Genomic DNA, 373920 nt, shown 5'->3' with positions numbered 1-373920 from the left:
AAATAGGCGTCGATGATCAGGCCGGTCTTCTCCCGGATTTTCCCGATCAGTCCATCTTGTTGCTTGAGCTGGTCGCAGAAGTCGGACGTCCGACGATCCTGCCAGACGATGGCATTGTAGATCGGGGTGCCCGTGGCCCGGTCCCAAAGCAGGGTCGTCTCCCGCTGGTTGGTGATGCCGATGCCGGCAATATCGGCCCAGCTGAGCCCGAGCTCCGAAATCGCCTCGGCGGCCACGCTCGACTGGCTCGACCATATCTTGTTGCCGTCGTGCTCGACCCACCCCGGCTGCGGGTAGATCTGCTGGAACTCCTTCTGGGCCGAAGACCGAATGTCTCCTGCTTTGTCAAACACAATCGCCCGCGAACTGGTGGTCCCCTGGTCTAATGCTAGAATATATTTATTATCCATTTTATCTACTCATATTGTTGTATAGTTGTATATACATCTTATGAAAATCCTCAGTCCTATTCAAGGAATAAAAAACAGTAATGTAACACGCGGAAAATTTACACCGTGGAGAAATGCATAGTGCCTTACTTAATCTCTTCAGACGCAGTTACCAACTCTGATCTTCAAGTCCCAGGGGCACTCCTTGATTATCATGATATTGATCGTAAGGCTTGGTTGTGGTAGCAAAATTTATTCGATCACTTCTATACAAATCTTTTGAATACTGGAAGAAATTATCTCTCTTGGTTTTAATCAGCCGTTTCATAAGCAGAAGCGGATCGCCCACATTGGCATTTAGCAATTTAGCCTCTGATTCATTAGCACTGACTGCTGATATTTTTTGCTTAGCTTCGCCCAGACGCACGTTCGTATATTTATATAACAATTTATAAATAGAATTTGCCTCAAGGTCCATATCATATATAGGCTCAAACAAACTATGATCGAAGTATGACCTTTCAATAATTAAAGGCTCGTCATCTCCATATCTAACCCGGACAATTTGAACAACCTTATCTTCTTCCCCAATTCCCATATAATTCGCAAGACTAGAAGGAGGGACAATAATCTCTTTTTTTATCACTTTGGCTGCAGGCTTAATACCATTCTTTTTCATCAGCTCTGTAAAGCCCATAAGCCTATTTGATTCCTGCTCAATCTTTGGTTCCGTGACAAAAGTGCCTCTGCCCTGTTCTCGTACAAGATAACCTTGTTGTATTAATAGTTTTACAGCTTCTCGTATAGTCCCCCGGCTTACATCAAATTTCTCTACCAGTTCTGTATCACTATAAAACCTATCAAACTCTTCAAATTTACCGCTTCTAATCTGCTCTAAGAGTTTTTCATAGATCTGATAATACTTTGGGATAGGCTCTGCTAATTCATCCATTTGAATTAAGCTCTAAGAATTAATAATTATTAAAAATGTCAGCGATAAGGTATCGAACTATTTTAAACAGCGTATGAACATCTCAACAGTCTTAGATATTTATTTTAAACAAATTACAACTATATAATTAACAATATATTTTAAACTTATGGAAATCAGCATATAAGCTTTCCAGGAAATGAGCAAGTTATAAAGCTTTAAAGTCGGTTCTCAGGCCTACTATATAATTTACTGATCTTTAAATCCACAAAGATTGCTGAACACCTGTCAAGAATTGCGGGATACCGATTTTCTCCCTCCCATCTGTGTTATAGCTTACCAGTATTCCATCATCAGTAATCAGTGCTATTCGATCCCGGAAAAGCATTTCAGCCAACGATAACCACTGGGAATTAAATCCAATGCCTCAAAACAAGGAGTCATAGCTGCGTACCATTCCCACCACCTCACTATTTGAGGAAAACAGTTAAAAATCCTGTAAATTTCTAACTCTTAAAGCTTAGAACTTTTTGGTGTTGCAGGTTTTGCATCCGCCATAACTTTGTCGAGAATATAATACACAGGACAGAATCCGGTAAACAGGCTGGAAATCTGTAACACTGCTACTACTCCCGCCAGATACAACCACTGTATACTTACTGTTACAGCAAGTACTATACTTAAAAGGTAGATAGCTCCTACAATTCCATCGTGGATATTGACTTTACTTTGCGATCTTTTCGGTTCCATAATGATAGTCTTTTTTTGTTTTAAAGTTTTTAATTACTGAGCAGAACGATTACTGTTAAAAATATCTCGGTGAAGTTTCCACTCTCCGTTTTCACGTTTCCAAATCACGATATATTTTGCGTTATCGAGAACTTCTCCGTTTTCTCCATACAATTTAGCGGTACTCACTTCGTTTGCCGTATCACCGAACTGCTCCACTTCTCCGGTTGTCAGCTCAATCTCTTTTATTCCACTATCCATAGTACCCTGCCAGAACTCTTTAATAGCTTCCTTACCTTTCACTTCATTGGCATTGGGTGGAAGTATGGACCCTTCTCTGCTATAGAGATCAGCCATTCCTGCGGCATCTTGCTTCTTATAGATACTCATGAATTGTTCATTTTGCTTATTGATGATGTCTCTTATGTTTTGATCAGCCATAGCTTCCTCTTTTATTAAAATTGCACGATTCAGTTTTTAACAAGATGCTGAATTTTTTTCTTTACTTTTCTATGTGTCTTTCAACATCCTGACAGTGAGGCAATAGCTAACCCAATAGATATGGATTGCTCTCTCTCTTTGAGATAAATTAATAATAAAGAAACTTATCTCGAATTTTTATTTGCTTAAGATATTATTTTTTAACCCTTTATCGGTTGATAGAGTCCTGCGTAGAACTCCGTCAGCTATCAGCTACTTATTATAACGATTGCTGCTTATAACTGAATGCTAAAACCTGCAGGACAGATAATGCCCAAATTTATGGGGACGCTAATCTCTCAACATATGTTTAACATTTAAATCAACAAATGAGAGATATAATGACTCCAATGTCTCTTTGCGCGAGCGATCGGTGTTAATTCGGATCAGGTGATCAGTATCTATTTCATCAGGCGGACTGTAGGCACCGCTGAGTTTTTTAAAATCCTCGAAGCGTGCATCCGAGACAACCTCTTCTTGATCATCGCGCTCTTTCAGCCGCTTAGTGATCGTCTCGTCCGAAGCATCTGCCTCAATAAAAATATAGTTGCACCCAATATCCGTCAGTCTCTCTGCAAGTTTTACTCTGTCTCCTCTATTGCTGAATGTCGCATCTAAAATCACACTTTTCGCCAGCTCTAAATTATTTTCCGCTTCTTCCTGAAGTTTACCATACGTTTTCTTTGACATTTCATATGAATAAAGCTCGTCACGCTGTGATTCCGGCGTCCGCTCGTGCAGCGATAAACCAGCTATTGTTTTACGAATAATATCCGACGAATATCGCTCAACATTCAATGTGTCAGCAAAATGCTTAGAAAGAGTACTTTTGCCAGTCCCCACACGTCCCATAAATAACAGAGCTGTAGGATGGGATCCCAATAGAGCATATCTCAGAGAGAGATCAAAATAGTGCTTGGCCAATTCAGCCGCTTTCTGCCGCTCTTCTTTTGATATCTCTTCTTCCGTACTCTGCAGGCTTTTAACCTTACCCTTTACATAGGCGCGGTAACATTTATAAAAATCGATAATGCGGGGCAGGTCGGGATCATCCAGCTTATTGGCCATCTGATCAATAAAATAGCGCTCTTCCTGCCAGCGATCGGCAAAGTCCAAATCCATCGCCAAATACGCAAGATCAACGGCCAGATCCCCATATCGAAAACGCTCGTTGAACTCTATACAATCGTAGATACGGACTTTTTGGGGCGTTATGTGGATATGATCCAAGTGCAGATCCCCATGTCCATCTATAATCCTTTTTTCCTCAATCCGTTTTTCAAACAACTGGCGATGCTCTTCGAAATACTTATTGGTAAACTTGCGGATCGCTTTAAAAGCACTGGCATCAATTGTCTGACCAATAAACTCCTCGGTTTGGCTGAAGTTTTCATCCGTATTAACGCGGATGTTTTCAATCTCTCCCCATTTCAAGACTTCTTCATCGGGATCCTGATCATTATAAAAATCGGCCAGCTTGTCGGCCACACGATCTAGATGTTCCTTCTTCAACTTGTTCTCTTCAATATAGTGATGCAGAAAATATTCTTCCGGCAGCTTGCGCATCTTAACGGCATACTCAACTGTTTCTCCTGAATCATCTTCAGGCTCCAGTACCAGCTGATCTCCCTGCCGAACAATCGGCACCGCACCAATGTAAATACCTTCACAGAGCCGGCGATTCAGAGTAACTTCCCGTTCGCATAATTTGTGACGCTTTTCGAGTGTGCTGTAATCCAGAAAACCGAAATCAACCGGTTTTTTAAGCTTATAGACAAACGGCGGAGCAATAAATACGTGCGAAATATGCGTCTGTATATGCTCAATATTATCTGTTTGATGGGGATAGGATTCCGGGTGCTCCAGAAATGCCAGCACCTCATTCAAATCAGTATTTAGCATCTGTTGACTCATAATAGCATGGGTTATTTAAAATACTGTCACAAAGTTGACACGCAACCTCTTTCTATTAAACATGTATTTCTAAAAGATAATTTATCCTGCTTTTTCAGAATTTAATACAAACAGCTCAAAAATATTTTTTCTGGCCTTTACTCTTCTTGATTTATTAATCAAAATATTTCGTAGATTATACTTTATTGCAATAACAGGGAGACATTTAAACAATAAGTGGAGAGTAACAATGAAATTTTTTATCACAATTCTTACGGTTGGACTTCTGTCCACCATATTCAGCATAGACGCCGAAGCACAGATCTTAAATCGATTAAAGAAAAATGCCCAAGACGCCGCAGAGCGTAAAGCAGAAGAAAAGATAAGCGAACGAGTTGAAAGAGCGGCCGAGCAGATGGTCGAACGCTCGTGGAATTCCATTTTTGGTCAGCTGCCGGAAGACAGCACCTCAGGCTTTGCCCTTCCCTTCTCTATGAGCAGTGATGTCACTACCGAAGAGGAGTATTTTTTTAATACGATAACAACCATGGAAATACAGACCATTAACAAAAACGGTGAATCCGAGCCACCGCTTGTCATGAAAATGCATTTTAATGATGATGCCATGTATACCGGAACAAAATTCGAGGGCGAAGAAATGGACAATGAGCAGGGTGATCTGTTTCTTATCTATGATTTTCACAACTCCGCCATGCTGATGCTCATGGAAAACGAAGAGGACAAATTTTCTTTTGCCTATAAATGGGATCAGGCATATGCCGACTCAGTAGAAACTTCAGAGGATGTTGATTGGGACGAGGTTGATGAATGGCAGAATTACAAAAAAATTGGCACAAAAAACATTCTCGGCTATGAATGCGACGGATACCGATCCGAAACAGAAAATGAAAATGTTGAAATATGGCTCAGCCGCGATGTGGATTACGGGATGAATAATTTATTCCAGGCTAATGCTAACGCCAAGCAATTACAAGGCAAAATTCCGGAAGATTATCCGCAGGGTATGCTCATGGAGATGAAAGCCGAAAATATGGAAAATGAGGAGACCGTTGTCATGAAGACCATCGACATTAAAAAAGGTGCCAACGTAACATATAACATGGGTGATTATCCTACTATGAGCCTGGGATTAAAAGCTGAAGAAAAGCAGTAAAACGAAGTATTTTTATTGATATAATTCTCCAGCATTCCTATTCTGACAAAATGTTAAAACGAACTCTCTGATACCACGATACAACCAATTTTTATGGATTTAAAACTCAAAGGAAAAGTCGTTGAAATTCTCGAAGAGCAGTCGGGCACCGGCAAAAACGGTCCCTGGCGTAAACAGGATTTCATCCTCGAAACAAAGGAAAAATACCCAAAAAAAGTGTGCATAACCCAGTGGGGCGACAAGATTGATAAATTTGATATCAATGAAGGCGAAGAGCTAACAGTTTTCTTTAATATCCAAAGCCGTGAATACAAAGGAAACTGGTACACAGATGTGAAAGCCTGGAAAGTTGAAAGAGGAGATATTGATTCAGGCGAAGATCCTGAAGAACGAACATTTGATATGTCGGATATGGACCATGACGTACCGTTTTAATCTCAATCAAGATTAGATCACTTCCATAATCATATAAACAGCAAACGCGCCGCCCGAAACCATGAGCAGCAGTATGGTGTAAGCCTCAAATGCGCTGCTGCCATTCTTTTTCATGGAATCCACAAACTTTTTGACAGGACCTTTCCACAGCCATACCAAGAATAAACAGGCAAGTACAATTCCTATAATTAATAGTATCATCCGGTAACTAGCGCTCTTTCCTATCTGTATTCTGAATAAGGTAAATATAGCAAGGAGATAGCCTATTTTACAGCTTAATCACCAAATTACTTTCCCGATAAATACCTGAGAACGAAATCAAAACCTACACCAGTTTTTATCAAGACATTCAGACTTGGGCGCTGGTAAAGAACAACCCCATCTGGTCGCGTTCCTCTGGTGCGCGACCAATACGATTCGGCACAGAGCATTCAGGTAACAGGCTATAGTCCGAGCGGATGCACGAACTATTATAATAGATGTTTTTTATTCCAAAGCTCCTGTTTCAGAATGTTGTCAGCTCTTACTCATTATATTTCCAGTCGGTTGAACAGTGGAGGCAAGCTCTCTCAAAGCCTGAAGATAAATCATCAGGCTAAGAAGCAAAAAACCGAAGCTCACTTTAAGTGAGCTTTTTAATACTGTTCTTAGCCCACGAATTCATCCGTGGGTAGAAGTCAGATCCGGGCTGACTTGGACGGTCCATGAAACTCTCCTTCCAATTGATAATTGCATTCCCAAGCGGGGGCTTGGGAATAAGTTAAAATAAGGATTATTCAATCTCCCTGAATCCCTCTACTCCAAGAGGGATTTATAAAAGGCTCTCTATTGGATTAAGAGCTATCTTTAAACTCAAGAGTTCTCCTTGGAGAAGGAGGACAGGCCCTGTGGAATGCCACTAAAGTGGCCTCCCGATATCGGGAGATCCCACGAGGGCAGGAGGATTGACAGAAATTCAATTATTGACCTAATCTCCCTCATTCCGAAGCAGGTATAGTATCTTCGCTATCTTTGCACTTTTCCGCTATTCTATTAAATTGCTGATAATAATTTGATTGGGGTACAATTTCAGTCTGTTAAAACGGGCTGTTCTTTAAACTAATATTAAGTTAGAATTAGGAGAGCTTATGAAATGGTATATCAAAGTATTAAAGCAATACGCAGATTTTAATGGCCGGGCTCGTCGAAAAGAGTACTGGATGTTCTTTTTGATTAATTTTCTTATCAGTTTTGCGATAGGATTTGTTTCAGGTTTTATAGCCGGGATAAATCCAGAGTCAACAATGGCATCTGCCACAATGGTTCTGCCTATAGCGTACACGCTGGCTGTTTTCATTCCAAGTATTGCAGTGGGGGTTCGCAGATTACATGATACCAACCGAAGCGGATGGTGGCTGCTTATAAGTCTTGTTCCAATTATTGGCTTTATAGTCTTGATCGTCTTTTTTGTGCAAGACAGCCAACCGGGATCCAATCAGTATGGCGAAAATCCTAAAGGAGTAGAATCACCAGCCGTGGCCTAGTTTCTACTTCTGCTGGAAGCACATAATTATTTTAAAATAAAACCGAGCCTGCTCATAGCAGCAGCTCGGTTTTTATTTTCAGGTAAAGAATTTCTCCCTCGTTTCAAATCCAGCTTCTTAGCCCACGGATTCATCCGTGGATAGAAGTCAGATCCGGGCTGGCTTGGACGGCCCATGAAACTCTCCTTCCAATTGGTAATTGCATTCCCAAGCAGGAGCTTGGGAATGAGTTAAAGGTGAAGCTTATATTTAATTAATAGTTAACAGCTATTTACTGATTTTATATCTTAGAATATTCAACCAAAGTTGAACTCGACATCATCCCGACCGATGACTGCTGTAGAACTCGATCATATTGTCCTAGCTGCCAAAACACTGTCGCAGGGTAACCAGTATATACAGAACAAACTGGGTGTTTATCCCACTGCCGGTGGACAACATCCCGGGCAGGGTACTCACAACAGTCTCCTGCGACTCGATAAAAAACGCTATCTCGAAATTATAGCCATCGATCCTGATGCCGATCGTCCGAAACATTCCTGCTGGTTCAACCTGGACGATCCGAAATTACAGGAACAGATAAGCACACAGCCGAAAATCGTTTCCTGGGTTGCTCGTACTACCGATCTCAATCAGTCACTTTCAGAAGCAACGTACAACCCCGGTCATCCGCGCCCTGCCAGCAGAGGTTCGCTGCAATGGAGGTTTACATTTTCTGATGATGGTGGCTTAATCAAGGATGGATTGCTACCCCATCTTATTGAATGGGAAACGGAGAGTCACCCATCCCGGCAACTGCCCCAACAGCAGGTATCCATTGATAACATTCAGGCGTTTCATCCGGATCCGGAGCTGATACAACAACATCTTAAATCGCTGAATCTGCATGAGACAATGTCGATAGAAAAAAGCAGCGAAAAATATCTCCAAATTACTTTAGATTGTCCAGCCGGAGAAATAACCTTAAACTAACTGGAACGGCGAATTAACAACAGCAAATGGATTCAAAATATGATGTAATCGTAATGGGAGTGGGAGCCATGGGCAGTGCAGCACTTTACGCACTGGCCAGCCGGGGTTACAAAGTATGCGGAGTTGAACAGTTTGGTATCGCCCACGCCAACGGAAGTTCTCACGGCGAAACCCGCCTGATACGAAAAGCCTATTTCGAACACCCAAATTATATATCGTTGCTTCACAAAGCCTATGACGAGTGGGAACAACTCAATGAAAAAAGCGGGCAACAGTTGTTCGTAAAAAATGGATTGTTGCTATCCGGGAAACCAAATTCGACACTTATCAAGGGGCTCCATGCCTGCTACTCCCAACACGATCTGCCCCACGAAAAACTGGGTCTTTTAGAAGCAGAAAACCGCTGGCCTCATATTAATCTTCCCCGAGAACATGAGATATTTTATGATCCTATTGCCGGTTACCTCCATGTAGAAAAAGCTATACAACAGCTTTGCCGCCTGTCTACTGATGCCGGTGCTACAATATTCGCACACGAAAAAGTCGTCAACTGGCAGGTAAAAGATGGCAGTTCTGTTACCGTGACCACAGATAAACGCACTCTAACTGCAGACCGGTTGATTATCACCTGTGGCGCCTGGGCAGCTGACCTGCTGCAATCCCTCAACATCAAACTGGATATCTGGCGCAAGATACTCTACTGGTATGATGCTCCGGATCTCACGCCCTTTCGAACCGGCACATTTCCGAGCTTTTTTATTGAAAACGCAGAAGGCGGATTTTATGGATTTCCGGCCATCAACTCCGCGGGTGCTAAGATTGGTGAACACTACCATAAAGAATTTATATCCCATCCGGATGAGCTGAATCGGAAAGTACAGGAGGATGAAGACGCGCTCGTTTCGAATTTTGTCTCCCAAACATTTTCCGGCCTCAACACAACTCCCAACAAATCAGTGGTCTGTATGTACACTATGTCGGAGGATGAAAATTTTATTATTGATCACCATCCCCAGCATAGCCAAGTGGTAATTGCCACAGGATTTTCGGGACACGGGTTTAAATTCGCGCCGGTAGTCGGACATATACTGGCAGATTTATCCTTAGAAGGTACTACCGACTACCCGATAGATTTTTTGCGTCTTAATAGATTTGAATCCGGATAAGGGAATGCAGCTATTTCTTAAGCTCATCAGCAATCTCCAGCAGTTCGGGATATTTAAACCAATCTTCAGTTTCAGAATCGCTGCCGGGTCCTATTTTCCCTTCTACCTGTTCTAATAATTTTTTGGGATCATATACCTGCCCCGATTTCATTACCAGCTGAATATTTCTTGTATTGGTAATATCCTCCAGCGGATTTCCCTTAACAACATAAAGATCAGCCAGCTTTCCTGTCTTGATAGATCCCAACAGGCTCCCCTTTCCCAGCGCATTTGCACTGTTCAGTGTACCAGCTTTAATGGCTGCTTCTTCCGGTAATCCGGCCATAACCATCGTATGCATCTCGCGATGCGCACTAAATCCAGCCAAAAAATAACCATGACTCGGGGCATCAGTGCCAAGCGTAATCAAGTCTCCACCTCCGGCTTCATAAAAGGCTTTCGTCGATCGTTTCATCGCATCATAAAGTCCATCCATCAGCTCGCTGGCCTCCTGTTCTTCGCGGGGAGGAAGTTGCTCACGTACATAATCGGTAAAGAGTGAGCGCTCATCCTTCCAATAGTCAAAACCATCTTTGAGCGTGGTAAAAAAGACGGGGGCAATAATGGTGCCGTCAAAATAAACATTGTGATCCAGGAAGTACTGCACCGTCTTCTTAAAATCGGTCGAAGCGGTATCCACTTTATTCCAGACAGGATAGGCGGATTTCGTGGAATCCAAAACAAAACCTCCCAAGATATGTTCTACGCGATCGATACCGTGATCAATAGCCGTAATCGAATTAGTTGTGTTGCGATATCCCGATCCCAGGTGCCCTGCAACAGTAAGTCCATGCTGGTGAGCACGATCTATCAGATACTTTATCGTTTCGGGATCTCCCCCTTTGGTTTTAAATCCATCCACGCCAAATTCAGCCCAGTAATCTACTTGTTCAAAAATTTCTTCTTTGGAATAATCTTCCCAATCGGGACGCGCCGTGCCAAAATAGGGTCCGGAGGCCCAAAAACGCGGCCCTTGCCATTCACCTGAATTGATCAGTCTTTTGGCGGCCATTTCCATATAAGGATAGTACACGCCGTTGCTGAACGTGGAAGTTACGCCATTTGCCAGATAAACCAGCGCGTTGTATTTAAACTCGTCAATTTCTTCAAGCTCTTCCGAGCCAAACGCATCAATACGGTAGTGGGCATGCACATCCACAATGCCGGGCAAAACGTATTCATCATCATCCAGTTCAATAACTTCATAGTTACCCCTTTCCGATGGTGCTTCTCCGACTGCATAAAATCGTCCGCCGTGCACCAGGATACCCTCATTTTGCACCATTTTCCCTGAATGGACATCAAAATAGGATCCTCCTTTTATATACGTTGGATTAGATTGGGCCTGTCCATCTTGTGTAAAACCGGATATCCCAAATATCAGGCAAAGCAAAAATATAGTATAATATCTCATATCATCTTTTCCTTTTAGACATTAAAAAGACTATCATCCTATCCGTCAGCAAATAGAGTCTATTGAACAAATTTTGCAACAGATGCTGAAACAAGTTCAGCATGACATGGCAGAGTTTAAAAATTCCTTTTGCCAGATAAAGTTCTGCTTCTAATAAAATAAAAACCCGGCCAACAACGAACCGGGTTTTCATAACTTTACGACAAATTATTGTCAGAAATTTTCGAAATTGATCTCTGACTGGGGCCGTGCCATCTGCTTAAAGATAGTACCAGTGAGTTTGTCATTCTGATCGATTTCATCCAGTCGATCATACCGCCTCATGTCGATCCACCGATGACCGAATTCAGCCCAAAGCGAATAACGCCGCTGGAGCAATATCTCATCAATCAGCGACTGCTCATCAAGTGTGCCGCCGTAATCGGCTAAATTCCAGGTGTTTCGCACGTAGTTAATAGCCTCGGCAGCATCCTCATAGCCTTCGAGCTGTGTTTGCGCTTCGGCATAAATCAGAATCAGCTCTTCGTTACGGATCATCGAAATGGGCGACTCTACACCTTCGTATCTGTTATCCTGATAATGAGCTTCCTCCGGCACATTGGCATTATTAATGGGAGAATCCCGCAAGAAAAATTTACGATCGATGCGGAGATCGCCGGCCAGTGTATCCTCAATCATTGAAGGATGTACCACTACGATTTCATCAGTACCTGAATTACGTGGTACGAAAAGCGGATTAAAGGTATCAGGCGGATCACCGTACGATAAATAAGCCCCTTTATTCATTACATCTTCGCCCTCAGCCAGCTCAAAGAACGGTTCGGCATTATTGAGAGCATCCAGTGCTCCCTGCCAGTCTTCGGCATAAATGGCAGCGCGTGCCGCAATAGCGCGATTAAGCTGTGCCATAGCCTCAGGATTTTCAAAGTCAGCAAATCCATCCGACAGATCAAAAAAGAAGTCATCGCCTGCATTTTGTAAATCCTGGTATCCATCATCAAGAATACCTCGGATATGAGCCAACGCATCTTCAAAATTTTCGAAGGGACCCAAGTTCTGAGGATCAGCCACATCTACGCGAATACCGTTTTCATATTGGGTCAAAAGTGGGATTAAAAACTGAAACCCCTGAATGGTTTTTGCATATCCTTTGACACCACTTTTTTCCTGATCGTTCAGCTGATCAGTGTTTTCAAGCGATTCGAGTATCAGGTTGACCTGCAAAATTGCAGAATAAGGTGTAGCATAGGCTGCTCCTGAACCAAAAAACGAGGGATCATTTTCAGCATCACCGTCAATACCCAGCCATTCGGTTAAAAATCGCCCATCGATACTGTCGAATCTCCAAACTTCACGACCAAAAGATCCCAGCAATGGAATAAGTCCACCGGCATATTGACGATTACGCAGTTCCAGACCCGTGATGAGATTTTGCATTTCGGGCTTGGTAGCATTATCCAATACCTGCTGTACAGATGGATTATTGGGATCAGTAACATTATCCGATCCTACCAATGATCCATCACAGTTTATCCCAAAAAACACCAGAATTAAACTGACACTTGCTATGTAAATTAATCGTTTCATAAAAATCGTATTTACAGATTAAAAATCGAGTTTGAGATGGAACATGAATTTTCGGGCGCTGGGATAGGCCGCAACCTCAATACCGGTACCAATTGCCGACGATCCAAATTCTGATACTTCAGGATCGTAACTGGGATAGTCCGAGAATAAAAGCACATTATTTCCGGAAGCTCCCAACTTAATATCGCGAACTGCTTCGCCTGCAAATCTTTCCAGAAAGCTAGAAGGCACGGTATAATAGAGACTTATTTCTCGTAGTTTCAAGTATCCCGCGTCTGCTACAAAGCGCCCTGCTCCTTCTCCGGGACGATCAAGCCCGTCGGGAACACCATCACCATTGCTGTCGTCATTCCAGTCGGGAGTCGTGCCGGCATTATCTGCCAAAAAGCGCCGCAGGTTAATAACCTTTTGCCCATGGCTGTAATGCCAGAAGAAGTTGAACTCCCAGTTATTCAAAAAGCTGAGTGTATTTGCCCATGAGAGCTGATAGTCTGGCTGGGAATCACCATACTCAGTAAACCGGCCCTCTTCACTATTAAAGGGCGTACCTACAATGGTAGTGGGTGAAAACCCTTCGGCAATGTAGAAGGTGCCCAGAGCCGCCCCGAAACCACCGGTTGTAAAAGCTGGTACTTTCAGATCTGTAATTTCGGCTCTGTTTTTCCACCAGTTAACCGTAGAATTCCAGCTGAATTTATCCAGCTGTACAGGTACCGTACGCAGCGAGAGTTCTACTCCTTCATTTTTCAGATCCGCTGCATTAGTCGCCATAACCTGCAATCCGGACGAGCCCGGGAGATCCTGATCCAGAATTAAATCACTTACATTTTTCTGATAGTAGGTCGCCTCCAGCGAAGCACGCCCGCCACGGAGTCCTAAGTCGGCTCCCACTTCAAGCTCCTGTGCAGTCTCCGGCTCAAGATTGGGATCAATCGTACGGGTAGAGCGGAATGTCCCCAGGTTACCGGAAATCAACCCACTGTTAAGGGCTTCGAATGTAACACCGAAGTTAGGCAATCCGCCCGTTTCGCCGTAGGCCCCGCGTAACTTAAACTGCTCCAGAATATCGGCCTGCCAAAAGTCAAAATTGGTCAGGTTGATCGCCAACGAAGCTTTTGGGAAAAAGTAGAAATTATCCTGATCAGCGTTCAGAGTCGACTTATCGAATCGCGCACCAACGGTACCAATCACCCTGTCAGCCCAGTTTACTTCCTGCTGGGCCACATATCCCACATCAGTAATATCTACAAAATTTTGATTGAAGATTTCCTGCAGGCTGGCATTTTCAACGTTCGTCTGTCCGGGCACCAGACCGCGTCCACGAACTTGTTGCAGCTGCCGCTCATTGTGATAGGTAGTGTAACCAGCCTGTGTAGTTAGGTTCCAGGGAGCATTTTCACTCCCTACTGTAGTATTGTAAACCAAAAACCCTTGCAGATTAATATTGAGCACCTTTTCTGCCGAGTGGATCACATCTCCGGGATTTGCCTGCGCCCGCTGAAATTGCAAAAAGGGCGGCATATAAGCTATGGTGGTCGAATTCATAAAATCCACGCCGCCGTCTAAATTTAAATCAAGCCTGTGGGCTCCGGATTCATATAATTTGAAGTTAGCTTCAAGAGACTGCAGAAACCTATTTACATCCTGCTCATTTTCACCGTACTCAATAAGCTCCAGCGGATTCATCTGGAAAAAAGGATTATCGGGATAATTTCCATTTTCATCCGGGAGCAACTGTGCAAATGGCGGTGTAAAAGCTACAGCCTGTACAACCGATCCGACGCCACCATTACCGGTCCATCCCCGGTTGCTCTCGGTGGTGATATAATTGGTGCTCGAAGACAGATCGATATTTTCGTTGAGCTGATGATCCAAATTGGCCCGCAGCGAATACCGATCGAATCCGGTGTTTTCAATTATTCCGTTTTCATCCTTAAAAGCTCCCGACACATAAAATTGTGTTTTGGCATCTCCGCCCGATACGCTGATTTGGGTATTCACCTGAGCACCTTTATTTCCGAATATTATATCTTCATAGTTCCGCAGCGTTCCGTTGGAAACGGCATCATTATACATCTGTTTAGCAGCTTGTGCAGTAGAAGAACCGGCTCCGTAAACCTGATCAATTTTCTCTTCGCTCCACGAAGCTGCTCCGATCTCATTGAGTATAGATGAATACCCCACATCCTGGCTGAAACTAACCTGGGTATCACCGCCGCTTCCCCGTTTGGTTTCAATAATGACAACACCTGCATTTGCCCGGGCTCCATAGATAGCGGCTGCCGACGGACCCTTAAGGATTTCGATTGATTCTATTTCATCGGGATTGAGATCCGCAAGCCTGTTTGCCCCGTCATCCTGATTTGGATCAGCCTGCGCACTTACGGCCGAAACACCGGTCACCAATTCATCATTATTTATATATACCCCGTCGACAATAATAAGTGGCTGCGAACTGCCCGCTCCGAGTGTACTGATTCCGCGCAGCTTAATGTCTACGCCACCGCCCGGCGCACCTCCTGCAGATGTCATATTCGTACCCACAACCTTACCCTGAAGGGCTCCATCTACTGTAGCGGGAGTTGTATTTCCAGCCAACTCATCGGCACTTATTTTAGTAACGGAGTTAGCAAGATTTTCACGCTTGACAGAGGAAGCAAGACCGGATACAACAACCTCATCAAGCTGCAGGGCAGACGATCTCATTACAATCTCAATTGTTGTCTCCCCTTCGGTAATCTCTACTGTTTGCTCATAGGTTTCGTAGCCAACAAATGTGGCACGCACCAGATATTCTCCTTCCGGAATATTTGTAATCTCAAATACACCGTCTGCATCAGATGCTGCTCCTATATTCAACTCGGGTAAAAACACGTTTACTCCCGGCATAGGATCTCCGGACGATTCATCAATGACTGTCCCGCGCAAATCCCCTTCCAGGATCTTCTCTTCATCCTTTTTAGGAATAATTACATACGACCGGTCGCCCTGCCGCTCATAGGATAGATTGAAGGGACTTAAAATTTTGCCCAGCTGTAACGCCAAATTCCCTTCAGTTTCTTTAACTGTTGAGGTCTTTACCTGTTTGCCTTCAATCAAGCTTACATCATACAGAAACACTACATTTCTGGCTTCTTCGATATCATCTAAAATTTGCTCGAGTGATATCGATTTTGATGCCTGGTAATCTCGCGCATCTATTAGCGACAGTATCTCATTGCCCTCGGATTGCGCGAAACTACTCTGTACAACCATCCCTGTGATAAGAAATACCAACAGAGTGTGTATGTATCTTTTTTTAATCATCTCGTCCCCGTTTGTTTGTGTTTTGTTTATAAAAGGAGCCTTCGGAAACAGCTTTCTTAAAAATTATTCGGTCTGCTGACTCAATTACTGAAATCTGCAGCGTTCGGCTTAAGGCGGATAAAAGCACTTCCAAGTCGTTATTTTCCACCGCACCCGAAACTCGTTCTGAAAGTAATTCCTGGTCCTCAATCTCAACTTCTTTACCGTAGATCTTCTCTATGCGATCAGCCACAGCCGTCAGAGATGTCTTTTCAAAAACAAATACTCCTTTGGTCCAGGAGGTGTAGGTTTGTGTATTTACATTCCGAACCCTGATATCTGACGACAATGTGCGACTAAATTCAGCCAATTCGTTTGGTTTTAAAATTTTCCTGTCACTGATACCCCCAGTGATGTTACCTCGTCTTATTGCTACTTCTCCTTTTTCAAGAATAACTTTTGTACGCTTATCCCACGTGTTTACCATAAAGCGAGTGCCCAGCACGTTTATATCACCGTCATCAGTTTCAACCTGGAAAACAGGTCCTGTATCAGCCGTGCGAGAGACAACATCAAAATATGCTTCACCCTCCAGCCGAATCTTTACAGTATCATCATAAACCCACCCGTCATGGTAAGTGACAGATGAATTTGCATTGAGTCTAATAGTGGTTCCGCTGTCAAGAGTGATGATCTTTCTTTCACCATAATCAGTAGCTGTTGTTAGCAGATTTGGCGGCGGATTTCTATTTTCATCAGGCGTTGAAACTTCAATAAAATCGGTAAACTCGATGGCCAGGAATGTTGTAATTATTAAAGCAAATGAAGCTGCGGCTGTCAGAACCCATCCATAAGAAGAATAAGTAGAAGCGTTTTTAGGTGAACGATGCCGTTTATCCGCAGATGATTCAATACGTTTATTTAACTTATCCCAGCTATTGTATTTTCGTTTTTCCGGTACCTTATACGCCTGCCGCTCAAGTTCCAGCACGATGTTGTTAGCAATGAGAACATCGTCGATACAATCCTCATGTTTTGAAATCCACTTTTGCCAGTAATCTCTTTCTTCGGCAGAAGCAGTGCCCATACACCAATTTCGAAATGAAGGATCACAAATAAGTTTTAGTATTCTTCGATCTGATTTTTTGGCCATACATATATTTCTGATAGTCTTCGCTAATAAAGAGGAGCAAACACTTTCCGTGTAATCAATGAAAAACAAAAAAATAACGCCCTTAATGAGATTTAAACGGCATATCTTTCAAAGAAGAGATCGGCGTATGATTTTTTTGTGCGTAAATGATGGGCTTTAAACAATTAGGAGAGCCAAAATAGAGAGCGCGATTTTAAATCCTTCTTTTTTAAAGGATTTGCGCAAGCGATCAATAGCACGGTACATATAGTTGCGAACAGTTTGATACTCGATGTTTAAAACTGTTCCTATTTCCGAATAGCTCATCCCTTCATAGTACTTTAAGAAAAGAACTTCTCGCTCACGCTGTGATAAATCATCAAATGCTTGCTGTAAGCTTTGGTGATTTTGCTGCTGTTTTTCCTCATCAATAATGGCTCTCTCAATGCTCATTACCTTTTTCATATTCACATTAAATTGGACAGAACCTTTTCGGGAGCTATGTCGTTTTTTAATCTGCTTCATTAACCTACGTCTGAAGCTGATCCACAAATATCCTCTGACATTTTGAACGTCAGACAAATCCGACCGTCCCTCCCAAAGCTGATAAAATAATTCCTGCAGGCAGTCCTCTACTATCTCCTCTTCTGTACTAACGGATAATCCGTAGTTAAAAAGAGAGTCGTAGTATCGAAGAAAAAGTGCGCGGAATGAATCTTTCTGTCCTTTTTTTATGTTCGCCCACAATTCCTCGTCAGATTGCGATATAGAGTGGGAACTGTCCACTTACAGTAACTTTTATTTGGAAACCGTATCTAGTATAACATACAGAACAGAAGAATCAATCCTTTTTTACAAGCCTAAACAACAAATTATCACAAAACCCGACGTGCTTCTAAAAATCTATTTCGCCAATAACTGTTGCCCAGCTTACTAATCATCACCCCATTTGATGTTGAAGCATGAAGAAACTCTCCCTGATTAACAGCTATACCTACATGAAGATCCTGGCGACCGGTTTTAAAAAATACAAGATCTCCTGAGCGCACAGCCTTTCGACGAATACCATCACCAACGTTAAGCTGACTTCGCGTGTTTGTCGGCAGATCAACGGCAAAGTATTCATCGAAAATAATATTAACGAAACGGGAACAATCCACTCCTTCTTTTGAGGTACCGCCCAAAACATACGGCGTGCCCTCCCAATCACGATAGGCCTGCATGAGTGATGCTTTTACAGCATCCAGAGAAGAAATGGCCATTGCCGGCGGCTTTGAATCAGATTCAGATGGTTCAGAATCTGAGGTGCCTGCACCGGCCGTATCAGTACTTGATACTGCAGCCGGACTGGAGTTCGGGGGATGAGTCGAACGTGGCACAACGCCGCAGGCTGTGGACAGCCATCCCATAAATAAAAGTAATAATAAGGTTTTTAGTCGCACCATCAGATTCTTTGAATTCAGACTTCAACTCTCCGCTAAATGATCTATATTTAAGAGTTTAAAGACAACTGTAAATTAAGCTTCATAATTTGCTATGCAACTTTTGGTAAATGTTGATCATGTGGCCACCCTGCGCAACGCACGGGGCGAAGGATATCCCGACCCAACGGAAGCCGCAAAAGTGTGTGAAGAGGCCGGAGCGGCAGGAATTGTTTTTCACCTGCGAAAAGATCGCCGCCATATTAAAACAGAAGATGTTTATAAGCTTAAGGAACATGTCTCGGGAACGCTGGATTTTGAGATGGCGGCGACCGAGGAAATGATCAGAATATCACTGGATGTGGATCCACATCTGGTCACGCTTGTGCCTGAAAGCCGGGAAGAGCTAACAACAGAAGGCGGACTTAATATGGCCACAGTTTTTGATGATTTTCAACAGCGGGTATTTCCAAAATTTCGACAAACCGACATCGAAATAAGCCTCTTCATCGATCCCAATAAAGAAGATATTGAACTGGCAAACGAACTCGGTACTGATGCGATTGAGCTCCATACCGGTACCTACGCCAACGCTCCTACAGAAAAGAAAAGGCTTCATGAGCTAGAGCGGTTGAAAGAAGCGGCTCAGCTTGCGCATAACCTGGGTATCAAGGTAAATGCGGGGCACGGACTAAACCTGGACAACTTGGGTCCGCTGGTTGAGAACGTTCCCCATCTGAACGATATCAGCATCGGTCATGCTCTGGTATCATCGTCTCTTTTTTACGGACTCGAAAGTACTGTAAAAAAGTTTTTAGCAATAATGCACGACAAACAGCTGCAAGACTATAGTTAAATCATGGAAAACACTGAAGGACATCGATCCGGTTACGTAGCCATTTTGGGCAAGCCCAACGCGGGAAAATCCACGTTGATGAACCGCCTGCTGGGCAATAAGATTTCGATTACCACACACAAACCGCAGACTACGCGTCATCAGATTCTGGGGATCCACTCCGAGGAAGATATGCAGATTATCTTTCTTGATACACCAGGCATTATCAATCCCAGTTACGAACTGCAAAAGGCAATGATGAAGACCGTAGACCGGGCCCGAAGGGATGCGGACATCCTCTTACTTATTGTTGATGTTACGGATCACCAAATCCCGCAGCGGATCTACAAGATGTTTAAAGAGATGAAAAACAAAGAGATTTTTTTGGTGATCAATAAGATTGACAAAGTCTCGGATCAAGAGGCTGAAGTAATCGCCAAACAGATACAAGAGAAGTTTGAGTTTGATGACACACTGTTCGTTTCCGCGTTGAATGGAACCGGACTGCAAAATTTGATGGATACAATAAAAGCTAATATCAAACCGGGTCCGCCCTTCTATCCGAAGGATATGATTAGCGAGCATCCTATCCGTTTCTTTGTGGCCGAAATGATCCGAGAGCAGCTTTTCCTGCTCTATCATCAGGAGATTCCTTATTCTGCGACCATCGATATTGTGCAGTATGATGAGCGGGACGATCTCGACTATATCAGCGCTGATATTATTGTCAATCGAGAGTCACAAAAAGGTATCCTCATCGGCAAGGGGGGCAAGGCCATCAAAAAGCTGGGCAAGAGCGCGCGCGAAGTCATTGAAGATTTCGTTGATAAGAAAGTATATCTGGATCTGCATGTGAAAGTCCGCGAAAAATGGCGCGAAGATCCGAGTCGGGTTCGGCATTATGGGTATTAAACGAATTATAGTAGTAAAGCATATAAGTTGTTACACCAAAGTAACACGGAGGATCACACAGAGAGTTTTTAGATATCCACTGAAATCCCTTCTACCCACGGATGAATCCGTGGGCTAAGAGTATTTTGTAAAAGCTCACTTAAAGTGAGTTTTGGTTTTTTACTTCTTAGCCTGATGATTCATCTTCAGGCGTGGTGGGTTATTTAGAAAATGATCAGCCGAACAATGTTCCTTCCTATATCTTATCTAAAAACTTCTTGAGGTCTCTCGCGAAGGATCCAATGAATTCTTATTCTAAAGCTTTTACAACAGTGAGGGACTGGAATATACTCTTGATATCTCTGTAAAAAGAATGGGTAATTCTTATCTTTCCTAAAGATAAGATCTTCTGCATTACCATGATTATAAACATGATAAATTATACCTGGCTCAAACGGTTCCCTATTATTTCCCACTAGTTGTAAAGCTCTTGACCAAATTATTTCACCTAATTTTTTGAAATAAATCCCACATGAAAACTTTTCACTCATTCCTTCGGCCCATTGGACTATTATTTTTAATGGGATTAATATCTTTTCCTGCCATCGCCCAGGATTCCGGCGTTCTTGCTACTGAAGCTGATACCCTACGCGGATCGATCACTCCGCAACGCGCCTGGTGGGATGTCGTCTACTACGATCTGCATGTAACAGTTGAGCCTGAAGATTCAACCATCAGCGGATATAATAATATCACATACAAAGTAACCGACGAACCGCGCCGAATGCAGATCGACCTGCAAGACCCACTGCAAATTGATCAAATCCAACAAAATGGAGAAGAATTATCCTATGAGCGCGCAAAAAACAGCTATGCCTATTTCGTGGATGTGCCAAGAGATCTCGATGAAGGTTCTATACATACAATTTCTGTTTATTATCAAGGCAAGCCGAAAGTCGCCCAAAATGCTCCTTGGGACGGCGGTTTTGTCTGGGCACAGGATTCCCTGGGCAACAACTGGATTGCAACCGCAAATCAGGGTCTCGGCGCCAGCGTCTGGTGGCCAAATAAGGACCATCAGACAGCCGAACCAGACAGCATGTCTATCATCATTACTGTGCCAAGTGAAATTAAAAATATATCTAACGGTCGCCTGCGTGATACGACACACCATGAAAATAGCATGACCACGTGGAGCTGGTTCGTTTCCAATCCCATAAACAACTATAATGTAGCTGTGAATGCCGGCAACTATGTTAACTTTTCGGATACATATGAAGGTAAAAACGGTACGCTTAACCTAAGCTATTGGGTACTGGAGCATAATCTGGAGAAAGCAAAAAAACAGTTCCAGCAGGTTAAACCGATGATGGAGTGTTTTGAGGATTGGTTCGGACCCTATCCTTTTTATGAAGACAGCTTCAAACTTGTGGAAACGCCGCACCTGGGGATGGAACATCAGAGTGCCGTGGCCTATGGAAATGAGTATCAGAACGGGTATTTGGGACGTGACCTCTCGGGCACTGGCTGGGGACTCAAATGGGATTTTATCATTATTCATGAGGCGGGCCATGAGTGGTGGGGCAACAGCATCACCACAAAAGATGTGGCCGATATGTGGGTACATGAAGGATTTACCAGCTATTCGGAGTCGATTTATACCGAATGCCGCTTTGGAAAAGAAGCTGGCGCCGAATATACCCGCGGAATTCGTGACGGAATTGAAAACAAAGAGCCAATCACCGGTGAATATGGCCTAAATAATGAAGGCTCCGGAGATATGTACAGCAAAGCTCACAATATGCTGCATATGATCCGCCAGATTGTAAATAATGATTCAACATGGAAAAATATTTTACGTGGATTGCAAAAAGAGTTTCGCCACCAAACAGTCAGTGCCGATGAGGTAGAGCGATACATCATCGAAAAATCGGGCAAAGACCTGGATGATATATTCGATCAATATCTGCATTATGCGGACCTCCCTGTGCTCAAATATGCTATTAAAGATGATGTTCTTTATTACCGCTGGGAAGCTGATATCCCGCAATTTAATATGCCGCTGGAAGTGACACTTGACGATGATGGTTACTCATTTATCTATCCAACTTCTGAACGATGGAAAAGATCGGATCTTCAGTTACAAAAAACAGAAGATTTTTCTGTCAATCCTGATTATTATATAAGGAAAGATTCGTTGGCAGCACCCACCTACTCTAAACCAAAATAAAATGGCAAGCGATATATTTCAGCATTTTGAAAACCAGTTAAATGACACCGAAGTAAATGTATCAAAGATATTGCTGAAGGCGATCGAAACGACCGGGGAGATGGTCATAGTAACAGATGCACCGGAAGTAATCGGAGAGGAGAAAATATTATTTGTAAACAAAGCTTTTGAAGAAGTTACGCAGTATTCTAGGGAAGAAGTATATGGGAAAGCACCGTCTTTTTTGCAGGGTCCGAAAACAGATCCAGAGGTTATTAAAGACCTGGTGCAAAAACTTAGCAATTGCAAACGCTTTACGGGTGAAACTTTTAACTATAAAAAAGACGGGTCGGCATATCGACTGCGATGGTCAATCGATCCCATCTATAATGATGAAGGGATAATAACGCATTTTGTTTCGGTTCAGCGGGATGTTACCGAAGAATGGAAGCGGCAGCAAAAACTGCAGGAAACTATTAAGGATCGGGAAATCCTCATTAAAGAAACCCACCACCGTATTAAAAATAACCTGGCGACGATTACCGGACTACTTGAATTACAAATTATGAAGAGCGAACAGGAAGAAGTAAAGGAAGTACTTTCTGAAAGCATGAACCGTGTGCAGTCGATAGCTTCTATTCACGAGAAGCTATACCAAACAGAAGGGCTTGCCAGCATTACGCTGGATTCCTATGTCAAAGATCTCGTTGAGCAGGTCAGCGGATCAATAGAAAATATTGACGGTTCAACGAATGTTAAATTTGAGTTACAATTAAACCCTGTTTCTCTGCCCATGCGACAGGCTGTTCCTCTGGGATTAATTTTGAATGAATTGATCACGAATGCTCACAAACATGCCTTTGATAAGGATGGCGGGACAATTTCTATTATCTGTAAAGAAGAAGGCGAAAAAATCCATTTGATTGTCAAAGATGACGGAAAGGGATTACCCGAGGATCTTGAAATTAAAAACACAAATTCACTGGGATTAAAACTAATTGATACACTGAACCAGCAGTTAGACGGCGAATACGACTTGATCTCTGAAGATGGAACCAAATTTGAGATGTATTTTATAAAACAAGAAGATGATCATACGTCTTAAATTTAAAACGTATGAAAAACAGATCTGTAATTAGAAAATTCGCATTTAGTGGTTGAAGATACTTGGTCTATTTCTTCTAAAAACCTTTTAGTCATCCTGAACTCCGATCCGCGATGACTGAGAGGTTTTTTCCCAACCGCTAAACGCGTTAGAAAAAAATTATTTAACACTTGTTTGGGTTGAGACAATACCTTAAGTTAGTGCTGAAATTAAAACACAAGTTATCTATGAATCGAATCACTGAAAATATCTGCTGCCTCTGTTGCATGTGCATGCTATGTATGCTACGCCTGCAACCGGAGGACTGAATTCGTTTCCACTTGTGAAGCAGTTTAAGGCCCTTCGGCGAATCCCGAAGGGCTTTTTTGTTAATTGTTCTTTTTGAATTACTGAACACTCTTATCAAGAAAGGCTGAGGGATCAGGCCCGAAGAAGCCTTGGCAACCGCCCCGCACATATTATGTCGGGGGTTAGGTGCTACTTCCTGCTCCGGTATACCGGGGAAAGATGAGAGATGAGGTCATTTATTTACCCGCAACGGGTTTATTTCAAAGCCTCTTCTAAGATCTTCTCCTTTATACCGGCCGAAGATCTTGGAAGAGGCTTTTTTATTTGCTGAGAAATTTTAATTACTGATGCCATCGCTTTCAGTGATGGCATCAGTCAGGTATGTATAAGTTCATGAAATCAACGTTTAACAACTGGTACGATGAAAAGATGCGCGCTACAGAAGAGCTCAACGCCGAAACTGATCGCGCCGAGCAAACGCTCGAGCAAGTTTCGACGATTGCTGTTGTCGGTCTTTCGCGCAGTTTTCACAAAGACAGCCAGTTTGTAGCGCGGTATCTCCAAAACGCCGGCTACACAATTGTTCCGGTTAATCCCAATGCGGATGAAATATTGGGTAAAAAATCATATCCGGACCTTAAAAGCATCCCCCACCCCATTGATGTGGTGGATGTATTCTTGCCACCCGACCATCTGCATAAAGCGGTGGATCAGGCTCTGGAATTGGAACCACAACCACGCGCTATCTGGCTACAGCTGGGAACGGGTGAACAACCTGAGCAAGCAGAAAAGATTAACGGATCGGGCATTGAGCTTTACGAAAACCGGTGTATTAAAGTCGATCACCAGTTTTTAATACGACCAAAAGAAGAGTCAGACGAAAATTAACAACAGTAACTTTACATCTATAACACTATGAGTACTAACGGACAAGAACGCAACTTTAAATTTGAAACACTACAGCTTCATGCAGGACAAGAGCCCGATCCTACAACCGGATCGCGAGCTGTCCCCATTTATCAAACGACATCATACGAATTTGATGATACCGAACATGCAGCCACGCTTTTTGCGCTAAAGGAGTTCGGCAATATCTATACGCGGATCATGAATCCTACGAATGATGTGTTTGAAAAGCGCATCGCCGCACTCGAAGGCGGAGCCGCTGCCGTAGCCACCGCTTCGGGACAATCGGCTCAGTTTATGACCATTGCCACCATCGCTCAGGCCGGTGACAACATCGTCTCAACCAGCTTTTTGTATGGAGGCACATACAATCAGTTTAAAGTAACCCTGCCCCGACTGGGTATCGATGTAAACTTTGTTGAAGACGACAAAGTTGAAAGCTACGAAGCTGCCATTGACGATAATACGAAAGCAATTTATGTGGAATCGATAGGAAATCCCCGCGGCAATGTGCCTGATTTTGACGGACTTTCTGATCTTGCCGAAAAGTACGGGATTCCCCTCATCGTTGATAACACGTTTGGTGCTGCGGGTGCTATTGCCCGACCTATTGAACATGGCGCGAACATCGTCGTAGAATCGGCCACAAAATGGATCGGCGGACACGGCACCAGCATCGGCGGAGTGATTGTGGATGCCGGCAACTTTAACTGGGGCAATGGCAACTTTCCCGTATTTACCGAACCATCTCCGGCTTATCACGGCCTTAACTTTTGGGAGACATTCGGTCCCGACGGTCCTTTCGGAAATATCGCTTTCGCAATCAGGGCGCGGGTAGAGGCCCTTCGCGACTTCGGTTCGGCACCGTCTCCATTTAACAGCTTTCTGTTTTTACAGGGATTGGAAACGCTGTCACTGCGTACTGAACGACACTGCGAAAATGCGCTTGCGCTGGCAGAGTGGCTGCAGGAACAAGATGCTGTCGAGTGGGTAAACTATACCGGATTACCCGACCATCCTTACCACGAGCGAGCTAAAAAATATTTAAATCCCGGCAAGTTTGGTGCAGTACTCACATTCGGCGTCAAAGGCGGTTTCGATTCAGCACGAACATTTATTGAGAACGTAGAGCTTGCCAGTCATCTGGCCAATGTAGGCGATGCCAAGACGCTGGTCATTCACCCGTCTTCGACAACACACCAACAGCTTAGCGACGAAGAACAGGCGTCCAGCGGGGTTGAACCTGATTTAATTCGCGTTTCTGTAGGCATCGAACATATCGATGATATCAAAGAAGACTTCGAAATAGCGTTCAGTAAGATTAAAACAACAGCATAAAATGAATATAGTGGAGTGTCCGCTCGTACTATATGAACTATTAAATAATGAGTATTCAACAAACACAAAGTTTTGATGAGCCCTTTGTCACAGAAGGCGGTTCGGCTATTCCCGAACCTGTGATCGCCTATCAAACCTGGGGAGAACTTAATGCCGAACGGGATAATGTAGTGCTTGTGTGTCATGCTCTGACGGGCAACACCGAAGCGGATGAATGGTTCGGCGGCCTTTTTGGAGCTGGCAAGGCCCTGGATCCCAACAAGCATTTTATTATCTGTCCCAATGTACTGGGCAGCTTTTATGGCACAACAGGGCCAACTTCTGTAAATCCCCAAACCGGAGACCTATATCGCATCGATTTTCCCGAGGTTACCATCAGAGATATCGTTCGCCTGCAGCAAAAGCTTTTTGATGAGCTACAGATCAGCGGTATTGAACTGGTAATCGGCGGATCAATGGGCGGCATGCAGGCGCTCGAGTGGTGCATTATGGATGAGCGACCGAAATCCGCAGCACTCATTGGCATGGGCAAAAAGCACCGTCCATGGGCTATTGGCATCAGTCACACCCAAAGACAGGCCATTATTAACGATCCGAACTGGAATGGCGGGTACTATTCGGAAGAGAATCCTCCTGAAAAAGGATTGGCGCTGGCCCGCATGATTGCAATGAACAGCTATCGCCATCCCAGTGATTTCGATAAGAAATTTGGTCGCCGCCTGCAGGATGGCACGGATCAGTTCGAGGTAGAATCGTACCTCAGCTACCAGGGACAAAAACTTGTCGGCCGGTTCGATGCGGTATCATATATCCGGCTTACGCAGGCCATGGATTCTCATGACGTAGCCCGCGAACGCTCCAATTTTAAAAGTGTCCTTCAGCAGCTGTCTATACCCGCCGTTGCTATTGGTATCGACAGCGATCTGCTTTATCCGCGGGAAGAGTGTCAAGAGCTGGCCCGGCTATTACCCCGTGGACAATACAAAGAAATCGAGTCGCGGCACGGGCACGATGCGTTTCTTATCGAATTCGATCAGCTTAACGCAATTATCAAATCATTTAAATCAGAACTAACTCAACGTACAGTACAACCCTAATATGCTTTCACCCCAAAAACATATCATCAAATTTGGCGGATCTTCGCTAAAAACAGCTTCACTCATAAATCAATCTGCCGATATTGTCATTGAACGGATGCAGGAAGCCCATCCCTACGTTGTTGTTTCTGCTGTTGGCGGTGTTACGGATACCCTTATTCAGCTTGCTGACCAATATGCAGATGATCTGGAGACGGCACTTCAAAAAGTGGAAGAATTAGAAGGACTCCATCAACAGTTGTTCGATGATTTAATTTCTTCCGATCATCCACAGCGGGGAAATCTGCAAGACCTTTTCGGAGAGTTGAGAGCCACAGTCCAGGACCATTCGCTTCGAGAACGACAGCCAAGGGTTTGGAGAGATCGAATACTTTCCGTGGGGGAACGAGCCTCAGCTATAATTTTTGCGGCGGTACTTTCAAACAAAAACTTGCCTGCCGAACCTATTGAAGCTCATCATTTTATCAAAACTGATGCAACTTATGGACAGGCACAAGTAGACCAAAACCTGACTCTCAAACTAGTACGGAAATTCTTAGGTACTGTTGATACCGTACCTGTTATTACCGGCTTTATAGGTTCTGATTCTGCTGATCAAATTACCACGCTGGGACGCTCCGGCTCTGATTACTCCGCCAGTCTTATTGCCGGTGCCCTTGATGCTAACCATCTAGAAATATGGACCGATGTCAATGGCGTACTCACCGCCGATCCCAAGTGGGTGCCCACGGCCGAACCTATCGAACAGTTGAGCTTTGCCGACATCGCAGAACTCTCTGCTCATGGCGCCAAAGTCATCCATCCACAAACCATACAGCCTATTCGAGATAAAGAAACTTCAGTACTTGTGAAGAACAGTCATAACCCAAGCCATCCGGGTACTCTGATAACTTCGGAATACAATTCAAATGGTACATTGAAGACGATAACCCTGTCTGGTCCTTTTATAAAGCTTCAAATCGAGGAGAGCTATGCATTTGAACTTCTTTCAAAACTGAATGAATGGCAGGAAGAAAGTCATGTATCTGAAGCTGTAGGTTACAAACGACAGTCCGGATATGAACCTGCCCGTTTCCTGCTCCGTAAATCGTTCTTTGAACAAGTCTCTGATCGCCTGGCCAATTGGGCTGTGGATAAAAACATTGTGCTTGATCTCGAGGATGACCTGTATAAAGTGAAGAAGTTCAGCAATCACTTTGGTGATAATGACAGATTAAGCAAGCGAATTTGGAATCTTCTTAGCTCGAATCAACTGCAACCGATAAGTACAGAACGCAACAGCGATGAGCGCTTTATTTCATTTTTATTTAAAGAGGATGATGCCCAGCGGGCAGCGCGTCTGATGAATGACTACCTGCAGGATAGTCAAACGGTGATAGACCTTTTTGTTGCTGGTACAGGTGCAGTAGGCAAAACACTTCTGGAAAAGTTGAAAAATGTAGAACCTGAAGGTATTCGTTTCCGACTGCTGGGGGTATGCAACAGTCGTAATGCACTGTGGGACAATAAAGGCCTCAGCTTTAACTCCGGGCTTGACTGGTCACAATCCGAAGACACCGATTGGGACAAACTCACCACAAAATTAACTCAGCCGTTTCGACATAATCTCATCTTTGTCGACGCAACCGGCAGCGAAGAAGTAGCCCGGCTCTATCCCGAACTATTTTCCAGCGGCATTCATATCGTCACGCCAAGTAAATTGGCAAACACCTTTGAACAGTCATTTTTTGATGAAATTCGGTCATTAATCAAAGAGCATAATACTTCATTCCGCTACGAAACCACCGTAGGAGCAGGTCTTCCCGTCATTTCTACGCTTAACGACCTGCAAGCGGGAGGCGATAAAATTCGTGAAATTTCGGGGGTAGTTTCAGGCACGATGACCTATTTATTTAACCAGCTGGAACAAGGCGTACCGTTTAGTAAAGCTATTGTTGATGCACGCGAGAAGGGATACGCCGAGCCCGATCCGCGTGATGACCTTTCCGGTGAAGATGTAGCCCGTAAATTCCTGACGCTGGCCCGCACCCTGGGGCTTAACATTGAGCGTGATGAACTAGAGGTAGAATCACTGATTCCCGAAGAGTTAGCAGAAGCAGACCAGGATACTTTTCTGAAGGAATTGCCACAATTTGACAGTGAATGGGAACAACATATCCAAGAGGCTCTACAGAAAAACAAAACTCTACGTTATACGGGACAGCTTAAGAATGGAAAAATCAAAATTGGCACTCAGTCTGTCCCTAAAGATTCACCTCTGGGGCAACTAAAGGGAACAGATAATCTAATTCAGATTTTTTCAGAACTGTATAATCAAACTCCATTGATTATACAGGGAGCTGGGGCAGGCAAAAAAGTAACTGCCGCCGGTGTGTTAACCGACATTCTTAAAACAGCCAAGTCGCTATCCTAACTGATACTTGAGCTTCCCTACTTACATGAACGTATAATTTTAACCTGATCATCCTGCGTATTATTAGCTTATAAACTTAAATCATACATATCATGGATTCCGACCAAGGGTTGTACCAATCCAAACACGAACATGATGCATGCGGAATAGGATTTATCGTAAACATCAAGGGCAAACAGTCTCATAAGATTGTTGAGGATGCCCTAACTGTACTACACAACCTGGACCATCGGGGTGCCACAGGTGCAGAGGCCAACACTGGCGACGGAGCCGGCATCCTGATGCAGATCCCCCACAAGTTTTTGGATCATTCATGCCAGGGATTGGGAATTAATCTGCCACGGCCGGGACAATATGCAGTAGGAATGTTTTTCCTGCCACCGGATCGTGAAAACCGGCTACCCTGCGAAGAAGTCGTTGAAGATATCGTTGAGGAAGAAGGACAAGAGGTACTCGGATGGCGAAAAGTCCCAACCAATAATTATTATCTCGGCCAATCTGCTATCGACGCAGAGCCGGCCGTCCGGCAACTGTTTATCGGAAGAAGTTCAGATCTCCAAACGGATCTCGATTTTGAAAGAAAGCTCTACCTGATACGCCGCCGAGCTTCCAAAGCCATAGCTAACAGTGAGCTGACGGGTAAAGATTACTATTATATCCCCAGCCTTTCGTCGCGGACCATCATTTACAAAGGTATGCTCACTTCCACGCAGCTTAAGGATTTTTATCCCGACCTTTCGGATCCCCGGATGGAGTCAGCCCTGGCCCTGGTACACTCGCGATTCAGTACGAACACCTTTCCAAGCTGGGAGCTCGCTCATCCCTACCGCTACCTGATTCACAACGGAGAAATTAATACTCTGCGCGGTAATCAGAATGCCATGCATGCCCGCGAAGCACAGTTAGGTTCTCACCTTTTTGGAGATGACCTGGAAGAGATAACGCCGATTATCCAGGAATACGGAAGCGATTCTGCCAAATTCGACAACTGTCTTGAATTCCTGCTGCTAAGTGGACGGTCACTGCCTCACGCTATGATGATGATGATTCCGGAGCCCTGGGAAAAGCATGAAAACATGGACGATGAGATGAAAGCTTTTTACGAATATCACAGCTGCCTCATGGAACCGTGGGACGGACCGGCATCTATTGCTTTTACCGATGGAAAAATTGTCGGAGCTACACTTGATCGTAACGGGCTTCGTCCCTCGCGCTATTATGTGACCAATGATGACAACGTTGTGCTCTCGTCTGAGGTTGGAGTTTTGGATATCCCACCAGAAGATATCGTGTATAAGGATCGACTGCAGCCAGGTCGTATGCTGTTGATTGATACTGAAGAGGGACGCATCAAAAGTGATGAAGAGATTAAGCATGAGATTGCCCGCGAACATCCCTATCGCGAGTGGCTGGATGAGAATCTCATCGATTTTAAAAATTTGGCTCATGACTTCGAAGATGAACTTGATCTCGATCACGAGGATATCATACACCGCCAAAAAGCTTTTGGGTATACGTATGAGGATCTGAATGTGAACGTCGGCCCCATGGCGGAAGACATGCTGCAACCGGTGGGTGCAATGGGAAATGATGCCCCTATTGCCGTACTCTCCAATGAACCTCAACTGCTCTACAACTACTTCAAACAGCTTTTTGCACAGGTGACAAATCCACCGATCGATCCCATTCGCGAAGAGCTTATTACCTCCACTGAAGTCACGCTGGGTTCCGAGGGGAATATTCTGGACCCCGGGCCGGAATCGTGCCGACAGATCAGATTGGAAGATCCCATTCTGAAAAATGATGAGCTGGAAAAGCTCAAAAACATCGACGAGCCCGGCTTCAAAAGCAAAACACTGCCTATTCTTTTTGATGTGGATAAAGGAGGCGATGGTCTCGAACAGGCGTTGGATAATCTGTTTGAAGCTGCTGATCAAGCCATTGCCAAAGGTGCCAACATACTGATTCTCTCCGATCGCAATTTCAACAAGCAAAAAGCCCCTATACCCGCATTACTCGCGGTTGCAGGTCTGCACCATCACCTGATTCGATCCGGCACGCGCACGCAAGTCGGCCTGGTGCTTGAATCCGGGGAACCGCGCGAAACCCACCATTTTTGTACACTTATAGGATATGGTGTGGAAGCTATTAACCCGTATATGGCATATGAAAGCCTGCATGATCTTATCGAACAAGGTCACCTTGATCTCTCCTTTCAACGGGCTCAACATGGGTATAACAAAGCCGTAGTTAAAGGCATCGTAAAAGTAATGTCCAAAATGGGGATCTCCACGATTAAGTCGTACCGCGGCGCCCAGATTTTCGAAGCGCTCGGAATCGATAAAGAAGTGATTGATAAATACTTCACCTGGACCGACTCTCGCATCGGCGGTATTGGGCTTGATACCATTGCCAAGGAGGCAAAACTGCGTCATCAGCGTGCCTATCCCAATTATGAAACAAATGGACAGGTGTTGGATGAAGGCGGGCAATACAAATGGCGAAACGGCAGCGAGTATCACGCTTATAATCCCAAGACGGTACATACGCTGCAGCTCGCCACAAAAAATGGTGACTACGAGCTCTACAAGGAATACACCAAACTGATTGACGAGCAGGATGATCCTCCGCCGAACCTCCGGTCTCTCTTGGATTTCAATGTTGATGAGTCGGAATCGATTCCTATTGAGGAAGTGGAATCGGTGGAAGAAATATGCAAACGTTTTAAAACGGGAGCAATGTCATATGGTTCAATCAGTGAAGAAACACACGAAACGCTGGCTATTGCAATGAACCGCATCGGCGGCAAGAGTAATACCGGCGAAGGTGGTGAAGATCCCTCTCGATATACACCGGAACCCAACGGCGATTCGAAACGCAGTGCGGTCAAACAGGTAGCGTCGGGACGTTTCGGGGTAACCAGTGAATATCTCACAGAGAGTGAGGAGATCCAAATTAAAATGGCACAGGGAGCCAAACCCGGCGAAGGTGGCGAGCTTCCCGGCCGGAAAGTTTATCCCTGGATAGCCGAGGTTCGCCTGTCCACACCGGGTGTAGGATTAATATCACCGCCGCCGCACCACGACATCTATTCCATAGAAGATCTGGCCCAGCTGATTCACGATCTCAAAAATGCCAATAAAGATGCAGCTATCAATGTTAAACTGGTATCGGCTGTTGGAGTGGGTACAATTGCTGCCGGCGTCTCCAAAGGACGAGCTGATGTCATCCTGATCAGCGGTCACGACGGCGGAACAGGAGCCTCTCCACAAACAAGTATCAAACATGCCGGCCTGCCGTGGGAGCTCGGCGTATCCGAAACGCATCAAACGTTGGTGATGAACAATTTGCGAAGCCGCGTGGCTCTTGAAACGGACGGCCAGATTAAAACAGGACGCGATATTGCCGTTGCCGCTTTGCTCGGCGGCGAAGAGTTCGGCTTCGGCACCAGTGCCCTGATTACGCTCGGTTGTATCATGATGCGTGTATGCCACCTCAATACGTGTCCTGTAGGAATCGCTACACAAGACCCCGAGCTGCGCGAAAAGTTTACCGGTGATCCACAGTATGTGGTGAATTTCATGAAGTTTGTGGCTCAGGACCTGCGGGAGCACATGGCAAAACTTGGCTTCCGAAATATTGATGAAATGGTCGGTCGCGTTGACAAGCTCAAACAAAAAGAAACCGATCACTGGAAGGGTAAATATCTGGATCTGTCGCCGATTCTGCATCGGCCTGATGCTGCTGACAGGGTCGGGACCCACAAAATAATAAGCCAAAATCATGGGCTTGACAATGCCCTTGACATCCAAACACTAATGGATATTTGTGCCCCGGCACTTTCGGAGGGGAAAAGTGTTAAGGCAACTCTCCCAATCAAAAATACCAACCGGGTGGTTGGAACTATTGTCGGGAGCGAAATTACTCGACGTCACGGTTCCGATGGGTTGCCGGAAGATACAATCCATCTGAAATTCAAGGGATCAGCAGGACAAAGTTTTGGTGCTTTTATCCCCAAGGGAATGACCCTGGAACTTGAAGGAGATGCCAATGATTACTTTGGCAAAGGACTCTCGGGCGGCAAGCTGATTCTTTATCCCCCGGAAGATGCACGATTTGACCCGGCTAAAAACATTATAGTCGGTAACGTCTCTTTTTATGGAGCTACTAATGGAGAAGCTTACATTCGTGGCAAAGCCGGTGAACGGTTTTGTGTTCGTAACAGCGGGCTTCATACCGTGGTGGAATCAGTCGGCGATCATGCCTGCGAATATATGACTGGTGGTCGCGTAGTAGTACTCGGAGATACAGGTCGTAATTTTGCAGCAGGTATGTCAGGCGGTATTGCCTATGTCCTCGATTTGGACCAACAGTTTCACAAGCGCTGCAATACTGAGATGGTAGAACTTACCAAACTCCGTGATAATGATGAGATTGAAGAAGTACAGGAGATGATTCGTAATCACGCGGAATATACCGACAGCCACCGCAGCTGGAAAGTACTGGCCAAGTGGCAGGAAATGATTCCTAGTTTCGTAAAGGTTCTTCCCAAAGATTATAAACAGATGCAGCGATCTATCAAGCAGGCTAAAGAAAACGGCCTTGAAGAAAAAGAAGCTGAAATGGAAGCATTCCTCCAAAACAAACAGTAGCGCAATACCAGTTCGCAAAACTTTAACATCAGAATTAATCAGCTGAAATATTATGGGTAAACCAACCGGATTCATGGAATTCGAGCGTATAGAGACACCAAGCAGAGATCCTAAGGAAAGGATCAAAGACTGGGAAGAATACCATGAACATCATTCCGAAGAAAAACTAAAGGAACAGGGTGCACGATGTATGGACTGCGGTATCCCTTTTTGCCAGACAGGTGAAGAAAAAAATGGAAAAACGATGGGATGCCCGATTCACAATCTTATTCCTGAGTGGAACCATCTGGTGTACAAGGGAAAATGGAAAGAAGCTCTGCACCGGCTTCACAAAACCAATAACTTCCCGGAGTTTACGGGCCGCGCCTGCCCTGCTCCCTGTGAAAGCTCTTGTGTGCTCGGGATTATCGATCCGCCGGTAGCCATCAAGAGTATTGAACAGGCAATTATCGACAAAGGCTTTGAGGAGGGATGGGTTACACCAAATCCCCCGGAAAATCGAACCGACAAAAAAGTGGCTATTGTCGGATCTGGTCCTGCAGGACTTGCCGCCGCTGATCAACTCAATAAAGCAGGGCATAATGTGACAGTTTACGAGCGCCATGATAAAATTGGCGGCTTGTTGATGTATGGCATTCCGAATCAAAAAATGGATAAATCGGTCGTCAAACGTCGCGTGGATTTAATGGCTGATGAGGGCATCAACTTTATTACCAATACTGAAATCGGAGAGGATATTCATGCCTCTAAACTAAGCAACGATTATGACGCTGTTATTCTTGCCTGTGGTGCTACCAATCCACGCAATCTGGAAATCGAGGGGCGGGATCTCGACGGTATTCATTTTGCGATGGAGTTTCTGCACGCCAATGTAGAAAGTCTGTTGGATTCCAATCACAAAGACGGAGAATATATATCTGCAAAAGATAAAGAAGTCATTGTTATCGGCGGCGGCGATACAGGCACCGATTGCGTTAGTACTTCTATGCGGCATAACTGTAAAAGTCTGACACAGTTTGAGATTTTACCCAAACCTCCCGAAAGTCGCTCGCAGGATAATCCATGGCCCGAATGGCCCAATGTTTATAAAGTAGATTACGGACAGGAAGAAGCCCAGGCTCACTTTGGAGACGATCCGCGTGAATTCCAGGTGATGACTAAGAAATTCGTAGGTGATGGCAACGGTAATGTAAAAGAGCTGCATACCGTAGAAATAGAATGGATAACCAATGAAGAGGGTCAAAAAGAACCCAAAGAAATTTCCGGTACAGAAAAAGCCTGGAAGGCCGACCTGGTTTTGTTAGCAATGGGATTCTTAGGTCCTGAAAGCCCGGTACTGGATCAACTGAAAATAGAACGCGATGAACGCTCTAATGCCAAAACAGAACACGGCGACTATCATACAAATGTGGATGGCGTTTTTGCTGCCGGAGACATGCGTCGCGGACAAAGCCTGATTGTATGGGCTATCAATGAAGGCCGCGGTGCGGCCCGAGAATGTGATCGCTATTTAATGGGTGCTACGGAGTTGCCATAGCATCCTTAGTAGATTTTGACATTAGATCTGACTTATTGCCTGATTGTTAGATATTACAAAACCGCTAACCGGAAGCTAGTCAAGCACTTATGAACGGAGCCAAACCAATAAAATGCTTCAGCTGGTATGCTGATCAAGCTTACTTCCTGACCAGAGAAATTACGCATGGCCAATTTTAAAATTACCGCTTTTAGAAATTTATAATGCCTGTTTTATAAAGGCTTCTTATATATCTATAAGAGTTTTTAACCTAGGTTAGATTGCTCTCACTTATATGTTTTTTAGTCAGTGAATCATTATGATAATGACGGAAACCAAAATGTCCTTAATCAGAAAGCTAAATTAATTTAAAAAAGAAAACTAAGAGAGAGGACTGAGAGAGAAAAACAAGAGAAAAGAACGAGAGAGATAAGAAAACACACACTGCTTGTCGAGAGCTCAAGCAAAACAATTAATGGGGAGAGCCAAAACATCTACAGGTGCTGTTTACTGCACAAAAGAGTGGCCATTGGGTAGTCACTCGAAAAATAAAGGCCGGTCGCCTAGACCGGCCTTTATTATTTTTACGGATTTTTATAATTAGCATGCTGATACTACTTCCCATCCATTTCTCGTTCAGTTGCTCTGCGGCTGAACAACTAAAAGACGCTCCGCATCTGTTACACGAATCGAAACAACGCATTTCTCAGACTTATCCCCCGCTGGCGTGTAAATAAACAGTTTAAACGCAGAGCGCTTCTCTCCGGTCCCGACGCAGAGCCCAACTACGCTAAAGCTACGAAGGGCAGGCATCGGGACGAGATAATAATGTTATTTCACCTCGGGAGCAGAGCTCCCTCGCAACTACACACACAGGAATGGGTAAGAATCCTGTCATCGGATATTGTCCCCGAACAAAAATTCTGAAGGTGGTTCTTCTCCCTTCAGATACTTCACGAAATAATCCCATCGACGATTCATAAAGTAGCGCGAATTTCCGAATCCATGCCCTGCATTCGGGAATACCACCATATCAAAATCTTTGTCCGCTTTGATCAAAGCATCAACAACCAGCAGCGTATTTGTAGGCGGCACATTGCTGTCCATCATACCGTGAGCAATAAGCAACTTGCCTTCCAAATTTTCAGCTAACAATTGATTAGCCTGCTTGTCGTAATTATCGCCTTGTTCATATAGGCCTAGCTCGTCTTCATCTACATTTTCCTTCTTTTTAAGAAGTCCATGCCATTTTTCACCCCAGTCATCTTCATAATTACGATTATCATGATTTCCGGCACCAGACACTGCTACTTTGTAAAAATCAGGATATTCCAAAATTGCACGTGTTGAGGCAAATCCACCACCGGAATGTCCCCAAATACCTACTCGATCGAGATCCATCCACGAATGGCGTTCTCCCAACTCCTTAATCATAGCTATTTGATCGGGGATTCCATTGTCGCCCATGTCACCGTAATAGGCATCATGAAATGACTTAGACCGTCCCGGCGTACCCATGGCATCTACTTCAACAACAATAAATCCGAGCTCGGCAAGCGCTTGCTTATCAGAACGCGAAGGTCTGAATGAACGAGAGCCCACACTGCCCGACTGCGGACCGGGATACAGATAGTTCAATACGGGATAGGATTTAGTAGAATCGAAATTTGTTGGTTTATACATCAGTCCATACAGATCGGTTTCACCATCACGTGCCTTTACGCTGAACTGCTCAGGAGCCACCCAACCTTCTTCTTTTAATTGGCTGATGTCCGCCTTTTCCAATTCCATAACAACTTCACCATTGAGATCCCGAATTACCGAAACCGACGGGGTATCGGGTGTGGAATATGTATCCGTAAAATATTCTTTTGAATCTGACCATGTTATCTGGTGATGCTGCTGCTCCGGAGTCAGATTTGTCAGTCCGGACCCGTCCATGTTTATCTTATAAAGATAGTGGTAATAGGGATTTCCCTCTTCGCGATTTGATCCGGTAAAATAAAGTGTGCGATTTTCCTCATCTACAAACTGCAGATCCAGTACGCGCCAGTCCCCTTCTGTAATCTGATGTTTCAGCTCTCCGCTTTCCAGATCATATAAATAAAGATGCCCCCAGTTGTCACGCTCCGAAAACCAGATTACATCATTTGATTCTTCAAGCACACGCCAGCTCTCTTCGCTGTAACCCGATTCAAAATAAGTATCAACCTCTTCGCGCAGCACATCGCGTACTTCACCAGAATTCGGATCGGCTATACGTAACTGTGCCACCTGGTGGTTACGGGATGAAGAGACAAAAGCCAGCTGCGATCCGTCGTCGCTCCACTCGGCATCCAGAAATGTACCGTCCCAGTCAGCTATATGATCAGAAATCGTTGAGCGGTGGAAATCGGGCTCCATATCCAAACGGACTACTTCCGGATTTTCTTCATCAGCGTGAATTACCACGCGTTCAATTTTAAAGACTGTGCTGTCTCCCGGCAGCGGATATTTCCATTTTTCTAAATCAGAATGCCCCACTTTGGTATTGTATAGATACATCTCTCCGACTCCGCGGCTGTCGTGCTGAAAGGTGGCGATTTTCTCGGAGTTTGGCCCCCACAGTAATACCGGCCGATCGCTTTTAATCCATCCCGCGTTATTTGTTGCATAACCATAATGTTCTTCACCGTCAGTAGTGAGCTGCGTGTGCTCGTCGGTTTCGGTGTTGCGCATCCACAGGTTATGATCTTTAATATAAACCGCTTTTTTACCATCCGGCGATAATATCTCCTGGGGTTCCTTGATCGGAGGTAATTTTTCAGTTTCATAGTTTGTTAAATCTGTCTGATAGCGAATCCCCCTCACTTGATAGGTAAGTGTATCTCCATCATCAGAAAGTTTAATAGAGCTCAGAGACAGATTATTTGGATCCTGCTCTCGCTCTGTCAACTCATTTAGACTTTCCGCCAATTGCTGGTGATCAAAAGCTTCACGTTTTTTCCCCGTAACAGGATCGGCAAGAATATATTCTCTGCCATCCGCAGTACGAGTATTATAGATTAAAACACCGTCGCCTGTCCACGTTTCTCCGGATACCTCCCCCAGCACCTTATCACTGGTATTTTGCCAGAGAAACTGCTCGGCGCGTTTGTAATCCTCGAGCGTAACGGATTCTGAAGTTGTTCCTTCTGATTCATCGGCAGTTATCTCCGAATTATCCATCGCCGCCTGCTGTGAAGAGCAGCCTGCCAGCATAAACATTGTTAGTAGTAAAACTGATAAAAATAAGTTAGTAGTCCTTTTCATAATTCCAGCCATTAATTTTTAAATAACTCATAATGATACAAATCCTGCCGTTCAATTGGCAAAAGTTACTGCTTGCAAGAATAGCTTAAAAAATATAAGGAGGCAACGGTAGTATTGAGTAGTGAGATTTTTTGGCAACTTTCTCACTAATCTCGTTCCGTACCTCCGGTGCGGAACGTATCAACTTTATAAGTTTGGAGGGAGCTCTGCTCCCGCCCAGGGTTTATATAAATCTATCATAGTTCGAGCGTCCGTTCGGACTATGGATTTCATTTTCTTTACTTTTGGTCCCGATAGATCGCACATCAGAGGAATGCAACCAAGTTGGTGGGTATTTATCTAATTTGCCAGTCTGCCCTTGGATTTTGTTGTCGGAGCAGCGCTCCGACTTACTCACGATCTATCTGTTTCGATATTCTACATGGAAAACAGATATACAATGAGTTTCAGAAAGTTATTCTCCAAACTAATATTTGAGCAACTGCATAAGCGCTTCTACCACATCTTACCACATTCCCCACAACCTACCACTTCTTTTCCCATATCCTTTGCAAATAAAGAAAAACCGTTCAAAAACCCGCCTCTGTGTGCAGAAGTAGACATTTACATCGCTTTATTAAATAGATCAAAACTTTATTACAAGATTATCATAATCTTTTCTTGACATATTCCTCCCTTTCGGGGTACATTGTGGGGTGAAGTGGGAGAATGTGGGAGTTCATGTCCACTTGGTCGAATTCGATATAATGCTGTAATTCTGGGGACTTTATATGCCTAGCTTTAAGGGTCAATATAAACATAGTGTTGATAAAAAAGGACGCGTTAGCTTCCCGGCTAAACTGCGTAAGTCCCTGAATCCCCAGGCGCAAGAACGTTTCACTATCTTGCGAGGTCTTGAACCCTGCCTTTATCTCTACCCAGAAGATGAGTGGCAGAAAGTAGAGAATAAGCTTTCCCAGATCAACAGCTTTACAAAAGAAGGTCGCACGGTCAAGCGCAATTTCCTGCGTTTTGCCGAAGACCTGACACTGGATAACCAGAATCGCATTCCTCTCCCTTCACAACTGGCAGAATGGGCCGGCATAGACGGTAAAGCCATTTTTATTGGCAGCGGCGAACGAATTGAGATATGGGCGCCGCAGAAACTCGATGAAGTTGATGCCGACCTTGATTTCGAATCGTATCAAGAACTCTTTGAGCGCGTGATGGGTGGCGATGACCATAATAATGAACAACAATGATACATATCATGAGCATCAGCCGGTATTGCTGGAAGAATCCGTAGACTATTTAGTTACGGATCCAAGCGGTATCTACGTCGATGCTACGCTTGGCGGTGGAGGACACAGCCAGGCATTGTTATCCCACTTAAATGACGACGCTCAACTTATTGGAATCGATCAAGACGACGAAGCGCTTGCTGCCGCGAGTTCTCGCATTGGCAGCGATAAGCGTTTTTCTACGATCAAAGGCAATTTCGGTTACCTCTCCAGGCTATTACCCCCAGAACTCCATGGGGAGGTAGCCGGAATCCTTCTTGATCTCGGACTCTCCACACATCAAATAAAAGAGGCAGAACGCGGATTTACCTACCAAAAAGAAGGTCCGCTGGACATGCGAATGAGCAATCTTCGCGGTATCACAGCATATCAGGTTGTTAACGAATATTCGTATGAAGACCTGCGCGATGTAATCTATCATTACGGTGAAGAACGATTGAGCCGTGAAATTGCCCGCGAAATTATTAATCGTCGCCCCTTAGAAACAACTACGGAATTGCGTGAAGCTGTAGAAGCTGTTGTTCACGGGCAACACCAAATCAAAAGCGTAGCCCGGGTTTTTCAGGGGATACGAATCGAGGTAAATCGCGAGCTGGATATGCTGCGTAACGTTCTGGATCAGTCTCTGGAGCTGATACCTGTCGGCGGACGTATTGTTGCTATTAGCTATCATTCGCTGGAAGATCGCATTGTAAAAAAATTCTTTAAAGCCGGGAACCACCAAGGAGAAATTGAAAAAGATTTTTATGGAAACCCCCTGACTCCTATTGAAGAAATTTCTGGCGGCATCATACGACCTTCGGAAGAAGAAGTAGAAAAAAATCCCGCGGCACGAAGTGCAAAAATGCGCGTTGCGGAAAAGATAAAACAGCCGGAGGTGTAGTATGCTGATAAAATCTCCGATGAAAAAAGATAAAGTCAAAAAGAACAAGCGCACCCCCTCTAATGGGAAACAGCAGAAAACACGCCGAGAAACAAGTTTCCGCTCTAACGGGGGGAATTATGGCAAACGTATAAAATCCAAAGAAAGTAAGAACGGCAAGTTTTCACTTCCGAAGGTAAAGCCGTGGAAAATTATCGTTGGTACTATTGCTATGGGACTACTCGGCATATTATATCTGAATCACGTATTTGCTACTCAAGAGCTTCTTCAAGAAGTAAATCAGCTTGAACGGGAATATAACCAGGTAAAACGGATGCACGATGATTACCGGTTAAGATATGACCGTATGACAGGTCCTTCTGAGATCTATGAAAAAGCCAAAAACAGAGGGTTTATCAACGGCGGGCCCGCCGAAAAGGTGATTGAGGTGCAAAAATAATGCAAAAAAACAGGTCTTCTATACTAAATCGGATGTTTGTGGTTTTTGGGCTGGTACTTCTGGTGCCATGTGCCATTGGTATGCAGCTATTCCGCATCAATTTTGTAGAAGGCGATGAACTGCGCGAACTCTGGAATGAGCAAGCTATTGATTATATCTCAATACCTGCACAACGCGGCAATATTTACGATGAGAACCGGAGTTTACTCGCTACCAATTCGGTAGCTTACAAAGTGGCTGTGGATCCCAAACTAAACGGTATCACCCGTTCACAAATTCGGCAACTTTGCGATTCCCTGGCTAAATATACTCCACAATCGGCTGGGCAGTTTCTGCAAAAAATTGACTCTGCTCCTGCTAGCTCGCGTTATGTCGTACTAAGCAAGAATATCGATGCCGAAGCATACGAAGCCCTCCGGCAACTCGATAACCGCGCCGTTATTCTCGAAGAAGAGTATAAACGACGCTATAATTTTGGTTCTCTTGCGGCTCATTCTATTGGATTTGTAAATCACAATATGGATGGAGTGACAGGACTTGAAAAAGAATATGATGACGCACTAAGCGGTAAAGACGGAGTGCAGCAAGTACGTCGGGATCGAAATGGAAACATTTCTGCTTATATAGGAGCACCTCGTAAACAGCCGCAGCAGGGATATTCGCTTTATACTACCATTGATTCTCACATCCAGGCAATTCTGGAAGAAGAACTTAAAGCCGGGATTGACAGAACGAGTTCGTCCTACGGTTCGGCTATTGTCATGAATCCCAAAACAGGAGCCATCAAAGCGATGGCTAACTATCCCACATTCAATCCCAACAACCCTTCCTCTCTCAACAATACGAATCGCAGGAATTTTGCGATCTCGGATATGATCGAACCCGGCTCTACTTTTAAACTCGTTACAGCCATCGCTGCTGTAGAACAGCAGAAAGTACAATTCGATGAGACCTTTGAAACTCCTGAAGATGGAGAAGTGCTTATTCACGGCCAGTGGATGCGCGATCACGAACCGCTGGGAACCCTTACATTTCCCGAAGTAATCTCCAAATCATCAAACGTAGCTACGGCCCAAATAGCTATGCGACTCTCCCGGGATTCATATTACCAGTATGCGCGCAACCTGGGATTCGGCACATCCACAAATATTGACCTGCCCAATGAAGAATCAGGACGGCTGCCGAAACCTTTTGAATGGAGCCAGGTTACATTACCGTGGATGTCTATCGGTTATGAAGTGCAGGTAACCCCCATTCAGTTGGCCCAGGCGTACGCAGCTTTTGCAAACGGCGGAACAATGAAGCGGCCCTACCTGGTAGAAAAAATGACAGACGGCAGTGACAATATTGTATGGCAACACCGTGATGTGACGGTACGACAAATTGCAAAGAAATCTACGATTGAAAAGCTCTATCCTGTATTTAAGGATGTTGTTTCCGATTCAGGTACCGCCGATTATGCCCAGGTCAAAGGACTTACTATCGGTGGTAAAACCGGCACCGCTCAAAAATATATCGGCGGCCGTTATCGCAATGAATATCGATCTTCTTTTGTGGGATATTTCCCATCCGAAGATCCGAAATATGTATGCCTGATAGTGCTTGATGACCCCGACATCTATCCCCCTTACGGTGGTATTACAGCCGGACCAATTTTCCGGGAGACGGCTAATCGGATCGCAGGACTTGATAACGAAATTGAAAAACAGATCCTGCAACAGGATTTAGACAGTAACACCTGGGCTTATGCCCCCGACCTAAAAGGATTGTCTAAAGATGAGGCAAAAGCAATTTTAGGAAACCAAAAACTGGCATATGACTTAAAAGGAAACGGTGACCAAGTTATTGCACAAACTCCACAGGCGGGATCTGTTCTATCTCCCGAGGATAAAATTATTCTTGAACTATCATCTTCAACTGCTGCTGTTGATACAGCAGAGTTAGCGGAGGAATATTCCATAATTCCCGATGTGGGCGGAATGAGCATGCGTAAGGCAACACAGCTCATCAATAGTCGCGGCTATAAAGCTGAAACCATTGGTTCTGGAACGGTTTACACACAGTTTCCCCGTCCCGGTGATAAGATGAAACAGGGCCGTACTGTTACTATCCGCGGAAAAGCCAAAGCACTGGAATCTTTAACAGCTAAAGGAGCAACAGAGTGACATTTGATCACCTCATATCGCTTTGTGACCCAATCAACGTCTCCGGTCCGGAGCCGAATGAGATTGGTACGCTCACGCAGGATTCCCGCCAAGTGCAGGATAATTCAGTATTTATTGCTATACGGGGTTTTCAGACAGATGGTCACGATTTTATTGAGGATGCTGTTGCCAATGGCGCATCAATTATCATTAGTGAAGATTCATATCCCATCAAAAATGTTTGCACCATTCGGGTTGATGATACCAGATCGCTGATTGGTCCGCTGGCACAAGCTTTTGAAGGTAATCCGGCTAAGAATTTAACAGTGATCGGAATTACCGGAACCAACGGTAAAACGACCGTTGCCACGCTGGTATATCAGACTTTGCAACAATTGGGAGCTAATCCGTCACAGCTTGGTACTACAGGCAAGCGGATCGGCAGCCAACAGGTACAAAGTTCTTTGACAACCTCCGACCCTATTGAGCTGGCCGCAGATATGGCCGAAATGGTCGATGCCGAATCCACACACGTAGTCATGGAGGTTTCATCACATGCACTCGACCAAAAACGAGTTAACGGGATTGATTTCGATGTAGCAGCATTTACCAATATTAGTCACGATCATCTGGATTATCACAAAACGCTGGAGGATTACGCAGCATCCAAGAAACGGCTTTTTGACGATCTCAACGCTGATGCAACCGCAATCATCAATGGCGATGATGACAAAGCCGCCTTTATGACCATGGACTGTCTGGCCCGTGTGGTAAACTTCAGCTTTAAGGAAGCGCTGCAAGTTGATTGCCAGGTGCTATCGAATACGATGGAAGGTTTGGTCGTCCGCATCGATCAAACGATGATCAAAAGTTCTCTGATCGGCACCTTCAACGCCTATAATCTTACTGAGGCATTTTTGATCTGTCGCGCACTGGGATATGAAGATAATGAGATAAAAGAGGCACTAGAGGCCGCGCCGGGTCCTGCGGGACGTCTTGAACGTGTTAGTATTGCCGGAGAAGATGACCATCCGCTTGTGCTGGTGGATTATGCACATACTCCCGATGCATTGGAAAATGTAGCTTCTACCCTGGCCGAAATCAAAAAAGAAAATCAACAACTACACATCATTTTTGGATGTGGCGGTAACCGGGATAAAACAAAGCGACCTAAAATGGGTCGGATTGCCGAGCAGTACGCCGACAAAGTGACCGTTACCTCCGATAACCCGCGGGATGAAGATCCCGATGCAATAATCGATGAAGTTATGAATGGCTTTGAGAATCCGAATGTCATTGATCGCATTACGGATCGCAAGCAAGCAATTGAAAACGCAATTAAAGACGGCGATGCCGATACAATGATCTTAATTGCCGGAAAAGGGCACGAAACCTATCAGGAAATTATGGGTGAGCGTCACGATTTTGATGACCGTCAGATAGCGAGAACTGCGCTACAGCACAGAAATGCCAATCCTAAAAACATGGAGGGCTGATGCTGTACGAACTCTTACACTGGCTTGAAGTTACTTATGAACCGCCTGGTTTTGGTGCATTTGAGTTTATTACCACTCGAGCAGCTATTGCGGCTGCCATGGCGTTGTTTATCAGCTTATTGATTGGTCGCCGCATCATCGAATGGCTCGAGAGAATGCAGCTTCGTGAAGTTATCCGTGAAGATATCGGTCTCGATACGCACCTGGGAAAAGCTCATACTCCCACCATGGGCGGTATCATTATTCTGCTGGCAATCCTCATTCCTGCCATCCTCTGGATGCCCATGGACAGTATCTATACATGGATGATCATTCTGGTAACGCTCATCCTGGGCGTTGTGGGATTTGTAGATGATTACATCAAAGTGGTAAAGAAGGATAAGACCGGATTAAGCGGCAGGTTAAAAGTTGCCGGACAGATTACAGTTGGGTTACTGCTCGGGCTTACGCTCTATTTCTGGCCTGAATTTCAGGAATTCAACACGCTTTCAACTGTTCCATTTTTGAAAAATGTAAACATCGATTACGCTTTTCTCGGTGAAGCTCTTGGCTGGGTGATATACATACCCATGGTGATTTTTGTGATAACAGCTGTAAGTAATGCCACTAATCTCACGGATGGGCTGGATGGGCTGGCTGCCGGTACATCAGCTATTGCAGGTTTAATACTCGGAATTTTTGCCTATGTGTCGGGACGAACTGACTTCTCGGAATTTCTCGATATCCTTTATCTGCCCGGTGCCGGTGAACTCACCATTTTCTGTACGTCCCTTGTTGGGGCCTGCATGGGATTCCTCTGGTATAACACGTATCCCGCATCAGTATTTATGGGAGATACAGGCTCACTTGCCCTGGGAGGATCATTCGGGGCCCTGGCACTCATGCTTCACAAAGAGCTACTGCTGCCAATAATCTGCGGCATCTTCTTTGTAGAAACTGTTTCTGTAATTATTCAAACAACCTATTTCAAATACACCAGGCGAAAGTATGGTGAAGGCAAACGCGTTTTTCTGATGACCCCGATACACCATCACTTTGAGAAAAAAGGTCTGCCGGAATCAAAGATTGTCGTACGATTCTGGATTATTGCTGTACTCCTCGGAATTCTAAGCCTATTAACCCTCAAGTTGCGATGAGAGAAGTAAAGAATCGACATATCGTTGTTGCCGGAGCCGCACGCAGCGGACTGGCCGTCGCTTCTCTGCTGAAGCGGAAGGGAGCTCGTGTATTTGTCACCGATCACAGCAAGATCGACAAATCGGTGAAAACGAAATTGAAAGAGCTTGATATACCCTTTGAAGAGAACGGTCACACGCAAAAAGCACGCGGCGGCGATTTTCTGGCTTTGAGTCCGGGAGTGCCAACAGAGGCTCCCCTGGTGCAGGAATATTTGGAAACCGGCAAAGAGGTATTTTCCGAAATAGAGATCGCCAGCTGGTTCAACAAAAGTGCCATAGTAGCCGTGACCGGCAGCAATGGCAAAACCACAGTAACAAACTGGCTCGATCATACATGGAAGCTGGCCGATCGCCAACATATTACCGGAGGCAATATCGGCTATGCATTTTCTGACAAAGTGGAGGAAACCAGCGAAGATGGAGAAGCACTACTAGAAGTGAGCAGTTTTCAGCTGGATCATATCGACACGTTTCACCCGCATATTGGACTACTACTAAATATTACAGCCGATCATCTGGATCGATATGAAAATGATTTTACAAAGTATGCGGCATCAAAATTTCGTATTACAGAGAACCAGACCTCCCGGGATTGGTTCATCTACAATTATGACGATCCGACCATTACCGGGCATGTGGAAACCCTTAAAAAAAAAGCGGATACACCGCAACTGCTGGCTTTTTCAAACCAGCAGGAACCGGAAAGTGCAGGAGCATTCGTCCGCAATCAGAACATCATTTTGAAGTTTAACCAAGAAGAAGAGGTATTAATGCCTGTGAGTGATGTAAATTTATCTGGAAAGCACAATTTGAATAACGGCTTGGCTACAGCACTGGCTGCACGAGCTTCTGAAATTAAAAACGACATCATTCGCGAAAGTCTGCGCACTTTTGAAGGCGTAGAGCATCGCCTGGAACAGGTTCGTACCGTTCAGGGCGTCAAATATGTAAATGACAGTAAAGCAACCAATATCAATGCCGTTTGGTACGCCCTTGACAGTTTTAACGTACCGATAACATTAATTCTGGGTGGGCGTGACAAAGGCAACGATTATACAGAGCTGGCTGACCAAATCTGCCAAAAAGTACATACCGTTATCGCCATTGGTGAAGCACGACCTATGATTGAGGAACAGCTGAAATCAATAGTACCAATGTTTAAAACAGCTGAAACTATGAATGAGGCCGTTCGGGAAGCAAAAAATGTAGCTAAACGCGGAGAAGTTGTGCTATTGAGTCCGGCCTGTGCTTCGTTCGACATGTATGATAATTATGAACACCGTGGAAATGAATTTAAAAAAGCAGTAAACAGACTTTAGTCTAAATAGCAAACAACAAATTACAAATAAATTCAAACCCAGCTATTTGAAATTTGAGTTTTGAATCTTTGAAATTTATCACGAAGTGATCTATACAACGCCAAATAAAAATATTTCTTCCATCATGGGCACCAGCCCTGATGATATTGATACGCCTAAACAGGGCAGTGATCGTGTGCTGTTGGTATCGGTCATTATACTGATGGTATTTGGAGTACTGGCTGTGTACTCGTCCATTGCCTATTTCGCTGAAAGCAGTCATACGACAGCCGGAAAACTGGTGATGGATCATGTAATGAAGTTGGGAATCGCCTTTTTAGCCATGCTTATTTTCTCCAAAATTAACTACCATCACCTGGCTCGATTCAGTCGGCTGGCAGTAGTTGGAAGCTGGCTGCTGCTCATTGCAGTCATGATATACGGCACAGAAGTGTTTGGTGCCAAACGCTCACTCAACATTGTTGGATTTTCATTTCAGCCGGCCTCCTTCGCATCACTGGCGCTGCTCATTCATATATCGGTCCTGCTCGATCAAAAACAAGAATATATAAAAGATTTCAAACGAGCTTTTCTGCCCATCATGTTCTGGGTAATTATCACCTGCGGACTAATTGGACTCGAAGATTTCAGCAGTGCTGCAGTATTACTGGTCCTCTCACTACTCGTCATGTTTATAGGACGCATTAGTACAATGCAGCTGGGTGCGCTTGTACTTATTGGGCTGATGGGAGCGACGGTTTTAATCTCTCAATCGCCCGAACGGCAAAGCCGCATTGAACAGTATGTAAATCAGGTTGTGGATATCAACAGTCAGGAATTCAATATCGGGGAAGGATACCAGGCACAACAGGCTCATATTGCCATTGCCCAGGGTGAAGTTTTAGGTGTGGGAATTGGCCAGAGTACACAGCGAGATTTTCTTCCCGCTCCCTACAACGATTTTATTTTCGCCATCATCGCCGAAGAATATGGATTAGTGGGTTCTGTGTCGCTGATATTACTTTTCACGGTAATTTTATTCCGCGGTATCGGAAAAATCGCTAAGAACGCTCCCGATACGCTCGGCATGCTTATAGCAGTGGCCTGCACCCTGACAATTGTACTATATGGATTTATCAATGCCGGTGTAGCCAGCGGGCTACTGCCCGTGACGGGACTGCCTATGCCCTTTGTAAGCTACGGTGGTACCAGCATCCTCTTCGCAGGGCTGATGATCGGTATCTTAATGAATATTTCGAAACAAAATCCCAACAAGCGCCCCGTGTTTTATGCATAGCGCTGCAAAGAACATATCATCGCAGGACACACAAACCTCTACTGCTATGGGCCGGAAAATAAAAGTGCTCATAGCAGCCGGAGGTACAGGTGGGCACGTATATCCTGCTATCGCTATTGCTGACGCACTGCGTAAGGCATCAGAGTATGTAGATATTCTGTTTGTAGGCACAAAAACCCACATGGAGTGGGAGGCTGTATCCAAAGCGGGCTATGATATTACCAGCATTTGGATCAGCGGCTTTCACCGGCGATTCACGCTTAAAAACCTGCTGTTTCCGGTTAAACTCGGCACAAGTTTGATACAGAGTTTTATGATCATCAACAAGTATAAACCAGATATTGCAATTTCTTGTGGTGGATATGTGGCGGGACCTGTAGGATGGATTGCAGCTAAAAAAGGCATTCCACTTGTCATCCAGGAGCAGAACAGCTATCCGGGTGTGACGAACCGAATTTTGGGACGTGACGCCGCGCTCATTTTCACCGCCTTTAAAGATGCCGAACAGTATTTCCCAAGCGATAAAACAAAAGTAGCCGGTAATCCAACGCGGAAATCGCTGACTGAAGTGGATGCCAACGAAGCTTATGAATCATTCGATTTTAATAGCAACAAACGGACACTCTTGGTTTTGGGCGGCAGCGGTGGTGCCAAAAAGATTAATGAAGCGATGTTGCAGAACATTAACAAGTTACACAACGAGCTGAACCTGCAAGTTATCTGGCAGTGTGGAAAACGCTATTACGATCAGCTGCGAAGTAAATTGAAACCTAATGATTTTGAAAATCTGCGACTCAAAGATTTTATCCATGATATGCCAAAAGCATACGCCGTGGCTGATTTGGTTATCAGTCGCGCCGGGGCCCTCTCCTGTGCGGAGCTGGCACTGACCGGTAAGCCAAGTATCCTGGTACCGTCGCCTAATGTAGCCGGTGATCACCAGACAAAAAATGCAAAATCGATGGTTGATAATGGTGCATCAAAAATGATCGAGGATAAGGATTTGAATCAAAGTTTAACTGAGGCTGTCAAATACGTAATCACTGACAAACAACAATTAACTAAAATGGGTAACGCGGCCAAACAGCTTGCACGGCCCGATGCCGCCGAAGAAATAGCAAATAAAGTTTTAGAACTAGCAAATACTACGTAATGAGTCATCTCGACCGTAAGGGTGAGATCTTTAGAAACAAAGATTTCTCGCTCCGCTCGAAATGACACGATGATGATTAATATTCATGAGTAAGCAAATACAAACACAACCCATATTCGGACGCACCCGCCACATCCACATGGTGGGAATTGGCGGGATTGGTATGAGCGGGATGGCTGAAATCCTGCTGCAAAAAAATTATACCATAACCGGATCTGACGCAAATATGGGTGACACGATCGAGCGCCTGCAGGAGCTTGGCGCCGATATCAAAATCGGACACGACGAGAAAAATATCGAAGGTGCCGATGTAGTGGTTTACACCAGCGCCGTAGAGGCGGAAGAGAATATTGAGACCAGGGCCGCGCTGGAGAAAGGTATACCAGTAATTAAACGCGCCGAAATGCTGGCGGAATTGATGCGTATGAAATACGGAGTAGGCGTTGCCGGAACACACGGCAAAACGACAACCACAACCATGATCGGCCATGTTATACAGGATGCCCAGTTCGATCCCACCATCATCGTCGGCGGTAAAGTACACAGTTTTTCTGAAACCAATGCTGTTGTGGGCAAGGGTGATATCATTGTTGTCGAAGCCGACGAATTTGACCGGACATTCCTGCGACTTACTCCATCGCTGGGCGTTATCACCAATATCGAAGCTGAACACCTTGATATCTACGATAATCTGGAGGATGTAAAAGATGCCTTCATAGAATTTGCAAACAAAGTACCGTTTTACGGGGCTGTTGTTCTGTGTCTTGATGATCCAAATGTGCGGAGTATTATTCCCTCGATCGAGCGGCGTACGATTACGTACGGTTTTACTCCACAGGCCAAAATAAGGGCAACCGATATTGAGATTGATCATTTTACCAGCACCTTTACAGTTATTAATGGTGATGAAACACTCGGTGAGATCGAATTAAATGCTCCGGGTGAGCATAATGTAAAAAATGCCTTGGCAGCTGTGGCAGTAGGACTAGAACTGGATGTAGATTTTAAGCAGATTAAGTCGGGACTGGAGCGCTTTGAAGGAGTTTTTCGACGATTCCAGCTCAAAGCTGAAAAGGACAATGTGTTGGTTATCGACGATTATGCCCATCATCCCACGGAAGTACAGGCTACGCTGGATGCGGCTCGCAAAGGATGGAAAGATCGCCGCATTGTGGCTGTGTTTCAGCCGCATTTGTATTCGCGGACCCAAGAGCTTTATAAAGAGTTTGGGCTCTCATTCTTTGATGCCGAAGTTTGCGTAATCACGGATGTATATCCTTCTCGTGAAGAACCAATTGAAGGTGTAACCGGCAAACTTATCGCTGATGTGGCCAAAGAGTACGGTCATCAGAAAGTGCACTATGTAGAAAATAAAGCAGAACTGCCGGCTCGGCTGAAGGAGATTGTAGAACCCGGTGATGTGGTCATAACAATGGGCGCCGGTGACATTTATAAATACGGCGAACAGTTTGTGGAAGCACTGGAATCAGGAATTTCAAAACTGAAATGATACAAACCAAGTATAAAAAAGTAAGTGTCATGCTGAACTTGGTTCAGCATCTGTAATCACTGATTTAGTTAATAGCAGAAGATCCTGAAACAAGTTCAGGATGACATATTTAAATAGAGATTATTAGAAATGAGTACAACTAACAAAAATACAGGACCTGAAGGCACTGATACTGCTTCTTCACAAAGCAGTAGTGCGCTGCCGTGGATTGCCGGCGTTATTTTCGTGTTGGGATTGGCCGTGATGGCAGGGCTTTACTGGAGCTCAACCATGACTGTCAATCAGGTACAATTTTCAGGCAATCATTATGTATCAACATCAGAACTTCGGGAGGTTGACATTCCGACAGGAATGTCTCCCGACAGCATGAATTTTAGCGCAATCATGAACCAGTTTGAGCAAATTCCATATGTAAAACAGGCCGATATTAGTGTAGATCCAAGCGGAAAGTTAATGGTTGATGTTACTGAGCGACAACCTATTGCACTGCTATCGGATGGCGGGGAAAAAATATATATAGATCAAGAAGGCATACGCCTGCCTATGAAGCTGGGCAAAGCGGCCGACGTTCCCATTTTATACGGATTCAGTGCTAACCCAATGACGGATACCCTGAAAAGCGATGCATTTAAAACAGTCTCTGATTTTTTAACAATGGCACTTAATAAAAAGGTAAGCAATGCGACCATTAGCGAAGTAGCATGGACGAACGATCAAGGTGTAGTCGCTCTGACGAACCAAAATGGCGTAAAGCTGGTTTTCGGCAAAGGTGATTTTGCCACACGGTTGCGTAACTGGGAAGCTTTTTACAGTGAAATCGTCAAACAGAAAGGCATTGACGCGATGCGCTCTATCGATTTGCGATTTGAAGGGCAAATTGTAACCCGGGAAAAATGAAATGAATAGCAGGATTTAATTAAAACAACAGTACGTGGATAAAAGTATGGAAGAACAAGAAGATAGAATTGTCGTTGGGCTGGATATTGGTACAACAAAAGTATGTGCAATTGTTGCCTCTATTGATCCACAGGATCGCATTCACATCCTGGGAGTGGGCAAAGCACCGAGTGATGGTTTAAATCGCGGTGTCGTTGTTAACATTGATAAAACGGTCAATGCCATCCAAACGGCTGTTGAACAAGCGCAGCTGGCTTCCGGCATTGAAGTGAACTCGGTAAATGTAGGTATTGCCGGAGATCATATCCGAAGCATGCGCAGCAAGGGCGTGATCACCATCAACAATCGCGATAATGAAATTACGGTTGATGATGTAGAGCGGTTGCTGGAAGACTGCCAGCGGATTATGCTGCCAACCGATCAACAGATTATCCACGTTATCCCGCAGGAATTTGTCGTTGACGGACAAGATGGAATCAGCGACCCGGTAGGCATGAGCGGAATGCGTATGGAGGCTGAAGTACACATAATAACAGGGCTTGTTTCGGCAGCCAAAAACATCTATCGATGTGTAGAACGCGCTGGGTACCAGGTAGCTGACATCATCCTTGAGCCTCTCGCCTCTTCATATTCAGTGCTCGACGAAGAAGAAAAAGAAGCTGGCGTTGTGCTGGTGGATATTGGAGGCGGTACAACAGATGTCGCCATTTTCCAGGATAATACAATACGCCACACGGCAGTCATTGCCATCGCCGGTAAAAAAGTTACGGATGACATCCGCGTTGGTCTGAGCGTACTTGATGATCAGGCCGAAAAACTTAAGCATGAACACGGCGAAGCCTATGTGGACCTGATTGAGGAAGATGAAGCTATCACCGTACCCGGTATTGCGGGGCGGCCTCCCAAAGAGATTACTAAAAGTATTTTAGGCAAAATCATCCAGGCGCGGATGGAAGAGATTCTGGAAATCGTGGCCATTGAAGTAAAGCGCAGCGGATATGCTGACAACCTCAGTGCCGGCGTGGTGCTAAGCGGCGGTGGTTCACTAATCGACAATGTGTGTCCGCTTGCCAATGAAATACTCGGCATGGATGCCAAAATCGGCAAACCGATCGGGCTCAGCGGTGGGCTCATTGAGGAAGTAAATAACCCGATTTATGCCACCGGAGTAGGACTGGTTATGCACGCAATTAAAACCGGATCGGGGCCGGCAAACCAGGCCATTGTGCCATCATCCACCAAAGGGTCGAGCGTGGAAAAAGTGATGAACCGAATTGCCGAGCGTATGAAAAGCTGGTTCAAGGAACTATAGACAGAAGAGTTTTTAGAAAAGAATTTACATAGCAATCAAGTAGCAATAACAGTACACAGCAATCAAAAAAGGAGTAACATTATGTCTAACATTAACTCTCGTTTTAGTTTTGACATCGACGGTCAAGACAATGCGAAAATAAAAGTCATTGGTGTTGGTGGCGGCGGAGGTAACGCCGTTAACAACATGATAAATAAGGGACTGACCAGTGTGGAGTATATCGCTCTGAACACTGATGCCCAGGCCCTGAAAAATAATGAAGCTGATATCACCATCCAGGTGGGAGCCAATCTCACCAACGGATTGGGCGCCGGTGCTCGTCCCGAAATCGGACGTGAAGCGGTTGAAGAAAATCGGCACGAAATCGAAGAAGCCATCGAAGGTGCCGATATGGTCTTTGTGACAGCCGGCATGGGCGGTGGCACGGGTACGGGAGGAGCTCCTGTCGTATCAGGTATAGCCAAACGCAAAGGCATTTTGACGGTTGGCATTGTAACAACACCCTTCGACTGTGAAGGCCCTAAGAGAATGAAGTATGCACTTGAAGGTATCACTGAACTTAAGAAAAACAGTGATACGGTGATTGTTATCCCCAATGAGCGATTGATGGATATTGCCGATGAGGATACGACCCTGCTCGAGGCGTTCGATCAGGCCAATCAAGTGCTCTACAACGCCACCCGTGGTATTTCGGATCTCATCCTGATGCCCGGGCTGATCAACCTCGACTTTGCCGACATCCGAACCACGATGCTCGACGGTGGCGCAGCTATCATGGGTGCGGCCAATGCCACAGGGGAAGATCGCGCCGAGATTGCTGCCCGCGAAGCGATTAATTCTCCATTGCTTGACGGAGTGAGTATCCACGGTGCCCGAAACGTGCTGGTTAATATTTCATCAGGTGCCAATCTGGGAATGAAGGAAACCAATACGGCAACCAGCATCATTCAGCAGGAAGCCGGAGAAGATGCCGAAATTATTCTCGGTACGGTGCTGGATGAAAGCTTTAATGATGAGCTGCGGGTTACCGTTATTGCTACCGGATTTGATCTGGCTGACAGCAAAGATGAGGCGCGGGTGGCTCCGAATTCGAAGAAGAATAAGAGTAAGAAACCTGATAAGCAGAAATCGCCTTCTGACGACCTGGAGATGCCTAAGGCCAACGATGTTACGGGACACAGCCGGTATTCTTCAACAAATGAGCCATTCTACAAAGGTGAGAAAAACCTAAAGCAGATGGATCAGCCGGCATTCCACCGCAGAAGCCTTAAGAACGTCAGTTCTTTAAATAAGAATGAAGAAGAGGAAGAGCAGGATATACAGGATGAACAAAAGAAAAGTGATGAACTGCTGAATAACCGGCGTGAACGAATCGACAAAACCGATTCTGATCAACCGGCGTTTCTGCGAAAAATTATGGATTAACCAGTAGAGAAATCCTCCAATGATTGCTATGTACTATGATGGCTGTGACTAATTAACGTTAGAGCCATTCTTCCCGAAACCTTTCGGGATTTGATTGCTACCACTAAAGGAGTCCTCTGACCGGGGACTCCTTTTTTTTATTTGGTTTTAGAGAATTTGTAGCAGCTAAGTTATACCCAGAGCTACACAAAGAAGGCACAGAGAGACACAAAGAAATCTCTGTGATACGTCGTGATTCTCTACACAAATACGTGTAACAATATTTTTTTAAGAGATCTTTGTAAAACTCGTGTCACCCTGAATTTATTTCAGGGTCTGTTGCAGGAAATACCATTAGTAGCATCTAAACCTTTCATTGCAACAGATGCTGAAACAAGTTCAGCATGACATAGTAGATTTCCGCCGGCTGCCGCGCCGGGACAAAAAACAACTCATTCATCTCGTCCCGATGGTTCGCATCTCTAAGCGGAGCAGCTGAAAAGGTATAGCTTTTGCCCTCATCCTCCCGAAAGAAACCAAACAACTCGTCCAGATGCTCTATATTTCATATTGTACTGCTTGGTGCAAAAAGGAATATCGAACACCGAACAAGGAAGTAGGAATGTCGAATGTAAGAAACTTCAACATTCTACAGTTCCTTATTCATTATTCCCTAATCTCGTCGCGATGCTCAGCGTCGGGACAGCAAATAAACGCTCCGCGTTTGTTTTAGTAACCAAATCGGATGTGAGAGCGTCCGCAGGCCTTCAGCCGCGGAGCATGTGAAGGAAGATATATTTTAATACGAACCAATGACCTGATGTAATCGTATGTAACAACCGCTTTGTGAAAAGAAACAAATTTTGTACCGTTGATAATTAGTATGTTCAAATCAAATAAAGCTGTTATGAAAAGATTTATACGACCCACCATCCTATCGGTAGTTTTCTTGCTGTTTACAACCTCCTATTTGATTGCTCAAAAGCAAAAACTGGAACCTGAAGACTATGGACAATGGCAGCGAATCACTACGGCAGAACTATCACCCGATGGGGATTGGTTTGCCTATAATATCGGATTGGAAGATGGCGACGGCTGGCTGACTATTAAAGAAGTGGGGACTGATACTACCGGTGCGCACAAGTTCATGTATGGAATGCGTCCTAAATTTTCACCGGACAACCAGTGGGCGGCTTTCTTGATTGGCGTTTCGGAAGACAAAAAGGAACAGCTTGAAGAACAGAATAAACAAGTGCGGAATAAACTCGGACTTATGAATCTGTCAACTACAGAAGTTGATACTTTTGCAAACGTACAGAGCTATGAGTTTGCCGACAATGGCAATTTTTTGACTATGAGAAAATATAAGCCAGAAAAAAATAATGGTGAAAGTGCCGATCTGGTTCTGCGCGACTTATCTGCAGGTAGCAACATGCTGATCGGAAACGTAACGGAATATGGCTTTAATGACGACGGCACAAAACTGGCCGTTCTTCTTGATGCTGAAGAAGAACTCGGCAATGGCGCGCATCTATATGATCTGGAATCAGGAAGAATTACTGTATTGGATAGTGATACAACAACCTACAAAGAATTAGCATGGAATGAGGATGGTTCCGGACTTGCTTTTCTGAAAGCAAAAGAAGACGATAGTTTTAAAGATCCGACGCATCAGATTTATGCATATCCGGACCTGGATGCATCAACACAAGAACAGATTTTTGATCACCAGAAAGTTTCAGCATTTCCGGACAGCTTTCGTGTTGTGGATTATCGTTCGTTAAGCTGGTCAGAAGATAACAACACGGTATTGTTCGGTATCAAGGAATGGGAGGCAGCTCCCCCAAAAGATGCTGAAAAAGATACAGCTCAAAATGATTTGAATGAGGATCTCGATCCCTCAAATGTAGAAGTATGGCACTGGCAGGATGCCGAAATCCAGCCGCGACAAAAACTGATGGCCAAAAGTGCGCAACAGGAAAATCATCTGTCTGCATGGCACCTGAATGAAGATAAGTTTGTACAGGTTGGTTCAGAAAAATTTGATGAAGTACATCTGACTGGTGATAAAAAACACGCCATCGGGTACGATACAACTCCGTATGAACCCGCCTTCGAAGAAGAATGGCAGGATGTATATTTGATTGATATATCCAGTGGAGAATCCCAAAAAATATTAAATAAGCACGAATTTGTACGTACCTCTCCCGCTGGGGACTACCTGTTTTATTTTAAGGATCAAAACTGGTGGAGCTATGACATTGATAACGATCAGCATAAAAATGTAACGGAAAATATTGACACGCGATTTGAAAATTTCACGAACGTCAACGGACGCGAAAACCGGCGTCCCTTCGGTACTGGCGAATGGGCCGAAGACGACTCCTGGGTACTGGTTTACGATCAATATGATGCCTATAAAGTATGGGCGGATGGCAGTAATTATGAGAAATTAACCGAAGGTGGTGATGATCAGATCCGCTATCGACAAGTGCGGTTGGATTACGAGGATGGCATGCCTGTCGATGCTCCAATCTACTTCTTGATGTATGGCGATAAAACAAAGGACCGTGGCTTTGCAAGACTAGAAGGTGATAACCAGCCGGAAACACTGATCTATGACTCCAAAAGATTTAGCCGTCTTGCCAAGGCCGATTCTTCACAACATTTTGCGTATGAGGTCGAAACGGCTACTGATTCACCGGACTTTTTCCATGTTGACTACTCATTTGAGGATCCCGTAGCCCTTACAAATACCAATCCCCAGCAAGAAAATTACTACTGGGCCGATGATGAGCTCATCACTTTTACCAATGCAGATGGAGAAGAACTAGAAGGACGTTTGCTCTATCCGGTAAATTACGATCCCGATAAGCAATACCCGATGATCACCTATATTTATGAAGAGCGCTCGCAGACCATGCATAACTATAGCATGCCCTCCCGCAAAAGTGCTTACAATATTCGCCGGTTTTCATCAGAGGGATACTTCGTATTTCAGCCGGATATCACCTATGAACTCCGCGAACCTGGTATCTCAGCCGTTGAGAGTGTTGTCCCGGCGGTAGAAAAAGTTATTGAGACAGGTATGATAAACGAAAATCAAATAGGATTAACCGGTCATTCCTGGGGTGCTTACCAGACTTCATTTGTTGTTACTCAAACTGATCTGTTCAATTCTGCGGTGGCCGGAGCTCCACTTACGAATATGATCAGCATGTATAATTCTATCTACTGGAATACCGGCACTACTGATGCCCAGATATTTGAAACCAGCCAGGGACGTTTTCCTGATCCATGGTGGGAAGACTTGGATAACTTTGTAGAAAATTCTCCCATATTCAACATGGAAAATATGAATACACCACTGCTGGTTGAGTTTGGGACTGATGACGGGGCTGTTGATTTTAATCAGGGCGTTGAGATCTACAATACGATGCGGCGGATGCAGAATCCGTTTGTGATGCTCGTCTATGAGGGCGAAAATCACGGTCTTGCCCGTGAAGAAAATCAAATCGATTATGCTACCCGGGCCTTTGAATGGCACGAGCATTATCTGCTTGGGAAAGAAGCTCCCGAGTGGATCAAAGAAGGACTGCCTTTTATTGAACGTCCAGCCATGCAAGAAGAGAATGGTAATAACAATCGATAATATTCTAATTTAAGGTGAGCAATCCCCAACCCGATTAGGAGTATAAGTCACCATTTATATAAATACCGGAATACGGGAGCAGAGCTCCCTCTAAACTAAAAATTCAACCGATAATTTGGTCAAATATCTATTGAAACTGTGAAGAACTGCCAAATCGCCCACCACCTGATCGCGTTTCCTCTGGTGCGCGAATAGTAAGTCGGAGCGCTGCTCCGACAATGAGTTTAAAACGACACATGTTCGACTGAAAGTCCGTTCCCATACTATATAACTATAGTAGCATACATCCCAACTTGGTTGGAACTATAAAGACCTGAAAATATAGTTCATAGTATTGTACGTTCCGCACCGGAGGTACGGAACGAGATTCAAGTGGTGAAGAGATATGGGCACGGAATCTCAATACTCATTACTCATGACTAAACTGCGGCTTCAACATCTCCTGAGGTATACTTACTTCGATACAGGGATTTTCTTTGTCAACAATTCTATACTCTCCCTGAAGCTGTTTGACCAATGTACGTATGAGCTTGTAGCCCAATGTTTTATTAACCACGCTCTCGAAATCCGGAGGTAACGGGTGGCCATTGTCGCGTACTTCCAGAAGCAGCTGGTCTTTATTTTCTTCCATACTTACAAATACCACTCCCTTCTCCAGACCTTTAAAACCATGCATAAATGCGTTTACCATTAACTCATTCAGAATCATAGCGATAGGAACTGCCCGGTCTATATGCACAATTATTTCCGGCACGTTCATCGAAACCTCGATATTCTGTTCGTTATCTTCGAATAATTTTTGAAGACGATTCGACAGCTTAATTGCGAAATTTTTAAGGTTAACTTCCTCCAGAGAATCTGACTGCACCATGGTTTCATGGATCAGGGCCATTGATCGGATACGAGCATGGGAGTCTTTCAATATCTCTTCATTTGACTTGCCATCATTGCCTTTAAGTTGTAGCTCTAACAGTGCCAGCACCATCGTCAGGTTATTTTTTATCCTGTCATGAATAGTATTCAATAAATCATTACGCTCCACTAAAGCTTCTTCTAGCTTATTTTGACTCTTGCTCAGCTGTTCAGTTTTACGATTAACCTGTTCCCGCAAACTTTTATTCCAACTACCTACCAGATATATACTTCCGATTCCCAACATCAAAACCAGTCCAACTGATATCCATGAAATAATTTGCAGAGATTCACCAGACTGCAGCAGCCTTTGACTCATGCCTGTGTCTAAGCTACCAAGTTGTTGATAGAGCCCTTCTGTCCCCAGAATTGTTGCTCCAATTATAAACAGCAATAACACAACCACTACGCTGCCAATGGCACTGTAAATCCACGTTAAAGTGACTTTAGGTTGGGGGTAATCAGGAAATATCTGTTCTCGATAAGATCTGACTACCGGTGTAAACAGATATAAAAGTGGAGCCACAATAAACATCGATTGCAAAAACATGCCGGTCCACCATCCCTTCCAAATTGTAATAGTTTGGAAAGGATTCAGCTCAAAAAAATCGCTCCACACGAATGAGCCCAGCGAACTGGCGATAGCAGCAAAAAAGGAGATGATCGTAAAGAAGACGAAGCTTTTTAAATCCCTCAAGCCCGGATCAAAAGGTACGCAGTAGTATGCCAAAGCGTAGATACCCAGCCCCAAGACAAAAGCTATCCCAAATAATAATCCCCAGTAATAGGTTACGGAAGCCGAAATTGTTATTACAAAACTGGATAAAAAAAGTGGAATAAAGCCCCATTCAAATCCCAACCAAAACAGCAATAACGTGCCAAGTATTACCGGCGGATAGAATAAGAAAAATTGGTTAATGGTTGATTCTCCTCTTTCAAGAAGCAAAAATTCCGAGGGGGAAATAAGAATCACTGATCCGATTGAAACCGTAATAATAAAGATCCACAATCCTAATAAGGAGATAACGCGATTAGAGGCAGGTTCATACTCGGCTAAAAGGTAATCCAGTGGTAACGGAATCCAACGATTGGCTGTTGTACTATTTATTAAATTGTCTACCATCTATCCTCCTATCAAGCCACCATATTATTGTTTACCCGCTATTTTTTGATAATCTGTGAAATTAAAACTACGGCTGCAAACCATTTTCTTTGAATATTCACCAGCACCTTTTTAATATCAATCGTCAATTCAAATCAACTTAGCGCTCCGTATGGATAAAATGATCATAAAATCGCAGCATACGGCAATCTCCCGAAATATTTTGCGGTATACGCTGCTCACTATTGGGGTTGTTTTATTTATTTTTACAGATTTTATTACCTCGGGTAGTTCTGCACTACTGCTCAAGGTTATCGGACTCTTCTTGTTTGTACCCGCTGTAATCAACCCATTTTCGCTGTTTGGTGGCAACGACACACTCATTTTAACCGATGACTTTATCAAGCTGACCGATGAAATGACTATTACGCGCTCAGCCTGCTGGAACACACTGAACGAAATTGTTCTTACCCGATTTGCCTTGCAGGTTCATTATAAAAGCGGTAGTGGCGAAAATTTCAAAATTCCGTACATTAACAAAAATGATTTCGAAAAATTACGATCTGAAATCATTCAGAAAAGTAAAGAGTACGACTTTGAAGTCCGGGAACAACCATGGTGGAAATCGTAAGCCTCTTTTAAAATACCTCGACCAGCAATTTTAGGGCCATAACTATTGCCAGAATAGAAAAAGCGTACTGCAGATAGCGCCGGTTGATTTTGAGATTAATAAAAGCTCCCAAAAATCCTCCCAGTAAGCCTCCAACTGCAAGCGGCAATGCTGCTCCAAAGTCTACATAACCCCAATGATAAGTGGTCAATGTCTCAATATCGCTTCCTGCAAATCCTAACTGTAACCATCCCGATAGAGAGATTAGAACGATCGCTAACGAGGAAATACTAACAGCTTTAACAAACTCTTTTTTGTAGAGCAGATTGAGTAATGGGACCATGACCCCGCCCCCACCAATTCCCGCCAGAGCCGCCACAAAACCACCCAACCCACCAGTAACCGTCGATTCAGTCCATCCCAGCGGTTTATTTCGTACAGTAATATTTGTTTCTCTTTGGGATCCTCTTCGATAAAACATAAATGCCACATAGATCAGCAATAAACTGAAAAATATCACAAACTCTTGCTGACTGTAATAAGGAGAGGTAATCACCAGCTTTCCCAGATATACACCCCCCGCACCCAGTAAGCCAATTTTAATTCCCTCCGACCAATAGATATTCTGCTGCTGATATTGACGTATCGAGCTGGAAAGTGCAGCAATAAAGGTGCAAAATAACGAGCTGGCTATCGTCAGCACAACAGGATTGGAAATGTCGGCATCGCTAAAAACCAGGAAAAGAATGGGCGTAAACAAGATGCCGCCGCCCAAGCCAAAGAGTCCGGCTACGGTTCCGGCTACAATCCCCAGAAAAAATAATACTAGCAGCATCATAGGGCGATCTCTCCCTGCAGAAAGGTGCAAGCTCTGCCTCCGAGCTCCACGCGATCCCCCTGGAGATGGCAATATACCGTTCCTCCGCGGGCAGAAACTTGTCGACCTATTAACTTATCTTTGTCCAACCGGCGGCTCCAGTAAGGCGTAAGCATCGTATGAGCTGAGCCGGTCACCGGGTCTTCGTCTACTCCTACTGCGGGACCAAAAAAACGGGATACAAAATCATAATCATTGCTTCCATCGGCAGGTGCAGTAACAATAACTCCTCGTACGTCTGCCTTTTTAAGGGTTCGGATATCCGGGTTAAGATTTCGAACCTGGTCTTCCGATTCAACTACGTACAAATAATCTGTATCACGATATAATTCCTTTAGCGGCACACCAACAGCATCATCCAGAAATCTTGGGGGCAGCGTCTCATTCAGCTCGGCGATCGGAAAATCCATCAGAAGCTTATCATCTTCTTTTTGAACGTTCAGCATCCCGCTGTTAGAATCGAAGTGAATCTCGGACTCATCATAACCCAGATGCTCGAAAAGCACATGTGCCGAAGCCAGTGTGGCATGTCCGCACAAGTCAACTTCGGTAGCGGGCGTAAACCAGCGCAGGCGATAGCTGTCATCTTGTTCGACAAAAAATGCCGTTTCGGAGAGACTGTTTTCCATGGCAATTTGCTGCATAAGCTCATCGTCCAGCCACTCATCGAGTGGACATACAGCAGCCGGGTTACCTTCAAAAACGTTATCTGCAAAAGCGTCGACCTGGTAAATCGGTAGTTTCATACTAACTTTATTCTAAATTCAATAACAATTCATTGACTTCCTTTCCATACAAGCAGAAAAAATCCATGACAAAGATCCTTAACACTATCTGAATCTTAATAGGAACTTCTATTAAAAAGTAATCGGTAACAAAAATATAAAAATTAATCTATCCTCATGAGCTCCTTTTCCTAATGATGCCCTCCGCTCAAGATCTATCTCAAAGTAATATAAAAATATTTCTCATAGAGCCTGACGAGTCTGTCAATCTTTGCTCCAAACACCCATGGTTTTCTTTGTACCTTTTGAATGAGCAAAAGGTGCAGTAAAACTCATTCCGAAAACTGTCGGAACTTCGGCGTACGGGCTCGACCGGCCCGGATTTTTTTTTATAGGTCTTTTAGCTTAATCACGCCAGTGGCGGACAGGCTCCAAGAGACCTGTAAAACTATCCCATCAGATTCAACTTTACAGTTTTTAACCATCCGGCATAATGAATGGTGTGCGGAACCCGGAGGGTGAAAAGAATAATTTTGTACCGGTTATTAACTATGAAATTATCTCTGTAGTTAATGGACCATCAAAATTATTCCACCCGATGGGTGGAGCGCTACAGCATTCCCAGCCGGTGAGTTTTTGGGTACCTTTTTTGCTCATTCAAAAAAGGTACAGAACAACGAGATTTACTATGCCAAACGTTTAAAAGTTTTTTTGTTCAGCTAAACGTACGCCATTTTACACCCTCCGTCCGTTCCAAAAACTCATTTAACCGTTACTTATACTTTACCCCGAATAGCCCCAAACCCAGATTAAATTATCAATACCATGACTGAACAGAATAATTACTGTCATTAGAACTGGGAAGGTTTTATGTCTAAAACCATCAATTATATAAACGGATAATCTTTTTCAGTACTCTTTTCAAATTCATCATTTCCGCGGGAATAAGCTTATATTATAAAGCATTTTTACTCCTGAAGACTTAAACACCTGAAGTAAATTCAGGATGAAATTATATTTTAAATAGTATGCATTTATTTCCGGAACACCTGAGCGATAAAATTGGATACGAGACAATTCGTGCGGCTACCTTGAAAAAGGCCCGATCGGATATGGCGCGGGAACAGCTTAAAACAATGATGCCTTTCTCCGACCGTAACGTTATCGATCGGCGCCTGCAACAAACAAAAGAGATGATGGATCTGTTGCTTAATGATGCCGCTTTTCCGCTACGTAATCTCCACGATGTGCGCGATCACCTCGATAAGGCGCGACCGGAGAAAAGTATCTTGCCACTGCATGCTTTTGTTGAAATCCTGGAGCTCATTATTACAGCCCGGGTTGTAAAATCGTATCTCGATCAGCGAAAGGAGCAATATCCCGCGCTCAAGGAGATCAGTATCGGACTTATTCCTCTTGAAGAGCTCGAAGAAACGCTGCAGAGTGTTCTTACGGAAAATGGAGAACTTCGCAGCGATGCAAGTCCCAAGCTGCAATCAATCCGCAATCGGATCAATAAACGGCGCAATGATCTTCGTACGACCATCAACCGGGTGATGGGGCGACTCTCTAAACAGGGCATGACCTCTGACGAAGGCCCGACTATTCGCAGCGGACGCATGGTCATTCCGGTACAGGCCGAATACAAGCGGAAGATTAAGGGATTTGTGCATGATGTTTCCTCGTCGGGACAAACTGTCTATCTGGAGCCAGTAGAGGCGCTTGAGATCAATAACGAAATTCGACAGCTCGAATCCGAAGAGCAGCAAGAAATTGAACGTATTTTGCGCGAGCTGACATCAGAGATCCGGACAAATCATAGCTCCATTCGTCAAAATCTCGAAACCCTTACCTCGCTTGATGTCATTGCCTCCAAAGCACAACTCAGTATCGATTTGGATGGATTTGTGCCTGTAATCTCTGAAAAGCCTCACCTCTATCTGAAAGAGGCATATAATCCATTGCTGTTGCTTAAAAACCTGGACCTTCCAGAGAATAAGCAGGAAGAAGTAGTTCCGCTGGATATGGAACTTACTGAAAATGAGCGCTGCCTGGTGATTACTGGTCCCAATGCCGGCGGGAAATCGGTAGCGCTAAAAACACTGGGATTGTGCAGCATGATGATTCAAACCGGATTTGCCATCCCTGCCCGAGATAGTTCAGAAATTCCGATCTTCAGTAGCATTTTTGTGGATATGGGCGACGATCAATCCATCGAAAATGATTTGAGTACCTTTTCTTCGCGGCTGGAATGGATGAAACATACGTTGTCTAACGCGGACGAAAAAAGTCTCGTACTTATTGATGAGGCCGCAGCCGGGACCGATCCCGAAGAAGGCGGGGCGCTATTCCAATCGCTTATTGAAATACTGATGGAGCGTAAGGCCAAAACGCTTGTCACCACGCACCACGGATCGCTCAAGATTTTTGCCCATGAGCATGAATATGCGGTTAATGGCTCTATGGAATTCGATCAGGATACGCTTTCACCAACCTACCGATTTAAGAAGGGCGTTCCCGGCAGCAGCTATGCTTTTGAAATTGCCGAACGCATGAAGCTGCAGGATTTCTTACTTGATAAAGCCCGATATCTGCTGGGAGAAGCCAAAAGTGATATGGAGACACTGATATCGGAGCTGGAAACCAAGACGCAAGAGGCGGAAGAGCTGAAGAGTAAGTACGATCGACTGCAATCGAAAATGCAGCAGGAGCGTGATCGATACGAAGAAAAGCGATCGGCCATTGAAAAAGAAAAGGACCAAATTCGGGAAAAAGCACTCAAAGAGGCGAAGTCGATTATGGATTCGGCCAACCAGAAAATTGAAGAGGCGGTGGAACGAATTGTTGAAAAAGGTCAAAAGGATGACGAGACGATTAAGGAAGCCCGCAAAGAGGTTGAAACACATCGTAAACAGGTAGAATCGGAGCTTCAGGAGTTAGAAGAAGAACAGGAAGAACGCTACAAAGATGCATCGGAAAAACCGGAAGTTGGTGATCGGGTGCGACTACAGGATGCCAACACAACCGGTGAACTTAAAGAGATCCAGGGGAATAAAGCTGTAGTGTCGGCCAACGGGCTTCGCCTGAAGACAAAGTATAAAAACCTGGTAAAGGTTGAGGATGCATCTCCAAAAAAGAAGAAACAGCAGGTAAAAGTGAATTTTGAGGGCGGCAGCCGATATAAGATGGTTAAACCGCAGATCAACATACGGGGGATGCGGGGGAATGAGGCGATGAAAGAGGTACAGCATTATATTGATGATGCCGTTGCTGCGGGACGAGAAAAGGTGCAGATTGTGCATGGGAAAGGTGAAGGAATTCTAAAGAAATTGGTGCACGAATACCTTGACAAACGAAAAGAAGTGGAGAGTTATGAGATGGCACCTATTGAACAGGGCGGTGCGGGCTGTACGATCGTGAAGTTTAAGTGATTTTAGTAGTGAGTATTGAGTAATGAGTAGTGAGATAAACCCAATCATGTAATTCCTGATGATCCTGCCCATCCAAAGCTCTGATTTATAAAATGATGCATTCCGCACCGGAGGTACGGAACGAGGAGCTGGCGCCGGAGGGTTAGCTGAACGCGTTTCACGGGTGTTAAAGGTATGTAAGTCGGAGCGCTACTCCGACAATGACATGAACGAATACCTTCAGAATAAAATTCAAACCGGCCCTTTTTGGCTAACTTATCTATCCCAGAAATTTTAGTTATATCACAAATGAACGAAACAAACAGTCCGAGAGACGCTTGAACAATAGTTAAAAGGACGCTTTCCTCTCTTAGAAGGCGGGAAGCAGAACCTCCCTCAAAACTCATCAAATGGCATCCTTAAATCTCAATACTCACGTCTGACTACTCAATACTCAATCCAGGTCTCCAAGTCGAATGTTCAATCCTATACCGCCGAAAGGCTGCTCGGTATTTACATTAGCAAAACTGTAAATCCCCAGCGACACAAATCTGATGGGTGTCCATAACAGCTGTCCCTCTAATGGAAAGCCCAAGGTTCTTTCGGCCTCTTCTGGCTGAATACCACCAAAAAGTCGAGAATATTTTTTTCCACCAATAACCGAAGCGCCAACACCAGCCGACATATAAAAGGAGCGAAAAGTCATACTCCTTCCATAAAGGAATGCTATATCCCAGGTTTCAGCCCCATAAGTCGGATCAGTGCTCGTAGTCCGTAACGAAAACAGATGTCGGTTATAATCAAATGAAATGCCTCCCTGAACTCCTAATCCAAGTGTACTCGCAGAAACACCGGAATGAATCCAATAATTCAGATTAGTATCAGACGTTTCGGCTTGTTGGCTATAACTTTCTGAGTAGCTTAAAAATAATAGAGCAAAGGCTATCAGAATAATAAAATGAGATTTAAATCGGTGCACTTTCATAACTTAAAATCTGGTATTAACAATGTTTGCGAAATCTGAACCGAAGGTATAGGAAAGAGAAATAGAACCGTAGAATGAAAAGTCGGTTGCCAATTCTCTTTGGTCTAAAAGCACATCTTCAAGTGATGTATCGCCAATAGGCAGCGAGAGCTGATCCTGAATCATCTCAAATCGACTGAAAAAAATTAGCGAAAGTCCTTCAGTTAACCGGACAGAAACTCTACCAAAAATCTCTGCACGTCTATGTGTAAAATCATGGAAATAATGAGAACCCTCTAGTCCCCCTCTTATGCCGCCCCAGGGCCGTTCAAGCAGTACTTGTGCAGAAAGCTCCTGATTTAGTAAGTTTTCGCTATGCTTTTCAAAAATTGTTTCCTCGTAATAATCGGCATATGCATAACCTAATTGATAGGTAAAAGTGAAAGATTTTCGAGTTGCTTCCTGATAAGGAAAGATATTGTATTCAATACCCGGTGAAAGTCGAAATCGATGCCGTAAATTGCGATCGTTCCTTGTCAGATAATTACTGAAAAGTCCGGCTGACCAGTGATCACTCAAGCTTTTAATCGCATAACTGTTAATACCATGTCTGTGACGCCTGCTGGTAACCGGCTCATCCTCTCCTTCTCGATCGATTTCATCAAATTCAAAATTAAAATAAGGTCGTACTTGAATTTTCCATTCCTCGGTCACATGATTGGCATACAACCCCCATCGCGAGTCAAAGTTCTGCTGATTTGATTCCAGATCCAGCTGCAGGCCGCCGGCATAAATTTCGAAAACCCAATAGTTCCAGGGATCATCTATTTCCTGAACTGTAGCTTCATCCTCTTCCTCATAATTCAGACTAAATAAAGAAGTGGTTGATGTTTGCATTGCATAAGGAGCAAGCCCCATCTCTAAGACACGATTCAAGCTCTCTCGCCTTTCATCGGAAGAAGCGTTGCGATCTGTAGTATGAGTAAAGGTATATTCTGTATCACTGAAACTGCGTAGACCAATAAAAGTGAGCTCATACATTCGTCCGCCACTTCCTGTACTTTCATCCGTTACAAAAACATGTACATCAGCCTGGTTTGGATCGCGTACATAATTTACGAACGTGATTTCACGGCGTATATGGTCATAATCACAAGAACTGCAATCTATATAAATATCTGGACGTCCATTTTGGAGGGTATCAGAACCATTAGTTCCAGATTCCTGAGCATGAGATGCAGAGAAAACGAAAAAAAGAAATAAAGTTATCAGTGATAGGAGCTTTACTTTCGTTCTGCCATTGATAAATGGAAAGATTTGGAAGCGGAGGTACCGGAAATCATTCTTAAAAAATCTATACATCTTCTTTATTCATTATATTTGTGAAGCCATCTATATCTTCAGTTTAGCAGAGGGGCACCAATTATAATGAATAGGCTAAAATTTGTCAGTGAAATAAAAAAGTTAAAACAACTCTCCTCTCTTATTCACATGATTTTACAATCCGATATCTTCCGATTAGGCAGGTTTTAAATTCACTGTAACTTGTTGATCCGACTAAAGCTATCCTCCGTAAAACTCTTTGATATTTTCCAGAATGGAATCCCAGCTACCCCCGGCCTGGATGTCGGTTTTTATGCCGGCGTCCTCCAGCTTTTCTGTTACCGCCTGATCGCCTGATATCACCTGAACATTTTTATAGTTAAAGTTGGGAAATGCGGCTGTCATACGATTAACTGACCGTCTCGAATGAAAAACAAGAATATCAGGATCATGAGCTGCCAGATCTTTTCGATACTTTTGTAGATTTTTCTCTTTTGGTCCCTCCAGGGTAAAAAGCACAAGCTCCTCAACGGGGATATCTAATTCACGCAGTAAGGCTGGTAAATCTTCTGGCGTTTTATCCCCGCAAGGATAAAGTGTTTCTCCAATTCGCCGGATACGCAAAATGAACTCCAACAAGTCAATTGCTTCTCCATCGGAATGTGGATGAACTGCTGGTATCCCTTCCTCTTCGAGATAATCAGCTGTGTGCTGATCAACCGCCAGATTCAGCCGATCCCGAGCCTCATCCAGTTTATTATACTCTTTAACTTTCTGGACATAAAATTGAGCATTACGTTTACTTCCAAGTACGATATTTTCAAACTCGTCTAGCAGGTTAAGGGTATCTTGTATCTCCTGATCATCCTCAACGGCTACGTACCGCTCAAGGGGATAGTGTAACACAGTTATATCCTGTTGTTCTAACTCTGCTCGAATAACTTCAGTGTCTTCATTAGCTGCTGTAAGTACAACTGATCGAATCATCTTCTGTTTTCAAATTATTAATTCTCTGTTTCTGCCCTAAAAATCCTCTTTTGGTAAAGTCATTCTAAAAAACATACCCAATACCAACATAAATACGACTCACATCTTCCGAAAAGCCGATTTCACCACGCAAAATAAAATCGGGATTAAACAGCGACATCGCCCCGCCAAATCCCCACGTCTGTTTATAGCCGTCAAATAAATCATCATTGTCGGATTCGCTAAAAACACGTCCGGTATCGGTAAATAGATGTCCGCCCAATTTAAATCGATAGAAGTCGGGTACTTCTATAAGCCAAGACCGTAATTCCAGGCTGTATGCCAGCGAGCTTTGGCCTTTGAATCGATTGAGGGGATAGCCACGCAATGTTTTATTATCGCCCAGTGTTGACATCTCCCAGTATGGTACATCACCGGTGGCGTGGCGACCCTCCAGGCGATTTGCGATTGTCACAAAATCAAAAAGATAAAAATACTGACGCAGCTCCAGTCGCATTGTGGCCAAACCATATTGGCTGATCAAATCCGGGGCCGCTCGCAGCTCCAGCTCTGCCCTGTTTCCACGATGCGGATCAAACTCACTATCTCTGTTTTCCCATATCATACCAGCATTTATATTATTTATCCAGCCGCCTTCGCTGCCGTTGGGGGTCTGCCGGGCAAATGAGGATTCCTGCTGCCGGGTATACGGTATATGATATTCTGTTGCCGCTCCTATCTGAAGATCGAGCTGTCGATTATTATCGGAATAAACAGGTTTTCGAACCCTGTAATCCAAACCAAAACTTATCGTCTCAAAGTAGTAATACTCTTCATCCCATAAATCATCCGAAAAAGTCGTTTCATTACCGACGCCAAAGAAAGTATCCATGGTATAGCGGTGGAAGTAAATATCTGCAATAGAACGCAAGTCGCGATCAAACGTTTGCTTTTTCTCATAGCGGAAATCGACTTCAATAAATCCCTTAGTAGTAGCAATAGCAGAAGATTCGAGATAGTTATTAAACGGCTGTTGATTGCCAGTATAATCGTATCGGCTGTATATGATACCGCCCAGAAACCCTTCATTTGAACTGTATCCCACCGCAGGCACCAGCGCTGTTGATACAGAATCGGAACCCATTTGTGGGTCCATCATCTGGGCTCGTGCCGAAAAGGACGTCAGCACAACAAAAACCAGTAACAAAAAGAGATAACGAATCAAATCAGCGGGGTTTTATGAATCAAGATGATTTTCTTTTTCCAAAATTTCGAGCGTTTCTACGGCGTGTCGCAAATGCGGAATCACAATACTGCCGCCTACTACCAAAGCTACGTTTAAAGCATCAACAATTTCTTCTTTTGTAGAGCCGCTCTTGGCACATTGTTCCAGATGATAATCGATACAATCGTTACACCGCAATACCGTGGAAGCGACCAGCCCCAGTAACTCTTTGGTCTGCACCGGAAGAGCACCCTCTTTATAAGTATTATTATCAAGATTGAAAAAACGCTTGATACCCAGGTGATCCAGGTCAAAAATTTTTTCATTGGCTTCTTCACGTTCTTTACGAAACTGTTCCAGACGATTACTTTCTATTTTGCTCATCCTTTTACTACCTTCTGATTGAAAAAGAGCCTAAAGATACTACATATTCTCAGGAACTTTAATCAAAATTCAAAGTCAGACGGTTAATTTTTTAGAAATACGTGAGCCGCAACAGATCCCCCAAACATAAATTAGTTGTACTCGGCGACAGTGTCAGCCAGGGATTTCAAAATGGAGGTATCTATCGCACCGATCTCAATTTCCCAAGCTTCTTGAGTCGATGCTGGAAACCCCCACCCGATTTTGAACAGCCCCTGTTTACCGCACAGGCCGGGATTCCTCTTAATCTTGAAGTACTGGCGCGCGGACTTTCAGATGAGTTCGGAGATACCATAGAATGGAATGAGTATCTGCCCGCCCTCAGCCACATATATTCCACATTACGACGTGTAAAACGATATTGGGAAGGCAAAACAAAACCGCTGAAACAATCCAGAAAATTACCCTATCATAATCAGTCGGTTTGGGGATTTGCCATGAATGATGCATGGATGATCACCGAAGAAAACAGTCGGGAGCATATTGAGACACAGCCCGAAACCTACTCCATCTTCGATATGCTGCCGGATCACGCTATGTATGTAACAGCCCGCCTGGTTTTGAATCCCTCATTCAGCAAAAAATTCAAAAATAATACCCAACTTGATAATGTAAAGTACCTGCAAAATCACGGCGGTATTGAAAACCTGATTGTCTCGATGGGACATAATAACGTTATTGGTGCCGTATCTGACTTAAAATACGTGCTTTCTGAAGAAGAAGATCTTCAAAAGTTTCCTTCAGAGCGCGACTACACCGTTTATCGTCCCGAACATTTTGAGCAGGAATACCGCAGACTTGCCGAAAAGGTCTCAAAAATTGGCGCCGAGCGGGTTATCACTCAGACCATTCCCTATGTCACCATTCCACCTGTTTCCCGTGGAGTAAATGCTGATAAATCCCGAAAAGGTCACAGAGGATATTTCGATTACTATACCCATTTTTGGATCTGGGATGCAGATTTTAATCCCGACCGTCATCCACATCTGACTAAAGAACAGGCGATTTCGCTGGACCAGCATGTGGATGAGTACAACCAAATTATCCGTGATGTGGCTGATGAATTCGGATGGATTACCGTACCACTAAATCGATATGTGAGCGGTATTGCACGCCGCCGGCTGGGCAACAAAAAACGCATTCCTTATCCCGAAGATTTTCGACAAGCTATGCTGCGAAATCCCGATACGAAACATTTGGTTTCTGACCCCGATAATCCCAAATTGAGCACCGATTACCTGCGGATAGATCATGATAGCGGAAAAATATACAAAGGTGGTATTTTCAGTCTCGACGGTATTCATCCGACTACCATTGGCTATGGCTTGATTGCCCACCTTTACAAACAAACGATGGAAGCACATGGCATTTCATTCGATAAACCTCTGGATTGGGACTATATTATAAAAAATGATTCCCTGGTAACCGATCCTCCTTTCATACTCGTGGAACTGCGAAACTTCCTGCGCTTTTTATCACTTGGCCGCCAGGAAAAACTGTCGGTCTTTGGCAACGGGCTTCTGAATCAACTGATGGATATCTTTTCGGCTCGGGACAAGGATTAAATTTCAAAACTCCCTCCTATTTACCTTGGCAAAAACCCTATACAAAATGCTAATCAAGGTTAATTTTATTTAGAATTAGTCTATATAGTTATTATTTTCTCCTCCTTAATTAGATTTAATTTAAATAAAAATAAAAGGAAAGATGTTCCGCACAATCAATCTAACTAAATATTTATTTGTTTCCCTCCTGGGATTGTCCCTGTTATTTACAGGTTGTGATGTTACCGATAGCGACGATGATGGTGATGATACAATCGATCAGCCCGAAACTTACGAATTTACTCGTGACGGTGAATCGACAGTTGCCTATCCGGGGCAAACGGATCGCCTGAATATGGTAGAAGAAATGAAAGCTTATATTGCCACATCACACGAAGGTGAGATTCTCTCAGAAGAAGTTTTGAACGACATGTTTGAAAACACCGATGGCAACGGCGGCGGACATTTCTCCTTTGAATCTGAAAAGCAGCTCAAAAATAAAACCTTTCCTGTAGATCTCGATAATAACCTCTTTGAGAACATTTTTGCTGATGCTGCAGCCGCCAGTGAAAACGGAGAAGCAGACAATGGAAAAGCTGGATTATTACCACGTGGAGATGGTCAAATTTTAGTGGATGAAAAAGGACGTGAATTTACCCAGCTTGTTGAAAAAGGACTAATGGGAGCAGTCTTTTATCACCAGATTTTCAACGTATATCTGACCGATGATAAAATTGGTCCTGATGTTGAAAATACTGAAACCGCAGAAGGAGCAAATTACACTCCAAAGGAACATCACTTTGATGAAGCTTTCGGCTACTTCAATGCACCGGTAGATTTTGAATCTGACTGGCCGGAATCACGCACCGATGAGCTTCGCTTCTGGAGCAAGTATTCGAACGGCTCTGATGAACAGCTCGGCTTCAACGATATTATTATGGATGCTTTTATTGCCGGACGAACGGCCATTGTTAACGACAACCAAAGCGAGCTCGATCAACAAGTTGATGTGCTTTATGAGCAGCTTGAACTGCTCTCGGCAGCTACCGCTGTGCATTACATCAATAGTACTATAAGCCATCTCGATAGTGGAGATACCGGCGAAGCTTTTCATGCACTCTCAGAAGCGTGGGCTTTCGTCAATGCACTTAAATACAGCCCCGAAAGAAAAATCACAAACAACCAGATCGACGAAATTCTCAATTCCGATTTCGGTGATAACGGTAATTTCTGGAATGTTACTTCAACCGGTTTGAATAATGCCAAATCTACACTTGTAGAAACTTATCCGGAGCTCGAATCGGTTCAGAATCAATTATAAGAACTGAAATTTTCACTCAGAACCTTGTCGGTTTTAAAACCGACAGGGTTCATTTTTTTAAGCTCTCTTAACAAAAATGATGCGCTGTAAGATCTCAACCTACTGTTTAATACTGATTTTATTGTTGATTGCAGCCTGCGGAAGCAGCACATCTTCAGAAGATGATGTCGACTTCGACCGCCCGGCAATGCTCGAAATTTATGGCAACAACATTATTCTACCTGCATTCGAAGAAATGCAATCTGCCGTTAATCAACTAGATACAGCAGCCGAAAACTTTGAAGAGGAACGTACATCCGAACAGCTTGAAAATCTGCAATCAGCTCTTAAAGATGCCAGACTTGCATGGCAAGACGTGAGTCCGTTTCAGTTCGGTCCTTCCGAATCTGTGTTGCTTCGTACTTCGCTGAATACCTATCCCGTGGACAATCAAAAGATTGATGAAAGAATTTCATCCGGTGACTACAGCTTCGGCACGATCGACAGTCGTGATGCTGCCGGCCTGCCCGCTCTTGGTTATCTGCTGCACGGAGTCGGTGAAACAAATGATGAGATCGTCAGCATGTATACCACCGATGATGAAGCCGAAAACCGCATGACGTATCTTCTTGATAATATCTCATTCATTAAAGAAAAAGTAGATACAGTGACCAATGAATGGCAGGAATCCGGCGGTGATTATACTGGCACTTTTTTAAGTGAAGAGAATGCCGGCACTGACGTGGGCAGCTCGCTCGGCATGCTGATTAACAGTTATGTTATGCATTACGAACGTTTTCTGCGCGATGGTAAAATTGGTATTCCGGCCGGAGTCAGAAGTGCCGGCACTCCACGTCCTGTTGCCGTAGAAGCCTATTACGGCGGATATTCACTGGAACTGGCGATTGCAAATCTTGAGCAGGTAGAGCGCATTTTTACCGGTGCCAGTGGCAGAGGATTGGATGACAACCTCCAAGCACTCGATGCGGAAGATCTCTCACAAGAAATTCAATCGCAGATCGATGAAGCGCAATCAGCACTCGAAGATATCAGCGATCCACTTTCGCAGCAGATTGAGGAAAATAACGAACCGGTACTGACAGCCTTTGAAGAAATGCAAGAGGTTGTAACTCTGGTTAAAGCCGATATGACATCGATACTGGGTATCACTATTACTTATCAAGACAACGACGGTGACTAAGCGACCATGATTCCGGAGAACGTAAAAAAGCATATCACTTCACCGGTATCCATTGCGCCACTGGCGGTATTCCGCTTTCTCTTTGGATTCATCCTGCTCATCAGCATTATTCGCTTTGCCGCCAACGGCTGGATATATGAACTTTATGTAGAACCCGAGTACTTCTTTACCTTTTACGGATTCGACTGGGTGGCACCGCTGGGCGAAACGGGTATGTACCTGCTCTTTTTGGGGATGGGAATCGCTGCCCTTTCGGTCATGCTGGGCTATTATTACCGGATCGGCATTATCGCTTTTTTCCTGACTTTTACCTACGTCGAGCTCATCGACAAAACCAACTATCTCAATCACTACTATTTTGTCAGCATCATCAGTTTTCTTCTGATCTGGGTGCCGGCTAATCGCAGCTTTTCACTTGACGTACTTCGAAAGCCGTCCCTCCGCAAAGAATACGTGCCGGCCTGGACAATTAACATCTTTAAGCTGCAACTGGGGCTCGTTTACTTCTTTGCCGGAGCAGCCAAGCTCAACCCTGACTGGCTATTCAACGCCATGCCACTCCGGATCTGGTTGCCAGCAAACGCTGATCTGCCAATCATTGGTCCTCTGCTGGAATACACGACCAGCGCTTATATTTTCAGCTGGGCAGGCGCTTTTTACGATCTAACGATTGCCTTTTTCCTACTCTGGAAACGGACGCGGGTTTTGGCATATCTGGCCGTGATCGTTTTTCATATGTTCACCTGGTTCCTGTTCCAGATCGGCATGTTTCCATTCATTATGATCTTAAGCACACTCATTTTCTTCTCGGCTGATTTCCACAAGAAGATTATTTCGCTCATTTCTGGTTTAAAAAACTACCTGCCAGTTTCATTTTCTGGATCTACTCCCGCAAAAAAAGAGGTCTTCCAGCTTAGCAAAAGCAGTAATACGATTATTACCGGAATCCTCATTATTCATTTTTTGCTCCAGCTCTTGTTGCCGCTTCGGTTTGCGCTCTACCCTGGCAACCTGTTTTGGACAGAGCAGGGATACCGTTTTTCGTGGCGGGTTATGCTGATGGAAAAAGCCGGGCATACAACTTTACATATTACCGATCGTGATAGTAATCGGCAGTGGCAAGTACAAAATTATAACTACCTGACACCAAATCAGGAAAAAATGATGTCCACCCAACCCGACATGATTCTTCAGTTTGCACACTATTTAGAGGAAGAATATCGCAGTCAAGGTATAGATGATGTAAAAATTACGGCTGAGATTTATGTCACACTGAATGGCCGGCGTAGTCAACTGATGGTAAACCCCAATGTAGACCTCACCGAACAACAGCGGGGATTTGCCCATAAAAGCTGGATTCTCCCTTTTAACGAAAATCAACAAAACTGGTTCAGCAAGCTAAAACAATGAACTGTCGTACATTCTCTGTTATTGTTGCAGTATCACTATTCTTCTATGCTAATACAGCCTTTGCCCAGAACTACGTGTTATCAGGTACAGTAACAGATGAAAATGATACTCCTGTTGAAAATGTGAGTATTTATCTGGCACATGATGAATTGAATATCAACGCCGGTTCAGCCCCGTTCCAGTATGAGGCGAAAAAGATGACCGATGAGAATGGAAATTATAGGTTTGAGAACTTATCAGAGGGCCAGTACCAGGTCATTGTCTATCATCCCGGCAAGCGAACACAAACCCATAAAATTACAATAACAGATAGCAATATTACAAAGGATTTTGAGCTTGTGATATTCGAAGATATGATGGAGGAAGTTGTGGTTGGCGGCCAAACGAAACGCAGCACCAGTGGAATAACAAGGTTGAAATCCGTCGAGGGAGTCACCATTAACGAGAGCAAGAAAAACGAAGTTCTTGTTATAGATGATATGACTCTGAATAAGGCAACTAATAATAGTCGGCAGGTCTATTCAAAAGTACCGGGACTTAATATCTGGCAGAGCGATGACGCCGGAATTCAAACCAGCGTGGGCGGGCGCGGTTTGAGTCCCAAGCGCAATTCCAATTTCAACACACGACAGAATGGCTACGATATCGCCGCCGATGCTCTGGGATATCCTGAAAGCTATTACACGCCGCCCGTGCAGGCACTCGAACGCATCGAAATTATCCGCGGGGCTGCTTCACTGCAGTATGGTACTCAATTTGGCGGTATGCTCAATTTTGATTTCAAAGATGGCCCTGAAGACACTCCTTTCCAGTTTACCACCGATCAGTCGTACGGCTCTTATGGATTATTCAACTCCTTCAACAGTGTGGGTGGTACAAAAGATGATATAAGCTATTATGGGTTCTATCAATACAAAACAAGCGAAGGCTGGCGACCAAATTCCGAGTTGGATCAACATACTGCGTACTTGTCATTTGATCTGGATGTTACTCCCAACCTCACGATTACGCCGGAATACACCTATATGTATTACCTTGCACAACAGCCTGGCGGACTTACTGATGCACAATTTCAAAACGATCCAAGCCAGTCGAATCGCAGTCGGAACTGGTTTAAAGTAAACTGGAATCTTTTTGCATTAGATGTGGATTACAATGTCAACAGTATGACCAAGATCAACAGTCGCCTTTTCGGGTTGCACGCTGGTCGTGATGCCCTGGGCAATCTGCAGCGTATCGACCGACTGGACCAGGGGGGCGAACGCAACCTGCTCAAAGATGATTTCCAAAACTGGGGCAACGAAACGCGACTCATTCACCGCTATCCGATATTTGACGGGATATCGGTTTTCCTGGCCGGCACACGCTTCTATAATGGTTACACACACCGCCGGCAGGGTAACGGCAGTGACGGCAGCGATCCGGATTTCCGATATCTAAATCCGGAAAATTTAACAGGGTCTGATTTTGATCTGCCCAGTAGTAATCGCTCAGTATTCATAGAAAACATTTTTAATATTACTCCTGACTTCAGCATTACACCCGGAGTTCGTTTCGAATATATCAGGACAGAGGCTGATGGCTATTACAGAAATATCGTCAAAGATCTGGCCGGCAATATTTTAGTGGATGAACGCATCGAGGAAGAACGCAGCCGCGAGCGATCATTTGTGTTTTTCGGGATCGGATCAAGCTACCGCCCCAGCGAGCAGCTCGAAATTTATGGAAACTTTTCACAGAATTATCGTGCCATGAATTTCAACGATATACGCATAGATATGGGCAGCCTTGAAGTCGATCCCGATATCAAAGATGAACGAGGCTATAACGCAGATCTTGGTATTCGCGGCCGAATCGATAACCAGTTTAGCTATGATGTGACTGCTTTTCATCTTTCATATAAAGATCGCATCGGCACCGTTCTGCGAACAGAACCCAATCCCAAATTTAACAACCTTGTTGATCGCACCTTCAGATATCGAACCAATATTGCCGACGCCAATATCTACGGCATTGAATCGTTCGCCGAGACTGATCTTTTAAAACTTTTCGGTCATTCGAGCGATATAAGACTTTCACTATTTACAAATCTGGCAATTCTTAACGCAACCTATACTAACTCCGATGAGCCGGGTATCGAAGGCAACGAGGTAGAACTTGTACCGCCTCTTAACTTCAAGACAGGATTCACCTTTTCAAAAGCAGGTTTTGAGGCTTCTTATCAATTCAGTTACGTACATGAACATTTTTCTGACGCTTCAAACGCGCGAAGAACGCCAACAGCTATCGAAGGTCTCATCCCCTCATACAAGGTAATGGATCTGTCTGCAAAATATAGCTTTGACCGATTTAGCTTTGAAGGCGGCGTCAATAATCTGATGAATGAAAAATATTTTACGCGTCGGGCTACTGGTTATCCCGGTCCGGGAATTATTCCTGCCAAAGTTCGCAACTTCTATTTTTCTGTGGGTGTAGAATTGTAACGTACGGCACGAGCGGACGCTCGCGCCATGAGCGTTAACAACTGAGGTTTACCTTTTATACACCTGCAGGTTAATTCAGGGAGATGGATTCGACTCCATTCCGCTACCGCTTCATTCCGCTCACCACGACTCACGGTAGATCGAGATGAATCTTGATCTACATAGACATGAAATAAAAAAGCCCTGCCGTAAGATGACAGGGCTCTGGAATGCAGATTAAATAAGTATAGTCTTAAATAAGACCCACTTCACGCAGTAAGTTCAATGTCCCCTCGAGCTGCTGTAACTGTTCGTAATCATAATCCGGACTCAGCTCCAGTGCATCTTCGGCATTTAGCATGTACTCCGGCAAATCAGCTTCACGGATCACAGGATACTCATTTACCGACTCTGCAGCATATTCCTGTGCCTGCTTTGACAACAGAAAACTCAAAAAACGTTGTGCCAGCTCAGGATTATCCGCTGTTTGCAATTGAGAAGCACCAGTTACCAAAGCCAGATTTCCAATATCACCTTTATTAAAGTGATATGTTCCAATACTTGCATCGGGATCGGGTCCCTTTTCGCCATAGTGCTCGTGATCTTCGAAATAGCCCTCTTTGCCACCGTACTTGGTTTGTATTACGTAGTAATGATTCGTGAGTCCTATATCAATTTCACCGGCAGTAATAGCCTGTACCATAGGCGTATTCGAGCTATAAGCTTTAGGATTTAATTCTTGCATACCGTTTAACCAATTTTTGGCAGTATCATTGCCCTCTGTAAGTCGCAGTGCTGTGATAAAATCGTAGAAACTAGAATAAGTAGGAGTCCAGCCAACTCTTCCTTCGAACTCACTCATCTCCGGTAACTCCAACACTGAACCCGGCAAATCCGAAGGATCTACAGTATTCGGATTATATGCCAAAACGCGGAAACGAACCGTTACCGGAACCCACTCTCCGGAAGCTACATTGTAAGCAGCCGGCTTAGAAGTCAGTGAGTCAGGTAACGGCACCAACATATCCTGCTGTGATGCATTTGCCAATGCCCCGGTTGTATTGGCCCAAAAAAGATCTGCTGGACTCTGATCGCCTTCTTCACTCATTACTGCAAGCAATTCAGCATCATTTCCATAGCGTACTTCAATATTAATACCGGTCTCAGCTCTGAAATCTTTCACCAGCTGATCCACCAACGCCTGACTACGTCCCGAATACACAATCAATTCATCATCAGTAGTTTCGCCGCATCCCACAAGCATTAATACTGATAATGCAACAAGAAGTGCTTTCGAAAAATTATTTATCATGCTCATATTTCTATCTTCACTTATCATTTATATATAGTGTCTATCATTAGCCCGTTCACCACGGCTAAAGTAACACGAATTGTTATTTAGATTAGTTCTAATTAAGACGCGAAAAGTATATAATTTATTCGTCAATGACTAAAAAAAATTTGGACGTTGCCGTGCTTGGGGCGGGTATCACCGGGCTATCAACGGCGTATGCTTTATCACGAAACAATATTAATATTACCGTTTATGAGAAGGAGGTGCAGGTTGGCGGAGCCATTAAAACATTAAACTACGATGGCTGGCTTGTCGAAGAAGGTCCCAATACCATCATGGTTAGGTCGGAAGAAATTTGGGAGCTTTTAGATGATCTGGATTTGGAGAACAGCATAATGGAAGCCGGTGGCGCGGCAAAAAAAAGATTTATCGTCAAAGATAGTCATCCAGTTCCGCTTCCGTTGTCACCATGGCAATTTATAACAACAGATTTGATCTCGACCGGTGCAAAGTTCCGGCTGCTTAAAGAGCCGTTTGCGAATATCACAACTGAGGATGACGAATCCATTGCCTCATTTATAATCCGAAGATTGGGGAGCGAGCCGCTGGATTATGCTATCAATCCTTTCGTATCGGGAGTTTACGCGGGTGATCCCCAAAAGCTATCGATCAAACATACTTTTAAGCCACTTTGGGAGATGGAACAAAATCACGGAAGTCTGCTCAAGGGAATGATAAAACGAAATCGAAAAAAGCCGGTACCGAAGAGAGCGTTAATTTCTTTTGAGAACGGGAATCAAACGCTGCCCAAAAAAATGGCAGAATCAATTTCCGGCGATGTAAAAACTGGTACAACAATTTCATCTGCCAAGTTCCAGGACGATCACTGGCTGGTTAAAGGACGAACCGATGAAAAACAATTTTCAAATGAACACGATATAATAGTCTCTGCCCTGCCGGCTCACAAGCTGGCTTCCATTTTCGACTTACCTCTTTTTGAGGAGCTTACTAAGTTGCCGTATGCACCGCTAAGCGTTATTGCTCTCGGTTTTTCCGCTGATCGGATTGAACATCCGCTCGACGGTTTTGGCATGTTAATTCCCGAAGTTGAAAACTATCGAACGCTGGGCGTTCTTTTCTCTTCTACGCTATTTCCCAATCGGACTCCCAGTAATCACGAACTTCTAACCTGTTTTATCGGCGGGGCTCGAAATCCAGAGCTGGCAAAAAAATCCAAAGAAAAAATACAGGAGATTGCTTTGGATGAGATAGGCGAACTGCTCGGCATTAGCGGCCAACCGGTTATTTCGCATCATCGCTACTGGAAAAACACTATTCCGCAGTACGAAGTTGGGTATGATCGTTATTTAGAAGTGATGAACAAGATTGAAAGCAATTATTCCAATCTCTTTATCGACGGAAATTTTCGTGGCGGCGTTTCAGTGCCCGACTGTATTTCATCGGGATTAAAAACTGCTGAAAAGGTGCAAAAAGTTATTAAATCTGCTGATTGATATCAGACAAGGTTGCATCAATTCCACAATATTTTTTGTACCTTCAAAGACCTGAAACAAAAGTATTTAGCAGCAACGAAATCTCAAAAAAATAAACGGAATTATGGCTAATGCAATTTTTGAAATCCGGGAACCGGAAAATGAACCGGTATATTCCTATGCCCCCGGGACACCTGAACGAGAAAAGCTGAAAAAAGAGTTAGAACGACAAAAAGAGCAACAGATAGAAATTCCTGCAATCATCGGTGGAAAGGAGGTAACAACCGATCGCACGGCCGATGTTGTTATTCCTCACAATCACAGCCACAAACTGGGAGAAACTTATCTGTGCGGAGAAAAAGAAGTTGAGATGGCTATTGAATCGGCTCTCGAAGCACGTAAAGAGTGGGCCAAAATGCCATGGGAAGACCGTGTAGCTATATTTAAAAAAGCAGCAGATCTGCTGTCGGGTTCCTGGCGATATAAAATAAATGCAGCTACTATGCTGGGCCAATCGAAAACCGCCTATCAATCCGAAATTGATGCTGTGGCGGAACTTGCGGATTTCTTCCGATTCAATGCTTACTATCTGACACAAATATATCAAGATCAGCCCGATTCACCGAAGGGTATGTGGAATCGCTCGGAATATCGTCCGTTGGAAGGCTTTATATTCGCGGTGACACCGTTCAACTTCACTTCCATTGCCGGAAATCTGCCGACAGCGCCCGCACTCTGTGGAAATGTAGCCCTTTGGAAACCGGCTACTTCTTCTATTTACTCCAGCTATTTTGTGATGAAGCTGCTACAAGAGGCCGGACTGCCAGATGGTGTCATTAATTTCCTCCCGGGAAACGGGGCTGATGTTGGAGACCCAGTCATAGAAAGCGAACATCTTTCGGGACTGCATTTTACTGGATCTACCGGCACATTCCAACATCTGTGGAAGAGCATGTCTGACAATTTAGAGAAATACAACACCTATCCGCGCATTGTGGGTGAAACCGGTGGTAAAGATTTTATTTTTGCCCATGAAGAAGCAGATGTGGATGCGTTGGTCGTAGCCGCTCTGCGTGCCGCTTATGAATATCAGGGACAAAAATGCTCGGCTGCTTCACGCATGTACATTCCCGAATCACTCTGGGATGAATTCCGGGATAAGTTTACTGCGGAAGTCAACAAAATAAAGATTGGTGAAGCTGAAGATTTCACCAATTTTATGACTGCTGTCATCGATCAGAAAGCATTTGACAGCATTACAGAGTATATTGATTTTGTGAAAGATGCGGATGACGCGGAAATCCTTCTTGGTGGAGACTACGACGATTCCGAGGGATATTTCATCGAACCGACACTTGTTCAGGCTTACGATCCCCATTTCAAGACTATGGAAGAGGAGATCTTCGGACCTGTACTGACTGTGTTTGTCTATGAAAATGACAAATTTGAAGAAACCCTTGAAATCTGTGACAATACCTCTCCCTATGCATTGACGGGAGCGATCTTTTCTCAAAATCGCTATGCCCTGGAAAAAATGGATGAGGCCTTGAAACAGGCAGCCGGTAATTTCTATATTAATGACAAGCCCACGGCAGCCGTAGTGAATCAACAACCGTTTGGCGGAGCCCGGAAATCAGGTACAAACGATAAAGCGGGGAGCGCTGCGAATCTGATGCGCTGGATTTCTATCCGTTCTATCAAAGAAACCCAAGAACCGCCTAAAGATTGGACTTATCCTTTTATGATGGAGGAAGAGCGAGCTGTGGAAACAGAGCAAACGACTTGACCCAGGCTATAATTCAGGCTCCTGACCTTACCAGTCAGGAGCCTTTTTCATTAATAGCCACGCGTTGAGCCAAAAAGTTACCTGGCAGAAGGTATTGATACATTACTTCTACCTTACTTCAAAAATCCATAAGCAGATAATCAGCTATCAATCCCGATCTCTTGCCGCAGGTTTTGCACCGATTGATTGAGACTATCAATCCGGGCATCGATATCTTGTCTTAGATTCTCCCAATTTTCCTCAGAACCAGTTCGCAACTGATCAAGATCACTTTGCAGCTGATCTTTTTCTTCACGTACATTATCCAGTCTTGTTTGCATTTCACTTTGTGCTTCCCCGCCTTCAGTACTAATCTCGTTTTCTAACTCTTGGATTTCTTCCTCGAGATTATTCAGCTCTTCTTCTACATTACTGACAAATTCGTCTTTGCCCTCCTGAAATTCATCCTCAACAGATTCAACTGCTTCCTGAGCCTCTTCTTGCGTCTGATCTGCTCTGTCTTCTGTATTTTCAGAGCAGGCGCTAAGTCCGAATAGAATCGAGATTACTGCAATAAATATTACTCTTTTCATAGCATTATTGTTTTGTTATCGTGAGTGACAACTATCAATTAGGTGATACCGAGCTATATTGATTTTGTTCCATTCTATAATTGGTATGATATTCAATTATGCTTTTTAGATATTTCACCACATTCTTTTAAATCTTACTTCATTTATGACAATCAGCATATTAGGATGCGGGTGGCTGGGACTGCCTCTTGCAGAACATCTCCGCGATAACGGCTATCATGTAAAAGGATCAACTACCTCACCAGAAAAGTTGGAACTTCTCAGTGGAAAGAATATTACTCCCTTTCTGTTGAAGTTTGCCCCCTACCTGGAATGTGAAAATTGCCGTGATTTCTGGAATGCCGATCTGTTAGTATTGAATATACCTCCGGGAAGAAACAGAGACGACGTTGAACAGTTCCATGAAAAACAAATACAAGCAGTCATTAACGAGCTGAAGGATTCACCTGTCAAATTTGTCGTTTTTATCAGCTCTACCTCTGTTTATCCAGAAAATTGCGGCATTGTTTCAGAAGAAGAAACTATTAAAGGCGAAGCCAGCCGAGCCTCTGGAAATGCTCTTTTACAAGCCGAGGATATGCTTTTAAAGCAAAATAATTTTAAAACTACTGTAATCCGTTTTGGCGGGTTATACGGATATGATCGCCATCCCGCTAAATATTTGGCGGGCAAGAAAAATCTTAACAATGGTAATGCACCGGTAAATCTCATTCACCAGAAAGATTGTATTGGTATTATTCACAAGATAATTGAAAAAGAAATAACCGGTGAAATTTTTAATGCAGTCTCGGATGGGCATCCGCCCAAAAAAATGTACTATCCCGCTGCCGCAAAGGAGTTGGATATGGACCCCCCTACGTTTACAGAAGATCAAAATGAAAAGTATAAAATAGTCTCTAATCGTAAAGTAAAGCAGATGCTGAACTATAAATTTATGTATCCTAATCCGATGGATTTCAGCGGATAACTAATAGAAACTCAATAATGAAATAAGATGTTATTATGGCGTGAATAAATCATAAGAGAGTTCGATTCGAGGGATTATAATGAAATCAACAGAGAGATTTTATTCTTTTCACATCATTTTATTGCTCCTGTTTAGTTTTGCCTTGTTTGCATGTAGTCACGAAGAGAATGCGAACAATCCAGAATTACCTTCTGACGAAGCTATTTCAGATTCCATTCATACTCAGCTACAAAGTGCGGCTCAGATTCCGGCGGATCAGATCAAAGTTTCTACTGAAGATGGTATTGTCAGACTTGACGGAACCATTGACAATCTTCTTGCCAAAGAACGCGCTACTGAAATTTCTCAAAGTATTCCCGGCGTTATCTCTGTGATAAACAATCTGAAAGTTACTGCTGAGCGTCCTGATGATGCTATACAGAAAGACGTAACACAGGCATTAAATACCGATCCTGCTACAGAAGACTGGCAAATAGCTACCGAGGTTCAAAATGGCAAGGTAACTCTTACAGGCAATTTGGAAACATGGCAAGAGAAAAATCTTGCTGAAACTATTGCCAGCGGTGTTAAAGGAGTCACAAATATCGAAAACAACATTCAGACATCAATCAGCTCTAGCCGTGCCGACACTACCATTGAGTCGGAAATATCGGATGCATTGACGTATGATTCACGCATTCGCAATAACATGATTGAGGTCGATGTAGAAAAAGATACTGCTAGTCTATCGGGTTTTGTTGGCAGTGCAAAAGAAAAAGAGCTGGCCATGGAAAAAGCGTATGTGGAGGGAATACAGGCCGTAGAAGCAGACCGTCTTGAAGTACGTCCGGCATCCAGCAATAACCAACTTTTACCTCAAATTGCTTCTCCTCCACCTGCTGTAGACATCAAAGAAGCTCTTCAAAATACCCTCCGTTATGATCCGCGTGTTCCAGCAGAGAATATCGAAATAACAATTGAAGATGGTAAAGCTATTCTTACCGGAACCGTTGAAAATCTAAATTCTAAAATAGCTGCGGGTGAAGATGCAGAAAATACCACCGGTATAGATGAAGTTGTAAATAACATTTCGGTTGAACGTAAAGTTATTGTTACTCCCGGGGTTCCCACTACTGATGAGGGAATCAAAACACGAATTGAAAACGGTATTTTACGAGATCCTTATGTTGAAAAAAGTGACATCTCTATAGATGTGAATAACGGAATCGCTGAACTGAATGGCAGTGTTCGTTCAGAGTTCCATAAACAGCAGATCGAACAGATAGCTACCGATGTAAAAGGGGTCATAGCCGTCAATAGCAATTTGGATATTGAGTCGGGAGGGAGCTGATGACATCTTCTTTCCAATCAGTAGAATATTTCAAAATCCTCATTGTGAAAGTAAACTCCCATTGTTATCCTTAGTCTTTGTTGGAGTTCTAACAAGAAACAAAGTTACCATGGATCAGGACAGATACGAATACGAAGCCGACGATATAACTGTAAGTTTTGACAACAAACGATGCATTCATTCCGAAGAATGTGTTAAAAACCTTTATTCGGTTTTTAACCCTGATGAGAAACCATGGATACAGCCTGAAAATGCCTCAGCTGAAGAGATAAAAGAGGCTGTTCACCACTGTCCCACCGGAGCGCTGCAATATCACGATGCGGATGAAGAAGAAAAACCATCCCGCGTTAATACAATTACAGTTGGTCCCGACGGGCCGTTATACCTGCGGGGTAATATTGAGATTCAAAATGCTGATGGAGAGACACTTCTGGAGGATACGCGAGTCGCTCTTTGTCGGTGCGGCGAATCACAAAACAAGCCGATCTGCGATAATACACATGAAGATATTGCCTTTAAGGCTCCGGCTAGCTTTGATGCATCAAAATTGCGGCCGACTACCAACGGAGAAGCGGACCATAACAAGCTGATCCTTCGATTAATGGACAATGGTCCTATCCTTGTAGAAGGTGAATATGAGGTCTGCTCTATTGCTAACCAGCGCGTAAGCAGCAAAAAGAATGTAGCCTTTTGCCGTTGCGGAAAATCTGCTTCAAAACCCTTTTGTGACGGAACCCATAAGGATGTTGGTTTTGAGGGCTGAGGAAGTATTTTACCGCACAGTTGCGCAGAGGCATAGGTATCCGCAGAACGAATAATTATCTCTGCGCAACTCCGTGAAATCCTGTGATTGCTCTGCGGTTAGCAACCACGACCCCAATCACCACGGACAATTCATTTTTTCTTCATTTACAACAAATAATATAGGGCGACTTTATCATCAAAACAGAACTAGCATCATGTCTTCAAAAACCGTAGCCGAAAAAATGCACATCAAACCGGGTATGAGTATCGGCTTTTTCAATCAGCCTGATAACCTTGATGAGTTGTTAGGCGAACTTCCCGAAGGTGTTGAGGTCGCCGAAGAGCTAGAGAATACAGAGCTGGATCTGATTTTAGCTTTTATTGAAGACCGGCAAATGCTCGAGGCTTATCTCCATTCCCTTAAAAAAGCAATTCATGAAGATGGGGCCCTTTGGATCGCCTATCATAAAGGATCTTCTTCGATTGATACGGATGTTAACCGTGACACCATTGCCGAATACGGAACTTCAATGGATCTGAAAGGTGTTGCTATGGTTTCAATTAATGAAAACTGGTCCGGATTCAGATTCAAAAAAATATAATATATAACTATGCAAAAGTTTTTTTTGATAGCCGGTGCTATTGCCATGGCGCTGGCAGTAGCTTTAGGTGCTTTTGGTGCTCATGGTTTAAAAAGTCGGCTTACAAAAGAAATGATCGATATTTTTGAAACGGGGGTACAGTACCATTTTTATCATGCAGTAGGTCTGCTAATAGTGGGGCTGCTTGCCCACTATTTGCCTGATTCTGCATTGCTCGAGTGGTCGGGATGGCTAATGATATTTGGCATATTCATTTTTTCGGGTAGCCTGTACCTGCTTTCAACAAGCGGCATTCGCTGGTTAGGTGCTATTACGCCAATCGGTGGAATTTGCTTTATTGCCTCCTGGATAGTTTTAGCTCTTGCCATCTGGAAAGGATTATAATTGCTCTTCTTTTCCCGAAGTTGGGTTTAATTTCCTTTAATCTACATTTAAGAAAACAAACTTGCAGTTCCGATTCATTATTATAACTTAACACTAATCAAAAAGATGGTTATAACGATCACAGACGAATTTGCAACACAAATAAGCGCACGATTTCTTAAAAAATATCGTTTGATGAATATCAGTTTAATAGAATTCATAAAATGGCATGCCCATAACTGCAAAAACGTATTGGCAATTTTTGCTTGTCATATTCTTATGGCTGATTCATTCAACGACACTGGCACAGAATGAAATTGCAAAAGAACGAAGTTCCCTAAGGGGTATTGAGGCCATGGGATTTACCGTTAATGTAGAAACTAATGATCCGTTAACGGGAACCGAGGAACTGCAAGTAACCTCATTAATTGAAATGGGAAAAAATCAGCTCCTCAATAATAATATCCGGCTAATTCCGGATGATAACATACAACGCTCGGATGAAATACCCTTTTTGCACTTACATATAAACAGCATGGATGCCGGGCAGGGAATTATCCCATTTTCGCTGTCTTTATATTTTTATCAACCGGTAAAGTTAACCCTCAACAGGGATGTACAAACCTCTGCCGTAACCTGGGAAAGCGGTTCGGTAGGCGTAGTTTCTCACGACCAGTTGAATCTGATTAATAATGCAGCAAAGAATCTTATTGAAGAATTTATTGTTGATTACAATCGCATAAACAGAACTAATTAACTCCATTATTTACCAACGCTATAACTAATTATTTTTCCATGAATATAGAAGATTTTAGAGAATTCTGTCTTTCCTTTAAAGGAGTATCCGAAGACTTTCCTTTCGACGACAAAACTTTGGCCTTTAAGGTGATGGATAAAATTTTTGCACTCACTGATGTAGAAGAATTTGACGGTATAAACCTCAAATGTGATCCCGTCAAAGCAGCTATGCTTCGCGATCTGTATAAAGAGGTTAAACCGGGTTATCACATGGATAAAAAGCACTGGAACACCGTCGATCCCAAGGGTAAGTTAGACGATGAGCTGATCAAAGAATGGATCAAGGATTCTTATAATCTGGTGGTTGAGGGGTTATCGCGGAAAAAACAAAAGAAGCTTGAAAAAATGAAAGACTAAACGCTTTTACGGGAAAACAGCTTTTTTATTCGATGCAGACTCTTTTTTTCAAAATTCCAAACAAACTCAAACTGCCCCAGTACAAAACCATACATGAGGAAAAGAAGCTGATAAGCAGGAAACACGATTATTACCCAGGCAATCAGCTCAATCCAGAAAGGAGTAGCCTGGGTAATACCCAACCAGCCAAAAGCCAGCTTACGCACATAAAGAGCACTAATGCCGGTAATTGAAAAAATGAAGAGGATAAGCGCCAAGCTGCCGAGGCTTTCAACTCCCCATCGTTTTTTCATTTTCTCAATCAATTCACCCACAATGCTCCTCATTTAACCCTTTCAAGTGCTTTTTCTACTGATTGGCTAGCTGCCTCAATTGTCCGATCCAGATGCTCTTCTGTCAACGAATTAGCCAGGAAGAATGATTCAAAAGGAGAAGGCGGCAGATAAATACCGTTCTCTAACATTTCGTGAAAAAATGCCCTGAACAATTCCTGATTCGTAGTATTGGCAGTTGCAAAATCTATGACCTCCGCATCTGTAAAAAAGACACTCATCATCGATCCAACGTGGTTGAGCTGTGCAGGCACATCATGTTCAGCAAAAACCTCCTTCAATCCAGAAAAGAGATAGGTTGTTTTTTCTTCCAGCTCATCATAATGCATCGGATTTTCATGCAGCTCAGAGAGAAGTGTATACCCGGCAGCCATAGCAAGTGGATTGCCCGAGAGTGTACCTGCCTGGTAAACAGGCCCTACGGGAGATACAACATCCATCACTTCCTGCTTACCGCCAAAAGCGCCTACCGGAAGCCCCGCACCAATAATTTTGCCGTAAGTCACTAAGTCAGCGGAAATACCATAACGTTCCTGTGCCCCGCCTTTGGCTACACGAAAGCCAGTCATCACTTCATCAAAAACAAGAACCACATCATGTGCATCACATAGTTCGCGCAGGCCGCTTAAAAATCCTTTTTGAGGCGGGATGCAACCCATATTACCAGCTACAGGCTCTAAAATAATTGCTGCGATCTCATCCTCATATTCCTTGAGCAGCTGTTTGACAGAGTTCAAATCGTTGAATTTAGCCGTCAAAGTATCTCTGGCTGTTCCCTCGGTCACACCCGGACTACTTGGCTGACCCAGGGTAAGCGCGCCGCTGCCGGCGTTAATTAAGAACGAATCACCATGACCATGGTAGTTGCCTTCAAATTTAATCACTTTGTCTCGTCCGGTATAACCTCGTGCCACACGAATAGCACTCATACATGCCTCGGTACCGGAATTTACCATACGGATTTTATCCACATTTGGCACCATTGTCTTAACAAGCTCGGCCATTTTTACTTCAATCTCGGTGGGAGCGCCAAAAGAGGTTGATTTGGCCGCCGTTTCCTGAACCGCCTTTATCACCGGCTCATAGGAGTGCCCTAAAATCATCGGTCCCCAGGAACCCACGTAGTCGATGTATTCTTTCCCGTCGACGTCGGTAAGGATCGATCCCTTTGCCTTTTCAAAAAAGACGGGTGTACCCCCGACTGAACTAAAAGCCCGGGCCGGAGAATTTACTCCGCCGGGAATAAATTGCTGTGCTCGTTCAAATAATTTTTTACTCGTTTCTAGCATAATCAGATAAAATTTCTCTGTACGGACGCGGCATGCCACGTCCCGACGTTTAATTATTTTACCGTTCGTTAATAATTTTCGATGCCGCTTTGGCAAAATATGTGGCTATTAAATCGGCACCGGCTCGCTTGAACCCGAGCAGTGCTTCCATCATAGCTTCTTCTTCATCCAGCCAGCCCTTTTCAGCTGCGGCTTTTAACATAGCGTATTCTCCGGATACATTGTAAACAGAAACGGGCACCGATACATTTTCTTGTACAGCGCGAACAACATCCAGATAGGGAAGACCAGGTTTGACCATCACAATATCAGCTCCCTCCTGTTCGTCGAGCTTAGCTTCTTTGATAGCTTCTTTAACATTGGCCGGATCCATCTGATACGTCTTCTTATCTCCAAAACCGGGCGCAGAATCCAAAGCATCACGAAACGGGCCATAATAACTGGAGGCATATTTAGCGCTGTACGCCATAATTCCGGTATGTTCAAAACCTTCTGCATCCAGCGCTTCTCTCATCGCACCGATGCGGCCATCCATCATATCAGACGGTGCAACCATATCGACACCTGCTTCGGCATGGCTTACCGCCATCTTCGCAAGTACATCTACCGATTCGTCATTCAAAACTTCGCCCTCCTGAACAATTCCGTCATGACCGTAACTCGAATATGGATCCATTGCAATATCGGTCATTACCAACATATCGGGAAATTCCTCTTTTATTGCACGTACTGCTCGCTGCATCAATCCATCGGGATTAACCGCTTCGCTGCCTCTGTTGTCTTTTTTCTCGTCGGGCACCTTGGCAAATAGCAATACGGATTGAATCCCAACTTCTCTAAGCTCTTGAATTTCATCCATCAACAGATCCAGCGTATAGCGATAATAATCCGGCATCGAAGGGATTTCGACTTTCTCGCTATCTCCTTCCATCACAAAAACCGGAGCAATAAAGTCTGCCGGTTTAAGATCATGTTCAGCAATCATCTTTCGGATGGCAGAGCTCACTCGAAGACGACGTCCGCGTATGTATGGAAATTGTCCGTGTGACATTCTAAAACAAATTTTAACTTAACATGTCATGCTGAACTTGTTTCAGCATCCATTGCAACAGATCCTGAAAAGAGTTCAGGATGACACGAGCTTTTCTATTATTTTTAAGCCACTGATTCCCACAGATCAAAACTGATTTATCTGTGCTAATCTGTGGCCAACTCTTTACCGTATTCAATCCAATCTATGGGATTTTTAAGTCGATCAATAAGATACGCTTCTTCGCTACCTTCTTCGACTTCAAAATCGTAATCCCAGCGCACGCGCGGAGGCAGACTCATCAAAATCGATTCCGTTCTGCCTCCGGTTTTCAGCCCGAATAAAGTACCACGATCATGGATCAAATTAAACTCAACATATCGTCCGCGACGTATCTCCTGGAAGTATCGCTGGCGATCAGTATACGATTCATCTTTTCGCCGTTCGACAATCGGCAGATAACTTTCCAGGAAAGCATCGCCTACTTCTGTGGTAAATTCGTACCAATCTTTGGCTGAACGCTCGTCGTTGGGACGCAGGTAATCAAAAAACAATCCACCGATACCACGTCCTTCCGAGCGGTGATCGTTGTAAAAATATTCGTCGCATTCTTTTTTAAACTCAGGATATAAATCTTTGCCATGTTTATCACAAGCGGCTTTAAGCACTTTGTGAAAATGGACGGCATCTTCATCCCACAAATAATAAGGAGTTAAATCGGCACCGCCGCCAAACCAACAATCACGCACCTCGTTCATTTCAGCATCATCATAGAGCTCGAAATACCGGAAGTTCGCATGTACCGTCGGAATCATTGGGCTTTGGGGATGGATGACAAGCGAAATGCCGCCTGCCCAGAACCAGCCCTGCTCTACTTCGAAACGCTCACGTATCAGTTCGGGTAGCTCTCCATGTACGGTCGAAATATTGACGCCTCCCTTCTCAAAGAGATCGCCTTTTTCGATTACGCGCGTATGTCCACCGCCACCTCCTTCGCGTTCCCAGTCATCGTGTCGGAATTTTTCCTTACCATCGATCTCCTCCAGTCGACCACAGATCTCATCCTGTAGATTTCGAATATAGGCCTCGAAACGATTTTTGATCGAAGGCTGGTTAGAGTCCCTCTTTGAAGGGGGGGCAGAGAGATGATCTTCTATCCATCCTTTAATAGCACTTTCAACATTTCTTAAATCCTTCATTATTTCCTCATCCGTAAAACGTAGAACTGTAAATCCTTTCTCTTCCAGTTCTTTTTGACGTTCTAAATCTTTATACCATTGCCGCTCGTTTTCATGGGAATAACCGTCAACTTCAATAATCAACCGAAGCTCTTTACACATGAAATCAGCAATGTAATTCAGAACGGGACGCTGACGTAAAAATGTATAGCCTTTCATTTTTCCAGCTCGTAATAATTCAGACCAAAGGCGTATTTCTGCAGGAGTTGAGTCTTTCCGCAGTTTTCGAGCCAGTTCTTTGAGCTTCTTATTGTAACCTAAATGATCAAATTTCTTTCCCATTTTCTTATGTCTTTTCCAGCCAAGAGCACTTGTATTTTGGGGATTCCGGTTTTTGTCCTCCTTTGAAGGAGGAAAATGAATTCCGGCGACAGCCGGAAGAAAAAGGAGGATGGCCCGGCGTAGAATCGTTAATTCCATTACTATGACTTATCACAATTTTATGTTTGGTGCTCTTGCATTCAGTCATTGCCAATAATATGTTTATTGCTTTGGCCATCCCTCTTAATCCCCCTTCGAAGGGGGACAAGATCAGCGTTCTGTTTTGTATTCTTTAACGGTATCCACAAAAGTGCGGGCGTTATCGACGGGGATATCGGGCAGGATACCATGTCCCAAGTTGGCGATATATTTCTGTGGACCAAAGCGGGCAATCATTCGCTTGGTCTGTCGCCTGATTTCATCCCGCGGCATCATTAGTTTCGAAGGATCAAAATTACCCTGTAGCACAATTTCTCCACGGGTTGCTTCGCGTCCATATTCGGGGGTAATTGTCCAGTCTAACCCCAGCGCTGAAGCATTACCTTTGAAACTGAGCCGCTCCAGGGCATACCAGCTACCTTTGGCAAAAAGAATTACCGGTACTTCGTCAATTGCATCACAAATCTCCATGAGATATGGCATTGCCCATTCATTAAAATCATCGGGACTAAGCAATCCAGCCCATGAATCAAAAAGTTGTACTACTTGCGCACCGGCCTCAATCTGCGCTTTCAGATAATCGATCGTCGCCTTGGTCAATTCTTTCATCACGTGCTTGGCTGCATCCGGATGCTGATACATAAATGCCTTTGCCATGGCAAAATTCTTCGATCCTTCGCCCTGAACCATATAACAGAAAAGCGTCCACGGCGCCCCGGCAAAACCGATCAGCGGCACGCGTCCGTTTAGCTCTTTGCGCGTAAGTGTTATCGCCTCCATCACATGATTGAGCTTCTCCGGCACGTCCTCAGCCAGTATCGAAAAAGCATCGTCTACACTTCGGATGGGATTCTCCATTACCGGTCCTTTGCCTTTCACCAGATCCACATCGATACCTAAGGCTTGGGGAATCGTCAGGATATCCGAGAAGATGATGGCCGCATCGGGCTCGAGCTCGTCGATGGGCTGAAGAGTTATTTCGCAGGCCAGCTCCGGCGTTTCAACTCGTTCAAAAAATGTGTACTTCTTACGGAGCTCCATATATTGCGGCAGATAACGTCCGGCCTGGCGCATCATCCATATCGGCGGACGTTCAACTTCTTCGCCGCGGAGCGTACGGAGTAATAAATCGTTTTTTAACTCTGGAAAATTGTTATTCATAATAATGGAACACAGATTTCTCGGATTAGCTGATCTCCACAGATAATTCAGTGTAAATCTGCCAAACCTGTATTACCCGTGTTCTATTCCTTTTTGATTAAAAATATAGTTGGAGGTGGTACGGAGGAGTACTTTCGTATCAGGCTGCCTGGCAATTTCCACCGACTGATCGGTACGCTCTTTCAGCGCTTCGGCAGTTGTAGGACCAATAGCAAAAAGCGGTGGCAAATCGCCTTCAAATCCTTCGCCTCTTGCGAACCCTTCAACAGCGCTGGGACTGTAAAATAAGATACCACTGACAGGCTTATTTGGCATATGAACCGGATTTATGATCGTCTCATATACCTCCAGTTCGATAACTTCAATGCCGTCTTCCTCCAGTCGATCAGTCATCTCATCACGGCTCAAGTTCCCATGGAAATAGATCACTGAATTAATTTTGCCCTCTTCAATAATCAGCTCAGCAAGGTGCTTACCATCTTGGGTCCGCGGGATCTTTGCATCCAATCCCAGATTCTGAAGAGCATCACGGGTTTTCGATCCCACCGCAAAAAGCTGCGTTTCCGGACGCACCTGTAAACCGCTCTTCATTAATTCTTCCAGCGCTTTTACGCCGTTGGTGCTTGTAAACACCCAGTCAGATTTAGGATGCTCATTTATCACTTTAAGCACGGTATCCCAGTATTCGGGAAAGTTAAATTGAAGCGCCGGTTTGATTATTGGTTCCAAGCCCAATATTCTGGCGTATTCAAATTGTTGTGCAGACAAAGGTCGCGTTACTAAAATATTTCGTTTGTCTTGCCTCATGGGTCGCTGATTAATCTGATTTCGCTGATTTCGCTGATTTGATATCAACAAAACCTGCTTAATCTGCGTTACGATTTCATCTCTTCAATTACTTTAATAGCTCCTTCTTTCAAAAGAGCTTGTGCTGCAGTGTGACCTAGGTCACCGGCTTTACCTACAGGAACTGTATCTTTGTAGTCATATTGTTCTCGTCCGTCAAGTGTGAGTGCTACTGCTTTAAAATGCACTTGATCATCATCAATAAACGCATATGCACCTACAGGTGCTGAACAGCCAGCTTCCATGTCGTGCAAAAAATCCCGCTCAATAGTTGTGCAAATTGCCGTTTCATCATGATTCAACTGCGAAACAATCTCTTCAATCTCATCATCTCCTGCACGAATCATCACGGCCATGGCGCCCTGTGCTGCCGCCGAAACCATCCAGTCGAGATACATACTTATATGATGTCCGAGATCTATGCGTTCCAATCCCGCTGCGGCAAAGATAGCACCATCCCAATCGTTGGCGTCCACTTTCTCGAGTCGCGTGTTCACGTTTCCGCGGATATTCACAATCTCATGATTTGGATAACGATGCAACCACTGTGCACGCCGCCTGTTACTGCTGGTTGCAATAGTGGCTTTATAGTCAGGATCATCCAAAAAATCGGTGCCGTCAGGCGCAACCAGCGAATCACGGGCGTCGGCTCGCTTCATAATTGCACCTACTTTTAGCGGAAGCGGGTTCTTTGTTGGTAAATCTTTAAACGAATGAACTGCAATATCGATTTCATCATTGAGCTGGGCATTATCCAGTGCCTTTGTAAACACGCCTTTACCACCCATTTCAGAAAGGGGCGTTGACAAATCAAGATCACCTTCTGATTTAACAAAAATAAGCTCGGTTTCGTGGCCGAGCTTTTGAAGTTCCTTGGCAACCTGCCTTGCCTGCCATGTGGCCAGCTGACTGTCGCGGGTACCGATGCGAATTATGTTGTTATTCATCTCCTATATTCGTTTCAAGCTTAAACATATCGTGTACAACCTGGGTTACTTCCTCAGATTCGTGATGATCACGCAGATGTTCTATGGAATAGGCTGCAATTTTATTGACAATGCGACGGGTCAGATTTTCAACTTTATCTTTATCCGTATCGGATATTTTATTTTTGAAAAACTCAAATTCATCTTCGCGAATCGCATCAAATTTGTTAGTTAGTGCCTTAATGGTAGGTACCACTTTTTGCTTGCTGAGCCAGTTCTTATAATCGGTCAGCTCATCATCAATAATTTTCTTGACCAACGGGATATTTTCTTCACGCTTGCGATAAGCCTCGTCGGTAACATCTGTCAAAAAGTCCATATTAGCCAGATCCACAAATTTCATTTCACCGATTTCCGGATCAATATTGCGCGGTACCGACAGATCAACCATTACTTTAAATTTGGGATCGATCAGCGAGGGCTTCATATCGTCGAGCGTAACAACTGGCTCTTCGGCTCCTGTAGCAACAATAACAAGATCGGCTTCGGCAATCTCTTCGGGTAGCCGATCCATATCAGCTACTTTCAAGTCAAATTTGTCAGCCACAAACTCGGCTCGTTCCCGGGTTCGGTTTATGAGCGTCAACTTTCGAGCGCCCATATTGATTAGATTTTTGCAGGTTACTTTACCGATCTTACCAGTCCCAACCAGCAAGATATTTTTGTCTTTGAGTTTATTAAATGCTTCAACCGCAAACTTTACAGCTGCGTAAGCTGTCGTAGCTGCACCTTCTCCGAGTGATGTTTCGTTGCGGGATCGCTTGTGTGCCCGAAAAACATGCTGCATCAGGCGATGGAGTTCTCCATCCACAGCATCCATCTCGCTTGCCATCTCATAAGCTTCCTTCACTTGCTTTATAACCTGTACATCTCCAAGAATTTGAGAATCGAGGCCCACCGTCACCTGAAAAAGGTGCTCTACTGCCTGCTGGCCCTCTTTTTCAAATCCATAATTATGAAATTCTTCGAGTGTAGCATCGGAATAAGTTACCAGCAGCCGTATAAGTTCCTGAGGAGTGGCGTTCTGAGCAAAAATTTCGGTTCTGTTACATGTCGAAACTATAAACAAGCTGTCTATACCTTCGCGCTTGGCCCCTTCGATAAGATCTTTCTTCTGGGAATCATTTAAACTAAACCGTTCGCGGACATCAATGGTCGCCTCCCAGTGGTTAACGCCAACAGCGCCGAAATCAGTTATTTGAAGTTGATCTGACATCTATCAGGCAGATACTTTTTTAGATTTCGTCTTTGTTTCTTTATCTATATCGATTTCATGACCCAGCTTATCCAGAGCCTGATCGGCCAAGGCTTCAATATATTTAGGATGATCGTTTATGCCCGGCATCACTTTCAGGTTTTCAAACTCATATCCTTCTTCCTCGAGATCTTCGACCAGTTCTATACCCAGCTCAAATAACGTTTCCACGTGATCGGTCACAAAAGCGATCGGAATCATCAGAAAATTCTTGATGCCGTATTCAATATGCCGCTCGACAAGCTCGGCCGTATTAGGCTGCGTCCATTTTTGAGGCCCCACTTTTGACTGATATCCCAGCCAATACTCATGGTCGTAGCCCCGCATCTCCATAATCGCTTCCATCGTCTGATTGATCTCTGTCGTATATGGATCGCCACTTTCCACTTCGAGCATGGGCGTTCCGTGAGCGCTGAAAATAAAATGCGTTTTGTTACGCGTTTCCTCATCCATCTCGGCCAGTGCCTCGTCGATGCGATCATTCAGTGCTGTGAGATACTTCTCATCAAGATGATAATTCTTTACATGAAACTCTTTCCACGGCGTGTTATCACCAAACCTATCCTCACGTTTGGTTTCCCAGTCGCGAAAACTGCTTCCGGTAGTCGTCCATGAAAACTGTGGATACAACGGCACCATCACCGCATGCGTTATCTCATCTTCAATCATATCATCCATCGTGGTTTCTGCAAATGGCAGCCAATAACGCATGCAGGTATAAACTTTAACAAACTGATCGTCCGGCATAATGTTCTTGAGATGCTTCTCAAGGCCCCGACGCTGCTTTTCTGTCAAACTATTGATGGGCGAACAGCAAGTTGACACGATACTGTTTTTACGGTTCAGGCAGTGCTTGTTACCCATACATCCTTTGGGACAACCGTTAATCTCCTCGTAATCTTCCTGCACGTTGGGAGCACGAAACTTGGAAATAATTTTCGCAAACAGATCCTGAATCTTGCCGCCCCCCATCTTGATGATATCATGATCGCGAAAAAGATTATACAAAAATGGACGCACCGCATAATCGGCGGTAGGTCCGCCCATGTTCATCAGAACAATACCAATTCTCTTTTTCTCTTCTGGCATAAATCTTCTTGTTATTAGTCTAAAGACTATTGCTTTATCATCATGGTGAAGAAAATCATTCTTTGTGAAGAAAATTTGAAGAAAAGCAGCTGAACTCTATTTAGAATGATTCTAATTGAGGAGTTTTTTGTCTGCTAAATTCAGAACATTTATGCGGCAGGCAAAGTAAACCAAAAACGGGTCCCTTTGCCAACCTCACTCTTGACATTAATCTCGGCATCATGGGCATTGAGAATACTTTTCACGACCGCCAGTCCGAGCCCGGTACCTCCTTTGTCACGAGAGCGTGCTTTATCCGTACGATAAAATCGATCGAACAAGCGGTTTAGATGCTCATCCGAAATGCCGATGCCATCATCTGTAACTTCAATTCTTACCTCATCCTCGTTACATGCATAATGGAGTGTTACACTGCCTTCACTCGTATATTTCAACGCATTAGAAACCAGGTTATCTATCACCTGCTCAATTTTTGCGGGATCACCGATCACTTTGCAAGAATGATTATCTATGTTAAGATCGAGCCCCTTTTTCTTAGCTCTCTCGACATGCCAGTCAAGCATATGATTAGCGATATCAGCCAGATCAAATTCCTGCATTTCTACGAAGTGTTCATCAGAATCGTAACGCTGCAGTGTTTTCAGATCTTTAAATAGACGTGAAATACGATCGGTCTGTTTTTTTGCCGTTTGGATATACTTACTCTTTTTCTCTGCAGGCAGCTCATCCAACTCCAGCATATCCAGGGCACCGGAAATTGTATGCAGCGGATTACGTATCTCGTGAGTAATATCTGCAAAAAACTGCCGCTGCTTTTCGGCAAATTGCTTGATCTGCTCAGTATCGGCCCGCAGCTTTGAAGCCATCTGATTAAGAGATGTAGCCAAGGCACCGAACTCATCACTCCGCTTGATATCTATTTCACGGTCCACATCGCCATCGGCGATATCCTGTGCGGCGTCTTTAATCTGGGTTATCGGCTTGGTAAGATAGCGTGCCATCCAAATGCTTACAAGCACCACCAATCCGATGGAAATAAACATGCCGTAATAGATAATCCAGCGAATAGTTTTGATAGGCTCATAAATCTGCTCTTTGGTCTTGCTGGCCCGCAGATAACGTAAGGTGCCGTCAATATTGGTGAGAGAGATATAACTTGTTAATAGTTCAGAGTCCTCATTACGCGGTAACAGCGGTAGATTCTCCCGGCTGTTTAAGCTTTCCAGAATACCTTCCGGTAGCTGCTGACTAAAAGCAAAAGCAGAATCACCGTTGGCATAAGCGTTTATCAGCTGACCGGTAGAATCATACAGAGCTAGTTGATAGCCGGATGTGCGTGCAGCATCCGCCAGATACTTTTCGAACTCCCCGTTTGCGGGCAGGTTAGAAACTGTCACTGCCAGCCACCGGGTCTCCTGTTCCATTTCTGCACGGCCCTCTTCGAGCAGGTAATCGCGAATAAATAAAATCGAATAGCTGCTGATGGAGGTAATCCCAAAGATCAAGAGCAGGATAAATGTCCAAGCTAATTTAGATCGTATCTTCATGTTACGAATAATGAATATTGATCAAGGATTACAGAATTTCGAATTTCTTCATTTAACATTCCTTGATCATTATTTTGCGGTTCGTTTTTCACTACACCTTTACAATTTCGCGGTTAAGTCCGTAGCCGATGCCGCGATAGGTTTTAATAATGTTGCCGGAGTCCCCCATTTTCAATCGCAGATTTTTAACGTGGACATCAACTGTGCGATCAAATACAAAATGATCTTCTTCGGTTATATGCTCTAAAATTTCCTGTCTTGTATATACCCGCTTGGGATTTTTATAGAAGAGTTCAATCAATGTGTATTCAGTTGAAGTGAGATCGATTTTTTCATCCTCCACATACAGCTCTTTGGCATCGGTATCTAAATAGGTATCCCCATATTGCAGCCAATTGGCTTTCTGGGGATTTTGGCGCCGCAACAAAGATTCAACATGTGCTTTCACCAGGTTCAGACTTGCAGGTTTTGGAATATAATCGTCCGCGCCAAGCTCCAGTCCTTCAATTTCATCCTGCTCCTCATCTTTGGCTGTCAGGAAGATAACGGGAATATCGTGCAGTACCGGATGATTGCGAATCCGCCGACAAATTTCTTTTCCATCTACGTTAGGAACCATAATATCAAGAATTGCCAGGTGAATTTCGCCAGCATATTCATCGATCAGTTCCAGCGCGCGATTACCCTCATGAGCCACTAGCACTTCATAATCATTCATTTCAAGAAAATTAGCCAACATTTCGGCCGGCTCTTCTTCGTCTTCAACTAACAGTATGCTATGTTTGTGTTTCACAACTTTTGCTTTTACTTAACAATATACACGCATAGGTTTACTTATCTGATACTCAGAATAAAATAGCAAACTTTCGGTAGTATCTGAACACAGATCAAAACTACAACAGAACATCTCTTGTCATGCTGACGTTCTTTCACCATCTTTAACCAAATTTAAAACCACAGAAAAGCGGACTTTCATGTCGTTCAATAATAAAATTGCGTGGATTACCGGTGCCTCATCGGGGATTGGCAAAGCGATCGCTCACGCATTGCATGATGAGGGAGCTAAGCTCATTTTATCATCCCGCAGGAAAGAAACATTACAGGAAGTTAAACAAAACTGCTCTGGTGATACTTCTAACATCCATGTTTTGCCTCTTGATTTATCAAAACCAGATTCACTGAAAGAAAAAGCGAGCCAGGCTCTCGATATCTATGGAAAAGTTGATTTCCTTTTTAATAATGGCGGCGTTAGTCAACGCTCGCTGGCCGTTGATACCAGTATGGAGGTAACCCGCCGGGTGATGGAAATCAATTTTTTCGGATCTGTAATATTAACAAAGGCAGTGCTCCCTTCAATGATTGAACATCAAACAGGGCATATCATCGTCACCAGCAGTGTGATGGGAAAATTTGGCACTCATCTGCGATCGAGCTATGCTGCCTCCAAGCATGCACTGCACGGGTATTTCGACTCACTACGCCATGAAGTATATGATGATAATATCAATATTTCGCTGGTTTGCCCGGGATTTATTAAGACCAATGTAACGAAAAATGCACTCGAAGGGGACGGCAGCAAACACAACAAAATGGGCAAGGGGCAATCAGAAGGGATGAGCGCCGAAGAATTTGCCAAAAAACTGTTACCGAAAATTTCCAAACAAAAAGAGGAAATCTACATCGGCGGAAAAGAAATTTGGGCCGTTTATCTCAAACGTCTCTTTCCGCGACTGTTAAACAGAGTATTGCGAAAGGCTGAAGTTACCTGACAAACATCAATATAAAGGCCCTTCTGAACCAGAAGGGCCTTTTTTTAATAATATATTTAAGAGATTAGCTGTTACCGGGTAACCATCTGATCTACAAAGAAGATAGTTCCGTTTGATGGAGAATCGTCGCTGTCTTCAACTTTAACACCCATTGATGCCTCTACTTCTTCTTTCGGCAATTCACCCTGGTACAGATGACTTTGAGCTACCTGCTGAGCCATTTTTTGATCGTTTTTGGCTTCTTCAACATCTACTTCACTAGACTGAAGGGCATCGTTGGTGGGCGCCAATACCGTAAAGGGGCCCTGCTCTTGCAGCACTTCAGCAAAACCAGATACTTGCAGAATTTCAGCAAAGTCAGAAGTTTTCTCGTTGGACTGTACCTTATCAACTACCGTATCTCCCTGTGGTGGAGCTTCTGTTTGCTGGGCAATCGTCGTGTTAGAATGCACAGCTACGGCAAATAATAATAAAAAGACACCGGTAGCTATTCTTTTTAAGATAGTTTTCATAATAAGAAGAGTTTTAACTTATTGAATTGTTGATTAAGAAGATCATGCAACAGTTCAAAACATTAGCACTTGTTCTTTATTGCACGTTATTCTTTATGCCGTTACTTAATATTTGTTTCAACAAAAAAAGCATTAAACCTTTTACGATGCACGTCTGCTCATCAGTTTAGCTTCTGCTATAAGAGAGGATTTTTTGTTTCTTTTTGACCAAAGTTGAGATAGGCTAAACTCCCTTTAGCTTAATAAAGCACATAATAATGAATCCCTATCCCAGTCGCTTGCGTTTATTAAGATAGGCCAGTAAGGCTAGATCAAACTCGCGCTGAGTATCAAGCTGTTCAAAATTAATCTGGAACTCGCTACACGCCATCTTAAAACGGTGGGTAAGCTCTTCAATTTTCTTCTTATAATCCTCGCGGATTTGTGCAGGCATTACCTCCATCTGTGAACCAGTTTCCATATCCTGCATTACGAGCCGGCGATCGGGGAAGTCCAATTCTCGCTCACTCTTTTCCTCAAGTACATTAAAAAGTAAAACCTCGTGTTTACGGTGACGCAGATGTTTTAGAGATGAAATCAACTGGTCGTGCTCATCGACATTTTCAAACAGATCGGTAAGAATAATCACCAGGCTTCGATGATTAAGACGCTCGGCCACTTCATGAATTACTTTAGCTGTGGCCGTCTTTCGCTGCTCTTGATCAATTGACTCTTCTTGCTCAAGAAGCTGCTCAAATTCCGAAAACAGCAAACGAAGATGAGAATAGGATGATTTTGCGGGAATAAACTTATTGATCTCCTCACTAAATGTTATCAACCCACAGGCGTCACGCTGGCGGTGCATCAAATACATCAGTGAAGATCCAAAATGAATAGCATAACGCAGCTTGGTCCACGGACTAAAATATTTATAAAACATCGAACTGCTGGTATCCAACAACACATAACAGCGGAGATTAGTCTCTTCCTCATATTTCTTTACGTACAGACGCTCTGTCTTGGCATATGCTTTCCAATCAATATGCTTTATCTCATCGCCGGGATTATAAGGACGGTGTTCTGCAAATTCCACGCTAAACCCGTGGTGCGGGCTCTTATGCAATCCTGAAATAAACCCCTCTACAATTTTTCGGGCCCGAAGTTCAAGCGGAGCCAGCTGCGAAAGCAGTTCGTGATCTAGTAACATATTCCTTCACTCTTTAACCATTACTAGAACTTTTGAATCATCAAAAGTTCAATTGTATTAAACCTAAACATTTCAGCTCATTTATCTTAGAAAGATTACAAAATCAATTGTTAGAATATCTGCTCACAAGTTTATTCTTTCCAACAAATGATTATCTTAGGAACCCAAATAATTACGCATTGTAAAGCACAAGCCAATAATTTATGGCGCAAATATATACCTCAGCAGATCAAATAGATTTTTCTATTGAAGACATTCCTTCAATGCCGATACCTACGGATGTACTGATGGTACGGCCTCTGCACTACTCTGTAGACTATGTAATCAACCCGCATATGGCCGACCAAGTAGGCAAAGTAGACAAAATTGAGGCCAACAATGAATGGGATCTGGTTCGATCACTATTTGATCAAATTGGCATAAATGTTCATGTAATTGAGGATCAAGAAGGCTTGCCGGATATGGTTTTCTGTGCCAATCAAAGCCTTCCTTATATTGATGAAGATGGTAAACGCCATGTATTCATGAGCATTATGCATGCTGATCAAAGAAAAGAGGAGGTCCCCTATATTGAACAATGGTATCGCCAGCATGGCTACGAGTTACACTACCTTGATGAGGATGAGGTCAGTAATTTTGAAGGATGCGGCGATGCTATTTGGCATACGGGCAAACGGTTGCTCTGGGGCGGTTACGGCTATCGGTCCTCTCAAAAAGCCTATGAAATTATTTCCGATACATATGATGTGCCGGTTATTGCCCTGGAACTTATCGATGAATCATTTTACCACCTCGACACCTGCTTCTGTGTTTTGGATGAGAATACAGCTCTTATCTATCCTGAAGCTTTTACTAATAAAGGACTCGAAACCATCAATCAGCTCTTTGATACTGTTATTCAGGCATCTAAATATGAAGCGGAAGAACTTTTTGCCTGCAATGCCTCTTGCCCCGACGGACGTAATGTCATTATTCAGCAAGGCTGCACTGATGTAAACAAAAACCTGCGCGATAACGGATTTTCTGTTCACGAAGTAAGTACTTACCAATTCATCAAAAGCGGTGGCAGTGTGTTTTGTATGAAGATGCTTCTTTGGTAGTAATGAGTCATGAGTAGTGACATTCTGTGGCCAGTTTCCAAGCGTCTTTTCTAATATCCTAATAGATAGTTCGAGCGTCCGATCGGACTATCAGCAGGAAGGAAACTTTAGTTGGGAGGGAGTTGAACTCCCGACCCGTAGTATGCAGGAACGGGCCAGTTTCAGTTTCTATGAGTTTTTTCAAAAGCCGTTGTCGGAGTACTCCAACTTACTACTGTCGCACACCAGAGGTATACGACTAGTTTAATGGTAATTCGTGCCAATCCTTATTCACTATTCAAATCCCCACAACTCCATATCTCTTTCGTACCTCCATCACTCAAACCTCGTACCGTATCTCCAACCATAAAACCTCGTTCCATACTTCCACCATTAAACCTCGTTCCGTACCTCTGGTGCGGAATGTAAAGGAAGGAAAGGATTTAAGCCATTCTGAAGTTGTAGAAATGGGGCCAATCCGTCCATGAGTTATATTGTCGGAGCAGCGCTCAAATTTACCAGATTTATTCGGAAACACTCCTTCTTAAAAAATGTTCAATGAAAAAGTTTACTTCTAATTTTGACGCCATGAAGTTTCAAGGAGAATCACAAGGATCTGAATTTCGCTGCGCTTACTGCGGAGAAATAAATCACGCTTTTGTTGATCCCTCGCAAGGAAAAACCCAAACCTATATAGAAGACTGCCAAGTCTGCTGCCGACCAAATAAACTCTCGGTCTCCTACGATCAATGGAACGATGAATTTATTATTCAAAGCCGTCAATCGCAGTAAATCAGCAAGATAAAATTCCTTTGAAAATAGAAATTCTGATTTGTATCTTTGAACAGTTTTGCGCTGGAATTACTCCGGTACTAAAATAACACTAATGACAGACGATTTAATCACTAACACTTGATCCCCAAGGGAACCCCCTTAACATGTGACGGCAGATATAACTGCCCGAAAAAAAATAGGCACACATCCGATTATCATCGGGTGACAGATCCGTCATTCCCTTTTCCGAAATCCGACACGGCACTCGTGATCGGATTTTTTTTATATCTGATTTTCAACCTCTCAAAACTACACGACCAATATGTCACTCTATCAACGCGATAAAGCTATCATTGCTCTATCTGACGGCACCGTCGAACACGGTTTCGCCATCGGGAAAAAAGGTACTACAGGTGGCGAACTGTGCTTTAATACAAGCATGGTTGGCTATCAGGAAATTTTTACCGACCCCAGCTACTATGGACAGCTGATGATGATGACCTACCCCCATATCGGTAATTACGGCACCATGAATCGTGATGACGAAGCACGCAAAGTAATGATTGCGGGACTTATCGTCCGATCATTTTCGTGGGAACACAGCAACCCACAGGCCGATGGTAACCTGCAAGAATATCTGGAACGCAATGAGATTGTCGGCATCTCTGGCATTGACACACGTAAACTGGTGCGCCATATCCGAAGTAAAGGTGTAATGAATGCTGTCATCTCCTCTACGGAACTTGATGAAGATAAACTGGTGGAAAAGGCCCAAAACTGGGATGATATGGAAGGCCTGGAACTGGCCACCGAAGTCACCCGCCGCGAACCACAGACTGTTCACAGCGATGGGCCTTTTAAAATTGCCGCTTTCGACTACGGCATTAAACAAAGCATTATTGATAATTTTGTGGATCGCGGATGTACGCTCCGTGTTTTTCCGGCCAAAGGGGATTATAAAGAAGAACTTAAACAATGGAATCCCGACGGATTCTTTTTCAGCAACGGCCCCGGCGATCCCAAAGCCACCAGCGAATACGCCCTGGATATAGTCAATTATGCAAAAGAAACCGGCAAGCCCATTTTTGGTATCTGCCTGGGACACCAGCTGATGGCACTATCAGAAGGAATCAATACGAAAAAAATGTTTGTCGGCCACCGTGGAGCGAATCAGCCGGTTAAGAACCTGGAAACAGGACTCGTCGAAATCACCACACAAAATCACGGCTTCGCCGTCGATGAGGATGATCTCGACGAGTCGAAAGTGGAAGTCACACACGTAAATCTGAATGACAAAACGATTGAAGGAATGCGCTTCAAAAACTTTCCGGGCATGTCGGTACAATACCACCCCGAAGCATCACCAGGCCCGCACGATTCGCGCTATCTCTTCGATCAGTTCCTCGAAATGGTCAAGGAACAAAAAACGGAAATGGCTTAAAAGCTAATTTTAGTCGGACGTAGCATGTTACGTCCAGACACGAAAAAAATTTTAATCAGAAATTAGAAGCTCACTAACTAATGCCACGACGCGACGACATCAACAAAATTCTTATCATCGGCTCCGGACCAATTGTAATCGGCCAAGCTGCTGAGTTCGACTACTCTGGCTCACAAGCCTGCCGTTCACTTATGGATGACGGCTACGAAGTTGTTCTCATCAATTCGAATCCGGCCACCATTATGACCGATCCTATGATGGCCGACGAAGTTTATCTAAAGCCGCTGACAATTGATTCGATCAAAGAAATCGTAGAAAAAGAAAAGCCTGATGCGGTACTGCCTACAATGGGCGGACAAACGGGTCTTAATCTAACTCGTGATTTACAGCACGAGAATTATTGGACTGAGCGGGATATCAAGATAATTGGCGTGGATATCGATGCCGTGGATATTACCGAAGATCGCCAGCAGTTTCGCGATCTGATGGACGAAATCGATATCCCACAGTGTCGCAGCCGCGCAGCCGAATCGGTACTGGAAGCTAAAGAAATTGCTGAAGATTTAGGAGGCCTCCCGATTGTGATTCGTCCCTCATTTACGATGGGCGGAGCCGGCGGCGGTATTGTCTGGACAGAAGAAGAGTTTGAACGCAAAGTACTGCGGGGGCTGGAAATGAGTCCGGTACACCGTGTACTTATTGAAGAATCTATTTTTGGATGGAAAGAGTACGAACTCGAGCTGCTCCGCGATCCCAATGACAACGTCGTGATCATCTGTACCGTCGAAAACATCGATCCGATGGGCATACATACCGGCGACTCAGTTACTGTGGCACCATCACAAACGCTGACAGATAAACAGTTCCAGATGTTGCGCGATGCCGCCATCAAAATGATGCGTTCGATCGGAACATTTGCCGGCGGATGCAATGTGCAGTTTGCCGTAGAACCGGGGAGCGACCGCTTTGTGGCAATCGAAATTAACCCGCGTGTGAGCCGATCCTCGGCTCTTGCATCCAAAGCAACGGGGTATCCGATTGCGAAAATTGCAACTAAATTGGCGGTAGGCTACAGCCTGGACGAACTGCCGAATCCAATTACCGGCAACACTTCAGCCTGCTTTGAACCTTCCATCGATTATGTAATCGTTAAAGCACCGCGATTCAACTTTGAGAAATTCCCCAACGTGAATGAAGAACTTACTACACAGATGAAAGCGGTGGGAGAAGTAATGTCGATCGGACGGAACTTCCCCGAGGCTCTGAACAAGGCCTTTCAATCACTCGAGATTGGCAGAGCCGGGCTCGGTTCCGACGGCTACAATGAGATCAACCGCAAAGATGTACGCGAACGGCTTAAAAAGCCATACTGGGATCGCATGCTGAATATTCGTAATGCATTCAAGCTGGGTGCATCGGTCGAAGAAGTTGCCGATATCACGAAAGTTGACCCGTGGTTCCTGCAGCAGATCCGGTACATGGTATCGCTCGAAAATCGCACCGAGGGCCAATCGCTGGATTCCATGACCAAAGACGACCTGTTTGAACTCAAGCAAGCTGGCTTTGGAGATGAACAGATTGCCTATATGCTCAGCCAGAGCAACGGCGAAGTCACTGAAAACGAAGTGCGAGAAAAACGGAAAGAGTTTGACCTGAAGCCATCATTCAAAGTTGTGGATACCTGTGCTGCAGAATTCCCGGCCGAAACACCTTATTTCTACTCGGCCTATGAGGGAGAAAACGAAAGCGAAGTATCCGACAAAAAGAAAGTAATGATCCTGGGAAGCGGCCCCAACCGCATTGGACAGGGTATTGAATTTGACTACTCTTGTGTCCATGCTGTGAAAGCCGTCCAGGAGATGGGCTACGAAGCCATCATGGTCAACTGTAATCCCGAAACCGTTTCTACTGATTTCGATGTTGCCGATAAACTCTATTTTGAACCAGTGTTCTGGGAGCGCGTACTTGATATTTATGAGCATGAGCAGCCCGAGGGTGTCATCCTGCAAGTAGGTGGACAAACGGCCCTGAAGCTCGGTAAACGCTTTGTTGAAGAAGGCATCAATATATTCGGTACTGATTTTGAAATGATCAATTTCGCCGAAGATCGTGGCTCATTTTCAGAATTTCTTAAAAAGCTCGACATCCCTTTCCCTTCTTATGGTACGGCCGAAGATGTAGAAGGTGCCGTTGCAATTGCGGATCGCATTGGCTATCCCGTACTGATACGTCCAAGTTATGTTCTCGGCGGACAGGGTATGCGGATTGCCGTAAAACAGGAAGAGCTCGAGTTTTACACCGAGCGTGTACTCGCTACGCATCCCGAGAACGCCTTCCTGATCGATAAATTTCTTGAGGATGCCGTGGAAGTAGATGTAGATGCAGTCTATGACGGCGAACAGATGCATATTGCCGGAATCATGCAACATATCGAGCCTGCCGGCGTTCATTCAGGTGACTCTACAGCTGTGATTCCGACCTATTCGCTTAGTGATACAGCCATTGAGAAAATTCGTGAATATCACGAAAAAATTGCCGCGAACATGAATATCCAAGGATTTTTAAATGTGCAGTATGCTGTCAAAGGCGATGACGTTTATGTGCTGGAGGCGAATCCGCGATCAACACGAACGATTCCGTTCCTGGCCAAAGCGACCGGACGTCCGGAAGCACGTATTGCGGTAAAAGTGATGCTGGGTGCAAAGCTCAAAGATTTTGATGAAAAAGATCTGACTTCCACACTGGATAAATGGGCGATTAAAGAGCCGGTTTTCCCCTTTGACAAGTTTCCGGAAGTCAAAAAAGAGCTGGGACCTGAGATGAAATCCACCGGAGAAACAATTTACTTTATGGAGGATTTCAATGACGAGCACTTTAAAAAGCCGTACGAATTCAAGAACCTCTATCTCAGCAAATAGGATCGCAGATTAAACAGATTTATCAGATTTCGTTCGTTGATTTGTAAGTATTCCCCCTGGATTGGGTCTTACTTACGGAACGAAATCTGAAAATAATCTGTGATCATGGCTGAAAAATTTAAGTATAGTAAACTGACCGGTTCTGTAATTGGAGCAGCAATGCAAGTGCATTCAGAACTGGCAATGGATTTCCGGAAGTAACTTATCAACGAAGTCTTGCACTGTAGCTTCAAAGCAAGTCAATTAGTTATCAACGTGAAGAATCGATGCCTCTTTTTTATAAAGGGCAAAATGTCGGTTCCCGAAGAGCTGATTTTATAATTGACGGAAAAATTCTTGTAGAATTAAAAGCAGTATCAGAAGTTAATGAAACTCATTATAACCAAGTTTTGAATTATTTAACTGCTTTTGAGCTGGAAATTGGACTGCTCATAAACTTTGGTGAAAACAGCTTAAAGTTTAAACGATTTATTAACAGTAATTTGTAACATCGATTTAATCTGCGAAATCAGATTAATCAAATATATCAGCGCTAAATGATTAAAGAAGCAAAGAATAAACTCAATAACGTTTTTGGATTTAAGGATTTTCGTCCTCTACAGGAAGATGTTATTTCGCACGTCCTGGATAAGAAGGACACTCTGGTCATTATGCCCACCGGCGGCGGAAAGTCACTCTGCTACCAAATTCCTGCCCTGTTATTTGACGGGTTGACGATCGTTGTTTCGCCACTTATTTCGCTGATGAAAGATCAGGTCGAACAGCTGCAGCAATACGACATCCCAGCAATCTACCTTAACAGCTCACTTTCTCCGCAGGAGTATGAGGAGAATGTTCAAAAGCTAAAAAACAAAGAAGTTAAGCTTCTGTATCTGGCCCCAGAAACACTTCTGATGGATAGAACGCTTGAACTGCTCAAAGACCAAAATGTTGAGCTGTTTACAATTGACGAGGCACACTGCATCTCGGAGTGGGGGCACGATTTTCGTCCCGAATATCGCCAGCTTACCGAAGTTCGTAAAAAGTTTGACAACGCCACAAGCCTGGCACTGACGGCTACAGCAACACCTCGAGTTCGGGAAGACATCAAAGATGTACTCAACTTTAAAGATTCTGATACCTTTCTGGCCAGCTTTGACCGCAAAAATCTATTTCTGAAGGTAGCTGAAAAGAATGATCCCCTGGAACAGACACTCGACTTTTTATACACGCGAAAAAAACAATCCGGTATTATCTACTGTTTTTCCAGAAAACAGGTAGAAGAGCTTTATGTTGAGCTGAAAAAAGAGGGGCATTCTGTAAAACCATATCACGCGGGATTATCTAAGAATATCCGCAGCCGTAACCAGGAAGCTTTTATCCGGGATGATATCCAGATCATTGTGGCAACGATTGCTTTCGGAATGGGGATCGATAAGCCAAATGTACGCTTTGTGATGCACTATGATTTGCCAAAAAATATCGAATCCTATTATCAGCAGATTGGCCGTGCCGGCCGCGACGGTCTCCGCGCCGATTGCCTGGTACTTTATGACCGTTCTGACAAGCAAAAAATCCAGTACTTCATAAATCAAAAAGAAGGTCGGGAAAAAGAGGTTGCCGAAAAGCATCTCAAGGAGATGCTGAAATTTATGGAGACCGATCAATGTCGACGTAAACCGCTGCTGGGATATTTCGGCGAAACCTATGAGAAGGATAACTGCGGCATGTGTGATAACTGCCTCTCGGTTGATGCCGAAGTTGAAGATCTTACGGTACAATCTCAGAAGATCCTTTCTTGTATCGCCCGTACCGACGAAGAATTTGATGCCTACTACATTGCCGACATCCTGCGTGGATCCACCAAGGAAAAAGTGCTGGCAAATGGTCATGACGAGCTTTCAACCTATAATATTGGCAACGAATGGGCCAAAGAGCAGTGGATACTTCTGGCTCGTATGCTCGTAAAGCAAGACTATCTTGAGCGTGAAGAACAGCATGGGGCACTTAAGCTTACCGATCAGGCAAAGGCTGTGCTTGACGGCAAAGAAAATGTGTTTGGCGTGCTTGATCGGAGCGATACGGTAATCGGTGATGATGCCATAGACCGAACCACATCTGAGGTTGAAAATAACTACGATAAGGATCTTTTCGAGCAGCTGCGTAATAAACGCAAAGAACTGGCCGATCAGCAGTCTGTGCCACCCTACGCTATATTTCCTGATACCACGCTGATGGAGATGGCATATTATTTCCCACAATCAAAAGAAAGCCTCACTCCTATTTACGGCGTGGGATCCGTAAAACTGAAAAAATATGCTACTGACTTTCTCGGAATTATTAACAGATATTGCCGCGACCACGATATCGAGGAAAAAGAGAAGTCGATCCAGGAAAAGAAAGAGAAATTAGAAGAATCCGGTGAAAAGTATGAACGGATCGGCAAAGCCTATAATGAAGGCAAATCGATTGATCACCTGGCCGAGCAGTTCGGTGTAAAAAATGTGACCATCATCAAGCACCTGAAAACGTATTTAAAAGAGGGTAACAACCTACGTCCCGAAGGTATCGTTGAGGTATCTTCGCTTTCTACACGGCAGCGTGATAAAGTGCTTAAAGTCATGGATGATGTTCCAACACACATGCTGCGCAAGGTGTATACCGAGCTTGATAAATCTGTGAGCTACAGCGAATTGCGCATCATGCAATTATATTATATGGCACAGCAAAACGGATCTTAGTTTTTAGAGAGTTTTACTTTAGACCGGTCCGACCGCAAATACAGTGGTTGGACCGGAATACTTTTAACCTAAGTCTGATGAGCAATCATCAGGCTTTTGTGTTTACAGGAATCTCACATATGAGACGATCTTTTCTTATCATTACAAAAAACAGGATTTAATACGACACTATCTTATGAGCTCAAAAAATGTAGTTGTAGCGTTTGGCGGAATCTCTCCCGAGCACGAGGTTTCGGTCCTCTCCGCAATGCAGGTAATTGCCTCTCTCAAAGAAACAAGTTATAATCTCATTCCACTGTACATATCAAAATCAGGACGGTGGCTGACAGGAGATCCACTGCTCGATATCGAAAACTTTCAAGACCTTGATGAGCTCAAAAATAAAGCTACACACTGCACTTTTTCTCATGATGATATGGGCAAACCCATCCTGATGGAAACAGAAAAAAAAGGATGGTTCGGCTCTGCGGACAGCCATTCCATTCACGCAGTAATTCCCGCTTTCCACGGCTCGGAAGGCGAAGATGGTTCATTTCAGGGTACGTGCGAGATGTACAACATTCCCTATGCCGGCAGCGGTGTTTTTGCCTCAAGTCTGGGGATGGATAAGGTAAAAGCCAAAGAAATATGCCGTGCTCATGATATTCCCGTAGTCGATGGTTTTGATTTTTATGAAAGTGAGTGGGAAGAAAATCAACAAACAGTGCTGGATTTTGCTGACACCCTAAGCTACCCCGTCATTATTAAACCAGTGCGATTGGGCAGCAGCATTGGCGTCGCCCGCGCTGAAAACCAAAACGAGCTCATAGAAGCTATAGAAACAGCATTCCGCTACGATGATAACCTGATGATTGAAAAGGCAGTTACTCCGCTGGTTGAAATTAACTGCTCGGTTTTGGGAACGCCACAAAATCGAAAAACCAGCGTATGCGAACGGCCGCTGGGACAAGAAGAAACGCTCTCGTTTGAAGATAAGTATCAGTCCGATGACGGCAGCCAAAAAGGCATGGCCTCGGCTGACCGCGTGATCCCGGCCGATATTGAAGATGAAATGACAAAAGAAATCCAGTCGCTGTCTTCTAAAATTTTCAAACTATTCCGGGCCAGCGGCGTCGCACGACTCGACTTTTTAGTTAATGGCGATACCGATCAGATCTATTTTAACGAGATTAACACCATTCCCGGCTCATTTTCTTTTTACCTTTGGGAGGAAAGTGGAATGAATATGCGAGAATTAATGCTAGAATTAGTTGATATCGCTGCTGATCAGCATCAGAAAAAAGTAGGGCGCATTCGTTCATATGATACGAATTTACTGGATGAAAAGGCTGTACAGGGAATCAAAGGACTTAAAGGCAAAAAACAGTCAGAGGATTAATTATACATCAGTTAGCCGCTAATATGAAATCATTTATCTCTTCTTACACATTATGTACAGCTTTTGTATTTGTTTTTTTATGGGTGGGATGCTCCCAGCCCGAAACGGTGGTGGTTGATAAAGACCCGAAACCTACCGCGCCTGCAGACACGGCCGACGACGCTTCGGTCGAGGAGGCAAGTTTTCGAAAGATGGTGATAGGTGAGTACAACCCAATTACTTCACTCGATCCTTTATTTGCCGACAATGCCGCGGAAATGCGTGCTGTACAATTGCTTTATGAAGGACTTGTGAGATTGGATGACAACGGATCGCCTGTACCTGGTATGGCTCAAAACTGGCAAGTCAGTGATGATTCGCTAAAATATACGTTTCAGCTTCGGACGGATATTTTTTATCACGATAGTAACGCCTTCAGCACGGGAACGGGACGACGTATGGTAGCTGAGGATATCAAATTTATTTTTGAACGAATGGCCCGGGCAGGAGTGCCGCCTACGGCAGCGCAAATGTTTATGGATATCCGGGGCTTTGATCCTTTTTTCAGCGAGCAACGCAATATTTACCATCCATCTGATCGCAAATTAACGGGCATTACAGGCATTCAAACACCCAATGACAGTACGGTTGTTTTTGAACTGGTGAATCAAGATTCTCAATTCCTTAAAAAACTGGCAACGCCTCTGGCCGTCATATATCCGCAAGAAGCGGTTGATCAGCCTAACGAGTCATTCACACCTGTCGGGACCGGTCCTTTCGAGTTATCATCACAGCGAAGTGACTCAACGTTTATTTTCTCTAAGTTTGAAAATTATTATGCAGCTTCTGATACGGATCTGAACCGGGTAGATATCATCTCAATTACATCGGAGTCTGCTCTTTTTAAAGCAATGGCAGCCGGTGACATCTATTTGATACCACAGCTTGGTCCCCAGCTGATGGAAGAGCTTATCAACGATAATGGTGAACTATCTTCTACCTATGCTGAACGTTACACTCTCCAAAAACCCGGCGGACAAACAGAATATGTATTGCAATACAATCCTAACGCCAATCTAACAACCGGTAATACCAGCACGCTTTCCCAGTTAGCTGCTGACTCAAATTACTTTAATCAATTTTATAATGATCTGGTAACAGCACAACCGATAAATGATACAACCATTACTTCAGCACCAGAACTACCCGATCAAATTTTGACGGTATTTTCGGATGATCCATTTGTAAAAACGTATCTTGGCAATCTTTCTGAAACGCTACGCGAGCGGCATGATGTTCAACTACAGATGATGGATATACGAGCCCCTTTCCGCGACACCGGTTTACTTTTCACCCAAAAATTTCCGCTCATCCCCAACAGCCAATTGAACAACTATCAAGAACTTTTCCGATTTTCGGTCCAGCATCTGGCACTCCAGCGATCTGAAATTGAAAATCTTGAATTTAATGCATTTCCGTGGTGGTTCAATTTACGCGGGGTAACACTGCCGGCTGAAGAAAATCTAAATTAATAGACTATGAAATTTGCTGTCATAGCAAATCCTCAAAAATATTCTGTCAAAGAACCGTTCATTGATCTGCTTAACTGGTCTGACGATCAAGATGTGCAGGTATTTTTCAGTGCTGAACTGAAAGAGCTGTACGATGGCGAAGAGCATGCGTCGGCTGTGGTTATGGATGATGAAGAATCAGCTATTGACGAAGCAGATATCGTAATAGCTCTCGGCGGTGACGGTACCATGCTCTACACCGCCCGGTTGGTCAAGAGTATCCCCAAACCGATTCTGGGCGTAAACACGGGGCGACTGGGATTTATGGCAAACACACAGAAAGAGAATCTATACCAGGCGCTGGAATACCTGCTCGAGGAAAATTATCGTATTGAAAAACGCTACTTGCTGGAAGCAGAAGATAACCATGGGAATATCTATCATGCTTTAAATGAGTTCCTGTTTTCAAAGAGAGATTCCACTTCGATGGTGAATGTAGGTGCAGAATATAACGGGATGTTTATCAATAATTATTGGGCTGATGGACTGATCGTCGCCTCTCCCACAGGTTCTACAGCCTATAATCTCTCCTCCAGTGGTCCCATCGTGATGCCCAATACCAATGTCATGGTGGTAACGCCGATTAATCCTCATACACTCACAACGCGTCCACTGGTACTGCCTTCTGATAAGAACCTAAAAATTACTGTTGAAAAACAGGAGCACGATGTACTGTTCTCATACGATGGTCAGATAAAAGAGATCGCCTCATATCCCTTTCATGTCAATATCAAACGATCAAACTTTACAATTGGACTGATAGAACTACCCAACCAAAACTATTTTGATACACTTCGTAACAAGCTGATGTGGGGCATGGATTCGCGGAATAGAGGCTAGAAGTTGGAGGTTGGAGGCTAGCGGTTGGAGTCTGGAAGTTGGGGCTTAGAAATTGAAGATAATAAATTGCTGGAAATTCTATATCCGAACATTTATATAGGTAGTATCTATTAACCCTTAATTAAATCAGGAGAGTATTATGATTAAGTCTTATGAAGATCTTGAGGTGTACGAACGAGCCTATCAATTAGCCATGAATATATTCTGGAAGAGCAGAGAATTTCCTCAAGAAGAAAAATATTCGCTCACTTCACAAGTGATTAGATCGTCACGATCTGTGAGTTCGAATATTACAGAGGGTTGGGCTAAACGAGAGTATGAAAATTACTTTAAGCAACACTTGATACATGCGTTGGGCTCAAATGCAGAAACCAAAAATTGGATAAACTTTGCTAAAGATTGCCAGTATTTATCCGAGGATGAGTTCAAGGATCTGATACGAATTGGATACTGTTGGTAAGATGCTATACAAACTACACCAAGACTGGACCTCCTATTAAACTTTTAGTCAAGACTCAGACTATCAAAGTTCCAACTTCCGACCTCCAACATCTATCTTCAACTTTTCAACCCGTAACACGTCCTGATATTCAGGAGAGAAAACATTATCTTAAACCTAAAATTTTTAACTTCTAAAATTATTAGTCTCATGAAAGTAACAGTTGTCGGTGCCGGTGGAAATGTCGGCTCAACCGTATCTATGGCTCTGGCGCAACGCGACTTTGCCAAAGAAGTAGTAATGGTTGATATCGTGCAAGAGAAAAACGGTGAAAAAATTTATCCCTCCAAAGGTCGGGCTCTCGACCAGTGGGAATCGTCGCCTATTCATCAATTTGATACAAAGCTTACCGGGACAGTTGATTATGAAGATACCGCCGGATCGGATGTATGCGTTATTACCGCCGGCGTACCTCGTAAGCCGGGAATGAGTCGCGATGATCTGCTCGAAACCAATGCCAATATTGTTCAAGAAGTTGTTACCAACCTGGTCGAGCAATCACCCAACACTATTCTAATAATTGTTTCTAACCCGCTGGATGTAATGGCTCAGGTGGCACTCGAGACAAGTGGATTTGAGTCTCACCGTGTTATGGGTATGGCCGGAATTCTGGATACGGCTCGCTACCGCTCGTTTCTTGCCGAAGAAATCGGTGTCTCTCCAAAAGATATTCAGGCACTGCTGCTCGGCGGCCATGGAGATACTATGGTTCCCCTGCCGCGCTTTACCACGGTTTGCGGAATGCCGGTTACCCAGTTTATTGATGATGACAAGCTCGAAGAAATTGTTGACCGCACCAAAGGCGGCGGCGGCGAACTTGTCAATCTGATGGGTACCTCTGCGTGGTACGCACCCGGTGCAGCAGCTGCACAGATGGTTGAAGCTATCATGCTCGATCAAAACCGTGTTTTCCCATGTGCTGCATATCTCGACGGCGAATATGGACAGGAAGATCTTTTCCTCGGAGTTCCCGTTAAACTGGGTAAAGGCGGAATTAAAGAAATAATCGAGGTTGACTTAAACGACGAAGAACGAGATCTTTTAAATGAATCGGCTGATCACGTTCACTCTGTTCTCCAAGAGTTCCGTCAGCTGATGGAAAAATAAATCGCAAATAAATGAAGACTTAGGCTTCTTCACTACTTGCATTTTAAAAAGGGCTCCGCAGACCATACCGGAGCCCTTTTTCTTTTTAAGGATGGAATGATTCTTCTTAAGGATGGAATGATTCTTCCTCGGAACTATTCTAGCGCGGGAATTTATTCCCGTGCCGGCGGCGAAATTATTATGTATAGTGTAAAGCCCATTCTTTGCCAAGAGTCATTCATCGGAAAACATGACAGACTTTCAAAAAAGCAGCAATTGGTAGCGATGATTTAAAATTCCATCCACAGCTTTGAAAGTTTCAGTCATTATAAAATTTAAATCTGTTCAGCTCTTCTTCTAGTTTCCAATGCTGATGATGTCTTTTCTGATTGATTATATAGCTTCTAGTTTTATCCAAATCATCAGGACTGACTGAAATAGCCCCGTATCCCACCTGCCAACCAAATTTGACTTTAAGATAATTACCTTCATTTATATATCTGGAGGAAGCGCCTTTTATTTGTTTAAGAAGGTCAGACAACTTCTGATTAGGAAGCAGCCGTAAAAGACAATGAGCATGATCTTCAACACCATTGATCACATCCACCACATATTCATTTTTCAGAGCATTCTCCTTGATGAATTTGAACACTTGAATACGAAATCTCTTATCTAATAATGGTTGACGATCCTTAGTTGTCCAAATACAATGAATCCATATTGATGAATAACTTTTCATGTCGAGTAAAATTACTGAATAATTCTGTCTTTATTGTTAAGACTATTGAGAAACAAATTCCTTACAGTATTCATCACCCTAACTTTCTCAATATTGCTAGCGCGGGAATTTATTCCCGCGCCAGAGAAATAAAAATTATTGAGACACAAGAAACCAAAAGTCAACATCTCTTGGACAAAAAGATTATAGCCCGAGCGTATTAATACTAACACGCGGCCGCGTTATGATGAACAAAGTATTCATCAGCACACTAAAGCTTCGAAGAACAGGTGTTCGCGCTATCGAAAAAAATCCAAATTGAAACAAATTAAGAAACTAATATCCCCATCCTACGTAGTAACTTCATTATATAATTGCTGTAAGTACTCTGTTTACTATTGCAGCTATAGTCTTAAAATAAATACCTTTAAGAACAAATATATTCATCATGAAAATATTCCAACATCTGGCAACCGTTTTATTTCTATCAATCTTCATATCCAGCTGCAGTTCAACGGGGGCGTTTTATTCCGCTAACCTTACCGAAGTTCAGCTTTCAGAAAACAATTACGAGATCGTCGCTACGAATGTAGCCGGTGAAGCCACATCCGGATACCTTCTTGGTTTAAGCTCTGGAATAGGTACACAGCAAATGCAGACATTCGCCATCGCGCGGGTTTCCGGAAGTGGAATGATATATGGTGAAGCTATTGAGGACTTGTGGCGCAACTTCAGGGGAGAATATGGTGAAGTAGAAGGGCGTAATTTAGCACTTGTAAACGTGCGCTTTGATACTGACGCACTTAACTTAATCCTTTATACACAACCCAAAGTATCTGTAAGAGCAGATGTAGTGGAATTTAATGACTAGTTAATGAGTGATTTCTAACTCTTTTCACTAATAATTTTTGTTCAGCTTCCCATTATCAGTTGCACAGCTAAATCAAACGCAGAGTGTTTTCCCCTCGTCCCGACGCAGAGCATTCGGGACGAGATCATTAATCTTAAATCTTATCTCGCATCAGTCGCTCCGCGTCCTTTTTTATACCAAAGAAATAACTAGCGCGGGAATTTATTCCCGTGCCGGCAAGAATTAAAAACACAAAGCGCGGGATTTAAATCCCGCGCTAGCTATGTTATATCACTCCTGTCGCAGCCTTATATAATTCAAAAGGCCGCACAGCTTGTCCGCCTTCTGCTTTCACCATAAGAAGAAACGGACTTAAAAAAATTACAACAGGCTGTCCGACCTACGGGTTACGGGGCACTTATGAGGATAATATCTTCGGCTACCAATCCTTTTTCATTCTCCACCAGATCAAATTCAAATATCAGATCGCGGCTGGGGAGATAACTGGTATCAAAATTATCTTCGAACTGCGAAATATGAGCAAATACAGTATTGTATGGAGACTCCTCGAAACGGGAATCCGTAACCCATAGATTTTCATTCATATCAACGAGAAAGCGCAAGAAACCATATCCGTCGTTATGAGAAAAATCGTAGCAAACACCGCGTACCCGAGATCCCGGCTTACCCCAGGCATAGGGAGATTCTATCGGCAACAATCCCGGAATTAAGTATCCCGAAATATACATATCGGCTTCTTTCTTGAGATTACCCGACATATTATCGAAGCCGATAACCTCAACACGAGCACCCTTTCGCTGAACGGCATCCACCACACTTACATAGCTACCGTTGCTCGTCAGCAGCACCACTTTATCAAGATGATCAGCCTGCGTAACTATATCCACCGCCATATCCATATCCACGGTCGATTTTGTAATAGTTTCGCCTGTCTCTTCATCCCGATAATACTGCAGCGGCTTTTTAATTACTTTATACTCAAAGTCGCGCAACACCTCGCTGAACCGTCTTGTCTTATTCTTGTAAGACTCATCTTCCTTGGCTCGCTGCTCATCGTAAGCCAAATACACATTCATCCGGGAAGGAGTTGCACTATCACGGCAGGCAAATTTTCGAAGAATATCATATCGTAGACCAAAACCGCCATTCATTGTTACATTTACTGCATCAACATAAATACCTACTTTACCTTCCATAATATTATCTCCAAATAGTTTCTTAATTCTTTCTCTAATAATTTTAGAAAAGCGCAGGCTCTCTCTCCTAAATCGAATCGGAAATCAATATTGTCTATTTACTACTGAAATAATTTGGGATAGATAACATGATTATCCCTGCGCTACTAATTATTAACATCAGGAAGCGACCCGTCCATTCCGAATCGAACCACTCTATTACCCAGGGCAAAAAGTGATATGCTCCGGCTGCCAATATCATCATCATAAAAGCCCGCAGCAGTTGGTAGTTGATGGGATAAATCTGCACGCTTTTGTAATAGAGAAGCATCGCCATTGTACTATAGCTGATAAGCGTGGCTGTCGCCGAACCCATCATGCCCATATATGGAATTAATATGAGATTGGCTACTACAGTAATTCCAGCTCCAATAAGGGTTATAACAGGCAATATTTTCGTCTCCTCTTCGATGAATATACCTGCAGAAAAATTCATATACCATCCCTGAAACCAGTAGGCCCCAAGCAGAATTGGGACGATGTTAAGACCCATCCAAAAATTCTCTCCCACGAGATAGGCATCCAGGAAAGGAATTCGTATTTGCACGATCTGCTGGACAAACAACGCGACTACGAGAAAGCAGATTGCGGCTACAGCATTAAAGTAGATAAATACGTCGCGATAAAGTGATTTCGCCTCAGGATCATCAGAATGACGTAAGAAGAAGGGCTGCCAAGACATCCGAAACATCTGTACCAGCAATAGCATAAAAACTGAAACTTTGTAGCAAGCACTGTAAATCCCCACAATATCGTCGGGCACCATGTTACCGCCGTAAAGCTGATCGACCGTGGACTGCGACAGGTAATTTCCAAGGAAAAAGCGATCGAGTGTTTCGTTGATCGCATAGCCCAATCCTGCCGGGACAAACGGCAGTCCGAAATAGAGCGCTTTTCGCAGAATCGGCGTGTCCCACGATCCCGATAACATGCGTGCCGTCGCCGCCCAGATGACAAAAGCCGTAAGCCCCGATGCAATCAAGCTGGCAAAAAAGACGGCTTCGATTCCCCAACTGAGCTCCAGAATCAGGTAGAACTGTAGTCCCACATTAACGAGAATATTTCCTGTTTTAAGAGATGCAAAAAGCCAGTGCCGGCGTACAAGGCGCAGCTCTGCAAAAGGAACCAACACCATAGTATCAAACCATAGGATGCCCAGCATCATCCAGTACAAATTTTGGCTGCCTGTAGCCTCCAAATTCATGGTGGGCATCAGAAGTGGTGCCGAAAATATTAGAATGACAACCAGTGCCGTAGCAAGCGCACCCAATCCCAACTGAATTGTCTTGAATACATTTTTGGCATTTTCGCGCTCTTTGGCATAACGCAGATAGGCCGACTCCATGCCAAAGGTGAAAATCACATTCAAAAAAACGAGTGCCGCATACACCAGACTGACAATTCCATACTGTGACGTACTGAAGACATCGGTATGCAGGGGCACAAGCAGATAACCGATGAACCGCGCCAGTACATTGCTGATGCCGTAAACAAGAGTGTCAGAAAGGAGTTCTCGTAGTTTCTTCAAAAAGAGGGTGTTTACCTGCTAATTATTCAGTTGACAATCAGGAACAAGCTTGAAGCTCGTAATTTATTACGCATTACGTATTAATTTTTCAAGTGCATATACCCCCAATACATAGCTTTGCTTGCCGAATCCGGTTATAATTCCATCGGCTACAGCCCCGGTAAGCGTTTTCTCGCGAAATTCTTCGCGCGCATGGATGTTGGACAAATGAACTTCTACAATCGGAATATCAACTAATTCCAAAGCATCACGAATGGCAACTGAAGTGTGAGAATAACCGCCAAAATTGACTAAAACGCCATCAACGTCACTATCGCTGTCTGCCAACGACTGAATCGACTCCACCAGTTCTCCTTCCAGGTTACTCTGAAAAAACACCATCTCATGATCGGGAAATGAATCGATAAGCAACTGTTCGATATCTTTGAGTGTCTCGGTTCCGTACTGTTCGGGATCACGTTTGCCCAACATGTTAAGGTTAGGCCCATTCAAAACAGACAGTTTCATATCTCCACCTCTGATGCGATCTGTTCTGCCAGCTCTTCCATACGCTCGTCGCTCACTGCCACATTATGTCCCAGTGCCATGACCTGGTTTGTTTTGTAGAGTGGAATAAGATGCAAATGAGCATGCGGTACTTCTAATCCCTGTACAATCACTCCTGTTCGCAGCGGATCAAGCGCCTCATCAATGGCATGAGCAATCGTCCTGGAAAGATCCATTGTGCTCTGATATAATTCATCAGGCAAATCAAAGAAGTAGTCAATCTCTTTTTTTGGAACAACAAGCGTGTGCCCTTCTGCAATCGGATTGATATCCAAAAATGCAATGTGATCATCGGTTTCCACTACTTTGTGACACGGAATTTCGCCCTCAATGATTTTTGTAAATATAGTAGCCATGATTTACAGGTTACAGGTTACAGGTTACAGGTTACAGGTTACAGGTTACAGGTATCTTGTTTATAGCAAACACAATTGTCAAATTTCCCAAAAATAATTCCTAATTCGTAATTCCAAATTCATCATTCTAAATTTCTATAGTACTTCATCGTTTCTTGATCCAGCTGAATTTTCCCTTCTTCAATACCCCAATCCAGATACCCCAATACTTCAGAAAGAACCAGGAAAATAGCTCCGTTTGCAATTGCATCCTCAAACATCCGGTAAGATAACTCCATCAACCTCATTGGTTGTTGTTGCAGCAGCCCTTGAATTTTTTGGTATCGTTTTTTGTGTTCTGACAAATGATGTTTAGCGACTTCTCCGACCCGCTCGATTGTTTTACCGTGCCCCGGCAGCACTACTCCATTCTGCATAGATATCCACTTCAGTGATTCCCGATATTGCAGTAAACTTTTATTACGCTTTTTAGTATCGGGATCAAAATTGATAAGAGCATTTGTACTTATATGTTCCAGGAGCAGATCTCCGCCAAATATGATATCCTGATTGGTTGTGTAGGAAAGGTGTCCGGGTGCATGTCCAGGTGTGTGATATACCTCCGCCGACAGCTTACCGCTACTTAGCGTTGTGCCCTCCTCAACCCATTTCGGTTCAATCGGCAGCTGAAACTGCTGAAGCCAATCAAGCTGGTCGATCATCTGTTGGATAAAATCATCTGGAATACGATGTTTACGAAAAAAATCATCAAATAGCTCCCCGTCATCATTTCCCGCTAAGTTTGCCCGCTCTTTTGGATGCGCATAAACTTGAGCATTCGAACGCTCCGCCAGCTTAGCTGCTTGTCCAAAATGATCGGGGTGTCCGTGGGTAAGCCAAATTTCGTCCAGATCTCGCACAGCCCGTTTATGTTTTTCAAATTCCTTAAGAACTTTTTCAAAAGCATTTTCAGCATAATGTCCGGTATCAACAAGCACCGTTTTATCATCTGTAATGAGATAGCAAAATACGTCTCCTACGGCAAAAGGAGTAGAAATTTGAATAGGATGAACATTTGCACGCTCTAAGATTTCTTTTGACAATGAGTCGGAATTAAGAATTATATTTATGCAAAAAGGGAAACTTAGCCATAAAACAACAGACAAAAAACGGCTTTCAACGGTTGGTTTGATCAGCTAAGAAAATTACAAAAATTCATTTGAAATTACCCCCGTTAAACCTGTATATTTGGACTCTCTTTTAAGCAGGAGAGTCGGTAGCTCAGATGGTAGAGCAACGGCCTTTTAAGCCGTGGGTCGAGGGTTCGATCCCCTCCCGACTCACTCAAGAATCATGAATCTCTCTCTCAAGCCTCTGGTGGTTGATAGCCTCAGAGGCTTTTTTCATATATTCAGCAATGGAAAGATGGAATACAATCACTTTATCTTTCGTTGAATGTGATGAATATTTATCCCAACTTTAGTTGATCTTACTTAATACCACCTTATGCCTGAGAATAAGAAGCAACAATCAGATAAAAAGAAATCTCAAAAAAATAATAAAGGACTTCAAGGTCCGGGCGGCAAACACCAATATACATTCTATTGGATAGTTATCGCAGCTCTGCTTGGATTTTGGCTGTTTAGTTCGCAAGAAGGCGGACTCTTCGGGGGAACTCCTACTATTGATTACAGTGAGTTTCGCAATCAGGTAAAATCCGACAATGTGGAACAAGTTACTGTACGCGGTGATCAAATAAACGGAGAACTGAAGCAAAAAACCGCGTTGAAAGCTGCCGACAACGACACTACCCGCTACGAATCATTTACCACCTATGTGCCCTCTTTCGGTGATGACGAACTCAATACCCTGCTGGAGGAACATGAAGTTCAGGTTAGAACCCTTCCTGAAAGTAATTTCGACTGGTGGACAGTACTGCTCTGGGGCTTGCCGCTTATTTTTCTGATTTTCATCGGCATACAATTCTTCCGACAAATGCGTATGCAGGGACAAAACATGTTCAAAATTGGCGAAAGCAAAGCCAAGCTGCAGGATGCTGAAAAGGTAGATACCACCTTTGATGATGTGGCGGGATTAGAAGGTGCCAAGACTGAATTACAGGAAATTATCAGCTTTCTTAAGAATCCTGATCAATTTGATTCTCTGGGTGGAGAAATTCCCAAGGGCTTGCTTATGGTGGGACCTCCCGGTACTGGCAAAACTCTGCTGGCGCGCGCTGTAGCTGGAGAAGCAGGGGTTCCCTACTTTACGATTACAGGTTCTGATTTTATGGAGATGTTCGTAGGCGTCGGTGCCAAACGGGTTCGCGATATGTTTAACAAGGCCAAGGACAAAGCTCCGGCGATTATCTTTATAGATGAAATTGATTCTATCGGCCGTAAACGTGGAGCCGGCCTCGGTGGCGGACACGACGAACGAGAACAAACGCTCAACCAGTTGCTTGCTGAGCTAGATGGTTTCGAACCGAATGAAGGCGTTGTGGTTATGGGGGCTACCAACCGTCCCGATATCCTGGACAAAGCACTATTACGCCCTGGTCGTTTTGATCGCCAGATAACCGTAAACTTGCCTACCCAGGAGCACCGCGAACAGATTCTGGAAATTCACGCAAAGAATAAAAAACTCTCCGACGAAGTCGATCTGGAGGAAATTGCAAAATCAACACCCGGCTTTAGCGGCGCTGATCTGCAAAACCTGCTGAATGAGGCAGCCTTAATCGCAGCACGATATAAGCGTAAAGCCATAGAACAACAAGATATCGATCAGGCTCGTGATAAAGTAATGATGGGCCTTAAGCGCGAGGGGATCAACCTCTCTGATCACGAGAAAAAGTTATTGGCTTATCACGAAGCCGGACATGCTATCGTAGCTGCTGTACTTCCAAATGCTGATCCCATTCACAAGGTAACGGTTATTCCTCGCGGTAAAGCAATGGGCGTTACTATGCAGCTTCCGGAAAAAGAAAAACTGCTTTATGAGAAAAAATATATGCTCGACCGTATGGCTGTAATGATGGGCGGACGAGCTGCTGAAAATCTCATCTTTGATACGGCTACCAGCGGTGCCGAAAATGATTTAAAACAGATTACTAAACTTGCCCGCAAGATGGTGCTTGACTGGGGTATGAGTGAAAAATTTAACAATATTGCTTTTGGAGGCCAGCGTGAACAGGTTTTCCTTGGTGAACAGATGGGCAGTCAGCGTGATTACAGCGACAGCACGGCCCGCGAGGTTGATGAAGAGGTCCAGCGTATTCTCAAAGAAGCATATGATCGAGCTCTAACAGCTATAAAAGAACACAGGGATATCCTTGATAAGCTTGCCGATGAGCTGATTGAAAACGAAGAAGTGTCCGGTAAAGTAGTCATGAAATGGCTGAACGGTGAAGATGAAGAGGATGAATCAGAGGAGGTTGATAAATCAGAAGAAGCAAAAGATACAGATCAACAGGATAGCAGAGCTAAAACCGACGGGAAATCAAACGAACAACCAAAAGAACAAGCAGGTAGACCTGAGACAGAAGAAGAATAGTAATTAATCCGAATTAGATATTCGAGGAATGACTGAATACAAAATCATCTTCGAAAGCGGAGTCACTACTACTATTGAAGCCGAATCTGTCAATTCTAATGAAGTGCTCGACAAAGTGGAAATCAAGGGGGCCGATGGCGAAGAGATTGAAGACATCTATCTTAACTTCAATCATATTTCAGCCATTATTCCACAGGACTAACAACCTGTACCTATTAAGAAGAGCCAGAACTCTTTAAAACCTGTGTACTTCATCTTTCGATCGGTTTTAAAGGTATAGTTTTGTAATCTGATAGGAGCATAGGGATATCAATCAAGACCTGAATTGTAAAAATGAAGATGATAAAAGAATTCAGAGAGTTTGCTGTAAAGGGCAATGTGGTGGATATGGCGGTGGGGATAATTATAGGCGCTGCTTTTACAGGCGTTGTTCAATCTCTGGTTAAAGATGTGCTTATGCCGCCGCTGGGGTTACTAATGGGAGGCGTCGATTTCTCCGAATTTTTCTTTGTGCTTAAGGAAGGAACTACATCCGCACCATACCCTACGCTGAAAGCCGCACAAGAAGCAGGTGCTGTTACGCTAAATTACGGGGTGTTTTTCAATACGCTGATCAGTTTCCTGATTGTATCATTTGCCGTTTTCGTCCTCATCCGATACGTCAATAAGTTAAAACGTCCGCAAGAAAAACCCGAGCCTGTTACACCGACGATCAAAAAGTGCAACTATTGTTTCTCGGATATTCCTGTTGAAGCCACTCGCTGCCCGCACTGCACTTCTGAGCTGAAAAGCTAGTAACAGCACGCGCAGATACTCGTGTTATGCATGTGCGGATTTTTAACCACAGAGTAACGCAGAGGACTCGCAGAGGTTCGCTGAGCCCTTTAGAGTTGTGAGGAGGTTGTACCTGCGAACCTATATCCTCGGGAGTACAACTCCCTCGGAACTTTTCCTGCCTGCTTTTTTACCTGGATCACACCCGCCCGAAGTTAAAATCAGACGAAAAACATGACCATCAGCGTATAAAGAACCGCGCTCAGTCCTGCCGCAGTTAACGCCAGTGGAATCTGCGTTCGGACGTGATCCATCAAATCACTGCCCGTCGCTAGTGATGACAGAATAGTGGTATCCGAAATGGGTGAACATTGATCACCAAAGACAGCACCTCCAACAACAGCTCCAAAGCAGAGTGTAATAAAAAACTCATCAGGCATAACCGTCCATGCCAACGGCATTGCCACCGGAAACACTACTGCATAGGTTCCCCAGGATGTCCCTGCCGCAAAAGCAATAAGCATACATAATCCCATTAAGATAGCCGGTAAAAAAACAGGTGTAATAGCCTGACCAACCATCTCAACCACATATTCGGCGGTTCCGACCGAGTCGGCCACTTCTTTAAGCGTCACCGCCAGTGCCAGTACGATAGCGCCAATGGTCACTCCCTTGCAGCCATCCACAAAACCATCCATTACCGTTTTAAGATCCATACCTTTTGCCAAAGCGATAAACATACCCGCCAGTACAGCCAGCACAAAAGCTTCAGCAATTAGCAGTGTGGGATCTTCTCTTTGACCCATAAAATAAAAGGTAACAATATAGGGGACGATTGCTACGCCCAGCAGAGTACCTATGGGACCAAAGAAGTCCACAAGACCCGAACTGTAGTTTTTGGGTATATCCATCTCGGTAAGCTCATCCGAAGACATAGGCTCTGATCCATCACGATCCAATTTCCCAGTTTCACGAGAACGGACCATGGCTTCTCGCATCTTTTTGCTTGGAATCCAGGGCAACAGCTCCCAGGCAAATAGCAGAGTCATCAGAATTGCAATAATTCCATAAAAATTAAATGGAATAGCCTGTATAAAAAAGGTTATAACATCCTGATTACTCTGGAAAATAGGAATTGACCCCGCTACCAAGCCCGCAATGTAGATAGGCCAAACATTGAACGGAATCACCGTGGCTGCAGGTGCCGCCGTCGAGTCTACCATATATGAGCTTTCTTCGTGAGAAACCCCTTGCTCATCCGAAATAGGTCGTACTGTAGCCCCAGTTAATACTGTACTAATTGTCCCACCCTGATGGAAAACCAATCCCATGAGCCAAGTGAAGAATTTCGCACTTTTAGGCCCGCGGACCATCTTGGCACTGGCCCAATCGGCAAAACGCTGTGCGCCGCCTGTGCGTGTCCATATGCCGATAAGCCCCCCAAGCGACCACAGATATACGAGCAAAATAAGGGCAAAATCTTCGGTCCCTATAGAGGGAATCAAGTAGGCGTCCACGAGATTTATATTCCCCGATATCACCCCACCGAGCGCGATTCCAACGAAGAGTGAACTAACAACCTCTCTGGTCCAAAATGCCAGTACAATAGCTATAACCGGTGGTAATACCGACCAGAAACCGTAATGGTCACCCTGCTCCGGAAATTGTCCGGCAAAGATGACTCCCAGGATTATTACGATCAGAGCTATCCCAAGATTAATTTTATTGCCTTTGGAAATTTTGTCTAACGTATCTGTGGCCATTGATATCCTATTTAATTAGAAATGCTGCACTGATATTACGAAAACGAAAGGGCAGATTAAACTTTCGAAAAGCAGGATGGAACCGGCACGTCGAGCATCGTTTTGAGTCCGCTGCCTGCTTTTTTAACCGATGCCACTGCATTCACGGTGATGGCGCTGGTGGCAATGTCGCCATTAATTCCGCCTTCAATTTCAGAGCTGAACGTTGGTGTCCCTTCAATTACGACTTTATCATAAGATTTTTCTTCGCCCACTGCCGCCCGAAAGTGCAATGTTATTTTTTCTTCGCCATCAATGAATCCTCTTCCGATCTGCTCAACACCACTGGGATTATCCTCTTCAATTTCCGCGTAGCCAGAACTGATATGCTTTTTAGCACGCACTGGCTGCAGCGTTTCCTCAACGTTATCCAATTTCCAGTTCATGGCACTTGCTATCATATAAACAGATTCAGGCAGTCCAACATGACGAAGTGATCCATTTTGCTCTTTTTGTTTGAACTGCTCATCGGTAAGCCCGGCCCCGATTTTTTGCTGAAAAGGAATACGCCGCGATGAAGCATCCTGAACGCGCGATATCGTGACTTTTTCTACTTGTTGACAGACTGAGCTTAACACCGAAGGCAGATAATCCATCAGGAAACCGGGATTCACGCCTGTACCAAGACAGCTGACATCATTTTGTTTGCAAGCTTCGTCGATTCGCCGCGCAACGTCGGGCTGTGTTTCCCACGGATATGAAAGCTCTTCGCAAGTGGATACAATATCTAATCCAGCCTCGGCCAGCTCGATCAGCTGATCCTCTATTTTTTCCAGGCTCGAAAGCGTCGTAACTACGGCAACATCGGGATCCTGCTCACTTAGCACTTCGTCTAATGTTTTTTTAACGGGAATATCCAGCGCGTCCGATCCGCAAAGTTTGCCCAGATCCTTGCCAACTTTTTGAGGATCCAGATCGACCGCTCCTACAATTTTAATCCCTTCTCGCTCACGTGCATAATTTACAACTTTCTGGCCCAGCGGACCGACGCCAATATGTACTACTTTAATCATTTATAAATGTTATTTGAGTTATAAGTGTATTTAGAATGTTTATCAAAGAGTTCAATTGTTAAAATCTGAACCACAGGTTGCGCAGAGAATAACGCAGAGGGTATACAAACATCCTCTGAGATCTGAGGTAACTCTGCGATTCCCTCCGGTTCCTCTGCGGTTAATAATATTGTATTGTAGAAAAATGAGGTCTAATTAGTAAAGGTTTATGTTATTAACGCCTTTAGCGGTTAAAATTCAATAATGTGGGATTCGGGGATGACAGCAGCGATGTTTATTAAGAGTTTAAACACTAAAGCGTTCTTTTAATTTAACTAATGCTCTTTATCATTCACTACTGTCCGCATGAAGCAATACTCTTCCCGATCGTTCAGAGGATAAGTTGCCGCTATCCAGTGCTATATTTCCATTCACCAGCACATATTCTATGCCCTCCGAAAGCTGATGCGGCTGCTGAAATGTAGCCTTGTCATTCAGCTCTTGCGGATCAAAAATCGCGATATCCGCCTTTGCTCCTTTACGAATCTGCCCCCGGTCCGGAAGATCAAAAACCTGTGCCGGAAGGGTGGTCATGCTCCGTATCGCATCTGTAAGCCCGACCACCTCATCCTCCAATACATACTTTCGAATTTTCCGCGGGAATGTACCGTAATTCCGCGGATGCGGCACGCCTTCTCCCATCTGGACAAGGCCGCCGTCGGAGCTGGTCATCGTCCACGGCTGGCGCATAAATCGGTGCACATCATCTTCGTTCATGTTAAAGGAAACGATGCCCGGACCGCTTTCTTTGATCAAATCTATGGCGGTATCTAATGCATTCTCGTCTCTGTTGTCTGCTACATCTTCAAGTGTCTTTCCTTCAATCGAAGAATCCGGACCATAATAGCGAAACTGTATGCGATCGGGACCACCTCTGCGCTCCAGGTTCTCCTCCATGGCCGACCTAATTCTTTCAAGTCGTTCTGAATCCTCCAGCCGAACTCTCAGCGAATCATATCCGCCCTCCTCAGCCCATCGTGGCACCAATGCAGAAATCAATCCCGTTGCCGAAGCTTTGTAGGGATACTGATCGGCATAAACTTCGATGCCCTTTGATCGTGCCTTTTCTATATTGTCCACAATTGTTTCCGACTTTCCCCAGACCGGCGGACCAAGCGCTTTAATATGTGTAACTACGCCCGGTAGATTGGCCTCCGCCGCGACTTCAATTACTTCATTGACAGATGCTTCGAGTCCTATAGTATAATTCGATTCATCCCGAATATGACTGGTGTAAGCACCTCCGAACTCCGCCGCCACTTTAGCGAGCTCAATCAGCTCACCTGTGGATGCATAACTGCCCGGCGAATAAAAAGGTCCGCTCGACATTCCAAAAGCACCGCTTTCCATTCCCGTTCGAACCAGCTGTTTCATCTCTTCCAGTTCTTCAGAAGTCGGAGCTCGATCTTCCATACCCATTACTTCTTTCCGAATTGATCCATGTGCAGTTAGCTGGGCAACATTAATTCCGAGCCCATCCTCCAGCAGCTCTTCGCGCTGCTCTTCAACATCAACAGCTCCTCCTCCATCAGGATTAACAAACACTGTTGTAACACCCTGTCGCAACTTCGGCTCTGCACTGCTTAGCTCCGGATCCGTCAGTCCCGAAGCGGTATGGGTGTGTACATCAATAAAGCCGGGCGTCACATACCTACCTTCGGCATCAATTGTTCTGCGTGCTTTGGCATCCTTAAGATCACCGATTTTCACTATCTCATCATCATTGATAGCAATATCCGCAGAAAACCAGGGGTTGCCGGTACCATCCAGAATTTTGCCGTTGATGATTACGGTGTCATATTCAGCCGGACCGATAGACAAGGTAGCACAACTGGCAAAAAGCAGGCTAACCAATCCAATTATAAATAGTTTTAAACCGTTGCTGTCTGTAAGTTTCATTCTGATATAATCAATTTGAATGCCAATTTTCTGAATTGCTGTATAACCTTCGGTGAATGATCACTGTTCTTTTTCAAAATAGATATTGTTAGCTCTTCCCGATGAGATCGAAAAACCCTCTATATTGCCGTCTACAGATTCTTTAAACTCTATCTCCCAGCCGCCTGAGCGAAAAGTATGCCTGTCCACATACTTAAAAGTGCCTGAGGGGGACATCTCCCGATCCAGAAACAGCTGATTGTCTTTAAGTTGCAACCTATAATTCAGATCTAAATCCTTACTATGATACGTTCCTACATACTTGTTTAAATATTTTTCGAAGAGATCTGCCATGAAATAATCAGCCAGCTTTCTGTTCAGCTCCGAAGGGTTAATATCACCAAGATTGCACAATAGCGCCGAACCGTATTGTTGATCAGGGAATCGCCAGTAGTGAGCTTTAAAACCCATAAAAGTGCCGCTGTGCCCTACCGTTTTCTGTCCCTTGTATTCATCATGTTGCAGGGCAAAAGCATAATCAAGCGTATCTCCGTTGCTTAGGATCCCGCGGCGGTGCATCAGCTCATTAAATCCATCCGCATTGGAAAGACGATTTCTGGTAAGCTGCTGATCCCATTTTAACAGATCCTCGACCGTGGTATACAATCCACCGGGACCAACGCCTTCAAAATTCTGCAAATAGCTTAATTCAAATTCGCCGTTATCTTTCGGCTGATAACTGAGAGCTTTGTTATCAAATGCATGGTTGCGGTCGTCATGAAAGTGCGTATTCTCCATTCCCAAAGGTTCAAAAAGATGCTCACTGGTATATTCTCGCAGGGTTTGTCCTGAAACACGATTCACCAGCTCGGCCAACAGAGTGTAGCCGCTGTTGCTGTACATATATTCACTGCCCGGCTCAAAATTCAGATGGGACTGACTGGCTATAATTTCCACCATTCTCTCAAATGGAACAACGTTCTCCAGATCTAATCCATATAGGGATAGAAGAGAGTATAAGTCCGGAATTCCGCTGGTATGATGGATAAGCTGCCGGACTGTCGGATCGGGATTATCCGGATATGACGGCATCTCCGGAATATAATCTTTTACTGGACGATCCAGGTCAACCTCTCCTTTCAGGCTCAACAAGACGACTGCAGCAGATGCAAACTGTTTGGATACCGAACCAGCGTAAAAGACAGTCTGTGGCGTTATCGGATCGTTGTTATCCAGTATTGCTTCTCCATATCCTTTGCTAAACAGAAGCTCTCCCTCATGATACATCCCAACAGCACATCCCGGGGTCCCGGGCTGATTCCATTCACTAAAAATTTTATCAATTTGATCCTCATCAACATCCGTATTCAGCTGGGCTGCCGAAACCAATGGCAAAAGCAAGAGAGTGAAACAGAATAATTTTGTAATACTGATCCTTCGGATTGGAATATACATAATAATTGAAATTATGTTGTCGCTATAGAGGTCAAAAGCCTTAATAACTGCTAGTTACACTTATTTGGATCTTGTAAAACACGATATGTCACCCTGAATTTATTTCAGGGTCTGGAGCAAAAGTTGTATTAAAAGCTTTTAAAGAACGATTGCTTATAGATGCTGAAACAAGTTCAGCATGACATGGGTAGTTTTGGAAAAACCACTTATTAGACATCCTCCGCATAGCTTCAGTTTTCCTTCTTATTCGGTTGCCACCTGAGATGAATCTGACACCTCATCCATAAAAAAGTCGGCGATAACATGGTGTGCATCGCGATATGATACCCCGCTTTTATTAGCAACCATCGCTACAATGACCTGTTGTTCGGGATATACAACAAACTGCGTTGTTCCACCGACCGAGCCGCCACTGTGTCCGTAGTGCCGGCGTCCCTCGTCATCAACGCCAATTCCCCAGCCGATGCCGTAATTGGTTTTATCTCCCGATTCTAATTCAAGAGAAGTTGTCAATATCTCCACTGTCTCAGGGGCAAGAAAATCATCCCAAAAAATTGCTTCGCCGAACTTTAATAAATCCTCAGCTGTACCGATAAATCCGCCGCCGGCCCATTTATAGCTGTTATCCACGGCAGGAGCATTGAGTATTTCATCATTTTCTCCTTCTACATAATAGCTGGTGCGGTTGTATACGAGACTGTCGGTATATTCGGCCTCGGTCTGATTCATCCCCAGCGGTTCAAAAACTTCATCCTTCATATAAGCAAGAAAGGTAGTATCCGCTGCGCCTTCTACCACTCCGCTGATCAGATTCCAGCCATAACTGCTATAGCTGTAATCGGTTCCAGGCTCAAACAAAAGCGTATCGTCATCAAAAATTTCGATGCCTTCTTTTACCGTATCAAAGCGTTTATTCATCAGAAATTCATCACCGCGGTAATGACGAATACCGGCTGTATGACCAGCTACTTGTTCAACGGTGACAGGTGATCGCTTTTCGGGGAAATAAGAGACATATTCCTGGACCTCCGCCTCCAGGTCAAGCTTCCCCTCCTCATACAGCTTTCCAATAGCCGCCGACGTAAGCGTTTTGGATACACTGCCAATTCTCATCTTAACATCGGGATTCATTGGCACCTGATGCTCGACATCGGCATATCCGAATCCTTCTGAAAATACGGTTTCACCTTCTTTCCAAACCGCAATCTGCAGTCCGGGAATATTTTCACCGGTCATTAGCGTATCAACAACATGACGACTTTTTTCAATGGCCTCTTGATTCACCGACTGATTTTCGCAAGCAGCAAAAAATCCCAAAAATATGAAAAGAAGAACCGGTACCTTTTTTCTAAATGGTAACATGATATCTGTTTATTTTATGATTAATTACCAACGAGCTATCTATCCTATAGCAGGACGAAATTACTAGTTTTTTGTGTTTTTGTGCTTGGTGGTCTACGTCATGAGGCAAAAGATAGTATGACTTGTTAATATGTATTAAATTTGTCATCCCGAGGATACCGACAACCGTCGGGTGACGAGGGATCTCAATCGTTGATACAAGCTTTCCACCCTACAAGTCAGAGTTTCTGATACATTTGAGATCCCTCATCCGCCAGCTGGCGAATTCGGGATGACAACGGGGTAGATACTTCAACTTCTTAAAACCTATTAGATACTTATTTATTAATCAGCGCACCAGGAGTCTGTCGACTTAGCTTAATCTACTGCACCTATGAGTCGGGATTAAATAGTCCCGCTATACCCTTCAAAAACCTCAAAATTTGAATCAAGTCGACTTCTTCTGGTTGTAATTCTCTAAATCCAGCAGACCTCTTGGAAAACTAAGGAAGAAGTAATAAATATTTCTCCGTTAGTAAAAATCGGTTAGCAGATTTTTTGCATTATTTTTCCTCACCGGGATGATAGCTCCGGATAACCTGCTCTTCGATCTCTTCATCAGTAAGTGCTACCTTCTTCATTTCATCATTTGTAAACAGTTCCAGCTGATCGTTAAAGTGGGGAGAATCTTCTTTCGTGCTTTGTCCATACGCTAAAATCGAGTAGGCTTTTGGCACCTCACCAAATTCCACGGCCAAGACCCAGCCATCACCGCCTCTTACTTCGCGCTTTTGCTTGTCCTCTTCATGCTCGATAAACCAGAGCACGCGAAAACATCCCAGCAAACCGGTACAGCCGCCAACCGCCAGATCTTTGTCCCCGATACGCGCACGGTGAACATCGCCCCAGGCCAAGTTCCAACCACCATACCGCTCATGAGTTTTGTCTACAGCCCATTCAAATGCTTTTACTGCACGATCCGGATCAGCCAGTCCACGGGGTGTTTCTGTGGGATGGTCGGGCGTCCAGACTTCACTAAACAGTCGCTCGGGCGTTGCAGAAAAACCAGCCGATTCGGGTGAAGAGTCCACACTGGTCGAATCAGCAGTATCCTGGTATCTCCACCACCAGGTTTTAAAAAGAACTCCGCCCCGGCTGTCTTTGGCAACGGTGTTATCCCACTCGTCGATATGCTCAATCGCATCCGTAACTTCTTCGCTTAAAGTATCGGATGCACTATTGACCGCCTCCACCAGATCATCTTTTACACGATCGGCAAGCAGCATGTTCATGCTGTGCTTGATCTCGGTGATATCCTCAAGAGAAAACTTTTTGTCATTATTGATCAGAAGATCAGAGTGTTGACTTCGCAGGCGAAAGCGCGGCTCGGGATAATGTTCCGGAAACTCATCCTCGTCAAAAACCTCATTCAAATTGGTAAAGTGGAACGGATCATTTTCATTATGCAGATATCCGCCTTCGGGATTTAAAAGCTGAGGCAGATCATTCCAGGGGATTAACTCGCTCCACATTTGATCACTGCTCTCCACCGGCACAGCGGTTGTATCCGCGCCCCATTCGTGCGGTAAATCAGGCGTGGAGGCATTCCATACATAAAAAATATTTCCATCGGCATCGGCGTATGTCAGATTAGAAGCCGTTCGTCCCCGGATATGCATGGCCTCTTTCCACTCTTCCAGATTTTGAGCTTTCATCATCTCCAGAAACTGTTCTCCCATGCGAAACTCACCATCTCCGGCTGATTTGATGATGTATACCTTTCCATTCCCACGATGGATTACCGGCCCGTAAGGAGTACTTAAAAATTCACGCGTTTCCAGTCCGAAACTCTCACCGTTTTTAAACTCAACAGTGATCTCTTCCTTTTTAATAGGTACCGATCCGCCATCCACCAAAAAGTGATCCGGCCGTTCCGGATCGGCTTCGAAAGCATAGATCTCATCCAGATCAGGATAGTTATTGGTTGTAGCCCAGCCCAGTCGTTCATTAAATCCACCAATAATGCCGAGCGGACCTCCCATTCGAAAATCCCCATAAAAACTAAACTTGCCGGGGACTGTAACCTGGGCTTCGTAATAGCCGGCATCCCATGACAGATGCGGATTGCGGACCAAAATTGCGTTACCGGACTTGGTGCGTTCCGGTGCCAGTGCCCAGGCATTCGATCCTACATCAGGATGCGGTTCTTCTGCCCGGTCGGCAAGGCGCGCCCACACTGTAGATTGAGCACTCAGATTAGCTTCCGATGATTGCCGTGAAGCAACATCTTTTTTCTCCTCCCGCTCTTGTTTGCGTTCCAGGGCATCCAAAAACTGCCGGATTGAATAACTGCTGGGTCCGCCAATTCCCCGCGCATGCACATCGTATTCCGTGAAAAACGGCTCGACCCAATCATCAAACTCATCCGGATGCTTTTCAATATAACGATTTACACCCGCGGCAAATCCTTTGGTAATCTCGCGTGTGTCTTTCCGCAGATCGTGCCATGTTTCTACCGCCCGGGCATAATCTCGTCTGCTTGCCGCGTCCGAATCGATAGCATATTCAAAATCATCAATCTTTTCCTCATTATAACGGGTCCATTCACCACGTGCCCGAATCAAACTTTCAATAACCTCTTCGCCATAATCCTCCATCTGCACATAGCCCATAGCATATCCCGCTGCGCGTATATTCTCGGCCTGAATATGAGGTACCCCATAATCTGTCCGTTTTACTAATACCTGTTCTGCAAGGTTTGCATATAAAGAATCATCAGAAATCTGGCTTTCATTCTTTGTATCCTGCACAACGTGCGATCCAGTAGCGCAGGAAAACAGTGCATAGGCTATACTCAATATCGTCAAACGGAGAAAAGTGTTCATAAGTTTTTATAGATCTATACTGTTATTCTGAATATTAAGGACTTGAGAACTAGCGCGTTTTTCTGATCATACTTCCTGTTCGTATGCTTCGATAACTTTCATCAGCAGCTGACCTACTTCGCTGTACGAAACACGGTCATCCTCGGTAAAAGTATCAACCCGATGCACAAGTACTAAATCCATTTCTGGCACCACAGCAATAACATGTCCCCTGTAACCCCGAGCTGTATATAACCCGTCGGGCACATCAACATCCACATCAGGAAAATGCTGACCATCAACAGCCACCCACCATAAGTAACCATAGCCTCCATCCTCTTCGGCATCAGAATAGGAAGTGGTACTCTCTTCAACCCATGATTCAGGAATAACTTGCTCACCATCCCATTCACCGTTTCGGGCATAAAGCAGACCGAACCGAGCCATGTCCATAGCATTCATCTCAAATGGATAGGCCGGGTGAATGGAAGCCTCTCCTTCGTAATATTCGCCATCCGTCTCCGGATTATAACTTTGCATGCCGATAGGTTGAGCTATTGACCGGTCGAACTCTTCAAATATTTTCGTACCCGTTTCCTGCTCAAAAATGGTCAGAAGGGCGTTGAAATCCCAGTTATTATAGTACCAGTTTGTACCTGGTTCGTGGCTATGCCGGTCGGGCCGTGCTGCAGCCATTGCATCCGTTTCATAGAGAGCCGGGTGATAAATCCCCGAACGAGCCTGAAGCAACATCTGTACCGTAGCCTGTTTCTCTTTTTCAGACAGCGGCGGATCATTATCACCAATTCCAAGATCAGCGAGGGTAGCCGTTATATCGATATTTCCTTTATCTACATGAACCCCATATAGAGCACTTAAAAAGCTTTTACGGATGGAATGGCATTTATATTTTTTCTCTACATTTCCCCATTTGCGCAGGATTTTCCCATCATGGACTATAACCACTGCCGCGGTATTTAAATCCTCGGTAAAAGCCCGAGCCTCATCCAGCTTTTCTTCTGACCATCCAGCCGCTTCTAAATCAGTTATCTCTTCCCACTCTTCATCCGGAAAATATTGTTCCTCAGATTCATTTGTGGACGAACAGGCGGAGAGGAATCCAACAAGAAGGAGCAAGCTCAAACTTTGAGCAAGCCATGTTGGGATTGAAGATGATATATTTTTATTACTTCGAGAAATCATAGTAACTCGTTGTTAAGTTCTAATTGATAACTGCTTTAGCTTCTAAACTGCACGAATTCTATTTTGGATTATAATCCGGATTTCCAAATGGATAGTAATCTTCCGGATCGATTTTTTCATAATCGAGAGCATTCAGGCGAACCGTGCCGAACCAGTCACCGGGAGCATCCACAATTTGAATTGTTTTGGCATATCCCGTTTCGTCAAAGCCGCGGCGAAAATGAACTCTTGTCTTGAGCACGAAAACATCGTAATCATCCGGATCAACGGGACCAAACGTTGTCTGTTCGGGCGTGCGAATCTGCTGGTAAGCTGGTGTCAGCACCAGCATGTTATTATCACCAAACTCTACGGCCGCCACACGATCATACCCCCATTGCGATCCTCTCCAGGCCAATTCTCCCGTAATCCGAACCGGATCACCGGCCTGTTCGCCTGTGTATCCTCCTACTTCCATATCAAAAGCATCGCCGACTTGCATATCTTTTTCCCAAATCTCATCAATTGCCGGCTCATCGGTCAGTGCTGCATAAAGAATATTGCTAATATTCTGATCAATTAGTTCTTTCAAGGTCCATGTGGCATCACCGGGACGATCCCAGTAATCCGCCAGTACTATGGGTGTTTCTCCTTGGGCAATTGCCTGACGAGCTGTGTTGACTGCTTCCTCCGGCTTCGCATATTCACCATGTGCCCAGTCGTCGCGGACTCTCCAGATAAATTCTGCCATATCGTCCGCAATTTCGTCCGCCAGCTCCTGATCGTTATCGGTCATCACCTGAACATTGGTCCCCACATCCGGCACATCAGACCAGGGGAAACCGAGAAAAACATTCACATATGTTCCAGGCTCACGGTTTTCCCAACGCCGGGCCCGTTCCATAATATCCATAACGGGCGATTGTCCTGTCCACTGTAAAACGGTGGCTGTAAGGATGGGTGGATTCCGCACGGCTGTTGCCGGCTGATAATCGCCACGCATCACATTGCGCAGGTACCGGGCAGCTCGCTCTCCCTGATAGTAGGTATCGTAATGGGGATAGCGTTTAGTAACAAAAGAACCATCAGCCCACTCCAGAAAAGCCTCGTCTTCATTCCCGTGCAGATCGAATGTTCCGACAATAGGGACGTCGTCACCAACTTTTTCCCGAAATCGTTTCGCTATTTCAGCTTCGGGACGCTCAATATTATTGACGGCCATAGCACCATGAAGTGATAGATAAATTCCATCAACCTCACCGGCTTCCTCCAAATCCTCCAGCATCAGATCAACAAAATGATCAAAGGCTTCTTCTTTATTTGCATTGCGAGAGCTTCCGCCAAAAACACCGCGGGGCGACGATAGGCCTATCATTTCAACATCCCCATATTCTTCGGCCTGCGTTGCAAATCCCCGGATAAAGCTACTCATCTCAAGCACATCATCGCCTTGCCGAGGTTCGCCCCGGTAGGTCCAGTCTTCTATTCCCGGATTGTCACCGGGACAAAATGTGCAGGTTTCGTGCGAGAAATTCGCTACTGCCACACGATAAGTTTTATCTTCGGATTCACATCCCAGCAGAAACAGAGAGGAAATAAACGTCACAATTAATATTAATGATGCGATCTTCATATTAGCGGTAGGCAGCATTTTAATCATATCAGAAGTACCTCGGATATTTAAGAGCATTAATATTACTGGTATTACATAACCAACTACTTAGTTGTATTCCTTATACTAACAGCCAAAAAATCAAAACCCTTTATTAGAAGAGAAAAAGCTAAACCCAATAAAGTCTGTCAAACACCATCCGATGCTTAATATTTAATATACTTTTAAAACCAAAAAAAAGATTAGTCAACACCATCTCAACATTAGCTTAAATAGGCAAAAACATTTTCGTCTATTCAAGTAGACTTTTGTAAAAGTTTTCAAATCATAGTTATATATGCTGTCTTTACCCCTTTGCCACTTCTGATTATCCTCTCTATATTCTCGAATCATTAGGGATCAGCAATTTTTACAATGAATCAACCGGATTATAGCGCTTCTGATTACTTTCGTAGTTTTCTGGCTACTATAGTATTCTTCCTGATTTTTCTCATAGCCACACCAATAATTCTTTTTTTGCTGCTTATCACATTTGGTAAAGCTTCCAACTTTATCGTCGAACGTATTGCTCCGTTGATGGTTTACCCGGTAATGTGGGTAAGTGGTCTCTCTTTTGATGTAAAAAAACACTCCGAAGAAATTACCAGCCCCGCCATTTTTATCATTAACCACAGCTCTACGCTTGATGTGCTTACACTGTTGGCACTTGGATTGCCAAAAATTCGCTTCGTAGCCAAATGGGAATTCCAATATAATCCTATTTTCCTGATTTTAGGACGTCTGACCGGACAGATTTTTATCAAGCGCGAAAAATCGGACGAGGCGATCGCCAAGCTTCAAAAGACGTATAAACGGATACAGAGGAATAATTTGTCAATTATGATGGCGCCGGAAGGATCCCGAAAACATCCGGGCGTCATCGGCCCTTTCAAAAAGGGACCGTTTCGTATGGCGATGGATCTGGAATATCCGATTGTGCCTATCTATTTTGAAGGAAATCGGGAGCTCAGCAAAGGCGGAGCTTTTCTCACGAAATCCGGCAACCTCACGGCTCATATTCACGAACCTATCGATGTTTCTGATTGGAAACTTGAAAATTTGGAAGAACATATCCGGGAAGTTCGCCAGCGTTATATCAAATGGGCCGGAGTAAAACATGATGATGTAAAAGCCATTGCTTAAGATCATATTCATCGTACAATTTCCTCATATGTTAGGTGCTCGTGCCGGTGCTCCGCGTCGGCACATCGACTGTAAGTGCTCTATGGCTGTCTTGAAGAGGCTATCACTGTAACAAAAGAACGAGAACTATAATCCTGAAGGGTCGGTAGCTTTTTTGTTTGGAATAAACCAACAAAATCTTGCTAAAGAGGTCCGATGCTTCGGACCGTGGCAATCTCCACACAGGGAGATTGCCGCATTTCGCTCACTTCATTCGCTCCATTCGCAATGACACTGGGTGTTGTAAAGCCTTCGTTAGAAAAGTTAATTTGAAGCCAGGTGCATTTAATATTGAAGTTTTTAGGAATAATTGCTTATAGAGCTGAAAGAGATCCTGAATCAGTTCAGGACTAAAGGTTCAGCACATGAACTTATTTAGAATTAACTCCTTATGGGTATTTTGAACATTGAAATAAAAGCACACTGTGATAATCCCGAGCGCATCCGCTCTCTCCTGAAAGAGCACAACGCGGATTATATGGGACTCGATCATCAAATCGATACCTATTTTAATGTGCCGAACGGACGATTAAAGTTACGCGAGGGAAATATCGAGCAGAAACTTATCTATTACTGTCGCTCCGATTCTAAAGCACCCAAACCTTCAAATATCAACCTGGTAACAACTGAACAACCCGAAGAACTGCATGCACTGCTCAAAAATGCGCTCGGCACGAAAGTCGTTGTCAATAAAAAACGTGAAATCTATTTCATCGATAATGTGAAATTTCACATCGACGAGGTTAAAGAGCTGGGGGATTTCGTCGAAATCGAAGCGATTGACCGCGATGGCTCTATTGGTGAAAAAAAACTGCGCAAGCAGTGTAATGAATATCTCGAGCTGTTTGATATTGCTGATGAACAGCTAATCGCCGAATCTTACTCGGATATGCTGATGAATAAGTAAATCTAAAATGCAACATTCTAATCTCGTTCCGCACCAGAGGTACGGAACGAAATTTAAACTAGTGAGGAGATAATAAATTTCTAACGCCGGAATCCTCCGTGTCTTTAATCAAAATCTGTTATAATCCAGTGTAAACTGCCGCAAATTATATGCTTTATGGATCGCAATAAACTTATTCATCAACTAGCCGAGGACCCTGAGGTTTGGGATTTTATTGTGATTGGCGGCGGTGCCACCGGCCTCGGCACAGCTGTGGAAGCGGCCTCCCGGGGATATCGCACCCTTCTGCTCGAACAGCATGATTTTGCCAAAGGTACTTCAAGCCGAAGTACCAAGCTTGTCCACGGCGGTGTACGCTACCTTCGCCAAGGAAATATAGCACTGGTTGTAGAGGCGCTTCGTGAACGCGGACTTCTTCGACAAAATGCGCCTCACCTGGTAAAAAATCAGTCATTTATTGTGCCCAACTACGACTGGTGGGAAGGTCCTTTCTATGGCATCGGACTCAAAATATATGATAAACTGGCCGGTGACCTGGGATTGGGCAGCTCCCAGCATCTCTCCAAAAAAGAAACACTCCAATATATTCCCACGCTGGAGCCGAATGATCTCAACGGCGGCGTCATCTATCACGATGCACAATTTGACGATGCCCGCCTGGCAATCAACCTGATGCAAACGATATTCGATCACGATGGTGTGGCCCTCAACTATATGAAGGTGACTGACCTGCTCAAAGCCAATGGATTAATTTCCGGCGTCAAAGTTGAAGACCAGTTGGGTGATAAAACAATGGAGCTGCAGGCACGTGCTGTCATCAACGCTACGGGCATGTTCACCGATCAAATCCGACAGATGGATAATCCCGATGTGGAATCTATCATGCAGGCCAGCCAGGGTGTGCATCTGGTACTGGACAAATCATTCCAGCCGGGTGAAAGTGCCATCATGGTGCCAAGAACCGATGATGGACGCGTTTTGTTTGCGGTTCCCTGGCACGACCACATAATAGTGGGCACTACCGATACGCCGCTCGATGCTCCATCCCTGGAACCCCGCGCAACCGATAAAGAAATTGATTTTTTGCTCTCTCATGCCGCCCGTTATCTCACCAATGATCCCGAACCTGATGATGTACTCAGCGTTTTTGCAGGCATTCGTCCGCTCGTTTCTCGAGACGGGAGCGGCAATACAGCTTCCATCTCACGCGATCATACACTCTTGATCGATCCCTCTGGTTTGGTCACAATTACCGGCGGCAAGTGGACCACCTATCGAAAGATGGCGGAAGATACTATTAATGAGGCCACTGTCGTAGCCGGACTCGATGAGCGTGAATCGGTGACTAAAAACCTTCGCCTGCACGGCTGGCTGAAAAACACAGAAGCTGCAGAGCCTTTTGAGTTGTATGGATCGGATGCACCCTCGCTCATAAAACTAACACAAGATCATGATGGTTGGAATCAGCCTCTGCATTCCGACTTGCCGTATAAACCGGCCGAAGTGGTTTGGGCAGCTCGTAACGAAATGGCCCAAACCGTGGAAGATGTACTGGCACGACGCACCCGTGCCCTGTTATTGGACGCCCGGGCTAGTATTGAGATGGCCGAACCTGTGGCTGATCTGTTAGCTGATGAGTTAGGTCGCGATGAAGATTGGAAGCGACAGCAAATTGATAATTATACGGAACTAGCGAAAGGATATCTGTAATCGTAGTGTGGTAAGTTAAGTGACGTTGAGAATAAGCCACAGATCTTCATTATTTCCATCCGCTAAATTACATTCAAAGAGGGAAAGAAAAAACTTTTCCAGCCTTCCATTCAAACTCTTCGTTATTCTGTGCTTTTTGGGATGACAATTAGCTATCTACGGCTAAAAAAGCAACACATAAGGAATGAACGCAAACATCCTACATAAAAGTTTGAATTTCATATTCAGCGTTGCATTAAATCCATGTTTTCATATTTTCTGGAGTCCTTAATAATTCCAGTACTAATCCATGTCTCAAACTGATACCGAAGCAAAACAAAAACAGGCTGAAGAGAGTGACGAGCGACAGCCCGACGTGCTCTACCGCCGCCGCCCCAATTCCATCAGCAAATACAACAAAGATGGACAGCAAGTAGTATTTTTATCCGAAAACGATATTGAGCTGCAACTCACCATCCACACCCCGGAAATCGTTCAGCTTAAATATATCGTTGAAGGCGATCGTCCCACTGATTTCTCCTATGCTGTGGATCCCGATTTTGATCCTGATCCGGCCGATTATCAACTGGAAGAAAAAGATGCGCACTATCAGATTACGACCGAATCTCTGAAGTGCCTCATCGCTAAAAAGCATATGAAAGTCACATTTCTGGATCGTGAGGATAATATTCTCTGCAAGGACAGCGAAGGGTTTTCACGTCGCGACACGCTGATGAAAGGGATTACCGAAGTTAAGATTACTCAGAAAGCGCCGGACGAAGTGCGTTACTTCGGATTGGGCGACAAAGCATGCGACGAAGGATTACGGGGACAGAAATTTGAAAACTGGAATACCGACTCCTATACCTACGAACGCGGCGATGATCCGCTGTATCGCAGCATCCCATTTTTCTCAGCCTTGACCGGTGATGGTCACGCCTACGGTATCTTCATGAACAACACCTATCGCTCTTTTTTTGATTTCGACTCCAAAGGCGACAACACCTGTCGTTTTTCGGCCGCCGGCGGATGTATGAACTACTATTTTATTTATGGGCCGGAGCTTTTGAAGGTCAGCGAGCGCTATACGCAGCTCACCGGGACTCCTGATCTGCCACCGTTATGGGGACTTGGCTATCATCAATGCCGGTGGAGTTATTTCCCGGAATCACGCGTCAGAGAGCTGGCGCAAGAATTCCGCGACCGCCAAATTCCCTGTGATGCAATTTACCTTGATATTGACTATATGGATGATTATCGGGTATTTACCTGGGATAATGCGCGATTTCCCCGCCCACAGAAAATGATTGAGGAGCTTAGTGAAGAAGGCTTCAAAACGATTGTCATGATTGACCCTGGCGTTAAAGTGGATGAGAAATATGATGTTTACCGGCAGGGTATGGAACGTGATTATTTTTGCAAGCGTCCCGACGGTGAAACGATGATTGCGCCGGTATGGCCCTCCAAAGCTGTTTTCCCCGATTATACTCACCCCGATGTACGCGACTGGTGGGCCGACCTGCATGAAGATCTGATCAAAAGCGACGGAGTAGCCGGATTCTGGAACGACATGAACGAACCGGCTGTCTTTGAAATTACCAAAAAGACTTTTCCCGAAACCATCCGCCACTATTTCGATGGTCAGCCGGCCAGTCATAAAAAGATCCATAACATTTATGGGATGCAGATGGCCCGCGCCTCATACAATGGCATTAAAAAACACAACAAAGGCAAGCGTCCCTTTTTACTTACACGCGCCAACTTTTCGGGTGGACAACGATACGCGGCACTATGGACGGGTGACAATATCGCTACCTGGGATCATCTGAAGCTGGCTAATGAACAGTGCCAGCGCCTCAGTATCTCGGGTTATTCATTCGTAGGCAGTGATCTCGGTGGATTTGTCGACGATCCGAGCGCCGAACTCTTCACGAGATGGCTGCAACTCGGCGTTTTTCATCCGCTGTTTCGCAACCACTCAATGGGCTATAACGTAGATGGCGCGGCGGCCGTAAAAGAGGACGAGGTTGAGTTGCAAAAACAACTGAGTGACAGCGAACAGGAACCGTGGACATTCGGCAAAAAGTTCACCGAGATCAATCGATCTGTTATTGAGCTGCGATATCGCTTGCTGCATTACCTGTACACGGCATTTCGGCAGTATTCTGCTGAAGGCACACCGATTCTTCGCCCCCTGTCATTTGTAGATCAACATGATGAAAAAGCCGTTGAACACATCGACGAATTTATGTTTGGCGATCAGATCCTGGTTTCGCCGGTGCTCAACCGAAGCAAGCGCGAAGTTGACACTTATTTTCCAGAGGGGCGCTGGTATGATTTCCGTGATAACCGACTGTTTGAAGGAAAATCCACCCAAACCGTTGATGCCCCACTCTCTGAAATTCCGTTTTTCATAAAAGAAGGAACCGTACTTCCCCTGCACGAAGTGGTGCAACATATCGGAGAACGAAATCCGGACCAGCTGGAGTTAAAGGTATATTACGGCCAGAGAGAGACAACAAGTAATTTCTATGAAGATGAGGGAGAGGGATTTTCTTATGTCGATGACAACTATCGGATGACAAGCTTCTGTCTAAAACCGGATCAACAGGGAAAAACTGTACAGCTAACTGCCGAACGGGAAGGCAGTTACACTCCCGCATATAACGATGTGAAAATTTCTCTTATCGGATTTCCGGGGAAACCATTACATATCCGCTCAGATGAAAAATCGGTCGAATTCTCTCAGGAAGAAAACAAATTCGCCAGCACATATTCCTTTGTTGTCGATCGGGATTTTAAAAAGATTGTCATTGAATAAATGTGCCTCAGAAAAAAGGCCTGATTAGCGACTATTACTTTTTTAAAATAAAAATTTTTATACCTATAAGTCTCTGTTTTTTCTATATTTATTGATCAACGAACTAAATATAGTTGATTAACATGTTAAACAAGAGTGAGGAGAGCTATGAAAAAAGTAATAAGTGGTTTTCTATTTGCCTGTCTTATAATGATCGCAACGGCCGGTCTGGCCCAGGATCAAGAGCAAGAAGAAATGCTCAAAGCTAAGAAGATGGAGGGACATACCTGGCATCAAGTAGTGATGGTGAAATTTAAGCCGGGAACCATTGATTCTGCAAAAAGCATCATTAACAATCATTTTGCAAAAGCCGGAATGGAGTCTGGCATGGATGGTCCTCAAATGATTCATTTCAAAACCGGTGAATGGGACATGATGTTTGTCTGGACGATGGATGATATCACCGACATGGAGTGGGAAATTCATCCCGACGACGAAAAATGGTGGGCACAGATGGTCAAGCAGGAAGGCGGCGCGGACAAAGCCGGCCAAATTTGGCAAAGCTATATGGATATGATCGACAATTCTACGGTGTATCTGGCAACATCACAACAGCAGATGACCGATAAGTCGATGGGTAATAATAACTGAGAAGAAAAGCCTTCACCTACAGTATAGAAGAAAGTAATGTAATGCCACGAATGGCAGTCTTTAATAATAAGAGGAGAGATAACTATGAAAAAATCAGCATTTCTAACAGTGCTATTTCTATTAATGGCATCTGTCGGATTCAGTCAAATGACAGATGTTAAAGAAACAATCACTGCTAAAGAAAAAGAGATATATGAAGCCATTCAAAATGGCGATATGGAGACGTTTAAAGCAAATACATCAGATGATCTATTGAGTATATACAACAGGGGTTATGCCAACAAAGATCAAGAGATCGAAACGCTGAGCAATTTGACTATTGACACTTATGAGTTTTCTGACATCAAAGTAATTCAGCCTGCTGATGGTGTTGCCATTATTGCTTACACTCTTAATGCATCTGGAAAATTTAATGATCAAATGTTTTCCGGAACATATTATTCAACCTCAACATGGGTTGATTCTGATGGTGAGTGGAAAGCTATTATGCACACTGAAACTGAGGCCCAGCCGATGGATGAAACTGTAACTATGGATGATGAGCATTAAAATTAAGCAATTTATAGTCCCCTCCGCCGGAGGGGACTTGTATATCGCCAATTTCATAATCTGTTAGAATTGCCACAGATCTGCGCAGATAATATTTTTTACTAAAAAGCAGTGTCATCTCGTCCCGAAAGCTTTCGGGAGAGGGATCTCCCTGCCGAGGCTCGCGTAGAACTCTAAAGGATATACTCCCATACACCTGCGGGCTGTTTCCGGGAGATGGATTCGACTCCATTACGCTAACGCTCCATTCCGCTCACCATGAAATCGGCGTTGATTACAAGCAATGTCACCCTGAATGGATTACGACGGCTGTCGGGAGTAACTGAAGGGCCTCCATTACCTGCTTTAAATGGATAAACTCTCATACGCTTACATACAATTTAGAGAGACTAGTTTGCGGCCGCCCCAGCCGGATCCCTCTGGGATCAGCATTATTAGGACAAAAGGAGTGTTAAAAAATATCAATTTCCCTGCATTTCTCCGGCTATATTTTTAATAAAGGAACGAAATTCTTACCTATGTTCTAGGATTTCGAAATCATTCCACTAATAAACGCCAGACAATCGTCCGTTTATGAAAAAGCTCAACACCCTCTTTGTTACAATCAGTTTCATTCTCTCTTTCACTTTCACGCTGGCTTTCGCCCCATCCCAAAAAGCCGAAGCTCAACAAACATCCTTTTCTACTGTGCAAGCAGATACATCTTTTTATAATGATCTGCAGTTTCGCACAGTTGGTCCAACCCGCGGCGGACGGGTCACAGCTGTAGAAGGACATCGTGACCATCCCTACACCTTTTACATGGGAGCCGCAGGCGGCGGGGGCGTATGGCGAACAACCAATTACGGTCAGGACTGGGAAAACCTCACCGACGGCAAGGGATTTAAAAGCACCTCGATCGGGGCAATTGAAATTCCGGAATCGGACACCAGCGTAATTTATGTGGGTACCGGCAGTGATGGAATCCGCGCCAATGTGACAACCGGACGAGGAATGTATAAATCGACCGATGCCGGAAAAACCTGGGAGAACCTGGGACTCGAAGAGGGCGGACAGATCGGAGCGATAAAAGCGCATCCCGATGATCCGGACTTGGTATATGTGGCCGCACTCGGACATCCTTTCGGGAAAAATGATCAGCGGGGCGTTTTTCGATCCAGAGACGGCGGTGAAACCTGGGAGAACGTGTTATTTGTATCCGACTCTACCGGTGCCATCGACCTGGAGCTAAATCCCGAGAATCCGGATGAAATTTATGCGACAATGTGGCGCGCCGAACGAAAACCGTGGACGATCATCAGCGGCGCCGATAAAGAAAACGGACTCTATAAATCAACTGACGGTGGCGACAACTGGACAAAACTTGAAAACGGCCTGCCGGACGGGTTAACCGGTAAGATGGATCTGGCGGTCACTCCTGCCGATCCCGATCGAATTTATCTACTGGTTGAAGCACCTGGTGATCAGCTGGGATTATATCGATCTGACGACCGCGGGGAGAGCTGGCAACAAACCAGCGACAAGAAAAGCATTATGAGCCGACCTTTTTACTTCACTAATATTACGGCTCACACTAAAGATCCCGATATTGTTTATGTAGGAAATGTACGCTACTGGGTATCCACCGACGGGGGGAAAAATTTTGAGCGACGGCCGGTTACTCATGCCGATGTTCATGACCTCTGGATCAATCCCGATAATCCCGAGATACAGGTGCAAGGTAACGACGGCGGCGCTACGGTCACTCTGGACGGGGGCAAAACATGGTCTACGCAGTACAATCAGCCTACGGCCGAACTCTATCAGGTAAATCTTGACGATCAATTTCCCTATTGGCTGTACGCGGGACAGCAGGATAATTCCACTATTTCAGTGCCGAGCCTGCCTCCCGCCGAAAGTGCAGAAAATGCCCAGGGACTCTGGCATATGGCAGGCGGATGCGAAACAGGTCCTGCCGTACCACAATACAATAACCCCTCTACTGTGTTTGCCAACTGTAAAGGACGTTTTGGCCAATACAGCAAAATCACCGGACAGGAACGAAATTATTACGTAGGGGCCGAATATATGTATGGGCGAAATCCCAAAAAGCTGAAATACAGATTCCAGCGGGTGGTACCTATCGAAGTTTCTCCGCATGACTCCAGCGTAGTTTATAACGCATCACAGTACGTCCACCGCACTACGAACGGCGGTCAGACCTGGGAACGGATAAGTCCCGATCTTACTGCCTTCAAAGATGAATTTCAAGTAGCTTCAGGTGGACCTATTACCCGCGATATTACCGGCGAAGAACATTACAGTACGCTTTATGACGTAGAGGTATCACCGCATAGTGCTGATGTCATCTGGACCGGCGCCAATGATGGTCCGGTGCATGTAACCCGAGACGGCGGCGAAAACTGGATGGACGTCACTCCCGAAGACGTTCCACCAAATGGACGTGTTGACGGCATTGCGCCTTCGCCCCACAATTCTGGCACTGCCTATATTGCTGTGCAGCGACGATTGCTGAATGATTTTCATCCCTATATTTACCACACTACTGATTACGGAGAGAGCTGGACTCTCCTCACTGACGGAAAAAATGGTATTCCCGATGATTTTCCCGTCCGAAGTATCAATGAAGATCCCAATCGTGAAGGATTACTTTATGCCGGCACTGATTTCGGATTGTTCTTTTCGCTGGATGACGGCCAACACTGGAAACAGCTTGAACAAGGGCTTCCGGTATCCCCTATAACAGATATCAAGATCAAGAATAAAGACCTGGTTATGTCTACGATGGGACGCGGTTTCTGGATTTTGGATAACCTGTCTCCGATCTATCAGCTTGATGAAGAACTGGCGGAGAAAGAACATCATCTCTTTACTCCGCGCGACACGTACAGGATGCGATATCGCGGCGGCGGGATTGATGGGAATGCTCCTGACTATCCGCAATCCGGAGCGATGATCGATTTTTATCTTGAAGAACTGCCCGATGACCAGCTCACTCTGGATATTTTAGATGACGACGGAAACATTGTTCGGCGTTTTGTAGGAAAAGCAGGCGGTGAATCCAATAACACCGAGCAGTCGGCCACAGAACATAGCGACATGATCCAATCCGAAGTGAATGCCTTCGGCAAGCCTGACTCCATCACTGTTCAGGAAGGGCATAATCGCTTTACCTGGAACTTGCGTTATCCTGCAAAGACAATCCCGGCTGATGACGGAGAAAATTACCATGGCACCTTTGCCGGTCCCATGGCTGTGCCCGGCGATTATAAAATACGTCTCTCGGTAGGTGAACAGAGTGAAACGCAGGATCTTACAATCAAGATCGATCCGCGCGTAGAAAAGATTGGGGTAACCAACGAGGATTTGCAGGCACAGCACGATCTGAATCTCAAAATTCGTGACGCCATAGGAGAGTCAAATAAAATAGCCGCCCAAATAGATACCGTGCGAAACCGGCTGTCAGCGGATGGAGAAGAAGATGCATCAAGTAGTTCTCCTGAAATGGATAAACTCGATGAGCTTTATGATCGCTTGGTAACCTCCGAGGAAGGAAGCTATCAGCCACCAATGCTCATTGATCAGCTTGGATATCTCTATCGCATGGCAATTTCTGCTGATCAACGTCCCGGTGATGATGCTTATACCCGTTTTGAAACGCTTAATGAGCAGCTGACGAATATTAAATCTGACTGGGATCAGCTTAAAAAATCAATCGACCTACCGGCAGATGTAGTTGACTAAATTTTGTCTTCGCCGGTCGGCTGAAATTGTCGTCCGGCGATAATTAAGCCATGACACTTTCTACCGGGGACCTATAAATTGCCCTCCAGTCGCTCTGCGGCTGAAGTCATAAGAACGCTCTGCGTTCTATCCTGAATTTCGTTAATTATTGAACGTCTCACTTGTAGTTTCTGCCTTCAAAGAAGTGCAAAACCGTTACGCGGAGCGTAACAAGTGAGTCCCGGCGCGGAGCCCTCCTACGCTAAAGCTTTTGGAGGACAGGCACCGGGACAAGATGATTGGTTGGTTTATTATAGGACTCCCAAGCAGAGCCTGTCGGCGCGGAGCCCTCCTACGCTAAAGCTCTTGGAGGACAGGCATTGGGACGAGATGTGATGATTTAGGATTTTGAGATAATTTCACAATATCCGCCTTCGCGAAGTAATCTATTAAATAGAAAAATACCTCGTTCAGTCGCTCTGCGGCTGAACTATGAGGGACGCTCCGCGTCCATTGTACCTTCTAACTAAGCTTATACCAAACGCAGAGCCTTTTACCCTTTCCATACACAGAGCGCCGAGACGAGATAATCGCTGCTCTATATCGAGCCTTACTGCACAATCAAATCAGATCAACAGGAATCATCCCATCCATTCTGGCATAATTTCTGGCTGACGAATAACGCCAGTGTTCAGGTTCATCGACATATCCCCTTTTCACCGGATTATTGTGGATGTACATAATCTTTTGTCTCATCATCTTATCACCTATAACTTGCTTTGGATGGAAACCATCTTTCCAAAGTTGATAATCCCGATCTGATTTAGAATTAAGTTTTCGAAATCTCTTCAACCAACGGGTATGGTGATTATGCTTTAACAAATCAATAATTCGTCGGGCAGAGAATGATTTAAACTGAGCTATTTTGACTTCAAGATCTTTACCACTCAGTATAGCATGAAAATGATTTTCCATTATGACATAGGCATTTAGACTTACATCCCGCTCATTCCGTAGGAATACCAGATTTTCAAGAATAATAGCTGCAGCCTTAGAATTACTGAAAATAGGCAGTCCAAATACTATTCCAGTGGTAACGAAATAAGGGTAACTGTGATCGTATATTTTATAGGAGCGGCTCATATAAAAGAAATAGCTTTTTAATAATAAGACTCTTTTACTCGCTATTCCTTACAATAAAATTATTTTAAATCTTCCTTCATCTGCTGAAGTCAAAAGAACGCTCTGCGTTCTATCCTGAATTTCGTTAATTATTAGCGTCTTACTTGTAGTTTCTGCCTTCAAGGAAGTGCAAAACCGTTACGCGGAGCGTAACAAGTGAGTCCCGGCGCGGAGCCCTCCTACGCTAAAGCTTTTGGAGGACAGGCACCGGGACAAGATGATTGGTTGGTTTATTATAGGACTCCCAAGCAGAGCCTGTCGGCGCGGAGCCCTCCTACGCTAAAGCTCTTGGAGGACAGGCATTGGGACGAGATGTGATGATTTAGGATTTTGAGATAATTTCACAATATCCGCCTTCGCGAAGTAATCTATTAAATAGAAAAATACCTCGTTCAGTCGCTCTGCGGCTGAACTATTGTGGACGCTCCGGCGTCCCATTTTACCTTTGTAAATCTATTACATGAAACCAAACGCAGAGCATTGGAAGTGCAGGTATAGCCTTAGGATCGTGTTTATCAATAATAGGTCCTATATATGTGTCGATAAAACCCACATAAATAAACATATATTCTCTACGTGTCGATGGCATCATCATATTTCGGCGGATGTCCTGACAACAGATCGTATAGCTTTACATTTAAATAAAGATTCTCCCGTCCCACTTTTTTGCTTTTCAGGATACCGATCTTTTCGAGCTCATTCAGGTAATCCGCCGCTGTTTGACGCTTGGCGATCCCCTGCTCTACCAGAAATTTGATCTTACAGTAAGGCTGAGCAAAAAGTAGCTCGACCAGTTCTTTGGAATATACCCGGTCCGGCAATTCACACCGTGCCTTTTCCAATGTCTCCTCCAAAAGTAGCCGTATGCCATCTATTTTCTGCATTGTATCTGTTGCTGTCTCCCGAATAGCGGTCAGAATAAACAAAATCCACGGCTCCCAGGCCCCATCTTCAGTTACCTCACGGAGCAGCCGGTAATACTCTCCTTTTTTCTGAATGATATAACTGCTGTGATACAAAATGGGCAGATTCAACAAATCCTGCTGTACCAGATACAAGATGTTGATAATGCGTCCGGTACGTCCATTCCCGTCATCAAACGGGTGAATAGCCTCAAACTGGTAATGAATTACCGCCAGCTTTATGAGGGGATCGATATTCTCATCCTCCTCATGAATATAGTTCTCCAGGTTGGCCAGCAGTGAATGGATACGTTCTTCTCCTTCCGGCGGACGATAAATAATCCTGCCCGTCGAGGCATTACCGATAGCAGTGCCCGCCGTAGTTCGAACACCCATCTCATTCTGTTTAATCAGCTGTACGATCTCTACAAACAGGTTAGTGGTAAGCGGACGATCCCGCAGAGCATTAAATCCCCGCCATAAAGCTTCGCGGTATCGCAGTACCTCTTTTGTCTGCGGATCATACTTTTGATCAGCAGCAGAAAATGCCTCAAACAAGCGGTCATTGGTCGTAACCACATTTTCAATTTCAGAGCTGGCCCGCGCCTCCTGCAGGATCAGCGAATTAATAAGAATCGACTGATTGGGAATACTCTCGGCCTTCCCCTTTAGCTCCGCCAACACGCGGTTGGCACCAATCGCCGCTTTAAGGACAGCGGGTGATTCCAATTCCACATCAGGTGGTAGTGTCGGAAGATCGTTATAAGGTCGCCTGGGATTATTATGAGACATGTCGAAATTATAAGCATTTAGATTAAATATGTCGAAATATACATAATTTATCGACATATTTAACAGATATCTTTATGACATCGACATAACAAAACACTCCTTCCGGCTTCCTTCGGACGCTCTGCGTCAGTATAAACAATAGTACTGATAATCCTCATGCTTACTAATGCAGTGATACGTGCGCCACATCTCTGCAGTCAATGCTGATAGCCAGGAACGTGATGACAGAGTAATTTGCCCTTTAAAAGCAAACAAAGATCTCATCTGCTGGTCGAGATGTCAGGATGGGTTGCTGGTTAGCAGAAAAAGCCATGTATCGTATGTCATTTCAAATGATCCGATATATCGGGAGAAATGAACTTGTCGTTGCAAATAACTCAATACCAGCACAGAACTCCGTTTATAATCCTGTGTTTCTAATTTTATCCCGGCTAGGAAAATAAACATTACCCGATCATTATATTGGATCATCCTGTAATAATTACAGATTAGTTACTGATTACTTACACAGTATGAGAAAAACTTGTTCTGTATAGGGTAATCATGGTATATTGTAAACAGTTGATCAAAGAAAGCTCTGCGACCGCAGGGCTTTTTTCTTTTCAGCCTTCCTCAATCCTCGATAAATTTCCATTCCCTTAAAATCTCATCTGTCATTACGGACACAATGAGAATTCTTTGTTTCTCTAAATAACAGGATTGGTGTAGATATTAACCTGGCGACCCACTTGCTATTCTTACCATACCTATTTATAAAGAAAGACTTGGTAAAGCCTTCAAAGAATATTCAGCATATCAATTAAAAAGGATTGGGATGGGAAAAATAGCACGCTCTGTACATCAGTTATCAAAAATCATAATAGTAACTTTTGCTGCCGGACTGCTTTTCATGGCATGCAATCAATCCCCAGAAAACTCGGCCAACCTGGTGCTGATCAACGGAAAGATTATCACCATGGACTCGACACAAAGCACAGCATCTGCGATAGCTGTAAAGGATAATACAATTCTCGAAGTAGGATCCGATGAGCAAGTCAGGCAATATATCGGCAACCAAACTGACGTACTGGATCTTGAAGGCTCACTTGTCCTGCCCGGCTTCATTGATAATCACACTCATTTCGAGCGGGCTGGAGAACTGCTCCTGGGAATTAATCTGCTTGCCGTATCCGATGAGGAAGGGTTAATCCGAGAAGTAAAAGCAGCACGGGATCGTTTGCCCGAAAGTGCCTGGATCGTCGGCGGACAGTGGGGTGCTTATGAGCAGTGGGAGCAAGATTCAGAAGGCACCGATCAGAACCGGGAATCACAGAAAAAGCCTTTTCGACCCGTTCGCTCCATGATCGATTCTGTCACAACAGATAATCCTGTTCTGCTATCAAAATGGGATGGTTCAGAATACCTGGCAAATGAATGGGCTCTGGAAGCAGCCGGGGCCGACTGCAGCTGGCAGGGAGTCGATTGCGACGCGGATGGGTACATGACTGGCCGCCTCACAGCAGACGCTGCCGACAGGATAAAAGAAGTCATCCCCGAAAAAACCAGAGAGCAACATCTGGCGGAGGCAAGAGCAGGATTGGAGCGCCTGCGGGAACATGGCGTAACCACCATTCATGACATTACCGGAACCGAACAACTGCGTGTTTTCCAGGAACTTAAAGACCGCGGCGAACTCACCACCCGAGTATACGCCCGTCCCACGCTGGATAAATGGGAAGCGTTGGCCGAAGTGGGTATTGAACATGGTTTTGGGGATGAATGGATCAAAATCGGTGGACTCAAAGGCTTTGTGGATGGCATCATGGGGAACTCTTCGGCTCGTTTTTACGAGCCCTATCTAACATCCGGTGAATTGGGTCGGTGGCGTGATATGATGTATCCACCTGGTAATATGAAAGAGCTATTGGTAGAAGCGGATAAAGCCGGGCATTGGCCGCAGGTCCACGCTATTGGCGATCATGCTATCGACTCGCTGCTCACGCTGTATGAGCATGTGCTTGAAACTAATGAAGAAAAAGAGCGTCGATTTCGGATCATCCACAGTCAGGTGTTAAGTGGTCCGGAAGCAGCTGATCGTATGGCCGAAATGGATATTATTGCCGAAGTCCAACCTTACCACGCTATTGATGATATGCGCTGGATGGAGGAGCGTATCGGAGATCGATCACGCTGGGCGTATGCTTTTAAGACGCTCCAGGATGCCGGAGTGATGCTCTCCTTCGGCAGCGACTGGCCCGGGACCAATGCCTCGTGGTATACCTCTGATCCACTGATGGGAATGTATGCAGCAGTTACGCGTCAAACGCGCGACGGCAAACCGGAAGAGGGTTGGTATCCTGAGGAACGGGTAAGTATGGAAACGGCACTGCGGGCCTATACAGTGAACAATGCCTATGCAGCCGGTGAAGAAGAAGTGAAAGGATCTCTTTCACCCGGCAAACTTGCGGATATTGTGGTATTGTCAAAAGATATAACTTCTGTCGACCCGTCTGAACTGCCGGATACGGAAGTAATATATACGATTGTTGATGGAGAGATTGTGTATGAAAAGGAGGCTGAATCCTGATTGATACCATTTAATAGAACACTGATGAAACGGATTTGAGGGTTACCGCTGAACTGCACTAATAGTCCTCCATAGAGGGGGCGGATATCAATTGGCTTTAGCCAAATGGGGTTGGTTTGACAATTGATTATTGTGCAAATACAATCCGTGAACCCGTACAGTATCTAACCATCTCCACCTAATCAAAAGAGCTACTTTTCAAAACGGGCATTCAGTACCCAGTCACTCTGCACCTTTGCAACTTAGTTATACAATTAACTAATCCCTAAATACCCATCTCCAAAATTGCGAAATCACCAACAACAAATGTATATTTTTGATGCTATAGTAATATCATAATTATCATAGCTGATATGTTAAACGTAACCCTCCGCTTTTATGGAGATCTCGGCGACCTGATTTCCCCCAATAAATCACAGCGGACAGTTTCACGTCGCCTGCCCGGACCAACATCTGTCAAGGATCTGATCGAAGGATGCGGTGTGCCTCATACGGAGGTAGATCTAATCTTGATCGACGGGGAATCCGTCAACTTTTCCGAACTTATACAAGATGGTGAACATATCAGTGTATACCCATTTTTTAGCTCGATCGAGCTTCCTGATGCCGAACGGCTGCAGAAACCAAAATTGCCTAACACCCGATTTTTGGCGGATGTCAACCTGGGCAAGCTAGCGCGGTATCTCCGTATGGCAGGATTTGATACCGCCTATCGGAATGATGCCGATGATGAGGAGCTGATCAAGCAGATGCTGGAGGATAATCGCGCACTTCTGACCCGCGACCGTGATCTGCTGATGTACAAAGTGGTCCAGTATGGCTATCTGCCGCGATCCGATGATGCGGCCGAGCAGCTGGAGGAAGTGCTTCGCCGATTTGATCTTTTTGATGAAGTTAAACCCTACACCCGCTGCCCCAACTGTAACGGCATGCTGCAAAACGTCTCAAAAGAAGAGGTGCTAGATCAGCTTGAGCCGCTGACGAAGCGCCACTTCGATGATTTTGCCCAGTGCTCCGACTGCGGACAGGTGTATTGGGCAGGTTCGCACCGGCGTCGTCTGGATCCGAGAATTAATAAGATTCTGAATGGTGAAAGAGAACGCGGATGACGCTGTTGGGGCAAATCATCGCGGATTTAGTCCTCTCCCGCGGGAGATGCAATAAACACTTCAATAAATTTTGTCGAATTTGGACCCTTTGGTTGACCCACCTTTGCTCCCTTTGCGGACCCACCCACTCCTACACCAAGGTTTCGGAGCGCAGGCTTGTTCCCTCCCTAAAGAGTTAGGGAGGGAAACTTTTAACGACTTCGTTCCCGATCAAGAAGTCTTTCTCCTGCCACGGAGGAGCCCGTTCCGAATGCTATCGGAAAGAAAACAAAAGAGGATCCGAAGCTTAGTCTCCGGACCCTCAATCTCCTTAACTCAATCACCTAATCAAGCCTTATCATATCAGGCAACCTTTACTCTCCAATTCTGTCGGGCCGCCCATTCCGGAAAGCGGGTCGGCTTTATGGCGTACTTACGTGCATTATCTTCAATGTCTACGCTGTAGCCCACCTCATTGAACCACTCGAACATCACAGCCGATTCCTCACTGGATTTCCGGATCTCCTCGATAGGAATATGCTGGTATTTAATGGTACGTCCAGTCACTTCACTTAATATATCCGCGGCCTCGGGTCCGCTCAACTCATCACCGGCAACATCTATGGCCTGGCCATTCAGTTCTTCATGCCGCTCGAATGCCATGGCTCCGTACTTGCCGATATCCTCCACTGCTATCATCTGGAGTTTGGTCTCGGGTCGGATGCCAATAGCAAATACATTCTGATCAATACCCGATTTATACCAGGGGCCTGCAATGTTATCCATAAAGAAAACCGGGCGAATTATAGTGTAGGAAGGGAAGCCGAGACTTCTGATGGTTTCTTCGATTCTCCATTTGTTCTCGAAGTGAGGGATACCGGTATTGTGCTGTGCCGAAGCCACCGACTGATAGACGATATGATGCACTCCCGCATCTTTGGCTAACCGGGCAAATCTTTTTCCCTGCTCCTCTTCGCGTTCAACACCAGCCTCCCAGGTATTTTGTACTGCCAGGGCGCCCCAAGCGCCATCCAGTGCTTCGACCAAGGAATCTTTATCATCGAAATCACCATACACGACCTCTGCTCCCTTTACTTTCAGCCTCTCGGCCGATTCACCATCCGGTTTTCTTGTCATTGCCCGCACGGAATAACCTCTGGAGAGGAGCTCGTCCGTAATAGCTCCTCCCTGTTTACCTGTAGCACCGGTCACTAAAATCAGATCATCTTTTTTCATTGTAGTATCCTGTTTAATTATTTGGAGTTCCCTTAACACCTGCTACAGGTGATTCAGCATTCCGATACTCAAACCTCTCCACTGAAACGACCACACTTTCATCCTCCGGATTGTATACCGTACAGACTTTGGTGGGATAATATCCACTTCGATCCACAGCTGGAGGAGTTTTGATATCATGACATTTATTGGGTTTAGACATCATATAATCCACCGCGATCATCTCTTCCCAAAACGTAACACGGCCATCATTGAATCCATATATCCACGAACGGGTAAAAGGTTCTCCACTAAATTCCGGGCCCGTAGGATCAACAAGATGATTACCCATTGCCGGTGCGGCTGCCCCGACATCTTTATAATCTGCATGAATATAGTTCGACGGTACCGGTTTTATGGCTGTTTCGTACTGATCACAGCGCATCTTCTCCGGTCCGCAAGGTCCGGGCATAAGTGAAAACACTTTTTCAATACTTTCCATATAAAAATGGATGTCAAAATGCGGCACATTCCACACTCCCTCCGGCAGATGGCCGTGGGGATTATAATTTAACAAGACCCATTTAAAAGGGATATCACTTCGGCGACTAATGTCGGATGGCAGGGGTATCACCCGTTCATGCCACATCAGGCATTCGGTTTCCTTATCGATCACTTCATCGCTATTTAAATCCGCACAGCGGTTGCCGTCGGATATTGCGGTCGGTAAATTCTCCAGTGAACCTTTCGAAAATAACACTCCAATAGACTGTGGAACGCCATCCGGATCAACTTCAGCATAGGATTCAACCTTTCCGTTGCCTATTTCGGCTATTCCACCATACATTCTGTCACTTGTGGTTTCAGATGAATTGTTACTGCTTGCAAATGCAAACCAAATCAGAAACGCTGCAGACAGAAAATTGACAATATATAATTTTACCATTTTGTTCCTCCATAATATTAAAATGGCAATTTAACATGTAGACAAGAAACGAGCTCAATGTTGTGATCTGCATCTCTTGACACACCAAATTAAATTAGCTCTAACATGCGACATTTAGCAATCATAAAAACTATTAGAGCGATAATTTTTTTCGGACCCACTCCTGTCCTCTCCCTAATGATTTAGGGAGAGGAACTTTCTTTTAACAGATGATATCTGTGATCAATGAGTCGCTCTGACCAAAACTTTAGCGTAGCTTGGGTGAGTATTAATTCCCGGACCACCCTTGCCCTTGTGGAATCTCCCGATGCTCGGGAGACCACAGCGTGGCCTTCCACAGGGCTTGTCCTTTTTTCGGACCCACCCACTCCTACACCAAGGTTTCGGAGGCAGGCTTGTTCCCTCCCTAAGAAGCTGGGGAGGGAAACTTTTTAATGGAATACATTTGTAATCAACGAGTCTCTTCCTCTAATCCTTTAGGGGAAGAACAAGCTTGTGCTACGAAGTTTTAACGTAGTAGTGAAGGGGTCCGACAACGGACCCACCTCTCTTGTTCTCCCTCCCTGCAAGTATGGAGGAGAGAAACTCCTGGAATAAATTTCGATAGCCGGTCAACGTGTTACGCAATAAAATCAAAAAGAGGGTGTCAGCAATACGCTGTTGATAAACAATCGCTCCGGTCCGCGCCAGTAGAGGCGAAAAACCGGCTGATCCGCAAAAAGTATCACATCACCGCGTCCTTGCGGCTCGTGGATCAGATACGCATTGCCCGCAAAATTTTCCTCGTTCTCGTCAAAGACGAATCCACTGATTCGCGGATCCTCATCGAATACTCCCACATTGGCTCCCTTCTCGGAGGGTGTAAAGATATAATCGCTGTCTATATGGACCGGGATCTGTGCCTCGTAACCCAGCGACAAGAAATGATTACGGTCGAGATTGATCCTGAATGTTGATCCCGGCGTATGCCCTACACTGACAGAATCCGAACTCTCACCCAGCAAATGGGAGCTCGTAAGATCAACCTCATTATCGGCGGCAAACAGCGCGCCGTCTTTTATCCCGATAAAAGTACCACCGTCGACAATCCAGCGCTTTAGCTTTTTAGTGCCGCTGCTGCCGAGCACCCTTTTGTATCCCGAGGCAGAACCCGGAGGCATGACTACCACATCATACTCGTGCAAGTCGATATGATTGAAATCTTTTGTCCGCAGAGCTGTAAAAGGCAGACCATAACGCTTCTCCAGATTATACCACAAAGCCCCATAACTGCGGCCATTTGTAGGCTCATCCATCAGTACCAGAATCTCGGGCTTCTCCAGGTTAACAACATTCCGGGAACCAAGAAAGATACCTTCGTCCGTCCACGCAGCATCCACCGCCTCAATATTTGTACCGGTTTCCTCGGCCAGTTCCCTGATGCGGTCGTGCAAGTTATCGGGATTGCGCTCTACCCTTACCACTACGATCCCGCGGTCATACTCTTTATCTCCTTTGACAAATGATTCAGTAGCTACGGCCACACGAAACCCCTCAGCCACTAAACGGCTCAAAAGTCCCGCGGCATCATTGGTTGCATATGGGAAGATGTAAGCGTAATTGGCTTTCTCCAACTGGGTGATTTCACCTCCGTTTTCCGGGTTTGAAACAACTCGTGAGGTGTCACTATCAATTGCTGATGTTAATCCGTAAGTGTCGATCCCATACGTCAGCGGCAGCGACCAAGAGGTAACATCATAGAAACCCAGACTTTTTTTCGGAGCGTTTTCACCGACCGATTTATTGTATTCATGGGCCGCACGTGCCTCCTCCAGGAACTCCGGCTGGATGTCGACATTTCTTTCCAGCAGCACTTTGGCCAGTCGCTTTTGGGGCTGGGACATCGGCACGATATAGCTCCCCTCCGGGAGTTCAACCTCTCCGCTCTCCCCGGTTAGATAATCGGTACCTTCAGCCGAAACGGGCTGATCGGTCCGGCACACTTCAATGTGATGATCTAATAACAGGCTCACCAGATCTTCGACATCATTGGGTTGATCTCCGGGCAGAAGAGCAACCTGTTTGAGTTGTTCATCTTCTACTTCTTGCATCCCTTCGGCAAAGAAATCATAGTAATCCAGAAGAAGACTTTCGCTATTGTCGGCCGTCGTCTTGGCCGTGGCAATACTTGCTACCACGTGGTGGGCAATGGCATTGCGGAGCGTGGCAATCGTCCCGTCAGCTTTGCGATACCGGAAACCTTTATCACCGCCGCCGTTGGTCTCATACGTCATACCGATAGCACCATTGAAGGCAGGATAAGAATCCCAGTATCCGGGGTAATGCAGATCAAAAACTTCACGGGCATAGTACGTCCACCCGAAACGATCGAAGGCCGCGGCATTATTCTTTCCATACTCTTTAGCCCATTGGCTTGTGGATTCCGGATAATTGGGATTCACCGGGATCGCGTACGGAGCAAAAAAGTACTCTTCGGGTTCTCCATGATAATCCACCCAGAGTTGCGGACTCCAGTGCAGCATATTCTCCGAAACAATTTGCGACTCTTTCTGAGTGAGGGCAAAAGCATCTCTGTTGCTGTCGATATGATAGTGCGTGTCGCTGGTAGACATCAACCAGTCGGCCTGGTGCTCGGCGGCGTTTGGATCGGCCGTACCGTTTTCACCTACTTTCATGCCCTTCATCCACACCACGTGACGCTGATGACTGTCGGGATTGTGGACCGGATTGATCACAATAATAGAGTTGTCAAGGGTCGACATCGTTTCCGGGTCGGTAGCTGCCGCAAAATGATATGCGACCTGTAGCCCCGCTTCGAAGGAAGCCGACTCTTCACCGTCATTGGCATAGTTCATCCACGATATCGCCGGAGTTTCCGCTACAACTTTTTCGGCTTCCGCACGTGATGTATTCCGCGGATCTTTTAAGCGAGACACCGCCTGCCGATGCTGTTCCAGATTCTGCATATTCTCGGAAGAGCTGATGATCACCAGGTACATTGGGCGATCTTCCTGCGACTGCCCGATATGTTCGACCTTCACCCGTTCGGGTGCCGCTTTTTCCAGCTCGTGGATATAATCCACCATCCGATGGTGTTCCGTAAGATCGGAACCGAGCTCATAACCTAAAAAGGAAGACGGAGTCGGTATTTCGCTTTTGTATTCCGCATCCGGAAGAAATGGTTCGTGCTGGGCCATGCTTCCAAATGGGAGAGTAATCAGCAGTAATAGTGAAAAAAGAGCAATGAACCTGATTTTAGAACTCATAAGTATCCCTGTCTATTTGTATGATCCCGAGATTTATTCACTCCGAAACTATTGAATGAGCAGACCATTTGCGAATTGGTGAATGACTATTCTTTTAAGGCTACATATATACACAAAAGCCATCTCTGGCAGAAAGTATGTAATCCCACACCGACGGAGCGAAGTCGAACAGATCTCCATTGCCTGTTCGTGCAGGATTTATCTATGTCAACAGATTAAATTTTAAAAATAGAATCCAACTTCATTGACAATATTTGGGGAAATGAGTTACTTGGGATAGTGCTTATTGGCCGATTACCCAAAAACTAAATGACACTATGAAAAAATATCGGATTGAGATAAAATGGGCGCTCATCTTTGTCGTTATGACGTTAGCATGGTTGCTGCTAGAAAGAGTCGCAGGGCTTCACGGTGAGCATATCGATAAGCATGCCATCTTTACAAATTTCATCGCCATTCCGGCCATAGCGATTTATGTTTTGGCACTCCTGGATAAACGGAAAAACTATTTCGATGGGATTATGTCTTACAAGCAGGGCTTTATAACTGGTCTGATCATCACGGTGATCATTACTGTTCTCAGTCCGCTGACTCAATGGAGCATTTCGACGATAATCACGCCCGACTATTTCCAGAACATTATCACCTACTCCGTAGAAAGCGGTCAAATGTCCCAGGCTGAGGCGGAAAGCTATTTTAACCGAAATAGTTATATTGTTCAGGCCCTGATCGGCACGCCCATCATGGGGATATTAACAACGGCAATCGTTGCCTTTTTCACACGAAAGAAACCAGTTAAGGCTACGGCGGCCTGAGAATTACAAACACAAGCTATTTTGAACGAACCATGTTTAAAAAATTAGATACTACTATTCTCCGCGTCCGGGATATAATCAGATCAAAAGAGTGGTACGAAGATAAGTTAGAACTAAATTCTCTTTACTTTGACGAAGATGAAAAACTAGTTGTCCTGGATACAGGGCAAAATTCCTCTTTAACCATTTGGCAAATTAAACGTGGTGAGAAGTTTATTCCGGCAACATCATCCGGTTGTTACCCGATCTTTTCAGTAGACCAGGCCGGGGAAACAAGAAAGCGACTCCTCGAAAAAGGAGTCAAAACCGGTGATCTGCTTGAAGGGAACGGCGTGATCTATTTTCACCTGTTTGATCCTGATGATAATCTGCTTGAGGCATGCCAGGTCCACGAATAGATTATTTAGCCTAAACAGTACACTGCTTTCTGGTAGGAGAACAGTGTCTCACATCTCGATCTCGTTTCGCATGAAGCGTAGCGAAGTGAGAAACCTTTCTTTTTCGTTATTCGCTGGTCAAAGGTTCTATACGCGCACAGGCGGATGGCAGAAGCAGCTTTATCATCCACTATTTCCTATCCGATGAAACAGCTATTACCCGCCGATTATTAATTATCACATACCCGTTAATTACATATTAGTTACTGATTACCTGCAAGGTCCAATAAAAACTTGTTCTGTGTAGGGTAATCATGGTATATTATAAACAGTTGATCGAAATAAAGCTCTGCAAGCGCAGGGCTTTTTCTGTTTTGTCCCTTCATTATACTGTTTCAGCTTCTCCCGCTGGGCAAGTTCATCCCATCAATTCTGATCTGTGTAGATCTGTTGCCTCACAATTACAAGTGTCCTGAATGCCTTAGTGGTAGAAACCGACCCACCTCTCTTGTTCTCTCCTCCCTACACGTATGGAGGAGAGAGACTCTTTTGAACAAGTTTTCATTTGGCCAACACTTCCGCTCATTTTTCGGGCCATCAACTTCGCCTGAAACAAGCTTGTGCTACGAAGTTTTAACGTAGTAGTGAAGGGGCCAGGTCACACCCGACCCGGACTTTTGAACACTTGGTCGTGGTTCCAGGCAATATAATCGACCCTCGGCTCATATACCGCCCGCACCGGCTGACGAATTTCATCGCCATGAAAGCGTCCCAGCCAGAGATCAAAGCCGTCGGTACCGATCACTTTTTCTGATACCAAGAATCGCTGATCTTCATTAAGGGTAAAAGCCCCGAGATCAAACAGCTTGTGGTGCATCGTGCACAGGGCAATGCCGTTTGTGATATCATCAGGACCACCGGCACTGTGCCATTTGATATGGGCAGCTTCGATGCAGATGGTTTTGGCACCGATGCGGACGTCAAAATCACAGACCGCGCACCGGTGCTCATACGCCTGTAGCACTGTTGATCGGAAATTCGGATCACGCGGCTTTCTCGTCACCGCCTGATCCTCCAGGTTCAGTCCCGCTTCGTGAATAATATCTTCGTGGATCGTATCGGGGAAATGCGCATCCAGCAGCTCCGAGCAGATCTCACTGACCAGAGAAGGATTTTCTTTTAGGAGATTATATACTTCCGCCGTAAAACCGGCACGGATGTCCTTATTTCTGAGTTCGGTTTTTCGCACTCCTCCACTGCTGTTTAACGTCAGCTCATCAGCACGTTCCACTTCCCACATCCCGTCGTTCCGTAGTCTCCAGAATGGATAATGCGTGTTGCCGGCATTGCGCGGAGTTCCAAACTCTTCTAGCAGCCGTTCCAGCTTCTGTTCAACCATCTTGTAAGGAAGGAGTCGCTGATCTTGGTTCTGCAGATATCCCAGGGCCAGCATCACCAGCAACGGCTTATGGGGAGCCCGGCGGTCACCATTTTTCCAAATGGTGAGAGAACGGAATTTATTTAGGATTTCTTGCTCGGTCATGGCGGCACTCTAAAATAACCTCTGTAGTAGATCAATTTCCTTTTCCTCCATAGAAAATGGGACCGCAGTGAGATTAAGCTGGATATGTCTGTTTCCTCGTGTTATCTCGGCAGTATGTACATGACGATCACGCTCTATCAATGATTCCCAGGTCTCCTTTTTACAGGGATACATAAGTGAGCAACGAATTTCTCTGTCTTCTGGAAGAGAAGCATAAGCCAATATTTGGAGCAAATCATTACGATGACGTTCCCTGATAGTATCGCCGATATTATACCAGCTTTCGGTATTCAGATCCTCCCAGTGATCTTTGTATTTCGCGTCTACAATATGGATCGTATCCTCTTTCTCAACCACGAGATCTGGAACCAATGAACTTTGCGAACCTAGGAATGGAGGATCCCACGAGATGGGTACTACTGTTTCTCGGTTACGTCCGCTTTTTAACGTGCCACCGGTTTGCTGTACTATTTGTTCGACTATGGATTCGACATATGATTCAAATAGCTCTTCCATACTCATCATCCATGGCAAGCCGCTTAAATCTCCTAGCCCAGCCAATCCTTTGTTTTCAGTGGTCCACGCTACAGCTTCCAATCCATGCTGGATAACCTCCCCCTGCATCGGCGATGATTGCAAATAATCAATCTGAATATTAGGACGCTTAGGCTGACAGTCGGCTACTTTTTGTATAAGCTGATTACAATAATCAATAAGCTGTAGTACATAAACACCAGAATCTCGCTGAGTTTCCAAACTTTGCCGCTGCTTTTTAAGTGCAAAATGCACGATGGATTTGATTTCTCTATTTTCTTGCAGATCAGGATAACGACAGCGGAAATTTAGAAACTGCCCTTTTGGAATTTGCTTCTGGGCGTAATCAACCCAGTTTACACACCCTTTCGGTTTCGATCGATACACTTCATCCATTTCGAAGCGACGATTCAACTGTTGAATCATTTTATCGAGGCGACCTAGAATTACACTAGATAAAACCCATGGTGGTACGCGCCGCTCCGAGATCTTTAGTTGAGGTAGATTCAAAATATTCGGCAAAATCTTCCATCCTGTGGTTGACAAGATTGGTCCAATCCCCTGCCATCCAAAACGGGGCTTGACGATTAAACTATACTCATACTTATGAGTTACAGGAGATAGCAGCGGTATAGCACCAATTCGGGTATGGGCTTTTACCTTTAATTTAAGTTCGTCACCCGAATAGAAAATTTCTGGCTGAATGTTGAACTTATTAAAAACGTCTCTATTCAGATTTAAAAACTGACGTCCCAGTTTTGCCGTAATTTTATCTTCATTGCGGGCATTTACATGCTGGGATAAAAAGTCTGTGCTTAAATACTCAGTACGGTTATCCTGAAGTTCTAATACATCTGAATGATTGGCCTGTAATCCCTTTGCCCACTCACCAGCTGTTTGCTTATTAGCCATGACAAACGATTTCTAAAGTTGTTCAATCTCCTGAATATATGCGTGGACAGCATCTGCAAAATTAGCCACATATCCCTGAGCCAAATATTCTTTCAGGAGCGGGATCAAATTCGTCTGCATCTGATTGGCGGCATCAACTCCTTCGTGTGCAATGAAATAAGAGTGACCGGGCATCAAGTCAAAAGAATCCTCCGAAGCATAATTAATAAAAATTGACAGTAATTTCTGATATGCTTCCATCGTAATATCACTGCCCTTTTCCTCTACAACTTCGATTTGTGGCCACATATTCAGGAAAGCAAACCGTCGTCGGATAGCAACATCCAAAATAGCAATACTTCGATCTGCAGTATTCATTGTTCCCAAAATATGCAGGTTGTCAGGGAAGGTTAACTCCTGGCCAATATCACCTCCAAAATTATAAGGCAATTGAATGGTGCGATCCTCATATGGCTCTAATCCATAAATAGCCTCACCCAGAACTTTTGCCAAATCAGCACGATTAATCTCATCAATTACCAATAGGACATCACCATCTGTATTGTAGGCTTTTTCCACTGCCTCCAATAGATGTCCCTTGGTGACATTAAAGTTTAATCCCAAATCTGTACCTGTTGATGCAGGAAATAACCCTCCCATAAAATTTTCATAGGTAATGTTAGGATGAAACTGAATAGTCATTCCCTGACTTCCATAATCTTCTTCCAACAACTTATTCGCCAGTCGGGTTTTGCCCGTACCCGGCGGTCCTTGAAGCACAACGTATTTCCGCTGCTTTAATAGATTGCCAACCTTTTGTTGAGTTACGGTCGGCATCAAATAAGAAAAGTAGCTACTTTTAATCTTATCATACTCGTCTGAAGCAGCGCTTAAAGGTGTATGGCCGCGTTCCTCAAAATTAAAATCTAAAAAAGCTTTTAAAGCTTGATCTGCCACTTCATCCTTGGCGATGCAAAATCCATAAATCTCCTTTCCATAGCGATCGAAAACGTTTTTATATTCGGGATAGGCATTGATCACGTTTTGAGGCACGGTGATATCAGTACGGACCGCATCCTTTTTAGCCCAGGCGATAGGCTCGTTTCCTGAATACTGCTCATTTAACCAGCGAACAATGGCATTCATTTTTCTTGAATGTCCCGGTTTACCGATAATATTCTCGTCCGGGCTTAATCCCTGCGTACCCACTCCCATTGCAATCATAGCTGGCCCCTCTTCAACAGGAAAAATTACAAAGCTCATCCCACTATATCCTCCACTGGTAGGATTAGACTCATGAATTATAGCTGAAAAAGGAACCTTCGCCGCTGGAGTACGATATTGAATATCTTTTTGGGCTCTTACTGGATAGCGTCCTCCAGTTGAGCCGAATAGCTCTTCAAAAGCTTTTTCTGATTCCTCCGACCAACGCTCTGAGTTATAGGATTTTGTACACAGCTCAAGTAATGAATTCATACTTATAAATTTGTTTCCCCGAAAATGACTCTAAAAGGTGAGTTATTTAGGTAAAGAAAACAAATCCTGTTTTTTAACGTGCCTCAGCGATATCCAATCAACCGACACATTTTTGTTACACTACCCGACATAGTCTTGTCAGTTACCACATAGTCGTGTCGCCCACCTTAACCTTACTACGTCCCTCACCAGTACATCAGTGATGTACGACTGTTGTACATAGTCGATGTCCGACACTTGCATGGTTGAAGCACTGCGGAAAAACGAGCTCTGTATTTTTCTGAAATCCCATACCCATAAAGATTCATATAAGCACAATATTACTATTATAGTAATGGCAGGATCACTAATATAATAATGACAGTGTCACTGACTAGTAATGATAGTATCACTGGCATTATAATGGGAGCATTACTGTCATAGTAGGGGGAGTATCATTGACATTATAAGGAGAACTTTCTATCTCTGGTAATAAGTAAGGCGGCCTATAGGATTGCAAATCAAAACACCCAGGCATAGCCAATCTTAAAGTATCCGGTTCTGTTCCGGATATCCAGTGGTCGCTCATTTATTCTCTGGTAGTCGCTGGAATATCCCAAAAACAGCTTCGACTGCGGATTGATTTTATAGGAAAAAAGCAGCTGGTAAAAAAACTCTTGCGTCACCGGATCCACAGCATCCGGACTATTGTATTCACCTGGATTTCGATCAACGTATCGATATTGAAGAATAGAGCGGAAAAAAGCGTTCTTGTTGAAATGATAAATCATCCGCGTCCCCAGAAGATAGGTTGAAAACGTTGTAGTTCCTCTATAGGAAAGCCGCTGGTAATTGGGATCAATTTCAAGATTAAAATTTCTGCTGATATCCAGGGTTAATCCCGGGTGAACGATAAGCTCATTAGCTTTTCGAACATTGGTAAAATCTACCGCCTTCCCGTAAGCTGTATAAACTCTGAACTTTGAAAGAAAACCGGAAGGCTGGATCCGAAAGAAGAATATGCCTTTATCCAATCCCGAAAAGATGCGGTTGCTGAATCGCTGCTTTTCAATCGTATATTCTGTAAACACTTCACTTTGCAGAGGTCCCCTGTAATTAGCAGTAAGAGAGATTGATCGATCGGTTAGCGTTCCCGACTGGTCTGTAGTAATCTCAAAAGCCGGTCCGAATTGAATAGCACTAAACCAACCAGTGGAGTTACCGCGAAATATCCGCCGACCGGCAGCGCTGACTGCCTGGAAATTGGCGCGGGGAAAGAATCCATTATCATTTCTGAAACCCGATGACAACGATCTGTACTCTGCCTGACCTGCCCAGTTCTCACTGCTGTGATCATAGTTTACCTGCAGTGCACTGCCACCAAAATTACCCGCCGGCTGATTAAACTCACTAGCTGTTTCTTCAGTGTAATCCGTGCTCGAATGCAGGTATTGAAATTGCAGCGTATTTGATTCCCAAAACTGAAAATAGCCGTCAATTCCGCCCACATAGTTTTGATAGCTGGTATTCACGGATTGTCTTGCTTCTCCAATTATACCGACAGTAGCATTATTTGTCAGCTGATTGCGATATCTGACAATTTCACTGTAACTGCGATTAGTCAAGATTTTGTTTTGCGACTGCTGATTGGCCGGGAACAATATGCGGGTGCTTTGGTCCTGCGTTGCAAAAGCACCAAAGCTGTGAGAGTCCATTTTCCCCGTTATTTTTAGTCCGCCGCGCGGCTCTATGATAGAACGGGTAAATACAGCATCAAGAGGAGTATCAAAAATCTCTGCACTCTCCAGGAAAAAAGGACGCTTTTCGGGGATAGATAGCTCGAACCGCTGATTTTCACGCAGCTGGAGCGCATCGGCTTCAATTTGAGAAAAATCGGGATTTATCGTGGCGCTCAGATTCAGGTTCGGCTTGATGCCCCACTGTAGGTTTCCTCCGGGATTCAAAGTGATTGCCCCCTCCTCACGTCCATCGCTGTTTTCGGGTGTGAAAGTATCAGTACGCTTAGCCGTAAGCACAGGATTTAACGTAAGATTAAGTCCGCTTGAAAGATCTTCGAACCCATTAATTTGATTGAATTGCGCCATCACCGACCGCTGATCTAAATTAATGGGATGAGAACGGATCTCGTACTGAACGCTTCGGGGATAATTCCGAAACGCGCTGATTCTCCAGTTTTGCAGAGATTCAGCCGGTATATTGATGGAAGAGAAGGGTATGCGAATTTCCACTTCATACCCATCTGCCGTAATAGTTCCAGCAGATTGCCAAATTGCATCCCAGGAATAGTTGGTAGAATTTCGCTGGTTGGAATAGATGGCATCGGCCTGAACGCCCATGGGATTTACGCGAAACTGCATACCCCACTGTTCATTATTAAAGGGATCTATCGTTATCCCGACATGATCGTCTCGCATCAGCTTTTCCCGGCTGTCCCTGTCCATAAAGTGCGCCCGAATAGCATCGGGATCAGGATCCGAAGCTCGAAAAGCGACATACAGATTCTCACTGTCATAAGTTACCAAACAGGTTGTGGCAACCGGCGGATCCGCATTTGCTTCCGGAAAGCGTTCATGATTTAACGGTATAACGGTGGCGTTTTCCCAGGCGGATTCAGTGGTCGAGCCATCAATAATAACATCTGCCCCGGCTTTAACGACTTCAGCATTGGTTGTTTGGGTTTCTCTGGTTTGTCCATACGATATGGTTGCAAAAAACATCCATACGAATATAAAAAGCTTGACCTTTACCGGGAATCCTGCAGCGGTATCGAATAGCATAATGAACATATTTATTTATAACGAAATGTTTCGTAATTAAAATACGAAAGTAATCGTAATTAGAAACCCCGACAGTTTTGGATATTCCGCATTGTTGTTATATTTAAAAACGAAAATGTTCGTAATAAGTATTACCTATGAATACAGACCAGCTTCCCACTGAGGCCGAATTATCAATTTTGAAAATTTTATGGGATCAGGGACCTTCGACGGTTCATGAAGTCCAGGAAGCTCTGCCCAGAGATTCCGGATACACGACGGTTTTAAAATTTTTGCAGATCATGCATGAAAAGGGAATCGTTGACCGGGAAAAAGATGGGAGAGCACACCGGTACTGGTCTCTCCTCGATAAAGAGGAAACTCAGCAAAAAATGTTGGGAGATTTTACCAATCGTCTATTCGACGGTTCAATGCAGCAGCTCATGCAAAGAGCCGTTTCTTCTGATAAACTGGATCGCGACGATCTGGACGAACTGGAAAAGTTATTGCAAGAGTTAAAATCGCAGCAGGGAGAGGATGACAATAATTGATCTTATCTTTGATATACCGTTCAAACAGGTTGGATGGACTTTTGTACATTTTACCTGGATCAGCACGCTTTTTTTGGGAGGAGTAGCATTTGTACTTAAGATCGTTGAAGATTATAGTCCCAAACTAAAATATAATATCGGTTTGGGAGCTTTATTTTCACTGCCATGCATTCTCGGACCCCTTTTGGCAGAACACAACAGCTTCTTACCTCCTATTGGATTGGCGGATTGGGATCCATCAACAGAAGGCCAAGCAGCCTCTGAACCATTGCTTGAGGGATTACCTCAGGTTTCGGGAATAGAGTTGGCACCTGGCATATTCAAACTTTTGGGGATCATCTGGATACTTACAGCAGCAGTCATGCTGGGATATTTTTTGTACACCCTGATCATGGTGCAATTGAAATGCCGGGAAAAATCTGATTTTGATGATCAACTAATTCGCGACAATCTGAAAAAATTGGCCCTTGACCTGGGAATTTCAGAACGTTTGAAAATCCGTAGTTCTAGTTATGATAATGGACCTGCTGTAGCTGGATTTATTCGTCCCTATATTTTACTGCCTTCATCGCTATCCAATGATTATAACGCCAAGGAACAAAAAGCATTACTGCTGCATGAATTAATTCATATCAAAAGAAACGACTATCTTGTGACTTTACTGCAGCGTATCATGCAAAGTATCTTCTTTTTTCAACCGTTGGTTTTATGGTTAAATCACAAATTAGATCTGGAAAGAGAGTATATCTGCGACGATGAGGTCATCAGTATCACTGACGATAAATATTCGTATGGAAATTCGTTAGTGAAACTTCAACTCCAAACACAGTCTGTACTAGCAAATTCTCTTAACATATCTGGTCATAATACAATCGATCGTATTAAAAGACTCAGGAATGACAGCAATGATCAAAGAAGCGGTGTTCAAGGATACATCCGCAACTTTGTTTCTTTTTTAATTATTGCTATTACACTGTTTTGTGCTTTCTGGAATTCATACCACTTACATTATAATCACACAGACCAGCTTCGATCATCCGAAAAAAATTCCCAGTGGATTACATCAAATAAAAGCTTGTTTTCTCAAGGGGCTCATACAGAAATTTACACAACCAAACTGGATCACTGACAGTCACCGTTCAATATCTTTCCCGCTTTCATCACCGCCTCTTTTTCAGCAAGGCCGGCATTTGGATCTACCAAAATCAGATTTGGTCGTTGTTCTTCTAAGAAATCCTCTGCCCCAATATCATCAATAATTACAAAATTGCGACAGTCATTTTCTTCCAGCCATTGCTTTATTTCATCACCGCGACATAAGTTGTCACCCTGTTCATGATGACAGAGTATGGGAGTGGTTCCAATCAGCATATCCGGATTAATATTATTATCCTTCAATATCTGACGCAGTTCCTGCAAGTCGCGCTTAATACGCCAGGTAGAACTGATGACAATCCGCGCCTCAAAATACCTGCAAAGCAACTTGATATTTCGACAGGCAATGGGACACCAGTTTTCATTTATTACTTTTCCGGTCGTGCGCCTCTGCCGCCACATCTGATTATAGGTGTTCATAACACCATCAATATCAAGGAAGATGATGTTCGGTGATGACTTCATATCCCGGAGGGAATTGATAAGTTTCAAGTAGCTTACAAGAAGTTAGATGCTGGTTAACCAACAGGAGAGATTTTTATTATGATAAATCACCTGTTTTCTACAAGGCACAAAGAACACTCAATTGTAAGAGCCAGAGGTAAACCACAGTTTAAATCTGCGCCGTCAGCGAAATCTGCGGGATATAAACAAAAGTTCTTTAGTGAACCCTCTTTTTACAATACTTTAGTAGTATGTATTCTATTCCAAATTGAGGATCTTGGCTGCGCGTTTGGGACCGATGCCTTTTATGGATTTTAGCTCCTCTTCGGAAAGCTGCAGTAGCGCTTCCTTGCTTTTTATCCCCCGCTCGATCAGGTTCTCAGCCACGCGGCTGGTAACACCGTCTATTTCTGTCAATCGATCGATAGTCTGTGCGGTCGACTCTTCCTTTTCTTTATTTCGGGAAGAACGGGTTTGCTCTTCGGAATCTGCCCAGCCGGGTGAATCATTGCCACTTTTTTTGTAGAGTAAATATCCTCCGATCGGTATAGCTGCTAGGAGTAAGGCTTTCCAAAACAACCGCATAATGCTGTTTGGTTAGTTAAAAGTTTGCCTGTATCCCTAATTACTGCAATATCTCCCTTCCCTGCAAGCAGTGCCATAATAAAAATGATTAAATAGCACGCTGATAATACAGATTGGACGGATGACCGCTGGTTATGTTCCGGTTTTGAATATTTGAATAACTGTCCTAAGAATTTCTACTCATTATCAAAACACCAATAACCAAAAACTAAACTCCGGACTCTCCTCTCAGTAATCCAACAAAACCACCGATAGTAGCCGCAGCGCCAATGATGATCATCCACATAACATGATCTGAACCCGACCCGCCCAAAAACCGGCTGATGCCCAACTGCAGAGCATCGGGACCTTCATATCCAAAATAGAGCAGCATAATTCCCACGATCATGATAATCGCTGATAACGTTTTTCGGCTGATATTAATATCTGGATCCAAGGTTGGAGGTTGCAGATTTGAGGTTAGAAGTTGGAGATTGGGTTTTTGAAAATTGAAGTTTTACGAAAAATAATTTCAGTTGCCGATTTGCGAGGCCGTTGTCAGACCTCTCTCATTAATGATCACAACCACAAACTTAATGAAATAAATAGGTATTAGCGCCCGGACTCAATTAGCCCGGGCGCTAACAATCTATATTTTATCCTCCCTCCAGGGCTACATCTCCGCCTGAAATTTCTGCTTCCTTCTCTTCTTGTTCTTGGGACATCTCTTCCAGGGATTTACCCATCGTTTCATCAACAAAGTTTTTCACAACGAAATAGGCCACGAAACCAAATCCGGCGTATATTCCGTAAGAAAGACCCAGTCCGATGTTGGTCAGTAATATGGGGAAGGTCAGTGTAATCGCAAAATTGGATAACCAGTGTAGCAGGCCGCAGACAGACAGAGCGGCGCCCCGGAACTTATTGGGAAACATTTCTCCAAGCATAACCCACATAATTGGTCCCCAGGTTGTGGCAAAAAATGCGATATATAAGTTAGCAGCAATCAGCGCCCAAACACCTTGTGTCTCATTAAGCTGCAGTTCACCGGCCGCAGACAGATCGCCTGTGGTAAAAATAAATGCCATGGCCCCAAGCGTCACTGCCTGTCCCAGTGCACCGACCTTCAGCAACGGTTTTCGTCCCACCTTATCGATCAGGTAAATTGCCAGAAATGTAAATGCGATATTGACTGATCCGTTGATTACATTCGTGAATAAGGCATCCGCTTCGGTAAAGCCCGCTGCCTGCCAGAGTACCGACCCGTAGTAAAATACCACATTGATTCCGGTAAACTGCTGAAGTACTGCAAGAGAGATACCAACCCAAACAATAGGATGCACACGGCCGGTTTGTTCCATGATAATATCCGTCAGCTTCGGCTTGCGCTTTCGGAACACAGTTATCTTGATCTCCTCAATCATCTCCGAGGCCTTCTCCGGATTAGTCAGATCTGCAAGGATTGCCTTGGCCTTATCATACATCCCCGCCGCCACCAGGTATCGAGGCGATTCAGGAATAAACAACAGTGAAAACAGAAAAATTGAGGCCGGTAAAATTTCTACCCAAAACATCCACTGATAAGCACCAAAACCGGCCCACAGCGTTTCGGTTGATCCACCAGCCAGATCGGCTATTATATAGTTACTCAAGAAAGCGCCAAGTAGTCCAATCACTATCATCAACTGTTGTAGAGAAGTCAATCGACCTCTGATCTTCGGAGGGGCAATCTCACTAATATATGCCGGAGCCAGAACACTGGCACCACCCACAGCTAATCCGCCAAGAATTCGGAAGAAGACAAATGATGCAGAACTTCCTGCTGCTCCCGACCCCCACGCACTAATTATAAATGCGATTGCCGTGGTAATCAGCATAGGTTTTCGTCCAAATTTATCAGCCAGCGATCCGGCAAAGAAGGCACCCGCAGCACAACCCAAAAGCATCGATGCTACATTGAAACCGGTTCCAACAGCGTCAGAATTGAAAGCCATCTGAAGAGCGTCTACCGTCCCGTTTATTACGCCACTGTCAAAACCAAATAAAAACCCACCAATAGCCGCAATGGCCGAAAGAAGTATTACTCGTGATGTATTCCCTAATTCATCCGTGTTTTGAGCCATATTTGAGAATTTTTTGCATGATTATTCAAAAAACTATTTATCTATTATCGTAAATATTTAATTAAAGTCAAACAGTGGCATTCTGCCTGTCCCCGATCTATCGGGGAGGGAGCACAGCGACTCAAAGAATCTCCCCGTCTAGGATCTGAAGGATTGCCTTCCACACAATTGCGAACTATTTCCGGAAGATAGATTCGACTCCACTCCCCTATGCTCCGTTTCGCTCACTATGACATCGACGTTGTTTTTATTTTTTGTAAGGATCTGCTGCCCGGATGGTCTTACTAACCTATGAAGAATAAACAATACTTTGTTTACATGATGACGAATAAACATCATAGTGTTTTGTACACTGGAATGACTGCATATATTGCCGACCGCGGTTGGCAGCATAAAATGAGGCTGCTTGACGGTTTTACAAAAAAGTATAACGCTACAAAGATGGTTTACTTTGAAGCGTTTGAAGATGTTAACAAAGCTATTGCGAGGGAGAAGCAGATCAAGGGATGGACGCGTCAAAAGAAGGAGTCATTGATAAATAAGGTAAATCCTGAATGGAGGGATATTTACGAAGAAGCAATCCGTTAGAGGAAATACTAAATAAAAAGCAGTGTCATTCTGCCTGTCCCGATCTATCGGGGAGGGAGCACAGCGACTCAAAGAATCTCCCCGTCTAGGATCTGAAGGATTGTCTTTCACACAATTACGAGCTATTTCCGGAAGATAGATTCGACTCCACTCCGCTATGCTCCGTTTCGCTCACTATGACATTGTGTTTTTAGCCTTTAGCCGCAGAGAGAGTGACAAGGTTCGCTGTATCATATCTTAATATCAAAACCACTGCTCAATAAACAATCCCAAACTGCCCCGGGTAAATTTCTGAGCCGTATACCAGTCTTTATCGTAAGCCAATCCCAGCTGAAGTCCCTTAGTGAAGCGAGTACCAATCCGAAGCTGAATAAAACTGCGCCCATGGTCGGAAAATCGATCCCAGGTAGTAAGGACATTTGCCTGTCCATATAGTGATAGTTGCTGACTAACCGGCTCAATAAATGTTGCCTGAGCAAATAACTCTCCGCCCGCAAAACCATTTTCGTGGTAATATACGGCGGGATTGGTAATCAGCGTAAACGGACCCGCAGCATGATAGGTCTGCAACATAGCCTTCGGCATCAACCCTTTGGGATTGTTGTAGTAGAGTCCGGGCCCAATGCCCAAACTTTGTGAGACATTCCAAAATATCGCCCCCTGTACGCCGAGCTCATCAAAAGACTGATCTTCTGATTCATGATATCGCTGAAAAAAAGCCAGGTTGGTAAAGGTAAAGTCACCTTCATTATCCAGCGGCTGAACCAAAAATGTTTGAAAATCAGTTTTATTCGGTCCACCCATTAGAGATGACTGAATCTGCTGGGCACAGAGTACCTGCGCTCCGATGAATATCCATACTGTTGCTAAAACTATTCTGCGGATCATATTGTAGTTGTGTGTAACTCAAGATTATAAGGCGAGACGAAATTAGAAATATCTGTCGAAAATGCAATAGATACAAAAGTAAAGAACCTATACCTGGTATTATTAGAAATAAGGATTCAAACCCTTACCTTTCAAACTAGCAGAAATCAAATCGAATTTACGCCACCATTACGGCTAACCTCCACTTCCTTTTTTACTATGAGAAACGACGACGTAATACAAAGTATCCGTTATATGCTGGATCTTAATGATCGTGATATCGCACATATTTTAAAGCTAAGAGGATATAAACCTTCACGCGGAGAAGTGGCAGCTATTTTTGCCAGCCAAAATAAACCGGAGGAAGAAAAAGGAGAAGATTGCGGTGAAAAACTGATGGCTCATTTTCTGGATGGTCTTATCTATTACAAACGCGGAAAAAGCAAAGATCACCCACCCCGGCCGATTAAAACGCCTGTCACTAATAATATGATATTGAAAAAGCTGCGGGTCGCATTTAAGTTGCACGAAGAGGATATGCACGACATTATGGATCTCGGCGGATTTTCGATCTCCAAGCATGAAATGAGCGCTCTTTTTCGCCGCGAAGGACATGATAACTACCGCGAGTGCGGAGATCAGATATTGCGATATTTCCTAAAAGGTTTAACAAAAAGACTAAGGCATTAATACTGGTTTTTCTGTCGAAAGGATTACTCCCAGCGAAGTGCTAAATTCCCATCCGAAGATTTCTCTACACGATGGCCAAACTGATTACATTCCCGATCAAGAATCTTACGAAGCCATTCCACATCTTCTTCGGATGCCCGCTGTAACTGAAAGCGATCTACCCGCACTGGTACCATCTCCAGCGACTGCAACGTCCCATTTTCATTCAGCTTCGGAAAATACATCAGCCGAAGATCGGTCCGATACTGTTCGTGTCCGCCGATACCCTCGTAATCATTGATCAAATCCCCGCACCCATAAAGAATCAGTTTGTCGTCGTATACTTCTATCCCTTTCGGATGATGTGACGAGTGTCCGAATATTACATCCACAACCCCCTGATCAATTAGTCGCCGTGCAAACTCCTGCTGTTGTGAGGGGATATCATAGCCCCAATTGCCGCCCCAGTGCAGTGAAAGAACCACAAGGTCGCCCTCTCCACGATAATGGTCAATATTCGAAGCTACTTGTTCTGCTGTCTGGGGATTTATATTTGGCAGCACATTCACACCGGGCTGGTCATCATCGGCACTCCATGTCATGGGTACGCCCGCAGAGGGAGAACCATAAGCAAAAACGAGCAGTCGTCCTTTTTCTGATTCCATTACGGCAGGTTTAGCGGCTGATTCTGCATCGATCCCCGCGCCGGTGGTTCGGATCCCCGCTTGCTGCAAGGTATTCAATGTTTCTTCGAGTCCGTCAAACCCCCAATCCAGGATATGATTGTTGCCAAGCACGCATATATCTATATCGGCCTCTGTCAACAGCTGTATATTTTTCGGATGCATGCGGTAATGGATCCCTTTGTTTTTCCAGTAACTATCGTGGGTGGTAACAGCGGTTTCTAAATTTATTATCCGTACATCCGGATCTATATCATTGAGTATGTCTAGAGCATCTCCCCAGATGTAGCGGTAAGAAACTTTATCAGGTATATCGCCGCTTGTTTGCTCGGCCAGCTGCACGTAACGTTTTGCACTTTTTGTATACCGCTCATAAAGCCGTGGATCTACTGAATGCGGCAACACCTGGTCGATACCGCGTCCTGTCATCACATCGCCTGCCAAGAAAAGCGTAAACGCATTGTTTGTTTTCCTGTGGGATGTACCGGCTGAGAACCCCACCGACTGTAGGTAACTCAATGGAATCATAGTTGTTAATCCCAGCATACGATATAAAAAAGCTCTCCGGTCCACGATACTCCCCTCACTGATGTAGTGATGTGCAGAATTTCTCTTTTATCTGGATCATAAAAACATCCCGTGATGGGTTATCATTCGCATACCTTATTTTGATGGATTGCTTTCAGGATCTGTAGCTAAGCCTTGATCAACGAAACCTCCCTGCGAAGTATGCTCTGCGTCCGCATACTTCCCTAAGAAAATCAAACGCAGAGCGTTTACTGCTGTCCCGACGCGGAGCCCAACTACGCTAAAGCTACGAAGGATACGAAGGGCAAGCATCGGAACAAGATATCTACTACTGTTCGAGGGTACAACCCTCTCACAACCAATAATAAAAATATCTTCCTTCAGCTGCTCTGCGGCTGAAAAATAGTGGACGCTCTGCGTCCGCTTTGCAAAAATTTATTTTTTGCAAACGTTATAATTTCATTACCAAACCCTTATCTTGACCGACTAACAATTTTTAGCAATTCAATTCTGTAATACGTGAGTGATCAAAAAGTAATTTTTTCGATGGAGGGTGTCAGCAAAGTATATAAGCCCAATAACAAGGTACTGGATGACATCTACCTCTCCTTTTTCTATGGCGCAAAAATTGGCGTGCTGGGCAGTAACGGATCCGGTAAAAGTACGCTGCTGGAAATCATTGCCGGCAAGGACGATAATTACATGGGCAATATCTCCCGAAACAAAGGAATCACTTTTGGGATGCTGCCTCAGGAACCCAAACTGGATTCCGATAAAACGGTCAGAGAAATCGTACAGGAGGGCGTGCAGGATAAGATTGATCTGCTCAATGAATATGAGGAGGTAAATGCTGCTTTTGGTGAGCCCGATGCTGATTTCGAAAAGCTGATCGAAAAGCAGGAAAAACTGCAGGAAAAGATCGAACAACTCGGAGCGTGGGATCTCGACAGCAAGCTCGAACAGGCGATGGATGCCCTGCGCACGCCACCCGGCGACACGTCTGTGGAAGTACTATCCGGCGGTGAGGCGCGTCGCGTTGCACTGTGTCGACTGCTGCTCAAAAAACCGGATGTACTGCTGCTTGATGAGCCAACAAATCACCTGGATGCCGAATCAGTGGCCTGGCTAGAACAGCACCTGGATCGCTACGAAGGAACGGTCATCGCTGTCACTCACGATCGCTACTTTTTGGACAATGTAGCCGGATGGATCCTGGAGCTTGACCGCGGAGAAGGCATTCCGTTTGAAGGAAACTACAGCTCGTGGCTGGATCAGAAGAAAAAGCGGCTGGCAAAAGAAGAGAAAGAGGAATCCAAGCGACAAAAAACGCTGCAGAAAGAGCTGGAATGGATCCAGCAGAATCCCAAAGGCAGACGATCCAAGAGCAAGGCACGTATGAAGAATTGCTCTCGGAGGAACGCAGGAAACAGCGTGAGGATATGGAGATTTTCATACCGGCTGGTCCACGACTGGGTGACAAAGTCATCGAAGCAAATAATGTCTCAAAAGGTTACGGTGACCGACTGCTTATCGAGGAGATGAATTTCAGCCTGCCGCCCGGCGGGATAGTAGGTGTCATAGGTCCGAATGGTGCCGGTAAGACAACGCTTTTCAAGATGATTACCGGGGAAGAAAAGCCCGACAGCGGAGATATCGAACTCGGTGATACCGTGGAGCTTGGATATGTTGATCAGAAGCGACCACTGGATCCCGAAAAAAGCATTTGGGAAGAAATATCTGATGGCAAAGACACTATTCAACTGGGCAACCGCGAGATCAATTCGCGCGCGTATACGGCACGATTTAATTTCAGCGGTAGTGATCAACAGAAACGCTGCAGCGAGATTTCGGGTGGAGAGCGCAACCGCGTGCACCTGGCCAAAATGCTGAAGCAGGAGGCCAATGTGTTGCTGCTCGATGAGCCGACGAATGATCTGGACGTCCATACCCTTCGTGCGCTTGAAGAGGCATTACTGGATTTTGCAGGGTGTGCGGTGATCATCTCACACGACCGCTGGTTCCTGGATCGTATTGCTACGCATATGCTGGCGTTTGAAGGAAACAGCCAGGTTTATTGGTTTGAGGGTAATTATTCGGAGTACGAGGAAAACCGCGAAAAACGACTGGGCTCAAAATATCACCCCGAGCGCGTGCAGTATAAAAAACTGATGCGGGATTAGATTATAACCCTAAACCCATTTATCGTCCGGCGCAAACCTGTGACTTGTGCTTTTTGACCTACTCCTGCCCTCTCTTTAAAGATTTAGGAAGAGGAACTTAAAAAGCTTCAGTTTTCGATTCACCTAGTCTCTCTTCATCTGCATAGTAGGGTAAAAGCAAGCAATTGGTATAAGTTATAAACTTGCCCTAGTTCAGGGGATAAAGGTTCGGGAGTACAACTCCCTCACAACCAGAGGAAGTCCTCGTGAAATCCTCCGATATCGGAGGGCCACCTTGTGGCATTCCAAAGGGCCTGTCCTCTCTCTAAAGATTTAGGGAAAGGAACTTCTATTAACAGATTAAATCCCGATCAACGAGTTTTTCTCCATACGAAGTAGGGAGAAAACAAAAGAGGGTCCGTCAACAGCGCGGGAATTAATTTTCGCGCGAGTTATTTCCGGAAAAATCATAAATGATAAAGACTCTGGAATATTAGCAATCTCTAGTTATACCCACCCCGCCGCTTCGCGGCACCCCTCCCGAGAGGGGACTTTTTTGTTACTTGGAATTTTTGGCCAAATAGAAAACCGTAAAAACTGTAACGTATCTTATGCCAGAACATTTTCGTGCCCCGAATCAGCAACAAAGACACAAGCCGATTGCGTACGTTCAACAAAAGATCGCAGTTCATCGAGATTCGGATCTTCAGGTAATCCCAGCAGATCCAGATCGGCCTGTGGAGCGTTCTGCATCGCTTCTTTAAACGTACCGATCTCCACATGTGGATTCGCCTCCGGAATACGAGCTGCATCCAGCAAGTTCTCAAGATAGCGGTAGGCTTCTTCTACCTGAGATTCCTCCACCACAGTTATGACTCGCATTTGAGCATTCCAGTTTAACTTCAACTTATAAGCGGTAAGCAGTGCCAAATCAACGTTTCCAAGCTCCATACTCAGATCCCAATCAGGACTTCGTTCCCTTATCCATACATTCACGGATGAACTTCTACCCAGCTGTGCAATGGGATCTTCAACATACAGTTGAATGCCCATATTATTCAGTCTTGCCTGCTGGATAATAGAGTGTATCTCTTCATCGTAATTCTTATGATTCGGCAGTCGCAGAAAAAGAATATTGGGACGGAAAAATGTCCCTTGCAATGTCTGAAGTGAGGTTACGATCGCTTCTTCAAAATTGTCAGAATCAATAACACTCCATCGTGTATATACATTTTCCCGGCTGAAAGACATAGCAAAATCCATTAACGAATCCCTGAGTTCACTGCTACTGTTTCTGCCTGATATCCCCACTAGTTTTATTGATCCTTTGGGATAAACCAGATTTCTGATGAGACTAAAGCTACCGCGTAACTCGCGGGCGCTTCGGACCGGAACCAATAAGTTTGCTTTCCATGCGCGTTCATTATCTTCGGGCAGAAGAGACACCCGCTTGGCGGCCCATTCAGCCAGCGATACAAAAAGGCCGCTTCGCATATCTCCATAGGGTACCCTTAACTGTCTGTTGGAAAGATACAGGTAGGTTATAATCACAAATGCCAAGGCTATCAGCCCGAATGTAGCATTGATGATAAACATCGTAAACAGACAACCCACTGTACCAAGAAGCGGCACAAATTTCGGAATACTAAATGTAGGGCGGAAACTTATCATATCCATCGTTTGCTCGATGAAAACGACGAGATTAATCATCATATAAGTAATGAGAAAAAACATCGTGATTAGCGGGGCGATCGTATTCAGGTCGCGAAGCAGCAATGTGACAAAAACAATAGCACCCGTAAAAAGTATGGCATTTCGCGGCTCCCCTTGTGAGGAAATTTTTGAAAACATCTCACCGCCGGGAAATATCCGGTGATCACCCAAAGCCTGTAAAATACGTGGCGCTCCCACAATAGACGCCAATCCCGATGAAAAAGTAGCGCCCAAAAGTCCGCCCAACACGGCCGGAGGCCATAAAGCATAATCGATCATTACGTTGTAATTGCTTACCAGCTCACTGACAGGGGCCACCTTTGCAAACCAATATCCCGATGCCATATAAATAACATAACTAATCACAATAGCAGAAATGGTCCCGACCGGTATACTTCTCTTGGGATTTTTTAACTCACCGGACATATTGGCGCCGGCCATAATACCGGTAGCGGCAGGAAACAGGACGGCAAAAACCACCCAGAAACTTGTCCCTTCAAAATTGTCGTCCGGGGCCCCCGGAAATTCTCCCCACCACTGAATATCGTATTCCAGCGCACTGGTAAAAGCTGTAGCTCCGACCGAAATCAGTGCCCCGGCAATAATAGCCAGAATAATATATTGTACCCTGAAAGCCAGCTTGGCACTCAAGAATGCAATCCCGAAGAGCATCCCAAAAACTACAAGATCAACCAATATTGCGTAATGATCGGGAAAGATATAAAGCCATCCTTCTCTAAACCCGAAAACATACATGGTAATCGCAAAAGTCTGGGCCAGGTATAAAGGTACTCCCACACTTCCACCTACTTCAAGCCCCAGCGACTGTGAGATAATGGAATACGCCCCTCCCGCTCTTATGCGAATGTTGGTGGTAATACAGGACATCGAAAGAGCGGTAAAAGTGACGATCACGAAGGCCAGCGTGATGATCAGCCACCCACCCAACAGTCCGGCATTGCCGATCACCCAACCCTCTCTCAGGAAAAGAATGACTCCCAATATAGTTAAAAGGGTAGGTACAAATACGCCTCCAAATGTGCCGTATTTTTGTTGAACGGTAGATTCTCTTTCATCAACCTGTTCCTGTAATGTAGCCTCTTCTGTTCCTTTGGGGCTCATTGGCAGTACATTTATTAAGCTCTATATCAATGTATAAAGCCTGCAGCCGAAATCACAAAAGAATATAGTTATAGCTGGAGATGTACTATAGCATCTATAGCTGATTTACTGCTCTGCCAACCAAACTTTGACGTCCGTGTAAAAGAGCGTTGTAGTTGCCTCAAATCCCGATCGCGTGCCGATCAACAACCAAAGTTGACCCTCACTATCAGTGGTAACCTCTCGCGGCCCGCTGTCAATCTGCTTGATCTCATATTCACGTCCCTCTTCGCAGTCTCGGGAGTTGGCGATATCCCCGATCTCAGTTGCGCGATACCAGTTCATACCATCGCCGTTATAATTTTCGGCCCAGTTCAGCCTGTAATAATCGTTTCTGCGGCTTTCATCCACGCGAGCTGGCTCGGTTTTGTCTGCATCCACATGAACAGTCACCGATTCACCAGGAGCTCCCCCTACGCCTGCACAGCCCGACGGAACATCAGTGGCAAATGAAACCTCAAAGAATAGCTGGTAACTCTGATCCGGTTCCAGATCACTGATCTGATGTATCAGATACATATTCAGATCATCGCTCAAGTTCTTTCCCGACAATAAAAACCCGACTTGATTGGTATCAAGAGGCTCAGGAAGTGGACGGAAACCACTTTTCAACTCAAAATCGTCCTCGCGTCCCACCCCATAGTTGCTGAACAGAGCTGACCAGTCGTTTGGCTGCTCATTAAAATTAAAGCGGTAGGTAATAGGATCTTCACCTGTCCCAAAAATAGAACTGCAACCTGCTAAAAGTAAGCCGGATAAGATTACAATACCTAAAGTGCAGTGTTTAAACAGATTTCGTGTTAACATCCTGCTAAGAAAACCTTCTTCTTAGTGTTATCGGTGAATATGTGTCTCTGGAAGTAACAACCGTTTATTTCTGCATCTAAATACACCTTTCAGCATTACAGTAACTATTCTGATTTACTGGTAATCGTCTTTGCTTTTGTTGTGCTGTTCTTTAGTAGAGTTGAATGGCTCTATTTCTAAATCTTGAATTTAAAATTTTTCAGGATTTTATATCTGCGGGTTGTCTACCCTTTACCAACCGGGCGATATGTGAAAACCGAAATAGCCTCCCTTTTCTGGACGCTGAAACGGTACGGCATAGTAGAGTTCAGTAACCAGATAACCAAGGATATTTACACGAATACTGGCCCCGGCACTGAATACCGGAACGCGCTCAGCAGATTCCGTATCCCACCTCAATTCCGGGGACTCATTTCCGGTCCAGGCAACACCGCCGTCAAAAAAGGTTGTCAACGTCGTGGGAATAATACGGGTACCAAAGAGGGCAAAATCTTCAGGGCCAAGTACAGGGAACCGTAACTCCAGGTTAGAAATAGCCATCCTGCTCCCGACAAGGCGATTTAACTCCTGGCAATTACCTTCATCCGATTGTGTACATTCTTCAGGACTAAAAGAAGCTACATTATATCCACGGATAAGGCTTTCGTATCCCAGAAAATTGGGACTAAGCCGGTCGTCCTCTGAATCCGCAAGATACCGGCCGCTGTGAAGAGCGCGAAAAGCGAGTGTTACCGGACGGAAAAAGAAGTATCGGCGATAATCCGCCAGTGCCGATAAATAATCAAGTGATCCTGTGGTGGGCGAAACCTCCAGGCGCATACGCTGACCGGCTATGGGACCGGTTAGAGCGGGCACGGACGAATCCTGCACGTAAGCCAGAGAGGCGTGGTACATGTTAAGCGGCGATGGAGTAGATAAACTCTCTGTTTCCCGGTCAAAGGGCCTGCCGCGCTGAGTATAAAACGTCTGCTGCAACTCCAGATCATACCAGATATGGGTAAAGCCAACAGTTGTCTCAAATCGTTGTGTCGTTGAAAAGGGATATATCCCCAGAGCTGAAATACGATCCTGAAAAGTACGCTGATAGACCCGGTTCAGCGTTGGAGCTACCACTTCTGTATCTTCAACGGTGGTGGTATCCTCTGAATAGAAAGCCGTACTCGTTCTAAAAGGTATATGAGAGACCGATCCGCCCCATACAAACCGGTTATCTCTGTTCAGATAGGCCACCTGTCCCCCCAAATCTTTATAGCTTCCCTGAATTCTAAGGGTAGTCATCAACTGATGCTGGTTCAACATATCGCTGAATTGCAGATCAATGCCGCCGCCGGCTCCCACGCCGAGTTGATTTGAGACGCCAATACCGCCCCCACCCCCGATGTAATCAAGAACCAGGCGGGGGCGATAATCCGACTGTGACCAGTCTGTGTCTGCAGGTATATTATCGGGATTTGAGAGCATAGCAGAGACCAACTGCCGCCCACGACGTTCATAGGGTGGAAGTTGCCCGGACTCAGTCAGCAGTTGGTCTTGTGCGACTCGCTCCCCGACAGTTTGATCAGCCGAAAGTCGTCGGAATAGATATCCCGACTCTTTAAAAGTGGTCAATATCATAGTTCCGGTGCTATCGGCTACGCTCATAGCAGGAGAATACTGACTTATGCCGCTTACGCCGGTACTCACATCTGTAACCTGGTACCGATCCAGCGTCTCAAGATCGTAACGGTAGACATTATTTACGCCCTCACGGTCAGATATAAAGAACAAGGAGCTCCCGTCAGCACTAAATTGCGGATTAATATGCTTGGCATCCTCAAACGGCGGAAGAACTATATTTTTGCCGCTTTCCATATCCCGAAGCGTAATAACCATCTCACCGAAAACCAAGTTATCGAGATTTGTACCCGGTCCCCGGTCGGATATAAACGCAAGTATATCTCCGTCTGGTGACCATTCCGGCTGTAGATCGGAATAGCGTTCATCTGTAATCTGTTGCAGCGAATCCCTCTCCAGATCATACAACCATAAATCGCTGACACCGTCGCTGGATCCCGAAAAGGCAATCTTCTCCCCATCCGGAGACCAAGCCGGATTTGTTATCGAATCCACTTCATCGAACTGAAGGGTTCTGGTAATATTTCCGTTTTCGGGGTTAATAAAAATGATCTGGTTGTCTCCCTTGGAAAACACCACCGCCGCAAAGCGTTCACTGTCTGGCGACCAGCTTCCTGATGATTCAATAAACCGGAGGGCATTGAGATGGGGATCTGTAAGTGTGCTGGTAAGTTTTCTAATTACTTCGCCGGTCTGAGCATCGGCCAGAAACCACTCCAGTGAAAAGAGATTCGCATCGGATATATAAACGACATACTCTCCGTTCGGACTTAATGCCGGGGCACTTCTTAACTGCTCTGAATCATCAGGAAAAACCGCTTCGCCGACTTCATCGGGTGGAGTAAGTCGTTCTACTTTATCCTCATAGGAAGATCTCAAGGCTCCATGCCACAGGCTCGATAACGAATCGGTCGAAATACCCAGCGTGTCCTGAAACCCTTGTTCAACTCCAGCTCGGGCGACAGCTTTATAGAGAGAACTGACCGACTGATCTCCCCAGTTACCTGTTATAAAGGTCCAAAGAGCGTGACCATACCGGTAGGGGAAATATTCCCTGCTGTTGGCAAGATCCTCGATCGTGGGCAAATCGTCGTGTAAAACCGCATCGCGCATCCACATAGCTGTGTGGGTACTACTTGATCCCGTGGAAAGATATTCTGCCATACCCTCGATAAACCATAGCGGAATGTCGGAGGTGGCCCGAATGCCGCCGAAATTACTGCCTTTGGCTATACGATACTGAAAAGCATGCACCAGCTCGTGCCCCAACACATGATTTGTATTGCTATTAGATTCGGCAAAGGGCATTATTATTCGATTTCGCAACCCTTCGGTAACTCCGCCGGTGCCTACGCCCACATTGGGCACAATATTGTTTTGCTGAAAATCGGCGTGATTGGCATAAATAATGAGAGGATTACTGCTGGCAAAAGTATAATTAAAAATCCTGGAATGACGGTCGTACCAACGCTCCGAGAGCTTGCCCAAGTTTCTTACGGCCTCATCTTCCTGCGGGTAATGATAGAGATCAAAATTAGGTGTGTGGAGAATTTCAAAATCAAAACCCTCATACTGAACACTGTTTCTGCCGAAATACTGGGCGCTGACTATTTCAGGAAGGAAGCAGAAACATAATAGTATCCAAAAAATTTTCAGGTTGAAAATCCGCATAACCTCTCTCTTCGTTGAAGATTATATTCATTTAATGGAAACTGAGGTAAAAGTGTTCCTCCATCAGGAGAGAGTAATAAATGTGAAAAGATATTCTGGAATCACGTCAAAAAAGATGTAATATCCCGCTACTTTATCAGTTTTTGCTCTCTAGCAGTGGCCGGTCGGACTCACCTTCCTTCAGCTCATATCCCCACTTTTTAAGCAGTGGCTTTTCCATGGATTCGTCGCGGTATTCATCGGGAATTAAGATGGGAATGCCATAGATTACTGGAAAGTATCGGCTGCATTCGGGACAGCTCATCAGGGCTTCCAGGATTTCTCCTTCTTCACTTTCATTTAAGATATCAATCTCCAAGTCGTGCTTATCGATCGGACAGCAGAGCTTTTCTAGCAGTTTTTTTGTCATTTTATCAATTTGTTAAACTTTTGTGTGATACTGAACCTGCTTTCTTCTCTCATAACGAAGCTCTTGCTTCGTCATGCAACTGATTCAATTCTAAGAGCTTCGGTTCCAATCCCTCTTACATCTCCTCTTGGCAAGGGGAGAATAATTGATTCTATTACTTCTATAGTTCTTGTTTACTACAAATAATTAGACAATCTGATGATTAATGGCACTTCGATTCCCCTCCTTACAAAGGAGGGAAGTAGGAGTAATTGCTATACCACGAATTACTCTAATGCTTCTTTATACTCTGAAGTTCTCTGTCCCGGGTTCTCATCCTTTAAAATGCCCGAAATGACGGCCACGCCATTAAAATCAAGTCCGTCCAGTTCAGTGATGTTATCAGGCGTAATTCCCCCCGACAGAAACAACGGAATGTCTGTAATCTCACGCGCCTTCCGGACTGTTTCAGGTTCAACAATTTCACAACTTCCGACGGACGGTGACGGAAACATGGCACAGAATGAGATATAATCAAAATTGTTCTCTTCGGCCCATTCTACCTTCTCCAGATCGTTACTGCAGGTGATTCCAGCGATGAAGTCACGATTAACCTCTTCTTTAATCTGATCATAATTCCCGGGCACCGAATCGAAGTGGACGCCATCAAGCGGAATCGATTTCAGCATCTCCCAATCACCGTTAATCAGCACGGGCACACTATAATCACCTGCCATTTCATTGATATAGCTGATAAGCTGTTTTTTATCATAACCGCTCATCTCATCAGGCCAATGGTTCCAGACCTGTAAGATACCTGCTCCACCTTCCAATGCCTGCTCTACCCGGTCAAGTAGTGCCGTCTGATCCATCGACGGATCGACCACTAAATAGACACCGTTTAATTGTTGTTTCTTCATAATTTATAATTTTTAGTCTGATTATCTCTCTCCTAGAGGTAATAGCTCATCAAAATTTCTCTTCAACTTAGCTATCTGTTAGCTTTTATCTGATATTTGCAATTACACTCATTAATTTTCCCGGCATTCCAGTCCCCCCTCCTTTCAAAGGTGTAAGATAACTCATGTTAAAATAGCCCCTATTGCTAGCGCGGGAATTAATTCCCGCGCTAGTTATGTGAGTGTAATCAATAAGTGACCAACTCTTGTCATTTTCTTCATGAAATCGTTGTCTACATTACTCCCACCCTTTTTCCATAGCTTCAAAAAATGCATTCCAGTATGGATCATGGCCGTCAAATTCAAACGAATGTTCTTGTCCGTCTTCAATCAAAATTCTACCATTTTCCCGCGGTGTCATTTCTCCAACCACAGTCGCCGGAATGGATTGATCTTTCAAATGGTTTATCAGGGAGTTCTCTTGCTCCGCCTTCACGGCTATGATCATCGATCCCGCTCCCACACATAAGCGGTGATCGATTTCAAAAAGCTCACAAATTGCTTTAGGAGCTTCACCAACGGGCAATTCACTGCTATCCACCCGAAATCCACAACCTGAAGCCTCGGCCATCTCCCAAATCCCGCCAAGAAGTCCACCTTCAGTAACATCGTGCATTGCTTTCAGTTCCTTATTCGGAGCCAACACTTCAGCCGCGGCAAGTCCATCTTTCAGCGATGAAGTGCGGTAAAAATTTTCGCATCCCTTCTCGTAAATATCTTCGCCACATTTCTCCTTCACCGTTTCCGGAAAACTCATCGCCAAAATCGAGGAAGAAACAAGAGCGCTTTCTTTGGTCACTACAATTTTATCTCCTGGCTCAGCCCCATCACTGGTAATAATTTCATCCACCGGTGCGTGTAAAAACATTGTTCCGCCCCCTGGCGTCGTAGACCCTTGTCCCGGTACCTGAGCCGTGTGCCCGCCTGTAATTGCCACACCGATTTCGTCACAGATCCGGTGGATATGTCCCCAATAGCGTTTGAATTTCTCGAGCGGAAAATCAGGCGACATATTCAACACAAACTGAGCATATTCGGGTGCAAACCCGGTTGTGGCCATATCATTAACCAGCAGATGCACCGAAAGCCAGGCCGATTCTTTTAGTCCCAATGAGGGAATCAGCGAAAGCGGATCGCTGGAAGTAGCAAGTCCATTGCCGTTACCGAGATCTATTACCGCAGTATCGACACCAAATTTGGGTCCTTTTAGAACATCCGGCCGTTTTCGTCCGCTCTGCGGCTCAATAATTTCCCGAAAGAGATTGCTATTGATTTTTCCGCTTTGATCTTCAAATGCACTCATTTCCTAATAATATTAATCAACATCAGTTAGCTTAACATGAAGTCCAAAAAAGTCACCAATTGGTAGTCCCCAACGCTGTACGGGAAACCATTTTGGCAAACCAGTCGCTGTCCACTCAATCTCATATAGCCGACCTTCTAAAGCTTCATGAATAGTATCAATTAGCTTTTGGGGAGTATAGAAATTTGCCGTCTCATAATAGGGATTTGCTCCAAAAACTTCCTGCACACGCCGGCGGACAACCTTAGTAGAATTGCGATTCATGATTCCAAAGATAATTCCAAACTTTCCCACACGTACCGCTTCGCGAATTACTTTAATGGGATCTTCGTAATAGGCAAAGGTGGCAATAAAAGCCAATGCATCAAATGTATTATCCTTAAACGGCATGTGGTGTGAATCGGCCCAGACAAGATCACCTTCAAATAATTTTGTCCCTTCACCTAACATAAAAGGTGATATATCCGCACCGGTTGCTTCAATACCTATCTCCTGCCACCAGCGGGTAAAGCGGGTAGTACCGCAGCCATATTCGAGCAGAGTCTCAACCCGCTCATCTTTTTTTATGAGTTTGGCCAGTACTTTTTTCTGCCATATTTCGGCCCGCTTATAACGTCCTTCATAGTAATCCTCATAAACCTCGGTATGCTCGCGATTGAAAAACCATTCCTCGCGATCCTGCCACTGCTCCAGCTTTTTCGTGGCCAGTTCAAACTTTTTCTTTTGGATATTACTCATTACATGATCTCTGAAGGTTGAAAAATAACTCATCCGGATAATAGCAGGTGGGAGTTGTCAGCCGGAAATAACTCGCAATGAGCAGACTGGCTTTCCCTACGCTGGTATTATCCAGATCAGGTTCAAGGGTATGATCTCAGCCCATATGGCACCCCTGTCAATTTCTAAAAATATATATTTTTAAATATTTGGTAAACTAAAAGTAACGAGGAATGTTGTTAAATGATAATTATTAACAACCACTGGCTTTGGGACCTTTCAGCCATTTACGCACAATATCATGTAGTTCTTTCTTTTGAACAGGTTTAGAAAGATAGTCATCCATTCCTGCTTGCAAGCATTTTTCTTTAACATCCGGATGGGCATCACCGGTCATGGCAATAATTTTAAGCTTCTTTTTCTCATCTTCGAGCTTTCTTATTTCTTGGGCAGCCTCATATCCATTCATGACCGGCATTTGTAAATCTAAAAAGATAAAAGCGTAATCGTTCTCAACAAAGGCTTCCACTGCCTGTTTGCCATCCGAAACCACATCGGCCGTGAAACCTATATTTTCTATCACCCTAGATGCAACCAGCTGATTTATCTTGTCGTCTTCAGCAATTAAAACACGCTTATTCTGAGCTAATGAAATTTCATCTTGGACGGGCTCTTCAACTTGTCCTACATCAATTTCCTCATCATCAGTAAATACCGCATCTGCATAAATAGTGAAAGAGAAGGTGGTTCCTTTATTTATTTGGCTCTCTACATCAATCTCTCCTCCCATCATATTTACAATTTCTTTGCTAATAGCCAATCCTAAACCAGTTCCACCTTCATTATTTTTGGTGTTAACCTGTGAAAAGAAGTTGAACAGATGTGGCAACTCCTCTTCCGGAATGCCCATACCTGTATCCTGAATCGAAAACTGAAGACAATGTTCCCCATTTTGATTTCCGCACGTTGCTACACTCAACGTTACCTCTCCCTCTTCGGTAAACTTAACAGCATTACCGACTAAATTAATCAAGACCTGCCGGAGTCTTGCCTTGTCTGTTTTAATTTTATGCGGCACATTTTCATCGAGATGCCAGGCAGTTTCCAGCTTTTTTTCCTTAACCTTTAATGACATCAAGTTAAATACATCACTGATCAACTCCTCGAGGTTAAAAGAAACTTTGTTCAGTTTCATATTTCCCGATTCCAGCTTCGAGAAATCCAGCACATCGTTAATGATCGAAAGAAGATTTTCACCCGCAATCTTGATTGTACGAACGTACTCTTTCTGCTCTTTATTCATATCCGTCTCCATCACCAGATCGGTCATACCGATTACAGCATTCATAGGAGTACGTATTTCATGACTCATCATAGCCAGAAAATCGGACTTATGTCGTGCAGCTGTTTCAGTTTGTTCTTTGGAGCGTTCTATTACTTTTACATATTTCTTTTGTCTCTTAAGCATCCCAACTATTACAAAGCCTAAACCACACGCGATAAGTATTATGAAATAAAGCTGATGCCAATACGAATTAACCTGGCTTCGCAATTTATCAGTAGCAGATTTTTGTTCGGCACTGGCCCCATCTAGTTTTTTGGTAGTGGATAAGACCCATCTGTCAATATCAGAGAGGCTCTTATCTCGTCCTTCATCTACTTCATTTATCTGATCTTCTAACATCTGTAACAGGGAATCTGCTTTAGTTGATGAGATATCAAGTGAAGAAAGCTCTTGTTCTCTAATTATATCCAGATCTTCCTTAATATTCTGCAAACGCTGTTGAAGAAATACCTCTACCTCCTCTTCTTCACCTTCTTCAAACAAATATTCACTCCCGATAAATAAGCTAAGATCCTTGAAATCTTCCGATAAATTATCCAATCGGGAAGTCATTTCAACTTGCTTATCAAGCTCTTTTTTTCCCCACTCTACTTGCCACATAATGTAGGCTGACCAGCTGACGAAGATGAATAGTAGTAATCCCGATAATTGCACAGAATATTTTTGAAAAAATGAATAAATGGTCTTCATAATCCCGATTCCCTGACGAATTACCCTATTCCATTTACTGTAATGGTAACCCCAATATTAAATTTATCTTAAGTACATTAACGATATTTAATGTTTAATACAACACTAAACCACAAAAACAGAACATGAAAAAAATGCACAGATACTCAAATTTGAGTGCCTTTTAATGTTACGAAATTTCCCAAAGTGCCTATGTAGTAACAAGTTACTATATTTAAATGATATTTAGTTTATACCATAAAAAACGTAAATCAAAAATCCTACCATTTTTTTAGGATACTGGCTTCAACTATGAACAAGCATATTTGGATTGAGAAGCCAGAATAAGGTCTCTCGACCCGTCGAATATACAGGATGCGGGATTTCGTAAAATCTGATCTATTCTGCACTTGTGTGTTTAGCCAAATCACTTATAGCATCAATACTTAGCTGCTCTGCTTGTTCTCGACGCATGATTAGTGCATAACTGTTTTCAAAGCCTAGTGGTTGGAGCCACTTCAGATTAAACTGCTTTTGGAACTGTTGCTCTACAAATTCAAACACAGCATCAGCGTTAGTACCGAGGCTGTCAATCACATCCTCGCGGGGCTCCAATAATACGTGAAGACCTGTACCCGTATATTCCGGATACAGCTGTATTTCTCCCTCAAGCAATGCATTAAATACAATTTGTGTGCCAGCTAATCCTGAATTCAAAAATACATTCAGATCGGTGTAATTTTCGATCAGTATTTGGTACATGTGTCCAAGTAAAAATTGCTCTGTTTGCAATTTGCCTCCGATCAGCAGATCAGGATCGCCACCCCTGCTCACATCGGTTTGAAAACCAAGCTCATTAAGGAATTCTTTTGCCACTTCCCGCTCGGGCTTTTGCTCGTAATCTACAGCACTGTTCAAAGCAGTCATCTGCTTTGTGCTGATTTTGCCGGCCAGCTTGTTAATGACTGCAATAACCTCAGGATTTTCTTTGGCAAAATCTTGTCTGACCAGCGGCGCACATTCATATGGTGGAAAATACTGCTTGTCATCCTCCAGCACTTTCAAATCGAAAGCCTCAATACGTCCATCCGTTGAATAACCTACTGCAGCATCAATACGGCCATTTCTAAGTGCTTCGTACATCAGCGAAGCGTTCATTTCCACCACCGGCATATTGAAATTATATTGCTGTTTGAGCTGCTCATAGCCATCCGCTCGTTCAAGAAATTCCGGGGGTACTCCAATCCTCATTTGATCTTCACTAAAAACGGTGCCCAGCGAATACAGCGATACAAACAGAACCACAGTCGCTAACCCGTAGCTAAGCGGCTTCATCAACTTGGTGATGTTCCGCTCAAACAACCCAAGCAGGAAATCAAATCCCAACGCCAAAAGTGCAGCAGGCAACGCGCCGGCCATTATCATAATTGAGTTATTAAGGGCAATGCCGCGAAAAATATATTCTCCCAACCCGCCGGCTCCGATAAGCGCGCAAAGTGTGGCAACGCCTACATTGATAACTGTGGCTGTTCGAATTCCTGCAAAAATAACCGGCACTGCCAATGGCAGCTCTACTTTTCTCAGAATCTGCCCATCGGTCATCCCCATTCCCCGGGCTGCTTCTGTCACCGATGCCTCAACCTCGTTAATTCCCGAATAGGTATTGCGGACAATCGGGAGCAAAGCATACAGAAACAGCGCGACGATGGCTGGCAATGCTCCAATACCCAGCAGCGGCAGCATAAATCCCAGTAAAGCAATGCTGGGTATAGTTTGGATGACACCGACAGTTCCCAGGATGGGGCTGGAAATATTCTCGTACCGGGTGGCTAAAAGACCCAGCGGAATTCCAATAATCACGGCAATCAATAATGATACAAAAGTAAGGCCGATATGCTCTACAGTTTGGGTTAACAGCTCGGCCTGATTTGTGACGATGAAGTTCCAGAACTCAACCATGATTACCTCCATCACTCATCGATCTTTTAAACAGTTGAAATGCAGTTAACAGATCATTAAGGCTCATCGAATTTCGGATGCGTCCGTTAACCCGGTGAATTAATTTTGTATTTGCTTCTTTATCTTGGCTCATATGTTCAATAATCGTATAAAGAGAGGTATCGCGGGTAACCTCCTGCTCTGTCTGCGGTGTATTCCAGTATATTTCTTCGGCTCCTTCTATCGGTTGAAGAATGTCAGAAAGTTTAATGCTCAATAACTCCAGCTGAAAGCGGTCGGAAGCAAAAAACTGATTGACAAATTTATTGGCTGGATTAAAAATCAGCTCTGCAGGCGTGCCCGTCTGTTGCAGTATTCCCTCATCGAGAAGACAAAGGCGATCGCACATTTCAAAGGCTTCAAAAACATCATGTGTTACAAGTACAATTGTTTTATCAATCTCTGCAAAAAGCCGGGTTACCTCCTTGCGGATATGCTGCTTTGTGATGGGATCGAGAGCCCCAAACGGTTCGTCCATGAGAATAACCGGTGGATCGGCGGCCAGGGCCCGAGCCAATCCCACACGCTGCTGCTGTCCGCCGCTAAGCGAATCTGGTTTACGATCTGCAAACGTACCGGGCTCGAGTCCAACAAGCTTTAACAGCTCATCACAGCGCGAATAAATACGGCTGTCATCCCATCCCAATAGCTTGGGTACTATTGAAATATTTCGCTTTACTGAATAGTGAGGAAACAGCCCCACATCCTGAATGACATATCCGATACGACGACGAAGCTGCTGCGGATTCTCGGTGAAGATATCCCGTCCATCTACTGTTATAGTACCGGAGGTAGGTTCTACCAGCCGATTGATCATCTTCAGTGTGGTTGTCTTGCCACAGCCACTGGTACCTATGAGTCCAAACGTTTCGCCTTCTTCAACCCTGAACGAAAGGTCCTGAACAGCAGGCGTATCCCCATAATTTTTTGATACATTTTGGAGCTCTATCAAGGCGCGTTCGTTTATTTGCAGTTTATCATCCGCAGTCTCAATTTGCTATAATAATTAAAGAATGGAAAAGCAGTCCAAACCAAAAGCACATTCATGGCACAGGACAAATCCCCAAACTCATCTGCAGGAAGAATGAACCTATGATCAGAATCACCAGCACGGCAAAAAAGATATGTTTTCCCGACCATCCTGCGGATTGATCTTGCGAAGTTCTGAAAAATTGTATCATATAGCACCTTGTCATGGGGTTAGCAAAACAGTTACTTCTTCGACAAATATTGCAGAGAAAAATAATCCTTCTCATCGGTCCATACCTTTTCGACCGTATACCAGTTGCTGACCAGTTCTTCAAACTCATCGATGGTATATTTATATGAATTTTCGGTATGGATCGATTCTCCCTCTTCAAAATGAAACTGTTCACCATCTATGGTTACTGTTTGTTCAGTCTCTGATACCAAGTGCATTTCAATGCGCCCTTCATCTTCATTGTAAAATGCACGATGTGAAAAATTGTTTAGATCAAAATCTGCTCTAAAATCCCGATTGAGACGGGCCAGCATATTCTTATTGAATTCAGCAGTTATACCTTCGGAATCGTTATAGGCCGCCTCCAGCACCTGCTTGTCTTTCTTCAAATCAACGCCAATTAACATTCCGGAATTGTCATCTGTCAAAGAGGCCATATTTTCAAAAAAAGAGCGGGCCTCTTCGGGACGTAAATTTCCAACCGTTGACCCGGGGAAAAAGATTACTTGTTTTTCATAATCACCACCGAGATTTGGCAGTCTGAAATGATTGGTATAATCTGCAAATATGGGAATAATGGAGATCCGCGGATAATCCATCCGCAGTCGACTAATAACTTTTATCAGATATTCTTCCGAAATATCCACAGGCACATACGCTGTAAGATTCTCCAGATGGCCGAGCAGCAGCCGCGTTTTTTTGCTGCTTCCACTTCCGAGCTCAACGAGCATAACATTTGAGCCAACCACATCTGCTATTTCCTCTATATTTATCTCTAGTATCTCTTTTTCGGCCCGGGTTAGATAATACTCTTCAAGCTTGGTAATCTGCTCAAATAATCTGGATCCTTCCTCGTCATAAAATAGTTTACTTGGTAATCTTTTAGGGGATTTACCGAGACCCTCTTTTATTTCCTCCAGCATATATCCAACACCTGTTGCGTCTTGATTACTCATAGATTTTAGAGGTATTACAAGCTATCCCGTTTGCATGAATGTTTCGGACGACTAGTCATAACTATAATCCTCATTTACTCCTGCAACTTAAAATATAAGGAGGCTTTGCAAAACCAAATCCTGTGAAATTGTCATCGCGAGCCCCGCAGTTTTCGGAGTGTGGCGATCTCCACACGACCGCTGCCGGGACTTTCCGAAAGTTTTCGGAACACTCCATTCGCAATGACACAGGGTTTTGCAAAGCCTTTTAAAAAAAAGGTGAGAAATTCCTGAAGTCTAACAGAGTTATAATTATTGCTATAGTTATGAAGAGCGACTTTTGCAATCTCAGGGATAGCTGTCATTTTGAATTTCACTTTTTTAAAAAATAAAAAAACCTGCAAGAAGTCTCTTGCAGGTCGCAATATTCTCACTGATATTTCTTATACCTTATTACTGGATTTCATAGAATTGGTTATATACATAATCCCAAAAATCGGCTAAGTTGGATCCTTTATTATGGGGATTTTTGGATTTTGAATTTTTCATTGCGTCCAGGCAAGCTTTTTCTTTCGCATCATAATAAGCCTTTAGCTGATGGGCCGTTGGATCTTCGATCATTTCTTCAAATTTCTCAACTTTCTCAGGCATAACGTTTCGTTCTTCCGTTTTGTAATTCTTTTTTAATATAACGCAGAAATACGTTAAAAAATTTCCTCTCCACTTCTAATAAAGTAGTTTAGAAAATAGATTGCAAAAGAGATCGGCCTGAATTTCATTTAGATATCATCGCCTCTCAGCAGTTTGTCCAAATCAGACCTTTTCTTTTTAGGTTATATAAGTTCTATTATCAGATTTAGTGCTATGAAAAATATTCGAAACCGGCTTAAATATATTTTCCCGATTCTTATTCTTCTGATGATTGTCGGGTTAGTGCTCTCAAGAATTTATCAGCCGAACTCTTCACCTCCTGAACCGGAAGTGCGGATCAGCGCCGCCGAAGCCAATGACTATATTGGCACTGCCGCTGAAGTTTGTGGCAAAGTAGCTACGGTTGATTACCTGCCCCAGGTTAACGGGGAACCTACTTTTTTAAATTTTGGACAACCTCATCCAAACCAGCATTTTACAGGCGTCATCTTCGGAAGCGACAGGGAAAAATGGAGGAGATCTCCCGAACAGCTGTATGAAGATCGGGATATCTGCATCATCGGAAGAGTTGAACTCCATGAGGGCACACCCCAAATCACTGTTGCCAGTCCGGAGCAAATAATTGATCAATAACTACATTTTGATGTATCAATTTCAAAAAAGAATATTGCACGAGGATCATTCTGTTAAATATATCCTTTTACAAGAAGGGGAACAGCTTCAGTACATTGATTTTATCACCTCGTTACAGCAGCACAATTCCTTCCGATTCTTTTTTATGAATCTTTTATCTGATATTCACTTCCACGCCTACCAATGGGAGACTCCACCAGTAACTACAACCAGCTTAGATCAACCTTTTGAATTTGTTGTCACCAATAATCCCGGAATTGATCTCCCGCCGGATCCCGGACCTTTTCGTCAATACTTTATTCCCAAAACAGATAGAGATATAGCCGTATTTAACAATCTCGGCAACGATGCCAAACTGATTGCTCCTGCACCCGTTGGTGATTTAAATTACTCGCATATCGGTGTATTTACGGAGCAAGCCCCAGAAAACCAGCAGCATTCGCTTTGGCAAACAGTCGGCAAGGTTACAGAAGAGAGAATTTCAGAGCAACCGTTATGGCTCAATACAGCGGGCGGGGGTGTTGCCTGGCTGCATGTCAGGCTGGATTCGCATCCAAAATATTACCGGCACAGAGCTTATACGTCAAATTGAGTAAAAACACACCCTCTATTCCTTTGTTTACCCCTATGATAAAGTACCAAAGTTTACTCAAGTCTCCTGTTATTTAATTTCCCTCCATTGTAACCGATAATAAATAAAGCTTCTTATGAAAATTATAATTTAATTAGCGGCATGTAGTAATAAATGCCATAACCGGTAAAAAAATGACACAGCACTGCTACTATAACATAGAAGCTCCGCTGAAAGGCCTGCCATTTCTCATTCATCGTACAATCAAAAGAGGTAGAGCTATGGAAAAGAATAACTTTGATCTGGATCTAAAAGATTTAACATCACAGGTACGCAAAAAAGCTTTAGAAATTGCCAGCGATCTCGAGAGCAAAGAAAGTTACTCTAAAAAGGAAGCAATTACCGAGGCTATAAAAAAAGCCCGGGAATGGCATTTTAACTGCCAAGGGTAACCATCAACAGCAGATATTGAAATATACGTTTGAATGGGGAAGCCGATTACGCCATTGGTCATTATAAAATCAATGGCTGGCCTACTCTTATTGATTTATTTGCTTCTTTCTTCCCTCCAAACATCACTTTGACTTTATTAAAGAAACCACACAAGGTCAACAGACTAGAAGGAAACGTTCTTTTGTTTAAAAAGATTATTGATTTGTTATCCCATCAAGAGAGATGATGCGATCCATTTTAAGGAGAAAAAATAAGTTAGTTAAACTTCCATATGTCTGATGACCTGATTCAGCATTTTTTAGAAGAGAGACAGGGGAAACAAATTCTCGATAGCCTGCCCATGGCTGTTTATATTACCGATACAGAGGGATGGCTCAAATATTTTAACCCTGCAGCAGCTCGGTTGGCTGGACGTGAGCCAGAATTAAATAAGGACCGGTGGTGCATAAACTCTAAGCTCTATTATACTGATGGATCCCCCATTCCAGCCCCAAAAAGCCCATTGGCTGAATCTCTGAGGGAACGGCGCAGTTTGGACGGAATAAAAGCTATCGCTGAAAGACCAGACGGTGAACGTATTTGGATTCGGGCTTATCCGGCTCCGTTACCCAATGAATACGGAGAAGTTATCGGTGGAATCAACATGCTGGTAGAATTTACCGATCAAGAGACCCGGAGTGAAGGTGAAGAAAAATACAGGACATTAATCGAGGGAATAGGTGAGGGATATTGTGTCATTAAATTAGAATTTGACGACAGTAATAACCCAAAAGATTACTATTACCTTGAGATAAACTCAGCGTTTGAAAAACAAAGTGGATTGGAAGATATAGTAAAGAAGAGCGCTAATGAAATATTTGAAAAAATTGAAGAAGAACGACTAAGAAAATATGGCAAAGTAGCATTAACAGGCGAACCTGTTAATTTTGAAAGTTATGTTGATGATTTAGACCGCTGGTTTGACATATCTGCTTTCCGAATTGGCAATCCGGAAGAGCAAAAAATTGCCATTATCTTTAAAAATATAACTGAGCGCAAAGAAGCCGAGAAGGATCGGGAGCAACTACTGAAGCAGGTAAAAACAGAGCAAAAGCAAATGTTGGATATATTTGAGCATGCTCCATCCTTCATGGGTGTTATGCGGGGACCAGATCATGTCATTGAGCGGGCGAATAAGCTCTTTAAACAATTAGTGGGAGATCGAGAAGTTGTCGGTAAACCCGTGCGGGAAGCAATTCCGGAGTCCGTGGAACAAGGATTTATTGATTTGCTCAACAAAGTATACGAAACAGGCGAATCATTTGTAGGAACCGATATGAAGGTTATGATCCAACGGGGACCGGGTGATGCCGAGGAGCGATATATTGACTTTGTCTATCAACCGATATATGAACCGGACGGATCAATTTCAGGAGTATTTATGCAGGGTGTCGACCTAACTGAGCGAAAACGTGCTCAGGAAGCACTAAAGGCTATAAATGAAAACCTTGAACAACGGGTAGAGGAGCGGACAAAGGCTTTATTGTCATACCAAGACCAATTGCGATCATTGGTATTTCAATTGAGCAGGGCTGAGATAAACCAACGACAAAAATTAGCTACTGAGCTTCATGATAATCTTGGTCAAATACTGGCCTTAAGTAAAATGAAAGCAGAATCACTTGAGAAAGATCAATCCGACTTACACACAAAAAACGATGTAGATGATTTAAAAAGATTAATGACCGAAGCTATTAATTATACACGCGAATTAACATCGGATCTTAAACCACCGCCCTCCATTCATGATGATTTATTAGCAAGTATAAACTGGGTGGCTGAAAAGGTAGAAAAACATGGTCTCAATATAATTATTGAAGACGACGAACAACCAAAGCCACTCGATGATGAAGTAAGAGTAACAGTAATTCCAAGCATTAGAGAATTACTGTTTAATATTGTAAAACACACCTCTGAAAAAGAGGCTACTGTACGCTTAAAGAGAAGTGGAGATCATCTGCATATAACAGTAAAAGATGAAGGAGAAGGATTTAATGTAGACGATCAAGAATTTACTCCAAGTAAGGAGGGAGGTTTCGGACTTTTTAATATACAGGAAAGAATAGACTTGCTCGGTGGAAGTGTAGATATTGAATCAAATAAGAAAGAAGGCACCACTGTCACACTTCGAGTTCCTCTCTCGAGTGAGAGTAAAGACGAAGCAGTGGAACAAATCGCTCAAGTTGGGGAACCCGAAATAACCGAACCAACACAAATCGAACGGGATAAAAAAATCAAAGTTTTACTTGTGGATGACCACCAGATGTTCCGTAATGGCCTCCGGAAAATCATCGAGGAACAGGATGATATTATTGTCGTAGGTGAGGCAGGTGACGGGAAGGAGGCTATAAGGTTAAGCCGGGAGACTTCACCTGATGTTATACTCATGGATGTCAACATGCCAAAGATGGATGGCATTGAGGCTACACGTAGAATTTCTTCTGGTATGCCGGATATACGAATTATCGGGGTATCACTTTATGACAGTCAAGAGGTAATACAAGATCTGCGAAGCGCCGGCGCCTCTGCCTATCTGACAAAGACTGAGGCTTTTGAATCCTTAATAATGACTATTCGCGCGGAGGCCTCTGCTTGAATCGCTACACTAACTATATTTACAGCTAACCTATCAAGAAACAGAAAGGAGCAGGAAACCATGATCAACTTGAAAAGAGTGGGCGCTGCAGGATTCGAACCTGCGACTTCTTCCTTGTAAGGGAAGCACTCTAAACCGCTGAGTTAAGCGCCCAAATCACATAAAAATAAACAGGCAAAAGCTTGCTTTCCGAATCCCGAAGGCTTTCGGGAGAAGGTGCATTAAACGCCCTTTTTGGAGAGCACAAATATACGGATAATCTGTGTCCACACAAAACATTTTAGGTGCCTTTTTGAAGTACTAAACTATTTACAGGTTAACGCTGTTAAGTTTTAGCTTGATTTACGAGATTGATTCAAGCATCTTAGCATTTAAATTATTTTCCATTACTGGCAGATGTTATGGCTGACTATCCCTCAAATTTTGAAGCAGTAATCGCTGACGGGGCGCGAATTCCGTTCCAACGTTCGGGCACAGGATATAACGATCTTATGGCCTATGATCTGGGTCGAATGGCTATAGAAGGGCTTATCGGACGCTCAAAGATTACCGGGGACGAGATCGACCGCGTCATAATGGGTACGGTAATGCAGGATGTAAATACCAGTAACCTGGCCCGGGAATCCGCTCTCGGCGCCGGCATTCCTAATTCCGTTCCAGCTCATACTGTTACACAAGCCTGTATTTCTTCAAACCAAGCCATAACCAGTGGCATCAATTTAATACGGGCAGGACAAGCGAAAATTATCCTGGCGGGTGGAGCGGAAACTATGTCCGATATTCCTATTCGTTTTCAAAAGGAATTCCGCCAGAAACTACTTGAAGCTCGCAAATATAAGTCAATCAGTGACTTTTTGGGATTTTTTAAAGGTCTGCGTCCTTCACATCTGCTTCCGGAGATCCCCTCTATATCTGAATTTTCAACAGGTGAAACGATGGGCGAAAGCGCCGACCGAATGGCTGCCAGTTTTAACATCAGCCGTCAGGCGCAGGATGAATATGCCCTGCGTTCGCATCAACTGGCCGCCAAAGCAACCAAAGAAGGATTACTCGATCAAGAACTGTTACCGGCGGCAGTACCACCTGACTTCGAGGCCATTAAGCACGACAACACTTTTCGCGAAGATACTTCGATGGAGAAGCTAGGGAAGTTAAAACCCGCTTTTATCAAGCCGCATGGTACTATTACAGCGGGCAGCTCATCAGCATTTACGGACGGAGCATCGGCTTCGCTCATCATGGAAAAAGAAGCGGCTCTGGAACGCGGCATAACTCCGAAAGCTTACCTGCGTGCCTATACTTATGTATCGCAAAGTCCGGAGGAGGAACTGTTGCTCGGTCCGGCCTACGCCACCCCTAAAGTGTTAGAAATGATGGATCTTCAGCTTTCGGATATTGATGTTTTCGAATTTCACGAGGCGTTTGCGGGACAAGTCCTGAGCGTGCTCGAAGCACTCAGCTCAGACACTTTTGCCAAGAAAAAACTCAATCGGGACAAAAAAGTGGGTGAGATCCCCATGGATAAACTCAACTGCTGGGGAGGGTCGCTGTCGCTGGGTCATCCGTTTGGAGCCACCGGAACGCGGATTGTAACTACGGCTGCCAGTCGCCTGCATCACGAAGACGGCCGGTTTGCTCTGGTTGCAGCCTGTGCCGCAGGCGGACAGGGTCATGCTATCATTTTGGAACGGTTTACAAAATGATAATCCCAAAATTCAAAATTCCAATTATAAATTTGGTTATTCCGTCATTAAGTTATTGGAATTTTGTTATTTGATACTTGTAATTTGAAAATTACTCCTATGAATTATTTATCAACAGAAGAGCAGGATGGAATTCTGATTGTTACCATTGATCAACCTGATGAGAAAGTTAATAAGCTCAACGAACAGCTCATTTCAGAATTTGGAGATCTGTTGGCGAACACTGACCCAAAAGCTGTTGAAGGGATCATCTTGCGGAGCGGTAAAGAAAATAATTTTATTGCCGGAGCCGATGTAGAAATGCTTAAAAACAAGCAGGCTCCCGATGAAATTGAAGATCTAAGCCGACGAGGAAATACGCTGCTTTTAAAACTCAAACATTTCCCAAAACCTGTCGTCGCTGCTATTCACGGCTCATGCCTCGGCGGTGGACTAGAAGTGGCCATGGCCTGTAACTATCGGGTAGCATCCGAACATTCCGCCACGGTCATGGGCCAACCGGAAGTGAAGCTGGGGCTGTTGCCCGGCGGCGGTGGCACGCAGCGGCTTCCACGGCTTATCGGCATACAAAATGCCCTTTCGTATATGCTTACCGGCAAAAATATCTATCCACGAAAAGCTCATAAGTTGGGATTAGTGGATGAGCTAACGCATCGAGATGCTGTGCTTACCGCAGCCAAAACAGCCATCAAACAAATAAATGCTGGTAAATTTGAGCGTGAAGATAAACGGAGCCTTGCCCATCAGCTGATGGAGGGAATGAGTCCGCTAAGGAAAATTATATATTCCCAGGCTCGCAAACGGGCAAAGTCTGAAAGCAAGGGCAATTATCCCGCCCCCGAAAGAATTATCGATTGTGTGGAAGAAGGGTATGAAAACGGCATGAAAGCCGGTCTGGAGTTAGAATCTGTCAATTTTGGTAAACTGGCGGCTACTCCCGAATCAAAAGCACTGGTGAATATGTTTTTTGCCATGCAGTCCGCCAAGAAAAATCCCGATGATGATAAAGCTGTGGAGGTTAAAAAAATTGGAATACTCGGTGCGGGGCTTATGGGGTCGGGTATTGCGGATGTCAGTGCCAATAATGATTACCGCGTGTTGCTTAAAGATCAATCCGCAGATCAGGCGGTTAAAGGAAAGAAATCGATCTGGGAGGATCTCGAAAAAAAACGCAAGAAAAAGATTATCTCATCATTCGAGCGCGACCGCATCTCCAGCCTTGTTACTGCCACAGAGACCTACGATGGCTTTGAAAATGCCGGACTCGTTATTGAAGCGGTTTTTGAAGATCTGGATCTAAAACAGTCCATCTTGAAGGAGGTAGAGGAGGTCACTCACGACAACTGCATTTTTGCTTCAAACACCTCTTCCCTGCCCATCGGAAAAATTGCCGAAGCTTCACGGCGTCCCGATCAGGTTGTAGGCATGCACTATTTTTCGCCGGTGCCCAAAATGCCGCTTCTTGAAATTATCACCACCGATCAAACCGCCGATTGGGTCACGGCCACGGCCCGGCAAGTAGGCATCAAACAGGGTAAACACGTTATTGTTGTTAACGATGGTCCCGGCTTCTATACCACTCGAATACTGGCACCGTATATGAATGAAGCTTTGATGCTGCTCGAAGAGGGAATTGCTATCGAGGAATTGGACAAGCATATGAAACAGTTCGGATTTCCGGTCGGACCAACGGCCCTTTTTGATGAAGTAGGCATTGATGTGGCCGCCCATATTACCGAGGTACTGAACGACCTTTTTGCCAAGCGCGGTGTTAATCCCAATACCAAGCCGAAGGAGCTTTTGGAAAACGGCTACAAAGGCAAGAAGAATAAAAAGGGGTTTTATTTCTACCAGCAAGAAAACGGTAAGACCAAAAAGAAAGATCCCAACAGGGAGATTTATCAATATTTTGGCGGACCCGGCCGCAAGTCTATGGAATCGGAGATTGTCCAACAACGTATGATGCTTATGATGGTGAACGAGGCTGCCTGGTGCCTGCAGGAAGATATTCTGCGCAATCCCACGGACGGCGATCTCGGAGCGGTACTGGGATTAGGATTTCCTCCCTTTCTCGGGGGACCGTTTCGCTATATCGATCGCCGTGGCGCCGGAACGATCGTGCAACAGTTAGAAGACTTTGAGAAAAAACACGGACCGCGTTTCACACCGGCCGATATCCTGAAGGATTATGCTATGTCAGACAACAAGTTCCATAAGGATTAAGATCTCGTAGATCATTAAATATTTTGTTGATTCAGAGAATTGGAGCGCGCCGCCAAAAATGCTATCTTATGGTGCTATTTTTGATCATACCAATATGTAATAAAACTTAACTTTTTCATGTTTCATACAGCATTATTAATGGGTGATGCCGAAGGCAGTGGATGGACGAACCTGATCTTTTTCGGAGCAATTCTGCTAATTTTTTACTTCTTTATTATTCGTCCGCAAAGTCAGCGACAGAAAGAGATCCAAAAGATGGTTGATAATCTTGAAAAAGGAGACAAAATTGTGACATCGGGTGGAATGATTGCCCGTGTAACCACTGTTGATGAGGACACCGTGTTGGCTGAGATTGACAGCGGCGTAAAAGGACGATTCAAGAAAAGTTCTATTACGGATGTAAATCCCAATCAAGATTAATTAAGACTTTATTTCTACTATGTCCGACATCGAATTCGATAGTATAGAAGAAGCTATCGAAGATATTAAGCAGGGGCGCATTGTAATTGTTGCCGATGATGAAGATCGTGAGAACGAAGGCGATTTTGTCATGGCGGCAGAAAAAGTATCGCCCGAAGCTGTTAACCTCATGGCCAAATACGGCCGTGGGCTCATTTGTGTGCCTATCACGCGACAAAAGGCCTATTCCCTGAACCTGGACTATATGGTAAATGACGGGGCCGACCCCGACGAAGCTGCTTTTACCGTTTCGATAGATCACAAGGAATTGACGACCACCGGTATCTCAGCGGCCGACCGGGCTAATACCATTAAAGAGATGATTAAGAAAGATGCCAAGCCCGGCGATTTTCGTCGACCGGGACATATCTTTCCGCTTATTGGTACCGAAGGCGGTGTTTTGCGCCGCGCCGGACATACGGAAGCCGCTATTGACTTGGCTCAGCTTGCTGATCTTGAACCTGCTGGTATTATCTGCGAGATTATGAAAGACAACGGAGCCATGGCACGGCTGCCCGATCTGGTTGAAATTGCTGATGAATTCAATATGAAACTCATCAGCATTAAGGATCTTATTTCGTACCGGATGCAAAATGAGTCGCTGGTGCGTAAAATTGTGGATGTAGAACTGCCGACTATTTATGGCGATTTCACACTTCATGCCTTTCAGGAACGACTTACCGGTGACCATCATCTTGCGCTCTGCAAAGGTGAATGGCAGGAAGATGAGCCTGTGCTGGTGCGCGTACACTCCTCATGTATGACTGGTGATATTTTTGGATCCAAACGCTGCGACTGCGGCGAACAGCTCCACCAGGCACTGCTGCAGGTCGAAAAAGAAGGTCAGGGTGTGGTGCTCTATATGAACCAGGAAGGCCGGGGCATCGGACTTGTCAACAAGCTAAAAGCTTACAAGCTGCAGGAAGAAGGTATGGATACGGTAGAGGCCAACGAAGCGCTCGGCTTTGAACCTGATGCACGCGATTACGGCGTGGGAGCTCAGATCTTGCGCTTGCTTGATGTTTCCAAGATGCGGCTGATGACCAATAATCCTGTTAAACGGGTTGGACTAAAAAGCTTTGGGCTTGAGATGGTTGAGCGTGTGCCTATTGAGGTTGGCGCCTACCCGGAAAATGCCCGTTATCTGAAGACAAAGCGCGATAAAATGGGTCATCACCTAAAACTCGAGGATCTTGACCCCCACAGTCCGGAGTTTATTGACAGTATTGTTACGGATGAGTGAATTTTGAATACGCGATGCGTATTCACATTTTATATTTAGTAAACAGCAAAAGCCATTATACTATCCTTAACCTTAATAAGTCCTTCCTGAGTACTACTATCAAAATAGAATTACTGATTGATTAACCTGTAATTTCTAGAGACCACAGATCTGTTAAATAGCTTTGGCTATTCCACAGAGAAGCACGGAGATGGCGCAGAGCTACACAGAGTATAAAATTCTCTTCTTGATATTTTAAGACCTGACATTCGCGCTATTAGAGAAGTAACGAGAATGAGGATGAAGAAGTTTTACTCGTTACTTGTCACTCATTACTCATCATTCCTTTTCTAAATCCTCAGAAGAATTGTCCACCGTATCCACCGAAGAACTTGGATTGGGAGAAACAGACTGAGCAGATCTCATATTTTCCATTTCTTGCTCATCACGAGAATTCGTTTGGGGCATTACTTTCTGGTGAAATACAAGCATCGCAATGATAGCAGTGCTTATAGCCGCATCTGCCACATTAAAGATATACGGGAAAACAGGATAGCCGTTAATAGTTAAATTGAAATGGATAAAATCAACAACGTGTCCCTGGAGCAGTCCGCCGTAGGACTCGATATATCCCATAAACAGCCGGTCGATAATATTTCCAACCGCCCCACCGAGCACCAATCCCATACAAAAAAGATAGGGGGTGGTAGCATTATCTCTGTTATATAATACATAAGATAAAATACCGATGGTAGCTAAAATGGCAATAGCACTGATCACCTCGGTAGAAGCCCAGCGCATTCCCAGGGCCATACCCGGATTTTGGGTATAGTGAAATGATAGCCAACCGGGAATGATTTCCGAGTTGTGCCATTCAGGCGAAAGACGAATCCAGTGCTTTGTCAATTGATCCAACAGAACAACCACAAACACCGGGGCGACAAAGAATGTTAACTTGCTACGATTCAAAGGAAAACGGTATTACAGGATAAAATTATTATCGGCGCTTTAATTTTGCTTCAATACTCAGCTGTGTATGCGGTACCGCTTCAAGACGCCCTTTAGCAATTTTCTTTCCCGTCACCTTGCATACGCCATACGTCTTATTATCGATACGTTTCAAGGCGTCATTCAAATAGCGAATAAATTTTTTCGTCCGATTAAAGAGCATGTAGGTTTTCTCTCTTTCCTGTGCATCAGTTCCGGCATCGGCCATATGAAATGAATACGCAGATTCATCACTAGCGTTTTCCATGCTATCACGCAAAGTACTTTGCAGTGACTCGAGCTCCTTCTCAGCCTCCTCGCGTTTCTTTAATATTATTTCCCGGAAATATTCGAGTTCTTCATCAGAATAGGGGGAAACACGTTCTTCGTTGTTCGTTTTGTCATTGTTTGCAGATGCCATAATGCACTCACTTTCTTACTTAATTAGGGTTTCTTCTGATGGAAATAGTGGATTCATCGTCACCAATTTCCCAGTTCTTTACAAAATCTGATACTTCTAATTCTTTAGGTTCAATATCTTCAGCCAACGTCTCACTCTTGATATAGTCTTCCATTGATTCGACAGCTTCTTCGAGCTTGTCAGATCCTTCAAAACCAATAGTTATGCGATCAACAACATCGAAATCAGCCTCTTTACGCATATTTTGAATACGATTTACAAACTCACGTGCCAGCCCTTCTTTTACCAGCTCTGGCGTCAATTCGGTATCTAGGGCAACACTTAAGCCAGCTTCTGTCTCAACCGACCATCCTTCAAGTCCGGTTCGGCTAATCTCGAGGCCTTCGCTGCCCAGCTGAACGATACCGTCTTCACCCAGATCCAGCTCAATAGATCCTGTCTCCTCGTATTTCGTTATTTCTTCAGTTGACAGCTCAGAAACTTTAGCCGCCACAGGCTTCATTTTGGATCCTAACTTCTTACCCAACAGCGGATAGTTAGGCTTAGCTGTTTTTTCAACGATACCCGAATCGTCGTCTACAAACTGTATTTCTTTAACATTGACTTCATCTAATATAATATCTTTTACTGATTCTACCGCCTGTCGATCTTCTTCTTTATCAATTGGTAATATAATACGAGCCAGCGGCTGCCGAACATTTATTTCAAGCTTATTTCGCAGACTCAATACCATTGATGATATCTGGCGCGCCAGCTGCATTCGGTGTTCAAGCGATTTATCAATGGCCGTCTCCTCTACTGTGGGATAAAATGATATATGCACCGACTCTTCATCTGCTTCGGTGACTTGATTTAATCGCTGATACAACCACTCTCCCAAAAATGGCGCGATTGGGCTTATTAATTTAGCCAAATCTACCAAACATTCATACAGTGTTTGATAAGCGGCTTGTTTATCTAAACTTTTGCCCTCTTTCCAAAAACGACGCCTGTTTCTCCTTACATACCAGTTACTTAGCTGATCCACAAAATTTTCAATAGCACGCGCTGCTTTGGTAGGCTCATAATCATCCAAATATTCATCAACCAGTTTTACCGTCGTATTGAGCCTGGAAATAATCCATCGATCCATCTCTGTACGGTCGCTAACAGGTATCTGTGATCCCGAATAGACAAAGCCGTCGATGTTGGCATACATAGCAAAGAAAGAGTAAGAATTAACAATGGTATTGAAAAATTTTCGCTGTGTTTCGCGCAATCCCTCTTTGCTAAACCGCAGATTCTCCCAAGGTGAAGAATTGCTCATCATGTACCACCGTACCGTATCGGCGCCATATTCCTGAATCACTTCAAACGGCTCAACGGTGTTACCTTTTGACTTACTCATTTTATTGCCGTCCTTATCAAGCACCAGCCCATTCGACACTACATTTTTATAAGCAGGCTGATCAAAGAGCATCGTTCCAAGCGCATGTAACGTATAAAACCAGCCGCGCGTTTGATCTACACCTTCGGCAATAAAATCGGCGGGAAAGTTTTTCTTAAACTTATCTTTATTCTCGAATGGATAGTGCCACTGTGCAAACGGCATTGAGCCGGAGTCGAACCACACATCCATCAGATCGGGAATACGGCGCATTGTACCGCCGTCGGGACCTTCCCAGGTAATTTCATCGATATGCGGACGGTGAAGATCAATTTCTTCATCATCGGAGAGACCGGCTTTCTTCTTCAGCTCTTCGAGACTGCCGACAACTTCGATATGTTCAGGATTTTTATCGCTGATCCACAGTGGTATCGGCGTGCCCCAGTAACGCTGTCGCGAAATCGCCCAATCGACATTATTTTCCAGCCAGGTTCCGAATCGGCCGGAACCCGTACTTGGCGGTTTCCAGTTAATCTTCTTGTTGAAATCAACCATCTTGTCTTTCACATCAGTTGTACGAATAAACCACGATTCAACCGGATACTGCATGAGCGGCGTGCCTTTCCGCCAGTCGTGCGGATAGTTGTGCACGTATGTTTCGTGCTTATACATCAGGTGCTTATCCTTGATAGCACGAGCGATTCCTTTATCCGCATCCTTGAACCACTCTCCTTCAAAATCGGGCACTTTTTCTGTGAACTTGCCATCCTCATCAATAGGATTAAACATGGGAATATTATGTTCTTGTCCCATTTTGTAGTCATCAGCCCCAAAAGCCGGCGCCGTATGGACCACACCAGTACCCTCTTCGGTTGTAACAAAATCGGCAGAAACGACTCTCCAAGCTTCTTCCTTGTCATATTCTTCAAGCGCATAATCGAATACAGGATCATAGGTCCATCCTATCAGCTCTTCACCCTTAAACTCTTCGACTATTTCGTAATCATGATCGATCACTTCGTCGATGCACTCTTTGGCCATAATATAAAACTCGGTGCGATCGCCTTCGGAAAGCTTGATCTTCGCGTAATCCAATTCAGGATTCACAGCCAAGGCCATATTTGAGATGATCGTCCACGGTGTTGTGGTCCACGCCAAAAAGTACACGTCATCGGCCATCGCTACTTTAAACTTCACAAAGATGGAGGGATCCTGCACCTCCTCGTAGCCCTGTGCTACCTCATGCGAAGACAGCACCGTACCGGAACCAGGAGAATACCATTGAATTTTATATCCTTGATAGACCAGATCCTTTTCATAAAGTGTCTTAAACGCCCACCAAACCGATTCAATGTAATCATTGTCAAAGGTAATATAGGGATCATCTAAATCCACCCAGTAAGCCATGCGATTTGTGAGCTTATCCCACAGATCTTTGTATTTAAGCACGCTGTTGCGGCAATGCTCGTTGTATTCCGCAATGCCATATTGCTCAACCTGTTCACGTCCTTCAAGATCCAGCTCCTTTTCGACTTCAATCTCTACAGGCAGGCCGTGTGTGTCCCAACCAGCTTTACGCTCAACACGATACCCCTTCAGTGTTTTATAACGGCAAAACATATCCTTAACGGTGCGCGACATTACATGATGAATGCCGGGCTTGCCGTTTGCTGTGGGAGGTCCCTCGTAAAATGTAAAGGGAATACCTTCTTCGCGGGTAGAAAGACTTTTCTCAAAAATATCATTCTCTTTCCACCACTTGAGCGTTTCAACTTCAAGTTTTGAAAAATTTAGTTTTTTAACTTCGTCAAACTGTTTACTCATAAAGGGTGTTATACCTTCCGATTGGCTTTTTGGTAAAGCTACAAATATAGAATTTTTCCCGATCTAACAGTAGCCAAACTTTCTTTTTATTTAGATCGTCAAATTATTTGAGCCCCTAAGATACAAGTCTTAACTCACCAATTCACATTATATAAATGAATTTTCATCATTAGCGCCCTATAAAAAGCAATGCCAAAGCAAGTTGCAAGTTATATCACTACTTTATTGTTAGACCTCTTTATTTTATCCTTACCTAACTAAAAAGAGCAACCGCTAATTTTCACTTAGCTATCTATGGAAATACCTGTAACTGAACCGATCACTCAAAATAATCCCTATAAAATCTGTTTTGTCTGTCTGGGAAATATCTGCCGAAGTCCGACAGCGGAAGGTGTTTTTCAACATTTGGTAAAAGAACGCGGATTAGAGGATTATTTTGAAGTAGATTCGGCAGGAACATCGGCTTATCATGTGGGAGAATCCGCCAACAAACACAGCCAGAGAACAGCCCAAAAACACGGGATTACGCTTCATTCCAAGGCCCGTCAATTTGAGCCGACAGATCTTGGACGTTTTGACCTGGTGCTGGCCATGGATAACAAAAACCTGAATAATGTCCGCCAGATGACCAACGGAAATCAGGAGCAGATGATCGGCCGTATGCGCGATTTTGATCCCAATCCGGGTAATGGGGAAGTGCCTGATCCCTATTATGGCGGTTCCGAAGGCTTTGAAAATGTGTTCCAAATTGTGAAACGAAGCTGTCAGCAGCTACTGGATGAACTTGAAAAACATATTGAACGCTGATTTATGATTCCCGACTCTGTTCAACAGGAAATTAGTCAATCGCTGGGACAAGATATCACCTCGTCCCAAAGTGTATCAGGCGGTAGCATTAACAGAGCTGCCAAAGTTACGCTTGATGACGGCCGATCCTGCTTCCTGAAATGGAATACCACGGCTGATCCAAATATGTTTACTGTTGAAGAAAAGGGATTGGAACTACTTAAATCGGCTGATACTGATCTGCGTGTGCCAAAGGTATTGATAACAGGCGAAACGCACAATGGCACTGGATTTCTCCTGCAGGAATTCGTTTCGGAGGGGCGCTCGAACCCGAATTCTGCCGAGGAATTTGGGCAGGCACTGGCTGCGCTTCATCAGCATCATGAAGAGCGGTATGGACTGGATCACGACAACTATATCGGTCGCTTACCACAGTCTAACAGTTGGCATAATGACTGGATTGATTTTTTTGTAGAGGAACGGATGGAACCCCAGCTAAAAATGGCTACGGATGCCGGCAAGCTGGAATCGAGTACGGTTGCTCATTTTGAATCGATGTACAAGCAACTGCTGGATATTTTCCCGGATGAGCCTCCAAGTTTATTACATGGCGACCTTTGGGGCGGTAACTATTTTTTTGATGAGTCTGGCGTTGCTACTATCTATGATCCGGCGGTGTATTATGGACATCGCGAAATCGAGCTGGCATTTACTCATCTCTTTGGCGGATTTCCGGGCAATTTCTACAGTGCGTACGAGGAGACTTATCCACTGAAGAATGGATTTTCCCAACGAAAGGATCTGTATAATCTTTATCCGCTGCTGGTGCACACCAATCTATTCGGCGGCAGCTATGCCCGGCAAGTCGAGGGAATCGTACGACAATTTTGATGTAAGGCCGCTATACAAAACTAATTTTACCACTAAGCCGCACTAAGAAAACACAGATTCACAAAGATACAAACGAGATTCTCTGTGAATCTTTGCGTATCCTTGGTGTTACTTTGAGAAATAAACTTGCTATATCTCTTTTATGGATAACACTCCTGAACGTATTATAAGCCTGGTCCCCAGTCTCACCGAATTAGTTATCGATTTGGGACTCGAGGACCATCTGGTTGGACGGACGCGCTTCTGTGTTCATCCCAAAGAAAAAGTGGAAGAAATACCTATTATTGGCGGCACAAAGAATCCACGGCTGGATAAAATCCGGCAAAAAAATCCCGACTATATTATTGCCAACAAAGAAGAAAACCGTCCGGAGCATATCAAAGATTTGATGAAGGATTTTGAAATCAATGTAACTGATATTGCCACTATTGAGGATGCTTTAATCACTATTCACGAGCTGGGTCAGGTATTGAATAAAACCAAAGAGGCAAAACAGTTGATTTCCGACATCCAGCAGCGCCTGGATGAACGCCCAGACGAAAACGAGCTGCGCACCGCCTATATGATCTGGAAAGATCCCTGGATGACCGTCGGACATGATACCTATATCCATGATGTGCTTGCACACTGGAACTTACCAAACGTATTTGCTGACAAGAAACGATATCCAACATTCAAACTGGAAGATCTGAGACAGTATAATCCCGATCTTATTCTTCTGAGCAGCGAACCCTATCCCTTCAAAGAAAAACATATGGCACAAGTTGAGGAAGCTTGTCCGGCCGCGCGAGTCTTGTTGGTAGAGGGAGAATGGTTTAGCTGGTACGGATCTCATATGAAACATTCTTTTGGGCGCCTAAATGCGTGGAGGAAAACCATTGCTTAAATGGTTAACTTTAAATGTGATTCACGGAACCAGCTACCGGCTGCACTATAATGCCGAGAACAATCGTTACCTTGTATGCAAAGCTTCGCTATTAAAAAATACCTTGTTTTTGTTTTTGTGGGATTAAGCATCCTTTCCCAAGACCTGGCTGCACAACAACAGATGCAAAGCAACGAGTATACTGAAGCTCATTCCGCTTATATTGATGGATTGGCGGCCTTTGAAAATGAGGATTATGAGCGTGCTCTGGATCTACTCAACACGGCCTACGTAAAGCTACCTGACCATCCCGGAATTAACTTCGCCCTGGCAGATGCGTACTTCCAGATAAACGATATCGGAAATGCAGAATACTATGGTAAGCAAGCGATAAAACTGGATCCGGAAAACCGTTGGTTCCGTCTGAAGCTTGTCGATATTTACCAATCAGCAGGCAACTTGGAAGCTGCTATTAATGAGCTCAATAAGGCATTGGAGTATCATCCGGACCAAAAAGATTTACTTCATGAGCTGGCTGAACTGTATAGCAATAAGGGGGATCTCCGAAAAGCAAACGAAATTTACGGTAGGCTGACGCGCATTTCGGGTAATGATGTAAGTATAAGATTACAACGGCTGCAAAACTTTAACAGGCTGGGCATGCGGGATTCTGTTGTTTCCGAACTGGAACAAATACGAAAGCTCGACCCGGGAAACCTGTCAACGCTGCAGGTACTCAGCAATCATTACCTGGAAATGGATCGACTGGAAGAGGCCCGCAAATTACTCCAAAAAGCACTGCAGATCAATCGCAGTGACCCACAGACCTTGATTATGCTCTCCGATGTCTATATGGAAGAAGAAAAATGGGACAGTGTAGGCGTAACGCTCGGCAATGTTGTTGCGGATTCGGCGGTATCACCGCAAACAAAATTAAAAGTAGGCAATTATCTCTATTCAACATTCCGAGAACACCAAAAAAACACAGAGGTCCAAAAAGCCACCAGTGCAGTTTTTCAAAAGATAGTGGACTCTGAACCGGAATCGGGCGAACTGTGGGATCTAGCCGCCGATTTTTTTACTGAAACAGGTCAAACGGATCGTGCTTTACATGCCCTCGAACGCACAACCGAGCTTATGCCCGGCAACGATTCGGCCTGGCACCATCGATTGCAATTACTGATGCAAGAAGGAAAAAATGAGGAAACAATCATCGCCGGAAAGAAAGCTGTTGAGCATGTTCCTCAAGATCCGGTTGTGCTGTATTTTCTGGGCAATGCCTATCTATCAAGTCAGCAGTTTGAAAAAGCTATTGAAAATCTAAAAGAGGCCTCTGAACTTCCGGCACGATCTCCTTTAAAAACAAATATTTATAGCTCGCTTGGTAATGCGTATGCCGCCACTGAAAATTGGGATGAGGCTTTTGAATATTATGAGCAGTCGCTTAACATTAATGCTGAAAATGCGGTGGTGTTAAACAACTACGCCTATTACCTTGCACAGCAGCGAAAAGATCTCTCGAAAGCCGAACAGATGGCTCGTAAAGCTACCGAACTTGATCCCGAAAATCCGTCCTACCTGGATACATTGGGCTGGGTATTTTACCATCAAGATGAATATGAAAAAGCCGAGAAATATATCAGAAAAGCCGTTGAAAACGGTCGGGCCAGCGCCGAGGTGCTGGAACATATGGGTGATGTTCTGGATAAACTGGATAAGACAGAAGAAGCTAAAACCTGGTGGCAAAAAGCGTTTGAAAAGGATTCGTCACGTACCTATTTGCAAGAAAAAATATCAAACTAAGTGAACTGTATACTGCGACACATTCCGTTCTTTTTATTAGGGATTCTGGGACTAGCTATACTATCTTGTTCGGGCTCCGGCGAACTTGCACAAGAAGGGCTGGGCGATTTTGAACCGTCTCAAGTAAAGGTTTCGGAAATTATCAGCCAACTGCCTGATTACAGTAATGATCTACAAACTATAAAGGGCAAAGGACGGGCTATCGTTAGTGAGCCGGGGAACTCTGAACGCGTAACAATCTTATTCTCAAGTAATCGTGACAAAAGCCTTGTGACCGTGCGCAACAGTATCGGTGTTGAAGGGGGGCAACTTCTTACTGATGGAGATACTCTACTGGTCTACAATAAGATTGATGAGTTTGCCCAAAAGATGCCGGTTCGGGGCAGCAACCTTAATCGCATCAACCGAATAGCATCACTTAATATTTTGGATATGATCAATTATGTAACTATATCAGAAAACGTAGAGTCGGTATTTGAAAGCGATGATATGTATCAGCTGAAGTTGTCATCGGGCACAAATATTTTTGTCGACAAATATTCTCACCTGATTCGTCAAGTGGTGCAACCAACAAATAGTGATATGCCATACTCAAAAATTATTTACGAGGGATATACTTCAATCGAAGGGTTCACCCTTCCGCGAAGAATTAGTATCTTTGGAGCAGAGGAGAAGTCAAAAGTAGCATTACAATTAACAAACCTGGAACTGAATCCCCCATTGGATCCTTTAACTATTGAGATACCAGAAGATATTCCGGTTTACGAACAATGAATAGAATATATGCTTACATAATTTCGGTCCTGTGCCTGACTTTTATCACCTCTTTAGCTTTTGGTCAAAACAGAGGTGTACAGGATTATCAGCAGATGCGTGAAGAGATTGTTCAAAAGCAGGAGAATACGCGCGCCGAGATACAGCAGCTGAGTAAACAGATCCAAAAATTTGAAGAACGATTTGAGCTAGCCGATCAGAAATATGAGGCTCTCTACGAAAAATACCAGGATCTGAAACAGCTTATCGCGCTTCAGGATCAAAAAATATCGAAACTGGAAAGCGAACAGGCTCAAATTCAGGAAGAAATCGATTTTACAACCCGATCGCTTGAAGATAAGCGGCGAGAGCTGAATCAGCTTATTGAAGACTACAAGAAAACACTGGGATATTTGTATAAGCACGGACGCACCTCACAGCTGGCACTTATTTTTTCTTCCTCATCCATAAATCAGATGCTGATTCGTGCCTTTTACCTCGAAAAGTTTAATGATTTCCGCAAACAACAAGCCGAAGAAATACGAGAAACGGAACAAGAACTCGAACAAACAAAAGCAGAGCTTGAAAAAGCAAAATCGAAAAATGAGGAAGTACTGGCAGAAATAAAGAATGAAAAAGAGGAACTGGCCAAAAAGAAACAACAGCAGGAACAAAATGTAGCGCTGCTGCGTGAAAATCGGGATAAGATCAAAGAATCATTAAAACGAGCACAGGAACAGTACGAAAATCTTGAAAACACACTTGCTTCTTACGAAGAACGAGAGAAAGAGATTGAAGAAGATATTAAAGAAGCACAACGCCGTGAAATCCGCCGTCGTGAACTAGAACGACAACGAAATCTTGCAGAGGCTAAAAAAATAAAAGATGATGTCCAACGATCCCGCGAGGTTGCCAAGTACTCCGAACCAATCGAAGAAAAAGAGGTGATGGATAATACCAGCTCTGAAAGATTGGAAGAAAGTTTTGCAAACTATAAAGGACGCCTGCCCTGGCCTGTGGAGAGTCGTACCATTTCAGAACATTTCGGTAATCGCCGGCATCCGGTTTATGGCACGGTAACACCGCGACTGGGTATCGAAATTGTGACCGATGAAGAAGCTTCAGTTCAGGTTGTTCATGACGGACATGTTATAGACATCACGCCAATCCCGGGATATGGCGATGCTGTTATAGTGAAGCATGGCCGATTTATTACCGCTTATGCTAATCTTAGTCAAATTTTAATACGAAAGAATGAAATTGTTGAACAGGGAGATATTATTGGTCTCTCCGGTGATGAGGATTCCCCGAGAGGAGAAAGCCTCTTCTTCCTGATTCGTGAAAACAACGAAAATCTGGATCCTGAACAGTGGCTGCAAACGGAAGCTGTATCCAGTAAACACTGATTGGCTTCGAACTGCATTTATCGTATGTTTCCGGCGCTATTTTTATAACAGATTTTCCATAACATTATGACCAATTGGCAGCGCATTTTTGCATTTGTAACCGGAGCAATTGTTTTCGGACTGCTCCTGATAATCATCTCCAACAGCTACATCCAATATGTAGCCCATGAAGGAATGACTGGCTATCTGTTTCTTTTGGGATTCGGGCTCATCTATCTAAATCTGAACTTTGGCCTAAGTCGCCGCTTTACCATAAAAGCCTTGGATTTAGACTGGGTCTCTTATCTGATGGCTGCTCTGACCATTTTACCAACCATTTTCTGGGTCTATACCAAAGATGTAGGGCTCGGTGAAATGCACTTACTCTTCGTACTGACCACTATCTTCTCTGCCTTTCTCGGTACTTACTTCGGAATCCGCCGGGGTATCGTGAAACGCAACAAATATATTCAACAATTACGAGAGGACGATCAGGATTTACCGGATTCTCTGAAGCGTCCTCATGATGATCTGAGTGTTAATTAGTTATTGGGATATAAGGATATTAGGGTATAAGGGTATAGGATCTGAACCACCTTATTCCCCCATAGCTGTTCTCAAAAACATTTTACATCATTCGAGTCACAATTTTTTTATAGTATAGACGCATTTTAATTTAATTCTTCTGCTATGCAAAAAGCTATTTCTCTTTTCGGATTTGTTGCCTTATTAACTATGTCAACATTTTCACTTCAAGCTCAACCCGACCGAATCACCGGCGAACAGTTTGCCACTCGCTCTGCTGTGATTGCTGAAAACGGTATGGTAGCTACGAGTCAGCCACTGGCAGCTCAAATTGGACTTGACATCCTTAAAAACGGCGGTAATGCCATTGATGCTGCCATTGCTACTAATGCCGCACTCGGACTTATGGAACCGACCGGCAATGGTATCGGCGGTGATTTATATGCCATTGTTTGGTCAGCCGAAGATAAAGAGCTATATGGCCTGAATGCCAGCGGACGATCTCCGATGGGGCTCTCATACGAACAGATGAAAGAAGAAATTGAAAAACGAGATCGTGAAGGCATTCCTTATTATGGGATGTTACCTATTTCTGTACCGGGTGCCGTGGACGGCTGGTTTGAGCTTCATGAAAAACTGGGAAGCAAACCGATGAATGAAATTCTCGCTCCGTCTATCCAATATGCCGAAGAAGGATTTCCTGTAAGTGAGCTCATTGCCTACTACTGGGATATCGGAGCTCAACTCCATAATGATCGTCCCGGTGCTTTTAAAGAAGAGATGACAAAAGATGGACGAGCGCCCGAAAAAGGTGAAATTATGAAGCGCCCCGAGCTCGCTAACACCTACCGCCTGTTAGCCGATCAGGGACGTGAAGCTTTTTATGAGGGAGAAATTGCCGATAAGATTGATCAGTTCATGCGCGAGAATGGCGGTTATCTCCGCAAAGAGGATTTTGAACAGCACAGCTCAACATGGGTTGAACCTGTTTCGGTCAATTACCGCGGATATGATGTTTATGAACTTCCACCAAACGGGCAGGGTATTGCAGCACTGCAAATCCTGCAAATCCTGGAGGAATTTGATCTTGAATCGATGGGATTTGGCAGTGAAGAGGCATTACATATAATGACAGAAGCTAAAAAGCTGGCCTTTGAAGATCGGGCAAAGTTATACGCCGATATGGACTTTGCAGACGTGCCGGTTCAAGAGTTAATCTCAAAAGAATATGCAAAGGAAAGAATAGAACAAATCGGGGAATCTGCATCTAATAGTGTAAGGGCGGGAATGGATAAACTGGAAGACGGTGATACCATATATTTGACCACTGCCGACAGTGAAGGCAATATGGTCTCGCTCATTCAGAGTAACTACGCCGGTATGGGTTCCGGAATTACTGTTCCCGGTCTAGGATTTGTCTTTCAGAATCGCGGCAATCTTTTTTCAATGGATCCCGACCATGCCAATGTCTATGAACCCGGCAAGCGTCCATTCCATACGATTATTCCCGCTTTTGTGATGAAAGACGAACAGCCTTTTATGAGTTTTGGTGTAATGGGCGGAGGTATGCAGCCGCAGGGACACGTGCAGATTCTTACTAATATGATCGATTTCGGGATGAATATTCAAGAAGCCGGAGATGCCCCCCGTTGGCGACATACTGGCTCCACTCAGCCCACTGATGATGCCGATGATTACCTGCAGGACGGCGGCACTTTAAACCTGGAATCCGGATATGATTATCAGACAATACGCGACCTTATGAAACGCGGACATGATGTCGCCTATGATGTTGGAAGCTATGGTGGATACCAGGCTATCATGTGGGATCCGGAAGAGGGAGTCTATTACGGAGCTTCGGAATCCCGAAAAGATGGTCAAGCTGTTGGGTATTAGTGAGTATTGAGTAGTGTGAGATCTTACTTCGTTCCCAGTTCCCACACGCTGCATTTCGGGTTGGTGGGGTATTCTTATTATTTCATCCATCCGATGGCAATCCCAGCCATCGGATGGAACAGTTTTCCAACAAAATGGAGTCCAGCTCGGAGGTTGGACTCCATTTTTTCATGATGAACGGTGAAGGAACTCGTTCATCTAACTTTAGTTAGCATATAAGTAGATGAACCTATTCTACATCTCATAAATCCTGCATCATATGCGGTTTCTACTTATTTCATTTTTGTTATTCACTACTATTGGATGCAATAACTCTGATCCGACTAGTAACGAGGAAGAACCGCCGAACGAAGATGTCACCTACCAAGCCGTTGATGCATTTCCCAACCTCTCTTTCAATCGGCCGATAGATCTGCAAGACCCCGGTGATGAGAGTGGACGCCTTTTCGTAGTCGAACAGGCAGGTACCATCCGTGTATTTGAGAACGATTCATCGACAGAAGATGCATCTGTATTCCTGAACATTGAGAGTCAGGTTGAAGACAGCGGAAACGAAGAAGGATTATTGGGACTCGCTTTCCATCCCGACTATGAAAACAACGGCTATTTTTACGTGAATTATACTGCTTCTAATCCCGACCGGACAGTTATCAGCCGCTTCCAGGTTTCAGATCAAAACCAGAATGAGGCCGACACAAACAGCGAGCAGGAAATTTTAACGTTTGAACAGCCATACTCAAATCACAACGGCGGTCAGCTAGCCTTTGGTCCTGACGGTTATCTCTATATTGCAGTCGGTGACGGCGGCTCCGGTGGTGATCCCCAGAACAACGGACAGGATCGCAGCACACTGCTGGGGAGCATCCTTAGAATTGATGTGGATACTCAGCAAGACGGGAACAACTATGGGATACCACCAGATAATCCTTTTGCGGGAAATGATGAAGGCTTCCGCGAAGAAATATACGCCTATGGTCTTCGAAATCCCTGGCGTTTTAGCTTTGATGATAAAATTGACCGGCTTTGGGCTGCAGATGTGGGACAAAATGACTACGAGGAGATTAATATAATCGAGCCGGGCGAAAATTACGGCTGGAATGTTATGGAGGGTATGCACTGCTTTGATCCTCCCGACGACTGCGATCAATCCGGACTGGAACTGCCGGTTTGGGAGTACGGTCGCAGTAAAGGGATATCGGTAACGGGCGGATTTGTTTATCGTGGTCCCACACATGAAGGATTGGAAGGCTTGTATATTTATGGGGATTACGGCTCCGGTAAAATATGGGCGCTGGATTATGATGGATCAGATGATCCGGAAAACACCGAGCTCCTGGAGGTTGATTTTCAGATTCCGTCATTTGGCACAGATGCTGATAATGAACTTTATATTTTGGGATTTGACGGCAGCATTTACCGGCTTGAGGCTGTTTCTTCTGATTAGTAATGAGTACTTGAGTAGTGAGAGGCCAAAGATGGATGCTGGTGGAGCTAGGCTTCATTTGTTGAGGTCTTTTCAAAACCGAATTGTCACCCTGTCCGCCAGCTGGTGGATCAGGGTCTGTTGCAAAAATTGCATTAAAAGCTTCAAAAGAACGTTGCTTACAGATGCTTATCCCGAAGGCTTCCGGGACAGCACGACATAAGTGGTTTTGCAAAAACCTATGAAAAGATGAACATGAGGAGAAATTGGCAAGAAATCTCACTACTCATGACTCACTACTCAATACTATTACCCCTCAATTAAACAAATAGAAGTCGATACCAACATTTGCCTGAAGGGCACGGGAATCAGCCTTAAACAGGCGGCTGCTTTCCCAGTCATATCCGACTTCCCCAAACAGTCCAACTGAGTTGGTAATCCGCAGAGCAAAACCGGCACGAGTACCTAAACGCACGCGAAAGCCCTCTCCGCCTTCTCTTGTATCAGCCAATTCACTAACGGCCAGATCTTTTCCCATAAGAGAATTCAACTGTATGTAAGGCTGAAAACGATCCGTCCTGAAGGGATACCCCCGCACTACGGGTCCGACACCCCAGCTGCCAACGCCGAAATCAGCATTTTCTCCATCCGTAAAAAAACTGGTTACTATCTGAAAGCCAACACCTAAACGCTGCGACATCGTGCGCACATTTCGGTAGACAACCTCCAGCTCAGAGCTGCCATCGGTGTTAAGGGTATCGTCGCCGAGATGGGAAAAATCACTCAACTGATGCATGTTCACGGTAAATCCGTGAATCCCAACATCGTTACGCAGAGATTTAAGTTGATTATTCTGCGAATCGGAGTTTTCTGACTGGGCAAAAACAGGCTGAATAAAGATGCCAGCCATAAGTAATAATATTAATAAGAAGCCTAAACTTTTGCAGAGTCCGTCAAATACCTTCTTAATCATTGTGCGTTGGTTATACGATAGGTTCGATTCAATCAAAGATTTAATGGCACTAAAATTGCTGAAATAATTATACAGTTACAACAACAGACGAAAACTAAAAATGTTGCAGAGACAAATATCAGCATAGGAGATCATTCTGCAAAAATTACCTTAATATTCTTTTAAGGGGCTGGATAAATGCCCCCAAAACTGATATACTATTTTTTACAGGATTAAATACCGTCCAGAGGTGTTATCTGTTTCACCTTCCAACAGTAAATTATGAGAGAAAAGATACCCTTCGCCGCGCTAGTTACAGCTCTGTTTTTGCTATTTCCGATTTTATTGATGGGACAGTCACCGGAGTATTTTCCTAATCGCCTGATCATAAAATATGAGTCGGAGCGTGAGCTCCAGCAAATTCACACTAAACAAGGTATCGATCCCAAAAACGCTGTACAGCAGATTCTTAGTCAAAATGGAGGTCGTGCGTCTCAGCCATTGATACCTGACCGGCTTCAACAAGCTATAAGACAGCGCAATTTACCATCCGCCGAGGATGTGCTGAGAATCCGCGAAGTTACCTTCAGTCAAAGAATTAATCCCGTCCGCCTGGCCGCCAAAATCAGCAGTATGCCCGGCGTAGCTTATGCTGAACCCAGGTATATTCGGCAAATGGATTTACGTCCAAATGACCCTCGAATTGAAAAGTACGTCCACGAACACAACTTTTTCGATGCCTGGGATATAAGCCAGGGCTCACTCGATATCGTAATAGCCATTGTAGACGGCGGCGTGGGCTATACAAACACTGATCTGGATGATAACCTTTGGGTTAATCAGGATGAAGTACCGGTGACTCTCCGGCCGCAGGTAGATGAGAATAATGACGGAGACATAACTTCCACAGAGATATATGACTATCTGCAGGATAACGGTGATGATTATAATGAGGACGGAACGATCGATTTGGATGATGCTCTTCATGAGAATTCCTCATTTATGGATGGAATCGACGGGGATAACAACAACTTTGCGGATGACCTTTTTGGATGGGATTTTTGGGATTCCGGCGGAATTGATAGTCCTGTTATGGCAGACAATAATCCCATGCATGACGCTACCGATCACGGAACACATGTTGCAGGTATCGCCGCCGCCGAAACAAACAATGATACCGCCATTGCCGGTGCCTCTTTCAACACCACATATATGCCCGTAAAAGCCGGCGGCACAACTGATGAATCAAATCTCATTGGATTTGGTTTTGAAGGAGTTTTATATGCTGCTCAAAACGGAGCTGATATTATTAACTGTAGCTGGAGTGGTCAGTCATCTTCACTGGCAGAAGAAGAAATAATAGATTTAGCGTTTGAAATGGGGGCACTTGTTGTCGCCTCGGCCGGAAACGAAAATAACGAACGGATAGATTTCCCCGCAGGCTACGACAAAGTATTATCAGTGGGATCGATAGAAACAAACGGCTTCCCTTCACTCTATTCCAACTACGGTTATCAATTGGATGTGTTAGCTACCGGAAGCGATATCCTGAGCATTTCCTACAATAATGAACTAGTTGTGAAAACAGGTACCTCAATGTCTGCCCCTGTTGTAAGTGGACTGGCAGCATTAATTAAAGATATCCATCCCGACTGGACGGCCGAACGCATTGGCATGCAAGTCAGGACTTCGTCATCTTCGCTAACTGTTGATTATCCTGATTTCTATGACAATAAACTCGGAGGTGGTTCAATTGACGCTTTTGAAGCTGTAAGCACAGATAATCCCGGACTAAAAATTATTTCGCACGATTTTGTTAATGAGGACGGAGAAAAACTTACAATCGGTCAGCCGGGAACTGTTCAGATAACGCTCACGAACTACGGAAATTCAGTGTCAAATGTTAACCTGCAGCTACAATCTCTTAGCGAAGCCGGAATTGAGCTTGAAAATCCTTCTCAGCAATTAGGATCTATGGCTACCGGTGATACGGTAGAACTTTCATTTGATCTTACCCTCACCGAAGATTTTGATCTCGAAGAAATCCCTACTTTACGTGTTGACTTTACCGATCAGTCACAGAATTATGAAGATTATAATGTTATACAGTACGATGATATACTTTATGATATTCTGGCTGTCAATAATGTTATAACATCTATTGGTTCGGACGGTACCATCGGATTTACAGATCCTCTTGCCAGCCGGGGCGGTGTGGGTTTTATCCCCCGAACACCTGATGGCAGCGGCGGATATGAGGAAGGGGACAACTTGCTCTTTGAAGGCGGACTGATGATAGAAATTAACGGTGAGATGTATGATGCGGTTCGGGAAGAGGATGGGGTCTCCCGAGATTTCATTCCCCAAGAATTGTTTTCCGTTACGTCTGAAGATGGCCAAGTTACCGGCCATACCCGCTTTATCACCGATGCCGATACCGGTAGACAAGCTGCTATTGACCTGCAGGCTTATGCCTTTGATCAGCCCGGGATTCGCAATGTTGTTTTCCTGGAATATACGATACAAAATCCCACGGAGTTCGTGATCATGGAAGATGTTTACGTTGGTCTCTTTAACGATTGGGATATCAGCAATACTCCATCAAATAACAGCGCCGATTATATTGAAGCTGACAGCTTGCTGTATCTCTCAGATGCAGCATCAGGCAGTAATCAACCAGTGGTCTCTGTAGCTCACCTGGGACCAATATCGAGTGCGCTGGCAATTGACAATGCGGCACAGAGCCGCGACTCGGTATTTTTTGGCATTTACGACGGTTTCACGGATGAGGAGAAGAAAGGGGCCCTTAAAGCCGGAACCGAGCGTACCAGTATCCAGAACACTGATGTTTCGGCTGTTACAGCCTCCGGTCCTTATACCATTGAACCTGGTGCCAGTGTCACCGTTGGTTTTGCGTATGCTTTTGGGGATGATATTGATCAGCTTCGCAGTCAAATTTCGGAAGCCCGGGGACGCAATCTTTTTTCTGTTTCACCAACAGGACGGGCATCCCCCGAAGAAGTACCTCCACAAACTACCTTATATCAAAACTATCCCAATCCATTCAACTCGAGTACCCAGCTGCGTATTGACTTGGAGCAAACTACGGAGGTAACACTCACCGTCTTTGATGTGTTGGGCAGAAAAGTAAGAATCCTGGCAGACAGAGAATTTGAGGCGGGTGCGCACTTTCTTCAATTTAATGCCGACCGGCTCAGCAGTGGCACCTACTTTATTCGCCTTGTTACGGATAACGGCGTTCAATCCATTCCTATTACGCTGATAAAATAGCTGCAAAGATCAATGAGTAGTTACATACTACTCAGCCATTCTACCCACGGATGAATCCGTGGGCTATGAACATTTTTTAAAAGCTCACTTTGAGTGAGCTTGAGTTTTTCTTTCTTAGCCTGATGATTCATCTTCAAGCATAGATTTTAAATTAGAGGGAGCGTTACAAAAACCATTAACTTGAACCTGTCATCGAGAGTCCCACGGGTTTGGGACGTGGCGATCCCCACACAGATGCAGATTGTTCTCCCGACCGCTGTCGGGATCTTCCGAAAACCTTCGGAACGCTCCATTCGAATGAACTAATGGTTATGCAAATCCCCCTTAGATCTATCTCTTCCAGCCCCTCTGCGTAACTCCGCGGTAAATTAAACTCTTAGTAATAGACACAGATTATTTTGTTTTATCCTCCTGATGAGCGTCGATATTCTGCTCAGAAACTTTTAGCCGCATCTCCCGGCGCTGTTCAGCCTGTTCATATCGTTTCTTTTCAAAATCAGTTTCCGGGGTTATTTGAGGGACCTCAATAGTTTCCCCATCGGCATTCAGGGCTACACAGGTATAGAACGATGTAGTGCACAAGCGGCGATTACCATCACGCAAATTCTCGACCCAAACTTCCATAGCCACTTCCATCGACGAGGTAAAGGTGCGGGTGACCTCCCCTTCAATTACCACAACTTCTCCCAGCTCAATAGGATTTTTAAATTCAATGCTGTCTGCCGCCACAGTAACCACATTTTGGTTGCAGTGCCGCCGCGCCGCAATGACCGAGCAGATATCCATCCACTGCATCAGGCGACCGCCCATTAGATTACCCAGTGGATTGGTATCGTTAGGCATCACCAGCTCATTCATCCGTACACGTGAAGCAGCTACTGTCTTTTCATTAGATTCCGGATTTACCGTAGGAGTCTCTTCAAATCTGTTACTCATAATGTTATTATCTGTGATAAATAATTTATGATAAACAATTTACCATATTCAGCAATACTTTGTTTCAGCAAAGCCAACGTAATGTTGATTCAGTATTTGATGAAATCGACTGCTCCGATTATACTTTGCTTCATGAATTAATTTTCAAAACTATGAAAACAAATCTTCGACACGTTCCCCGCTTTGCAGGACCTTTTTGGTGTTTTAACAGTCATGTTCATACTATTGGCCGATCGATAATCGGTGATACTACTCCACCGGCAGTAGAACGCAGAGAAATTGACACTCCGGATGATGATTTCCTGGAGCTCGACTGTGCTATTCAGGATGATTCTGAAGCGATAATTGCCTTATTCCACGGACTCGAAGGTTCCTCACGCCGATACTATATTATTGAAATTATGAAACGGCTAATCTCAAAAGGCTATTCTGTGGTCGCCGTAAATTTCCGCAGCTGCGGATTCAAGATGAACAATCAGCCGTGTTTCTATCACTCCGGAGAAACCGATGACTTTCGTACAGTCTTCAAGTGGATTGAAGATAATTATCCCGATCAAAAGATGGGGGCAGTCGGTTTTTCTCTCGGTGCTAATGCGCTGACAAAATATCTGGGAGAAGAAAAAGAGAACGCTCCTCTGGATACCGCCGTTGCAGTATCAGTACCTTACGATCTCCGGCTGGGTGCTATTTTACTATCCAATGGATTTCTCCGCGTGTATGATCAATACTTTTTACGAAGCCTTCGGAAGAAACTTAAAGAGAAGCGCAGATATTTTTCTGACCTTCCTGAATTTTCTGGCTCTACGATTTATGAATTTGATGATCAGGTAACAGCACCCATTCATGGTTTTGAGAATGCGGATGATTATTATATTAAATGTTCGGCAGGAAAATTTGTTCAGGATATTAAAACGCATACGCTGTTTATTCACAGCAGGGAGGATCCCCTTTGTCCGATCGAAGCAATGCCACTTGCCAAGATGAACAATAATAAATATACCGATTACATTATCACAGATGAGGGCGGACATGTTGGTTTCTGGAGCAAACCAAAAGGATGGATCGATTTTGTTATCGAAAATTATCTGAGCAGTAACATATAGTTTCCATTTTTGGAATTCTATGATCTGCTTTTTGTTTATACCTTTTGAAAATAAGTCTCACCACCAAAAAATATTACTAATCCAAACTTATGGTTATAATCGTTGGCGCCGGTCCCATTGGATTGGCAACTGCCATTGAACTTAAACGACGCAATATTCCCACTAAAATTATCGAACGCGGCTGCCTGGTCAACAGCATTTTTAATTATCCCAAAGATATGACCTTCTTCTCTACTTCGGAGCGGCTCGAAATCGGAGACGTGCCTTTCATTTCTCACGGCCCCAAACCCACGCGCCGTGAAGCGCTGGAATATTACCGACGCGCCGCCGAAAAATATGAACTGGATATCAATCTTTATGAAGAGGTTGAAACTATCACAGGCAGCGATGGATCTTTTACAATACAAACAGATAGAGACCAGTATGAAGCTTCCAAAATTGTTGTTGCTACCGGCTTCTATGATATTCCAAAAATGATGAATATTCCAGGCGAAGACCTGGATAAGGTACGTCATTATTATGATGAAGCCCATGCTTATGCCTGGCAAGATGTGTTAGTGATCGGCGGCGGAAATTCAGCCGTGGATGCTGCTCTGGAGACCTACAGGGCGAATGCAAACGTAACTTTAGCTGTTCGCGATTCGCAAATCAAGGATTCGGTCAAGTATTGGGTAAAACCTGATATCGAAAACCGGATTAAGAATGGAGAAATTACCGGGTATTTCAATACGGATGTCAAAGAAATTAAACAGGATGAAGTGGTGCTTGATACACCCGAAGGTGAAAAGATAATACCGAATGATTTTGTACTGGCAATGACCGGCTATAAGCCTAACTTTGAGCTAATGAAAAAGTTAGGAATTGACACGACAAAAGATGAAGATAAAATGCCGGTTTATAATGAGGACACATTGGAAACCAACCGAAAAGGGGTGTATGTAGCGGGTGTCGTTTGCGGAGGAATGGATACGAGCAAGTTATTCATCGAGAATACGCGCGTTCACGCAGAACATATTGCTAGCGATATTACAGCAAAAGTAACTGATTAGCGTGGCATTGAGGAAAAAGCACTGATTAGCTTCGACGCTAATTAGTGCAGATTTTCTATCAGTGTAATCTGATAAATCATATAAAAAAAGAGAGGGTAAGCAACCTACATCACGCCGCTACGACCTCCTACCGCTGCTACCTTCCGGTCCTGACGGAGTTCAGAGGGAGCTGGCTGCGTAGGGCCTACCCTCGAAGCGTAAAGATACGGCTTAAGAGGGGTTAATGGCAAACGGTATCAGCCAATTTTATCATTTTGATTTCATGACATAAACGCCGTTCCAGTCCTCTGAAGGAGGATTTTCTTTCATTACTTCGCAGCGATCAATGTAAACAAGTGAAGGATTTGTATGAATGAAAGAATCATCGTGCGGAGTAAAATATTCTAGCTCTGCTGATTCTTTAAACAGTGCAATTGCCCGATCCCATTCCCGCTGCTGATAAGCCTCAATACCCTGTTCAAACTTTTCTTTACAGGCAAGCTGGGAGTCAGTAATACGATCGCGCAGTCCCATAATTTCAAATACCTCTACCGGCTCGGTTTTCCCCTTTACGACAATGCGATCCAAATAACGAAATACGCAACGATCTCCGTACTGCTCGGCCTCTTCCTTAGTGCTTTTGGTCACCATAGTATAAACACCGAACTGTTTTGCTCCGCTTTCACAACGCGCAGCCAGGTTCACATTATCTCCCATCATCGTATAGTTAAAACGGCTTTCCGATCCCATATTACCGGTCACCATCGTACCGGTATTTATACCAATTCGATTTCGCATATTATGTACGATTTCAGGCCATTTTTCACCTTCGCTCCGCCACTTATCCCGGAGTTCAGAAAGTCGATACTGCATAAGTTGCGAAACTACACAAGCCTTGTAGGCATGATCTTCTTGTGGAACCGGAGCACCAAACAGTGCCACAATAGCATCTCCAATATATTTGTCCAGCGTACCGCCGTGCTCAGTTAAAATATTGGTCATATCAGATAGATACTCGTTGATCAATCCTACCAACTTTTTCGCAGGTAACTGTTCGGAAAAGGATGAGAACGACTCTATATCACTAAAAAAAGCTGTGATATAAACTTCGTCGCCGCCAAGTTCCGGCTCTTTGCCTTCCTCCACCATTTCATTAACCACATCCGGAGAGACATAAGATGAGAACAAGTTCCGGATACGCCTCTTTTCCCGTCGCTCAATTACGTATTCGTAACTTTGCGTGGTGATATAACCTACTGTCAGAGACATGAGCATTGCTACCACATCCAGTACATAATTATACTGAAGAAATTCATACAGAGTTAGACCGATCACTCCTACACTCAACAACAGATAAAACGCAAAACCCCAGATACCGGCAAAGCGGCGGGTCAGCAATACTACCAACGTAATTAATCCCAATAAAATAAATAGATTTATCCAGGGTGAAAGGTGATAAATATGTTTTGAAGAGAGAATCGTCTGAATAGCGTTGGCATGCATCTCAACACCCGGCATATTTCCCTCCCGAGCAAAAGGAGTAGAGTGCAGATCGTGAAGCTCGGGCATCGTTGCTCCCACCAATACTATTTTATCTTCAAATGCATCGGAGTGCTTAAGACCAAAATCTGGATCCGAAAATGTATTCATCTGAAATGAAGAATCTTCGGAAGCCAAAATAACCTCATCATCATCAATAACCGTTTCATAAGAATGTCTTGGAAAAGTGCCGGGACCTCCAAAATAATTAATCGACATCAGCCGATCGGTATATTTCGGAATCTCATACCGACCAAAGTTGAGATGGTTTCCATCCTTCGAAATCTCTGTTGTATCGACCCCTGAATATAACCTCAATAATTCCAAACCCATCGAATACAGCTGCTGATCATTATAGTCGATATCAAATATATACTTTCTGATGGATCCATCCGCATCTTTATAAGCTCGTACAAGCCCCGGCGAATGCGGACTTGCTTCCTGCAAAACACGATTAGGCTGCACCAGCATGGTGGCTGTAGATTGCGAACCACCGCCACGGTTCTGACCGCTTACCTGTATATCGGCTCCAAGAATTACATTTTCATATTTGCGAATAGCCTCAGCAAAAAGAGTATCGTTGGAGAGATCATAATTATCACGTTTATCAAATAATACATCGAACCCGATGGCTTTAGCTCCTGCTTCATTCAGATGTTCTATAAGTTTGGCATGAAGGTCAGTTGGCCAGGGATATTTATATGGAATTTCCTGGTCGGCCTGTTGGCTGATCGATACAATGACTACCGAGGTATCCTGAATAGGTTCAGGGCCTCTAATCTCAAAAAGCTGATCGTTAACATTTAGCTTTAACTGCTCAACCGGGGTTGAAAATGATAGAAGTATGGCAATAAAAAGGCTAAAAAGTACAAGTCCCGGTAGTACGAGATATGTTAGCCATGTTTTATCTTTTTTTGCCATACTCTAAAAATTAAAGATGTACCGGGCCTGCAAAAGATGGTCGTTAGGGAAGGTACGAGACGGAGAAATCGTATTTTGCACATTTGAATATCGGAAATTCAACAAGAAAGAGTGCTTTTCATCCAGGTCATAACGAGCTCCTGTACCGATGATAAATGAATTGCTTTCACTAATAGTGGTAGCATCATTATCAGTTGCGGGCTTGTAATAATCATCTTCCACATCCTGCGGTGTATCATTGTCATCAGTAATCAAGGTAGTAGTCTCGGTCCGGTTTTTTGTAACCGCAAGCGACATATCCAGGCTTAACTTATCCTCAAGCAAGAACAACTCACCGCCTATATTGGCACCCAAAATACGGATGTCATTAAGGCCATTGGTTGTTTCCGTATTATTGATATTAAATCCTACCCTTGACTGAAGAGGCAGATCCTGAAAATAATTTACTACCCGTAACGAAATGCTGTTGTTTTGAGAGTCTCCGTATGCAAAAACCTCATCACTGGTATTAAAAGTGGAAAAGTTGAGACTGGCATCGTGTGAAATTCCGAACATAGAAAATTCCTGTGAGACAGACGCAGTGAACTGATAGGTATCCGTGAACCTTGGGTTGGGAGTTACTAATGTGTCTCCATCTTGTATTGCTATATTTCGCACAGCAGCATTTTCATCCACCCCGCTGATATTCGCCACCAGTGGATTATTCAAAGCTATGTCATTATCCCGATTACGTTTCATGAAACCGATACTGACATTTGGCAACCCCTGACTAAGAGGATACCAACTTATATTGGTTCGATAAGTATTGGTAAAAGTCGTTGCCTCCTTTGTATCAGATACATTATCATGCAGACGCTCATAACCAAGGGTAAGATAAATACGATTTCCAAATAATTGGATGCGATCAGAAAGAGTAAAACCTGCAATATCTTTACGCACCGTTGTGTTAGCTAAAGAATTATATGCTGGCCCCACCCAGCGATATCGCAACTGTACATTATTATTCAAATATTGGAGTCCTAATTCAGACTGCGTCGCCAAAATACTGGTAGGAAAAAAAGCTTCGACATCACTTTCAGCTGACTCGGTATCAAAACGGATTGGCAGTGTTTCCATATTCTCGTTGATGATGATCAGCCATGAAAGACGATCCAGCATATCTTCTACATTCTGATCAATATCAAGTCCTAAATCTTCGGCAGCTTCCTGATTTAGTATTCCGTTGGAGATATCTTGATTTAGCAAACTTACAGCTGCATCAGCTTGTAGCTGAATTCTACTCCGATCAAAACGAGCTTCAAAATCGGTAGCAGCCACAAAGTTGCCTTTCGGAGCGGGATTTCCATTTACATTTAGCTGATCGGGATTGGACTGCAAATCCTGCATCTGCTCAGAATTTAACCCACTCACCAATGCAGGATTGGTTTCCATTAAGCCATTGAAACCGTCAATCAACCGGATAGATTCAGTATCATCCTCAACTTTCAGAAAATTCAATCCAAAATCGAAGTTATCACTTCGATTGGTGCCTAGGCGTCCACCAAAAATCTTGCGCTGGAAAGTGCCTCTGTCCCGCGGCTGAAGAGAATAGCTGTAAACCGGGTCCTGATTTCCGCCAATTGTTTGCTCTTCTACAATGATATCATCATATACATTATCTATACCACGACGGAGATTACCGTATATAAACTGCATATTCAATGCATCATCCCATAAATGCAATCCGGTATTTAGTCCTTGTATTCGTTGGCCGGCAATTGTAAATGTACTTAGGCTGGGATATACGTGACCGGCTTCAAGCTCCAGCCAATCCCCAATATATAAATTTGCTCCAAAACGATTCTGTGGCTGAAGCCGGGGATCTTCCTGTGTCGTCAAAAGTCCGTAGGCAGAGTAGGATATATCACCATTTCGTCCCGAAACACGAACATTTCCTCTTAAAGCGTCATTGGCAAGACCTCCCACCTGCTGGCTTCGGGCCGAAAGCTCAACATTTCCTTCCGGCATCCAGCTGCCTCTTTGATCCGCAGAAGACAAGCTTTGAGGTCGGGTACTGGGATCCAACACCGTAAACTGCCAGTCGACAATCGTTAAAGCAGTGTCAGGCTTCAGGATCTCAAATTGGACATTGTGCCTGCCATCCGGCAGGTCATCTGTTGAATAGGTATAGAAATAATCATCTGCATGTGCCTGATCCGTGACGTCTACACCATCTACCAACATTCTGAAGGAACTATTTGCTGTATCAATTTCAGCGGGATCATAAAATAAGGTAAGGGCAATAACCACATCCTGCTGAGCAACTGCACTCCCGGGATCAGGTGAAAGAATAGTATAATCAACGCCAGTTTCCTCCACTCGTTTCTCGCGCTCACTCTTTCGTTTATCAATAACTTCAATCCTGGCCGGGTCTGCATGAGCTTCATTAGTCGGATAGGTCAAAGTCTCACCATTTCTGAGCTGTACCTGCAGATAATATTCTACACCGGTTGTTTGCCTGTCCTCAACGGCAAGCGATATATTAAAGGTGGAAGACATCAGGCTGGCCTCTTTTTGGCTATAGGCTTTCTCACCCTCCGAACGATAGAATAAATATGCTTCCTCAACATCCTTTGCATCTATCCCGGGTACTTTAAAAGAAAGATCAAACGAAGTATTTCGTTCTACAAATGCCGGTTTTTGATGCTGCACCTGGAAAGGAGAGATTACCTCCGCGGCGGCAGTAGTGTAAATTAAAAGAGTGCCAATTATTAATATGAGCAAGTTTCTCTTATCCATCTCTGTACCCCATAAAGATCATTATCCATCGAACAGTCTACCTATCAATTTTCATAAACCTTTATTTCTATTACCTGTACTTCCCCGTTTTCATCAATAAATTGCAACTCGTAGATTTCGGGTTCAACATTTTCACTCATCTCCTCATATTCACGGTCTTTTTCTTCAATCTCTTCATCTGTGAGCTCTCCGGTTTCAATTGTTCCGTCATCATTCACCTGACCGTAAGTTCGATCGGTAAGTGTAACCGATTCTCCTGTTCTGCTCACCAGAATTTCCACTTCTCCTTCTTTAACCCAGTAGTAATCATCAAAGGATGCGCCGAATTCAGTGCCCTTAACAGAAGCAACAGAAGTGTTTGTGGCCACTTCAAAATTATCTTGTCCCTGCTCCGAGACATTCAGAAAAATCTCTCCAAGTTCCAAACCAATCCGTGTGCTTGTATTTTGCTTATCCTCGATTTCCCCTTCCACAATCAAGCGCGAATCAGGTTTTACCTTTGCCAGGCTCTTGTCCATAAACTGAACCAGAGCAAATCCGTTTTGGTTAGTTCGAAGAGTATCTCCCGAATACAAAGGATTACCCCGCTCTTTAACATCCTGCAACTGACCTTGATTTTGCACTTCTACCGATGGTTTGAACTTTTGAACAAAAGCCAACGGACGATCTCTATCATAATCGAGTTGAGCAGCTGCCACAATAAAACTAACAGCTAAAATAGGTAACAGATATTTTTTTGTTGTAGTCATAAGATCATTACTCTTCTATAACTATTGATACATCCCCTTGCTCGGCCCTGCGCCCGAGTTCCAGCAGTTTTTGGAGTGCCTCTCCGCCACGAAAAGTTTGTCCGTCAATCACTATCGACTCAAAGGAGAGATCATCACCAATCTGTTCAAGTTGACTCCCCAGCACTAGTCGAAGTGCTTTTTCCACTTCCCTATTCTGTTGGGCAGTTCTTCCCTCCCGGGTATCTGCAATCGAAAAACTCCATATCTCAGATTCCCGATTTTGCACACCACGGCTTGTTTCCCGCTGGTTAATAACCCGCCAGTAATATACTTTCCCTGGCTCTAACTCCTGTACTCCCGAATTTGGGTACTGGTAGCTGGATCGATCCACAATAACATCCAACATTTCATAATCAAGCAAAGAACCGCTTGATGAACCACCCCTGACAGGGTCAGTACTGGCGGCCCCTTCCATCAGAGATTGGGGACTATCGTTTTCTCTTGCCTCTACGACTATCAGCCTGTAGCTAGCATTATTGGCCCCCTGCCACTGGAAATTAGGATAGGTATTAGAGATCACAGCATCAGCTCCCACAACATCGCCTGGTGACAGCAGGTAAAAATCATAGATTTCTTCAACAATATTTGCCCCCAATTCTGCACTTGTAGATGCTTTTAATTCACCACCAACTGATCCCTGATAAATTTCAATGGTAACTTTGTACTGATCGGCCGGTAAAGAAGTTGATCCACGCAGTTTATTCACAAACTCTTTACCTTCTTGCGTAAAATTGCCGTCGAACTGAATGATTTCCTCAACTCCAGGTAATCCATTCCCCATATTATTATTAGTAGCCTGCACCCGCTGACCCGGCCGCAGATTAAAGGGACGACCATCCACCTGCTTGATATCCGCAATACGACCGACCTTCTCCGATTCGACTATAATTCGAAAATATAAGTCATTTGCATATTCATCAGTATTTCTGTTCTGGAGATATAATTGGAAAAGGCGGGGACCCTGACCGTTGTTGGCGATCAGCGACTGAATATCGATAGATTGCGAATTAATTAAAGCCTCCTCAAGCTCTACGTCCAGAGAAAGTTGAGCCTGCGCAGAATCCGTTCCTATGCACATGAGACATGCTGAAGCAAAAAGGATAATCCCTGTTTTTTGAAACCAACCCATGGTTACCTATTTAATTCCTGTTTTTAACACTTAACCCCTCGTCCCCTGACGTAATAAATTTTATAAAAACAGCTGGAACATGTACAACTGTTTCTGGTAATAAATACTGTTATCCAAAAAATGTGGATTATCTTGAGAAATGCAAAAACAAAATGTGGAGCTACGGGGACTTGAACCCCGGACCTCTTGCATGCCATGCAAGCGCTCTAGCCAACTGAGCTATAGCCCCATTCGACGAGCCTTAATATATATAACTTTTTTCGGAAATTACACCATTTTTGTAGCAATGGAGTTTATTTTGTTTTTGACTATATTTGATAACATATTGTAGCCGAGAAAATTAAAATGGTTTAATAATCTTTAGGAATATTCTATCTTTAAATCTACTACATCTAACTCCTAACTTATATTCAGTAACACGATGATAAACACTAAATCAATACTCCTTCTCTCTTCTGTGTTTTTGGGGATGGCACTCCTTTCGGGATGTGCTGGTTCCGAAGAACTTCGCGATCCTTCCGAACGTACTCTCGAATATCTTCAGTCACTAGATGAAGAAACCCTTCGTTCTCTAGATACTGACGATGACGGCCTAAATGACTGGGAGGAAATGAATGAATATGATACTGATCCTCTTAGCGCCGACAGCGACGACGATGGTCTGACGGATGGCGAAGAAGTTAATGAATACGATACCGATCCGAACAATCCCGACACTGATGGTGATGGACTAAACGACGGCGAAGAAGTCAATTCATACAACACCGATCCCAATGAAGCCGACACTGATGGCGACGGACTCGAAGATGGCGAAGAAGTAAACGAGTATCGCACAGATCCAAATGCTGTTGACTCTGACGACGATGGCTTAAATGACTATGACGAAGTCATGGAGCACAACACAGATCCGAATAATGCGGATACCGATGGAGATGGCTTTACCGATAGCCAGGAACTGGAAATGGAAACGGATCCCAATGACAACACTGATCCGGCATTCCTGCGAGAAGGTGATCTCGGAACTGTTCATTTTGACTTTGATAAATCCAATATTGATGAAGCAGCGGCTCGAATCCTGAACGAGAATGTTCAGAAGCTGATGGATTCTCCGAAGTTCCGTGTTCGAATTGATGCCTTTACTGATCACGTTGGTGGAGATCAATACAACCTGCGCCTGAGTAAGCGCCGTGCCGAAGCGGTTACACAATTCTACATCGAAAATGGAATTAGTGGAAACCGTATTGAATCGCGCGGCTTAGGCAAAGCTCCACAGCCTTGCATGGATCAAACCGAAGAACAAGGTTGTCGCGAAAACCGACGTGCAGAATCACATCCGCTCAATCCTTTCCAATATGAGCCGAGTAACTAAGATTCTGTAAATATTATTAGCACAAAAGGCGACTCTCATTCGGGAGTCGCCTTTTTTATTTGTATCTGACTTCAATCAAATATTCAAAGAAGAAACTTGCTCTGCTCCAGTCATTCATTTATAAAGAAATATAATCAGGATACGCTGAATTAACAGGATGTTCAGGATATATGTACTCTACATAATATGGAAAGGATGACGTAGTGTAATCCATCCATGGCTGACTTTAAGGATTAAGTAAAACAATTTTTAATCCCGTTTATTCTTATCGAGAGCATCCGCTCGTGCCTTATCTCCTTTCAGAACTGCTTGAGATACAGCTTATTGAACCGCCTCCACTAATAGAATCCAATAAAAAAGCCCGAAGCCAACACTGACTCCGGGCTTACTTTACTTCAGTATTTCGGGGAGAACTCACATAGCTATTAATCCTTAGAGTTATCTACACCCGGTAAATTATTGGGCTGCTCGTGGTGAAACCACAGCGGACCAGTTTCCTGCTCTCGCGGCCACAGCTCATCGAGCGTCTCATCATCATACAAGCGCCCATTTTTCATTACATAATCTATCTCTTTGGTATTGCGCAGATTATCCAATGGATTCTCCGACAGAATCACCAGATCCGCTAACTTGCCTTCTTCAATACTACCGATATCCTGATCCAGTCCTAATGCTTCCGCACCTTTTAAAGTAGCAATCTGTAGTGCTTTATGAGGATTCATATCATCCCAGGCCATCGCCCAGAGCTCCCAGTGATAGCCAAGCCCCTGCAGCTGTCCGTGGCTACCGACCCCGGCAATACCACCGGCATCGATAATATCATTCACAATCTTTGAATGACGGTCCATCACATATTCATCCTCATGAAACCAACCGGCACCGCGCCTGCGCGTCTTGCTAACAAGATCGCGTTGCGGCGTAAAGTATTGCAACTTCTCGTTGTTGGATGGATCTTCATGCTCGTAAAAATAGTTTTCGGCCCATGGTCCGCCGTATGTAACAAGCAGCGTAGGCGTGTATGCCATCTTCGCCTCTGCTGTGGTCTTTATCACATCTTCATAAACAGGCGTAATGGGATAGTTATGCTCCTGACCGGGATAACCGTCAATAAGCATCGTCATATTTAATTTCATATTGAGTGATCCCTCGGTCGTCGGCATCAGCTCCTGCTCTTTGGCCGCTTGCAGTATCCACTGGCGCTGTTCGCGATTTCCCGCCACATACATTTTAATGGTCTTCGTATCATAATAAGTGCTATAACGCTTCATCACATCGCGGGCATGATCCAGATCTTCAATCTGCTCCGACCAGAAAACTCCCGGACCTGTTTGATAGATCCGCGGTCCCAGAATATCTCCTGTTTTCACCATATCAGCGTAGGTAATCAGATCGGTAGTGCTTGTTTGAGGATCACGCAAAGTAGTGACACCATACGCCAGATTAGCCATGAATGACCAAATCTGTGGCTGATGGAGATTACGGAACGGACGCACATGAGCATGGGTATCCACAAAACCGGGCACAATTGTTTTACCGCTCATATCGCGCACCTCGGCACCCGATGGAATCTCGACTTCACCACGCTGTGCCACTGCCTTAATACGATTATTATTAATAACCAGATCGGCATTTTCAATAACTTCATCCCCGTTCATGGTGATTACTCGCGCACCTCTAAGTACAATTGTGCCTTGAGGTAAATCACGGTTGGCTTCAATTTCAACATTCAGTTCCTCGGGCTTATAATCTTTAGGCCGATCCGGATCTTCCCCTTCATCGCCACTCTCCTCCTCATTTTCATTTTCTTCGCCTTCATCTTCCTCTTGGTCTTCTTGCTGGCGATCGTACCGCTCCTGCTCACGCTCTCGCTCGGCGGCTGCTTCAAGATCATACATAAAGTGTCCGTTGCCGATCGACCAGTGCACTGTATTGCTGTCCCATCCCCAGGCAGGGAACTGTCCGCCGATATCAGTCAGCTTGGATGCCGGAAAGGATGCCCTGTCGGGGTTGGCTACACTTATCTTAGGCATATCGCCGGTTAGCGGCACTGTTGCCGTGTACAGATCATTATTTACCTGAGCCAGCACCTGGTTACCATCAGGAGACATCAGAACTACAGAGGCTTCCTGCGGTGAACTGGATCCCGGAACTGTCTTGCCAATAATCTTTACATGCTTTTGCTCATCCGTACCGTCATATCGAATAGAAAGGAGTTCTCCATCATAATTCGACAGATATATCCGATTATCATCGTTGATAAAATGCGGATTACTGCGTCCGTCAGTACTGGCAATAAAATTAGCTGAACCACCATCCGATGGAATCCATACAAGATCTTCAGCCGAAAATGGGACATACGGACCCGGCGACTGATAATAGCTGCGGTCCTCACCGCGAACAGCTACAATCCGATCCTGTGTTTTCGACCACGCCAGATCCTGATAAATATCCGACTGCTCGGTAAGCTGTTCGGGCGTACCGCCATCAGAAGACACGCGATAAATATGTCCACCCACTTCAGGATCCCAGGTGGAAAATGCGATCCATTCTCCATCGGGAGACCATGTTGGAAACGCCTCGGTAAAATCAAAATCAGTGATTCGTTGTGGCGTACCATTCGGCAGGTCCATCACATACAGATCGTTCAGTACCGTAAAGGCAAGCTGACTGCCATCGGGCGAAGGCACTGCATCCCGAATCTGACGCGCTGTAAACTGTTCGGTATCCTCAATCGGATACTCAAAGTCGAGACGTGGCCCCAGATCAAGCTCAGTATCAACAGAAAAATTGATAGCAGTTGCTTCGGGATTTTCCTCAATAGGAATTCGCCATATCTTTCCGCCATATGAAGCAACTACCGCTTCATTGTCGGGTGTAAAATCGATGCGCGGCAGCACTCCCCGTGTTGCACGCGACTCCATATCATCGCGCTGGATCGGGTATGCCAGCCAACGTTCGTCGCCGGTTTCCAGGTTACGGATTCGCAGCCCTGTTTCAGTCTCGTAGCGTGTACCGTAAACTAACCATTGGGCATCACTCGAAAGAGTAGGGCGAAATGCCGAGCCGATTCGGGCTGTCTGTCGATCTCGTTCGCCGGTCTTACGATCATACTTTGCTATCTGATACTGCGGAAAAGTCGCATTATAATCCCAATCCCCCCTTCTCTGTGAAAACCATATGTACCTGCTGTCACCACCAAAAGCTGGTTCAATCATTTTTAAATTGTCGGGAGAACTCATCAGCTCTGTTCCACTTCCACCATCCACATGATAAAGCCGCAACTTATGAACACCACCGCGCAGATCAGCCCGGGCCGCAATTAAATAGTCACCATCTGGCGTCCACGTCGGACCCTGCATACGGTAATTATTGCCTTTGGTACGCTGCTCGGTCTCCTTCGTCTCCAGATCGAGAATCCAGATATTTTCTCCGCCACTGCGATCGGATATAAAAGCTACTTTGTTCCCGTCCGGGCTGTATTTCGGCTGGGAGTCAAATCCCAAACCCTTGGTAAGTTGTGTAGCTTCTCCACCCTCGACAGGAATCTCAAAGAGATTCCCCATGTAATCAAAAATGATTTTGTCGCCGTCGGGATGAACGTCGAGGGAGATCCAAGTGCCTTCATCAGTATTCAGTGCCACCGTACGTTCAGGATCCAGAGGTAGCTCTTTATGACTGGAATCAACTTTTGCATTCTGTGCACTTGCTAGAAAATTCATTCCAAGCAGAAATACTAACAGTGCAGATAATCCGACTAAAAAAGTACGTTTCATAGATTCTTTTATTTGTTGCAAGTGATTTATAGAGTTGAAAGTAAACATAAATAACTGAAACCAACCGATTTGTAAATACCTTTTAAGCAGGAAAGTCAAATATCCAGAGCTTTACAAATCCTCATATATCATGCTGTCCCAACAGACTTCGGGATAAACACCTGTAAGAAATTGGTCTCTTTAAGCTTTTAATAAAGATTTAGCACCAGACCCTTTATCCGCCGGCTGGCCCTGTGGAACACTTCGGATGTTCCACGGGCTGGCGGACAGAGTGACACCTAGTTTTGCAAAGCTCTAAGCTAATAAATATAGACTGAATTCCCTCTATTTATTCGATGTTTATATAATTTGCAATCATATCCGCCGCGGCTATTTATCCATTATGCCTATTATACGTTATCTACTCCTGGCAATACTAACAACCGGTTGTTTAAGTTCGGTGCAGGAATTATATCCTGAAAAAGAACAGCAACGACCAATCTCTGTCTTTGTGGTTAGTCATGGCTGGCATGTGGGGCTGGCTTTCGAGGCAAAGCATCTGAGAGAAAAACTTCCGCAGCATAATCAGTTGCCGAACGGTAAATTCCTGATGGTTGGCTGGGGCGATAACAAATATTATCCTTCGGAAAGAGGCGGCCTCGATCTTTTATTACGTGCTGCTTTTCTGCCAACCGGCAGCGTTATTCATCTGGTCGGATTTAATAGAAATGTGGATAAATACTTCACGAACAGCGATATCATTCGTGTACAGATAAGCAGAGAAGGAATGAAGGAGATGACCAACTATCTCGCGGATCGATTTGCATATAACTCCAATGGAGAACTGAAGTTTAGGGAGAAGGGACTTTATACCAACAGTGCTTTTTTTGAGGCAAGAGGATTCTATTTTTTTCCGCGTACATCCAACAAATGGACCGCCCGCGTACTGCGAAAAAGCGGATTTCCCATCACACCGTTCTATGCTATCACATCCGGGAATATCATTCAACAAGCTCGGAAGTCAGGAGAAGTTGTTCAACGACAGTAAACTTTGGTTTATGACTCCTGATACATCAGATTCAAATCAAAGAACTCCTTTAGCTCTTTTATCTTATTACGATTTACTTGCACTGTTACGCATCGTCCTTCTTTAACCGTTTCAATAAGTCCTGCATAACGCAACTCCTTCAGATGATGTGATAAGGTCGATTTATGAATACCAAGCAGATCTGTTAGCTCACCAAAATCACAGATGGGTTCCTCCAGTGAACAATCCTCTCCATCCGCATGACAACACTGGTACTCCTTCTGCATCAGTACCTGAATTATCTGGAGCCGATTCTCATGACTAAGGGCTTTAAACGATCGGGCTAACTCTTCCATCAACTACAAGTTTTTGGGTTGATTTTACATTGGCTAAGCTATCCAATAGTTTTATAGTTGTCAAACAATAAAACTAATTATTCATCCCATGGATATTGAAAATACCTTATTTGGCTCTCGTGCTCGATCGGGTCTGACATATGGAATCATTGCCACCTTCTTCATGACACTAATAATGCTTACTGGAATGATTACCGGCGTAAGCCCCATTCCCGAACCAATTCCAGCAGCCATCGCCCAAACGATACTGGGTGAACTTCCCCAGCCGGCACTAATGATTTCAGGCATGACTGCTCATTTTGCCTATGGAGCTATTGCAGGCTTAATCCTATTTCAAATTGCAGCGAAGAACTATCAAATATGGCAAGGACTGGCCTGGGGTGTTCTGTTGTGGTTAATTATGCACCTCTTGGTTTTGCCGTTTATCGGCTGGGGATTTTTTGCCAGTGCAATCAATATAAAGGTTATCCCCGCAACCTTAATTCTACATTTGGTATATGGCGGTATCCTGGGATATGGCCTTAAACATCAATATGAACACTCAACGCGTAAAGCATATCACTAATCCTAAAACCAAATCTATTTATAATGAGTAACAAAACACCACTTGCTTGCGATTTATCAGCTCTCAATGAGGACGAACTTGAGATTCACAAAACAAACGGTGAGAATGTTTTCACTTCTATCCAAGACATTCAAGAGCTGTCAGATGGCTATGCATTTCGTATTCCTACGGAAACAAAACTTATTGAGCAAGCCGGAGCCTTTATCGCCCGAGAGCGAAAATGTTGTCCCTTTTTCAACTTCGATCTGGAGGTAACGGCCGATCACGGACCTGTACGACTGAAGGTTACGGGAGATGGTCAGGTCAAGAAATTTATTAAACAAAATATGGTAGCTCAGATTGAATCGAATTGTGAAGATTGGGAAGAGGTTTAGCAGAAGACTTATATCCTCATTTTTATCATTGCCCCAAAGAAATCTACTTTCCATTAATCAGGATATTGCCACATTGAATTCACAATGACCACTATGACGTCATCCCGCACCCTGATGCGGGATCTCGAACAGCAAGAAAAGCAGCCATAGCAAATAATAAGAACAACGGCTATTAACAGATCCTAACGCTGGTTATATTCCTTAACAGTTTAAGGTTCATTGCCGCGCGAGATTGCGGATCAAGTCCGCAATGACGACCAGATTGTTCGAACTCTGTGGAATTCCCGCGCTAATGATGTGAGAGTCACTGATTCGCATAATTCTTCAACTATCCGGTTTTGAAGCCTCCACAAACATCAATTTCCAATATCGCCAGCTCCAGCTATCGGTTTGTCGGATATCAAAACCACTGCCAGTAAGCATCTGCTGGAGCTCTTCAAGCGACCTGGTCTCGATGTGCTCCGATTGAGTCCATTGAATTAACGTATTGACGATCCTGAACAACCCCGTCCTATTCCAATCCAGTATATAGAGAGCACCGCCAGGTTTGAGGATTTGATAAAATCGTTCTAAAACCTGTTGCTGATTTTGATAAAAATGAAAAGCATTAAGGCAGATAATTTTATCAATGGAATTCGGCTCATACGACAACTGGTCCGCTTTTTCATTTCCGAAACCAACTTTATCATTATCCACAAATCGCCGGCGGGCAACAGCCAGCATTTTCTCTGAAGGATCGTTAATAATAATTTGATCAAACGAGTAGCTGCGCTCGATAATCTGCTCTACAAGTAATCCGGTACCACCACTTACATCCAATATAGTATCTGAAGCATCAATATTAATTCGATCTAGCAGGACCCGGTGGGTATGTTCGAGATATTTCTGCCAACGTTTCTCATACTTACCGGCTGCACGATCATATTGCTCAATGGTAGATTCAGACAAAAGAAATCAGCTTTTAAGCAGTCGTGATGAATTCAGCAAAATACCGACGTCAGGCAGTGACTGGGCAGCCGCGGCCAACACCGGCGGAAGGAAACCGAATGCCGCCAATGATAATCCTGCAATATTATAAACGGTAGTAAAACCAAAATTCCATTTGATAACAGCCATTGTTTTCCGGGCGGATATCAATAGTTCGGGAACCAAATTCCAATCATCGCGCATTAAGGTAATATCGGCCGTTTCGATAGCTACGTCTGTACCCGTTGTACCCATAGCAATGCCCACATCAGCCTGGGCAAGCGCCGGTGCATCATTGATGCCGTCGCCGACCATCACTACCGTTTTGCCCTGAGCTTGATACTGTTTCGCAACTTCAATCTTGTCCTCCGGCAACAGTTCTGCCTGGAAATCGATATCCAGGCGTTCGGCCAGACTGCGTGCAGTCTCGGTATTATCCCCGGTTAACAGCTCAATGTGATCTATGCCCATTGATCTAATTTTCTGCAGGGCTTCGCCGACTTCGCTCCGTTCTGTATCTTTGGCTCCCAATAATCCCACTAAAACACCATCACGCTGAACCGTAATGACGGTCTGACCTTCACTTTTGAGCGCATTTATCTGCTGTCGAACTTCATCGCCCACGTTCTCTGTCAACCGTTCATTGCCCACCGTTACCGTTTGTCCGTTGAGCTGCGCTCGTACGCCGTTGCCGGTCAGCTCTTCAAATTGATCGGGATCTTTCAAAGCAAGGTGCCGCTGTTGGGCAGCATCAACAACAGCTTTTCCCAACGGATGCTCGGAATAGCGCTCGGCACTGGCGGCCATGATCAATAAGTCACCCGCTGAGTATCCATTAAGCGGCATGATCTCTGAAATTTCAGGTCGTCCAAATGTAAGCGTTCCTGTTTTATCGATCAGCAGGACATCGGCCCGCGCAAGTTCTTCGATATATTTTCCACCTTTGATCAGTACGCCCCGCTTGGCATTGGACCCAACTGATGCAAGCAAGGCTACCGGCGTTGCCAGGGCAAAAGCACAGGCACAGGCTACGACCATTACGGCGACGGTGGCCATTAAATCGCCGCTCAACAGATAGGTCAGCACCGCAACCACGGCCACCACCGGCAGGTAATAGGCCGAAAACTTGTCCGCAAATCGCTGTACGGCCCCCTTATGCGCTTCGGCTTCTTCAACCATGCTGATTATTTTGCCAAAGGTCGAATCACGTCCCACGGCATCGGCGCGAAGTAACAGTCGTCCGCCCTGGGCTATTGTGGAAGCAAAAACTTCAGATCCCGCCGTTTTCTCCACCGGCATCGATTCTCCGGTGATAGGCGACTCATCTACCGTGGCATGCCCTTCTAAAATAGTACCATCCACCGGAATTTGTCCACCGGGGCGCACCAAGATCCGGTCGCCTTTTTTTACTTCATCGATCGGGATCTCCTCTTCAGTTCCATTGCGAAGAACCGTCGCTTTCTGCGGGGCCAGCTCAGTCAGCGATCGAACTGAATCGCGCGCCTTGTCGGTCGTATAGCTTTCGATATAGTCGCCGGTACGCATAAAGAACACAACAATCGCAGCGGTTACCCATTCACCGGCCGCCAGTGCTGTTATGGCGCCCAAAGCCATCAGCGCGTGCGGCGTGACCATGCCTTTGCGAGCAGCCACCATAACCTGTTTAAACACGGGATACCCGATTGCCAGTACGAACAGTGCCCCCGCCCAGAACGGAATCCATTCGGTCGCGGTCTGGAACAACCCAAGCCATTCACCCGCAACTACAACAAGCAGAATTCCCCCGAAGACCAGTCCGAACAGACGAAACGACTTTTGTGCTATCTCCTGTAAATCTGCCTGTTCATCACCCGGCTGTGTTTTTTCATCGGGGATCTGATAGCCAATCTCTTCAACCGCCTTTCTGAATTCAGATATATCGGGTTGACGCAGACCTGTTGTGATTCGGGCTTTTTCTGAAGAAAGCAACACATCAGCCGATTCTACGCCCTCCACTTTTTCCAGCGCCTGCTGGACATTGCGCGCACAACCGCTGCAATCCATTCCTTTTACAGTAAATTCAATTTGTTTTGGCATCGTCTTCAGTTAAATCTTTTAAATATCGAATATCGAGCAAGGAACCGCAGAATTTTGAAGCTTCTTAATTCGACATTCATTATTCCTTCTTCTGCTGTTCATTAGTCGTACCGCGTGCATTCGTACACGCCTTTTGCAACCTCGGAAAGGAGCTGCTCGGACTGGGAAAGAATCGTATCAATACGTCCATCACTCAATCGGTAAAAAATATACCGGCCGTCTCGTTCGCTTTTTACCAGATCGCAATCGGACAGACAGCGCAGGTGGTTAGAGACATTTGACTGGGAAAGCTCCGTTGTTTCTACCAGCTCACTTACACTTTTGGGCCCTTCTCGCAGCGCTTCGATAATGCTGAGCCGGGACGGATCGGCAAAGCCTCGAAATAATTTGGCTTTTATCTGTAACTGCTGCTTATTTGTTGTTATTGCTGTTTCTGTTGACATAGTAGATATTATATCATTATATATTAATGTGTTAATGTAATCATTATTAAGCTAACACGAAAAGACAAAAGAAATTAACAGCGCAGAAATCAATTTCCGCGCTATTGATTTACCTGGCTAACTGCTATTTCCATCTGAACTAGTACAATTTTCCATATATCCTCATTGATATTTCTGTCATTTCGATGCCGCCTACTGTCGGCAGAGAAATCTTTGTTTTAAATATCTGAGCAACAAATTAAGTGCCTGAAAAAGGTTTCTCTTAAGGGTACCAGAACTAGATTTCTTATCCGTCCTACATAAACCACCACAGATGCAGTTTGCAACTTGTACCAGTGGATCGAGGGTACAACCCTCTCACAACTTCTGATATGATCTTTAATCCCACATTAATCCCACATTCCCTCGGGCACAATTTCCAAAGAATGTCCATCGGGATCGCGGAAATAGAAGGATTCGTATTTATCGCTCCAAGACTGCTCGTGTTCAATTTCGATACCTTGTTCTCTTATCTGTTCTTTTGTTTTTTTATATTCCTCTCTAGGCACTTCAAAAGCAATATGCAGTTTCCCTTCTCCATAATGAGCAGGTAACGTTTCTCCATTTTTTGTCGCTTCGGCATTGAAGCACAACAAAATGGATGAGCCTGCTTTAAAGAAGATATGGCGTCCTTCTTCTCTTGAAATGATTTCCAGACCCAGCTTTCCGTTGTAGAAATCCTCTGTGCGATCCAGATCCCGTACATAAAGAGCTGTTTCTTTAATCTGTGTAATCTGCTTCATAGATATAGAATTGGATTCACCCACCGATATCCGGCGGGTGTATTATCCTATAAAGGATCAACAGTAATCAGCTTAGCTGATCAATCCCGAATGAGTCCGCCGGGATAGGCTACCACACTTTCGTGTCCATCTTCACCGACCGCTGAAACTCCAAACAGGTAGTTGTCAATAACAATTCCTTCCAGTGTAAACTCACTAACATCTCCTACATACCGCGAATGCTCCCAAAGCGGAGCCGACGTGGGACGCCAGTAAATTTTATATCCCTTGATGAGATCACTGTCGGGCTTTTCCCAGCGCAATGTCGTAGAGGGCTGAACTGCACCGCCGATCTCCACATTTTGAGGCTGGGGTGGTGCCCAAGCCATCGAGGCCATTGCAGCGGCATTGACTGCCGTAAGTTTTTTAGCGTAGTCGAAATTCACGTGTTCAATCACATCGCCATATTCAATACCATCTTCCGTACGGATATCCTGGTGCTGCTGAGTATAATTTTCGTGAGCTTCCATAATTCGGACGCCGGCAAAACCTGCTTCATTAAACGGACGATGATGCCCGCCGCGTCCAAATCGATCCAGACGATAAATCAGCATGGGATTCATCTCCGGCATATACGTTTCGGTCGTCTCATAAATATAACGGGCCAGCTGACGCGAAATGCCGTCATTCTCTCCACCAAAAAAGCGTTTCATCTGAAGCTCACGCTCGCTTGCCTGCGAAGAGTAGGGCTCGGAAAAAATGCGGAAACTGCGATTGTCGATCACGCCGTCAACACCCTCAATATTTCCGATCATATCGTTATTCAGCACGCCAATGATATTCCAGCCTTCTTCCTGGGCCATCTCCGCCATATGACGTCCGCCGTACAGTCCCTGCTCTTCTCCCGAGAGTCCGGCAAGAATAATACTGTTTTCAAACTCATAGTTAGAAAGCACTCGTGCCAGCTCAATAGCTCCGGCCATTCCCGATGCATTATCATTCGCACCCGGTGCCGCTATTTCTTCGTCCATGATATCCGAAGCCCGGCTGTCGATATCGCCGCTCATAATGATGTAATTATTGGGATGCGTATTGCCTTTAAGCACCGCGTAAACATTTACCACCCATGTATCTTCATCAATGCGCGTGTCGGGATCCCCCTCCACCAGCGTACGCTGCTCGTGGACTTCCAAGCATCCTCCGCACTCGTCGCTGATCTTTTCAAACTCCTGCTTGATCCAGCGGCGTGCCGCCCCGATACCTCGCTCGTCTGAGGTGGTGTCAGACATGGTGTGACGCGTCTCGAAGTTAGCTAATGTTCGAATATCAGATTCCAAACGCTCAGCGCTTACTTCGTCAATAATATCATAGATCTCCGGATCGATGGTAAGATCCTGCGCCTCTAATGTATATGAGAAAACGAAGAACAGTAGAAAAGGAAGAAGCAAATAATGTTTCATAATAAAAAATGAGTTTGTTAAAAAGTCCCTGGATTATAGCATCCCGATGTATTTCAAATTATAAATTAAATAATAGCGGCAAAGATGCGAATCCGTTTCACATCTTATTACGTGCGGATGATTTAAAAGACATTTGCTACTCTGTTGACCAGAATTCTTGTTGCAGCGGGTTGGGCAGAGCACCGGGATGAGATATATATGACCTCCTTTTTATTTGAGCAGGCTTCCAGATCCAGAAAAACTGATACAAGTTACACCGCAGACAACTCATTATCCTTTGTTGTCACTCCGCCTGGGTAAATCATTCATGCCAGGAAGAAAAAACCGAAACTCACTTTAAGTGAGCTTTACAAAACATTAGCCTTGGATTTCTCCGGGAGAAGAACTTCAAATTATAATATTTATATTGACAGCAGGTATAAAACTCCCTACATTTAATCGTATATTTACGATATACAATTAATACCACTATGGCACTGACGAAAGCAAAGCTATTTAACAGATCCCAAAAAAGAACCGCCGAGCTGATGAAAGCGCTTGGGCATCCGGCCCGGATAGCGATTGTTGAGCTGCTATTGGAGCGTGACACCTGCATTTGCGGAGATATCACTGACAAACTGCCCCTGGCACAATCAACAGTCTCCCAACACCTTAAAGCGTTAAAAGAAGCCGGCATCATCAAAGGTGAAATTGACGGAGTACGCACCTGTTACTGCCTGAATGAAGAAGGCGTTAAGGAGATCAAAGAGCTTTTTACGAATTTAGTTACCAACATTACCACTGGAACCCAAGAATGCTGCTAATATGAGTACCAACGAACAATCACCTGAAGAATTAAAAGAAACAGTAAAAGCAAAGTACAACCAGATCAGTCAGCAGTCGAAGGAGTACAATGCCAGCTCCTGTTGTGGAGCGGGCGATAGCTCTGAAGAGGTCTATAATATCATGACTGACGATTACAGTTCGGTCGAGGGCTATAATCAGGATGCTGATTTGGGACTCGGCTGCGGACTGCCGACGCAGTTTGCCAAGATCAGTGAAGGTGATACGGTAATTGATCTGGGATCCGGTGCAGGCAACGACTGCTTTGTGGCTCGACACGAAACCGGTGCCGAAGGCAAAGTGCTGGGTATCGATTTTGCGGAAAAAATGATTGCCAAGGCGCGACAAAATGCCGAAAAGCTGGGATTCAACAATGTTGAATTCCGCTACGGAGATATCGAAGATATGCCGGTATCTGATGATATTGCCGATGTTATCGTCAGCAATTGTGTGCTGAACCTGGTGCCGAATAAAGAAAATGTCTTTTCGGAAATTTTTCGCGTACTCAAACCCGGCGGTCATTTCAGCATTTCAGATATTGTACTTGTTGGCGATCTTCCTGATGCGCTACGTGAAGATGCCGAAATGTATGCGGGCTGCGTGGCAGGAGCCATCCAGAAGGAGGAGTACCTGGGGTATATCGAAAAACTCGGCTTTGATAATATAACCATCCAGAAAGAAAAGACGATTGAAATTCCGGATGACATTTTGAGCCGATATCTCACAGAGGAAGAAATTAATGATTTTAGAAATGGCGACACCGGCATATACAGCATTACAGTTTTTGCTCAGAAATTTGGCGGTGAATCTGCATCCGAAAACACAAAACAGGAAATCAAGATGATTGACAAAGGGCCTGTCTGCGGACCGGGCTCTGATTGCTGTTAGTTAATTCTTTTTATTAACCGCAGAGATCGCGGAGGTATCCACAGAGGTTAGAAATAAATGAACTCTATGAATCCTCTGTGCCACCCTGCGGTACGATTTAAACCAACTATATAAATGTATCCAGAATTAAACGAGTACATCCAAACATTAAAAAATGATGTGCAAGCAATTGCGGAAAGCAGACGCGCAGAGTTAGAGCAAATCGCCGGTTATATCCGTAAAAAAATGGAAGAGGATAAAACCGCCAAGCTTAATTTCATCTGCACACACAACAGCCGGCGAAGTCATCTCTGCCAGATATGGGCTGCCGTACTGGCTGATTATTTCGGATTGGATAACGTACAAACTTTTTCGGGTGGAACTGAATCCACAGCCTTTAATCCACGAGCGGTAAATGCCATCCGGCGGGCGGGATTCAAAGTTGATAACACAGGCGGAGACAATCCCTGGTACGAAGTATACTCCGACAAGAACAAACAACCGCTGATTTGCTTCTCCAAGACGTTTGACGACACCGCTAATCCATCCAAAAACTTTGCGGCGGTTATGACCTGCTCTGATGCCGACAAAAACTGCCCGCATGTGCCAGGAGCAGAACAGCGGTTTTCGATCCCCTATATTGATCCCAAAGAATCAGACGGCACTGATCGGGAGACTGAAACCTACGATGAACGTTGTCGTCAGATTGCCACCGAAATGTACTACCTGATGTCAAACATCTGATCTCTCTAAGTAGGCTCGGTCGTTATCTCCCAATCTCATCTCATTTTGAGAAGTTCGTTTAAAAATAAAAAAAGTCATATCATCATTCTGATTCCTTCCATTAAGCCAGTAAGATGATACAGAATAAAGATGATCAATTATTTCTTTGGGAGAACGATCGATTGACTCTGAAATTAATTCTGACACACGATCATAGCCTAATATTTCCCCGTCCGTATTAAACAGTTCAGGCAAACCGTCTGTCATCAATACTACGACATCTCCCGGTTCAATCCGGGTTTCCTCCTTTTTGTAAGGAAAAGCGATTTTATTGCCCAAAGGTAGTCCCTTCAACTCATATTTATCAAAAGCTTTCTTTTCAGCACGGTAGATCAGCGCCGGCGGCATACCGGCTCCTGCAAGCTCAAGCGTATTGCCTGTAAGCCGCCCGATAGCAAAAGCCATATACAACTGACGGAAATCCATAAGACTGATAGAAAAAGATGCCCGCTTCAGAAAATCAACGATATCCATTGAAGTTGCATGCTCTGTAAACAACAATTTAATAGCAGTTACCATTACACTAGCCTGCATACCATGCCCCGTCGCATCACCAATGCCGAATGTCAATGCTCCATTATCGCTGACCTGATAATCGTAGTAATCACCCCCTACTTCGGATGCCGTTTTCATCGAAAACCAGAATTGGTAACCAGGGACTTCGGGAATTTTTTTGGGCAGCATATTCAATTGCATATTGCGCGCATTCTCGAGCTCTTCGCTTTTACGATGATATTCTACCTGCAGTTCTTCGGTACGTTTTCGGAGTCGGTTTTCTGCATTCAGGCGACGCAGTTCCGAAGCAGCTCGATCGGCAAATATGTTAAATAGCGTTACGTTTCTGGCTTCTTTGGGCATGGGCCGTGTATCCAGGACAGCTACATTTCCTAAAATATTGCCTTCCAAATCAAGTAGCGGGGCCCCCAGATAACTTGCCGCATTATTTGTTTTCATATCCGGATCATCAGGATAAATATCGAGAATATTGTCTGGAATATGATACAACTGTTTTTCAGAAAAAACTTTCTCGCAGGGCGTCCCCATAATTTCAAATTCATATCCATCGACATAATGATTATCCATCCACATCGATAACACGCGCGCTTTGCCGGGCTGCGGTAAAACTTCCGTCACCCAGGCTCCCTTGGTGCCAAGGGCTTCGGCCAGATTTTTCACAAGGGCACGGAAAAACTCTTCGCCTGTATGTGCTGAAGTGCCTTCAAGGATTTTTCGAAGAGCTATGTCTTCAAACATATCGGCGGATATTTCTTGCTTATTCATATTTATCCACTTTAGATATTCTCCATAACTACAAAATAAACCTTAACTATTATTCACACATTACCAGTTGTTTTTATTCAACTTATGGGAAGTTACATCAGATTGATATGTTCTCAAACTAAAAAATATGTATGGTGAAAATTCACTGACGAGAGAGAATACAGTTACACAAAGAAGACGGTACATTACGTTGAATCGTGCTTAAAAAACTATAGATGTTTTTGAGACTTAATGCTCAGGATTTCAGCTTATATTTTCCTGTATATTTTTTTACTTCATTTCTTGTTACTGTATATCAGTTATTAGGGTTATCAAGAGTTATGATTTCTTTACGGGCAGTTCCTCCAGCATCCATTCGGGAAATCCCTCATCCAAACGTTTGGCATTGAAGCCTTTCTCATCAAGCAGTTCCACAGCTTCATCGGCAAAGACACAAAAGGGGCCCCGACAGTAAGCCACAACTTCCTGATCTTCGGGAAGCTCATTAAGTTTTTCGGAGAGCTCTTCAACCGGAATATTTAATGCACCAGCAATATGCCCCTCGTTAAACTCCTGCTCGGGACGAACATCCAACACTGTAACTTCTTCTTCCTTCATCTTTCTGGCCAGCTCCTCACTAGAAAGAGTTTCCAGCGATTTCTTTGACTCGCGGAAACGCCGCATCGTTCGCTCAATTTCTGCCATGCGCTCTATACCAAGATCCCGCAATGCTTTCCATGCCTTATAAACGCTTTCCCCGGCCAAACCATAATAGATATAGTTTCCGTCGCGACGCGTTTCCACCAGCTGAACCTGCTTTAACACCTGCAGATGCTGCGAAGCATTGGCAGTGGAGACGTCGGTTTGATCGGCAATTTCCGCCACTGAAAATTCACCCTGGGCCAACAATTCCAAAATTTCAAGTCGGTGTGGATTTGACATTGCCTTCACTATCCTTGCCAGCTCCTGGTATATTTTATTTTTATAGGTCCTTTTTTCCATGATTTCTAGCTTCCTTAGTTAAATGAAACAAAAATATAATTAAACGTATACAACTATTCAATTAAACTATTGAATAGTTTATTTGATCCTTTTAAATTAACACGAGAAAGCTAATTGAAGATACTCTTCAATCATGTATACAGTAGACCCTGATCAAAAAGTTGCCGAAATAATCGAACATCATCCTCAAACCTATTCTGTGTTCAGTAAATATGGATGTCCGGACATGCGTGATGGATTCTTTTCGCTGATGGCTCGAATTATGAGTATTCGCAATGCAGCCCGCATTCACAGGATAGAACTGGAAGATCTATTAAAGGACCTTGAACAAGAAATAAATAACTAGTTACTACCATAGGTAATCATGGAATCACTTCTCGCAGCTTTACAGCAAACACAGGTTGTAGCCATGTTAGCAGGACTGCTCCTGCTATTTCTATGGGAAAGCCTGCACCCTTTTTATGAACATTTCCGGGGAGATTTCAAAACAAGAGGCAAGCACGCCATGCGTAATCTGATAATGGGTGCGCTAAATTCTACGCTGGTTGCCGTAGTATTTGTGGGGCTCTGGTTTGCCGCATCGGTATGGGCCGATGATTTCCGTTTCGGAATTATGCACTGGCTGCAGGATGCGTTTAGGCTTCCGGCGTGGGCTCATGCCTTGGGAGCACTATTGCTATTTGATGCCTGGAGTTACATCTGGCACCGCATGAATCATGAAATCCCATTCTTCTGGCGCTTTCACCGCGTTCACCACTCCGATCCCAATATGGATGTCACGACAGCCAATAGGTTTCATATCGGTGAAATCTTCTTTTCTTCGCTATTTCGAATCCCGCTGATCGCTCTTCTGGGGATCTACCTGTGGGAACTGGTGCTTTATGAGACGCTCATGTTCGCAGTTGTTCAGTTTCACCATTCCGATATCAGTATTCCGGAGAAAATTGATCGCGTGCTGCGGGCTGTCATTGTTTCCCCAAATATGCATCGAGTACACCATTCGCGCTGGCGGCCGGAGACCGACTCCAACTATAGTTCACTATTTTCGTTTTGGGATCGGATTGCGCGAACCTTCAGGCACAATCCTAATCCACAAAATATAGAGCTGGGACTGGAAGAGTTTGATGACGATGACGATCAAACAGTCCGCGGCATGCTGCGTACACCAATTGTGAAACAGAAAAGAAATAAACACGTAATTGATAAGTTCTGAAATCGGAAGGTTAATCAAAACTCTCAATTCACATGCTATCATCAATTAAAAACTACTTGGCGCACCAAGCACGAAAACCATCAGGATGGGTAGGCCGCACTATATTTCCCCGCATTTTCAACAAAGACAATAAGGAGATGGAGCAGTTCGGACTGGAGCTTATGAGTCCCATCACAAATGATCGTATTCTTGAAATCGGATTCGGAAACGGGCGTCTCATCTCTGAAATGATGCCGCAGATCAACGATGGCAAAGTTTTTGGTATTGATATATCTGAAGAGATGGTTTCGCTGGCTGCCAAACGCAATAAGCATTGGATTCAAAACGAAAAACTGGAACTACGAAAAGCTTCCGTGGCCAATATTCCCTATCCGGATAATCACTTTGATAAAGTGTTCACTTGCAATACGATCTATTTCTGGACAAACCCCCTGGAAAATGCCAGAGAAATCCGACGCGTACTTAAATCGGACGGGCAGTTGTACTGTGCCATGCGAATGAAGGAGCGAATGGAATCGCTAACTTCAGTTATCAGAGAAAACAGGGATGTTTTCCGCAATCTATATAATAAAGCAGAAATTAAAGAGCTGTTAAAAGCGGCGAACTTTCAAAATGTGAAGCTTCATTCAAGAACTACTGATTCAGAGACTATTTATGTGATTAGCGGAGTTGGTTGACAATTTAATCTCTGAACTATAATTAGTAATAGAAAATTTAGGATTAAATACTTATTCATCAATAAATTCTAAAAAAGGATCTGAAAAATGAACAAGTATCTATCATTCGTTCTTGTATTTCTGTTTCTTCCCTTCACAATTTCGACTGAAATCATTGACACAGAGAATTCCTCCGAACAGCCGGAGATTCTTTGGGATGAATGGGGTGTTCCTCACATATATTCGAACAATAATGAGGCGCTTGGGTACGGCTTCGGGTGGGCACAGATGGAAAGTTATGGAAATGACATACTCAAACTTTACGCACTGGCACGAGGAGATGGTGCAAAATACTGGGGAAAAGAATATCTGTCCTCCGATCGGTTACTACACAAAATCGGTATTCCCCAAAATGCCGGAGCTGTACTTGAACAACAACCGCCGGAATTCCGAAAGTACCTTCATGCTTTTGCAAAGGGAGTGAATGATTACGCCCGGGAACATCCGCAATTAATTGATGATGATGTACAGGAAGTACTACCAGTTAAAACGGAAGATCTCATAAAACATTCTCAAAGAATGATGTTCACCTTTGTCAGCTCGTCTGGCAACAGAACTCCAATATTAAATTTGAACGGCCTGCCGCCCGATGCACCCATGGGATCAAATACAATGGCAATTGGCCCATCGAAATCACAAACTGGCAATGCCATGCTGTATCAAAATCCGCATCTGCCATGGGATATTCCTTTTATGCGATTTTATGAAGCTCATTTAAACGGACCAAACAATAATTTGTACGGAAGCACCCTGATAGGCTCACCAGTTATCATCATCGGCTTTAACCAGAATCTGGGATGGTCTCACACGATTAATACTGTTGATGTGCTGGATACCTATGAGTTACAAATTGAAGATAACGGTTATCGCTTTAATGGGGATATCCTGAAATTTGAAACTTCTCAACGAATTATAGACATCCGGAAAGAAGACGGAACAATATCAAAAGATACTGTGGAAATACGCCGTTCCAAGCATGGTCCCGTGATCCAATATACAGATAGTTCAGCTGTTGCAATTCGTTCTCCTTTGTTCGAACGACACGGTATGCTTCATCAGTTTTGGGAAATGGGTCAGTCACAAAATTTCGAGCAGTTTCAATCGGCACTTAAACGATTACAGATCCCCATGCTGACCACCACCTATGCAGATCGGGACGGGAATATTTACTATTTATTTAATGGACAAGTGCCCGACCGGTCATCTGGAAACTTCAACGATTGGCAGAAACCAATTTCCGGTGACACATCGGCTACACTTTGGTCAGAATTACATGACTTTGATGAACTGCCACAAATACATAATCCAGAGAGTGGATTTGTTCAAAATTCAAACAGTCCGCCCTGGTTTGCAACAATACCTTCGCCACTGAATCCTGATGATTATCCGGAGTATATGGCACCGGAATGGCTACTTCCCCGAGAACAGCGCGGACTTGAGATGTTGCTTACCAGCAATACAATAAGTTTTGAAGACCTAATTGATATCCGTTACTCCAACAAAATGTTTTTGGCCGACAAGGTTCTTGACGATCTTATTTCCGCTTCCAACAGATCAGAGGACTCTCTAACTGTGGCAGCGGCCAATGTATTGGAAAACTGGGACCGCAAAGCAGATCCTGACAGTAAGGGAGCATTGCTGTTCACCTTATGGGCCCTGGAACAATGCAGGGGACCGATTTCAAATTTTTGCGATTTTGAACAGCCCTGGAATCCGGACAAACCACTGGATACACCTGCCGGTCTTAACAAACCAGATAGCGCTGCAGTACTTCTGGGAAAAGTAGCCGCAAAAATCGATGACCAATATGGAAAGTTGGATGTACAATGGGGTGAAGCAATGAGATTATCGGATGATATCCCCGGTACAGGAGCTCCTGGTGATCCACTTGGGGTTTATCACGTCGTGCAATACAACTATGCAGACAACGGCATTTACCGTCCAGCTTTTGGGGATACCTGGAGTGCTGTTATTGAGTTTACCGAAGACGGACCGCGAGCAGAAGGGATTATGTCATATGGAAATTCCAATCATCCAGATTCTCTGAAAAACAATAGTCAGTTAAAACTGATTTCCAATAAAGAGATGCGTCCGGTTTGGTTCACTCGTGACCAAGTAGAGAAAAATTTAGAAAAAAGAACAGACTTAAGCTTTGCAAATAAATGACATAGCAAAATCTTCCCGACCTGATGTGTAATATCTCCGACAATTGAGGCAATATCTCCAAGCAATAAACATTAAAAATTTTTAATGTTTATACAGTTTATTACATTGATGGAAACGTTGGCTTGTTAGAAAAAACAAAACAGATGGGTACGGAAGAGAAAAGGCAACAGCCTACATTATGGAAACCCCTCACATTTGATCTGTTACTTTCCCATTATTCTTTCAAACATAAGCGGGTTTGGGGACTTTTTGCGGTATGGATTGCTGCGATTACTGGTACTTTAGCTGCAACAATCTATTTACTGCCTAATGAATGGATGTCAGTAACAGACAGCAGAGCAAATGTAATGAAGTTCTTTCTTTTTAATCCAGCCCTGATCCTGGGAATGCTCCTCTTTTTCTGGTTTGGATTTGAGTGGGGTTTTATCCCTATTTTCTTATGCTCATTTATCATCGCTTTCCACTCGAGTATGCCTTGGGGATGGGCGCTTATCTTTGCGATTGCTTTTGTACTCGGATTAGCTATCTGCGCAATGGCCTACCAGGGATTCACTATCTCCTATAATCTCCGGAATTTCAGGAGCATCGCCTTCTTTGTTTCCATTATGTTTATTGCATCTATCGGAAGTTCTCTCGGTTCTTTCATCTGGAGCTTTACGCATCAGCTTTCTGCTTATGAGACCATCATGATATGGAAAAGCTGGTGGAGCGGATCATTTATACAATCAATACTCATTATCGGTCCTGCTCTTTGGCTGTTTACCCCCTATCTAGAAGGTCTTAAAAAACGCTGGTTTGCAATCCCCGGCCGACAACAACTATCATTAAAATGGGTATCCGGGGCTGTAGCATCGATAACAGGAGCACTGGCCTTATTTATCTTTTCCGGTAAATACCTGGGAAAGCTCAGGGTACAGGAAGTGATGAGAGAAGAACAATCGGCCACAGTAATCGACGTGGTCAATGCGTTGGAATCGTTCGAGATTATTTCGTGGATATCCATAGCCATTATTCTTCTTACGGGATATGGTGCTTTCAAACTTATCGGTGGATGGAATGAACAACTATCCGAAGAAGTCGAAAAAAGAACCCGGCAACTCAATGAAAGTCAGCAAAAGCTAAAAGAATCACTTGAGGAAAAAGAAGTACTGTTGCAAGAGATTCATCACCGGGTTAAAAATAATATGGCACTGGTAAGTGCTCTGCTGGAGTTACAAGAACGGACCACTGCCAAAAATGGAGACGCAACTTCTTTTCAAACCGCCCGATCACGTATAAAATCTATGGCTCTGGCCCACGAGGCTCTTTATGAAAATGAGAGATTCTCTGATATTAGTATGAAAGAGTACATCAAACGCATCAGTAGTTTAACCCACCGATCATTCACAAATAAAGAGGTAGATATCGATCTGAAGTTTAAGTTGGAAGATGCCAAACTGGAAATGGCACAGTCTATTCCACTGGGTTTAGTCATTAATGAGATCCTGATTAATGCACACAAACATGCTTTTACAGGAAAATCTCAAGGATGTATTGAGCTGGAAAGTATTGTTGATGAGAATGGCCATATTAATATCTTTATCCGTGATGATGGAGTGGGCCTGCCAAAACCTCCGGAAAAACTCGGCTCTAATTCACTGGGAATGACCCTGATCAAAAAATTTACAAAGCAATTAAAAGCTGATCTCTCCATCGAGTCTGAAAAGGATAAGGGCACAACATTTAGCCTGGTTTTCCAAAGCTGATCTATACAACCGCATCTAATCAAAAGATAAGTTCAACAAATTCCTGTTTTAAAACAGACATCTATATTCTAAAACTATATGTACAAAGCTTCTCAAATCCTATAAGTTCGCATCTCTCATCTTCCATCTTCAGCTGGGAACATAAGATAAGGCATAACGTACAAATTATAGATTCTGGGCATGTTTTGACATTTATATCATTCATGGTATCAGCCCAGCTATTTACGAAACCGGCCCTTAGAGAGCGACGCCAAATCCGCCGGATGATATTGGTAAAGAAGTGCTTTGATGGTATTAAGATGTTCTTCACAATATACCTGAATTCGGCGATAACTTTGTTTAGATCCCAAAACCTCCAAGAATTTTTCTTGGAGGTTTTTTATAATCTGTCCCGTTAGGTGTTTCATACCACCATCGATCGCCCTCCTTCAAATGCATTCGAACCAACATGTATGATCACAAATGTCTTCTCAATACCCACTACTCAATACTACATAAAGATCTAACGATCAAGATCTTTATGAATTTTTAGCAGTTCCACAATCTTAAGAGAGTTTAATAATGAGTAGCAACGCAGTTTGTAAAAATGGTGTTATGTAAAATCTTGTTGTTGGGACAAGAAATTAATTTACAATGCAAACTAATTATATGATTTTCTGATCTGATCATTTAATTCATTGAATAATCAGGAAACCTATGAATGATTTTTTAAGCCATTTGGAATGCTCTAAAACGGGACGCACCTACAACGCTGATATTTTGCAGAATCTTTCTGATGCCGGGGCCCCATTGCTAGCTCGTTACGATCTCGAGGCTGTGGCCCAAAATTTAGATAAACACGACTTGCAGTCAAGAGAATCCAGCATGTGGCGCTACCGGGAACTGCTTCCTGTAAAAGATAATAAGTATCAAATTACGCTGGGAGAAGGATTCACTCCCCTCCAGAAAACAGCTAACCTGGGCTCACACTTTGGCTTCTCGAAATTATTTGTGAAAGATGAGTCAATTAACCCTACCGGCTCATTCAAAGTACGCGGACTTTCAGCAGCTCTCAGCGCTGCACTTGAACGAGGCGCAGAAAAATTTGCTATTCCTTCGGCGGGCAATGCAGCGGGAGCTCTCTCGGCTTATGCAGCTGCAGCCGGAGTACCTGCCTTTGTATTTATGCCGGATGATACACCACAAGCCTTTAAACTAGAGTGTGAGTACTACGGTGCAAATGTCGAGCTAATAGATGGATTGATTGACGACTGCGGAGCCATTGTAAGCGAACGCAAGGAGCAGGAAGGGTGGTACGAAGTATCCACTTTAAAAGAACCGTACCGGCTCGAAGGTAAAAAAACCATGGGTTATGAGCTGGCCGAACAATTTAACTGGAAGCTTCCGGATGTGATTGTGTACCCGACCGGTGGAGGAACCGGACTCATCGGCATGTGGAAAGCTTTCGATGAACTCGAAGAGATGGGATGGATCGGCTCTGAAAGGCCCCGCATGGTAGTCGTTCAATCGGAAGGATGTGCTCCCATGGTCAAGGCTTTTAATGAAAATAAAGAGCACGCCGATGAGTGGGAAAATCCTGAAACCGTGGCATCGGGATTACGCGTACCGGGGGCTGTCGGAGATTTTCTCATCCTGAAAGCATTGAGAGAAACAAATGGTACTGCTGTTGCTGTATCCGACGAAGAGCTCATCGAATTTTCACGCCTGATGGCCGAGCGAACCGGTATCTTTCCGGCCCCCGAAGGCGGGGCTACCCTTGCAGCACTCATAAAGCTAAAAGAGCGCCAGTGGGTGAAAGATGATGAAGAGGTAGTGCTGTTTAATACAGGAACCGGATTTAAGTACATGGAAGCACTGAATCAACAGCAAAAACTGGAAAAAGAGATAGTTGAATAGATGATTCTTTTCCCTGTAATTAGTTGCTCAAAGTAGGTTTTAAAACTACTACCGGCTACGCGTTTACGAATTAAAATAGATAGCCCAGACGTTAACGCCTGGGCTATTGAAATGCTAAACTACTATGGAGGCTAATCATTAGCATCTACATAGCACCCATTGCTCCGGGTTGTCCGCCAGCGGCAGGAGCGCCAGGGGCTTCATCTCCCCCCTCATCTTCAAGTTGTGTAACTGTTACATTCGTAGTAAACAAGGCACCGGCTACTGATACCGCATGTGACAATGCTTTAATGGCAACTTTTGCAGGGTCAACTACACCAGCTTCAATCAAATCTTCAAACTGCTCGGTGTTGGCATTATAACCGTAGTTACCAGAACCTTCTCTCACTTTATTTACAACGACCATTCCTTCTTCACCGGCATTCTCGGCAATCGTTTTAAGCGGAGCCGACAGGGCATTGATAAGTACTTGACCTCCCATGGCATAGTCGCTGTCCGGGCTGTAGTCTTCATTGATATTTTGCGTAGCCCGAATCCAGGCGACACCACCACCGGGCAATATTCCTTCTTCGAGTGCAGCTTGAGTTGCACTAACGGCATCTTCCGCTCTCATTTTATGCTCCTCAGCCTCAAGCTCTGATGCCGCACCAACATGCAATCGTGCCACACCGCTGCTCAACTTCGCCAGCCGTTTCTGAAGTTTTTCTCTGTCATAATCGGAATCAGTCTGTTCAAGCTGTCCCTGAATTTGTTCAATTCGTTCTTGCAGGGCTGACTCATCTCCGCGACCGCCAACAAGGGTGGTATTATCTTCGGTGATTGCTATTTGTTTTACGCGTCCCAAAAATTCGGTTCTTCCCTGTTTCAGCGAATGGCCTCTTTCTTCTGAAATAACAGTACCGCCGGTAAGTATGGCAATATCTTCAAGCATCTGATCCTGTCGATCGCCGAAACCGGGAGCCTTTACCGCCGCGGCTTTAAGATTACCTTGCAGTTTATTTACTACCAATCCCGACAGAGCCTCATCCTCTACATCATCAGCTACTATCAGGATCGGCTTATCCTGCTCACCGGCATACTCCAGGTAAGGAAGCAGCGACTGCAGGTTACTGACTTTCTGATTCGTCAACAGGATAAAAGCATCTTCGAACTCAACCTTCATTTGTTCCTGATCGGAAACAAAGTGCGGTGACAGATACCCGCGGTCAAACTGCATTCCTTCCACGATATCAAGATAGGTTTCAATGCTCTGAGAATCCTTGACGGTGATAACACCGTCCCGGCCTACTTTTTCAACAGCTTCAGCAATCAGTTTGCCAATCGTTTCATCTCCGTTGGCAGAAATGGTGGCAATTTGCTCGACATCCTTTATGTCTTCTATCCCCTTGCTCTGTGCTCTGATTTCATCAAGGACTTTTTCGGCGGCATCTTCCATTCCCTGTTTTAACGCCCGGGGATCTGCACCACCCGTAATATACTTCATGCCTTCATTGATTAGCTGTTGGGCGATGACCGTAGCCGTAGTCGTTCCATCACCGGCTTCATCGTTCGTTCGGGAGGCTACTTGCCGGATAAGCGTTGCCCCCATATTTTCGACTTTGTCCTCGAGTTCTAACTCTTCAACAACAGCAACTCCATCTTTGGTGCTGGTGGGACCGCCATGGGAACTGTCAAGCACAACATTACGTCCTCTGGGGCCCAGCGTAACCTTTGCGGCATCAGCTAGCTTATCAACACCTTCTTTTAGATCCTTTCTCGCTTCTTCATCGAATTCGACTGATTCAATTTCCATGCTCTCCATAACTGCCTCTGTTTTCCTTTTCGATGAACCTTTTCAGGAATGAAGAGAAGCAAAAATTATTCCACCACCGCTTTGCTTATAAAATGATGCAATCTGTGACTATCTACTGTATCACTCTGTCAAAACGGCAAAATTATTTTACGGCGCTGTAGAATTGTATCAGGATTAAGAACAGAAGAAACTATCGGCTCGGATACAGCTCTATCCAATCATGAGAGCTTGGTGCCATTGGGCACCTCAAGATCAGGGACCGCCAGGGCTACATCTCCATTCTCCCTGCTAAAGCCGGTAACCAAACATTCCGACATAACCGGTCCTATCTGTTTTGGAGGAAAATTGACTACACCGATAACCTGTTTCCCCTTCAGATCCTCCTTTTCATAAAGATCAGTGATTTGAGCACTCGACTTTTTCACGCCAATCTCTTCCCCGAAATCCACCTGCAATATGAAGGCCGAATCCCGTGCTTCGGGGAAATCCTCTACTTCAATTATCGTCCCGACTCGGATATCAACTTTCTCAAAATCTTTCCATTTAATCATTCCCATTGTTCTTATTCTCTTTAGATGTTATGACTTTGTATTACTGCAACTCTCCTAAGCATTAAATTGCTCCCATTCCAATTCAACAAATAGAGATTGCCCAATCAAACCTCAAAATCCGGCCCGAGAGGGATAGCTAAATTTTCGGCCTCTTCTTCTAAGTTATTTGCCATATTATCATTCTCCTGCTCTTTCATCAGCCTGATTAATGAAGCCCGCGCCTCCAGGTGATACGGGTTGTAGTCGAGTGCCTGCCGGTATCGATCCACGACCCCGGCGTCGTCTCCGCTGGTTTCGTTCAGCAAGGCATGAATATATTCAAACTCAGCTTTGTCAGCGGGCAATACAGGCTCTTCTACCTGATCCAACACCTCTTTCCCGTCATCGGAACGATCCATTTCGGCATAAATTTTCGCAAGCAACATTTGCTCGTCAAAATCCAGCTCTTCCACTTTGATATCTGCCAATATTTCTTCAGCTTCAGCCCTTTGCTCAGTGTCAACATATATCTTTGCAATGCGGAGCGAATAATCCGTACGCTCGTTATCTGCAGAAGCTAAAATTCGCTGTCCTTCCTGAAGTGTTTCCAGAGCCTGTCTCGACCGGTCGGCACGCATTAGAACATTGGCATACATCAGGCGGTAGCCAAAATTCTGCGGGTTCTGATCAACCAGCGTATTAAAGTAGTCAACTACATCCGCAGAATATCCCAGCGAACTGCGTGTAAAGTTGGCAAATGCCTCTGCCTCTTCTTTTCGATCCCGAAGGTAGGTCGAAACCGTTGGCGCATCTTCTATATATTGTTCCGCCACCTCAACGGCTTGGGCCATATAACCATAATCACGGCTGCGCTGACGGTAAAGCCTGTTGAGCTGAGCACGCTCGGCAAGATCGCCTTCCAGCGCTTCAGCTTCGTCAAAAAGAGAAATCTGCTCATCCATCGCTTCGTCGAACGACAGCTGATCCTGCAGAGCTTTTTGATGGATGATGTTTGCTTCGCTTACATATGTCGGAGCATAGTCTTGATCCAGTTCCCTAGCTTCTGCGATTTTATCCTCTGCAGCATCAAAATTTCCCAGCCCTGCATCGACTTCTGCATATTCCAGTATCGCGGGCACATAATCAGCACTATGGGTCATTGCAGTATCCAGATAAGCTGTAGCCTCTTCCAGATTGTCATCGCCACGCGAACTTTCGGCCATTGTCAAATAGGTCTGGGCCCAGTTGTCAGCAAACACTTCTTCATTGCCATCCAGATATTCTTCCTGTTTGGTCAACAGCGAATCCAAAAAAGCGTAATAGTCGGGATCTTTCTGCTGAATATATTGCCGGGTGTTCATTGATTTGTGATTAAGCGGATGCACTTTCTTCTCGGACAAAAATCCGGCATAGCCCTGCGCAAAGAATTCACTCTCATTGTTGGAAGCGTAGTAGTCTAGTGTGCGGTCGTTTTCCATGGCCGTATGATAGAGCGAACGAATCCGGCGGTTCTCTTTGTCCGTCAAAATGCGTCCGTGATACAGATGCGCATATTCATGGGCCAGCACATTACGCTCCCAGTGGGCGCCCCGCTCCAGGTATTCGATGCCGGTGGCCCCACTTCCAACGCCCCGAATATCCATCCACTGGCGATTGTCGAAGGTCGTGCCGTAACGGAAATAGTTTGACTCCATCGCTTCGGCCAGATCGATATGCAACGCCGGGATAGCAAAATCGGAATCAAACTTATCGATCATCGGCAGATAAGCCTTACTCGGACCTATTTGCTGGGCAATCATCTTTTTGACGCGATCTCCCGGAAAGTATTCGGCATCCTTAAAAATATCATAGAAAACATCGCCTTCATCCGGAACAGGTGTTTGCGCGATCTCCTTTTCCAGCTCCTCAAATCCATCTAAATATTCAAACTGACGCTGCTTGATCACCGCCGCCAGTCCATTATGTGCAGGGCCGTAATTTTGCTTCTGCTCCAATATCCGCTCAAAGATAGTCTGGGCTGAATCCAACCTCGCATCTCGATTCATATCATAATACATATAATAGATTGAACCGCGCGTCATAGCCGGCAGTACCGATTCAGGGTATTCCGACTCTACTTCACGCGTTATCCCAATCGCCTCATCAAGCTGCTCTTGAGAAACCAGCTCGTCTGCTTCATCGAGGCGGGAACTCACCACGCTGTCGGTGGGATGAGCATAGTCAGCATACGTTAAGTTGGTGTGGCCATTTCCGAAGTGCCAGTGCGTAAGGTAGTGCAGCGGGTTAAGCTCAAAAGCCAAATTCCACTGGGCTGCCATATCATCCAGCTGGGTAGCATCAACGCGCCGCCAGATGGCATATCCATAACTGAATCGCGCATCAGGATTAAAAGGATTGAGCTCCAGGGCACGAACCAAAGGCGCTGCTGCTCCTTCAGGATCCTGTGACCAGAAGCGGCTTTCTGCCTCCAGCAGGTATCCGCCGGCAAACTCTGAATCCCAGTTCTGCACTTTATTCGCCCATTCCAAAGCCTGCTCATAATTGCGATCAAGCAGTGCAACTCTGCCCCGAATCAGTCCCGCCTCTGCATCGCGACTGTTTTCTTCCAACAACCCCATCGCCACCTGGTCAGCTTCATCTAACTGCCAAGCCTGAATATCCAGCTCCGACTGCAACAGCTGTGCTTGTCGGCTACCGGGATTGGATTCTAATACCTCATCCACAATCTGCTCGGCTTCGTCGTATCGATGCTGCTTGAAACGAAGCTGCGCCTTGGCAATCTTATATTCCTCTGTATCCTCCGTTATATCATCGAGACGGGTTTCAGCTTCATCCCAAAGTCCGAGTTCAATCATCTTCTCAAGCGTTTTCGGGCTCTTTTCCTCATCCCACGCATTAAGAGCTTCAGTCCGCTGCTCTTCGAGCATTGTCCGGGCCTGATCAACACCATTTACATATGACTCCGGCTCATCAGAGCAGGAGATCATTGTAATTGACAGTAGAAGACATAAACAAATTTGTTGAGATGCTGATGAAAGTCTTATCCTAAAATCAGACATAATATGTAAATTTTATTATCAAAGGGATTTGGTCCGTATTTACTCTTTAATTAGAAATGGATCGTTGGCGATATTTGACTCCACTCCTTCTTTGGATTCTTTCACCATTCGGGCCACTTCTTCCATTAACTTATCGTTATTTACAACCACACCATCTTTAATTGTATGGACGATACCCTCGGTTCGGTACATCTCATCATTTTCGTCAAGTGTTACCGCTCCGAATGAATACATGAAGCGTAAATTGTGCAGCGGACTACCATCCACAATGAGCAAATCAGCCTCGTAACCCGGCCGTACCAATCCCGTTTCATCTTCGATGCGGAGAGCTTTGGCACTGTTTTGGGTAGCCGCTTTCAGCACTTCAAGCGTATGCATGCCCGATTCTCTGATAAGCTGAAGCTCGCGAATATTTGAAAAGCCGGGGGTTGCCCAGATATAGTTGTCGTCGGTTCCATAAGCAACCGTGCCGCCGCGTTTGTTGAATTCATATATAAGGTCGCCCCACAGATCATATGCTTCGTACCAAATCTGCTCGTCATCGGATGTCCATTCATAATGGTAGGAGCCGTGATAAGCCGGATCTGGAAGATTCCATTCAATCAGTGACTGATGCGTATACTTCTCGTGCCAGGGCAGACTTTGGGCTCGCAAAATATCCCGATTGGCTTCATATACCACGCGCGTCGGCTGCATAATAACACCATATTCAGCCAGTGAATCGGCTACTTCGCCCAGCAACTTTTCTTTATTGGCTTGTTGCCAGACTGTGCCCGCTTCTCTGAAGCGGTGGTTCTCGTTATCAAAATTATAATCTCTCGGGTAATCCTGAACATCCCTGTCCAGTGAAGATTCGGCATAGCCATAGTGATGCAGAATCATGGTAACACCCAGACGCGCCGCGTCAACGGCGTCGATGACTGCCGTATTGGAGGGTGGAATGTGCACCCCTGTTACTCCACCAGCATCCCATACAGCCTGGGCTGCAGCTTTAAAAAGTTCTTGATTCCAGGTTATCCCATTCAGATAAACCTGATGGGCGCCTTTTTCCACCATCTCCCGCGCTATTTGGTCCGCATTATCAGGATTCTCTAAAAATTGCTGATCATAATCCAAGCCTGAACCCCAAGACCACAACGGGTACATGGTTGGAGCCAATAGCTCATTTTGCTCTTCCCGGCGGACCTCTTCCATTGCATTTTCTACGCCACGATCCGAAGCCGGTCCAAATGTGGTAACGCCATGGGCAAGCTTTAAATAGTAAATGTATTCAAGAGGCATCGGCTCTTGACGAAGATGTCCGTGCAGATCGATTAATCCCGGCATCACATATTTTCCGCTCGCATCGATAACACGATCTCCGGTCGGACGATCTGCGTCTCCACGGCGCTCGGCCGTAACCGGATCAAAGGGAATCATCTCCGTAATCTGGTCTTGCTCTACTACTATATCATACGGACCCACAGGTGGTCCTCCATGACCCGGAATAACCATTGCGTTTCTGATAACCAAGCGGTCATAAGGACCCTCTGCCAGCTCTCCAAATTGATCCTGGGCCCGGCTTTGCTGCAAAGCCACACCTAAAATAATTAATATTAAACATAGGCTTTTTGAAAAACGACTAACCTGTTCAATCATAGCACTTTCTGCTTTATTTGAAATTAAATCCATACAGTAAAATCCGTATGCACGGCTCTGCACAAGCAATTTTTATCAGAAGAATAACTCTTGTGCTCGAAATATTATGCATTGGTACGAGCGGATACTCGCACCATTACCAACTAGTACGTTATGATAAATTCTATTCCTTAATAAACGGACTTGTAGCAGCATTAGACGGAGAGACACCTTCTTTTGATTCCTCAACCATCCGAGCCACTTCTTCCATCAGCCGATCATTATTGGTAACCACTCCGCCTTTAATAGTATGATCAATACCGTTAGTGCGGTACATTTCTCCGTCGTCATCCAGGGTGAGCGCTCCAAAAGAATACATAAACCGGAGATTGTAGAGCGGACTTCCATCAACGATCACCAAATCGGCGGTATAGCCCGGTCGGACGAGTCCGGTTTTTTCCTGGCGCAGTGTTTGAGCACTGTTATGAGTGGCTGCTTTTAATACTTCCAAGGTATGTAATCCGGTCTCCCGCAACAGCTGGAGCTCGCGGATATTCGAAAAGCCAGGTGTGGCCCAGATGTAATTGTCATCGGTTCCGTAGGAGACATGTCCGCCACGTTTATTGAATTCATAAATAAGATCACCCCAGAGATCGAATGCATGACTCCAGTAGTACTCATCATCTGAGGTCCAGTCGTAGTGATAACTTCCGTGGTAAGCAGGATTGGGCAAATTCCATTCGATTAGCGCCTGGTGCGTATACTTCTCGTGCCAGGGCAGACTTTGCGCCCGCAGGATATCACGATTGGCTTCATAAACGACACGCGTGGGAAGCATGTGCACGCCATACTCTACAAGGGAATCAGCTACTTCACCAAGCAAACGCTCTTCATTGGCTTCGGTCCAAACTTTGCCGGCATGGCGAAATCGCGCATTTTCATCATTATAGTTGTAATCACGGGGATAGTCCTGAACTTGTCGATCCAGGGAAGATTCTGCATAAGCGTAATGATGCTCGATCATAGTAACGCCGAGACGGGCCGCGTCAACAGCCTGGGTAACCGCTGTGGTTGACGGGGGAATGTGATATGTTGTTATACCACCTGCTTCCTCTACAGCCTCACAAACTGCTCCCAACAGCTCTTGATTCCATCCTAAATTACCAACGCTCACCACATGAGCACCTTTATCCACCATCTCTTGTGCAATCTGTGGCGCATTGGCGGGATCTTCTAAAAACTCCCGATCGTATTCCGTATTACTGCCCCAGCCCCAAATCGGGAACATGCGCGGAGCTAAAATTTCATTATTTTCACTGCGTGCGGCCTCATTCATTGCCTCGTTCAGACCGCGGTCAGGTGCCGGTACCATAGTCGTTACTCCATGAGCCAGCTTTGTATAATACACATACTCAATAGGCATCGGCTCCTGGCGCAGATGCATATGCAGATCAATCATGCCCGGCATGACATACTTGCCACTGGCATCAATAACGCGATCTCCCGTCGGCCGGTTCAAATCATCGCGCCGTTCTGCCGTTACCGGATCAAACGGGATCATCTCCGTGATCTGATCTTGCTCAATAACAATATCATACGGACCTACCGGTGGCCCTCCGTGTCCCGGTATGACCATAGCATTGCGGATTACCAGTCGATCATAGGGTCCTTCAGCCAAGTCTCCAAAATCCTGTGCCAGACCTCCCTGTATCCCCACTATCAGTACCAAAAATAAAAAAGTTATAGCTGTCTTAATTTTATCCATCATCATCCGATTATATTATTAGAAATAAAAAGCCCCTGAAAATATCAGGGGCTCAATACCCATTAAGCAATTAACTTTAATACCACTCTTTTTCTCCTTCTTCCTCGGCTTGTTCATCCACCATATTGCGAACATCTTCAAGCAATTGTTGGGCATCATATACGATACCATCCTTAATGGTATATTTAACGCCTCCTACTCGTTTAATCTCGTTAACACCTTCAACCTGAATTGCCCCATTCCCATATAATACTTTCAGGTTTTCCAGGGGATTTTCTTCAACAATCACCAAGTCTGCCAACTTACCGGGACGAATAATACCGAATGGCGGATTTTCATCCTTCTTCTTATAGAGCTCTTCTGCGCCGTACATCGTTGCCGAGCGAATCACTTCCAGTGGATGAAACCCAGCCTCCTGCAGAAGTTCCAGTTCTCTTATATATCCAAAGCCGTACAGCTTATAAATGAATCCGGAATCCGAACCCGTCGTTACCCGTCCGCCGGCATCTTTATAATCATCGAGGAACTGCATCCAGCGATCATAAAAGTTTTTCCATTCTATCTCGTCTTGGGTTGTCCAATTGAACCAGTATGAGCCATGAGCTCGTCGGCTGGGCTTGTAGAAGTCCCACAGAGTCGGCAGGGTATAATTCTTATGCCATTCCGCAGCGCGGGCTCTCATCACATCGCGGCTGGCTTCGTAGATAGTCATGGTAGGATCCATGGTCAGATCATACTTCAAAAACTGATCGATCAGCTCATTCCACTCTTCGCCTCCTGGCTCAACGATTTTATCCCACTGTCGTGCTACCTGACCAAATCGATTTTGCTCGTTCTGATAATTGTGATCATACGGATAAGGCTGTACATCGTGATCATCATACATCGATTCAAATAAACCGTAATAATGAGTCTGTGCACCGAGTCCCAATTTGGCAGCATCCAGAGTATTCATACGCGGCACGCCCATCTGGTCAAGGTGAGCCGTGCTGTTCAATCCCAGCTTCTCCGCTTCATCAAGTACTGCTTCCATAATTTCGGGATCATGAGCACCCAGCTTTAAACCATCAATACCTTGCTCATGTGCCCACCGCACCCATTCGCGCGCCGTTTCCGGATCATTAATCGGGCGATCTTCCCATGCCTTCCCGGAACCGATACGGTGATAACTGAACATTCGGGGTGCTACTATTTCATTCTTGGCACTTCGTTCTTTTTCACTAAGCGACCACTCCAGCTCGTCGAATGGAACTCCTCGTGCCGTTGTGATTCCATGGCCCATCCAAAGCTTATAGGTATACTCTGCATTGGGTACTTTGGGTTTTCCACCGGTATGCACATGCATATCAATAAAACCGGGCATCACATACATCCCTGATGCATCTATTTCCTTGGTAGCGCCATCCGGACGTTCATCCTCATCGATAGGTACTTCGGGATATCCAACGCCCTCTACTTCTACAATTCTATTACCTTCAATTACGATATCCATCGGTCCCGAAGCAGGCGCACCGGTACCGTCAATCACCGTAGCTCCTCGAATTATCAATCGCTCATACGGTCCTTCACCTTCATCGCCCCGATCCGGAGCAGGATCAGACGGTTGTGCAATTAGTCCGCCGACCAAAAAGCCCAGTAGAATTACAGCGAATCCCGCTATTTTTGATATCAGTTTGTACATCGAATTAATATGTAGTAGATATGCCATAGGTACACCTTTAGCTCTATTATGATTTAGCGCGGCAGCAAATAAGCCGGATACAAACCGCCTTTCAGCCATCCCGCGATCTTTTATGATCAAAAATTAATTCCCATTAAAAGGAGGTGTCGGAAATCCATCCCCAGAACTTTGTCCATCAGTGCCTCCCAGCAAAATAACCACTGCAGCAATCGTTGCCCCTACAATAATAACCCCGGGCAGGTACCGTTTTAAAAAGCTTTCTTTATCTTCCGGTACAATTGTTTGAACTAGCTGGTTATTAATCCGAACCAGCTCTTCACCAAAATCCTCGTAAAAACTTTTAATGCTCAGAGAATATAAATTATCAGTAGCAACATCGTAACGCACAACATTCCCTACAAGAGCCGTATTTTCACTGTCTTTACTCGTGTTTTCAAGTTTTCCCGCAAAAATAAAATCGGCGTTGAGAAGTTCAGCTGCAGTACGAAAAGTCTCCTGCCGTTGCTGATCCCTAAGCTCACTGATAAGTGATGCATCCAATTGACTTTGAATATCTGTGTCAGGAACGTTATAGAAACTCGGCTCCTCTTCCAGGAGATCAGAAATGCGATTTTCAATACTCTTTTGCCGATCGGGATCAACATCTCGAAAATCTATCCCGATAAATGCTACATTAACTATATCTTGCGAAATAAAAGAAGTATAGGCTGGCAAAACCTGAACATTTAAGAGGCACACACTCAATATAAAAGCCAAAATATTTTTTAGTACCAGCATTATTTTACTGCCACAACTCAGTTAAAAATACCACATAATAAATGAACGTATATAAATAATTATGCTAATGCATGTATTTATTTAACATATACTGACACGCATTTTACAATAAGTTTATTACTTACCCCATAAAGTAAAAATTTTGATACTCCCACACCTACAAATCTCTATACGCTTTACATTCTAAAAAGAATGTAAGAATGCTTGTATTGTTCATCTAATTAGTATAAAATTAACATAGCAAAAGGAAGGATCAGCATTTCGACAACAAAATAGTATTACTATTATGGAATCAGACAAGTCTATTTATTTTCAGATCCCAAAAATTGAAAGGGAAGGATTTGTATTACAGTATGATAATCTGGAGCATTTTTATGATCAGCTCCATCATCATCCTGAATTACAGCTCATCTATATACTCGAAGGAACAGGTGACCTTTTTATTGGGGATTCGATAACTACCTTCAAATCAGGCAATCTGTTTTTATTTGGATCTAATCAAAGTCATCTACTGAAAAGTGACCCGAAGTACTTCCGGGGAGACTGTTCTGAAAAGTCTAAGTCTATTTCAATCTTTTTCCGTGAAGATTCTCTGGGAGAAGGTTTCTTCGAACTTGCGGAAACAAATATTATTAAAGGACTTATTGATCGCTCTGATCACAGCCTGCAGTTTTCTCCTGATGTGGCGGAAACGATTGGGGAACGAATGAAGGATTTAACTGATAAAAAAGGGTTTGACCGATTCCTGGAAATATTATCAATCCTCCATAGCCTTGCCCAAACCGAGGAATACAAATATTTGGCCGGCGTAAGTAATTCGCATCCGCCTACCGATAAGGAAAGTGAGCGGATAAATAATGTTATCAGTTATATCCTGAAAAATTATAAAGACGATATTGAACTCGGTACAATTGCCGAAATAGCAAATTACAGCAAAGCGGCTTTCTGCCGATTTTTTAAACAGCGTACCCGGAAAACATTTACTGAATTCTTGAATGAAGTACGCATCTCGCAAGCTTGTAAATTGCTACGCAATACCGACTTAAATATCTCACAAATATGCTTTGAAAGCGGTTATAACAACGTCTCTAATTTCAACAGACAGTTTAAACGGATTACTAACACCACGCCCAAGGAATACAAGGAAAAGTTTGAAAAACTGTCTTCGAGCCCGCATGTCATAGAGCATAATCGATAAAAAAGAGAAGATTTGCCGTTGCCCTATAACCTGACAAAAACTAAATAATAAAGAGAAGGCGCTGTGTCATATAAAATCTGCTCGGGTTAAAGTTATCGATTGAATATCGGTTCCATACATTTATTGCAGTGCAGGTCCTGTCAGAAGGAAATACGGATCCATCAAATACCCTTAATCAAACTTCGGATCATTACGCACTTTAATTGTATTAGTTTCCGTCTGTCCTGCTACATTCAACTCAACCCGATACGTGCCAGCTTCAGCCTCCCGGGCCGAAAGCGGTTGACCAAAATAACCACTGTATACTTTGTCACCCAAGATAGGAGTGAAACGCATTAACTCTTCCCGAACATCATTAAGGTCATTGTACTCGTCAGCATTATTTAACGCCTCAGTAATTCCTTCGATATGAGTTTGCAGTACCCGTCGGCTCTGTTTCATTGGAGGATATGAGAGATCATCATAAGGGTCAGGTGATCGGTGATCGGCAAGTAAGTCTTTGGCCAATACCAGAAGCATATCCGAATTTTGTGTTGATTTGAGAGACTGCGATACATCATCACGTATTTTTTCCAGCCGGTCATGCATTGATGACATTTCTTCCTCGGTGGGCATAAATTCAAGCTCCCATTCAACCCGGTTGATACCTTCTGTGGCATCCACGGTCATCACATGCTCCCTGTCTTCAGATATATCCGTGATACGTATCTCCGCTTCGCCCGAGGCGGGAGTCTCTCGTAAGTAAAAATCAATTAATGATGCCCGGGGAGGATTGGGGCCGTTAAATTTTAGTTCGGTTCGTAAACTGTAATTTGTTCGGTCCAGCCATTTGGTAGCAATCTGACTTTCAAACAGATGTACCTGCTTATTTTGGATTTCTGAACTCAACTGCTGTAGTGGCGTGATATCATCCAGAATCCAGACACTTCGTCCATGAGTACCTGCAATTAAATCAGCTTCCCGAGGATGAATTTCAAGGTCGCGAACGGCAACAGGCGGTAAATTATTCATCAGTGGAGACCAGTTTTCTCCGCCATCAATTGAAACAAAACTTCCAAATTCAGTACCTGCAAAAAGCAGTTGCGGATTAACATAATCCTCTACAATCGTATGAACACTGTTACCTCGATTGCCATTGGGAATGCCGTCAGTAATTTTTGTCCACGATTCTCCGAAATCAGTCGTCTTGTAAATATAAGGTTCGAAGTCGCCTATACGATGATTATCAACGGTTACATAGGCGGTGCCTTTATCAAAATTAGAAGGTTTCACCTGACTTACCCATGCTGTATCAGGATAAGATGAAATATTCCTGCTTACTTCTGTCCAGTTTTCTCCACCATCTTGAGTCAACTGAATATTTCCGTCGTCGGTCCCCACCCAGATGATATCGCTATCCATGGGTGAGTCTTCTACCGTATATATCGTATTGTGATTCTCAGCACCAGTGGCATCCCTGGTCAACCCGCCGCTGTAGGTAGAATTCCTTGTATCAGGATTATTAGTTGTCAGGTCAGGACTGATAATCTGCCAGGTATTTCCTCGATCCACTGATTTAAACAAATAATTACTCCCTACATAAACCGTACGTGGATTTTTATTAGACAAAATAATCGGTGAGTTCCAGTTCCATCGGAACTGCGGAGGAAAATGGCTGCCGTTGATCGTACGGCTGGGTGTATCCGCGCCAAACCAATGCTCACCGGGATTAATCGTATACTCTGTTATTTCCTCATTAAAATCAGCATCATAATATTCCTCAAAGTTAATAGTGGTTTCAGGTGTGGGAGTAATAAGTGTTGTTTCTCGGGTCTCCATATTCTTGCGGGCAAATACTCCAACATGGGCAGCTGTATATACCGTCTTCCAGTTAGTGGGATCCGCAGTCATGTGAAAACCGTCTCCTCCGTTAACTTTGACCGCATGATCCATCCGAATACCGTTTTGGTTTCGGGTTTGGCTGGGCACCCCCCAGCCTCCATTATCCTGTAGACCTCCATACACCCAGTAGGGATCTCTCATATCATAGCCTATTTCATAATATTGACCGATCGGCATATTCGTATATGAGATATGTGCATCATTGCCGAGCGTCAGATGTGCTCCCTGATCGGTAGCGGTATACATAACCTCTTTGTCTTGGGGAGATATCCAAAGATCATGGTCATCCCCTCCACCGGAGCTGAACGGCTTACCGGCTTCGAAACTTTGTCCCCCGTCTTCTGAATAGTAGAAGTGACGCGCAACAATGTATATCAAATTATCATCAGAGGGATTAATTCTAACCCGACCGTGATAATAGGGTCGTGAATTATGGCGGAACAGATAGTCCCAGCTTTCGCCTCCGTCATCAGAACGGTAAACCCCCGGATCCGGTACATCCAGATCATGAGACAAATTATCAGATGCTTCCACATACGCAACTACCGTCTCAGGATTAGAACGATAAACATCCACATCAACTTGGCCGATCTCTCCTTCGGGAAGACCATTTGTAAGCTTCTTCCAGCTATTACCGGCGTCAGTTGACTTGTATATTCCGCCTGTCGGACCTCCGCTGTCCATTCCCCAGGGTCGACGCAACCGCGGATATATACCGGCATAGATTTCATCCGGATTTTCAGGATTTAGTTCCACGACTGTACCGCCGGATTCCCTGTCATCAGGCAAACCATTCGTTAGCTTTTGCCAGGTTTTACCACCATCGGTAGTTTTGAAGATACCTCTTCGTCCCTGGTAACTCCACAAATCACCCAGTGCTGCTACATAAACAATATTCGGATCGGTCGGGTGCGGAGTAATCTCGGAGATCTGGTAGGTATCTCCCAATCCCATCTTCTGAAACGTTTCTCCCCCGTCAGTAGATTTATAGATACCGTCGCCCCAACCTACACTATTCCGATTGGTTGATTCACCGGTTCCTACCCATATGATATCAGGATTATCCTGAAAGAAAGCTACATCACCAATAGACTGACTCCCATAGTCATCAAAGATTGAAGTAAACGTATTCCCCGCATTTGTGGATTTCCATACTCCTCCCGAAGCAGTACCAATAAGAACGGTTTTATAGTCATCGTTCAGCGCATCGATTGCAGCTATGCGCCCCATCATATTTGACGGGCCAATATTTCGCCACTCCAGATCTTTATAAAGGCTGTCACTTGCAGCTTGTGCTTTGGCAGTACTTGGTTGGGTCACTATGAATCCAACCACTGCCAATGCAACCATCATAAATAATATTTGATGCGTAAACGACTTTTTGTATTCTCTCATTATTCCACCCTTTTATTGGAAATTAAAATAGATATAAAACTTCAAAACAGAACTTGTAATCACAGAAAATTTTCATATGTATTAATAATCAGCTTAATAAATTTATCGAGGGGCTATTAATACGATCTTTTCGAAAGATTGGCAGAATTTTACATTCTCGGGATTTGGAAAGCTTTTTCTTGATACTTTCAATCTTATCAACAGTTTCTGGAATCTGATTCTGATGAAATGATAGCAGTTGTCGGAATAATTCATGCCACTCTCATCACTTCCCGTAAGCACACATTCTTTTTAACGGCTCTCTTCTTTATAAGTAGGTATTAACGAAGTAAAAAACCATGTTTCATCGGATCCTCGGGATCGATGACAAATGTATTTTGCGCAGTAATATATGCCGTGCCTTCCACTTCAGGAATAACAGCATCATAAGGACCAAAAGTTGTCGTTTCCCTGACCTTCCCGCGAAACACTGACCCCGTAATACTTTCTATACTCATCCATTCACCTTCTGAAATCTCATCCCGAGCATAATGTATTGCCATCCGACCAGAAACTCCCGATCCCGTTGGACAACGGTCGACTTCACCATCGGCAAAAATGCAAACATTACGGCTGTCGATTCCATCACTTACGGGAGCTCCTATAAAGATCGTGCCGTATAAGAAGCTCAGATCACTCTCAAAGGGATGAACTACCTCTTGGTCAGACTTCATAACCGCGTGCTTTATATCCATTCCGGCCTGGATCAATTTCCTGTAGTTGTGGGGTGTGAGTTCAATACCAAGCTGATTGCTATCAACATAGGCATAAAATGCTCCGCCGTAAGCCAGATCATAGGTCACAGCTCCCAGATCATCAACCTCCACAACGGCATCCAGCGCTAATACAAAAGAGGCGACACAGCGAAAACGCTCGTTGCCTATGCCTTCTTCAGAGACTTCTACCTCCGCATACAGTCGGCCACACGGTGCATCAATCGTTACTTCTGTTACCGGCATCTTTTGTGGCACCCATCCCAACTCTACTGCCAGCCGGCTAATGGCAATGGTTGCATGTCCGCACATGGTACTGTATCCCTCGTTATGCATAAAGATGATCCCGAAGTCAGCACCATTGTCATTGGGTGGAACAAGAATGCAACCGTACATATCGGCATGGCCACGGGGCTCCCACATCAGCGATTTCCGGAGATGGTCGTAATTTTCCTGGATATAGCGGCGGTATTCCAGGACATTCTTTCCTTTCAATGACGGAAAACCATCAACGATAACCCGAAGGGGCTCTCCTCCGGTGTGCATATCGATGCATCGAATCTGTAACCAATCTTCTGGTATATCCAGCTTTTTGTGTTGTTGTATTCGCTTCCAGGTGTCAGACATCTTATTATCTATAGCGGTTACTCGTTATGGTTTAGTTGTAATAAGGTGTCGGCTAATCAGTGCCTATACCTTCAGGAGCCGGTAAAAGCTGATGGTGATAAAAAATGAATTTAATAACTGCTTTTCGAATACAAAAAATCGGAGTATCATTGGGAGGTTTCTTGGTTGAGTTTATTTCCCTGCTTACCATTGATCGCTCGCCATAGCCCGGCCTTGAAAGAACCGGGCTAAGAAAAAAACCAGAAGCTGTCTGAAGACAGCTGAAGAACAATAGTAAAAAGCAGTGTCATCCCAACGTAGTGGAGGGATCTCTTCGAATCGATTCGCGTAGGATCTAAAAGCATATCTGTTATGTCGGGCACTTGAGATCCCTCTCCCGATAACCTTTGGGATCGGGAGGACAAACTGGGATAATACCATCTGGTTTTACCCCTAGTTATATCTATTTGGATCGATCAGTGGTGTGGTGATTTCGGCTTCTCCTTTAGAGATCAGATCAGCAACAATTTTTCCGCTCACCGGACTCAAACTCATGCCCATCATTGCCTGTCCGGTAGATGCATATACATTTTCATATTTTTTCAGGGCTCCTACATAGGGGAGACCATCGGGAGAGATTGGCCGCAATCCCACCCATATATCATCAACCTTCAGATCACTCAGCTCAAACTGGGGAAGATAGCGACATACAGATTTTTTGAGTCCCGATATTTTTTTGGGATTGATACTCTGATCAGTCCCGATTATTTCCATCGTCCCAGCAAAACGCAGCATTCCATTCATCGGCGTCATCGTTACCTTTTCCTCTGCAAAAATCCCACAATTATCGGGCAGTATTTTGGGATCCTCAAGAGTAATACTATACCCCTTTCCAGCCTGCATCGGCATATTTACGCCGATCTTTTTGCATAATGAAGGTGTCCAAGCCCCCGTACAAATAACTACGTCCGTACCATTGATAACTTCTCCTTCCGATGTACGCACTCCCGTGACACTACCTCCATTTTCCACTAGATCTTGAACTTCTGTCTGGTACTTGTATTCCACATTCCGTTCGGCCAAAAGTTCTTTAAGTCCGTCCATTAACGATCCGGGATGCAGATGCGCATCTTTCGGGAAATAGGTAGCGCCAACGATATCCAGATCAAGTAGAGGTTCTTTTTCAGCCACTTCTTTCGGCGTAAGAATTTCTGCTGGCATCCCGAGCTCGTTGGCTTTATGAACCACTTCAGCCTCTTCTTCCAGCCCCTTTTCACTTTTACAAAACATGAAAAGCCCTCTTTTCTTGAAATGAAAATCGATAAATTCCTTTTCTTCTATCTCTAAAAGCAATTCCCGGCTTCGCAACAGCATCTCCTTCAGAACGGGAGCTGCCTGTTCAACCCGTTCTTTTGTCGATGCTTTTTTAAACTTCCACCCCCATTTCAGCAGCTCCAGATTAAGGCGCGGGCGAATATAAAATGGGCTTTCTGCACTTAACATCCATTTCAATCCCTTGCTGATAATGCCGGGGGATGCCAGCGGAATGATATGACTGGGCACAATCATACCCGCATTGCCGTACGAACAGTTGCTTTTACCATCATTTTTGTCGATTACCGTTACATCTATACCTTTTTTGCTAATATAGTAGGCCGCGCTTATGCCGGCAATGCCCGCACCAATTACAATTACATGCTTTCCGTTATTCATATATCATCTTCCAATCGTCAATTAAGAGGCTTTCACAACTCAGTGTCATTGCGAATGGAGCGAATAAAATGAACAAAATGTGACAATCTCCCCTCGTGTGGGGATCGCCACACCCCGAAATCCCAAGGGGCTCGCGATGACAATTTAACAGGGATGTGATTTGCAAATCCTCCATTTATCTATTTTCTAAATCTCTTTTTTGACACTATGCTTCATCATTATCGTTGTTCATATTTTCATTGATATATTCCTGAACCTGATCCTCGAGTGCTGGTAATGGGACGGATCCACCCAGCAGTACCGCATCATGAAACTCTCCGACATTAAAGTCATTCCCCAGCTTTTCTTCGGCCTCTTCACGAAGCTCCCGGATCTTCAGTTCACCCATTTTATACGCCAGTGCTTGTGCGGGTCCGGCAATATATCGATTAATCTCGGTGTCGATTTCGTGATGAGAAAGTGCCGTGTTTTCGGTCATAAAATCGACGGCATCCTGACGCGACCATCCCTTAACATGCATACCAGTATCCACAACCAATCGGCAAGCCCGCCACATTTCGTAGGTCAGACGACCAAAATTACTGTAGGGATCCTGGAAAAATCCGGCTTCGAGTCCAAGACGTTCGGAATAAAGAGCCCAGCCTTCCACAAAAGCCGTAACCCCGGAACCTTGTCGTATTTCCGAGAGATCTTCCAGTTCATCCGCAAGCGCTATCTGCAGGTGATGTCCCGGGGCAGCCTCGTGATAGGTTAAAGCCTCAAGCGTATAAAGCGGACGACTTGACAGGTCATAAGTATTTACCCAGTAATAACCAGCTTCATCATCGCTACGTGCAGGAGAATACCGCCCACCGGTATAACGAGGAGCCAGATGGTCCGGAACCGGCTCAATGCCATAGGGCTCACGGGGAAGTGTATTGAAAAGCTCCGGCAGTTTACCATCCATCTTCTTTGCCATAAGAGCAGCTTTTTCCAGTAAATCCTCCGGGTCATCAACATAAAACTGAGAATCGGTTCGCAGGAAATCTAAAAACTCATCAAAGTCACCCTGAAAGTTTACCTCATCAATAATTGCTTCCATCTCTGATCGTACTCGCTCCACCTCGTCAAGTCCAATCTGGTGTACTTCTTCCGGGGTAATATCCAGCGTGGTATAATATTTCGTTAGATAATTGTAGTACTCTTCTCCATTGGGCAAGCTCGCATATCCTATATCTTCACGACCGGCAGGGATATATTCCTGCTCCATAAACTCGAGAAACTTTTCATAAGATGGCACGACCGACTCTTCAATCGCTGCTCGGGCTTCTTCACGCAGCCGCTGCTGATCCGATTCCGTAACAAAATCGGGAAACTCTCTGAGCGGTTGGTAGAAGGCGCTTTCCTCCGGGTCATCAACAATTTGTGAGGTGATCGTCTGTTTGTATTCCTCAACCATAACCGCCTTTGGCAATATCAAACCAGTTTCGATCCCTTCGCGCATATAGCCCATATTCTGCTCAAAATAATCAGGCATGGAGTTCAGGCGGGAGATATAATTTTCGTAATCCTCAAGCGAATCGGCCGACATGCGGTTGGCCCTTCCGACCAGACCAGTATGAAATCCGCCCTCATGGTTAATGCGGAATAGATAATCGCGAAACTCATAACCTTTTATTTCCCGTAAAACATCACGCTTGAAGATATCATAACTCACCTGGTCATCATCGCTAAGTGTTTCCCGGTCAATCTGGTCCAGCTCATCGTAGATGCCGCTCCAAAAGTTATACTCCTCTTCCAGCTCCTCCTGAGAGCGAACGTTGAATATATCATCTTCTCTGGATTCTTCGATCTCCTCCTCAAACTCTTCGCTCTGTTCATACAGGTCAAAAAGCTGTGTCCCTGCATCCCTGGTACAAAATTGCGTTGAGAATGCAAATAGAATCAGCAAAAAATAAATTGGTAAATGATTAACCGAAAAGAACGCGTTCGTTTTTTCCATAACAAGTTTGGGTAAAGTTGATTATATGGTCATCCCTGTTCTGGACCCCTGTCTCGTGGCTTCAGGTGCCTGAAGATGAATCATCAGGCTAAGTAAGAAACCCGAAGCCCACTTTAAGTGGGCTTTTACAAATTATTCTTAGTCTATGGATTCATCCGTGGGTAAAATCTTCAATAAAGGTTCTTAAATGTAGTTTTCTGTAAGAATTTCGCTTCAAACCGATCAAATAACCTGAAAACCATGGGCATAAGGATCATCATCATCGATGGTAATATTATTATAGCCGGTTACCCGGGCCCAGCCTTCAATACTTGGAACAACTGCCGGTATATCGCCCACAGTTGTATGCTCTTCAATACGCCCGATAAACTGGCTCCCGATAATACTTTCATGAATAAATTCATCATCTTTTTCCAGCTTACCCTTTGCCGCCCACTGGGCAAGACGCGCCGAAGTCCCCGTTCCACAGGGAGATCGATCTATCGCTTTATCCCCATAAAAAACGGCATTGCGTGCCGTAGCTTCAGAGTCTATCGTATCGCCTGTCCACATAATATGGCTAAGCCCGCTGATTCGATCATCCTCGGGATGGACAAAATCGTGCTCTTCATTGATTCTCCGGCGCAATTCCCGGCTCCAGCTTATCAGCTGGTCTGCTTTGTACTCCTGCAAACCCGGAAAATTTTCCTGGGGATCTATAATTGCATAAAAATTTCCTCCATAGGCCACATCAAAGGTCAATTTGCCGAGATCAGGACTCTCTACTTCAAGATTCTCTTCGGCAAGGAAGCTGGCCACATTTTTAATTTTCACTGAACTTACCCGTTCACCTTCTTTGCTGTATTCGGCCTCAACCAAACCCGCGGGGGTTTCAAGGCGAAGTTTACCAGGCGTTTGGGGAATTACCAGCCCCTCCTGAATCATAATCGTTACCGAACCGATGGTCCCATGTCCACACATGGGCAGACAGCCACTGGTCTCAATAAAGAGGATACCGGTGTCATTAGCAGGGTCGGAAGGCGGATACAGAATACTGCCCGACATCATATCGTGTCCGCGCGGCTCAAACATCAATCCTTTGCGGATCCAATCAAATTCACTGAGAAAATGCTGGCGTTTCTCGGCCATATTCTTCCCTTTTAAATCCGGACCCCCGCCGGCCACCAACCTGACCGGATTACCACAAGTGTGAGCATCAATACAAAAAAAACGTTTTACAGCCATATGAAAATTATTTGAGTTGTCGATATACGAATAGTGCCGCACTCAAATCCTCGAGCGCATGTCCTGTAGATTTGAAAAAAGTAATTTCATCTTCCGTTTGGCGCCCTTTGCTTTCTCCATTACACAGATCAAAAAGAGTGGCTTCAACATCATTTTTAGAGATAACGCCGTTTTCCAGTGGAATAACAAGATCACCAGTCTCTTCCCATGCACCATCATGATCGATATACAGATTCGACCGGCGTAGTACCTCATCATCGGTCTCGCGCATATCGGTACGATATGCACCTACGGTATCCAGATGCTGACCTTTCCGCAGCCATTCTCCCTGTATCAGGGGATCGACACTTAGCGTCGCAACAGAGATGATATCCGCTTCGGGTACTGCTTCAGAAAGGTCGTCCGTAACACGAAACTTTTGATCCATATCCGGCAGCCGTTCAATAACCTTTTCTCCTTTACCTTTGGTATGCTCCCAAATGATAACCTCTTTAATGGGATGGATCGTCGAATGAGCCTGAATCAATTCAGTGCTTAGCGTTCCAGTACCTATCATAAGTAATGTTTCAGAATCTTCGCGAGCCAAGAAGGAGGAGGCTACTGCAGATTTTGCCGCTGTTCGCCGTGCCGTGATAGCGCTTGCGTCGAAAGTAGCCAAAGGCGATCCGGTTTTTGCATCAAATAACTGATATATACCCTGTATTGACGGCAGATCAAACTGGCTGTTGTGTGGCGATACAGTTACTATTTTAACTCCCAGATATTTGCCGTCTTGCCAGGCCGGCATGAGTAGTAGAGTAGAGGGAGTGTCTTCTACACCGTTGCCATATTGATTATGCATCCGTTGTGGAACGGTGTGCTCGCGGGTAAATGATTCTTCTAAAAAAGGAATAAAATCCTCATAGGGAAGATGATCGAAAATGGTCTGGCTGTCGATCTGCTGCATAAGTGAAATGAACTAACTTTGTTATCGAATCCATTAAAAAAGAGAAAGGCCAGCCTTTACGGGGCTGACCTTTCGAGGTACTATGCTAGTTTTTTGTTTCCTTTCCATCCACCCTGCGGTGAATATCCAATGGATTCTCATCTTTTAATTCATCGGGTAACAGTTCATCAGGACAATCCTGGAAAGCAATCGGACGTACAAATCGCTCAATCGCCGTTGTACCTACCGAGGTAAATTTTGAGTCCGTTGTTGCAGGAAAAGGACCGCCGTGGTGCATGGCATCACACACCCTGACTCCTGTAGGCACTCCATTAAAGATAACACGCCCGGCTTTCTCGCGGCAGGTATCCACAAGCTGTTTATTATCAACTAATTCATCTTCGTTACCCATCAGCGTAACAGTAAGCTGCCCCTCTAATTCAGAGGCCACTTTATGAAGTTGTTTGCCATCTTTGCATGAAACAATCAGCGTATAGGGTCCAAATACTTCTTCATGCAGCAGGTCATTGGAAAGGAAATTTTCAGCAGTAGTTGTTGCCACTGCGGCCGATCCTCGGGTTTCCGTTTCATCACCAGGTTCTGCCAGTATTTCTATATTCGACTGTTCAAGCATTTTAGACCGCTGTGCCTTATATCCCTCAGCAATTTTAGGATTTAACATACATCCGGCCTCATTCTCTTTCAGCTTTTCAGCCAATGCCTCTTTAAAAGCATCCAGATCACTGCCCGACTTACCGATGATCAAACCCGGATTGGTACAAAACTGCCCAACGCCCTGCCATACAGAGCCTGCATACTGGTCGGCAATTTCATCGGCAGAATCAGACAATTTCTGATCCAGCAAAAATACCGGGTTGATGCTTCCCATCTCAGCATAGACAGGAATTGGTTCTTCGCGCTGCTGGACCATATCATAAATCGCTTTACCGCCTCCAAACGAACCAGTAAAACCTACAGCTTTTGTCAGCGGATGCTTCACTACCATGCCGCCGACATCGGGACCACCGTTCAGGCTGCTGAATACGCCATCTGGCATCCCTGTCTCTTGGGCCGCCTCATTGATAACTCCGGCAACCAGCTCATTTGTACCGGGATGAGATTCGTGACCTTTTACCACAACCGGGCATCCTGCCGCTAATGCAGAAGCTGTGTCGCCGCCGGCAGTAGAAAATGCCAGGGGAAAGTTACTTGCTCCAAACACAGCTACAGGTCCGAGAGGAAACAACATTCGCCGTACATCCGGATCGCCCGTATTAATTCTGGCGTCAACCCAGCTTCCTTCGCGCAACAAATCGGCAAACATCTTCAGCTGATTACAGGTTCTTCCTCTCTCACCTTCGATTCTTCCGGTGGTAAGGCCTGATTCCGCTGATGCTCGCTCAACAAGTTCATTTCCCAAGTTCATTATTCCCTCGGCTATGCTATCAAGAAAAGCAGCTTTTTGCTCACCGCTGTAATGGCGGTACTCCAGAAAAGCGGTATTAGCTTTCTGCAGTGCCTGATCTACTTCCGCTTCAGAAGCAATGCTAAACTTTTCGGGCAGCTGCTCATTTGTCTCCGGGTTATAAGCTTGCAGCGTATCCGTTCCATTTCCTGAAGTGGAAAAACCAATAAAGTTTACTCCATTAATCATAAATCTGAGAAAATTTGGTTTAATAAAATTAAATTAATTGTAACAGTTCTATTTCTAGTTACGAACAAATTGCAACTGTCAAACATTTAATTAGCCCGGGCTTGTAATTCAGGCAGTTCCGGTTTGTTTTCCAGCGATGTTGATATAACCTGTTGCACGTGCTCTCGTTCTTCTCCTACAAGCGGCAGGCGTGGTGGACGTACATGCTCAGTCCCCATATCCGTTGCGACCTCTGCCAGTTTAATATTCTGTACCAGCTTTGAGTTAATATCGAGCTCACATAGCGGAAGAAACCAGCGGAATAGATCCCGGGCTTCCTCAAAGCGCTTTTCTTTGATAAGTTCATAAATGGCAACTGTTTCTTTGGGAAATGCCGCAACAATGCCGGCAACCCAGCCATCTCCACCCATTATTAGCGTTTCCGTTGCCAGGGTATCAACTCCGGATAATATCTTGATACGGTCTCCAAAGCGATTAATAATTCGGGTAACATTCGTTAAATCCCGAGTCGACTCTTTTATCGCCTGGATATTGTCATATTGGATGAGTTCCTCCAGCATATCCATCGTAATTTCAATCCCGTAATCGACGGGATTATTGTAGACTAGAATAGGCAGTTCGGTAGATTCCGCAACCGAACTATAAAAAGTGACTACCTCACGATCATCAGCACTATACATCATAGGAGGCAGTAACATAATTCCATGGGCCCCGTATTCTTCCGCTCTTTGTGCAATCTCTATAGCTTTATGTGTGCTGCCTTCGGCTATATTAAGAATAACTGGAATTTCACCTGCTGCAACTTCCTGCGCAGCTTCAACAAGCTCAAATTTTTCATCTGTGGTAAGGGTACTTGCTTCTCCAAGAGTCCCTGCAACTATAATTCCATGTATTCCAGCTTCTATTTGCTGCTCAAGATTAGCCCCAAACGTTTCAAGATCAAGTGAACCGTCTTCATTAAACTTTGTTGTAATTGCGGGGTAAATTCCTTTCCAATCTACATTCATAGTATATTAGATTTATTTATATGGATTCTAACAGCTTCGAAAAAAGCTCTCTTTTTACTCCTGTTATTATTTAAAAAAATGAAACTGCATGCTAATACAATAATTTCCTTTCTCTTAAAGATATTTACATTTTCACAAATAGCTTTTCTAATAACGTGCTTTTAGCACCACTCAATTATCGCTATCCAAGATTGTCGGAATTCGATAGGCGTTAACGCCTGGGCTATCCATTTATACAACTTTTGCAACAAATTCTGTTCTACCGAATAATGAACAGGATAACGCTTCGGTTTAGAAAGCCCACAAACAAAAGGTATACTTAGTGTTTGAATCCGCTAAAGCACTCCTTCAAAACAATTAGTCGTCCAGCGGGTCGCCGGTCCAGCGCCACTGTGATTCATAATCCGGCGAAAGAGGATGTTTGGTAAGCCGTGCCCGTACCAATTCAATAGGCATCTCACCGCCCTGCCATATTGCATCATGAAATTCTTTCGGAGTCATGTCACCATTCTCGACCACATCTTCCCGAAGAGATTTCAGTTGAAGTCCACCGATCAAGTATGCAATCTGATAAAGTGGATCAACCATAGCAGTTCTGCGAACCTCAGCTTCGGCGTTAGCGCGCTCATGCCCCACTTCTTCGACCAGAAAATCTACGGCCTCCTGTGCCGACCAGTTACCCAGCTGGAAATTCATTGAAAACACTATTCGCGCTGCACGGTGTAATCGCCAAAACAGCATACCGATCTTATCGGGATTATCCCTGGGAAAGCCATCTTCATAAAGAATTAACTCCCAATAGAGCGCACCACCTTCTGACCAGAACGGCGTGTTATTAAGATCTTCGCGGTGTTTGTTAAAACGGTCAGACATGAATCCCTGAAAATGATGGCCGGGGATCAGTTCGTGGTGCACCGTAGCAAAATTAAACGGAGGGGTATTCCCACGCATGCTCATCAGCTTAGCCTGATGGGGCATTCCATCCGTTGGATACGATACCCGCGTCACTTCCCCGCCGGAAAAGAACGGATTTCTCAGCTGGCGTTCCGGCGTTTGCATATCCAGCCGCCATACTTCCCGCGCTATATCCGGAACTGTGATATTATCCATGTTGTCGACGTAATCCTCAGAATACTCGGCAATATTAAAAATAACCCACGGCTTTTCACCGGGTTCAGGTGCCAGCGTTTTTACATGTTCTAAAGCCGCCTGCCAATCGTCGCCAAAGCCCATATCGTTGGATACTCTCTCAAACTCTTCTACAATACGATCAAATTCTCTCCAACCGATGGCAATAAGCTCTTCAGCGTTATAGGGGATCATCTCCACATCCAGATACGCTTCCAGCCCTTCAGCCATTACCGGATCACCGATAATGGGTCTAGGGTCGCCGGGAGTAACGCCAACTAGATAACGAGTTAGTGCTTCTTCATACTCTTTTAGAGCATTGTCCACTCGGTCGTATGGCTTACGCACCCAAAAGTTGTAAAAGGGATCATAGCCATCATAAAACTCATTCCAGTCGGCAACTACTTCTCGCAGGTGAGAAAGGTAGTTTGCAGCCCGATTAGCAACAGCCGGGGTTATACCTTCCCGGGTTGCAACCCCACCTTCGGCTTTCGCCTCTTCTACTAACTCTGAAGTGAGGGTCTCTAATTCCGTAGCTACTTTATCCAATGTGCCGGCAGCACTACGGGGATCCACGCGCTCACGATCAAATCTATTTTCCTGCAAGAGACGAAGGGAATCCGCAAACGGTACCAGACTGGCCATCTCATCCCACTGATTTTCTTTTAGATCCAGCATTTCGAGCTCAAAAGTGATTCGATTTCTGAGCATTATGAAGTCAATCTGCCCCTCATAGCTCAATGCATCAAAATCCAATTCGTTCATCTTCTGCTGCCAGCCTTTGTAAAATTCACGAAGCCTGTTATGTCGTACCGGTGAATATTGGACAGGATACCTTCGCTCCAAAGCTGCTTTATCTTCCAGATACCGTATTACCGCCACCCTGAATTCACTTTCCTGTTTGGCAAAGTCTACTAATGTTGAAAGCTCGGGTGGACTCTCTGCCCAGGATGGATCCAAATCTAAATCAGTATCCTGTGCAAAAATTGATATAGGTCCGAATAGCAATAAGCTACAGATTCCGGCAAGCAGGTAGTTCAATACCTTGTTTGTTGATTTCAACTCATGATTACTTTTTAATTTCTTCATAGCCATAATGTTAATTGAAAAATGCGTTTAAGCTTTTAATGGCGTTTATCCACCCCTGCCCTAGTGGAATCTCCCGATGCATCGGGAGGCACACTTTGTGGCATTCCACAGGGCCTGTCCCCTCCCATGGAGGGGAATTTTTTTTATAAAAATGGAGAAAAAGTCTCTCCCGAAAGCTTTTCGGGATCAGCATCTGTAAACAATTGTTCTTCAGAAGCTTTTAGCTCTATTCCTCACCAAGAATTATAAATTTGTAAGATGAAGAAAATGACAGCGATAATTTTTGATAGTTTCGATTTCGGTAGCCCAGGCGTTAACGCCTGGGCTACCTACTTTTTGCAACAGACCTGATCCACCAGCCCCGTAGAACATCCGAAGGGTTCCACAGGCCAGTGATCCGGATTTTGCAAAACCCTTTACCAATCAATTTTTTCTTTGGGTCCGAGTTTCTCTTCTTGCTCATCAACCATATCCCGTACATCCTTCAGCAACTGCTTGGCATCATAAACAATACCATCTTTAATGGTATACTTTACTCCGCCCACTCGCTCGGCTTCACCGGTCTCATCGTTGTAACGTACATGTCCGGTTCCGTAAAGCGTCTTTAGGTTTTGAATGGGATTTTCTTCTACAATGACCAAGTCGGCCAATTTACCCGGACGGATTATTCCAAATTCTATATCCTTATCCTTCTGTTTATACAGCTCTTCTGCAGGGTGAAGTGTGGAAGAGCGAATCACTTCCAATGGGTGAAATCCTGCTTCTTGGAAGAGCTCCATCTCCTCAATTGTAGAGAATCCGTAAAGATTATAGATAAAGCCCGCATCCGAACTAACCGTCACGCGTCCGCCGGCATCTTTATAATCGTCGAGGAATTGCATCCAGCGTCGATAAAATCGTTTCCACTCTACTTCATCCTCGGTAGTCCAATCCCAGTAATAAGATCCGTGATTGGTTCTGCTGGGCTTATAAAAATCCCACATCTGCGGCAGGGTATACTCTTCATGCCAATCCGCATTTCGTGACCGCATCACATCTCTGCTGGCCAAATAGGCGGTCATAGTCGGATCCATGGTGAAATCAAGCTCGAGAAGTTCATCGATCAAATTATTCCACTCTTCACTGCCCGGCTCATGGATCTTATCCCACTGTCGAGCCACTTGCCCAAAACGATGCTGCTCATTTCTGTAGTTATGATCATAAGGATACGGCTGCACGTCGTGATCATCATATAATGCCTCAAATAATCCGTAATAGTGTGTTTGTGCATCCAATCCTAACCTTGCCGATTGAATAGTATTCATACGAACTACGCCCATCTGTCCAAGGTGAGCCACTGTTCCAAGGTTATGGTTATGTGCTTCATCAATCAGCGCTTCCATTATCTTAGGATCTTCTGCCCCCAGCTTTAAACCATGAATGCCTTCACCTGCAGCCCATCGCACCCATTCTCTTGCATCTTCGGGCGTATGGACAGGCCGATCCCATCCCGACCCTGGTCGCTGATAGTTAAACATTCTCGGGGCGGTAATTTCATTGTTGTTGGCACGCTCAGTTTCACTTTTCGACCATTCAAATTCATCAAAAGGAACGCCTCGTACTGTGGTAATGCCGTGCCCCATCCAAAGCTTATAGGTGTATGATGCATTATGCACTTTATGTTCACCTCCTGAATGGACATGAATATCCACAAAGCCAGGCATTACATACATGCCACTGGCATCTATTTCTTTGGTAGCGCCATCCGGACGTTCATCCTCATCGATAGGTACTTCGGGATATCCTACCCCTTCGATCGCTACAATCTTATTGCCTTCAATTACAATATCTTTAGGACCCGAAGCCGGCGCCCCTGTTCCATCAATGACATTTGCTCCACGGATAATCAGGCGCTCGTAAGGACCTTCCCCTCGTTCTCTGTCAGGAGCCGGGTCCGATGGCTGTGCCAAAACCGGCACCGCCATTGTTAAACTTACCACTAGTACACCCAATTGCTGACATAACCCCGTCCAGCATATTTTATTGATCATATCTTTTACTGACTGCATAATACATCCCCATTTTTATGTAAAAGTAGTTAATAGATACATACCATCTTTAACCGCTCGCAGATATACTCTACCCGCACGGAAAAACAATCACTGATTCAGAATAGCAAAACAGAATAATCCCGAAACAAGAGGAAATATTTCCAATCCTCTACACTATACTATTTATTCGACACGCAAAATACTTTTAGATAAAAGCAGGCTGCCGGGGACATAATCCCGGCAGCTGCTTCTATAAGATTATTTTTTTAGATATCAGGATTAGCTTCTCGTTCATTTTCCGGAATTGGTAACAAAGTACCAATCGGATCCTGGCTGGCATCCCATTCCGGTGCCGAAGTACCAAAACGATACATATCGTTGAGGCGACGACCCTGGAAATATAGATTGGCACGGCGTTCATGTTCAATAAATGCTACCAGATCATCACCGGGTTCTACATCTGGCAAACCATCCATCCCGCGAACCGTGTTAATTCGATCACGTGCTTCTCCGTCGTCAGTTCCTACCGCTTCTTCTGCAATGATAAGATGCATTTCCCGGGCACTTAACCATATCAACGGTGGATAGTTTTCCGTATAGGTATCGATGTCGGTAAAGTCATCGATGATGGCTTCAGCCCGCGGATCTGTATCACCGGTTTTCAAATCATCAAAGATCGGATGATCTTCATCGCCGCCCAGCGGAGTCATTTCGCCCCGGCTGTTTACCTGGTTGGCCATATAGTTGTTAAACAGGGCCGACTGGTAGTCGAACTGTGCTTTATAGTCAGAATCCATAAGAGCAAGTGCAGCCTCTGCATCTGCAGAAGCACCGGTACCCGAAACCAATGGATCAGACGGAGTCTCTCCGGAAGGATTTAATTTCTCCCATACACCTTTATAATGCTTCGCACGTGCACGCAAGCCCAAGGCTTGAGCTTCCAGAAGGTCTGTTTCCGCACGGTTAACCGCCCGGTCCAGCAAACCAATTGCCCCATCTACAAAAGTAGAAGCCATATTGCTTTCACCAACGGGAGGATTAGTCTCCATTTTGTCCGAAATCACAAAATCATCATAGTTTTCAGCTATAGTGATCTTAGTGAGTGCCGAATAAATAAGAGCTTTGGTTAAGGTTGTTGGATCTGCAAGTTCCCCGTCATTTTCCATATTAGTGAGATTTTCAACTGCCAGATCTCCCATATAACGGGCCTGACTTATTTCCGGGAACCCAGCTACAAGAATCTCATTGGTAGTTACATCGAGATTGCCAGAGTCAAAGTCAGAATATGACTCATAAGATCCGGTCCAATAAAGCTCGTCGCTGACCGTAGTCGTTGCCGCCCACGTCCAGCCTGTACCTACCATCAATTGATGTAACAATCCGTTTTTAAGTCCGTTGGCTGCGGAAGGATTCGTAACATCCTCTTCAGTCAGACTATTAGGATTTTCTACACTTAACAGATCATCACAACCTGTAAGAAGTACAAGACTTACAGCAAGCATCGCACTGTACTGTATAAACTTCTTTATGTTTAAATATTTCATAATGATATAAATTGAAGTGAATATTTTTCAGTCAGTTGCGGAATTAAAATCCAAGGTTCAATGTCAGAGCGTAAGTACGTAACAGCGGGATGGAATATGTATCCATGTTTTGACCGAAGTTCTCATATAATCCGCCTTCGTCGCCACCAGAACCTTCACCCGTAGCAGTTGGATCAACGCCGCCATATTTTGTCCACAAGGCAAGGTTATTACCCGAAGCTGTAATAGAGGCATTGCGTACTCCAAATTTGGCAAGAAACTCATCCGGTACCTGGTACGAAATACTCAGATTTTGCCAGCGGATGTAGTCAGCCTTTTGGATTCCATTAAGTCCATCAAACGGAGAAAGGCTAGCCATATCTGTCGCCCATTCTTTGGCAGCTTCTACACGTTCAGCCGTAGAAGAAGAGGGATCTTTCAATACTGCCTCCAGACGTGAAGCCGGCATATAATTACGACCAATACCCGCATTGGATTTTGAGAACTCTATCGTCAGGTTGTGGTGATAATAATTACCCGTTGCATATTTGAAACGAGTAGAAAGACTGAAATTACGGTAGAAGTTTGCTGAAAATCCGAATGCTCCTTCCCAGTCAGGGGTCGGCTTACCGCGATAGTGCCCGAGATAACCTGTACCACCAACGGTGGGATCTCCATTTTCATCGGCTACCATAATTGCACTGGGAGCAAACTCAGAAGGATCACGAGGCTGGCTAAAGTAGTTTTCCAGCTCACTCATACTGTCCGGTACTCCATCCTGATTCAAGTCGATAGGTATATCAACTCCCGGAGCATGCATCGCTCCAAAGAAAGCAGCCGGGGCATATCCTTCCCGGATATACATTCGGTCGCGAACATAAGTAGCATCCACTTTAATTGGAGGAGAACCACCGAGTGATTCAACATGCTCCCACAGATAAGCTGCATTAACAAAGAAGTTAACAGAAAGATCCTGTCGTTCAATGACATCACTGTTAAGCGATAACTCAACTCCCTTTGCTTTGAGTTCAGCTGCGTTTGTTAACTGCGGCTGTACAAATCCGCCGGAAGGTGCAAACGTCCGGTTGATAAGAGCATCTTGTACCGTACGATCCCAATAAGTAGCTTCCACACCAAGTCGATCTGCAAACATACCAACTTCGAACCCAGCTTCCCACTCGGTTGCCACTTCTGGCTCCAGCGTTGGATCACCGAGATTACCGGTAACTACACCAGAACCTTCCGGAGAGTTGACTGGTGCAAATGTGGTAAACTGATCAAAAGCACCCGGCTGCTGGCCTGACTGTCCCCACGCACCGCGAAGTCTGAATGTGGAAATATTCGGAATCGAGGTATCAAGTGCATCCAGCGGCAAAAGCGAAAGGGAGAGTTTGGGATAAACTGCATAGTTGAAATCACTACCGAAGGCACTACTGGCATCCAACCGAACACCACCAGTAACATACACCCAGCTGCTGTAATCAATCTGTTCCTGGGCAAAGGCCCCCACATTTACTACTTCCTGGAATGCGGAATTAGCCGTTTGAGTAGCTGTCGCACCCATTACTTCAAGCCCTGGCCCTGAAAAGCTAGTACCATCAGCCCATTGGGAATTGGTTTCTTCAGCATATCCCTGCACTCCGGCAACAAAAGTAGACCGAACATCTTCCGTAAAATCACTTGTCCAGTTCAACTTACTTTCGAACGACCAGTTAAGCTGCTGACGAGAACCGAGATTAAGAGCTCCGTCAGGAGTAGGGGCCATTCCATCTACATTATATCCAAAAGGTGAATAATTTCTACTGCGCTGATCGCGGTAATCCACTCCAAATGTAGCATCAAGCGATACTTCATCTGATACTAAATAGTCACCTTTCAATACAAATCGACCACTATCGGAAACGTCACTGGTTTCAACATAAGAACCTTCTCGCGGAGTTGACGCAAATGGGTGACCAAAGGTATCATGTGGCGACTGTGTTCCAATATCTTCAGGTTGACCATAATGGTTCGTCACCGAATAGATCGAAATACCTGTATTATAAGTATTATAATTAGCATTAGTGTACGACGTCTGGAGACTCAGGCGCAAATCTTCCGACGGAATAAAATTCATATTCCCGCTGAAGTATAATTTCTTTGAAAGATCATTACCTGCTCCAACAGCACCGCCTGCAAAATCCTCAGGTTTCGGATTAAATGGTCCGTCTGTATAATTATAACGAAGATTAGCCGAATAGGTCATTCCTTCTCCACCACCTCTAACCGAGGTAGAGATTTCTTGACCTGTCCCAATATCATACAAATCAATCATTTGGTATTCACCCACAAAAGGCTCATACAGGTCATGCCTTACTCCTGTAAACTGTTCTACCCGGTCCTGTTCTTCCTGGGTTTCCAGAATACCGGTCATCTTGTTCCAACGATCCGGCATCTGGATAAAGGAGTTGGTTAATTGCACATCTATTTCCGGAGCACTTTCACGCGTTCCCTGCTTGGTAAACACCTGGATGACACCCGCATTCGCCTGTGATCCATACAAGGTAGCAGCAGCCGGACCTTTCAGAACCTCGATACGTTCAATCGAGTCAAAGTTAATATTCGACAAAGCTGAAGGAGCACCGATACCACCAGCACTAACACCAGGGGCAAAACCACCGAGGTTCTGAACACGAACTCCATCTATATATACAAGAGGTTCATTACTCATGGAAATACTTGAAGTACCACGGATCCGAATTCTTGGCTCTTGATCCACAGTTCCACCGCCTTCAATACTAACACCTGCAATAGTACCGCTCATCGCATCCTGCAGGGTATTAGTAGACGCATTTTCAATACCCCCGAATTCCACGGATGAAATTGAGTGCCCTACCGATTGCCGTTCTACGGCCGCACCGGTACCGGTTACAACAAGTTCATCCAGGTTCAGTGTTGTCTGTCCCAATTCAAAATTGAGTGTAACTGTTTCACCGGGAGTTACCTCAACTTGCTGTGTTACCGCACTATATCCAACAAAGCGAGCTATCACTTCTTGGGTACCAGCTGGTACATTGCGAATGGTATATTCACCATCAGCATTTGTTGAACCACCGAGTGTTCTAGCTTGCAACTGTACAACTACGTTAACGCCGGGCAGAACTTCCCCGGTGTTATCCGTAACCGTACCTGTTATTGTTCCCGTTTGTCCAAAAGACAAACCAGAGCAAAACAGAAAGATCAATACTCCTAAAATTGGTATTCGTTTATTCATATTTTAGTATCCCCTTTTTGATTGATTAATCCCCTCATCCTTCTGTTTAAAAACAGAGAATCATAAGGAAATGTATTTTTCTATTAGTTAGGGCTATCCTTCCAATTAAGGCCCTATCCTTGCTTTTCATAAAACTGATTTAAGAGAAAGGCAAGTTATTGTCCCCTACTCCCAAATACAGCATACTGTGTAACTACCGGAACTATGATCACATAGGCCTGGTAGCCACTTGTGAATTTTATTATGCCTGTACCGATCTTTAAAATCAATCGTTAGGGGTAAAACTGAAAAATTAGTATTAGTAATTACTAATTTTCTATTACTCTTTGTTTGAATAATTAACTAGGCCCTTTTTAACTCATCATCTATCTACTTTTCTTAAAATACTGTGGATGATAGATTTTGATGGATGTGGTAGGACTACTGATAAAAAATTATTAACAAAATAAAGGCCCACCGGATCAATCCGACAGGCCTTAGAAAATCCGATAAGAATTTCCAGTTTAATACTGAGCAGGTGCTCCCTCTTCTGGCATAGACTCGCGAATGAATTCGCGGATATGCTCATTGGAAGTCTCCAGATCTTCCGTTCTCAAATACATCATATGACCGCTTCGATAACCTTCAAAACGGAACCGATCTTTCATTTTTCCGCTGGGATCGATATTCCACATAGTGTATTTAGCTGAGAAGTAATCCGTTGCACCATCATAATATCCCGACTGGACCATTACCTCCAGGTTTGGATTCTCTGCCATTGCCTGCCGCAGCATTTCTCCCGTTTCATTTCCCTGACGGTTCCAGGGACGCACCGGACCTGAAACGTAATACTGCAGATCGGTTTTAAAACCAAGCTGGTCTTGCACGTACGTATTTATGGCCGGCGTAAACGAGTGTTTCCACGAGGAGTATTCGGGAGAATAATCAGGTCTGTCACCACCATCTGTTTTATCAATACCGGTATAGCGGGAGTCAAGCCGACCTATTGTATAACCTTCATCACGAAGCAGCTCTTTCCAGAAAACAGATGCTGGAACGGCCAGATTGTAATCAAGTACGAACTCTTCCGTCAAACCGGAGTAGCGCGCAATTTGAGGTGCCAGATCCTGCTTCCGCTGCTCCTCAATAAATCCACCGCGGGACAGCGCAGGCAAAAGCTCTTCAATGGTAAATTCCTCTACTTCGGGTAGAATTTCGGTCAGGTCCTGACTTTGCAGATCTTGCGGTAGCTGATCATGATACCAGGCCGCCGCTGTATAGTAGGGAAGTTTTAACAATGAAGAACGAGGAGAAGGACCTTCTGGCTCCAATCCCAGTCCGGTTGGAGAAACAAGAATTACACCATTCAAAAACATCCAGTGATCTCCCTGTAATTGTCCGGCTAGCCCCGACACACGAGGAGTACCGTAACTTTCTCCAATTAAATATTTGGGAGACTCCCAGCGTTCCTGTCTCGAAATGAAGTTATCGATCCAGTCGGCCAAATACTCAATATCCTCATTGACACCAAAAAATTGTTCTTTTTCACCATCGTTAAGGATCCGGGAAAAACCTGTATTTACAGGATTCACATATACGATATCTGCAACATCAAGAATCGAATGAGGATTGTCCTCTACTCCATAGGGTTGTACAGGATAACCTTCATCACTAATCTTCAAACGCTTGGGACTCGTATATCCCAAATGCATCCACAAAGAACCGGCACCCGGACCACCATTAAAGGAAACGAAAACAGGACGATTCGCTTTATCCTCTACATCAGTTCGTTCGTAATAGGTATAAAACAGCGAAGCATCGGGCTTCCCGTCTTCACCATAGACAGGCTGCGTTCCAACCGTAACGCGATAAGGCACATCTTGCCCTTTAATCGTTACATTATCAGTAGAAACGATTGAAGTATCCGCAGGTAACTGCCGTTCCTGAGCCTGAGAAGTTGCAGGTACGATCAGACCGATACACAAGAATAAGACACAGAACAGCTCTAAGTATTGTTGTTTTCTAGACATAACCACCATTTTTTAAATTATTATTCCCGATTATCCTCTTGCAGAAGAGAAAAAATCATGTATTACAATAATTAGCACTACCTCATTTCCAAAACCATCCACAATAATTTTACAATAATTTATATGGCAATCCCTGAAGTATTATGTCGGAAAAGCTAACAAAATTGATAATGGGCTTTCTTAAGCTGTTTTGCAGCTCCCAATCAGGCATAACCGAACAATGGCGGAATGATGATTACACGACCGCCGCCCATACGGCATAAACCGGAAGGTTAACAGTAAGGACTATGTTGTTACGTTTTTACTTTCCCGTACCTACGATCGCGTTTTTGAAATGAAGAAATAGCCTGATACAGCTCATCTCTTCTGAAATCAGGCCAGCAGGTGTCCGTGATGTAAAGTTCCGAGTATGCAAGCTGCCACAAAAGAAAGTTGCTTAGCCGATATTCCCCGCCTGTTCTGATGATAAGATCCGGGTCTGGCATGGCTGCCGTTGACAGGTAAGAACTAATCAGTTCATCATCGATTTGATCGGGATGAACGTTACCTTCCTGCACCTTTTTGGAGATGCTTTTTACGGCGCTGGTAATATCCCATCTGCCGGAATAACTGAGAGCCAGGCATAACTGTATTCGCTTGTTGTTTTTGGTAAGATCAATAACTTCCTGAAGTTGATTTTGACATCTATCCGGAAGCCTTTCAATCTGGCCGATCGCAGTAAGTTTAATATTATTCTCTTTCAGGCGCTCTCCATCATTTCTGAGAGTTTGCACCAAGATTCTCATCAATCCGTTAACTTCTGATGGACGCCGGCTCCAGTTCTCTGTAGAAAAAGTGTAAAGGGTAAGATATTTTACTCCAAGTTGAGCGCACGATTCGGTGATATCTCTCACAGATTCAACTCCCTCTTTATGACCAGATAACCGAATATTTCTCTTTTTTTGAGCCCAGCGTCCGTTGCCATCCATAATAATGGCTATATGCCGGGGAATTGAGCCGGATAGTTTTACCTGTTCCTGTAGCTTTTTATCCTCTTCTGATTGAGGGGTATCGGTGATTTGTAATTTCATAATGGCCATCGATTGAATATCATCAATCCTTTAAACAGAAGTTTCAACATCCATTCCGTTTCCCTCAGCTGCAAGCCAGAACAGTCCGCCCGATAAAGAAAACAGCGTGATGAAAAATCCATTTATCCCTATGATGTGAAAAATAGTGCTGGGAGGAGACTGATAAAACCCACCAATCAGAGCAATACCAGCAACCAATACATGAGCAACTGCTATTGCAAACATCACGAATGCCATTCTTTTTGGCTGAAAGCGGGTGAGTGAGGCACCGATAATACCAATAGCAAGCACTCCGAAATACAACAGATTGACTGGATTATCTTCTGTCCCGATAATCCCAACGGCAAGATTTATCCAGATAAGGAGAAACCCTGTCAAAAATGCTAATCCAACAGCTGTCTTGAAGATGAAATTACCCGATTTCATTGTCACCAGTCTATAGGAGAAACCTGTGACAAATATCAGAATCCCCATCACAATGAAGTCCGTCTCATCCCAGACAACTTCGGCGGAAAACTGCATAGCCAGCAGCGGAATTAACAAAAGTAGTACCGTGACAACTGCCGGCACTTTGGCGGCTTTAAATAACTTGTTAGATGTATCCATATTTATTTACCTCTTGTATTATTTATTGTTATTTGAAAGTACTTTCAATTACAAAGTAGATGAGTAAAAAATTTTACAGTTGCATATATTGTGACCGTATTTTGTATCTCGTGATGAAATACCAGCAGGCGCCACTTGCAGTCAGCAGTAGTGGAATTGCCCCCGGCTCACTTTCCACCGTTATCATAAATACCATCAGCAGGATTCCAATCACGGTAATCAGAGACGATACTAATGTGTGTATCTTTAACTTTTTATGTTTGCCCAATCTCATTGCTTATCTCCCTTATTTTTGTGAATTGATTATCGTTTCCAGTGCTTTAAGATGCTCTTCAAATGCTTCTCGTCCCTCTTTGGTCATATAATAACTCGTATTGGGTTTATTATCGATAAAACTTTTTTCCACTTCTATAAATCCTTCTTTCTCCAGCTTCTTGATATGCGTGGCCAGATTGCCGTCAGTCACATCCAGAAACTCTTTCAGTGACGTAAAGTCAAGGCTGTCATTCACGGCTAAAGCCGACATGATTCCAAGCCGCACCCGGCTTTCAAAAGCCTTATGTAAATCATCAATAGACAGTTTCACAACGTTTCACCGCTCATACCTTAAATGCATATAAATTCCGTAAACTATATGGATAGCACCAAAACCGATGGCCCAAAGAAGCAATCCGTATTCAACAAACCAGCATCCCGCCAAACCCAATGCCATCTGAATCATGCCCAAAAACTTCACATCTTCAAACGTATATTTGCTGGCATTATATAAAGCAAGTCCGTAGAACAGCAGCGTCATGGGGGCGATCAATCCAATAAGACCCTTTGAAAACAAGATTAATATTAAAACTCCGCCTGCAACAAGGGGGACAGCCATATTAGCTAAAAGCCGCCTGGAGGTGGCATTCCAAACTTTTTCACCCCTTCTGTTAGCCTTTCTGTAGGAAAGAAACATTGCAGTACCTACAGCCAGAATCAGAATTACAATGGCCAACGTGATAATCTCCGGCAAGCTGGCCGATAAACTTCCCGATATCGGCGTATCATAAATGATTTGATCGGGGTTAAAACCAAAAACGCTGTAGGCGATATAAGCTCCCGCCAATGCATAAATGCCCGCCATGACGCCGGCCAGCCCGGAGAGCGATAAAAATTTGGATGACCGCTCCATCATTGAGCGAATCTCATCAATATCCCGAATGTAATCCTGTGTATCTTTCATACAAAGTACTTTTTATTTCAAAGTTACTACAGATAGAACAACAAAACAAGAGCTCGGAAAATTAATTGTTTGTAGTTTTTGGGATTGGGCAATCCAATAAGTGCATGCTGCTGGCGCAAGTCTGCAATCTGTGCCGGTACTTTGCAGTTCATACTATTACTGCCACAAGTTACATATGTTTTGATTTGAGACATAGGTAACACTTATTTTGGGACATGGGTAACCCATGTCTCCGGTTAACACATTACATACTTGCGACAGGTCATACGTAGCCTTGATATTTGGCTATCTGACATGGCAAAGGGTGGAGCTGACAGGAATTGTAATGAACTTTTCAGTAGCTCAGTTTCTGGAAAGTAACATATTGTAACTATCATACTATAGGCGACGAACCAGGTGGCCGTAACGGGCAATGTATTATCAGGTATCATCTGCATGATTCTGCCATCCCGTTATAGACATCTCGTATTTCCGCAGGTTTTCCCGGACAATAGTTCAACAACGTTAACTTTGCCAAGTATTAAAGTAGGCGCGTTTATAAGCTTTTTTCATAGATTGACTCGTTTTGCGGGCGAAAGAATAATTGACGGTTGCACCAACCACGCCACCGAATATCGGCACCAACCGCCCCGCCCGTTTGGAAGAAATATTCTTGCCCATCGCCTTGCCAATGTTCACAATAGCCCGCAGCACCAAGCTATCGGATGCATGACGAGTACCTGCAACGGCACTGGCTTTAAGCAGCTGATGTTTAAGTGTAGCTTGAGTAATGCCGTTCAGGCTTAGCGCTTCAAAATAAATATTTATCATTTTATCCTGATGTAGCGGCCTACTGCTGTCAAATCCATTTAAAATGGCAAATCGCTGTGAAAGCCGATACAGCTGAAGTGACAGTGAAATAGTATCAACCGTAGCAAATGTTATTGACGTCATGAGCCCGCCGATACCCATTGTTAGTCCTCCTAACATACTGGTATTTGCAAAGGTTGAGCGATAGTTATCCATCATTGATTCAATGCGGCCATAGTGGGGCGCCATATATCTAAAATCCTCGATGGATGTCACATATAAATCCTGGTCTCGGGCATCCTGAAATACATCTTCAGGATAAACATTGATAATTTTGTCTTTAATATCTTGAATCATAATAGAGATGAATAGATGGGGATTCGGAAGCGTGCTATATTAACTCATTTACCAATATCATGTTCCAGCCTCAAACGTTGGATTGGTATTTTTAAACTGAATTGGCTAGCAGAAATAGCCATTCACACAATTACTGTTACAAATTACGAACACGACAGATCAGAATGAGAAAATGATAACCACACAGTTCCCTAAAAGTCTTCACCGGATAGTCCTATGCAGACTCATACACAAGGGCTCTTTTATATTCCTGAAAATTACTTTTACACAACTAATTGAAACCATGGCGAACAACGGAATAATCACGATAGCCGGCATTACTTTTTGTCCGGTGCTTTTTACTATAAGCAGGTCAAGGATATACATTCAAGAGAATTATTAAATAAAATAAGCTTATCAGGATGTAGGATACAAGATGCAGCAAAGCCATCTGTAACATGAATCCTGCACTTGCAACCTGAAACCTGCATCCTGCCATGTAACAAAATTGTCTGACATCAGTACAAACTCCCTGTCACTTGAAACCCAAAAATATTTCGATGCCAAAAAACGCAACGCTACTTGCAGCGCTCTTCCTGCTATTCGCTGTAGCTTCCTCAACCCACGCACAGAAAAATATTCGCGGCACCATCACCGACGCCCAAACCGGTGAAACATTACCCTCTACCAATATACTCATTAAGGATACCTACCGCGGCACCATCAGCAACGAAAATGGCAGCTACTCAATTAGTATTCCTGACTCGCTGCTGCCCGCCACGCTGATCATCCGCTATATCGGTTACCAAACCCAACGTCTGACGATCATCGCTGAATCAGCTTCGCAGCAAGATATAAGCCTTGAGCCATCTGTCACCGAACTGGAGGAGATCGTTGTAACCGACGAAGATCCCGGCATGCAGATCATGCGCGAAGTGATCCGCCGCAAACATCAGTGGCGAAAGGAGCTCAATACCTATCGCGCCGACGCCTATAACCGCCAAACGCTATCCAATGATACAGCTATCGTGTCTATCAGCGAATCGGCCTCGGAGGTGTTCTGGGATAAGGAGCAAGGCCATCGCGAAGTGCAAAAATCCAAGCGGCAAACCGCCAATATACAGGAGGATCAAAACTTTGCAGGCGTCAGCTATCTGCCTAACTTTTACGATGATGATATAGAAATTGCTGAATTCGATCTCGTGGGCATCACCCATCCTGATGCGCTGGATTACTACGATTTTAAGCTGGTGGATCAGACCTCGCTGGACGACCAGGCCGTTTATGAAATCGAAGTGAATCCCGCCCGAAAGCTGCAGCCACTTTTCAAGGGTACGGCCTTTGTACTTGCGGATGAATATGCCCTGCTCGAAGTGGATCTGCAGCCCAATGATGTTGTCACTTTTCCGCCGCCGGTAAAATCATTTTCCACCTCGTACGAACAGCAGTTTAACAATTTTGGCGGCGATTTCTGGCTGCCGGTGGATGTGCGTATCAACGGCGACATCAAAATTAAGATGGTAGGCCTAGACTTCCCAATGATTAAATTCAAGCAGGTCTCACGCATCACCAATTACGAGGTAAATACAACGCTGCCGGATTCTCTTTATCAGCAAGATAACATATTTACTGTTGACAGCACGACCATAGAATCTGATTCGCTTTTTGCCAAACAGGTTACTACCATCCCGCTTTCCGTGGAAGAGCAGGAAGCCTACGCCACGGTGGACAGCGCCGCAACACTTGAAGAGGCTTTCAAACCCAGTGGTTTTCTGGCCGATCTTGCTGATGATGACGATGGTTCATCAGGCGGCGGCCCGCTCAATTTTTTGGATGACGTCCCCGGCAGACTCACGCCTGATGCCCGTTATAACCGGGTGGATGAAATCTTTGCCGGATTAAAATACCGGATTGAACCCATCGACTGGATGGAACTGCGGGCCAAGGGCGGATACAGCACTGGTTATGATGAATGGAATTATGGCGGTGGAGTGACGGTGCAATGGCCAAACACAGGAAGTATTACATCGTCAGTAGGAATTGATTATGCCGCTGAAACTGCTACCCGCTATACTTCAGATATTTACAAACCCTATTATGCTATCATTCCTAATCTTACAGGCAATGACGGATATTTCGATTACTATCGTTCAGAGGGATTTCGTGCCTTTTCAGAGCTTCGCTACTCTCCCCGTGACCTCTCGGCCACCATCGGATATAATAACCAGGACCACAGCTCACTGAGCACAGCAACAGCATACGATCTTTTCGGGGCCGATAACTTTCGGGTCAACCCTGCAATTGACGCCGGTCATCTACGGTCCGTGGATATTGTAGCCGGCTACAACATCGATGAAGGGTACAATTTTGGTATTGTGCCTCAAAACTATATCCGCTTTAAAGTTGAACATTCGTCAGATGCCTTGGGAAGCGATTTTGAATTTACGCGCTACGAAACAAGCCTCGGGTGGTCATTTCCTACTTTTTATCAGCGCCGGTTTTTATCTAATACGCTGGATATAAATTTAAAGGCAGGTACCTCTACAGGTGAACTACCTGCACAAAAACTAGGAATCATCGATGTTTCTATCGGCAAAACGAGTCCTTATGGTGCAATGAAAGCTGCCCGTGGACGTCCTTACCAGGGAGAAAAATATCTGTTCCTTAACCTGGAGCATAATTTCAGAACGATACCATTTGAGGCTGTCGGACTGCAGCCACTGGTGGAACAGAATATCGGGCTGATTGTTTTTGGTGGTGCCGCCCGCACCTGGCCCGATTGGGAACCGCAAAATAATAGTCCCTATTCATTTCAGCCTCACGGCACCAACGGCATACACTGGGAAGCCGGAGTTTCTTTAAATAGCATTTTGGGATTATTTCGCGTTGACTTTGCCACACGTCTTGATGAACCTGCCTTTTTGATTAATGTGGGAGTGGCTCGACTGTTTTGATGTATTTTATCATCTGGTAACTTTACCCACACTGATTCCTCATCCTTTCGTGGAAAATTATTGCTTTGATCGGGGAGAACACCTGCCCGTACTACCCAGTTTATCATCCCGATTTCGATTTCGGGAAAGGGATCTCAACTGCATAAAAGAAGTAAGCTGTGTTACATGTTCTGAAGCTCAATCAACGTTTGAGATCCCTCGTCTCTTCGATCCTCGGGATAACACTGCTTTTTATCATTTCCTTTCCCAGCTGTCATACAGCTCCTGCTTTTTTGAAAACAAAAATTTGAACAGCTCAACAACCAGGTTCTCAAATCTCACTATTTTTTTATATACTTAGAATCATTTTAAATAAGCATTTACAATCTTCCTCATTGGGAGACTAACAGAATATAACTATTAAAACTGGAAAACTGATCTCATGAATACTTCGATCCGTCGCCTCTTTGGCATTTTCGGTCTTTTTCTCTTGGGAATTTTAATCGTTCAATGTGCATCTGAAAACTCAAATTCTGATCAGCAGAGTGATACTGGTGCCGTACAAAAAGCGGCAGAAGATGTCCCCGAATTGGCCAACGCCATGGGACAGCTTCAAACATATCTACATAAATACGCTCTGGCTGTTGAGGCCGAAAATCATGAATTAGCTACGTTTTATTTTCATGAAGTACGGGCTTCGACCGACGATATCAAAGAAAATATTCCCGGCTATGAGGGATACGATATCGCCCGGTTTATGAGGCAGTTTCTGGATCCCACCATAGAACCGATAGAGAATGCACTGGCCGAAAGGGATTGGGAGGAAGTCAGGAAGCGAACCGAAACCATGGTGAGCAGCGGCTGTAACTCATGTCACAATGCAACCAGCCACGGCTTTATTAAAGTGACACCTGGTTACGATAACAATCCATTCAACCAGGATTTTTCTCTCTCTGAATAAGACTTTTACCCACGGATGAATCCGTGGGCTATATTTTTAAAAACTCACTTAAAGTGAGCTTCGGTTTTTGCTTCTTAGCCTGATGATTTATCTTCAGGCTTTAAGTAACTAACCAATATTGCACTACAACCACACCCAGAGTGAATACCTTCTCCCCTTAGATTTGGGAGAAAGTTGTATTTCCGACACCGATTATATCATCATCCAGCTTGGGGATGAATGTCAGCACAAGAACTAATTTATCTAAAACAAAGATTTCTCATTCCGCTTCACTCCATTCGAAATGACAGAGTAAGGGGCGTTAAATTAAAGTAAAGCCTTCATTCTTGATTGTTGTAACCAGTTGAAATCTTACTGAGGGCTTCTGCCCCGAGTCAAGAGTCCAATGACAACCGTAAATATTGCCGAACCTAAAATTGCCCAGATTACAGGAAAGGTTTCACCATCAATTTCAATAGGGATAATGAAAGTAAGCCCCAATTCAGCGGCCAGCCACTTGCCAATCAGGGCACCGATAAATCCCACAACAATAGATACTACGCAACCACCAAGCGAATAACCGGCAATGCTTTGACCAATGGCTCCACAAATAGCGGCGATGACTAATAAAATAAGAAAACCGGTAAGCGTCATATTATATAAGTTCGTTACTCTTCTTCTTCCAAAATCACAGCCGATTCGAGCGGTTTGATCACCACAGAATCATTAGGCTCAAAAATTACACGATTATCAGTGTGAACCAAATATTTTTCATCGTGTAGCTGCACATGATAGGTGATATCATGTCCTTTGAACTCACGACTTATTACAATCCCCACTTCTTCGGGCTTATGTCCGTCTGCTTTTTCGAGAGTCAAGTGCTCGGGACGAATGGAACAGAGCACCCGACCACAAGCTTTGCAATCTAGATTCATCGGACCTAGCTTTGTCGTTACTTGCGAGCCGCCGCTTGCATCCGCATGAAAAAGATTGGTCCGGCCCAGGAACTGAGCCACAAATTTTGTTTTAGGCTTGTAATACACTTCTTCCGGCGTTCCGATCTGTTCGATTTTACCCTCGTTCATCACAGCAATACGATCGGCAAATGAAAGTGCCTCTTCCTGGTCATGTGTTACCAGCAGCGCGCTCATACCCGCTTTCTTGAGGATATCACGCACCTCTTTGCGCATCGAATCTCGAAGCATCGCATCTAAATTTGAGAAAGGTTCATCCAGCAGAACAAGCTGTGGCTTGGGAGCAATAGCCCGGGCCAGAGCCACGCGCTGCTGTTGACCACCGGAAAGCTCACTGGGATTTCTATCCTTATAATCACCCATTCCGGTCCGGCAAAGTACCTCTTCGGCATAGACAAGCCGTTTGTGCTTGGGGATATCCGTAAGACCAAAGGCTACGTTTTCGATTACTGAAAGATGGGGAAACAGTGCATAATCCTGGAAAACGAAGCCAATACCACGATTTTGGGGAGCTACATGCTTCGTCGGTGATTCCAACACGTTTCCGTCAAGATTAACTTCGCCGCGGTCAGCATGTTCAAATCCTGAAATAAGACGGAGACACGTTGTTTTTCCACATCCACTTGGTCCTAATAATGCAAATATTTCATGCTCTTTTACCTCAAAATCCAGTGAATCTACAACAGGACCGTTATCGTCAAATGATTTAGTTAAATTTTTTACCGTAAGTAAATTTTTCATGTGCTATTTCAGCTCTTTCGAGAATAATAATCCTACAAATAAGGATGAAAATATTAATAACGTTAGTGCAAAGGGAGCTGCTTCGGCAAACATTGCTTCCCCTGTGTAGGACCATACATTCAATGCCAACGTATCAAATCCTATTGGTGATAATAAGAACGTAATTGAGAGCTCTTTCATTGCAGATAAAAAAACCAAGGATGCCGATGCAATAATTCCACCGCGCAACAGCGGAAAAGTTACTTTAAAAAAGGATTTGATGGAAGAATAGCCCAATGAACGGGCGGCTTCCTCAAGCTGGGGCGGTGCCTGGTACAAAGCACTGCGAACGGGTCCTATGCCCTCGGCCAGGAAATGCAGCGAATAAGCAATAACCAGCAACAACAGGGACTGGTATAGAGCTGTAGAGACCTGCAGCGAAAAGAATACAATCGCCAGAGCAAAAGCCAGCGGCGGCGTTGCATATCCCAGATAAGCTACCCGCTCGATGGGATTACTAAGTTTACTCTTATAGCGAACGCCGATGTAAGCCAGCGGTAAAGCCAGCAATGTTGTTAGTACCGCTGCCGGGGCCGACGCTTTGACAGAATTCGCAAAGGCCTGATATAACTCACCGGCTACAGAGGCAAAAGCTGTCTGATTAAGCCAAAAAACGATCGATGACACTGGCAAAAGAATGGACACAACAAATAAAACTCCCACAAAGGTATACGCTGGTATTTTCCAGGTCCCTAAATCAAGAAATCTTTTTGCTTTGGCTGCCCCGCGTCCCAATCGGTGGAAAATTGCTTTTTTCAGTAACTTGTATTCTAACACTAATGCTCCCGTTGTAAGTGCCAACAGCATAAGCGCTAGCCAGGCCGCATAAATCCGATCATAAGCAGCAATATATTGCAGGTATAGCGCATAACTGAATGTTTCAAACCGCATCAGCGATACCGTACCAAAATCACCGATTACGTGAAGGCTTATTAGTAATCCTCCAGCAAGTAATGCCGGTCTAAGTTGAGGAAGAATCACTTTGAAAAATGTTGATCGGGCATCATATCCCAGTGACCGTGAAACTTCCTCAATCGACTGATCCATCCCCAACAGGGCTGTGCGCAGGTTTAGGTACAAATAGGGAAACGTACAGATTGATAATACAATCAGTGAACCGGTAAAACCATTAATGCGGGGTAGCGCCCAACCAAACCACGCCTGAAAAGTTCCGTTATAACCGCCCATCCCCAATAGTGCATATGCCATTACATAGCCGGGAATAGCAAGCGGAAGAACACCCAGCAAGGTAATAAACCGTCGTGCTTTAATTTTTATGCGAACAGAGAGGTAAGCCAGAGGAAGTGCCAAAATGGTGTCTATGATCAAAACACCGGCTGTAAGCAATAGTGTATTGCCCAGCAGGCGCAAGTTACGCATCCGAAAAACTACATTATTCAGCATCTCCGGAGAAGCGCCAAAGGCTCTGATTAATAAGTAGACCAGCGGTAATAACACTCCGACAGCAATTAATCCTGCCAGAAGCAAAAGATACCACGGAGGTGATTTCCTATGTGACTGAGTGCCTATAATCGTGCTTAGCTTTCTCTGAGAAATGAAAAATTTAGATCAAATCTAAATAGAAAGCGTCTCGATAGCAACCTTTTAAGCTAAAAATTAATTGCTCTTTACCCACCATTATTCTTTTGGTTAATATTTTTTTGCACCATACTTTATTTTAAGTAAAATTAGGATTGAGAGATATAAACATCATTTTAATTAATTAAAGTCATTACCCTATGAAACAAGTAATTATTTATCTTATTACAGCGGCTTTGGCGATCAGTATGTTCACTGGCTGCGGACCAAGTGAAGAAGAGGTTCAACAACGGGAACAGGCCCGGCAGGATTCTTTGGAACAAATGCGCCAGCAGCGTTTAGCTGAACAGCGTCAGGATAGTATTGAACAGGCTCGTCAAGACAGTATAGCAGCTGCCAAAAAAGAAGAAGAGGAACGTAACCGCATCGAATTTGACAGCGACGGCTCTTTTGCCGTTCAGGTTGAAGCCTGGAGATCAGAAGAAAAAGCCGAAGCTCAAGTTCAAAAGTGGATCGATCGGGGATACGAAAATGCCTATGTGGTTAAGCACGGCAATGAAGATACCGGAGATGTTTGGTTCCGAGTACGATTGGGACATCTGGGCACAAAAGAAATGGCTGAAAAACTCAGAAATAAGCTTCAAGAAGAATATAATGAGCCTTCCTGGATTTCAGTGACAAATAGTGGCCAGGAATCCGATGAAGATATTTCTGAATAAGGATCAAATAATAATTTTCCCACACTACAAAGCACCGGGGTTTCAATCCGGTGCTTTTATTTTTGAGTTACATTTTATCATATCTTGCCGTAAGGTGCTCAATTAATCTATTTAATCTGGTTTATTTGGAGACAAGGATCTATGGACAGAGATTTCTCTGGTATTCCTGATAATCTTGAAAAGCTGGACTCATTTTTGACTGATCGGGAATCAGCTCATGATCTTAAACTGGGGACTGAAGCTCGTATTGAATGGAACTGCGGATCGGAACCACAAAAAACTGAATATTCCATCGTCTACCTCCACGGTTTTCGTGCATCTCATCCCGAAGGCGATCCGGTTCACCGTAAAGTAGCCGAACATTTCGGTTATAATCTTTTTTTGAGCAGGTTAGAAGAACACGGTGTGCGATCAGATTATCCCCTTTTAAATCTTACTGTTGAAAAGCTGTTGCAATCAGCTCGCTTTGCCTTACAAATAGGACAAAAAATCGGGCAAAAGGTGATTGTGATGGGAACTTCCACCGGCGGCTCATTAGCACTCTGGCTGGCCTCCCATGATAAACATAGGGACAAGATATCGTCTCTGATTCTCTACTCCCCGCTCATTCGATTTTACGGAATTAATCAACATCTGCTTACAAATTCCATTAGCCGACAGTCGCTACGATTATTTCTCGGTAAGAGATTCCTGATAAAAAATGAGGAATCAACCAAGGCTGAAGATCGTATCTGGAATAAAGAATATGCACTGCAGGGAGCTCTGGTATTGGGATCATTTATTAAGAAATACATGAAAAACAGCACCTTCGGCAATGTAAATTGCCCCACATTTATCGGCTACTATTATAAAAATAAAGAAGAACAGGATAAGATTGTTTCTGTCAAAGCTATTAAAAAAATGGTCTCCAGCCTCGGTACGCGCACAGATTTGATCACAGCCATGAACTTTCCTGAGGCGAAATCGCACGTCATTTGTAGTTCTTTACTCTCAAAATCTGTAATAGATGTTATGGATAACACCATAAAATTTCTGAAAGACCTTGACGCCCATGGGACTACAGAAAGCGGGTCGAAAAACAGCCCATAAATAGGAAATATTAAAAAATCTTAAAAAAACACTTGTGTAGAAGGGCACAATTGACGTATATTGAAATGCGCTCAAGTAGCGTCTCTCTTGATGAATAGTCAGGGCCTCACAACTGATACTTGTGAGGCCTTATTTTTTTTGAATCATTTTCCCTTTCACTTCGTAAACTCCCAGTCTTATTTATAATCATCACACGGCTTGTGCTTTCCTATTGACAAAATTTAGGCATCTGATCATTTTTGCGTACCATGTTCATAAAATTTTTTATGTTAACAACTGATTCTATGAGGGAACAGTTTTCTAAAATAAATTCGCAGCAATGAAAAATTTTGAAATCAACCACAGGAAAGTAGACTCCTACGATGTCTTGGAACTGAGCGGTGAGCTGGATGCACATACGGCTTCGCAATTGGAAGATTCGCTGAAGAAATTAATTGATCAGCAAAAGCATCAAATCATTGTAAACTGCGAGGATCTTGATTATATCGCAAGTGCCGGACTTGGGGTGTTTATGGCTTATATCGAGGACGTTCGATCTCTGGGTGGCGATATAAAGCTTACCAATATGAACTCGAAGGTGTACAATGTTTTCGATCTGCTCGGCTTTCCTACACTTTACGACATCTTTCAAAAAGAGTCTGAGGCTATCGAAAAATTTGAAACTGACGAATCTGAATAACCACTACCTTGTCAAAATCAACGACCACACATAGCATGTCAGTTCAGGCCTCTACGGAACATCTGGCCGAGGTACGTGATTTTGTAGCGAAACATGCCACTGAATTTGGGTTTAAAAAACAGGATGTAGCGGATATACGTCTGGCCGTTGACGAGGCATACACGAATATTATCAAACACGCCTATAAGAACGACAAGCAGAAATCCGTTGATATTGAGTTAGGCTACAACAGTAGTGAGTTTTGGATTTCACTGCTCGACACAGGAGACGCCTTTGATCCCAACAATTATAGCAAGCCCAATGTACGCAAAAAAATAAAGGAAAAAAAGCGAGGCGGTGTAGGTGTATATCTCATAAAAAAACTGATGGATAATGTTGAATATCATACCGAAGGTGCGGTGAACGAAATTCGGATGACAAAAAGGAAATAACACTGTGGGCAGTTCTTCCGCTAAACAAGACGATCGCCATTCCCGATTTGAGCTGAAAACGCTTCTTGAGACATCTCGATTGCTCATTGAGTCTCAAGACATGGATTTTGTGCTTAACAATCTCTTGCTTATCACGATGGGCAAGCTGATGGTAAGCAGTGGCATGATTCTTCTTTTTCAACCCAATCGGGAAAATTATATCATTTCAAAATCAAAAGGCCGCAACGTGCCCGAAGAGGGCCAGGAGTTATCTTTTGATCTGGATCCCGAGGTAAAAAAACAGTCGGTTATACAGTGCGGTATTGATGATTTTGAAATGCCGGAACTTATCGACGGCGACAAAAACTGCACGTTTTTCAACCTGCGTACGAGTAATAATCATATTGGTTTTCTTTGCCTGGGATCCAAAGGAAACAAAAAATCTCTGACACAACGTGAAATTGAGTTTGTCGAAAGTCTTTCCATTATCTCTTCGGTAGCCATTGCCAACTCTCGCATGTTCACCGAGCTGCGACGTATCAACCGCATGCTCGACCGCAAAGTTTATGAACTGAATACCCTGTTCGATCTCAGCAAGGATTTTAACATCATGGTGGACCGTGAAGAGATTGTCCGCATTTTCAAGTTCGCCATGCTGGGACAAATGACCATCCGAAAATTCTTTTTTGTTCTTGAAAATGAAGGGGATCGCGAAGTCGTTGCCTCGAGCGGAATTCATCAAACACTACCTGACGATCAAATTGATAAACTTTTTGCCCTTGAAGAAGATCTTGTTGAAGTCGATAATCAGCTGGCAGAAGAGGTTCCACTACTAAAACAGAATGAAATTAAAGCCGTTATTGGGCTCCACTTTCAAAGCGAAAAAATTGCACTTGTCGGTGTAGGAGCCCGCGCAAACAAAGAAGAGTATTCAACGTCAGATTATAACTTTCTGCAATCACTTGGTAATCTGGCTGTTCTCTCGATCCAAAAAACATATTTGCTCGAAGAACGAATTGAAAAAGAGCGTCTCGAAGAGGAGCTGAATATTGCGAAAAGTATTCAGCAGGGACTTTTGCCCGATCCTATTCCCCACTCCGACGAGCTTGATATTGCTGCCAAAAACATTTCTTCCTATCAGGTTGGCGGCGACTATTTTGATATCCTGGAAACACCAGACAAGAATCTACTGTTTGCCATCGGCGATGTGACGGGAAAGGGCATGCCTGCCGCCCTGTTGATGGCAAACCTGCAGGCTATGTTACATGTGCTATTGCCAATTGATATCACACTGAGCGAAGCTTCGGGACAAGTAAACGATATTATTTATCGAAATACACCGAGCGACAAGTTCATTACTTTTTTCTGGGGCATTTTTAATCCCAATACCTATGAATTTCGCTTTGTCAATGCCGGCCATAATCCGCCGATCTGGCTAAAATCAGGCGAAAAAGAGCCCCAGGAATTAGAAGAAGGCGGACTTATTTTAGGTGCAATGTCCACAATGACACCCTATGAAGAGACAACAGTAAAACTTTCCTCGGGCGACCTGCTGGTATTCTATACAGATGGAGTTACTGAAGCCCTGAACGAAGATGAAAATGAAGAGTTTGGCAAAGAAAGGCTATTGGATTGTATTCAGGAACATCGGGACCAGTCATCCGAAGAGATACAGCAAGCTATTATTGACGCTGTGAAAGAATTTTCAACGGATGTACAGCATGATGATCTCACACTTATTGTTATAAATGTGAAGTGATTCGATAAGCTAGCTCAGGCTATTCAAGAAATTCTACTAAAATAGCCCTATTACTCCGGGTGACCGCTCTTCACTCTCGTAATCCCGCATTGCTAGAATAGTTTTATACGTCTGATATCGATTTTTTATTTCCTGTACATAACGAACGGTTTCAATTCCCCGGCAAAATCCGTAGCGCGCATCTTTGTAGTATTTGCGGTGCATCAGTTTTAAAAGTGCATCGGCCACATTCTCCCATTCATTCGGATTTTTATTATGATCGATGGCCAAACGCCTTGCATCAGCCAGGTGACCCTGTCCTGCATTGTATGCCGCCAGAGCAAATGACCACTGGTTGGTACTATCCATGTACGAGTAGTGATCAAGATGCTCTTTTATTATACGAACACCTTCTCTCACATTTATCTCCTCATTATAAAGTTTTTGTTCGTCTCTAACTTCCGAAAAACGCGGCAGTACCTGCATTAAACCCACTGCACCAGCCCAACTTTTCGACTGGGGATTAAACTTTGTCTCTTGTGCAGCAATCGAAGCCACTAATAGCCAATCGATACCCGCAGAATCCGCCACCTGCTTTATAAGATCATCATATGGAGAAATTATGCCAAGACTCTTACGCTTAGACTCGGGGTTATAATACTCTGCAATTTGAGGTCCGGATTCGAAATATCGTTTACGCAGAATATTGAGAAAGCTCGATCGCTTAGGAGCTTCACCGGGTTTACCAAACCGAAAATGATCATACAAAAATTGATTCAGCTTTGATTCCAGGTCGGGAGCATTTTTTCTGACCGCCCAGGCAATCGTATCATTTTTTGCAACAGTCGGACCTTTTCGAAGTCCTTTCATGTATTTATTGGAGGCTTGGAATATATTGTCATCCGCTACGGTAGCCTGGTACCCACTGGTGTTATTAGATATTTCGAACAACAGCGATTCGGTATCTTTTTCATTAGGCACTAACTGAACTGGTATATCTATCCCTTCTTTTTTCAGATCTTGCAAGCGATAGAAATACGAACTATTTCGCCGTACCGTCACAGGAATTTCCCGTTCAGCAACTTCTTCAATCGACTGTGGCACATTCTCTATATCATCAGGAAAAACCAACAACTGATCTACAAGATTATATGGACGCGTAAAGTTGACGTACTTCTTGCGTTCCTGAGTAGCTGCGTAATTTGCGGCGATAAGATCTCCTTCGCCGCTATTCAACATATCATACGGATTTTCTTCCGGACCTATGATAACTACTTCGAGCGCAAGATCATGGTTTTCGGCAAATTTGCTGACAAGTTCATATTCAAATCCCCATTCCAGTCCCTGATGCAAAAAATAGGTGTTCGAACTGTAGCGGGTAATCATTTTTAATGTGCCGTCTTCTTTTATATCGGCAAAATCACGCTCGATAGGCTCCTCAACAGACACGCTAAGCTCTTGTCCGGCATCACTCTCAACAAACGTGTTAATATCTTCTTTGCTTATGCAAGAACTGCTGAATAAGCTAATTGAAATAATACCAATAACAGCAAGATATAATCTTGATGAAATTGTTTTTCTATTTTCCATAACTATCTTTTTTGTTATCGAATCGATCGTTCAATGCAATAACAAGCCAACGATATTGTCATTTCTTGAGAAAGATACTCAAAATTTTCCGAAATCCTGCTTATACAAGCTTTTTCTAATCTACGTTAACAAAACCTAAGTACTACCCGTTCTCTCCCCATTATAGTCGCTTTAATGCCCCATTTGTCGTTTTTTAAACGATTAATGAAAGGATTGAGTGATTATATCTATGCAACATTACCTAGCCGCCCCAGCTCTTTTGTCATTTCGAACAGGTGTAGCGAGGTAATAAACTCTTGTCTACAGCTTTCGGTTTAAAACAAAGATCTCTCCCTGACGGTCGAGATGACACCTTTGCTTTTTTGGTCATCAGCCAGGGATATTGTGATAAGCTAGTGTTCTAGAACTTATCAACCTCCGTCGTCCTTTCGAACGGATCCCGAAAACCTTCGGGAAGAGTGAGAAATCTTTGTTTTCTCTGCGACATCAAAACAGAGACCACTCCGCCAGCAAGATACTGTCAAGAAACCTGGTTATTTACTACCGTCTTCCCCTCGTTCTATTTAAAGATGAGCTCTGACCGTAACTTTTACATTTCTTCCAGCTGCGCTAATCCCTGATGAATAAGGGCGATAGTGTTTATCAAGAATGTTTTCGACTCCGGCATCCAGCTGTATATCTTCATCAAATCGGTAGGAAGTTTTAAGGTTCAGCGTTACCCAACCAGGAGTACCATCAGTGGTGTAGAGATGGGGTTTATTACGCTCGGAGGGAGAAAAGTCGGAAATATCTTTTTTGGCATTGTACTCGGTATAAGCTTCAATTTTTATTTTCTCCGTTTGATAGGCCAGTGAACTTCTTCCAAATAACGGTGCCACATGTCGCAATGGCTCATCATTAGTAACATCTTTTCCCTCGGTATATGTAATCTTTGAATCAAACGTAAGGTTAGACCATAACTCTGAAGTGAACTCGGCGCTGGCACCATAAACATAAGCTTCACCAGCATTAACTACAGCCTCCACATTACTCAGCACGCCATCGTACATAATAGAATCCTGGCCAAATTGGTCGCCAAAATCACGACGCACCATCGCATCTTTGAGCCAGGTATAATAGGTATTTAACTCCAGGCGGGCGCCATCGGCAAATTTCTTGATAACACTAAAATCCAGATTATAGGATTTTTCAGGTTGGATATCATCATTAGGCACAATAACAGTCCCAGGCTCAGAATCAAAAACTTTGGCGGCATCATCTACATTCGGGGCTCGAAAACCGGTAGCGCCGTTTAAATTTAGCTGCAAATTATTGGTAGGGCGATAGGTAAATCCCAAACTACCACTTAGCGCGCCGGTATTAAACGTTATTTCATCAAACTGATCAAATCTGCCCGGATCAAACTGCGCATCCAGCATCACATGGCTGTATCGGGTGCCCGCTATTGCTGTCAAATTTGATGCGAGATCCTGCTCATATTTGGCATAGGCCGCCAGCTGCGTATAATTGCTCCCTTCGGAAGGATAACGGGTTTCAACTGAACTTTTTGCATCGGTTTCGATATTTTTTGAATATGCTTCTGAATCAACATAATTGTAGATTCCCTCAAGGCCATAGTACAGCTCTTTGCCTTCTTCAAAAATTTTATCAAAATCCAGGTTAGCGGTATATACATCAACATTTTCTTCGCGATTTCGCAGCAGCACATCCTGGAAATCACGATCATTACGACTTTCCTGGAACCACTGCTGTGAAAATACTCCCGTAACATTATCAAACAGATCCGTTTGGCCGAAATACTTAACATTAAGAGTGTTCATCATCCAAATTTGGGGGCCATAGTACCACTCGGCATTGACAAGTGACCCGGTATCGCCGTTTTCGCGCTGAATGAGTCGATCATACCGGGGAATATCGGAGCTGGTTGCATAATGAAGCCCATACGTGGCATCCCAATTGTTATTCGGTTTATAGCGAAACTTCTGCATAATGTTGAGCTGTTCATAACCTGAAGGGCGCTGACGGGTAACATCATCATTCGTCAAGACCGTATCCTGCCCATTGATACGATCAACATATTCTTCTCTCTTTCCGAAATCCGGATACTCATCATAGAAATCGCCTCCTGAATGCATATCATCAAAATCACTATAAGTGATGCTGGTGAGCATACCCCATTTTTCGTAGCCGAAATTCGCATCAGCATGAATCGTCCGCTCATTATTGGCCGAACTGTATCGGGCCATACTGTTGGCGGATATTTCTGATTCTTCGGAATCAAAAGAAAGTGTTGGTTCTTTGGTTTGAAAGTTCATTACTCCACCCAGTGCATCGCTACCATAAATAATAGATCCGGGCCCGAAAAGAACTTCAGCATTAGAAAGAGCGTTGGCATCAACTGAGATTACATTCTGGAGATTTCCGCTTCGGAAAATAGCATTATTCATGCGAATACCATCAACGGCAATTAACACTGAATTAGCTGCAAAGCCGCGAATCATGGGACTGCCACCGCCCATCTGGCTTTTTTGCACAAAAACTTCTCCCGAGCTCTGTAACAGGTCTGCAGATGTCTGGGGATTGTTGAACAACATTTGCTCTTCACTTATCTGCGAAATTCGCTGAGGTATTTCGGTAATATCCTGTACCCGTTTATTTGCAGAAATATAAACCTCCTCCATAACCACTGACTTTTCGTTTAACCTCACCTCATTACCACGCTCTTTAACCTGTTGATAAGTAAGTGAAAGCGGCTGGAACGCCGGGTGCTGAAAATTCAAGGTATCGGCTTGTGTAAATTTGGAAATGTCGGCCTCACCTTCTGCATCAGTTGAGGCCATTTTATTTTGCTCGTTATTATAGATATATACATTGGGAATGGGCTCGAGCGTATTATTATCCACCACTTTTAGGGTCTGCCCGAGAAGCAGATCAGTACTAAACAGAAAGACTATTAACAATGAAGCTAGAAACGCCCGGTAATTCATAAAATCTGTTTTTTGTTTTTTGAAAATGAGTGGATTATATGAACTAGATCACAGAGATTAAATACTATGATCATGCTATAACAAATATTTACTATTCAGCCGCTTTTCGTCTCCACGTTAATGCTACACCGGCTAGTATAATAAACATCGCTATAATCGAGGTAACAGGCGGAAGCTCTGCAAAAAATAAGAAAGCAAGCACAGAAGCAAGTAATGGTTCTGATAGAACTAATGTAGAAATTAGCGTTGGGGATACATATTTCACAGCATAATTCATCGAACCGTGTCCTACAATCTGCGGGCCAAATGCCAATCCTGCTCCGGCCCATATGCCTATGGTAGAAATATCGAGCAGATTTTTGCCAAATATTACAGCTACCAGCACACAAGCCACAGCGGCATAAAAATAGACCGGAAATACATAATCGATCCATTCTCGTTTTCTGCGGATCTTTTGCCCGATAAGCAGATACACCACAAATATAACAGCTGCTGTAAAGGCCAGAAAATTTCCAAACAGCGGATCAGCAAAGTCCTGTTCGATCTGACTGTCTGAAATTCCCAACAAAACCGAGCCCGAAAATGCTATAAAAACGCCAACCCAGGTTGTTGTAGGAAAGCTTCTTTTGAACCATAGTCGCTCTACCAGTATCATAATGATGGGATGGATCGTGACCAACACTGAGGCAGAAGCAACAGACGTGTAGTAGAGCGAAGAGATCCAAAATATAAAATGGAGCCCAAGGCAAACTCCCGACAAAGCTATCCACCAACGTTCGCTGCCTTTTCCCTCGCGCTGCTCACTGCTCCGCAACCAAATCCAAAACGGCAACAGCATAACAGCTGCGAACACCGTGCGATAAACGACCAGTACCAATGGGGATGTGTCAGGTGCCAGGCGAACCAGGATGGGGGCAAATCCGAAAGCTGTCAAACCGGCCAGCAGTGCTGCCAGTACTTTCACTTTCGGATAATCTGCTGCCATAAAAAATAAATTAGGTATTATCTAGCGGATACGATCCATTGATTTAACCAACTCGATATCATCTTTGATTTTTTTACGGGCATACAGTTGTGAGGCCAGAGCCAGGAAAAGCAATATCAAGCCAATGGTTTCATCCCATAAGAAAACGCCGAAGCCGCCAAGGGAAATGTAGATACCGAACGCAAATCCGATCGTGATTATCTGAGGAATCAATAACAGTTTTACCCATCGAAGATGATTCTGTCGATTGTTATACAAAAAGATAGTTCCCAAAGATCCCAAAGCAGAAATCGTCAACAGAATGGCAAAACTAATACCAACCCATCCCTGGGGGTCATTAACGGCATGGCTGTACAAGGCATTAAAAAAAACGCTTCCGTTTAACAAAAAAGCCAAAAATAGAAAAACTGTTTGTATCCGTTGAATCACGTGTGCAGCAATATTTTATTGTCAGTTTGATGCGATTGCCAAAGATACAATTTTTTGGAGAGCCGGTCATCCCGAAAAAAGTTGAGGCCCGAATAAGAATATCCGGACCTCAACCAGGGGATTGTGATGGGATCTATGTTATGGCAATTATCTCTTAACCCATCAGTCAATCATGTTTTTACAACTGTTTCTGCGTCGTGGTGCTTCTTTTCCTGTGAGACATTTACCTCAGGTTCAGGTGCTTTGACGATGATACCGGGGTTTTGATCGTCATAGAAAAACATATTTACTTTACGACGTCCTTTTTCAAACAGATAGTAGAGCACCGGAACCAGAATGAGTGTTAAAAAGGTTGCAAAAATAAGTCCGTTTATAACCGCAATCGCCATCGGAGCCCACCATGCCGCTTGCTCACCGCCCCAATAGAGATATTCGCCCAAATTACCGAAAAACTCTGCAGGGTTACCTACCAGCGTTATAAAATCGAGATTAAACCCAATTGCCAGCGGTATTAACCCAAGGGTAGTGGTTAACGCCGTCAGTATTACGGGACGAAAACGAACTTTTCCACCCAGTACCAGTGCCTCATAGAGCGGCATGTTATCACGGGTACGTAGGATATCAATATAATCGATTAGTACAATGGCATTATTTACGACAACTCCCGCCAGTGAAATCACTCCAATACCAGTCATAATGATAACAAACGGCATCTGGAAAATTGTTAATCCAAAGAAAACACCTGCCGTAGACATCACAACCGAGGTCATCACAATAAACGGTTTGCTCACGGAATTGAACTGTGATATCAGGATAAAAGCAATAAGAAACAGCGAAATAAGGAATGCCATCGACAAGAAATCAACTGCTTCCTGCTGATCTTCTTGCTGACCAGTCCAGCTGGCAGTATATCCCGTTGGAACTTCATTAGTAATATAGTTATCAAGTACATTTTGCACTTCTTCAAGAACAGCATTGGCATTGTAACCTGATCGTACATCCGCCATTACCGTTACTACTCGCTCCTGATCTTTGTGTTTAATACCACCGAAACCTTCCCGGATCTCCCAGTTAGCAACGGTTGAAAGCGGTATTTGACGCCCTTCTTCTCCTACAATCATCAGATCCTGTAGTGCACTAAGATCATCGCGGTACTGTTCGGCCAAACGAACCGTGATGTCGTATTCATCCTTCCCGTCGCGATATTGAGATGCTTCGACTCCATTTATAGCCTGCCGCACTGTATTACCAATGTCTTGCGTTGAGATACCGTAAACTGCAGCTTTTTCACGATCCACATTGACTCGTACTTCGGGACTTGGTTCCGGCAGATCGGTCTCTAGCCCATCTAGTTTATTATATACCGGATTACGCTCGAGAATTCTTAAGATATTGTCGGAAATACTTTCCAGCTGGTCCATATCCTTACCCGCTATTTCGAGATTAATCGGTGGCCCTGACGGAGGTCCCTGCTGCTCTTCTTCAACGGTAATTTCGGCACCTGCGATATCTTCGCTGAAGTTACTGCGGGCATACTCCATAGCATCAAAGCTGGTCCCCTCGCGCTGCTGATAATCAACAAAGTTGAGCACGATTGTTCCCAGATGCGAAGAAGTCCCTTGATTTCCCCCCATCCCCGAAGTAATCGCCGAACCGGATGTACTTAGTACCGATTCAATATCATTGTTATTTGGTATGTTCGGCACTTTATTTTCAAGCTCATCAACAACCGATTTCGTAAACTCCACGTTTGTGCCAACCGGGGCTTCAACCTGTATATAAGCCCGCGGCGGCGGAATATCTTCCGGAAAATATTCTACACCAGGATTAAATATGCCAAAGGTGATGAAACTGGAGACAAGGACGACAACCGAAATTCCGACAATTGACTTGCTGTGATCAAGAGACCAGCGCAGAACCTTCTCATACTTCTCCAATGTCTGGGGCAGTCCTTTTGTTTGCCACCAAGCGCTTAGCGGCTCCATGAAATATTTGTATGACAGCCACAACAAGCCTCCGACAACAATCAGCATCGACCAGGTAAGCACGCTGTTAATTAATCCGATAACCAGCAATACTCCCACAGCCGAAGCTATAAAAAACTTTCCTTTCCGCGTCATTTGAGGATTACGAGACCCTTCTTCCTGATCCAGCCCCATAAACAGGGCACATAACACCGGATTAATTACCAACGCAACAAATAGTGAACTTGCAAGCGTTATAATCAGTGTCAGGGGAAGGTATCCCATGAATTCACCTACGACACCTGGCCAGAATAACAACGGCAAGAAAGCTCCAAGCGTGGTAAGCGTACCAGAAATAATTGGTACGGCAACCTCTCCGGTTCCCTTTTTCGCTGCCGTAAAGTTATCGAATCCCTCTTCCAGATAACGATAAATATTCTCTACTACTACAATGGCATTATCCACAAGCATACCCAAGGCCAATATCAGCGAAAATAGCACGATCATGTTCATGGTCATGCCTAAACCGCTGATAACAATAAATGACAAAAACATCGACATCGGAATGGCGATACCTACAAATGAAGCGTTGCGAACGCCCAAGAAAAACAGAAGGATACCAATCACAAGGATCAGCCCAGAAATAATGTTGTTTTCAAGGCTGCTCACCATGGAGTTGATTTCTTTACTCTGATCGGAGGTAATCTCGAAATTTGTAGTAGGAGGCAAGCCCGGAAGCTCTTCATCCAGTATTGCCTTTACCGCGCGAGATGTCTCCAAAATATTTTCACCACTTCGTTTTACAACAGACAGAGAAATTACCGGATCATTATTAAATTCGGCATAGGTTTCACGCTCTTTAAATCCAAATGTCACATCCGCCAGATCCCGGACATAGATTGGCTTATCATCGGGTGCATCAATTACAATATCTTCTATTGGATCAACAGAGTCGAATTCACCAGGCACACGCAGCAAAAACTTCTTGATGCCAACTTCAATATTACCACCCGGAACGGTGATATTTTCCTGCTGGATGGCGGCAATTATATCTCCAAAGCTCAGACCGTAATACTTTAATTTGGGTAAATCGACATCTACCTTAATCTCACGTTCAAGTCCACCGGCTAAATCTACCTCCAAAACAGAAGGAATACTTTCTATTCGGTCCTGAAGATCTTCGGCAATCTCTTTTAGCTGCACCAAGCTATACTGTCCCGAAACGTTCACCTGCATAATGGGAAATTCCGAAAAGTTAATCTCCTCGATAATAGGATCTTCTGCTTCGGACGGCAGCTCTGGCTTCGCCAGGTCGACCTTCTCACGCACTTTCTGTAATGCATCATCGATATTCACATCAGAGGCAAACTCCATATTGATATTTGAATATCCCTCTGCCGAAGTGGAGCTCATCTCTTTAATATCCGAGATACCGCTTAGCTCATCCTCAAGTTTACGCGTTATCAAACTCTCCATATCTTCGGGCGACACACCCGGATAGGTCGTTATCACCATGATATTTGGTATTGTGATATCCGGTGCTGACTCCTTGGGAATGTTGATATAAGATTGTATTCCCATGACAGCTACTAACAATACCAGTACCAGCACACTAATGCGATTGTCAATAGAGAAAGAGGAAATTCCAAACTCTTTCTGTTTTATAGAACCGCTCTTTCCGTTTCCAAAAAGGCTCTGATTTGTTGATTCTGAATTATCCACAATAAAAAAGTATAGTGTTTATGAATTTTCTTGAGCTAATCTGTTGTCTCTCGACTCTACAATGGATATCCGCATATCATCTTGCAAAAATGATGATCCTACGGTGATTAACTGATCTCCGGGCTCAACTCCTTCGGCAATAACCACATTATTTTTATAGGATGGACCAAGAGTAACAGCTCTTCTTTTAGCAACCTGATAACCATCCTCATTTTCACCTACGGTATACACCACATTTTCTCCTTCGCTCTCGTATACAAACTCTTCATTCACTACGATTGCATCATCATCTTGCATGGTCCGGATTCTGACATTTGCTATCATATCCACCTTATAATTGGCGGCATCGTTCGGCAACCTCATTTCAACTTCAAAAGTGCGGTCCTGGGGGCTAATACTTTTTCCCACAAATGTAATCGGCAACCGCATGGTATCGGCTTCCTGAAAATCAAACCACACCTGCGCCAAATCCCCCGTATTCACAACATTAGAATAGGTGGATGGCACACCGGCAGATACTTTTAGCTTATTGGTTCCGATCAATCGCACGAGTACGGTACCGGGACTAGCCATCTCTCCTTCTTCTAAAAGAATATTTTCTACTGTTGCATCAAAAGGAGCCTCCACTCTCGTTTTAGCGATATTTTCTTTCACCGACTCAAGAGATGCCTGATTTTGCTCGTAATTATATCTGGCATTCAGATATTCTATTTCGGATCCCACACTATCCTGCTCGTATAGCCGCTTAAGCCGTTCGTAATTTTCCCTGGCCTGGGCCGTAACAGCCTCCAGGCGCTCGCGCTCATGCTGAAGTTGCGAATCATTAATTTTTAGGATGGGATCTCCTTTTTTAACTTCAGCACCCTGCTCAACAAAATACTCCTCAATACGTCCCGACACTTCTGCAGAAATGCGAACGTCATTCTGGGCTTCAACCGTACCAACCAGTTTCAGATATCGCTCAAAAGGCTGGCGCTCGATTGCTTTTGTTTCAACATTGACCGTTTTGACCAACTCTTCCTGGGACTCTGGTTGTTCTTCTACACAACCGGACAATAACAGAACTGATAAAAATACTGTAAGAATAACTTGCTTGTTCATGATGTTTAGTCGTAAAATTTGATTAGTCATTAAGTGTCGGGCGATCGTTATCCACAAAAGGAACCATCCCAATAGCCTGATCATATCGGGCCTTAGCGGATAAATAGTTATACACCATTTCTGCGTAATTAGCTTCCGCTTCTCTAAGCTGAAGTTCAGCGTTTGTCACATCGAGCTGAGAACCCAATCCATTTTCCAGACGAGCTTTTGCCCGCTGATATCCTTCCCGGGCTAGTTCAAGTGCCTCTTCCCGTGCCGGCGCTGTTTCCAATGATTGATTTACCGATTCCCGCGCCGACTGTATCTCATTTTTCGCTGACCGTTCAGCTGCTCGTTTCTGCTCTTTAAGATCTTTCTTTTCAATTTGTGCTATACTCAAATTCGATGTTCTCTGGAACCCCTGGAAAATCGGGACATTTAAGGTTACTCCGATAGTTTGGGAACGCGCCCTTGTATCTTCTGAACCAAAGAAAACGGGATTTCCCGCCTGAGATGCTGACCAGTTCAAGTTGTAATTAGCCGTGAGGGTAGGTAAAAACCGACTTTTGATAGCTTTTATTTCTCGATCTTTAAGATCGTTTTGCGTCTCTAAAATTCGAATATCACCTCTTAAGTCGGTGGCAACATCCATGATATTACCTTCCCTCCTATACTCGAAGGGGGTCATCGTATCAACCTCTTTAAGATTCTGATTGATTTCTCGCATTGCCTGCTGCGAGGTAACATCATAGGCATTCAGATTCCCCATTACTGTAAAATCTAAATCCATGGGAACACCTAATACCTCCTTAAGCTCGCGATAAGCCTGCTTTACAGCATATTGAGCCTGTGTCAACTGGGGCTCCTGATTCCTTAACTGTACTCTGACCTGCAGAACATCATATTCATCAATAAGTCCAGCTTGTTGGCGCGACCGGTTGTCTTTGAGATTTTGTTCCAGTCGCTCCACTGTCGCTTCCTGCAGGCGGTACTGCTCTTCAGCTACCAATACGTTGTAATAGGCCAAACGTATTTGCGTTACGATCTGCTGAGTCGTAGCTCGTAAATTTTCTGCTTGTGCAGCTTTATATAATTTTGAGCTGCTAATTCCTACAAAAGCCTCACCACGAAACAAGGTTTGCTCTACCGAGAGTCCTCCCTGCCAATTATTATCTGTTCCAAATTGCAGTGGTACCAGTTCACCTGCCGGAGCATCAGGATCAAAGAATTGTGCCGGGACAAAGTTCACCGGAATTTCCAGATTCCGGGTATACGTTGCTGACGCGGAGATATCCGGAAGCACGTTACTCCAGGCCAAACGAACCTGTTCATCGGCATCCTCAAGATTAAAAAGTGATCGCTTAATATCTGAATTGTTCGCCAAGGCTACCTGAATAGCTTCCGTAAGTGTAAGCTGATTTTGTTCGTTAATGGCTTCATCTATCGAAGTTGTATCAGCCTGTTGAGCTAAAGCTGAAGAAACAGTGATTAAGATAACCGTAAAGGATAACCCGGTAGTTTTTAAGAAAAACCTAGAGGTAAGTTTAATATTATCAAACATATATGATGTAATAGTTTCTGCTTAATTAACTTTCTTCTATTTACAACGGCTCGCTTGTACGCTTCTAACTTTCACTTGTTTCAATTTTCTGACTATCAGTCACCCATTGCTGTCTGGCCTCATCAGTAGCAATACCAGTGCCTACCAGTTTTAGAAAACTCTCGAATAATGAATCGATCTGTATCTCCATCTCATCCAGCATCTCAAAATGATGGCCAACTCCACGCATATGGCTCATAGTGGTAATACCTCGGGTGCTCGACCATAGAACAACAGCCAACTCCTTGGGGTCATAACTGTCATCTACCGTTCCATCCTGCATACCGATTTGCAAGGCCCGGATCATTAAGTTCATAGCCTCGCGCCGGTTTTCTTCACAAGTCTGTGCGTATTCACTTTTTTGCAATTCTTCTACATTACAAAGTGACTCATAGTACATGAAAGCCTTAAAATAGTCGGGATTTTCACGCACGAAATTCAGATACGTTTCTCCGAGTAATCGTATCAGTTCGATTCCTTTATAATCGGAATCACCAGCAAATACTTTTTTAAATCGGCTATTCAGGATATTGGAACCCCGTTGGGTAATTGCGAGATAAAGTTCATTCTTGTTTTTGAAGTATAGATACAGCGTACCCTTACTCAGCTCTGCTTCCTCGGCAATTTCATCCATCGTTGCCTGCTCCAATCCTTTCGAAAAGATGATACGTTCCGCTGCATCAATAATCTGATTCCGCCGCCGCTCCTTTTCCCGTGCTTTTCGTTCTTCAGTTCCCATAATTCTTTATTAAATGACTGTTAGTCAGAAAGTGACCAAAGTTAAGTAACATGAAATGGTTATACAACTTTTCCTTTTTTAAAGTTTCACCTTCACTGAAAAAAATTGCTGCCAAATAGTTCTGAAATAAACCGTACTTTTGCTGGCTATTTAATTTTAACACAACTGTCAGTATTGAAGGTCTCGAAACAGGCTTCCGTCGAACTATCACTTTTCCTATGTGCTCTTATTTGGGCGCTAAATTTTTCGGTCGTCAAAAGTGCATTATCAGAGATTGACCCATTAAGTTTTAATGGGTTGCGCTTCATTTTTGCTGCCGGAGTTTTATGGGCTGTTCTTTTGTATAAAGGAGAAGCGATTACGATCCCCAAACAAGATTGGCCAAAACTAATTGGGATGGGGCTGCTCGGCAATCTCATCTATCAGGGACTGTTTATTATCGGCATTGATTATACGTATGCCGCCAATGCTGCTGTAATGCTTGGTACAATCCCTATCTGGGTGGCTCTTTTCAGTCATTTCTTTAGATTGGAACGCATGAACCTGCTCAAAACTCTGGGAGTTGTAGCTGCTTTCGGAGGAATAGTGTTTATTGTAATCGGTGATGCCCAGCCATTTTCACTTAGCTCGGACACCTTCATTGGAGATATTACTATTATAGCGGCTGCTGTCGTTTGGGGTGGTTATACCATCTTATCAAAAACGTTTCTGGATCGATATACACCACTACAGTTTTCAACGATAATGGCAACAATTGGGTGCATTGTTCTTTTTCTGATTGCATTGCCAAACATTACACAGCTGGAATGGAGTACCATTTCAGCTGCGTCTTACGGTGGAGTTGTCTACAGCGGCCTGTTATCAATAGGGATCGCATACCTCATTTGGAACAACGGGCTGCAAATAGTGGGGGCCGTACATACAGCGACCTATCAAAATCTTGTACCCGTTCTGGGACTCATCTTTGGAGTGGTTCTTCTGAATGAGAAACTGACGCTCTTACAATATACCGGATCGGCATTGGTAATCGTTGGAATCATCTTAGCCCGGTGGAAACGAAAGAAACAAGCAGTTACTGCAAGTTCGATGTAGGCTCAGATTATAAACCACAGAGTTACGCAGAGATATAGCAAAGAACAGGAAACCTTGGCAACTCTGACCTCTCATCTGATTCTGAAAAAAGTCTAAAAAGATGCTCTTTATCATATAGAGACAGTTAGAAAGATAGGACCAGTACGGGATTATCCTGTTCAACCTCCAGCTTGTTCTCAGAGTTTGAGGCCGAGATAATCGTATAACAGAACCCGGAATTTGTTCTTGTCCGGATATTCGTGAAAGATTAGGTCCCAAAACTCTTCCCTTAGCAAGGGGAGATGTAAGAGGGATTGTGTATTTGATAATCTAAGAGTTCAGGCCTAAATATATAACTCTACCCAAATTATTTTACGAGTACCCAATTGAGTTCTTTTCTAAACTATTATTATTTAAGAATAAATCAGGTAGTAAGAAGCTACGGACATTCTCCTGCGCAACTCCGCAATTTTCTCCGACACCTCTGCGGTTAATAAAAGATGTTACTTTTGCGAATTTCATTATCAGGATACCGCAGGAGACTATTATCTAGAATCGGTAAGTGACGAAAGCTTTAACACTGAATCGATCACGAACAAAGTTTTGATATTCAGAGGAATCATATCCTGCATTTCCACCAATAAGAAATCGACTAGATAGCGGATACTGCCCATCCAGGCCTATCGACCATGATTTAAGTGTTTGAATATCTTGCGAAAATTGAATTTCCGTACTGGCTGATCCATATCCGCCGGTTATACTTAAATAGGTATACTCATCCCCAAAATAACGGCGCACTACACCTCTAACCGAATTAGAACTACCCTGGTCAGAGGGAATAAAATAGGTGCGTACGGTGAAAAGATAGTTCCCCTTGTATTTTGTCAGTGAAGCAGTATAAATATCTGTCTGCGAGCTTTCAAAATCGAGATAACGCATTCCGGCTTCCAGTTCAAATGAGGCTGGAAGTGATTTATAAAGAGATAACCCAAAACGATATTTAGGATATATGAAGCTATCGGAATAGCCACCACTTATATATGCGTACATTCCCTCCATAATAGAAGGATAGGCATCAAGATTAAATTGCGTGCCGGAACTGCCAAATCGCCGGGCATACTGCAATCGTCCAATAATCGAACCATATGCGGTCTGCCTTGATAAACCAAACTCCGTAAATTTCCACGGATCAAAAATCTCTGCAAAACGATCATGCCGGTAAGATACGGTTGCACTATACTTTATCTGCTTCAGGTTTGCCGCCTCCAATCCCTGTGCCGCCTTTTCATTATCGGAGTCGTACTCAAGTATTTTTTTATACACTGCTTCAGACATTTCATAATCTTCCATGCTATACAGGACAGATGCTTTCTTAAGCAATAGTTCTTCATCTTTGGGATGATAATCTATTCCTTTGTTAACGAATTGGAGTGCTTCATCATAATTGCCGGACCAGCGTTCAACATCGATTATTGCCATATAAGCATTATGATTCTCAGGGTCTTTTTCCAAGACACGGTGCAACTCTTCTCGTGCAGAATCATAATCCCCTTCCCAGCTATACAGGCGGGCGATAAAAATCCTGACTTCATGATAATCGGGACTCTTGTCCAACGCTTCATAAGCATATTCCCGGGCCTTACTATAATCTCCATCATTAAAAGCAGCAGTCCGGGCTTCTTCATAAATCTCATCTACTGTTAAATCATCACTATTGTTCTGTCCCACAGCTACAGAACTGCCAATAAGCAAAAGACTAGAAAAGAGAGTGAGTAATCGTCCCATATATTAAGCCCGTCTTTGAGTTCTATATCATTAGCAGAATTGTTAAAGCTTCTCCTGCAAAAGAATCCTCATCAATTATCCTACCTATTGTACAATTTCATCTTCTGTCAATTTAGGCAGAACCTTAGTTTTTCGTTCCGCAAAGTCTTGCCTGTCCGGATGATACTTTAAGCCACGCCTGATTATCTCCAGGGCTTTTCTATAATTGCCGTTCCAAAATTCGCTATCAAAGTAAGCATTATATACATCATAATAAGTAGAGTCGGATTCCAAGACTTCCTCAAAATATCTCTTTGCTACATCATACTCACCCTGCCACGCATGAGTTCTTCCAATTAAGATTCGAACATCATGATATGCTGGTTCGCTCAACAGTATCCGTTTTGCAATGGCACGAGCAACTTCATAATCATCCCCAAAAGCCGCTTTTCGTGCCCTCTGGAATTGTTCATCTATTGTTAAATCAATGGAATCTAGTCTGGAAAACAGTGTATCATACTCGGTCAAAAACTGATGTTTTTGCTTCTGTACGGTTTTTCCGGGAAATATTCTATCATTTGCCGTTACATAATCATTCAGGCTCTTAAATCGATTTAGCTCATTTTCGAGCCGTTTTTTTATCTCATCATCTGTTTTTTCTTCCAATGTAAGATTCGGCTTCAGCTCATAGACTGCATCTCCGAAGAGATAATATTGCTCGTGCAGATAATCAGAAATCTGATTCTTATTTCTCATTAGAGGAATGGATTTGTTAGCCCGAAACTGCTTGCTGGTATCCATTACGCCGCCGAGCCAATGCACCGATTCCGGCATTGTTAAGTTGGCTTTCTGCTCTAAAAGCGCTGTCAGGGTCGGTACAATATCGGCATGGGTATTAACAGATTTAAAAAGTCCTGGCTCTTTGAGTTTGTGAGAATAGATTATTATTGGTACATGATATCGCGAAATAACCGTTGATTGAGGAACCGGAATTAGCCAGTGATCACCGGTAATAATGAAAATGGTATTTTTGAAATCGTCTCTTTTCTGATAGGATCGGAAAAAATCCTGAACCGCCTGATCAGTAAACATCAGTGAGGTGAGCTCGGAGCGATATCTTTGATAAGCCTCTTTTCTTTCCTGGGACACATCCAGGTCAACCAACATTTGATCAAACTGTTCTTCATACTTTTGGGGATCGGGCACATTAAAAGGTGAATGACTTTGCAAAGTGTGATAAATCTCCAAACGAGGAAATACTTCAGCTGTATCACGAATTGCCGAGGCAATTTTAAGCATGGTTTTGTCATCTGCACCCCAATAATTCTGTCGGTCCCGGGCCTTAGGAACCAGCAAATTTATTTTGTTTTTATTGAGTATGAAATCAATCCCCTGATACTCTAAAAAGAAACCAAGCCTGTCAAAGTTGGTGTCATATCCACTGTAAAAAGCAGTGTGATATCCTCGCTCTCCCAACAAACTGATAAGTGATTGATGCCTTGGATAATTAGGACCTAAATCCATGAATCCATGTTTGCCAAAAGGCAGAGACCCGATCAAAGATGGGACAAAGCCAAATGTTCGCCCCGACAAGCTGAGACCATTTTTCCAATACAAACTCTTTTCGGAAAGCTCATCCAGATACGGTGCAAAGCCCGCCCATTGGCCATCGGTCCCAACAAACTCGCCGCCTAAACTCTCCACAAGTAAAAAGACGATGTTGGGCGGATCATCGAACTCTTCAAAGTAAGGTCCCAGCACATCTTCCTTTTGAGCTTCCCGCATCAGGGGATATTCCTCATCAAAAGAATAGCTGGCTGATTTATTCAGTAAGTTTAATGAAGTAAAACTCTGACTGATGAAGTAGGTAAACTTGTTAGCCCGCTTATCTTTTTCTGACTGATCAACTCTTTCACCTATTGTTAAGATGTTAGGCAACAGAAAAAGCAGGAGAACCAAAGCACTCATTGCTGAAATATTTTTTCTTCCCAGCTCAACATTAAAATCTATGGCAAGCATTTGTTGACTCACCCAATAAATCATCAGGCATAAAAACAGAAATAATCCCGAACTTACAAGGGTAATTTGCTCCGCAGCAATTACCGTTCTTTTCATTTCTGTGGCAGAATATCCCCAAAAGTCAGCTCCCAGCGGGCTAAGTGTGGCTCCAAAATAAGAGATTAATAAAATATGACCGGCAGCTATTGCCGTAATAAGGACTGCTTTTAAAATCTCACCGATCTTTCTAGAAGAAAAGGTAAAAGCCGGTAATGAGAACAACAATATCGGAAGTGCTAACAATAAACTCACTTGCAAATCATAAATGAATGATAACACCGCGTATTCTACATCTATTAACTCCCATCCATGGTTATAAGCCAACACTCCACATTCATACCCCCGCCCAATGGTCATTACAACAAAAAGAGCAAAAACTAACCGTATATACTGCTTAAGCAGAAAAGTGCTATTCTTCAAAGTAAACTCATTGATCTATGTGGGTCCATTTTATTACTCATCAAACCATCCGCAGTAATAGAAAGTATTAATTTTCCGTAATAAATATTAAAACTTTATAATAATTTTTTTTATCATGTTTGTGAGTGACTACTAAAAACTAGAACTGCCGCCCCACTAAAAGGACTGTTGACGGCAAAAAAGAAAGGGGCAGTTATGAAAACATCTAACTTTATTGAACACATTGTTGGCGAAAAAAAGGATTCGGCAAACGGGAATGGCGGATCCTCTCAAAAATCAACAGAGGTAAAAGATGAAATTCTTATCGTCGAAGACGATGAGATAACGCGTAAATTGATGGTGCGTCTTCTTAAAAATGAATTTGATACCAAGACGGTGTCAAAGGAAAACGGCATAGAAGGACTAGAATATGCTAAAAAGCATATTCCCCGACTTATAATTCTGGATGTAATGCTTCCCGGTATGAATGGCTTTGATATCCTAAAGGAGATCCAAGGAATCTCTGCTTTTGAGCATATTAAAATTGTAGTAGTATCTGCTAAATCGCGCTCCGAAGACATTGAGCGGGGGTTTGATCTTACTGCTGATGAATATATTACTAAGCCATTTCAGCCAAAAGAGTTCATTGCACGTATTCGAAATCTGCTGAAAAAAGCGGCTTAACCATGCATGCTTGATGCAAACATTGCTTTACAAACGCTCATCGGGCTAGCTGTATCTTTAGCTATCCTCTTTTTTTTCATATTGGGCTACACCTTCTGGACTCGTAAAAAGCAGGAGTATTGGCAAAGATATGAGCAAAAGTTCCGTGATTATTTTTTCTCTCTTCTGTTCGAATATATAGAAAAACCTGACGAGAAGAGAGAACCGGATGAGATCATCAAGAAAATAACCAAACGGACAAAGGATTATTCTTTTTTCTTAAAACTACTCGATGATCTTACGGATATCCTTGATGGTGAACAACGCAACTACCTGAATGGTCTGATAAATCACCCTGTATTTTTGTCTTTTTATAGGAATAAATTATTCCATGGCTCAAAAAATCATAAGATTTTTGCCTGTATCTACTTTCAGAAATCAGGAAATATCGATAATCGCATTCTGGCTAAACTCATCACTATAAGTAAATCCGGCAATTTAAAACTGGCTTATTCTGCCACTAAAGCCTTACAATCTGCCAAGGATTATGCTGTACGAACAAGTAGTCTTTTGCGATTCTTCAAGCGAGAGGATATCACCGAATTAATGATAGCTGAGCTTCTTCACCTTTTCGATTCCGGAAAAATTGAAGACCGCCCACAAGTAGCTAAAGAGCTAAAAAAGATCCTGCTTGAAAATATCGACCTGATGCCCAAAACAATAATCGTTTACTATATGGGAAGTCAAAATTTCTATGGCAGCAGTGACTTTCTATTTCAGTACCTGAAACGCATGCAATATACTCGGGATAAAGCTCCGCTGATCCGGGCACTCATAACGGCGCTTACTCAGGTATACAACATAGAGACAGCTTCTTTTATAAAAAATTATCTGACAGAAAAGAATATTGATACCGAAACACAAATAGCTACGGTTAAGGCTCTAAGCACCTTCGGAGGAGAAGAAAATCTCTCATTCTTAATGCAGCAGCTATTAAAAGTGGAATTCCCGGTTCGGAAAGTCATTATCCATGAATTCACATTAGAAAAAAAGGAACGCATTGAACAGCTGGGGCAATTTATCATTGCAAACTTAAATTTTATTAAACAGTTTCAATATCGGGATTATCCTCCGCAACACCTGAATAACCTGGTAAAAAAAATTGAAAGTGTAGCTTGGGGAATTAAAATTGCTCTTACCCACCGTTTAAATAATACTCATGCTTGATGGATTATCGTTATTCAACATCGTTGAACAACTGATAATCGGCTATTTTCTGACAATTAATACTGTCTATCTGCTGCTGGTTATTGGTGCACTAATTTTTGTTCGGCGACAAATGCTGCATAGTGAGGTTGTGCAATCCGAGGCCCTTTTTAAATCGGATCTGTTCAAATCGATAAGCATTCTTGTACCTGCATATAATGAGTCAGGTAATATTGTGGAATCGATTGAATCTCTGCTCAAGCTCGAATATCCCGAATATCACATTATTGTGATCAACGATGGTAGCGCTGATGACACTTTGCAACAGCTTATTGATCATTTTGACCTCATAGAGGCACCCCTTTATTACGAAAAAGAGATTAACCACGAAAAAATTAGAGCCACCTATCGCACTCCGGAGATACCAACATTAACAGTAATTGATAAAAAAAACGGCGGCAAAGCAGATGCACTTAATGCCGGCATTAATGTTGCGGAAACCGACCTCGTTTGCTCTATTGATGCAGACTCCATCTTAGAACAAGATGTTCTCAAAAAGCTTATTCAAACATTTATAGAACATAAAAACACGGTGGCTGCTGGTGGTGTAGTCCGGGTAATAAACGGCTGCAAAATTGAAAATCGGGAAATAAAAGAGATTCGAACGCCAAGGAATATTTGGGCTCTCCTGCAATCGGTAGAATATATACGTGCTTTCTTATTTGGACGTGTTGGATGGGATTTCTTCAAAAGCTTATTAATCGTGTCTGGTGCTTTTGGCATCTTTGACCGTAAGGCTGTTATTGAAGTTGGAGGGTATCTCACAGATACGGTAGGTGAAGACATAGAGCTGATCGTTCGCCTCCATAGCTACCACTTACAGAATAATAAAGAGTATCAGATTCGATTTTTGCCAGAGCCTATTTGCTGGACCGAAGTCCCTACTGATTACAATAGCCTTAAAAATCAGAGAAATCGCTGGCACCGGGGGTTGGCGGATTCTATTTGGCGTCATAAATATATGTTATTCAATTCCAGATATAAGCATATAGGTGTTTTTGTAATGCCTTTCTTTTTGCTATTTGAGCTGTTTGGCCCGGTGATCCAGCTGCTTAGCTATATATACCTGGCCCTTCTATTTATTATCCCTTCACTATTCAATCTTTCGTTTGTACTCCTCTTTCTGGCAATATCTGTTATCTATGGGATGATTATTTCTCTGATCTCGATCTTGGCTGAAGAAATTGCTTTTAAAACCTACAGCAATTTTAAAGATGTACTGGTCCTAAGCCTCTTTTCTTTCCTTGAAAATCTTGGTTACCGTCAGATCCATGCCTGGTGGCAGTTTACTGGGCTTGTTGACTTTTTTAAGGGCAAAAAAAGCTGGGGGAAAATGATCCGGAAGGGATTTGATTGATTGGGAACAGTCCAATTTTGTGTATCTGAATTGTTGTCGCTCATTTACCACTCAACTCCTGGATTCTTCGGGAGGAACAGGAGATTCCTTACCTCTTGATGCTGTCATGCCGAGGAGCTTGCGACGAAGCATCTCAACTGTCATATCAGCGGTGCCCTATTTTAAAATAAAGAATGCTGTTTACCCGCTTGAGATTCTTCTTCACTGTGGCAGCTCGTCCTACATTATATCCTCGTACCACCACTAAGCAGGTAAAGAATTGCCATTCGAACGGCCACGCCGTTTGTAACCTGACTTAAAATAATGGACCGGTCGCTGTCGGCAACCTCACTCTCCATCTCTACGCCTCGGTTTACCGGACCGGGATGCATGATGGTAAAATCGGGATACTTTTCGAGGTGCTTCATCGTAATCCCAAATAGCTTGTGATACTCGCGAATGCTGGGAAAAAGCTCAGTCCCGTTTTCCTGCCGCTCGAGCTGAATGCGCAGGGCCATCGCTATATCGCACCACGCGAGTGTCTCATCCAGGTTGTAAGAAATATCGGCGCCCAACTCATCAACATAAGCCGGCATCATTGTTTTAGGTCCACAGACGGTAACGTTGGCACCCAGTTTCAGCAGACCAATAATATTGGAGCGAACCACGCGGCTGTGCTCGATATCGCCGATGATGGCAATATTTTTATCCTTCAGATCGGGATAAACCTGTTGCATAGTAAACATGTCGAGAAGTGCCTGAGTTGGATGCTCGTGCGCACCGTCGCCGGCATTGATGATGGCCGCATCTACACATCGCGTGAGAAAATGAGGCACGCCGGGACTCTCATGACGGACAACCACCATATCAATTTTCATTGAGCTGATATTACGAATAGTGTCTTTCAGCGACTCCCCTTTTTTTACGCTCGAAGATCCCTTTGAAAAGTTAACAACATCGGCGCCCATCCGTTTTTGAGCCAATTCAAACGACAATCGCGTACGCGTACTATCTTCATAAAAGAGGTTTACTATCGTCTTGTCACGCAGTGTCGGTACTTTTGGTACGGGGCGATCGAGAATTTTTCTGAAATATTTTGCCTGCTCCAGCACGTATCGGATATCTTCCCTGGAATAATGCGACAGCCCGAGCAAATGTTTTTGTGAAAACTCGTGATCGATATCTTCCAGTGTTATTTCTTCGCTCATGATTCTCCCTCCACATCCGGATTTTGTACCACATAAACAGCATCTTCGCCATCCAGCTCTTCTACCTGAACACGAACCTCCTCCTGAACATGAGTCGGTAACTTCGTACCTACATAATCTGCACAGATCGGCAGTTCACGGTGACCGCGATCGACCATACAGCAAAATTTAATGCTCCGGGGACGGCCATAATCCATGACCGCATCCATCGCCGAGCGCACCGTTCGCCCGGTATAAAGCACATCATCAATCAGCACTACATCCCGATCGTATAAATCAAAAGGAATTTCTGTAACCTTGACTTCGGGCATCTTCAACTTGGTGCGGAAATCATCGCGATAAAAGGTAACGTCGAGCACTCCAAAGTCAATATCCAGATCAAATTTTTTCTGGATAATCCCCACAATACGTTTGCCCATATACACGCCGCGCGTCTGCATTCCAATTAAGGCTAGTTGTTCGGGATTATCGTGCGGCTCCAAAAACTGATGGGCAAATCGCAGATAGGTGCGATTCAGATCTTCGGCCGACATTATTTTTATAGAATTCAAAAGAAGGTCCTTAATTCAATCTTTTTTTCAGAAATGAATGTAGGCATTGCATAGTAAGAACACAACGGCAAGGCCGAAAAACATTCGACCGCTGAACCTTTGGTGCAAACAATATTCTAAAAATTATCAAGTCATTAAAACAAAGCCTTAGCGACCGTCTCGATGAATTGCAGCAGGCAACGGCTTAAAACAAAAAAGCCCGACTGCTATTAGGCAGCCGGGCTTGCGGGAACACAATTAATTACTCACTTTCACTTAGTATAATTGTTTCGACATCTGTTTGTTCTCCTTCTTCTACTGTAATATTCGTTAAGGTTGTATCTGCATGTTCTCCGTCTGTAGGCTCAATACTCAAATCATACTGGCCGCCTTCTAATCCCTGAATCAGGAAGTCACCATTTTCGTCTGCTTGTGTACCCGAGGTATCATCATCCAAAATAGCATAGATAAAAGGCTCTGCATCAGCTGGTTCAACTGCTCCTGCGACAGAACCGACTTCATCACCATCTTCCACAAAAGCCTTCAGCACAGGTTTAAGTATATATTTTCCGCTTTTTCCTGCCTTATGCACCGATCGACCTGCATCAAAATCTATAACAACATCGAGCTCTTCACCGGCTTCCAACACCGTATTGAACTTAATTTTATAGCCGGACTGCTGCCCGCTCGGCACTTTGAGATCTTCAACAGTACTGTCTACCATTACAGTATTATCACCACCGAGAATCAGTCGCAATTCTTTGTATTTCCCGGGATCCAATTCGGCTGAGGAAAGTAAAGTATCTACTCCATTGGTCAGTTCAAGCAAATTGACCGTCATTGGGTCCACCGGCAGGTCAATCCATTTTCCATCGGCAGTCGCTGTGTCATCACTGGTCGGTGTATAATGAATGCGCAACCCCTGCACATCGATATTAACTTCTTGATAGTTGGCAGGAGCGTCTGTGAGACTAATATTGATTTGACTCTTTTCTGAATCGGGGCCACTGGTATTTATGTCGTCACATGAAACAGCTAGAAATGAAATCAGTGTTATAATAAACGTGCTTTGTAACACGTAGTAAGTCACAGGACTAATATTTAAACTATTCATAGTTAAATCCTTTTATTTTTTTAAATGAGGTTCGCCGTAATAGCTTTTATTGAGACTTATTCATATGAGCAGATAGGGAAAATGTTCCACGTTTTTGTAATAGTTTTATTACAGCGATAAGCATTCTTCTTGTCAAATCCTTACCTTTTGCCCCTAATTGTAACAACCCTACCAAACATGAATAAAGCTTTTTTTCTGGATCGCGATGGCACCATCAACGTAGATTATAACTATGTTCACAAACCTGATGAGTGGACTTGGTGCAATGGTGTTCTTGATGCACTGAAATGGATGAAGAAAGAAAATTTTAAAATTATTGTTGTTACCAATCAGTCGGGGATTGTACGGGAGCGTTTTAGCGAACAGGATGTACAGGATTTGCATAGCTGGGTAGACTTACAATTGCAAAAGAAAAGTTTAGGGATTGATGATTGGTACTATGCTCCGCATCACCCAGAACATGATCCCGATGAAAAATTTGCGCCTGAAGACCGGAAACCGGGAAACGGTATGTTCAAAAAAGCAGCGGCTAAACACAATATCGACTTCAACCGATCGTATATGGCAGGCGATAAGGTTTCAGATCTTAAACCGGCTGTTAAGCTGGGAATCACTCCTTTTTTCATTCGATCGCGACATGAACCCAATCAGGATAAAAACTGGTTAAAGAAACACGACATCCCCAGTTATGATAATATCAAACAAGTAGTAGATACACTTAAAAGTTAACATAGAATAATTTAAATGATTTCGATCGATTTTTGGAATACTTTGGTAGATACAGAAAGCGGCGGACAAGTACGACGGAAAGTACGAATTGATGCTGTACGCGAGATCGCCGACAACTATGAAGAAAATATCACCGAAGAAGAATTTAACGAGGCCAAACGTGTGGCCTCCGAAAAGTTTCATGATATCTGGCTTAACCAGCACCGAACTCCCACACCTCCGGAATTAGTAGGCTATGTTTTAGATCACCTGCAAATATCGGCATCCACCAAAGAGAAACAGTACTTGGTAACAAAATTTGAGGAATCGCTATGGGAAGGCCCGCCCCCTTTCGCCGAAGGTGTGGAAGAGATTATTCCACAGCTAGCAGAACAACATTCGCTGGCACTTATTTCTGACACCATGTATTCCACCGGCCGGGTACTTCGTGAATATCTCAAAAGAAAAGAGCTCGACAACTATTTTAAATGCTTTGTCTTCAGTGACGAGACCGGCTACAGCAAACCGAATCCGAAAGCTTATCAAAAAGCGTTGAAACAAACAGAAGGTAAAATCGACCAATCGTGGCATATTGGCGATCGATTGGATACTGATATCACTGGAGCCAAACAGCTGGGTATGGGTGGGATACTGTTTACCCAATTTGTTCATTACTCCGAATTACCCGACGAGCCTCAACCAGATTACATCTGTAAAAGCTGGCACCAGGTTGCAGATATTTTGTTGGATTAAAAATAGAGCTTTTTCTGACATCCTGAAAAGAATGCTGTAACAAAGTATTTTTTTTATTAATGTTGTATGTAAGCGCTCACAAAACAGGAGAGGACCATGAAACGCTTACTACTTTTCATATGCCTGATACTTTGTTACAGCAGCGTATCCTTTTCGCAGCTGCCAAATGCTGACAGCATTTCCCATATTCATCCGGCATGGTCGCCCGATAGTGACGCTATAGCTTTTGCCTCATCTATCAACGGTAATTTCGATATCTACGCAATTGATTTGAATACGCTTGAAATTGAAAACATGAGCAAACATCCGGCAGATGATTATTACCCGGCGTGGGCCCCCAATGGCCGGGAAATAGCCTATTTTTCGGAACGGGAACGACAGCATCACTATGATATGACAAACGCTGTCGATGATGATCATCAATTCCCGATCAGTTCGGCGCGTGATGGGGACCTGCCTTCGTGGTCGCCGGACAGCCGAAATGTGCTCTATCATTCCAGTGAAGATGGTGATATGGAAATCTATCTGCGCAACAATTTTTCGGAGGATATGCGCAAGTTGACTGATAACGAAGCCACGGATGTATATCCATTTTTTTCACCTGATGGAGAATACATCCTGTTTTTATCGGATCGGGATGGAAATATGGAGATTTATACCATGCGTCCGGACGGGCTGGATCAAAAACGACTTACATACTCTGCACATGCATATGAAGTGGATCCTATCTGGTCACCCGATGGTGAAAAAATAGCTTTCGCTTCCAACAGAGATGAAAATTTCGATCTCTATGTGATGAATGCAGATGGATCCAACCTAAAGCGACTTACTGATACTGCCCATTTCGATCTTGGCCCCCAGTGGTCGCCCGACGGCGAAAAACTGATTTTCACTTCCGACCGAACCGGCAATTTCAATCTTTATACTATTAACGCCGACGGGACAGAACTCAAACAATTGACGTCACATCCCGGTAAAGATTTCTATGCCTCCTGGTCGCCCGATGGTCGAGAAATTATTTTCTGCTCTGATCGAAGCGGAACAGAAGAAATATACTTGATGAAGAGTGACGGTAGTAACTTACGTCGCGTTGAGTTAGAGTGGTAATCAGCAACAGCTTACCTCTTTCCTGTTTGTGTCGTTTCAATTTTATATACAGCATCAGGTGACGTCATAAACAATGTTGAATCTCCTGAACCACCCCATGCCAAATTCGTTATACGCACCGGCATTTCTACCTTCTGAATTAAATCTCCTTCAGGAGAAAAGATCCACACGCCACCGGGACCTGTTGTATATAGATTTCCATCAACATCAACCTTCATACCATCTGCGGCCCCAGCTTCATCGCCCTTCATAGTGGCAAAGATTTCTTCTTCACTCAGAGTGCCATCCTCATTCACCTGGTAAACCCGAATTTGATTATTGCTGGTATCATTTACGTATAATTTATCTTCATCAGGGGAAAATACTATTCCATTGGGGCGGTTAAAATCCTCCTCGAGCAGTTGCAACCCTTTATCCTCGGAATAGCGGTACACACCATTTACTTCCAGCTCTTTCTCTTCCTCGGACACACCGTACGGCGGATCGGTAAAATATATTGAACCATCTGATTTTACGACTAAATCATTCGGACTATTTAACCGCTTGCCCTCATAGTTATCAACAACTATTGATAGTTCTCCTTCTTTCGTCAACCGCGATATAGCACCATCATGCTGCGCCAGCAGCAATTCACCATTTTGATCAAATGTGAGTCCGTTCGAATGTCCACTGGGATTCAGGTACTCTTCAGCCCCTTCACCTGGCGTCCACTTATAGACTACATTTGCGGGAATGTCGCTAAACAGCAAGTAACCTGAATCATGCCAAAGCGGCCCTTCTGTAAATTCATATCCGCTTGTTAACTCTTCGGCTTCAGCACCATCCTCTATAATTTGCTGTCCAAATACCAGCGTTACAGGCAGAGAAATAAGAATGATAATCCCGATAAGCTTCTTAATTACTAAATTCATAATAATCTGTATTAGGCTCTGAATAATTCAAATGAAATCTTCTAATAATATTAATAGAAAATAAGCATAAACAAATTTTGGCTTACTACCACGTTACATATTCTGACTTAGTGGCATTTAGTCTTTTAACTTTTGTTGATAAAATGTCTTTGCAGTGCGTAGTTCTGTTTTTGCTTTTCCACTATCTACCACCAGGCACATAACAGGATATAAATCGCCACAGCTTATTCTTGTGAATAGATATAGCTAGCGCGGGAATTAATTCCCGCGCTTGTGATATGCCTCTTATTGTCTTTCTTCTCGTCACCACTGCTGTTGCAACTCCAAGAGAAGAAACATATTGAAGATAGGTAAGTCGTTAATAAATGTGACTTTGAATCGGAGCTATTCATATAAAGCCATTCCTAATTTTATAACTTTGGTAGATTAGCACATGGTGTAGTTGCTTAAAGCCTGAAGATGAATCATCAGGCTAAGAAGCAGAAAAAACCAAGCTCACTTGAAGTGAGCTTGGTTTAAAATGCTTAGCCCATGGATTCATCTGTGGGTAAAAGTATCACATTCCCAATTGGTTAAAGCTGTAAGGGAGCAGAGCTCCCCAATATCCTGCTTCGGAAGAGCCCTGGAGAAATTCCGCTCCAACAATGATTAAATTCCCAAGCAGGGAATGCGATATAAGATGGTGATATATTTCTGCCGTACGGGATGACGATGTTAGTGGGATTTTGTTCCCTCCCCCTTTGTCGTCATTGCGGACTTGATCCGCAATCTCGCATAGCAATAGACTGTGAGCGAAATAATAGCTGGACCAGCGGCTCATTATTTCTTTGGAACGCTGGTCCGAACATTTTACCATGACTTGGTTCCTGCATACCGTGTGAGATCCTCCCGACAGCTGTACGGGACGGAATGACGTCACCTTCCCCCTCGTCCGCCGTAGCTCTTCTTCTCTTTACACCCGACGACCATGTATTCGTCCCCTACTTCACAGGGTAAGAGCCCGCTGATTGGGAACTGAATCATCTCCTATAGCTGTTACGCAGCAAAAATACTACTGCTGAATAAACCCCATCATAGCACGAGCGTCCACTTGTGCTGAAAGTGCAAGCCTAAACAATCCGGGCCAAAATTAACTTCTACTAGTAATTTTTCGAGATTAAATATTTATAAAAGCTACGGCTGAATTTCTTGCCATTCATTTATTATATTATGCGCTCTATTTGATAGGTATTTTACAGATTTATTTTACGCTGTTCGCGTTTAACTCAGGTAATTATTAACCATACGATTGTTGTTATGAAAATTCATGAGTATCAGGCAAAAGACATTCTAAAACAGTATAACGTTGCCGTTCCGGCCGGTGTGGCTACAACGAACGTTGAAGAAGCCGTTGAAGCGGCTAAAGAGATGAAAGAAAACGGCGCCACGCTTTTTGTGGTAAAGGCCCAGATACATGCGGGAGGACGCGGTAAAGGAAAAACAAAAGAAAGCGGCGTTAGCGGTGTCATTCTCTGCGATACTGTTGAAGAGGTTCGTGAAGCGGCCGAATCGTTGCTCGGTGATGTGCTGGTGACAAAACAAACCGGCGAAGAGGGACAGAAAGTCCAACGCATCTATGTCACCGATGGTGTTGAAATTGAACAGGAGTTTTATCTTGGTATTTTGCTCGATCGCTCTAAAAGCAAAAACGTTATTATGGCTTCAACCGAGGGTGGCGTGGATATAGAAACCGTAGCCGAGGAGACGCCCGAGAAAATCGTCAAAGAATGGGTTGAACCGGGTATGGAACTGCAACATAATCAAGCCCGCCATATTGCTTTTGCACTGGGACTCGAAGGTGACGCTTTTAAAAAGGCCGTAAAATTCATCATAGCTCTATATAACTGCTATGAAGAAACCGACGCTAACATGGTGGAAATTAACCCACTGGTGCTTACAGCTGACCATGATGTAATGGCGTTGGATGCCAAGATGACATTCGACGATAATGCGCTATTCCGTCACCCCGAAATTGAAGCCCTGCGCGACAAGTCAGAAGAAAATCCTGTGGAGCTCGAAGCTGCCGAATACGGACTCAGCTACATTAAGCTGGATGGCAATGTCGGATGCATGGTTAACGGTGCCGGACTTGCTATGGCTACGATGGACATCATTAAACTGTCTGGCGGTGAGCCTGCCAACTTTTTGGATGTTGGTGGAAGTGCCAACGTTGAGACAGTGAAAAACGGCTTCCGCATTATCCTTGAAGATGAAAACGTAAAAGCCATTCTCATTAACATATTTGGCGGAATAGTTCGATGCGATCGGGTAGCCAACGGCGTTATCGAAGCTGTTAAGGATCCTGAAATCGCCGACAAGGTTCAGGATGTGCCCATCATCGTTCGACTACAGGGTACGAATGCCGAAGAAGCCAAAGAGATCATCGACAACTCTGATCTGAATGTGATCTCTGCTGTGCTTCTCAAAGAAGCAGCTGAAGAAGTCTCAAAAGTATTGGCACCAGCTTCGTAAACACTAGACTTAATCAACCTTTCCAAGGTTGAAACCTTGGAAAGGTTGTAATTTTGCTTTCTTATTTTTTTGCTGTTTTTGTGGCACCCAGATAAATAGCCATCAATACAATAACGACACCAAAATATTCCAGGGCTGTAGTGGGACGATCAAAGAAAATAATATCCCACATGAAAGCCATTGCCGGCTGGAGCAATAGTGCCAGTGCACCCACTGAGGCGTTTACTTTTGGCAACCCTTTAGAAACCAAAACCCATCCCAGTACCTGTCCCACAACGCCAAGGCCGATCAGCGAACCCCATGTTTGCAGATCCGGAATAGCAAAATGTGCCCCGGGCTCAATCCATGTTGTAACACCCAGCATAACCGCTGCCAACAAACTAATCCACGCCATATTTGCCCAGTGAGAATAACGCTGCTTTTGTTTTTCAGATTGGGATCGCCGGAGTGTTAAAATATACAAGGCATATGTAAGAGCAGTCAATAATCCATAAAAAACGCCAATTTCTACCACTCCACCAGGTTGTCCCCAATCTGTTTGGACAATAAAAATCAATCCCAGCACTGCTAGCGGTATGGATACTGTAAGACGCCAGCCTAGCCGTTCTTTTAAAAAGATTACCGCCAGCAGGGCAACAAAAAATACCTGCGTATTCCCCAGTATGGTAGCAAGTCCCGGCCCAACATAAACTATTGAACGATGCCAGAAAAAGAGGTCAAGACTAAAGAAAAATGCACATAAAAAAGGGATGGCAACGGTTTTCATCCCTAACAACAAACGATCACCCCGGATAAAAGTAATGACCAGCAAAATTATGCCTCCGAAGAACATGCGGTAAAAAGCTGTCACCGTAGGTCCAACATTTGCCAACTCTACAAAAACAGATGTAAAGCTTAGTATGGCTGCTCCGAATACAATATAGCCTATCGCTTTTAAGGAAGCAGAATCAGTACTAATCATATTCAGACAGGCAAACTAAAGATGTGCATCAAACGAGTTGTTCCCGTATTTCATCCCGGCATTGCTCGTAATACTGCTCGTATTGGTTGATAATTTTGCTCATTTCAAACTCTTCGGCTCGTTTTCGTGCATTTTGTGAGAGCTGTTTGTGTAACTTTTCATCCGACAAGATTTTCACAGCATAATCACCCATACATTCTACATCATCGAGATCACAAAGATAACCGGTTTCTCCCTGAATATTCACTTCAGGCAACCCACCGATATTAGAGCTGACCACCGGCACACTGCAGCTCATTGCTTCCAGAGCAGCCAAGCCAAACGTCTCTGATCCGGATGGAATCAAAAACAGGTCGGCAATCGAAAGGATATCTTCTACCTGATCCTGTTTACCCAAAAAACGTACCTGTCCGCAAATACCCAGCTCGCGACACCGTTGCTCGGCACGCTGCCGATCAGGTCCATCACCGATGAGCAGTAATTTAGCTTTAATATCTTTCTTTAGCACATGATCAAAAATACTTATTACTTCGGGTACCCGTTTTACTTCGCGAAAGTTCGATACGTGAACAACTACTTTTTCATCTTCCGGACAGATCGCCTTCTTAAAGTGATTTTTATCGGATTTTTTAAAGCGATCCAAATCAATAAAGTTGGGAATCACTTTTATATCCTTCTTAATATCAAAACGCTCATAAGTTTCATCACGCAAATAGTTTGATACAGCCGTCACGCCATCACTTTGATTGATCGAAAAGTCGACCACACTTTTGTAGCTGGGATCACTGCCCACAATAGTAATATCAGTGCCGTGTAGTGTGGTAATTAGTGGTACATGCTCTGCTTTTTCTCCCAAGATCTGCTTGGCCAGGTAAGCACTTGTGGCATGAGGAACGGCATAATGAACATGAAGTATATCAATATTCTCATACTCGATCAGATTGGCCATTTGGTTGGCCAGAGCCAGGTCATAGGGCGGATATTCAAACAAGGGGTAGGTGTTCATATTCACCTCATGATACGAGATATTAGTGCGAAACGTATCAAGCCGCGCCGGACGCGCATAGCTTAACATATGAACATTATGATCACGCTTGGCTAATCCTTTTGCCAGTTCTGTTGCAATGACCCCACTACCACCAAAGGTGGGATAACAAACTATTCCAATATTCATTTTTAATAATTTATTATTTAATTCTGAAACGCATTGACTCTGCTTTATTGGTTGATCTAGCTGCTCAACAAAATTATTAAGTTTCTCATTTCAGGTTTTGTGTTATTAGGTGCAAAGCTAGTTATCTTTTATATTATAGGCTTTTAAGTATCCGCTTAAGAGCCCAGCAACAACTTTTGTCATAAACCCTAATCAAATACATTTTTATGGCAGGTCATTCCAAATGGTCGAATATAAAGCATAAAAAGAAGAAGGAAGATAAAAAGCGCAATAAAATTTTTAACAAGCATCTGCGCGAAATTTCTGTCGCTGCCCGTGAAGGTGGCGGTGATCCGGAAATGAATCCACGCCTCGATACGGCCATCGAAAATGCTAAAAGTGACAATGTTCCCAAGGATAATATTGAGCGTGCTATTAAAAAGGGGACCGGCGAACTTGATGAAGGCGACGGCCGTTACGAAGATGCAACTTATGAAGGATATGGTCCGGGCGGAATTGCATACTTTATTGAAGTTACAACCAACAATTACAATCGCACGGTGGGTGATATCCGGCATATTTTCACCTCTCACGGAGGTAACCTCGGTACCGATGGATCGGTGGCTTATCTTTTTGAACAAAAAGGAATGATCCGACTTAAAAAAGAAGAGAATGAAGATGTTGATGAAGAAGAGTTCATGCTGAATGCCATCGATGCCGGCGCCGAAGAAATTGATACCGATGGAGAAGTGTTTAATGTAACAACGGCACGCGAATCGATGTATGAAGTACGCGACGAGCTGGAAGAAATGGGTTACGATATTGAATCCGCGGAATTGATTCGCATACCCATGACCGAAGTAAAAGTTGAACCTGAAGTGGCAGAATCAAATTTTAAGCTGATCGATAAATTTGAAGACAACGACGATGTTTCGGATGTGTTTACGAATATGAAGATGGATGAAGAAACGCTGGCGATAGCGGAGCAGATTGAATAGATTTTTACAATTTTCGTCGCTGTTAAGACGTTAAAGGATCTAATAAAGACTAAAGCTATGAGATACCTATTGATAATCTTATTGTCCTTCTTGCTGATGGGAGCCTCGATAGAAGATGCGCGAAAAGCCAATGAGGCTTATGAAAACGGCAACTACGAAGAAGCGATAACGCTTTATAAGAAAGCTATTGATGAAGATCCCGAGAATGCCAAGCTGTATTTTAACTTAGCGTCTGCTCAGGCCAAGGCCGGTGAAATTCAAGAAGCGATCAGCACTTTTGAGCGGTATAAATCTATGACTGACAGCCCTGAAGAACGGGCTAAAGCCAATTATAACATTGGTAAAGTATTCTCAGATAGCCAAGAGTGGGATAAGGCCATAGACTATTACAAAAAATCATTACGTCACCTTGCTGATGACGAGGATGCAAAACACAACCTGGAGCTGGCCAAGAAGAAAAAAGAAGAACAGGAACAGAATCAGGATCAACAACAGCAACAACAAAATCAGCAAAACGAACAAAATCAGGACCAGCAACAACAGCAGCAAAATCAAAATCAGAATCAGAATCAACAACAAAACCAGGATCAGCAAAACCAGCAACAACAAGATCAACAAGAGCAGGAACAGGATCAGCAACAACAGCGGCCTCAACAGATGAGCCAAGAAGAAGCAGAAAAAATCCTGCAGGCACTGGGACAAAAAGAGAAGAAGTTGCTGCAAGAATTTAAGAAAAAGCAAACTGAGTCCAGCAAAAGTACGAATGAAAAGGATTGGTAGAGTCTTTCGCTTACTTACACTTTTTCTACCCTTGCTGGCTTTACTTTCCGGACCAGCGTGGGCTCAGTCTTCGGTTTCAGTGGAAGCCACCGTCTCGGAAAGCAAAGTTTACACCGGTGAAAGAATTAGCCTCTCTATCGAAATAAGCGGTGATTTTAATAATGTATCGCGGCCTGAGCTACCTGATTTTGAGGGATTTCGACTGCTGAGCAACAATCCATCAACATCCCGAAGTTACAGCTATGTTAATGGTGAAAGTACCACCTCGTACACCTATAGTTACTATTTAGTTGCCCAGAACAAAGGCAGTTTTCAAATCCCGCCTGTAACTATTTCTATTGATGGAGAAACATACCAGACCAATGTTATAAATGTAGAAGTAGTAGATCATAATGAATCCGCAAGATCATCTGGCCCGGAAACACCCAATATTTTTCTTCAACTTGAAGTTTCGGATGATCAACCTGTTACAGGACAACAAATTATTACCGATGTCGTCCTGTTTTTCCGGGATGGAATCGAAGTAAACTCATATCAGCCTGTGCCCGGTTGGAAAGCCGAAGGATTCTGGAAAGAAGAATTGCAGGACAGTGGGCGTCCGCAGGCTAGTTCTACCATTGTGGATGGAGTACGCTACCGAAAAGCCCGTCTCCTGCAGTTTTCCCTGTTTCCAACAAAAACCGGTGAACTGGAAATAAGTCCTTACGAAATTATCGTCTCTGCCCGATCCAGTAGCTCAAGAGACGATCCTTTCAGCAGTTTCTTTGGAGGTTTTGGCAGAAATCAGCGCCAAATTGAATTGACAAGTGATCCCATAACGGTTGATGTGCAGCCTTTGCCTCCGACAAACGGCAGTGAATATCTGGGGGCTGTTGGCGATTTTGAAGTCTCCCGGGAAATAAGCACCCGCAGTGCAACCGTCGGCGAATCGATCGAAATCACGACACATATCAACGGGACAGGTAACATACCGCTCATTTCAAAGCCGGATTACGAACTGCCGAATGGTTTGGAAGTGTATGAGCCGCAGGAAACCTCCAATTTGAATCGCAGGAATCAGCAAATAAGCGGCAATAAAACATTTACGGATGTAGTTGTAGCCCGCTCACCCGGCAGCTATACCATCCCCGAAAAAAGTATAGCCCATTATAATCCCACCGATGGTAGATACGTAACAACTGATCTGCCGGCATTGAGTTTCGAAGTAAGTGAAAATCCGGATGCGGTAAGCGTTTCTGATGTGCCAAATGCTTTCCCCGTAAACCCTGTTACCGGACTAGTACAATGGGTAACCCCCACATCCACAGATTTTACCCTGAGCTGGTGGTTTTGGGCAGGTATTATTTTACCACTAATTATACTTGGTATAGGATACTGGAGAAAATCCTACATCGAAAAAATGAATAACAATGAGGCTTTTGCCCGTTCTCAACGAGCCTCCGACAGAGCCTCTGAACGACTCGAAGAGGCTATTTCACTCTCGGAAAAAGGCAATATTAAACAGGCTTACAACATGCTGCAAAAAGCACTGACAGGATTCATAAGTGATCGACTGAATCTGCCCGAGGCGGGTTTGTCAAATGAACAGTATGTAGAAGCTCTTAAAGATGAGAATATCGACAAAAATCTGGTTAAAAATGTACGTATGCTTTTAGACAAGTGTGCCTCTATCAGTTACGCCCCGGATACATCCCATGCATATTTGAAATCACATGTAGGTCTTGCCCAAAGCACCCTCGATAAATTGAAAAAGGTGTTGTAATCGTGAATTTTTCCTGCCAAAAATCAATCTTACTAATTGCTATCATCGTTAGCTGGTCGGTAGTAAGCTATGGTCAAAGCCCGCAGGCGGTGTTTGACCAGGCTAATGATGAGCTTGAAACCGGCAATTACCAACAGGCAATTGAACTATACCAAAGCCTTGAAAATCAGAACCATCTTTCGGGAGCAGTGTTCTTAAACCTGGGAATCAGTTATCAAAGAATGGATTCGCTGGGCAAGGCCAAGTATTACTTTCTGAAAGCAGCACAGTTCGAAGATACACAGCAAAAAGCCGATGATGCGCTTGAATACATCAACTCACAATTCAGCCGTCAGTCGGCCGTACTTCCGAAATTGCCGTGGGATATTGCCACCGATTGGTTGCAACAGAATATCGGTACCAGAAATCTTATAATGATCGGCATCATCTTACTTAATATTGGTGTATTGGGATTCGTCAGCCACTGGTTTTTAAATTGGTATCCCAAATATCTACGCATTGGAGGATTAACTATCATTGGTCTTTCGATAGTAGTAATGGGCATCAGTTTTTACACTAGCTATGTGCAAGAAAGGTACAGTACCGCTGTAATGGTCACTCAAAAAATTCCGGTGGTTGAACAACCGCAGGAAGAAGCATCATTAGTAAGCCAGGCTTATGAAGGATACACCTTTACCGTTGATCATTACCGCAGTGATTCCCAACCCGGCTGGTCATACGTTCGGATGAGCAATGGCCTCTATGGATGGATTCCCAACAGCGAGATACTTATACTCTAACTTTGATTGCGTATTCCGTAGTACGTATTAGCTTCACCTCCAAACGGACTACGAAATACGCAATATTTAATAACTCTGAAAATATTATGTCCGACGTAAACAAGTACATTGAGAAGAATAAAGAGCGATTTAAAGAAGAACTTTTCGACTTTCTTCGGATTCCCAGCATCAGTACAGATTCTGCGTATAAAGATCATGTCAAAAAAGCTGCTGACTTCCTGATCAGTAAGCTGGAAAATCTCGACCTGGATCGCGTTGAGCTTTTCGAGACTGATGGTAATCCCATTGCTTACGGTGAATTGATTACGGACGAGTCAAAGCCAACAGTTTTAGTCTACGGCCATTACGATGTACAACCACCCGATCCGGAAGATTTATGGGACTCTCCACCTTTTGAACCGACAGTGAAAAACGGGGATATCTATGCGCGCGGCGCCAGTGACGACAAGGGACAATCATTTACCCATGTAAAATCACTCGAAGCCTATCAAAAGACCGATTCCGAGTTCCCCGTTAACATCAAGTTTATTTTTGAGGGGGAAGAAGAGATCGGATCACCCAGCCTAATACCTTTCATCGAAGATCACAAGGAACTGCTCAAATGCGATATGGTGCTTATCTCTGATACGGCAATGTTTGCCGAAGATACACCTTCGATCACATACGGACTGCGTGGACTGGCCTACATGCAGATTAATATTCAGGGGCCCAATCGTGATCTGCATTCCGGAGTGTACGGTGGTGCTGTTGATAATCCGGCCAACGTGCTTTGCAAGATAATCGCCCAGCTAAAAGATGATGATGGTATTATCCAGATCCCTGGCTTTTATGATGATGTTATTGAACTCACTGACGAAGAGCGTGAAGCTTACAAAAAACTTCCCTTTGATGAAGAAGAATACAAATCAAAGCTGGGACTTAACGCGTTAAACGGCGAAAAAGAATATACCACACTGGAACGCGCTACCGCACGTCCCACGCTGGACATCAATGGTATGTGGAGCGGCTATCAGGGTGAAGGCGCTAAAACAGTATTACCTGCCAAAGCGGGAGCCAAAGTAAGTATGCGTCTCGTTCCGGATCAGGATCCGAAAGAAATTGCGAATCTCTTTAAAAAATATGTCGAATCTTTGGCTCCCGAAACCGTGCAGATAACCGTTGAAGAACATCATGGCGGACATCCTGCAATGACGGACCTATCATTCTATGGTTTACAGGCGGCAGCAGATGCCTTTGAAGAAGTATACAATAAAGAGCCTTTGTTTACCCGCGAGGGCGGCTCGATTCCCATTGTTGCTGATTTCCAGAAGGTACTCGGAGCACAATCTATTTTAATGGGATTCGGCCTCAACAGTGACGCCATTCATTCCCCCAACGAAAAATTTGCTCTCAAGGATTTTTACCGGGGGATTCAAACCTCTGCCAAATTCTTCGAGCTGCTCCCTGATTATTCATAATTAACTTAGCGATATCCTTTCAGTAGATCGTGGTTTATTTCAATTAGTGTTAACTTTTTAGCACTACTTACTTTCCTTATACCAAAGCTACTGCTTCGGCTTTTTCATTAAATTATCGCCTACAGTTTTTTAATCGCAGAATACATCAGAGGTATCCGCGGAGGAAATAATTTATCTCTGCGCACTCTGCGGTACGTAAGCATATTTAATATTTCTTACAGATAGTATAGGATTATTTGAATATTGGTTGTTTATTGATGATACCAGTCTTGTTTGCTAATAGATACGCTGCTATTTAACTTAAAAATAATCTACTATTAGTAAGGATTGGGATTTTACCTTTTATAAAAAGCCGGAATTATGGATACGCAAGACCCGCTATCATCGTCCCATCTTGAGGTGCACCTGCTTGGTCGGTTTGCAGTCTTTGTTGACGGTACTCCCCTCCAGAATTCTGATATTAAAGGACGTAAGGCTCGAACTCTTCTCAAGCTAATTTCTCATCAGCGGAATCATCAGATGGTTCGGGACCACGTTAATGAAATTTTATGGCCCGATCTTGATGCGAAAGCCGCTTCTTCTCAATTGTACAAGGCTATTCACCACATTCGAAAAGCCTTTGCTGAACATACCGATGATTCCGACGACTGGATAGAGATTACGGATGAACTCATCCGCATAGATCCCCCCGGCGGACTTGTTACAGATGTACAGCAGTTTGAACAGGCAGCACGGGATGGATTGCGCGACCAAAATATTTCCGATTTGGAGAAGGCGCTATCGATATATGCAGGTGATTTTCTGCCTATGGATCGCTATGCAGAATGGGGTACATTGCCCCGCGAGCACTATCGGCAGCTGTATCTCGATACACTCACCAAATTGGCAACGCAGTACGAACAGCAAGGGAACCTGTCCGATGCTGCTGAAATGTTGCGGCTAGCCCTCGAAAAAGAACCAGCACTTGAAGCCGCTCACCGTAACCTGATGAAAATATTTGCCCGCCAGGGACAGATTACCCGAGCACTTCGCCAGTACGATCTTTGCAGAGAGACCCTGGGAAATGAGCTGGGAATGAGCCCTTCGTCCGAGACCGTGGAAATACTGGATGATATTCGAGAAGGCCGACTTTCCAAAACGGAGGAACAGGACTCTCATCATGGCACAATTCCCAGTCCGGCGTCTCCCATTGTCGGCCGCGTCGAAGAATGCCAAACAATTGATAAAATGCTCAGCCAGCTTTCCAAAGGAGAGGGTAGAGCTCTGTTTATCAGCGGCGAAGTTGGAATAGGGAAAACACAACTGGTTCGGGAACTGATCAGACGTACAAGACAAAGAGAGCATACTTTCTTTCTGGGCCAAACAGACGAAGGAAGCGGCATGATGGCCTATGGACCTTTTATTGAACTGTTTGACGATATAATACACAACTATCCGGAGTTAGAAACACTGCTACCTGCAGAGCTTGGTCAACTTATACCCGGCTACTCCGGCAGTGGCAATCCCGCACCACATGCAGACAAACTGGCGGCAAAGGGATACCTGTTTGCTCAAGTTCAACGCTTTTTTTCGAATCTAGCCGAAAACGGACCAGCTGTCATCATACTAGAAGATCTTCACGCCGCCGACCAGGGTAGCCGTGAATTGCTCTCCTATTTAATTCGGCATTGTCAGGACCTTCCGATTCTCTTCGTTGCTACATTTCGGAAGGAAGTTGGAGAACCGGCATCAGAAATTATTTCTGATACAAAAAAAGAAGGCTCAGTAACAGTACTGGACCTCTCACCTCTGTCTTTTGAGGAGCATACAAACCTGCTTTATCACCAGGCCGAAGCAGTGAATATAACACCCGAAATCACCGAACAAATCTATCGTCTTTCAGAGGGGAATCCGCTGTTTGCTATCGAACTGCTGCAGTATTTTAAGGATGAAGAATCCAATAGCGATAATTCGACAGATTATTACAGCAAAAAAAAGGATGCGATCTCTTATACAGGAAAAATTCCCGACTCGCTTCGCAAACTGGTTGAACAGAAGCTGGAAACTCTTTCTGCGCCGGCTCATCACCTGTTATACATTGCAGCTGTGATAGGAAAGCAAATACCCTATGAGCTATTGGCATCAGTTTGGAGCGGGGGAGACGATACCGGTGAAAAAAGCTTTTTTGATGCACTGGAAGAGGTAATACAAGTTCGACTGATTGAAGAACACGGACTCTACTACTCATTCGGTCATGCACTTGTTCGAGAAACGATCTATACCTTGATCTCTGAAGCTCGTCGTCGGGTTCTTCATAATCTGGTGGCACAGAAACTTATAGAGTTGTCAGACAGCAGGGATGAAGAACCAGTCGAACAGATCGCTTACCATTTTATTCGATCGGGTGAACGCTTAAGAGGCGCGCGATATCTTAAACGTGGAGGCGAACGCGCCGAAAGTGCTTATGCTCATGAAGATGCGCTCAGACAATTTCAAAAAATTGGAAAAGTTTTGGCCGAGACAGAAGATGAAGAAGCCCTTACCTTAAAAGCCGAAATTCTCGAACGTATTGGAGATGTATACCGCGCTTGTGGACAAATAGAAAAGTGCTACGATACTTATAAAAAAGCCATAGCTCTTGCCGAAGAAGGTGCCCTCCCAAAAACAAATTTGATAGAATTGCACCGCAAGATGGCAGTAGCTGCTATTTTCCGAACCGATATTGATCAATCGGCAAAATGCCTTGAAAAAGCGTTTAAACTGGTCGAAAACGATCCCTGTACTCAAGCCCGGCTTAATATCACAAAAGCACTTCATCTCTGGCATCTCAACCAACTTGAAGACGCATACGATGTAGCACAAAAAGCGCTGCAACTTGCTAAAAATGTAGATGCAACGGCCGAAGCATCACAGGCTTGTGAAATTCTGGCTATGACCTGCCTTCCACTGGGACGCTGGGAAGAAGGACTTGAATACGAAATGGAACGACAGGTTTACGGCTGGTCTCCGGAAATTGTTGTTGCAACAGATGCTCATCTTTGTCTTTGGGAATACCATGTCTCCGGTGATCAACCGCTGCAACAGGCTCGCTCTTTCATAGAACAGGTAGCGGAAAAAAGCACACAAATGGGCGATATGCGCTGCGTAGCCGTATGTCACTATGCATTAGGCACCATGCATCTGTGGCGGGGGCAACGGCGTCGTGCGGTAGAAGAATTAACTTCAAGCTTCGAGCTCCATGAGGAAGTAGGATCACCGGCTGGTATGGCTTACTCCCTGGCCCGTAAAAGCGTACTTCACACTCTGATGGGAGCGACCGATCTCGGCTGGAAAGCTGTACAGGAAGGCCTCACCTTTGCTCGACAAGCGGCCGTTCGCGATCATTGCCTGCAGCGACTGTATGGGGTTGGACTCTGGAACCGAATTGAGGCAGGAGATATGGAACAAGCTGGTCAAATGGTTGAAAAAAGCGAAGAACTACTGGAAGAATCGGGAGCGTGTGCAGCATGCGCTCTGGAGCTATATCCCTGGCTGACTTATTACTACCTGCAAATTAGTGATATTGACCGGGCCCGGGAATGCGGCGAAGAAGTTACACAGCTTGCCGAGCAAACCGGAAATCCCATCGGAAAATCGATAGCCGCCATGATAGAATCCAGCCTCTGCGTAACGGAAGAAAATCAAGAGCAGGCCGAAGAGTGCATCGAGAAATCCTATCAAATCCTACAAGAAGCTGTTCCGAAAACAGATCACTCTCCCATTACACACTTTCTGGAACGAATGGTCGAGCAGCAAAAGCAACTGATTTAGTTATTGGTTTATTTGTTACTGGTTGTTTGTATCCGCCCCCATTCAATGCTCGTTCTTTCTATAGATTTTAGCCTTTCTACCTACCTGATTAACCAATAACTAATAACAAATAACCAGCCTCAAAACGGCCGGAAGAATATCGGAAGATCACGGGAAGAGCCGTGCATTAGATTACGGATGAATTAAAATACAAACCTATCAAAAAGGAAAACATTATGACAACTACAACAAAACTCGATCAAAAATCCGTATTTAATGCTGTACAGGAAATGTATGAAGACGTTGCTGCTTGTCCGAATAAAGAGTTTCACTTTCCGACCGGACGCAATTCGTGTTTGAATCTCGGTTATCCGGAAAAAGAACTGGACGCGATACCACATTCAGCCATCGAATCTTTTGCCGGGGTCGGCTACCCATTCCTCGGCAAAGCGATAAATGAAGGTGACACTGTCGTCGATATCGGCTCTGGTTCTGGTGCTGACGCTCTGATTGCTGCTATAAAGACAGGATCCGATGGAGAGGTCATCGGCATCGACATGACGCCGGCGATGATTGCAAAAGCCGAAGAAAATATTGCAAAAACCGACCTTGATTACGTCCGCATCGTTGAAGGACAAGCGGATAATATACCATTGGAAGATAATTCCGCCGACGTCGTTATCAGTAACGGGGTATTTAACCTGATACCGAATAAAGAGAAAGCATTCCGGGAAACTTATCGAATTCTCAAGCCGGGCGGTCGTATACAAATTGCTGATATCGTGCTTTCAAAACCGGTTTCCGAGGAGTCTAAATCCGATCCCCAGCTCTGGGCTGAATGCATTGTCGGAGCTGAACCGGTTGAAGAGTATCTCGAGATCATACGTTCTGCCGGATTCGAGAACGTAACCGTTATCGACCGCCTTGACTATTTCGCCCGAAGTTCTAACGAGGATACGAAAAAAGCAGCGAAGGGGCTCGGTGCACATACCATCGTCTTTACCGGAGAAAAAAATTAAACTCAAAACTAAATCTAAAAAATAAGAAGAGGAGATATTATGAGACTTTCAAAGATGAACACTTCACTTGTTATGACAGCGATAATCTTTATGTATGTTTTTGGATTGGATATAAATCCGAAGACGACTACCGAATCTAATACAACTCATATCAGTGATGTAACAACGGTTTCCGGTGAGTTGTCAGGATTCGACTGTGCTGTTGTCGGTGTACTTTGTCCAACTACCCACCGCGGAGCCGACTATACAACCGGTGTATTTACAGAGGACGAGAATTTTTATTTCATCGTCAATATACCTCAAAGCTTTCTACAGCAGTATTTCCGCGAAACCGTAGAAGTAGAAGGTACGATGTATGACAATTACAATCATGCTGTGGAGCCCGAAAAAATTCATCTCATTGAGGATGGTGAGTCCAGACTGGTGTATGAAAGCGGGTACTTCATTGATGAGGATGGAAACCGCGCCACATTCCAAAACGGTGAATACCGCGACGGAAAATGGACTGTCAATAATTAAGGCAAAATTAAATCCTCAAGTACATTAAAAACTCATATTATGAAAAAATTAATCGCTTTTATATATGGACTTATTGCATATATCCTTTTCCTGGGCAGCTTTTTATACGCTATTGCTTTCGTGGGGGATTTCGGTGTGGCAAAAACGATCAATACAGGACCCGAAACTCCTTTCACACAAGCACTAATTATAAACCTGGCCGTGCTATCAGTTTTTGCCCTGCAGCACAGTATCATGGCGCGGCCCGGTTTTAAAGAATGGTGGACACAGTTTGTGCCTCCCCAAATCGAGCGGAGCACCTATGTGCTGCTGTCAAGTCTGGCCCTGATTCTCATATTTTGGCAGTGGCGTCCTATGACAACGGTTATCTGGGATGTCCAGCATGAAACAGCCACTATTTTTATACAAGGTCTGTTTGCTTTGGGCTGGCTCATCGTCCTGCTGTCAACATTCATGATCAGTCATTTTGAGCTGTTTGGACTCAAGCAGGTTTACCATTATCTGAAAGATATTGAGCCTCAGCCCATATCTTTCCAAAAACCGTTCTTGTATCAGATTGTTCGCCACCCCTTAATGCTGGGTTTTATCATTGCATTCTGGGCTACTCCGCTCATGACGTTGGGACATCTGGTTTTCTCGATTACCACCACACTCTACATATTGATTGCTGTAAAGTTCCTGGAGGAAAGAGATCTTCTCAGAAAACACGGAGAAAAGTATGCCGAGTACCAGGAGGAGGTGCCTATGCTGTTTCCTTTCCCAAAAGGAAGCAAAAGCTGAAAAACTATAATTAATGTATTTAGTGGTTGGGCATAATCAAAAAACAAACACTTAGTCATCCCGCAGTGCCATGCGGAATGACAGAGTTGTTTTGTTAGATTTCAACCACTCAACATGCTTTAACTAAATAATAAACCCGCAAAGTTTTCTAGACTTTGCGGGTTTAAATTAAACTGAACTCGAGAGAAGTAAATTCAAAAGAAATCCTTTGCAAAACCCGTGTCACCCTGAATTTATTTCAGGGTCTGTTGCAAGAGTTGCATTAAGAGCTTTTAAAAGAACAGTTGCTTGCAGATGCTGAAACAAGTTCAGCATGACACGGAAGGGTTTTTCCTGTCCTGTCAATAAACCAGCTAGCTAATAGTTTAAGCCTCTGATTTATGAGGCTTATCTCAATCTCACATTAAATTACTACTAATCTGTCCGATACCTTTCGAACCACGCTATGATATTGTCAATTTTGTCAAGAAGCTGGCTGGGACGGTTGGCAATAAAATGAGACGCCCCGGGTATCTCCACATAAGCTGTCTCAATATCGCGTATCTTTAAAGCACTATAAAGCTGTTTTGCTTCTGAAGGTGGCGTACGCAAGTCATCAGTGCCTACCATAACCATCGTTGGCGTTTCGATGTTTCCGACAAGCGAAACAGGCGAATAGTTCCAATACTCCTCAAAATTCTCCCACGGTTGACCCGGATAGCGATAATGAGCATAGCCGTAATAATTGTCAGCGGTGAGCGTCTTGCTGATCCAGTTCATCACAGGCTTGATAACAGCGGAAGCCGTAAATCGATCGGTCTTGCCAACAATCCAGGCCGTCATGATTCCACCTGCACTTCCTCCGGTAACAAACAGGTTGTCCTCATCAATATAACCTTCGGCAAGCATTGCATCCACACCGTCCATCACATCGTGATAATCATCGCCGGGATAATCGTGATAAAGCAAGTTACCAAACTCTTCTCCATAGCCGGTACTGCCGCGCGGATTGGGGTAGAATACCACGTAACCGGCCGAGGCATACAGCTGGATTTCCGGCGAAAATCGATCGCCATAATTGGAAATGGGTCCACCGTGATTCTCAACTACCAGCGGATATTCTTTTTCCGGATCAAAGTTTGGCGGCTTGACAATCCATCCCTGGATCTCGCGTCCGTCTACTGAAGACGTATACCAGATCTCCTCCACCTCACCCAGGTCGCGGTACTCCAGCAGAGCTTTATTTAACGCTGTAAGCTTAGTTCTCTCATTCTGATTCCGGGAAACAGTAGCCAGCTCAGCCGGATAGTAAGGAGTGGTTTCATTATATGCTATTGTACCATTATCGGCTAACGAGTAGGAACCACCGCCATATGGACGAGCTACCGTAGTTCCGCCTACATCATCTGCCACCACTGAAGTTTCTCCGTTCAGCGTAGTGTGTCCAATCTTTGTATTGCCCTCATCATCATACATAAAATACAGTCCATTGCCGTCTTCATCCCATTGGACAGATGAAATACTTCGATCCAGATTTAGTTCTATTTCCTGTTCATTGCTGCCATCTGGGTCCATGGTGTATAGCCTGGTAATCTGATACGTCTGAATTTTATCATCGTAGCCCAGGTAAGCGATCGTTTCTCCATCCGGAGATACAGCAGGGCTACGATCAGGTCCATTCCGGTTGGTGAGTGTTTCAATGTCTCCAGTTTCAACATCCACTGCGTACAGCTCCGACTCTCGGAAATTATGCTCCCAGTCCTCATTCAGATTAGCTGAAAATATCAGACGTTCGCCATCGGGGCTCCACGCCGGACTGCCGGAATAATGGTAATCACCTTCGGTAATCTGACGTGGCGCACCACCCTCCGCAGGTACAGTAAAAATATGGGTATAGCCCGGATCTATATAACCGGAACCATCGGACTCATAGTTAAGTCGTGTCGTAACGCGCGGGTTATCTGCCCATTCTGCTCCTTTTGGCGGCTGTTTAGAATCCGCCAGCTTGGGGTTTGACTCGGGCACTTTCATATTAAATGCCAGTTGCTCTCCATCAGGCGACCACGTAATACCTCTCGGGGATTCCTCTAGCTGGGTAATCCTCGAAAGGGCTCCGCTTTCCACCCAATAAATGTAGATTTCACTGCCATCATCCTCCGATGATGAAGTGAATGCAATCCGGCTGCCGTCGGGCGACCAGCGGGGATTACTTTCGTTGATATCACGAGTAGTTACTTTCCGGTGATCAGAACCATCCACATTCATCATCCATAATCGAGAAATACGCCGGTCTTTCATTTTATCCATTCCACGACGAACATACACAATCTGTTCACCATCAGGAGATATCTGCGGATCTTCAACCCATTCCAGCTCGAATACATCCATGCCGGTAAAGGATTGAGTAGATTGTGCTGTTAATACTATGGGTAATAAAAAGATGACAAAGAGAGGAAGTATTAAGCGTTTCATAAACAGATCATTTTATTTGAAATATCAATTGAACCTATACAGCTATCCCGGGAGTAGCACAGATGATTTTGTTATTCAGAGATTTTTGGTGCAACGAATTATAGCTATTTGAACGAACCCCTTCAATCATAATGTCTACTATTTTTGGTAGGAATGGATTTACTATGGATTCGTCCAGGATAAACACACATCAGGAAAGAATCATGCTGGTGAAATGAGCCTATTTGATATCATATCGACTTCACTCCTTAGGATCTAAACAATCAATCAACCACTGTATTGTCCACCAAACCCGTTTTTAAATCATATGAGGTTGCAGGCTCTGTTTCGTCTATAATCTTTTTGGGATTATTTTCCTCATCCACAATAACAACCCTGGGCTTAAAATCTTTGGCTTCTTCGGGGCTCATCTCTGCGTAAGAAATGATAATCACTCGGTCCCCAACCTGCGTCTTACGCGCTGCGGCACCATTCAGACAACAAATGCGCGATCCCGCTTCACCGGGTATAGTGTAGGTTTCCAATCGGGCACCGTTGGTAATATTTACAACCTGAACTTTTTCATAGGGAAGTATGCCTGCTTTATCAAGAAGTTCTTTATCAATAGTAATACTTCCCTCGTAATGAAGGTTCGCCTCGGTTACCTTCATCTGATGCAGTTTAGATTTGAACATCGTCAGCTTCATCGTCGTACTTATTTTTCAATAATGAGATTATCTATTAGCCTCGTTTCTCCCAAATAAACGGCGCCAGCAAGAATATATTTGTTTCCTGCTTCGGGTTTGTCAACCGGTTTCATCTTTTCGAAAGAAAACAGGTTAAGATAATCAATTTTAAACCCTTTTGCTTCCAATTCATTTTTCTGATGCTCTGTCAACAGTTTAACATTTTTTGCGCCGTCAGATATCTGCTTTCCTACATATCTCAGTGCTCGATACAATCCCGGAGCCAGCTTCCGCTGTTCATCATTCAAATATTTATTTCTGCTACTCAGCGCTAACCCGTCATTCGCTCGTTGTATCGGCCCCATAACGAGTTTCACATCGTGATTAAACTCTTTGACCATCTGCTGCAAAATCCGAAACTGCTGGATATCCTTTTGTCCAAATACTGCAATATCCGGCTCAATAATGTTAAAAAGCTTGTTTACCACCAGCAAGATTCCCTCGAAAAAACCGGGACGTGAGCCGCCGTCCATATATTCATTAAGTTCATCAATTTCGATGCTCAAATACTGTCGGCCGGGATACATGATCTTATCAGTGGGTGCAAAAACGGCGGCAATGCCTTCTTCTTCACATTTAACCAAATCCTGCTCTAATTCACGCGGATATTCATCAAAATCTTCATCGGGCCCGAACTGTTCGGGATTCACATAGATTGATGCGACCACCTCGTCGGCATGCTCCCGGGCAAGCCGAAACAGCGACAAATGCCCCCCGTGCAAAGCCCCCATAGTCGGAACAAAAGCAATCGACTTGCCAGTCCGTTTCACCCGTTTAATATAATCCCGCAATGATTCAATTTCCGAAAAGGTATTCATAAAATTTTTCTGAATTTCGAATATTGAATAAGGAATGGCGAATTAAGATCTGTCAAATCAGAACTCTTCGGTTCCTTGTTGGATATTCTGCGGTTCCTATACAGCGCGCTCGGGATCGAAATTCTCCAGCAGTTCTTTCACACGATTGAGAAATGTACCTCCGTGTGCTCCGTCAATGATACGGTGGTCGTAGCTCATCGACAGATACATCATATGACGAATTGCAATAACATCTCCTTCCGATGTCTCGCGAACAACCGGACGTTTTTCTATTGCCCCGGTACCCATGATCGCAACCTGCGGCTGATTAATAATCGGAGTACCCATCAGGTTACCCACACTTCCGTAGTTGGTGAGTGTAATGGTGCCACCAACCAGATCATCAGGATTCAAATTCTTATTGCGTGCTTTTACAGCAAGATCGTTAACCGCCTTCGCAAGTCCCACGAGATTCTTTTCCTGGGCCTGCTTGATCACCGGCACGATCAGTCCGCCTTTGCCACCTTCGCCGAGGGCAACGGCCAGACCAAAATTGATATCACGCTTCAATAGAATTTGATCATTCTCGGTATCCACAGAGCTGTTGATCAGCGGGAATTCCCGAATTGCCTGAATGATTTTCTCTATAAAGAGCGGAGTATAAGTCAGCTTAACGCCTGCCCGTTGTTTAAACTCTTCTTTATTTGCTTCGCGCCAGCGTACGAGATTGGTCACATCCACTTCAGAAAACGTCGTCACATGTGCTGATGTCTGTTTAGACCGCACCATATGCTCGGCAATCATCTTGCGCATGCGATCCATCTTGATGGTCTCCACGTTTTCGGATGGCCGCTCGATATCAAGTTCACCGGCCGAGATCGATCGTTGTTCTCCTTCTTTAGGACCGCCTTTCCGTGCCGCCGGCTGGGCAGCTTGTTGAGCAGGCTCTGCCGGTTCTTCAATTTTGCTTTCGCGCTCCTCAAGATAATTCATCACATCCTCTTTGGATACGCGACCGCCCTGTCCGGATCCTTCAATACTTTCAAGCTCTTCCTGGGAAATACCCTCTTCTTTAGCGATTGACCGTACAAGCGGAGAGTAAAAACGTCCGTCACTGCCAATTCGCTGCGGTTCTGTACCACCGGACGGCGCGCCATTTGTGGTAGCAGGCTCTTTCTTTTGTTCAGCTTTCTTCGGTTCTGCCGTCGCTTTTGTTTCCTGCTTTTGCGCCTTGGATTCAGAAGGTGCAGCAGAAGGAGCCTTTCCTGAAGCAGCTTTACCGGTAGCAATAATGGCAATCGTTTGTCCGACTTCAATGGTCTCACCCTCTTCAACAAGGATTTCCACCAGCGTTCCGGCCTGCGGAGAGGGAACTTCCGAATCTACTTTGTCGGTTGAAATTTCGAGCAGTGTTTCATCCTCTTCAACTTCATCGCCAACCGATTTGACCCATTCGATGACCGTACCTTCCATCACCGATTCGCCCATTTTAGGCATCTGGATCTCGATGCGTTCGCCTTCTTCATCGGCTTCTTCGGCGACTGGCTGAGCAGCCGGCTCGGGCTCTTCTTCGACCTGTTTTTCTTCCTTTGCCGACTCTTCCGCTTCTTCTTGCTGAGGTTCAGCTTCAGCCTGAGCTTCTCCACCACCATCGCCAGAAGTATCAGCAGCATCAGGATCGGTTTCTATCACGGCAATTGCCTGTCCGACCTCAATAGTATCCCCTTCTTCAGCTAAAATTTCTATGAGAATTCCACTTTGAGGTGAGGGCACTTCGGTATCTACCTTGTCGGTAGCAATTTCTAAAAGGGTTTCATCTTCTTCTACTTTGTCACCGACAGATTTGGTCCACTCGATGACAGTCCCTTCCATTACCGATTCGCCCATCTGGGGCATTTCTACTTCAACTCTGGCCATCGTTACTCAGCTTATATCGTTAAAATTTCCGAAAATTATTGAATAAATAACCACTGATTTTCCGCTCAATAATCAGCTCTCAAAGATCACAATAAATGGAATTAGATCAAAATATTTAGCAGTTGATTACCCATATTTAAGTAACCAATTAGTTAGCTCTGACTATCGTTAAAACGATCACATAGTATTTGCCGAATAAGAATTTCTGTTCTATTTCTGAATGACGTGTGATGCGTAATGCATAAGGTGTAGCTAAATCGACAATCCATCCGAGCCAACACCAGCCGTAGGATGGCGTTGGCTACACCCACAGTCTCCAGACCAACAGCACACAAGCGAGAGCAAAGACAATCCCAAAAATGGTAAACAGATATTCCGAAAGCCATTGGGGCAAAAACAGATCAGCCACCGATCCTACTTCAGCGCCTTTCTTCTCGGCCAGATCAGTCAGCGGACAACGCCAGCCATTTAGCAGTAATACAAGCAACTCAACAATTGCTACACCAAAAGCCCACCAGGTGACCGTGTTAATTTGATTCAGTGCTGCTGTAACAAATACGTAGATGGTACTTATGGCAATCAGAAAAAATAGAAAAGAGTGGAAGAGTTTTATGTAGAAGGCGGTTTTTGACATGGCTATTAACTCGTGATTCGTAATACCTCATGCGTGATTATGCCCGCAGATCACGCTGATCTACGCAGATATTTATTTCTGCGAAATCTGCACAATCAGCGGGAAGTTATCATGATTTTAAATATGTGTCTCACCCTAAAACAATTTCCTTAATAAGAAAGAAACGTATCACGGATTACGCATTACTCGTTACGAATCACGCAAGAGCCCTTTCCAAATCCTCCAGCAGATCATCCGGATGTTCCAGTCCTACGCTAATGCGAATCAAGTTGGCCGGCGTTATCGAGTCTTCGCCCTCGCTGCTTCGACGATGCTCCCATGTGGATTCTACACCGCCGAGGCTTGTTGCCCGACCAATGAGCTTCGATCTCCCCACAATTTCGATCGCATCCTTCTGTGAGCCATTAATCAGGAATGAAATCATACCACCATAACCGCTCATCTGTTTGGCTGCGATGTCATGTCCTACGTGTGTATTCAATCCTGGATAAAAAACTTTCTCTACTTTTGGATGGTCTTGCAAAAATTTCGCCAGCTGTCCTGCATTTTTGTTATGAGCTCGCATTCGATAGGGCAGCGTGCGAGTACTACGTGCCAACATCCAGCAGTCATCGGGAGAAGGTACCGCACCTCCGGTCTGCTGGATATCCCTGATCTTTTCAAAAACAGTATCCTTACGTTTTGCTACCACGGCTCCGCCCAGGATATCGCTATGACCGCCAAAATATTTCGTCGTAGAATGCACCACAAGATCAGCGCCCAGCTTCAATGGCATCTGATTAATTGGTGTCGGCCATGTATTATCCACGCAGATAATAGCTTCGTTATCATGTCCCAGTTCACTGATCGTCTCAATATCCATGATATTCATCAGCGGATTGGAGGGTGTTTCTATCCAGATGAGCCGGGTATTCTCCCGGATATGATCCTCGATATTTTGCAGATCGGTCATATCAATAAAGTCGGCCTGCAATCCCCACGGCTTCATTAAATCATTGACAAGTTTTCGATTTCCGGCATACACATCTTCGGGAATGATGATATGGTCGCCGGGCTGTAAAGCGTGAAACACTGCGGATGCCGCCGCTACTCCGCTCGAAAAAGCTGTAGCCGCAGATCCTTCTTCGAGCTCTTTTAATACATGTTCCCACTGCACGCGGTTAGGATTGTCATTGCGCGTATAATGCCAGTCATCATCGTTACGACCTTCCTCATCAATTTCGTAAACGGTAGACCGATGCACCGGCGGTACGATATCTGGATTATCAAGTGCCACTTCCATGGCGGCGTGAATAGCTTTGGTTTCTTTATGCATAGTTAAAATTATTTATGCTCGATAGTTTGTAATTTATTGCAATAAAAATAGAATAATTCCTTCAAAACCTAATGAGCTTTTTGCGACTGCTCAGTATTTTCAATAACCCTTATCCGGCAGATACAAATTCAATCAGACAAATCTGGTCTGTAATACTCGTTTCTATATTCGTTTTCCTGTTCCTTTTCATCTTTGAGCCATTCAACCTCCACAATTTACCAACCTATAATCGTTTAATAATTTGTCTGGGATACGGTGGATGTACCGCTGTAGCTATGAGTCTCAATTTTATCGCTTCCAACTGGACTGTCAACCAGTATCCATTAGATGAAATATGGACCGTAGGTAAGCATATTGTATGGAACAGTTGGATCCTGTTAACTATCGCTTTAATCAACTTAATCTATTCCAACTTCATTGGCCTTAGTAATTTTACAGTTTGGAACATGCTCATCTCACTTGGCCAGGTTCTTCTCGTTGGACTATTTCCCATTATGGGTATGGTGTTTGTAGATTTCATCCGCCTCTACAAAAAGAACATGGACAAGGCTCAAAAGCTCCGTGATAGACTAAGACAAAGAACTAAAAATTCATCTGACCTCATCATTCTATCATCCAACAGCGATGATCGGCTACAACTTAATCCCCATGAACTACTCTACATAACGTCAGCCGACAACTACATCCAGGTAGTTTACCGAATGAATTCCAAAACTAAGCAAAAACTACTGCGTGGAACACTTAAAGACTTAGAGGACTACATTTCGCACCCCCAAATCATACGGTGCCACCGCTCATACATTGTCAACCTGATGCAGATCATCGATATTTCCGGTAATGCCCGAGGGTACACTCTATTACTCCGAAATACCGATACTACAATACCAGTCTCAAAAACTTACATTGATCGTTTCAATCAACAGCTATCGGACAATTAGACTTACATTCTATCCCTCACTGTTGCATTTCATCCCTTCTCTACAATCTTAAGCCATTCATTTGATAGCTTTCCTGCAGAGCAATAAAACATTACACTTAACGACTAAAATTTTGCACTCACAGATAAATATGACTCAAATAATTTTAACTATTCATATACTTGTGGGATTTGCAGCACTAGTAACAGGATTTATTGCCATCACAACCCGGAAGGGCAAGAAATGGCACATCCGATCAGGGCGCATTTATTTTGGGAGCATGATTTTGGTGGCCATTACCGCTGTGTGCCTGTCAATAATACGACCTAATTTATTCCTTCTTTTTATCAGCCTGTTTAGTTTTTATCTCACGTGGTCAGGTTACCGGGCTATCCGGTGGAAGAATAAACCACTTACCGGTGTCGTACATATTTTTGACAAGATTCTCGTCCCGCTGTTTTTTACCACAGGTATTGCCATGGTCGCTATATCTCTGGGTACAGTATTAAAGATCGTTCAAAATCCACTACTGCAAGAAACTAAAATAATTTTATTGGTTTTCGGGATAATCTTTGCGGTTTTTACAGGCCGTGATTTAGCTATGGGCATCGGATGGTTAAACCCGAGTAAATTTCAGTGGATGTTCACTCACATCCAGGGGATGCTTGCTGCATATATAGCTACTTTTACGGCATTTCTGGTGGTCAATGTCACTTTTCTTCCGATGATTGTTGTATGGCTGGGTCCCACTGTTATAGGCACGCCGGTTATTGCCTATTGGGTAAGGAAATACAATCAGAAATTTAATCGGGATACCTCTGCAACCAATCCCCAAACGCAAAAGAGAAGCCCGGCATAAAAGCCGGGCTCATTTTAGAATTAGCAGCAGGCTTCTTCTTCAACACCATACTCCTCGCTTTCCCCGAATGTACGGAACGCCTCCCACTCGACGCCCTGTGGGTCGGCGATCCATGTTTTGTCGGAGTTGGCATAGCAGCAGGTAGTTTCCCCTTCATTACGTGCCAGTCCGTGTGTGCGATTGATGTTTGAACGCAGCTCCTGGAGCTCTTCTTCGGATTCCGCTTCGATACCGAGATGTTCTATTCCTTTGGCTCCTTCACGCTCAGCGATCGAAAAGTTCACACGTGGATCGTCAAGCATCCATTTGGCATAATCCTCTTTTTGCTTTGTTGGATCTACGCCAAAGAGCGAGCTATAGAATTCTACTGATTCGCTAAGATTGTTCACTTTTAACATTATATGCATCCGTTTCATAATGGTCTCCTATTAGGTGTTTAATATTATAATTAACCGTTTACACCTATGTAGTCGTAACTCAACCGAAAAAGACGCAAAATTAACCAAGATCTTTAAAGATGGCTGGCATAGAATAAGGTTTAAAAAACCGGCGTTAGAGAAGTAAGTCATTCGAATAGTTGTAGGTGATGGTGAGGAATACAAATAACTTCCTGTCCGAAGCTCCGTGACTTTCGGAGCAAGTATAAATTACTTGCCGAAGTGTCACCGAAACTGATGACTTAGTTTTCACAGCCGGTCAATTTTTTGGTTCGTTTTTTCTTGACTGAAAAAATGAACGGAAACATATCTGTTGCTAATCTTATACTAACTGAATATTAGATGATTGTTTCTGATACCCCTTTTGTCTTGATACAAAAGGGGCTAAAAATCAAGGTCCTCCGTGGAATCCTCCGATTTATCGGAGGGCTACTTTGTAGCATTCCACAGGACGGGCTGAAGAATTGTGAATCCGGCTTCCGCCTGCAGGATGCGCGGATTTTAATGGTCCTTTTTCTTCTTTGCATAGTTATCAGGAAATTACCGGTACAAAATCCACACCCGCATCCTTTGGCCTTAGCCATACAATTCTTAGGCCATACAACTAAAACCGTGAAGTCAGAAAACCCTAGGCTACCTAACAATCTTCGCAGGCCTCTTTCCCATCTTCATCTTTCATTTTGTGATACGCTACAGCACGTCCCTCTTCACCAAATTCAACCTCACAGCAAGCAGCCAGCACTTCACCGAGTTTTTGACGCGCACGCTGTACACGTGATTTAGCTCCCGATAGTGACAAACCAAGGTAGTCAGCCACTTCTTGCTGCGTCTTACCCTCCACATCGGCCATTTTGAGCGGCTTTCCATATTTCTCCGGCAGCTCATCAATCATGGGGATCAGCCATGACAGCACTTCTTCATGGACGCCATGTTCACCTTCGAACTCATTCAAATCCAGCGTAGGATCTTCGTCTCCTTCCGTTTTAATGTCTGTCCCAGCCGGTTTCTCTTTATCTCGACCCTTAGAACGGTAGTAGTCGGCCAGGGCTCTTCGGGCGATTCCAAATACCCACGACTGGACGCGATCTTTCTGCTGCAGGCTTCCAATGCCTTCGTGGATACGAATAAAAATATCCTGCAACACATCTTCGGCAACTTCATCATTTGGTACTTTTGATCGAATAAATCCCCGCACCTGGTCGCTGAATTTTCGCCAGAGC

At 44.2% G+C, this 373920-nt stretch carries 286 protein-coding genes, 3 tRNA genes, 1 other RNA gene, 1 pseudogene and 2 riboswitches (1 of these 293 cut by a window edge); of the genes and pseudogenes, 138 read left to right on the top strand and 153 right to left on the bottom strand.

Going from position 1 to position 373920, the window contains the following annotated elements:
* The 5 genes from ACT3ID_RS03325 to ACT3ID_RS03305 all read right to left on the bottom strand — a co-directional run.
* The coding region (locus ACT3ID_RS03325) for an FGGY family carbohydrate kinase (RefSeq protein ID WP_491540557.1) at positions 1–410 on the bottom strand (410 nt) is incomplete at its 3' end.
* A gap of 148 nt (positions 411–558) precedes the next feature.
* Positions 559–1341 (bottom strand): GntR family transcriptional regulator, encoded by a 783-nt coding sequence (locus tag ACT3ID_RS03320; protein WP_491540556.1) that lies wholly within the window; start codon positions 1339–1341, stop codon positions 559–561.
* Between the two features lie 492 nt (positions 1342–1833).
* Positions 1834–2070: a YgaP family membrane protein gene (locus ACT3ID_RS03315; protein ID WP_491540555.1), complete on the bottom strand. Its 237-nt coding sequence runs from the start codon at positions 2068–2070 to the stop codon at positions 1834–1836.
* 33 nt (positions 2071–2103) lie between these two features.
* Positions 2104–2490, bottom strand: a complete 387-nt coding sequence (locus ACT3ID_RS03310; protein ID WP_491540554.1) for a YybH family protein — start codon at positions 2488–2490, stop codon at positions 2104–2106.
* 330 nt (positions 2491–2820) lie between these two features.
* Positions 2821–4443 (bottom strand): bifunctional aminoglycoside phosphotransferase/ATP-binding protein, encoded by a 1623-nt coding sequence (locus tag ACT3ID_RS03305; RefSeq protein ID WP_491540553.1) that lies wholly within the window; start codon positions 4441–4443, stop codon positions 2821–2823.
* A 229-nt stretch (positions 4444–4672) separates the two neighbouring features.
* On the opposite strand from ACT3ID_RS03305, the gene ACT3ID_RS03300 reads away from it, so the two are divergent.
* Positions 4673–5596 carry a DUF4412 domain-containing protein gene (locus tag ACT3ID_RS03300; protein WP_491540552.1) on the top strand — a complete coding sequence of 308 codons (924 nt, stop codon included), beginning with the start codon at positions 4673–4675 and terminating at the stop codon, positions 5594–5596.
* Between the two features lie 93 nt (positions 5597–5689).
* The gene (locus ACT3ID_RS03295) at positions 5690–6031 is read left to right on the top strand and encodes a DUF3127 domain-containing protein (RefSeq protein ID WP_491540551.1); all 342 of its coding nucleotides are present in this window, start codon (positions 5690–5692) and stop codon (positions 6029–6031) included.
* Between the two features lie 12 nt (positions 6032–6043).
* Here ACT3ID_RS03295 and ACT3ID_RS03290 read toward each other — a convergent pair whose 3' ends face one another.
* Positions 6044–6232 (bottom strand): hypothetical protein, encoded by a 189-nt coding sequence (locus ACT3ID_RS03290; RefSeq protein WP_491540550.1) that lies wholly within the window; start codon positions 6230–6232, stop codon positions 6044–6046.
* Positions 6233–7158: 926 nt separating this feature from the next.
* Here ACT3ID_RS03290 and ACT3ID_RS03285 point away from each other — a divergent pair.
* From ACT3ID_RS03285 to solA, 3 genes are all read left to right on the top strand, one after another.
* A complete protein-coding gene (locus ACT3ID_RS03285; RefSeq protein ID WP_491540549.1) occupies positions 7159–7554 on the top strand; it encodes a DUF805 domain-containing protein in 396 nt (131 codons plus the stop codon).
* 306 nt (positions 7555–7860) lie between these two features.
* A complete protein-coding gene (locus ACT3ID_RS03280) occupies positions 7861–8526 on the top strand; it encodes a VOC family protein (RefSeq protein ID WP_491540548.1) in 666 nt (221 codons plus the stop codon).
* A gap of 26 nt (positions 8527–8552) precedes the next feature.
* Complete coding sequence (gene solA / locus ACT3ID_RS03275; RefSeq protein ID WP_491540547.1) at positions 8553–9692, top strand: N-methyl-L-tryptophan oxidase; 1140 nt, start codon at positions 8553–8555, stop codon at positions 9690–9692.
* Between the two features lie 10 nt (positions 9693–9702).
* Here solA and ACT3ID_RS03270 read toward each other — a convergent pair whose 3' ends face one another.
* From ACT3ID_RS03270 to ACT3ID_RS03245, 6 genes are all read right to left on the bottom strand, one after another.
* Positions 9703–11145, bottom strand: coding sequence for an amidohydrolase family protein (locus tag ACT3ID_RS03270; RefSeq protein WP_491540546.1), 1443 nt, complete (start codon positions 11143–11145; stop codon positions 9703–9705).
* 213 nt (positions 11146–11358) lie between these two features.
* On the bottom strand, positions 11359–12732 hold the full coding sequence (locus ACT3ID_RS03265) for a RagB/SusD family nutrient uptake outer membrane protein (RefSeq protein ID WP_491540545.1): 1374 nt from the start codon (positions 12730–12732) through the stop codon (positions 11359–11361).
* A gap of 18 nt (positions 12733–12750) precedes the next feature.
* Entirely contained in the window at positions 12751–16038 is a 3288-nt protein-coding gene (locus tag ACT3ID_RS03260; protein WP_491540544.1) for a SusC/RagA family TonB-linked outer membrane protein, read from the bottom strand.
* A complete protein-coding gene (locus tag ACT3ID_RS03255; RefSeq protein ID WP_491540543.1) occupies positions 16031–17170 on the bottom strand; it encodes a FecR family protein in 1140 nt (379 codons plus the stop codon). The genes ACT3ID_RS03260 and ACT3ID_RS03255 overlap by 8 nt, the downstream gene beginning before the upstream one ends.
* 156 nt (positions 17171–17326) lie before the next feature.
* Positions 17327–17935 (bottom strand): RNA polymerase sigma factor, encoded by a 609-nt coding sequence (locus ACT3ID_RS03250; RefSeq protein ID WP_491540542.1) that lies wholly within the window; start codon positions 17933–17935, stop codon positions 17327–17329.
* Between the two features lie 89 nt (positions 17936–18024).
* Positions 18025–18594, bottom strand: a complete 570-nt coding sequence (locus ACT3ID_RS03245) for an NlpC/P60 family protein (RefSeq protein ID WP_491540541.1) — start codon at positions 18592–18594, stop codon at positions 18025–18027.
* A gap of 91 nt (positions 18595–18685) precedes the next feature.
* Between ACT3ID_RS03245 and ACT3ID_RS03240 the strand changes: the two genes are divergently transcribed.
* The 10 genes from ACT3ID_RS03240 to ACT3ID_RS03195 all read left to right on the top strand — a co-directional run bounded on the left by ACT3ID_RS03240 (position 18686) and on the right by ACT3ID_RS03195 (position 35841).
* Entirely contained in the window at positions 18686–19426 is a 741-nt protein-coding gene (locus ACT3ID_RS03240; RefSeq protein WP_491540540.1) for a pyridoxine 5'-phosphate synthase, read from the top strand.
* A gap of 3 nt (positions 19427–19429) precedes the next feature.
* Positions 19430–20317: a GTPase Era gene (gene era / locus ACT3ID_RS03235; protein ID WP_491540539.1), complete on the top strand. Its 888-nt coding sequence runs from the start codon at positions 19430–19432 to the stop codon at positions 20315–20317.
* 511 nt (positions 20318–20828) lie between these two features.
* Entirely contained in the window at positions 20829–22526 is a 1698-nt protein-coding gene (locus tag ACT3ID_RS03230) for a M1 family metallopeptidase (RefSeq protein WP_491540538.1), read from the top strand.
* 1 nt (position 22527) lies between these two features.
* Complete coding sequence (locus tag ACT3ID_RS03225) at positions 22528–23610, top strand: PAS domain-containing sensor histidine kinase (RefSeq protein ID WP_491540537.1); 1083 nt, start codon at positions 22528–22530, stop codon at positions 23608–23610.
* Positions 23611–24006: 396 nt separating this feature from the next.
* Positions 24007–24124: riboswitch (SAM riboswitch) on the top strand.
* Positions 24125–24291: 167 nt separating this feature from the next.
* Complete coding sequence (locus tag ACT3ID_RS03220; protein ID WP_491540536.1) at positions 24292–24786, top strand: CoA-binding protein; 495 nt, start codon at positions 24292–24294, stop codon at positions 24784–24786.
* Between the two features lie 27 nt (positions 24787–24813).
* Positions 24814–26142 (top strand): O-acetylhomoserine aminocarboxypropyltransferase/cysteine synthase family protein, encoded by a 1329-nt coding sequence (locus ACT3ID_RS03215; protein WP_491540535.1) that lies wholly within the window; start codon positions 24814–24816, stop codon positions 26140–26142.
* Between the two features lie 47 nt (positions 26143–26189).
* The gene (gene metX / locus ACT3ID_RS03210) at positions 26190–27239 is read left to right on the top strand and encodes a homoserine O-acetyltransferase MetX (protein WP_491540534.1); all 1050 of its coding nucleotides are present in this window, start codon (positions 26190–26192) and stop codon (positions 27237–27239) included.
* Position 27240: 1 nt separating this feature from the next.
* Positions 27241–29652: an aspartate kinase gene (locus tag ACT3ID_RS03205; protein WP_491540533.1), complete on the top strand. Its 2412-nt coding sequence runs from the start codon at positions 27241–27243 to the stop codon at positions 29650–29652.
* Positions 29653–29744: 92 nt separating this feature from the next.
* The gene (gene gltB, locus ACT3ID_RS03200; protein ID WP_491540532.1) at positions 29745–34304 is read left to right on the top strand and encodes a glutamate synthase large subunit; all 4560 of its coding nucleotides are present in this window, start codon (positions 29745–29747) and stop codon (positions 34302–34304) included.
* 52 nt (positions 34305–34356) lie between these two features.
* Positions 34357–35841, top strand: coding sequence for a glutamate synthase subunit beta (locus tag ACT3ID_RS03195; RefSeq protein WP_491540531.1), 1485 nt, complete (start codon positions 34357–34359; stop codon positions 35839–35841).
* A gap of 873 nt (positions 35842–36714) precedes the next feature.
* On the opposite strand, the gene ACT3ID_RS03190 is transcribed toward ACT3ID_RS03195, so the two are convergent.
* Entirely contained in the window at positions 36715–39111 is a 2397-nt protein-coding gene (locus ACT3ID_RS03190; RefSeq protein ID WP_491540530.1) for a S9 family peptidase, read from the bottom strand.
* Between the two features lie 770 nt (positions 39112–39881).
* Between ACT3ID_RS03190 and mraZ the strand changes: the two genes are divergently transcribed.
* From mraZ to ACT3ID_RS03120, 14 genes are all read left to right on the top strand, one after another.
* Complete coding sequence (mraZ, locus tag ACT3ID_RS03185) at positions 39882–40352, top strand: division/cell wall cluster transcriptional repressor MraZ (RefSeq protein ID WP_491540529.1); 471 nt, start codon at positions 39882–39884, stop codon at positions 40350–40352.
* Entirely contained in the window at positions 40339–41274 is a 936-nt protein-coding gene (gene rsmH / locus ACT3ID_RS03180) for a 16S rRNA (cytosine(1402)-N(4))-methyltransferase RsmH (RefSeq protein ID WP_491540528.1), read from the top strand. The genes mraZ and rsmH overlap by 14 nt, the downstream gene beginning before the upstream one ends.
* 1 nt (position 41275) lies before the next feature.
* Positions 41276–41713: a hypothetical protein gene (locus ACT3ID_RS03175; RefSeq protein WP_491540527.1), complete on the top strand. Its 438-nt coding sequence runs from the start codon at positions 41276–41278 to the stop codon at positions 41711–41713.
* Positions 41713–43878, top strand: coding sequence for a penicillin-binding transpeptidase domain-containing protein (locus tag ACT3ID_RS03170; RefSeq protein ID WP_491540526.1), 2166 nt, complete (start codon positions 41713–41715; stop codon positions 43876–43878). The genes ACT3ID_RS03175 and ACT3ID_RS03170 overlap by 1 nt, the downstream gene beginning before the upstream one ends.
* On the top strand, positions 43875–45353 hold the full coding sequence (locus tag ACT3ID_RS03165; RefSeq protein ID WP_491540525.1) for a UDP-N-acetylmuramoyl-L-alanyl-D-glutamate--2,6-diaminopimelate ligase: 1479 nt from the start codon (positions 43875–43877) through the stop codon (positions 45351–45353). Before ACT3ID_RS03170 ends, ACT3ID_RS03165 begins: the two co-directional genes overlap by 4 nt.
* Complete coding sequence (mraY, locus tag ACT3ID_RS03160) at positions 45353–46489, top strand: phospho-N-acetylmuramoyl-pentapeptide-transferase (protein WP_491540524.1); 1137 nt, start codon at positions 45353–45355, stop codon at positions 46487–46489. Before ACT3ID_RS03165 ends, mraY begins: the two co-directional genes overlap by 1 nt.
* A complete protein-coding gene (murD, locus tag ACT3ID_RS03155) occupies positions 46486–47850 on the top strand; it encodes a UDP-N-acetylmuramoyl-L-alanine--D-glutamate ligase (protein WP_491540523.1) in 1365 nt (454 codons plus the stop codon). Before mraY ends, murD begins: the two co-directional genes overlap by 4 nt.
* 124 nt (positions 47851–47974) lie before the next feature.
* The gene (locus tag ACT3ID_RS03150) at positions 47975–49126 is read left to right on the top strand and encodes an FtsW/RodA/SpoVE family cell cycle protein (protein ID WP_491540522.1); all 1152 of its coding nucleotides are present in this window, start codon (positions 47975–47977) and stop codon (positions 49124–49126) included.
* Positions 49119–50279 carry an undecaprenyldiphospho-muramoylpentapeptide beta-N-acetylglucosaminyltransferase gene (murG, locus tag ACT3ID_RS03145; RefSeq protein WP_491540521.1) on the top strand — a complete coding sequence of 387 codons (1161 nt, stop codon included), beginning with the start codon at positions 49119–49121 and terminating at the stop codon, positions 50277–50279. Before ACT3ID_RS03150 ends, murG begins: the two co-directional genes overlap by 8 nt.
* 112 nt (positions 50280–50391) lie before the next feature.
* Positions 50392–51789: a UDP-N-acetylmuramate--L-alanine ligase gene (gene murC, locus ACT3ID_RS03140; RefSeq protein WP_491540568.1), complete on the top strand. Its 1398-nt coding sequence runs from the start codon at positions 50392–50394 to the stop codon at positions 51787–51789.
* A gap of 129 nt (positions 51790–51918) precedes the next feature.
* The gene (locus ACT3ID_RS03135; RefSeq protein WP_491540520.1) at positions 51919–52686 is read left to right on the top strand and encodes a cell division protein FtsQ/DivIB; all 768 of its coding nucleotides are present in this window, start codon (positions 51919–51921) and stop codon (positions 52684–52686) included.
* Positions 52687–52720: 34 nt separating this feature from the next.
* Entirely contained in the window at positions 52721–53998 is a 1278-nt protein-coding gene (gene ftsA, locus ACT3ID_RS03130; protein WP_491540519.1) for a cell division protein FtsA, read from the top strand.
* A gap of 81 nt (positions 53999–54079) precedes the next feature.
* Positions 54080–55423: a cell division protein FtsZ gene (gene ftsZ, locus ACT3ID_RS03125; RefSeq protein ID WP_491540518.1), complete on the top strand. Its 1344-nt coding sequence runs from the start codon at positions 54080–54082 to the stop codon at positions 55421–55423.
* A gap of 886 nt (positions 55424–56309) precedes the next feature.
* Positions 56310–59054: a S9 family peptidase gene (locus ACT3ID_RS03120; RefSeq protein ID WP_491540517.1), complete on the top strand. Its 2745-nt coding sequence runs from the start codon at positions 56310–56312 to the stop codon at positions 59052–59054.
* Between the two features lie 409 nt (positions 59055–59463).
* Here ACT3ID_RS03120 and ACT3ID_RS03115 read toward each other — a convergent pair whose 3' ends face one another.
* On the bottom strand, positions 59464–61089 hold the full coding sequence (locus ACT3ID_RS03115) for a histidine kinase dimerization/phosphoacceptor domain -containing protein (protein WP_491540516.1): 1626 nt from the start codon (positions 61087–61089) through the stop codon (positions 59464–59466).
* A gap of 151 nt (positions 61090–61240) precedes the next feature.
* Between ACT3ID_RS03115 and ACT3ID_RS03110 the strand changes: the two genes are divergently transcribed.
* Positions 61241–61699 carry a hypothetical protein gene (locus ACT3ID_RS03110; protein WP_491540515.1) on the top strand — a complete coding sequence of 153 codons (459 nt, stop codon included), beginning with the start codon at positions 61241–61243 and terminating at the stop codon, positions 61697–61699.
* A gap of 7 nt (positions 61700–61706) precedes the next feature.
* Here ACT3ID_RS03110 and ACT3ID_RS03105 read toward each other — a convergent pair whose 3' ends face one another.
* A complete protein-coding gene (locus ACT3ID_RS03105) occupies positions 61707–62516 on the bottom strand; it encodes a sulfite exporter TauE/SafE family protein (RefSeq protein ID WP_491540514.1) in 810 nt (269 codons plus the stop codon).
* Positions 62513–63301, bottom strand: coding sequence for a PhzF family phenazine biosynthesis protein (locus tag ACT3ID_RS03100; protein ID WP_491540513.1), 789 nt, complete (start codon positions 63299–63301; stop codon positions 62513–62515). Before ACT3ID_RS03100 ends, ACT3ID_RS03105 begins: the two co-directional genes overlap by 4 nt.
* Positions 63302–64308: 1007 nt before the next feature.
* Here ACT3ID_RS03100 and ACT3ID_RS03095 point away from each other — a divergent pair.
* A complete protein-coding gene (locus ACT3ID_RS03095; protein WP_491540512.1) occupies positions 64309–66711 on the top strand; it encodes an endonuclease MutS2 in 2403 nt (800 codons plus the stop codon).
* Positions 66712–67144: 433 nt separating this feature from the next.
* On the opposite strand, the gene ACT3ID_RS03090 is transcribed toward ACT3ID_RS03095, so the two are convergent.
* The 5 genes from ACT3ID_RS03090 to ACT3ID_RS03070 all read right to left on the bottom strand — a co-directional run bounded on the left by ACT3ID_RS03090 (position 67145) and on the right by ACT3ID_RS03070 (position 71552).
* On the bottom strand, positions 67145–67675 hold the full coding sequence (locus ACT3ID_RS03090; protein WP_491540511.1) for a hypothetical protein: 531 nt from the start codon (positions 67673–67675) through the stop codon (positions 67145–67147).
* A 3-nt stretch (positions 67676–67678) separates the two neighbouring features.
* Positions 67679–69016 (bottom strand): hypothetical protein, encoded by a 1338-nt coding sequence (locus ACT3ID_RS03085; RefSeq protein WP_491540510.1) that lies wholly within the window; start codon positions 69014–69016, stop codon positions 67679–67681.
* 201 nt (positions 69017–69217) lie between these two features.
* Positions 69218–69964, bottom strand: coding sequence for a uroporphyrinogen-III synthase (locus tag ACT3ID_RS03080; RefSeq protein ID WP_491540509.1), 747 nt, complete (start codon positions 69962–69964; stop codon positions 69218–69220).
* A 64-nt stretch (positions 69965–70028) separates the two neighbouring features.
* Positions 70029–71168 (bottom strand): BamA/TamA family outer membrane protein, encoded by a 1140-nt coding sequence (locus tag ACT3ID_RS03075; RefSeq protein WP_491540508.1) that lies wholly within the window; start codon positions 71166–71168, stop codon positions 70029–70031.
* A gap of 12 nt (positions 71169–71180) precedes the next feature.
* Positions 71181–71552: a carboxymuconolactone decarboxylase family protein gene (locus ACT3ID_RS03070; protein ID WP_491540507.1), complete on the bottom strand. Its 372-nt coding sequence runs from the start codon at positions 71550–71552 to the stop codon at positions 71181–71183.
* 101 nt (positions 71553–71653) lie between these two features.
* On the opposite strand from ACT3ID_RS03070, the gene ACT3ID_RS03065 reads away from it, so the two are divergent.
* The 5 genes from ACT3ID_RS03065 to ACT3ID_RS03045 all read left to right on the top strand — a co-directional run bounded on the left by ACT3ID_RS03065 (position 71654) and on the right by ACT3ID_RS03045 (position 79529).
* The gene (locus ACT3ID_RS03065) at positions 71654–73156 is read left to right on the top strand and encodes a hypothetical protein (protein WP_491540506.1); all 1503 of its coding nucleotides are present in this window, start codon (positions 71654–71656) and stop codon (positions 73154–73156) included.
* Positions 73157–73298: 142 nt separating this feature from the next.
* Positions 73299–74456 (top strand): DUF4856 domain-containing protein, encoded by a 1158-nt coding sequence (locus ACT3ID_RS03060; RefSeq protein ID WP_491540505.1) that lies wholly within the window; start codon positions 73299–73301, stop codon positions 74454–74456.
* A gap of 76 nt (positions 74457–74532) precedes the next feature.
* On the top strand, positions 74533–75636 hold the full coding sequence (locus tag ACT3ID_RS03055; protein ID WP_491540504.1) for an imelysin family protein: 1104 nt from the start codon (positions 74533–74535) through the stop codon (positions 75634–75636).
* A 6-nt stretch (positions 75637–75642) separates the two neighbouring features.
* Complete coding sequence (locus ACT3ID_RS03050; RefSeq protein ID WP_491540503.1) at positions 75643–77046, top strand: HTTM domain-containing protein; 1404 nt, start codon at positions 75643–75645, stop codon at positions 77044–77046.
* Positions 77043–79529: a TonB-dependent receptor domain-containing protein gene (locus ACT3ID_RS03045; protein ID WP_491540502.1), complete on the top strand. Its 2487-nt coding sequence runs from the start codon at positions 77043–77045 to the stop codon at positions 79527–79529. Before ACT3ID_RS03050 ends, ACT3ID_RS03045 begins: the two co-directional genes overlap by 4 nt.
* Positions 79530–79761: 232 nt before the next feature.
* On the opposite strand, the gene ACT3ID_RS03040 is transcribed toward ACT3ID_RS03045, so the two are convergent.
* The gene (locus ACT3ID_RS03040; RefSeq protein ID WP_491540501.1) at positions 79762–80820 is read right to left on the bottom strand and encodes an iron ABC transporter substrate-binding protein; all 1059 of its coding nucleotides are present in this window, start codon (positions 80818–80820) and stop codon (positions 79762–79764) included.
* A gap of 134 nt (positions 80821–80954) precedes the next feature.
* Between ACT3ID_RS03040 and hemG the strand changes: the two genes are divergently transcribed.
* Together hemG and pruA are read left to right on the top strand one after the other, a co-directional pair.
* The gene (hemG, locus tag ACT3ID_RS03035) at positions 80955–82316 is read left to right on the top strand and encodes a protoporphyrinogen oxidase (protein WP_491540500.1); all 1362 of its coding nucleotides are present in this window, start codon (positions 80955–80957) and stop codon (positions 82314–82316) included.
* Positions 82317–82419: 103 nt separating this feature from the next.
* Positions 82420–84081, top strand: coding sequence for an L-glutamate gamma-semialdehyde dehydrogenase (gene pruA / locus ACT3ID_RS03030; protein ID WP_491540499.1), 1662 nt, complete (start codon positions 82420–82422; stop codon positions 84079–84081).
* A gap of 140 nt (positions 84082–84221) precedes the next feature.
* Here pruA and ACT3ID_RS03025 read toward each other — a convergent pair whose 3' ends face one another.
* The gene (locus tag ACT3ID_RS03025) at positions 84222–84653 is read right to left on the bottom strand and encodes a sll1863 family stress response protein (protein WP_491540498.1); all 432 of its coding nucleotides are present in this window, start codon (positions 84651–84653) and stop codon (positions 84222–84224) included.
* Between the two features lie 145 nt (positions 84654–84798).
* Between ACT3ID_RS03025 and ACT3ID_RS03020 the strand changes: the two genes are divergently transcribed.
* The 7 genes from ACT3ID_RS03020 (at position 84799) to ACT3ID_RS02990 (ending at position 89814) form a co-directional block, all read left to right on the top strand.
* On the top strand, positions 84799–85620 hold the full coding sequence (locus tag ACT3ID_RS03020) for an SDR family oxidoreductase (protein WP_491540497.1): 822 nt from the start codon (positions 84799–84801) through the stop codon (positions 85618–85620).
* A gap of 79 nt (positions 85621–85699) precedes the next feature.
* Positions 85700–86950 (top strand): BON domain-containing protein, encoded by a 1251-nt coding sequence (locus tag ACT3ID_RS03015; protein ID WP_491540496.1) that lies wholly within the window; start codon positions 85700–85702, stop codon positions 86948–86950.
* A 109-nt stretch (positions 86951–87059) separates the two neighbouring features.
* A complete protein-coding gene (locus ACT3ID_RS03010; protein WP_491540495.1) occupies positions 87060–87713 on the top strand; it encodes a CDGSH iron-sulfur domain-containing protein in 654 nt (217 codons plus the stop codon).
* A gap of 196 nt (positions 87714–87909) precedes the next feature.
* Positions 87910–88296, top strand: a complete 387-nt coding sequence (locus ACT3ID_RS03005) for a hypothetical protein (RefSeq protein ID WP_491540494.1) — start codon at positions 87910–87912, stop codon at positions 88294–88296.
* 9 nt (positions 88297–88305) lie between these two features.
* Entirely contained in the window at positions 88306–88680 is a 375-nt protein-coding gene (locus tag ACT3ID_RS03000; RefSeq protein WP_491540493.1) for a DUF423 domain-containing protein, read from the top strand.
* Positions 88681–88888: 208 nt separating this feature from the next.
* Positions 88889–89416, top strand: coding sequence for a hypothetical protein (locus ACT3ID_RS02995; protein ID WP_491540492.1), 528 nt, complete (start codon positions 88889–88891; stop codon positions 89414–89416).
* 38 nt (positions 89417–89454) lie between these two features.
* Positions 89455–89814, top strand: coding sequence for an MmcQ/YjbR family DNA-binding protein (locus ACT3ID_RS02990; RefSeq protein WP_491540491.1), 360 nt, complete (start codon positions 89455–89457; stop codon positions 89812–89814).
* Here ACT3ID_RS02990 and ACT3ID_RS02985 read toward each other — a convergent pair.
* The 11 genes from ACT3ID_RS02985 to ACT3ID_RS02935 all read right to left on the bottom strand — a co-directional run bounded on the left by ACT3ID_RS02985 (position 89811) and on the right by ACT3ID_RS02935 (position 101800).
* Positions 89811–90107 carry a DUF6787 family protein gene (locus ACT3ID_RS02985; RefSeq protein WP_491540490.1) on the bottom strand — a complete coding sequence of 99 codons (297 nt, stop codon included), beginning with the start codon at positions 90105–90107 and terminating at the stop codon, positions 89811–89813. The genes ACT3ID_RS02990 and ACT3ID_RS02985 overlap by 4 nt on opposite strands.
* A gap of 29 nt (positions 90108–90136) precedes the next feature.
* The gene (gene hemL / locus ACT3ID_RS02980) at positions 90137–91435 is read right to left on the bottom strand and encodes a glutamate-1-semialdehyde 2,1-aminomutase (protein WP_491540489.1); all 1299 of its coding nucleotides are present in this window, start codon (positions 91433–91435) and stop codon (positions 90137–90139) included.
* A 58-nt stretch (positions 91436–91493) separates the two neighbouring features.
* A complete protein-coding gene (gene hemB / locus ACT3ID_RS02975; RefSeq protein ID WP_491540488.1) occupies positions 91494–92486 on the bottom strand; it encodes a porphobilinogen synthase in 993 nt (330 codons plus the stop codon).
* A 146-nt stretch (positions 92487–92632) separates the two neighbouring features.
* Positions 92633–94123 carry an oxygen-dependent coproporphyrinogen oxidase gene (hemF, locus tag ACT3ID_RS02970; protein ID WP_491540487.1) on the bottom strand — a complete coding sequence of 497 codons (1491 nt, stop codon included), beginning with the start codon at positions 94121–94123 and terminating at the stop codon, positions 92633–92635.
* Between the two features lie 111 nt (positions 94124–94234).
* Positions 94235–95284: a uroporphyrinogen decarboxylase gene (gene hemE / locus ACT3ID_RS02965; protein WP_491540486.1), complete on the bottom strand. Its 1050-nt coding sequence runs from the start codon at positions 95282–95284 to the stop codon at positions 94235–94237.
* A gap of 72 nt (positions 95285–95356) precedes the next feature.
* Positions 95357–96091 (bottom strand): uroporphyrinogen-III synthase, encoded by a 735-nt coding sequence (locus ACT3ID_RS02960; RefSeq protein WP_491540485.1) that lies wholly within the window; start codon positions 96089–96091, stop codon positions 95357–95359.
* A 68-nt stretch (positions 96092–96159) separates the two neighbouring features.
* Entirely contained in the window at positions 96160–97077 is a 918-nt protein-coding gene (gene hemC / locus ACT3ID_RS02955; protein ID WP_491540484.1) for a hydroxymethylbilane synthase, read from the bottom strand.
* On the bottom strand, positions 97070–98332 hold the full coding sequence (gene hemA / locus ACT3ID_RS02950; protein WP_491540483.1) for a glutamyl-tRNA reductase: 1263 nt from the start codon (positions 98330–98332) through the stop codon (positions 97070–97072). The genes hemC and hemA overlap by 8 nt, the downstream gene beginning before the upstream one ends.
* A 3-nt stretch (positions 98333–98335) precedes the next feature.
* Positions 98336–99460 carry a ferrochelatase gene (gene hemH / locus ACT3ID_RS02945; protein WP_491540482.1) on the bottom strand — a complete coding sequence of 375 codons (1125 nt, stop codon included), beginning with the start codon at positions 99458–99460 and terminating at the stop codon, positions 98336–98338.
* 149 nt (positions 99461–99609) lie between these two features.
* A complete protein-coding gene (locus ACT3ID_RS02940) occupies positions 99610–101007 on the bottom strand; it encodes a sensor histidine kinase (protein WP_491540481.1) in 1398 nt (465 codons plus the stop codon).
* A 91-nt stretch (positions 101008–101098) separates the two neighbouring features.
* On the bottom strand, positions 101099–101800 hold the full coding sequence (locus ACT3ID_RS02935) for a response regulator transcription factor (protein ID WP_491540480.1): 702 nt from the start codon (positions 101798–101800) through the stop codon (positions 101099–101101).
* 181 nt (positions 101801–101981) lie between these two features.
* Between ACT3ID_RS02935 and ACT3ID_RS02930 the strand changes: the two genes are divergently transcribed.
* The gene (locus ACT3ID_RS02930; RefSeq protein ID WP_491540479.1) at positions 101982–102776 is read left to right on the top strand and encodes an SDR family oxidoreductase; all 795 of its coding nucleotides are present in this window, start codon (positions 101982–101984) and stop codon (positions 102774–102776) included.
* 71 nt (positions 102777–102847) lie between these two features.
* Here the strand turns inward: ACT3ID_RS02930 and ACT3ID_RS02925 are convergent, their stop codons facing one another.
* On the bottom strand, positions 102848–103288 hold the full coding sequence (locus ACT3ID_RS02925) for a fasciclin domain-containing protein (RefSeq protein ID WP_491540478.1): 441 nt from the start codon (positions 103286–103288) through the stop codon (positions 102848–102850).
* A 265-nt stretch (positions 103289–103553) separates the two neighbouring features.
* Positions 103554–104474, bottom strand: coding sequence for a DUF58 domain-containing protein (locus ACT3ID_RS02920; RefSeq protein WP_491540477.1), 921 nt, complete (start codon positions 104472–104474; stop codon positions 103554–103556).
* Between the two features lie 203 nt (positions 104475–104677).
* Between ACT3ID_RS02920 and ACT3ID_RS02915 the strand changes: the two genes are divergently transcribed.
* The 11 genes from ACT3ID_RS02915 (at position 104678) to mdh (ending at position 118780) form a co-directional block, all read left to right on the top strand.
* On the top strand, positions 104678–105574 hold the full coding sequence (locus tag ACT3ID_RS02915) for a dimethylarginine dimethylaminohydrolase family protein (RefSeq protein WP_491540476.1): 897 nt from the start codon (positions 104678–104680) through the stop codon (positions 105572–105574).
* A gap of 537 nt (positions 105575–106111) precedes the next feature.
* Positions 106112–106345: a CPXCG motif-containing cysteine-rich protein gene (locus ACT3ID_RS02910; RefSeq protein ID WP_491540475.1), complete on the top strand. Its 234-nt coding sequence runs from the start codon at positions 106112–106114 to the stop codon at positions 106343–106345.
* A gap of 304 nt (positions 106346–106649) precedes the next feature.
* Positions 106650–107768, top strand: a complete 1119-nt coding sequence (carA, locus tag ACT3ID_RS02905; RefSeq protein WP_491540474.1) for a glutamine-hydrolyzing carbamoyl-phosphate synthase small subunit — start codon at positions 106650–106652, stop codon at positions 107766–107768.
* 80 nt (positions 107769–107848) lie between these two features.
* Positions 107849–110686: a carbamoyl-phosphate synthase large subunit gene (gene carB, locus ACT3ID_RS02900; RefSeq protein WP_491540473.1), complete on the top strand. Its 2838-nt coding sequence runs from the start codon at positions 107849–107851 to the stop codon at positions 110684–110686.
* A 266-nt stretch (positions 110687–110952) separates the two neighbouring features.
* Positions 110953–111174, top strand: coding sequence for a GxxExxY protein (locus ACT3ID_RS02895; RefSeq protein ID WP_491540472.1), 222 nt, complete (start codon positions 110953–110955; stop codon positions 111172–111174).
* A gap of 48 nt (positions 111175–111222) precedes the next feature.
* On the top strand, positions 111223–113406 hold the full coding sequence (gene recQ, locus ACT3ID_RS02890; RefSeq protein WP_491540471.1) for a DNA helicase RecQ: 2184 nt from the start codon (positions 111223–111225) through the stop codon (positions 113404–113406).
* Between the two features lie 175 nt (positions 113407–113581).
* Positions 113582–114784 carry a D-alanine--D-alanine ligase family protein gene (locus ACT3ID_RS02885; RefSeq protein ID WP_491540470.1) on the top strand — a complete coding sequence of 401 codons (1203 nt, stop codon included), beginning with the start codon at positions 113582–113584 and terminating at the stop codon, positions 114782–114784.
* A gap of 23 nt (positions 114785–114807) precedes the next feature.
* Entirely contained in the window at positions 114808–116295 is a 1488-nt protein-coding gene (locus tag ACT3ID_RS02880; protein WP_491540469.1) for an ABC transporter substrate-binding protein, read from the top strand.
* Positions 116296–116301: 6 nt separating this feature from the next.
* Positions 116302–117174, top strand: a complete 873-nt coding sequence (locus tag ACT3ID_RS02875; protein ID WP_491540468.1) for an NAD(+)/NADH kinase — start codon at positions 116302–116304, stop codon at positions 117172–117174.
* Positions 117175–117313: 139 nt separating this feature from the next.
* Positions 117314–117634, top strand: a complete 321-nt coding sequence (locus ACT3ID_RS02870; protein ID WP_491540467.1) for a four helix bundle protein — start codon at positions 117314–117316, stop codon at positions 117632–117634.
* A 189-nt stretch (positions 117635–117823) separates the two neighbouring features.
* Positions 117824–118780 (top strand): malate dehydrogenase, encoded by a 957-nt coding sequence (mdh, locus tag ACT3ID_RS02865; RefSeq protein WP_491540466.1) that lies wholly within the window; start codon positions 117824–117826, stop codon positions 118778–118780.
* A gap of 298 nt (positions 118781–119078) precedes the next feature.
* Here the strand turns inward: mdh and tnpA are convergent, their stop codons facing one another.
* Entirely contained in the window at positions 119079–119498 is a 420-nt protein-coding gene (gene tnpA, locus ACT3ID_RS02860) for an IS200/IS605 family transposase (RefSeq protein ID WP_491540465.1), read from the bottom strand.
* 427 nt (positions 119499–119925) lie between these two features.
* Here tnpA and ACT3ID_RS02855 point away from each other — a divergent pair, with 427 nt between their 5' ends.
* A complete protein-coding gene (locus ACT3ID_RS02855) occupies positions 119926–120348 on the top strand; it encodes a DUF6567 family protein (protein WP_491540464.1) in 423 nt (140 codons plus the stop codon).
* Between the two features lie 386 nt (positions 120349–120734).
* Here ACT3ID_RS02855 and ACT3ID_RS02850 read toward each other — a convergent pair whose 3' ends face one another.
* The 5 genes from ACT3ID_RS02850 to ACT3ID_RS02830 all read right to left on the bottom strand — a co-directional run bounded on the left by ACT3ID_RS02850 (position 120735) and on the right by ACT3ID_RS02830 (position 125095).
* Positions 120735–121544 carry a LabA-like NYN domain-containing protein gene (locus tag ACT3ID_RS02850; RefSeq protein ID WP_491540463.1) on the bottom strand — a complete coding sequence of 270 codons (810 nt, stop codon included), beginning with the start codon at positions 121542–121544 and terminating at the stop codon, positions 120735–120737.
* A 94-nt stretch (positions 121545–121638) separates the two neighbouring features.
* A complete protein-coding gene (locus ACT3ID_RS02845) occupies positions 121639–123111 on the bottom strand; it encodes a lipopolysaccharide biosynthesis protein (protein WP_491540462.1) in 1473 nt (490 codons plus the stop codon).
* A 66-nt stretch (positions 123112–123177) separates the two neighbouring features.
* Complete coding sequence (locus ACT3ID_RS02840; protein ID WP_491540461.1) at positions 123178–123618, bottom strand: type II 3-dehydroquinate dehydratase; 441 nt, start codon at positions 123616–123618, stop codon at positions 123178–123180.
* On the bottom strand, positions 123615–124013 hold the full coding sequence (locus ACT3ID_RS02835; protein WP_491540460.1) for an HIT family protein: 399 nt from the start codon (positions 124011–124013) through the stop codon (positions 123615–123617). The genes ACT3ID_RS02840 and ACT3ID_RS02835 overlap by 4 nt, the downstream gene beginning before the upstream one ends.
* Before the next feature lie 122 nt (positions 124014–124135).
* Positions 124136–125095 (bottom strand): MBL fold metallo-hydrolase, encoded by a 960-nt coding sequence (locus tag ACT3ID_RS02830; protein WP_491540459.1) that lies wholly within the window; start codon positions 125093–125095, stop codon positions 124136–124138.
* A gap of 167 nt (positions 125096–125262) precedes the next feature.
* Here ACT3ID_RS02830 and ACT3ID_RS02825 point away from each other — a divergent pair.
* The 4 genes from ACT3ID_RS02825 to mscL all read left to right on the top strand — a co-directional run bounded on the left by ACT3ID_RS02825 (position 125263) and on the right by mscL (position 128339).
* Positions 125263–125335, top strand: a tRNA-Lys gene (locus ACT3ID_RS02825).
* Between the two features lie 163 nt (positions 125336–125498).
* On the top strand, positions 125499–127544 hold the full coding sequence (ftsH, locus tag ACT3ID_RS02820) for an ATP-dependent zinc metalloprotease FtsH (protein ID WP_491540458.1): 2046 nt from the start codon (positions 125499–125501) through the stop codon (positions 127542–127544).
* A 28-nt stretch (positions 127545–127572) separates the two neighbouring features.
* Positions 127573–127746 carry a hypothetical protein gene (locus ACT3ID_RS02815; protein ID WP_491540457.1) on the top strand — a complete coding sequence of 58 codons (174 nt, stop codon included), beginning with the start codon at positions 127573–127575 and terminating at the stop codon, positions 127744–127746.
* A gap of 137 nt (positions 127747–127883) precedes the next feature.
* On the top strand, positions 127884–128339 hold the full coding sequence (mscL, locus tag ACT3ID_RS02810; RefSeq protein ID WP_491540456.1) for a large-conductance mechanosensitive channel protein MscL: 456 nt from the start codon (positions 127884–127886) through the stop codon (positions 128337–128339).
* A 200-nt stretch (positions 128340–128539) separates the two neighbouring features.
* Here the strand turns inward: mscL and ACT3ID_RS02805 are convergent, their stop codons facing one another.
* From ACT3ID_RS02805 to ACT3ID_RS02770, 8 genes are all read right to left on the bottom strand, one after another.
* The gene (locus ACT3ID_RS02805; protein WP_491540455.1) at positions 128540–130081 is read right to left on the bottom strand and encodes a Na+/H+ antiporter NhaC family protein; all 1542 of its coding nucleotides are present in this window, start codon (positions 130079–130081) and stop codon (positions 128540–128542) included.
* A 56-nt stretch (positions 130082–130137) separates the two neighbouring features.
* Positions 130138–131133, bottom strand: coding sequence for an NAD(P)H-dependent amine dehydrogenase family protein (locus tag ACT3ID_RS02800; protein ID WP_491540454.1), 996 nt, complete (start codon positions 131131–131133; stop codon positions 130138–130140).
* A gap of 327 nt (positions 131134–131460) precedes the next feature.
* Entirely contained in the window at positions 131461–133071 is a 1611-nt protein-coding gene (locus tag ACT3ID_RS02795) for an N-acyl-D-amino-acid deacylase family protein (protein WP_491540453.1), read from the bottom strand.
* Between the two features lie 60 nt (positions 133072–133131).
* On the bottom strand, positions 133132–134451 hold the full coding sequence (locus tag ACT3ID_RS02790) for a serine hydrolase domain-containing protein (RefSeq protein WP_491540452.1): 1320 nt from the start codon (positions 134449–134451) through the stop codon (positions 133132–133134).
* A 297-nt stretch (positions 134452–134748) separates the two neighbouring features.
* Positions 134749–135867 carry a serine hydrolase domain-containing protein gene (locus tag ACT3ID_RS02785; protein WP_491540451.1) on the bottom strand — a complete coding sequence of 373 codons (1119 nt, stop codon included), beginning with the start codon at positions 135865–135867 and terminating at the stop codon, positions 134749–134751.
* Between the two features lie 542 nt (positions 135868–136409).
* Positions 136410–138731 (bottom strand): penicillin acylase family protein, encoded by a 2322-nt coding sequence (locus tag ACT3ID_RS02780; protein WP_491540450.1) that lies wholly within the window; start codon positions 138729–138731, stop codon positions 136410–136412.
* 66 nt (positions 138732–138797) lie between these two features.
* A complete protein-coding gene (locus tag ACT3ID_RS02775) occupies positions 138798–139913 on the bottom strand; it encodes a serine hydrolase domain-containing protein (RefSeq protein ID WP_491540449.1) in 1116 nt (371 codons plus the stop codon).
* A 58-nt stretch (positions 139914–139971) separates the two neighbouring features.
* Positions 139972–141582 carry a M81 family metallopeptidase gene (locus ACT3ID_RS02770; protein WP_491540448.1) on the bottom strand — a complete coding sequence of 537 codons (1611 nt, stop codon included), beginning with the start codon at positions 141580–141582 and terminating at the stop codon, positions 139972–139974.
* Between the two features lie 336 nt (positions 141583–141918).
* Here ACT3ID_RS02770 and ACT3ID_RS02765 point away from each other — a divergent pair, with 336 nt between their 5' ends.
* The 6 genes from ACT3ID_RS02765 (at position 141919) to ACT3ID_RS02740 (ending at position 149321) form a co-directional block, all read left to right on the top strand.
* Positions 141919–142686, top strand: coding sequence for a lysophospholipid acyltransferase family protein (locus ACT3ID_RS02765; RefSeq protein WP_491540447.1), 768 nt, complete (start codon positions 141919–141921; stop codon positions 142684–142686).
* 430 nt (positions 142687–143116) lie between these two features.
* Positions 143117–143632 (top strand): class IV adenylate cyclase, encoded by a 516-nt coding sequence (locus ACT3ID_RS02760; protein WP_491540446.1) that lies wholly within the window; start codon positions 143117–143119, stop codon positions 143630–143632.
* A 156-nt stretch (positions 143633–143788) separates the two neighbouring features.
* The gene (locus ACT3ID_RS02755; protein ID WP_491540445.1) at positions 143789–145342 is read left to right on the top strand and encodes a glycerol-3-phosphate dehydrogenase/oxidase; all 1554 of its coding nucleotides are present in this window, start codon (positions 143789–143791) and stop codon (positions 145340–145342) included.
* Between the two features lie 289 nt (positions 145343–145631).
* The gene (locus tag ACT3ID_RS02750) at positions 145632–148142 is read left to right on the top strand and encodes a glycoside hydrolase family 31 protein (protein WP_491540444.1); all 2511 of its coding nucleotides are present in this window, start codon (positions 145632–145634) and stop codon (positions 148140–148142) included.
* Between the two features lie 147 nt (positions 148143–148289).
* A complete protein-coding gene (locus ACT3ID_RS02745) occupies positions 148290–148772 on the top strand; it encodes a hypothetical protein (protein ID WP_491540443.1) in 483 nt (160 codons plus the stop codon).
* 84 nt (positions 148773–148856) lie between these two features.
* Entirely contained in the window at positions 148857–149321 is a 465-nt protein-coding gene (locus ACT3ID_RS02740) for a nuclear transport factor 2 family protein (RefSeq protein WP_491540442.1), read from the top strand.
* Here ACT3ID_RS02740 and ACT3ID_RS02735 read toward each other — a convergent pair.
* Together ACT3ID_RS02735 and ACT3ID_RS02730 are read right to left on the bottom strand one after the other, a co-directional pair.
* The gene (locus tag ACT3ID_RS02735; protein ID WP_491540441.1) at positions 149302–149553 is read right to left on the bottom strand and encodes a hypothetical protein; all 252 of its coding nucleotides are present in this window, start codon (positions 149551–149553) and stop codon (positions 149302–149304) included. The two genes, ACT3ID_RS02740 and ACT3ID_RS02735, sit on opposite strands and share 20 nt — an antisense overlap.
* Positions 149554–149557: 4 nt before the next feature.
* Positions 149558–149686 (bottom strand): hypothetical protein, encoded by a 129-nt coding sequence (locus tag ACT3ID_RS02730; RefSeq protein WP_491540440.1) that lies wholly within the window; start codon positions 149684–149686, stop codon positions 149558–149560.
* A gap of 208 nt (positions 149687–149894) precedes the next feature.
* Here ACT3ID_RS02730 and ACT3ID_RS02725 point away from each other — a divergent pair, with 208 nt between their 5' ends.
* On the top strand, positions 149895–153065 hold the full coding sequence (locus tag ACT3ID_RS02725) for a WD40/YVTN/BNR-like repeat-containing protein (RefSeq protein WP_491540439.1): 3171 nt from the start codon (positions 149895–149897) through the stop codon (positions 153063–153065).
* A 600-nt stretch (positions 153066–153665) separates the two neighbouring features.
* Here ACT3ID_RS02725 and ACT3ID_RS02720 read toward each other — a convergent pair.
* Together ACT3ID_RS02720 and ACT3ID_RS02715 are read right to left on the bottom strand one after the other, a co-directional pair.
* Positions 153666–154187, bottom strand: coding sequence for an REP-associated tyrosine transposase (locus tag ACT3ID_RS02720; protein ID WP_491540438.1), 522 nt, complete (start codon positions 154185–154187; stop codon positions 153666–153668).
* Positions 154188–154798: 611 nt separating this feature from the next.
* Positions 154799–155977 (bottom strand): Fic family protein, encoded by a 1179-nt coding sequence (locus tag ACT3ID_RS02715; RefSeq protein ID WP_491540437.1) that lies wholly within the window; start codon positions 155975–155977, stop codon positions 154799–154801.
* 757 nt (positions 155978–156734) lie between these two features.
* Between ACT3ID_RS02715 and ACT3ID_RS02710 the strand changes: the two genes are divergently transcribed.
* Together ACT3ID_RS02710 and ACT3ID_RS02705 are read left to right on the top strand one after the other, a co-directional pair.
* Positions 156735–158486, top strand: coding sequence for an amidohydrolase (locus ACT3ID_RS02710; RefSeq protein ID WP_491540436.1), 1752 nt, complete (start codon positions 156735–156737; stop codon positions 158484–158486).
* 353 nt (positions 158487–158839) lie between these two features.
* Positions 158840–159595 (top strand): Mut7-C RNAse domain-containing protein, encoded by a 756-nt coding sequence (locus ACT3ID_RS02705; RefSeq protein ID WP_491540435.1) that lies wholly within the window; start codon positions 158840–158842, stop codon positions 159593–159595.
* A 342-nt stretch (positions 159596–159937) separates the two neighbouring features.
* Here the strand turns inward: ACT3ID_RS02705 and ACT3ID_RS02700 are convergent, their stop codons facing one another.
* The 3 genes from ACT3ID_RS02700 to ACT3ID_RS02690 all read right to left on the bottom strand — a co-directional run bounded on the left by ACT3ID_RS02700 (position 159938) and on the right by ACT3ID_RS02690 (position 165001).
* Positions 159938–160810 (bottom strand): NmrA/HSCARG family protein, encoded by an 873-nt coding sequence (locus ACT3ID_RS02700; protein WP_491540434.1) that lies wholly within the window; start codon positions 160808–160810, stop codon positions 159938–159940.
* A gap of 13 nt (positions 160811–160823) precedes the next feature.
* The gene (locus ACT3ID_RS02695; RefSeq protein WP_491540433.1) at positions 160824–161735 is read right to left on the bottom strand and encodes a hypothetical protein; all 912 of its coding nucleotides are present in this window, start codon (positions 161733–161735) and stop codon (positions 160824–160826) included.
* Positions 161736–162367: 632 nt separating this feature from the next.
* On the bottom strand, positions 162368–165001 hold the full coding sequence (locus ACT3ID_RS02690; RefSeq protein WP_491540432.1) for a M14 family zinc carboxypeptidase: 2634 nt from the start codon (positions 164999–165001) through the stop codon (positions 162368–162370).
* Positions 165002–165318: 317 nt separating this feature from the next.
* Here ACT3ID_RS02690 and ACT3ID_RS02685 point away from each other — a divergent pair, with 317 nt between their 5' ends.
* On the top strand, positions 165319–165816 hold the full coding sequence (locus ACT3ID_RS02685) for a DUF4199 domain-containing protein (protein ID WP_491540431.1): 498 nt from the start codon (positions 165319–165321) through the stop codon (positions 165814–165816).
* Positions 165817–165848: 32 nt separating this feature from the next.
* Positions 165849–166214, top strand: a complete 366-nt coding sequence (locus ACT3ID_RS02680; protein WP_491540430.1) for a VOC family protein — start codon at positions 165849–165851, stop codon at positions 166212–166214.
* Positions 166215–166851: 637 nt separating this feature from the next.
* On the opposite strand, the gene ACT3ID_RS02675 is transcribed toward ACT3ID_RS02680, so the two are convergent.
* The 4 genes from ACT3ID_RS02675 to ACT3ID_RS02660 form a co-directional block, all read right to left on the bottom strand.
* On the bottom strand, positions 166852–167736 hold the full coding sequence (locus ACT3ID_RS02675) for a phosphorothioated DNA-binding restriction endonuclease (RefSeq protein WP_491540429.1): 885 nt from the start codon (positions 167734–167736) through the stop codon (positions 166852–166854).
* 9 nt (positions 167737–167745) lie between these two features.
* Positions 167746–169182, bottom strand: coding sequence for a 5-methylcytosine restriction system specificity protein McrC (locus ACT3ID_RS02670; protein ID WP_491540428.1), 1437 nt, complete (start codon positions 169180–169182; stop codon positions 167746–167748).
* A gap of 12 nt (positions 169183–169194) precedes the next feature.
* Positions 169195–170637: an McrB family protein gene (locus ACT3ID_RS02665; RefSeq protein ID WP_491540427.1), complete on the bottom strand. Its 1443-nt coding sequence runs from the start codon at positions 170635–170637 to the stop codon at positions 169195–169197.
* A gap of 500 nt (positions 170638–171137) precedes the next feature.
* The gene (locus ACT3ID_RS02660; protein WP_491540426.1) at positions 171138–173414 is read right to left on the bottom strand and encodes a carbohydrate binding family 9 domain-containing protein; all 2277 of its coding nucleotides are present in this window, start codon (positions 173412–173414) and stop codon (positions 171138–171140) included.
* Positions 173415–173551: 137 nt separating this feature from the next.
* On the opposite strand from ACT3ID_RS02660, the gene ACT3ID_RS02655 reads away from it, so the two are divergent.
* Together ACT3ID_RS02655 and ACT3ID_RS02650 are read left to right on the top strand one after the other, a co-directional pair.
* Positions 173552–173944 carry a BlaI/MecI/CopY family transcriptional regulator gene (locus ACT3ID_RS02655; protein ID WP_491540425.1) on the top strand — a complete coding sequence of 131 codons (393 nt, stop codon included), beginning with the start codon at positions 173552–173554 and terminating at the stop codon, positions 173942–173944.
* Positions 173931–175073, top strand: coding sequence for a M56 family metallopeptidase (locus ACT3ID_RS02650; RefSeq protein ID WP_491540424.1), 1143 nt, complete (start codon positions 173931–173933; stop codon positions 175071–175073). Before ACT3ID_RS02655 ends, ACT3ID_RS02650 begins: the two co-directional genes overlap by 14 nt.
* Here the strand turns inward: ACT3ID_RS02650 and ACT3ID_RS02645 are convergent.
* The 4 genes from ACT3ID_RS02645 to ACT3ID_RS02630 form a co-directional block, all read right to left on the bottom strand.
* The gene (locus tag ACT3ID_RS02645; protein WP_491540423.1) at positions 175067–175564 is read right to left on the bottom strand and encodes an HAD domain-containing protein; all 498 of its coding nucleotides are present in this window, start codon (positions 175562–175564) and stop codon (positions 175067–175069) included. The two genes, ACT3ID_RS02650 and ACT3ID_RS02645, sit on opposite strands and share 7 nt — an antisense overlap.
* Before the next feature lie 237 nt (positions 175565–175801).
* Entirely contained in the window at positions 175802–176128 is a 327-nt protein-coding gene (locus ACT3ID_RS02640; RefSeq protein WP_491540422.1) for a helix-hairpin-helix domain-containing protein, read from the bottom strand.
* A gap of 208 nt (positions 176129–176336) precedes the next feature.
* A complete protein-coding gene (locus tag ACT3ID_RS02635; protein WP_491540421.1) occupies positions 176337–176564 on the bottom strand; it encodes a DUF3185 family protein in 228 nt (75 codons plus the stop codon).
* Between the two features lie 199 nt (positions 176565–176763).
* The gene (locus tag ACT3ID_RS02630) at positions 176764–178230 is read right to left on the bottom strand and encodes a sugar porter family MFS transporter (RefSeq protein ID WP_491540420.1); all 1467 of its coding nucleotides are present in this window, start codon (positions 178228–178230) and stop codon (positions 176764–176766) included.
* A 291-nt stretch (positions 178231–178521) separates the two neighbouring features.
* On the opposite strand from ACT3ID_RS02630, the gene ACT3ID_RS02625 reads away from it, so the two are divergent.
* Positions 178522–178818: a GIY-YIG nuclease family protein gene (locus tag ACT3ID_RS02625; RefSeq protein WP_491540419.1), complete on the top strand. Its 297-nt coding sequence runs from the start codon at positions 178522–178524 to the stop codon at positions 178816–178818.
* Positions 178819–179061: 243 nt separating this feature from the next.
* Here the strand turns inward: ACT3ID_RS02625 and ACT3ID_RS02620 are convergent, their stop codons facing one another.
* A complete protein-coding gene (locus tag ACT3ID_RS02620) occupies positions 179062–179706 on the bottom strand; it encodes a hypothetical protein (RefSeq protein ID WP_491540418.1) in 645 nt (214 codons plus the stop codon).
* Between the two features lie 198 nt (positions 179707–179904).
* Between ACT3ID_RS02620 and ACT3ID_RS02615 the strand changes: the two genes are divergently transcribed.
* Positions 179905–180375, top strand: coding sequence for a YehS family protein (locus ACT3ID_RS02615; RefSeq protein ID WP_491540417.1), 471 nt, complete (start codon positions 179905–179907; stop codon positions 180373–180375).
* Between the two features lie 23 nt (positions 180376–180398).
* On the opposite strand, the gene ACT3ID_RS02610 is transcribed toward ACT3ID_RS02615, so the two are convergent.
* The gene (locus tag ACT3ID_RS02610; RefSeq protein ID WP_491540416.1) at positions 180399–181583 is read right to left on the bottom strand and encodes a CapA family protein; all 1185 of its coding nucleotides are present in this window, start codon (positions 181581–181583) and stop codon (positions 180399–180401) included.
* Positions 181584–182084: 501 nt separating this feature from the next.
* Between ACT3ID_RS02610 and ettA the strand changes: the two are divergent.
* Positions 182085–183745, top strand: a pseudogene (gene ettA / locus ACT3ID_RS02605) (energy-dependent translational throttle protein EttA).
* Between the two features lie 588 nt (positions 183746–184333).
* On the opposite strand, the gene ACT3ID_RS02600 reads toward ettA, so the two are convergent.
* The 12 genes from ACT3ID_RS02600 to ACT3ID_RS02545 all read right to left on the bottom strand — a co-directional run bounded on the left by ACT3ID_RS02600 (position 184334) and on the right by ACT3ID_RS02545 (position 200856).
* Positions 184334–186559 (bottom strand): amino acid permease, encoded by a 2226-nt coding sequence (locus ACT3ID_RS02600; protein WP_491540415.1) that lies wholly within the window; start codon positions 186557–186559, stop codon positions 184334–184336.
* A 105-nt stretch (positions 186560–186664) separates the two neighbouring features.
* Positions 186665–187405 carry a hypothetical protein gene (locus ACT3ID_RS02595; protein ID WP_491540414.1) on the bottom strand — a complete coding sequence of 247 codons (741 nt, stop codon included), beginning with the start codon at positions 187403–187405 and terminating at the stop codon, positions 186665–186667.
* Between the two features lie 231 nt (positions 187406–187636).
* Entirely contained in the window at positions 187637–190690 is a 3054-nt protein-coding gene (locus ACT3ID_RS02590) for a TolB family protein (protein WP_491540413.1), read from the bottom strand.
* 136 nt (positions 190691–190826) lie between these two features.
* Entirely contained in the window at positions 190827–191099 is a 273-nt protein-coding gene (locus ACT3ID_RS02585; RefSeq protein WP_491540412.1) for a Trm112 family protein, read from the bottom strand.
* Positions 191100–191365: 266 nt separating this feature from the next.
* Entirely contained in the window at positions 191366–191998 is a 633-nt protein-coding gene (locus ACT3ID_RS02580; RefSeq protein ID WP_491540411.1) for a thiamine phosphate synthase, read from the bottom strand.
* Positions 191999–192275: 277 nt separating this feature from the next.
* Positions 192276–193340 carry an AIR synthase family protein gene (locus ACT3ID_RS02575; protein ID WP_491540410.1) on the bottom strand — a complete coding sequence of 355 codons (1065 nt, stop codon included), beginning with the start codon at positions 193338–193340 and terminating at the stop codon, positions 192276–192278.
* A gap of 12 nt (positions 193341–193352) precedes the next feature.
* Positions 193353–194078, bottom strand: a complete 726-nt coding sequence (locus ACT3ID_RS02570; protein WP_491540567.1) for a class I SAM-dependent methyltransferase — start codon at positions 194076–194078, stop codon at positions 193353–193355.
* Positions 194079–194153: 75 nt separating this feature from the next.
* Positions 194154–194244: riboswitch (TPP riboswitch) on the bottom strand.
* A gap of 66 nt (positions 194245–194310) precedes the next feature.
* Positions 194311–196092, bottom strand: coding sequence for an ATP-binding protein (locus ACT3ID_RS02565; RefSeq protein ID WP_491540409.1), 1782 nt, complete (start codon positions 196090–196092; stop codon positions 194311–194313).
* A gap of 378 nt (positions 196093–196470) precedes the next feature.
* Entirely contained in the window at positions 196471–198030 is a 1560-nt protein-coding gene (locus ACT3ID_RS02560) for an ABC transporter permease/substrate-binding protein (protein WP_491540566.1), read from the bottom strand.
* Positions 198023–199021 carry an ABC transporter ATP-binding protein gene (locus ACT3ID_RS02555; RefSeq protein ID WP_491540408.1) on the bottom strand — a complete coding sequence of 333 codons (999 nt, stop codon included), beginning with the start codon at positions 199019–199021 and terminating at the stop codon, positions 198023–198025. The genes ACT3ID_RS02560 and ACT3ID_RS02555 overlap by 8 nt, the downstream gene beginning before the upstream one ends.
* Positions 199022–199281: 260 nt before the next feature.
* On the bottom strand, positions 199282–200226 hold the full coding sequence (gene egtD, locus ACT3ID_RS02550; protein ID WP_491540407.1) for an L-histidine N(alpha)-methyltransferase: 945 nt from the start codon (positions 200224–200226) through the stop codon (positions 199282–199284).
* Positions 200227–200658: 432 nt separating this feature from the next.
* A complete protein-coding gene (locus ACT3ID_RS02545; protein WP_491540406.1) occupies positions 200659–200856 on the bottom strand; it encodes a hypothetical protein in 198 nt (65 codons plus the stop codon).
* Between the two features lie 213 nt (positions 200857–201069).
* On the opposite strand from ACT3ID_RS02545, the gene ACT3ID_RS02540 reads away from it, so the two are divergent.
* From ACT3ID_RS02540 to ACT3ID_RS02525, 4 genes are all read left to right on the top strand, one after another.
* The gene (locus ACT3ID_RS02540) at positions 201070–201489 is read left to right on the top strand and encodes a hypothetical protein (RefSeq protein ID WP_491540405.1); all 420 of its coding nucleotides are present in this window, start codon (positions 201070–201072) and stop codon (positions 201487–201489) included.
* 10 nt (positions 201490–201499) lie between these two features.
* Positions 201500–202081 (top strand): DUF6940 family protein, encoded by a 582-nt coding sequence (locus ACT3ID_RS02535; RefSeq protein WP_491540404.1) that lies wholly within the window; start codon positions 201500–201502, stop codon positions 202079–202081.
* Between the two features lie 260 nt (positions 202082–202341).
* Complete coding sequence (locus tag ACT3ID_RS02530; protein WP_491540403.1) at positions 202342–202512, top strand: hypothetical protein; 171 nt, start codon at positions 202342–202344, stop codon at positions 202510–202512.
* 272 nt (positions 202513–202784) lie between these two features.
* Complete coding sequence (locus ACT3ID_RS02525) at positions 202785–205148, top strand: response regulator (protein ID WP_491540402.1); 2364 nt, start codon at positions 202785–202787, stop codon at positions 205146–205148.
* Between the two features lie 79 nt (positions 205149–205227).
* Here the strand turns inward: ACT3ID_RS02525 and ACT3ID_RS02520 are convergent.
* Positions 205228–205301, bottom strand: a tRNA-Val gene (locus ACT3ID_RS02520).
* Between the two features lie 248 nt (positions 205302–205549).
* Here ACT3ID_RS02520 and ACT3ID_RS02515 point away from each other — a divergent pair.
* The 4 genes from ACT3ID_RS02515 (at position 205550) to ACT3ID_RS02500 (ending at position 210776) form a co-directional block, all read left to right on the top strand.
* Positions 205550–206851: a thiolase family protein gene (locus ACT3ID_RS02515; protein WP_491540401.1), complete on the top strand. Its 1302-nt coding sequence runs from the start codon at positions 205550–205552 to the stop codon at positions 206849–206851.
* Between the two features lie 99 nt (positions 206852–206950).
* On the top strand, positions 206951–209074 hold the full coding sequence (locus tag ACT3ID_RS02510) for a 3-hydroxyacyl-CoA dehydrogenase NAD-binding domain-containing protein (protein ID WP_491540400.1): 2124 nt from the start codon (positions 206951–206953) through the stop codon (positions 209072–209074).
* A gap of 117 nt (positions 209075–209191) precedes the next feature.
* Complete coding sequence (gene yajC, locus ACT3ID_RS02505; protein WP_491540399.1) at positions 209192–209494, top strand: preprotein translocase subunit YajC; 303 nt, start codon at positions 209192–209194, stop codon at positions 209492–209494.
* Between the two features lie 19 nt (positions 209495–209513).
* Complete coding sequence (locus ACT3ID_RS02500) at positions 209514–210776, top strand: bifunctional 3,4-dihydroxy-2-butanone-4-phosphate synthase/GTP cyclohydrolase II (protein ID WP_491540398.1); 1263 nt, start codon at positions 209514–209516, stop codon at positions 210774–210776.
* Positions 210777–211094: 318 nt separating this feature from the next.
* Here the strand turns inward: ACT3ID_RS02500 and ACT3ID_RS02495 are convergent, their stop codons facing one another.
* Genes ACT3ID_RS02495 through ileS form a run of 3 tightly spaced genes read right to left on the bottom strand, consistent with a single transcriptional unit; the run spans position 211095 to position 215353 of the window.
* Positions 211095–211724, bottom strand: coding sequence for a signal peptidase II (locus ACT3ID_RS02495; RefSeq protein WP_491540397.1), 630 nt, complete (start codon positions 211722–211724; stop codon positions 211095–211097).
* Positions 211725–211752: 28 nt separating this feature from the next.
* Positions 211753–212163: a TraR/DksA family transcriptional regulator gene (locus tag ACT3ID_RS02490; RefSeq protein ID WP_491540396.1), complete on the bottom strand. Its 411-nt coding sequence runs from the start codon at positions 212161–212163 to the stop codon at positions 211753–211755.
* 19 nt (positions 212164–212182) lie between these two features.
* Positions 212183–215353: an isoleucine--tRNA ligase gene (gene ileS, locus ACT3ID_RS02485; protein ID WP_491540395.1), complete on the bottom strand. Its 3171-nt coding sequence runs from the start codon at positions 215351–215353 to the stop codon at positions 212183–212185.
* Between the two features lie 294 nt (positions 215354–215647).
* Between ileS and ACT3ID_RS02480 the strand changes: the two genes are divergently transcribed.
* The 9 genes from ACT3ID_RS02480 to ACT3ID_RS02440 all read left to right on the top strand — a co-directional run bounded on the left by ACT3ID_RS02480 (position 215648) and on the right by ACT3ID_RS02440 (position 225701).
* Positions 215648–216160, top strand: a complete 513-nt coding sequence (locus ACT3ID_RS02480) for a low molecular weight protein-tyrosine-phosphatase (RefSeq protein WP_491540394.1) — start codon at positions 215648–215650, stop codon at positions 216158–216160.
* A gap of 3 nt (positions 216161–216163) precedes the next feature.
* Complete coding sequence (locus tag ACT3ID_RS02475) at positions 216164–217030, top strand: fructosamine kinase family protein (RefSeq protein ID WP_491540393.1); 867 nt, start codon at positions 216164–216166, stop codon at positions 217028–217030.
* A 142-nt stretch (positions 217031–217172) separates the two neighbouring features.
* A complete protein-coding gene (locus tag ACT3ID_RS02470) occupies positions 217173–217916 on the top strand; it encodes a helical backbone metal receptor (protein ID WP_491540392.1) in 744 nt (247 codons plus the stop codon).
* 75 nt (positions 217917–217991) lie between these two features.
* Positions 217992–219698, top strand: a complete 1707-nt coding sequence (locus ACT3ID_RS02465) for a tetratricopeptide repeat protein (RefSeq protein WP_491540391.1) — start codon at positions 217992–217994, stop codon at positions 219696–219698.
* Positions 219699–220472 (top strand): DUF4292 domain-containing protein, encoded by a 774-nt coding sequence (locus ACT3ID_RS02460; RefSeq protein ID WP_491540390.1) that lies wholly within the window; start codon positions 219699–219701, stop codon positions 220470–220472. It abuts the gene before it with no gap.
* Positions 220469–221857 carry a murein hydrolase activator EnvC family protein gene (locus ACT3ID_RS02455; protein ID WP_491540389.1) on the top strand — a complete coding sequence of 463 codons (1389 nt, stop codon included), beginning with the start codon at positions 220469–220471 and terminating at the stop codon, positions 221855–221857. The genes ACT3ID_RS02460 and ACT3ID_RS02455 overlap by 4 nt, the downstream gene beginning before the upstream one ends.
* A gap of 66 nt (positions 221858–221923) precedes the next feature.
* Positions 221924–222382 (top strand): hypothetical protein, encoded by a 459-nt coding sequence (locus ACT3ID_RS02450; protein WP_491540388.1) that lies wholly within the window; start codon positions 221924–221926, stop codon positions 222380–222382.
* Between the two features lie 144 nt (positions 222383–222526).
* Positions 222527–224257, top strand: coding sequence for a gamma-glutamyltransferase (ggt, locus tag ACT3ID_RS02445; protein ID WP_491540387.1), 1731 nt, complete (start codon positions 222527–222529; stop codon positions 224255–224257).
* A gap of 259 nt (positions 224258–224516) precedes the next feature.
* Positions 224517–225701, top strand: coding sequence for a PQQ-dependent sugar dehydrogenase (locus ACT3ID_RS02440; RefSeq protein ID WP_491540386.1), 1185 nt, complete (start codon positions 224517–224519; stop codon positions 225699–225701).
* Between the two features lie 295 nt (positions 225702–225996).
* Here ACT3ID_RS02440 and ACT3ID_RS02435 read toward each other — a convergent pair whose 3' ends face one another.
* Positions 225997–226653: a hypothetical protein gene (locus ACT3ID_RS02435; protein ID WP_491540385.1), complete on the bottom strand. Its 657-nt coding sequence runs from the start codon at positions 226651–226653 to the stop codon at positions 225997–225999.
* Between the two features lie 261 nt (positions 226654–226914).
* Between ACT3ID_RS02435 and ACT3ID_RS02430 the strand changes: the two genes are divergently transcribed.
* A complete protein-coding gene (locus ACT3ID_RS02430) occupies positions 226915–229923 on the top strand; it encodes a S8 family peptidase (protein ID WP_491540384.1) in 3009 nt (1002 codons plus the stop codon).
* A gap of 393 nt (positions 229924–230316) precedes the next feature.
* Here ACT3ID_RS02430 and ACT3ID_RS02425 read toward each other — a convergent pair whose 3' ends face one another.
* Positions 230317–230859 carry an acyl-CoA thioesterase gene (locus ACT3ID_RS02425; protein WP_491540383.1) on the bottom strand — a complete coding sequence of 181 codons (543 nt, stop codon included), beginning with the start codon at positions 230857–230859 and terminating at the stop codon, positions 230317–230319.
* Positions 230860–231011: 152 nt separating this feature from the next.
* On the opposite strand from ACT3ID_RS02425, the gene ACT3ID_RS02420 reads away from it, so the two are divergent.
* Both ACT3ID_RS02420 and ACT3ID_RS02415 read left to right on the top strand, forming a co-directional pair.
* The gene (locus ACT3ID_RS02420) at positions 231012–231962 is read left to right on the top strand and encodes a YheT family hydrolase (protein WP_491540382.1); all 951 of its coding nucleotides are present in this window, start codon (positions 231012–231014) and stop codon (positions 231960–231962) included.
* An 89-nt stretch (positions 231963–232051) separates the two neighbouring features.
* Complete coding sequence (locus tag ACT3ID_RS02415; protein WP_491540381.1) at positions 232052–233011, top strand: YpdA family putative bacillithiol disulfide reductase; 960 nt, start codon at positions 232052–232054, stop codon at positions 233009–233011.
* Between the two features lie 90 nt (positions 233012–233101).
* On the opposite strand, the gene ffs is transcribed toward ACT3ID_RS02415, so the two are convergent.
* From ffs to ACT3ID_RS02385, 6 genes are all read right to left on the bottom strand, one after another.
* Positions 233102–233201, bottom strand: an RNA gene (gene ffs, locus ACT3ID_RS02410) — signal recognition particle sRNA small type.
* Positions 233202–233260: 59 nt separating this feature from the next.
* A complete protein-coding gene (locus ACT3ID_RS02405) occupies positions 233261–235450 on the bottom strand; it encodes a CHASE2 domain-containing protein (RefSeq protein WP_491540380.1) in 2190 nt (729 codons plus the stop codon).
* 3 nt (positions 235451–235453) lie between these two features.
* Positions 235454–238228 carry a hypothetical protein gene (locus tag ACT3ID_RS02400; RefSeq protein ID WP_491540379.1) on the bottom strand — a complete coding sequence of 925 codons (2775 nt, stop codon included), beginning with the start codon at positions 238226–238228 and terminating at the stop codon, positions 235454–235456.
* A gap of 44 nt (positions 238229–238272) precedes the next feature.
* Positions 238273–238977, bottom strand: coding sequence for a FecR family protein (locus ACT3ID_RS02395; protein WP_491540378.1), 705 nt, complete (start codon positions 238975–238977; stop codon positions 238273–238275).
* Between the two features lie 7 nt (positions 238978–238984).
* Positions 238985–240148, bottom strand: a complete 1164-nt coding sequence (locus tag ACT3ID_RS02390; protein ID WP_491540377.1) for a hypothetical protein — start codon at positions 240146–240148, stop codon at positions 238985–238987.
* Between the two features lie 155 nt (positions 240149–240303).
* Positions 240304–240377: transfer RNA gene (locus ACT3ID_RS02385), tRNA-Ala, on the bottom strand.
* 192 nt (positions 240378–240569) lie between these two features.
* On the opposite strand from ACT3ID_RS02385, the gene ACT3ID_RS02380 reads away from it, so the two are divergent.
* Entirely contained in the window at positions 240570–241517 is a 948-nt protein-coding gene (locus tag ACT3ID_RS02380) for an OmpA family protein (protein WP_491540376.1), read from the top strand.
* Positions 241518–241942: 425 nt separating this feature from the next.
* On the opposite strand, the gene ACT3ID_RS02375 is transcribed toward ACT3ID_RS02380, so the two are convergent.
* Positions 241943–245290 (bottom strand): amidohydrolase family protein, encoded by a 3348-nt coding sequence (locus ACT3ID_RS02375; RefSeq protein ID WP_491540375.1) that lies wholly within the window; start codon positions 245288–245290, stop codon positions 241943–241945.
* 382 nt (positions 245291–245672) lie between these two features.
* Between ACT3ID_RS02375 and ACT3ID_RS02370 the strand changes: the two genes are divergently transcribed.
* Positions 245673–246317 carry a DUF2459 domain-containing protein gene (locus ACT3ID_RS02370; protein ID WP_491540374.1) on the top strand — a complete coding sequence of 215 codons (645 nt, stop codon included), beginning with the start codon at positions 245673–245675 and terminating at the stop codon, positions 246315–246317.
* A gap of 8 nt (positions 246318–246325) precedes the next feature.
* Here ACT3ID_RS02370 and ACT3ID_RS02365 read toward each other — a convergent pair whose 3' ends face one another.
* Entirely contained in the window at positions 246326–246652 is a 327-nt protein-coding gene (locus ACT3ID_RS02365; protein ID WP_491540373.1) for an ArsR/SmtB family transcription factor, read from the bottom strand.
* Positions 246653–246740: 88 nt separating this feature from the next.
* Here ACT3ID_RS02365 and ACT3ID_RS02360 point away from each other — a divergent pair, with 88 nt between their 5' ends.
* Both ACT3ID_RS02360 and ACT3ID_RS02355 read left to right on the top strand, forming a co-directional pair.
* Positions 246741–247217 (top strand): YqhR family membrane protein, encoded by a 477-nt coding sequence (locus tag ACT3ID_RS02360; RefSeq protein WP_491540372.1) that lies wholly within the window; start codon positions 246741–246743, stop codon positions 247215–247217.
* A gap of 23 nt (positions 247218–247240) precedes the next feature.
* Positions 247241–247591: a hypothetical protein gene (locus tag ACT3ID_RS02355; RefSeq protein WP_491540371.1), complete on the top strand. Its 351-nt coding sequence runs from the start codon at positions 247241–247243 to the stop codon at positions 247589–247591.
* A gap of 324 nt (positions 247592–247915) precedes the next feature.
* On the opposite strand, the gene ACT3ID_RS02350 is transcribed toward ACT3ID_RS02355, so the two are convergent.
* The 5 genes from ACT3ID_RS02350 to ACT3ID_RS02330 form a co-directional block, all read right to left on the bottom strand.
* Complete coding sequence (locus ACT3ID_RS02350; RefSeq protein ID WP_491540370.1) at positions 247916–248539, bottom strand: class I SAM-dependent methyltransferase; 624 nt, start codon at positions 248537–248539, stop codon at positions 247916–247918.
* 6 nt (positions 248540–248545) lie between these two features.
* Positions 248546–250633, bottom strand: a complete 2088-nt coding sequence (locus ACT3ID_RS02345; protein WP_491540369.1) for a heavy metal translocating P-type ATPase — start codon at positions 250631–250633, stop codon at positions 248546–248548.
* 101 nt (positions 250634–250734) lie between these two features.
* Entirely contained in the window at positions 250735–251076 is a 342-nt protein-coding gene (locus ACT3ID_RS02340) for an ArsR/SmtB family transcription factor (RefSeq protein WP_491540368.1), read from the bottom strand.
* 389 nt (positions 251077–251465) lie between these two features.
* Complete coding sequence (locus tag ACT3ID_RS02335; protein ID WP_491540367.1) at positions 251466–251858, bottom strand: VOC family protein; 393 nt, start codon at positions 251856–251858, stop codon at positions 251466–251468.
* Positions 251859–251938: 80 nt separating this feature from the next.
* Positions 251939–253297 carry a M28 family metallopeptidase gene (locus tag ACT3ID_RS02330; RefSeq protein WP_491540366.1) on the bottom strand — a complete coding sequence of 453 codons (1359 nt, stop codon included), beginning with the start codon at positions 253295–253297 and terminating at the stop codon, positions 251939–251941.
* Between the two features lie 470 nt (positions 253298–253767).
* Here ACT3ID_RS02330 and ACT3ID_RS02325 point away from each other — a divergent pair, with 470 nt between their 5' ends.
* The 3 genes from ACT3ID_RS02325 to ACT3ID_RS02315 all read left to right on the top strand — a co-directional run bounded on the left by ACT3ID_RS02325 (position 253768) and on the right by ACT3ID_RS02315 (position 255730).
* Positions 253768–254100: an ArsR/SmtB family transcription factor gene (locus ACT3ID_RS02325; RefSeq protein WP_491540365.1), complete on the top strand. Its 333-nt coding sequence runs from the start codon at positions 253768–253770 to the stop codon at positions 254098–254100.
* Position 254101: 1 nt separating this feature from the next.
* Positions 254102–255007, top strand: coding sequence for an arsenite methyltransferase (locus ACT3ID_RS02320; protein WP_491540364.1), 906 nt, complete (start codon positions 254102–254104; stop codon positions 255005–255007).
* Positions 255008–255121: 114 nt separating this feature from the next.
* On the top strand, positions 255122–255730 hold the full coding sequence (locus ACT3ID_RS02315; protein ID WP_491540363.1) for a low molecular weight phosphatase family protein: 609 nt from the start codon (positions 255122–255124) through the stop codon (positions 255728–255730).
* Here the strand turns inward: ACT3ID_RS02315 and ACT3ID_RS02310 are convergent.
* Positions 255719–257050: a GAF domain-containing SpoIIE family protein phosphatase gene (locus ACT3ID_RS02310; RefSeq protein ID WP_491540362.1), complete on the bottom strand. Its 1332-nt coding sequence runs from the start codon at positions 257048–257050 to the stop codon at positions 255719–255721. The two genes, ACT3ID_RS02315 and ACT3ID_RS02310, sit on opposite strands and share 12 nt — an antisense overlap.
* A 318-nt stretch (positions 257051–257368) precedes the next feature.
* Positions 257369–258031, bottom strand: coding sequence for an ArsR/SmtB family transcription factor (locus ACT3ID_RS02305; protein WP_491540361.1), 663 nt, complete (start codon positions 258029–258031; stop codon positions 257369–257371).
* A 133-nt stretch (positions 258032–258164) separates the two neighbouring features.
* Between ACT3ID_RS02305 and ACT3ID_RS02300 the strand changes: the two genes are divergently transcribed.
* From ACT3ID_RS02300 to ACT3ID_RS02275, 6 genes are all read left to right on the top strand, one after another.
* Positions 258165–258377, top strand: a complete 213-nt coding sequence (locus tag ACT3ID_RS02300) for a DUF1858 domain-containing protein (protein WP_491540360.1) — start codon at positions 258165–258167, stop codon at positions 258375–258377.
* An 18-nt stretch (positions 258378–258395) separates the two neighbouring features.
* The gene (locus tag ACT3ID_RS02295; RefSeq protein ID WP_491540359.1) at positions 258396–259244 is read left to right on the top strand and encodes a sterol desaturase family protein; all 849 of its coding nucleotides are present in this window, start codon (positions 258396–258398) and stop codon (positions 259242–259244) included.
* Between the two features lie 32 nt (positions 259245–259276).
* Entirely contained in the window at positions 259277–259921 is a 645-nt protein-coding gene (locus ACT3ID_RS02290) for a class I SAM-dependent methyltransferase (RefSeq protein ID WP_491540358.1), read from the top strand.
* A gap of 87 nt (positions 259922–260008) precedes the next feature.
* The gene (locus tag ACT3ID_RS02285) at positions 260009–262126 is read left to right on the top strand and encodes an acylase (RefSeq protein ID WP_491540357.1); all 2118 of its coding nucleotides are present in this window, start codon (positions 260009–260011) and stop codon (positions 262124–262126) included.
* Between the two features lie 143 nt (positions 262127–262269).
* Positions 262270–263871 (top strand): histidine kinase dimerization/phosphoacceptor domain -containing protein, encoded by a 1602-nt coding sequence (locus ACT3ID_RS02280; RefSeq protein ID WP_491540356.1) that lies wholly within the window; start codon positions 262270–262272, stop codon positions 263869–263871.
* Between the two features lie 696 nt (positions 263872–264567).
* Positions 264568–265767 carry a threonine synthase gene (locus tag ACT3ID_RS02275; protein WP_491540355.1) on the top strand — a complete coding sequence of 400 codons (1200 nt, stop codon included), beginning with the start codon at positions 264568–264570 and terminating at the stop codon, positions 265765–265767.
* A gap of 145 nt (positions 265768–265912) precedes the next feature.
* Here ACT3ID_RS02275 and groL read toward each other — a convergent pair whose 3' ends face one another.
* From groL to ACT3ID_RS02240, 7 genes are all read right to left on the bottom strand, one after another.
* Positions 265913–267559 carry a chaperonin GroEL gene (gene groL / locus ACT3ID_RS02270; RefSeq protein WP_491540565.1) on the bottom strand — a complete coding sequence of 549 codons (1647 nt, stop codon included), beginning with the start codon at positions 267557–267559 and terminating at the stop codon, positions 265913–265915.
* Between the two features lie 218 nt (positions 267560–267777).
* Positions 267778–268116 carry a tRNA-binding protein gene (locus tag ACT3ID_RS02265; RefSeq protein WP_491540354.1) on the bottom strand — a complete coding sequence of 113 codons (339 nt, stop codon included), beginning with the start codon at positions 268114–268116 and terminating at the stop codon, positions 267778–267780.
* A gap of 98 nt (positions 268117–268214) precedes the next feature.
* Positions 268215–271076, bottom strand: coding sequence for a hypothetical protein (locus tag ACT3ID_RS02260; RefSeq protein WP_491540353.1), 2862 nt, complete (start codon positions 271074–271076; stop codon positions 268215–268217).
* A 111-nt stretch (positions 271077–271187) separates the two neighbouring features.
* A complete protein-coding gene (locus tag ACT3ID_RS02255) occupies positions 271188–272819 on the bottom strand; it encodes an amidohydrolase family protein (protein WP_491540352.1) in 1632 nt (543 codons plus the stop codon).
* 130 nt (positions 272820–272949) lie between these two features.
* A complete protein-coding gene (locus ACT3ID_RS02250; RefSeq protein WP_491540351.1) occupies positions 272950–274530 on the bottom strand; it encodes an amidohydrolase family protein in 1581 nt (526 codons plus the stop codon).
* A gap of 76 nt (positions 274531–274606) precedes the next feature.
* A complete protein-coding gene (locus tag ACT3ID_RS02245; RefSeq protein WP_491540350.1) occupies positions 274607–276238 on the bottom strand; it encodes an amidohydrolase family protein in 1632 nt (543 codons plus the stop codon).
* Positions 276239–276334: 96 nt separating this feature from the next.
* Positions 276335–276988, bottom strand: a complete 654-nt coding sequence (locus tag ACT3ID_RS02240; RefSeq protein ID WP_491540349.1) for a hypothetical protein — start codon at positions 276986–276988, stop codon at positions 276335–276337.
* A 286-nt stretch (positions 276989–277274) separates the two neighbouring features.
* Between ACT3ID_RS02240 and ACT3ID_RS02235 the strand changes: the two genes are divergently transcribed.
* Complete coding sequence (locus ACT3ID_RS02235) at positions 277275–278186, top strand: AraC family transcriptional regulator (RefSeq protein ID WP_491540348.1); 912 nt, start codon at positions 277275–277277, stop codon at positions 278184–278186.
* A 171-nt stretch (positions 278187–278357) separates the two neighbouring features.
* On the opposite strand, the gene ACT3ID_RS02230 is transcribed toward ACT3ID_RS02235, so the two are convergent.
* From ACT3ID_RS02230 to ACT3ID_RS02140, 19 genes are all read right to left on the bottom strand, one after another.
* Positions 278358–281462: a WD40/YVTN/BNR-like repeat-containing protein gene (locus ACT3ID_RS02230; RefSeq protein ID WP_491540347.1), complete on the bottom strand. Its 3105-nt coding sequence runs from the start codon at positions 281460–281462 to the stop codon at positions 278358–278360.
* A gap of 320 nt (positions 281463–281782) precedes the next feature.
* Entirely contained in the window at positions 281783–282841 is a 1059-nt protein-coding gene (locus ACT3ID_RS02225; protein ID WP_491540346.1) for a proline racemase family protein, read from the bottom strand.
* A gap of 432 nt (positions 282842–283273) precedes the next feature.
* Positions 283274–284533: an NAD(P)/FAD-dependent oxidoreductase gene (locus tag ACT3ID_RS02220; protein WP_491540345.1), complete on the bottom strand. Its 1260-nt coding sequence runs from the start codon at positions 284531–284533 to the stop codon at positions 283274–283276.
* 205 nt (positions 284534–284738) lie between these two features.
* Complete coding sequence (locus ACT3ID_RS02215) at positions 284739–286514, bottom strand: DUF885 domain-containing protein (RefSeq protein WP_491540344.1); 1776 nt, start codon at positions 286512–286514, stop codon at positions 284739–284741.
* 222 nt (positions 286515–286736) lie between these two features.
* Entirely contained in the window at positions 286737–287738 is a 1002-nt protein-coding gene (locus ACT3ID_RS02210) for a 4-hydroxyproline epimerase (protein WP_491540343.1), read from the bottom strand.
* Between the two features lie 7 nt (positions 287739–287745).
* Positions 287746–288684 carry a bifunctional Delta(1)-pyrroline-2-carboxylate/Delta(1)-piperideine-2-carboxylate reductase gene (gene lhpI / locus ACT3ID_RS02205; protein WP_491540342.1) on the bottom strand — a complete coding sequence of 313 codons (939 nt, stop codon included), beginning with the start codon at positions 288682–288684 and terminating at the stop codon, positions 287746–287748.
* An 85-nt stretch (positions 288685–288769) separates the two neighbouring features.
* The gene (locus ACT3ID_RS02200; protein WP_491540341.1) at positions 288770–290317 is read right to left on the bottom strand and encodes an aldehyde dehydrogenase (NADP(+)); all 1548 of its coding nucleotides are present in this window, start codon (positions 290315–290317) and stop codon (positions 288770–288772) included.
* Between the two features lie 86 nt (positions 290318–290403).
* Positions 290404–291324, bottom strand: a complete 921-nt coding sequence (locus ACT3ID_RS02195) for a dihydrodipicolinate synthase family protein (RefSeq protein ID WP_491540340.1) — start codon at positions 291322–291324, stop codon at positions 290404–290406.
* Between the two features lie 357 nt (positions 291325–291681).
* The gene (locus ACT3ID_RS02190; RefSeq protein WP_491540339.1) at positions 291682–293541 is read right to left on the bottom strand and encodes a DUF885 family protein; all 1860 of its coding nucleotides are present in this window, start codon (positions 293539–293541) and stop codon (positions 291682–291684) included.
* Positions 293542–293957: 416 nt separating this feature from the next.
* Entirely contained in the window at positions 293958–295589 is a 1632-nt protein-coding gene (locus ACT3ID_RS02185) for an amidohydrolase family protein (RefSeq protein ID WP_491540338.1), read from the bottom strand.
* A gap of 248 nt (positions 295590–295837) precedes the next feature.
* Positions 295838–297115, bottom strand: coding sequence for a RagB/SusD family nutrient uptake outer membrane protein (locus ACT3ID_RS02180; RefSeq protein WP_491540337.1), 1278 nt, complete (start codon positions 297113–297115; stop codon positions 295838–295840).
* Between the two features lie 43 nt (positions 297116–297158).
* Positions 297159–300347, bottom strand: a complete 3189-nt coding sequence (locus tag ACT3ID_RS02175) for a SusC/RagA family TonB-linked outer membrane protein (protein ID WP_491540336.1) — start codon at positions 300345–300347, stop codon at positions 297159–297161.
* Between the two features lie 503 nt (positions 300348–300850).
* Positions 300851–302356, bottom strand: coding sequence for a S10 family peptidase (locus ACT3ID_RS02170; RefSeq protein WP_491540335.1), 1506 nt, complete (start codon positions 302354–302356; stop codon positions 300851–300853).
* Positions 302357–302649: 293 nt separating this feature from the next.
* Positions 302650–303426, bottom strand: coding sequence for an undecaprenyl pyrophosphate synthase (gene uppS / locus ACT3ID_RS02165; protein ID WP_491540334.1), 777 nt, complete (start codon positions 303424–303426; stop codon positions 302650–302652).
* A gap of 30 nt (positions 303427–303456) precedes the next feature.
* Positions 303457–304032 carry a hypothetical protein gene (locus ACT3ID_RS02160; protein WP_491540333.1) on the bottom strand — a complete coding sequence of 192 codons (576 nt, stop codon included), beginning with the start codon at positions 304030–304032 and terminating at the stop codon, positions 303457–303459.
* 286 nt (positions 304033–304318) lie between these two features.
* A complete protein-coding gene (locus ACT3ID_RS02155; protein ID WP_491540332.1) occupies positions 304319–304618 on the bottom strand; it encodes a winged helix-turn-helix domain-containing protein in 300 nt (99 codons plus the stop codon).
* A gap of 6 nt (positions 304619–304624) precedes the next feature.
* Positions 304625–305251 carry a hypothetical protein gene (locus ACT3ID_RS02150; protein ID WP_491540331.1) on the bottom strand — a complete coding sequence of 209 codons (627 nt, stop codon included), beginning with the start codon at positions 305249–305251 and terminating at the stop codon, positions 304625–304627.
* A gap of 26 nt (positions 305252–305277) precedes the next feature.
* On the bottom strand, positions 305278–305445 hold the full coding sequence (locus ACT3ID_RS02145) for a hypothetical protein (RefSeq protein ID WP_491540330.1): 168 nt from the start codon (positions 305443–305445) through the stop codon (positions 305278–305280).
* A gap of 310 nt (positions 305446–305755) precedes the next feature.
* A complete protein-coding gene (locus ACT3ID_RS02140) occupies positions 305756–306397 on the bottom strand; it encodes an EcsC family protein (RefSeq protein ID WP_491540329.1) in 642 nt (213 codons plus the stop codon).
* Positions 306398–306936: 539 nt separating this feature from the next.
* Here ACT3ID_RS02140 and ACT3ID_RS02135 point away from each other — a divergent pair.
* The gene (locus tag ACT3ID_RS02135; protein WP_491540328.1) at positions 306937–309330 is read left to right on the top strand and encodes a DUF5686 and carboxypeptidase-like regulatory domain-containing protein; all 2394 of its coding nucleotides are present in this window, start codon (positions 306937–306939) and stop codon (positions 309328–309330) included.
* A gap of 421 nt (positions 309331–309751) precedes the next feature.
* On the top strand, positions 309752–310270 hold the full coding sequence (locus tag ACT3ID_RS02130; protein WP_491540327.1) for a hypothetical protein: 519 nt from the start codon (positions 309752–309754) through the stop codon (positions 310268–310270).
* A gap of 351 nt (positions 310271–310621) precedes the next feature.
* On the opposite strand, the gene ACT3ID_RS02125 is transcribed toward ACT3ID_RS02130, so the two are convergent.
* The 3 genes from ACT3ID_RS02125 to ACT3ID_RS02115 are packed head-to-tail and all read right to left on the bottom strand — an operon-like array spanning position 310622 to position 313491.
* Positions 310622–310903, bottom strand: coding sequence for a GlsB/YeaQ/YmgE family stress response membrane protein (locus ACT3ID_RS02125; protein ID WP_491540326.1), 282 nt, complete (start codon positions 310901–310903; stop codon positions 310622–310624).
* Positions 310904–310917: 14 nt separating this feature from the next.
* Complete coding sequence (locus ACT3ID_RS02120) at positions 310918–311964, bottom strand: ABC transporter ATP-binding protein (protein WP_491540325.1); 1047 nt, start codon at positions 311962–311964, stop codon at positions 310918–310920.
* A gap of 3 nt (positions 311965–311967) precedes the next feature.
* The gene (locus ACT3ID_RS02115; protein ID WP_491540324.1) at positions 311968–313491 is read right to left on the bottom strand and encodes an ABC transporter permease; all 1524 of its coding nucleotides are present in this window, start codon (positions 313489–313491) and stop codon (positions 311968–311970) included.
* 251 nt (positions 313492–313742) lie between these two features.
* Here ACT3ID_RS02115 and ACT3ID_RS02110 point away from each other — a divergent pair, with 251 nt between their 5' ends.
* From ACT3ID_RS02110 to ACT3ID_RS02090, 5 genes are all read left to right on the top strand, one after another.
* Entirely contained in the window at positions 313743–314261 is a 519-nt protein-coding gene (locus ACT3ID_RS02110) for an SPOR domain-containing protein (RefSeq protein WP_491540323.1), read from the top strand.
* A gap of 141 nt (positions 314262–314402) precedes the next feature.
* A complete protein-coding gene (locus tag ACT3ID_RS02105; RefSeq protein ID WP_491540322.1) occupies positions 314403–315350 on the top strand; it encodes an alpha/beta hydrolase in 948 nt (315 codons plus the stop codon).
* 319 nt (positions 315351–315669) lie between these two features.
* Positions 315670–316029, top strand: coding sequence for an STAS domain-containing protein (locus ACT3ID_RS02100; RefSeq protein ID WP_491540321.1), 360 nt, complete (start codon positions 315670–315672; stop codon positions 316027–316029).
* 35 nt (positions 316030–316064) lie between these two features.
* Positions 316065–316460, top strand: a complete 396-nt coding sequence (locus ACT3ID_RS02095; RefSeq protein WP_491540320.1) for an ATP-binding protein — start codon at positions 316065–316067, stop codon at positions 316458–316460.
* Between the two features lie 4 nt (positions 316461–316464).
* On the top strand, positions 316465–318198 hold the full coding sequence (locus ACT3ID_RS02090) for a PP2C family protein-serine/threonine phosphatase (RefSeq protein ID WP_491540319.1): 1734 nt from the start codon (positions 316465–316467) through the stop codon (positions 318196–318198).
* A gap of 36 nt (positions 318199–318234) precedes the next feature.
* On the opposite strand, the gene ACT3ID_RS02085 is transcribed toward ACT3ID_RS02090, so the two are convergent.
* From ACT3ID_RS02085 to ACT3ID_RS02050, 8 genes are all read right to left on the bottom strand, one after another.
* On the bottom strand, positions 318235–319767 hold the full coding sequence (locus ACT3ID_RS02085) for an MltF family protein (RefSeq protein ID WP_491540318.1): 1533 nt from the start codon (positions 319765–319767) through the stop codon (positions 318235–318237).
* 563 nt (positions 319768–320330) lie between these two features.
* Positions 320331–322754: a TonB-dependent receptor gene (locus ACT3ID_RS02080; protein ID WP_491540317.1), complete on the bottom strand. Its 2424-nt coding sequence runs from the start codon at positions 322752–322754 to the stop codon at positions 320331–320333.
* 91 nt (positions 322755–322845) lie between these two features.
* Positions 322846–323739, bottom strand: coding sequence for a DMT family transporter (locus ACT3ID_RS02075; RefSeq protein ID WP_491540316.1), 894 nt, complete (start codon positions 323737–323739; stop codon positions 322846–322848).
* A gap of 21 nt (positions 323740–323760) precedes the next feature.
* Complete coding sequence (locus tag ACT3ID_RS02070) at positions 323761–324168, bottom strand: DUF4293 family protein (RefSeq protein WP_491540315.1); 408 nt, start codon at positions 324166–324168, stop codon at positions 323761–323763.
* 170 nt (positions 324169–324338) lie between these two features.
* Entirely contained in the window at positions 324339–327854 is a 3516-nt protein-coding gene (locus tag ACT3ID_RS02065; protein WP_491540314.1) for an efflux RND transporter permease subunit, read from the bottom strand.
* Between the two features lie 18 nt (positions 327855–327872).
* Positions 327873–328985 (bottom strand): efflux RND transporter periplasmic adaptor subunit, encoded by a 1113-nt coding sequence (locus ACT3ID_RS02060; RefSeq protein ID WP_491540313.1) that lies wholly within the window; start codon positions 328983–328985, stop codon positions 327873–327875.
* The gene (locus tag ACT3ID_RS02055) at positions 328978–330495 is read right to left on the bottom strand and encodes a TolC family protein (protein WP_491540312.1); all 1518 of its coding nucleotides are present in this window, start codon (positions 330493–330495) and stop codon (positions 328978–328980) included. Before ACT3ID_RS02055 ends, ACT3ID_RS02060 begins: the two co-directional genes overlap by 8 nt.
* Positions 330496–330559: 64 nt before the next feature.
* The gene (locus ACT3ID_RS02050; protein WP_491540311.1) at positions 330560–331273 is read right to left on the bottom strand and encodes a TetR/AcrR family transcriptional regulator; all 714 of its coding nucleotides are present in this window, start codon (positions 331271–331273) and stop codon (positions 330560–330562) included.
* A gap of 174 nt (positions 331274–331447) precedes the next feature.
* Here ACT3ID_RS02050 and ACT3ID_RS02045 point away from each other — a divergent pair, with 174 nt between their 5' ends.
* The gene (locus ACT3ID_RS02045; RefSeq protein ID WP_491540310.1) at positions 331448–332365 is read left to right on the top strand and encodes a DMT family transporter; all 918 of its coding nucleotides are present in this window, start codon (positions 331448–331450) and stop codon (positions 332363–332365) included.
* A 528-nt stretch (positions 332366–332893) separates the two neighbouring features.
* Here ACT3ID_RS02045 and ACT3ID_RS02040 read toward each other — a convergent pair.
* Both ACT3ID_RS02040 and ACT3ID_RS02035 read right to left on the bottom strand, forming a co-directional pair.
* A complete protein-coding gene (locus ACT3ID_RS02040; RefSeq protein WP_491540309.1) occupies positions 332894–334129 on the bottom strand; it encodes a YaiO family outer membrane beta-barrel protein in 1236 nt (411 codons plus the stop codon).
* 84 nt (positions 334130–334213) lie between these two features.
* A complete protein-coding gene (locus ACT3ID_RS02035; RefSeq protein ID WP_491540308.1) occupies positions 334214–336586 on the bottom strand; it encodes a sulfatase-like hydrolase/transferase in 2373 nt (790 codons plus the stop codon).
* A gap of 195 nt (positions 336587–336781) precedes the next feature.
* Here ACT3ID_RS02035 and ACT3ID_RS02030 point away from each other — a divergent pair, with 195 nt between their 5' ends.
* The 3 genes from ACT3ID_RS02030 to ACT3ID_RS02020 are packed head-to-tail and all read left to right on the top strand — an operon-like array spanning position 336782 to position 339851.
* Complete coding sequence (locus ACT3ID_RS02030) at positions 336782–337249, top strand: response regulator transcription factor (protein WP_491540307.1); 468 nt, start codon at positions 336782–336784, stop codon at positions 337247–337249.
* Between the two features lie 6 nt (positions 337250–337255).
* On the top strand, positions 337256–338455 hold the full coding sequence (locus ACT3ID_RS02025) for an HMG-box domain-containing protein (protein ID WP_491540306.1): 1200 nt from the start codon (positions 337256–337258) through the stop codon (positions 338453–338455).
* Complete coding sequence (locus ACT3ID_RS02020) at positions 338448–339851, top strand: glycosyltransferase family 2 protein (protein WP_491540305.1); 1404 nt, start codon at positions 338448–338450, stop codon at positions 339849–339851. The genes ACT3ID_RS02025 and ACT3ID_RS02020 overlap by 8 nt, the downstream gene beginning before the upstream one ends.
* Positions 339852–340075: 224 nt before the next feature.
* Here ACT3ID_RS02020 and ACT3ID_RS02015 read toward each other — a convergent pair whose 3' ends face one another.
* The 3 genes from ACT3ID_RS02015 to ACT3ID_RS02005 form a co-directional block, all read right to left on the bottom strand.
* A complete protein-coding gene (locus ACT3ID_RS02015; RefSeq protein ID WP_491540304.1) occupies positions 340076–341038 on the bottom strand; it encodes an aspartate carbamoyltransferase catalytic subunit in 963 nt (320 codons plus the stop codon).
* Positions 341035–341589, bottom strand: coding sequence for a bifunctional pyr operon transcriptional regulator/uracil phosphoribosyltransferase PyrR (gene pyrR, locus ACT3ID_RS02010; protein ID WP_491540303.1), 555 nt, complete (start codon positions 341587–341589; stop codon positions 341035–341037). Before pyrR ends, ACT3ID_RS02015 begins: the two co-directional genes overlap by 4 nt.
* Positions 341590–341830: 241 nt before the next feature.
* Positions 341831–342682: a DUF4382 domain-containing protein gene (locus ACT3ID_RS02005; RefSeq protein WP_491540302.1), complete on the bottom strand. Its 852-nt coding sequence runs from the start codon at positions 342680–342682 to the stop codon at positions 341831–341833.
* Between the two features lie 177 nt (positions 342683–342859).
* On the opposite strand from ACT3ID_RS02005, the gene ACT3ID_RS02000 reads away from it, so the two are divergent.
* The 3 genes from ACT3ID_RS02000 (at position 342860) to ACT3ID_RS01990 (ending at position 345250) form a co-directional block, all read left to right on the top strand.
* Entirely contained in the window at positions 342860–343411 is a 552-nt protein-coding gene (locus ACT3ID_RS02000; RefSeq protein WP_491540301.1) for a D-glycero-alpha-D-manno-heptose-1,7-bisphosphate 7-phosphatase, read from the top strand.
* A 15-nt stretch (positions 343412–343426) separates the two neighbouring features.
* Positions 343427–344143 (top strand): HAD family hydrolase, encoded by a 717-nt coding sequence (locus ACT3ID_RS01995; RefSeq protein WP_491540300.1) that lies wholly within the window; start codon positions 343427–343429, stop codon positions 344141–344143.
* A 96-nt stretch (positions 344144–344239) separates the two neighbouring features.
* Positions 344240–345250 (top strand): DUF5050 domain-containing protein, encoded by a 1011-nt coding sequence (locus ACT3ID_RS01990; protein ID WP_491540299.1) that lies wholly within the window; start codon positions 344240–344242, stop codon positions 345248–345250.
* Between the two features lie 11 nt (positions 345251–345261).
* Here the strand turns inward: ACT3ID_RS01990 and ACT3ID_RS01985 are convergent, their stop codons facing one another.
* On the bottom strand, positions 345262–346161 hold the full coding sequence (locus ACT3ID_RS01985) for an SMP-30/gluconolactonase/LRE family protein (RefSeq protein WP_491540298.1): 900 nt from the start codon (positions 346159–346161) through the stop codon (positions 345262–345264).
* A gap of 1296 nt (positions 346162–347457) precedes the next feature.
* On the opposite strand from ACT3ID_RS01985, the gene sucC reads away from it, so the two are divergent.
* Positions 347458–348672, top strand: a complete 1215-nt coding sequence (gene sucC / locus ACT3ID_RS01980; RefSeq protein WP_491540297.1) for an ADP-forming succinate--CoA ligase subunit beta — start codon at positions 347458–347460, stop codon at positions 348670–348672.
* Between the two features lie 61 nt (positions 348673–348733).
* Here the strand turns inward: sucC and ACT3ID_RS01975 are convergent, their stop codons facing one another.
* Entirely contained in the window at positions 348734–349633 is a 900-nt protein-coding gene (locus ACT3ID_RS01975; protein WP_491540296.1) for a DMT family transporter, read from the bottom strand.
* Between the two features lie 28 nt (positions 349634–349661).
* Positions 349662–350807, bottom strand: coding sequence for an N-acetyl-alpha-D-glucosaminyl L-malate synthase BshA (bshA, locus tag ACT3ID_RS01970; RefSeq protein ID WP_491540295.1), 1146 nt, complete (start codon positions 350805–350807; stop codon positions 349662–349664).
* Positions 350808–351013: 206 nt separating this feature from the next.
* Between bshA and ACT3ID_RS01965 the strand changes: the two genes are divergently transcribed.
* From ACT3ID_RS01965 to mddA, 9 genes are all read left to right on the top strand, one after another.
* Positions 351014–351784 carry a YebC/PmpR family DNA-binding transcriptional regulator gene (locus tag ACT3ID_RS01965; protein WP_491540294.1) on the top strand — a complete coding sequence of 257 codons (771 nt, stop codon included), beginning with the start codon at positions 351014–351016 and terminating at the stop codon, positions 351782–351784.
* Between the two features lie 57 nt (positions 351785–351841).
* Positions 351842–352564, top strand: a complete 723-nt coding sequence (locus ACT3ID_RS01960) for a tetratricopeptide repeat protein (protein ID WP_491540293.1) — start codon at positions 351842–351844, stop codon at positions 352562–352564.
* Positions 352548–354326 (top strand): BatD family protein, encoded by a 1779-nt coding sequence (locus tag ACT3ID_RS01955; protein ID WP_491540292.1) that lies wholly within the window; start codon positions 352548–352550, stop codon positions 354324–354326. The genes ACT3ID_RS01960 and ACT3ID_RS01955 overlap by 17 nt, the downstream gene beginning before the upstream one ends.
* A gap of 2 nt (positions 354327–354328) precedes the next feature.
* Positions 354329–355105, top strand: a complete 777-nt coding sequence (locus ACT3ID_RS01950; protein WP_491540291.1) for a tetratricopeptide repeat protein — start codon at positions 354329–354331, stop codon at positions 355103–355105.
* A gap of 86 nt (positions 355106–355191) precedes the next feature.
* Positions 355192–356562, top strand: coding sequence for a dipeptidase (locus tag ACT3ID_RS01945; RefSeq protein ID WP_491540290.1), 1371 nt, complete (start codon positions 355192–355194; stop codon positions 356560–356562).
* 360 nt (positions 356563–356922) lie between these two features.
* A complete protein-coding gene (locus ACT3ID_RS01940) occupies positions 356923–360351 on the top strand; it encodes an ATP-binding protein (protein ID WP_491540289.1) in 3429 nt (1142 codons plus the stop codon).
* Between the two features lie 215 nt (positions 360352–360566).
* A complete protein-coding gene (locus tag ACT3ID_RS01935) occupies positions 360567–361349 on the top strand; it encodes a methyltransferase domain-containing protein (RefSeq protein ID WP_491540288.1) in 783 nt (260 codons plus the stop codon).
* Between the two features lie 39 nt (positions 361350–361388).
* Entirely contained in the window at positions 361389–361868 is a 480-nt protein-coding gene (locus tag ACT3ID_RS01930; RefSeq protein ID WP_491540287.1) for a hypothetical protein, read from the top strand.
* Positions 361869–361907: 39 nt separating this feature from the next.
* Positions 361908–362648 (top strand): methanethiol S-methyltransferase, encoded by a 741-nt coding sequence (gene mddA / locus ACT3ID_RS01925; RefSeq protein WP_491540286.1) that lies wholly within the window; start codon positions 361908–361910, stop codon positions 362646–362648.
* 414 nt (positions 362649–363062) lie between these two features.
* Here mddA and ACT3ID_RS01920 read toward each other — a convergent pair whose 3' ends face one another.
* From ACT3ID_RS01920 to ACT3ID_RS01895, 6 genes are all read right to left on the bottom strand, one after another.
* Positions 363063–365099 (bottom strand): prolyl oligopeptidase family serine peptidase, encoded by a 2037-nt coding sequence (locus ACT3ID_RS01920; RefSeq protein WP_491540285.1) that lies wholly within the window; start codon positions 365097–365099, stop codon positions 363063–363065.
* 263 nt (positions 365100–365362) lie between these two features.
* Positions 365363–365785, bottom strand: coding sequence for an aspartate 1-decarboxylase (gene panD, locus ACT3ID_RS01915; RefSeq protein WP_491540284.1), 423 nt, complete (start codon positions 365783–365785; stop codon positions 365363–365365).
* Positions 365786–365793: 8 nt separating this feature from the next.
* Positions 365794–366642, bottom strand: a complete 849-nt coding sequence (panC, locus tag ACT3ID_RS01910; protein WP_491540283.1) for a pantoate--beta-alanine ligase — start codon at positions 366640–366642, stop codon at positions 365794–365796.
* A 96-nt stretch (positions 366643–366738) separates the two neighbouring features.
* Positions 366739–368538 (bottom strand): 2-oxoglutarate dehydrogenase, E2 component, dihydrolipoamide succinyltransferase, encoded by a 1800-nt coding sequence (gene sucB / locus ACT3ID_RS01905; protein WP_491540282.1) that lies wholly within the window; start codon positions 368536–368538, stop codon positions 366739–366741.
* A 301-nt stretch (positions 368539–368839) separates the two neighbouring features.
* On the bottom strand, positions 368840–369172 hold the full coding sequence (locus ACT3ID_RS01900; RefSeq protein ID WP_491540281.1) for a hypothetical protein: 333 nt from the start codon (positions 369170–369172) through the stop codon (positions 368840–368842).
* A gap of 196 nt (positions 369173–369368) precedes the next feature.
* Positions 369369–370487, bottom strand: a complete 1119-nt coding sequence (locus ACT3ID_RS01895; protein WP_491540280.1) for a trans-sulfuration enzyme family protein — start codon at positions 370485–370487, stop codon at positions 369369–369371.
* Positions 370488–370762: 275 nt separating this feature from the next.
* Here ACT3ID_RS01895 and ACT3ID_RS01890 point away from each other — a divergent pair, with 275 nt between their 5' ends.
* Both ACT3ID_RS01890 and ACT3ID_RS01885 read left to right on the top strand, forming a co-directional pair.
* Positions 370763–371425, top strand: a complete 663-nt coding sequence (locus ACT3ID_RS01890) for a LytR/AlgR family response regulator transcription factor (RefSeq protein ID WP_491540279.1) — start codon at positions 370763–370765, stop codon at positions 371423–371425.
* Positions 371426–371555: 130 nt separating this feature from the next.
* Positions 371556–372263: a DUF2306 domain-containing protein gene (locus ACT3ID_RS01885; protein ID WP_491540278.1), complete on the top strand. Its 708-nt coding sequence runs from the start codon at positions 371556–371558 to the stop codon at positions 372261–372263.
* A 20-nt stretch (positions 372264–372283) separates the two neighbouring features.
* Here ACT3ID_RS01885 and ACT3ID_RS01880 read toward each other — a convergent pair whose 3' ends face one another.
* Positions 372284–372679 carry an ArsI/CadI family heavy metal resistance metalloenzyme gene (locus ACT3ID_RS01880; protein ID WP_491540277.1) on the bottom strand — a complete coding sequence of 132 codons (396 nt, stop codon included), beginning with the start codon at positions 372677–372679 and terminating at the stop codon, positions 372284–372286.
* A 658-nt stretch (positions 372680–373337) separates the two neighbouring features.
* On the bottom strand, positions 373338–373920 hold the 3' portion of the coding sequence (gene sigZ, locus ACT3ID_RS01875) for an RNA polymerase sigma factor SigZ (protein ID WP_491540276.1). The gene runs 29 nt beyond the window's last position; 583 of the gene's 612 nt are visible here — the last part of the coding sequence; the start codon falls outside the window, past its right edge — the gene reads right to left on this strand; its stop codon occupies positions 373338–373340.

The organism is Fodinibius sp. GM108, assembly GCF_058386985.1.
The sequence above is the reverse complement of the archived record's forward strand: the minus strand, read 5'-3'. Positions and strand labels throughout refer to the sequence as shown.

Coding starts and splice junctions, on each gene's coding strand:
- ACT3ID_RS03305 (WP_491540553.1), bottom strand. CDS start 4,443: ATGAGTCAACAGATGCTAAATACTGATTTGAATGAGGTGCTGGCATTT.
- ACT3ID_RS02280 (WP_491540356.1), top strand. CDS start 262,270: ATGGGTACGGAAGAGAAAAGGCAACAGCCTACATTATGGAAACCCCTC.
- ACT3ID_RS02565 (WP_491540409.1), bottom strand. CDS start 196,092: ATGAAGACCATTTATTCATTTTTTCAAAAATATTCTGTGCAATTATCG.
- pruA (WP_491540499.1), top strand. CDS start 82,420: ATGGCTAATGCAATTTTTGAAATCCGGGAACCGGAAAATGAACCGGTA.
- ACT3ID_RS02345 (WP_491540369.1), bottom strand. CDS start 250,633: ATGCCAAAACAAATTGAATTTACTGTAAAAGGAATGGATTGCAGCGGT.
- ACT3ID_RS02840 (WP_491540461.1), bottom strand. CDS start 123,618: ATGAAACTGTCTGTTTTGAATGGGCCTAACCTTAACATGTTGGGCAAA.
- ACT3ID_RS02655 (WP_491540425.1), top strand. CDS start 173,552: ATGAATACAGACCAGCTTCCCACTGAGGCCGAATTATCAATTTTGAAA.
- ACT3ID_RS02985 (WP_491540490.1), bottom strand. CDS start 90,107: ATGAAAAAACGATGGGGAGTTGAAAGCCTCGGCAGCTTGGCGCTTATC.
- ACT3ID_RS03230 (WP_491540538.1), top strand. CDS start 20,829: ATGAAAACTTTTCACTCATTCCTTCGGCCCATTGGACTATTATTTTTA.
- hemA (WP_491540483.1), bottom strand. CDS start 98,332: ATGTCAGATCAACTTCAAATAACTGATTTCGGCGCTGTTGGCGTTAAC.
- ACT3ID_RS02195 (WP_491540340.1), bottom strand. CDS start 291,324: ATGAATGTAGATTGGAAAGGAATTTACCCCGCAATTACAACAAAGTTT.
- ACT3ID_RS03195 (WP_491540531.1), top strand. CDS start 34,357: ATGGGTAAACCAACCGGATTCATGGAATTCGAGCGTATAGAGACACCA.
- ACT3ID_RS02880 (WP_491540469.1), top strand. CDS start 114,808: ATGAAATCATTTATCTCTTCTTACACATTATGTACAGCTTTTGTATTT.
- ACT3ID_RS03205 (WP_491540533.1), top strand. CDS start 27,241: ATGCTTTCACCCCAAAAACATATCATCAAATTTGGCGGATCTTCGCTA.
- ACT3ID_RS02645 (WP_491540423.1), bottom strand. CDS start 175,564: ATGAAGTCATCACCGAACATCATCTTCCTTGATATTGATGGTGTTATG.
- ACT3ID_RS02150 (WP_491540331.1), bottom strand. CDS start 305,251: ATGAAAGATACACAGGATTACATTCGGGATATTGATGAGATTCGCTCA.
- era (WP_491540539.1), top strand. CDS start 19,430: ATGGAAAACACTGAAGGACATCGATCCGGTTACGTAGCCATTTTGGGC.
- ACT3ID_RS02370 (WP_491540374.1), top strand. CDS start 245,673: ATGCCTATTATACGTTATCTACTCCTGGCAATACTAACAACCGGTTGT.
- ACT3ID_RS01920 (WP_491540285.1), bottom strand. CDS start 365,099: ATGAAACGCTTAATACTTCCTCTCTTTGTCATCTTTTTATTACCCATA.
- ACT3ID_RS02855 (WP_491540464.1), top strand. CDS start 119,926: ATGAAAATATTCCAACATCTGGCAACCGTTTTATTTCTATCAATCTTC.
- ACT3ID_RS02265 (WP_491540354.1), bottom strand. CDS start 268,116: ATGGGAATGATTAAATGGAAAGATTTTGAGAAAGTTGATATCCGAGTC.
- ACT3ID_RS03315 (WP_491540555.1), bottom strand. CDS start 2,070: ATGGAACCGAAAAGATCGCAAAGTAAAGTCAATATCCACGATGGAATT.
- ACT3ID_RS01995 (WP_491540300.1), top strand. CDS start 343,427: ATGATTTCGATCGATTTTTGGAATACTTTGGTAGATACAGAAAGCGGC.
- ACT3ID_RS02390 (WP_491540377.1), bottom strand. CDS start 240,148: ATGGGTTGGTTTCAAAAAACAGGGATTATCCTTTTTGCTTCAGCATGT.
- ACT3ID_RS02760 (WP_491540446.1), top strand. CDS start 143,117: ATGGGTATTTTGAACATTGAAATAAAAGCACACTGTGATAATCCCGAG.
- ACT3ID_RS02395 (WP_491540378.1), bottom strand. CDS start 238,977: ATGACTACAACAAAAAAATATCTGTTACCTATTTTAGCTGTTAGTTTT.
- ACT3ID_RS02530 (WP_491540403.1), top strand. CDS start 202,342: ATGGAAAAGAATAACTTTGATCTGGATCTAAAAGATTTAACATCACAG.
- ACT3ID_RS02510 (WP_491540400.1), top strand. CDS start 206,951: ATGAATTATTTATCAACAGAAGAGCAGGATGGAATTCTGATTGTTACC.
- ACT3ID_RS02575 (WP_491540410.1), bottom strand. CDS start 193,340: ATGAGTGCATTTGAAGATCAAAGCGGAAAAATCAATAGCAATCTCTTT.
- ACT3ID_RS03100 (WP_491540513.1), bottom strand. CDS start 63,301: ATGAAACTACCGATTTACCAGGTCGACGCTTTTGCAGATAACGTTTTT.
- hemL (WP_491540489.1), bottom strand. CDS start 91,435: ATGCTAGAAACGAGTAAAAAATTATTTGAACGAGCACAGCAATTTATT.
- mddA (WP_491540286.1), top strand. CDS start 361,908: ATGAAAAAATTAATCGCTTTTATATATGGACTTATTGCATATATCCTT.
- panD (WP_491540284.1), bottom strand. CDS start 365,785: ATGAAGCTGACGATGTTCAAATCTAAACTGCATCAGATGAAGGTAACC.
- hemC (WP_491540484.1), bottom strand. CDS start 97,077: ATGAATAACAACATAATTCGCATCGGTACCCGCGACAGTCAGCTGGCC.
- ACT3ID_RS02245 (WP_491540350.1), bottom strand. CDS start 276,238: ATGGCATATCTACTACATATTAATTCGATGTACAAACTGATATCAAAA.
- ACT3ID_RS02185 (WP_491540338.1), bottom strand. CDS start 295,589: ATGCAGTCAGTAAAAGATATGATCAATAAAATATGCTGGACGGGGTTA.
- ACT3ID_RS02745 (WP_491540443.1), top strand. CDS start 148,290: ATGAAAAAAGTAATAAGTGGTTTTCTATTTGCCTGTCTTATAATGATC.
- ACT3ID_RS01895 (WP_491540280.1), bottom strand. CDS start 370,487: ATGCATAAAGAAACCAAAGCTATTCACGCCGCCATGGAAGTGGCACTT.
- ACT3ID_RS01945 (WP_491540290.1), top strand. CDS start 355,192: ATGTCCGACGTAAACAAGTACATTGAGAAGAATAAAGAGCGATTTAAA.
- ACT3ID_RS02755 (WP_491540445.1), top strand. CDS start 143,789: ATGGATCGCAATAAACTTATTCATCAACTAGCCGAGGACCCTGAGGTT.
- ACT3ID_RS03110 (WP_491540515.1), top strand. CDS start 61,241: ATGGATAAAATGATCATAAAATCGCAGCATACGGCAATCTCCCGAAAT.
- panC (WP_491540283.1), bottom strand. CDS start 366,642: ATGAATACCTTTTCGGAAATTGAATCATTGCGGGATTATATTAAACGG.
- mscL (WP_491540456.1), top strand. CDS start 127,884: ATGATAAAAGAATTCAGAGAGTTTGCTGTAAAGGGCAATGTGGTGGAT.
- ACT3ID_RS02005 (WP_491540302.1), bottom strand. CDS start 342,682: ATGAATAGTTTAAATATTAGTCCTGTGACTTACTACGTGTTACAAAGC.
- ACT3ID_RS03260 (WP_491540544.1), bottom strand. CDS start 16,038: ATGATTAAAAAAAGATACATACACACTCTGTTGGTATTTCTTATCACA.
- ACT3ID_RS03015 (WP_491540496.1), top strand. CDS start 85,700: ATGAAATCAACAGAGAGATTTTATTCTTTTCACATCATTTTATTGCTC.
- ACT3ID_RS02000 (WP_491540301.1), top strand. CDS start 342,860: ATGAATAAAGCTTTTTTTCTGGATCGCGATGGCACCATCAACGTAGAT.
- ACT3ID_RS02250 (WP_491540351.1), bottom strand. CDS start 274,530: ATGGATAAAATTAAGACAGCTATAACTTTTTTATTTTTGGTACTGATA.
- ACT3ID_RS02050 (WP_491540311.1), bottom strand. CDS start 331,273: ATGGGAACTGAAGAACGAAAAGCACGGGAAAAGGAGCGGCGGCGGAAT.
- tnpA (WP_491540465.1), bottom strand. CDS start 119,498: ATGAAAAGTTATTCATCAATATGGATTCATTGTATTTGGACAACTAAG.
- ACT3ID_RS01900 (WP_491540281.1), bottom strand. CDS start 369,172: ATGTCAAAAACCGCCTTCTACATAAAACTCTTCCACTCTTTTCTATTT.
- ACT3ID_RS02640 (WP_491540422.1), bottom strand. CDS start 176,128: ATGCGGTTGTTTTGGAAAGCCTTACTCCTAGCAGCTATACCGATCGGA.
- ACT3ID_RS03175 (WP_491540527.1), top strand. CDS start 41,276: ATGCTGATAAAATCTCCGATGAAAAAAGATAAAGTCAAAAAGAACAAG.
- ACT3ID_RS02630 (WP_491540420.1), bottom strand. CDS start 178,230: ATGGCTCAAAACACGGATGAATTAGGGAATACATCACGAGTAATACTT.
- ACT3ID_RS02175 (WP_491540336.1), bottom strand. CDS start 300,347: ATGAATAAACGAATACCAATTTTAGGAGTATTGATCTTTCTGTTTTGC.
- ACT3ID_RS02800 (WP_491540454.1), bottom strand. CDS start 131,133: ATGATTAAAGTAGTACATATTGGCGTCGGTCCGCTGGGCCAGAAAGTT.
- ACT3ID_RS02725 (WP_491540439.1), top strand. CDS start 149,895: ATGAAAAAGCTCAACACCCTCTTTGTTACAATCAGTTTCATTCTCTCT.
- ACT3ID_RS02365 (WP_491540373.1), bottom strand. CDS start 246,652: ATGGAAGAGTTAGCCCGATCGTTTAAAGCCCTTAGTCATGAGAATCGG.
- ACT3ID_RS02405 (WP_491540380.1), bottom strand. CDS start 235,450: ATGGCAAAAAAAGATAAAACATGGCTAACATATCTCGTACTACCGGGA.
- ACT3ID_RS02215 (WP_491540344.1), bottom strand. CDS start 286,514: ATGGAAAAAACGAACGCGTTCTTTTCGGTTAATCATTTACCAATTTAT.
- ACT3ID_RS03240 (WP_491540540.1), top strand. CDS start 18,686: ATGCAACTTTTGGTAAATGTTGATCATGTGGCCACCCTGCGCAACGCA.
- ACT3ID_RS02690 (WP_491540432.1), bottom strand. CDS start 165,001: ATGAGTTCTAAAATCAGGTTCATTGCTCTTTTTTCACTATTACTGCTG.
- ACT3ID_RS02500 (WP_491540398.1), top strand. CDS start 209,514: ATGTCCGACATCGAATTCGATAGTATAGAAGAAGCTATCGAAGATATT.
- ACT3ID_RS01885 (WP_491540278.1), top strand. CDS start 371,556: ATGACTCAAATAATTTTAACTATTCATATACTTGTGGGATTTGCAGCA.
- ftsH (WP_491540458.1), top strand. CDS start 125,499: ATGCCTGAGAATAAGAAGCAACAATCAGATAAAAAGAAATCTCAAAAA.
- ACT3ID_RS02780 (WP_491540450.1), bottom strand. CDS start 138,731: ATGAACACTTTTCTCCGTTTGACGATATTGAGTATAGCCTATGCACTG.
- ACT3ID_RS03150 (WP_491540522.1), top strand. CDS start 47,975: ATGGGCACCAGCCCTGATGATATTGATACGCCTAAACAGGGCAGTGAT.
- metX (WP_491540534.1), top strand. CDS start 26,190: ATGAGTATTCAACAAACACAAAGTTTTGATGAGCCCTTTGTCACAGAA.
- ACT3ID_RS02490 (WP_491540396.1), bottom strand. CDS start 212,163: ATGGCATCTGCAAACAATGACAAAACGAACAACGAAGAACGTGTTTCC.
- hemE (WP_491540486.1), bottom strand. CDS start 95,284: ATGAATAACAATTTTCCAGAGTTAAAAAACGATTTATTACTCCGTACG.
- ACT3ID_RS02420 (WP_491540382.1), top strand. CDS start 231,012: ATGAAAACAAATCTTCGACACGTTCCCCGCTTTGCAGGACCTTTTTGG.
- ACT3ID_RS02715 (WP_491540437.1), bottom strand. CDS start 155,977: ATGTCGATAAATTATGTATATTTCGACATATTTAATCTAAATGCTTAT.
- ACT3ID_RS02585 (WP_491540412.1), bottom strand. CDS start 191,099: ATGACAAAAAAACTGCTAGAAAAGCTCTGCTGTCCGATCGATAAGCAC.
- yajC (WP_491540399.1), top strand. CDS start 209,192: ATGTTTCATACAGCATTATTAATGGGTGATGCCGAAGGCAGTGGATGG.
- ACT3ID_RS02540 (WP_491540405.1), top strand. CDS start 201,070: ATGAAAAATATTCGAAACCGGCTTAAATATATTTTCCCGATTCTTATT.
- ACT3ID_RS02315 (WP_491540363.1), top strand. CDS start 255,122: ATGTATCCAGAATTAAACGAGTACATCCAAACATTAAAAAATGATGTG.
- ACT3ID_RS03115 (WP_491540516.1), bottom strand. CDS start 61,089: ATGGTAGACAATTTAATAAATAGTACAACAGCCAATCGTTGGATTCCG.
- ACT3ID_RS02805 (WP_491540455.1), bottom strand. CDS start 130,081: ATGGCCACAGATACGTTAGACAAAATTTCCAAAGGCAATAAAATTAAT.
- ACT3ID_RS03270 (WP_491540546.1), bottom strand. CDS start 11,145: ATGAGATATTATACTATATTTTTGCTTTGCCTGATATTTGGGATATCC.
- ACT3ID_RS02435 (WP_491540385.1), bottom strand. CDS start 226,653: ATGATTAAGAAGGTATTTGACGGACTCTGCAAAAGTTTAGGCTTCTTA.
- ACT3ID_RS03105 (WP_491540514.1), bottom strand. CDS start 62,516: ATGATGCTGCTAGTATTATTTTTTCTGGGGATTGTAGCCGGAACCGTA.
- ACT3ID_RS02095 (WP_491540320.1), top strand. CDS start 316,065: ATGTCAGTTCAGGCCTCTACGGAACATCTGGCCGAGGTACGTGATTTT.
- ACT3ID_RS02915 (WP_491540476.1), top strand. CDS start 104,678: ATGGCGCAAATATATACCTCAGCAGATCAAATAGATTTTTCTATTGAA.
- ACT3ID_RS02110 (WP_491540323.1), top strand. CDS start 313,743: ATGAAACAAGTAATTATTTATCTTATTACAGCGGCTTTGGCGATCAGT.
- ACT3ID_RS02140 (WP_491540329.1), bottom strand. CDS start 306,397: ATGATTCAAGATATTAAAGACAAAATTATCAATGTTTATCCTGAAGAT.
- ACT3ID_RS02600 (WP_491540415.1), bottom strand. CDS start 186,559: ATGAGCCCCAAAGGAACAGAAGAGGCTACATTACAGGAACAGGTTGAT.
- ACT3ID_RS02380 (WP_491540376.1), top strand. CDS start 240,570: ATGATAAACACTAAATCAATACTCCTTCTCTCTTCTGTGTTTTTGGGG.
- ACT3ID_RS03055 (WP_491540504.1), top strand. CDS start 74,533: ATGATGCGCTGTAAGATCTCAACCTACTGTTTAATACTGATTTTATTG.
- ACT3ID_RS03095 (WP_491540512.1), top strand. CDS start 64,309: ATGCATTTATTTCCGGAACACCTGAGCGATAAAATTGGATACGAGACA.
- mraZ (WP_491540529.1), top strand. CDS start 39,882: ATGCCTAGCTTTAAGGGTCAATATAAACATAGTGTTGATAAAAAAGGA.
- ACT3ID_RS02525 (WP_491540402.1), top strand. CDS start 202,785: ATGTCTGATGACCTGATTCAGCATTTTTTAGAAGAGAGACAGGGGAAA.
- ACT3ID_RS02305 (WP_491540361.1), bottom strand. CDS start 258,031: ATGGAAAAAAGGACCTATAAAAATAAAATATACCAGGAGCTGGCAAGG.
- ACT3ID_RS02020 (WP_491540305.1), top strand. CDS start 338,448: ATGCTTGATGGATTATCGTTATTCAACATCGTTGAACAACTGATAATC.
- ACT3ID_RS02595 (WP_491540414.1), bottom strand. CDS start 187,405: ATGTTAACACGAAATCTGTTTAAACACTGCACTTTAGGTATTGTAATC.
- ACT3ID_RS03000 (WP_491540493.1), top strand. CDS start 88,306: ATGCAAAAGTTTTTTTTGATAGCCGGTGCTATTGCCATGGCGCTGGCA.
- ACT3ID_RS02685 (WP_491540431.1), top strand. CDS start 165,319: ATGAAAAAATATCGGATTGAGATAAAATGGGCGCTCATCTTTGTCGTT.
- ACT3ID_RS02320 (WP_491540364.1), top strand. CDS start 254,102: ATGAGTACCAACGAACAATCACCTGAAGAATTAAAAGAAACAGTAAAA.
- ACT3ID_RS02235 (WP_491540348.1), top strand. CDS start 277,275: ATGGAATCAGACAAGTCTATTTATTTTCAGATCCCAAAAATTGAAAGG.
- ileS (WP_491540395.1), bottom strand. CDS start 215,353: ATGAGTAAACAGTTTGACGAAGTTAAAAAACTAAATTTTTCAAAACTT.
- ACT3ID_RS02340 (WP_491540368.1), bottom strand. CDS start 251,076: ATGTCAACAGAAACAGCAATAACAACAAATAAGCAGCAGTTACAGATA.
- ACT3ID_RS02200 (WP_491540341.1), bottom strand. CDS start 290,317: ATGATTAATGGAGTAAACTTTATTGGTTTTTCCACTTCAGGAAATGGA.
- ACT3ID_RS02680 (WP_491540430.1), top strand. CDS start 165,849: ATGTTTAAAAAATTAGATACTACTATTCTCCGCGTCCGGGATATAATC.
- ACT3ID_RS02695 (WP_491540433.1), bottom strand. CDS start 161,735: ATGGTAAAATTATATATTGTCAATTTTCTGTCTGCAGCGTTTCTGATT.
- ACT3ID_RS03245 (WP_491540541.1), bottom strand. CDS start 18,594: ATGGTGCGACTAAAAACCTTATTATTACTTTTATTTATGGGATGGCTG.
- ACT3ID_RS02240 (WP_491540349.1), bottom strand. CDS start 276,988: ATGCTGGTACTAAAAAATATTTTGGCTTTTATATTGAGTGTGTGCCTC.
- ACT3ID_RS02535 (WP_491540404.1), top strand. CDS start 201,500: ATGTATCAATTTCAAAAAAGAATATTGCACGAGGATCATTCTGTTAAA.
- recQ (WP_491540471.1), top strand. CDS start 111,223: ATGATTAAAGAAGCAAAGAATAAACTCAATAACGTTTTTGGATTTAAG.
- ACT3ID_RS02650 (WP_491540424.1), top strand. CDS start 173,931: ATGACAATAATTGATCTTATCTTTGATATACCGTTCAAACAGGTTGGA.
- ACT3ID_RS03120 (WP_491540517.1), top strand. CDS start 56,310: ATGAAAAGATTTATACGACCCACCATCCTATCGGTAGTTTTCTTGCTG.
- ACT3ID_RS02940 (WP_491540481.1), bottom strand. CDS start 101,007: ATGAAGATACGATCTAAATTAGCTTGGACATTTATCCTGCTCTTGATC.
- ACT3ID_RS02660 (WP_491540426.1), bottom strand. CDS start 173,414: ATGCTATTCGATACCGCTGCAGGATTCCCGGTAAAGGTCAAGCTTTTT.
- ACT3ID_RS02475 (WP_491540393.1), top strand. CDS start 216,164: ATGATTCCCGACTCTGTTCAACAGGAAATTAGTCAATCGCTGGGACAA.
- ACT3ID_RS02795 (WP_491540453.1), bottom strand. CDS start 133,071: ATGAAACTTACAGACAGCAACGGTTTAAAACTATTTATAATTGGATTG.
- ACT3ID_RS02470 (WP_491540392.1), top strand. CDS start 217,173: ATGGATAACACTCCTGAACGTATTATAAGCCTGGTCCCCAGTCTCACC.
- hemH (WP_491540482.1), bottom strand. CDS start 99,460: ATGCCAGAAGAGAAAAAGAGAATTGGTATTGTTCTGATGAACATGGGC.
- gltB (WP_491540532.1), top strand. CDS start 29,745: ATGGATTCCGACCAAGGGTTGTACCAATCCAAACACGAACATGATGCA.
- ACT3ID_RS01940 (WP_491540289.1), top strand. CDS start 356,923: ATGGATACGCAAGACCCGCTATCATCGTCCCATCTTGAGGTGCACCTG.
- ACT3ID_RS02765 (WP_491540447.1), top strand. CDS start 141,919: ATGAATCAACCGGATTATAGCGCTTCTGATTACTTTCGTAGTTTTCTG.
- murD (WP_491540523.1), top strand. CDS start 46,486: ATGAGAGAAGTAAAGAATCGACATATCGTTGTTGCCGGAGCCGCACGC.
- bshA (WP_491540295.1), bottom strand. CDS start 350,807: ATGAATATTGGAATAGTTTGTTATCCCACCTTTGGTGGTAGTGGGGTC.
- ACT3ID_RS02730 (WP_491540440.1), bottom strand. CDS start 149,686: ATGAGAGTTTATCCATTTAAAGCAGGTAATGGAGGCCCTTCAGTTACT.
- ACT3ID_RS02895 (WP_491540472.1), top strand. CDS start 110,953: ATGCCTCTTTTTTATAAAGGGCAAAATGTCGGTTCCCGAAGAGCTGAT.
- ACT3ID_RS01890 (WP_491540279.1), top strand. CDS start 370,763: ATGAGTCTCAATTTTATCGCTTCCAACTGGACTGTCAACCAGTATCCA.
- ACT3ID_RS03225 (WP_491540537.1), top strand. CDS start 22,528: ATGGCAAGCGATATATTTCAGCATTTTGAAAACCAGTTAAATGACACC.
- ACT3ID_RS02625 (WP_491540419.1), top strand. CDS start 178,522: ATGAAGAATAAACAATACTTTGTTTACATGATGACGAATAAACATCAT.
- ACT3ID_RS03025 (WP_491540498.1), bottom strand. CDS start 84,653: ATGAAAAGAGTAATATTTATTGCAGTAATCTCGATTCTATTCGGACTT.
- ACT3ID_RS02740 (WP_491540442.1), top strand. CDS start 148,857: ATGAAAAAATCAGCATTTCTAACAGTGCTATTTCTATTAATGGCATCT.
- mraY (WP_491540524.1), top strand. CDS start 45,353: ATGCTGTACGAACTCTTACACTGGCTTGAAGTTACTTATGAACCGCCT.
- ggt (WP_491540387.1), top strand. CDS start 222,527: ATGCAAAAAGCTATTTCTCTTTTCGGATTTGTTGCCTTATTAACTATG.
- ACT3ID_RS02075 (WP_491540316.1), bottom strand. CDS start 323,739: ATGGCAGCAGATTATCCGAAAGTGAAAGTACTGGCAGCACTGCTGGCC.
- ACT3ID_RS02160 (WP_491540333.1), bottom strand. CDS start 304,032: ATGGATACATCTAACAAGTTATTTAAAGCCGCCAAAGTGCCGGCAGTT.
- groL (WP_491540565.1), bottom strand. CDS start 267,559: ATGGAAATTGAATCAGTCGAATTCGATGAAGAAGCGAGAAAGGATCTA.
- rsmH (WP_491540528.1), top strand. CDS start 40,339: ATGAACAACAATGATACATATCATGAGCATCAGCCGGTATTGCTGGAA.
- ACT3ID_RS02515 (WP_491540401.1), top strand. CDS start 205,550: ATGGCTGACTATCCCTCAAATTTTGAAGCAGTAATCGCTGACGGGGCG.
- ACT3ID_RS02705 (WP_491540435.1), top strand. CDS start 158,840: ATGTTAAACGTAACCCTCCGCTTTTATGGAGATCTCGGCGACCTGATT.
- sucB (WP_491540282.1), bottom strand. CDS start 368,538: ATGGCCAGAGTTGAAGTAGAAATGCCCCAGATGGGCGAATCGGTAATG.
- ACT3ID_RS02465 (WP_491540391.1), top strand. CDS start 217,992: ATGCAAAGCTTCGCTATTAAAAAATACCTTGTTTTTGTTTTTGTGGGA.
- ACT3ID_RS02700 (WP_491540434.1), bottom strand. CDS start 160,810: ATGAAAAAAGATGATCTGATTTTAGTGACCGGTGCTACAGGTAAACAG.
- ACT3ID_RS02815 (WP_491540457.1), top strand. CDS start 127,573: ATGACTGAATACAAAATCATCTTCGAAAGCGGAGTCACTACTACTATT.
- ACT3ID_RS02180 (WP_491540337.1), bottom strand. CDS start 297,115: ATGAAATATTTAAACATAAAGAAGTTTATACAGTACAGTGCGATGCTT.
- ACT3ID_RS03290 (WP_491540550.1), bottom strand. CDS start 6,232: ATGATACTATTAATTATAGGAATTGTACTTGCCTGTTTATTCTTGGTA.
- ACT3ID_RS03190 (WP_491540530.1), bottom strand. CDS start 39,111: ATGAAAAGGACTACTAACTTATTTTTATCAGTTTTACTACTAACAATG.
- ACT3ID_RS02105 (WP_491540322.1), top strand. CDS start 314,403: ATGGACAGAGATTTCTCTGGTATTCCTGATAATCTTGAAAAGCTGGAC.
- ACT3ID_RS02570 (WP_491540567.1), bottom strand. CDS start 194,078: ATGAGTAATATCCAAAAGAAAAAGTTTGAACTGGCCACGAAAAAGCTG.
- ACT3ID_RS02335 (WP_491540367.1), bottom strand. CDS start 251,858: ATGAAGCAGATTACACAGATTAAAGAAACAGCTCTTTATGTACGGGAT.
- ACT3ID_RS02085 (WP_491540318.1), bottom strand. CDS start 319,767: ATGGAAAATAGAAAAACAATTTCATCAAGATTATATCTTGCTGTTATT.
- ACT3ID_RS03310 (WP_491540554.1), bottom strand. CDS start 2,490: ATGGCTGATCAAAACATAAGAGACATCATCAATAAGCAAAATGAACAA.
- ACT3ID_RS01880 (WP_491540277.1), bottom strand. CDS start 372,679: ATGAAACGGATGCATATAATGTTAAAAGTGAACAATCTTAGCGAATCA.
- hemG (WP_491540500.1), top strand. CDS start 80,955: ATGACTAAAAAAAATTTGGACGTTGCCGTGCTTGGGGCGGGTATCACC.
- ACT3ID_RS02225 (WP_491540346.1), bottom strand. CDS start 282,841: ATGTCTGACACCTGGAAGCGAATACAACAACACAAAAAGCTGGATATA.
- ACT3ID_RS02670 (WP_491540428.1), bottom strand. CDS start 169,182: ATGGCTAATAAGCAAACAGCTGGTGAGTGGGCAAAGGGATTACAGGCC.
- egtD (WP_491540407.1), bottom strand. CDS start 200,226: ATGAGTAATCAAGACGCAACAGGTGTTGGATATATGCTGGAGGAAATA.
- ACT3ID_RS03080 (WP_491540509.1), bottom strand. CDS start 69,964: ATGATTCGATCAGTTGTACTTACAGCAGCTAATGAAGACACTGAAGTT.
- ACT3ID_RS01960 (WP_491540293.1), top strand. CDS start 351,842: ATGAGATACCTATTGATAATCTTATTGTCCTTCTTGCTGATGGGAGCC.
- ACT3ID_RS02450 (WP_491540388.1), top strand. CDS start 221,924: ATGACCAATTGGCAGCGCATTTTTGCATTTGTAACCGGAGCAATTGTT.
- ACT3ID_RS02920 (WP_491540477.1), bottom strand. CDS start 104,474: ATGTTACTAGATCACGAACTGCTTTCGCAGCTGGCTCCGCTTGAACTT.
- ACT3ID_RS02260 (WP_491540353.1), bottom strand. CDS start 271,076: ATGATCTCCTGCTCTGATGAGCCGGAGTCATATGTAAATGGTGTTGAT.
- ACT3ID_RS02750 (WP_491540444.1), top strand. CDS start 145,632: ATGTCTCAAACTGATACCGAAGCAAAACAAAAACAGGCTGAAGAGAGT.
- ACT3ID_RS02620 (WP_491540418.1), bottom strand. CDS start 179,706: ATGATCCGCAGAATAGTTTTAGCAACAGTATGGATATTCATCGGAGCG.
- ACT3ID_RS02355 (WP_491540371.1), top strand. CDS start 247,241: ATGAGTAACAAAACACCACTTGCTTGCGATTTATCAGCTCTCAATGAG.
- ACT3ID_RS02015 (WP_491540304.1), bottom strand. CDS start 341,038: ATGAGCGAAGAAATAACACTGGAAGATATCGATCACGAGTTTTCACAA.
- ACT3ID_RS02835 (WP_491540460.1), bottom strand. CDS start 124,013: ATGGCTACTATATTTACAAAAATCATTGAGGGCGAAATTCCGTGTCAC.
- ACT3ID_RS03010 (WP_491540495.1), top strand. CDS start 87,060: ATGGATCAGGACAGATACGAATACGAAGCCGACGATATAACTGTAAGT.
- ACT3ID_RS02300 (WP_491540360.1), top strand. CDS start 258,165: ATGTATACAGTAGACCCTGATCAAAAAGTTGCCGAAATAATCGAACAT.
- ACT3ID_RS02375 (WP_491540375.1), bottom strand. CDS start 245,290: ATGAAACGTACTTTTTTAGTCGGATTATCTGCACTGTTAGTATTTCTG.
- carA (WP_491540474.1), top strand. CDS start 106,650: ATGTCACTCTATCAACGCGATAAAGCTATCATTGCTCTATCTGACGGC.
- ACT3ID_RS03020 (WP_491540497.1), top strand. CDS start 84,799: ATGACAATCAGCATATTAGGATGCGGGTGGCTGGGACTGCCTCTTGCA.
- ACT3ID_RS02275 (WP_491540355.1), top strand. CDS start 264,568: ATGAATGATTTTTTAAGCCATTTGGAATGCTCTAAAACGGGACGCACC.
- ACT3ID_RS02960 (WP_491540485.1), bottom strand. CDS start 96,091: ATGAGGCAAGACAAACGAAATATTTTAGTAACGCGACCTTTGTCTGCA.
- ACT3ID_RS02040 (WP_491540309.1), bottom strand. CDS start 334,129: ATGGGACGATTACTCACTCTCTTTTCTAGTCTTTTGCTTATTGGCAGT.
- ACT3ID_RS01985 (WP_491540298.1), bottom strand. CDS start 346,161: ATGAATTTAGTAATTAAGAAGCTTATCGGGATTATCATTCTTATTTCT.
- ACT3ID_RS02560 (WP_491540566.1), bottom strand. CDS start 198,030: ATGGTTGAGTTCTGGAACTTCATCGTCACAAATCAGGCCGAGCTGTTA.
- sucC (WP_491540297.1), top strand. CDS start 347,458: ATGAAAATTCATGAGTATCAGGCAAAAGACATTCTAAAACAGTATAAC.
- ACT3ID_RS02310 (WP_491540362.1), bottom strand. CDS start 257,050: ATGAATAAGCAAGAAATATCCGCCGATATGTTTGAAGACATAGCTCTT.
- ACT3ID_RS02285 (WP_491540357.1), top strand. CDS start 260,009: ATGAACAAGTATCTATCATTCGTTCTTGTATTTCTGTTTCTTCCCTTC.
- ACT3ID_RS01990 (WP_491540299.1), top strand. CDS start 344,240: ATGAAACGCTTACTACTTTTCATATGCCTGATACTTTGTTACAGCAGC.
- ACT3ID_RS02135 (WP_491540328.1), top strand. CDS start 306,937: ATGCCAAAAAACGCAACGCTACTTGCAGCGCTCTTCCTGCTATTCGCT.
- ACT3ID_RS02455 (WP_491540389.1), top strand. CDS start 220,469: ATGAATAGAATATATGCTTACATAATTTCGGTCCTGTGCCTGACTTTT.
- hemF (WP_491540487.1), bottom strand. CDS start 94,123: ATGGAATTAACGATTCTACGCCGGGCCATCCTCCTTTTTCTTCCGGCT.
- ACT3ID_RS02785 (WP_491540451.1), bottom strand. CDS start 135,867: ATGTTACCATTTAGAAAAAAGGTACCGGTTCTTCTTTTCATATTTTTG.
- ACT3ID_RS03135 (WP_491540520.1), top strand. CDS start 51,919: ATGAGTACAACTAACAAAAATACAGGACCTGAAGGCACTGATACTGCT.
- murG (WP_491540521.1), top strand. CDS start 49,119: ATGCATAGCGCTGCAAAGAACATATCATCGCAGGACACACAAACCTCT.
- ACT3ID_RS02995 (WP_491540492.1), top strand. CDS start 88,889: ATGCCCATAACTGCAAAAACGTATTGGCAATTTTTGCTTGTCATATTC.
- ACT3ID_RS03215 (WP_491540535.1), top strand. CDS start 24,814: ATGAGTACTAACGGACAAGAACGCAACTTTAAATTTGAAACACTACAG.
- ACT3ID_RS02290 (WP_491540358.1), top strand. CDS start 259,277: ATGCTATCATCAATTAAAAACTACTTGGCGCACCAAGCACGAAAACCA.
- ACT3ID_RS02210 (WP_491540343.1), bottom strand. CDS start 287,738: ATGGCTGTAAAACGTTTTTTTTGTATTGATGCTCACACTTGTGGTAAT.
- ACT3ID_RS02295 (WP_491540359.1), top strand. CDS start 258,396: ATGGAATCACTTCTCGCAGCTTTACAGCAAACACAGGTTGTAGCCATG.
- ACT3ID_RS02930 (WP_491540479.1), top strand. CDS start 101,982: ATGTCGTTCAATAATAAAATTGCGTGGATTACCGGTGCCTCATCGGGG.
- ACT3ID_RS01930 (WP_491540287.1), top strand. CDS start 361,389: ATGAGACTTTCAAAGATGAACACTTCACTTGTTATGACAGCGATAATC.
- ACT3ID_RS02885 (WP_491540470.1), top strand. CDS start 113,582: ATGAGCTCAAAAAATGTAGTTGTAGCGTTTGGCGGAATCTCTCCCGAG.
- ACT3ID_RS03090 (WP_491540511.1), bottom strand. CDS start 67,675: ATGAAAGTGCACCGATTTAAATCTCATTTTATTATTCTGATAGCCTTT.
- ACT3ID_RS02100 (WP_491540321.1), top strand. CDS start 315,670: ATGAAAAATTTTGAAATCAACCACAGGAAAGTAGACTCCTACGATGTC.
- ACT3ID_RS02720 (WP_491540438.1), bottom strand. CDS start 154,187: ATGAGCCGCTCCTATAAAATATACGATCACAGTTACCCTTATTTCGTT.
- ACT3ID_RS02710 (WP_491540436.1), top strand. CDS start 156,735: ATGGGAAAAATAGCACGCTCTGTACATCAGTTATCAAAAATCATAATA.
- ACT3ID_RS02925 (WP_491540478.1), bottom strand. CDS start 103,288: ATGAAAACTATCTTAAAAAGAATAGCTACCGGTGTCTTTTTATTATTA.
- ACT3ID_RS01955 (WP_491540292.1), top strand. CDS start 352,548: ATGAAAAGGATTGGTAGAGTCTTTCGCTTACTTACACTTTTTCTACCC.
- ACT3ID_RS02130 (WP_491540327.1), top strand. CDS start 309,752: ATGAATACTTCGATCCGTCGCCTCTTTGGCATTTTCGGTCTTTTTCTC.
- ACT3ID_RS02120 (WP_491540325.1), bottom strand. CDS start 311,964: ATGAAAAATTTACTTACGGTAAAAAATTTAACTAAATCATTTGACGAT.
- ACT3ID_RS03005 (WP_491540494.1), top strand. CDS start 87,910: ATGTCTTCAAAAACCGTAGCCGAAAAAATGCACATCAAACCGGGTATG.
- ACT3ID_RS02665 (WP_491540427.1), bottom strand. CDS start 170,637: ATGAATTCATTACTTGAGCTGTGTACAAAATCCTATAACTCAGAGCGT.
- ACT3ID_RS02055 (WP_491540312.1), bottom strand. CDS start 330,495: ATGTTTGATAATATTAAACTTACCTCTAGGTTTTTCTTAAAAACTACC.
- solA (WP_491540547.1), top strand. CDS start 8,553: ATGGATTCAAAATATGATGTAATCGTAATGGGAGTGGGAGCCATGGGC.
- ACT3ID_RS03300 (WP_491540552.1), top strand. CDS start 4,673: ATGAAATTTTTTATCACAATTCTTACGGTTGGACTTCTGTCCACCATA.
- ACT3ID_RS01975 (WP_491540296.1), bottom strand. CDS start 349,633: ATGATTAGTACTGATTCTGCTTCCTTAAAAGCGATAGGCTATATTGTA.
- ACT3ID_RS02255 (WP_491540352.1), bottom strand. CDS start 272,819: ATGGATTTAATTTCAAATAAAGCAGAAAGTGCTATGATTGAACAGGTT.
- ACT3ID_RS02875 (WP_491540468.1), top strand. CDS start 116,302: ATGAAATTTGCTGTCATAGCAAATCCTCAAAAATATTCTGTCAAAGAA.
- ACT3ID_RS02360 (WP_491540372.1), top strand. CDS start 246,741: ATGGATATTGAAAATACCTTATTTGGCTCTCGTGCTCGATCGGGTCTG.
- carB (WP_491540473.1), top strand. CDS start 107,849: ATGCCACGACGCGACGACATCAACAAAATTCTTATCATCGGCTCCGGA.
- ACT3ID_RS02025 (WP_491540306.1), top strand. CDS start 337,256: ATGCTTGATGCAAACATTGCTTTACAAACGCTCATCGGGCTAGCTGTA.
- ACT3ID_RS02850 (WP_491540463.1), bottom strand. CDS start 121,544: ATGGAAGGTAAAGTAGGTATTTATGTTGATGCAGTAAATGTAACAATG.
- ACT3ID_RS02615 (WP_491540417.1), top strand. CDS start 179,905: ATGAGAAACGACGACGTAATACAAAGTATCCGTTATATGCTGGATCTT.
- hemB (WP_491540488.1), bottom strand. CDS start 92,486: ATGTCACACGGACAATTTCCATACATACGCGGACGTCGTCTTCGAGTG.
- ACT3ID_RS02775 (WP_491540449.1), bottom strand. CDS start 139,913: ATGATTTCTCGAAGTAATAAAAATATATCATCTTCAATCCCAACATGG.
- ACT3ID_RS02590 (WP_491540413.1), bottom strand. CDS start 190,690: ATGCGGATTTTCAACCTGAAAATTTTTTGGATACTATTATGTTTCTGC.
- ACT3ID_RS02545 (WP_491540406.1), bottom strand. CDS start 200,856: ATGCCTGAGAAAGTTGAGAAATTTGAAGAAATGATCGAAGATCCAACG.
- ACT3ID_RS03045 (WP_491540502.1), top strand. CDS start 77,043: ATGAACTGTCGTACATTCTCTGTTATTGTTGCAGTATCACTATTCTTC.
- ACT3ID_RS02675 (WP_491540429.1), bottom strand. CDS start 167,736: ATGACCGAGCAAGAAATCCTAAATAAATTCCGTTCTCTCACCATTTGG.
- ACT3ID_RS03170 (WP_491540526.1), top strand. CDS start 41,713: ATGCAAAAAAACAGGTCTTCTATACTAAATCGGATGTTTGTGGTTTTT.
- ACT3ID_RS02735 (WP_491540441.1), bottom strand. CDS start 149,553: ATGGAGTCGAATCCATCTCCCGGAAACAGCCCGCAGGTGTATGGGAGT.
- ACT3ID_RS03060 (WP_491540505.1), top strand. CDS start 73,299: ATGTTCCGCACAATCAATCTAACTAAATATTTATTTGTTTCCCTCCTG.
- lhpI (WP_491540342.1), bottom strand. CDS start 288,684: ATGCAGCAGATCGACAGCCAGACCATTTTCGATCATCTTCCCTATGAG.
- ACT3ID_RS02870 (WP_491540467.1), top strand. CDS start 117,314: ATGATTAAGTCTTATGAAGATCTTGAGGTGTACGAACGAGCCTATCAA.
- ACT3ID_RS03040 (WP_491540501.1), bottom strand. CDS start 80,820: ATGATAAATAATTTTTCGAAAGCACTTCTTGTTGCATTATCAGTATTA.
- ACT3ID_RS02480 (WP_491540394.1), top strand. CDS start 215,648: ATGGAAATACCTGTAACTGAACCGATCACTCAAAATAATCCCTATAAA.
- uppS (WP_491540334.1), bottom strand. CDS start 303,426: ATGAAATTACAAATCACCGATACCCCTCAATCAGAAGAGGATAAAAAG.
- ACT3ID_RS02230 (WP_491540347.1), bottom strand. CDS start 281,462: ATGAGAGAATACAAAAAGTCGTTTACGCATCAAATATTATTTATGATG.
- ACT3ID_RS02415 (WP_491540381.1), top strand. CDS start 232,052: ATGGTTATAATCGTTGGCGCCGGTCCCATTGGATTGGCAACTGCCATT.
- ACT3ID_RS01935 (WP_491540288.1), top strand. CDS start 360,567: ATGACAACTACAACAAAACTCGATCAAAAATCCGTATTTAATGCTGTA.
- ACT3ID_RS02425 (WP_491540383.1), bottom strand. CDS start 230,859: ATGAGTAACAGATTTGAAGAGACTCCTACGGTAAATCCGGAATCTAAT.
- ACT3ID_RS02330 (WP_491540366.1), bottom strand. CDS start 253,297: ATGAAACATTATTTGCTTCTTCCTTTTCTACTGTTCTTCGTTTTCTCA.
- ACT3ID_RS02440 (WP_491540386.1), top strand. CDS start 224,517: ATGCGGTTTCTACTTATTTCATTTTTGTTATTCACTACTATTGGATGC.
- ACT3ID_RS02910 (WP_491540475.1), top strand. CDS start 106,112: ATGAAAAAGTTTACTTCTAATTTTGACGCCATGAAGTTTCAAGGAGAA.
- mdh (WP_491540466.1), top strand. CDS start 117,824: ATGAAAGTAACAGTTGTCGGTGCCGGTGGAAATGTCGGCTCAACCGTA.
- ACT3ID_RS02060 (WP_491540313.1), bottom strand. CDS start 328,985: ATGACTAATCAAATTTTACGACTAAACATCATGAACAAGCAAGTTATT.
- ACT3ID_RS03320 (WP_491540556.1), bottom strand. CDS start 1,341: ATGGATGAATTAGCAGAGCCTATCCCAAAGTATTATCAGATCTATGAA.
- ACT3ID_RS03070 (WP_491540507.1), bottom strand. CDS start 71,552: ATGAGCAAAATAGAAAGTAATCGTCTGGAACAGTTTCGTAAAGAACGT.
- ACT3ID_RS02990 (WP_491540491.1), top strand. CDS start 89,455: ATGAATATAGAAGATTTTAGAGAATTCTGTCTTTCCTTTAAAGGAGTA.
- ACT3ID_RS02580 (WP_491540411.1), bottom strand. CDS start 191,998: ATGAAGAAACAACAATTAAACGGTGTCTATTTAGTGGTCGATCCGTCG.
- ACT3ID_RS02430 (WP_491540384.1), top strand. CDS start 226,915: ATGAGAGAAAAGATACCCTTCGCCGCGCTAGTTACAGCTCTGTTTTTG.
- ACT3ID_RS03220 (WP_491540536.1), top strand. CDS start 24,292: ATGAAATCAACGTTTAACAACTGGTACGATGAAAAGATGCGCGCTACA.
- ACT3ID_RS02145 (WP_491540330.1), bottom strand. CDS start 305,445: ATGTCTCAAATCAAAACATATGTAACTTGTGGCAGTAATAGTATGAAC.
- ACT3ID_RS01965 (WP_491540294.1), top strand. CDS start 351,014: ATGGCAGGTCATTCCAAATGGTCGAATATAAAGCATAAAAAGAAGAAG.
- ACT3ID_RS02770 (WP_491540448.1), bottom strand. CDS start 141,582: ATGCTCTTAAATATCCGAGGTACTTCTGATATGATTAAAATGCTGCCT.
- ACT3ID_RS03050 (WP_491540503.1), top strand. CDS start 75,643: ATGATTCCGGAGAACGTAAAAAAGCATATCACTTCACCGGTATCCATT.
- ACT3ID_RS03285 (WP_491540549.1), top strand. CDS start 7,159: ATGAAATGGTATATCAAAGTATTAAAGCAATACGCAGATTTTAATGGC.
- ACT3ID_RS03085 (WP_491540510.1), bottom strand. CDS start 69,016: ATGTATAGATTTTTTAAGAATGATTTCCGGTACCTCCGCTTCCAAATC.
- ACT3ID_RS03295 (WP_491540551.1), top strand. CDS start 5,690: ATGGATTTAAAACTCAAAGGAAAAGTCGTTGAAATTCTCGAAGAGCAG.
- ACT3ID_RS02030 (WP_491540307.1), top strand. CDS start 336,782: ATGAAAACATCTAACTTTATTGAACACATTGTTGGCGAAAAAAAGGAT.
- ACT3ID_RS02190 (WP_491540339.1), bottom strand. CDS start 293,541: ATGAAGAAATTAAAAAGTAATCATGAGTTGAAATCAACAAACAAGGTA.
- ACT3ID_RS03265 (WP_491540545.1), bottom strand. CDS start 12,732: ATGAAACGATTAATTTACATAGCAAGTGTCAGTTTAATTCTGGTGTTT.
- ACT3ID_RS02220 (WP_491540345.1), bottom strand. CDS start 284,533: ATGAATAACGGAAAGCATGTAATTGTAATTGGTGCGGGCATTGCCGGC.
- ACT3ID_RS02080 (WP_491540317.1), bottom strand. CDS start 322,754: ATGAATTACCGGGCGTTTCTAGCTTCATTGTTAATAGTCTTTCTGTTT.
- ACT3ID_RS02400 (WP_491540379.1), bottom strand. CDS start 238,228: ATGGATAAGAGAAACTTGCTCATATTAATAATTGGCACTCTTTTAATT.
- ACT3ID_RS03255 (WP_491540543.1), bottom strand. CDS start 17,170: ATGGCCAAAAAATCAGATCGAAGAATACTAAAACTTATTTGTGATCCT.
- ACT3ID_RS02170 (WP_491540335.1), bottom strand. CDS start 302,356: ATGTCTAGAAAACAACAATACTTAGAGCTGTTCTGTGTCTTATTCTTG.
- ftsZ (WP_491540518.1), top strand. CDS start 54,080: ATGTCTAACATTAACTCTCGTTTTAGTTTTGACATCGACGGTCAAGAC.
- ACT3ID_RS02125 (WP_491540326.1), bottom strand. CDS start 310,903: ATGACGCTTACCGGTTTTCTTATTTTATTAGTCATCGCCGCTATTTGT.
- ACT3ID_RS02610 (WP_491540416.1), bottom strand. CDS start 181,583: ATGCTGGGATTAACAACTATGATTCCATTGAGTTACCTACAGTCGGTG.
- ACT3ID_RS02325 (WP_491540365.1), top strand. CDS start 253,768: ATGGCACTGACGAAAGCAAAGCTATTTAACAGATCCCAAAAAAGAACC.